Here is a 461,373-nt window from a genome sequence, read left to right on the forward strand (position 1 = left end):
TCATCGAATTGTTCATTTACAAAATATCGTTGCATACGCTCTCTCCTTCTGATGAAGAGAAAACCAACAGCTTCATTGGTAAGCTGCTGGTTCTCAAATTTTTAAGGTCTACGTGAAATAATTGCTACCCAATCTTCCATCATTAACACTTCCTCAATTTGGAAGCCCGATGCTTCAAGTGCTGCTTTTACTTCATCTTTTTTCGCACCAATAATACCTGATGTTACATAAACGCCACCCGGCTTAACGATGGAAAAAGCGTCATCTGTAAAGCTCATAATAATCTCAGCTAAAATATTGGCAACAACAACGTCCGCTGGCTCCTTTACTGTATCAAGTAAATTGCCGTGGAATACTTCTGCAATATGCTCCACTTTATTGAGCTGAATATTTTCCTGTGCTGACTTTACTGCGACTTCGTCTAAATCAAGCGCATGCACCGACTTTGCGCCGAGCATTGCTGCGCCAATGGATAAGACACCTGAGCCTGTGCCGACATCAACAACACTATGCCCCTCTTTTACAACCTTTTCAAGTGCTTGTAAGCACATTACCGTTGTTGGGTGTGTCCCTGTACCGAAAGCCATACCTGGGTCTAGCTCGATAATCAGCTCATCTGTAGAAACAGGTGTGTAATCTTCCCATGTTGGAACAATTGTAAAGCGCTCCGAAATTTTCACAGGATGATAGTATTGCTTCCAAGCTGTTGCCCAATCTTCCTCATGCACTTCGTTTGTCGTTAATACATTTTCACCAATATTAATATCAAAGTTCACAAGATTTGCGATTGCAAGTCGAATTTCTTCAATCGTTTCAGCTAAAAAGCTTGTAGCAGATAAATATGCCTTCACTACTACACCGTTTTTCGGAAAGTCCTCTGGATTTAGTGCGTAAATTTCACCAAATTGGTCTATTCTTTCCTTCGTTAGTTCGATTGAATCTTCTATAACAACACCGCTTGCACCAGCCTCATGCAAAATATTCGATACTGCGTCTACTGCTTCATGCGTTGTTAAAATTGACAGCTCTGTCCATTTCACTTGCAACCACTCCTCTTATCATTATTCACCTTTTAATTTTTTCTTTAGCTGATCCCATAATGAACTGCCGTGCTCTTCTGGAATATCGCCACTAATTTCTGCAAAATCACGCAGCAATTGCTTTTGTTTTTCTGTCAGCTTTGTTGGTGTAACAACATTTACGACAACATATTGATGTCCTACACCATAGCCATGTACATTTTTGATCCCTTTATCTTTTAAACGGAACTGCTTGCCTGATTGTGTACCTGCTGGAATTTTTAATTTTACTTTACCATTCACTGTTGGTACTTCAATTTCATCACCTAGAGCAGCTTGTGGGAATGTCAGCTTTAATTCATAGTAAATATCGTCGCCATCGCGTTCAAAGTACTCATGATTGCGGACAGAGAAGACGATGTATAAATCACCTGCTGGTCCACCGTTAACGCCTGGCTCTCCTTGACCTGCTACACGCAGTTGTTGACCATCATCGACACCTGCTGGTACAGTAATTTTAATTTTTTTACGCTTTTGCACCGTTCCTACACCGCGACAAGTTGAACATTTTTCAACGATAATTTTACCTGTACCACGGCAGCTTGGGCAGCTACGCTTATTGACAATACGACCTAATGGTGTATCGACAGTTTGATTAATTTGCCCTGCACCGTTACATTGTGAACATGTTTGTGGCGTTGTACCAGGCTTTGCACCAGAGCCATGACATGTATCACAAGGCTCGTCGCGTGGAATTTCAATTTCTGCTTCCTTGCCGAAAATTGCTTCCTCAAAGCTAAGGTTCATGCGATATTGTAGGTCATCGCCTTTGCGCGGTGCATTTGGGTCTTGACGTCGGCCACCACCGAAAAATGAGCTAAAAATATCTTCGAAACCGCCAAAGCCGCCGCCTCCGAAGCCACCACCGCCAAAGCCAGCATTTGGATCTTCATGACCAAATTGATCATAACGAGCTTTCTTTTGATCATCTGATAACACTTCATAGGCTTCTGCGATTTCTTTAAATTTTTCATCTGCTCCTGGCTCTTTATTAATATCCGGATGATACTGCTTTGATAGCTTGCGATAAGCTTTTTTTATCTCATCTTTACTGGCACCTTTCGTAAGGCCTAGCACTTCATAATAATCGCGCTTATTCATTTCATTACACTCCGATCTTTTTTGCATAAAGTTTATTTTACCATGCAACGACAAAAACTGCTCTATATTTATCCAAAAACTCATTTAAACAGTGAAAAGCCAAAGCCGCAAGCGGTCTTTGGCTTTTTATCAATTACGCCTCAATTGAATTTTTGAGCAATTATATAAGGCTCTATTTTGCTTCAGCGAGTGTTAGAACACCCGCTAAAGCAAGATAATATTATTTATCGTCTTTTACTTCTTCAAAGTCAGCATCTACAACACCGTCATCTTTTGCACCAGCATCGCCACCTGCTTCACCTTGTGCAGCTTGAGCTGCAGCTGCTGCTTGCTCATATACTTTCATTACTAGAGGTTGTAAAATACCCTCTAATTTTTCTTTCGCTGTTTTAATGCCTTCAATTTCTCCAGCCTCTAATGCAGCTTTTAATTCATCACGTGCATCTTCTACCGATTTTTTCTCATCTTCAGAAATTTGCTCGCCTAAATCTGTTACTGTTTTATCCACTTGGAATACAAGTTGGTCAGCCTCATTGCGTAGTTCCGCTTCTTCTTTACGCTTTGCATCTGCCTCAGCATTCGCTTCCGCGTCTTTTACCATGCGTTCAACTTCTTCATCTGTTAAACCAGAGTCAGATTGAATCACAATTGTTTGTTCTTTGTTTGTACCTAAATCTTTTGCTTTTACAGATACGATACCATTTTTATCAATATCAAATGTTACTTCAATTTGTGGAATACCACGTGGTGCTGGTGGGATATCCGCTAATTGGAAGCGACCTAATGTTTTGTTGTCTGCTGCCATTTGACGCTCACCTTGTAACACGTGAATGTCTACTGCTGGTTGGTTGTCAGCAGCTGTTGAGAATACTTGTGATTTCGATGTTGGGATTGTTGTGTTACGGTCGATTAAACGAGTGAACACACCGCCCATTGTTTCGATACCTAATGATAATGGTGTTACGTCTAATAAGACAATATCTTTTACATCACCAGTTAATACGCCACCTTGTACCGCAGCACCCATTGCTACTACTTCATCAGGGTTTACGCCTTTATGTGGCTCTTTACCTGTTGCATTTTTAATTGCTTCTACTACTGCTGGAATACGAGTAGAACCACCTACAAGGATGACTTTATCTAATTCAGAAGCAGAAAGACCTGCATCAGATAATGCTTGACGCGTTGGTACAATTGTACGCTCTACTAAATCACGTGTTAAATCATCAAATTTCGCACGAGTTAATGTTACTTCTAAGTGAAGTGGGCCATCAGCGCCAGCTGTAATGAATGGTAATGAAATTTGTGTTGAAGTTACACCTGATAAATCTTTTTTCGCTTTTTCAGCAGCGTCTTTTAAACGTTGCATTGCCATTTTGTCTTTTGATAAATCGATGCTGTTTTCTTTTTTGAATTCTTCCACTAAGAACGCGATAATTTTTTCATCGAAGTCATCACCACCAAGCTTGTTATCACCTGCTGTCGCTAATACTTCGAATACACCATCACCTAGCTCAAGAATCGATACGTCAAACGTACCACCACCAAGGTCAAATACTAACACTTTTTGGTCTTCATCTTGTTTATCTAAACCGTAAGCAAGCGCTGCTGCTGTTGGCTCGTTAATAATACGCTCTACTTCAAGACCTGCGATTTTACCAGCGTCTTTTGTTGCTTGACGTTGTGCGTCATTGAAGTAAGCTGGTACTGTAATAACCGCTTTCGTTACTTTTTCACCTAAGTAATCTTCTGCATAACCTTTTAAGTATTGAAGAATCATTGCCGAAACTTCTTGTGGTGTATATTCTTTATCTTCCACCTTTACTTTTTCAGCAGTACCCATTTTTGATTTGATTGAAATAATTGTATTTGGGTTCGTTACAGATTGACGTTTCGCTACTTCTCCCACTTGACGTTCGCCGTTTTTAAAGGCAACAACAGATGGTGTTGTACGATTTCCTTCTGGATTTGGAATTACTTTCGGTTCGCCGCCTTCTAAAACGGAAACACAAGAGTTTGTTGTACCTAAGTCAATACCGATAATTTTGCTCATTTGAAATTTTCCTCCTAATAATTAGACACAGTATAATTAATTTATTTTAGGCGCATTAGATGCACACTTGCACACGAATTTATTCGTTAACAGAAACCATCGCTGGTCGCAATACGCGATCCTTTAATTTATAGCCTTTTTGCAGCTCGCGTAAAACAATGCCAGATTCTTTTTCGCTATCCTGCTCTTGCATTACCGCTTGGTGGAAATTCGGGTCGAATGGCTCACCTTCAGATGCAATAACTTCTAAGCCTTCTTTTGCGGTGGCGTCGATGAATTGACGATATACCATTTCTACACCAGTATATAATGAAGTAGCTTCTTCTGATGTCACTTCTACTTGTAAAGCGCGATCTAAATTATCTAGAACAGGAATTAAATCCGTTAATAAGCTTTGTGCACGGAATTTTTCAGCTGCCTCTCTATCCAATTTATTGCGACGTACCATATTATCGTAGTCAGCGCGCAGTCGTAAATAGCGATCCTCTTGCTCCGCTAATTTCGCTTCAAGCTCAGCGATTTTTTGCTCGTTTTCATCTAGTGCAACTTCTTCTACTACTTCTGCTTGTTCATTAGTTTGTTGCTCTAGCTCTTGATTTTCCACTTTTTCTGACACTCTGTATCCTCCTTAAAGCGTTGCTAATGTTTTTTGAAAGCATGTGTTAAACCATTTTGCATCATGTCTAATAATGTCACGACACGTCGATAATCCATACGTGTTGGTCCAATGATAGCAATCGCACCATGCTGCTCATCCCCAGTTGAAAAGGCTGTTGTAATAACGCTACAGTTTTCCATTGCTATAAGATTATTTTCAGAGCCGATGCGAATTTGAATTCCCGCTTGATTTGGCTGGAATAAAGATTGCAATTGACTTTCTTTATCCATTAACTCCATTAGCATACGAATTTTATTTAAATCGTGAAATTCTGGCTGGTTTAACATATTCGTTTTACCACCATAGTAGATTTTTCCTTCTTTTTGATTTTTCGAAACATCTACTAATGATTGAACGATTGTTTCTGCTGTTGCAATATGTTGCTTTAAAATGCTTAACACCTCAGCCTCAAGCTTGATGTGTAGCTCATGCAGCGGCACACCAGTTAAACGGTCATTCAAAATATTAACCATTTTTTCAATATCCGATGGGCTAAACCCTTGCGGCAATGTGAGGATGCGATTTTCTACATGACCGTTATCCGTTACGACAATCGCAACAGCCTTATCATCCGCGAGCGGCACAATTTGGAATTTCTTCACTTTATGCTGCTGCACGTCTGGTCCAAGTAGAATCGCAGTATATGTCGTTAATTCCGACAATATATTAGCTGACTCTCGAATAAGCTCCTCCATCTCGCCAATGCGATGCGTAAAAACAGATTGGATTTGGCTTATTTCTTCAGCATGAATCATATGAGGCTGTAATAAATGATCGACATAAAAACGATAGCCTTTTTCCGACGGAACACGCCCTGAAGATGTATGGGTTTTTTCTAAAAAACCAAGCTCCTCAAGATCCGCCATCTCATTGCGAATCGTCGCTGGGCTATACGTAATACCCTCTCTCTTCGATATTTGACGTGAGCCAACAGGCTGAGCAGATGTTACAAAGTCATCAACAATGACCTGTAAAATTTGCAATTGACGATTTGTTAGCATTTTCATCACCTCTGTTAGCACTCGTTTTAATGGAGTGCTAATACTAATAATAAATTAACAAATCTCTCTATTGATGTCAACGAAATCGCCCGATGTTTTTATCGACTATTAAGAAAGTAAGTAAATACTCTACATTTCAAAGTATTGTGTGCTGCTAACGAGCATTTGGGCATCTATATTATGCTGCTTCACTATTGACACAAAAGAATCAGGTTAAAAACTGTTGAAACACTTCATTGCCTACAAAGCGCCCTTGCCTTGTTAAACGAATGCCTTGCTCGTCCTGTTGTAAAAGACCATCTTTGACAAGCTGTTCAATAATGTCACCATAGCGCTTATGCATCGGCTCCTTCATTTTCTTTTCATAGGCTGTAAATGATACACCTTCTACTTTGCGCAGCCCTAAAAACATTTGTTCTTCCATTTTTTCTTCGTGTGTTACTTGATGCTCATGCACAATTGGACGTACATCTGATTGAGCGATTTCAATATATTTTTTGATAGGCCCATGATTAGAATAACGTATGCCTGCCAAGTAGCCATGCGCACCAGCACCGAAGCCTGCATACTCATCATTATCCCAATAAATTTTATTGTGAATCGACACATGTCCTTCCTCAGCAAAATTACTAATTTCATATTGTGCCAGGCCTGCTGCTTCCATTTCCTGTAGCAATACATCATACATATCAGCTTCTAAATCTTGTGTCGGCAAATGCAGCTTGCCTTTCGCATATTGAATATAAAACACCGTCTTCGGCTCCACAATTAATGAATAGGCAGAGTAATGTGGTAGCTTTAAAGCTAAAGCTGTTTGCAATGTGTGCTGCCACTGCACCATCGTTTGTCCTGGTAAGCCGTACATTAAATCAATACTAATATTCGTAAAACCAACTTGCTTGGCATTGTCAATTGCCTTATACACATGCTCATTGCTATGTGTGCGCCCAATTTTTTCGAGCAAGCCCGCATCGAATGACTGCACGCCCATGCTTAGACGATTAACTCCACCATTAAATAAAGCCTGCAATTTTTCCACTGTTAGCTCATCAGGATTTGCTTCCGATGTAAATTCTTTTACGTTTTGCATCGGGATAAAGTTTCGAATTATTTCAAGTAAGCGCTGAATTTGTGCGGCAGATAGCGCTGTCGGTGTTCCACCACCTAAAAAAATCGTTTCTACTTGTGTAAATTCGTTCGGATATTGTGCTACAGCTGTTGCTATTTCTTGTCCAAGCGCCTCAATATATGCGTCTACTGGCTGATTTTTAAAAAATACTTTATTAAAATCACAGTAGTGGCAAATTTGATGGCAGAAGGGAATATGAATGTAAACACCTCTTGCCAATAAAATCACTTCCCTTTTATAATCTATTTCTTTGTGCTTTGTTATTACAGTTAAAAATCCACTATGCTTCTCCATTTACAGAGAAACATAGTGGAAACATGGCGTCAACTAAAAACAATCAATGAATAATATCCGTCTCTCTCGATTTTTTTAGCAGTGCCTCCGTTTTCTCGCTTAAAATCTTTTTGAAGAATGTACCGAACAACAGGAATAACACCCCTCCGATGAACAAAACGATCATATCAAGAGCAACCGTTGACCAAACGATTCCTCCAACCGCTTCGCGCATTAATTCAATCGCATACGTGAACGGTAAAAACGGATTAATCATTTGGAAAAACTTCGGCAATAGCTGAACAGGATACGTACCACCTGAACCCGCAATTTGCAATACAAGCATGACGATAGCCATCGCCTTGCCGACATCTCCAAAGACGGATACGAGTGTATAAACAACTGTAATAAAGACGCTCGCAATAAATAGCCCAAATAAAACGAATAAAACAGGTGAGGCTAATGTGCCATCAAATAAGAAAATATCACCCAATGTAATAATTGTCGTTTGCAGTAACGCAAATGTCCCAAATGTTAGCAAGCGCCCAAAGTACACTTCACGAATGGAAAACTCCCCCACACGATGTACGTTGACAGACAGTAAGGAAATAAGTAATAAGCAGCCTACCCAAATTGATAAAACTGTATAGAATGGAATCATCCCTGTACCATATTTATCAATTGGGAATAGCTTATGGTTTTCTACTTCAACAGGATTTGCAAAGAAGTCACGCTCTGCCGATGCATTGTTTTTCAGCAATGTAATAATTTCATGGATATTTGCTTCATTATCTAGTGTACGTAATTTATTCGCCAAATCTTTTATCTTCTCACTCAACGCAGGATAGTTCGCTTGAATTTGTGCAAGCGTGTCGTTTGCCTTTGCTAACGATTCGTCTGCATTTTTTAAAATTTGTGTCACTTCTGGAACTAGGCTTTGTACTTTCGTTAAAATATCGGATGCACCTGTTAAGCTTTTTTTAGCATCACCTAGCATTGACTTAATTTTTGGCTCTAACGTACTTTTATATTGTGATAAAAAGCCATCAATTTGTAAATCGATGTTCGCTGCGACTTGCTGTAAATTTTTCAAGCCTTGCTTTAGCGTCGCATCATTGACATCCATTTTGCCCAATGCATCAATTTGACGCGAAAAATCTGCCATGCTCGACTTTAAATTGTACAGTTGATCGACTACAAGCTGCTCACGCTCTTTTGCAGTTGGCAAGCTTTCCACATGTACTAATACTTCCTGTAACCTCTGCACCATTTTCGTATTTGCTATTTTTTCTTCATCAATTTGTGGGTTCATTGCAAGAAGCTCATCAATTGCTTGCTGCACTTTTTGCTTTAAGGTTAAGCGGACATTTTCCACATCTTGTGTAATTTGTCCAATGGCCTCTGCATGTGTGATTAGCTCATCGATACCTTTGTCAGCAACTGTTAGTCGACTTTGCATATCAGCTAATGCTTGATCTAGCTTTGTCGTATCAATATCAACATTCCCTAATTGCGCCAAAAAACTCTCTACATCTTTCGATACCTTTTGAACACGCTGTAAATCCCTTTCTACAATCGGGGATAGCGCATTTAATGTTACTTCTGCTTCATTCAATAATAGCATGGCGCTTTGCACAGTCGCTAAGCCTTCATTCGTCGTTTCCTGCACCTTTGGCATCATGGCTAAGCCTTCTGTAATCATTTCACCTGCTTGATCGCTATCCTGCGCTGCCTTATTTAATGTGTGCTCAATATCAGGTAAATGCTCTTCAATTAAAAAGACGTACTCCTCAAACTTTTCGAAGTTTGGTACTTCCTTTTCGATTTCAACCCCTAATTCATTAAAAATAGTAAAAATCGTTCCATTGACCGTCGCAATAAATTCACTTGAGATTTGCTCGGCAATGCCGCTTGCTCCTTTATCTGTAATTTTAGGTGCAATCGAGTTAATTTTTTCATTGACATAATATTCGATTTTTGCCTTCTCTGGCGTATCTGCCAGTACAGAAGCCAGCTTTGCAGAAAAATCTGCGGGAATGATAACCGTCGCGAAATAATCGCCTACCGTTAATTTATCGATTGCCTCTTTGCGGTCGGTAAATTTCCAATCAAAATTTTTGTTCGTTGCTAACTGGACGATGAGCTCATTTCCGACATTGATTTCATCGCCACGCACAGTAGCACCTATATCCTCGTTGACAATTGCCACTTGCATTTGATTCGTTTGTCCATATGGGTCCCATGATGCATAAATATTAAACCATGCATAAAGCGATGGTAAAAATACTAAGCCACCAATTAAAACAAGCGCTACCCAATTAGTTGCTATATTTTTTATATCGCTCGTATAGATAGTAAAAATCTGCTTTAAACTTTTTTTCATCTCATGCTCCTTCTGCTAAATTCATTCAGTTCCCCCAATTATAACGAAAAAATGGTAAGATGATAATCCATTATGCTAGAAAATATATAGAATGTTGACGAATGGCTTTTTTGCCTTCATCATAAAATTGGAGGTGTCTACGATGTATTTATATTTTGGAATTATTCCACTTATTTTATTTATCGTTTTTATGATTTCATATTTCATTGACCCTAGGAAATTAATAAATGGACTTTTATTTAACTTTTTTCTTATGTCATTTTTAATGTTTTGCCTTGTTGCATCGCTCTCATCTGATAATCGTCTATTACAATTGGCGATTGCTATCCCTATCGGTGCGTTAGTGCTGTTAATTCCCTTCGCAACTGTGGCGTTTACTGTAGCTCTTTTTCTAAACGCTCGCACATTGTTTCGCAAGGAAGGACGTCGATTTTCTAATTCATTAACACTGCTATTAGGCATTGCGATTGTAGCCTACTTTTTTATTGGCCTTTTCAATTTAAGCGGGCGCTTTTCTCTTGAATTTCAGCCATTTTTCATGGCAGTTTCTTTTATTATTTTCTATTTTTTAATTCATGCATCGAACTTCTTGGCAGCTTATTTTTTATATCAGTTCAATCGTCCACGCTTGAATCAAGATTTTATTATCGTGTTGGGCAGCGGATTAATTCATGATAAAGTGCCGCCATTATTAGCGAGCCGCATTAATAAAGCAATAGAATTTTATAATAAACAAGCAAAGGTTACAACGCCACCAACCATTATTTTTTCTGGTGGACAAGGTCCAAATGAGGGGCTTTCTGAGGCAGAGGCAATGCAAAGCTATGCGCTCGAAAAAGGAATTCCAATCGAGCATACATTGCAGGAAAGCCAATCTGTGAACACCTATGAAAATATGCTCTTTTCTAAGCGCCTAATGGATTCGTTAAAGCCTCAGCATAGCAGTATTTTCACAACAAATAATTTCCATTTATTCCGAGCAGGCTTGTATGCACGACGAGCAGGTCTAAACAGCCAAGGAATTGGCTCAAAAACTGCATTTTACTATTGGCCTAATGCGATGATTCGTGAATATATAGCGATTGTCGTAATGGGGAAAAAGCGTCATCTTTATGTTATTGGTACCGTTTTCTTCTTTGCCACATTGTTATCACTTTTCCTTTATTTCTTTGGAGAATAAGAAAAAGCTGTCTGGAATCACATTATGTTCCAGACAGCCAATGCGTTGGAGGCTGAATATATGTCGGTAATTTCGTCTGTTTATCTCCTTTAGCTGAGTTAATCTGCATTTGTGTTAAAAACAGGCTTGTCGAGAGATTTGCCCCGCTAATATTGGCATCACGTAAATCAGCACCAATCAAATCGACACCTCTTAAGTCCGCATTTTGCAAATTTGCTGCAATTAAATAGGCACCTCGTAAATCAGTTGTTCTTAAATCTTTCCCCTTTAAATTTTTCCCAACCCAATCAATACCTCGATATTGCTTACCTTTTTTTATTTTAAAAACGTTTGCACTCAATTGACTACGGATGTACTCACTTGTTTCCAGCAATAGCATATTGACAGGCTGTCGACAGCTAATCATATCTATTGCTAATAATTGCTCTGCCTCTAAATCTGTTAAGTCTTGTAGCTTTTCAAGCTGCTCACTTAGCCTTTGTCTTAATGTATCTGAAATTGTATACGTTAACGCTTCTGCGACAAAGGCAATCATTTCATAAAGCTGCTCCATCACAGGAAAAACGTTGAACATTTTCTTAGAAACCTCAGGATGCTCACGCCAGCTTTGCCCTTTAAAAGTGTGCTGTGAAACCTTTTGACCAGCGCCTAAACAATCAAATACTGTACAGCCTTTAAAGCCCTGTGTCCTTAGGTTTTTATGTATTTTACAGCGAAAGTCTTGCTGTAGGTTTGGGCATGGCGTCTCTGCTGGCTTATTGATGGCAAAATCGCTTGATGCCACAATATTCAGCGCTGTACAACAAAGCCCAAAGCATTGTGAACAATCAGCGCTTAAACTTTCTCTTATATTTATAGCGGTTTCTTTATGCATTTTTTTGAGCTCCTAAATAATTTGTTTCAAGCTCCATTTCTCGCACTTCTTGAGTGTAGGTAACTTTATATGCTTTTGCATATGGCCTTGAACTAACAATGGCATGTGCTTCTTGCTCGATGAAATGAATTCCAACACCGTCATCTGCTGCGTAGCCTGCTTGAATTTGCTGTGCTGCGATTAGTTGATGGTAGCTAGGTCTACGATTGGCTTCCCCATCATAATGTGGACAATTGCTCCCTTGTAAAAAGCCTAGACATTGCAATGGTGCTAGTCCATCTCCAAAGGAATCTGTCACACCTTCTTCAAACCAACAAATCGAGCCTGCACTAATACCAGCTAATATGATGCCTTGCTCCCAAGCTTTATGTAATATTTGATCGATGCTCCACTCTTTCCATAAAGCGAGTAAATTTTTCGTGTTCCCTCCACCAACATAAATAATATCCTGTGCAAGTAAAAATGACTCTATATCCCTTGTAGATGGATTAAATAGTGAAAAATGACTTGGCTCACACGACTGTTGCTCAAAAAATCGATAAAAGCGTGCAATATAATCCTGTGAATCTCCACTCGCCGTTGCTAAAAAGCAAATTTTCGGCTTTGCTTTACTACTTTGCTGTAAAATATATTGGTCTAATAAGGGGTTATCTGGCTCCATTGAAAAGCCGCCACCACCCAATGCAATAATTTGCTTCATATTGCCACTCTCCTTGTAAATTCTTAACATACAGCATAAATCATTTCAATAATTTGTCAAGGGAAAGACGCACCTCCATTTTAATAAAGAAGGTGCACCGAAACTATTTATCCAACACCTATTTTCCTATGCTGACGCCTGTCAATTAACCTCTACTAGCCGGTTTACTGCAATTGTAGAAGCGTCAATGAACGGTTCATATAACCAAATAGAAAGGCTTCTGAGGCTGCACTAACCCCTACTTGATCCCCCGCATTTAAAGCCGCTTGCACAATATAGGCTGAGCTATTTCTACTTGTAATATTAAAGACGGCAATACCTTGAGTAAAAATAGGCATTCCATTGACTGTAATAGTTGCTGATAAATAACCGTCCGTTGGGTCTGGTGCAGCAAATGCTATAGCATTTATCGATACTGTTACTTGATATACACCGCTCTCATTGACCACTAATTCATTTCCTGTTGGGCTCACTGTCACATTCGATAAAGGGCCTACTACATCGAATGATACAGGGGTCTGCACGGTTGCTGTATCTTCCAATGTATTACTGCGTAATGAACCAAAGGCCATTGTACGCTCTTCAGGTGGTATATTAGGTGCAACATAGTCACCAGCAATAAATTTACCAAAAAATTTAGTCTCCATCGGACAATATTTTATTTTATGACAGCCTTTGTTGCTATGATTAAATGACATACTCTCCCTCCTTATCTTCTTCATCTAATCTAGTATACTCTGCTGCTTGCACATCCTTTGTACGAATGTCTATTAGTGGATTGCTGCTGGAGACGATGTACTAGCAATCGGGGGTGAAGCATAGGACAAGTTTTATTTTGTTACAAGAAAAAGCACGTAAATGAATGTAGCTAGCCAAACTCATTTACGTGCTCTATTTCTCAATATCGAATTGTTAAGCTATGCTAAGATTGGACATGCCTTTCCAGGTTGGCATTTTGGTGGTGGTGGCGTATAGCCTCCGCCCCCTGCACCTTGATCATTCGCAGCGCTTGCACCTGAGCTAAATGACAAACCGAAAAGCAGAAAAGTTGCAGCGGCAACTGATAACAATGTTTTTTTCTTTTTCATTGATTTATTTCCTCCTATATTCAAAATTCGTCTTTCAAATTGTTATATTCTATATTTTTTGTTAAATCCCTTTAACTTTTCAAATAATTTTAATAAATTACGATAATAAAAGCACTTAACCGTAAAAAAGGTTAAGTGCTCTATTAACTATAGCTAGAGTCATATTGCTCTGCTACTATTTCTTATTTACTATCATCCATCTTCAACACTGCCATAAACGCTTCCTGCGGAACTTCCACAGAGCCTACTTGCTTCATACGCTTTTTACCTTCTTTTTGCTTATCAAGAAGCTTACGTTTACGCGAAATGTCACCGCCATAACATTTAGCAAGTACGTTTTTACGGATGGCTTTGATTGTCGAGCGCGCCACAACCTTTTGTCCGATAGCTGCTTGAACAGGCACTTCGAATTGCTGTCTTGGGATTAATTCCTTTAATTTTTCTACAATCACTTTACCACGCTCATAAGCAAAGTCACGGTGTACGATAAAGCTTAATGCATCGACTTGCTCACTATTTAATAAAATATCCATTTTCACAAGCTTCGATGGCTTGTAACCGATTAACTCATAGTCAAATGATGCATAGCCTTTCGTGTTTGACTTTAAATAATCAAAGAAATCATAAACGATTTCCGAAAGTGGAATTTCGTATTGAATGCTGACACGTGATGTATCAAGATAATCCATGCCCATGAAATTCCCACGCTTCATTTGGCAAAGCTCCATAACTGCGCCTACATAATCGTTCGGCACCATAATCGTTGCTTTTACATACGGCTCTTCAATGCGGTCAATTTTTTGTGGATCAGGCATCATCGATGGGTTATCAACACGAATCGACGAGCCATCTGTCATAAATACTTCATAAATAACAGAAGGTGCTGTCGTAATTAAATCGATATTAAACTCACGCTCGATACGCTCTTGAATAATTTCCATATGCAATAAGCCTAAGAAGCCACAGCGGAAACCGAAGCCTAATGCTTGTGATGTTTCTGGCTCATATTGTAAGGCAGAGTCGTTTAGCTCTAATTTTTCTAGCGCTTCACGTAAGTCATTGTATTTCGCTGTATCGATTGGGTATAAGCCGCAGAACACCATTGGATTTAATTTACGATAGCCGGGTAATGCCTCTGTTGCTGCTTTATTACCTGCAAACGTTACGGTATCCCCTACACGTGTATCGCCAACATTTTTAATGGATGCTGTTAAATAACCTACGTCACCAACTGTTAATTCCGCTTGTGGCACAGCCTTTGGTGTATGAATTCCTACTTCAATTACCTCAAACTCTGCACCTGTTGCCATCATACGAATTTTATCTCCAGGCTTCACTGTACCGTTAACAATACGAATGGAAATGATAACACCTTTGTAGGCATCATAGACAGAGTCAAAAATAAGCGCTTGTAATGGGGCATCTGGATCACCTGTTGGTGCAGGTACTTTTTCTACAATTTGCTCTAAAATTTCCTCAATCCCGATACCAGCCTTCGCTGATGCTAAAACGGCATCTGATGCGTCCAGGCCAATAACGTCCTCAATTTCCTGCTTAACACGCTCTGGGTCAGCTGCTGGTAAGTCAATTTTATTAATAACAGGCATAATTTCTAAATCATTATCAAGCGCTAAATAGACGTTAGCTAATGTTTGTGCTTCGATACCTTGTGCTGCATCGACAACTAAAATAGCACCTTCACATGCCGCTAAAGAACGTGATACCTCATATGTGAAATCGACGTGTCCTGGTGTATCAATTAAATGGAATGTATACGTTTCTCCATCTTTTGCTACATATTTTAATTGCACTGCGTTTAATTTAATCGTAATGCCACGCTCACGCTCTAAATCCATCGAATCAAGCAATTGCGATTTCATTTCACGCTGTGTTACTGTTTTTGTTGATTCTAAAAGTCGGTCTGCTAAAGTTGATTTCCCATGGTCAATATGGGCGATAATCGAGAAATTTCGGATATTCTCTTGGCGTTTCAAACGTTCTTCTCGGTTCATATAATTGTTCTCTCCTAAATGTAAACTATAGTGCATTATACTATGAACAATAGGCAAAGCACAATGTTTGCCTAAATGATGAAAAAATACAGGAAGGCATATAGATTCCCTCCTGTACTTTTTCAGGCTACTCGCCCTCCACTACGACAAAAGCTGCTTCACTTTCTACACCTGTAGCGGATACAGCCTTAATGCCATATGTGTAGTTCTTTTTAGCTGAGGCTGTCTTGTCCACAAATGTTGTAAAGCCATTCGTATTATAAACAACATCTACAATATTTTTCGGATCATCGTATGAGCCTTCACCATTGCCAGCAAAACGATAAATAACATATTTACGTGGTTGATTTTTATTTCCATCTGTCATTTCAATTTTGCGACCAGTTGCCTCTTTTGTCACCTGTACAAAAGTCGGTTCAGCAGGCACTGTCGCATTTACCCAAGGTGTGCCTGGTGTTAGCGCCGTATAATTATATAGCTGCTGATTAACAACTGTTGCATAGCCTAGTTTATTAGCTTGCATACTTTTCAAAGAAAAGTGCATTTGTCCCATCGCCGCTGTTTTTGCTGAACGATTCGCTATAATTTGATTCGGTAGCTCCATTTTGTTTTTCCATGCTTTATCGCTATCGTTGCCTACTTTATAATCGGCAAGCCCTATATAGAGATGAACAGGGTGTGCTTTCGCATATGTTTGTACTTCATGGCTCCACCAGTCAAGCAATGTTCCGTATTTGGCAACAGACAATGTGCGCGACCAATAAATTTGTGGTGTCACATAATCAATTGTACCATTTTTAATCCATGCTCTTACATCCGCATATAAATCGTCATAGTTGTTGACACCTGCTTTTGTATCGCTACCTGTTTTATCTGCTGATTTATTGCGCCATACACCGAATGGTGAAATGCCGAATTGCACATGTGGCTTCGTTTCTTTAATTGCTGTATAAAGCTTTTTGACAAGCTGGTTCACATTATCACGTCGCCAATCCTCCACTTTTTTGAAGGAGCTACCGTATTTTTTGTAGGCTGCTTGATCTGGGAAAGCTTCCTTGGCAATTTTGTATGGATAAAAATAATCGTCCATATGAACTGCATCGATATCATAATTTGCTACTAGCTCTTTTACTGTTTTCACTAAATAGTTTTGCACTTCTGGCAAGCCAGGATTTAAATAATATTGCTTGCCATATTTGACAACCCAGCTCGGATTTTTTCTTGCGACATTATCAGGTGCAAGATCCTTTAATTTTTGGCTAGGCATTGTTACGCGGTATGGGTTCATCCATGCATGTAGCTCCATCCCTCGTTTATGTGCCTCTTCTACCATAATAGCAAGCGGGTCGTATCCTGGATTTGTTCCTTGTTTTTTCCCTGTTATGTAGGTTGACCATGGTGCGAGCTTTGATGAATACATCGCATCATTTGTTGGTCTTACTTGATAAATCACCGTATTTAACTTATTTGCTTTTAATTTATCTAATGTTTGACGTACCCAAGCGGTATATTGCTCCTTATTCATTCCCGCCTTCATATCAATATTTAGCACTGTTGAAATCCATACCGCACGCATCTCCTCTTTCGGCTGCACTGTGCTTGCTGATGCTGGATGGACAGTGATTGTTGATAGACATAAAACAAAAATCATAGCGACAAAACTTACAATTTTCCATTTTTTCTGTTGCTTTTTCATAATTCCTCCATCTTACTATTTTTCTCTTTTTAGTATACGACAAATACTGCACTTTTGAAATGCAAAAACGGTCGAGCTTGTTTTCTCGACCGTTTGATATACTATTGTTGCAGCGCTCGATACATAAATGCGACAAATTGCGCACGTGTCACAGGTTCATTTGGCTTGAAATATCCACCATCCCCCAAGGCAATTTGATGATCTGCTAGTATTGAGATATAGGCATATGCCCAATGTGTAGTAGGCACATCTTGGAATGTACTTGTTTGCTCTGAGGTTAAATCAAATGCTTCCACAAGCACTTTCGCCATATGTGCCCTTGTCATCGGTGCTTCAGGATTAAATTTGCCTTCTGTTCCATCAAATACCCCTGTTTGATACACTTGAGCAATCGCATCATAATAGCGATGCTTCGTCGTAATATCTGTAAACTCTTGCATCTCACGCACTGCTAGTAAATCAAATGCACGAGTAAATATTACTGCTACATGCTGACGCTGAATGGAATCGTTTGGCTTGAATGTGCTATCAGGATAGCCTTTAACCCAGCAGCGTCCTGCGATATCTTCAATCATTTTTTGTGCCCAATGTGAGGCGATATCGTTAAATTGAATTGGACATGCTGGTGGCTGTTCCAGAGTAGGCTCTGTGATTTCATTTGAGTTATCTGGTATATCCACTACATTTTCCACCCATTTTGCATACAATATCATATTTTCTGTCACGATATCCTGCGTAAAATTCCATTTATTTATGAACATAGCATCCTTATACCAGCCTACAAATGTGTAGCCTTCTTTTAATGGCTGTGTCGGCTCCACTACCTTTTGCTGTTCCTCAAGCGTTTGATTAGCTACTGTTGTCCCACCATTTACATTAAATATTACTGTATAAGTGGATCGCTCTTTTTCAATAGGTGCTGGTACTGGAGGTGGCGAAGTATTTTTCGTCCATTTAGCATAAAGTATCGTGTCTGCCATCACTTTATCATTTACAAAATCCCATAGCTCTGTAAATAGCACATCTTTATACCAGCCTGCAAATACATGATCTACTTTTGTTGGTGGAGGTGGCAATGTAATGTTCTCATTAGGTATAATATGCTGCATTGCAACAGCCGAACCTCCATTTGTATCAAAGGACACTTGATAATAGCTTTGCCATTTTGCATACAATGTTAGCGGCTTCGTCACGACATCTGTCGAAAAATCCCATCTATCATTAAACGTTGTATTTTCATACCAACCATCGAATATCGCATCAAGCTTGCTCGGCGCTCCGGGTTCTATTATTTTCCCTTTTGACAGTACATAGAGAGGATTTATTGCTGTCCCACCCATTGTATCAAAGGACACTTTATATTCATATTTAGCATAAATCACGAATGGTAATGTTGGAACAGAGGAATCCCACTCTATCAAAAAGTCTTCTGCTGTAAACATTCCTCCATAAATTTGTTGCACTCCATATTTCCCTTGACTAAGAAAAGGCTCCTGCCCAATAGTTGGGCTACTATTAAATGTCACTGTACGCACATTATTTTCTTGAAATGCCCAGTTTCCTAAATTATTTAAGGAGTTTGGAAATGTGATATCTGTTAAATAATTATTGCTAAACACAGCTTGTCCTAGCGTTTTAAGCGTATTGGGGAAGCTGACATGTGTTAATCGATTTTTAGAGAATGCACCTTGACTAATTTCTTCTACACCTACTGGAATTATGACATCAGTTAACAGATTATCAGCAAAGGCAAACGATGATAGTCTCGTTATATTTGGTGAGATATCGACTGTTGTTAATTGATTCTCAGCAAACGCATAATCCCCTAATGTTGTTACACTGTGTGGAAGAATAATTTCTGTTAACGCATTGTTAGCAAAGGCCGATTGATGAATCTCTTTTACTGTGTTGAACAAATTGACATTGGTAATTTGATTATTTTGGAATGCTTCTTTCCCTATAACTTGTACTGTATGTGGCACTGTCACCTTTGTTAACCCTTTATTGCGAAAAGCCTCATTTGCAATTTGTGTAACAGGCTCTCCCCCTGAGCCTAGTGTATTGGGTATCACAATCTCCCCTGCTGGCCCCGTATAATTTGTAATCTCAATTTCTGCACCATTCACATTGTAATGAAAGCCATTTTCCTCCGCAGCTTTAACTGATGAACTCCTCCCATATAAAATCAATACGAATATAGCGAGCAAAAGCCCTATTTTTTTCATGCAAATCTCTCCTTCTTGTCATTTATAAAAAGCTACCATAGATAAATGAAAGAAAAATGAAAAGGCATAGGGTAGTAGGCAAATATCAGCCTACTGCCCTATGCTTTTTGATATCGTTCATATAACTGCTGCATCGTCATTGATGGTGGTAAATGTAACTCTCGCTGCATTCTTTGCACATATTGCTGATAGTGCTGCTGGAAGGCGTACATATCCCTCATTGCTCCATATAGGTTGAGCAAAAGCTGATTTGCCTCTTCATCAAAGCCATCATATACTACTATTTTCCTGACGATTTCCACAGCCGTTACATAGCGTTCCCTCTGTAATAGCCAACTAGCAAGACGTTTGGCAAAGGAAGTATATAACAAGCTCATGCTCTCCTGCTCAAAAGCTGCCCATAAGAAATATGGTTCCTCAAATAGTACACCATTTACTTGCTTTTCTAGCTCTAGCGCCACATGTTCATTATCTTTGTTTATTTGTGTGAGCATTGCGACTCCTTGCTCGAATTGTAAAAAATCTACATCCATATTCGTCAAATCTAAGCGATATTTCTCCTGACCAGAAATGACATGACTCTTAAAGCCATGATCCTTTAATACCGCACGTAGCTGATAAACGGCTGTATGTAAATACGTTTCCGCATTTTTTACAGGCATCTCTGGAAAGACATCCTCAATCAGCCTCATTTTTGCTACGCTTTTCCCACGCTTCATTAACAAATAAGCAAACAATTCTTTATTTTTCTTGGAGCGCCATTTCACTTCACCATATTGTGTACTACTTACTTCGAGACATCCAAATGTTTGCACTTTAAGGCGATTTTGCACAGCATTTTCAGTAGTAGACGCTGTTCGTCGCTTACTCATAGCTCTTGCAATCGTTTGATTCAAACGGCTTTTCGACACTGGCTTTAACATATAATCAAGTGGATAAACATCGTAAGCCTGCATCGCGTAATTCGCATGGGCCGTCGTAAATACAATATCAAGATTTGCATTGTTTGCACGTAAATTGCGCGCTAATTCGATGCCATTGTCCTCAGCGATTTCAATATCTAAAAACGCGATATCTGCCTCATGCTGCTGAAGAAAAGCCAATGCCTCATTTATTTGTTGAAAGCTGCCAACAAGTTCAATCCCATCTATACTTGCTAACATACGTTTCATCGTTAGCAGCATAATTGGCTCGTCATCTACAATCAACACCTTCATTTTACTTCTCACCTCTCAGTGTAAAATAGAAAACGCTCCCTTGCCTTACAGCACTTTCCGCCCATATACTTTCACCACTTAATTGCATAAACTGCTTACTGACTAATAAGCCAAGACCTGCCCCTTTTTCACCAGCCGTGCCAGTCGTTGAGCGCATTTGATTTTCATGAAATAGCTGTTCAATTTGCTGTTCCTCCATACCAAGACCATTATCTCGTACAGATACAATGACCATTTCCCCTGATGACTGCGCCTTAATCTGAATCATTCCACCAGCTTGCGTAAACTTAATGGCATTGGATAATAAATTGCGCAGGACGAGCGATACTATTTCTCTATCTGCATAAACATATGTATCTTGTGCCATATCATTGACAACATGTAAATTTTTCATCTCACAGTGCAGAGCGACTAATTGACAGCATTCCTCCACAACATCTGCTAGCAGGAGCACTTGAGGTCGCAAGACGACATCATTTCGCTGACTGCGGAACCATTCTAGTAAATTATTAGACATAGTAAGTGTGTGTCGTATTTGCTCACCAAGCTTTGTAATTATTTCCTGATGGTCTCTGTCAAAATGCGCACGATCTTCCTCTAGCAGCTCGATTAATTGATATTGCATCGCTAACGGGCTACGTATATCGTGGGACACGACCGCAACAAGCTGATCTTTTAACTTGTTCAAATGCGCTATTTCCTCTAATTGCCGCTGTTGCTCTGTTATATCTACCAAAAGCGAGACACTGCCCTGTCCTATTTGCAATGGATAGACATGGACACGATACATTTTTTTGATCTTTTGTATCCACACCTCTATATCGACAACACCTTGCTGCATCGTCTGTGTTAAATGCTGCCATGCTGCCCACTGTGTAAGTAGTTCTGAAGCCTTTTGATTATAAATATCGCTATAGCCTAATAACTTAAAAAATTGAATCCCCTGCGCATTGCTTTCCATCACTTCACCAGCAGCATTCATAATGACGATACTCTCTGGGAAACGATCAAAGACAGTATGCTTAGCAATTGGCACAATCGCAAGAAATTTTGTTTTTAAAATAATAAACAAAATAGCTAATCCTGTCACACTGCAAAAAGTAGACAATGTACCTAGCTGGGTTGACCACTTTGGATTGGCAAAACGAATCATTTCTAACACAAATGGCAAGGAGGTCAATACTAAGACAAATAGACCTGGTCGGCGAAAATCATTGCGAATCGCCCACACATAGCGAAATAGATGGTAGAAGCAAATGGCTAAAATCGCATAGCACAAAATATTAAAGCTACTTGCATAGAGTGTTCTAACTGTTAACAATTGACCATCTACTAATGTGCTTGTGTGATAGACAATATGTAAATAAGGGTCAAGCCATATAAGTAAGCTCCAGCTAATAAAGGGTGAAAAAATCGCTATTTTCCACCCAACTTTAAGCGTTTTTTGATGATTAATTAATAAATAGACAAAGAGTATAAAGCAAGGAATCATTAATATTAGCGACGTTTGCTGAATAGCACGGAAAAAAATTTTTTCAGCTAATAAATAGCTACTTTTCTCTAAGATTAGACTACTTGCATACGTCATTCGACAAATGACAAGCGCCATCATATAAATGACTCCATATACTTTTCTAAAGCGATAAAGGGTGAAAAAAATAGTACCCATCATGATTAGAGATATTATCATTAGCATCAGCTCTACACTAAAAACCACGACAGGACCTTCTTTCTTTTTATTGTACTCAAATAGTATCATAGACAAAACATGGAGATAAAGCCAAATTTAGCAGCTAATATACCTTCTAGCATATTAACGAATATGCTGAAGTAATATTTTAATTCGGTCAAATTTCCTTTGTAGGGAATTGCGAGTATCAGGGAGCAACTTGACTCTCGCTAATTTTGCTACTTCCTCTACAACTTCATCAACCGTTAAAGCATCTGTCACTATTTTTCTCTCTGTTACCTCATGCTCAAAACCATATAAACAGGCTGCAATTTGCTGGCGCGGCCAACTATTCGGTCGCTCAAAACGTTTATTTAATCTTTTTGTTAAAGTAGCCTCACTTGCATACAAAATAAAATGTTCAATCGCAATCCCTTCATTTTGTAGCTGAGTAATAATTTCATCATAATTTTGCTTTTTAACAAGCGTCATCGGCACGATAATATGTCCGTCATGCTCTTGTGCTAGTAGTCTTAACATCTCTACATTCATTATGCGCCATTGCTTGAAATCTTGAAAATTGTTTTTCAGCATTGCTTTCGGTAGATGCTTATTTAAAAAATAGCCTATATTTTCAGGGTCATACACAAAAGAGTTTGGCAGCCGCTTGTTTAGCTCATAAGCTGTTGTTGTTTTACCTGAGCCAAAAGCGCCATTCAACCAAATAATCATAGGTTTGCTCCTTTCATCATCATCTAGCTACTTGACTTTCATAGCTCAATCATGATACATATGATTTTAAAAATTACAGGAGAGGGTGGGCATATGCAAGAAATTCTATTTACAAAGGCTTTCTATCTTCAGCAAGCCGAACTCGAACAGCTGCGCATGGCAATAGGGTTTGCAGAGCAGGCGCATGCAGGGCAATACCGAATAAGTGGAGAGCCTTATATTATTCATCCATTTGCTGTTACAGAGATTTTACTAGACTATCAAGCAGATATCACCACATTAATCGCCGCACTACTGCATGATGTTGTAGAGGACACACATTATACAACGGAAGATATCACACAGCAATTTGGCACAAAAATTGCCATGATTGTTGAAGGGCTCACAAAAGTAGATAAGAAAGACGTTACAGGGAAAGATGAATATAAAGCAATCAATTTAAAAAAGTTATTGCTGGCTGCCCAAATGGATATTCGAGTAGCCATTATTAAAGTTGTGGACCGTCTTCACAATATGCGTACATTGCAGGTAAAAACTGCTCAAAAGCAAGTGCCTTATGCAAGCGAAACATTAAAAATTTTCTCTCCTCTATGTAAAAAATTGAAATTATCCTATATACGACGGGAATTAGAAGAGCTAAGCTTCTTCTATCTCAAGCCTTCAAAATATGATAAAACAAAACACTGTTTAAAACAATACGAGCAGCTTTTAGAGCGCCTGTCTCAAACGTTGCAAACCTCGCTAGCATCAACTATCCCTTTTACGATTAGCTATGAAATGGAGCCGATGTATAGCGCCTATTCTAAAATAAAAGATAACGAGGAATTTGCAGCAATAGCAAAAATGATTATTACTACTTCTAATGCTCTAGATTGCTATCAACTAGTTGGCGACATTCACCAAATGTATCAGCCTATTCCCCATCGCTTTGAAGACAATATGACAAACCGCACATTCAATCATTACTTAAAAACAACGATTATGTTAGACCATTTGCAACTAGACATTATCATTGAAACGACAGAGAATCGACTGCGAAGAGAGCAAGGTGTTTTCTATTTTCTAACAGATGCTACAAGAGAGCATCAAGCACACCAGCTAATGGATACATTTATACTAACGAATCATCAGCTCACACAAAATGCAATTGAATTTTATGATTTCATCACATTTGAATTACTGCAAGAAACCATTACCGCATTTACACCCGCATTAGACACTGTCTATTTGCCACAAGATGCAACTATTATCGACTTTGCATTTACGCTAAATCCTGCGCTAGCTAAACGAATGTTTGGTGCTAAAATTAATGGTGTGGAAAAACCACTGACAACTAAGGTCGCCCATTTAGATATAGTAGAGCTTTTAGTTGCCAATCAAGAAAATCAAAATCTGAACGAATGGCTTAATTTTGCTAATAGCTCCAAGGCACAATTTGCAATTAATCAGGAGCTGGCATAAGCAAAAAAAGATGGTTAGCCAAGTAGCCAACCATCTTTTTCTTTTATACTCTTTTCTCAATCCAAGAAATGGCCTCTTCAATCACTTCATCGCGCACGGGTTCATTGAAAATTTCATGCATTAATTGTCCATAAATTTTTAATGATTTATCCGTAGCAGCAATCTCGCTATATAATGCAATTGAATCCTCTTCGCTTACAAGTCCGTCATTTGCTCCATGCATAATAAAGACCGGATCTACGAATTGCTGTGGATTCGCCTTTAACCAATCTATCCCTGCAATTAAATTATTTAATAAATCCACCGAGATTTGCTTTTCTACAAGCGGATCATTAACATATGCTGCTACAACAGCTGGGTCACTACAAACACCATCTCCCAGCTCGTTCGGTAAATACGTGCCTGATGGCAGATTAATAGGTGTTTCGCCAAAAAGTTGCTTTTTATAGCGAGTCAGTGCACCTGATAGTACAAACCCTTTCACTTTGTTCGGATATTTTGTGGCAAAGGCCGTTGTGGCAAAGCCACCCATGCTATGTCCAATAACGAAAACAGGCACATCTGGATTTTCTTGTAGCGCTACATCAACAACTGCGTTGACATCATCTACAATTTCATTGAAGTCCGTGTAAAATACGCGATTCCCTTCTGAGCGAGCATGTCCACGATGGTCAAAACGGTATACGCTAAAACTACGAGCTACTAGCTTTTCTGTTAAATAGTCGTAGCGGCTCGCATGCTCACACAACCCATGTACGATAACAACTGCCCCTTTTGCATTGTCCACTACATCTTTTTTGAAATACAGCTTTGTCCCATCAAATGAAGTTAACATCGTTTCTGTCATCCCAATTCCCCCGATATGATACAAGATGGATTTATCATACTATTATCTGAATTCTCTGTCTACAATGTAAAAGCGGCGCTCTTTTAGGCACCGCTTTGCTCACTTGCATTAATTTTCGCAATGGCTTGCGCTAATACCGCCACTGTACGCAAAATTTCTTCCTCTGTATTATCAATGCCACCAAGCTCTACTAGCAGCATTTTATGAAATAAATCTTGATTATAGACACCATCTACCCCTGCGCCTGACTTTTTCATCACACCCCGTGAAATGCCTGGCACAATACTGTCCATCGCTGCATGAATTGCCTCTGCATATTTTAAATTACCTGCATAACCGGGATGATCTAAGCCAACAACAAATGCCACTTTCGCAAAGCTCATTTCTGGCGTTTCCAATGTTGTCACCTTACGTCCCACCGCATCACGATGAAAATCGATGACTAAATCGTATAAATTCCCTGCCAATTCCTCTTGAATATACGGACGTACAACTTGATATGCTTGATGAAAACCTGCACCTTGCTGATTCATCACATTCATCACATCTACATCTAATACCGAGCCTTGCAAATTATTTAATTGAAAATGATTCAGCATCGCTTGCTGCATTGAGAAAATATTTGTTTGCTCATCATATACAGCCTTCATACCGGTTTTGCTTTCTACAGCTGGCTGATAAGCTTCATGGGAATGTGTGTAAACAAAAAGGATATCCATAGATTTAGGCGTGGCATTTATAGGACGCGGATTCAAATTCGTTGCGGCAGCGTAAACGACCTTTTTTTCAGGTGCTGGCTTCGACTCATTTACAGCTGCTTGGTTATTCGGAAAAGGAAGCTGTCCTATCATAATTGGTAGCAAAAATAAAATAACAAGCAGTATACAAAAGCGTTGCATTACTTTCATCGCTTGCATCCCCTCCTTCCACTACTCTATGGAGGGAGGAGATTATTTAGAACTTATGAATTTGTTAAATCGAATAGGCTGTTTGAAATTAAATGGGCATACTGCATAAGCCAAATGTCCACTTCCTTTGGGGTCACGATAAAGCGCTCCTGCGCATGAAATACTTCTTCAAATAGCTGCCTTTTATCGTCAATTGACCATGTCGACCACTCGCCAAAAATCGGCTTCACTAAGTTTAAGTCGGCATCGGTTGTATCGCCACGCCAGCCTGTCACCGACAGCTTACCCGATGGCTTGCCACGCTCACCAATGCGCGTAGCAATTGTGCGAAAGACAGTGTCGACAGCATCCGCTAGCAAAACGGTCGCTTCCACAACGGTCGGAATACCAATTGCTAACACTGGTACGCCTAGCACCTCCTGCGAAATTTCCGCACGCTGATTGCCGACGCCTGAGCCTGGATGAATACCTGTGTCCGTTAACTGAATCGTGCGACATAGTCGTTTGCTGCTTCTTGTTGCTAATGCATCAATCACAATGACGGCTGCTGGCTTAATCTTTTCTGCCAATGCTTTGACAAATTCGCTTGTTTCAAAGCCTGTTTGCCCTGTTACACCTGGTGCATACATAACGAATTGTTCATTTGGACTTTCCGAAAAGGCGCTTTGCAATTCATCAATGGCAATCGGACCAATCGCATCTGGCGTAATTGTTTTATTTCCGAGCCCAACAATCAATATTTTATTTGGTGCCTTATATTGAATGTCTTCCAATAGCATGGCGATATATTTTTGCAAAACTTGCTGCAATTGTGTAAAGCCATCCGTATCGCTCGGATAAAGTGTTGGAATGGATAATGTAATATAAGTACCTTTCTTTTTACCAATTTGCTTTTCTCCCTCTTGCGATACTGTAACCTTCGTTATTTCAACACGGTTCTCCTTCAGCTCCTCCATTACGACACCGCTTTGACGCGCTGTCTTTTCCTTTTGCTGCTGGGTTTCATACGTTAAAACTTCCTCAGCTTCATCTACCAAATCGGTTCTATTCCAATTAACTTGTTCCATATTTTCACCTCATTTTTAGTGTGCTCAAACTGTCAAGTAAATATTCTTTGCATTTATGTATTGCAATTAGGCTCACGGTTTGGTAGAATGATTTTTGTTGTATTGACACATGAAATAAGTGAGAAGATACTCATCTCGTACCTAATATTTAGGAGGTGAAAGTTATGCCAAATATTAAATCTGCTATCAAACGCGTTAAAGTTAACGCAAAAGCAAACGAAGCAAACTCTCAAGCGAAATCTGCTATGCGTACTGCAGTTAAAAAAGCTGAGCAAGCTTTAGCTACTGGCGCTGAAAATGCACAAGAATTAGTAGTTGCTGCTTCTAAAGCAGTTGATACGGCTGCTGGTAAAGGCCTTATCCACAAAAACGCAGCATCTCGTACAAAATCACGTTTAGCTAAAAAAGCGTAATTGATGAAACATTGGTCAGCACTTGTTGCTGACCTTTTTTCGTTTTGTTTGCGTGCCAGGCACACAAACAATTCTGACAATAAAGAAAACTTTACTTAATTAAGCGATTTCCACATTAGTATGATCACTTTTTCGATTGTTATGAGCATTTCGCTTTATTCCTATAGAAAAAACCCCTTCTTTACAGAAGAGGCTTCATTAAAAATAGCTCTAGCACACGAGCACGGTTGCTGCTCGTTGTTTTCAGTTGTAGGTCAACCGTTGCAAGTGCGTTCAATGCTTGCAATAAACGTTCTGCTGATGGACGATTACGTTGTTCAAGTATCATTTTAATGCGATATGGATGAACTTTTAGTTGCTTCGCAATTTGCTGTGGGTGATAGCCTTTTGTTAGTAGATAAAAAGCTTGGCTCATCGTGCGAATATTGGATGCCAGTAAACCAACAAGCATAATTGGCTCTTCTTTTTGGCGCAATAAATCATGATAAATTGTTAATGCCTCTGCCTGTCGATTGCCTAAATAAGCATTTAGCATTTGAAAGGCATCATGCTCCAGCGTTTTAGCAACAAGCTCCTCAACAATGTCTACTGTTACTTCATGCTCCTCACCTAAATACAAAACCATTTTTTCTAGCTCTGCTTTTAGCTGTAGCATGTTAGTCCCAACCATTTCGACAAGCTTCACGGACGCCTCATTTGTCATGACCTTTCCCATCGACTCTACTTCAAGCTTCATCCATACATATAAATCCTGCTCTTTTGGCGATTCTGCTAAAATTAAAACAGCCTTGTCCTTCAACAGCTTGACAATTTTTTTGCGCTCATCTAATTTTTCATATGGCGCTATAAAAACCGTAACAGCTGTATCAGTTGGATAAGATAGCCACGTTTCTAAACGCTTTAAATCATGGTCAATTTTTTCCTTACCTTTTTCTGCTGCCTTTAAAAATGAAGCATTTTTCGCAATGATAAGCTTTCTGTCTGTAAAAAATGGTATGGTATCTGCTTCATCTATTACAACATCTACAGATCGTTCAGTTAAATCAAAAGGCATTACTTCAACTTCCTCTTGTCCACTCAATGCATCCTTCAAACGGCTTATTGTTTCATCTATAAAATACGTTTCTTCTCCAACAATTAAATAAACAGGGGCTATACTCCCCTTCTTTATATCCTGCCAAATTTTTGTAATCATTTCAAAACCTCGCTTGTGCTTCTTCCTCTTTAGTATAACATTGATCTTCATTGAATGGTTGATAATCATTATGCATCAGGGTGTTAGCACACCTTGCCATTTGAATTGAGTCAAATTTTCTGAATTGTTTGTGTGCCTGGCACCCATTTGTGACATGTCCATGAAAATTGTATTGCGTGTAGATTTTTGCAAAGGCTTGACTTATAATTGTAATGGAGTAGGAGGGATATATATGGCAGGACATAATGATCCAAATTACGTAACTGAAAACCCATTCGAAGGTCGCGGTCGCGCTTCTCAACGCAATGATGCAATCGATGCTGGTATTGGCTTTGTCGTTCCTTTTGGGGTATTCACAATAATGTTCATCATCGCAATGATTGTAGAAGTAGCTACTCGCTAATTGAAAGAGGACTTTGTCGTATGACGACAAAGTCTTTTTCTCATTTTAAGCGCCTGAATTCCAGCTGTGTGCCATTCCATTGTAATGTCACAGTACCTATTTCAGCTGTTACTAAATAAGCGATATGCCGCCTTTGTAAGCGTGCAATTACTTCTGGATGTGGGTGATTGTAGCGATTATTTTTACCCGCCATAATAACAGCTAATTGAGGGTTTGTTGCGTCGATAAATTCATCGCTACTTGATGTTTTACTACCATGATGACCAATTTTTAATACCGTGACATTGTCAATATCCTCATAAGCTATTTCCGCTAATGCCAGCTCACCCTCACGCTCTAAATCGCCCGTAAATAACATTTTCAAAGTATCTAGCTCCATTAGCAAAACAAGTGAATCATTATTTCCTTCATATTCAACATCAGTCGGCCATAAATAACGAAACTTCGCCTTTCCTGCCTGCCAAGCATTCCCTGCTATCTGCTCTCGAATTACAAGCCTTTTGTTCATTGCTTCCTGTAAAAAATCAGCCATTACAGCTTTCCCCAAGGAGTGTGGTGAAACATGCACCTCTCCTACACTTATCTCACGTAATACTTCCTCAGCACCTTCTACATGATCGGCATCTGCATGTGTTAAAATCAGCTTGTCAATTTTGCTGATTCCTCGCCCTTTTAAAAACGGCACAACGATTTGACGACCAACCTCATACTCCTGATGACGCTGCTTCCAGCTCTCCTGTTCAAAGCGTAGCACGCCACCTGTATCAATGACATACACCGCCTTGCGATAAGGCAGCTCAATCACAATACAATCCCCCTGCCCAACGTCAACAAAGGAAACAATTAATTGCTTATTCGTATAAGGAAGGAGTTGCACAATTAATGCTGGTACAATAAGCACGAATATTGCAAGTCGCCATCTTTGTAGCTTGAAATAATACAGTGTCGCACAAGCGCTGCTAAATAACAATATAACCATCATTATTGATGGCTTCCCTGTCACCCACATTTGATATGGTATACTTTGCAGGAAAAAAACCCCTTCTGTTAAAAGGCTACGACACGGCTCATACAAAAAAAATAATAATGCCGCAAGTGGCTGCCAGACATATGTCATGATCAGTAAAACAATATTCAAAGGTAAAATGATGAAGGAAAATAGCGGCACAAACAACACATTAACTATAAAAGAGGAAAGACTAATTTCATAAAAATGCAGTAACAACAACGGATAAACAAGGATTTGACAGACGCAGGTCATCATAAATGTTTGCATAAGCATGCCTTGCATTGATGCTAATAATTTACTTGATAAGACGAGGCTAAATGTTGCTAAAAAAGATAATTGAAAGCCAATTTGATAAAAAACAGCTGGCTGCCAAATAACAAAAACAATAAAACAAATGGACAAGGCATCTAAAGCGCTTAGCCGCCATTTCCAAAAGCGTGCGAGCATCACAACCTCCACAACTAGCACCGCGCGCCAAACAGATGGCGCTCCACCCGCTAATACTGCATAAGTAGGTAACATGATTAACAACAATAATGTCGCTAGCTCCCGACGTACTCGTAAGCGCAGAAGCACTTCAAAAAACAGCAACGATATGAGTGTGATATGCAAGCCTGAAATAGCAAATAAATGTGTAATGCCAAGCTTTTGATAGGCTCGCATCAAATCGGCATCCACCTGCTCCTGTGAGCCAATTAATAGCGCCTGTGCTTCTGTCACAAGCGCTGCTGGAAAAGTATTTTCAATATGTCGTAACATGCGATAACGTTGCTGTGCTAAAAAGCTGGCAACGGAATGCTCTGTAGCCATAAGGCGCCAAGAAGATATTTCCAGCACGCCAAGTGCATATTTGCTCTTCAAATATTGAGCCATTGAGAAGCTATACGCATGTGCAGGCGTTTCTGGTAAGATAATCTCCCCTTCAACAAAAAAACGTTGCCCTGCTAATGATTGCTTGCTAAACATATATTTTTCCTGTTCGCTCTTCAATGTATAATGAACATATATTTTACGCCCTTTGTCGTCCTTCATAAAGCCACGTAACGATGCACCGTCTATTTTATAGTCGCTTGTCCATAACAGCTCTATGGGCGTTGTAAAAGGCTTAAATAGCTTATCGATTTTCCATAGCGTATAGCTATACATCACGCCACAGACAATTGTCAATGCTACTAAATGCAGAAACGAGAGCCGTTTATAATAACAAAAAACGAGCAGTACCACAAACCATAAAAAAAGCCATGCGGATTCAAATGCTGCACTTGCTGCAACGAGAACCGTCATGGCATAGTATAACCATTTATTTTTCAATGTATTGACCAAAAAGTTCGTTCACCTTCTCTTCTAAAGGGTCTAATTCCTCTCGAGAAGCACCATGGCTGCGTAATTTTTCAAGCATCGTCGAAAGCAGCTGCAACTTTTCATCTTGCAAAAAATCAATTTTTGCTTCATCAAATGGAATATGTGCAACATTGACCTTTGCTTTCGCTAATAGCTCTAATGCGTAAGGATTATTTTTATAATCCTTTGCATAATAGACATTTTGAATGCCTGCTTGAATAATCGTTTTCGTACAAGGAAGGCATGGGAAATGGGTAACATATAAATCTGCTCCATTCGCAGGCGTACCATATTTAGCACATTGCAATAACGCATTTGTTTCTGCATGCACCGTTCGCACACAATGATTATCGACAACGTAGCAACCCTTTTCAATGCAATGCTCATCACCTGAAATTGAGCCGTTATAGCCACCTGCAATAATGCGCTTCTCCCGAACGATTGTGGCGCCAACCGCTAGTCTTCTACATGTGCTTCTTAATGCTAACAAATGGCTTTGTGCCATAAAAAATTGATCCCATGTAATACGCTCCATATGACAACCTCCAAAATTTCTTAACTTTAGTTTAGTGCTTTCATGGAATGGGAGCAATCGTTATTTTACTTCAATTAACTCTTTCATACGTTCAAAGGATTTTTCACCAATACCAGACACCTTTTTTATATCATCAATTGTTTGAAATTTTCCCGCTTCGTTGCGATAGCTTATAATCGCTTGCGCCTTCGCAGGTCCAATGCCAGGAATCGTCATCAGCTGTGTTTCATCCGCTGTATTAATATTGACCTTGCCAGAAGCATTCAATTGAGGAACAGCTATATTGACGCTGTCAGCTAGTTCTTCTCCTTGGAAAGGCACATAAATAACCATTTCATCTTGTAGACGTTGTGCATGGTTAATCATTTTTGTATCTGCCTGCTCTGTATAGCCACCCGCCATTTGAATGGCATCGATAATGCGATGCTCTTCCGTTAGCTCATAAACACCTGGAAATTTCACTTGCCCCTTTACATCAACCATTACAGCAGAAACAGGATCTGTTGTTTCTTCGTTTTCATTGTAGCTAGGTTGCTCAGTTACAGGGATAATATCTACTTCAGCTGAATTGCTTTGTTGAAGGAAAAAATAGAGGAGTCCAGCAAGGAGTGCAATGGGGAACAACACTCCTTTTCCGTATTTCTGAAAGTATCGTTGCATCATATCTCTCCATAAAAGGTGTCATATGAAGCTGTCTTTACTATACAAAATTTTCTGATGAATGAAAAGAGGCTGTCTGGATTTTTTCCAGACAACCTCCTATTTTACCGCACGAATAAAAATTCGTTCACTATCCTCTTGTGGCGCCTCTGTCGACCAGTCTGCTGTCATATGCACTTCGCTAAAGCCTATTGAGCGTAACCATATCTCGTACTGTTCTGGCACAAAGGTGCGCTGATAATGCTCCTCGTCAAAGCGCTCATACAAGCCGTTTGTCGTTTGGGCGAAAAATGTCATGTAATGGTAAACAGAATGGGCTTCCTTCCCTTGCTCTGTATGCCACACATAGGCAATTTCTTCGTCATCGTATGTGAATGGACTATCCAAAAAGATTTCATCCATTTTATAAAGTGAGTGAACATCGAAAAATAATTGCCCGCCTTGGCGTAGGCTGTTATAAATGCGCTGTAGCGTTTCTACAACGGCCTGCTCCTCGCGCACATAATTAATCGCATCAATTGGAATAATCGCTACATCAAGCTCGTAAAAGCCTTCTAGCTGCTCCATTGGCATCGCAATAAGTGGGATGGATTTATTGGCTGCTGCAAAACGAGCGCTAGCAATCATTAGCATTTCCTCTGATAAATCCACACCGCTCACCTGATAGCCTGCATTGTCCAATAAAGCAGTTAAAATACCTGTACCACAGCCAATATCTAGTAATGTTGGGTACTCACTTGATGGTGCATAAGCCTTCACCCATTCCACATATTCATCATACGGAATGTCTGTCATTAATGCATCATACACTTCCGCAAAGCGTTCGTAGCTTGCCATTACAGCTCAGGTGCGTCCAATTGAGGCGCATCTCCCCATAAGCGTTCTAAATTGTAGTAAGCTCGCTCATCCTTATGGAATACATGTGCTACAACATCGCCCATATCAACTAAAATCCAGCGCGCTGTATCAAAGCCTTCCACACGCTTTACTTCATAGCCATTTTCATGTGCCTTCTCTTGCAACTCACGTGCAATCGCCTGCACTTGGCGATCGGAATTACCGTGACAGATAATAAAATAATCCGCTAGCAAAGAAATATTGCCCATGTTTAAGACAACAATATCCTCTGCATGCTTATCGTCTGCCGCTTTATATGCTAATTGTAATAATGTTTCATTCATTAATTTTTAGTCCTCCCTAATCAATTGCACCTCGACAGCTGTCAGAGGTTTTATTTAGATGCAGCGAGCATTTATCTGCCCGCTATTGTTTTGCTAGTTCTGTTGAATCAAAATATAGTAATTATAGCATTCGATAGATTGTGGGTAAATCGCTAGCTCCATTGCGATTAAATGTGCCAATGAATGCTGAATACATGCACGCATCGCCAACGTTAAATCTTGCTGTGCGATTTTGCGTAAATCCTCAACACCTGGAAATTTGCGATTCGGCTCAATCATATCTGCTATAAAAAGTATTTGCTCTAATTTTGTCATAGTCGCACGTCCTGTTGTATGGAAGCGAATCGCATTTAACACGTCCTCATCCTCCACTTGAAACTCAGTTTGTGCAACCCATGCCCCGACAGGACCATGTAAGATTTCAGCGCCCCACGCAAGCAATTTGCTATCAAGGGCATGTGTGCGTACAATGTCTCGCATCCATTCTTCATCTGCATATTTCACTACATCATGTAAAATCGCAGCAATTTCTGCTTTTTTGACATCTTCATTATAGCGTTGAGCTAGCTGCATCGCTGTTTCCATCACACCAATTGTATGAATATAACGCTTTTCTGGCATACGTGGCTTAATCGCATTCAGTAGTTTGTCACGCTCCATAAAGACCTTCCTTTCGAATATATGCCTCTACCGCTTCTGGGACGATATACTTTAATGGACCGCCATCATGACAGCGTTGGCGAATCACTGTTGAAGAGACATTCATTTCAGGTGTTTCTAACACTTGCACTGGATACGCCGTTTTTGCTTCTGTTCCAGGACGTTTAATCCCAACAAACTGCACAAGCTGAGTAAGCTCTTCAATATGATACCATTTATGCAAAGAGTCAATCATATCGCCGCCAATAATAAAATAAAACTTTGCGTCAGGCTCTCGCTCCTGCAATGCATACATCGTATTATACGTATATGATATGCCGCCGCTTTCTAGCTCAATCTTTTCGATATGGAAATACGGTACATCGCTAATCGCAAGCTCCAGCATATGCACTCTTTGCTCATCTGTTGCCAAATGGCGCGCTTCTTTATGTGGAGGTGTAGCATTCGGCATAAAGCGCACTTCGTCCAATTTTAAGGCATGAAACGCTTCATTCGCCATCAGTAAATGACCTTGATGTATTGGATTAAAGGTACCACCTAAAATTCCTACACGCTTCATTACTTTTGTGTTGCCTTTGGTAAAACGATTTTTTTATTGTTGCGTGACTCTTTGTATAATACAACTGTTAAACCAATTAGTTGCACTAGCTCAGCTCGTGTACCTTGCGCTAAAGCCTCTGCTACCTCATGCTTATCGTCCTCACAATTGTCTAAAATACGCACTTTAATTAATTCACGGACTTCTAATACATCGCGCAATTGTGCAAGCATTGCATCATTGACGCCACCTTTCCCCACTTGGAAAATCGGGTCTAAATGGTGTGCCTCCGCACGTAAAAAACGCTTTTGTTTACCTGTTAACATAAATAATTTCCTTCCTGAAATAACCTTATTTTAATTGTGCCGTTAATTCGGCCATTGTATTCGCTATAGTTGGATAATGCCCTAGCCAATAATTATAGGCAATTGCACCTTGATGCACAAACATACCTAGCCCGTTGACAATCGTTGCACCCTTTTCTTCAGCTGCTTGCAAAAAAGGTGTCATTAACGGGTTATAAACGATATCTGCAGCAATCGCATCTTGTGGTAGCCCGTCTAATGCAAATGGTAAATCAAGTGTGCTGCTCGCCATGCCAGCAGGTGTCGTCTGTATAAAAATTGCAAACTGCCCCAGTTGTTTTTCTGCATCAGCTAAAGAAATTGCTTGTCCCGTGCCTAGCTCCTTGCAAATGACCTCCGCCTTTGCGAGAGTGCGGTTGGCAATTGTGATGTTTGAGTAACCTCCAGCTAATAAAGCGAAGGCAATACCACGGGCAGCACCGCCTGCTCCAATTAATAAAATTGGCTTCTCCTTGTGCTTTATTCCAATCACATCTTCTAAGGAACGGACAAAGCCTGCACCATCTGTATTATAGCCTTTATATTTTCCAGTCGCAGTTTTCACGACTGTATTAACAGCTCCCATTTTTGCTGCTTGCTCATCTAGCTCGTCTAACAATGGAATGATTGCCTCTTTGTGTGGAATCGTCACATTCCAGCCAGATGCACCTAATAATTTCAATGAGGCAACCGCCTCTCGTAAATTGGCGGGCTCCACATGAATTGGTATATAGGCTGCATCAACATTCATTTCCCTATACCAAGCATTGTGCATGGCAGGTGATTTGGAATGGCTGATTGGGTCACCGATGACAGCAAACCATTTTTTCATCTATGCTCACCTCTATACTTACGATTAAATTAATGATGGGCGAATAAATACTTGTACCCCTTTTGGTGCGTATGCTGCTATGACAACATTCGCATGCTGTGCTGTAATCCAGCCAAGCCCCGAAAAGACGATATCGGTTTTTGCCTCTTTAATTGAAAATTCATGGCGCACAAGCTCTGGCAATTGCTCGATAAACTCTTTACTTGGTGGCGCCAATAGCTCACCTTTATGCTCAGCATATAAAGCATCTGCTTTTTCGAGCTTCGTACGATGAATCGGTAAATCATTCGCCACATGCACTGTGAACGCTGAACGCTCCCCCTGTACAAAGTCAAAGCGAGCAAGTGCACCGATAAAGAGCGTTTGCCCTGCGTTTTGCTGGTACACCTTTGGCTTAATTTCCTTTTTCGGCATAATATATTTCAATTCGCTCGCATCTAAATAGTGCGCCATTTGATGATGATTAATAATGCCTGGCGTATCATAAAGTGCCGAGCCATCATCTAGTGGAATTTCAATCATATCTAATGTTGTACCAGGGAAATGCGAGGTTGTAATAACTTCTCCTTCACCTGTTGCCTGCTTAATAATGCGGTTAATAAATGTCGATTTCCCTACATTCGTACAACCGACAACGAATACATCCTTGCCATTTCGATACGCTTCAATTGCTTCAACTACTTCTGCCATTCCGCGCCCTTTATGTGCAGAAACGAGCATAACATCCACTGGCTTCAAGCCAAGTGCCTTTGCCTCGCGCTTTAACCAATTAATTACTTTTTTCTCTTTTACTGATTTCGGCAATAAATCCACTTTGTTAGCAACAAGCAATACGGGATTTTTCCCAACAAAGCGGTGCAAGCCTGGTAGCCAGCTCCCATTAAAATCAAAAATATCGACGATTTTCACAATTAACCCTTGCTGCTCACCAAGACCATTTAAAATGCGTAAGAAATCATCATCTGTTAAGCTGACAGGTTGAATTTCATTGTAGTTTTTCAAGCGGAAACAGCGCTGACAAATAATCGTTTCCTTCTCTAAAGAAGAAGCAGGCGCATAGCCTAGTTCATCTTTATTTTCTGTTTGGATTACTGCTCCACAGCCTATACATTGTGGCATTTCTACCATTATTTTTCCTCCCAAGTTGTAATTCCTTTACGTTTCAAATCATTAAATATTCTGCGTTCAACAAAGCGATTAAATAATGTGACAAGCCCATCTGATTCCGCTACAGGACGCACTAAAAATGTGTAAAGCTTTTGGCGCTTACCACCAAAAATATCCGTTAACAACTGATCGCCTACCATCGCCACTTCGTCTCGACGTAAGCGCAGCTTTAGTAAACCCGCATAGTAAGCTGAACCAAGTGGCTTTTTCGCACGATGGATGTACGGAATTCCTAGCGGTGTCGCAAAATGCTTCACACGTTCTTCCTTATTATTTGATACAATAATGACACGAATACCTGCAGCTGTTAATTGCTCAAGCCATGTCATTATTTCCTCTGTTGCATCCGCTCGATCCCATTCAACTAAAGTATTATCTAAGTCTGTAATAACACCTTTAATGCCTAGTGCATGCAAGCGCTCTGGCGTAATTTCGTATACGCTATTGACATAAGCATCTGGTAATAAAAAATTATACAAAATCGTTGCTCCTTTAATTGTATTGCGAAGATCTTTTCGCTATAGGCATAATGTATTCTATTATAGCATAGTTGCGAAGGCTTCTCCCATTCTTATCGCCTGTCCTTGCTGAACATTTTCAAGAAAAGCAATTGTTTCGCTTTCAAATAGCATAACAACCGTTGAACCAAATGAAAAATAGCCAACTTCCTCACCTTTTTTCCATTGCTTCGATGTGTTTGTTAATACAATGGAATTGACAAATGTAGCGCCAACTTTAATAAAGGCTGCATGCTTGTCCTTACCATAGACGAGCTCACTGACCATACGATAGTTATGACTAATTGGCTTTTTGCCATATTGCAAGCCTATTTGATTGACCGGGAATGATTTTTTGCCAAGAATGTATTGCTTCTCCACATAGGCATTGACAGGGCTATGCATGCGATGATAATCAGCTGGACTTAAGTAAAAAACGATATATTGTCCCTTTTCATAACGCTTCGCAGCTTGCTCACTTCCTAATAAGTCAACAAGAGAGTATGGCTTGTCCTTTACTGTTAAAATAACATTATCCTTCATTTCTCCAAATGCCTCTAGCTTCGCATCAACAGGGCTAACTAGAATTGAAGGGTTTTCGTCGATTGGACGCGCCTCTGCTTTTAGCTCGCGTGTAAAAAATTCGTGCAAGCTTTGAAATTGCTCCATTTTTTTTGAAACTTCTTCTATATCAATACCGTATAATTTACTATAGCTGCGAATAAATTTCTTACTGTAGCTTGATTTAGCAAATTTCATTAATATGTTAGAGCTTGTTTGACCATTTGTTAATTCAATTAGCTGTTGATAAATTTTTTCTCTCATATTTCAGCCCCCGTCACGTGTTATTTAGCTTGTGCTATAAATGAGACCTTTACTAACGCTATGCTATTATATAGTGTAACAGCTTAGAAGAAAAGTAGATATATTTTAAAGAGCTATCATTTTATCGCTCAAAGCAGTATAATAGAAAAATATTCAGTCGAAGGAGTGTTTCTAATGTTTCTTCTCCAGAAAGTTGACTTAACTTTGAAGAAAATAAAATCAAACGCTGCCAATTTAATTACGCTTTTAAATCTATCATTTGGTGGAGCCTCTGTAATGGCATCATTAAATGAAGCATATAACTACAGTGTACTCTTTATTTTTATTGCAGCATTTTTGGATCGTTACGACGGCAAAGTCGCTCGAAAATATAATCAGGAATCCGAGCTTGGCAAGCAGCTTGATTCAATGGGAGATATTATTTCATTCGGTGTAGCACCTGCTATTTTAATGTACGAGATGGTTTTCTCTAACTTTGGTCTACCAGGCATGTTTATTACAATTTTTTATATTACATGTGGAGCCTTCCGTTTGGCACGCTTCAATTGTTCAGAAACACCTGGTTTCTTTGTAGGTTTACCAATTACAGCAGCAGGAACATTATTAACGATTACCTTTTTCTTAGTGCCTGCCGTTTCACCTGTCTTTTATTTAATCGTATCACCGCTACTTGCGTTATTAATGATTAGCACATTTACATTGAAAAAAGTGTAGTATATAAGGCTGTTCAAAAGAGATCATCTTTTGAACAGCCTTCACTTTTGTCATGAAAAGGACCATCTCAAAATACTTTTCAGACATTGTTTGCTATTTATCAATTATCCGCTATACCGTGCTTCTGCGGTGGCCGCATTACATGCCGCCATCCTCGGCGCAAAGAGACCGTCTCAAAATACTTTTCAGACATTGCTTGCTGTTTATCATCTATCTGCTATGCTGTGCTTCTGCGGTGGTCGCATTTTATGCCACCATCCTCGGCGCAAAGAGACCGTCTCAAAATACTTTTCAGACATTGCTTGCTGTTTATCATCTATCTGCTATGCTGTGCTTCTGCGGTGGCCGCATTGCATGCCGCCATCCTCGGCGCAAAAGGACCATCTCAAAATGAATTTTCAGATGGTCCTTTTCATGAAGTGCTAAAAATCGACATATACTGCTAAAAAGGCGGAAGGATGAAGCATGTTGAGCGGTATATTTTTTTCGCTCATTCAACTATGGTTAGAATTCCCTTCATTGCTCGGTTATTTAAAGGGCCAGGCGTTTTCTAAACCATTTTCTCGTGAAGAAGAGGCAGAAGTATTAGAAAAGTATTTAGCAGGGGATGAGCAAGCGCGCCTTGATTTAATTGAGCGCAATATGCGACTCGTAGCGCACGTCGTAAAAAAATTCCATCCTCCTCATGAACAGCTCGATGATTATATTTCCATCGGGACAATCGGCTTAATGAAGGCGGTAGCTAGCTATACACCCGACAAAAAAACAAGGCTTGCTACATATGCCGCAAGATGTATTGAAAATGAAATATTGATGCATTTACGTGCACAAAAAAAGGTACAAAAGGATATTTCACTTTTTGAGTCAATCGGTGTTGACCATGAAGGGCAATCGTTGCAAATTCGCGATTTGCTGCAATTAGATGAGCAGCCAACAATCGATATTTTAGAGCAGCAGGAGCGCTTTGCGCAGCTCTATGCTTATTTAGATACACTGGATGAGCGAGAGCTAGAAATTATTACGTATCGCTATGGGCTACAGCAACAAGAACCATTGACCCAAAAGGAAATTGCCAAAAAGCTCAATATCTCAAGAAGCTATGTATCACGCATTGAAAAAAGAGCATTAATTAAGCTTTATCAGCAATTCAAGCATAATCAAAAGGAGTAATCCATTACGTCTCGGCTAACGCTCATCCAGATTTTTTTCGAGCTTGCGAGGAAATCTGTGACATCCGCCGGGGCGTTGGTGGTTGCCTAGTCGTTGCCATGGCGCATTTCTAGACTGAGCCTCTCTGTTTGTACACTCACTGAATCAAAATAAAAACGCTTGAAAACGAGGATTTCCCCTTGCTTTCAAGCGCTTTACTTTATTCAATTGTACTATCATGTACATCCGCCGAAATCACTAGCATGAATACTACTGTTGCCATAATCGCTGCCGTCGCAATAAATATCATAAATATGCTCCTCTCACGATAAATCGTATATGATAGCTATATCGTATCATGTTTAGCTCACATCGACTGTGATTTTTTTAACACTTCACAGCTTCTTAATTGCCTTCAAGACAATTTCTGTTGAATGCTTTGCCGCAGTCGGTAAAAATTCATCAAAGCTAATATTTGATTCTTTTCCTGCAATATCCGATAATGCACGGATGACAACAAATGGTGTGCCAAATTGATAGCATACTTGAGCCACTGCTGCCGCTTCCATTTCAACTGCTTTCATTTGAGGGAAGTTTGCGCGAACTGCCTCAGTACGAGTTGAATCTGCCATAAATACATCACCAGAGCAAATAAGTCCAACACCATATTGATGCTCCCCTACTTCTGCAACTGCTTCTTGCGCAATTTCAATTAAACGTGCATCTGCTTGATAGGCAGCAGGCATACCAGCCATTTGACCAATTTCATAGCCAAATGCTGTAACATCCACATCATGATGGCGTACTTCATCAGAAATAACGACAGCTCCTACTTCAAGCGCTGTATCAAAGCCACCAGCTGAGCCTGTATTAATCACGACATCTGGTTTAAATTGTTGCAATAATAATGTAGTAGACATGGCAGCATTCACTTTACCAATACCGCTTTTTAATAGTACGACATCTTTTCCTTCATATGTACCGGCTGTATACTCGCTGCCTGCAATTGTTGTGACAGCTGTATTCGTTAGTGCGGCACGCAGTAATTCTACTTCCTGCTCCATTGCACCGATTACGGCAATTTTCATTAAATGTTCCTCCTAAAATCGTCACTTACCATGACCCTTCAATTGTGTTAAGCTTTTCTAATTTTACAGGTTTCCACCCTTCATTGGCAACCCATTCTATACTTACACGGTATTTCTCTGTTTTATCATTTGAAGAAACAACAGCAATCGCCGTATCAGCACCACCATTATTTTTAATCTGCCAAATAATGCTATTGCTCTGCTCTATCGGCAGTATCGCAAAAATAGTTGCTAGCTTTTCTTCATAATCAATATGTCCCTCTTGAAAAACAGATGTATGTGGACCTGTTTGTGCAGTTTTCGTTGGCTGCCAATTTGGATTGACAACCACTTCATCTACGAGCGGGTCTGCAGATTGTGTGATAACATCTGTCGCAGTATTTTCCTCATTAGCATTCTCTGTTTGCTGTGCATCTTCAGAAGATTCAGGCTCATCCACTGCATTTGTGTCATTTTGAGTCTCTTCGTTTGTGTCATCATTTTGTTCATCTACATCGTTTGTATTTACATCATGATCTGCTTGCTGTTCAGCTGGCTCTTTTTCAACTGCCTTATCATCACCTGTGAAGAAAATAATATAGCTCGTAATGCCAATTAATACGATAACGAGCGCTATTAAATAATTTAATAACCGATTCATTGGATTTGTTTTTTGCTGGCGCTGTCTATATTCCGAGCGCGAATTTTTATTTTGTTCATAATCTGCCATACATTTCGCCCCTTTATTTCATATATCAATTACACTTTGGCGTCATTATTTCGGGATTTGGAATCCCCTTTGATCAATTGACGAGCTACTGATTAACAAAGTTCCGAATTAATACACATATACTATATAACGAAATGTACGAAAAAGCCCAAAAAGTACATTACTTTTCGGACTTTTATCTTCACTAATCTAGCATGATTAGCTAATTTTTAAAATCTCAACTTCCATGTCCCCGCCAGGTGTTGTTAATTTTACTTTATCGCCAACTTTGTGTCCCATTAATGCTTTTGCGATTGGCGAGTCATTTGAAATAAGTCCCTCTAGTGGATCGGCCTCTGCTGAACCAACGATTGTGTAAGACTCTTCAAAATCAGCACGTTTACCATCAATTAATTCATCAAAAGTAACCGTTTTTCCTAAAGTCACTGTATCAGTTGCAGCAGACTCGTCCTCAGTAATAATTAATGCATTGCGCAGCATTGACTCGATTGTTGAAATACGACCTTCCACGAAGCCTTGCTCTTCCTTCGCTGAATCATACTCTGAGTTTTCTGATAAATCACCAAAGCTACGAGCAATTTTAATGCGCTCTACTACTTCTTTACGCTTTACTGTTTTTAAATGCTCTAATTCTTCCTCTAATTTCGCTTTTCCCGCTAAAGTCATTGGATATTGTTTTTCGTTTGACATAATACTCATTCCTCCATTGTTGTAAAACTGTACGTTTGTATTTGCATATTTTATGCAATCGTTTACTTTTTAGAAATCATACTTCAGCCATCTATTGAAGCCCTATAAAGTGAACCTTCAATCAGTGGGGGTTTTCCTCATCCCCCACTGATTGGTAGTTTCACCAATCGGGTTTTTACAGGCTGTTTGATCCCCTCTTCAACACCTTGATTTTATCTGCTGTTTTGAAGTAGGGGTCTTACAGCCTGTTGATACGGGATAAAGTATGTTGCTAGTAAATGTATGAATGAGCGGGCTTCCGTAGAAGTCGCCCGCCCATTCTATTTGTATACTTCAGTTAATCGGTCTGAAATTACACTAAAAACTGTTTTCTTTATATGCCAACACAGCAAAACTGCATGTTAAATGTAAATACTTCCCTATCATATTATACATTTGATTCAGTTTCAAGAATTGTTTTAATTTTTGTGACCATCAAATCGATTGCCACACCGTTATCGCCACCTTCTGGTACGATGACATCTGCATAACGCTTTGTTGGCTCAATAAACATATTGTGCATCGGACGTACTGCTGTTAAATATTGTTCAATAACAGAATCTGCTGTACGACCACGTTCTTTAATATCGCGCTGCATACGGCGAATAATACGCAAGTCCGCATCTGTATCGACAAATAATTTAATATCCATTAAATCACGTAGTCGCTCATCTTCCAGTACTAAAATACCTTCTAGAATAATGACATCCTTCGGTTCAACGTGAATGACATCACTTGCACGCGTATGCTGTACATAGTCATACACTGGTTTATCAATTGATTGACGCTCAAGTAGCATGTTAATATGTTCAATTAAAAGCTCTGTATCAAATGCTAAAGGATGGTCATAATTCGTTTGTAAACGCTCCTCAAACGTCATATGACTTTGATCTTTATAATAATAGTCTTGCTCAATCACCACAACAGAATGATCTTTAAATACCTCATAAATGGCACGTGTCACACTTGTTTTACCTGAACAAGAGCCACCAGCGATACCAATAACTACAGGACGCTTTGCCATTTAGTCATTCTCCTTACGCATCATATTTAATTTTGATAATGGACGATCTACTTTAAACTTTAGAATTTGTAATGGATGACGCGCAACGTCTAGCTCATTGCCTTCCTCATCCCAAAGCTGGCCTACTGTCATTTGGAACGTCTCGATATCTGGACCGAAAAATTCCACTGTATCGCCAGGTTTGAAATAATTGCGTTGCTCCATTGTGACCATTTGTGTTTCTGCATCATAATCCAACACAAGTCCAGCAAAATCCCATTTCACTTTGCCTGCATGGAAGCCAAACATTTGCTGCTTGTAGCTCGGCTCGCCTTCAAAGAAAGAGGAAGCTGTTGCACGGTTTGCACAGCGTGATAATTCCTCTAGCCATTCTTTTTTAATCACAAAGTTTTCTGGGTCTGCACAATAAGCATCAATCACTTTACGATAAACAGATACAACTGTTGCTACATAGTGAATGGATTTCATACGCCCTTCAATTTTTAATGAATCGATACCTAGCTCAATCATATGTGGAATCGATTCAATCAATTTTAAATCTTTTGGACTCATCGCAAACGGTGCTTCGCCTTCTTGCGTTAACGCCTTTTCCTCTCCATCGACCTGCTCGTATAAATCATAATCCCAACGGCAAGATTGACAGCAACCACCCCGATTGGAGTCGCGTGCCGTCATATGGTTCGACAGCGTACAGCGTCCTGAATAGGCAATACACATTGCACCATGCACGAAGGCTTCAATTTCAATATCGACTTCGTCCTTCATTTTTTGCATTTCCACTGCGCCAACCTCGCGTGCTAATACAACACGATGTAAACCTTCATCCTTCCAATACTGCACAGCCTTCCAGTTCGATAAAGATTGCTGTGTTGAAAGATGGATTTCTAGCTTTGGGGCAACGCGGCGGCACGTTTCAATAATCAGTGGGTCCGCTACGATAATACCACGCACGCCAACACGCTCAATGTCACGCAAATAATCTTCAAGCCCTACCATATTTTCGTTATGGGCAAAAATATTTGTTGTAACATAAATGACAGCGCCATATTTATTCGCAAATTCAACGCCTTCTGCCATTTCCTCAATCGAGAAATTCCCCGCATTTGAACGTAAGCCAAATTCCTGACCACCGATAAAAACAGCATCTGCCCCGTAATGAACAGCTACTTTTAATTTTTCTAAGCTTCCTGCTGGTGCTAATAGTTCTGGCTTTTTTGTAATAACCCGCTTGCCATTTACCACTTCGCTTATTTTATCATTTTGAATTAATTCAAGCATAGTCCGCACTCCTTTCTTAGTAAACTGTTTCCTTATAAATAAAGCCTGTATCTAGTGGGCGTAGCTCTGGTTGAATTTCTTCAATTTTTGCTAATAGCTCGTCCTTCAAATCTTCATACGCATCCTCACCTTGCTCGAAATATGTATCGATTGCTTGGCGGTATAAATTCGTCACTGACACAACATAGTCAAAGCTTTGTAATACGCCATCAAATTTAAGTGAATCAATACCTGCTTCAAAAAGCTCTGTTAACTCATCAATGATGCACATATCGTTTGGCGAGAAAATATGCGTGCCGTTGATATCTTCATAAATTGGATATTTATTTTTACGCTCTTTATCATGTAAAAACATATTTTTCGAGTCTTTGCGCTGCTCAATCTCCATCACTTCATCGCGATATAAGAAATAGTTGCCTAACAGCTTGCGCTTCGATTGGAACATACATGTCATACCGTGCACTTGCACTTCGATTTCATGCTCTGTATTTTCCTTGATTTCAATCACTTCATCAAGAGAAAGCTCACGCGCTAACACCGCACGTTTCGCACCGCGCTCGCCCCAATAATTTACTTGGAACCAGTTTGTTGCGATTGTTTCTGCACTCCAATGTAATGGAATCGTAATACCAAACTCTCTTACTGCCATAACGACTGCTGGGTCACCAAATAATAAAGCATCAACACCGATACGCTGCATTTCTTGCACGTAAGCCTCTAATGCTTCAATACGGTCATTATGGAAAAGTGCATTCACTGCTACATAGACCTTTTTACCCGCTGCATGAATTAAATTTGTCGCTTCCTCTACTTGCGCTACTGTAAATTCACCAGCTAGGCGCAAGCCAAATTGTTGCTCCCCAATAACAAAAGCATCTGCGCCTGCTTCGATTAATGCTTTGACATGCTTGGTAGATTGGGGCGTTACTAATAACTCAGGTTTCTTCACCTTTCTCACCTCTTTAAGCAAATTAATAAACCATCACCAATTGGGAAAAACGCACTCGTATAATCTGGGTGCTGTAGTATCCAATTCGTAAATGTGTGTAAATTGCGAATCATCGTCCGCTTTCTTCTAGGTACTTCCTTCATCTCTAAGTCGGACAAGCCGTGCATATACATATTGTCAATGTACAACACACCACCTGATGGTACAAGTGGTGAATATTTTTCAAAAAACTTTTGATATTGCCCTTTTGCCGCATCAATAAAGACAGCATCAATTGTTGATGGCAAAGACGCAACGTCAACTTCTAACGCATCGCCTTCAATAACTTGAATGCGCTCCGCCACTTCCGAACGTTCAATAAATTTGCGCGCATGTTGTACACGTTCAGCATCGCGCTCGATCGTGACAATTTCACAGTTCGGTAAAGCCATCGCCATGCGCATCGCTGAATAACCTATCGCCGTGCCAATCTCTAAAATTTTCGCTGGATTTTGAATGCGTAACAATTGATTCAATGCATCAATACCAACTAACTGCATAATTGGTACGTGATGTTCCTGTGCAAACCTCTCCATCTCCTGTAGCAACGCATTGCGAGGCTGAATAAAGGATGCGATATACGTATCTGATAATTCCATTGTGTAAAACTCCTTTTTACAAAAAGAAAAAGCGAAACGATGATGTTTACGCCTGTCGCCTATCATGTAAGGAGGACTGTCTAGAAATGTAGGCTTAGCCTATTTTTCTGGACAGCCCTATATTTTATATTTGCTTTAAAAACCACCATCTATAATAGCACGAATTTCGACAGAATGCGAATAATGTTTTTAGCGTAAATATTGTTCGATATTCGCTAAATGCTCATCATACGTTTTCGCAAAGTGGTTTGTACCCTCTTTATCTGCTAAGAAATATAAATAATCCGTTTGCGAAGGATTTAATGCGGCTTCAATTGATACTTTCCCTGCCCCAGCAATCGGACCTGGTGGCAGTCCCGTATTTTTATACGTATTGTATGGGTTGTCCACTTCTAAATCCTCATATAATACGCGATCTTTATGTGAGCCAAGTGAATACAGCACAGTTGGGTCTGTTTGCAATGGCATATCAATCGATAAACGATTGTAAAATACGCTCGCAATCGTTTCACGGTCTGTTTGTGCCGTTGCCTCTTCCTCAAGCAATGAGGCAAATGTCAGCAGCTCATGGGCCGTCATTTCCTTTTCATCTATTATTGAGCGATACTCTGTTACGATATCGTTCGTTGCACTTAACATTGTTTCAATAATAGCTGTTAATGACGGATTCTCCTCATAAAATGGATATGTTGCAGGATATAAATAGCCTTCTAATGCATAGCGAATGTTTTCATTATAGATTTCTTCTGTTAATAAATTCGGATACTGCCCCATTAAGCCTTCAATATATGTAGCATCGGTTACTTTATCCATAAATTGCTGTGCTGTAAAATTCGTATTTTTTTCTATAATTGCTGCGATTTGCTCTAATGTTAAGCCCTCTGGCACCGTCATTGTGAAAACAGGCTCACGGTACACTTTTCCTGTTTTTAAGCTTTCAATAATTTCATCTAGCGTCATCGCCTTCGTTAGCTTGTAATTCCCAGCTTGGAATTGCGATTCATTTTTAAATTTCGCATAGTATTTAAAAATTTGCGCATTTTTCACGACGCCATTTTTCTCTAAAATTTTTGAAATTAATGTGACACCAGACCCCATCGGCACCTCAATCGCAATTTCATCCGTTGCATTTGGATCTACTGGCTTAAGTGCAGAGCTTACATATTTATAACCAGAGTAACCGCCTATTCCTATAACAATGAGTGCAATCAGCACAATGACACTGACAATACGGCGCACAATTTTCACTTCTTTTTTCTTACGTTTCATGTTATCAAACATTTGTTGCTTTTTTGATTCGTTTTCCACGAGGTAGCCCCCTTATTCCACATTAACAGGCAGTCCCGATAGAAAAGCCTATTATTTCTCTTTCATATCATACAAGATAATGCAAGGAGTGACAAATGAAAAAGGAAAACGCTACTCAGCAAAAGTACCGAGTAGCGTTTGTATAATGTGTAAAATAATCTTTATTCTGCAACCTCAGCTAATGAAGCAAGCACTTTTTCAACCATCGCCCACTCTGCCTCTGTTTCAATCGGCAATAGCTCCGATACTTCACCATTTTCACCTGCAATATAAGCAGAGGCGAATACTTCTGAAGGCTCCTCACCTTCTTCATCTATCGCGTAAAATAAATAAGATTTTCCTTCAACATCAAAGCGGTGCAAAATGTGGCAATAAATATCTTCGCCATCTTCGTTTGTTAATGTCATATAGTTTGTTTGGTCATCAGAAAATTCATCAACAAGCGTATTCAACACTTCCTGTACCATTTCCCATTCTGTCTCTGTTTCAAGCGGTGCAAAATCGCTTACTTCACCGTTATCATCTAGTTCACAGCGCAATGCTGAAATTTCAGCATTTTCTTCACCTTCGATTGTGTAAAGAACATAGGAATGCTCCTCTGCATCGAATGTGAAGATGACACGACATACTACTTCCTCGCCCGCTTCATTTAACAGCTTAAAAAATTGTTCATCCATTATGAATTCCTCCTTTGTTTTGTCAAAAGGAAAGCAGAGTTGGCATTGCTGCCTCCCCTGCCTTATTTATCCTATTCTTCGCCGTCAAGCTCATCTTCTAATGCATTTAATACGTCTTCGATTAAATCCCATTCTGCTTCTGTTTCGATTGGCTCTAATTCGCCATCTTCACCGTTTTCAGAAGGTGTAAATGATGAAGCGAAAATTTCTACTTGCCCATCCTCATCCTCTTCTGCACCTACTAAAGCATATAAAACGTATGATTTACCGAATTCTTCTGAATCAAAAGTGTGTAATACCTCACAAAGTTGCTCGTTACCGCTCTCATCAATAATTGTAATATGGCGTTGTTCTTGTTCCACTCTGGTCACCTCTTCATGTTATTTAGGCATTGCCTATTCATTATACAAAATGAACGGGGCTGCCGAAAAGGAAAAGCCTTTTCAGTTACCCCATTTGTGTGTCAAAAATTAAGTAGCTGTCTCGAAATTAAGAAATATCCCAAACAACAGGAAATTCAATCTGCTCTCATTTATATTTTAAAAATGAAAGTAGCCGCTCAGATACTTAGCCAACTCTTCAAAGAACAGCTTCGCTTTTTTGAACGATGAATTCTTTTCTCTAAAAAGCGAATCATCATGTCTGCAAAGTGGTGCGCTAGACCACTTTTTAGGCAAGCCCTTAATTTTTACTATCTAAGTATCCTTGCAAAATCATCACAGCTGCCATTTTGTCAATGACTTGCTTACGCTTTTTACGGCTGACATCCGCCTCGATTAACATACGCTCCGCAGCCATTGTCGTTAATCGTTCGTCCCATAGTGTCACAGGCAGTCCAAACGTTTCCTCTAAGAGAGCTTTATATCGCTCACTCGCCTCACCGCGAGGACCAACAGTATTGTTCATGTTTTTCGGATAGCCAACAACAAACGCTGTTACAGCATATTCCTTTACAAGCTCCTTGATGCGCTCAATTCCAAATTGTTCTTGTGCCTCATCAATTTTCACTGTTTCAATCCCCTGTGCCGTCCAGCCAAGCGCATCGCTAATTGCGACGCCGACCGTTTTCGTGCCGACGTCTAATCCCATAATTCTCATTTTGTCGCCTCGTTATTCTTTCGAATGTAAAATTTCACGAGTTCCTCTAAAATTTCGTCTCGCTCAAGTTTACGGATTAAATTTCGCGCGTCCTGGTGGCGAGGGATGTATGCCGGATCACCAGATAACAAATAACCAACGATTTGATTCGTTGGATTATAGCCCTTTTCCTCTAATGATGCGTATACTGTTAACATCACTTGCTTTACTTCTTGTTCCATTGATTCTTCTGGAAAATTAAATTTCATTGTTTGATCAAACGAACTCAAGACCAGCACCTCGCTTTCAGAAAGTCGGAGATGAAACTTCCTCATCTCCGCTTTTCCTTATTATACTTGATTATTAATATAAGTTAAATGCCTTTTACATAATCATACACAGAATTTAGCGCTTGTTCAAGTTTTGTGCCGTCTTTCGCACCAGCCATCGCCATATCTGGACGACCGCCACCTTTACCGCCACAAGCTTCTGCAACCATTTTAACAATATTTCCAGCATGGTAGCTTCCACCAACTAAATCTTTTGTTACACCTGCGCAAAGCATCACTTTATCACCATCAACAGCACCTAATACGATGACTGCATTGACCATTTTCTCTTTTAAATCATCCATCATTTGACGCAGCTGATTGTTGTCTTTCGCATCAACCTTTGTTGCTAACACTGTCACATCACCAATTTTTTGTGCCGCATCTAAAATTGCACCCGCTTGTGCATTAGCGATTTTTTGTGATAATGATTCGTTTTCGCGCTGCAATTCTTTGTAGTCTGCCTGTAAGCCTGTGATACGTGCTACTAAATCTTTCGGATTTGCTTTAAATTGCGCCGCAGCCTCTATTAAAATTGCTTCCTCTTCCTTCGCAGCTAAATATGCACCTTTACCTGTTACCGCTTCAATACGTCGCGTACCTGCACCAATACCGCCCTCAGATACAATTTTGAAGAAGCCAATTTCAGATGTGCGTGTCACATGAATACCACCACATAGCTCGATTGAATAATTACCTACAGAAACAACACGCACTACATCGCCATACTTCTCACCAAATAGTGCCATTGCGCCCATTGCCTTCGCTTCATCAATCGGCATTTCAGCAATAACAACTTCAATATCTTCCCAAATTTTTTCGTTCACTGCACGTTCAATTTGTGCGAGCTCTTCCTTCGTCACTTGACCAAAATGAGAGAAATCGAAGCGTAAACGATCTGGTCCAACATATGAGCCTGCTTGGTTGACGTGGTCACCTAGAATATCTTTTAATGCACGTTGCATAATATGTGTTGCTGTATGGTTTTTTATAATTAGCTTGCGCTCTTCACGGTCAACTGTTGCTTTTACTGCATCATTTACATGCAATTCGCCTGATTCAATAACCACTGTGTGTAATGGTTGACCATTTGGTGCTTTTTGCACATCTTTCACAAACGCTGTGAAGTTGTCGTTTGAAATATAGCCATGGTCAGCAATTTGACCACCCATTTCCGCATAAAACGGTGTTTCTGCAAGCAATACTAACGCTTCCTGCCCTTCTGAAGCAACCTCAGCCGTTTGCCCCTCGATAACAAGTGCTGTCACCTTTGTTTCAGCCGTTAATGTGTCAAAGCCTACGAAGGTGCTAGGCTCCTTTAAGTTCGCTAACACTTCGCTTTGCACTTGCATTGAATCAACATCTTGACGAGCTGCACGTGCGCGCTCACGTTGCTCCTCCATTGCCACTTCAAAGCCTTCGTGGTCAACTGTCATGCCTACCTCTTCCGCATATTCCTCTGTTAATTCAATTGGGAAACCGTACGTATCATATAGACGGAATGCATCAGCACCTGGAATAAATGTTTCGCCTGCTGCTTTTTGCGCTGCAACAACTTCATTGAAAATCGATAAACCGCCATCCAACGTTTCATGGAAGCGCACTTCTTCATTTTTAATCACACGCTGGATAAACTCTTGTTTCTCTGTTACTTCTGGGTAGAAATCTTGCATAATTGCTCCAACTGTTGGTACTAGCTCAAACATAAACGGCTTTTCAATGCCGATTTGCTTCGCATAGCGTACAGCACGACGTAATAAGCGGCGCAATACATAGCCACGCCCTTCGTTTGATGGTAATGCGCCATCTCCAATCGCAAATGCCACTGTACGAATATGGTCTGCAATCACTTTAAATGGTGTATTAACATCTTCCTGTGAGCCGAAAATTTCTGCTAAATCTACTTCATTTGGACGTTTATAACGACGGTTCGCAAATTCCTCGATTTTTTCAATAATTGGCATAAATAAGTCCGTATCAAAGTTTGTTGGCACATTTTGCACAACTGAAACGATACGCTCTAAGCCCATTCCTGTATCAATATTCTGCTTTGGCAGCGGTGTATACGTATGGTCTGGATTATGGTTAAACTGTGAAAATACAAGGTTCCAAATTTCTAAATAGCGCTCATTTTCACCACCTGGGTACATTTCCTCCTCTGGTGTATTAACACCGTATGCCTCTCCACGGTCATAGAAAATTTCCGAGTTTGGACCAGATGGACCTTCACCGATATCCCAGAAATTGCCCTCTAAACGAATAATACGCTCCTCTGGAATGCCAATTTCATTCAACCAAACATTGTATGCTTCCTCGTCCTCTGGGTGCACTGTAATGGATAGTAGCTCTGGGTCAAAGCCCATCCATTTTTTATCCGTTAAAAACTCCCATGCATAATGAATCGCTTCTTTTTTAAAGTAATCGCCAATAGAGAAGTTGCCTAGCATTTCGAAAAATGTATGATGACGCGCTGTTTTCCCTACATTTTCAATATCATTTGTACGTATTGATTTTTGCGCGTTTGTAATGCGCGGATTTTTTGGAATAATACGGCCATCAAAATATGGCTTTAATGTTGCCACACCTGAGTTAATCCACAATAAAGTAGGGTCATTAATTGGAACAAGTGGTGCAGATGGCTCATGATGATGCCCTTTTTCCTTGAAAAACTCTAAGTACAGTCGTCGAATATCAGTTGCTTTCATAAATAAAATTCCTCCTATGATGTAAAAAATATTGATGGAAATCGTCTAGCTTTACCTTCCCAAAACAAATAAAAAAAGCCTTCATCCCAAAAAGGGACGAAGACATTGTCTCGCGGTACCACCCTAATTTATAAATTGCCTATGACAACTTATATCTCAAGTGCTTGTAACGTAAGCAAACGGCAAGGATTAGTTGCACTCTGGAGTAGCTGTTCAGCATTAATTTATGGAGATTTTTGCAGCCGAGAAATCTCTTTCTAAACATTTATTAAAGCCTACTTGTTCCATCATCGTTTTCATTTATTATGCCTAAATTATATGCAATTGTTTTTAGGCTGTCAATCTTTAAAATCAAATGGCGACACGCCTTCCATGCCAATCAATGGATGAATATACGGAGCGGTTTCCACATTTAAAACAGATGGCATTGATGTTGCACCCTCTCGTTTCATTTCTGTTACTTCAGTTATTTCTTCTTCATCCATCGGGTTTAAGCGTGCTGTTAAGCTTGTGAAGCGCTGCAAATCATCGGTTTTCATTAAGCCTTGTGCAAGTACATCTGGCTCACCGCACAAAATTAAAAAGCTTTTCGCACGTGTAATGCCTGTGTACAGCAAGTTGCGACGTAGCATTTTTGAATAGCCGCGCACAATCGGCATAATTACCGTTTGAAACTCCGAGCCTTGCGATTTATGAATGGAGCAGCAATAGGCTAGCGTTATTTGGTTCAAATCACCACGCTGATACGTCACTTCAATACCGTCATAGGATACAACGAGTAAGTCTTGCTTTTCCACCGTTTCCTTTGCACGAATAATTGCCACAACCTCGCCCATATCGCCATTAAAAACATTGCTGTCAGGCTGATTCACAAGCTGAAGCACTTTATCACCAATGCGATAAACGGTATCACCAAAGGCAAGCTCCTTACGTGTACCATCATTTGGATTGACGAGCTCTTGAATTTGTTTATTTAATGCGTCAATGCCTGCGGGTCCTTTATACATCGGTGCAAGCACTTGAATATCGCGTATCGCCTGCCCTTTCGCTGTCGCACTTTTAACAATTTGTGTCACGACGTTAGCAATTTGCTCTGTCGATGCTTGAATAAAGGAGCGGTCAGCTGTTTTTTGTGTCAATGTAGGCGGCACTGTACCACGCTTAATTTGATGGGCAACCTCAATAATTGTCGAGCCTTCTGCTTGTCTATAAACGTCTGTCAACTCCACTGTTGGCACTTGCTTTGATGCAAGCAAATCCTTCAACACTTGCCCTGGTCCAACAGGTGGCAGCTGGTCTTGATCACCTACGAAAATCACCTGTACATCCTTTGCTAAGCTTTTTAATAGCTGATGCGCGAGCCATGTATCCACCATCGACATTTCATCAATAATAACAAGCCGACCTGTTATTTCACGCTCTGTTTCTTCCTCTTTTTCCTGCCCAGTAAAGCCTAGTAAACGGTGGATCGTCATTGCAGGCAAGCCCGTTGATTCCGCTAATCGCTTCGCTGCACGTCCTGTCGGTGCAGCTAATATAATCGGAAATGGCTCTTCTTTTTTGGCATATGTTTTCGGATCAAGCGACAAACCATGTAGCTCTGCATATACTTCCACAAGCCCTTTGACAACCGTTGTTTTCCCTGTACCAGGGCCACCTGTTAAAATCATCACTGCATTTTGCAGCGCACATTCAATTGCTGCAACTTGGGATGGCGCATACTGCACCTCATAACGCTCCTCTAGCTCTCCAATTGCCTTTAAAATCTCATCCTTTGAAAAATGCGATTGCTTTTTGTTATTCTCGACAAGCTCTAAAATTTTGGACGCAATACCGACCTCACTAAAATAAAGTGAAGGTAAATACATGCGTGTTTCCTCACCACAAATTTTGTTTTCTTCACGCATTTCAATACAGGCCTGTGAAATCGCATCAAACGGGATTTCCACACGTTGGCTTTGCTCTAGCATCGATTTTACTGTCGGTAATACCTGCTCCGCCTCTAAGTAAACATGCCCATCCGACAATGCTGCAACTGTTAAAACATGAAAAATAGCCGCCTTAATTCGATCAGGGTGATTGCCTGTAATACCGAGCTTTGCACCTAAATCATCCGCACGTCCAAAGCCAATCCCTTCTACTTCTTCAATTAAACGATACGGATTTTCCTTTAATAAGGTAACCGTATCTTCACGATATGTTTGGTAAATTTTCATGCCGAGCTGAGGTCCGAAGCCCCATTCATTTAGTTGAATCATGACGCGCTCTAAGCCTAAATTTTGTTCAATCACTTCCATAATCATCTGCTTTTTTTCTTGCGATAATCGCGGAATCACATCAAGGGCATGCGGATCATCCATAATTTTTTTTAACGCATCAACACCAAGCTTTTCCACAATGGTTTCCGCTGTTTTGCGACCAATTCCTGTAAATAAATCGCTCGATAAATAATGAATGACCCCTTGCTCTGTCGCAGGCACTTCCTTTTCAAACGTATCGATTTGAAATTGCACACCATATTTTGGATGTGTCTTCATATTGCCGGTAAATCGATACAGCTCATCCTCTGTCAATGGTGGAAAATAGCCAACAACAATCATTTCCTTCTCTTCATAGGCTAAATTTGTTTCTTGAATTTTCACACGTATAATTGAATACATATTCGTTGCGTTATGAAAAATAGAAACAATTGGGCGCCCTAGTATAAAGCGCTTTTCCATCTCAAATAAATTTAAGTTTTCCAATACTTTGCGCCCCTCCCTTGCTAGTCAATCTTATACCATTATTTTAGCATATTTTATCGTTTCCTCCTATACGAGGTGTGCGTTTGCTTCTCTCAAATGGTATGATAGATATATATTTCTTTGGAAGGACTGTGATTGCGGTGGAATTTCGACCGTGCATTGATTTACACGATGGAAAAGTAAAACAAATTGTTGGCAGCACGCTTGGCTATGCTGACAAAGAAGTCGTTGAAAATTTTGTTTCAGCACATGATGCTGGCTATTTTGCCGGGCTATTCCAGCAAGACCGCTTAACAGGTGGTCATGTCATTATGCTCGGTAACGGCAATGAGGAAGCAGCACTACAAGCCCTGCAAGCATATCCAAATGCACTACAAATTGGCGGTGGTATTAGCGCACAAAATGCAGCAAGTTTTATTGAGGCAGGTGCTTCCCACGTTATTGTTACTTCATTTATTTTCCATGACGGAAAGCTCGACATGGAGCGTTTAAATGCGCTCGTTGCTGCTGTTGGCAAGGAGCATCTTGTCATTGACTTAAGCTGTCGTCAGCGCGATGGCAAGTGGTTTGTCGTGACAGATAAATGGACGAAATTTAGCGATTTTGAAGTAAACGCCACGTCCATTCAAATGATGGAAGGCTATTGTGACGAGCTCTTAATTCATGCGGTCGATGTGGAAGGAAAACGCAGCGGCATGCAGGAAGATTTAGTACGTCAGCTAGCTGAGTGGACAACGCTCCCAACAACCTATGCAGGTGGCGTACGTTCGCTTGATGATTTACAAAAATTCGAAACAATTGCACAAGGCAAGCTACATATTACCATCGGCTCCGCCTTAGATATTTTCGGTGGTGACTTGGCATATACCGATGTTGTACGCTACTGTCAGAAAAAAACAAGGAAGGAAGTTTAGTTACTATGTATATTCGTTATCAAGATTTAATTTTTCCGTTTGTTGAGACAAACCTAGAACGCATCGTGGATGAAGGCTATTTCAAAATCAATTTACGAGACAAGCCACAAGAAATACACGTCCATTTAAATAACGAGTTAATGCTGCTTGAATTTTCAAAATCTTTAAAGGCCACTTGCAGCTATTTGCGCGACTTTAAAAAGGAGCCATATATTATGGTTGCCATTGATTTAGAAGTGTTCGTCGATGAATTTAATAAGCGTTATAAATTGGATGCAGTAGTTAGTCAGCCATAAAAAATAGGCTATAAGGACAGGTGTACCTTCCTTATAGCCTTTATGTTTACTCCATGTCCCCTTCAACCTGTGCTGGTAAATTCTCTATCTCGATATCATCAATATCGCCCATAACCTCTTTATCATAGGCGTCCCAATTTCCTTGCTCCAATGCTATTTCAAGAGCATTGACACCTTCCTCTACACGAAATGGATGTAGGACAGGGTCTCCTGTTATTTTTTCAACAACTTCGCTATCTTCGACACAAACATTTGTATACGGAATTGCACATAAGCGATCATATGGAATCGGCTGTTTACACTTAACGCACACCCCATATGTGCCCTCGTCCATTTGAGCAAGCGCCTTGTCAATTTGTTCAAGCTTGTCATAATTTTGCGTGTGCAGTGTTAAATCCTTGCTACGCTCGAATAGCTCTGTCCCTAAATCGGCAGGATGATTCGATAGCAGTGATAATTCATCGACAGAATCACGCAAACTCACTGGATCCTTAGCAGCAATTGTTTTTGACATATCCTCTTTTTCCATAATGAGCATTTTTCGCAATTTCATTAACTGTTTGTCTGTCAGCATAAAAAACCCGCCCTTTTTCATTAGTATGCTGAAAAAGGACGGATGCTATACGCTAGTTCATGCGCTGTGCGACCATATCATAAATGTATTTCGCTTGATCAAACTCAGGCTGCAATGTGAATGCTTGCTTTAAATGATAAAGTGCATCATCAGTACGCTCTGTTGATACCGCATAAAGCACACCTAAATTATAATGTGCATCTGCGTTGTTCCAATCTTCATCAATAACAAATTGCAGCTCACCTTGCGCCAGTTCAAACATCTCCAACGAGCAAAGCAAAATACCATATGATAGGCGAATTTGTAAATCCGTTGGGGCTAGCTCCGCCGCACGCTGCATATATGGCAATGCCAGCTTATACTGCTCCTCACGTTCAAACGATTTTGCTAGCATATAATAAGCATCTGCGCCTTCAATGCCATGCTCAATCGACTTTTGATAAAGCTTTGCCGCCTCAATATAGCGCTCCGCATTATAATATAAATTCGCTAAGCCATAATAAGCTGTCGCTGATTTTTCATCAACAGTAATCGCTTTTTGGAAAAAACGTTCCGCACGCTCCACGTCATTTAACACAGCTAATAAATTGCCGAAATTGACATAGCCTAATGCATCATTTGGCTCCGCTTCAATCGCCTGTGTAAAAAACTGTGCTGCTTCCTCGTATTTTTTTTCCTGAAAAGCTTGAATGCCTTGTTCATTAAAGGACATGCTCAATCTCCTACCCTACAAATGTTAATTTTTCGCTATTTTTAAATACTTCATCAATTGTACCGCCGCCTAAGCAAACCTCACCATCGTACAAGACAACTGCTTGCCCTGGTGTAATCGCGCGCACAGGCTCTGCAAATTCGATATAGGCTGTGCCATCTTGGCGTAACTCTACCTTTACAGGTGAGTCTTCTTGACGATAGCGGAATTTCGCTGTGCAGTTAAACTGTTGCGGTAGCTCTTTATCAGTTGTGAAACTCATTTTCACCGCAGATAACGCCGTTGAATACAGGGCATCATGATGGAAGCCTTGTCCAACGTATAAGACATTGCGCTGCAAATCCTTCCCTAACACAAACCAAGGCTCACCATCGCCACCGATGCCTAAACCGTGACGTTGCCCTAATGTATAATACATTAAGCCGTCATGCTGTCCCATTACTTGCCCATCAAACGTTTCCATTTTACCAGGCTGTGCAGGTAAGTATTGGCTTAAAAATTCTTTGAAATTGCGCTCGCCGATAAAGCAAATACCTGTAGAGTCTTTCTTTTTCGCTGTTGCAAGACCTGCTTCTTCTGCAATTTTACGCACTTCTGGCTTCGGCAAATGACCAATTGGGAACATGACATGCTTTAATTGCTCCTGTGATAGCTGGTTTAAGAAATACGTTTGATCTTTATTATTATCAACACCACGCAGCATCACCGTTTCTCCTTCACGCTGCTCTACGCGTGCATAATGACCTGTTGCTAAATAATCTGCCCCTAAGTTCATCGCATGCTCTAAAAATGCTTTAAACTTAATTTCTTTATTACACATCACATCTGGATTTGGTGTACGTCCCGCTTTATATTCTTCAAGAAAGTACGTAAACACTTTATCCCAATACTGCTTTTCAAAATTCACTGCGTAATACGGAATACCAATTTGGTTACATACAGCAATGACATCTTCATAATCCTCTGTCGCTGTACATACGCCGTTTTCATCCGTATCATCCCAGTTTTTCATAAAGATGCCGATAACATCGTAGCCTTGTTGCTTTAATAAATAAGCGGCAACAGAGGAGTCGACACCTCCTGACATACCGACTACTACACGTATTTCGGATGGTTTTCTTGTTTCTATCATCATAATCACCTTTTCAATCCTGTCGCGTAAAAGGCGCGAAGCATTAGTTTTTTGTTAAACGTTTGACAATATCCGCTGTACGTTTGCCAGCCTCTCGAACAAGCTCCTCCGTTAAACCATGCCCAAAGCTAAAGCGAATGGAGCTGCGCAACACCGTAGAATCTTTGCCGAACATCGCCACTAAGACGTGTGATGGGTCAATAGAGCCTGCTGTACAAGCAGAGCCGCTCGATACAAAGACACCTGCCATATCCAAATTCACTAAAAACGATTCGACATCTGTCCCTGGCAATGTCACATTGAAAATATGTGGTAGCATATTTTCAGCATCACCATTCACTGTAAATTCAATATTCGCCGCCGTAAATTGTTCAACGAGTATCGCTTTATATTGTTCATAGGCTTGACGTGTTTGCTGCTGTGTTTCAGCGACAAGCTGTACTGCCTTCGCAAAGCCAACAGCCGCTGGGATGTTTTCCGTTCCAGCACGACGCTTTTTCTCCTGCGAGCCGCCATACAGTAGGCTGTCTACCTTTGTGCCAGCTCTCATATAAAGCAACCCGATGCCTTTTGGGCCACCAATTTTATGGCTAGAGGCACTTAATAAATCGACTTGCAATTTTTCGACATCGATGTGCTCTAAGCCAAATGCTTGGACTGCATCGGTGTGGAATATGGCAGAGTGTCCCTTTAATAGCTTGCCGATTTCCTCGATTGGCTGCAATGTACCAACTTCATTATTGCCATACATTATCGTGACTAAAATTGTGTCATCTGTCAATGCATTTGCAACATCTTGGACAGCGACGCGCCCTTTTTCATCTACAGGCAAATAAGTAATATGGAATCCTTGTCGTTCTAACTTTTCGCAAGCATGTAACACCGCATGATGCTCAATTTGTGTCGTAATAATATGTTTACCTTCATGCTGCCTTGCATTAGCGACACCGAAAATCGCCATATTATCCGCTTCTGTCCCACCGCTCGTTAAAACAACTTCAGTTGCTGCTGCACCTATCTGCTTCGCTAAAATCATACGCGCCTCATCCAAAGCTTTACGCGCTTCACGTCCAGCAGCATGAATGCTCGATGCATTGCCATAAACAGTTGCCATCGCAGTCGTCATCTCAGTAATTACCTCTTTTAGCATCGGTGTCGTTGCAGCATGGTCAAGATAAATTGTTGTCATAGCATAAACTCCTTAAATATAAAACATATAGCCATCTGTAGGTGAAGACTCTGTATATTTTGCTAAATCCTCTAAGCTTGTTGTATCCAATACATTTTTCACCGCATCACGAATACGCATCCATAGCTCACGCTGCGGCGCTTCCTCATCTTCAATCCCTTCAACAGGCTGAATTGGTCCTTCTAACACGCGAATCACATCCGCAGCTGAAATGTCTGCTGGTGGGCTTGCAAGCATATAGCCTCCATAGGCACCACGCACACTTTTTACTAAGCCTGCGTTACGCAGTGGGGAAACTAATTGCTCTAAATAGGCTTCTGATAAATCTTTTTCTGCTGCAATTTGACGAAGTGGTATTGGTCCTTCACCATGATGCTTTGCTAATTCAATCATAATTGTTAAGCCATATCGGCCTTTTGTAGAAATTTTCATAAATTACACCTCTAATTTTCTAGTCCATTCATGTGTTTTATTATAGCATATTTCCTTTTATTCCACTCGGAAATACATTGAAATTTTCATTGTTGTTACAGAAACAGTGTGAAAGCCTCTGCTTTTCTTCCAGTACAAAATGCACTATCATTAATGATGATAATGGATGTAGAAAGTTGGTATAGCAATGCACAACGAACCTTTAGCTTATAAAATGCGACCACGCAATTTAGATGAAGTTGTTGGACAGGAAGACATTATTGGTAAGGATAGCGCCCTCTACAAAATGATTATTAAAGGGCATGTGCCTTCCATGTTGCTTTACGGTCCACCTGGTGTTGGCAAGACTTCTATTGCAAGCGCTATTGCAGGTAGTTCCAAGCTGCCATTTTTCGCTTTAAATGCAACACAGGCAGGAAAAAGCGATATTGAACAAGTTGTGATGGATGCAAGAATGTCAGGCAAAGTTATTTTATTCTTAGATGAGATTCACCGTTTTAATAAATTACAGCAAGATACTTTGTTACCCCATGTCGAGAATGGTTCCATCGTCTTAATTGGTGCAACGACAGAAAATCCGTTCCATAGCGTCAACCCCGCTATCCGTTCACGCTGTGGGGAAATTTTGCAGCTGACACGTTTAACCGTTGAAGATGTTTGTACATTGCTACAGCAGGCTTTGACAGATAAAGAACGTGGACTTGGTAAGCTTGGCGTTTCTGCAACAAATGAGCAGCTCATAAAAATAGCGGAAGCAAGCAATGGCGATGCACGTAAATCATTAACATTATTAGAATCTGTTTATTATGCCTCTGATGAACAAGACGGCGTAACGGTATTAAGTGACCGCGCAATTGAACATTTAGCGAAGCGCATTGGCGTTTATGGTGACAAAGGTGGCTCGCATTTTTATAATTTATTATCCGCCTTACAAAAATCAATTCGTGGCAGCGACACAAATGCTGCTTTATATTATTTAGCACATTTATTAGAATCTGGCGATATTGTCGCAGTATGTCGACGACTTTTAGTGATTGCCTACGAAGATATCGGCCTTGCTAATCCAGCGGTTGGTGCACATGTCAATGCAGCTACAGATGCAGCACAAAAGCTCGGTTTACCAGAGGCACGCATCCCACTCGCTGCCGCTGTTGTCGAGATGTGCTTAAGCGATAAATCAAACTCTGCCTATAAAGCGCTTGATGCCGCCATTGCTGCTATTCATGAAGGAAAAACCGGTGACATTCCGAATCACTTAAAGGATGCCCACTATGCAGGCGCAAAGGAATTAGGGCATGTCGGCTATCAATATCCACACGACACGCCAATCGGCACCTTTGGTGGATGGATTAATCAGCAATACCTACCTGATGCACTTGTTGGAATGGAGTTTTATAAGCCTGTGATTGCAGGAGAGGAAAAACGGATGGCGAGTATTTATGAGAAATTGAAATCGTTTAAAATGTAAGTTATAAAATTTATAAGAAATTCGTAAAATTTAAAAACCCAAAACTATTAGTCCACACAAAATAAGTGTCCTCTAATAATTTTGGGTTTTTCCAAACGTTATTATCAGCTTAGACAAGCCAATCGAATTGTATTTATTATAAATAAATCTACCAACTCTCTTTGGAAATAAAATAAATCACCTCTATTTATTAAATATATTTCCACAAAAATCCTTGTATATATAATACAAAATTATATATTATATGGTATATTAACCTTTGGGGGATATAATGAGCTATCTAGTAGGTTTCATAACTTTTTATTATCCGATTCTTCTAACTTTTATTCTTGTTATTTTTCAAGCTTATTTTGGTAAATACGGAAAGTTAACTTACGCTATTATTTTACCTATCTCTTTTACAATTTTAATAAAATCTTTGTTTTGGGCGCATGATTTTCTAGTTGTTCTAATCCTTGGGAATTTCTTTTTTTATTTAATTGCAGTAGTTACATATTTTACAAAACTGAAATTTTGAGGGGGAAGGAAGCTTCATGTTACGGAGGGGTATTTCATTTTCATCATCAAATAAAAAACGAGCAGGGGCTCATCTCCCTGCTCTTTGGCAAAAGCTTCCCAGCAAATCCGTGCTGTTAGTGGATGCTTCTGTTGTAAAGTCGAAACTTTACGTAGGTTTGGCACCTGATTTTCATTATAACAAATTATCATTATGCTTTCAAATGGATTGCTTTACCAAAGACTGCACGTGCCGCATCGCCAATATGCTCGCTCACTGTTGGGTGTGGGAATACCATTCGAGCTAAATCCTTCACAGAGCCACCAGTAATTTTACATGCTAACATCGCATTAATCATTTCCGTTGCACCATCTCCAACAACACATGCGCCATAAATATCGCCTTCTGGGCTTGCAACAAATTTCATAAAACCTTGAATGTTGCCTTCAAGCAATGCTTTCGGATTTGTTGGCAAATACATTTTTGTCACAATAGAGTCCGCTGGTGCTTCATGCTCTAGCATACCAAATGTCGCAATTTCAGGATGTGTGTATACACAGCGTGGAATTTCCTGCTGATTGATGACGCGTGGATGCTTACCTAAAATATAATCCACTGCATGCACACCTTCTGCGCTTGCAGAATGCGCTAATTGGAAGCCACCCACTAAATCGCCAATCGCATAAATGCCTGGAACACTCGTTTCATAATGATTATTCACCGCTATTAAACGACCATCCATTGTCAATTCTAATGCTTCAGCAATTTGCGTGTTTGGACGACGCCCTGTAGCGAACAATAAATTTTCATACGTAAAAACACCTTTTGACGTATGTATTTCATTGTCTTGAATTTCTTCAAAAGTAAAATCTGTGATAAGTTCAATGCCTAGCTGTGCCATGCGTTGGCGAATTAACGGGCGCGCATCCGGCTCCTCTGTTTGCAAAATATCCTGACTATGGTTTAATACTGTCACTTTTGTCCCCATCGGCGCTAAGGCGAATGCCATTTCGATGGCGATTACTCCCCCACCAATAATCGTTAGCTGCTTTGGCAATTCCTCCATCGCAAAAAACGTATCTGTCGTATAATAATTCGCAGTTTCAATCCCTTTAAATGGCGGAACAAATGGACGGCTACCTGTTGCTAAAATGACATAGTCTGCTGTAAACGCTTTTTCTCCAACCATCACCTTGCGCTCTGCCGTCACGCTCGCCTCACCGCGATACATCGTAATATGCGCACTTTCAATAAAGCCTTCGATATTATCCAGCAATTCAGCTACTACGGCGTCTTTACGCTTCATTAGCTTTGGAAAATCAATATCGATTGTTGGTACAGTAATGCCCCAGTCTGTGCCACGACGAATTTCCTGCACGAGCTTGCTATGCTCCAGCATGATTTTTGATGGAATACAGCCGACATTATAGCAGGCACCCCCGACTTTATCTTTTTCTACAAGTGCAACCTTTAAGCCGCTTTTGGCAGCATGTATTGCTGCAACATATCCCCCAGGTCCTGCCCCTATCACTGCAACTTGATAATGTTCCATAACTACTCCCCCTTTTTTACTACGATACCATTTTCTATTTTTCCTTACTAGGCAAAAAAGGGAGCGTCCCAAAATGACTTTTCGGACGCCCCCTCTCTTCTAGTTCTCTTCGTTATCCTGACGATTTTTCTTCAGCATTTTTGATAACATTTCATAAACGATTGGTACAACAACTAATGTTAGCAATGTTGATGATAATAAACCACCAATTACAGTGACAGCTAAGTCTTTTGAAATTAGACCGCCACCTGCGCTACCAAATGCCATCGGTAGCATCGCACCGATTGTTGCGATTGCCGTCATTAAAATCGGTCGTAAACGTGTCATCCCTGCCTCTAAAATTGCCTCGCGCATCACCATACCATCGCGCTCCATATGAATAATACGGTCCACTAATACGATGGCATTCGTTACAACGATACCAATCAACATCAGCATCCCCATCATTACCGATACAGAAATTGTTTGCCCTGTCACAAATAGACCAACAAATGCACCGATAACCGCGAATGGCAATGAGAATAAAATCGCAAATGGTGCTAATCCTTCACCGAATGTGACAACAAGAATGAAGTAAACAATCGCAATCGCCGCTAGCATCGCAATACCTAATTGCGTAAATGCCTCTGTCATATCTGCGGCAACACCAGAAACGCCTGTTGTCACACCTTTTGGTAAATCTAGCTCATCAATTTTTTTATCTGCAGCAGCTGTCGCTTTGGAAATATCATTCCCAATAATTTTGCCTGTTACTGTTGCAAAATATTCACCTTTTGAACGTGCTAATGAATTTAATGCTGTGCCTTCTTCTACCTCCACTAAGTCGCCAATTTTCATTGTTGTACCTAATGCAGTTGGAATTTCTGTTGCTAAAATATCATCAATAGATTTCGCAGCCGTTCTTGCCTCACGCTTGACAATGACATTAATATCTTTGCCGTTGTGCTCAACAGTTGTCAATGTTTCAGACGTACCTTGTGGTGATAGTGCCATGACAATTTGCGCTGTCGTTAAGCCATATTGCAAGACATTTTGCTGCTCTACTTTTAAAATATGCTCAACATATGGGTTTTCATTGTCAGACTTAATATCTTCTAAGCCATCCACATCGCGTAATGCTTCCTCTACTTGCTCCACCGATTTACGTAAATTATCAAGATCCTCACTATACAATGTATAGCTTACTTCGCTTGAGCCCATGCCGCCCATTGAAGCGAAATCCTGCGACTTCCATTCACCCGATTGTCCGATATTAAACACATAGTCCTCTACCTCTTTACGAGCACCTGGGAAATCCTTCATCTCAGGATCGAAAATTAAGTACATTAATGCACCGCCACCAGCGCCACCCATCATCATTGTTGCTGGATCAGCACTTTCTGCGTCTGTAATCGACACCTGTACAATATCTATATCATCGCGCTTTATTAATTCTTGCTCGACAATATTAACATTTTTCTCTGTTTCGTCTTTCAGCTCACCCGTTGCTGGAGTATATGTTAAGTACATGACCTTTTCTTCCTGTGAACCTAAGAAGCTAAAGCCAATTAATGGTGTTAAAGCAAGTGAACCAACAAGCATCACGACCGCAATTGCCGATGTAATGAATTTATGGTTTAATGCTTTTTCTAAAATGCCTTTATACCAAACTGCTAGCTTGCCAACCTCTTTATGCTGGCTCTCTGTTTTCTCACCATATACTTTTTTACGGAATAAGAAATGAGATAATGCTGGTACAATCGTAATTGCCACTAATAAGGATGCCCCTAATGCAAACGACATCGTTAAAGCAAATGGCATAAATAGCTCACCAACCATACCGCCTACGAACATTAACGGTGCAAATACCGCCACTGTTACTAATGTAGAGGATAAAATTGGCTTGAACATTTCAATTGTTGCCTCACGAATTAACGCACGACCTGTTAATTTTTCTTGCTTCAAATGAATACGACGATAAATATTTTCCACGACGACGATGGAGTCATCAATAACACGTCCAATTGCAACCGTAATCGCACCTAATGTCATAATATTTAACGTAATATCCATCCAGTTTAATAATAGCAATGCCATAAAGACAGAGACTGGAATCGAAATAATTGAAATAATTGTCGATTTGAAATCGCGTAAAAATAGTAAAATAATTAATACGGCGATTGCGCCACCGAATACTGCTTTTTCAATCATTGTGAAGACAGAATCTTCAATTGGCTTCCCTTGGTCAAGCGATACATCAATGATTAAGCCATCGATTTTTGCTGTTTCCTCATCGATTAAATCCTTCACTGCATTGACAACTGTTACAGTGTTTGCATCTTGCGCTTTAACAATTTGCACACTGATTGAATCTTCCCCGTTTGTACGAGAAATAGATTGAACTTTCCCTTCCACTTCAATTGTCGCAATATCGCCTAAACGAACAAATGGAGAAGGGTTTTCTGCTGATGGTGTAACTGGAATTAAAAGCTCTTTTAATTCTTCGACAGATTGTATTTTCCCATCGACTGAAACCGCTTGTTCACCAACAGTAAATTCATATAATCCTAACGATAAGGCCATATCGCTCGCCTGAACCATTTGCTTCACTGTCTCTTCTGTTAAGCCTAGCTCCGCCATTTTCGCGTCATCGTATTTAAATGACACTTGCTCAATATGCTGACCTGTAATGGAAGCAGATGCAACACCTTCAATTTTATTCAGCTTTGGTAAAATAATATCCTCAACTGTTGAAGTTAGCTCCACAATATCTTCCTGTGAGCTACTCACAGACAATGCGACAACAGGCATCATATTCATACTAATTGCCATAACAGAAGGCTTTTGCGCTTCTTTAGGTAATACAATATCATCTAAAGCTGATTCAAGCTGGCGTTTTTTCTCATCCATATCAACGCCATAATCATACTCAATTTGCACTTGTGAAACGTTCGATGATGATGTCGAAAAGACCGACTTCACATCTTCTAAACTTTCTACCTTTTTCTCAAATGGTATGGACATCTCATCCATTACCTGCTCAGGTGTTGCCCCAGGATATACACCTACAACGATTAAATAGGGAATCGAAATATCAGGAATTGACTCCATCTTCATTCGTGTACCAGAATAAATACCTGAAACGGTAACAATAATCGTTAATAACCATACAGCTAGTTTATTTTTCAGAACAAAATTGACTAACGATCGCATGCTTTTCTCAATCCTTCCTTGACACTTTTTTTCACAAATCCTATACTAATGACTAATCGGTCAGTTGTCAATTCGAAGGGGGGTATAAATTATGTCTAAAAAGCAACTTATTTTAGAAACGGCTGCGAGACTCTTTACTGAAAGGGGTATTGATGCCACATCTGTTCAACAAATAACAGAGGCCTGTGGCATATCTAAAGGGGCTTTTTATTTATCCTTCAAATCGAAGGATGAGCTGATTATCGAAATCATTGACTATTTTGTGAAAGATGTTGCCGCCAAGATTGACCGTTCAGTCACTGAAAGTCAAAATACCGAAGAAAAGCTCTATAATTACTATTATCAAATTTTCTCAATTATGCAGGAGCATGCGACACTTGCCTCCGCGTTTTTTAAAGAGCATACGCAGTTTGTCAGCGAGGAATTTATTCAAAAAATGGCACACTACGGTGCCATGATGAATACATTGATTGAAAATTTATTATTGGAGCTCTACCCACAAGCAGCTCAGCATGTTTATGATTTAGCGATTATCGTGCGCGGCTTTATTTCCGGCTACTCTGAGCATCTATTCCATAAAGGCAATAGCTATCCATACGATTTACAGGCACTTGCTAAAAGTCTTGTCGAAAAAACGACAATTCTTGCCACACATACAACAATCCCTTTTATGACAAAGGAAATGGCAGTCATCTCAACAACTGCTGATACATTGATTACAGTAGAAAATATTTTGCGGGAAGCGCATATATTGAGCTCCTATTTAGATGATGAGCTATTACAGGATTCTGTTCGTGTCATTACAGAGCAGCTCCAATCCAAGCAGCCACGCCCTGCTATTATGCAAGGGATGCTGAACAATTTACAGGCTGATCCTGTGTGTAATTGGTTTTGTTATATTGTCAAAAAACATATGCAAAAAGAAGGCTGATGTGAAATTCATCAGCCTTCTTTTAAAATGCTCGCCTATAAAATGGGATGCTTAGCAACACAAGAATGGCAATAATGAAAAATAATTGTGCTTGAAAATGCACGAGCAGCCAGCCACCTAGAACAGGTCCGATAAAGCCACCAATATTTTTCAATTGTGACGCACCTAAATAGGTCGCCTTTTGCGTCTCAGGTGCGATTTCCTCAATAACGGCATTCATCATTGGAAAAGCAAAGATTTCTCCAACCGTAAAAACAATCATCGCCACGATAAATAGCCATGCCGTATTGGCCATACCAAACAGCATTAAGCCTAGCGCAAAGAAAATGATGCCCGCAATAAGTGACGCTAAAATAGAAATTCTCTCTGCTAGCATGCTAATTGGTAGCTGTAAAATTAACACAACAACTGCATTTAATGAAATCAGTAGCGAATAGAGCTTTACCCCATCCTCTAATTTTAATTGCACAAACTGTGGTAATGTCGAATCAAACTGTGCATAGCCAAGACCGATTAATGTGCCACCAGCTAAAAATAGCAAGAGCTTATAGTCAGAAAAGACAACGCGTAAAATGCTTGTGATATTTTGCCCACCTGTTAGTCGCTTTTGACGCATCTCATATTTCTTCAAAACGCCTATTAAAAAGAGGCCGTAAATGACATACATAGCACCAGTAATAATAAAAGGTATGACAGGGCTTGCTAAAGTCGAAATCAGCACACCTACTAATGGTCCTATAACAGCTGCAATATTGATTGCTGTATAGCGCACTGAAAATAAACGACGTTTTTTCGCATCTTCTGTAAAATCAATCATCAATGCCTGTGTCGCTGGCTCAAAAAAGGAGCGACATAGCCCGTTCAAAGCATTTAACACAATAAATAATGGTGCAAACGTTGCCAATGCAAAGCCAAAGAACACCATTCCCCAAACAAAAATCGTTACAATAATGATAACTTTACGTCCAAAGCGATCTGTTAAATAACCACCTAAAAAGCCACCAAATGTCGCGCAAAGTGGTGCAACCCCTAACGTAAAGCCGATAAGCAGTGGCGATGCATCATGTACAGTATGTAAATAAATCGCTAAAAACGGCATCGTCATAAAGCTGGCAATACGTGTAAAAATTGTTCCACATAAAATAATCCATACGAGCGGATGGAAATAATGAGCTAATTTCATTAAAATATTCTTTCACACCCCTTCCACAATTTTAGCAACACAGCAATGGTTTTAGCATATACTACAATTATGTGAAAAGCTATTATCTTTCAAAAAGGAGCTTGAGAATGAATATTTTATTGTTAACTGGAAGCACAAGAAATGATGGCAATAGCGAGCAGCTCGCACATTTAGCATTAAAAGGGCTGTCCTATGAAACCATCCAATTAAAGGATTTACACATTGAGGCTATTGAGGATTTACGTCATACAGAGGAAGGTTTTCACCCTGTCGATGATGACTATACAAAAGTGTTGGAGGCTATTTTACGTAGCGACCTGCTCGTCTTAGCAACACCGATTTACTGGTATAGCATGTCTGGCACGATGAAAAATGTTATTGACCGTTTTAGCCATGCCATTCGTGATACACGCTATCCAAATGTGACAGAGCATTTAAAAACGCTGAAGGCGGTCGTTATCGCAGTTGGTGGTGACCAGCCACGCATTAAAGGCTTACCTTTGATTCAGCAATGTCAGTACACATTTGACTTTTTAAATATCGAATTTTATTCGTATATTATAGGAGAGGCACGCAAGCCTGGTACCATCCATCATGATAAGCTAGCGCTTCAGCAAGCAGCTTACTTAAATGAGCAGCTTCGTGCCTTGTAAATCCCCTATAGGCTTGAGTTAATCTTTTAAACTCAAGCCTCCTCCTCTTTCCATACCTTTACATAAATTTCATCGAAAAGCTGGTCATTAATATATGTTTCTAATTTCCACATGCCTGACTCAGGTAGTATCATCTGGCTAGGTATATGAGTGGTTGCCTCATTGTTTGGACTTAAATAGTCAAATTCCGATTTTAAATTTAAAATTTCGATTTTTTCATCAGGTTTGTCTTCTGAGCTAGCTAACACTTTAAAATCCCCTTGAAGCTCCTCCTTATTTGCCCAAATATGCCACATATATTTATTCACTTGATTTTCTACAAAAAGGAGATGATCGGGATTGTAAATAAAACCGATTTTATTTTCTGTTCCAATCATTTTATACATGCCTACATCAAAAAATTCACTTTCCTCCCAATTCGCTTCTTGTTTATTTGAACAGGCGGCCAACATGGTTATGGACAAAAAAACGAAAAAAAGTAATCGCTTAGCTGTAAACATCTTCATTCCTCCTCTCTATTAAAACTAAAATCCGCTTATGGTTGTTAATAGGATATAATTTAAAGAATATTTTGTCAATTATCCTAAAAAAGAGAGCATGTTGGATTTCTCCTAACATGCCCCTCTTTTATTTTTGATGTGTTGCAATCCACTCTACAGTCCCTGCACTCAGCCCACCTGCGCGCCATAAAACGAAATGCTCATACTTTGAATCCTTCTCCTGTACATAGGCAATCCACTTTTGCAAAGTTTCCGCATCTGCATACCATGCCTCGTAGTCCATTCCTTTATCCTTGTAATGGAAACGGATAGCATGGCTATCTTGATCACGTGCAATCGAAGACTTCGTTGAAGCAATCAATTTTTCTGCCTCATCGCCTGTTAATGCGATAATTTTGCCACTCTTCGGCCATGTAAAACCACCTGTTGCAAAGGCAATACTAAATTGCTGATTCGATTTCTCTAGCTTGCTAAGCAGCTGATCTAAAAATGGAAAGGTTGCTTTCGCCCCAGGGCCGCTATGATAGCCATGTACATTATAAGCCATCACCGTATAGCTTGGTCCATCTGGTAAAGCCATTTCAAATGGGAAGCTTGGCACTACGACCACATGCATTGACAGCCCCTTTTTCTCTAGCGCTTGATAAAGCTCCTGCAAAAATAAAATATAATTTGCGGTATCTTCTTTTGCTATTTTTTCATAATCAATTTCCACACCGTCTACTGGAAATTTTTCTGTCATTGCCATAATATCAGCAATATGCTTTTTTCTTGCCTGCTCATCCTTTACTAAGCGATGAAGCAATGTGCTATCCTTTTGTACAGATGGCTTGCCCTCTACTACAAAATCATTAATAAAGGTTAAAAGTATCGTGTGGCTATCTCCAAAGTTATTATGCATATGCTCATAAACCTTCGTCGCTGTGTCCGTTAAAAACGGCTTGTCATTGCCATTAAAATACGCACCAAAGACACGTAAAGTTTCTAAACCCTCTGAGGAGTTTTCAATATTTTCAATCGTCGATTTTAATTGCCACTCAGGAAGCCAAATCGATAGTTTTGTTTTTTTCGTTTCCTCAACGGGATTTTTGGTAGCCTCACAGCTGCTACAGCCTGCAAGTGCAACGATTGCTATGACAAAAAAAGTGAATATTTTTTTCATTTCTAATTTGCCCTCCAAAGCTCTTAGAAGGTTTCAATGAAGAAATCAACTAGTCTATTGAACCATGTAGTGACATTATACTTCACTTTATCGAATTTTGTATATTGGTTTGTAAATACGACTTCTTCTTCTGCATCTGTAATTTTAATATTCTCAATCACTGTATCATAAATATCATCTGCATATTGCTCATGTGTCGTATCCTTTTTAGAATAAGATGCAGCGAAGCCAATCTGCGTCCCTTGGATTGCCTCAGAAATTGCGATATTCGCTGATAGTTCTTTATCTACCGATAATTGAAGCTCATTTTGCTCTACTTGCACTGAAAAATGACGTCGCTTTTTTAAATTGCGAGGATATTCCTCCTCGTCAATGCGGGAGCCCTCTTGCGTATCATTGTAAGAGTATACGGTCGCTTTGTTAAAGGCATAATCCTCACCGCTCCACTCAACCTCTTTCAATGGATGACGCTCAATTTCATTTTCCTCTTTATTCGGCTGTTTTTCATAGACAATGATTTCATTATCCTTTAACATAACGCGAAGATAACTATTCGCTGTAGCATCATAATTGATAAAAACGGATTGCTCTCCTACAATATTTCCATAAAAATCAAATTCCATTTGGTATGCTTGTGGCATCGATTCTTTTAAAAACATCGTTCCTTCTATCGCTGGCATGGAAGTTAAAATAATTTCATTATTTAAAAACTCTGCTGCCCCATTAGCGAGCGTCCACTGCTCTGCTTTTTCATGATTGCCAATTTCAAACTCCACATTTTTATTGCTAGCCTGTTGAATTTTCATCATTAAATGATTCGTTGACCAATATGGGGAAACTTGCAATCTACTTAAATTATAAATATCTGCATTCGCCTCATTATAGGCATCCAGCTCTCGGTTAAAATGCATTTTATATAGCTTTTTAATTTGCTGATCATTGGCATTTGCCACAAGCGTATCCATGTTATTATAAAGCGCATTTGCATGCATAATTGCATACGCCTTTGGCATTTCCTCTAACGTTTCTGTATAAATATCATGCATTAGCTCATAGTCTGTTGTAATACGCTTCTCCATTTCCGCCCTTGTTTCTGTCGGAATCATGTATTCGTCTCGAAGGAAATCCATTAAATAGTGATTATAATATTCAATCATCATTTTATCTGGCACGTCATTTTCATCAATAACACCTAACGATTGCCCTTTATCATTGAAAACGTTGATATATGTTAAGCGATAGCCATTTGACCCAAGCTCCCAATAACCACTGTTTTCCATCAGCTTTAAATGCTTCGGTCTTAAAAACTTTGTATCTTTCGTATCCATTTTATTGGCATACGTATACATCGTTGCTTTGTAATTCAATTTTTCTAATACTTTTTGAGCAAAAATACTCGAATCTGTCCGTCCATCCTCAAATGATAAATACAAAGCCTTTTCTGGCAACGGCTTACCTTGCTCATAAAAATCAATAATATCCTGCTGAGAAATTGTTTGGTAGCCCTGCTTTGCTAACAGTGATAATTGCTTATCTAAATTGCCCTTCGATACATACTTCGGCGATTCACCACGACTTACACCGAAATACGATAAGGCAACAAAGCCCTCTTCATTTGTTAAAGGTGCGGTTGCTTCTTCAAACTTATTCATTAAAAAGATAGCTCGAATTAAAATAGTTGCAAGCATGATAACAATAACTGCCTGAATAATGGAACGAATAACTTTTTTACGGTCTTTTGCCTTCGGATTCAGCACTGTATTATTTTTACTCATTCGCTCACACCTTTATGTCCTTTTTTCCATTTTCTTTTACGCTGTGCTTTTTTCGCTTCTTTTCTTTCTCGTTCTAATACGTCCTGTGGTGTTTCACGTGTTCCCCAAGTGGACTTCCAAAATGTCACCCAAGCAACTGGCATTTGCCACAGCAAGACAAATTCGTAAAATAAAACGAATATAAAGCCGAAAGCCCATAATTTACTTTTTCTAAAGTATAAATGTGCTAAACTCATTAACATCGCCATTAATAACAGCCCAACAATAAATGTTGTTGGAAAAATGCCGTGTGCAATTGGCACCCAAAGCAAGTTATATACAACGACAATTGGCGCAGCAATCGGTACAATTAAACCGACAATAAAGAATAAAAACATGAAGGGTTCTTTTTTCCACATAAAAGTGAAGGCACGCAATGACTCCCTTAGCCAAGAACGCTTCCAACGCATTTGCTGCGATAAAAACGATTTTGAGTCAGACGGAACAATTGTCGAACATACCGCATTATCTTGATAGGCAGTACGATGTGTTTGCAAAATGTAGTTCGTCATACTGCGATCATCCCCAAACGTAGCTGGCTGTCCTAGAAACTTTTGATTCAGCCATGCCTCCTCATTTTTTAAAACGAGGTCTTTGCGATAGCACGCAAGCGGTCCAGATAAGCATGTTACAGTATCAAACCAGGATTCTGCCGCTTTCATAATACGAAAGGCAATATAATAGCGAACTGTTTGTAGCTTTGTTAACGCATTAGTAAATTTATTTTCCACCTCTGTACGTCCAGCAACACCGCCCATTTTAGGGTCTTGGAACGGCTGTACAATATTGCGAATTGCGTTCGGCTCTAAAAAGCTATCCGAATCCACAAAGACAACTAAATCATGCTTCGCCATATGCACCCCTGCAACAAGTGCCTCTCGCTTTCCGCCATTTTGAGGAAGCTTATAAAATGTTAAACGCTCCTTCGTTTTGAAGCGCTCTCCCTCCGCATTAATCAGCTCAATCATTTCCTTCGCCTTTTCCTCGGTCTTATCCGTTGAGCAATCATCTACAACAATTACCTCTAGCTTATCGACAGGGTAATATTGATTAATACAGCTTAAAATTGTACGATGAATCCATTTTTCCTCGTTAAATACTGGAATAATAATTGTAACGCCTGGCTCGTAATCTGGATTAATCGGTACATTGCGAAATAGCATACCAAATATATAACGACTTAATAAAAATGTTGCCGCTATAATACTATAAAAATAGAGAAATTTATTAAATTGGAAATATATCACACTTTCAGCACGCATTAATACAACGATTAACGATACTAAAAATAACACTAAGCTTGATACAAAAATGGACATACCCCAACGCTTTTTCACCATATATTCATTTAAAGGCTGCAAAAATTCATAAGCATAATAGTAGCGTATCTCACCATCAACCTCTTTTTCAAATGCACGTACCATCTTTGCTTGTATTTTGACATTCGCTTCATAGCCCTCCGGCATTACACCACCTGGAATTTTAAAACGCATTGTCGTCACTTCATCTACATTAAAAATATTCGGTGTATCTGTATAAACAAGAATGCCTGTTACTGAAATATCCTCTGAATAAAACTTATGCGAGGTTTTCTTTTGCTTGCCTTCTCGTATAATTTTCACAGGAAAGGCTGAAATATAGCGCATGCTTAATGATTGCAAACGAAAAAGCTCATTCACATCCGCTACGCTCACCTCTGCCTCTTGATAAGTAGCCCCTCTACGATCAACGAGGCTTCGTACGTTTTCAGGGTCGGGAATGTTTGACAAAATACGTCTATCGGGTCTCGGTGTCATCAATATTTCTTTTGTTTTTTTCATCCGTATCAGTCTACTTTCTCATCAATATCTTGTTCAATCCATGTGGACAGTTTATTAAAGGAATAACCTTGCTGCTGTAGTTGTTCAATAATTAAAGGTAAAGCCTCCACCGTTTGCGTCCCGTCTAACACGTGCATAACGATAATTTTCCCTGGTGCCATTCGATCCATTACTCGCTTATAAATATCCTGTGCTGTATAGTCTAAATTCCAGTCGAATGACGCAATATCATATAGAGCAATCACCTTCACACCTGTTGCTGCAATGATTTTCGCTGTGCGCTCATCCATTTCACCTTGTGCAGGTCTGAAATAAAGTAGCGGGGATTGCTGTAGTGCATATGTTAATGCTTGATGTGCTTTAATTAAATCCTCCTGCAATTCTTCTGGTGACATTTTCGTTACATTTGCATGATTATAGGAATGGCTGGCAATCTCATGTCCCTCATCTAAAATTAGTTTTGCTATATGCGGGTTTTCCTCAGCACGCTTACCAATTAAAAAGAATGTACTTTTAATATTGTATTGACGTAATACGCTCAACACTTCTTTTGTTCGCTCTTCGCTTGCCCAATCGTCAAAAGTTAGCACAACTTCCTTTTTCGTTGTATTTTTGCGATAGTAAATAAAAGGCTCTACATTTTCATAATCCAGGTTAAATTGAAGTGCATCATAACCTTCAATTTCCTCCAATGGCTTTACTGTGTACTGCTCCTTGACCACATCCGCCAATGTCGTCAACGTATAGCCCTTGTCCTCTAGCGATTGTGCTAATAATGGAATCGCATCAATTACCGCTGGATTAATATACGTATTTAAATGAATAACTGCTCCGCTATTAGCAAAACGTTCAATATACGCAGCAATCTCCTCAGCACTTTGCATATTGCGATCCTGTGGGTTAATAGACGACTCGACAACAGCTGACATCCCAAGCATCGATGCTACCGCCTGCATATTTTCCGTTGAATCTCCTGAGCGACTACGCACATATCGAGGCTTAAAGCCTAAGTGCTGCTCAAAAATTTGATTTGTTAAAAATAAGTCCTTATACGTTTGCTCGTAATTTAGCGTTGTCATATCAACAAAGGACAATGTTCCACTTTGCACTTCGTGACCTCGCTCAATAATATTTTTCACAAGCTCTGGCTCCTGTGCGACACGCATTCCCTCAAGAAAAAAAGTCGCCTTTATCGAATACTTATCTAGCTGCTCCAGTAATTTTAGCATTGTTTGCTCGTCTGCAAGCCCATTAAATGTAAGAGCCATTTTAGATTGTAAAATATTAGCAGATTGAATCATCTCGCTTAATGTACCATCAGATTCAACTACATCAATGGAAGGCTCTACCGCTTCTATAGCATTCTTCTTTGCATCAGCCTGACAGCCTGCTAACAGCAGCATCGCTATAATGCTGTAGAATAGTAAATTCCGCATAAATAAACCCCTTATAATTTATAATAATTCGCATTTTCAAATGAAAATGCCGTTTGACGCGTATCAAAAATGAGTGCTGCATGACGGTCTATTAATTCGTAATCAATAGAAGAATGATTTGTAATAATCAATACAGCATCAGCCTGTTGTACTAAATCAGCTGTTAGCTCTACCGTTTTAATCCCTTGTACAATATCGATAAAAGGTTCAATAATATGGAGCGTGCATTGCTGCTCCTGTAATAATTGAATAATCGGTAATGCTGGCGATTCTCTTACATCATTAATATTTGGCTTATATGCCGCACCAACTACTATAATATCAGCTTTTTCAAGCTTTTTGCTTTGCAATCTTAAATAATTTGTTAATCTTTCAACAACAAATTGTGGCATTGACTCATTAATTTTATCAGCTGCATCAATTAATGTGACAGCTGTACCATGTTGTTGACCAGCCCATGATAAATATTTTGGGTCTACAGGAATACAATGTCCTCCAACACCAGGCCCTGGTGTAAATCGCATAAAACCATAGGGCTTCGTTGCTGCCGCATCAATTACTTCCCAAACATCAATACCCATTGTATGACATACTTTGCTTAATTCATTTACTAAGGCGATATTCACTTGACGAAACGTGTTTTCTAAAAGCTTCTCCATCTCAGCAACTTCTGGTGTAGATACACGATGTACCTTCGTTTGCAATGCATGCTCATAAAATAATTGTGCTAAGTCCGTGCATTCCTTGGTCATACCGCCGATTACTTTAGGTGTATTTGTTACATTAAAGCTGCTATTGCCTGGGTCAATTCGCTCTGGTGAATATGCGATGAAGCTATTTCCCCCTATTGTGTAGCCTTGCTGCTCAATCGCTGCACCAACAATGTCTCTCGTTGTGCCTGGGTAAGTTGTGCTCTCCAAAATAATGAGCGTGCCTTCCTTAATGTGCAGGCTAATTTGCTCAACCGCAGAAATAATATATGTAATATCTGGATTACCTTCCTTATCAAGAGGTGTTGGAACACAAATAACAATGATATCTACTTCATGGAGCTGTTCAAATTGTGCTGTTGGCTCAAATCGTCCTGTTGCTAAAGCCTGCTCTATGTTTGTTGATGGTAAATCTGTAATATAACTCTCGCCTTGCTTTAGTTGATTTACTTTATTTATATTTTTATCAAAGCAAATTGTAGTAAATCCTTGCTGTATTATTTCTAGTGCAAGTGGTAGACCTACATATCCTAGGCCGATAATCCCTACTACAGCTTGCTTATTTTTTATTTTCTCGCTTAAATCAAATGCTTTTTTGTATATTTCACTACCCAAGAAAATCACTCCTTTTTCCTATATTTTTAAGTATCGTCTTTTATCTGTAGATTGGAATAGGTTTAAAGGATTATTTAATATTGTATATAAGATACAAAAGTTATGTTTTTTATTATATTTTTGCTATAAATTGTTTTATAGCAATTAAATTTATTTATAAAGGCTAATTCCATGTGCACAATAAAATATTCCTTACTTTTCAGCAGCAATTAAAAATTCTAAAAGGACTAAAGACTTAATTGTTATGAGAATTTTTAAAAATAATAGTAGAAATTAAGATTAACAGAGCCTGCTAAACAAAATCTGAACAAAAATTTATCATTTAAATCAACATTCCCTGAATATAAACCTTCAATGCCTTAATGAAAGTAGCAGCATGTAAAATGTCATGCATCACTCATAAAATAAAAAAAATTGGTTATGTTATACGTGTAGAATGGAGGGAATAGAAAATGAATCGCTTCCAATTAATATTTTGCTTCGTACTACTTGGCATTTTTCTTATTGCGACACCTAGCCATGCACAGCAAACGCCTTCGCAAGAAGAAATATACGCACAAAGGATGTCCTATTATTATGAATTTGAAAGCCCTATCGTTCCTTGGTACTATCTCGCTGCCATCGATCAATATGAGCGCAATATTCAAGCTGTTCGCAAGGACTTGGCAACACGCGAGGGAATACTTTCCATACAATTTCCTTCACATTTTTGGTCAGGACCCTTCAACCCTTCTGTAGAAGATACTTCACCTGCCACTATCGCTTATTTTGGCGGGCATGGACTTGATGGCAATGAGGATGGAATAGCAGATCAAACACAGGATGCTGATGTTTTGCGCACACTCGTTGGCTATTTGCATCAAGCACATCGAGAAGCAGGTACTTTTCAAGCTGCGCTAGAGAAATATTACGAAAATGAGCAAGCTATTAACCAAATACATGTCATCGCCAATATTTATAAAAAATACAACACCGTTGCCTTAGCTGAACGCGCATTTCCAATTCCGATTCGTGCAAATTATAGCTATAAAGGCACATGGGGAGCAAGCCGTGGCTGGGGTGGACGCAGAATGCATGAAGGAACAGATTTATTTGCAAGCTATGGGACGCCTGTTCATTCTACCTCTTATGGTGTGATTGAAGTGATGGGCTGGAATGAATATGGTGGCTGGCGTATCGGTATTCGTGACTTATATAATACGTACCATTATTATGCACATCTTTCCTCCTTCCATCCTGATTTAGCGATTGGCGATATTGTAGAGCCAGGTACAATTATCGGCTATGTTGGCAGCTCAGGCTATGGCAAAGAAGGAACTTCCGGTAAATTTCCACCACATTTACATTATGGCATGTATAAATTTGACGGACGCACTGAATGGGCTTTCGATCCATTCCCATCCTTGTTAATTTGGGAGCGTCAAGCGAAAAAGAAAAATTAAAAAACACATGAAATCAGGGACTACCTTGATTTCATGCATTTTTCTATTTTAAAAACTGCAAGCCTGTTCGCAGCATCATTTTGACAAATCGAATAAGTAAGATAGTTAAAGCCAGATAAAAAAATGCTGTTACGAAAACAATCATCAGTTGAACATTCTCCATCATATTCATGCCAAAGGAAAACGCAATAAGTGAAGCAACAACAACAACCGTAGCGAATCGCTCTATTTTTTTATATGCTCGCATACTATCCGTTTGTTCCGAAAGAGGCTTTAGCATATAAATAATGAGAAGCATCGCTAAATACTTAAATATGAACAATAGCCAGCTCACAATGTCCTCTAAAATAATATATTGCGTATACCATTTCACTGACAATAGCTCATCTGCCATAACAATAAGCAATAGGATGTAAATAACCCCTTTTAACTTACTTTTTTCAGGCACCTTCCATACGCTATAGAAAATAATGAGCATCGCCAATGCATGTACATAGGGTAGGAAAAACGTCAAAGTCGAACAAATTAAACCTCTGCGCAACCATTTCAGCGCAATTTGCCATTGCTCAGTCATTCGTTATCATCTCCTGTCGTATTTCTTTGACGATTTTGTGGGAAAATGGTGGGAAAAGGATATTCGCTCTTTTATTTATCGTGCCATCTGTCGTTTCAATAATAAAATATAAACTTTGATAGCTGCGTAGCTCCCTCTCATCACTCAGTTGATAGGAAAGTTCTAGCAAGGTATCATCTATCGCATATGGCAACAAATCAATATCCTCTTCTCCAGCCATATTGACACACTTAATGACCTTTCCACGGCTTTCTAATTTATAGTGCTGGATAACAGGAGGCGGTGTAATAGCAGTAATTGTAGTCATATCTGTTTTAAATAACTCCTTATGATTGCCATTTGAATCCACTTCAAAGCCAAATCCTTCGCTATCGTCCCCTTGAACAAATTGTGTAAATTGGATATCGAAAGGAATTTTTTCACCATCTAAAAAAAGAGCATAGGCTTCAATTGGTGAACGCTGCCTCATTAATTGATTTAAATCTTCTACCTGAAAATTAAGCGCTGCATTCGTTGTCATATGATGTGCCGTACTCCCTAAACTCAAGCTGTAATCACCATTTACCGCAAACGTTGTATCATTAATAACAACTGCGCGTATTGTATTTTCAAACTCACTTTTATTTATAATTGCATGGATATAAATAGATTGATAACCCGACCTTTCTTCTAAATTCACACTTACTGGATACACATACGGTCTTGGTAGCTGCTGCGCCTCATAATAGGCGCTATTCCACACCCATGACAAAGCAACAAGCAAAGTAAGCGCCCATTGTTTGCGCCATTTTTTATGACTTTTTCCAAGGTTCCATACTATCGCTACTAGAAAAACTGTACAAATACTAGCCAGCCAATATGGGTTCATTAATGGCTGCACTAGCCCAGCTGCTTGCGTATTGTGCTCCAAATTTGGCGCTGTTGATACAAGCCAAATAAAATAGGCAACTGCTGCGGTTAACGGGATTGTTAAAAAAGTAGGTAGCCATTTTTTTCGCTGCTTTTCTTTCGCAGCACGCTCAATGCCAATGACTACGTGCTTATGTAGCTCTGCTGGCTGCTCAATTTGTCGCATTTCATCCTTTAAAAATTTCATCCGCTATTCCCTCCTCCACAAGCTTTGTCTTCAATTTTTTCAACGCACGATATAAAATAGTTTTCGTCGTGCCAAGCTTTAATTGCAAAACATCTGCAATTTGTTCAAATGTAAAATCCTCATAGTATTTCAGTAAAACGACATGCTTTTCTTCTATTGATAAATGCTGCATCACACTTTGCAATGTGAAATGCATATCGAGCTCTACTGGTTCTTCAATGAGATATGTATCGTGTAATTCCTCGTAATATGGTCGCTTTTTTAACAAGTCGTGAGCACAATTGATTAAAATGCGAATGAGCCATGTTTTAAAATAAGCTACGTCTCGCAATTGTTGAATTGCTTTATAAGAGCGATAGGCACATTCCTGCACAATATCGAGCGCATCGTCCTGATTTTTTGCATAAACATATGCCATCGCATACAGCTCCTGCTCATATTGCTGAAAGAGCGCAATATATGCCGTATCATCCCCGCCTTGCGCTTGTCGTATTAGCCGTTCATTCACACTTTTCACCTCTCTATACATATTAGACTGTCATTTTTTCAATTTAGCTTGCAATTTTGGAAATTTTTTTAGAAGTCGCTGATAAAAAAATGACTATTAAGCGAGATGCTCAATAGTCATTTCATTCTATATAATTGCTACAATAATACATGCCCATGCGGCAATAAATAGTAGCCCACCAATTGGCGTAATAGCCCCGAGCTTTTTCACACCTGTAACTGCTAATATGTATAGGCTACCTGAAAAGAACACGATGCCAGCTACCATTAAATAGCTTGCCCATTGTAAAATTGTCGATACTCCTAATAGTGTGTCATAGCCTAAAATACCAACAATAATTAGTCCTAATGCGTGATACATATGATACTGTACAGCCGTTTCCCAAATCGCCGCATATCTTGGCTCTGGAAATTTATCCTTCAAGGCATGTGCGCCAAATGCACCTAATACAATTGCTATTAAAGCAAGACTTGCACCTAATACTAATGCAACAGTCATATTGACAACCTTCTTTCCTCATGAAATTCACCTCATTTATTATACGCTTATTACGCTAGCATTTTCTACTTTCTTTCATAAAAAAGCTTGCTTATAAACTTTTTTTATTTACATTCCAATATTGTATTGTATAGAGAATTTAAAAATGTTATAATTTTCGAAAAATTAAAACAAAGAAGGTTGTTCACATGCAGTACTCAGACAGAATTTTAAATACCCCCTCTTCATTTATTCGCAATATTTTAAAGGTAACTGAAGCAGATGATGTCATTTCATTTGCAGGCGGTTTACCAAACCCCATTTCATTTCCACTAGATGACATGCATACGTCCATCGATCGTGCAATGAAGCAACATGGTGCTAAACTATTCCAATATGCCTCAACTCAAGGCTATTTACCTTTACGTCAATATATCGCAAATAAATATAATCGTCGTTATGGCTTACAAATAGATGCTGATGATATTTTACTCACAACAGGCTCACAGCAAGCATTGGAGTTACTCGCAAAGGTTTTAATCAATAAAGGAGACGGCATTATTATTGAGGAACCAGGCTATTTAGGTGCGATTCAAGCATTTACTTTAGCTGAGCCAACATTTTACCCTGTAACATTGGAACAAGATGGTTTGAATTTAGAGCAGCTAGAGCAAGCGTTACAGCAGCCAAATGTCAAATTCATTTATACAGTGCCAAATTTCCAAAATCCAACAGGACTCACGTACTCACTGGAAAAGCGCCAGCAAGTGTATGAGCTCATTGCACGTCATGATGTGATTTTAGTTGAGGATGACCCTTATGGAGAACTGCGTTTTGAAGGTGAGCACCTTCCTTATATCGGTGCAGGCAAATTGGAAAACAGTGTGCTGCTTGGCTCCTTCTCGAAAATTGTCACACCTGGGATGCGCCTTGGCTTTATTATTACGAAAAACAAAGAGCTCCTACAGCATATCGAGACAGCAAAGCAAGCTACAGATTTGCACACAAATGTGTTCTCACAATATGTCATTGCTGATTATTTATTAAATAATGATATTGAGCAGCATATTCAAAAAATTAAAGACTTATATAAAGCACAATCCGATGCGATGCTGCAAGCGATGGCGACATACTTCCCAGCACACGTATCCTACACAAAGCCTGAAGGTGGTATGTTTATTTGGGCAACTATGAATGATGGACGCTCTGCGATGGATGTTTTCAATAAAGCAATGGATCAAAAAGTCGCTTTTGTGCCTGGCAATCCGTTTTATGTGAATCCAGGCAATGTTAATACAATGCGTTTAAACTATACAAACTCCACACCTGAAATTATCGAGGAAGGCATTAAGCGTTTAGGAAATATTTTATAAAGCGAGGGCTCTGTGCCTCGCTTTTTTCTATGCGCCGCTGCTTTTATTCTACGTTTTCAAAGATTTATTCTACGTTTTTCGAATTCCCCATTGACATGCAAATACATTTTCTCTATCATTGGATTAATTTACCGTAAGGAGGAGATACCATGATACGACTTTTAACAGCTGAGGACCATGACATTTGCATGGAGCTCGTCCAACAACAGCCTGCCGAAAACCTTTTTATTATCGGCGATATAGAGGCATTTGGCTATGATCAGCCATTCCAAAAAGTTTGGGGACAATTTGAAGAAGACAAGTTAATTGCAGTTTTACTAAAATATGAGGGCAACTATATTCCATATGCACAGGGTGCTTTTGACACGCAAGGCTTTGCAGCAATTATTAACAGTGATGAAAACGCGACAGAGTTATCTGGCTTAAAGGATATTACAGATCAACTTGAACCATTTATCCAAAAAGAACTATTCACAAAAAAAGAGCTCTATTACGCAAAATGTACAGCCCTACAAAAAATTTATGAGGACCACGATTTACAAAATATCGAGCTACTTACACGTGAGACAATTGAAGAAAATGTTGAGCTGCTCAAAACAATTCCTGAATTTGCAGGCAGCCCTATCTCAGTCGAAAGCAAGCTGCGCGTTTTAGAAAGCAAAACAGGTCGCACCTATTTCATGCGTGAGGGCGATGTCATGGTGTCATCTGCCTCTACAACTGCCGAAAATAGCCTATCTGCAATGGTCGTTGCTGTGGCAACACGTGACGGCTACAAGAAAAAAGGCTATGCGACAAAATGTATGCAAAAGCTATGTGGTGAGCTCTTAAATGAAGGCAAATCGCTTTGCCTATTTTACGATAACCCTGCGGCTGGCGCCATTTATAAACGCTTAGGCTTTGAGGATATCGGCTTTTGGAATATGCTACGTTACCAAAATTGAAAAGATGGATGGAATCAATGAAATCCGATTCCATCCACCTTGTCATCTTATACTCAGCCATTGCACAACTGCTAAGACAAATCCACAAATAATTGGGGCAATTCTTAACATCGTGTACCCTGTTGACGTACTGTTCCATTTCTCTAACGGGTCTTTTGCAGGCGAGCCTAAATAAGTAATAAAACGATCCCAACGACTTTTTTTATAAGTCACAAGTTTCTTAGGAATTTGCACGTCAAATTGATCGAGTCGCCGCTGCAATTCATGCTCCTCTTTCCACTCATCATTTAGCATGGAAATCCTCCTTTAACTCTTCTTTTAAACGCTTTAATGCCTGATGCAATCTCGACTTCACTGTCCCAACAGGTATTTCCAAAATTTTCGCAATATCCTCCTGTGGTAAATCATGATAATAGGCAAGCAAAATAACGCCACGTTGCTTTTCTGGCAGCTTTGCAATCGCCTGCTGTACAGCTAGTTTATCATCTGCTGAAAAAGAAGTCGTTTGTATCGGCACTAAAAACGGAAAAAAGCTGCGCAACTTTTTTCTGCGATTCAGCTTATTCATTAACAAGCGATAACCAATCTGAAAAATATACGATTTTACCATGCCCTTTTGTGCATCGAAATCATGGCGCTTTTTTTGCAATTGCTCAAAGGTATCCTGCACAATATCAACGCTTAACTGCTCCTCCCCTGTATAGCGAAATAAAAAGCTATACAGAGGCTTATATAATTGCTGATATAACTGATTGAATGCCTCGTCATCCCCCTTTTGATAAGCATTCATCAAGCTCTCATTTGTCATCATTGAGCTTATCACCTAAATGTGCCTTAATGGCTTTTAATGTACTGGAAATACGTATAAATGAATAAATAACAATGATAATTACCCATACTTGTGATTGATTTGTAAAAAATTGTACATAGGGGTTTGTGACATCCTGTCCACTGGAAATAAGCCAGTTCAATGCTTGCACACAGCCAATTGTATATATACCTAATGTAAAGATGATTGTATCGAACACATTCCAGCGTAAGTAAATCGTTGTTTTATGATAATTAATTTTGCGATTTTCACGTACAACATGCTTGCGGTCAAACGGTATAATAATGGCTAATATAACAATCACCCATATCCCGCCGACAATTAATGAAACTATCCAGCCAATTCCCATCATGCTTCCCTCCTATCTGTGATAAACTTTGCGCGCAATTAATGCCAGTACCAAACTCCACCCTGCCAAAATAAGTAAATACTGATACAGAGGAAGCCATGTATTTGTCGTTAAACCTAAATAATATTGTAAGCTATCATTCAAATAAAGCATCGGATTCCACACTAAAAAAATAAAATATTGCTGTGGGTCTTTACCAGCAAGCGTTAAAAACATTGTTGTCATTGTTATCGAAAACATCAATAAAATCATAACTGGTACAAGCATGCTTTGTGCCACTTTGCCATTTTTAAAAAGCCCTGCCAAAATAAAGCTTAATGGATATAATGCAAGCAAGACAAAATTACATATAAATAATATAAGAAAGAAATGGTCCCATGCAATATCAATTACTAGTTTATAGCAAGCTAATAATACTACTAATGCCATATTTGCTAATGCAAACACACCGATCCCTATACCTAGATAGTAAGTGGAGGCTGTGATCTTTGTACGTTTCAGCCAATCAAATGTGCGATTCGCTTTCATATCTGCTAAATAAATTGTGACGCTAGAAAAGGCAAAAGAGAAGAGCAATAATAAGATGGAAACAGGTAAAAATTGCCCCTTCACCATATATTGAAATGTTTCCTCATTGACAACAGATTTTATGATAAAAGATAGAATTAAAAAAATAAATGCCGGAAGTATGTTTCCAAAACCTACACCATAATTACGCATGCTTTCCAATATAAATGTACTTGTAATTTGTTTGATCATCCTACTTGCCCTCCTAATACTTTACCTGTCACTTCAAAATAAATACCCTCAATCCCTTTAAACACAGGGTTAGAATATTTTTCTTCCAACGCCTCCAAAGTACCACAATCCGCCAATTGACCTTCTTTTAAAATATAAATCTCATTAAATAAAGATTCAAAGCCCGCTACCTCATGGCTAATGATAACAATAATGCGCTGCGTCTGTTCAATATCCTTTTTCAAAAAACTGGCTAATTGCTTTTTCTTCATTAAATCTAAATCTGCAAACGGTTCATCAAGCAAAATAATCGGTTTATTTAATAAAAATGCTAAATAAATCGACAATGCCTTGCGCTGGCCACCCGACGCATTTTTTACTAAAACATGATTATATGTAGCTAATTCAAGCAAATGATACAGCTCTGTTAAATCCCTTGGTTCCTCTGTCAATGCTTGAAAAGGCGAATAACTTCAGATATTTTCAAATGGCTATAGCTATCAAAGCTTTGATACTGTACAGCTACACAATCAGCTAACGGCTGAGGATAATGCATTGTGCCACTATCGTATGGCACATCTCCCGCAATGCATTTCACCAAGGTTGATTTTCCTGCCCCATTTTCACCTAATAGCAAATAGCAGCCTCTTGCTTGAAAGCATGCTGAAAAGTGATTTAACACCGCTTTCCCATCATATGTTTTAACAATTTTCTGTAAAGAAAGATTCATCTAAAACCCTCCATTTGTTTATGTATTTACTTACTATACAAATGGGAGAATTAGAAAGTTCATTTTATTTTTGAAACATGGCATAAATTTCATTTCCGTATCTACATAAATAAAGCACTTTCCAAACAAGTAGTTGGAAAGTGCCAATTTATTTTTGTTAATACGCTCTTGCAAACCACACCGTATGCTGTGCTGGCTGCTCACAGCAAATACATGTCTCTTTTTGAACAGGTGGCTGGAATGGGATATTGCGTGTTGTGAATTTTGTTTGCTCCTTCACCTTTTGTTCACAATTGGCGCTGCCACACCAGCCTGCTAATACCCACCCCGGAACGGCATTTGCTTCAATATGCTGCTGCAACTGTGGTAAAGAATCGATTGTTGTGTGCGAATGAGCAGCTCTAAATTGACGTGCCTTTGTCAGTAAACGAGCTTGCATCATTTCAAGCTCTTTTTCAATCACCGGCAATAGCTGCTCAAGCTGTACTGTTTGTTTTTCTTCTTCATCGCGTGCTTTTATAATAGCTTGCCCGTTCTGATAATCACGTGGCCCTAGCTCCACGCGTAGCGCAGCACCTTTTTGCTCCCATTTATTAAATTTAAAGCCCGCTGTTTGGTCTGAATCGTCAAGCTTAACACGAATGCCCTTCACCTTTAAAGCTTGATGAATTCCCTCCAACTTCTCTAAAATTTCTGGGTGCTTTTTAAATGGACCTACTGGCATAAGTACGACCTGTGTTGGTGCAATTTTTGGTGGTAGCACTAAGCCTTTGTCATCGCCATGCACCATAATAACAGAGCCGATTAGTCGCGTTGATGTGCCCCAAGACGTTGTATGGACATATTGATGCTCATTATTTTTATTTAAAAATTTAATATCAAATGCCTCAGCAAATTTCGTTCCTAAATAATGCGATGTTCCTGCTTGCACTGCCTTGCCATCCTTCATCATCGCTTCAATTGAAAATGTATCAACGGCACCTGCGAAACGCTCTGATACAGTTTTTGTGCCATCATAAACTGGAATCGCCAAAAGCTCCTCGACAACCTCTTTATAAATAGCGAGCATTTGCATCGTTTCATTACGTGCCTCTTCCTCATTTTCATGCGCGGTATGCCCTTCTTGCCATAAAAATTCGGATGTACGAATAAACGGTAATGTTTTCTTTTCCCATCTAAAAACATTTGCCCATTGGTTGAGCAACAGCGGCAAATCACGATAGCTATTCACCCATTTGGAGTAAAGATGTCCTATCATCGTTTCAGAGGTTGGTCTAAGTGCTAAGCGCTCCTCAAGCTGCTCTCCTGCCGCCTCTGTTACCCAAGGTAGCTCTGGTGAAAAGCCTTCAATATGGTCCTTTTCCTTTTGGAAAAATGATTCGGGAATAAGCATTGGGAAATAAGCATTGCGATGCCCTGTTTCTTTAAATCGACGGTCCATCTCCGCTTGAATATGCTCCCAAATTTCATAGCCATCTGGACGGAACGTAATACAGCCTCGAACAGGCGTATAGTCCATTAACTCCGCGTCTTGAATTGTCTTCAAATACCATTTTGTAAATTCATTTTCCTGTTGCATTCATTATGCACTCCTTTTTTAACAAAATAAAAAGCATAAAGCCATCCTAAATTAGGACGTCTTTATGCATAGAAAACGTGGTACCACCTATTTTTAGCTTTAATTGCTTAAAGCCCTCGAACGTTGTTTAACGGGAACGAGCCGGTAACTTCTCCGTAGTAGGTTTCAATAAAGAAGCGGTGATATAGCTCTCAGCAATTGCTATATTTTCTGTTTCACAATTCTTTATTTACTTGGCTACATCAACGAATTAACTATATGTTTTTTCATCATAGCAAATCAGCTAGCGAATTTCAATGTGAGAATAAAGCTGCTGATAGGCTTTTGCTGTCACTTTATATAATGTCCCCGTATCGGAGGCTTTAACAAAGACGGCTTCTTGCTCATTGAGCCATAAGTAATAATGTTCCTCTCCAATATTGAACATATAGTCTGCTTTGTTAACAATCAAATTGACGATACCTTGCTCCTGCTCCGCTGTGCCAATGGCTTCTTTTAGTGCAGTAGCTAACTCCTTATTGTTCATATTTAACGGAAGCGGCTTTGTGCTATTTAATGTAGCTTCATCACGAATTGCCATGAAATCAATCATTGAAAATTGTTCCTTTGTGAGTGTGGCACTCTGCTCCTCTGTCTCAAATTGTATATAGTCTACATTTTGCACAAGTGTCCACATATAGAGGGCTACCCTATGCTTTGTTTCACTTGCTAACGGTGTAGTCGTATTGACAATAATACCGTATGGCTGCTGCTTTGTTTGTAGTGCGAAAGAGTCGTAGCTTTCCTCACCTAAAGCGTAATTTAAAATGTAGCTGACCTTACTGTTATCACCTACATATGTGCCCTGCAAATCAAAAATGGCTTCCTGCTGTAACGGTGTATTGGCAGTATGCTCTGTCCATGAGCCACTTATCCATAATAATAGTCCAATCATTACAACACCCACTACCGTTAATTGCGGAAGCCATGAACGTGGTTTCTTTTTGAGTGGTTGCTGCAAAAGTTCTACTTCAAAAATCCGGTTTAAGCTTGCCTTCACCTCTTTATTCATCAAGTACCATTCCTCCTAGCTTCTTCTTCAATTGCTCTCGTGCACGCTTTAATCTCGTTTTCACTGTTCCTTCAGGTATTGTTAAAATCAGCGCAATTTCGGGAATAGAAAAATCCTCATAATAATACAGCACAATGATTTCTCGATAAATAGGCTTGAGCTTTAAAATGGCTAACCCAAGCTGCGCCTGTGTGTCCTTTTTTAATGCACGCTGTTCAGGTGTATCGATATGAAAGCTTTGCATAATCGCATGCTGCTTATATTTCCAGCTACGTAAATAATCATAGCTACGATTAATCGTCATTCGAATTAAATATGTTTTATAGGAAGCCTCTCCACGAAAGATTGCCTCCTTCTCAACTGCCTTTTCACATACATCCTGCACAATGTCCTGTGCCATTTCGCGATTTTTTACATACGTGTAAGCGAGCTTTAGCAGCATCGTATAGTGTGTATGTATCGCTTGTTCTAGCGTTTGCTGCAAAATGCCGCCTCCTTTCAAATTTATGTTTAGACGGCTAGCTAAACGAAATAGTTTCAAAAATTTTTAAATGAAAAAAGCTCACCACCATTTAGCAGTGAGCTTCTCAATTAATGAAAATTTTTCAAATAATGCAGCGGCAATTCCATACGGGCCGTTTTGTTTGGGTCAACAATTTGGCTAATGCGCAGCTGCCCTGCCAAGGATAGTAAATGTATCGCTTCAGCATCCGTTAATGTTGTAGATTGTTGAATCACACGCACCATATTTTTCGTCGCCATTACCGTTGCTTCATCCAATGTTTTGGCTGAAGCAATTGTACTAATTGTATCGCCATTAATGACATACGGGGTTGGCACTAAATGATTTTTTAGCACACGCACTGTTACCGTTACTTGTGCAGGTACTTCGCCACCACATACCGATACTTCACCATCTCCCATTGCAGCATGGCAATCACCTAGTGCAAGGAGAGCTCCCTTCACATTAACAGGAAGATACAGCTTTGCCCCCTCTGTAATGGCGGTTGTATCCATATTGCCACCATGCGTATCAGGTACACCACAGCTAATCGCATCTTGTGCAGGTGCCGTGCCAATAACGCCAATCATTTTATTCATGGGAATTTGAATATCCTCTGTAAATTGTAGCTTGCCCTCGACGATTGGAACACGTTTAATTGTCATCGTATCTAACTCATCACCTAAGACACCAAGCTCAGGACCTGTCATTAACGTTACCGTATCACCAATGTCAATGGTATGAATGTCCACCTCTACTACATCCCCAGGCTCAGCTCCCTCGATAAAAACAGGGCCCGTCGCAGGATTAATTTTATTCCAATCTAAAGCTTCAACTATTTGATTCTCGCTAGTTATCTGATTTGTAAAGCAATCATATGCCTCAAATACAATTGTATCGCCACTTTGTACTGTACAAGCAGGCTGATTATCTGCACTCATCGCGTAAATGGCGTGTTCCTTTGAAATAAAATGCTTCATTTATCATTCCCCCTATGTCAACATTATACTTAAGTTGAAATTATTTTATCATATTTCTATTTGGAAAGAAGGCTGGATCAATGAAGATAGAAAGAATGTTTGCGATTGTCGTTTTTTTATTACATAAACGACTTGTCTCTGCGGAGGAGCTAGCTGAAAAATTAGAGGTTAGCAAGCGCACAATTTATCGAGATATTGATTCGTTATGTGCGGCTGGTGTCCCGATTATTTCACATCTCGGTAAAAATGGCGGCTTCACATTGGCAGAGCGCTATCAGCTTGATAAATTAACATTTAGCGATGCGGAGAAAAAATTAGTTATGGACGGCGTCACATTAGAACAGCAGCTTTTCGAAGGACAGCAGCTTTCTTCCTTGCAGCAAAAGCTTGCCCTTTTTCACGAGGAGCAAGTGCCCTTCACATTGACACAGGCAACTTTGCATCGAGCTATTATTGAGCAGGAAACGAAGCATAAAATTCAGCAGCTTCTTTCTTTTATTCAGCAGGAGCAAGCGATTGAAATTTCATATGTTGCGCAAAACGGACATTTCACGACACGTATCGTTTTACCAATCAAGCTCCATTTGCAAAACGGTAGCTGGTATGTAGAGGCCTTTTGTCAGCTGCGCGAGGCTTATCGACTTTTTAAGCTGACACGTATTCGATTGATGGAAGTGGCTGATATATCAATGAAGCTACCCCTTCTCGCATCTCAAGCTACGCGCTCTATTCAATTAGAGAAAATCATTTTACAATTTGCTTTAAGCGAGCATGGCAAGCTTTATGATTTTTTTACAGAGGAGGAGCTTATCATACAGCAAGAGCATATTATCGTCACATTTTCCTATGATATAACAAATGACCTTCTTCCTTTTATTCGTATGTTCGGCAGTAAAGTGAAAATATTGGCACCTGATTGGCTTCAGCAAAAGCATTTGCAAGAAATTCAACATATTTTAGAAAGCTGACAGACAGTTGTCATCCTTTGTTCTTTATACTGGCATAAAAGAAGGAGGAGTTCACATTGAAAACAACAATTACAGAAAAGAAAATTGTAGGGACAAGCATTCGCACAAACAATAATTCACCAGAAACGATTGGGCAGCTATGGGAAAACGTTATGGCAAGCGGCTTACAAGGAGATATCTTCGCTATTTATCACAATTACGAAAGCGACTTTACAGGAGATTATGATTTAACGATTGGCACAGAGCAAGTTGGAGCAAATGCAGTCATCATACCTGCTGGACAATATGAGGTCATTGATGTCGATATGTCTCAGCCAAATGCGGTATTTCTTGCATGGACAACGATTTGGCAAAGCGCTATACCGAGAGCCTATAGCACAGATTTTGAGCATTATGCACAGGATGGCTCTGTCAAAATTTATTTATCTGTTGTAATTTGAAATATGGAAATTTTGACGTTCTAGCGACAACTTCAAATGATATCAGCGGCTTTTGAGAATATATCAGCGAAATTCCAATTATATCGGCGACTTTTATGAATATATCAGCGAAATACTAATTATATCAGCAACTTGGCTGCCCATGCTTTCTCGGGCAGCCCACTTTTATACATTTGCCTTCTTTTCCATCATGTTAATGCCGATACCCATTAAGACAACTGCCATAAACAGCAAAATGCTAATAGGCTGTAGCAGCTCATTCCATGTACTATTGTATAATGTGACACCGTTTAATATTTCTAAGCCATATTTGATCGGTGAAATATAGGACAGTGCATAAATAATCGGTGAGCTGACAAATTCAAGCGACCAATATAAACCACCAAGCATGGAGAAGGATATTGCGATGACCATCATCATTGTATTAAATTGGCTCACTGTACTCGTGATTGATGCGATAAAAATTGCCAATGCTATAACACATAGTAAATAAGGAATCAACGATAGTAGCGCATAGATAAATTTCCCATAAAAATCAACACCTGCTACATAATGAAAAATAGAAAATACAAGTATCATCTGGGCATAGCTAATGCAAAATGCATAGGCTAAATTTGCTGTGTACGCTTGCCATTTACTAATGCTCGATACAAGCAGCCGGTCCCAGACACCCGAATTGCGCTCCGCTAAAATATAGCTAACCCCTGAAGCGACTGTATAAATGACCATGAATAAAGAAAAGGAAAACAGCATCAACAAGCTATGTGAATAAATGTACTCATCATTTTCATAGTTTAGTTGAAAAGCAGGTGACAACTCTTTTGTCATCAAAGCCTTTTGATACTGCATTTTTAACTCATTTTGCAAAAGTGCGCTATCCATAAAATCGCTCGCTACCACAAGCTTAAATTCCTTTTCGTATAAAAAAATGGCCACCTTCATTTTGCTTTTTCCCACAAGCTCCCTTGCCTCTAGCTCTGTATGCAATTCATAATTATAGAATGGCATTCCCTGCAATATTTGTGTCGTTTTCTCCTCATTGAGCGAGGAAGCTATCGCTATCGATTCATTCGATTGGTACCCCATTAAATAGACAAATAGGCAAATAATAAGTGTTGAAATAATGTAATGTAACGGATTGCGAATCAGCAATAAGCACTTCGTTTTAAAAATCGCTATCATGCAACCCCTCCCTTTCTAGGAAAAATGCGCACAGCTGCTACAAAAAAGGCGACTGCTAAAATAAGCAATATTAATAAATATGGCACTAGTTGAACAAAGTCTGCACCTTGCTGTAGCAATAAATAGCTTTGTAGCGCTGCACCATTTGGTGTAAAATGCCCTAACTTTGCAAGCTGTGGCACTGCTGCACTTAAGTTAAAAAATGTGCCACCAAGCAAAGCAAGGATTGCGACGAAAGCTGTATTAAATAATGACGATGCTTCATAGGAATTATTACGGTAATTGAGTGCCGAATAAAATGCTGCCATTGCGCCAACTGCTATTGCTATACAAACAGTTGTCACCACATAACCGAGCATGCTTTCAAAAACAACACCAAACACCATGTAAATGATCGCGAATAAAATAACCATTTGTAGCATGGCTAATACCATCGTTGATAGCAAAATTGTTAATAAATAGAGCGTTGGTGGAATGTTCGTAAGCACCAGGCGGTCAAAAATATGATTTTCCTTCTCTCGCAACGCTTGCGCTGCCATAATGCCGACCCAATATAAAACAAACATCACACTCAAACCAAAAGCATAATAGGCACTTGTCGCAACAGGCGGACGCTGGTGGATTGTTTCAATCGATGATTCAATCACTGGAGCTGCAACCCCTGCACTTTGCCATGTTAATTGCTGCTGATAGTTATCCATCATATTTTGAACAATACGTGACGTGAATTCTTTTTTATGATTCAAATAAATATTGGGCATATGAATGACAGCACTATACTCATTGGACTCTTTCACTTCCTCTAGCGACTCCGCATCAATTGTTGTTAACTTAACAAATGACTGGCTTTGTAAATAGGCAAGCAATTCACTGTCCCCATCTTGCTCCATCATAGCAATTTTTACTTGCACAGATGAATTGCCGTCCATTAGCCCACCAATTGCAAAATGAATAATCAGTATAATGACAATAGGGGTACCTAATAAAATTTGTAGCTCCTCTGGTCTACGCCAAATTAAAGTGAGCTTTTGACGAATAAATGCAAAAAACATAGTCAGCACTCCTTAATCGCGTAGCGCACGACCCGTCAAATGTAAAAATACATCTTCCAGCGTCGGCTCTTTCATTTGAAAGCTTTTCAATACAACTTGATGCGCCTCACATAATGGCAAAATCAAAGGTAGGAAATCTACGTTTTTCCCCACCGTAAAAGAAATATGCGCCTCAGCAACTTGAATATTAGCAAGTAACCCCTGTGCTATCAATGCATCAGCAAAAGGCTTTGAATGCTTTTCCAGCTTCATTTCAATTGTTTTTTCTGCCGATAAAATGGCTTTAATTTCTTCCTTCGTACCAGCCGCAATTATTTTCCCTTTGTCCATAATATAAAGGCGGTCACATAAAAACTCGACTTCCTCCATATAGTGACTTGTGTAAATAATCGCGGTATTTTCCTCTTGATTCAGCTTTTTAATCGCTTGCAAAATATAGCTTCTCGACTGTGGATCAATGCCAACAGTTGGCTCATCCATAATTAAATATGCTGGCTTATGTAATAGTGAAGCGCCAATATTGAGGCGCCTTCTCATACCACCCGAATAATATTTCACCGGCTTTTTCAGCTCATCTTCTAAACCAATTTGTTGCAATACTGTATCAATACGTGCCTTCAACTCGCTTTGTGGTATTTTTTGAAGCGAGCCGAAAAACTGTAAATTCTCACGTGCTGTCAGCTCCCAATATAAGGCGATTTCCTGTGGTACAACCCCTAACACCTCACGCAGTAGCTTCGGGTTTTGAATAACGCTTTGCTGCCGGAAAAGCACATCCCCAGCTGTTGGCTCAATTAATGTTGAAAGCAACGCAATTGTTGTCGATTTCCCCGCACCATTCGGGCCAAGCAGTCCCACAATTTCCCCTGGTTCAATATATAAATTGACATTGTCAATCGCTTTTACTTGCTTAAATGTTTTTGTTAAATTCACTGCTTCAATCATGGATGTCCCCCCTTGTTTAGTAGTATAGCAAGACATTCCATGCAAAACGACTAGCGTAAGTCATTAACTTATGTGACGGAGGTCATCCTTTTATTCATGATGAGGTAAATATTTATTAGATAGCAATATCCTTATTACCGAATTTTAGTATTAAAATATGGCGAATTTAAAATCTGTACAGCTATTTCATCAATTAAAAAAATCGTGCCAACACATAATTGGCACGATGCATATTAAGTTGCTATTAACTTCATTTTTCTTTTTTGTAAAAACCATAATACGACTGTCAGTGTGAAGAAAACAAGGGGCGTATATCCAACATATTGCCAAGCATTTTCTGCACCGAAGAAATAAGCTGTAACGGGTATAGATGCAATGGCACTGATTAGCATATACATCCATGAGAACCTAACTACTGCGAAGACAAAGGCAAAAATGAATATTACACCTGAGGCACTCCAAAGTAATAACATGTCTATCCCTCCCTTTCTTCTATTATACCTTAAACTAGCCCATTTCTCACCGCATAAATAGCAAGCTGAGTGCGATCTCGTAACTGCAATTCATTTAAAATGTGCGTAATATGATTTTTTACTGTTCCAACAGATAAAAAGAGTTCATTGGCAATTTCTTTATTTGTTTTGCCTTCACCAATGAATCGGGCAATTTCTAGCTCACGTGCCGTTAGATTCGTTGATGGCTCCTCTTGCTTAATTGTTTGCTGCAATAATTTCGGCACTAATTTAGCGGCTACCTCCTCTTGTAAAACCATGCCACCTGCAAATACGCTATGAATGCTAGCAATTAATTTTTTCGGCTCAGAGGATTTGACTAAAAAGCCATTTGCTCCGTCCTTTAATGTTTGATAAGCATATTCTTCATCATCGAATGTCGTTAAAATTAATATTTTCATTGTTGGAAAGCGGCTACGAATATGTTTTGTTGCTTCGATACCATTCATTTCAGGCATGCGAATATCTAGCAAGACTAAATCAATCGACTGCTGTTCCAACAAGGTGAGTGCCTCGATGCCATTGCTCGCCTCTGCCACGACAGACAATGCCTCATCTTGTTCAAGTATCATTTTCAAGCCATTGCGTACAATCGCTTGATCCTCTACAAGTAAAATGCGTACTGTCATTGCATGTCCTCCTTCACTGGTAATGCTCCTTCAATAATAAAATACTGAGCAGTTTTGTAAATATGTATTGTACCACCTGCCTGTTGTACTCGCCCCCTCATACTCTCGAGTCCAAAGCCCTCAATAATAGGGATTCGTGCAAAAGATTTATTTTGCACTGTAAATTGAATTTGTGTTAATGCATTCATGCCTAACAATATCTCAACTTCCTTTGAATCGCTATGCTTCATCGCGTTTGTTAATGCCTCCTGTAAAATACGGTACAATACAACGCTTTGCTGATTAGAAATGGGTAAGGATAACACCCCTTTATCAATTGTAAAACGAATATGTAACCGGCTTTCCATTTCAAGCCTGCGAATCAATTGCAAAACAGATTCGATGCCATAGACCTCGCTCGATTTTAGCTGTCGCACCGCATAGCGGGTTTCTTCAAGACTTGCTCTTGCAAGATGTTTAATTTCCTCTAATGCTTCATGATTATGTTTCATTGATAGCATTTCCGCATGCATTAACAATACCGTTAGCTGATGCCCTACAGAATCATGCATATCCCGCGCAATATTTGTGCGCTCCTCGGCTCTCACAGCCTGTTCCTGCGTAGCCTGTGTACGCCTCAATAAACGATATTGCCCTAATAGCTCATCATATAGCAGCTGCTTTTCACTAGCAGTCTGCACATAATGACGTAGTAAAACAGCACTGCACATAACTGCCAGTACTAATAAGACACTATATAAAGGCAACCATTGTAATAGGACAAGGATGGTGCTAATCAAAACGGTTAGTAGCAGTAATGAAAAATAGGCTTTTCTCTGCAATAATAGCGCACCGTCAATTAAAAAATAGGCAAGCATTGGCAAAGCATATGTCACATCTAATGATAAAAATGCACTGCTAAATAACAATAAAATAATAAAGCTATAGCTTACAACACGCCATTTTTTCAAAAGGGGTATAAAAAAATAGCAAGCAAGCACACTAGCACTTAATAAAAAGGCATTTGTCAATATGCCCCCAGCTTGTTTTGTATGTATAAGAAATAGCGCAATGAATAGCAATAAGATGCTGATGCGCCATATAAAATAAGGCATCGCTCTAGTTCCTTTCTAAATACTTTATTTTCTAATTATAAACGGATATTGCATGAAGTGGAATATCCTATAGGAGGTTGCCAAAATATTAAAATGTACATACAAGACAAGCCATTTCGCTCAATTGAAAACAAGGGCATATCTGAAAAAGTGATACTTTTCAAATATGCCCCAATATTAATTATGAACGATAAATTTAGGCAGTGGGTCAGGAAATGCTGTCCAGTCCGCCTGCATTTCAGCGTCTGTTAATAAGCAGCGATCAAGCTCGTATTCAATTTCTTCCCTTTCAAGCTCAATACCAATGAAAACTAATTCTGTTTGCTTATCGCCATAGGTCTCATCCCAGCGCGCTCTTAGTGCCAAATCATCCTTCAATTCCATCTCTTGCAGCTCTTGCGGCAAATCAGCAATCCACTCTCCAGCTCCTTGGAATTGTATAGAAGCTCCTGCCTGAGATAATATACCTGGCATATTGCGGCTAGCTAGCCAAAAGAAGCCCTTTGCCCTGACAATTTCAACAGGTAAATTTTCTAACCACTCATACCAACGCTGTGGATGGAAAGGTCTTCTTCTTCGATAAACAAAGGATGAAATGCCGTATTCCTCAGTTTCTGGCACATGCTCTTCATTTAATTCTTTTATCCAGCCTGCCCCTTGGCTCGCTTTATCAAAATCAAATAAATGACGGTTGATTAATAATTCAGGTTTAATGCTGCCATTTTTAACGACATACTGTTCCGCATCTGGATTGAGCTTTAATAGAAAAGCTTGCAAAACCTCAAGGTATTCAGGTGTGACTAAATCGGATTTTGTAATACACAGGATATTGGCAAATTCAATTTGGTCGATTAATAAATCGGAGACATCACGCTGATCATAAATATCATCTGTTTGCTTTCTCTCTAGCAATGTTTCCCCACTTTCATAGTCATGCCAAAAACGGTTGGCATCTATAACCGTAATCATTGCATCTAAACGACAGTGTGGCGTTAAATCAATGCCTGTTTCCTCATCAATATAAGAAAATGTTTGAGCGACAGGAATTGGTTCACTAATTCCTGTTGATTCAATGACAATGGCATCGATATCACCTGTTGCAACTAATTTCTCCACCTCAATCATTAAATCTTCACGCAATGTACAGCAAATGCAGCCATTCGATAGCTCCACTAGCTTTTCTGTTGTTCTAGAAAAGCCTTGCTCCTGAATCAATTGTGAATCGATATTGATTTCACTCATATCATTAACGATAACAGCTATTTTTCGACCTGCTCTATTTGCTAATAATTGATTCAATATCGTCGTTTTGCCTGCGCCTAAGTAGCCACTTAACACAGTAACAGGTATTTTATTCATACTACATCCTAACTCCCCTCAACTATGATTGCTCTAAATTGCTTCTATTTCAATGGCAGAAATTTGATTTCTTCTCTGTAGAAAAACGGTATATTAAATTGAGTAATGTTGCTTTACAATTGTTTAAAATAATAACCTCTATCCTCTCACCCGTATTATCTACCACTAATTTTCCAATCAAATGGGTCTGCAATTTCATCCCATGGGTCCATCATTTCCTCTGTTGTTAATAAGCACTTATCCAAGCTACTTGTAATCGTATCCTTCGGTAAATCTATACCAATAATCACGATTTTAGTCATGCGGTCACCATACTCGATGTCCCACTCTGCTTGAATCGCTGGATTTTGCTGTAGGATTTGCTCTCTTTGATGCGATGGCAAAGCAGCTACCCAATAGGATACTGGGTCAATACTTACAGAGGGACCTGCCTGAGATATTAGAATCGCAATATCATTATGTGTGGCACTCCAGACAATGCCCTTTGCTCTAACAATTGATTGCGGCATGCTTTCAGCCCATTGTTTAAAGCGCTCTGGATGAAACGGCAATCTTCTTACATAGGTGAATGAGCTAATACCATATTCCTCTGTTTCAGGCGTATGATTTTCATGACCTAGCTGTAATTCTTTTAACCAACCCGCTGAATTGGACACTTTCTCAAAATCAAATCGATTTGTATTCAATACTTCAGAAGGATCAATTTTACCGTTCACTGTACGAATAATTTTAGCTTCAGGCTGTAATGAACGAATAACATTTTCAAGCTTATCCAATGCTTCTGCATCTACTAAATCACATTTATTCAAAAGCAGCACATCGCAAAATTCGATCTGATCAATTAATAAATCTGCAACATCTCGCTCATCTAACTCCCCAACCGCCTCCTTTCTATCTAATAGGCTTTCTCCAGATTGAAAATCATGCCAAAAGCGATTGGCATCTACCACTGTTACCATCGTATCTAGCTTGCATGTAGCCGTTAAATCGATGCCTAATTCTTCATCAATATAAGAAAAGGTTTGTGCAACAGGAATTGGTTCACTAATCCCGGTTGATTCAATAACGATATAATCAACATTTCCTTTTTCAGCCAATTTCTGTACTTCAATTAGTAAATCTTCACGTAACGTACAGCAAATACAACCATTTGATAGCTCAACAAATTTCTCCTCGGTACGTGAGATACCGCTTCCCTTTTCAACTAGCTCTGCATCGATATTAATTTCACTCATATCGTTGACAATGACAGCAACTTTAAAATTTTTTTGGTTTTGTAAAAGATTATTTAAAACAGTCGTTTTCCCTGCACCTAAATAGCCACTAAGCACTGTTACTGGTATTTTTTTCATAACAAACCTCCTAAATAGTAATTATTACGATTTAATACTTACAAAGTTAATCATAAAATAATTCATATTGCAAGCATTTTATTATGACTCAACAAAAAACGGATTTGGAAATATAGCTTCCAAATCCGTTTTGCTTCTATTTATTTCTGCTTCATCCGCGCTACTAAAAAGCCGCCTTTAAAGGATTTCGGTTCATAGGAAATGATAAAGGCATTTGGCTCAAATTGCTCGACTATTTTAAACAGCTCCGTCTCTCGATTACGCTTTGTTAAAATCTCGTATTTATAGCGATTGCTATCACGCCCTTCACCAATAAAGGTTGTCACAGCAAAGCCCTCACTTCTTAAAAATTCAATAAGCTTTTCATTTTTTTGCTGCGTATTAATTGTTGCATATATATAGCCTATTGCGAGCTTTCGTTCAATTTTTGCCCCTAGAAAAATACCTAGACCAAAGCCTACTGCATAGACAACCATCGCTAAAATACTTTGCTCACCACTGAAAACGAGGGAAAGTCCAAAAACATAGATTAACATTTCAATCATGCCGAAAATAGCGGCTAGGAAGGTGACATTTTTCACTAAAAAGATTGTCCGTAATGTTAAAAATGGTACATAAACTAACTGTAAAATAATAATTAATATAATATTATTCATACAAGCTACGCCTCTCTTTCTACCATAAGCTAGGAACTTCCTGCTATTGTAGAAAGGAATGAATGGAAAGTCAATGTAAACGCCCTACAAGTAAGAAGGCTATTCTCGCTCTTCCTATTTCATGTTATGATGATAGGCGTATTTATTATTTGGAAGGAGCTTTAACATGCAAACTATACAGCAGCAATGGTTTAGCAATATACGGGCAGATATTTTATCAGGTATCGTTGTTGCGTTGGCGCTTATACCTGAAGCCATTGCCTTTTCAATTATGGCAGGAGTTGACCCAATGGTTGGGTTGTATGCTTCGTTTACCATTGCAACAGTCATTGCCTTTGTTGGTGGACGCCCTGCGATGATTTCTGCTGCGACAGGGGCTATGGCAATTGTCGTTGTTGATTTAGTGGCAGATCATGGACTGCAATATTTACTTGCTGCAACCATTTTAACAGGAATTATTCAAATTTTATTTGGCATTTTTGGGATTGCAAAGCTGATGCGCTTCATTCCAAATGCGGTGATGATTGGCTTCGTAAATTCTTTAGCCATTTTAGTTTTTATGGCACAGCTTCCCCATTTTATTGGCGGTAGCAGTATGACTTATTTATTTTTATTTATTACAATTGGGCTTGTTTATGTAATTCCGAAATTTTTCAAAATGATTCCAGCCCCTTTAATCGCCGTTGTCCTATTGACAGCCGCAGCGCTTGTTTTTCATCTTGATTTAAAAACAGTTGGTGATTTAGGTGCAGTGCCAACAAGTTTACCTACTTTTTTATTACCTGATATTCCACTAACATTCGAAACGCTACAAATTATTTTGCCATATTCATTAGCACTGGCGGTCGTTGGTTTATTGGAATCTTTATTAACTGCACAAATTTTAGATGATATGACGGATACGAAGTCGAATAAAAATATGGAGGCACGTGGACAGGGTATTGCTAATATCGTTAACGGCTTTTTTGGCGGTATGGCAGGCTGTGCGATGATTGGTCAGTCGATGATTAATGTCAAATCTGGTGGGCGTGGGCGTTTATCCACACTTGTCTCAGGTATCTTTTTAATATTTTTAATTGTCGTACTAGGTGATATTGTTGTTGATATTCCGATGCCTGTCTTGGCAGGTATTATGGTAATGGTTGCAATCTCTGCATTCGATTGGGGCTCATTGAGATACACAATTGCTGCACCAAAGGGAGAAGTTTTCGTGATGCTTATTACAATTATTATTGTGCTGTATACGGGCAATTTAGCAATTGGTGTTGTGACAGGTATTATTATTAGTGCGCTATTTTTTGTTGCGAAAATTTCAAAGGTTCATATTACACAAAAAGCAGATGTATATATTGTAGAAGGTCCTTTATTTTTTGCATCAACGAAAGCTTTTGTTGATAAGCTAGAGCAAGCGGAGGAGCTACATATTACAATTGATTTGACAAGCAGTCATCTTTGGGATGAATCCAGTGTCGGTGCACTTGTCAAAGTAATAAGCAAGCTAGAGGAAAATGGCAAAACAGTTACCGTTATTGGTATGAACCCTGCTAGTCAGGCACTTTATCAAAAGCTAACGAGTTACTCATAAGGGGGATTTTTTATGTATCAGCATATCGTTTTAGCAGCAGACGGCTCGGAAAATGCGCTACGTGCTGCACAAGAAGCGGTGAAAATCGCACAGTTTTCCGTCAATAGTGTTGTGGACATCGTGTATGTCGCAAGCTTTGACAACGCACGAGCAGATCGACTACATAGCGCCTCACCCGACAGCCTGTTGTTAGAGCGCCGCCGCAAAGTAGCCGCAATCGAGCAGCTCATAAAGGAGCAGGGCATTTCATATAAAGTAACTATTTTAAAGGGTGAGCCTGCTCCTGAAATTATTCAATATGTAAATGCCAACAATGTAAACCTAGTCATTATTGGCAGCCGTGGTTTAAATGGCCTGCAGGAAATGGTACTAGGCAGTGTCAGCCATAAAGTCATGAAGCGGGTTAACTGCCCTGCCTTGATTGTGAAGTAATTTTATGGAGCTATTTTTCAAATAGCTCCTAAATGTGTATCCTTAAACCCTGTCATATATTTCAAGCCATAGCCTAAAGCCCGATCCATCAAAATATGTGCTAACCAAATCATCGCAATTGATAACAATAATGCGATATTTGCGAATAAAGCAATTGTTAATAGAATAGAAGGTAGAATAAGGCTGTGCCCAATATTGTATATAATGGCACCTACTTTTGCATCTATCACATAGCCAATCATACATATATCTGGCGCAAGCAGCAAAAGAAAGAACCATAGTATCGAAAAATCAAGATAACAATAAATAGCAAATAGTACGAAAAAACTGAGTGCATACTCTAGTTTAATTAAGCTATGCAAAGCTATCACCTAGCTTTCGATACATTTCTTCAACAACCTCATCAATTTGCTCTTTATTCGATTCATATTTACCCTCTTGCACTAACCCTTCTGCCATTTTTAATGCATCTAATGCCATTGTTAAAAATGCAAGCTGTCTTTCAATCTCATTGATTTTATGAGCAAATAATGCATGTGAAGCCTGATTGCATTCTTCACTCATCGGCTGCCCACTTAAAGTAAGCAAGCTACGAATTTCTTGTAATGAAAAGCCAATATTTTTCATCACTTGAATGAATTTAACTGCTCTCTCACAAGACACATCATAAAAGCGATAGCCATTTTCTAAGCGCTGTGGATGGAGCATCCCTTCTTTTTCATAAAAGCGAAGCGTATCTTGTGACAGATGATATTTTGCGGCAAATTGCTTAATAAACATATATGTCGCCTCCTTTATTCTCACACTATCATTGGACTACACTCCAACGTCAAGTAATTTTTTGAAACTTGTTATAGTATTTTACGTATATGTAAAGCATGAAAAAGCATGAAAAAATCATAATTTTTTGAAACCTATAATATCATTTTCACGTATTAGTAAAAAACGAGAGGTCGTGACAACATGAGTAAATATTCAATTTCGGAATTTATTAAGCAAACGGAGCAGGTTGATCGTGGAGAAGGCTTTTTTGAGCTAGAAACACCGCGTATGCTAGAGGTCAATTTAGATAACCTCGTTTGGGCGAAGGCGGGCTCCATGGTTGCCTATAATGGGCAAATTAAATTTGAGCGTGAAGGCATTTTAGAGCACGGGCTTGGTTCATTATTTAAAAAGGCGCTGACAGGTGAAGGTGCCTCTTTAATGAAAGCAACAGGTAAAGGTAAGCTTTACCTAGCAGACAGCGGTAAGAAAATTATTATTTTACATTTACAAAATGAAGCAATTTATGTGAACGGCAATGACTTACTCGCTTTTGAGCCAACGATTAAGCATGAAATTAAATTAATGAGAAAAGTAGCAGGCATGATGGCGGGGGGCTTATTTAATATTCGCTGTGAGGGAACAGGTCTTGTAGCAATTACAACACATTATGAACCACTCACTTTACGCGTCACACCAGGTAATCCAATCATTACAGACCCGAATGCAACGGTTGCATGGTCAGGCAATTTACAGCCCGAGTTCCAAACAGATATTTCCTTTAAAACATTCCTAGGGCGCGGCAGTGGCGAATCCTTCCAAATGCGCTTTGAGGGTGATGGCTTCGTCATTGTCCAGCCATACGAAGAAGTATATATGCAGGCGCAGAGCTAATGGTGAAGGTAGATGCTTTACTTCAAGCAATGGCTATGCCAGCATCGGCTCACCAGATTCAACAAATTCAAACAGCACATCGCCTACAATTAATTGACTTTTGGGGAATTCCTAAAGGGGCAAACGTGTTAGAAATTGGCTGTGGGCAAGGCGATACGCTTGCTGCACTTGCCTATACAGTTGGCGCTACAGGCTTTGTACATGGCATAGATGTGGCAGATGCAAGGTACGGTGCACCTGAAACGCTAGGTCAAGCGAGGGAGCGTTTATTGCAAAGTGAACTAGGACAACAATTGCGCATTGATTTTAACATCGATATTTTCAATGAACAGGTGACATTTCAAGACAAGCAATTTGACTATATCGTTTTGTCACACTGTATTTGGTATTTTGCTAGCTATGAAATGCTAGAAAAAATGTTAATGCGCATTAGGCCATGGGGACAACACCTTTGCTTAGCTGAATGGAACCCTTGCATTGAGCTTGCAGAGCAGCTACCGCATTTTACAGCAGTATCCATTCAAGCGATTATTGAAAGCTTTAAAACAAGCAGTGAATCCAATGTACGTACGATGTTTTACCCGAAGGATATTGAACAAGCACTCAATAAAAGTGGCTGGACAATCGACAAAAAAGATAATATTTACTCCCCTGATTTACAGGACGGTGACTGGGAGGTAGATGCGGCGCTTTCATTCTATCCCGAGGAGCTAGAGGGGCTACCACAAATCCCAGCCAAATTGAAACAGCTATTACTTGCACAAATTGAGGCTTTGAAAGAAGTGAAGGAAATAAAGCCGATGTCTACGTTTTGTGTGAAAGCGAGATAACTAAAAACGCATGGAATCTAACATGATTTCATGCTTTTTTTATATAATCTTTTATAATAGGTTGGTCGACTTGATTTAAATTAACAGGCAATTGCTCTATAGGAAAAAACCTTACTTCAAACGCTTCTTCCTCGTCATGCTTTAATTCTCCAGCAAATTGCTTGCATTCATATGTTGTAACAACTAAATAGACCTCATCACCATGTGGATATTGATAATAAAAGCCTTCCCCTGAATACGTTTGTAATAAGATTAGCTGTTGTGCTTGTAGCCCTGTTTCTTCTAGCATTTCACGATATGCAACTTGCTCTAATGATTCCCCAAGCTCCATCGAACCACCAATCAACCCCCAACAGCCATTGTCCTTGCGGTGCTGTAAAAGCAGTTCATTTTGTTCATTGATAATTATCACACAAGCGCCAACCATAATGAGTGGTCGGCTACCCACTACTTTTCGCAATTTTTTAATATAGCCCATCTTAATCCACCTCAGCCGCAATCATCATATCAAAAGGTGCAAGCTCATCATTAATATACACTGAAAAATATTTATCCTCTGCTTTTGATTTCATTTTAGGGATTTTGTAAAGATACGTTTTTAATTCCTTTGAGTCTGAGTCTGATTCGGTTTCTGTTAAATATACTCTTTGCTCATCGTTCTCTTCTACAAAGGACATTTTTACCTCCCCTGTAGTGCGATAAATAACATAGGACACCCCTTTTGTTGTAGATATTCCTTGCAAGGTTAAATCAGGCTGGATCACTTCTGCAACTTTTTTCGGCATTTTTGTTAATTCCACTGCGCTTTGTTCTTGGCAGCCTACTAAGCATACAATCGTTACAAGCATTAAAAATATCAGCTTTTTCATTGGTTATCCTCCTGAATTTTTTTCTGAGTAAAGATCATTGCTAGCAACTGTGGAATAATATTTAAACAGCTAGCAAGCAACAGCATTCCCTCTGGCGAAAAAGGCTTAAAAAAGCCACCCCAATTTTCGTTCTCTGCCATTGTTCCAATAAAAAAATAAGAGACAATTGCTGAGATAAGATTTCCTATAATGACAAATTTGATATAACCATATCGTTTTGCTATGTATGCCAAGCCAACTGTCACAACAATCATCAATATGTAGCCTAGCATTGAATGATGCGTAAAATCTTGATACATAGAAAAATAGACAAATGGAAAACAGTATAGGCATATGATTGCAATCCCCTTGATAGCTTTTCCCATATATACACCTCATTTCCATTACTTTTCTATAGTATACATGAAAAAGCGAGAATGGAAAACAAATTCCATTCTCACTTTTCCTTATTGTAACAGCAATTTCTGTTCCACTAAATGATAACGTACTGTTGCTGTTTGTTGTAAAAATGCCTCATCATGCGAAACGATTAACACTGTTCCTTGATAGCCTAAAATAAAGCGCTCCAATGCTTCCAATAATGTAATATCTAAAAAATTTGTCGGTTCATCAAGCAGTAGCACATTATAATCTCCAACAAATAATAAAGCTAACTGCAGGCGCATTGCTTCACCACCGCTTAGCTCACAAACGCTTTTTCGCAAGTCCGTTTGTGTAAAATGCATGGCAGCTAAGATTTTTCGCAAAAAGCCTTCATCATAGGCTGATTGTGATTTCATAAATTGTAGCAATGTTTGAGCTTGCACAAACCGATAGCTCATTTGCTGAAAATAGCCGATTTTCACTTTTGGTGATATATCAATGCCCTCTATACCGTCAGCAATCGCCTTTAGCAATGTGCTTTTGCCACTTCCGTTTGCACCTGTAATAGCAATTTTTTGCCCTTGACGGATTTGGAAGGAAACGCGCTCTAATAATAGCTTGTCTCCAGCCATTAATGTAAAATCATTCGCTAAAATCGGCACTTTATTATGCAGCTCAGTAATTGCTTTGTGCGCAAAATGAAATACTCGCTCCGCCTCAGGCTTTTCTACTGCCTGTAGCTGCTGGACACGCTCTTCCATCGCCTTTGCTGCTCGGTGCAATGCCTTTTGCCCAGAGGCTTTGGATTTTGTTTCAAACATGCGGTTTGGCTTTGCCTTTGCTTCTTTACGGGACATATTTTTTGCTTGTGCCATTTGCTCGGCTCGCTTCATTTTATCTGTAGCAGCAGCTTCTAGCCGACCTTTTTCCTTTACGTATGCCTCATGTGCGACTTGCTGTTGCTGGCGCTCTAATTTCTTTTGTTCTTTATAGGAGCTGTAATTACCTGTGTACACATGTATTGCGCCATCCTTTACTTCCCAAATCGTATCGACTAAGGCATCTAACAAAGCTCGGTCATGGCTAACGATAATCAATGTTCCATAATAATGCGTTAGCTCATCAATTAAAAATTGAATACCATCTCGATCTAAATGCGATGTAGGCTCATCTAATAAATAACAAGGTGCATACGTCGATAAAAGCTCGGCTAGCTTGCGTCTCGTTCGCTCGCCACCGCTTAAATGCTCAGCCATACCTTGAATATTAAGTTTACCTTGCAATGCATAGTCAATATCCTGCGTTACTTGTAAGTCGATTTGATCCATATAAAGCGCATCAACAAAGCTTTTGACATGACCTGTCGTTGGAGAAATTTTTCCTGCCAACAGCTTGAGCAATGTGCTTTTGCCTGCGCCGTTATCCCCCACAATACCGATACGCTCCAATTGATGTACAGCTAAATACGGGATATTTAAAATTTCCTTATCTAAATAGTTCACTGTTGCTTGTTTGAGTTCAAATTGCAATTGTTCCATTTTGCACTACCTCCGAAAAAAGATATTTTTTCCGTATCGATAGTGACTATCGATACGAGCGTTTCATCACTCGTATCGGCTTATAAAAATAATAACCACATGTGGTCTTCACCTCCTATTCCTCTCGTAACCACTGCTCATACAATGCTTCTAGTTGCTGCTCTAGTTTTGTACGCTGTATAGCAGCAAGTGTTGGTTCCTTTAATTTGATTTCTAATTTTTCGATTTGTTCTAAAGTAGAGCGTGCTTTTTGACGTTGAACTTTCTCGACTGGTGCTTTTTCAACAACTGTACGCTTTGCTTTTGCCCACTCATAATCACCGTCATACACTGCAATTCGCTGATGCTCAACCCATGCTATTTTCGTGAATAGCTTTTGTAAAAAATAACGATCATGTGAGACAGCGATAACTGTCCCTTCAAAGGTTTCCAAGGTATCCTCTAGCACTTCACGTGATTCAATATCAAGATGGTTGGTCGGCTCATCTAGCACCAATAAATTGATTTGTTGATGCATCAGCTGCGCAAGACGTAAGCGCATTTTTTCGCCACCACTTAAATTTTTGATTTTTTTGAAGACATCATATCCGTAAAATAGAAACTGCGCTAGTATGTGGCGTGCCTCTGCCTCGGAGACAGCTACTGCTTCACGGAAAACATCTACTACCCGTGCCTCCGTATCGCGATAATCAAATTGCTGTGATAAGTAGCCAATTTTAACATTGCTGCCAAGCTTACAGCTTCCCAGCTGTGGTGTGACTTCACCCGTTATCATTTTTAGCAGCGTCGACTTGCCGCAGCCGTTGTCACCAACAATGGCTAGTCTGTCTTGGAAATAGACAGATAAGTCACTATCAGCAAATAGTATACGCTCATAGCGATGTGTAACATTTTCAAAGGCTACGACTTCCTTGCCACTGCGCTCTGACATTGTTAATGATAAATTCATCTTTTTTATGTTCGATGGCTTTTTCACTCTCTCCATTCTCGCTAACGCCTTCTCCATGCTCTTCGCTCGACGGTGCAAGCTATCGCTAGGCGGATTCGCTTCATTTGCCCATTGCTTTAGCCGTTTAATTGCTTCCTGCATCTTTTTGATTTTCTTCTGTTGTTCCTCATATTGCGCAAATTGCTGTTCAATTTTTTCCTGCTTTTGCTGGACAAATGCATCATAATTACCATGATAAGTGTGGGCCTCGCCATCTTCTATTTCCACTATTTTTTGTGCAACCTGATTCATAAATTGACGGTCATGTGAAACGACAATGACGATGCCATCAAATTTTTGCACATGCCCCTCAAGCCATTCAATTGCCCGCATATCTAAATGATTTGTTGGCTCATCTAATAATAAAATTGATGGGTTTTGCAATAAAATTTGCCCTAGCATCACCTTTGTTTTCTCACCACCACTTAATGCTTCAAATGGTTGTGCTAAAAAAGGATGAATGCCTAAGCCATTGGCAACGGCAATCAGCTGAGAATCTAGCTCATAGCCACCTTCTTGCATAAATTGCTCCTGTATTTGCCCGTATTGCTGTAAAAGCTTTTCGGCTATTTCCCCCGCCTGCATTTGCTGCTCAAATAACTCCATTTTTTCCTTCAAGGCAAAAATCGAAGCAAAGGCTTCCTCTAACACGGCTCTCACCGTATATGCTGGATAGCTCGGTATTTGATGTAAATAACCAAGCGTTGCTTCCTTGCTTTTAATAATACGACCTGTATCTGGTGTGTCCTCGCCTGCTAATAGGCGCAGCAATGTCGTTTTGCCACAGCCGTTTGGACCGACAACGGCAATATGCTCTCCTGTATTAACCTCTAGCTGTAGTCCTGTAAAAATTTCATTGCTACCAAGTGTTTTAGTAATCTGCTCTGCTTTTATTTGCATTGTTATGCCCCCAAATAACGTGCGGAAAAGGCATTTTGAACGTCAAAAAAAGACTGCACATTAACATGCAGTCTTTTCCTTAATTGCTCGTGAAAAAGAATGGTTAATCCGCTACGTTTCGTATTTTGATTTGCTTAAAAAAGGACATACTCGTCCCGTTGTTCGCAAAATCAAAAGTAATTACACGTGCAAAGTACATTGCAGTATCCACTTTTACACCTGTAGTCATAGCGTTTTGAATCATTCTTTTTCACCTCCGTTCATTTAAATTAGTTATAGTGTAGCATACCTTTATAGATTTTGGAAGAAGGGGTTTTAAAATATTGTCAGTTCATAGTACAATAAAGCATAATACTTCAATCATTTGTTAAGGAGGGTATCCATCGTATGAAGAAAAAAATATTGTTGTTTTTATCATCTGGATATGGATATTCCACTGCTGTTTTTTTCTAAAAAATACTTAAAGGGAGAAGTGTGCCCATTTTTAGCAAATGCAGTAGCAATATAATGATGAGGTGACATAAATGAATCAAATTATGAGAACAAATCCAACAACAATGCCAAAGCCTGTTGGCAACTACACACACATAACGAAAATCCCAAGAAATGCAGAGCTATTTGTGTTATCAGGACAAATTGGTACAGGTATGACAGGACATTTACCTGAGACATTCAATGAGCAAATGCACAACACGTTCCAAAATATTAAGCTAGCTTTACAGTCAGAAAATTTAGATGCAACAAACATTATTAAAGTAAATGTTTGGGCAACAGAGCTGATTGATTGGCATTATTTTTATAAGGAATGGGACGATTTCTTCGAAAAAGAATACCCAGCAATGACAATAGGCTATATTGCTGCACTTGGCTTGCCAGAAATCAAAATCGAAATTGAAATTTGGGCAGCAAATCCATAAAATAAGAGGTGTGAGCTTAAGCTCACACCTCTTTTATTGCCCTACATCACTGTTGCTTCTGGCTCGTAGCTAATCATTTGCTTAATCGTGTTATTGTCACCCATAATCGCTACAGTTGGCTTATGGTCACGTGCTTCATTTGCGTCCACATAAACGTATGAAATAATAATAACGATATCGCCCTTTTGTACAAGGCGTGCAGCTGCACCATTAACACAAATAACGCCACTGCCACGCTCTCCTGCGATAATATATGTTTCAAAGCGTGCCCCGTTATTGTTGTTGACAATATGCACTTTTTCGTTCGGCAGCATACCTACTGCATCTAAAATATCCTCATCAATTGTAATTGAGCCAACATAGTTTAAATCCGCCTGTGTTACTTGTGCACGGTGGATTTTGCTATTCATCATCATGCGAAACATTGTTTATTCTCCTTCTATTTGAAAAATTAAATTGTCAATTAGTCTCGTTTTACCAATATAAACAGCTACTGCTAGTAAAAATTTATTTGTTTGCGCTGTAATTGCTGCTAAATCAGGATAGCTTAAAAGCTGTAAATAATCAATGCGACCTGCTGTATTTGTCGTAATATGCTTGTCAGCAAGCGCAATGGCTTCCTGTGCATTTTGCGTTTGTAAAAAATGTGCCTTCGCTATATTTAATGCCGCAAAAATTGCTGGTGCTTCCGCCCGCTCTTGCTCTGATAAATAGACATTGCGACTCGATTTTGCAAGCCCATCCTCTTCACGAACAATCGCAATCGTTTTAATTTCTAGAGGGAAATTAAAATCGCGCACCAGCGTCTCAATAATCGCAACTTGTTGGGCATCCTTTTGCCCGAAATAAGCGCGCATCGGCTCTGCTAAATGGAATAGCTTTGCGACAACTTGCACAACTCCATCGAAATGTCCTGGTCTGCTTGCACCGCATAAAATCGTTGCCTGACGTCCTACTAATAGCTTAATGCCACCGTCTGCTGGATACATTTCCTCCACGCTTGGTGCAAAAATTACATCAACGCCTGCAGACTGTGCTAGCTCCGTATCGCGTGGTAAATCGCGCGGGTATGATTCAAAATCCTCGTTTGGTCCAAATTGTGTTGGATTGACGAAGATGCTCATAATGACAACATCGTTGTCTGCCTTTGCTGTGCGAGCAAGTGTTAAATGTCCATCGTGCAAATAGCCCATCGTCGGAACAAGACCGATTGTTTTTTGTTCTTTCTTCGTTTGTTGGACGAATTGCTTTAGCTCCGCAATCGTTGTGACAACTTTCATTTATTTGACGCCTCCATATAGCTGGTTCAGTTCTTCATCTTTCATTGTAAATTGATGCTCTTTCGCAGGGAATGTGCCTGTCTTTACTTCACGTACATAGCTTGTAATACCATGCTCAACTTCATCACCAACATGTGCAAATGCTTTAACAAACTTCGGAATATGGTGCTTGCCGTATTGCACTAAATCGTGGAATACAAGCACTTGCCCATCCGCTTCAGCACCTGCTCCGATACCGATTGTCGGAATCGTTAAAGCCTGTGAAACTGCCTCTGTTAGCTGATGTGGAATACACTCTAATACAACGGCTGCTGCCCCTGCCTCCTCACATGCCCTTGCATCTTCAATAAGCTGCTGTGCTTGCTCAGCTGTTTTCCCTTGCACTTTATAGCCACCGAGCACCCCCGCTGATTGTGGCAATAAGCCTAAATGTGCGACAACAGGTATGCCTGCATCTGTTAGCTTCTTAATGACAGGAATTACATCGCCTGCTCCTTCAAGCTTTAATGCATTAGCATTCGTTTCCTGCATCATACGGACAGCTGTTTTTAATGTGTCATTTACATCGCCATGATAGGAACCAAATGGCATATCTACGACAATAAATGTGTTTGGCGCACCGCGGCGCACTGCCTTGCTGTGATGAATCATGTCATCAACTGTCACACGCATTGTTGATTCATAGCCAAGTACAACCATCCCTAAAGAATCACCGACTAAAATCATATCGACTGCCGCATCCTCAGAAAATTTAGCATTCGGGTAATCGTATGCAGTAATCATGACGATTTTTTCACCTTGCTGCTTCATTTTCAAAAAATCACTTGTTGTTTTCATATGCATCCTCCTTGTTGTATGAGAAGAAAACATAAAAAATCCTTCTATCCAAAATTGGACAGAAGGATTGCGTTGTACACATTCTAAACGCTTTCGTTTTCTCCCGTCCCTGTCTAATAAGATCAAGGCAGACTATTGTTTATTAGTATTTATTGCTGGTACAGTTCTATATAGATACTGTCCTTAAGCATACTATAACAAGTTTTATGGAAAACGTACAGTACAATGTACTGTGATTTTTCATTAAGTTATGTGCGATTTGCTCACAATATTTGCGAATTTTCATGCTTTATCTGCGAATTTCCCTAAGATATCTGCGCTTTTTCACGAGTTATTTGCGAATTTCTCAGGATATCTGCGCTTCTCATGAGTTATCTGCGAATTCTCCAGGATATCTACGCTTTTTCACGCTTTATTTGCGAGTTCTCCAAGATATCTGCGAATTTCCCTAAGATATCTGCGCTTTTTCACAAGTTATCTGCGAATTTCCCTAAGATATCTGCGCTTCTCACACTTTATCTGCGAGTTCTCCAGGATATCTACGCTTTTTCACGCTTTATTTGCGCTTTTCTCAGGATATCTGCGCTTTCTCATGAGTTATCTGCAAATTTCTCAAGATATTTGCGCTTTTCACGCTTTATTTGCGAGTTCTCCAAGATATCTGCGCTTTCTCACGAGTTATCTGCTAATTATTGTACCTCTATATCCGCAGAGTAAACACTTTTAATTTCGCCATTTGCTGTGCGAATTTCAAGGACGCCTGTTTCTGTAATACCAACCGCTTCGCCTTCAATCACTTCGCGCAATGTAGTTGCACGTACATGCTTGCCAATTGTGCTAGAAGCTGCCTCCCACAATTTTTTAATTGGCACAAAGCCTTGCTTAACATATATGTCGCCAAATTGCTCTAAATAGCCAAGGTATTTTGCAACGAATATGGCACGGTCAATTTTTTCTCCTTCTTCAATTGCCATGGATGTCGCAATGCTATGTAGCTCCTCTGGGAAATCAGCTTGCTGCTGGTTAACATTAATTCCTGTACCAATTAACAATGCTTGTATGCGATCTGCCTCTGCCACCATTTCCGTTAAAATACCAGCACATTTTTTGCCGTTAATTAAAATATCATTTGGCCATTTAATGGATGGCTTAAAATTATAACAGACATCACTCATTGCATGAACAAGAGCCACAGCCGTTACAAGTGTGAATTGTGGTGCTTGATGTGGCAATATATTTGGACGAACGATCGTTGTCATCCAAACACCCTGTCCTTGTGCTGAATCCCAAGGACGCTGCATGCGTCCACGCCCTGCTGTTTGCGTCTCAGCAATAACAACCGTACCATCTGCTGCACCATTGCGAATTAATTCATGTGCAACAAGCTGTGTCGAGTCTACTTCATCGTAATGATAAATTTTATGCCCATAGCGAGCTGTTGCCAAATGTGTGGCAATTTGCATTTCATCGAGCTTGTTTGATTTGGCAATGAGGCGATAGCCCTTTTTCTTCACTGTATCAAATGTGTAGCCATCTTGCTGAAGTGCTTGCATATGCTTCCAAATAGCCGTTCTGGAAACATGCAGCTCATCCGCTAATTGCTGCCCACTAATCGGCTCACCGTTTGCAGTTAAAAAGCGCTGCAATATTTTATCCTTGATAGATGTCATGAAACCATTCCTTTAATTGGTCTTTATTATTTTCCACTTGCTTCGTTAATACAGCGAGCAGCGCTGCATGTAATGCTTCTTTCAGCCATGCACCGCCCTTTGCCTGCGACCATTGCATCAAGTCATGTCCACTGATTGCAAGCTGCTGTATTGTAGCAATTGGCAATGCTGTCTTGTTAGCTACAATTTCTTGCTTAGAAAACGCGATATTGTCGCCTCGCCATAATGCAATATCATAGGCTGCTTCTAATACTTCAAGCGCATAGTAAAAATAATCTAGCACTTGCCAGCCCTCGTGTAGCCTACGATAAGCCTGTGCTACTTGCTTGGCAAATACCTTTTCCTTATTTGAGCATTTATAATAGGCAAAAAAGGACTCTTCCTCGTTTAAAATATAAAAATAAGCCCAGCCAACGAGCTGATTGTCTGTTTGGAATTGGTTCCAATCACTTGCTGTAAATGAGCCTTGCAAATAATTGCTCAATGTTGTTTGCTCAAGCATCGCAATGCCCTGTGCTGGAAAAGGGCTTACCCACATTTTATTGAATTCTGCGTGAATGCGCTCCTTTGCTACATATTGAATTTGCTGTGCTAACGATTTAATCGCTGCCATCGTGTCAGGCTCAATCGTAAAGCCGAGCTGTGCGCTAAAGCGAATTGCACGAATCATCCGCAGTGCATCCTCTTGGAAGCGCCGCTCTGCATGCCCAACAGCGCGAATTACTTTATGTTGAATATCCTGCTGCCCATTATATAAATCAATAATCTTACCAGTATGCGTCATCGCCATTGCATTCATCGTAAAATCACGACGTGCCAAATCCTCTGCTAAAGTGCGGACAAATTGCACCTCATCTGGTCTACGATGGTCTGTATAAAGCCCGTCTGTTCGATAGGTCGTCACCTCAATTGGCTCACCTTCATCAAGTACCAACACTGTACCATGCTCAATACCTACATCGATTGTCTGCTGAAAAATAGCCTTTACTTCTGCTGGCAAAGCGCTTGTCGCTACATCGACATCATTGCTTTGTTTGCCGATTATAAAATCGCGTACGACACCACCTACAAAAACTGCTTCAAAGCCTGCCTGCTCTATTTTTTCAATTACTCTCTTTGCCGCTTGCCACATCATATTGTCATTCCTAATAAACGCGCATATAAGTCCTCATATTGCGCAATAATTTTTTCAGATTGGAATTTGACCTGTGCTGTGGCTATTGCAGCAGTGCGGAATTGCTGTAGCTTATTGTCATCCTGTAATAATGTTAAGGCATACGCAGCGACTGCATCCGTATCATGCAAATCAACGATATAGCCGTTTATACCATGCTCAATAACCTCAGGTATACCACCGATTGCTGTACCAATACCTGGAACACCACATGCCATCGCTTCAAGTAACACTAAGCCAAATGATTCTTTTTCTGATAATAAAAGCTTTAAATCACTAATTGCATATAACTCAGCGATATTTTCCTGCTTCCCTAAAAACAAAATGTCTGCACTATATGGTGAGCATTTTACTCGCTCCATTACGCGATGCTTTTCAGGACCATCCCCTACAAGAATCAGCTTTGCTTCCATTTGTGCACGCACCTTCATAAATGAATCGATGACATCTGGCAAATTTTTAATCTTTCTAAAGTTTGACACATGAATCAATACTTTTTCATGTGGCTGGATGCCAAACTGTGCCTTTAAGTATTCAGCATTTAATGGCTTAAAAACTGCCTCGTCAACAAAGTTATACACCGTTTCAATCGGCTTTGTCGTCTCAATTAGCTCATACGTTTGCTCTTTTAATGCATCGGAAACAGCTGTGACAATATCCGATTGCTCAATGCCATATTTAATTGCCTGTGTTAAGCCAGAATCTTGCCCTAAAACTGTTATGTCTGTTCCATGCAATGTTGTAATAATGCGTACATCTCTTTTTGACATTGCTTTTGCTAGCACTGCACAAACCGCATGTGGAACAGCATAATGGACATGTAAAATATCCAATTCTTCATTTTGTATGACATCAGCCATTTTACTTGCTAATGCAATATCATATGGTGGATATTGAAAAACAGAGTAATTGTTTACTTCCACTTCATGAAAGAAAATATTTGAATAAATTTTATTTAAACGAAAAGGTACGCTCGATGTAATAAAATGAATTTCATGGCCACGCTCCGCTAACATTTTCCCAAGCTCTGTTGCGATAACACCAGAACCACCGACTGTCGGATAACATGTAATACCAATTTTTAGCTTTTTCATTGTACCCCTCCATAACTTCTTTACTGCCTGCGCTCCGCAATCAAGCGCCAATCAACTAGACCTTCTTGCAAGCCCTTTAATAAAATTTCAGCAGTGCCCATATTCGTTGCGAGTGGAATATGATAGACATCACATAAGCGAACGAGTGCTGTTACATCAGGCTCATGTGGCTGTGCTGTTAATGGATCACGGAAGAAAAACACCATATCCATATCATTATTTGCAATCATCGCCCCTATTTGTTGGTCGCCACCTAAAGGACCTGAGCGAAAGCGTGTAATCGCTAAGCCTGTTGCCTCCTCTACGCGTGAGCCTGTTGTTCCAGTCGCGTATAAATCGTGCTGTGCGAATATATCTTGGTAAGCAATGGCAAACTGAACTAAATCGTCCTTCTTACGGTCATGCGCAATTAATGCTATTTTCATCACATGTCAGTCCATTTCTAAAGTATATTTTCAAGTCCATACACAAGATGCTCAATACCGACTACCGTTTCTACACAAAATACAATACCGCTCATAAATGATTCTCGATTTAATGAATCATGGCGAATTGTCAAAAGCTGTCCTTCCCCACCAAATAGCACTTGCTGATGTGCTACAAGGCCTGGCAAGCGGACAGAGTGAATACGCATCCCGTCGAAGTCACCTCCACGTGAGCCTGTAATTGTTTCATGCTCATCTGGATGGCCTTGCTCTTTTGCTTGGCGTACTTCCGCTATCATCTGCGCTGTTTTCACACCTGTACCACTCGGTGCATCCAATTTTTTATCATGATGCATTTCGATAATTTCAACATCGCTAAAGTATTTCGCTGCCTCCTTCGCAAATTTCATCATCAACACAGCACCTAACGCAAAATTGGGTGCGATAATGCAGCCAATTTGTTGTTCCTGTGCAAGCTGTGTTAACTCCTCTAGTTGCTCCTCTGTAAAGCCTGTCGTTCCAATAACCGGTCGTACTTTATGTAATAATGCTTGCTTCGTATGCTCATATACGGATTGTGGGTTCGTTAAATCAATTAAAACATCTGGCTGTGTTTGTGCAACAAGCTCATCAAAGCTTGTAAAAATAGGCACTTGATAATCGTTAGGAAATTGTTCTAGCTCGCCCAGTGTTGCACCTATTTCCTTATAATCAAGCACTGCTACAAGCGCTAAGCCTTCACGCTTCATTACGGTATGTACAGCCTCAATTCCCATTTTTCCACGTGCACCTGCAATTGCTACTTTAATCATCCTTCCCCGTCCTTTCTCGTCCAGCGATCTTTATCGCGTGTTTCGAATTTCTGAAGCACGCGTAAAAGTGCTTCGTCTAGCTTAATCCCTTGTGCATTGGCAAAGCATACAAGCACGAAGAAAAAGTCTCCAAGCTCTTCTTCAATGCTACCTATATCCTCTGTTGCTTTCTTCTTTTTCTGTCCGTAAACATCTTGGACTTCGCGTGATAGCTCACCTAATTCCTCTGTTAATCGCGCTAATAGCTCAAAAGGAGGGAAATAGCCTTCCTTGAATTGTCCAATATAATCGTCCACACGTTGCTGCAATTGCTGCATTGTTATTTCTGTTGTCATCCTATCACTCCTTATCTTTAATTTATAGATTTCACTGCGTATTGTCAAAACATCAAAAATGAAACATAATAAAAGGCGTGGAGAAAATGCAAATTTTTGTGCGTGAAGTAGAAAATTCACGCATGTAATGGAGGAACAGGATGAAAGGCATCAAAATTCGCAACATCATCGGTATACTAATTGGAACAGCTATTTTTAGCTTCGGCTTTGTCCACTTTAATATGCAAAACCAATTAGGTGAGGGTGGCTTTAGCGGTATTACACTTATTTTATATTTTACACTACATTGGGACCCAGCCTTATTGAACTTGCTATTAAACATTCCGATGTTTATTATTGGCTGGCGCTTACTCGGAAAAAAATCTTTAATTTATACGTTAATCGGAACTACATCTGTTTCGCTGTTTCTAAAGATTTTCCAGCTATATGAATTTCAAATGAATTTGCAGGATGATTTACTGCTCGTCTCACTTTTTGCGGGAGTATTTGTTGGGCTTGGATTAGGAATTGTTTTTCGTTTCGGTGGGACAACAGGAGGCGTCGATATTGTCGCAAGGCTACTTCATAAATATGTTGGCTGGTCTATGGGAAAAACGATGTTCGCCTTTGATGCAGTCGTTATTTTATTATCATGGCTGACGTTTTTAGATGCTCGCTCTATGATGTATACGCTTGTAGCAGTTTATGTCGGTGGACGAGTTATTGATTTTGTGCAGGACGGCGCCTATTCGGCAAAAGGGGCAATCATTATTTCTCCTCATACAAATGCGATTGCAGCAATTATTGCGGAAAAAATGGAGCGTGGCATTACGCTTCTTGAAGGGCATGGCTATTTCACAAAAGAGCAAAAGGATGTAATTTATTGTGTCGTTGGGCGCAATGAAATTGTGCGTTTAAAATCGATTATTCATGAAGTCGACCCACACGCATTCGTTTCCATTTTAGATGTACGTGATGTGGCTGGTGAAGGCTTTACTTTAGATGATAAAAAACAGCCGATTCATTAACGATAAAGGCTAATGGTAAGTTTCGCAATGTTATCAGATACTTGCTATTAAAACATAAAAAAATGTAGGTGCAAAAACGCACCTACATTTTTTATTAATCATCTGAGCGCATACCTGTGTAAATTAATACTAAACGTAATAGCTCTAACACTGCTACAGCTGCTGCTGCTACGTATGTCATAGCGGCTGCATTTAATACTTTTTTCGCAGAGCGTTCTTCGTTATTTCCGATAATACCAAGTGAAACGACTTCATTCATTGCTCGCTTCGATGCATCAAACTCTACTGGTAATGTTATGATTTGGAACACAACACCAGCAGCTAATAATACGATACCCAATAATAATAAATTTGGTTGTGATGCGATAACACCAATTAATACAAATATCCATGAAGCATTTGAAGAAATATTTGCTACTGGTACTAGCTTTGAACGCAATGTTAAAAATGAATAAGCTTCTTTATGTTGAATTGCGTGACCTACTTCGTGTGCCGCAACTGCTGTACCAGCAATTGACGTATTGTAGTAGTTATCCTCCGATAATGCTACTGTTTTTGTTGCTGGATTATAATGGTCAGATAAAAACCCTTGCGTTGGTACAACACGAACATCAGTCAATCCATGCTGATCTAAAATCATACGTGCTACTTGAGCACCAGACATTCCTTTAGCAGCTGGTACTTGCGCAAACTTTTTATAGGTGCTTTTTACTTTCATTTGTGCATAGATTGGTAAAATTAACACAATCGCAAAATAAATAATGTACATTGCCATATTTTCTGCTCTCTTCCCCTCTATCTTTAGTTCCAACTACTATTTTAAATAGTTTTGACAACTCATGCAAACAATTACCTCTTTTTATTACACATTGGCTCATCACCATCAATTGCGGCTGACAAGCTAAATGACATATGGAGGTGTCTATCTTTATAAAAGACTGAAAATATCGCTGATTTCCGCTATGGGGGAGCTTTTCACAGGCGCGGGCTCCGCTATAATCAACTTAGATTCAATAAAAGCAGCTACATTGAAAATAAGCCTTAAAAATCCGATTCCCTTATTGGTTGAAGCTTCCCTTTATATGTAAAGTAAGCAATTACAATACATACTATAGATAACCAAAATGTGAAATAACCGATTTGGCTAGCAAATTGATCTAAAATACGGTAGTAAGGCATTTGACCAAATACATAATCAATGACATCATTATGCAATGTCCAAATTGCTGCTACAGCAACATGCCAAAATTGGAAGCGATACTTTGGTATGTACAGCACAGCTTGTACCGCCATCATGAAATGTGAAAATACAAGCATCCAGCCCATCCAGCCAATATAGCCTGTTTCAACAAGCGTTAATAAATTCATCACAACTGCCCACAGACCATATTTCACTAATGTCACCAAGGCTAATACTTCCATCAATTTAACATGCTTGCCTAATAACCAGCCAATAATAGCAAAGCAGAAAAATAAGCTAGCGGTTGGACTATCAGGAACAAAAATATAAAAAATAGGCTCCGTTGTTGCTAGCTGAGCGCCATACCAATAGTATCCGTAAATTGTTCCAAGAATATTAATAATCAGCAATAAAATTAAAAATGCTTTATTTGTAAGTATATGCCAACATTGAAAAATTAGTTGCTGCATAGCAAATTCCTTTCTTCTATCACATTGAAAAAAAGAGAGTCAGTACACTGACTCTCTTTTAAAATTATTCCGCTTCTTTTAGGCTAGCAATAAACTCTGCTAACTGATCAAGTTCTTCTTCTGTACCGTCAAATGCGCCACCTGGCATACCGCCACGACCATTTATTACGATCTCTTTTACTTCCTCAGCTGTTAATTCATTACCTAAAAGCATAGGTGCACCTGTTCCACCAGTTAAGTCACCACCGTGACAACCAATACAAGATGCTTGCGATTGGAAAATTTCATAACCTGGAGAGCTTTCATCAATCTCTACATCAGGTAGTAATCCTAAATCTTTATCCGTAATCACACCTTGAGCTTTAGCAGCTTCCCAGTCATGATTTGCAACAGATTCCCAAGTTAAATAAATCATTGAAGCGATAGCTAATAACATGAATGCTGTTGGCAATGGACGTTTAATCGGACGACGCTCTGGCGTTGTATCTAAGAATGGTACAAGCGCTAAAGCACCAAACGCTAAACCTGGAATAACGATAGCTCCAATCACATTATATGGACCTGAAGCAAAAGTATATTTTAATAATTGGTACATGAATAAGAAGTACCAGTCCGGTAACGGAATATAAGAAGCATTTGTTGGATCTGCCGGACCTTCAAGTGGTGAAGGGTGAGCGACAGTTAATAATAGGTACCCGATTAAGAATAAAGCACCTACCATCCATTCTTTTAATAAGAAATCAGGCCAAAAGGCTTCTGTTTTTCCTGGATACTCGGAATAATCTTTAGGCTTGTTCGGCATACGGTTAGTCGCTTTAATACGCGAATCGCCTACGAACTTCATACCTTTTCCGCGTTGCATAGTGTCCCCTCCTTAAAAAATCATTCAAACATTGTTAAATCAAAGTGGTCCTGAAATACCTTGACGACGAATCATGATAAAGTGTGCTGCAAGTAAAGCAAATAATGCAGCTGGTAAGAAGAATACATGAATCGCGAAGAAACGTGTTAACGTTGCTGCACCTAGAATTTCAGCATCACCTGCTAATAAAACTTTAATCATTTCACCAATAAATGGTACAGATGCTGCGATTTCAATACCTACTTTTGTTGCAAACAATGCTTTCATGTCCCAAGGAAGTAAATAACCTGTGAAACCTAACCCAAGCATTACACCAAAAATACCTACACCAACAATCCAGTTTAGTTCACGAGGCTTTTTATAAGAGCCTGTGAAGAATACACGAAGCGTATGTAAGAACATCATTACGATAACTAATGAAGCTCCCCAGTGGTGCATACCACGAACGATTTCACCAAATGCTACTTCGTTTTGTAAATAATAAACTGATTTCCATGCATTTTCTACGTCCGGTACATAATACATTGTTAAGAACATACCAGATAAAACTTGAATTACTGTAATGAAGAAAGTTAATCCACCGAAACAGTAAACAAATGCTGAAAAGTGATGGGCAGGGTTTACGTGCTCTGGCACTTCGTGGTCGGCAATATCACGCCAAATAGGTGTAATATCTAAGCGCTCATCGACCCAATCATAAATTTTATTTAGCACTTGATTAGTACCCCCTAACTAAATTAACTAAAAGTATTCGGGACTTTTTTCCCGATCATTAAGAAACCATCTTTTTCTGCCACTTCATATTGGTCTAATGGGCCAAGAGGTGGTGTACCTGCTACGTTTTGACCGTTCTTCTCATAACGGCCAAGGTGACATGGACAGAAGAACTGCTCCGGATGCTCTGAATCTCCAGCCCAGTTTACAGTACAGCCTAAATGCTTACATACAGGTGAAAGTGCGACAATTTGATCACCGCTCTTATATACCCATGCTGCTTCTGTTACATCCGATTTATACCAAGCATCCACCTGCTCGAATGTAAAGTTTACGCTAATAGGTTCTTCTGTAATATCTGCAACCTTTTGACTTGTTAAAATAAAGTCGCCTTCTGCTTTTGTTTGTAATACTGGATCAATAGCAAAACGCACCATTGGCATTAACATTCCCGCCGCCATAAATCCACCAACACCAGTTAAAGTGTAGTTTAAAAATTGACGTCGCGTTACTCGATTATTACTCACTCTTTTCCCCCCTCTAACTAAAAGGTCAATACTTTTACAAATAGTAATACTAGGACATATCTATGATATATCAATAAAATAAGTTGGTCAATACGACATTCGGTCGTTTTCGACACTTTGTGAACATTTCATGAAGCTATTTGACTACTTTGCCCATTGCGCTGTTAACTTTGGAATAATCATCTTTAATTGGTCTTCTAAAATTTTTTGCTTCATGCTTGCATCCATAGATTCTAATGGAATTGCTGGAAGCCAAATGATATTGTAGTCTGCCTCAAAGCTTGTCCATTGATGATCGCAAGTGACAAAGAAAATATGTTTGAAGCCTGCGTTTGTTAGCGCCTCTGTCCAAGCAGCAAGGTCAACTTGCTGTGGCGTTTGCTCCAAATAGGCAATTGGCGGAACGAGCATTAGTCTGCCTCGAAATTGCTGTTCAATAAAGGAAGTTAACGACATTAAAAACTCTACTTGTGAACTACTATGCCTTATTTTTGGCTGCTCTAAACCTATATTTAATAATGGGACAACTGCTGTATCAATAAATTGCTGCTGCGCTTGAAATTGTTCTACATCTTTTGCATTAAAAAACATGATGCTTCCTCCTAAATTGAATCATGATAAAGAGCTGTCGGAAAAGTCATCTCTTTTCCGACAGCTAAGGCCCTACAAGTGAAACATGTACTGTTTCCTATTTTTGCACATGCTGTAATGCCTGTAATAAGCTCGATAGCTCAAAAAAGCGAGTTTTATCGCCTTGATCTAACGCCTCATCAATTTCCTTCAAAAGCTTCTCCTCTTGAAAGGCGCGCATGCTATCTTTTAACAATTGCTCGGCTAAAATTCGATCTTTTTCGCTAATATGCAAATATTTCGGCATATAAGGGTTTTCCTCCAACACCGCTAAATATACTTGGTTCGGTGGTATATTTGGAAAGTTTATTTGAATATACATCATTTCATCTGGGTTTAACCTTAAATCGTGAAATGACTTTTCCGCATCTGCCGTCATAATATTGCCTTTATAAAAGCGAAATGGTACACCATTACTTTCAACAGAGGACATGACAATTGCGCGCGGGCAGTAATGTGCTTCTTCTACAAAGCATACATTTTCTAGCAACTTTTCATCGCTTAATAGGTAATTTAAAATCCATACACATTCCCTACGCTTCAATTGGTAATTTTTCAAAAACCATCGCACAAATATCTTTTTCTCTGCAATTGGGACGGATGATGCCATGCTACAATGCCCCCTTTACTCAAAGCTCTCGTATAAATCAATCCATTGTTGCTCTGTCGGCTGTAGTGTCATTAACCTCTTCACAACTTCCTTCGCTTCATCACGTTTGCCATCTTCAATTAGAAAATAACTATACGCTTCTAAAAATACTTCATCATCCTTAAAATCATTATATGCTTTCTTGTAAATAACGTATGCTTTTTCGAACTGTTCATCCTGATTATACGCTTCTGCAACAAATGGCGCTAAAGCTGTCCAATCAAATTGCTCCTTCTCCAGCTGCTCATACAATTCAATAATTGCCTCATACTGTTCTTCTTTACTGTAAATCGACATCAGCACTAAAATTGCTTCCATATACTCAGGGTCCAGCGCAACCGCTTGCTGCAAATGTTCAACTGCCTCATTTGGCAAGTTATTTTTCAACGCCATTTTTCCTGCAAATAAATACAGCGCCTTGTCATATTCGTCGCGTGCTAGCCCTTCCTGAATCGCTTGATACGCGCGCTTATTATCTTCCAGCATCGCATAGCTTTCTGCGAGCAATAAATAGGCAGAAAAATAATCGGGATCCAGCTCTTTTAAATCTTCAAGCTGCTTTGTGGCAAGCTCATATTTTTCGGTTTGAAATGCTGCATATGCTGAACCAAATAACATATCTGGCGACACTTCATCCTCTAACGCTTCCATATAATAGTCAAGCGCTTTTTCATAGCCTGCCCCTGCACGATACACTTCAGCTAAGCGCGCAGCTAATGAAACACCTGCAAAATTTTTATCGAGCGTATATAATTCATCATAAATGCGCGCTGCCTCTGTAAAGCGTCCCGTTTCAAACAAAAGCTCTGCCTTGGCAAATTGCAATAACGGTTCATTCGGCAAAAGCTCTACCGCCTCATTGATACGCTTTTCTGCTACTTCAAATAAGCCTTGCATTTGATAATAATCTGCTAATGCGAGCAATGCTTGCGGGTATTCTGGCGACTCTGTATCAACGGATAAAAGTAGCTCTAATGCCTCATCCTCCTCACCAATTTCCATCATCACATTTGCTCGATCGATGATGAGCTGCGCTTCTTCCGGAAATAGGAACTGCAAATGCTCTAACGTTCTGTTAGCCTGCTGTAAATAGCCATAATGCATAAACGACTCCGCTATTTCATATTGTGCATTCGGCTCTGCATTCATTAAAAACTTCTCCAACAGCTGGTCTATTTTTTGCAAATCTCCATCCTGCATTGCTTGTTGTAATTGATTGATATTTGCCACAATATTTCACCTTTTCTTTCTTAAGTCATTCCCTATGCTACATGACAACTAGCTATCTAACAAGAAAAAATGCTTACGATAAAGAAAGAAATGCAGCAAGCTTTCAAAACCCTTTCCTATAGCATTCCCATTCCTTGTGGTTTCTAAAAAACTTTCAAGAAATAACAACAAAACAGCAACAGCTGCCTGAAAAGTAGTATGTTCGCCTACTTTCCAGACAGCTGCTTCGTTTATTTTTGGCTTAATGTTTCTACATGCTCAAAAAACGTTGGATAGGAGACCGCAATACACTCAGCATCATCTAGCACTACTTCACCTTCTGTAATCAGTGCAGCAATAGCTGCCATCATGCCGATGCGATGGTCACCATAGGATTGTAAAGCCGCACCATGTAGCACTGTTGGCCCGTGAATAATCATGCCATCATCCGTTGCCTCAATATTTGCACCAAGCTTTTTCAACTCTGTTACAACCGCTGTAATGCGATCTGTTTCTTTTACTTTTAGCTCCTCGGCATTTTTAATGACTGTTGTTCCTTGGGCCTGTGTTGCAAGCAAAGCTATAATGGGAATTTCGTCAATTAAACGCGGAATAAGTGCACCTTCAATTGTGATTCCTTTTAGCTCAGAACTTTGAATCGTTACTTCTGCAGTTGGCTCTGCTGCTAATTCATCCTCTACCTTGAGCGTCATATTTGCACCCATTTCTGCTAAAACGCTAATAATGCCATCACGTGTTGGGTTAATGCCAACGTTTTTCAGCACAATATGGCTATCTTTTGTAATAGCTCCTGCTACAAGGAAAAAGGCTGCTGAGGAAATATCGCCAGGCACTTTGACATGTGTTGCTGTCAGCTTTTGTCCACCAGCAAATGATACAACGCCATCCTCTACATCGACTTGTGCACCAAATTGACGCAGCATGCGCTCTGTATGGTCGCGAGAAACCTCACTTTCTCGTACAACTGTTGTGCCTTGTGCACGCAAGCCAGCTAATAAGATAGCAGATTTTACTTGGGCACTTGCAACAGGCATCGTGTAATCAATAGCTGTTAGCTCCTTGCCTTGAATAGCAACTGGTGTGTATTGTCCATTTTCACGCCCTGTAATATGTGCACCCATTAAGCGCAACGGATCTGCCACACGGCGCATCGGACGCTTGGCAATAGAAGCATCGCCTGTCATCACTGTATGTAGCTTTGTCCCTGCTAATAAACCAAGCATCAGACGAGTTGTTGTACCTGAATTGCCTGTGTACAACACTTCTGTTGGCTCCTGCCATGCATCGATGCCATTGCTTGTAATCGTTACATTTGTGCCATCTACATCGATTTGTACACCAAGCTTACGGAAGCAATCAATCGTGCTTAAGCAATCTTCTCCTAATAAAAAGCCTTCAACCGTTGTCGTTCCCTCTGCAATTGCTCCAAACATCACAGAGCGATGTGATACCGACTTATCGCCCGGTACAGTAATTGTTCCTTGTAGGCTTGGCTTTTTATAATGTAATTTTGTTGCCTCCATATAAAGCACTCCTTTATTTTTCATTTAATTCATTTATTTGAAAAAGGCAAAAAGTGCAATATGCACTTTTTGCTTATGAAATATACGTTTCAAAGCTTGCCTTGCGGGCAATGCATTTTACTGCACGCTCACGGTCTTCAGCATTTTGAAAGCTAATCACTAAAATACCGAATAAATCTTCACGTGCCTCAACGATACGAATATTTGTAATGCTAATATTGTCCTCTGCTAAATAGCCAGTGATTTCAGAAATAACCCCTGGATAGTCTGGCACATCAACATATAAGTCAAAGGATGTGTAAAAGGCACCTGCTGAAATTGGCAGCTCATCACGCACTTCCTTCGCCATTGCAAAATATTGCTCAATTAAAGAAATATCTCCATCTTGCAACAAGCTTTTCACCGCATCCATTTCCTTTAACCATTGCTCAAGCTGTCCAATTAGCTCCTCGCGATTTTGCACAGTAATATCACGCCATAGCAACGGATTGCTTGAAGCAATGCGGGTAATATCACGGAAACCTCCCGCCGCAATAGAGCTTGTCATTGGAAACTGCGCATTTTCCTGATAAAGCTGATGTACAAGTGAAGCTGCAACAATATGCGGAAAATGGCTGACAACAGCTGTCATATGATCATGCTCCTGCGCATCTACTCGCGTTAATTTGCCGTGTGTATATTTTAATAAAGCTTCAAGCTTTTCAATATTCACCTCTAGCTCTTCAGCATGTGGTGTGAGCATATAATACGCATTTTCAAATAAATGTGGCTTTGCTGCTGTAATACCACTTTTATGCGAGCCTGCCATCGGATGTCCACCGATAAATGTAATGCCCTTTGCTCGTAGCTCTTCAGCTTTTGCCATAATCATGCTTTTCGTACTACCCGTATCTGTCACAATAACGTCTTTTTTCAGCGCCCATGCTTGCATCTTGTCCATCCAGTCAAGTGTTGCGTTGACTGGTGTGCCAAAAATAATGAAATCAGCCTTTTCTGCTGCAGCTTCTGGATGATCCACGACCTCATGAACAACTTGCAGTGTTTTTGCCATTGCGCGTGTTTGAATAAAGGCATCATAGCCAATGACTTTTACTTGCGGCGCTTTTTGCAGCGCTAATGCTACAGAGCCACCAATCAACCCAAGTCCAATCACTAATACATTTTTTGTCACACTAATACACCTTGCTCTTGTAAAACTTCCTCAAGCAATGCTAAAAATTTGGCGTTTTGCTCCTCCGTGCCAATTGTTACACGAATATAGCCTGGTGCGCCAAGCGCTGCCCCACTACGAATAATAAAGCCTCGCTTCATCATTTCTTGGAATATAACGTTACTATCGACCTTCACCTCAAATAAAATAAAGTTCGTTTGTGTTGGGTAATAATTTAAATTATGGCGCTCGCAAAACGCTACATATTGTGCCTTGCCTTTTTCATTTGCCACTCGACATTGTTCAATGAATGCTTGATCTTGTAAAGCGATTGCTGCTACCTCTTGGCTGAGCACAGTATTATTAAACGGTCCACGCACTGCATCTAGCTTTGCAATAATATCCGCCTGCGCAATACCATAGCCAACACGGAATGCAGCCAAACCATAAGCCTTTGAAAATGTGCGCAGCAAAATGACATTATCATATTGACGGAAATAAGGTAAAGTATCTTTATGCGCTGGATCTGTTATATATTCAATATATGCCTCATCTAGCACAACAAGCACATGTGCTGGTACTTGTGCTAAAAACTGCTGCAATTCCTCGTCTGTCACAAGCGTTCCTGTTGGATTATTTGGGCTACAAATCCAAACAACCGATGTTTGTTCATCAATTTGGGCAAGCATTGCAGGCAAATCGTGGCGACCATTTACAGTAGGTACTTTGCGCACTTCAGCACCTTCAATATCCGCATTATGCCAATATTGCGAGAACGATGGGTCTGCCATTACTGTATTCACACCTGGATATAATAAGGCACGTGTAATAATGGCAATTAAATCATCTGAGCCATTACCAAAAATTAGTTCTGTTTCCTCAACGCCTAAATGTTTTGCAACAGCCGTACGCAAATTTTGCGCATAACCGTCTGGATAAATAGCATAGTTTGTATTTGTTGCCTTCAAAAATTCTGCTACTTTCGGTGAGCTTCCAAATGGATTTTCATTGGAGGCTAGCTTCACTACTTCCTCTAACCCAAACTCTCTTTGCACTTCATCTATTGGCTTACCTGGTTGGTATGCCTTCATACTATAAATTTGCTGTTTCCACTTCATCCTAATAGTGCCCCTTTCTATCGTACTAAATCTGGACGTAAACTCACTGCATCATTCAAATAAATATGCTGTACATCGGCTTGCTTCACATCTGTATTCACAAGCATGAGCACACGAATGCATAACGGTAATGCCCCCGCTACATTCATTTCGTGTGTACACATAATAGGCACATATTGCCAACCCTCTAATGTACGTACGGCTTTTGCTGGAAAAGCTGACGTTATATCTGGTGTTGTTGATACAGTAACAGAGGCAATATGCTCAATCTCAATATTGTTAGCCTTTACCATTTCCTGTACGAGCTGTGCTGTAGCTTCCCATACAAGCTCCTGCTCATCTACTGCAATTGTTGTTGCTCCTCTTACTCCACGAATCATGAGACTACCTCCGCTATTAAATTTCTCAACTCTGCATCTACCTCTTGGCAAACAGCTAACTCTACTTTTTGTACGAATGGCTCACCAATTGCTTTTAATAAAACAAATTGTAGCTCGCCATATTCGGCCTTTTTATCTTTTACTAAATATGTTGTTAACTCATCAAATGAATAATCGTTTACGGCGGAGAATGGATAACCATTTGCTACAACGAAATGGAAAAAGCGCTTCGTAAATCCACGCGTTATTTGACCATAGCGCTCACTAAGCAATAAAGAATAAACTAAGCCAATCATTACCGCTTCGCCATGCGCTAATCGCCCATAGCCTGCTGCTGCTTCAATTGCATGACCATATGTGTGACCTAAGTTTAAATATTTGCGAACAGATTGCTCCGTTTCATCCTGCTCTACAATATTCGCTTTAACACGTATACCTAAAGCTAAATACTGTGCTAACAATTGCTCAGGAAGATGAACTAAATTTCCTTGTAGTATTTCCTCAAGCCACTGCGCATCCGAAATCATCGCATGCTTCACTACTTCTGCCATTCCTGATAGCACTTCACGCTCCGGCAAGCTTGCAAGCAGTACTGTATCATAGAGCACTGCTTGCGGCTGGTAAAATGAACCAATCATATTTTTACCTAGTTTATGATTGATAGCTGTTTTACCACCAACAGCTGAATCATGTGCTAATATCGTTGTTGGCACTTGGATAAATGGAATACCACGCATATATGTTGCGGCTACAAAGCCTGCTAAATCGCCAACAGCTCCGCCACCAAATGCGATAATAAGCGATTTTCTTGTACATTGCTGTTCAAGCAAAAATGTTTGTACTGCCTCATAGTTTTCAAAGCTTTTACAGCTTTCACCCGCTGGCATAATAAACGTTTTAAATGCAAAGAAGCTACTATTTGTAAAATATGTTGCCTGTGCCTGCCAAACATGCTCATCCGTTAAAACAATAATTTGATCCGCTTTTTCGAACAATGGCGCATAGTTCGTAAAGGCCTGTGCTAAAATACCTTGCCCAATCATGACTTCATACGTATGTGATGCTGTTTTGACAGAAATATTCATCTTAAAACTCCTTTGTATAACGGCGCATTTCATCAAGCTGTGCTTGTAATTGTGGTAGCTGATCACTATGGAATTGCTCTACAATTACCTTTGCTATTTCCCAAGCAATAACGTGCTCTGCTACGATGGAAGCAGCTGGTACAGCACAGCTATCCGAACGCTCAACGCTCGCTTTAAATGGCTCTTTCGTTTCTATATCTACACTTTGTAGCGGTTTATATAAAGTTGGAATTGGCTTCATCACACCGCGCACTACGATTGGCATTCCTGTTGACATACCACCCTCTAAGCCACCTAAGCGGTTTGTTGCACGCATATAACCATTGTCCTCATCCCATAAAATTTCATCATGCACTTGTGAGCCAGGTAATCGAGCAGCTTCAAAGCCTATGCCGAACTCTACGCCTTTAAAGGCATTAATTGATAGCATTGCAGCAGCTAGTTTCCCATCGAGCTTACGGTCATAATGCACGTAAGAGCCAATGCCTGCTGGTAAGCCTTCAACGATGACTTCAACAACACCGCCAATTGAATCACCCGCTTTTTTTGTCTCATCAATGATTTCCACCATTTTTGCTGATGCTACTGGGTCTATACAATAGCAAGCATCCGCTTCAACGATTGTGCGAATTTCATCAGCTGTTTTGCCTTCAAGTAAGGAAGTATCTGCTTTAATACCTGCAATTTCTGTTACATGGGCAACAATGGAGATGCCTAATTCCTTTAATAGCGCTTTTGCCACAGAGCCTGCTGCTACACGTACAGTTGTTTCACGTGCGCTTGAACGCTCTAAAACATTGCGTAAGTCGCGATGACCATATTTCATACCTCCAACTAAATCAGCATGTCCTGGACGTGGACGTGAAATTTGACGCTTAATTTCATCTGGATCAACATCTTCTGCTAATGGCTCTGCCCCCATAATTTTCGTCCAATGCTTCCAATCATCATTTGTTACAACTAATGCTACTGGTGAACCAAGCGTTTTACCGTGACGTACACCTGCAACAATTTCTACTGTATCTGTTTCAATTTGCATGCGACGACCGCGACCATGCCCACCTTGACGTCGTTTTAAATCATGGTTAATTTGCTCTGCTGTCAATGGCAACAATGATGGCAACCCTTCAATAATTGTTGTTAATTGTGGTCCATGTGACTCTCCTGCTGTTAAATAACGCATAACACACTTTCTCCCTTCAACTCGCTAAAGTATATGTATTTTTCACTATAACATATTTTTCATAAAAAAAAAGGTCGTTTTCCGAAGTAAGCCTTTTCATTGAAAATTCGGAATGTTTTTTTGACACGAATATGTCTTTTTTGACCATTCATTGCATCACCTATAGTGGTGGGCGTTTTCTACTGAATCATCATACAAAAATACGCTTTTCGCTTAATGCACGAAAAGCGTTGTCTTTCACTCTAATTGGTTACGCTAGTACATTATCAAGCTATAGTCTCCATATGTACCTTCACCTGATTGCTATTTTTTACGATAAAAGAATGTGTCCTCAACCTCAAAATCATAACGTGCTGGATTAAATATTTGCTCTGTTGAGCCGACAAATAAAATACCACCTGGACGCAATGCTTTACTAAAGTTCATATAAATCTCATCTTTTGCTTCTTCAGTGAAATAAATCATGACATTGCGGCAAACAATCAAATCAAAATTTGCATCGTACTTGTCCTTCAGCAAATTATGCTTCTTAAATGTGACTGTTCGCTTAATTTCATCTTTTACTTTATAGAATTGACCTTCTTTTTCAAAATATTTTGCTTGTACATCTTTGGGTACCTCTGCTAGTGAGCGCTCTGGATATAAGCCTAGCTTCGCCTTTTGAATAACATTTTCATCTAAGTCTGTCGCTAATATACCAATTTGTGATAATGGGATATGATGTGATAATACCATTGCTAAGCTATAAGGTTCTTCACCTGTTGAACAGGCAGCACTCCATACTTTTGGACGTTTGCTCGTTTGTAGTAGCATTGGGAAAATTTTATTTTGCAATACTTCCCAGCGTTTCCCGTTGCGGTAAAATTCAGAAACATTAATCGTCATACGATCCAAAAACTCATTCATTAAATCGCGGTCTTTTTCTAATGCTTGGAAAAATTCCACAAAATTGCGATACCCTTTTTTCTCATATAAAGATGTGAGACGACGCTTCATTTGCGCTTCTTTATAAAGCGCTAAATCAATACCTGTCTTTCGTTTCACTCCATCTATAAATTGCTCATAATCCGTCATCGCTGCATCGCCCTCCAAAAACCTTTGTGCACTATATTATAGCTGAATTTTTATACAACTGAAATAGAAATTGTAAAACTATTTAGAACTATGCTGTGAAAGGCGATGATTTTGTTCCATTTCAAGTAAAGCTTGCTTTTCCTGTGCCAATTCTAAACGGAGCTTTTCCGTTTCGATTGCATAGCTTTCCACTTTCAGTTTTTCAAGCTCCGCTTCTGTTTCCATCATTTTAATTTGTAGTTTCATCGAAGAACGCTTATGCGCTGTAAGAATAGCAGCTAATGGGATTGACGTTAGTAACCCCATCGTTCCTAATGTAATAATAATCGCTATCATAAAGCATTCACTTACCTTTCCTTATTTTCCATTTCTAATAATACTTGCTTTTCTTGCTGTAGCTCTAAACGAAGCTTTTGCGTTTCAATCTCATAGCTTTCCATTTTTAATTTTTCGAGCTCTGTTTCCTTTTCAATCATTTGAATTTGCAGTTTCATGGCAGCTCGTTTATGTGCTGTTAAAATAGCAGTTATTGGAATTGCAAGACCTCCCCCAACAGCCAAAAAACCAATGAGCAATCGCATTTCTTCAACCAAACTTATACCTCCTTATTTTTTTCGTATTGCATTTCTAAAAGCGCTTGTTTTTCTTGCTGCAATTCTAGCTTTAATTTTTCCGTTTCTCTTTCAAATGTTTCAAGACGTAATTTTTCAAGCTCTATTTCCTTGTCGATTCTTTTTAAATCCATTTTTTTATTTTTTAAAAATGTATCTGTTAATATTCCTATTCCAACAATAATCACAATTCCAAGCCACATAGTTGCCCTCTCCTTCTTCCCAATTCTATTCCTAAGAAAATCTCTTTATTTGATTATACGTTATTTTCGCAATAACGTTTCATTTTTACAGAAATTTGTTAGATTTGCGCAAACATTATGAACAAATATATATCGAAAAAAATAGCTGACATCAAAAGCATGAGGAAATCCCCCTACTTTTAATGCCAGCTGTTGCTTGGTTAGATTATACTAACTCACCGTCAAACCAAAGCTCAATTTCGCGCTCTGCTGAAGCAAGTGAGTCTGAACCGTGGATTACGTTGTGTGATACTGTTACTGCATAGTCACCACGGATTGTACCTGGTTGAGATTCAGATGGTTTTGTTGCACCAATCATAATACGAGCTAAAGAAATTACAGACTCGCCTTCCCATACCATTGCGAATACTGGACCAGAAGTGATGAAGTCAACTAATTCGCCAAAGAATGGGCGCTCTGCGTGCTCTGCGTAATGCTTTTCAGCTAACTCACGAGATACGTTCATTAATTTAGCGCCTTTTAATTCAAAGCCGCGACGCTCAAAGCGGTCCATAATATCGCCGATTACTTGACGTTCAACGCCATCAGGTTTAACCATTAAAAAAGTTTTTTCGATTGCCATTAATAAAACACTCCTTAAATTTGAGTAAAACAGGTTTGCACCTACCGTAAAAATAGTACCAAAATCAGCTTGTAAACGCAACTATTTCTAGAATTTACGCTTACCAATAAATAAGGCTACATCACGCAGCTTCTTTTTCATCGGATGGTTCGGCAATGCCTCTACTTCCTTCAATGCCTTTTGTAAATATTTATCGCTAATGGCTGTTGCTTCTTTGATGGCAGTTGAGCGACGAACATACTGTAGCATTTTCAGACGCTCTTCCTCAGTTAGTGTGCCTGCAATAACTTTATCAAGATATGGCTGCATAGCTCGATCATCTTTTAGCAATAGCATCGGTAGCGTTATATTCCCTTGCAATAAATCACTGCCAGCAGGCTTACCAAGCTCTTTATCTGTTGCAGTAAAATCCAAAATGTCATCAATAATTTGGAAGCTCATGCCAACAAAATAGCCATAGCGTTTTAAACGACGAATATTTTGCTCGTCAACACCACCAACGACAGCGCCAAGCTCACAGCTCGATTCAATTAATAGCGCTGTTTTTCGTTTAATGCGTTTAAAATAATCTTTTATATGTTGATCCATGCGGAATTTGTCTTCGATTTGAATAATTTCACCATTACAAATTTCTACCATTGTGCGTGCCAATATTTGATGTGCACGTGGATTGTCAATTACCGTTACATACTCTAGCGCACGGGCAAAAATAAAATCGCCAGTAAACATCGCCACACGATTGTTCCACTGCGCCTTCACAGTATGTCTACCTCTTCTCATATTTGAATCATCGATGACATCATCATGAACAAGTGAGGCCATATGAATTAACTCCAATGGTACAGCGATATGCTTCATCCGCTCAATTTGATAATCGCCAAATTTTGCGCTAAGCAATACAAATACTGGACGGATGCGTTTCCCTCCCGCCTGCAGCAAATGTAGTGAAGCCTCGTTTAACAAGTGAGAAGACGAGTTCAACGCTTTTTCTAATTCTGTTTCGATGATTTCTATATCCGACTTCAAATCAGCATAGAGTAATTTTAACTTCATCTTTTCCACTTGAACAAACCTTCTCCCACTAAATTTCTTTTTTCAAGCCTTTATGCATCGCCGCTGCGCCACCGCTATAGCCTTTGTACTCAATGCGATCAAATCCCGCGCTTCTGAACATGAATGCAAGCTGCCTCATTCCAGGAAAGTCATTTGCGGATTCCTGTAGCCATGAATACTCTTTATAGCTTTTTGCAAATAGCTTGCCGAACATTGGCATAATGTATTTGAAATAGAAACGGAAAAGTTGACGATAACCTGGAATTTCAGGCTGTGAGGTTTCTAAGCAAACCGCCATACCGCCAGGCTTTAAAACGCGATTCATTTCTCGCAACACTTGCATATAGTCAGGTACATTGCGCAGTCCAAAGCCAATTGTTACGTAATCGAATGTATTATCTTCAAATGGTAGCTCCATCGCATTGCCTTGTAGTAGCTCTATTTGTGGATATCGCTTAACCTTTTCAGCACCAACTTTTAGCATATTTTCGCTAAAATCTAAGCCTTTGACGATGCCATTTTCTCCAACAGCCTCTGCCAAAGCAATCGTCCAATCCGCTGTCCCACAACAAACGTCTAAGCATTTTGCACCGGGCTTGACGTTCATTCGTCTCATTGTGTCCTTGCGCCAGCTTCTATGCATTTGAAAGCTAATAACAGAGTTCATTTTATCATAGCCATCAGAAATGCTTTCAAAAACTTCGTGTACACGTTCCTCTTTCGATTTTGTCATTTTTTCAAAACCTTCCTATCTCGTTTCAACTTTTACAATACGCCAAATGAATTGCTGTAATTCATCCGATAATTGTAGCGTAGCAAGCTCTGCTATTAATGTTTTACGTTGTGCTTCAATTGCCTCTGCCAATAAATGCTTTAGTTCGTCTGCTCCAAAGCATTTTTCCATCGCTCGTCCTACCGCTGTTGACACATGCTGAGAGCATGCATCCAGCTCATTTTGCAAGCGTTGAATCGTTAAAATATGCATCATTGTTGCGCTGTATTTGTCAAAGCAATGCGCTTCATAAAATTTGCGTATAATCGCCGTTTCAATCACGCATAAATTCTCAACCCATTGCTCCATTGTTCGATATGTATGCTCATATGCAGCAATTTCCTGCTCACAGCGCTCAACAATTCCTTGTGCTAACTTTTGAATGAGCACGATATTTCCTGTGCGAGCTAGTATTTCATAATAGCGTCCGCTGTAATAATCGCCCGATAATACCGTTAATTGCTGCTCCTTGGAAGTTGCTTCTTTTTCTTTAATTTTATCATGCTCAAACAGAGAGGCTTGAATGATACCTACAGTTGTTGCACCTTCCTGTATGCCTTCATGCCATGATTCTCCGTTTAAAAATGGTAAAAGCAAGAAAAATAGCTGATTTTCATCGATGCTTGGGGCCTCTATATATTGCAGTAAGGCTCTATGACGAACACGCACGAAAATAGACTCTTTTAATTGTTGTATTGCTTGTTGAATAGTTGTTGCATGCATAGATCTCTTACTCCATTTCATTAAAGTAACTAAGCCCCGCTCTCGATAAACGGAACCTATTATTTTTTTGAGCCACTCTCAATCGTTCCATGTGCGGAGTGGATTTTTGCTTTCCCTCGAATTTTCATTGCAGACGTATGCTCTGTAAATTGAGCAATCATTACTTCTCCTGCATCAAGCTTTTCTGAATGATGAAACTTTGTATCAGAGCCACGTGTTAAACCAATTACATGAACACCGTCCTCTTGTGCCTCAATCACAATATATTCTGGTTGTGTCATTTGTTTTTCCCCCACCCGAGATTTTCTTTTTCTATCATATCATAAAATGACAGAAATTAAGACATTTGAATAAACGAAATAACCTCTCTACGTTTCACTTCATCTTCCTCATAAATTCCACGTGCAACAGATGTCACTGTTTTTGAGCCTGGTTTTTTTAAGCCACGCATCGTCATACACATATGCTCTGCCTCAATGACAACATACACACCTTTAGGCTCCAGCATTTCCATCATCGTCTCTGCTACTGTTGACGTAATACGCTCTTGTAGCTGCGGTCTGCGAGCAACCGTTTCCACACAACGTCCTAATTTACTAAGCCCCGCTACTTTTCCGTCCTTTGGTATGTATGCAATATGTGCCTTGCCGTAAAATGGTACAAGATGATGCTCACACATTGAGTGAAATGGAATATCCTTTACAAGCACTAGCTCCTCATGCTCCTCATGAAATACAGTGCTAAAATATTCACGCGGATCTTGTTGTAAGCCACTAAACATTTCTGCATACATTTTTGCTACACGTTTTGGCGTATCAAGAAGCCCTTCACGTTCTACATCTTCTCCAACTGCCTCTAAAATCATTTTTACTGCTTCTTCAATTTTATTTAAATCAACCTTCGACATATATAGCCTCCATCATCAAGTCCATTGAGATTTCTAACAAATGAATCGTAGCATATCCGCACAATAAGTTCAAAGGGCACTTATCGAAATAGATGAATACGATGAAAAAGAGCAGCCTTCAGTTTAAACTGAAGGCTGCTCTATGTAACTGCAAGACGTGGAAATTATTTCACAGCGTCTTTAAGCGCTTTACCTGGTTTAAACGCAGGCACTTTGCTTGCAGCGATTTCGATTTCTTTACCAGTTTGTGGGTTACGACCTTTACGAGCCGCACGCTCACGTACTTCAAAGTTACCAAAACCGATTAATTGTACTTTGTCACCCTTTGCAAGAGCACCTTGAATTGTATCAAATACAGCTTCAACCGCTTTAGAAGCGTCTTTTTTAGAAAGACCTGCAGCTTCAGCAACAGAGTTTACTAATTCTGTTTTATTCACACCATTCACCTCCTCTCAAAGGGTCATGAACCTAAATCATGTAAAAAGAGTAACACATCGAAAACCGCTACGCAACTTAATTTAGCTATGTTTGTCCGAATAATAGCGTTTTTTTTTAATAAAACGCAAATAACAGGACAAAACGCCTAAAAATAGCGTTGCCCTGTTATAAAAAAGGAGTTTTTTACCACTAAATAATAAATGTAATTAACCCTCTATCGCCTTCATTCACCATACGTTCAATTGTTTGACGCATTCTCTTTTTAGCAGTTTTTGGTACAGTATTCATTTTATAACGAATACTTTCCTTCAATACTTCATGAAGTGGTGTGCCAAATAATTGTGTTTGCCATAAAGCTTCTCGATCATTTTCAAACGCATACTGTAAATCCTTTAATAATTGCTGACTATGGAATTCTGAGCCAATTAACGGTGCAAACTCCGATTCCATATCAACACGGATAATATGGTAAGATGGCGCTGTTGCCTTCATCCGAACACCATAGAAATTATTTTGCTTAATTAGCTCTGGTTCATTCGGCTCAAATTCATCAATTGTTGGCAGCGTTAAGCCATAGCCTTCAATGCGTGCTTGCTCAATGGCCTCTCGGAAGCGAGCCTGCGCTCTTTTTGCCTCAGACGCCTCTTTAACAAACAATAACCAGTCTTTTTTCGTTTCGATTGGCTGCTCTAACCATTCGTTACATATCGCTTTATAAATGTCATTTTGTATCGTTAAACGCACTGTTACAACGCCGAGACCTGCATCAACACGTTCAACCTCACAATTTTCTACGAAATCTAAGGCCTTCAAAAAATTCGTTGCCTTTTCAACATCGCGAATTTTTTCAACATGCCCAATCATTTCATGTGATGCAACAGCAAGTGATTCATTAACATAGTGTGTACTATCAAGCACATCTACCCAATCAGGCTTTTCTACTTCGATATATTCAATCGGAAACTCATACAATGCCTCCTGCAAAATATAGGCAATATCAGATGTTGTCAGCTGATCAATAGATGTTGCAATCACAGGAACTTCATACGTTTCAAATAATTCATTGCGCAAATTGCGCGTTTCCTCGCGCGCCGGCATTGTGCTATTAATAACGATGACGAAAGGTTTACCAATTTCCTTTAATTGCTCAATAATCGCCCTTTCTGCCACAGCTGCGGCTTGTCGCTCAATTCCATTGACGGTGCCATCTGTCGTCACAACTACACCGATATTGGCATGGTCACGTATTACTTTATCTGTGCCAATTTTCGCAGCATCCTGAAACGGAATCGCTTCTGTATGCCAAGGTGTATGCACATATTTAGGGCCGTTTTCATCCTCATAGCCCTTCGCTCCATCAATAATATAGCCAACGCAATCAGCAAGGCGAATGCGGAAGCTTAAGCCGTCATCACCTATAGAAATGGGTGCAGCATTGGCAGGAACAAACTTCGGCTCTGCCGTCATAATAACGGGACCTGGTGAGCTTTGTGGCAGCTCGTCCAAGGCACGCTTACGATCGTCTTCATTCATAATATTCGGCAAGACAAGCGACTCCATTACTTTTTTGACGAATGTCGATTTTCCTACTCGGACAGGGCCAACAACCCCAATATACACATCACCATTTGTTCGTTCTGCAAGCTGCTGAAAAATTTGTTCGCTAATAGGCGCTCCTCCTTTACTTAATTTAAATCTATGCCTACATGTTTGCAAATATGCGAAGGGGGCGTCCGAAAAGTCATTTGGGGACGCCCCCTTTGCGACGAGGATGGTGACAATTGATTCTGACCACCGCAGGAGCACAATTTTAATCAAAAATTTACTATGTAAAATAGCGGAGCCGTCCAGAAAGTTCACTTTCTGGACGGCCCCTTAAAATTCGCATGTTATTTTGTTGGCTCATACATAAAAATCGGCTCATTATTTTCATCTACTGTATATGGTAATGAGTATGCAGGAACGACAGGATAATGCTCTGCTAGCAGCATGCGAATATCTTCACCTGGCTCTGGCTTTACTTGCTGTTCTTGAATAAATTGATACAAGTCCATTGAATAATCTACATATAATTCTCCAGCTGTCGAAACGATAACAGGTAATTGATTGTTAGAATATGGACTTGCTACTGTAACTTCTTCCTTATAACCGATATTTTTAAAATTAATTGTATAAATATACGGCGTAATACTTTCTTGATATTGCGGATATTTCTTGCTCATAAAGCGTATTTTTACTTCTCTCAGCTTTTCAGGCACACGTAAATCAACCAGCTTTATCGTGGGATTTTCTTCTGGATTCCAAATAACATATTGGAAAATCCCACCTTTTTCAAATGAATTCGCTGGTGGTGAAGCTAAATATTTTGGAATCAGCTTCTCAAAATCAACTAAATATTTAATAAATATATCTGTATCCATATCGCGTGTTTTGATTGGTAAAACACCTGTATCTGCTTGATACTCCGAAATGGCACGCTGTACAGCTGCCAATTGGTCTACATCGGGCACTTGGTTTTCAGCCTTGCGCTCCTCTGGGTACATACATGCTGCTAGAAAGAACGTACAGAAAAAAACTGTAGCAAGCATTGTCCATCTTGTTTTCATCTTCATTTTCTCCTTCTACCTTATTTTAATTCGGCCATGTAGCGACAATGAGCACCATTAAAAATGCGCCAGTAGCTAACATAATATAAGCGATTAGCTTGAATATAAAAGACAAAAAGACATTATTTACCCATTTGCGTGTCGCTGAAATAATAACTACTGAAAAGAATAATAAGCCAATTGCATAAAACGATATCCACATCACATCAAGTGCAGGTATATGTGCTAATGGACCACGCGCTGTATTTAATAATAAGCTGTCCAATATTTGATTGTTCACGAATTAAAACCGCCTTTCTATATAGCTATGTAGTCTTGTTTATACCATTGTAAATTATATAATTTCTACAAACAAAATAATAGGGCTGTTAGATTACCTTACAAGCAATGCATGCGACTGCTTTTCAGATAATCTCAACAACCCATTCTTTTTAGAAGCTTGCGCTATTTGTGGAGAATTTATGACACTTTACTGGAACTCATCAATTTCGGGCTTTTTCATGCGAATCATTAATTCATCCACCGCTTCTTTCGGTGTTTTATCACTAAATAGCACATCATAAAGTGCCGCTGTAATCGGCATTGCCACATCATATTTTTGTGCAAGCTGATGTGCCGCCTTCGTTGTACGTATACCTTCCACAACCATGCCCATTTGCTCTAACACTTCTTCAAGCGGTAAGCCTTTTCCAAGCATATTACCGGCACGCCAGTTACGTGAGTGTACACTTGTACATGTTACGATTAAGTCACCCATTCCTGTTAATCCAGCGAATGTAAATGGATTGCCTCCCATTTTGACACCGAGGCGAGTGATTTCTGCTAAGCCGCGCGTAATTAAGGCTGCCTTCGCATTATCACCATAAGTTAGACCGTCTGTAATACCGGCTGCTAATGCAATGACATTTTTCAATGCCCCACCAATTTCAACACCCGTCACATCCTCGCTTGTATAAACACGCAAATACCCATTCATAAACATGTCTTGTACTTTTTCTGCTGCAGCAATATTTTCACAGGCTGCTGTAACAGTTGTCGGATGCTGCAAAACAACTTCCTCCGCATGGCTTGGACCTGATAATACAACGATGTCCTCAATTAAATCAGTGCCTAGACTTTCTCGCATTAACTCAGAAATACGTAATAAAGTGTCTGGTTCAATCCCTTTTGACACATGGACAAACAACGCTTTTTCTTGTCGTAATTGTGCTAAATTGCCACATACTTCTCTGATTGCCTTTGTCGGCACTGCAACAACAATTGTTGTTGCGTGCTGTGCAGCTTCGGCAAGATTTGCTGTGGCAACAAGATTTGCTGGAAGCGTTGTATCTGGCAAATATTTTTTATTCGTATGCTGGTTATTAATTTCGTCTGCTTGGTTTTGTCGATGTGTCCAGAGCAGCGTATCATGCCCGTTTTCTGCAAGCACAATCGCAAGCGCAGTTCCCCAAGAGCCAGCACCTAAAACAGTTATTCTCTCCATCTTTTCCCCTCCATAACTAATCGCGTGCGCGAGTAATTAAGCGAATCGGCGTTCCTTCGAAATCAAATGTTTCACGAATGCGGTTTTCAAGGAAACGCTCATATGAAAAGTGCATTAATTCTGGATCATTGACAAATACAACAAATGTTGGTGGCTGAATTGCCACTTGTGTTGCATAGTAAATACGTAAGCGACGCCCTTTATCAGCAGGTGCTGGATTGCGTGCTACGGAATCTTCAATCACTTCATTTAAAATAGATGATTGAATACGCATTGCATGGTTTTCACTTACACGTTGGACAATCGCTAAAATTTGATGTACACGCTGCTTCGTTTTTGCTGACACGAAAATAATCGGTGCATAATCTAAAAATAAGAAATGCTCACGAATTTGCTGCGTATAGAAATTCATTGTTTTATCGTCTTTTTCAACAGCATCCCATTTATTAACAACGATAATTACTGCCTTACCAGCCTCATGTGCATAGCCTGCAATTTTTTTATCTTGTTCTTGGATACCTTCGTCCGCATTTAACACGACTAAGACAACGTCAGAGCGTTCGATTGCTCGCAGTGCACGAAGTACAGAATATTTTTCCGTCGTTTCATACACCTTTCCTTTTTTACGCATACCTGCTGTATCAATGATGACATATTCCTGCCCATCATACGTATATGGTGTATCAATAGCATCACGTGTTGTGCCTGCAATATCGCTGACAATCACTCGATCATTACCTAAAAAGGCATTTACTAAAGAAGATTTTCCGACATTTGGACGTCCAATTAATGAGAATTTAATCACATCATCGCCGTATTGTGTCTCGTCTTCTTGTGGGAAATGCTTTGCACATTCATCCAGTAAGTCCCCTAAGCCTAAGCCATGTGAGCCAGAAATTGGCCAAGGCTCACCAAAGCCTAATGAATAAAAATCATAAATCATTTCACGCATATCTGGGTTATCAATTTTATTAACTGCTAATACAACAGGCTTTTTCGTTTTGTATAAAATTTTTGCTACTTGCTCATCAGCCGCTGTAACACCTTCACGTCCATTTGTCATGAAAATAATAACGTCTGCCTCATCAATGGCGATTTCTGCTTGCTGACGAATTTGTTCTAAAAAAGGCTCATCGCCAATATCAATACCACCTGTATCAATAATATTAAAATCATGCGTTAGCCATTCAGCCGAACTATAAATACGGTCACGTGTAACACCTGGAATATCTTCCACAATGGAAACACGTTCTCCAACAATACGGTTAAAAATTGTTGATTTCCCTACGTTCGGACGTCCTACAATGGCGATTACTGGTTTTGTCATTTTGTACTTCATCCTTCCAACTTTCGAATCTCTACGTAATTATACACGAATTTTTTCATTATAGCATGTAATGCGGTAAAGTGATGATTTTTCTTCACTGCATTGATTTTAATGAAATAAAAAATAAAACGAATAATTCCAACAAAGTGTAGGAATTACTCGTTCAATTTTCATCATTATTTTGTTAAATTATAGTCAATTGAAATTTCCCCTGCTAAGAAATCTTCAAAATTCATGGAGATTGTATAATCGCCATCTGTATATGTGTGTGTGCCGAAATCTTCATCTAAAGCTTTGTCAGATTCCGCTTCATATAAATCGATATTTAGGCCCAATACTTCTATAAGTGCTGCTATAGCAGTAAAGACCTCTACTAAATCATCCCCTTCTTCACTTAGCATGTTTAGTCCTTCTGCTTTTAAGCTGTACCCCGTAATCCTTTTCTCTGCATCATATTTACTATTAATCACATAGTGCCCGTCATATCCTAAAACATCTGCATCTAGCAGCGTTTGAGAAAATCCGTTGTCTTCCACTGTTAATTCATTTGTAAGTGGCTCTGACATGCTTGCAATTTCGATAGGCTCTTCTTCATCTTGCTTCATGAATTCAACCATTGTATTGTACTTTTTCACAAGTTTTTCTACAGTTGCTTTCGAGCCAGCATCGATATTTTCAAATGTGACAACTTCCTCAGTCTCCTGTTCTTGAACAGCTTCTTTTTCTACTGGTTCTTCTTTTGGCTTTTCCACTTTGCCGCCACATCCTGCTAATAACAGGGCACCAAAGCAAGCTGATAGTAATAACTTTTTCATTGTAATACCTCTTTCGTCTATTAAATTATGTAATTACACAAGACCCAATAATATATTCATTTTACTTAAAAGTCAATAGTTTACAGGTAAAAAAATACTTTAAATAATCGCCACTTACTTTTAAGATAATTTTACCAATTATTTGATTTATCATCCTAATTTTGAGGTAGCAAAATGGAAAATTATTTTTTGAAGGAGATGAATAGCCTTGCTAGTTGATTGAAATGGAGGAAGCATTCACTTATCTGAATAAAATCAAAAACGATAGAAATAGCAGTTACCTACTTTTCCTATCGTTTTGCAAGCTTATTCTTTTGTAAAGCCTTTTAATTGATCGCCAATCACATCGCTAAACGAAAAGCCTGTGTTTTCTTCTGGTAATTCGTAATCGAATTCTTCCTCTTTATCTGGGTTTTCAACAAGGTCTTTAATGCTTAATGATAAACGCTTCTCGGCAGCGTTCACATCCAGCACCTTCACCTGCACCTCTTGCCCTTCTTTTAACGCTTCATGAGGTGTGTTAATATGCTTATGCGAAATTTGTGAAATATGCACAAGTCCTTCTACATTCGGGAATACCTCCACGAAAGCACCGAACGTTACAAGACGGCGAACAGTTCCTGTTAATACAGCGCCTTTTGCTGCACGTTCCTCAATATTTTCCCACGGTCCAGGTAACGTGTCTTTAATTGATAATGAAATACGCTCATTATCCGGATCAACAGAAAGCACTTTTACTTTCACTGCTTGCCCTTCTGTTAGTACAGATGATACATCCTCTACATGGTCATGTGACACTTGCGAAATATGCACAAGTCCATCAACACCACCAAGGTCAATAAATGCACCGAATGTTGCTAAGCGCTGTACTTTGCCTTCTAACACATCACCTTGCTTTATATTGCCAATCACTTGCTTTTTTTGCTCTGCCTTTTCTTGCTCTACAACGGCTCTGTGCGATAAAATTAAACGGCCCTTTTCTTGATCTAGCTCCGTAATTTTAAAGAGCATCGTTTTGCCACGATAGTCTTCGAAATCTTCAACGAAATGATCCTCTACTAGCGATGCTGGCACAAAGCCGCGCACGCCTAAATCTACAACTAGACCGCCTTTAACAACATCCTTCACTTCGGCTTCAAACACTTCGCCTGATTCAAATTTTGCGATTAAATCATCCCATGCTTTCAATGCATCAACTTTACGTTTCGATAACACATATGCTTCATCTTCTACTTTCGTAATCATTAGCTCAAGCACATCGCCCACTGAAACGGCATCAGACGCCTTCTCAATGTGTAGACTAGAAAGCTCACTAATTGGGATAATCCCTTCAAATGGAGCTCCCTCAATTGAAACAGTTACAGATTTATCATCAACCTGCTCCGCGGTACCTTTCACAATATCTCCTTCATGAAATTCCTTTTCTAATCCTAAGTTCATTTCTTCAGACATATGTAACCCTCCTTCGCATGTTCCACTTTTATTTTATTCGAAATAATGAATAAAAACAAAAATTTCCCCTTTTGTCATAAAAAAATCTTTTGCATACTGCTTACATAACGTCATATGCTAACTTCAAAATTGCCTCTGCTGCTTCATCAATCGTTAAATTCGTCGTATCTAAATATACCGCATCTGCAGCCTGAATTAACGGTGAAGCCTCTCGCTCGCTATCCAACTTGTCACGAAGCGCAATTTCCTCTTGTAAACGCTCGATGGATGATTGAATACCACGACGTTCATTATCAAGATAACGACGACGAGCACGCTCCTCTACAGAAGCGGACATAAATACTTTTAATTCTGCATTTGTTAAAACATGTGTCGCAATATCTCGTCCATCCATTACGACAGCACCATCTGCCGCTAATTGCTGCTGCATTGCCACTAACACTTCACGTATATTTGCATGTGCTGCTACTTGTGAAACATTTGCCGTTACTTCATTTGAACGGATGACCTCTGAGACATTCACACCATCTACATAAACAAGTTGTCCATTAATAGACGGTTCTAATTCGATTTTTGTTGCATGCAACATTTTTTCAAGCGCTTCGCTATCATCTAATTGTATGCCCAGTTGCATCGCTTTATGCGTAACAGCACGATACATCGCACCAGTATCGATGTATGTAAAATTTAACTTTTCTGCAACGATTTTTGCAATTGTACTTTTCCCCGCTCCAGCAGGACCATCAATTGCAATTTGAATTTGCTTTGCCATTATTTATCCCTACTTTCCTTACCACTACATTATATATGAAAAATGAGTGAGGTAGTTAACTAAATCACTCAAAAATAGGCTGTAAAGAAAGGCAATGATTATCACGCTTTCCTTACAGCCTTCACTTTATCCTACATGAATCTACATTTGTTAAATGACCGCATCTTTTACAATTCATTCAGCTCTTTTTTACGTTGTAATAATTGACGCTCAAAGCATAGACGTACAATATGCTGTTTATCCACATCATCAGTATCTGTCAATTGCATGGAAGCGATTGTTCGTTCATTTTCATCGAATATGCGAACGATGCGTGCATCTGTTTGAACATATTTAATCTCATTATTCACAAAAGGAAGAACAATTGTTAGCTGAACCGTATCGCCTTCTTTAAAGTTAACTGCCCCTATTAAGCGTACAGACAGCCCTCCTGCACTAATATCCTGTGCAATAAATTGGTAGATAGAGCCATTAAATTCAATAGCTACATCAATCGGTGTTTCGACACGAACAAACTCCCTGCGCTGAATTTTTATAAATTGGTCTTCTGGCGGACATGATAGCACCACCATCGGTATACGGTCATTTTTACGCCCGAGTACTTGCGTTGTAAAGCTGTAACTATTTCCATCTGTGTAGAACACTGCATGCAGCTCTGTTCCATCAAGTAAAAATGCTGTTTTTTTCGTGAAATCATTAATTGGATAATCCACATAAATGACGCCATCTTCTTTTTCTACGACTTTACATCTAAACTTTTCCATGCCATCTGTGCCTTCTGGCTCTAACATTAACATCGTTCCAATTTTCAATTCCATGATTTTCTCCTCGTGCATTGAAATTTTCTATGTCTATTATCGCACGGAGGTTATAATTTATCTATAACTATTATCAGGCTAATGTATCAATTTGAATCACATCATGGGTCGTTGCATCGACAACTACACGGAATGTATCATATTGTTTATCCGGTAGCCTTGCCATTACCTCATAGCATAAGCGCAGTTCATAGGCATCATTTTCTGTATAAATTTTCTTTTCATCCTCTATGACAACACCTTCGCCAAAAAATGTTGACCAATCAATCGGCTTTAGCTCCTGCTCTTTAATCGTTTCCTTTTGAATGTATTCCATCGCATTAATACCTAACACCTCGCCGCTATCCTTGGCAACTTTCACTTGAATGCTATCAGGATAAACGAGTGCATCGTTTACTTTACGTGTAAAAACAAAATGCCATGCAATATGATTTTCACGCATTTCTGTCATAACCGTATCGTCATAGCCAGCATCTGCCATAATCTTTTCAGCTGCTTGTAACACTTCCTCATGTGGCAGCGCTGTTTTTTTCATCGGTCGCTCTAGCAGGAATGACAAAATATGCCCACCTTTCTCCGTAATATCTGCATAGCCAATACGCGAGCCACGAACAAATTGAATGTGATAAAACGGATACGGCGCATCGTCTCTACTTTTCGTTACCGTCATTGTTGCATCACTAATTAAAGGGAATACAGTTTGCAGGCGCTGCAATGCTTGTGCCTTCGTTAATGGCTCGTCCATTAAATGCTGCAATTCTCGCTTTTTTTGGTAGTCGCTCTCACTCGCTGTTAAAGGAAAATCCGTTTCATTAAAGCTTTTTAAATCTGCCGATACTTTCGCAAAGGATGAATCCCCTACCTCGTCAGCTGTTATTTTTGACCATTTTTGATAATCGCCATCTTGTTGAAAATAATTTGTTGTCGCAACAGTCCATTCCTCTGTTAGCGCATGTAAATTGCCATTGACTGTCTCCATTTTATCTTGCCATTCTGTCGCATCTTGAGAAGCCGCAGCACGCTTTGCCTCATCACCTATACGACCTAAATAACGCATCCAATCATTTGCTACCTCTTGATGTAAAGGCAGACGTGACACTGCATTACGCATATCACTACTCACGCGCCAAATCGTATCCAGCTCTTTATGCAATGCTTTCTCATCTTGAAATAGCATCGATTTAGCAATGGATGAATGTAATAAGGATAGCTTTTCCGAGGCATTTGTTAGCTCGTTTGTATAATGGGCATGTACTGCCCTTTCCATTGAACGCTGTTTTGTCGTCACATCATACGCATAAACAGCTAAAATCAACACAACAATGCTTAATAAATATACTGCATTTTTCATAGCTCACCTCTAATAGCAGAAAATATGCTGCCCAATCTGCTTTATTTGTGGACGTGTCCAAATCCATTTGCTTGTTGCTGTTTTAGGGTTGAAATAATATAGCGCGTTCTCTGTTGGATCCCAGCCATTCATCGCATCCAAAACAGCTTGCTTTGCTCGTTCATTTGGCGTCAACCAAATTTGACCATCGGCTACTGCTGTAAACGCAAGTGGCTGGAAAATAATATCGGAAATCGAATTTGGAAAATCAGGTGACTCCAATCGATTTAAAATAACCGCCGCTACTGCTACTTGTCCCTCATACGGTTCACCGCGCGCCTCACCATAAACAGCGTTAGCCATTATTTGTAAATCTCGCTCCGTATAATTTGCTGGCAGCTGCATTGAACCACTATTTGAACTTTCCTTCCCACTATTTTTACTGCTTCCTCCACCCTTTACTTGATGCTCAAGCGCCATCCCACCATAGTGCGTAAACTGGCTGCCTTTCGCAATTTGCTCCTTAACGAAGCTTTCATTATAATTAGATTGCGCTACTAGCTTTTTTTTCGTCGTATCGCCCGCGATCCCATCTACCTCTAAGCCATAGCTTTGTTGAAATTCACGCAAAGCCCAGTAAGTGCCATAACCAAATTTGCCATCAATTTTTCCATGATAGTAGCCTAAATATTGCAGGCGAGCCTGTAACTCAATTACATCATCGCCAAACGCACCTCGCTGAATCACTTGCGCGGAAAAGGCATCGGATTGCTGTGGCTGTATAAGAAATACGCTAAGTAGCAACACAATGAATAATTTTTTCTTCATGTACACCTCTCCTTTTTTCATAGCATGCGAAGTGTGCCTTGATTTATACATCATTTATAAAATATAAATAGCCGTTGGAAAAAATATATTTTTCCAACGGCTAAGAATGTTTGTTATTTTCAATCAAATGTTCAATTAAATGTTGGTGAGCAAGCTTCACTTTACGCAAGCCAAACCACCATAAAAACAGCATAAACGGCACCATTAAGTAAATAAAATTACCACCTAGCGTCCAAATTAAGTTATAGCTGAAATGTAACGCAATTGGAATAAAAATGGATAAAAATAAATATTCCTTCCATTTATCATTGTTAGAGAATTTACTTTTCCCAAAATAATAGCCCATGACAACGCCGAATAATGCATGGCTTGAAACGGGCAACAACGCTCTTACAAAAGCGGTATTCAAGCCAAAGGACAATAAATATAAAACATTTTCAACTGTCGCAAAGCCTAAAGAGACGGCTGCTCCATATAAAATGCCATCATATGGGTCATCAAATTCAATATGGCGAAAAATTAGCACAAAAATAATTAACCATTTAAAAAATTCCTCAATGCCGCTTGTAAATACAACATTTGTCATAAACGGATTCGTCATTGTGCCCTCTTGCTCCATTACATATTGAATAAACAAAATAGGGAATGTAATAACCGCCCCATATAAAAATGCTTGAATTAATGTTCTACGTGGCTCTGTTGCCATTTGATTGCGCATATAAAAATAGCCTAAAAGAGCTAATGCTGGAGCTATTGCTGCTGATAATAATATGAACATAGTATAAGCTCCTTTTCTCTATATATGAAAACGTTTCTTAACAATTGATTTAGTTATTGTTATTATATCATTAAATGCTTCCATTCTGATTTTAAAAGGGGATTTTTATGTCAAAAAAAACAATTTTATTAATTCATACAGGTGGTACAATTTCGATGAAAATGAGCGCTGAAACAGGGGCGGTTGTGCAAAATGAGCAAAACCCACTAACAGCAGAAAAGCATATGCTATCAACATATGCCAATATCATTGAGGTAGAAGCGTTCAATTTACCATCGCCACATATTACACCAAATGAAATGCTGCGCTTACGCAATTGTATTGTAGAGCATGTTGATAAATACGCAATTGATGGCGTTGTTATTACACATGGTACAGATACATTGGAAGAAACAGCATACTTTTTAGATTTAACAACACGCTATAACTTCCCTATTGTGTTAACAGGGGCAATGCGTTCATCTAATGAGCTTGGAGCAGATGGTGTTTATAATTTAGTTGAGGCTGTACGTGTCGCTTGCTCACAAGAAGCACGTGGAAAAGGGGTACTTGTTGTTATGAATGATGAAATACATCATGCTTTCAACATTACGAAAACATCGACATCTAGTGTTAATACATTCCAAAGCCCACAATATGGGCCTATTGGCTTGATTACAAAGAAAACTGTCCATATCCACCATATGCCTGTCCAACGCCAATTTGTCGAAGTAGAAAAAATCGAAAAGCGTGTCGCTTTATTAAAAGCCTATGCAGGAATGGAAGCCGATTTAATCGATGCGGTGGCAACATTGCAATATGATGGGCTTGTCTTAGAAGGCTTTGGACAAGGCAACGTCACACCTGCTGTCGCACAGCGTTTAAAAGCACTTGTCGCAAATGGTATGCCCGTCATCCTTGTTTCGCGCTGCTTTAACGGCATTGCAGAAGGCGTTTACGGCTATGAAGGCGGTGGCAAGCAGCTAGAAGATGCTGGCGTCATTTTCGCCACAGGCATTAACGGACAAAAGGCACGCTTAAAGCTATTAATTGGCTTAAATCAAGTGCATCATCCTGTTGAGCTGAGAGCGTTTTTCTCATAAATTTAAACCAGTTAGCTGTCATGATTTTTACAGCTAACTGGTTTACAGTTCTATCAGCAAGTTTTAACATTTTATCGGTAACTTTGGCGTTTCTATCAGAAACTTCAACATATTCGAAAGAGACCATTCACAATTAAATATGCTCCCAATAAGATAGATGAAAATTCATCAAATCAAATTGGGAGCATATTAAGATTAAGGGCGGCGTGGTACTTTAAATTTCCCCTGAATCGCCTGCGCAATCATACCACCATGAAATCGTCCATTTTCAATAAAAATTTCATTGGCATTATTGCCTGCTGCAATGACACCTGCAATAAATAAATTCGGAACATTGGTTTCCATCGTTTCTTCGTTAAAAAATGGACGACCCGTTGTTTCATCAATATTTACGCCCATAGCACGAATAAAGTCGTGATCAGGGTGATAGCCTGTCATCGCAAATACGAAATCGTTCGCAATATGTAGCTGTTGTCCTGCTTTGCGAATGACCACTTTGTCTTCAAAAATAGCTTCTACTTCACTTTCAAAATGCATCGTAATTTCACCAGAGCGGACTAACCCTTCAAACTCAGGCAGTACCCATGGCTTAATGCTTGGTGAATAGTCGCTACCACGATAGACGACTGTGACATATGCACCGGCTTTATTTAATTCCAATGCTGCATCAATAGCTGAGTTTTTGCCACCAATCACTAAGACGTTCGTATCGAAAAATGGGTGACCTTCTTTAAAATAATGATACACCTTTGGTAGCTGCTCGCCTTCAATGCCCATATAATTCGGATGATCATAATAGCCTGTGGCAATGATAACATATGGTGTTTCATACTGTTCTTTGCTCGTTGTTACAGTGAATATAGCGCCGTTTTTTTCGACTTTTTCAACCTTTTCAAAACGATGAATGTCGATTTTTTTTGCACGTACAACTTCGCGATAATAGACTAAGGCTTGATTGCGACGAGGCTTGCGCTCCTCTACAATAAATGGCACATCGCTAATTGCTAGCTTTTCACTCGTACTAAAAAATGTTTGATGTGTCGGGTAATTGTAAATTGAATTGACGATATTTCCTTTTTCAATGACAACAGGCTGCAATCCAATCGCCTGCAATTCAATTGCGGCCGCTAAGCCACAAGGTCCTCCTCCAACAATTAAAGCATCAACTTTTTGCATTATAATAATCTCCTCTTTCAACTTACTCAATCGTAACATCAATTACATGGCATTCTGGCTTTGCGCCTAAACGTAGCGGTAGCAATGTTGTGCCATAGCCATTACTAATCAAGGTCGGGATACCATCACGTACAGAATACGAGCCTTGTGGGTGTAAACCAAACTTCCAAAAGCGAAGCTGCCCTCCATGTAAATGTCCCCCCATCATTAAATTTGGCTTAAAATAGCGAGGGACACGATAAAAAACTTGTGGGTTATGTGAAATAAAAAATGTAATATCATCCTTTTGGCATTTCGCAAAGGCCTGTTCAAAGCTATATTTTTTTGTAGAGGTATCCAAAATGGCACTTAGCCATATGCGATTAGGACCTGTGAGCAATTCCGCATTATTTTCAAGTAACGTTACATGCATTTCTGCAAATAACTGGCGCAAACGCTCTTCCCCCACTTCATGGTCATTATTTCCCCAAACAAAATAGATAGGTCCAAGCTCTTGCAGTCGTTCAATATTGCGGCATATACGCTCAAATGGCGTTCGCTTATCACATAAATCACCACCGATAATGACTGCCTCTACCTTGCCAATCGACCGTAACATGCGTTCATCGACTGTGCGTAAATGGATATCTGATATAAAAAAAATACGCAAGCTTTGCGATATTTGCCCTTGCAATTGCAATGTATGATAGCGCACATTATTTTCAAAGGCTTGACGCCACATATGCAAAATGCCTGCGCTCGCTATCCCTACCCCTGTTAACAGTAACTTCTTCACACTTAAACCTCATTTCTTAAGGAAAACAGAGGCTGTATGAAAAGATCTCCTCTTTTCATACAGCCCCTTTAGTATATGACAAAATGCATTTTTTTCATCAAAATTTGCTTCGCTTTTTGTTACTTTTATTGAGGAATGATTAATGTTTGTCCTACAACAATATTTTCAGAGCTTAAATTATTCGCCTGCATAATTTTTTGTATCCCATTTCCATCGCTATAATACTTTAACGAGATGCGATACAAATTTTCGTTTGGCTGCACAACATGTGTTTTCGCTGCTGCTAATCTCTCAGCATCTTCCTTCGCCTGCTTCTCAGCTTGCGCTTTTGCTGCCGCTTCCTTTTCTGCTTGTGCCTTTGCTACTGCCTCTTTCTCAGCCTGCGCCTTCGCTACTGCTTCCTTCTCGGCTTGTGCTTTTGCCGCAGCTTCCTTTTCTGCCTGAGCTTTCTCCGCAGCTTCTTTCTCAGCCTTTTCCTTTGCCGCTGCCTGCTCTTCCTTCTCTTTTTCTGCCGCTGCTATTTGCTCCTCATTATTTTCAATGGATGGCTTGTTCGGCTCCACTGTTACGGAATCGTCTGCTTTCTCCGCTAAGCTTTTTGGCTCATAAAAGAAATGGACATAGCCCAGTAAAAGTAAAGGTATAAATATAAATAATATCGTCATATTTCGAATTAGTCGGCTTTTTCGCTGTTTAGGTTTTTTACTTGTGCGTGACTTTCGCTCTAACGGTCCATCAAATTCAATTTCTTGACGGTGCTCTTCAATTTTCTCACGATAATTTTCTTGGGCCACTACACACCCCTCCTTATACTGCTAATCTATAAACATATTATGACGAAATTCTACAAAAAAATCAATCTTAGCTCAGATCATTCAGCTAACAATATTCGCCGTAGCCTCGCCTGCCATGTTAATGACTGCTCGGTTGCTTCCTCATGTTGCTTCGCCGCTAATATTTCTTCAAAAACAAGCCCACAATTTTGACAACAATTTGATATTTTCTCTGTTAACTGCTGACCGAAATAATGGACAATTTGCTCTCGCATGCAAGTAGTTGATTGAATAATTTGGAGCATCTCATGCACGGCTTTATATTTGTTTACTTCCATTTGCTGCAAGCGCTGTTGGACTTCCTCGTTGCTTTCCTGTTGCATCCAATAATGCAACACGCGAAAAGCTGTTTCAGAAATGCTTCCATCCTCTAGCATGCGCATCGGCTTGTCGCGATTCCGTAAATATTGTTCTATATGAAGCGCTTTCGGCAAATCCTCCGTTACAATAAACTGTGCAAATTGCTCGTCTCCCTCCGCATATAAAAGGCTCGCAACTGCTGGCTGTCCATCTCTACCTGCCCGCCCGATTTCCTGCATATAATTCGCAATATTAGCAGGCATAAATTCATGAATGACTTGTCGTATGTTTCCTTTATGTACGCCCATGCCAAAAGCATTCGTTGCAACAATCCAATCAAGCTTTCCTACTAAAAATTGCTGCTGAATAAATTGACGGTCCTCCGCTTCCTTCCCCGCGTGATATGCCGCTGCTGCAATGCCTCGCTCAAGCAGGGCCAGACTAATAGACTCTGCTTTACTGCGTGACTGTGTATAAATAATGCCTGGTCCTGCTGTCGTCTGTACATGCTCCAATATCCAATTAATTTTATCATCCTTATGTTGAAAGAAATGCTTCGCTAAATGAATATTTGGGCGATTTACCGAATGTAAAAAATAAAATGGTGACCGCATATGTAAATATGTTTCAATATCGTGCAATACACTTTTCGTCGCTGTTGCTGATAAAGCTAGAATTGGTGGCTTATGCTGCATTGGAATAATTTCACCTAAACGCAAATAGTCAGGACGAAAGTCGAAGCCCCATTGGGAAATACAGTGCGCCTCATCTGCGACGATAAGCCCTAATTTCATTTGCTGTAAGCGCTCCTTCACTTGTGGCTGCATAAGCATTTCTGGCGAAGCAAAAATAAAGCGGTATTCATGCAAATAATGGAGGGCATAACGCTTTTGCTGGACAGTTAAAAATGAATTCAAGGCGACAACACGCTTTTCACCAAACTGTCGTAATTGGTCAACTTGGTCCTGCATCAATGATAAAAGTGGTGAAACGATAAGCACAGGAGCGTCCAACAAATACGCTGGTAGCTGGTAGCATAGTGATTTACCCATACCTGTCGGGAGCAATGCAATCACATCACGCCCTGCTAAAAGCTGCTCAATCACTTCCTTTTGTCCTGTCCGAAAGGCACTATAACCAAAATGCTTGTGCAATGCTTGTTCCAACATTTAATTGCCCCCTTTCGTTAATGCTAGACGTAATTGGAAATAAGAAAGGTGCGGTAACACCTCACGCAATACTTTTAGTTTTTTCGTACGCTGTGTCAAAATCGCTTGCTGTACTTGCATGAGCTCCTCTTGCTGTATAAAATGCTCAATTGGAAATGCAGCATCATTCATTGCCATCTCAACAAAATGATCTTCAATTGTGCTTTGCTTTAAATTTCGTTTATATGCGATTTGTTCAAGTGAAAAGCCTTGCGCAAAAAGCTTAGCCGTTTGAGATGCAGAGTCTGTCAATGGCATCTGAATGCGGAGACCTTGCGCAATATCAGCTAAATAAGGGTAATGTGAAATATGCTGAAGCCATTGATGTAATGCAGAAACATAGAGCAGCTGCATGTCCATTTCTGTACGCCCTGCCTGATAAGCAAGCTGTTGCCATGTAAAGCCTGGCAAATCAACACCTGTTAAACGATGAATCAAAAGGTAACGTTGCTCCTCCGTTATAGCTAAAGTCTCAAGGTTATTTGTTATTTCCTGCAATAGTAATACTTGCAACGCACCTGACTGATATTGATGACGCATTAAAAATTGACGAACGAACAATTGGATGCCTTCATCGCGTTGAATCGGAATAAATGCTTTTATTTGCGCAGATTGATATGACAGCACTTGGACAATCAACGACAGACGCCCATAAAAAATATGCTCATTGCCACGATAATGCCAGCCATCAAATATGCATGGCACACCTTGTTGTGCCTGTGCTATACCCTTTGCCGTCAATGTATAATAGCCTGTCTCCTGTACCTGCAAGTAGCCAGCCTCTACTAAGAGTCCTACAAATTCGTTGAAGCGTTGCCTTGAAAGCTTTGGCAGCACGCTAAAATAAGCATGCAATGAAAAAATGCCAACATCCTGTATCGTTTGTCCAGATCTTTTGCCCCGCAATAAATGATAGGCAGAGGATACTGTTCTTTCATTATTTAATTTCAGGAAAATATCCAACAAAATTTGCTGAAAAATCATGACATCCCCTCGCTTTCTTGCAGCAATTTACCTTTGGTATCATGGAAAAAAATACGCACTCATTATTTTGAAAAATTCATAAAATTTCAACATTTATTGACAAGCACCCATGCTATAATTTAAGTGTACTACATTACTAGGAGGTTTTGTAAATGAAAGCAGCACGTTGGCATAACGCACGAGATATTCGAGTAGAAAATATTGACGAGCCTGTTATTGCGCCAGGTAAAGTAAAAATTAAAGTGCATTGGACAGGAATTTGTGGCAGTGATTTGCATGAGTATGCAGCAGGTCCAATTTTCATTCCTGTAGAGCAACCTCACTATGTTAGTAAAGATATCGCCCCAATTGTTATGGGTCATGAGTTTTCTGGGGAAGTCGTTGAAGTTGGAGAAGGCGTAACACGCGTTCAAATAGGCGACCCTGTTGTAGTAGAACCCATTCTTTCATGTGGCGAATGCGCAGCATGTAAAAAAGGAAAGTATAATTTATGTAAACATTTAGGCTTCCACGGTCTTGCTGGCGGCGGTGGCGGCTTCTCTGAATATACAATGGTGGACGAGCATATGGTTCACAAAATGCCAGAAGGCTTATCCTATGAGCAAGGCGCATTAGTAGAGCCTGCTGCAGTAGCGTTACATGCAGTTCGCCTAAGCAAGCTAAAAGCTGGGGATAAAGCTGCTGTATTCGGTACAGGTCCAATTGGTTTACTTGTTATCGAAGCGTTGCGTGCAGCTGGAGCAGCTGAAATTTATGCAGTGGAATTATCACCTGAGCGTGCAGCAAAAGCATTAGAGCTAGGTGCAAAAGCGGTGATTAACCCTGCCGAAGAAGATGTTGTAAGTCGCTTACATGAGCTAACAAATGGCGGTGTGGATGTTGCATTTGAAGTAACAGGCGTTCCTGTTGTGTTGCAGCAAGCAATTGATTCAACAGCCTTCGAAGGTGAAACAATTATCGTGTCAATCTGGGAAACACCGGCGTCTGTTCAACCAAACAATATCGTGTTAGCAGAGCGTACAGTAAAAGGTATTATCGCATATCGCGATATTTTCCCTGCAGTTATGGAATTAATGACACAGGGCTACTTCTCAGCAGAGCAGCTTGTAACAAAACGCATCGGCTTAGATGACGTTGTAACAGAAGGCTTTGAAGCGTTAATGAAAGAGAAAAACCATATTAAAATTCTTGTCAATTCACAAGCTTAATTGTGCCGTGATAAAAGGCCTGCCCGAAAAGATGTAATATCTTTTCAGGCAGGTCTAGTTTAATTGAATGAATTACTAATCAATTAAAATACTCACTCCGTTAAGCGAAACGCTTCTCACGCAAAGTTTGTCCTTGAATAATAATAAATACCCCAAGCATTTGCATGATCGTTTTCACGAGTATTTGCCCCACAATTGCTGCTGGCACGGCTGCCCATGGAATAAAGCCTGCTCCAAGCGGGCTTAAACCAACAATAACGAAAACGGTTGAATCGAGCAATCCACCCACAATGCCACTGTAAAGCACACGCCAAGCCATCGATAGCTTTAAACGTGTATAAATTTCTGTATCTGCCGTTTCGGAAATGATAAATGACAACGCAGAAGCTGCTACAATCATTAATGTATCGCCTAATGAAAAAGATACTGCTGCAGATAACAGTAAGGCAATAAAAATAAATAAATACGTTTTTTTACGCCCATATTTATTTTGCACAAGGTCGCGGAAAATAAATGTTGCTCCAACAAAAAATGTCCCCATTGGTACGATAAACATGCCAATTTCAAATGATGCAAAGCGTGCTGTTACAACGTTGGCAATAACAATTGAGGCTAAGTAACATAAAATTCTCATGCTAGTTGCCCCACTTTCGTTGCTAAATACGTTTGCAATCCATTTTGGCGTAGCTTACATGCAGGGCACTCACCGCAGCCATCTGCCATAATACCGTTATAGCAAGTAAGCGTCTGCTCTCGTACAAAGTCGAATGCATTAAGCTCAGCTGCTAATGCCCATGCCTGTGCTTTATCTAACCACATTAACGGCGTATGTAAAACAAATGTATCATCCATTGCTAAATTTAACGTTACATTCAACGATTTTACAAAGCTATCTCGACAGTCAGGATAGCCGCTAAAATCAGTTTCACAAACACCTGTGACGATATGCTTCGCACCAACTTGGCTTGCTAAAATACCTGCGAATGATAAAAACAGCAAATTGCGCCCAGGCACAAAAGTGGATGGTAGCCCCTTATCCCGCCCTTCTTCAATTGCGATATCCTCACGCGTTAATGCGCTAGCTGCAAGCTGATTTAACAATGCCATATTTAAAATATGGTGCTTAACACCAAGCTGCTGTGCAATTTTTGTGGCGCAGTCAATTTCTAAACGATGTTTTTGTCCGTAATCAAATGTTACAGCCTCCACCTCACTAAATTGCTGCAATGCCCAAAATAAACAAGTTGTACTATCCTGCCCGCCGCTAAATACGACGATGGCTTTTTCTTTTTTCATTGAGAAGCCTCTTTCCTTAGTTTTTTTCAGAGGGTTGCTAAAAACCTCTTTGTCTTAACGATTATCAATTTTCTCAGGATATAAATCGTGATTCATTAAGCGATAATCTGCTATTTTTTCATACTTTGTTTCAGGGCGACCATAGTTGCACCATGGGTCAATTGAAATGCCCCCACGCGGCGTAAACTTGCCCCATACTTCGATATAGCGCAGATCTAATAATTGAATTAAATCGTTCATAATGATGTTGACGCAATCCTCATGAAAATCACCATGGTTGCGGAAGCTGAACAAATAAAGCTTCAACGACTTGCTCTCCACCAATTTTTTATCTGGAATATAGGAAATATAGATTGTGGCAAAATCAGGCTGCTGTGTAATTGGACATAAGCTCGTAAATTCTGGACAATTAAATTTCACAAAATAATCTCGCTCTATATGTAAGCTATCCACAGCCTCCAACACTTCTGGCGCATATTGCGTCGGATATTTCACCTGCTGATTGCCTAACAGTGTTAAATCTCCTAAACCTTCTTGCTCCGTACGACTAGACATAAAAAAGCCTCCTTTAAAGTTATGTACGACAAAACTTTTAAAAGAGGCTCAGCTAGTTTCTATATCACATGTAAGATGAATAAACATTTTATCCATAGTTTTTTATAGAGGGTATTAGCTATGAACCTCTGATATGAAAGTTTTATATACAAAAGCCTATCAAACAATTGGAAACACGTCAACGAAAAAATAATTATCCATTTTTCACAAGAAGCTGCTCATTAAATAGCTCAATAAATACATCGACAACTGCTGGGTCGAAATGCTTTCCTCTTTGCGCTTTAATTTCAGCAAGCGTTTCCTCAGGTGTCCACGCTCTCTTGTATGGACGTTCATGTGTTAATGCATCATAAAAATCAGCTAATGCAACGATGCGTGCCTCAATTGGAATGTCCTCACCTGAAATCCCGTTCGGATAGCCTGTCCCATCCCATTTTTCATGATGCGCAATAGCAATTTTTCGTGCCATTTTCAGCGTAGTGAAAACGCTATTTGCTAAAATATCCGCACCGATTGTCGTATGGGTTTTCATCCGTTCAAATTCATCTGCTTCAAAGCGACCAGGCTTTAATAAAATTTGATCTGGAATGCCAATTTTTCCAATGTCATGTAAAGGAGCTGCTAAACGAATTAGCTCTACTTCTGCTTTTGGCAAATTCAATCGCTCAGCAATTAAGCCTGATAAATGCCCTACTCGCTGCGTATGCTCACCTGTTTCATCATCGCGATACTCTGAAGCTTTCGCCAATAAGTTTAAAATTTCTAGTTTTGCTTGCTGTAACTCTTCCGTTCGTTGCTGCACCTTTTCTTCTAACCATTGATTTTGCTCACGTAATTGTCCATATAATACACGTGTTTGCAATAAGTTTGTGATACGTAAAACGAGCTCAATGCGATCAATCGGCTTCGTTAAAAAGTCGCTAATGCCCTCTTGAAATGCCTGCTTCTTCGCCTCTGGGGTTAAATCAGCTGTTAACATTAAAACAGGTAAAATGGCATCTTTGCTGCGAATATACTGCAATATTTGAATGCCATCCATCCCGGGCATATGCAAATCAGTTAAAACGATATCTGGCTTGACCTCCTCAAAAAGAGGCTGTGCTTGGAAAGGGTCCATCGTGCTATATAAATATTCAAATCCTGCTCGTCGTAAAATGCGCTCCAACAAGCTCACATTATATTCTTGATCATCAACAATTAAAATTTTCGCTTGCTTTATTCCTTCCATTTTTTACGCTCCATTCATTCACTTGTTAACGCTTTTGCCATTTTTTCAAGTAAACGCTCTAGCATAACAGGCTTCGTATCAAAGTCATCGCAGCCAGCTTGAAAGGCCTTCTCTTCATCTGCTTTCATCGCATGCGCTGTTAATACAATAATCGGAATATGCTTCGTTGCAATATTTGCTTTCAATTGCCTCGTTGCCTCCCAGCCATCTACAACAGGTAAGCTTAAATCCATCAAAATAAGGGCAGGCTGCTGCTCGATGGCATAGTCAATTCCTTGCTGCCCATCCTCTGCTGTTATAACTGAAAAGCCTTTTCTCGTCAATCTTCTTGCTAGCATATCGCGATTCATTTCATTATCTTCCACGAGCAAAATTGTTTGCATTTTCTCAAAACCTCTTTAGTCTTTGATTAAAATTTCCCCGATTTTTTCCAATAACATTTTATGCTTAAACATCCCTTTTTGTACGATGCTTTCAACATAGCTACTTAGCTTGGCTTGCTCTTCCCCTGTTAGCGTTTTAGCTGTCACGACGACAACTGGAATATCGCGCCATTCCGCTGTTTCTCTTAATTCGTTAATAAATTGAAAGCCATCCATTTCAGGCATCATTAAATCGAGCAATATTAATTCAGGCTTTTCGTTTTTCACACAGTCAATTGCATGTTGCCCATTGCGTGCCTGTGTCACAACATAGCCTTCTTTATTTAATAATTTCGTCATCAATTCGCTTGTCGTCGCATCATCTTCTACAATAAGCACTTGCACTTGCTGCTTTTCCGTTACATAACGCTCCAGCGTACTTACTAATGACCCTTTATTACTTGGCTTCGTTAAATATTCTGATGCCCCTAGCGTATAACCTAAATGCTCATCTTTCACCATAGACCAAATAATGACAGGTATATGCTGTAGCTCTTCATCATTTTTCAACACTGTCAAGACACTCCAACCATCCATGCTCGGCATTAAAATATCTAAACAAATCACTTCAGGCTGTAACTTTCTCGCCATTTCTAATCCTTCTTGTCCACTTGAAGCATAGGCTAATGACCAGCCTTCCTTCGCTAAATAATGCTTCATTAATTGATGATTTAATGGCTCATCATCAATATGTAAAATATTCACTTTACTCTTTTTCTCATGCTTTGATATTTCCCTATGTTCCTCTGTAGAAAGCTCCTCTTCTGCTGCGATTGGAAGCCAGCATGTAAATGTGCTACCAACACCTATTTCACTTTCAACGCTAATGTATCCGCCTAGTATTTCGCTAAAGCTTTGGCTAATCGCAAGACCAAGCCCTGTTCCACCATATTTTCTCGTAGTGGAAGCATCTGCCTGTGTAAACGGCTGGAATAGCTTATCCATCTGCTCCTTCGTCATGCCAATGCCCGTATCTTGAATGCGGAAGCTGAAGCCAAGTTGTTCCATACGAGCTTCTTGCGCAACGGTTAACGTTACGGTGCCATCTTGCGTAAACTTGCTCGCATTGCTAATTAAGTTAATTAAAATTTGCCGTAGCTTTGTAATATCCGTGGACATTTCTCCATCGGTGATATGCGTTATTAATTTATTATTATTTTGATCGACAAGCGGTTTGACTGTTGCTAAGACATCCTGCACAAGCTGCTGAATGGCTATTTGCTCAAAATGCACTTCCATTTTGCCAGCTTCGATTTTGGAGATGTCTAATATATCATTAATTAACGATAGCAAATGTCTTCCCGCATTGCGGATTTTATTCAAGTCCTCAACAAAGATGGGTTCACCAATCTCCTCTGCTTCCTCAGCCAACATTTCACTATAGCCAATAATAGCGTTTAACGGTGTTCTTAACTCATGACTCATATTAGCTAAAAATTTACTTTTCACCATATTTGCTTTAATCGCTTCATCATGCGCTTGCTCAAGCTGTGCTGTACGCTCCTTGACAATAAGCTCTAAGTTGCTGTTCAGCTCTTTTAACTCCTTATTCATCTCATAAATTTCTTGCGTTTTTCTTTCAATCTCTGAATCTTTAAATGAAATTTTATTTGACAAATAAATACCGAACAAGGAAATAATTAAGGTAAATAGCGTTCCTCCTGAAATGAAGTAGCCTAAAAATTGCTGATTGAACACAATACCTGCACTATATTGCATATTTGCATCTACGTAAAAATTCGCCGCATACATACCAACATAATGCATCCCTGCAATCGCAGCTCCCATCACTAAGCCGCTGCCTAGTTTCGCATAAAACTTCCTATTTCCTCCCTCACTCTTTAAGGAAAAGGCTAGCCATAGCGCAACAAAAGAGGCTAAAAGTGCAATAACCACTGAGAGCAGTACATAACCAATATTGTACATAATGCCAATTTGCATTGCTTCCATACCGATATAATGCATTGCTACTACACCAATCGCCAAGGAAATACTTGCGATAACTAAACGCGGGATTGTTAAACGATCTTTACGGCTAACTAAGTGTAGGGCAAAAAACGAGCCAATCATTGCGGCCACAACCGACACAATAACAATGACAAGATTATATGCAACTGGTATAGGTAATGAAAAGGCAAGCATTGCGACAAAATGCATCGACCAAATTCCCATCCCCATTGTACCTGCGCCAAATAACAGCCAAAGGAATCTTGATTTGCCTTTGACATTGCTAATTCTACCTACTAAATCGAGTACAGTATAAGATGCTGCCACTGCCACAATATAGGAGAAAATAACTAATAAAGTGTCATGTGAACCATGCATATGCTCCATATGTTCCATCCGCATTCTCCTTTTTTCGACATTTAGTCTTATTTTTATATTATCAACTAAAATCTCTTTTTACTCAATATTAAAAGTTCGTAGTATTTTAAAGAAGAGCTTTTCAAATGAACGTAAGAAACTCTAGTCGTTGCCGTACATTTGTTTCTCTTATCATAGCTTTCTACACATAACAAATTCTAAAATAGGCAGTAGATAAGACATTTGTATGAAAAACAAGCATTGCCTGTTGAAAAGTATAGTGAACCACTATAGAATAAGAAAGAAGCTTAAGAGAAAGCGAACGGAAAAAAGGAGAGAATACAATGCCAAAATATACAATTGTCGATAAAGATACATGTATCGCTTGTGGCGCTTGTGGCGCTGCTGCACCAGATATTTATGATTATGATGATGAAGGAATTGCCTTTGTTATTTTAGATGAAAATATGGGAACATGTGCGGTTCCAGATGATTTATTAGAAGATATGCAAGATGCATTTGAAGGCTGCCCAACAGATTCAATTAAAGTAGCTGATGAATCATTCGATGGCGACGCATTAAAATATGAATAAGTGTAAGTGCGCAGTAGAAAAATCTATTGCGTGCTTTTTTTTATCATGTTATAGTTATTTTTAGTAGTTGGTACTAATAACAGATATTATTGTACTAAAAAGGAGTGCGAATGATGGATATTTTACAATTAAAAGATAAAAATGTAGTCGTAATGGGTGTTGCCAATGAACGTAGCATCGCTTGGGGCATCGCAAAGAAATTATTTGAAGTAGGTGCAAACGTTATTTTCACTTACCGCAAAGAGCGCTCTAAAGGGAAAATTGAAAAAATGCTTGCCGATTATACAGATTACAAATCGGCGGTTGTTGAGTGTGATGTCAACAGCGATGACAGCATTGCACAGGCTTTCGAGCAAATCGGTGCACAGTTCGGCGAAATTCATGGCATCGTGCATTCAGTTGCTTTCGCACATGCTGAAGATTTAAAAAATCGCTTCCATGAAACATCGCGTGAAGGCTATGCCTTTGCCCAAGATACAAGCGCTTATTCATTAGTAGCAGTCAGCAAAGCAGCAAAACCTTATTTAGCAGACGGCGCTTCCATCGTCACAATGAGCTATTTAGGTGCTGAACGTGTCTTAGATGGTTACAATGTCATGGGTGTTGCAAAAGCCGCTTTAGAAGCCGCAATGCGCTATTTAGCTGCTGACTTAGGCGCTGAAAACATCCGTGTCAACGCCATCTCTGCTGGTGCAATCCGCACGTTGGCAGCAAAAGGCGTACCAAGCTTCAATCAAATTTTGCGCCAAATTGAAGAAAAAGCGCCATTAAAGCGCAATACAAACCAAGAGGAAGTAGCCGATATGACAATCGTGATGCTGAGCCACTTATCTCGCGGCGTAACAGGTGAAACGATTTACATCGATTCTGGCTATAATATTATGGGATAAAAAAATTGTGTGAGTGCCTGGCACCCACACAATTCTTTTTTATAGGAACTGTACAAACTCATTGACAGGCTTGCGATAGCCACGCAACCCTCGACTCTCTACCTTCTCTTTGCCAATCGTAATCATTAAGACAATTTCTTGATTTGTAGGAATTTTTAGCAGCTCGCGTACCTTCTCTTGATCAAAGCCTATCATTGGACATGTGTCCCAGCCGTGATTTTTAGCTGCTAGCATAAAGAGCATTGCAGATAATGAGGCATTGCGAATAGCCTCCTCCTTCATAAATTGCTCGCCACGGCTTTCGTAAAACTCTTCATTTTCTTTCACGATATTTTCGAGCTCACAATCATTAATAACACCTAGAGCGCGCATTCCCTCATTTAAAGCTTCTGTTTTTTGGTAAGCATAGCGATCACCTGTAACGATGATAACAGCTGAGGCACTGTGCACTTTATATTGCCCATATGCCGCTTCACGTACTTGCTCCTTCTTCGCTTCATCAAGCACTGTAATATAATGTGTATGCTGCAAATTAAAAGCAGATGGTGCATATTTCACATCATCAAAAATTGCTTTTAACTCCGCTTCCGTTATCGTTACATCTTGTATAAAGTTACCAGCCGAGCGACGTTGCTCTATTAGTTGTCGAAAATCCATTACAGTAACTCCCTTATTCGTATTCTTTTTCAAATGTTTTTGTGCTACGTACTGTATCAATCGGTCTTACTAAGCTTTCAATTTGCTCACGCTTTGGCTCTAAAAATGGCGGTAATGATAGCTTCTCCCCTAGCGTTTCATATGGCTCATCACCCATGAAGCCAGGGCCATCTGTTGCAAGCTCGAATAAAATTTGCGGTGCAACACGCGCATAAAGTGATTCAAAGAAATGGCGATTGACATAGCCTGATGTGTGTAAGCCAAAGCTTTCAAAATGATTTTGCCATTCATTTAACATGGCGCGATCCTCCACGCGGAATGCAGCATGATGCACTGTACCGAAGCCTTGGCGCGCATTTGGCAACACCGTATTATGCTCCACAATAATTTGAGCACCGTTGCCACCTTCACCTACTTCGAATAAGTAGAATGAACCTTCCTTTGCAATTTCGGTAAACAGCATTACTTTTTCTAGCATTTGCTTAAAGAAGTTAAAGTCGCTAATGCGGATAAATACTGGACCTAAGCCTGTAATGGCATATTCTACTGGAATCGGCCCCTTTTCCCACGGCGTACCTGAGGCAACCCCGCTATTATGTTCATCAGAAATTAGCTGATAATGCTGTTCATCAAAGTCAACGAAGGATAACGTATTTTTACCAAATTGCTCTTTAATACCTGTATGCTGCACTTGTAGACGATCAAAGCGCTTGACCCAATAATCCAACGCTGCATCTGTCGGTACACGGAATGAGGTTTTTGAAATTTCATTAGTACCATGCATGCCTTTTGAAATGCCTGGAAAATCGAAAAATGTCATATCTGTCCCCGCAGAACCTTTATCATCCGCAAAAAATAAATGATATGTTTGAATATCATCCTGGTTAACAGTTTTCTTTACTAAGCGCATCCCTAATACATTTGTGAAAAATTCATAATTTTTTTCTGCACTGCTTGTAATTGCTGTTACGTGGTGGATTCCTTTTAAATGATTCATTTGTTATGCCTCCAATTATATGTTAAGTTCAAAAATATTTTATCTTGAATTCGAGATAAATTTACCATAGATATTTTACGATGTCAATTGTTTGAATTGAATTGTGTCAAAATTGTGTGAGTGCCTGGCACTATCTCAAGGAGAAAATATCTCGAATTCGAGATATTTTTCTTGCATATTGTATTTTTCAGTAGTAAAGTGAGAGACAACAACATATAAGGAGCGACTTTTATGTATACAATCTCAGGACATCATCATATTTCTATGTTATCCAAAAATGCAAAACAAAATAATCACTTTTATCGACATATTTTAGGGTTACGCCGTGTAAAGTTAACAGTCAACCAAGATGATCCGTCAATGTACCATCTATTTTATGGTGATACAACAGGCAGCCCTGGCACAGAATTATCCTTTTTTGAAATGCCATTCATAGGACGCACACATCGTGGCACAAATGCTATTACCCAAATCGGCTTGCTCGTTCCAACTGAGGAAAGCTTAGTTTATTGGCAAAATCGCTTGAAGAGCTTTCATGTAAAGCATGGTGAAATTACAACATATGCAAATCGCCCTGCTCTACACTTTGAAGATGAGGAAGGCTTGCGTATAGTGTTGCTTGCAGCAAATGGCGAACGTATTGACCACTGGCAAACATGGGACGAATCACCCGTTCCTACTGAGCATCAAATTTTAGGTATGGGCACTGTTGAAATGACTGTCAAACGTCTTAACAAACTAGCAGATACGTTGCAAATGTTCAATTATAAAGAAATTAGCCGCACAGCAAATGAAGCTATTTTCCAATCTGTTGACGGACAAGTTTTCGGTGAAATCGTTGTGAAAGAGCTAGATGGACCAAGTGAAAAGCCAGGACGTGGTAGCATCCATCACTTAGCGATTCGCGTGAGCAATGACGAGGAGCTTGCTTATTGGGATGAGCGTGTGAAAGAACGTGGCTTCCAAACATCTGGTATCGTTGACCGCTACTATTTTAAAAGCCTTTATTTCCGCGAATCGAATGGTATTCTATTCGAAATTGCAACAGATGGACCCGGCTTTACAATTGATGGCGATATTGCAACATTAGGTGAGAAATTAGATTTACCACCATTTTTAGAACAGCGTCGCGCTGAAATTGAAGCGCATTTGCAACCAATCGAGGAGGATTAAACATGCAAAACTATCGTATTGATTCAGCACAAGGAATGGAATTTGGTCTCTATTCATTAGGTGACCATATGGCGAATCCATTAACAGGTGAACGCATTTCCACACAGCAGCGCATTCAGGAGCTAATTGAAGCAAGTCAATTAGCGGAACAAGCGGGCATTGATGTCTTTGCTGTTGGCGAAAGCCACCAAACACATTTTACATCACAGGCACATACCGTTATTTTAGGTGCGATTGCGCAAGCAACAAAGCATATTAAAATTGCTAGCTCTGCAACGGTGTTAAGCGTAGCTGACCCTGTGCGCGTCTATGAAGATTTTGCAACACTTGATTTAATTTCGAACGGCCGTGCTGAAATTGTAGCAGGGCGCGGCTCTCGCGTTGGTGCCTATGAATTGTTTGGCTATGACTTAGCTTATTACGAAGATTTATTTGAAGAAAAGCTAGAGCTGTTAATGCAATTAAATGAAAAAGAAAAAATTACGTGGGAGGGTCAATTTCGCCCCCCATTAATTAATGCGATGATTTATCCACAGCCATTAGAAGGCTCTTTACCAATTTGGCGCGCAGTTGGAGGTCCTCCTGCAAGCGCTATTAAAGCAGGACAGATGGGCATTCCGATGATGCTAACAACACTAGGGGGTCCAGCTATAAACTTTAAAGTGTCAGTTGATGCTTATCGCGAGGCGGCAGCTGAAGGTGGCTTTGACCCAGCTACATTACCAATTGCGACAACAAGCTTATTTTATGTTGCAGAAACAACACAGCAAGCAATTGATGAAATGTATCCACATTTAAATAGCGGCTTCTTAACGATTCGTGGTAGTGGCTATCCAAGACAGCAAATTGAGCTTGCAAGTAGCTCAACAGATGCATTAATGGTCGGTAGCCCACAGCAAATTATCGAAAAAATGCTGTACCAATATGAGCTATTTGGTCAACAGCGCTTTATGGCACAAATTGATTTTGGTGGTGTACCTTTCAAGCAAGTGATGAAAAATATCGAATTGATTGGCAACGATATTATTCCTGCCATCAAACAATATACGAAAGGTGGTGCACAATGAGCCAGGAGCAATATCCTATAGGACAATTTCAATGTCCTCCAGCCATTACGTCACAGCAAATCACTGCTTGGATTGAGCAAATGAAAGCTTTACCACAACAATTAGAGACATTAACAGCCAGCTTATCGGATAAGGAGCTCTCCTATCGTTATCGTAAAAATGGCTGGACAATTCGTCAATTAGTACATCATATTGCAGACAGTCATATGAACAGCTATATTCGGTTTAAGCTAGCTCTTACTGAAGATGAGCCAACCATCAAACCATATGCCGAGGATCAATGGGCGAAGCTAGCTGACTCAGCTCTCCCTATCGCCGTTTCACTAGCTTGTTTAGATGCTTTGCATACACGTTGGGCAGCATTGCTGGAAAGTTTAACAGCTGACCAACTCTCAAGATGCTTCATCCATCCTGACACAGGCGAAATACCGCTACAGCAATGTATCGGCTTATATGCTTGGCATGGAGCACACCATGTGGCACATATTGAGCAAGCCCTACAATATAAAATTTAGCTTGAAGCGAAGAAATAAGCCTCCCACAAATTCGGAGGCTTTTTTTAATTGAGCGCTTTCCCTTGCCATTTGATCACTTTTTGATGCTATTTGATCACTTTTCGTCACTATTCGATCACTTATTCACCTTCACAACGCAAAAACAGCCGAGAATGCGTGCATCCCCGACTACTCTTTTAGTGAATATTTCTCTTTTTAAAGCTACCACCACGTACCTCAGCCACATCTGTAATAACAATAAAAGCGCTTGGATCATGCTCTTTTACGATGGTTAATACTTTATTTTCTTCCATCCTTGTAATAATGCAATGAATTAGCTCAACTGGTTCATTTGAAAAACCACCTGTTCCCGCTGTATATGTAACGCCACGACCTAGTCGGTCCTGTAGCGCTTGTCCAATCTCACGCGTATTTTTGCTAATAATTTGAACAGATTTCGAGCTTTCTAAACCGACCTGAATAACGTCGATAACAATTTTCGCAATATAATATGTAGCAGCAGAATATAAAGCGCTTTCCAGACCATAAATAAAGCCTGCCCCTGTAAAAATAAAAGCATTAATGAATAAAATAACGTCCCCTACTGAAAATGGAATATTACGCGATATAAGCACTGCAAGAACTTCTGAACCATCTAGCGCACCACCATTACGCAAAACAATACCAATTCCGACACCTAGCATTACCCCACCAGATAACACAACAAGTAAAGGATCCTTTTCACCTAAAATAGGTTCCATGCCATGCATTAACACCGTTGATGCTGATAATGCAACGATACCAATCGTACTAAAAATAGCAAATGTTTTTCCCACCTGCTTATAACCTACGTATATAAACGGTAAATTTAAGACGAACAGTAAAACACCTAACGGAATATTAAAAAGATAATTCCCCATAATGCTGACACCTGTTACGCCACCATCAATTACCGAATTAGGAATTAATACGGCTTCCAGTGCATATCCTGCAAGCGCTGCACCAAGAATAATAAATATGACACGACGTACAAAGTCGCTCTTTGCTTGTTTCTTTGTACTACCTTCCATCCATAAACCAACTCCTTATTTAATGTCCACTTTACTATTATTACGCAATTTTGCTATTGAGAAAAGAAAAAAATCCCTCAGCTTAAAATTCCTTCGCTTTAAGTGAGGGGGACTCCTTGCTATTTTTGTATCGTTGATTGCTGTATCGCAAGTAATTCGGAAATCGTGACAAATGTATAACCTTGCTCCTTTAGCTGAGGCAAAGCCTGCTTTAATGCCTCCACAGTTTGCTGACGATTGCCGCCTCCATCATGAAACAGGATAACATCACCTTCCTTGGCACTATTCACAATTTGCAGGATTTTCCCTACTCCTGGCTCCTTCCAATCTTCCGTGTCCAAATGCCACGACCACATTACAACTTTATAGCCTTCCTCTGCGATTGCATCAATCATCGCATCTGTATATTGTCCACCAACGGGACGGAACAGCTTCGGTCGATTGCCTGTAATTTGCTCAAGCAGCTCGGAAGTTTGCTCAATTTCCTCTATAAGCTTTGGCACGGTTGTTTTTAATGGATGTGTGTACGTATGATTCGCAATTTCATGACCTTCTTCATCAATTCGCTCAACAAGTGCAGGATTTTTCTTTGCATTTTCACCAATAATAAAAAATGTCGCCTTCGCTCCATGCAATGCAAGCAAATCTAAAATTTCAGATGTATATGCTTGATGCGGCCCATCATCGAACGTTAATGCCAATACTTTTTGATCTGTATGAATATCCCAAACAACTTGCCCTGCTTCCTCATAATATTGCCTGCTACGATTCGCAGCTGCCTCCTCCTTTGTTTGAAAAAAAGGGATAACAGCCAATACAAGCACGAACGTTATGAATGCGTATATTTTTTTCAACACATCACACCCTACATTATATTTTACTGATAGTATTTGTAGGTTGCCGTTAAAAAATGCCGCTATTTTTTAGCAAGTAGAGGCAACAAATTCCTCAAACCTTTCTTCCTCCTCGAAAAAAGGGTAATGATTGCTGTAGTTAAATGTTGTTAATTGCGCAGTTGGCAGTAGCTCAGCCATTTCCATTGAAAAACGATATGGACATTGTGCATCATGTAATCCAGCTGAAATAAAGGCAGGAATTTGCACAGATTTCAATTGCTCTCGCACATCAAATTTTTGACAATCTACTTTCCGAAAATAATCAAGGCGTGCTCCGACAGTTTTCCCGCTATTCGGTCGAGCATATGTTTTATGTAAGTTTTCTTTATTGTAAAATGACATTAATGCCCATTCCTGTGATAATCGCTGTCTTTCCTCCACAGGCAAATCAGGCTCATTAAACAAATTCATAATTTCACGAATGCGATTAAAATTTGGGTTTTGATGACAATAAATGCTCTCTACATCTGCTGCATATTCAATGCTTGCAGCTGACCCTGTCGCGATAATTTTTGTCAAAGAGTCTTGTGCTAATACTGCATATTTAAGCGCTAACATACCACCTGTCGAATGCCCTGCCATCGCCCAACGATGTAGTCCTAATGCTTGACGTATCGCCTCTAAATCTTGCACTGTCGTATTCATTGAAAAATCATCTTGCTCTGTTGCTTGAACAGAATTACCAACGCCACGAACATTGATTAAATATACTTTATAATGATTAGTAAATGGATTTGCAAACGCATTGCCACGCTCATTATATTCACTATACAAATGTGTAATGACTAATGGCTCCCCCTCGCCTTTTTCAAACAGTTCAAATGTTCCTCTTATCGTATCGACCATTCTTTTTTTCCACATAACAAAATCCCCCTTTTTCTCCATTTTATCACCTAATGATTTTTTTGCATGATAAACTTTCTCGTGCTACAATTTTCAGTAGTGATTTTTTAAGAGAGGGCGCTATATGAAACTAGTAATAAGATTATTATTCGCATTCGGCATTATTGCTGTACTGATTCTATATATGTTTAGTAAAATTTTTTCTTCTCCATCTCAAGAAATACAGCCTGCTATCCAGCCAATCGAGGAAGATTTAAGTGCCGAGCAATTTATTGGCGCAATTGGTGAAACAGCACGCAAACTTGCTAGTGAAAATGATTTATACGCATCGGTTATGCTTGCACAAGCCATTTTAGAAAGCAATAAAGGACAAAGTGGGCTTGCCTCTGAGCCGAACTATAATTTATTTGGTATTAAAGGGAAATACAAAAATCAATCCATAACACTGAAAACAAAAGAAGATGATGGCAATGGTAATCTCACAACAATTTTAGATGAATTCCGAAAATATCCTTCCTACGAAGCTTCCATGCAGGACTATGCTAATTTATTGCGCAACGGTGTTTCATGGAATAACGCATTTTACCATGCTGCCTTTAAAAGCAACACATCCTCCTATCGCGATGTGACAAGCTTTTTAACAGGTACCTATGCCTCTGACTCAAAATATGAGCAAAAGCTAAATCAATTGATTGAACAATATGACTTAACACAATATGATTACCCAATCGAAAACAAAACAACAGTCACCGTCACAGCAGACGACTCATTAAACAGCATCGCAGAAATTTACAATGTTAGCGTCACTTCATTAAAGCAATGGAACAAGCTACAATCCAGCGCTTTGCAAGAAGGACAAGTGCTAATGATTTATGAAACAACAGTAATTCAATAATAAACGCTGAATTTCGAGGTTTATTCCACATTTTTCGGAGTTTATTCCACGTTTTTCGGAGTTTATTCCACGTTTTTCGGAGTTTATTCCACGTTTTTCGGAGTTTATTCCACGTTTTATCGGGAAAAGCAGGCTGTAGCCTTCTTTCCCGATAATCCTTTACACTTTTGTTAAGCGCCAATTGCGCTTTGTTGCGAAAATGCCGATGCCAATAAAAGCAACTATCACAACACTAGCTATCAATAGGGCAATCCAAAAGTCTTTCATATCCACTATTCCTGCTACGAAGCTAACACCGTAATTTGCTAGCTTCCAAGGTGTCCATGTCCAAAAGCTTCCAATTGCTGAATCAATTAATAAGCCAAGTGGCAAAAGAACAATCGCAAGTGCTGCTGCGATACCTGTCTGAAAAGCAGCACTCATCGCTACCGTCACTGCCATTACTAAAAGTAACCATACACAATATGTCAGCAGCATTTTCACAAAGTCACCCACTGCGACACCACCAAATAAAATTGCTGTATAATACATGCTTGCTGCATAGCCAAGCATCGCACTAAAAACACTAACAAGTGAAGCAACCAGCCATTTACTCATAAAAACAGCCGTCGCTGAAATTGGTCGTACATACAGCAATGTTGCTGTTCCATTTTGACGCTCACGACTCACCGAGCCAATAAATGCACTAATCAACACAATCAGCCCGATTAGCTGATACTGTCCTGTTGTAGACGCTAAAATATCAGCTGCTGTTAGCTCTGGAAACAGCATTTGAAACCCTTCTGGCATATTGCCAACTGCGGATAAAATATCCTCCATATAATAATTTGTTAACGGCTCTGTGACACCCAAAAAAATAAAGACAAGCGGAATCCATAAAAATTTAAAGCTGCGCCAGCTTTCTAAAAACTCCTTTTTTAACAATACACTCATTGATATGCCACCTTCATGAAAATTTCATCTAAGCTTGCGGTTACACGCTCTACTTTGACAATTTCCTGTTGCTCTGTCACTAATAGTTGCAATAACTGCTGCATCGATTGTTGTATAGCTAGATAAACATACTGTCCTTCTACCTCTCCTGCATAACGATCAGCAAAGCTCATGGCTGCCTGCTCATCCACAAACTGAATTAAATACTTTGGATTCGCATATTTTTGCTGAATTGATGCTAACGAACCTTGCTCAACTAACTGCCCCTTTTTCATAAATAATACTTGGTCTGTCATTTTCTCCGCATCATGCAAAATATGTGTGGAGTATAAAATCGTTGTTTGTTGCTGCAATTCCTTTAATAAATTCATGACTTCCTGTCGCCCAATTGGATCAAGTGCAGATACTGGTTCATCCAACAGCAACAGCTTTGGGTCATGAATAATTGCCTGGGCAATACCGAGACGTTGCTTCATCCCGCCTGAAAAAGTCGCTGTTTTTTTATGCATTGCATCACCTAGCCCTACATACTCCAACATTTTCACGCTTTTTTCTCGCACCGCTTTGCCTGGTACACCACTCAATTTCCCAACCATTTCTACATATTCTAAAGCAGATAGCCATGGATAAAATTGCGGATATTGTGGTAAAAATCCGATACTTTGCCTTATATCCTGCACACCTGACATCATGACAGTCCCCTCCGTTTGCTGTAGAAGCCCTACAATCATGGACATTGTCGTTGTCTTGCCCGCGCCGTTCGGTCCAATTAATGCTGTAGCAGTCAGAGGTTCAAGTATAAAACTCACATCATCTACAACCGTTTTCCCTACAAAGCTTTTCGTTAAATGTTCTACCTGTAATAATGTCATGATTGTTTTCTCCCGATAATGAAATAAACAATTGACCCTACTACGCCACCGCATAAAATCAATAGCAACCATAACCATTTCGGTCCGTTTGTTGCATAAATGCGCTTTAAATCAATAAGCGCTGCACACCATAAAATAAGCTGTACGACTAAAACTGGTGCAACTAATGCCCAAGGTACTTGATCAAATCCACTCATCTCATTTCCTCCTTTAGCTGTAAATGTTTCGCTACTTTGTGCAACATTTTTTGTAATTCTTTATCCTGTAAAGCTGCCCCAAAAATCGGCTGTTTTGTTATGCTTGCTAACAAATCTCGCTTAATGGACTGTTCATCACGCGGGGCTTGTGCACCGAGATGGATATTTTGTGTAATCCAATCATCCAGCAAATAAAAGTACTGATCGCCACGCAATTCGATTGGAAATTTAAGCTGTAAGCATAAATCACAATATTTTTTCAGCATGGCGAGTGCCTTTTGCTGTTGCTGCTGTTGCATATAGCCTGCTGCTGCTTGTAAATAAAAGACGAGCCCTGCATTCATATTTAATTTTCCAATCGAAAACAATTGCAACAGCGCCTCTACTCGATGGATCGTTTCATCAAAATAAGTCGGATTATCTATTTCGTATTGTAATGAATTGGTCGCACTGTTTACGATACCGAGCATATGCTGATACATACTAACCTGTAATACTTCTTTTGCTTTCTCATGTTCACCACGCATCGACAGTGCAACAGATACAAGTATTTCTGTCCCATATTGCATACGTGCCTCTTCCCCTAAAATTTCTAACACTTGCTCAAATTGTCCTTGCTCCAATTTAACATATGCTTGTAACATTTCGGCCTCATAAATAACCTTTACATCACTACAATGCTCCACGATACGCTGACATAGCTCATCCACTCGCTGTAAAACCACGATTGGCTCATCTGCCCGCTTATAATAATTCAAATAAAGCTGTGCCATTTGTAGCAGAAATGGGAAACATGCATAATATTCTGCAAGCAGTTCCTCCATCTCCTGTTGCACTTCCGCAAAGCGATGCTTGTTAAACTTTTCGGCTAATTCGGCATATATTTTTCGCATATGTGCGGTTGTCATTTGTGGTTCATAACCTAGTAAGGCATCAATCGTCACATTAAAATAAGTTGCGAGCTTCGGCAGTAATGTAATGTCTGGGTAGCTCTGTCCTTTCTCCCATTTCGATACGGCTGCCTTCGACACACCTACATACTGTGCCACCTGCTCCTGTGTCACACCTAATTCTTTACGTTTTGTCGCTAGCTTTGTCGCAAATTGAAAATGCTCCATTCTCTCGCCCCCTGCTTCCATTATAAAAAACCCTCGCTCAATTACCTAGCGAGAGTTCGTTTATTTTTGTAGAATAAGTCAACCAATAGTTTACTTCACTCTGCTGTTTTTTTCGTCAACGTAAAGAAAATCAAACAACCAATTGAAGAAGTTGTTAACATAATTGCTCCCATCGGCACAGCAGAGCTTTCATTCAGCCCTACTAACGGTGCCATCATCGAGCCAACCAACAGTGGCAGCATGCCGATTAATGCGCTAGCACTCCCCGCGCGATGCCTTTGTGACCGTAAAGCCAATGTTGATGCACTTGTCAAAATGATACCGATTGATGTCATATAAATGAATAGTGCCAGTACAATCAATGCAAGAGGCCCTTGAATAAGCGCCATCGACAACAGCAATATGTTCGCACTAACCGCCATTAATACGCCTGTTTTCAATAAATTATGCTCATGGAATTTCTCGCTTAAACGCCCAACTGAAAAACTTCCTGTAATAATTGCAAGCCCATTAATGCCAAATAAAATACTAAATACTTGTGGCGACACACCATAAATCCCCTGGTAGACGAATGGCGTACCCGCTACATAAGCAAAGCTACCACCATGAATAATGCCCACAATCAATGCATAACCAATGTAAGAACGGTCACCAGCGAGGCTGACCATTGTCTTTAGAGAATGCTGAATCGATATTGGCTGCCTTCTTTCAAGCGGTAGTGATTCCTTTAATCGCGTTGCAACAATAAAGAAAATCACTAAGCCGAGCACACTTAAAAAATAAAAAATCGTATGCCACGTAGCAAATGGCAATAATAAAACAGCGCCCCCAGTCATTGGCGCAATCATTGGCGCAGTTGCATTAATGACCATCAATAACGCATAAAACTTCGTAAAGTCTTTTCCTGTAAAAGTATCACTCACAACTGCACGCGATAACACAATTCCCCCAGCTGCTGTCATTCCTTGTATAAAGCGCCCAATAATGAGCACCGTGATATTCGGTGCAAATGCGCAAATAAGCGAAGAAATGGAAAATAGCACTAAAGAGATAAGCAATGGTTTCCGTCTGCCGACACCATCGCTGATTGGTCCGATAATAAATTGCCCTAATGCGAGCCCGCATAAAAATGTTGTTAAACTAAGCTGTACGAGCGATGCTTTCACACCTAAATCAGCACTTATTTCGGGAAAGCTTGGTAAATACATATCAACATTGAATGGCCCTAACATAGCGAGTGAACCTAAAATCAATGCAAGGAAAATTCGCCTTTTTCCTGTTGGATTTTTCTCCATAAACTACACCTTTTTTATTTCGATTTTCAAAATGAATAATTTTATTATAAATGTTTCTAAGGAAAAAGGCTTTCATTTTTTAGCTTTTTCAATAGAAGCTCCTCTACCGCCATTTTTAATGCTTGATTAGCATAGCGAATCATAACATCTTCACCCATTGTTGCAAAGCGAATATCACAAAAATAAGCATCCACTTTAATAAATTGCTCTAGGCGAATTCCTTTGTTGGCTAGCAGCTTCTTACATCTTGCGTGCTCTTCACGCAAGCTTTTGACAAGTGGCTCCAGCATATGTGCATAAAGTTTATGCATTTTAAACGAAGACAGTAAAGAGAAATCCTGCTCTAATGCGCGAATCGCAAACTCAAATAGAAGAAATTCATGGACAAGTGGACGTTCACTATAGTGAATCATTGTATTCATCCATTAGTTGTGCTGCATAAATAGAAGAAATGGCTATGCATTTTGTTGCATTGGATGTTGCAATGAGTAGTTCATGTTGCGCTTGATGATACGATGTAATGATGCCTATTACTTCATTTTCCTGCCATAAAATAAGTCGAATTGTTGCTTTTGTTTGCATGGCATATTGCACAGTTTGCTGTAAATGCTCCAGCTCCCATTCCGTACGTACGATAGGCTGCACATCCTCCTTTTCTAAATTACGCAGCATTTCCATATGTTCACTCAGCATCATCGCAGACCATTTAATATTGCCTCGATCACGCAACATTTCACCCACTCCTTTACTGTCAATTATGCGTCAGGATTTTGAATTGTATATGCAGACCTCTAATTTCTGCGGATTCAAGCTAAATGCCCGCCGACAAGTTGTTCTCGCTGCCGTGCTGTGCCACTCTCTGTAAAGGAAACAGCACGCAATAAAGAGGCTGCTCCGAAGCGCTCTCGAATGGCATCCATCGTATAACCCAGTTTTTGTCGTTGCTCCTTTTGCTCATCAAATAAATCAAGCTGAATCCCCCTATGTGGGCGTATATTCGATAAGCGGACCGAAAGCTGGCGCACAGGCTGTTGTGCAAAATGAATGGTGAACAGCTCCTTGCATGCTTCATACAGTTTCATCGTTTCATTCGTTGGCTCCTCTATCGTTTTCATACGATAAAAATTCTTTTCCATTGCCGCCCGACTATATGAAACACCTAGTGCTACTGTTTGCACAACATATCCAGCCATTCGTGCTCTTCTTGCTACATCCTCACACATTTCAAGTAAAACAATTAAAATTTCCTCTTGTGTATGATAATCTTGCATGAGCATTTGCCCTTTCCCAAAGCTCATCGGCTCCTTTGTATTTGGTGCTTCAAATGTGGATAAATCTATGCCCCATGCATGATAATACAGTTGATTGCCAATAACACCAAATTCCCTTTCTAACATCGCTAAATCGGTATGTGCTAAATCACCCACACTAAAAATTCCTTTTTGATTTAAAGCATACTCCATACGTCGTCCAATGCCCCACATTTTCGAAAGAGGTGCAACGGGCCATAGCTTCTGCGGCACATCTTGATAAGTCCATTTGGCAAAGCCTGTTGTCTTCGCCTCAATATCAAGCGCTAGCTTTGCCATTAACATATTCGGTCCTATCCCAATAGCAGAAGGGATACGAAACTGATCATAAATAGCTCGACGAATCGCTTTTGCAGTCTCTTCTGGCTCTCCCCATAAACGCTCTGTTCCCGTTAAGTCAATAAAGCTTTCGTCCACGCTATACACATAAATCGCCTCACGCGGAACAAATTGCAACAATAGCCTCGTAATCGCTACAGACATTTCTAAAAAGAACTGCATTTTTGGTTCAAACAGCTTAATACTTGGATGATTCGGTATGTCATAACGCCTGCTACCAGTTTGAATATGAAAGCGCTCCTTCATTGGAGGAGATGCCGCCAATACAATGCTACCTTTTTGTGTCAAATTGCCAACAATCGCAATCGGCTCCTGCATCACATCAAGCCCTTCTAACATCGCGATACAGCTAGCATAAAAACACTTCATATCAATACAAACAATTGGTCGATTCGGATAATGCTCATACATTTCACTCGCCTCCAAAGGAACGTTTGTTCTTATTTTAAGAACATTCGTTTGATTTTGCAAGTGGTAAATGTAGGATGTTATTCCACTAAGGTAAAGCGCTGTTTTGTCAACACTATAAAAATGACCAACACAATACATGCCGATAAAAGGAAAATATAAGGAATTGGTAGCATTTCCGCCCATAATCCGCCAATAAACAAACCTGCTGGCAATGCGAGCTTCATCAACATTGAAGATGTACCCGCCACACGCCCCAATAAATGATTCGGAGTCGACTCTTGACGAATCGCGAAATAAATAATGTTGATCATAACGCTTGTACATGTGCGAGCTGCCAGCAATATGCTGAGCTGCCACCATGTTGTCGCGAAAAAGAAGAACAGCAATGCAACACTATCCATTAAATAAATCACCGTAAATATTTTGCCACGTGTCCATTTTTTGCGTAGCGGTTGTAGCAGCTTTGCCCCAATAAGCCCCCCTATCGCCGCAATCGAATACATAAAGCCTAGCTGCTCTTTCGTTTGTCCTAATACATCGACAACATAAAAAGCGAGCACTCCGAGAATAAAGCTTGTTGCTAAATTCGCAAATAAAATAGACATAGTTGGATAAAACAATGTTTTATTGCCAAATAGCTCGATAAAACCTTCCTTCATATCTGCCCAAATAGATTGCTTATTCAATCGCTCAGGTGTGACTGTTTCGTCTAAAAAGAACACGCTAAGCCAAATAATTATCAATGCCCCGGCATAAACGATAAATAAATAATCATAGGCAATAAAAATCAGCAGCATTCCTACAAGTGATGGACCTAAAATAGACAGTAGCGTACTGACAAATGAAAGCTTTTCTTGAATTTCCGTCATAAGAGCTTTGTCAAAGAGCTGTGGTACAATAGCATGCTGCGCATTGCCAAACGTATAGCTCACCGTTGCTATGAAAAAGCCCAGCACATACATATGCCAAAGCTGAACGGCATCTAGCAAAATAACAACTGTTAACATTGTGGCAAGCATCACTTTTACAAAACCTGCATATTTCAGCATTTTATTACGGTTTATTCGATCAACAAGCACCCCTGCTAGCATTCCTAATAAAACATTTGGTAAAAAATCCATTATCCGCATTGTGCTCATCGCTAAGGCCGACTTCGTTAAATCATAAATAAATAGTGGCAAAATAAAATGATAAAGCTGGTAGCTAACCGTTGATGCAATTGTTCCTATGTATAATATTAAAAAATTGCGATTCCGATATAAATTCATCGAAACACCTCCTGTTCTTTAGTGTAAAATGATAATAGAAGAACAAAAAGTGAGCATATTCTTTTTATTGTTCACCTTTTAGGAGGCGCTATGTTTCGATATTTATTAAAACTATATGAGCATTTTGAAGTAGAGGAAAGTCACATAACATCCATTGCAGAGCTTGCACAAATTTGGTGCTGCTCGACACGCTATGCAAAGGTACTTGTAAAAAAATGCGAAGAGCGTAGTTGGCTGACATGGCGGACTGAACAAGGACGTGGAAAAAAGCCTAGGCTATGTTTACGATTAACAAAGCTAGACGCTATTTATTTAGCATTCGATGATTATTGGCAGCACCAGCAATTTAAAGAAGCCTACACATTGTTACAGCAATACAACGTGCTATCACATCCTCAAGTAGAAAATTGGTTACAGCAGCGTTATGGCTTTTCCAATGAAGAAGCACGTGATGTTTTTCGCTATCCCTATTGGAATGTCGCACTCAATTATGATCCGTTAAATGGCAATTCGCGCCATGATATGCATTTGTACAACCAAATTCATGAGTCCTTATTCGTTTATTGTGCAGAAACAGCGCGTGCAAAGCCAAATCTTGTTTATGACTACCATACCGATGATGCAAAAACATGGACATTTATCTTGCGAAAAGATATTTATTTTCATGATGGTACAAAGCTTACAAGTAACGATGTCCTTGCATCTTTACAGCGGATTTGCACTAAAAAGCTATTGCCTGAAGCAAATTTGAGTGCAGCAAGTCCTTACCATTTTACAATAGAGCTAACAAAGCCTAAAGCGCTACTGCCACGTATGCTATGTAATGCTCGCTATTCAATTGTACCTGCCAAGTGGATTGAGGAGGGAGCTGAAGGAATACCTGTAGGCTGTGGGGCATTTTACATTGCAGAGCATAATGAGCAACATATGCGCCTATCTGTTTTCCCAAAATATTTTCAGGCGCGCCCTTGGGTGGATGATGTCGATATTATTTTCACAGCCAATATTCAACAATTTGGCATTAGTGCACTGCCTTTTGCTACACATATTGCGCAACAAAAATTGACTTTTCAGGAGCAAGGTGCGGATTTTATTTTATTCAATGCAACACGCGGACCATTGCAGGATGAGACGTATCGTCGCGCATTATTTGAAGCAATAGATGCGGATCACTACTGCTTATTCGAAGAGGGGGAAATTGTTGCAACGAGCTTTTTGCCAGCATATCGTAGAGCTCAGCCAAAGGCTCGCCCACTACCATCGCTAGACTTCCCCCATTTGCGGATCGGTGTCCAACAAATCCGCCCTAAGGCGAATCACATGCGGGAAGCACAAATTTTAAGCGACTTTTTAACAGCGCATGCTATTTCACATGAGCTATTATGGATGCCTGTCAATGCCTCTGCTCATTATTGCGTACAGCATTATGATATTTTTGTTGGTGGCATTGCACTTGGGGAAGATCCGTTACTAGGCTGGCTGCATGCCTTAAATAGTGAACGCTCCCCCGTATGCTCTTTTCTAGGAAGTCAGGATGTACAAAAGCTACTACAGCAAGCTGCGATGCATGAAGATATTCAATTGCTCTATGAAATAGAGGCGCGCTTAATTGAGGCTGGTGTTTTGAAATTTTTAACACATCGTCAGCATGTTTTTTATATGCGCGAGGATTTGCCGTTTCATAATATCCATTTTGATCAGCATGGCAAAATAGATTATCGCAAAATTTCCCCTCCAGTCATTTCGTCTGTAGCGACAAATACTTAAAGCAGATTGATCTTTAGAGCAACAGCTCTAACCGAATCATATCTATACATTGAATACCATTTTCAAAAATCGGCTCATCATAATGCTGAAGAAAGAAATCCCGATCGACACCGACAATACGGAAGCCACATTTTTGATAAAGGGCTAGCTGGTCAACGCTTGAATTGCCTGTGCCGAGCTGAATCGTTTTAAAATGCATGGCTTTGGCACGTTCAATCGCATGAAGCACAAGCTGTTTGCCAATGCCTTGCCCCTGCCACCTTTCATCTATTGCTACATTCACTAGCTCCATCGTATGTGGTCTTGTTGGTAATAACACATATACACCGACGATTTCTCCATCACGCTCATCTACATAGCAGAACCCCCGCTGCACATACTCCGTTACAATTTCCTCAGAAGGATCTGCTAATAATAGTAAATCCATTGGTAATTGCTCACTTGCTGTTAGCATTCGAATCATTTTTGTTTCTCTCCTTATAAAAAAGCCGAGCTATTTGATTAGCTCGGCTCAATGCTTATTTTAATGATAAATAGGTTGACTGCTGCTTGTCAATCCATGTTTTCATTGTGCGGAATAACAATATCGCAACAGTTAGAATAATGATACCTTTAATAATATTGAACGGTAAAATACCGAGAACGATTGTTTCATACATATCGAATGAGCCCCAGCCTAGGAAATACGTATACATTGGTAGGAATACGAAATAGTTGAGTATGCTCATGCCAATCGACATAACGAATGTGCCTACCGCTAAGCCTACTGCTAAACCAGGAATCGTTTTGAATTTTTTATAAAAATAATACGTTGGTAAAATAAATAGAATGCCTGTTACAAAGTTTGCCATATGTCCTACTGGTACACCCGTTGGCGCGCCTTTAAATAGCCAGTCTAGAATATTTTTAATCAACTCTACAATGATACCAGCGACTGGTCCCATCGTAATTGCCGCAATCAATGCTGGCACATCACTAAAATCAATTTTTAGGAACACTGGGAACCATGGTAATGGAAAATCGAGCATCATTAATAGAAAGGCGATGCTGCTCAACATAGCGATTGTTACGGTTGAACGTAACTTCAAATTTTGCTTGCGCATAAAAAATCTCTCCTCTTTGCTGATTCACTCTTGCAAGAAGAAAGGACAGTCCAGCCATTCACGAAAAAACCCTTATACAATGATTGTATAAGGGAGAAATAGGCACGCTTAAAAGAAGTCGTATTTTGACAATGCTTAAAAAGCATCATGTCAAAGCTACTTTGTCGAAAATTGCGATACTTAAATAAGCCTATTAAGTAAGTAGACTTGTGTATAGCAAAATACGACATTTTCGAAAAATGACGACTGCGCCTTCACCTTCTCCCATCCAGACTATACTGTCGGCTTTGGAATCACACCAAATCCTGCACCGCAAAAGCGGGCTCGCGGGCTCATGAAATGCTGAAGCAATGTCCTCCAAGTAAATGGTCGGAGATTGCGATTTCAATTACCGCCGGTCGGGAATTACACCCTGCCCCGAAGATGAATCAATATAAAATTTGTTACTACACTTTCTATTATAAAAGAAAGTTTTTAAAAGTAAACCTTTTTGCTTGGTTATCTATGCTTTCTTTGTGATTTATCTGCGAAAATCCCTAAGATATCTGCGCTTTTTCATAGCTTATCTGCGAAATTCCTCAACTATCTGCGCTTTTTCCCAATTTATTTGCGAAATATAAAAATACAGCCTTATCACTAAGGCTGTATGATATCAAGTGGTAATTCATTTGGCGCCACAGGTATCGGCTGTGGCTGTGTGAAATCAAAGCGATCCCATGTCGTTTGTACAATATTTTCAAAAATAACTTGCTGATTAAACGCAGCAGCTGTTAGCATAATGCCTTCTAGCATTTGCTTCGCCTGCGTATAATCCACTGTCTCTAAATCAAGCGGTTGGTCAAATTTCACATGAACATGGTCAGCGGTAGTCACTGAAAATGTAACACCTTCTACAATAGCCGATGCATATTGTTCCGTTGCATGACCTGTCATGCCTAAAATGGCCTCTTCTACATGCGTATATGCTACTTCCCGTTGTGGCACAAAATATTTTTTATCTTGCTGTGTAAATAAATAATAGCTGTAGTTTTGCGTAGCTGTTAATGCTGATAGCTCTATTTTTGTACTTTCATTTTGATCTAAAATAATGTCCTCGTATTGTGGGAAGGTTTCCTTTAATGCCTCGATATTTTTCTTTGTCGGCTTATCTAATGCCACAACAAGCTCTTGCTCATTTTCTATGATTTCACCTTCTATTGGATGCTGTTCTTCAAAGCCATAGCCTTCTTCATCAAGCTTTGGCGCATAGTATTTATACATCTCTACTTGTGTAGGCTTTTCTTTGCCCAAATCCTCGACAAGCTTTTCTTTCGGAATAACGATGGCTGATGGGACATTTACCTCATCAGCTCCTGCTAAGCTGACAGTAAATACCTCTCCTTCCCCTACAGCATCTTCATAAACAGGTGACGTTTCATCTGGTATGGTCATACGAGTAGTCGTCGCACTATCTGCTGCAAATGTAGTTGCATCTGCTTCCGTCTCCGCAGTTTCATCATTATAGCTTTCCTGCTTATTATCGTTTTGCATTGCCACATCGTTTGCCTTTTCTTGCTTTTCCTCTGGTGACATCACAAGCATTGAGATGCCAACTCCACATGTTACAATAGCTGCTACAGCAATGCTAGAAATCCATTTATATGAACGACGCTTGCTTGACATCGTTGGCGCTTGCTCTTCAAAAGCACCTGCTTGTTGGAGTTTTGCAAAAACCTCTTCTTTGGAACGGTGGTCTTGGATTTTTGGTGCCTGCTTTAAAAGCTTCTCGATATTTTCTTCATCCCATTTCGTATTCATTACGAATTTACCTCCTTTCCATGCTGCTCTAAAATACCCCGCAATGCTTTAATTGCACGATGCTGCGTCGTCTTCACTTTGCTCTCTGTCCAATTTAAAATGTCAGCTGTCTCACCAATCGATAAATCTTGAAAATAGCGCATCACGATGACCATCTTTTGATCACCTGTACAAAATTCAAGCGCCTCTAATAGCTGGCGCATATCTTCATTCATTTCTACAAACTGCTCTGGTGTTTGAACAGGTGAAACGAGCTGCTCACTCTCCCATTCAAATGCATCAAACGTATGCCTTTCACGCACATTGTTTTTACGAAAGTAATCAATGGCGACGTTTTTCGCAATGGAAAAAAGCCATGTTTTTTCAGAACTTTTTCCTTCGAATTTGTCGTAAGCTCTTAGCACTCGAATATACACTTCCTGTGAAAGATCCTCCGCTACAGATCTGTTTTTCACTAAATAAATTAAGAATTGGAATACATCTTGGTGATATTCATCATACAATCGATGGAAAATGGATTCTTTCATCCATTCCACCTCCATCCTCATAAAATTAGTCGTACATGCAGTAAAAAAGTTTCATTTTATTCGTTGGTAAATATTTCATATATACAATTCAAATCCCTTTACTCGTTACTATAGGACGCAACGTTATAAAGCCGAGTTGCTCTGTCCAAATCTAGGCTAAATTCAAATAAAGGGTGCGGGAAAATTCGACTTCCCACACCCTTTTATTCTATTACAACGGCAAATAAAAAGTAAATGCAGTTCCTTCTTTTTCAACGCTTGTAACCGCAATATTTCCATTATGCGCTTCCACGATATTTCGGGCAATAGCTAAGCCAAGACCTGTACCACCCTTTGAGCGTGTACGCGCCTTGTCCGCCTTATAAAAGCGCTCAAACACATATGGTAGGTCATCCTTTGGAATACCAATCCCAGTGTCTCGTACTTCAATTTTGGCATACGATTTAGCATATGATGCCGATACCGTAACAGCACCATCAATAGGTGTGTGACGCAGTGCATTGTCCACTAAGTTCGTCAACACTTGCTCGATGCGGTCCTCATCAATGTTCACCATAACATCTTCCTCGATGTCTGATATGAAGCGTAAATCAACATGCTTCTCCTTTGCAACTTGTGCAAATTTTTGCGTCATACGCTCCAAAACTGGCACAAGTGGTACAAGATTTTTATACAGTCGCATATGACCTGACTCCATGCGTGCTAAATCAAGTAAATCTGTGACAAGTCGTCCCATACGCTGCGACTCATCATAAATAATTTTAATCATTTCATTGCGCTCATCTTCATCTATCACTACACCATCTAAAATCGCTTCAGAGTAGCCTTGTAGCATGGCAATTGGCGTGCGCAATTCATGCGAGACATTGGCAATAAAATCGGAGCGTAGTTTTTCTAAGCGATGCTGCTCTGTTTGATCGCGAATAACTGCCACCGCACCGCGCACAAGCTCACCGCTATAAAGAGGGCTAATGGTAATGCTGTAATAGGAGCCCTCCATTTCAATTTCCTCTTCAATTTTATCTTCAAAATCAAGCACATGATCTAGCATATGATAAATTTCAGGAGGAATTGGCTTCGTGCTTTGCTCCCCCTTCGCCACAAACCATTTTTGTAAAAGGCGCTCGGCTGGTGGATTACTTACTAAAATTGTACGATCACGATTAAAAGTAATGACCGCATCCGTCATCGAGGTTAAGATGCTTGATAGCTGCTCCTTCTCTTGGTTAATAACTTCTAAATGGTGCTTTAACTGGCGCCCCATTTGGTTGAAGGCAACTGCAAGCTGTCCGATTTCATCATTTTGCGTTGTTGGCACTTGTGAATCAAAACGACCTTTTGCAATTTCGAAGGCATATTCTCGCATTTTTCTTAAAGGATATGTAATACGACTCGATAAGAAAAAGGCAAAAAATGTTGTTAAAACAAAGGCTATAAACGCGGAAATAAAGACAATTTTCGTTGTTTCTCTGCTCGTCTCGTGCATCGCATCTGGATTTTGATAAATAAATACCGCACCATGTCGAGCAGCATCACCCTTTAGCGGAAAAGCTAGCACGACATACGTCTCTGTTTTATTTTCATCCTTTTGTGATGGTAGCCTCATATCCTGCAAAATGGGTTTATTGCTTGCATAAATATTTTCGAATGCTTTATTTTTTAAAATTTGCTGTTGTATACTTTCCTTGTTCATCCCTTCCTGAATCGCATAAACTGTGCCATCAGGATTTTCGGCAATTAATGCATTTGTACCTTCATGCAAGACGCTACGAATAATTTCATATGGGGAATCATCAATTAGGTCGTTTTCCACAATATTAGCAATTGTTGATGCTGTTTGACGCAATGTTTCTTCCGCTCTTGTACTATGATAGCTCTCTAAAAACTCTAGCATAAATACCGTGAAAATAAATAATACAAAGGAAACGAGAAGCAATATGGTTCCCCATAGCTTCCCGACAATACTATTCCATATTCTATTCATTCACTACCTCAAATTTGTAGCCTACGCCCCAAACAGTGACAATCATTTTCGCTGCACTTTCAGAAACGCGGTTCAATTTTTCACGTAGGCGCTTGACATGTGTATCGACGGTACGTAAATCACCGAAGAAGTCATAGTGCCACACTTCCTTGAGCAATTGTTCACGGTCAAATACTTTATCAGGTGATTTCGCTAGAAAATAAAGCAGCTCATATTCCTTTGGTGTTAAATTTACCTCTACGCCGTCCGCTGTCACACGGTGTGCATCATGGTCAATTGTTAAATGTGGGAACACGACTAAATCCTTTGATGTAGAACTATTTGAAACAGGTGCAAACGCAGCAGAGCGTCGTAAAATAGCCTTTAAGCGCAGCACCACTTCACGTGGACTAAATGGCTTGACAATATAATCATCTGCCCCTAGCTCAAAGCCTTGTACACGATTCGCTTCCTCGCCCTTTGCTGTCAGTAAAATAATTGGCGTTGTTTTCTTTTCGCGAATTTCTTCACAAACTTGCAGACCATCTTTTTCTGGCATCATAATATCTAAAAGAATACAGTGGTAGTCGTTTTCAAACGCTTTCTCAACTGCCTCTTCTCCATTTTCAGCCTCATCTACAATATATCCTTCACGCTCTAAGTACATTTTTAATAGACGGCGAATACGATCTTCATCATCTACTACTAATACAGAAATATTTTCAGACACTAGTGTATCCCCTTTCCTACTTTCTACATCTTCTATTGTACCGTTTCAGTGCCAAATTGAAAAGTGAACTTGCATATTCTTGCAACTTCCATCATATATCAAATAGGATGCAAACAAAAAAGCTGTTAGAAAATGATCCTTTTCTAACAGCCACGCTCAATTAAGCATATGAATGTAAACCAGCAAGAATTAGATTCACAACAACTAAGTTGAACATAATAATTCCAAAGCCAATTAAAGCAAGCCATGCTGATTTTTTACCTTCCCAGCCTTTTGATAGGCGTAAATGTAAAAATGCCGCATAGAATAGCCATGTAATCAAGGCCCATACTTCCTTCGGATCCCAGCCCCAGAAGCGACTCCATGCCTCATGCGCCCAAATCATAGCAAAAATCAGGGCACCAAGTGTAAAGAGCGGGAAGCCAATTAATACTGCTCGATAACCAATTTCATCCGCTAATGATGAATTTACTTTTTGCACAAGTGGCTGTACCATCTCAGAAATAGAACGGCGACTAATTAAACGAATAAGTAAATAAATCACTGTACCGAATAAAACAGAATAAACAACCGTTGTTAATTTTTTTGCATTAATAATTGCTGGCATCTCTACCAATGGTTGGAATGATTGCTCAGCCTCTACAACAGGCTCATATACTTTTTGCTTCGCATCTGGATCTACTGCTTTCACTTCTATATACTCATTCATCCCAAAAAGAGCTGGATTATGGTATTCTACAACGCCTGTTCTACCTTCTTTATCTACATATTGATATGTTGCACTATAGCCCATTGCGCTAAATGTAACAGAAGACACAATAAAACCTATTACAAGAACTAAAGAAAACATAACAGCCTCTAAGCAAAAACGTTCCTTTGAAGCTTTTTTCACATCAACATGCTTTAATAAATAAACTAAGCCTGCTACAGCACTAAGTGCTAATACCGCCTGACTCATTGCAGCTGTTATCACATGAATCGTTAACCAGTGACTTTGTAGTGAAGGCACTAATGGGCTCACTTCTCGTGGGAACATTGCAGCATAGCCAATAATTAAAATAGCAATTGGTAATGCAACAACCCCAAGCGCTGCTACACGATACATGAAATAGCTAACGATAAATGCAGCAATAACAAACATCCCAAACGCTGTTGTAAACTCAAACATATTACTTACAGGTGCATGTCCTGTATAAATCCAGCGTAAAATAAAATAGCCTAGATTAGCGATAAACCCAATAATCGTTACCGTAATTGCTAGCTTACCCCATTTTTCAGCAGATGCAGGTGCATTTGCTACTTTTGTTGGCTTAATCGCCCCACCAAATAATACAAGGGCAATTAAATAACAAATAAACGCTGTAAATAATAAGTAACCACTTAATTGAAGTAAACTCATAAGGTGTTGTCACCTTCCTTTTCCTGTTCTTTCTCTACTTGATCTACATATTGTGGCAAATGTGCATAGGCTGTCACAGCATCTAAATCCTTTTTCATGCTGAACCAGTTTTTATTTGCATGCGCAGCAAGTCGAATAGAGCCATCTTCTAGCTGCTCTACCCATAGACGACGATGATTCCAATATGAGCCCATCACAACACCTATCATAAAGATAATACCACCAATAAATAAAATTGGAATCGTTGTATCTTTACGAATTGTTAAGCCAGATACATTACGCGTATCTACATTTGAAAACTTCATTTTATATTGATTCTCTCCTAGCGGCTCTAATGTTTCACGAATCGCTACAAAGCTTGTTTCTCCCTCTGGTGTTTCGGGTGTAAACATGCGGAAAATAAATGCTGGGTTTTCCGGATATGGTGAAGCTGTTTGTGGCACACCATCCTTAAAGCCTGAGAAATCTGGTAAATAAGTAACAATTTGCACCTTTGTTTGATCATCAATCACATATTCCTTTTGTGGTGCTGTTAAATCGATACTCACTTGACCTAAAAATTCCTCCGTTGCCTTGTTTTGTAGCTCGAAATGCATCGTCTTTAATTCATTTAAGCGATAGTCCATTTGGAAAATCGAATAACCATCCTGTTTTAATGGGTGATTTACACGAATCTCATATGATTGTAATTCCTCTAAATCAGAAGTTTGCCCTGGTACGGCACCTTCTTTTTGCTTATATAGCTTGACATTTGTTTGGTAATTTTTTGCGACAACATTGACACCTTGACGCAATTGCTCACCTCTTGGGTCGTTATCATATGTTTCTAAAATAAATTTATCATTGTAGAGGAAATAACCTTCCATACCATCTACTGCAACCATTTCACCTTCACGTAACCATATCGATGTATCAACGTAAAAGCCTGGTACTAGACGCAGCATAACCGCACCTAAAAATACAATTAATCCAACGTGATTTACATAAGGGCCGTAGCGTGAAAAACGTCCTTTTTCTGCAAATAATGCATTGTTTTCACGGCGCACTTTATATTTTAGCTTCTTCATCTCTTCCTCAATTAAATCAAGCGTTTTATCCGCCTGCTCAGAGGGTTGTCCTTCCGCGACAATACGCTGACGCTTCATAAAGCCGATATGGCGCTTCACTCGTTGATTTGTTAATGAGCGATGTAATGGAATGCCACGGTCAATACTCGCAACAATAATCGAAACGGCTAGCATACCAACGATAGTTTGAAACCACCATGATGAATATAAATCAGCTAGCCCTAAGTTGTAATAAAGCGTTCCAATCGCACCATACATATCTGTATAATATTTTGCTCTTTCAGCCTCTGTTGCAACATTTACTGCAAACTCTTGTGGAAAAATGGTTCCGATTGATGCTGCAATTAACGTAATAATAATTAGTGTAACGCCAACTTTAACGCTAGAGAAGAAATTCCAGATTTTATCGATAATCGATTTATTATGCGTTTTAGAGCGAATGGCAACGCCATCATAGCGCATATCTAATACCGCTTTGTCTTGCTCCTCTGTCGTTAAAGGTCGCCCACATCTTTCACAAAGCGTTGTACCGACTGGATTTTCATGTTTACAAGTACAAATGATTTTTTCCATTTGACAAACTCCTATTCCGGTTTAATGGATTCCATATATGAAGCGATTGCTGTCTCCTTCATTTCACCGGTAATAATTTTTTTCACTTTCCCCTCTGGTGTAATTAATACAGTTGCTGGCAGTGCAACACCGACGTTATACGCTCTTTGCACGCTTCTTGTTTTATCAATAGCAACTGGGAAATTCACACCTAGGTTGGAAATGAAACTTTGCACTTCAAAATCAGATTGTTTCAGGTTAATTGCTAATAGCTCGACACCTTGGTCTTTAAATTCCTTATATTGACGATCCATTGCAGGCATTTCTCGCTCACAAGGCTCACACCAAGTACCCCAAAAATTTAAAAATACACCTTTTCCTTTAAAATCTGATAAACGGTACGTCTCACCGTTTAAACCAACAAGCTCAAAGTCAGGGGCTGTCGACCCTTCTTTCAAAATTTGCACTTTGTCCTTTGTTGCTGTTGTATAAACTGTATAAACAATTGCAACGAGTAGTACACTTAAAATAATACCACGCACAATTGATCGCTTTTTCTTCTTCTCCATTTGTGTAAAACCCTCCTCGCACAAATCCTATTATAGCAAAGAATATTTTTTTATTTCGTTAACAGTTTTGAAGGAATTATGAATCTTTGTTAATCAATTTTACCTGTTTCTGCTAATACGCGTAATAATTTCACTTCATGCTTTGTTAATTCACGGTATTCTCCTGGGCTTAAGCCTGTTAAATCTAAAAATGCAAAGCGCTCTCGCTTCAGCTTGACAACAGGTGTTCCAATTGCCTCAAACATTCTACGCACTTGGCGATTTCTTCCTTCATGAATCGTAATTTCACAAATCGCTTTGCCCGCCTGCTCATCAAATGACATCATGCTAACTTTTGCTGGCGCTGTCTTGCCATCTTCCAATTTAATACCACGCTGTAGCTTTTTCAAGCCATCAATTGTTGGTACGCCTTTCACACGTGCCACATACGTTTTATCAATTTTAAATTTAGGATGTGTTAATGAATAAGAAAATTCCCCATCATTTGTTAATAACAGCAAGCCTGTCGTATCATAATCTAAGCGCCCTACTGGGAAAATACGCTGATGCACGTGCTTTTTAAAAATATCCGTTACCGTTTTGCGTCCTTTATCATCTGTTACTGCAGAAATATAGCCCTTTGGCTTATATAAAAGAAAATACACTTTATCTTCTTTCTCCAGCTTGACGCCCTCTACCTCAATTGTATCGGAGTTCGACACCTTCGTCCCAAGCTCCTTTACCACCTTACCATTTACCTTTACTTTACCTTCTACAATTAGCTGCTCTGCTTTGCGGCGAGATGCTACACCCGCGTAAGCAATCACTTTTTGTAATCGTTCCATAAGATCACCGTTGCCGAAAATCTATAAAAATCTATAAATTCCGTTTCATTTCTGCTTCCTCGTGTCCGATTTTGCCAAGGCTACTCTCGCTTGATAAGACACTCCACAGACGTAAATTCGGATACAACGCATCCTACATATTGACAAGTTCGTTTTTGTGTTACGTTGCCAATTCATATTGTGCCAAGTTGATACTCGCATTTAAATCTCGATTTTGTGTATGCCCACATGTTTCACAATGGTACATACGGTCAGATAGCTTTAAATTACGCTTACTATTGCCACAACTTGAACACCTTTTAGACGATGGATACCACTTATCCGCTTCGACAAATTCAATGCCATACTTTTCACACTTGTACTTGATTTGGCGTTTAAATTCGTATAAGCCTTGTTTTTGAATGGCTTTCGATAAATGCTTATTCTTCATCATGCCTTGAATATTCAAGGTTTCCATTACAATGCGATACGGCTTGGTTTTCACGATAGCGCTTGATGTTTGATGAAGATGATTATTACGGATATTGGCTAATCTTCTATGCAGTTTACGTATGTCTTTTTCGATTTTTACAATGTTGCATGTTTTGGCAAAACGGTTTCCCTCCTTATTCATCTTGTATTTGCGAGATACACTTTGTTGCAACCTACATAAGCGTTTCTCAATTTTTTTGACTTCTTTGGTTTTGTTGATATTGGGATACGATTTCCCATTCGAACAATAGGCAAGTAACTTTATACCAACATCAATGCCTAATGATATATCTGTCAATTCTTCTTGTGGAAAAACTTGTTTCACGCCGACCGCTACATACCAATACTTGCCGTCAAAAGACACTCTTGGGTTGGTATAGGCACAATCCATTGGCAGTTGTTCCGCCGTTTTCACCCAACCAATTTTTTCTAATAAAACGGAACTTCTTTTTACTTTCAATTTCACATTGTCATTATAAAAAGATGGTTTCGATTTTCTCCTGCTTTTGAATTTCGGATAGGCGGTTTCTCCTTTGAAGAATTTCTTGAAACTATCACAGGCATCTTTTACCGCTTGTTTTGCTACGTTATTCGACACATCATACAACCACAACAATTCCTTATTTTGTTTCAGTTGTGTGAGTTCTTTTCTTAACACACCATCTGGTATGAATTTTTCACCATTTCGATAATTTTCTTTTTGCCGATTCAGTGTCCAATTATAGATGTAACGTGCTGTCCCAACCGATTTCCACAGTTGTTTTTCTTGTTCAACGGTTGGTTTTAATCGTACTTTTCTCCCAAGTAGCATCGTTTTCCCCTCCTTTTTGTGTAGTGTACACAAAAAGAGAACATAAGCACAAGGGAATAAGTACATTCGTTCGTTTTATCTTCACTTGCTCATCTCTTCACTCCTATCTCCAATCAGTTAGTAGATGTTTATAGGTAACCGTTGTCCCCTGATTGATTTTATCCCATACTAACACAAGTACAAATCTTAGTTGCGATGAGTAATCGCAAGAACACCAAACTCCCACTGATTGAAGATTCACTTTGCTTTGTTTGGAAACCTACCGAAAAAAGCGCACTCGAAAAAATTCGGACACCCTAACCGCAAAGTGGAATGGATATGCTCAAACCTGTTGAAATTATGACATACTTTACACCATTATTAAAGAAAAATAGCTTCACTTCACATATACGTACGAAATTTGTCACACGCTAAAAAATCAGCCCTCTTTTCATTTAAAGAGAGGCTGATTTCCCTGAATTATCTGTGAACAATTTATTCTCGCTCTACCGCCACCACATGTACAGGGCGACCTTTCGCATAAACATACCAGACTGCATTTTTTTTCTGCGCATTCGTTGGTAAATAAACAATATGCTGAAAATCGCGCACTTCATCCTTTGTCACAAGCATTTTAATTGGCTCTTTGACGATGATTTTTTCACCAGCTACTGAGTACGTTCCTTTTTTCGCCAATGTGCGCTCAGAATAATTTGTCGCAATATGATCTGCAAGCGCATTGTGTACACGCCAGTCGTTGGATTCATTTAATGTCACGACGATAAATTGCTTTTGCTCCTTTTGAAAATACGTGGCAAGCGTGCGACCCGCTACTTTTGTATAGCCTGTCTTGCCTGCAATAGCGCCCTTATTTTCCGATAAGAGACGATGCTTATTTTTCCAGCTTTGTTCCCCATTAAACACGACGGTTGTGGCGATTTTTTTAAATTGCTCATTGCGCATCGCTATTTGTAACATGCGCGCTGTGTCGTAGGCAGAGGAAAGATGTGCTTCATCATGTAAGCCTGACGGATTGCTGAAGGTTGTATCCGATAAACCAGCTAGCTGTGCACGTTCATTCATTAAATAAACAAAGCCCTCCACAGAGCCCCCAACATGCTCCGCTAATGCATATGCTGCATCATTGCCAGAGCGCAGCATCAAGCCGTATAACAATGTTTCAACGGAATACGTCTGCCCTTTTTCTACATAAATAGAGGAGCCTTCACTTAATGCTGCACGCTCAGAAATCGTTACTTGGTCATGTAATTCGCTATTTTCAAGGACAACTAATGCCGTCCAAATTTTCGTTAAGCTAGCGATTGGTAATTTTGCATGCTCATTAGTCCCCATTAATAGCCTGCCTGTCTGTGCATCAACTACGGCATACGCATGACCTGCCGCCTGTGCTGAAGGCTGCAATAAAACGAAAAGCAATACGACACATAGCAACTTTCTCAAATATTCACTCCTTTAGTCATTAAATGCTTCTTGGAATTTTGTTAAAAATAAATCGGCTTCCTGCTCTTCCTCTCCATCCTGTCCTTCTGGTAAAGGTGGTAGCTCTGCAATGTCCTTCAAACCGAAATAATTTAAAAATTCCTTCGTTGTACCATATAAAATGGCACGTCCTGTCCCTTCAACGCGTCCGACATCTTGGATAAGCCCTCTTGAAACAAGTGTTTGAATTGGCTTTTCACTTTTCACCCCGCGCAGATCCTCTACTTCAATTCTCGTAATTGGCTGCTTGTACGCAATAATTGCTAGCACCTCAATAGAGGCTGCTGTTAACAGTTGGCTTGTTGGATTATCTACAAGTCTTTTAATCGTTTCTGCCATTTCTGGTTTCGTCGTTAATTGATAAGTACCTGCTAATTGTTTCAATGCAATACCAGATGTCTCTGATTCATTATATTGCGTTGCAAGCTCACTTAGTCCTGCTTCAACGTCCATATCTTCTACTTCTAAATAATTCGCTAACTGCCTTACAGTCATACCTTCATCACCAACGACGAAGAGGAGCGCTTCTATTTTACTCAGTAATATCTTCGAATTCATCATCTAACTCCTCCTTCTGTAAAAGCACCGTCAAATCCTGAAAATTGTGCTGTTGCTCTACAAGGACAACTTGACGCTTCATTAATTCTAATAGCGATAAAAATGTCACGATTAACGTTGCTTTATCCTCATATGGAAACAGCTCTGAAAACAATGCACGTCCACCAGTTTTCTTTAATGAAGCAACAACTGAGCGCATTTTTTCTCGTATTGAAATTTCCTGCCTTGCTACCCTTGTTTGCAAAGGCTTTTTTAATTGCTTGCGACGCAGTAGCTTTTGAAATGCCGCAAGCATATCGTATACATTAACATTGGCATCGAATAAGGCAAGCTGCTCATCTGGCATAAATGCAGACAAATCCGCTGGTGGGCGTGTATACACTTGCGCACGCTCCGTTTCCAGCACTTGTAGCTGTGTCGCCGCTTCCTTATATTTTTTATATTCAATTAAGCGTGCCACAAGCTCGTCACGTGGATCGACGCTGTCTAGCTCAAATTCTGCATCATCCATTTCACCTTCATGAATTGGTAAAAGCATTCTACTTTTGATGGCTAAAAGCGTTGCCGCCATCACTAAATATTCGCTCGCCTCATTCAATTCTAGCACTTGCATTGCATGGATATGGTCAATATATTGTGCAGTTAATTCTGCCATCGGAATATCGTATATATCAATTTCCAAACGATTAATTAAATGCAATAATAAATCGAGAGGGCCTGAAAATGCTTCCAGCTTTACTTCATAAGACATTTGATTACCACCTGTCGTTTCTTGTCGAGGTATCACCTTAGCTACTGTGCTTCGCCAAGACATAATTGATATGATACTATTTTAATACGTACTTCGTAAAGAGGAAAGGTGATGATTATGCACCCATTGTTTGTACAGTATTGTGCTTATTTTAATGGTAATGAAGACTATTTTGAATGCCATGAGGTGTTAGAGGAATATTGGAAGGAAATTGCGCCAGGGCATAGAGAACATATTCTTGTAGGCTTTGTACAGCTTGCAACGGGCTTATATCATTGGCGTCGTGGCAATATGAATGGAGCACTGCGCACATTGCAAAAAGCATATCTTTGCTTACAAAAGGAATCGCCATTTTTCGACATGCTAGACAAAGCGGATTTATTGCATAAGCTGCAAAAGACAATTTTTGCAATTGAGACAGGAGAGGATTTTGCGGCTTTTCCACTTGCTATCATCAACGAGTCATTCGCACAGCTTGTCAATGCACAAATTGCAGAGCAAGAGCCTGTAGAGCCTACTTTTTTGCGGGATAAGCATAAGCTGCGTGACCGTTCGGAGATTGTGGCAGAGAGACTGGCGAAATTGGAAACGAAAAAAGAAAGCGTCTGATTATTATTTTAGACGCTTTCTTTTCAATTGAGAAAAGGCTTGAGCTTCACCATCTGTCCAAATCCTCACCTTATCTCCATATTCTTATCGCATTTGTAATATATCATTTGCATACCTTCTTGTTGCAGCATTGAGACTAGCCGATCCATAAATAAAAACAGCTAGCGGAAAAACAGCATATTCGCCTTTTTCCGCTAGCTTTTATTCTTCGTTTGATAAATAATGCTGCAAATATGGTGCTGTTTCATCATTATAGTGCAAGCTGGCATACTGCCCTAAAGCACGCAGCTCCTCTAGCATTGCAGCTGTAATTCCTTCACCATGGTAGGTCGGAATAATGGAAATATGCTGGATTGTAGCTACTTCATCTGTTACTACTACACCAATTGCCCCAACAAATTCATCATCCATTTTCCATAAATAGAGCTGCCAATTCGGCGTCTGCTCATAATGCTGCACAATATCCATCAATTGCTTTGAATCTTTGCAGTTTGGCATTAATGAAATTAAGCCCATCGCAATTTTTTCAAATGCTTTTTTATACTTTACTAACATCTTTACAATTCCTCATTTTCCGCTAATCCACTAAAAAGTATGGAATGATTACATAAATATAAATCAAACCCCATAATAGTATAAATGCCACTAACCCAATTAACAGTTTCCATCTCGATATTTTCAACGATTACTCACCCTTTTTTAGTACTAATGGGCGATCGTTTTGTACAATATCCTCATAGCTTTCACGTTGAATTGCTAGCTGGTGTTCACCTGCTTCTACAAATACAACGGCTGGGCGCGGTACGCGGTTATAGTTTGAAGCCATTGAATAACCGTAAGCTCCCGTACAAAACATAGCTAAAATATCACCAGATTCTGCCTGCTGTAATGCGGCATCCACGATTAGCTTATCACCAGATTCACAAAGCTTACCAGCGACTGTATATGTGCTGCCCTTTGGCGCATTTGCTTTATTTGCAATAACCGCCTCATATTTTGCATCGTAAAGTGCTGGGCGAATATTGTCGCTCATCCCACCATCTACCGCAATATATTCACGAACGTTTGGCACTGTTTTATGTGAGCCAATCGTATAAAGCGATGTGCCTGCATCCCCAACAAGTGAGCGACCTGGCTCAATCCAAATTTCTGGCATCGTTAATTTTAAAGCAGCTGCCTCTGCCTGTACAGTTTTAATCATTTCTGCTACATAGACATGTGGTGCAAGTGGCTTATCCTCTTCTGTATAGCGAATACCGAAGCCACCACCTAAATTTAAAACCGTGCATTCAAAGCGATGCTGTTCCTTCCACTCACCAATTTTTTTCATCAGCTTGCCAGCTGCTAAGCTAAAGCCATCTGTTTCAAAAATTTGTGAGCCAATATGGCAGTGCAAGCCTAAAAGCTGTAAAAATTCATGACCAATCACCGCATCAAATGCTTGATCTGCTTGCCCATTATTTAAATCGAAGCCGAATTTTGAATCGGCTTGACCTGTTGTAATAAAATCATGCGTGTGTGCTTCAACACCAGGTGTTACACGTAGTAAAATGCGCATTGGCTGCTGCTTTGCCTCAGAAATTTCTTTTAGCAAGCTGATTTCATAAAAGTTATCAACAACGATACAGCCAATTTTCGTATCGAAGGCAAGCTCTAGCTCTGCGTAGGATTTATTGTTGCCATGAAAATGAATACGCTCTGCTGGGAACCCCGCCTTAATCGCTGTATATAATTCACCACCAGAAACAACATCTAGCGATAAATTTTCTTGCTCAGCTAATTGATAGGCAGCAACACAAGCAAATGCCTTTGAAGCATACGCTACTTCTGCTTTAACGCCTAGCTGTTTGAATGTGTCGATAAAACCACGTGCGCGCTCACGAATTAACGCTGTGTCATAAACGAATAACGGTGTACCATAGTTCTTTACTAACTCAACTGTATCTACTTCACCAATTGTCAAATGTCCATTGCTTGAAATGTTCTGTGTTCCGTATAAATGCATATGTTCTCCTCCGTTATCGTTCAAAATTTGTATATGAGAACTTTATCATAGGAGAGAACTGAGTGCAATGTACTTTATGCTCGTTTTCGCTGCTTCGCTCCTACAATATATGGCCTAAGTGCATCATCAGACATCGGGAAACGAATAAAGACGCGCATAAATGCCTTCGGGAAAAACGGAATAAGCGGCCACATATATGGAACTTTCATTGGGCGCAATGCACATAAGTATGAGAAAATAATAAACAGTGCGATAAAGAAGCCGTTTGCTTCAAATAACGCTGTCATAATTAATAAAAAGATACGGAAAACTTTAATCGAAATGCTCAGCTCGTAGTTTGGAATAGCAAAGGTGAAAATAGCAACAATCGCTGTATATAAGACAACCTCGCTTGAAAAAAGTCCAACATCAATCGCAATTTGCCCAATGACAATCCCCGCGATTAAGCCCATTGCGGTCGAAAGCGGGGTGGGCGTATGAATAGCGGCAATCCGCAAATACTCAATTCCTAAATCGGCAATTAAAATTTGTAGAAATAGCGGCACTTCTGAGGATTCTGCTACACCTAAAAAAGAAAGTGAATCCGGTAATAGATGGCTTTCCTTCGCAAATAAATACCATAATGGCAGCAGCACTAAGCTCAAAAGTGCTGCCAGATAACGTAAAAGGCGCATCATTGAACCAATAAGTGGCGCTTGACGATATTCCTCAGCATGCTGTAAAAAATGGAATAACGTCACAGGCATTAGCATGACAGAAGGCGATGTATCCACAATAATCGCAATATGCCCCTCCAGTAAATGCGCCGCTACAATATCAGGGCGTTCCGAATAGCGAACAAATGGAAGTGGATGGAATTTTTGCTTAAATAACCATTCTTCCAACGATTTATCCGCCATCGTCAAGCCATCATGGTCAATTAATTGAAAGCGCTCCTGCAACCAGTGCAGATGCTCGTCATTCACTAAATCTTGCATATAGCAAATCGCCACATCTGTTTTGCCAAGCTTGGACACTTGCATCAACTCAAAGCGTAAATCTGCACTGCGAATTCGCCGACGAATCAGTCCTGTATTTTGTATAATATTTTCCGCAAAGCCATCACGTGAGCCACGAATCACCTTTTCATTATCAGGCTCTTCAGGATTGCGCCCTGGATACTTGCGAAACTCTGCGCAATAGCAATGACCATGCTCTGTCACAAAGCCGATTCTACCGCTCAGCACCCCTAATAGAAAATCTTCAATCGTTTCGACAGGCTCTTTGCCATGATAATTAAAATGCGCATCAAAATAGGCGGGCTCATCCTCAATATGCTCTCGTTCCTCAAACTGCAATTCAGCAAGCATATTTGTCAACGTTTCACTATCTACCAATCCTGAAATATAAACAGATAGCACTTCCATATTGCGCACAAAAATCGGCTTGATGCAAACATCAAACGATTTCCCCTCACCTAAAGCCTGTCGTAAATACTGTTCTGCCTGCTCTAAAGTTGTAAAAAGCTGGTTCGTCATTTTTTCACTGCCTTTTTCGTCGTTGTCACATCCATCCACTGCTTCAACTGTGCTAATATTTTTTTCTCTAAGCGCGATACTTGCACTTGCGAAATACCGAGACGCTCTGCGATTTCCGTCTGCGTTAAATCCGCAAAATAGCGCAAATAAATAATGGATTGCTCCCGCTTATCAAGCTTTGTCAGCATTTCCTTCAGCGGAATATATTCAAATGGCAGCTGTGATTTTTCATCATACATTTGATCCATCAATGTAATCGAATCACCATCATTTTCAAATAGCTGCTCATGTAAGGAGGCAGGATCACGCATCGCATCTGTTGCTACAAGTATGTCATCCTGCGTTACCCCTAAACGCTCCGCTAATTCTGAAATAGATGGTGGCTTTTCATTTGTTTTCATATACTCCTCTGTCGCATGGCGAATTTTATAATTCAATTCGCGAATGGAGCGACTGACCTTCACCATGCCATCATCTCGTAAAAAGCGCTGAATTTCGCCGATAATCATCGGTACCGCATATGTTGAAAATTTCACTTCATACGACAAGTCAAATTTATCAATCGATTTCATCAAGCCAATACAGCCGATTTGAAATAAATCTTCAAGCTCCACGCCGCGCGATGAAAAGCGCTGGACAATCGACCATACCAATCTTGTATTGCCCTCAATCATTCGTTTCCTTGCATCGATATCCCCTTGCTGCGAATGCTCAATCAATACTCGCATCTCTGCCTGCGTCAACAACACTTCTGAAGACTTCTCGATTGTCCTCACCCCTTTACATGACTGACGCATGTGCCGATGATATTTTTTTCGTAAATGTCACACTCGTTCCTTCACCTTCAACTGATTGCACAACAAGCTCGTCCGCAAAGCTTTCCATAATCGTGAAACCCATGCCAGAGCGCTCTAAAGCAGCCTTCGTTGTAAATAAAGGCTCCATTGCCTGCGCAACATCACCAATGCCTTTTCCATAGTCTTGAATACTTACTTGTACCGTATCGCCAATTAATGTCGCACGTACTGTCACAACGCTTTTGCCATCCTCCTCATAGCCATGAATAATCGCATTGGATACAGCCTCTGAAATAATCGTTTTCAGCTCTGATAGCTCGTCCACTGTTGGATCTAGCTGTGAAATAAAGCTCATAATCGCCATTCTTGCTAAGCTTTCATTGTCACTCTTTGCAATAAATGATAATGTCATTTCGTTATCCATGAACAATCCCCCTTATATGTGAAATAGCTGTCGGTTCATCTGCCTGCATCATATAAGATGCAAGCCCTGAAAATTGAAATATTTTCTGCATTGTCGCTGAAGGATTCAAAATGAGTATTTGACCACCTACGATGCTGAGCTCGCGCATCCTCCCTAAAATTAAGCCAATACCTGAGCTATCCATAAATTGTAAGCCCGCTAAATTCCAAATTAATGTCGTCACCTGTCCCTGCATAATGGTCTTCGAAATTTGCGCACGAATTTTTTCAGTCTCATGATGCCCAAGCTCCCCATACAATCGAATAATCGCAATTTGCTCTGGGTACATCGAAATTTCATAATTCATAATGCTTCGCCTCCTCGTCTAACGCTAATTCCACGACGAATAAGCTTTTCCTTCACACCTGACAAAACTAGTGACACTTCGCTAAAACTAGTGCCTATACGCCAAAGTATGGGAAAATGCGTAGGATTTTAAACATCAATTGCTGGTTATTCTACATTTTTGAAAGTTTTTTCTACGTTTTCGGGATTTTATTCTACGTTTTTTGAGAATTATTCTACGTTTGCGAGGATTTATTCTACGTTCACACTAAAAAACACCTATAAAACCGAAGGAAATTCCGATTTTATAGGTGCCTTGAATTATTCATATTTGCCAATCATCCTTAATTTCACATCATGCCTACCTATCCGATAAGATTCTGCCTCTGAGGAAACTAAAATATCTAATTTATACCCTTTTATTGCCCCGCCGGTGTCTAAAACGATAGCTTGAAATGTTTCATTAGGCGTTTGAATTTCTACAATTGTCCATAAAGGAACGATATTTGTATCAGCTGCAATAATTCGATATTCATCATAATAAACGGATTTTCTCACATCGACCCCAGCTGCTGAAACACCGCTACAGCCATCACAATCTGGACCGTAATAGCTAGCATTAAATGTCATCCATTTACTTTTTTGTTGCTCTTGTTTTAACCTTTCTGCTTCTTTACTTGCTATCTCTTGTAACTTTCTTCTTTTTGTATGCTCAATTGCACTAATTTTAGCTAGTTCATATTCTTCCCTTTTACTTTGTTCCATCATTCTTTGCCTATGTATTTCTTTCACTTGATTTTTAACATTTATGTATTGTTCATGCTTATTGATTATTTGCAGAGGAGGAGATACTTGCGTTACATGGGTCGCTTTTAAATTGATGATAAACCATCCCCACCATACTAAAGAAACTACAATTAGCAATATTATTTTTTTATTCATCTATCCGCTTAATCCTTGCGCTTTCTGTCGGCAGAACTAAACTACCACCTTTCAATTTATATGTTTAATTAATTTTAAAGATATAGCTAAAAATTTTATTTAGCTCCAGCAGCTTCTATCATTCATTATTTTTCTTTAATAGTTTATTTAATCTATAGGCTGATTCTGCTTCTAAATGGTACATTTCATTAGCTATTTCTAAGTTGATTGCAGTCATTTCAATATAGCCTTGTTCCATCTCTTTTACATATAGCCCTTTACACCTGCTTTTGCTACATCGCAACATATACACTTTATTTGTCATAATTAGAACCTCTCAGGTTTCATTAGAAATAAAAAATATATTTAATTAATTTTTAAACAACAAACATTTATTTACTCACCTATTTTATGATGAAGAGGGGGCAACATCACAAAATAAATCAATCAATAAATATATTTAGCTGAAAACAGCATAGTTCCCAGCTAATATTATATTTTATTTACAAGCTTCTCCTCAATTTCGAAGCTTCCGTAGTGTTCTTTCATAAATTCAATGTTTAACTCATCTAAAATTTTCCCTAGATAGTAGCCATGTATATTTTTATGCTTTCCATGGCGATCAGCTACTTGCTTTAAAATATCCGCAGTAAGCAGCATCTTCTTAGACTGCTGCATTTCTATGTATGCATAGTAACTAAAGCTGCTTCTCACAACTGTAGCAAGATTAAATGTTTCGTCCCCTAAATATGCCTTTAAACAATTCCATATCCTATTTCGAATTGCAGGAGGGATGACTAGCATATCCTCAGAGTTCTTTCTTTTGAATGGCTTAAAAATATATTCACTATCAACAAATTCTGAATGTAAATTTTTATCTATTAACACTCGATTATATTTAATCAATCCCTGAAACAGCTCTTCGCTAATAGACAGTAGCCCTCTATTTAATTGAACATAGTATTTGTCATTACTTTTTGATAAATTATCCACTGTCAATGTTTGAATTTCCTCAAAATTAACGGAGCCAATTCCTTCAAAAATACAAAGACCTATCAAATAATATAAATTATTTTCTTGTTGTAGCCCTGCTAACAAATCTTCTTTTTGATAAATCGTGTTAAAGTTTTTATAAATATATTTGTCAATTGATTTCCGAGAAGTAGAAAATAGTCGATTTGTCTGATTTGTTACTAAACCATTCAATTCAGCCCATTTAATATATTGATTTAACAGCACGATATCTCTTCTTACTGAATTGCTGGACCTATAGCCATTTCCTAATAAAAATTTATCCAATTCGCTATAGGTCATATCATATAAATCAATTCCCTTTTTTTCTTCAATAGGTTTAGCATTTCTAAATATACCCATCACTTGATGTCTTTGAATACTATCTTCTGGGAACCCTTCAATAAAATATTTTTTTACATCAGCATTAAATAAATTTGTTACCGCTGTCAAAGAAACCCCTCCTCTATTTTATGTTTTCAATAAATCGCTTTCAGCTAGCATTTTATTCATTAGCCCAATTCCTTGATTTTCTTTTTCACCTCTAATTTGATTATCGCTCATTTGCTTTGTTCCAAATGTCTCCAACACAAAGTGTTTATTGAAATAATTTATATTGACTATTTTATTAAGTAAATGGAAGGAGATTTCATGTTCCAGCATCGTTTTAAAAATATAGACATGCCAATAAAAAAATTTGTTTTTAAACAATAAAGAATTGCCGTCATTTAAATATTCGTCTTCATAATACTCAAATAAATAGGTTAAATACTCGTTAAACTCCTCTGTCAGTTTGCCTGTTTTCGTCTGGTTATGCTTTTCAAACAAAGTATAAAAGGCATCTGACAAGACGATATATGCTACTAGCTCGCCCATTTTCCTGTTTGGAACCGATACATTAGAAATTTTATTTCTTAATCGCCCCTCGACTTTCAAATTATTGACGATTCGATCATTTATTCTTTCATGGCTTAATACTTGCAAACGAGATTTATCAATTGGCGTCATTTTAGATAATTCATATTGATACCTTGTCGCTTCCTTTGTCGTATAATTTGAGATGCGAATTGGCATATAACCACTAATATGAGGATTTTCAATCCAAGCTCTATGTATCCCTGCTGTACGATGCATACCATCAATAATTTGCCCTATAAACTTGTCAGCAAAGCTTAATTCAAACGTTTTCTCATTATAATAAAGCTCCACCCCATCCTCTGAGGAGTCCTTAACTAAGTTATAAGCTAATTCATTTTCAACTAAAACTCCCTGCAATACTTGCTCCTTTATTTCTCGAATGCTTGTCTCATTGAGCTTTGGAATAGAAAAAACAGCGTTATTGTAGGTCTTTCGTTTCCCCTCTCTCTGTATTTGTTCATCCCAAGTAAATAGCCCTTTATCATACATTTTCGCTATATCCTGTCTTGATACACCAACAATAAAAACATTGTCATTTAACTTAATCGCTGGTTTAAAGGACAGTGAAACGCTCGTATCGTTCTCTTCTTTTTTATATACGCGCATTCTTTCTATCTCTGGTGGGTTAAAATAGTGAGCAAGCCAGTCTTTTTCTTTCCCTAATGCTAGGGCAATTGCTTCACCGATTATACCTAATTCGATCATATCAATATTTTTTAATGTTGCTTCTGTATTTAAAATTTGCAGCACATCACTTCGAGGAATATCATACTGCTTCTCTAATTGGCTCACTACTTCCTTTATTTTTTGAGGGCTTTTAATCAATCGTTCTATATTTAGCTTTATTGTATGAACAATATCCTCCCTAGTTGCACCCAATTTCATGTAAAGCTCCTCCATTCTATATTTTATATATTGTATCATACCACACCAACAAAAATATAGTTAATTAATTTTTATGAAATGCATCGCTGATTATTTAGTTGATAATCTAATTCATCAATTTTTTGACATAGCTCAATAACATAATCAATTAAATAAAATGCATCTATCTCTTTTTTTACAATTTGCAGTATTAATTCTTGCTTATATAATTCGTATTTATCCATTGGTGAACACCTCTCATTTTACTTTTCTATATAGAGAAATAAAAGACCGAGCAAATAAGCCAAGTCTTTTTTATACTATTAAATGCATCATTTCATAAATCCTGTGTATAACGCACCGCTTTACCAATAATATGCGCTGGATTTTCCTCTGTGATAATATAAGGCTCATGCTCTGGGTTGTCAGGCATCAACAAGATTGTATCGCCTTGTTTTTTAACACGCTTTAGTGTCATTTCTGTATCTCCATTCACTAAAACAGCAGCAATTTCTCCATATTCTACCTCTGGTTGCTCTCGTATTAATACGTAAGAACCATTCGGAACAGTTGGCTCCATGCTGTTACCCTTCGCCTTTAAATAAAATAAATTGCCTTTAGGTAATGTATCTGCTGGCTCATAACGATATCCATCATGGTTTTCATCCGCTAAAATCGGGTCGCCACAAGCAATCGTTCCCAAAATCGGTATTTTCACAAAATTGGGCTGTACAGGGATAACATTTAATGGTCCAGCCTCTGCATCAAAAAAGTAAGAAACAGGTACCTCAAAAATATCTGCCATTAGAGCAATTTTATCAAGCATCGGTTTGTTTGCATCTCTCTCCCAAGCAGATACAGCAGTTGAAACGATATCAAGCTTTTTTGCTAAATCACTTTGCGTAAGACCTTTCGTTTTCCTCAACATTTTTATTTTTTGACCAACGCTCACTCTATTTCACCTCCTGAAATTCATTGTACAGTAATTCTGTATTTTTGTACAGATAAACTAAAATTAAATCTTATAAAAAGGAAAATATACATTAAATCTGTATTTTTAACTTGAAAGTACAGATATTCTGTAGTAATCTATTTCCAATAGACAAACATTTGTTCGGTTATTTATTTTAATTATAGCATAAAAATTTATAAAAAGGAGCGTCATATATGAGCAATATTAAACTTATTCATTCTATCATTTACCAAATCCCAAACTATCAACTTGACATGATTTACGAGGATGCAGAGTACGATTTACATCCACATTTGGATGATAGCAGTGTTGAAATTATTAAGGATAAAATCCATATTACCTTTGAACGAGCGATGGATAGCAATAACGAACAGCAGGCTATAGATGCAGCGGTTGATTATATCCATCAGCACTATAAAAATAGAACAGATTGGACTGTTCTAAATGTCGTAAACGATGAAATTGAATGGATAGCTATTACATTGATTGATTACACGATTGAATTATTTTAACTGAAAATACGGAGGAGATTAAATGAATCAAAGAAAACAGCTGTTAGGATTTGGTGAGGAAGTGCCAAGCTTTTATTTAGCAAGAAATCAAGATTGGTCTCGAGCGTCTAATTTATCAGAATTACGCTATTATCTAGAGGAAATGTATCAAATTGATCTGTTGAGTCCTAATGAAAAGGAAATTTATGAGCGCTACCAGCTCAGCGAGGAAATTACATATCGAGAATGGCTTTTTATTCAATCAAATATGCATACATATTATAAATTAAAATTTTAGCATTCATTCAATATATTTTTAGAGGGGGATTATGATGACACTACAAAATCAAGTATATTTACACTCATTAGAAACAAAAGATTTCTATACAGACGAGGAAATGGCAATAAATAATCAATATTTTAAAGCATTGCGCTTAAAAAATAAATTGAAAAACAGAATTCAAGAAATACAGACATTTATCCATTTTCAACATGACAAAATCGCACTTAATTCTGATGAGCAATTACTAATAAACAGATATACGAATAAGTTAGAGCAATATCATGTAAGGCTGCTTTACGTCTCTTCCTACGTTAATCGATATAAAGCAGCTCTAACAGCACTAATTGAGTCATATCCAGCCTCTAAAACTCGAATTTTACGAGAGGATGCTTTAAAAATTAACAACAAAATAGGCGTATTTGAATCTTCCCTTACAAGAATATGCCAATTTAAAAATAATGAAATTACAACCAAGCTGTTTGTCATTAGAATATTTCATTACCATATTTTAAAATCTATCATCCACAATGGTTTTTATTATAAGGAAAGCAAATATAAATACTTTACATCCAGTGCAGGACAAATTCGAACAAAAAAAATCGTGGCAATTCAAGAGGAACTATATAACACATATGAAAATGCGATAACATGTGGATTATCATTGAATCTAATTAATAGTAAAGGTGGAATCAATGCCAATAAATATCAGGCCTATTTAGCATTAGCTAACTCAGCCTCCGCTAAATGGACAAGATTTAATATTGACCGAATTGTTGTAGTAGATGATTTCTCCACTGAGGTAAAGGCTATCGTTGATTATATTGATAGCCAAACATTTGAAATTACAAGAAAACAAATGGATATTCCAATTGAACATATGGATGGCTGTGGCATTATGCTCCCTAGCGTCTCCAAAAAATCCTTTATGTTTAGAATGCCTTGGATGAAAGGTTTACTAACACCCTTCGACTTCAAAAAATTCATTGAAGAAAAAAAGTGCAGCCCTAAAATCACGGATATTTATGGCAAGGAATACGATATTATCGCAGATAATATTAATATCATTTTGACAAAATCACAATTTAAAATGTGGAAGTTTTATGATTGTTGGGATGACTATAAAAATCAATTTAAAAAATATCATTGTGAGGCTGCCAAATTAAACATTGAGGATATTGGTACGAAAGCAAGCATGAATTATCAAATGCTGCAAACATTAGTGACGATGACTGCTGAAGAGCTACAAAGCATTGCCGCTTCAACAGTTCACGACATTTCAATGCTAGGTAAAGACAAAAAAACGATGCTAAAAGTTTTAGGTGCCGTTAAGGAAAATACTAATATGAACCATTTTCAAAAATCGCTGCTGCTCTATCCCGAGCTGCTGAGTGACCCCCATTGTAGAGAGGTGATTAAAAATAAAAAACGCAAGCTTATTAAAGAGGCAAAGGCTGGTAAATTAAATATCAATGGCTATTATACTTTTATCATTCCTGATGTTTATGCTTTTTGTGAATGGCTATTTTTAAAGGATGCGAATCCTAATGGCTTATTAAAATCAGATCAAGTATATTGCAATATTTTTAATAGTGGAGACCTAGATATTTTGCGTGCTCCTCACTTATATAAAGAGCATGCCATTCGCACTAACATAAAGGATACATCTATAGCGGAATGGTTTATAACAAAAGGCATTTATACAAGTGTGAAAGATGCTATTAGCAAAATTTTACAATTCGATAATGATGGCGATAAAAGCCTAGTTGTGCAAGATCCTACATTGATCGCTGTTGCTAAAAGAGAAATGCAGGACATTGTGCCTTTATACTATGAAATGCATAAAGCGGAAGATAAAATACTTGATAACAATACGATTTATCATGCATTAATAAGCGCTTATCAAGCGAATATCGGTATTATTAGTAATGACATCAGCAAAATTTGGAATTCCAAAAATCCAAATTTAGAAGCAATCAAATGGCTATGTATGTATAATAATTTTGTCATCGACTATGCAAAAACTTTGTACTTACCGAAAAAGCCTGAAAATGTAGCAAATACGTTAAAGCTGTATGCAAAGGACAAGCTCCCCCACTTCTTTAAATATGCAAAGGATAAGGAGGACAATCAAGTATTGGCACTACTAGCAGAAAATACGAATAACCTTACAACCGTCAATAAATTGAATTTGCTTATTCCCAATAAGCCTATTCGCTTTCAACATACAGCTGGCATATTCGACTATAAAAATTTAATGAAGAACTCTTCTATTGAAGTAAACCAACAACTAATAGCAAAGTTCATCGAGATTAATAAAGAAAAGCATAAATATATGTCAAAAGATGAAATTGGTGACACAGGGTTTATTATCTATTTAAAGGAAGAATTATTAAAAATTGAATCAGATTTACATCATATAGCAGACCAGTTAGTAAAATATTTCTATGTAAAAAACTCAAGATTTAAAGAAACGATATGGAGCCTTGTTGGCGATATTATTTATCAAAACTTAGCCTATAATTTAAACGGGTCAGTGCAGTGCAATAATTGCCCAACTCGCTTTAAAGGAAAAAGCAACGAATTACTATGCCCACAATGTAAGGTTGAACACACTAGAAAATCTTGGCGAGAAGGTAAAAGAAAGCAGCGTGTCCTAAAAGCTAAAACGATATAATCGTTGCTATATAAGGCTTAACCAGCATCATATAGCTATAGCATAATCGATTTAAAGGCTCAACAAAGAGGTTATATTCACTTTTCTTGCGTAGTCTACAAGGGAAGATAGCTTGTATCCCTCTTTTTAAAATTAATTAAATATATTTTAAGGAGAAGAAATATATGAACACAGTGCAATTAGCTAAAAACGTACAAGCTGCAATGGAACAAATAATCAATACAAAGCTTACTAACAATCAAGCACGTGCAATTATTAATAGCATTTTCAACACAATTGGAGATACAATCGCTTCTGGTGAAAAAGTATCTATTACTGGATTTGGCGATTTTACAAAAGCTGAGCGCATAGCTCGCAAAGGCTGCAATCCACAAACAGGTGAAGAAATGATGATTCCTGCATTTTATGTAGCGAAATTTAAAGCTGCTAAAGCATTAAAGGAAAAAGTCAAATAATCTAAAAATGCAAGAGGAAGCATCTCCTCCTGCATTTTTATTTTTTATGGAAAAAAATTGAGCTATGCTAAAATACGCTATAAAATGCTGTAACGGTTAATGCCATAATAAACGAACACCATCTATTTTTTTACTGAAAATTCCCCCTCTTCTATAATAGTAAAAATTTTATGCTACTCCTATTGTTCAATTAACCGACCGCCCATTTTATGGCGTATGTTAGGATACATCAATGACCATCTTGGTTTTAGTATCTGAAAAGGTGGACTATTTGTTCCATTTTTATTAATTAAATATATTTTCAGAAGGAGGTTTACGTGTTGTGAAAACAAAATGATAAAAATGCGCATGAGCATAGCACATTTTTATTTAGAAAAAAGGAGCTTTTATCAATGCAAGTACACAAAATAAGGATTGATGTAAGTAGTCACATCAGCAAATTTTCTTCTAACAGCCCCATAGCAGGTATTCAAGTATGACCGTTTCAGATGTGTTTGGAAAACCTCGAAAATATAAAGGTTTAGACTTACATCCTATCAAAATGAGGGACTGTGAAGAATTCTATGATGTTGTACAATGCTTAATGCTGCCTAAAAATGCTACACAGGATATTAACATTTTAAGAATGTCTTATTTGCAATTTTTAATGTTAATTTCCACAAACGAATTAACTTTTCTTATTGATAAGCTAATTCGATTATTAGAACTTGTTTTAAAAACTGATGATTTTCAATTTCATCTGAATGACAAAAATAAATTCGAAATCATCATAAAAAATGAAATCGTTATTCGTGAACGTGACTTCGATAAAATCAAAACAATGATTAGCGAACAAAATTTAGTCGACATCGACGATAACTTTATTCATCCAGAAGTCAAAAAGCAAATTGAAGATGCTAAAGAATTTCTTCATAAACATGGCAATCAAACTGCTGGCATCGATCAACAAATTATTGCCTATCATTGCATGAGTAAACTCCCCTATTTTGAAATTGCTGAATTGACAATCTACCAATTCCAAAAAGGCTTAACGCGATTTGACCATATTTTAGGCGCTGAAGCTATTTTAAATGCACGCTATTCTGGATTTGTTGAATTTAAAGAAAATACAACGCTTCCTCATTGGCTAGGTCATATTGAGGATGTACATAAAGATGATGGTATTAAGCTAAACGCTAAACAATTTATTGATAAAGCGAATCAAACTATTAATGGATAACGACATAACACCTATTTATTGGAGGAATTATAATGACAAAAGAAAATGAATTTTTAGTATCCGTATCAGAAGTGAAATTTTTTGATCCACAAACAAATGATTTAATTTTAAATGGTAAAACAAAGCTCGATACATCAATGCAGCAGCAAGTACAATCACAAGTAATCAATGCAGGTAAAGGCAGCAAAGGTATTTATGAATATAACTACCAAAAAGAGCTTACTTTCACAGTAACAGAGGCTACTTTTGACTTAAAATATTTAGCGATGCAAAACGGCACTGGTATTTTACGTGAATTAGGCGACTATTTCGCAGATGAATTTATTACATTAGATAGCACTGGGAAAGGTACGCTACCAAATACACCATTTGGCACTGTTCACGTGCAAGCTGACAATGGTGAATATGTGCAAGTCGTTCCAAACGGCAATGAATTTACATACTCTGCATTAGCAAATAAAGAAGTTAACGTTGTTTATGCATACAAAGAAGTAATGGACACAATTAAAATTACAGGCGATGCATTCCCAAAAGCCGTGACAATGGTGATGAACGCAGATATTAACACACATAACGGTAAAGTTGGAGAAATGCAAATTATCGTTCCACAATATAAACCAAACGGTGCATTAGAGTTATCAATGACAGCGGGTGGCGTTTCATCAACTCCAATGACTGGTCGAGCATTAGCGGACCAAAAAGGCGTATATGCAATTGTCTCAGTGAAACGCTTTGACAATGACATAGTTCAAGTGCATAGCTTATATGTAGATAAGCCGGAGCTAACATTAGAAGCAGGCTTAACACCTGCCGATTCAGAGCAAGTGACGGTTTACGGTCAACGCGGAGGCTTATATGGCACAATTCAATTAGATAACAGTGATTTAACATTTACTTCTGATAACGCTACGATTGCAGCAGTTGATACGAACGGCGTCATTACATTAGCAGCATCTGCAAATACAGGTGATGTTGTTATGGTGCGTGTAGCCGATGCAGCAGGTAACCGCGATACTGTAGAGGTTACTGTCATTTAATGACGTTATAGAGTAGGGACACCCCCCTACTCTATTTTCATTCTAAATAATTGAACTGTTTTTCTAAGATTTTTAGAAAAAAACTTGAATTATTTATAAATAAATTTAACAAGAAAAGGGGCATTTTTATCATGACAGCAAAACAAAATCCAATTGGCTTATCTTTTATTAATGAAAAAACAGAGGAATTAAACAAACAGAAAAAATTTTACTTTGACAAGGAAAAGGATGAATTTATTTTCTATTACCCTACATTTAGCCAAAGCAAAAAAGATGAGCTATTTGTGGAACTAATCGAAACAATTGATGAGTATCAAAAAAAGAATATCGCATTTCTAGCAAACGATTTTGAATTAATTCGTTATACCGAATTTTTGATTTTCAAGCATTTCTCCTCATTGAAGGACGAGTTAGATGGCCAATCCTATGAAATTCATAAAGAAACAGCCGACAAGATGTACGCCACTGGCTTACACCGCGTATTCAAGGAATTAATATTTGATGAGCAAGAAATCAATAAAGTTATTGAGCAATTGTACAGCATTAGCGAGCTAGCAGAAAAAATGCTTGTAGAGTTCAATAAGCATAACGAGGAGCAAACAGCACAATAAAAATCATGAAGACCTCGCACCAATGTGAGGTCTTTTTATTTTGAAAAAATCTGTACTCCCCTGCTCAAAGTATGCTTTTTTCAGAATAAAAAATTCACTACATTTAATAAAGGAGTATGATACAGTGAGCCAAACGAATAAACCAATCGAGTTACTTTTAGCATTAAATGTAGCTGAAGGTACTTCTAAAAAAAACATTCAAACATACATCAACAAACTACAAAAGGATTTATCTATCAACCTTGAGCTTCAATATTCAATGGATAATAGCACAATTGAAGGCATATTAGATTCCATTCAAACTGCACTACAGGAACTTCCTCTTGATTTAGTATCAGAATCGATTAGCTATGGTCTACAGGATACCTACGAGCAAGTTTTACAATTAGACGAAGCCCTTATGTCGTTAAATACGACCTGGTCAACTTTAGCTTCACAATCAGTAGGGGGCTTGACTTTAACACAGGAGCTAGTGGTTCTTTCCCAAGAGATGCAGAAAGCTGCAGGTAGTTCAGAAAATTTGATTGATATAATGGGGTTTGCAGATTCTGGCTTTTCTCTTTTGGGAACCAATTTACTAAATACTTCTGAAGAAATGACCAAATTTATTAAAGATCAGCGAACCGTAACAACTGTCACATCTGCTGCAGATACCTCGACATCTGAATTAACTACTAGATTGACTGCTTTAGCTACAGCAGCTAATGTAGCCAAAGTCGCAATAAAAGGATTTGCGATTGCCACTGGTGCTGGATTAGCCTATGCTGCGGCAGGTTTTGTTATTGAAAAAGTAGTAGGTGCGGTTGTAGCCAAAATGGGCGAATCCAAAAGACAAGCTGAAGAAGTGGCAGCCGCAAATAAAGAGCTGCTGAATTCATACAGCCAAAATAAACAGCAAATTGACTCCTTAGTTTCCAAATATGGTGACCTTAGTGACAAAATGAAGGAATCTAATCCTGACAATAATACAATTAAAGAATATCATGATATTCAAAATGAAATTGGAAAGCTCCTCCCCTCTCTTGCAACCGGTACAGATGAATATGGTAGAAAAATCGTGTCTAGTCATGAAGCAATCAAAATTAAGATTGATTTACTCAAAGAAGAATTAGAACTTGAAAGAGAAAAAGCTCGATTAGAAGAAGAAAGCGCTAGAAATGACAGAATAAAGGTGAATGAAAAGACATATGATGATTCTCGTTCTGAGATAAAGAGTGAACTTCAACGTTTTGCGTTATTTAGTAATGATGGCCGAACGACTAGTAGTATAACATCAGAATATGTAATAGCACTTGTTGACGAAAAAGGAAACCCTATCTATGATTCCTTTGATGAACTAGGAGGTAAATTATTACCTGAGCTTGAATCAAAATTAAAACGTGCTAAACTACATGGAAGTCAAGAAGATATACATTATCTTGAAAAAATGATTTTCGAAACTAAGAATCTCATTAAAGAATTAAACAATACAGAGATTCAAGCTAAAAGCTCTTCAGTAGCATTAAAAAGAGACTACATTAGTACAGTAGAAGATATTATTTCTAAAAATAACAGCTTCAATGATAATGCAAAGACTCTTTCACAAACACTTTCTGCTCAATTAATTAATGCTGCTAACATTGATGATATAAAAGAATTGCGTTCAGCTCTTGAAGGATTGTTCTCTAATCCTGATGCTTCTTCCCTAGTTAATGGTATAGATAATGAATTCAATAGGTTAAAAAATTCTACTGGTGATAATTTTGATTCTGTTGCTAATAGTGTAAAATCTAATGTTTCATCATTCAGCAGTGAGCTAAGCAAATTAGGATTAACTCAAGAAGAAGTTGCGGTAATTACAAATGCTTTAAATTCTAAAGTATTAAATGCAATTAATTATTTTGCTCAATTCAAGGATGTTGCTAACACTACTGGAAAAACAGTTGGACAAGTCGCTATTGATATGAATGGATTACCAGAAGGTATTGACGAAACAAGTGAGTCCGTAGATAACCTTGCTACCAAAATGCATAAGTTCAAAGATGTTGCAGAAAAGATGGCAGGTGTCTCTAGTTCATATGTAGAGAGTTTGAATGACCTTCTATTTAAATATGACATGTTAACAAATCAACTCTCCTCTTACACTCAACAGCAACTTCAAGACATCTATAATAAAAAAGAATTATCAGCAGAAGAACAGTACGTGAAGAGTGTCTTAGAGGAACGTTTAAGTGTCATGAAGGAGTTATCTTCTGTCTACCCTGACCTATTAGGTAAAGATGATACAGCTATTGCACTTTCAGATGAAAAGCGAGCAGCAATTGAAAAAGAAAACAAAGCTAATGAAGTTTTACTGAAAGCTTATCAGTTGGCTCGTGATGGAAAATTAACATATGAGCAAGAAATGACTTTAGCTGCTGCTGAAGAATCACGAAATCGTATTTCCTATTTAGAAGCTGAAATTATCGCTTTAGAACTTCTTCTAATGTCCTATAATGGAATGTCTAATTCTATGCAAAGCGCCGTAGATGCAGGCGCATTGACTATGGATGATGAAATGTCTAACTTAAAATCTTGGATGGATAAAAATTCTAGTGCTGATGTATCCAGACTCCAAGAACTACGAACAAGTATGGCAGAGCTTAAATCTACATTTGATGGCAATATTAAATCTATCTCAGGCTATTCAGATGCAGTAGAAAAATCAGAGAAATCAACTTCCAAATCTAATTCATCTACCAAAGAATCTATCTATATTACAGACGAATATGCTGAAGCCATTCGTAATTTAAACACACTTATTCAACAACAAGAGGCACTTAGAAAAGATTTACCCAAACATTCCGAAGCATATCGCCAATCTTTACAAACTCAAATTAAATTAGAACAAGAAAAACTGGCTCTTCAAGAAAAACAAGCACAGGCCTTGGAGCGGCAAATTGCTACAGGTCAAATTAAACAAACTGGTAATGTAACTGTCGATTCTTCCTCTACAACACCTCAAAAGCTAAATGGATGGAATGGTCGAATTACAAGTCAGTATGGTAATCGGATAAGCCCTACTAGCGGACAACCTGAATTTCATCGAGGTGTAGATATTACAGGTGCTAAAGGAACTCGATTAGATGCCAATGTGAATGGTAAAGTAGTTTCAGCAGGATGGCATAATTCATATGGGAACAATGTAGCGATTATAGATGATAAAGGTGTTAAGCACTTATATGCACACTTAGACAAAATTGCTACTAAAGTTGGAAATACTGTTAAAGCAGGTACCCATATTGGAAATATCGGTAGTACAGGTAACAGCACAGGCTCTCATTTACATTATGAAGTTTCAAATAATGGAAAGCTAATTGACCCTAATACATATTTAAGCAATGCAAAAAATGGCACTGTTACAGCTGGCACAAATGCCAATGTGGCTGTTTCTACGTCACAAGAAAGTATTGATCGCGCAAAAGCTGCCCTTGATGCTCTACAAGGAGAAATGCTAGATCAAAAACAAACCATTGCTGATTTACAAAAAGAAACCATTGATTCATATACCGCCAAATTCGATGACCGACGTCAAATCTTAGAGAATGGCTATGCCTTTGAAGAAGCAAAACTTAAAAATATCAATAGGGATTCTTCCAAATACAATGCAACACTCGACAAGCAAGTCGATATTTTAAAACGCAAGCAAAATGTTGATAAAGAGGAAATTGCCTTTTATGAAGAATTAATTCAACAAGGTGACTTATCCCAAATTGTTATTGATGAACTGAATAAAAAAATCGTCAACCTTAAAACCTCCGTGCAAAGCTCCCAAAATGAAATTGGTGCTAAACAGCTTGAGGATAGGACCTCTGCTAGAGAATATAATTTAGGGAAGCAAGACCAAGTAATTGAATATGAAAAAGCCAAAATACAAGAGCTTGATAAAAGCTCCCAGCGCTATGTTTTAACATTAGAAAAGATTAACAAGCATACCAACCGCAAAATGCTAATCAATCAAAAGGATTTAGATGATTTAAATAAGCTGATTGCTAGCGGTGAATATTCTGGCGAAGTATTACAGGCAATGAAAAATGATGCAAGTGCCTTGACTGTTGAGATTAAGAATTTAGCGCAGGAAATCAACAATAATAACTTTGAAATTGTTGCTAATATTAAAGCAAACGCAGATGAGCAAGTTGATGATTTAAGCGATAAAATTAATGTGCTCAAAACGATTCGAAATTTATACAAAGAAGGCTCTGCTGATTATTTAAATAATGTAGAAGAAGAAATTAAGCTACAACAAGAATTAGCTGAAGTACATGACAACACTAGGCGCCAACAAGCTGAAAAATTAAAGGGCCTTGCACTGTATCCTGAGCAAATCAAACAGGCTACTGAAATGATGGAAGACTCAACAGCAGCTTATTGGAATGCTAAAGTAGCAGTGGATCAATTAACAAAGTCCTTAGAGGAGTCTAAAAAAAAGCTCCTTGATGATACGGCAAATAAAGTAATAAATGCCTATAAAGAGTATGTGCAAGAACGCCGAGATCAGCATATAGATATGATTGATCAGGAGCTTGAAAAAGAAAAAGAGGCTTTTGACAAACGTAAAAAAGCGATTCAAGATGAATTAGATTTATTTCGTCGCAGTGTACAAGAAAAATTACAGTTACTTGACCGTCAAGAGGCTGGGCGCTCTTATCAGATGGATATTGATGGGCTTGAATCTGAACGTACTCAAATTGTTGATCAAATAGACATTCTAGCATTAGATGATTCTTATGAGGCTAAAGCGAAGCGTAAGCAATTACAGGAGCAGCTAGATGGTATTGATAAAAATATTTCAGAAAAGCGTCATAGTCGTGATATTGATTTACAAAAAGAGGCTTTAAATGACCTGCTTACTGATAAAGAAGACAATATGCGTGAGCGTGAAGAACTTGAAGATGAGCAGTATCGAAAAAATGTTGAGCGTATTGAAAAAGAAAAATCCTATTTGCAGAAGCATTATAATGATTTACTTAATAATGAAAGAGAGTTTATGAAAATACGCTCTGACCTTGCAGAGGGACATTATAATAAAATAATTGATCATTTTAAGGGCTATGTTACAGAAATGGAAAATACGCTGCCCCTATTAGCTGATACTTTAGATGGCACAATGAGCGAGGTAGGCATATCAATTCGTGAAAATGTCATTGATCAATTAAATAAAGCTATTGAAGCCATCAATGAATTCAGCGACCTGCGAAAAGCTACTCCCAATAGAACAGAGGAATTTGATCCTAATAAGCCTAAAACAAACCCTCCTTCAGCTGGAGGCTCTAACACTTCCTCGTCTTTAAATGGTGGCGATTATCAAGTGTTATTTGGTAAATTTTTATCGGATATTGTCCGCAAAGGCTTACCAATGGGCGAAGCGCGTGATGCACTGAAAAATGAAGCAAATAGATTGGCTGCCGAAGGACGCTTAAATCATTCAGAAATTAAAGCAAATTCCAGCTTTGATACGGAATTTAAGAAGTTATCAAAACAAGAGCAAGAAGCATTAAAAAACTATATTCGACAAAATGCCAATATTTTGAATGGCTCCTATCAAGATCGAATTCATTCTTCTATAGACTCGTTAAGTACCAATAGACCAACTGCTATCATTGCAAATTCAAATACAGCTACCTTAGCTAAAGTCGATACAACAAACCTGTTGGAAAATAGTAAATTCAGCGATGGTTTAACGACTCGTCTTTCAGCAATTTCACATAATTTTTCATCCGTTATGCAGGCGATGTCTAGCCCATTCCAAAGCCTAGTAGCTTCTACTGCCGCTAGCGCTGATACAATCACGGTTAACTTTAATATTGATAAAATGAATGGCGATATGAATGATTTAAAGAAATTCAATAAAATGATGAACGATGAACTACTTCGAAAGAAAGGAATTAAATAATTATGTTGGAATCTACCCACTTTATATATGATGGCATTTCCTCTAAAGAAATGGGTATCAAAATCGGTTGGGCAAATGGCAATCTTTACAACGAAGCATTTCTGCCTCAGCGTCAAATCGTAGAAAAGCAAATTGCCAATAATCCTTCACCTTATTTTCAGAGAGTGGCACAACTGCCGCTCTCTTTTAAATTGTCCTTTTATCTTGACAGTTGGATAAAGGATCAAGATATAAGAAAAATCGCACGCTGGCTTTTTCAGCCTTATTACAAGCCTTTCATTTTTGATAGCAACCCAAATCGAATTTTTTATGCCTTAGTTGAAGGTGATTCTAGTTTAATCCATAACGGGCTTCATCAAGGTCATGTGGAATTAACAATTAGATGCAATTCCCCCTACTCCTATTCTCATGAGCATAGATTTGACCATTTGACATTCAGAGAAGCAGATAAAGGCTATCATCTTGAAGAGGGTATCTCCTCTTTCCCTGACGGCAATTTAAATAATATGGAAGTAACGTCCAATGGACTCACCATCGAAAAAATCGACAACTCTTGGGGAAGCTTATATTTAGAAAAAAAGAAATGGAGTGAAGTACAGTAATGGAGCTAACAAATGACTTAAAGTTAAAAATTGTAACAGAAAATACATTTGAAACAGATGACATCCAAGAAACCATTATAGCTTACGGAAATAATTTCAAAATCATTGAAAATGCTCTTGAAAAAAAGGCAAATTCCATAGACAAAATAAATAGTGGTACATATAAAATTGGACAAATTGTTTGGAATGGCTCCCCTTCTGTTAACACCTATGTAGGATGGGTTACAACAAGAGATGGTGTGCATGCAGAGCATTGGAAGGCAAAAAAAGAATATATCACTGGCGATTTAGTTAGAGCGCTTCCCGACACTGGCTATATTTATGAATGTGTTGTTGATGGTAAAAGCTCCGTTGCTCCCCCATCATTTTTAAATGGGATGAATCAAGAATTTTACGATGCAAGCGGAGCTGAATGGCGAGCTAGCTATAACTATCAAGTAGGCGATGTTGTCTTTTCTACGAATGGTAGTAAATTATTTTATTATGTTTGTGAAACAGCAGGCATTTCAGGATTAACAGAGCCTTCATGGTCGAGTATTCAAAATAATACTACTTTAATAGATGGCTCAGTCGTTTGGCGCAAAGCAAAAACAATTAAATGGAAAACAATTAACACTAGCTGTGAATTTAGACCATTTGGAAAAATTGATTAAAATGAGGTGTTTAACATGCAATGGAACACGCTCTTAAACTTAACAGGCACTTATATCTCGAAATCCCACGATATATCAAGCAATCTATCAAATTATGTAACCGTTATTCAAGCAAATATAATTAATACCCATTCACAATTAGTTGAATTTTATTTCTCTGTCTCCAATGACAATAGCGTATGGTCTGATTGGGCAGAAATGAATTTGCATAATAGTCACCTTTTATTAAATTATGATTTAAGCAAACTATATTTTAAATATAAAGTAGTTATGCATTCAAAAAATATGGATATTAAACCATACCTCCAATCCCTTTCTATAAGCTTCGAGCCATGTGAGATATTAGAAAATCTAGGTGATCTACCTATTAAGCCAAAAATCTGGATTCGTAAAAAAAATGGCAACGGAACGATTGCGTTAACTAATGTCAATACTAACCAAACATTGACCATTCAAAACTTAATTAATAACGAGGAAATTTATATTAATTGTGAAAAGGAAGATATTGTGTCTGACAGACAGCATTTAGGTGTGTATAGATATGATGACCATAATGGCGAATTTCTAGAATTGCCACTGGGGGTTAGCATTTTAAAAGGGTTTGGCGATTTTGATATGGATGTACGTTATCAAAATATTTTTATTCAAGAGTAATTGCATCATAAGGAGGTGAGATATTGAAACTAGGAGAAATAAATTACAGCCTGAAGCCCGATCAACCGAAAATTTTTCTATGTAGGCCCGATAAAAAGACAATTGCTCATATTCATGAGGCATATGAGATTACATATGATAAAAAACTGTCAGTATTAAATGAGCTATCATTTAAAATACCAACAATTTTGATTGAAGATGGCGTCCCTATTGATAATGAGCATATTGATAAAATTAAGCATAGATACTTATTAAAATTGAAGTATGGGCATGTCACCGAATACTTCCTGATTAATGATTCTACTAAGGCCTATAGCAATGATGAATATGTGCAGTACAACGCCCTATCATTAGGCGTCCAGCTAAGCGATAAAAATATACGAAGCTTTGATGTTGTTAGCCAAAACCTTTCCGAAATCGTCAAGGAGATTTTATCTTCCGTCAATACCAATTGGCAGCTTGGCTATGTTGACAGCTATTTTGAAAACATATATAGGAGCTACGAAGTTTCCTCCAACAATATATTAGAAATCATTTATGAATTAGCCAACATGTGGAATGCTTTAATTGTATGGGATTCAGTTAACTGTACAATCAGCTTTTATAAGCCAGATAATATTGGCAACAATAAAGGATTTTATCTACGTGACGGAAAGTATTTAGAAAGCTTCAACCTTTCTACTAATACCACGGAAACTATTACTAGATTAAAAGCTTACGGACAAGATGGACTTTCCATCCGCCGACTCAACCCTACTGGCCAAGCATACATAGAGGATTACAGATACTATATGTATCCTTTTAAACGTGAAAACGATCAGGTAGTAAGCCATTCACAATATATGAGTGATGAGCTATGTATCGCTTTAGAAAACTACCAGCAATTAATCGAGTCTCTCTCCGAGCAATTTGCCAACTTAACAGCTACTGTTACACAGCAAAAGGCGATTATTCAAACAGAGGAACAAAAGCTAAGCGCCTTGCACACAGAAAAAACAATTATTGAAAATGAATTAGATATTTCAAATGCCAATTTCCAATCCCATACAGCTAAACATGCTGATATTATTCAGCGCTTAGAGCTAAAAAGAGAGCAAGTTTCCTTACAGGAATCCTTTATTCGCGATTTAAAATATCAATTGCAAGACTACGAGGATGAATTGTCCATTTTAAAAGCCCAACTATTAAGAGAAAATAATTTCTCACAGGCTGAGTTGAAGGAGCTTTCCTATTTTGAAATTGAAAAAGAATATGTCAATGATGTCATTATCGATGAAGTAGATTTGCTTGAGGAAGCGAAAGAGGTTTTTCGTCAATACCTTGAGCCAAAAGTAAAATTAGATATGAGCTTAGTTGATTTTTTAAGTATCGTCGAGGCACAAAATGATTGGGATAAGCTTAGTTTAGGAGATGTAGTTCGTGTCCGTTATGACAGGCTGCAAGTTGAAATCAAAACTAAAATTACGGAAATTCGGCACGATTTTGAAGCTGCCTCTATCACTGTTACTATCTCCAACGAAATCGACGAAAAGAACACTTGGCTAGAAGCACTAAATAAAGCAGGCAGCACCTCTACCCTCGTTCAAATGGAAAAGTGGAAATGGGACTTATCTAAAGAAAATAACGGTGCGATTAATGATATCATTAACAATAAATGGGATTCTTTAAAAAATGCGATTATGGCTGGCTATAATCAGCAAATTGAAATTAGTGAACGTGGCATTATTGTAAAGGATTTAGAAGACCCTCTTAGTTGGCTTGTCATTCAAAATGGATTTTTAGCCATTACAAACGATAATGGTAACACTTGGAAGCATGCAATTTCAAAGGACGGTATTTTTGGAGAACGTATTTTTGGCAAAATTATATCAGGCGTCAATTTAATGATTGAGGATGAATCAGGTATTTGGATGACTCGTGGCTCCAGAACGACTATCTTTAATAGAAATGGCGATGAAGTCATGAGATTAGGGCTAGTTTCTGATAATCAATTTGATGAAAACGGAAATTTGATTCCTCAAGACAATGAGTGCTTTGGTCTTACTTCGTGGAACAGTGTTACAAAGGTAGCCTTGACTACATGTGAAGGGTTTTCTGTCAGTAAAAGAGATAAAGATGATTGGAAAAAAGTATTATGGGCAAACACAGACGGCATATTATATTCACGCAACATGGTAGCAGAGAATATTAAAATCGTAAACAACCTAGATAAAGTCATCTTAGATGCCGAAAATAATTATTTCGATATTGGATTGTTCGATAAAATCGTTGCAGATGGCAAGCTGACAACGCTCGAAAAGCTCGAAATCATTAAAGAATTGTATAAAATTCATTCTGATTATAAGCTGTTACTTCAGCAAGCGGAAAAATATATTCGAAGTGAACGAGATAATTATACGAATGTTGAGGGTGCATTTGATACCTTTACCCAAACCTTCCCTACTGTTCACTCCACTACCGATAAATATTCAACGAGCGCTTTACAAAATGCTTATCTTGAGCTACTCACATACATAGCTCATTACATCAAAGTCATCAATAATGGCTTTTTAGCATCACAAAATTTATTAATTGATATGACAGACCCATTAACTGAATCGACAAGCGTCATTGAAAATCGAGGCATATTTGTTCAAATGTTTAAGGATTACTATGATGAAGCAACTAGATTGCGCCAAGCCATTGAGGATTCCCTATTCTATTCTGGCTTACAAATGGGGCGCTACTATAACAATTTAATTATGAACGAGTTTGGCTTCATTGCGGTTAGAAGTGATGGCAAGTATAGAGCTTATTTAAATGCTACAAATGGACTTGCTCTTCAAAAATGGGAGGGCAACAAATGGGTAAGTAAATTATTTGCAACGCTTGGCGACCCCGATTGGGATGATGGCACACTGGTTGCAGAAGGTCTTGTCACTAAAAACTTGCGCATTTGGGATGGCGAAATGGATAAAATCACCTTCGATTGGTATGACGGGATTACAATCCATGGTGATAATGCCACCATTTTTTTAAATGCCAATGATGCGATTCGAATTACTGATTCGAGTGGCGATGATAAATTTTGGGTGGATATGGATGGCTTTTTATATGCGAAAGACATTACGACTCACAATCTAAAAATCGTTGATGGGAATCTAGGTGAGAAAATTGTTTTTGATCATGAAGAAGGTATTTCTATCTATGGAGAGAACGCTGACATCTTCTTAAATGCCAATGATGCGATTCGAATCAGGACTAAGAATGGCGAAGATAGATTTTGGGTTGATACTAATGGCATGCTTTATGCCAAAAAGTTAATCATTATGGACAGCTATGATGAAACGATTTTAGATGAGGTGACAGGCAGCTATATTTCAGATTTAACCGTTAATAAGCTAAGAACGCTCAATCGAAATTCGCCACAAGACCATGTGTTTATTGCAGATAATTATATTAAGCTATTAACAGGTACAGCCTCTTCTTCAGCAGTAGAAAAGTTCGTTCTAACTTTTCATGGCACAAGCGATGCAAGTTATCCCAAAATGACTTGGGGCTCTGGTGGTGCTAACAACAATAATATTGCCTATCAGTATAAAACACCCCAAGGCTTCTTCTTTGAATATATAGGTACGAACTCAAATAAACGTGAAATTGCCTTAGCTAACAATCCTGATGAATCTATTAGATTAAAAACAGAGGATTCTATTCTAATTAAGAGCGAACAAAAGCTTTTAATTGAAAATGGGATAAGCAAGCTGGAAATGACGCAAAATGCGCTTCGTTTAGAGTTTGGCTCCAGTAAAATTGAGCTGACTTCAAACGGGATTAAAATTAATGGGAATAGAATTGATTTAAATTAATGAGGTGTTACAATGGCAAGAATCGCTTTAGATGGCGCAGAAATGAATGAATCTACCGCAAGTGGACATATAAGCATCCAAAGATATCAAAGAACTGGAGACTCCGGTTATCCAGATTATATTCCTTATTATAATTGGGTTGGTGGATATTCAGCTGATGCAAAAGTAAATGGAAAAGCAAATGCAAGACAAACCCAAGTTTTCATTAATGGAAAAAATGCAGTATTGAATGGCGATAGAACAGAAGAGAATGATACATATACATTAGGAAGTAATGAAAGATATTCTAGTGGACAACATTCCAATGCAGCAGGCACTATCACAAATGGAAATTCCAGCAATGTTTATATTGGTGGGACATTAGTTAGTGTCGAAAATGCTACAGTAACAACACATGCCAATACTAGCACAACATTAAAAAATAATTACAGCACAAATGTTAATATAGGCGGATAGGCGGTGAAAAATTGACAACAAAACAACCTGTTAGTTATTTAGATTTTAATAACCCAATTCATATCATTTGGCGAAAAGGAACACCTGATGACCCTTTCGTTGATAGATTAGATATTACTCGTATCGTAAATCAGCGCATTGCTTTGCTTGAAATTCCTGACAACGTATATCGTGTAAGAATATCAGGCATGTTTGAAGTGAATTATGAAAAGTTTATAAAAAGCAGCTTAGAAAAAAACGAATTCTATTGTGATTACACGAATGGATTCGTTTTTTTTCACGCAGCAAAAGAAGCTGAAACCGTATCAGTAATGTACCGTGGTAGAGGTGTCCTTCTTTATCCAAGTAGTAGAATCATGCACTATGATGCTACAGCCAATGAATCGCTCTATGAAATTATTGAAAAATCGAAAGAGCAAGTAAAAGAATTGATAGACAAAACTGAGGATTTTGAAGAAATAATGGGACGAATGATTGTTGCCATCAATTCTTCCAATCAGGCAACTAATAATGCTCTCATTGCTACTGAAGATGCAAAAAAGGCAACGAAATTAGTTGATGATGCCTATCATACAACTGTTCTTATCTACCAGCCCTACGTACAAACACAGGCTGATATCGCAAAAAAATACCCTAATCCACAAGTTGGTTGGACTGTCCAAGTATATGACTCTGGTGTTCGTTATCGTTGGAATGGCATGGATTGGGTACCGATTGATGCGTTAGGTGGGAATATTCCTAATGCTACAGAATCCTATGATGGTCTTATGTCAAAGGAGCATTTCATTAAGGTTGAAGATATTAGTGAACAAACAGATTGCCGCACAATCGTTTTTATTTGTCCGCAAGAGATTTTGCAAGGTATTCAAGACCCACATATCGTTTTTCCCCACAACGGAGAAATTATAGATATTAAAGCTTTTGTCTCTAAAGCAGGGACAATGGATACGTTAGTAGACGTTGAGTTATCTCAGGATTTTATTAATTGGGCTTCTATTACTGATACCCCTCTATTAATTGATTCAGGTAGCTATAAAGACAATGGTTTGCATAAGCTTATCACAACAAAAATTAGTGAAAATGATGTAATCAGATTGAATGTGCCCTCTTTTAACACAGATACATACAATCTGACAGTAAATATTAAAATAAAAATTGACTAGAAAGAAGGAATTTTATAATGACAAAAGCACCTGAAGTATATTGGTATGAAGGAACAAATACAGTAGCAAATGAAATAAAAAATACAGTAAACTACGGTACTGTAGATGCAGATTCTATGTCTCCTACGAAAGTTTTTTACATTTGGAACAATCGTGGAGGAACAGAAGACTGCTCTAAAATGGAAGAAGTAACATTTACAACTCGTGACCGTAGTGGTGGTGATGGAGGTTCAAATGGAAATATTGTAGAAGCAGTTCGTGATAATTGGTTCCATGTACGAGTTGACAGCTTAAATGAAACAGCCTTTTTACCTGTTGGTAAAAGTGGCTTCAGTCCGACAAACTTAAGTGGAACAAAAGATTTAGGCACAACAGGTACTACCACAAATGTGAATGCTGCTACTGCTCAAGCTTGGTTAGCATCACAAGATTTAGCATTAGACACTTATGTAAAACCAACAAATGCTAATGGATTTATTTATAGAGTAGTGAAAGCAGGAACAACTGATGGAAATGAACCTTCTTCTTGGGCAACTGTAGAAGGAAACTCTGTTTTTGATGGCACAGTAGAATATGTAGCTATCAAAATTGAAAAAACACCTAACGCTAAGGAAATTTTAGGCTTCGCCAACAACACGGATGATGATGGCACTAATGCTGAGTTAGCAGGCGGTAACTTTGTTAAGATTTCTGTTTATGCAGACGTACCTATTACTGCATCAGCTGGTAAAAATCTGTTAATACAACGTGTTTCATATCGTTATGTATAAAAGTAACATAATGACATTTAACAAATAAAATATGGGCTTTACAGGGTATGGGACTCGTTCCCCTACCCTATTTTTATAGATTTATTATAAGAAAAACTTCAATGCAATGAAGGAGATTGATAAACATGTTATTTGCAGACTCACAAAATATACAAGCAATCAGTATTCCTTTTAATTGGAACGCTGATTATGCAAATGGAAAAAACTATGCTGAGTATGACCTACTCACACATAAAAAAAATGACTTTTACTTAATACAGAAAAATCAGGTCATTCGTTTTGGTTTGTTTGGTCAAGGAATGAAACTGTTTTTTGAAATGGCAGATGGTTCATTTAACTTAAATGGAAAAAGAATTGAAATTGAATACCATGCGGAAAATGGAGAAGTTTTTCATTTAACAACAAATTTTACAAACAAAGACCTTATCACATATAAAGAAGCTTATGCTGACTACAACAACGTTCAAGGAACTCAGCAATCAAGCTTAAAAGCCATTAACTTTGGCTACAAAACAACTTATAGGAAAGATGATATTCAATTATTCTTTCAGCCTATTGTCGCCCTCCCTTTTAATGAAAGTGCCTTTATTGAAGTGAAATTAACTTCAAATAAAGACTTAAATGGTTATTTAGTCTTTAAGTCAAGAGGATTGGAAGTGGAGCGCTTCTATGCTCCGCTAGAAGCAAACAAAGCAGGTCAATTGAATTGGACAATCAAATAATAGAAAGCGAGGCACTACATAATGAAAAGATTTTGGTTACACCTTCCTGATAAAAATGACTCCCTAGAAATAACAGCTATAAACAACAAGCTATCTTTATTTGAGTCTTCGAATGAAACAGCTTACACAATTGGCGTAGGAAAATACTCACTTGAAAAACTAGTAGAGAATCTTGTTAGTAAAGGTTTAGATGCTAGGATTGGCGAAATTAAAGCACCAAAAAGCTCAAAGCTAATTGTATTATTTTTAGACAATTCATTCACAAACATAAGCGGTAATTTTGTTACTTTTATTGGTGGTATTGAATCTATTGATACAGGTGATAGACAAGATGGCAATATAATTCAGATTTAATACTAGAAAGGAAGATATTCTATGACAATTGTAGGTGGTAACTTAGAACGCAAAGAAATAGGCTTACCTATTGGAGTTTCAGGTACTCACAATAATACAGAAATTGATTTAACAACAGGCTATTTACGATTAGCTCAGGTTGACACAGATGGTCAAGGAAACCCTGTTTATGCAGAGGAAGGTACTTGGGTTTCAGATGTGATTAATTTAGAAGACAAGTTTCATGATTTTGAAAAAGTGTTTGCCTCTAATATTGATAATGGCACTAGCTCATTTGCCATATTAACAAGAGTTTCAGATAACAATATCGATTGGTCTGATTGGGTTGCTGTAGGCTATGATGGTGCAATTTTATCTGATACGAAGCAATATATTCAGGTTAGGGTTGACTTATTTGCAGGGTTTGTGACGGATGTGTTTTTAATCTCTGAGTTTGAAAATGAAAATGATAAAAAACTATTTGAAAAAAGAGACTATATTGATACTATCAATGGTTTACGTTTAAAACGTGATTATGAGATTGGCATGACTGTGGATGAAACTTGGAATAAAGAAGGCAGTTTACATAGGTATAAAAATAATCGCAATGAGTTTACTCATGTTCATAAAATAAAACAACAATCCGCATTATTATTAAATGACTTTATTGAGGCTCAATTAGGCTCAAATCAAGTTCAGCCAAATTATCCTGATAGAACATTAGACAAGGCATTTGATAATGACCCCGTTACATATTGGGGTAGCATAACACCTGTTGCAAATAACGCTTGGATAGGCGCTAAATTCAAAGAAGCAGTAGAGATAGATACAGTAATACTAGACCAACCAACAGGAGGCTCAGCAGTAACTTCGATAGCAGTACAATATTCTAATAACGGCACTTCTTGGGTAAGTGCAGAGTTTGTTTCTGTGTCAGCAATTAGAAATAAAATTATTCTTAAAAAGCCCTTTAAAGCACAATATTGTAGAATACTTGCAAAAAGTAACCCTGAAACTAGTTCTTGGGCATGGGCAGTAAAAGAGATTAAGTTTTACGGCAGAAAGAATAAAACATTTTTTAAAGGTAATGATGGAATTTATCGAGCTTATAAACAAAAAGCTGAGAAATATAGCTTGAGATTTATAGGCTCTAGTTTCGTTAGGCTGTCTCAACGATACAATTACACTAGGTTTACTTTAGAAGCTTGGGTTAAGCCTATCGGCACAAATTTCCAACAAATTGTTTCAGGAATAGAATCAGCAGGGTACGGAATATCATTATCTGGAAACAAGGCTCATGGGCAAGCTTATATTAATGGTGCATATAGGGGTGTAACTTCAAATACGGTTCTTCAAGTTAATCAATGGTATCACATTGCTTTCACCTATGACCAATCTGCTCTTAAAATATATGTCAACGGAGAATTAGATAATGTTGTGAATTATGCAGGAACAGTAAAAAATTCAGGACAAACTTTCGCAATTGGAGCAAACCCCAACGCAGGCTCTGCCTATCAAGAGTATTTTAACGGAGAATTAACTGATGTTAGATTTTGGAACACGCCTAGAACAGTAGAACAAATTAAAGAGAATTTTTATGAGCTAACGGATTTTGACAATAGCCTAGTTGGTTGGTATAAGCTAAACGAAGGCACAGGAAATCCTGTGGATTATAGTAATTATAGTTTTGGCATAAGTGGAACAAGAAATATTAGTTGGAATATCAAAGAAGAAAGTACAACATCTTATTTTGAATTTAATACATTACCTACACTTGAAGAATTTCAACAATATGGTATGAATGACTATCTTCTCGATTTTCCTTTCTTTGATAGAAAAATAACAGCACTTCAACCTGTCCTAATGTCAGAAAAAAACGAAAATATAGGTGTTGATGAAACAGGAAAAATATTTAGCAAAACTATTGATTTAAAGAAATATTTTGATATTAGAAGTATGAGAGGTGAGATGAAATGGCAATAGTAACCCTAGACAGCAGTATAGGTACAGGTACACTAAGCAATGGAAATTTAACAAACACTGCATCTAACGGCATACGAATATCAACAGAATGGAAAAACAGTGGTAAATGGTATTTTGAAGCTTCTGTAGGAGCAGGTACGAGTCATAGAGTAGATATTGTAACAACAAATCCAGTTTTTGGTTCAGGTGCTTCTAGTTCATCCACACAATTTTTTTGGTCAAATAATGGAAGTCTTGGCGGAGCAGTGACTAGAACTTCGTTCACTGCCCCCTACGCAACAGGTGATATATTAGGTGTCGCATTGAATATAGATCATGGAGATTTAGAGTTTTTTATAAATGGAATATCTCAAGGTAAAAACATAGGTTTTTTAAATGATTTTTTCCCCCACAAGCCTATAAATATAGGTGTCGGTGGAAGTGCCTCTACTGGAACAAGAACAATGACAGTTAACTTTGGAGCGTCAGATTTCTCTCATAATATACCTAAAGAATATTATTCATATGATGGCAGTCAAAAGGGAATTATAGGTAAAGCCTTACTTTTAAGTAATGAGAAAACATACTCTTTATTAAAAGAAGATGTAAAAAACGTAATTCCTGCAATGACTTCGAATACTATTCCTTATGGTATTGTTAGAGCTAGTGGTTTCTACACAACGACTCCTGCTTATTATGGTTTTAATCACAATAATACAACAGAATCACAAGCATGGATAACAAATGCATCAAAAAATGGATGGTTATCTTATGAATTTACTTCTAAAAAGAGACTTGTAAGTTATTCTGTATCTAGTCAAATGAGTGGAGGTTCTACAAGCAATGCAACTTTAATTAATAGAGCGCCCAAAGACTGGACATTCGAAGGAAGTAATGATGATGGAATTACGTGGTCTATTTTAGATACTCAAACTAATCAAACTTCTTGGACTATTGGACAAAAAAGAAACTTTCTTATATCCAAACAAAATTTCTATAAAATATATAGAATTAATGTTTTTGCAAATAATGGTGACACATATTTATCTATTGGCGAGTTAGAGATGTTTGAGAGTCCTTATAATTTAATAGAAATGCCTTCTCATAAAAAAAATAATTTTGTTCAATATGGAGAAGACTCTTTTACAGAATTTAATACTATTTTCGCAAGTAAAAACTACATTTTACAAGACACTATTTCGGAAAACGAAGAAGGTCTTTGGACTGCACAATTAAATAGAAAACCACTCAGCATTAGTTTTGATTAGTGCTGAGTTTTAATTTGGTTTTCTTAATACAATAAGAAAGGAGTATTATAGTGCCTGAGAAAATAAAAACTTATAATTTTAATGGTACAGGCAGTTTAACAAATCCCTTAAACACTGCTTATGGAAACAACTTCACAATCGAGTTGTGGATGAAACCACATTCTATTACGCAAATGGACTATTCTTCATTTTTAATGAGAGGTTCAGGGACTACCGCTAACGGAATTCACATATATCAAGGCAAAATAGGCTTTAGAAGCGGAGAGTCAGGTTTGCTAGGAACTGCCTTAGATGATTTTAATACACTGAATTATCCTGTTGGTGAATGGGCGCACATTGCTTTAATAATTAAAAACAGCAAATCATTTGAATTTTATAGAAATTTCCAAAAAATAAGTGAAGGTATTACATTCGGCAACTCTACTTCGACTAATTCACATATATCTATAGGTGATTGGTCTGCAAATTACAAATCTTTTTTTAACGGTTCTCTAGCATTGGTTAGGTTGTGGGATGTAGCCTTGCCAATAGATAGTATAGAAAAAAGCTCCAAACAGATTATTAATAATAACCTTAATTTAATATATGAACTAAACACCAATATGGAAAATACCTCCCTATATGGGACTGTTCTTTTTGATACTTTTGAAATTGATGTAGCTACGAGGTCTGTTATGAAAAATGAAAATGCAGATAAATATTATTCTCTAGCAGAAAAAACTCTTATTTCACTACCTTCTTTATCAAATAAAAACATGATTTTGCATGGCATTGAACAAGGAAAAGAAATTCAATTAGATGCACCTTTTACTAAACATAATTATGTGAATGAATCACCTATTGATAATGTAAATAGAAAAGTGTTTACACAAGAAATTGGTAAAGTAAATAGTTTGAATATTAAGGAAATTAAAGAAGATAATTTTGAGCTTATTTACACATGGTACGAAAGAAACATGACTTCCAATACTACCCCTGCACCTTTAGTTGCAAGTGCTAGTAGTGAGTACAGTATAGACTACCAAGCATGGAAAGCTTTTAATGGGATTAATGATACTAAAGATTGTTGGAGTTCTTTAGGTATAGATAGGAACGGATGCTATCTAACTATAGATTTTGGGGAAAAGATAAAAGTAAATGTACTAAAGATTGTTGGAAGAGATAGTGTAGGCTCTCCTTCTATGTCGCCTAAAGATTTTGAAATATACGTTTCAGACGATGGTATTGTTTGGAGTATTGTTAAAAGCTATAGTAATCAAATAGGTTGGACTGCTTATGAAGAAAGAGTATATCCTATAGGGATATTAAATAATAGATTTTATAGAGTAAAAATATTATCCAACAATGGTTCTACGGCAACTACATCTATTGGGCAATTAATATTTGGATATAGAGAGGTGAATTAATTTGGCAACAACAGAGCAACTAATGGCGCAGTACGGAGTCGCATGGTTTGGTTTTGATGAAGCGAGTGGTAATGTTTACGATAAACTAGGGTTGAATAATTATGTAGGTACTGTAACAGGTGCAACAAGAGTTGATGGTTGGAATGGTGAAGGTAGTTCTATGAGTTTTAATGGGAGCAGTAATTGGATTTCATTTAACAATAAGGTTTTACCTATTGGAGCTAAGAGTATTAGATTTAAAATTAAAACCAATAGACAGGCTACTTCTTCTATTTTTGGAACATCTCACATCACAGCCACTACTCATGGAGATTCAGTTTCTATAAGAGACAGTGGAGCATTAGGTTGGCTTTCCAATAGAGCTTCAACAAGACTACTTAGACTCTCACTAGAATCCACTATAAATGTTTGCGATAACCAATGGCATGACATATTGCTAACTTGGGATGGTACTACCAATGTAGGTGCAGTTAAAATGTATATTGACGACATGGCAACGCCTAACGTAGTAGGTACAGCTAATGTAGTAGAAACAGTTTCTCATACCAATAATCTCACTATTGGTAGAATGTCTGCGGGTACAAATTATTACTATTTCAATGGTCAACTGGACGATTTACAAATTTATAATAAAGCCCTCTCCCCCTCTGATTTTGAACAAAAGCGATTAACAATCAAATCAGAATCTAACAAAAATCTAGTTCCCTCCTCTTCTTCAACTCGTGTGAAAGAGATTCCTAACACAGAGGAAAATACACTATTATCTCAAGGTGGATTGATTCATGAGATTGATTCAGCAGTTGATAGACTACCAATTGACCTAACAAGAATCTCCACTGAATATGAGATTGTAAGCAATAATAAATCATCTTTAAACAATGGAAAAATGTTTACCATCCCTATTAATAATAAATTTAAAACAGCATTTATTGAGGACAACGATTAAAATGGTTGCCCTTTTATTATGGAAAAATATTGGAGGTCAATACAATGGCTAATAGTAAAGATAATTTAAATAAATATGGGAAAGCCTTTATTGGCTTTGATGAAGTAAGTGGAAATGTTCTGGATAGTATAGGTGGATATACAGGTACATTGTACAATAATCCTCAGCGTGTGATAGGTTGGGATGGTCAAGGAAATGCCATGAGTTTTAATGGAATCAATCAATATATCCAAATGAACTCTACTATCATACCTTATGGCAATAAAACTATAAGGTTTAAATATATGCCAAGAAGTATAGCTTCGCAAACACTTCTTTTAAGTGGCGGGTTTACGCTTCAAAAAGGCATCCAAATATCACATTATGCAAATAAAATACGAGTAGACCATACAAAGGGAGTTAACGGACAATATGAATTTTCCTTTAGCCATTCAAAAGAGATAGAAGTTGGAAAATGGCATGATATAATAGTTTATTTTGATTTTACAAAAAAAACACTAGGTGTAAGTGTAAATAGTGTCACTGAAATTTTTACTATAATGGGAACAGAACATACACCATACTCAGATGTAACATTTATCGGTGTAGCAAAAAATAGCTCTAATATATTAAATTATCTAAATGGTCAATTAGACCAAATAGAAATCTACGATAAAGTAATCTCCCCTATTCCTGACAAACACCTAGTCCAACACAACACACAACACAAATATCACAACGGCATATCATGGCAAACAATTACACCAACCGAAGAAAACTTCATCCAATATGGGATGAACAACTTAAATCATATTACGGAAGCTCAATGGCAAGAACTAGCAGGTGATAACTCCATTGTCATGTGGTCAGATTTTGAAGATAAGCAATACGCATCTGTTGTACTCAATAAAGAGCCATTTACAGCAAAAGATTTACTAGGCGATAACCCACAGGTCATTTACTACACAGATTCGGACGCTTCGCAAATTATCGTAGAAACAGAGGTTGACCCATACAGTGTTTACGATTACATCGGGGAATTACCTACTATCTTAGCTTACACCGAATCAACAGAGGATATTATCGTTTCCACAACGACAGAGCCATTCGACATTTACGACGAATTTGGCGATGAAGTCGAGGTTCTTTATTATACAGATGATGAAGCTGTCAATGAAGCTGATTTAATCCTTGAAGCCAATTGGTCGCCACTTGATGAATTGGAGGGTGATTTTGAAGTGGTGACATGGACGGATGAAGCGCCTGAAACTGCTCAACGAGTGCTTGAAATAAAAGCTGTACCTAAGCCACAGTTTATTAAATTAGTCAATCCTAAACGGCTATATGGCTATTTAGAGGATGTTTTTGTTAATGATATTTCACAATCTTATCGTGATGAGGCTCGTTATTTTGTGACGGATACTGATACAAGTAGCTGGTATGTTTGGGACAATGAAACAGAGGCATTTATTGAGAAAGATACTTTTACAGAGCAGGCAATCTCAGTTAATGGAATGAAGTATCATGAGCTAAATGCTGTTACGGATAAGCAATGGAAAACTTGGAATAAAAGATACCTTAACATTGGTGTTTTCTTAAAGGATAATCCTCGTGACACCATTGTTTCAATTGTGGAAAATGTTTCATATAAGGACTATCTTCCACGCAACACAACAACGATTTCAGATACAAGCTTATATATTTTAAATACAACCGCCAAAATTGATATAGAGCTAAATGGAAATACGCTTAAAGGTATTCTAAGTGATGCTGATTTAACTCGTGTTCAGTATCGAGTGTTGTTGAATAATAAGCATTACTTCCCTGATGATGGTAGCTTTACGAAGCTTGGTGAGTCCCCTCAAAATATTGAATTAGCAATCAGTAGTAAGGATATTCATATTGACGATTGGAACACTTTAAAAGTAGAATTCCAAGACTTCTTTGGTACGACTGATTATTGGTCAACGCAATTTATTGGTACATATTCAGGTCTCATGTTTAAGGATGTTTATGGGCAATATTATTCAAGTGAAATTGGTGAGGTGTTACAATACCTTGATTTTGGTGTTATTATCGCAGGTCAAACAACAATTGAGCATGAAGTGATTCTAAAAAATCAATATGGCTATGATGTCAAAGATGTGCATTTATATGCTAATACAACTAATTTCCCTACAGGCATGACATGTGAGTTTAGCACAAGCCTATCTCCTTTTACACCTCACCCTGAATTAAGATTAAATAAAGTATTGAAAAATAACGAGGAATTTTCATTTTTCGTTAGATTAAAGTCTGAATTAGGCGCAACGCCTGACGCAAATGGCTCATTTGACATTATCGTGAGAGCAGAAAAAGCCTAATCACAATACAATGTGATAAGGAAGTGATTTTATTATGGAGGATATAAATTTCGATACAGCAGCAGAAAATTCCTCTCAAAATGATATATATACTGAAATTGAAATACAGCCAAACAACAGCTTTCAAGCAAAATATAAGCTAATTGCTGTTGGGCAATCAGAGAAACATATCGAAATTGTTGCTAGACCTGAAAAAGAAAGCACCACTTTAATCGAGTTAATTTCTCGTGCATTAAGATTTAGTAATAAAGACACATACTTGAATGTCATGTATCGTGGCAATTCTGACATACTGACAGAAATTCAGCCAATTGGCTATAACAATATGTTGGCTGAAATTGAAGTACCGCCTCATAATCGCATGTACGCCATTTATGAAATACAGCAGCCCCCTATTGTTACAGATATTTTTAACCCTACACAGGATTCTTTCACAAGAGAGCAGCTAAGCTATCAATCGATTAACTATGGCTCCAATTCATCGATGGTTGTTGGTCGTAGCCAAGACGATATTTGGCGCTCCTTTGTGCAATTTGATTTATCTACAGTTAATTCTTCATATGTATTAAAGGAAACGTATTTACGTCTGTACTATCGAGGAGCTTCCCCTGCACATTTAAAGCTTGAAATTCTAAATGCGGATAGTGCATGGCAGGAAACTAATATTACACATTTAAACAGACCTAGCCCTATTCATTTAATTTCATCTAACTTTAAGACGAATGAACAAGCAGGCTATATTGAATTTGATGTTTTAGATGTTGTCAAAGATTGGGTTGCTTTAAATAAAGTGAATAATGGCTTTATTATTCGATTATCAAATGAAACCGAATTTGGTCAAATAACATTTTATACGAGAGAAACAATTAAGCCTCCTGAGCTAGTCGTTAAATATTACGATTCAAGAATATTCTCTCAAGGTAGAAGTCAGCATTTAACCGAAATCTTTGTCTATAAAGCAGATGAATCAATTGTAGAATCTGAGATTACTGTTAAATCAGACTATGGCTTTAGCCGAGTCGATACAGAAATCTATGTTCATAGAGTGGAAGTTCCCCTAGATTCAGATATCGTAACTGAAATATGTATTACTAAGCCTTATGTATTTACTGAAATTACTGCAGCTATTCCTGTTGATGATGACAAAATAACAGCAGAAATTAGTGTTAGACTTCCTCGTGAAAAAGATAAAAATGTTGAACTTACTGTTAGTAGACCAGTCGTTTTTGTTGAAATATATATCAAGCATATGAACAATATTGACACTGAGATTACTGCTCGATTACAAAGGGAATCTCAGGTTGATGCTTGTCTTACTGTTACTAAGCCTTCTATTCCAATAGAAATTACACCTGTCATTCATGATGAATCTCAAATTGATGCAGAGATTTCAATTACAAAACCTCATGTGGATGCTGAAATCACCGTTCCAACAAATGATGAAAATAGTATTCTTGTTGAAATTGAAGCACTTGATATTTGGACTTCGACTGTGCCTGTTGAAATCTTTATTAATAAAGATGCCCTTCCTGTTGAGATTACACCAAGAGTTACAAAAGAACGAAATTTACAAACTGTTATTCATGTCACAAAACCAAAAATTGAAGCTGAAATTGAGGTTAAATATCGAAATGATATTTGGGTAGAAATTGAACCAAATATTAAATCTGACACAATGATTGAGTTGATTGTTAGCAAGCCTTCTATTGAAGCGTCTATTTCAGTAATCGTAGACGAGCAATCTGAGCGTGATGCAGAAATTTACGTAAAACATATTGATGCAATTCCTCTTGAAATTGATGTAAAGGCTGTCTCTCAAGTTGTGACTGAAATTGATGTGAAGGCTGTCTCTCAAATTCACACTGAAATTTCTATTACGAAGAAAAAAGTGGATACAGAAATCACCGTTCCAACATGGGTGGATGCTGATGTGTTAGCAGTTGTTGAGTCGCGTATTTTCATGGTGAATAACGTATTTACTGTGATTCAAGTAGGTTCTAAAGGTGGCGCATATGCGTTTATTATATAAATTGTCAAAGGAGAAATTGGTTTTATGATTATTAAAAATTACGAAATTGGTGAGCTACAGGCTTTTTTATTTAATTTGGCTTTAAAAAATAAAGAATCACGAATGCGTACAAGGTTTATTAGCTTATTGGAGGAGCAACAGGAGCTTATTAAAAAAGAGCGCTTAATGCTTATCAACGAATATGCAGTAAAAAATGATGATGGACAGCCTATGACAGAAAAAAAAGCAATTGATCATGAGGAAATTGAGCTTGTGATTTTCCCTAGTGCAGATGTAGAAAACGAAGTAAAAAACCAAATTGCGCTAATGATGAATGAAGATTTTATTATCGAAGAAACGGAAAGTAAAATCGATATGTTAAAATGCTTGCAAGACATTGTCTTAAATTGTGATTTAGAGTTTACAGGAGCGAAGGCAAGCTTATATAATCGTTTCTGTGAAATTTTTGAAGATATTTGTTTATTAGAAGCATAAAGAAAATTCTTTTCATTGAGAGAGCTAGTTCCCCTAGCTCTCTTTTTTATTTACAAAGCAAAGTTGGTGATTCAGTGGACAATGACAGAATTCGTGAAAGATTGGCTTCGACGGAAACGGAGCTGAGAAATTTGAAAAAGCGTACAGAAAGACTGGAAGGAAATAATGAATTATTATCCAGATTAACTGTCGTATCAGAGCAGCAGCAAGAAATCAATAAGCTACAGCAAAAGCAGCTTGATGATACGAATGAAACATTAAACAATATTAATGTCAATTTAACTAAATTAAATATGACGCAGGATGAGCTGCGTAAAGATGTCAAAGCAATTGGAAAGCGTGTCGATGATATGGAGGAAACATTAGAAAATGGCAGCCTCTCCTTCAATGAAATTATAAAGAAATATATTGTATGGTTAATTACCCTCCCAACAATGATTTTAGGCACTTATATCTTATTTAAACTCGGTTTATAGGGGGGGACGATATTTGAAGAAAAATAGGCGCATATACTTCTGGAAAAATGATGCGGATGGCTTATCACAGCAGGATTTCATCGTGCTGTTAATGTCAGCCGTTTTATTTGGTGGAATAGGGTTTGGCTTAATTATCGTTATCATTGGCATGTTTTTAGGCTTTGAGCTATCTACTACATATATTGATTTAATACGCGTGCTAGATATACCTTTTGCGACTGTGATTGCAGGTATATTTACAGTGAAAACGGCTTCTGCAATCGTCAATCGCAAAATGGCTAGAAATGCAGAAAATGATGAAGACAATGGAGGATTTTAATGTTAAATTTTTTGATTGAATATTGGACATTGCTTATTTTTTTATTTGTAGGCTTTTTGTTAGTGTTATTGGTGATTTTTAAGCTCCCTATGTCCTTGCAAGAAAAGCTATACGAAAAAATTGTAGAGTGGTTAGTTTATGCCTGTATAGAAGCGGAAAAAGCTTTAGGGCAAGGGACTGGACAGGTTAAATTGCGCTACGTTTATAACTTATTTATTCAACGTTTCCCCTACTTGCGATATTTTATCTCATTCGAAACATTTACTTCATTAGTGGCTGAAGCGTTAATAACGGTGACAAAGCTCCTAGAAAATAATGAGGATGTCATGTTTTACGTTTATGGCACTTATTTGAATGACAGGGAGATGGATTAAATGGCTGATTTTATTTGTCCTGTAAAGGGCAATGTCAGGCTGACCTCTCCTTTTGGCTGGCGAATGATTGCAGGCAATAGAGAATGGCATCAAGGGGTGGATTTAGCCTCTACAGGCAAGGTTCCCATTTATGCGAGTGCTGATGGTATTGTTATTAAAGCGCAGCCGTTAAGCACTTATGGCAATGTTGTGATGATTCGCCATACGATTCTAGGAAAAAGAATGGATACAAATTATGCGCATCTCGATTCATCTTGTGTAAAGGTTGGTCAAAGAGTGCGGCAGGGTGAACAAATTGGCATTATGGGCAATACGGGGCGCTCCTATGGTGTACATCTACATTTTGAAATACATAATGGTGAATGGAAAATCGGACAGCCTAATGCCGTAGATGCGATGAAATATATTCATTTAAATGATGGAAATGAGGATTTAACAATGTCACAATATAACGAGCTTAAACAATTAATTGCTGCACAGGAGGCAAAAGTTAATCAACTGACTTCTGAGCTAAACAACAAGGAAAATAAAATTCAGCCACGTAAAGCGTCAAGCTCACATGCAGAGGCATGGAAATGGGCTGAACAAGAAGGCTTACTGAATGGGCAGAATCCTGAGAAATTTGCTAATCGTGAACAGTTAGGTAGCATTCTTAAACGCTTTTATGATAAATTTATTCGTTAATATATCATAAAAATAGTCACCAATCATGATGATTCGTGACTATTTTTCGTACTATTCGATTTCAAATGCAGATAAGGCTCTATCTAATAGGATTTTATAATCAATATCGTTATTAAAGCCTAATTCAACTAACAAGTCTCCTTCTGCTATCGTATCTCCTTGTTTTTTATGCAAGATGATATATGCATCATAATCTAATGGAGATTCCTTCGTTTTTCTACCTGCACCAAGCTCAACAGATATTTCACCGATTGTTTTAGCGTTTACTGATTTGATTACGCCTGCTTTATTACTGTTTTGCTTGTACACATGCTTTACTTGTGGAAATGCGATATCGTCCACAGCTCCACCTTGAGAAGCGATCCACTCAGAAAACTTCGTTAATGCTTTTTTGTTATCGCATACTTCTTTTACTTTTTGAAGTGAGCTTTCAAGTGATTCCTTTGTTGCCATGCTGTACATTTTAGCTGCTATTTCTAAAGATTTTTCATATAGGTCTTTATTGTTATTCATTGTATGGCTTAATAGCTCTTGCACTTCAAATACCTCGATTTTATTGCCAATTGCATAGCCTAGAGGGTTGTTCATATCACTTAGCTCGTATTGAACATCTCGTCCAAAGGAGCTGCCGATTTTCGCCATTTGCTCTGCTAAAACCTTCGCCTCTTCCTTCGTTTTCATAAAGGCACCATTGCCATATTTTACGTCTAAAACAATGCCATCAGAGCCACTTGCAATTTTTTTACTCATAATAGAGCTCGCAATTAATGGAACAGAATCAACTGTGCCTGTCACATCTCTTAAAGCGTATAGCTTTTTATCAGCAGGACATAAATCCTTTGATTGACCAGATACCGCAACACCGTATCTGTTAACATTGTTAATAAATTCTTCTTCAGATAGCTCCACATTAAATCCTTTAATCGATTCTAGCTTATCGACAGTTCCGCCTGTAATACCTAGACCACGCCCACTAAATTTAGCTACAGGTATTTCAAGTGCTGCTAAAATTGGTGCAACCATTAGCGTGACTTTATCCCCTACGCCTCCAGTAGAATGCTTATCAACCTTAAAGCCTTCAATGCTTGATAAATCAATGATATCACCAGAATTAACCATTGCTTCAGTTAAATAAAAAGTTTCTTCATCTGACATGCCATTTAAGCGAATTGCCATTAATAAAGCGGAAATTTGATAATCAGGTATATCACCATTTGTGTACCCTTCGATGATGTAATTAATCTCATCTTTTGTTAATGCTTCATTAAACTTTTTCTTTTCGATGATTGCTACAGTGTTCATCTATTTTCTCTCCTGACATTGTTATTTCAGCTCTTGTAAAAAGCTTTTTCCAAACTTAGGCGCTGCGATGTTGAAATTATCAGCAACCGTTGCTGCGATATCTGCAAATGTTTCGCGTAATGGCAGCTCAGCTCCACCATTAAAGCGTGGAGAATAAACGATTAATGGCACATATTCACGCGTATGGTCTGTACCTGGGAATGTCGGATCGTTCCCATGATCGGCTGTAATAATTAATAAATCCTCTTCGCCTAATTGCTCTAGTACCTCTGGTAAGCGACGATCGAATTCCTCTAGCGCTTCACCATAGCCGATTGGATCACGACGGTGACCGAAGTTAGCATCAAAGTCCACTAAATTTAAAAAGCTCATGCCGTGGAAATCACGCTGTACAACCTCAACCATTTTATCCATACCATCCGTATTATTTTTCGTACGCACAGATTCTGTAACGCCATCACCATTGAAAATATCTGAAATTTTGCCAATCGCAATCACATCTAAGCCTGCATCCTTCATTTCAGCCATCGTTGTACGACCAAATGGTGTTAATGCATAGTCATGACGATTTGATGTGCGCGTAAAATTGCCTGGTTCCCCAATGAATGGACGTGCAATAACGCGACCTACTAAATATTCAGGCTGCAATGTTAATTCACGTGCAATCTCACAAATTTTATAAAGCTCATCTAATGGGATAATTTCTTCATGTGCTGCAATTTGCAAAACTGGGTCAGCAGATGTATAAACGATAATTGCACCTGTTTCCATATGCTCCGGTCCAAAATCATCAAGTACTGCTGTACCACTGGCAGGCTTGTTGCATAATACTTTACGGCCTGTACGTTCCTCAAGTTGTGTAATTAATTCTTGTGGGAAACCGTCTGGATATACTTTAAAAGGCTTATCAATGTTCAAGCCCATAATCTCCCAATGCCCTGTCATCGTATCTTTTCCTACAGAGGCTTCTTGCATCATGCCATAATAAGCTTTTGGCTCAGCAGCCTTTGCAATACCTTGTAGCTCACGAATATTAGATAAGCCTAAGCCCTCCATCGTTGGCATCGTTAAGCCATTCATTTTTTCAGCGATATGACCTAATGTATGTGAGCCAACATCACCAAATTTATGTGCATCTGGTGCTTCACCAATTCCTACTGAATCCATTACAATTACATGTATTTTTTTAAACGCTTCCATTTTACACAACCTCCTTTTCATTCTATATATAGTTTACCAAAAATATAAAAAAAATAAAGGTCAGACATCTGAACTTATGCACGTGGATGAAATTGCTTATATACTTCAGATAATCTCGTCTTGCTAACATGCGTGTAAATTTGTGTTGTTGAAATATCAGAATGTCCGAGCATTTCCTGTACCGCGCGCAAATCTGCTCCATTTTCGATTAAATGTGTGGCAAATGAATGGCGCAAAACGTGTGGTGTTAATTCATGCTGAATCTTAGCTGTCTGTGCATGCTCCTTTAACAGCTTCCAGCAGCCTTGCCTCGTCAGCCTTTTTCCTCGGCGATTAATAAACAATGCATCGGTTTTTGGATATTTCCCTTGTAAATCATAGCGTGCCCTTCCTAAATAGTTTTCACACGCCTCAATTGCACCACGACCAAGTGGGATAATTCTTTCCTTGCCACCTTTACCAAAAACGCGCACAAAGCCCATCGTTAAATGAATATCATTAATATCAAGCTCAATTAGCTCACTAATGCGCATCCCTGTTGCATATAGCAGCTCTAACATCGCCACATCGCGAATGCCTTGAGGCTTTGAGCAGTCTGGGGCTGCGATTAATGCATCGATTTCTTGAATCGATAAAACCTTCGGCAGCTTTTGCTCTAATTGTGGCATTTCTAAATGCACAGTTGGATCGGTTGTCGTTATCTTTTCCCGTAATAAAAACTGATGAAACGAACGAATCGAGGAAATATGGCGCGCGATTGTACGCGGTGTTTTTCCTGCTGCACGCAACGCCTCTAAATGTAATAAAATCGTTGCACGTGTTACCTCATTAAAGGATGGTAGCTGCTGTGCCTCTACAAATGCTGCGTAGCTCGCTAAATCGCGCTCATAGGAAACGAGCGTATTATCAGAAAGCTGGCGCTCGACACGAATAAAATGAATATAATCTGAAATGGCATCCTGCAATACATTCATACTGAAAAGTTCTCCTTTCTAGCAGAAATGAAAAACGAGTAGCTTATATGCTACCCGCTTTACTCTTTTGAATCCTCATCGCCATGACATCGCCAACAAATTCCATGAAACGTTAGTCGATGGTCTTTAATGATAAAATTCCAACGTTTTTCTACTACTGCTTCTACATCTTCTAATAAATCTTCTTGAATTTCATCAACTGCACCACATTCTATGCAAACTAAATGATGGTGGAAATGAGCAGCACCTTCTTGTCTAAGGTCATAACGAGATACACCGTCACCGAAATTAATTTTATCGACAATTTTCAGCTCCGTTAATAATTCTAACGTACGGTATACAGTTGCTAAGCCTATTTCAGGCGCTTTATCCTTTACTAGCAAAAAAACATCTTCTGCGCTTAAATGATCTTCCTCATGTTCAAGCAGAACGGCCACTGTCGCTTCACGCTGTGGCGTCAACTTATAGCTAGCACTATGCAGTTGTTTTTTTATACGATCAATACGGCTCTCCATGTGACGCCCTCCTAAACTCTTTTCATTATACCAAATGAGCGAAAGAGCTGACAAGTTAATGATTTTTAAAGAGACTTTTTCAAGTATATTTGAAAAAATCCCGACACAATTATACTACATATTGCTTTCTCTACTAAATCTATTTAAAAACATAGGATATAACGAGCATTTCCAGCAATGCAATTACACCAAATAATAGTATAATTGCCCCCATTCGTCTATATGTCGCATTACCCTTCTTTGCAAATCGCATCGGTCTTTTCGTTGAAATACTTAAACAAATCATTAGTAATAGTACACAATAAACAAATTGAAAAGGAAACCACCATATGCCATATGCAAGCAAGGATTGCTGCTGTGTTAACAAATACATCGAGCTAAATCCTAAAAACGTTGCTCGCAGTGCAATTAACCATTTTGCTACAAATGCACAAAACGGATGTGTCGCAAATAATAAAACAATCGCTATTGCAAAAGCAACGGGCAAAATTGTTTGAATGATACTCGGCTCTTGTTGCTGTAAAATACGTCCGTCCATCAATTGAATAAGTGCAATTGCCTGCTCTAAGTCAAATAAATAGAAGCAAGCAACGCCGCTTAGAAATCCGACGACAATCATACTTGTTAATTGTATTATAATGCTTGTCCGCAAATTTCAGCCTCCTTTTACAACCAACTTATGCTAGTCCAAGGCTGATATGCGAATTATTTTTGATTTTTCCACCACATCACAGCGTACGCTGTTTTCGCATCATAAATGGCGCCGCTCGCCATCATTGCTTCCGCTTCCTGCAAGGTGATTTCCATTAATTCAACAAATTCATCATCGTCAAGTGCTGCTTTTTCCTGCACTGGTGTTAGTCCGCGTGCAATGAATAAATGGATTACTTCATCAGCAAAGCCTGGTGAAGTCGCAAATGTTTGTAAATATGTAAGCTCCTTACAAGCATAGCCAGTTTCCTCTTCCAGCTCTCTACGTGCTGTTGCTGCGGGCTGTTCTTCTGGCTCTAATTTCCCTGCTGGAATTTCAACAATTGAGCGCTCTAGCGCCTTGCGGTATTGCTCAACAACAACTAATTTTCCTTCAGCAGTAAATGCGATAACCGCCACTGCCCCAGGATGATTAACAATTTCTCGCTTTGCTGTTGCACCATTAGGTAGCTGCACATCATCGACCTTTAATGAAATCACTCGCCCTTGAAAAATAGGCTGTGACATAACTGTTTTCTCTTCAAATTTTTTCAAAGCTATTCGCCTCACTTGTCGCATAAGATAAATTCATTGTAACATTAGAACAAGAAAGGTGTGTATGTTATGAAAAAAAGAACGCTAGGAAAAAGCGAGATTGAAATTTCTGAACTGAGCTTTGGTTGTATGTCATTGCCCCTGAATATAAATGAAGCAAAGTCCATTGTAGACACTGCTATTGATGCAGGTATTAACTATTTTGATACAGCAGATTTATATAATCAAGGCGACAATGAACGCATCGTTGGTGAGATTTTAAAGCAGCATCGTCAGCAGCTTATTCTGGCAACAAAGGTTGGCAATCGTTTTGAAAAAGGACAGGAAGGCTGGTCATGGGACGCCTCAGCAAGCTATATAAAAAATGCGCTGAAGGATAGCCTACAGCGCCTGCAAACAGACTATATCGATGTTTATCAGCTACATGGCGGCACAATTGATGACAATTTAGATGAAGTTATCGCTACATTTGAGGAATTAAAAAAAGAGGGGCTTATCCGTGCTTATGGTATTTCCTCAATTCGCCCAAATGTCTTTCTACCTTTTACTGAAAAGGGACAAGCCGTCAGCAATATGATGCAATACAGCATGCTTGACCGCCGCGCAGAGGAATGGTTCCCAGCACTTTCAGCAAATGGCGTTTCTGTTGTCACACGTGGCTCCATTGCGAAAGGACTACTAACAAAGGAATGGCGCACGCGCTTGCAAAACTATATGAGCTATTCACAGCAAGAGCTAGAAACGCTATTATCTAGCCTTGAGGAGCAATACGGCTCATTACATAGCTTAGCAATCGCCTTCAACTTGCAGCATCAAGCAATCGCCTCCACTGTTATCGGCGCAAGCTCAAAGCAACAGTTGCTTGAAAATATTGCTGCATACGATGCAATAAAAAATTTACCCGCTCTTGATACTGTTGAGGAGCTGCTAAAGAAGGACCTCTATACAGAGCATCGATGAAAAAATATATTTTTCTCGTTATTGTAGCACTATGCATTGTTGCATTTGCTTCTAATATGAGCTATAAACAGCAAACGATTGTACCAGAGCTACGCGTTTTATTAGCTGATAAGCCTTTTGAAGAAACGCTTAGCCTTTTAAAAATTCCTTATTGGGGTACGATTATTTCTGTAGAATCAAGAGGCTATTTTTACTTTGTGGAATTTCTTGTGCGCAAGGCAACCCATTTCATTGGCTTCGGCATTGTCGGTACCATTCTTTATTTATTTTATCGCAAGCTTGCATGGCGCTTTCCTTCACTGCTTGCGATTGCCACCATTTTTGTTATCGCCTCACTTGACGAGCTAAGACAATCCTTTTTACCAGGGCGCACAGGCGTTTTTTCAGATGTGCTGCTTGATAGCTTTGGAGCGGTTGTTTTTATTATGGTGACAGCGATGATAACAAGAAAAAAGAGAGCTATAATATGGTACCTGTGGAGTGGACACTTGAAAAAGAGTGTGCACTTCACAGGTATTTTTTATATACTTGATTCTCAAGCAACTAAAGGACGGACAACAACGATGAGTAAACAATTATTTTCACCAAAACAGATGGAACAACTACAACAGAATCCACATGTAGTCAAAGTAACCGAACGAACAATTACGTACGCAGATACATTTAAAAGCCAATTTATCGATGAGTATTTGGCTGGTAAAACACCAAGACAGATCTTTAGCGAATATGGCTTTGATATCGAAGTGCTCGGGATGAAGCGTGTTGAACAAGCTTCTTCACGTTGGCGAAAAGCGTATGATCAAAATGGATTAATTGGTCTGACAGATACGCGAAAAACGAGCTCAGGCAGACCGTTACAGCGTGAATTAACCATGACAGAAATGGTAGAAAGACAAGCGGCTCGTATTGAATTATTAGAAGGACAAATCGAGCTACTAAAAAAGCTCGAAGTGACCGAAAGGAGGCTGCTCAGCGACAGTCAAAAACAAAGCGCACGTAAAGTATTTCAACTCATTGCAGATACGCTTAAGCAGTTTCCATTTAAACGCATGGTGACGTATTTTTGTACGCTTTTAAACGTCTCTCGTTCAGGCTATTATCGCTTTTTAGAGACAGAAGAAGCACGAGCTGTAAAGGAAAAACGAGATGAAGAAGCACGCGACCAGATCTTAAAAGCCTTTAAGCGTCGTGGTTATAAGAAAGGTTCACGCTCGATTAAAATGACGCTTGAACAAGATTTTGATCTCGTCATGAACCGAAAGAAAATCCAGCGTATTATGCGTAAATATGGCGTCGTTTGCCCACATCGTAAACCGAATCCCTATAAACAAATGGCGAAAGCAACGAAAGAACATCGCGTGGTGCCGAATTTATTAAACCGTGAATTCAAACAAGGTGTGGCAGGTAAAGTATTACTAACAGACATCAGCTATATTCCATACAACGGAACGATGGCTTATTTATCGACCATAAAAGACGGCTCAACGAATGAAATTTTAGCGTATCATGTATCAGACCGTATTACGCTAGGTATCGCCACAACAACGGTGAAAAAACTCTTCCGTAATAAACGTGTAAAGCTCCAGCCAGATGCTTTCATCCACTCCGATCAAGGTGTTCATTATACAAGCCCTAAATTCCAAAAGCTTTTAAAGCACTACAAACTTGGTCAATCGATGTCACGTCGAGGTAACTGTTGGGATAATGCCCCACAAGAATCCTTCTTCGGACACTTAAAAGACGAGGTTGATTTCAGCATGGCCAAAACGTTAGACGAGGTACGTGCTAAAATCGATCACTACATGGTCTACTACAATAATTATCGCTATCAATGGAACCTAAAAAAGATGGCTCCTGTACAATACAGAAACCATCTCTTGGCAGCCTAAACCCTTTTTTACATTTGTCCTTGACTAAGGGACCATATTACTACCTGAAAAGATAGCTCTCTTTTTTCTATATTAAAATTTCGAGCCTTTATCACCATATTGCTCTAGCAATTCCTCAAAGCTCATATTTTTCTCGCGTTGCTTGCGTTCAAAGACCAGCCGTGCTTGACGCTCCTCTTCAGCAGCCTGTTCTTTATCAACTAACGCCTGTTTTGTTGCCTTTAATTTTGCTAGCACATCACCACCAAGTTGATCCTGCAATGTTGGTGCTTTTTCTTGTACAGGTTTTTGCTGCGCTGCTTGCTTTTGACCTGTTTTCTTTTTCGCCATGTTATTCACCTACCATATTTGCATTTCATATTATTTTATCAAATTTAGGTTGGGATTTATAGCGGGAGGGGGATATCTGCGCTTTTCTTTGAGTTATCTGCGAATTTGCGTAAGTTATCTGCGTTTTCATAGCACTTATCTGCGAATTTTCCTAAGTTATCTGCGAAATAGCTTCATTCCTTAAAAGAAATCAAATATTTCCTTCCTCTATTTTCCCCCTCAAAAGAAAAATCGAATTTTTTTAACAATCGCCTCGCTGCATATAATGAATCTATATGAACAAATCGCCTAAATTCCTCATTTGTAATCCATTCATTCACCAACAAGCAATAATCGTGCAATGCTTGCTGTAATAAAGTCCCATCATCCTTTATAGCACAAGATAGGCAGATAAAATAACCGCGTTCAAATTGCATCTGCGCATCACATTGCTCACAAAGCACGCCTGTACGTATTTTAAATTTATCAATATTTACTTGTGGCTTTACAATAGCTTGCATTTGTCTTAATTGATGGAACATAGCGTGAAGCTCTTTTGAGGTTACTTGTGGAGTATAACTTGATAGAAGCTTTCTTACATGAAATTCTAAGCCACTGCTATGTAGAACTGGCTCGTGTGGAGGCATTCGCCCAATAATAGTTTTCGGATGTGCGAGGACTACCGCATAGATAATAGGAAATGTCGGAAATTGCTGCTGAAGCATTCGTTGATGACGTCGCACTTGATCAAGTGGATTTCGAAAGCCTTGGATACTTCCGTCTTCTAATGTGCGTGTAAATTGATGGCTTGTCTCATCAAAATCAATTCGTCCTGCAATATTTTTTATTTCAATAACCAACAAAAATTTATCGCAAAGAAAAATCGTATCGATTTGATGGAAGGTTGTTTGAAAATCATGGAGCAAAAAATGGGGTTCATTCAATTGCATATCGTGCCAGCTACGGTCAACATAGTGTTCTCCAGCTATGCCATACCGCACGCGATTTAATTCTTCTTTAAACTCTATAAAACCGCGACGCACTGCTGCTTCAAGTATAGCTGCTTTCATAGACTTTTGGCGTGGCAAAACAATCATGTTATTCCTCCTTTTTAATCAATTACGCCTTGGCGTAATTGCGTCGGGATTTTGCATTGTGCTTGCACAATGGACTCCTTTCAAAATCCCTGACATCCGCCGGAGGCTTTATTAGGATTCAGTGAGTGTTTGGACACCCACTGAATGAAGGGTAATCTAAGTATTCATCGCACCTCCTATAAAGGTGGATGTTTTCTACTGAATCATAATAAATTATACTATATTTCACCAATAAAAAAAGACGCCCGAATCTTCATTCAGACATCTCTCCTTATTATTTACCTTGAACTTTATTCATTTGAGCCATCATTTGACGGACTTGCTTTTCAGACGGTGTACGTCCCATTTGAGCCATCATAACACGAATCATTTGTTCATTTATCGGTGGATTTTCTTTCAAGTACTTCATCATATATTGACGTGCAAGGAAGAAGCCTAATGCCACCCCAGCAATTAAAGCAACAACTATTCCAAGAATCCATGCCCATGTCATCGTTAAACCAACCTCCTCCATTACCTATCTCCTGAGAAAACTCTCCACAAAGCATTATACACTACTTTATTTATGCTTTCTATTGTTATTTATCTTAATTCATATAGAAGCATCTTCGCAATGCTAGCTAAATTTTATAGTCTTACTCCCCCTCAGCCTCAAGACCTAGCAAAAGATACATTTACAGGTCGTTATCTAAAATGCGAACTTGCTTTAACATAAAGGTATCAACAAAAGGAGGACAACAAAATGAAAAAATTCTTTTACTTTATCGGAGGCGCTATCGCCTTTATCGTTGCACTATCATTACTAGGGCCGATGATTGGCTTGCTATTGTCAGGCTTGCTTGTCGCAGCAGGTTTACATTACTACACAAAATCAACATCGGTGTTTGGCAAAATTATGAGTGCCACATTAGCATTGATAGGTTTCCTAACAGCTGCATCTAACATTCCAGCGTTTATCGGTTTAATCGCGATTGTTGCATTATTCTACATCGCAAAAAATTGGAAGAAAGATTCAAACGTTGTAGAAGCAAGCGATGATCCATTTAACAATTTTGAAAAAGAATGGGCAAAATTATCTAAATAAGAGGAGAGAACAATTATGACAAACTTATTCACACGCTTTAAATATCAATTACAGGCAGATTTACATGATTTCTTTGATAAAAAGGAAAGCAAAAACCCTATTGCCTTGTTAAATCAATACATCCGTCAGGCTGAGCAACAAACGGAGCAAACAGGCAAGCTACTTGCACGTCAAGGACAGCTGAAAAAAGAGCTTGAAGCACAATTAAAAGAGACAGAAACAATGCTAGCAAAGCGTGAGCAACAATTGCAGCTTGCAACAATTAGCGGCGAGGAAGATTTAATTATTTTCGCACAAGCGGAGGTAGAAGCCTATACTGCACGTAAAATGGGCTTACTTTCAAGCATCGACGTATGCACAGCTGAATACTTTGAATTAGAACGCAAATTTGAAACAATGAAGCACAAAATTAAAGATATGAAAGTACGTCAGCTACAGTTAATGGGCAAGGAAAATGTAGTACGTGCACACCACCAAATGGATAAAGTCTTACACAATCAAGATACAAGCAATTTTGAAGAGCTATCAAGCTACTTTGACAATATTGCGACAAAAATTGACCATAAATATGAAGTGACTACATTTGAATCGCGATTAGCCAAACTTGAAAAAGAACAAAAGTTAATTACAACTAACGAAGAACCACAAAATCATGCTATAGTAGAATAGCCATAATTGGAGAGGGTACACTATACATCCTCTCCCTTTTATCTTGCGTCAGCTGATGTACAGACATCAGCTGACGCAAGATAAAAACTTTGAAAGGAGGCCGCCTTTATGAAACGACTCACTACAGATCAATTTACTTTTTTTCTATTAGGCCTATTGCTCGTTATGTTAATAGAGCTTTCACTATTTCATAATGGCACTGTTTTTTTATTATTTTTCGGTATTATTTCTGTTTATTTTGGCATTAACAAACGTCGTAAATTTTTGCTATGGACAGGTGCCTTATTTATTCTTATCGCCCTCTTCACATTATGGAGCTTAAGACTATATTTTATCGTCCTCATTGGCTATTTAATTTATAAGCAATTAACAAAAGATGAAGTAACAATTGAAGTAACAAATCAAGGATGGACTTCCTCCACAACGAAAAATAAATTAATCGAAACGATGGCTACATCGACTGAGCCTTATAAATGGGAAGATGTACTTTTAAAGCGTTTCATCGGTGACGTTGTAGTTGATACGACACAAACGATTTTACCAGAGGGCAAATCGGTCATTACAATTCAACAAGCAATCGGTAAGGTGCATATTATTGTGCCATATGAGGTGTCGATTCGCTTGCACTATACAACAGTGTATGGAGAAGCAAGCTGCCTGCATGAGCCGCCAAAGCGTCTCTTTAATGAAAATTTAAAATTTGAAGATGGGCAAATCGATCATAAACGCCTATTAGTTATTAATGTTTCAACATGGCTTGGTGACGTGGAGGTGACACGCGCATGATTGGATTTATTTTTCGCATTTTTGTCATTTTTACCCTTTTAGCCTCCATGTCATTTGGCTTTTTTATCTTTATTTTAGGTGAGCCAACCGAACCGACGTGGCGCTTCTTTGTTGATGAAAAGCTTGGTGAAGTACCGATTGTTTTCACGATTGTCAGCATCATTTTAACAATTGCTGTTATTATTAGTATGTGGATGTCTGCATTAACTAAAACACGTGAAATCTCGACAATTCGTACAATTAATAAATTGAGAGACCCTGAATTTATGCCGCTACAAAAACGCGGCATCTCTCGTTCTATGAAAAAAGCGATTAATGAGGCCGGTGCCTTAATCGAATCACAAAGAGCTGCTTTACAGCGTTTATCCAATGAAAAAGCAGAAACAAATGATAAAATTGTACAAGAAAGATTAATTGAGGAGCGCCAGCGATTAGCACGTGAATTACATGATTCTGTGTCGCAGCAGTTGTTTGCTGCCTCTATGCTGCTCTCTGCTTTAACAGAGCAGGAGGAAAATGCACAATCAAAGCGCCAGCTAGAGCAGGTGGAAAAAATTGTCCAGCAAACACAGCTAGAAATGCGTGCACTGCTTTTACATTTACGTCCTGTTGCACTACGCAATAAAACATTAGCAGAAGGCTTAAATGATTTAATTCAGGAGCTACAACAAAAGGTCTATTTCCATATTGAATACAAGCTAGAAGAAATCGAACTAACAAAAGCAGAAGAAGACCACCTTTTCCGTATAGCTCAAGAGGCACTTTCTAATACGCTACGTCATGCAAAGGCAACCGTTGTTGAGCTACTATTTGTCGCACGTGACGATTATGCCATTTTACGTATTCAAGATAATGGCAAGGGCTTTGACAATCAATCCGATAAAAGCACCTCATATGGCTTGAAAAATATTGCAGAGCGTGCTGTTGAGATTGGCTGTCTTTATAAAATTGTCTCCGTTCCTAATGAAGGGACAATTGTTGAAGTGAAAGTTCCTAGAAAGAAAGGTGAGCAGCTTGATTAAAGTATTACTTGTAGATGACCATGAAATGGTGCGTATCGGTGTAGCAGCCTACCTATCTGCACAGCCTGATATAGAGGTTATTGGCGAAGCAGAAAATGGCTTAGAGGCAATTGAAAAAGCATTAGCTTTACGTCCTGATTTAATTTTAATGGATAATGTGATGCCTGTTATGACAGGTGCAGAGGCAACTGAAAAAATTTTAAAGGAATGGCCGACTGCTAAGGTAATGATGGTAACAAGCTTTTTAGATGATGACAAAGTATATCCAGCTTTAGAAGCAGGCGCAGTAAGCTATATTTTAAAAACATCGAATGCCAAGCAAATCGCGGATGCTATCCGTAAAACGATGGATGGCGAAACGGTATTAGAGCCTGAAGTAACGACAAAAATGATTTCTCGCATGCGTGGTGGAACGACTGTCCCACTACATGAAAGCTTAACAGAGCGTGAAATGGAAGTGCTGCTTTTAATGGCAAAAGGTAAGGCTAATCAAGAAATTGCAGACGAATTATTTATCGCTTTGAAAACCGTGAAAACCCATGTTAGCAACATTTTAAGTAAATTAGATGTGCAAGACCGCACACAGGCGGTTGTCTATGCATTTCAAAATGGGCTTGCAAAATAATGCTTCTTGGGGCCGTCCAGAAAGTGAACTTTCTGAACAGCTCCGCTTTTTTACATAGTCAATTTTTGATTAAGATTGTGCTCCTGCGGTGGTCACAATGAATTGTCACCATCCTCGTCGCAAAGGGTGCGTCCCAAAATGACTTTTCGGACGCCCCAAGACTATGCTTTCGGTTGTACATAGTCCAAGTACTGTGCTTTTGTTAAGCCTCCATAACGCATATTAAATGTATCAAAATCAAGCTGTTCCATATTAAAAAATTCAAATGCCATCTGATAATTTTTCTGATCAAAAGGACTATGTCCAAACCTTACCCCATTGCTAACTCCATGTTGAAGATTGTAGTAGTCCTCAGGGATGCCTTCCTTTGCAATCGTCGCTAACCCCCAACTAATTCGTGAGGAATGGTCCTCAAAATAGAGAGATGGACCAAATCCAAATGGTAGCTCGATATCCTTTTCAGTTAATTGCTTGTTTCCTATAAATGGATATTGCCCTCGCATAAATTGGTCATCCATCACAATTTGGCAGCCTTCATAAAACGGCAATTCCGCTATTTCTTCTAATGATAAATCTTTTTCTGTTTCGAGATGATAAACTCGTACAAAAAGAGGAACTGTCATCAAGTCATGCCAAATACTTTCCTTCGAAAACATCCCATCTTTTCTCATTTTCGTTATATCTCCAATTACAACAACATAACCATGTGTCGTCATCGAACGCTCGACTTTAAAAACATCCCCTACTTTTATTTTATGGCGCTTTAACTTTGTAAAGAGCTGTTCAAGCTTTTTCTCATAGGTAGATGGTGGAGATGTAATAAATTGCGTTAATTGCTCTTCAACCTGCGCTAAATTTTCTGCATCAAAACGAGGAATTGGTAATGACCTTTTCGTTTCAATATGCTCTAAATCGATATAACCTTTATTATTGTATACGCTGTATTTAAACAGGAGCGTCCCATCATAACGACTATACAAGCTAGGATACGTTAGCTTTTTTTCTTTACCGCGAGCCGTTTTTGGTAAAATATATTGTCTATCTCGTGTAGCAATCGAGATATCCTTTTCCAAATAGGAGCTTTCAGTTTGGTCAATGCGTTTTACTATCGTGTCACCCTCGAAATAAATTGTGCATTCATCGGTTAACTTTACTAAATCCCATGATTCCTGAATCGGCTGTAGCTTAAAAAATTGTCGCTTGTCATTTGTCATCCACATAAAATCCCCCCTATTTTGTAAATCTTAAATGAATTATATCTGCTATCGTTCTTCTTCTGACATAATTTCTAAAAGATTTTGCAAGGAAGCAATTCCTCGAATTTGCTCAACAAGTGCATAATCAATGTATTGGAGCGATTGAATAGCCATCTCCTTAGTCCGAACAATATTATTTTTCTCAATATCCAACAATACCTCACGGACGATGTCCAAAGAGTAAACAACCCGTTGAACTGTCCGAATAATAAACACTCTTCTAATATCCATTGGACTATAAATGCGAAATCCACTTTCTTTGTGACGTTCGGGATGGATTAATCCTTCCTTTTCCCAATGTCGAATTGATGAAGGAGAGACATTTGCTTCTTTTGCTACTTCTCCAATCGTAAAATAATCTTTAGCGTGGTACTTTTTCATATCGGCAAATTCCGCGAAATCTTTTGAATCAAGTATTTTTACTGTTTTTTGCACAGCTTCCTTTTCGAAATATAAATCAACCTGTGCCTTATTAATAATCCATAAAGCCTCATGTATTTTCTTATTTATAATAAGTGGCATCACCTTTTTTACCAAATCCATTCCAAACCCAGCATTCAATGCACGTATACATTGGAAATACGCCTCATGCTCCCTTGTATAGATACGATATCCGTTTTTTGCTCTCTCAACCTTTGGAACAAGTCCCCATGCTTCATAATGTCTTAATGCACTTGTGCTTATCTTTAATTTCTTAGCGATTTCAATGCCTTTCATTACAGCCCCCTTATAAATCATAGTTAAAGTCCATGACGGCTTTTTTATATAAAATTTGAGTTAGCTAAGTTCATAATAACAAAACCTTATCATTTGCACTAATGTTGTACTATAAAATTGTAAGGTAAAATGAAAAATCTCCTTACAAAAAAATTCAAAGGAGCAAATAACTATGCAAAATCAAACAGTAATCCCCTATTTTATGGTGTTAAATGGAACACAGTTTATTGAATTTACGAAGAAGGTTTTTCAAGCTGAAGTAATAAAAATTAATAAGTTAGAAGGCACAGAGAGCATAATTCATGCAGAAATGAGAATAGGAAACAGCACCATTTATTTTGCTGATACATCTGCTGATGGAAGCTGTGGTCCAGGAGTATGCGGAGAGTTGAATACAGATGGATTGATTCCTATTCAAATGTACATGCATGTTGCCAACGTGGACAACACTTACCAAAATGCTATTGCAGAAGGTGCGACTCCTGTAATGGAGCCAGCAGAGGAAAATGGGTATATGGGTGGTTTTGTTGATCCTTTCAAAAATCTTTGGTGGGTTCAAACAAACAAATCCTAACAAATAGAACGCAATAGTTTGCAAGCTCTTTCTTATTCGCAAAATAATATAAGGTTTCCCTAATTATAGTATTAGAGAAACCTTATATTTTATCATGATTCAGCAGCTCTTTTGTATCAAAAGCAGAGCAATTCCTACCTCCACAAGTGGCAAGAACAATGCTTAGATTGCTTTTCTTTCAGCAGGATATCCAAATACAATCTAAAAATTGATTAAAAACTTATAGCGCTTTTACTTTATTTACTACGTTTTCAACAGTGAAGCCGAATTTCTCGATAACTAAATCGCCAGGTGCTGATGCGCCAAATGTGTCGATACCCAGTACATCACCTTCTAAGCCAACATATTTATACCAGCTTTGTGTTGCACCCATTTCGATTGCTAAACGCTTCGTAACAGTTTTTGGTAATACAGATTCTTTATAGTCTGCATCTTGTTGGTCAAATGCAAATGTTGATGGCATTGACACGACTGATACGTCGACACCTTCAGCAAGTAATGTTTTTTGTGCATCTACTGCTAGAGAAACTTCCGAACCTGCAGCAATTAAAATTGCATCAGGTGTTGCCTTTGTTGCAGGTGATACAACATAGCCACCACGTGCTACACCTTCAGCAGCTAATTGTGCTGTTGTGTCTAACACGGGTAAGTTTTGACGTGACAATACTAAAGCCGTTGGTGTGTTTGGCGATAAAATCGCTTGCTTCCAAGCTTCTGCTGATTCATTTGCATCTGCTGGACGAATCACATTTAAGTTTGGCATTGCACGTAATGAAGCTAAGTGCTCCACTGGTTCATGTGTTGGGCCATCTTCCCCAACAGCAATTGAGTCATGTGTAAATACATATGTTACTGGTAAGCCCATTAATGCTGATAAGCGTACTGCTGGACGAACATAGTCAGAGAACACGAAGAATGTTGCACCAAATACGTTTAAGCCGCCATGTAATGCCATACCATTTAACGCTGCTCCCATTGCAAACTCACGCACACCGAACCAAATATTGCGACCTGCATAGTTTTCTACTGAGAAATCGCCTGCACCTTTGATTGTTGTTTTATTTGAGCTTGCTAAGTCTGCACTACCGCCGAATAATGATGGTAGTTTTTTCGCTAAAGCGTTAATGACATCACCAGAAGATGAGCGGGTAGCTACTGATTTTCCTGCTTCATACACAGGTACTTCAGCTGCGAAATCTGCTGGTAAGTCACCTTCCATTGCATTTTCAAATTCAGCAGCTAGCTCTGGGTATTTAGCTCGGTAAGCTTCAAATTGTTCATTCCAAGCTTGTTCTGCTGCAACACCTTGACGCTCTGCCGCCGCTTTAAATGTTTCATACACTTCTTGTGGCACGTTAAATGGCTCATGATCCCAACCATAATGTGCTTTTGTTAAAGTTGCTTCATCTGCGCCAAGTGGTGCACCGTGTGAATCTGATTTACCTGATTTATTTGGTGAACCATAGCCAATTACTGTTTTTACTTCAATTAAAGTTGGCTTGCCCTTTAATTGCTTAGCTTCTTCAATTTTAGCGTTTAGCTCTGAAATATCATTTCCATCGTCTACACGCAAATAGTTCCATCCGTATGATTCAAAGCGCTTTTGGACATTCTCTGAAAACGACATGCCTAATTCGCCATCTAATGAAATATCATTGCTATCATAAAGTACGATTAATTTTTCTAATTGTAAGTGACCTGCTAATGAAATCGCCTCAGCAGCTACACCTTCCATTAAATCCCCATCACCACATAAAGCGTATGTGTAATGATCTACGATTTTATGCTCATCTTTATTGTATTTAGCCGCAAGGTGTGCTTCAGCCATTGCCATACCGACAGTCATTGCAATCCCTTGTCCAAGTGGTCCAGTTGTTGCTTCAACACCAGCAGTATGACCATACTCTGGGTGACCAGGTGTTAATGAGCCCCATTGACGGAAGTTTTTAATTTCTTCCATCGGTAAGTCATAGCCACCTAAATGTAATAAGCTATAAAGTAACATAGAGCCATGACCAGCAGATAATACAAAACGGTCACGGTTATACCAATTTGGATTTTGTGGATTATGGCGTAAATGCTTTGTCCATAGTGTATAAGCCATTGGAGCTGCCCCCATCGGTAAACCAGGGTGGCCAGAATTTGCTTTTTCAATTGCATCAATTGATAATGTACGGATTGCATTAATTGCAAGTTGATCCGGAGTTTGAGTCATTTTTGACATCCTTTCTCGTGCTAAATAGTCTACTTTTATAGTGTAGTCAAGAACGTTAAAGAAAACAATGGTTAGTAGCTGTTTTCTTTGAAATTCATCATACTAAATGTGTTATTTTGTATAAAATTAATTTGGAAAATCTCTCTGCTTTTTAATATTTTTTATTTTATCTGGTGTAACATCATTGCCTTCTGGATCAACAATTTTTACATGCTCGATCGTATCACGCATCGTTGCACGGAATGTGTCTAAATATTCTTTACGAAGTGCTGTACGCTCCTTGGCTTCCGCCTCTGTCAGCGTACCTTCCTTCGCTTTTTTTGCGAGTGCATTAATTCGAGTTAATTTTTGTTTTGATAACATATTTTTCTCACCTTTCTAAAACTCCATACTACAAAGGTATGAGAAAAAAACGTAAAGCGCAAGTGATTTACCTTGCGCTTTACGTTTTGAACAAACTACTCACATATCATGTTCTTCTTGATATTCCTTAAAGCGACGATGAACTGTTGCTTTACTCACATCGAAGCCTAACCCTCTCAATGTTGTAGCAATTTCTTCGAACGTGAAGCCTTTTGTACGCAACTTTATAACTTCCTCAATCGGTATATCAATTCGTTCGCGTCCTTCGATATTGCCTCTATTCTTTAAATTATTTTCTGGACGATAGCCGTTATTGACTGCACGGCGCATGCCACGTCGAATTTTAGCATTATGTAGCTTACGTTGATATTCCTCTACTATTGCTAAAATTTCTAGCAGCATTGTATCCATTTCATTTAATGAGATAGGTCCAGCATCATTTAAGGTTAGAACAGACACACCCTGCTTTTGTAAAAGATGCAATACAGCTACACGAGCATTGCCACGCCCTAATCGTGTTTCATCTTGTATAAACAATGCTTTAATATCGTTTACTTTCATGTAATCTAGCATGTCTAATAATCCTTCACGCTCCACATCAAAGCCACTCTGCTGATCCTCAAATATTGCTACTATATTGTAATTTAATTTGTTGGCATATGTTTTTAACTCTTCTTTTTGCCTTGCAAGAGATGTATGCTGTGTTGATTTCTCAGTGCTAACTCTTGCATATATAACTGCCGCTTGTCTAACCATTAGTTTTTATTCGCCACTTCACGCGAATGGCTATCCTCACTTAATTGATTTGCATTTGCAATGATCGAACGCTTTTCTATTGGAACTAGTAACTGCTGTCCACTTACTATTTTTTCATCCGTAAGATAATTTGTTTTTTTCACAAAGCCAATCCATTGCTCTGTTGACATTTTGCCTCGATATTGTTCGGCCAAAGACCATAGCGTATCTCCATGAGCAATAACAATTTCCTCATATTGTTCAATTTCTTCATCTGTAATTACTAGTATTGAAATGACAAACAGCGTAAATGCAACAAAAATTGCAATATAATTATTTTTTTTCAACCAATTCATATTTAACTCCTCCTAAATAAACAGAATATCCGTTCGGAATATATGTTCTTATAATAAAACGAACAAACGTTTCTTGTCAATATTTTTTTCGAACTAACGTTTGCTTTCTGTTTTCTCTTTTGTTATACTAAAAACAAGAAAATTTGTTCTACCAATTATGTGTTATTTAAGGCTTTATTTTAGTTCAGTAGGCTTTCTACATATGCTGAGCAAGACTAACTATAGTTCCCTCTCTTTATATTTAGAGAGGCAGGATATTTTACTAAAAATTAAAAGAGGTGAGTGAGTTGACAAAAGTATCAAAACGCCAAGAAGCAATTTTAGCTTTTATTAAAGAAGAGGTTAAGTCAAAAGGTTATCCACCGTCAGTTCGTGAAATCGGAGAAGCAGTCGGTTTAGCATCGAGTTCTACTGTGCATGGACATTTAGCTCGCTTAGAAAGCAAGGGACTTATTCGACGTGATCCAACAAAGCCACGTGCAATTGAAATTTTGGATACTAGCGATAATGATATTGAACAACAAGGTGTTATCCATGTCCCGTTAATCGGTAAAGTAACAGCTGGACTTCCTATTTCTGCCATCGAAAATATCGAGGAATATTTCCCGTTACCTAACTCCTATGGCTCTGCTGAAGATCAACTGTTTATGCTTGAAATTATGGGTGAATCAATGATTGAAGCAGGTATACTAGATGGAGATTATGTGATCGTAAAACAAACATCGACAGCCAATAATGGTGATATCGTAGTAGCAATGACAGAAGATAATGAAGCAACGGTTAAACGCTTTTATAAAGAAAAAACGCATTTCCGTTTACAGCCTGAAAACTCTTCAATGGACCCAATTTTAGTGAATCAAGTAACGATTTTAGGTCATGTTGTTGGACTATATCGTAAAATCCAATAAATGAAAAGCGGAGCTACCCATCTTTGGGCAGCTCCGCTTTTTAGCTAGCATAGCTTTCGAATCATTACATTGTGGAAATAAAGAAGAATATTTGAGGTTAAATGAATATGAAGAAAAATCACTAAAAAGCTTGCTAGTGAGGAATTAATGCTATTTTATATAACAAATAAAAAATGTGCATGTTCAACAATGATTGATAATTTCTCAAAAATAGCCCATTTCAATAATTAATAGCATGATTTTCGTGGATTTTTAAATAAAATTGGCGATTTCCTATGAAATTTATCTTCTATTAGTGGATGCTGTACTTCAGCAAATATTTTAACAAAACAGCAAAAGTGTCCGAAAAGGAGGTTTAATATACCTCTTTTCAGACACCCATATACCTTTTTATTATTTACATGCTTCAATAAATGCTTTAAAAAGTTTAATAGAATGCTCATCACCAGATGGTGCCATTGCCTCTGGATGCCATTGTACCCCAATACAAAATGGATGTCCTTCATGCTCAACCGCTTCGTTGATGCCATCTGCTGCAACACCTGCAATGACTAATCCTTCTCCTAGCTGATCAATTGCTTGATGATGGAAGGAATTTGTGCGGACTTGCTCCACATCAAAAATAGCATGAAGCTTTTCTCCATTAATTTTAACTGTATGTGTTGCCTCATCTCTTAAAGAAGCTTGCACATGTGCAATTGATTGCTCCGATTGTGATGGAATATCTTGAATTAACGTACCGCCAAATGCTACATTCAATACTTGATGACCGCGACATATTGCCAATATCGGCATATTGCGCTGAAAGGCATTTTGTACAATGGCTAAATCACTGTTATCTCGTTTTGTATGAAACATACCTAGCTTTTGATGCGGCTCTTGCCCATATAATTGCGGGTTGACATCATGTCCCCCAATTAATAGTAGACCGTCTACTTTATTTAATACTTGCTCCACGTCATATGCATCGAGATGTGGAATGCATAAAGGAATTCCTCCAGCTAGCTCTACAGACTGTATGTATGTTTCATTTATTTCTAGTTTTTTATCCCCTGTATGCATCGTTACCCCGATTATTGGCTTCATTATTACATTCTCCTCACTTGTAAGTTATTACTATTATCATATGCTAGTTATTTGCAGTGAGCAACGTAATTTTTAGATAATTCAAAAACCTATTTTTAAAGCAATTGCATATACCATGCCATTATTTGCTTGCCATAAAAATAAATGATAATGCTTGCCAATGCAATAGATGGGCCAAATGGAATTGGTGTTTTGCGATCTTTTTTATATAAATTTAACTGGATAATAGCTAATAGCATCCCAATCATCGCTGCTAAAAAAAGTGTAAGCAATGTACTCACTGTACCAAGCACAAGACCAATTAAGAAAAATAGCTTAATATCGCCTCCTCCTATACCACCCTTCGATACAGCTGCAATAAGCAATAATAGACCAAAGCCCATCACTGCGCCAAGTAAGCTATCCCACCATAAAGTAAGGGGCGATAATATACGTCCTAAAATAAGTAAAGGTAAAAAGAATAACAAAATTTTATTCGGTATTAGCATATAGGCAATATCGGAAACTGTAATAATCATTAAAAGTGAAATGAAGAGCAAGGCAACAAATAGCTCTGTTGAAAAACCTAGTTGGTAATAAGAAAATGCGAAGAGGATGCCTGTGAAGAACTCAATTATCATATAAATTGGGGAAATACGAATTTTGCATATGCGACATTTCCCACGCAATAAAATATACGAAAATATTGGGACTAGCTCAATGATTGTTAAAGTATGCTGACAGTTTGAACAGGAAGCTCGAGGGAAAATAATAGATTTGTTTTTGGGGATACGTAAGCCAACAACATTATAAAAAGAACCGAGTATCAGTCCTAATAACAAAAAGAAAAACAGATACATAATTGTCATTTTGTACTCACCTACATCATTAAAATAGTCGTTTTACTTTTTTATCATACCATATAAAGGAATAAAAGCTGTAGGGAAATATAGAAATTCTACATTCCCTACAGCTTCTTACTTCCTCCCTAATCTCCCCGACAACAACATTCCTGCTGTACCGATGATCATAAAGAGAATTGCCCGAATTAACAGGTTTAATGTGGCTAAATCAAAGAAAATAAGCTTAAATATTGCGATTAATAATAAAATAAAGCCTGTTGCTGTAACCTTTTTCCATTGTCGCCTTCTTCCTAACAATATTGTTAGGCTTGCTGCTGCAAAGAGAATCAATGTTTTCATCATAATTGCAATACCCCATGTAAATAGGTCAATCGCGTATAAATAGGATGCAAGATTAATGAAATGCAATAGTGTTAGAATAATACCTACATTTATATAGATTTCAATATATTTTTCAATGAACCTTTTCCACTTTTGATAAATACGTCCTTCTTTATATATGTCAGCAAGCAGTGCAATGAGCGTTAAAATGAAAATGCTACGCGTTACAAGCTGCAATACGCTATGCGTATTATCCATAGTGCCTGATGTAAGTAATGCCAAGCTTTGCGTAAAGTAGCAAACAATGAGTAATGCTGGTGCAAAAATGCCGAGCCAACGGTTATCCATAATTAAAACAACAAGCAGGGCAATAGCGGTTAAGCTAAAGACAATATACGGAATATGGGATGTTGTTGAAATATAAGCAAAATCAAGCTTTGCCATATACAGAATAACGAAGAAAATAATACTTGCTGCAATGACATCCATTGCATAGTACTTAGCTAACCCCCGTTCAAAGCGCATCAGCTCTTCCTTTGGTCTTTTCGCATAAATATAAGCAAGGGCTAGACCTACAATAAGGACAATTATCGCTATATTTTCTACATACCAAAATGGTCGTACATCTGTCGTTGCATATAAAGCAAATGCCATCATAAATAAAATAGTTGAATACGTAATTTTCATTAGCGATGCTCGCAAGCGTATTGCTAACATCATACCTGCAAGAGCTGATAAAACATAGGCGAGTCGATCATAGTCTTGTGCAAAATCAAACGTCATCACCATATTAAATGTTAATAGTAATGCAATTGTCGCCGCAATATCGAAAACATGACGCTCGCTCTTTTTATGTGCGATAAAGGCCATGATTACATAAAGTACAAATATAATAAATAAATAACCTATTTGATATGGCTCATTTAAAATAAAAATATTAAAAAGCAATAGCACAAAACTGCTAACGCTAAACAATGCACCTTCTTGTATAACCTTCCATCTTTCGCTACGTATAAATAGCTGCCACCAGCTATTCAAAAATAGCGCTAACAGAATGATGATACTACATGCAAAGTACAGTGTTTGATTGTATTGTGTAAACCAAATAATTTGTATTGCCAATAGTGAAAAAATCATAGCAATATAAAGGGCAATTTGTTGCTGATGCTGTAAAATAACGAGCTGAATGGCTCCAAAAATCAGTATAATATAAATTAAAATAAATACTTTTTCAAAATCCATATATTCTAGCAAATAAGGTAAAAGTAAAGATGTAAATACAACAAAGGTTGTTAATGCCTGACTCCCCTTTAAATAACTAATGGCAACCCCATATGCGATATATAGTAGTGCAATAGCAAGTGCCACCGTTAATGCGAATATTTCATATAAAATTGCCCCTGCTGCAGTCGCCAATATACCAATAATAAAGGAACCACCGTATAAAGAGATGACCATTGCTGTCACTTCTTCTTTTTTCTTCTCAAGGCGCCATGCATAAATGCCGATAGCGATTGATACGATGTAAGCCATCATAACTTTCACTGTATCTGATAAGAAGCCGAATTCGCTTGCTAGCTTTAGCCCCCATAAAATACCTAGCACTAAAATAACCATAAACAGCTTCGGTAAAATAGTTGTTATACGCTCCTCAAAGGATTTTGTCGGCTTCGCTACTATCTCAGGTGCCTTCGTTTCACTTATAGCTTTTTCGACAGGCTGCTTTATGACAGCTTGTGTCTTTGTAAAGATAACAGGTTTTTCTTCTGTTTTAGGTGCTACATACGGTTTTTCGTGACCATGCTTAAGCTTTGCTACCTCTGCCTGTAGCTGTGCAACCTCTTGCTCTAGCCGTTCGACTCTTTCCTGCCATTCTCTTTCCATTCATCCCACCTACCTTTTATACATTTTATCACATGCTTATAGAAGCTATGACGAACTTTCTGTCGAATCGCGTGAAAATTAAGAATAAAGTAGGGGATTAAGTGTAAGCTGTAGGAAAATGTATACGGTACAAAAAAGATTGCCAAAAAAGCAGACTAACCTACTTTTTGACAATCAATGACTGTTTTATTTTATAAGCTGTTCTTGGAAGTAGGCTTCGATTTCCTTCCAATTGTTCATTCGAATGAAGCCTTCTGTTGTTTGGTTATATGGCATGGAATATAAAATACCAGTACCTTTAAATGCTTCTAGCTGATATGGGCTATCATCAATTAAATAGTCTGTGTGAATAACTGATTTCGTGCCACAAAATACGATATTTTGTTTATTAATAAATGGGAAATAACGCTCTAACCAATCGTATTTCGCATTGAATGAGCCTGGAACTTCCATTGCAGCTGTTGCAATAAAAATATCATAATGCTCCTGCAAATTTTTCACCACTTCAATCGCATCTTGGTCCAATAATTCTAAGTCTCCAAAAAAATCTGCCTCATTCATAAAGCCATACAACTTTTTCATCTGTTCATCTGGCAAGTTACGTCGAGTCCCACCTATAAATTCTTCATCTGTATAACTTGTCCCAAATCGTTCATTGCATGTTGCACAAAGCTTTTTATAAAAATTAGCTAATACTTGGTCCATATCAATTGCAATACTTTTTCTCATTATATAGCCTCCTCTTTCATTCCTTTTCTAAGTGTAATCAACTTGTAAACGAGAAACAAGCATGCGTAATTAACTTAACAAATTTTACAAATTTAACACCTTACATGTTTGCGTTTAAAGCCAATTCGTCCCTTTTCCACTTCTTTTTCAATGCTTTCTAACGCATTTAAGAAGCTGCTTTTTTTACCAGCCTTCTTCATTTCAACAACACCGATTTCCTTCGCAGTAGTCAATGCCTGTTCGTGTAATGGCTTATACGACACCCCTACCGTTGTTACAAAATTGTTCATCGCTGATTTTGCTCGCTCTGGCGCAGTATGAATTGTCTCTTTTACAACATCCAGCATATTAGCAAGCTTGCTTTGTGAAAATGTCTCATCCTTGCGATTGCCAAGCAGCCAGCAATAACAGCTATAGCCTGCTGACATCTTCAATTCTTCACCACTAGCAATCCATTTATCAGCTACTTGCTCTGCAATATTTGCCTCTGCTAGCGTTACCGCTACAACATAGTCTGATAGCATATAAAAATATGCCTGCTCAATCCAACGATCATAATCTGCCTCTGTCATTGTATTTGGCTCTGCAATAACCCCTGCAAAATACATCGCATCATAATTGCCTGTTGCATATAGCTGCTCTGCAAGCGCTTGATTCGTTTTAATCATTTTTCTCATCGGCTTCATCGCACCTGTTGCTACGCCAAAAACAGGCTCCTTCGCCCCATTTGAACAATAAGTCTTTTTCATACGCTCTTTTCCTAATGCTTCTAGCTCCTGCATGACGGTTTGAAAGTCCATTCATTTTGCTCCTTTTGTCATTATTACTTTGACCTTAGTTTATCATTTTCATTACAGGTCAGTGAAGAAATATCCTCTATCCTATTAATCCGTTATAATATAAAGAGATTAATTTTTTATAATTCAATAGAGATTACAGATTTTGAAAAGGAGGCTACCTTGGAAACTATTTTATTTTTTGCATGCATTTTATTTGTCGCCTCTGTGCTGCAAACAAGTACAGGCTTTGGCTTTTCCATTATGGCAACGCCTTTTCTGCTGATGTTGCTGCTCCCACAAGAGGCTATTCAAATAAATATTATTTTATCTTTATTTATTTCACTTTCATTAATATGGAAAATAAGAGCAACAATTGATTTTACGATTTTAAAAAGGCTAACCATTGGCAGTATAGCTGGCGTACCTTTTGGTATTATGCTTTTTATTTCGATTGATATCGAAATGTTTAAATTAGGCATTGCGATACTGCTGTTATTGCTAACATTATTATTAATACTGAATTTTAGAGTTAAGCCTACCCCTGTTCGTGACTTTATCGTTGGCGGATTATCTGGACTTTTAACAACAAGCATCGGGATGCCTGGACCACCTTTATTGCTATACTTTACAGGGACAAATACAGAAAAAGCGAAGCTGCGTGCAACTACACTTGCTTTCTATCTATTTATCTATTTAATTAGTCTTATTGCACAAATATGCTTTACTGGTACTAGCCTATTCATATGGCAATCAAGCATTTACGCAATTCCGATCGTATTATTTGGCTTGTATGTAGGACAAATTATTTTTAAATGGCTGAATCAAAATGCATTTAAAATCCTTACATATATTCTTTTAAGCTTCACAGGTATTTATCTTCTTATTGATTATTTTAACTAACATAAAATGCTGTAGGGCGCTTTTTGTTTCTCTACAGCTTTTATCTTGATAAAACCCTATAAACGCTGTGGATCATCCTAGCCTAGTTGCTGCTCTAGTTTCCATAAATGCATTTTAGTAGCCTTATTGGGATGCACATATCTATGACCTTGCATTGATAGCAAAATTCTCTTTAACCCTTTAAGTGTACATTCACGCATTATATACAACCTGCCAATCCATACCGACATCATGAACAATTGCCCAGATTTTTTTGATAACTGTCCTGCCATCTCCTCTTTAAAATTTCGTTAAAGGTGTTGTTAAATGCTTAAAGGCTGCTTTATCTAGTGCTGCATCTATTAACGATCTAGTCCTTCTATTGGTTGATAGCCTTTGATGTGCCCTATTCTCTCTCAATCATACTTGCCAGTGTCCAACTTGCACGCTTCAAACGCCTCGTATTGTTGTCTAGCCTCCTGATTTCTTCAAAATTTCATCTTCATTTTAGTAGCCTCACCTATCCTAAAATAGTGATTTAATTTTCTTTAATAGACAAACTACCAATCCCCCTCCAATCTTAATTCATAAGATAAAAGGGGAGGTGAGAAAAAATGATTAAAAAATTAGGCTCGCAAAATTTGATTGACAACAGTTATTGTGCAATTAATCGATTTTTTTGGCCTCCTATAAAAGCTATTGACATATGTTCTATTCAACCGCCTCCAGTCATTATCGCTGAAGGAGCTATTATTCCCATAATAAATAGATATTTTTATATCGTTACAGAAAATATTGATTTAACAAACGGAGTAACACTTCCAACTCATTTATTTTCAGATGATAATGGTAATCCAGTAACCGAATTTACACTTTTTAATCCTAACGGCTACGTTAATCTTTATATTAATGCCGTCATGCAAGAGGGTGGCACATACCAGGTAACTCCTAATTCATTAACTCTTAACCCATTTAATGCAACTATCTTTGCTGGAACTCCAATCATTATAGAATCATTAGGTTTTCAACAAAGATAATATAGAATTCCTTTATCCCTTGAAAGGGGGTGAAAAAAATGGCACTTTCAATTATCAATATTCATGTAAATGTTACTGGCACTTCGACTAGATTCTTTAATGTTTTAGCAGCAAATTTACCTGTCACAGACGGTACTACAGTTGCTGCAACTGCCTTTCTAGACGATAGTGGAACTGCCGCTACCGCATTTCCTGTAGTAGCAAATGGCTACTATAATTTCTATATTAATGGCGTATTACAAGAAGGTGATTCGTATACAATTTCTGCAACAGAATTAACATTTAACGGTGTTACAGGTACAATCACAGCAGGAACTCCATTAGTAGTGGAAGCCGTAGAATTAGTTACACAAACTTAATTTTTAATTAATAATGCTACGGTTGAAATTTCAATGCGTGTTTTATTGCCATCCGTTTCTATAACCTCCATGCTATTTAAAATCACTAATTTTTCCTTGTTTGTCATATGAGTCTTTCCTTTTCTTCATAATGCAGAACAAACAATGAATAGTTACGAACAGTACATGGATAAGTTAGGGCAATAACAAAAGAAAGCGTTGGAACCTAATAGCTCCAACGCTTTTCTCTTAGTACATTTTCAAATAATGATCGCGTTCCCATTGATGAACAGTGGAGCGATACATATCAAATTCAATTTCTTTTGCTTCTTTGAAGTTCGCATAAATATGCTCACCTAATGCACTTTGTACAATCTTATCTTTTGCTAGTAGCGTTAATGCATCGTCTAGCGCAGCTGGTAAATTAGAAATTCCGTTTTCTTCACGCTCTTCCTCTGTCATCACATAAATATTGCGGTTAACTGCTGGTGGTGGCGTCATTTTTTTACGAATTCCTTCCAAGCCTGCCTCTAAAATAACAGCCATCGCTAAGTATGGATTTGCTGATGGATCTACAGAACGTACTTCAATACGTGTTGAAATACCACGTGATGATGGAATACGAATTAACGGTGAACGGTTTTGTGCTGACCATGCCACGTAGCATGGTGCTTCATAGCCTGGTACTAAACGCTTATATGAGTTTACTGTTGGATTTGTAATCGCTGTAAAGCCTTGAACATGCTCTAATACGCCTGCCATAAATTGCATCGCTGTTTCAGATAAGCCAAGCTCTGTTTGCTCATCATAAAAGGCATTTTCTTTTCCTTTAAATAAAGAAACATTAAAGTGCATTCCTGAGCCTGCTTCTCCAAATAACGGCTTTGGCATAAATGTTGCATGTAAGCCGTGCTTACGAGCAATTGTTTTTACTACTAATTTAAATGTTTGAATATTATCACAGGCTGTAATAGCATCTGCATATTTAAAGTCGATTTCATGCTGACCTGGCGCTACCTCATGGTGAGATGCTTCAATTTCAAAGCCCATTTCCTCTAGCTCAAGCACAATGTCACGGCGGCAGTTTTCACCTAAATCTGTTGGTGCTAAATCGAAATAGCCTCCATGGTCATTTACCTCTAAAGTAGGCTCGCCTTTTTCGTCAAGTTTAAATAAGAAAAATTCTGGCTCTGGCCCTAGATTAAAATCAGTAAAGCCAAGCTTCTCCATTTCCTTCAATACGCGCTTTAAATTTGAGCGTGGGTCGCCAGCAAAAGGTGTACCATCTGGGTTTGCAATATCACAAATTAAGCGTGCTACTTTGCCTTTTTCAGCTGTCCATGGGAAAACCATAAACGAATCGTAATCAGGCAATAAATACATATCTGATTCTTCGATACGCACGAAGCCTTCGATTGAAGAGCCATCGAACATCATTTTATTGTCTAACGCTTTATCTAATTGACTAACTGGAATTTCTACATTTTTAATTGTTCCTAAAATATCAGTGAACTGTAATCGAATAAATTTTACTTCATGCTCTTGAACCAGTTTCTTAATGTCATCCTTTGTGTACTTACCCAAATGTATCACTCTCCTAAGTTAATGTATGTCCGCTTATTTATAAAAGCGTGTAAAATTTCCTTGACGAATGGATGTTTTTTGCATGCTTCGTGCTTGTAGCATTTCTTCCCGCATAATGCGGCGCAATTCTCGATCAGAAATTTCTTTCTTGCCTTCTGTATTCACATGCTTCTTCATCGCGAATACTTTTTTAATTCCTGCCATATTCGTGCCTCGCTCAAGCATTTCCTTTATTTCCAGCAATACATCAACATCATTTAACGAAAACATTCGTCTATTTCCTTCTGTACGATGAGGTTGAACTAAATTGTGTTCTTCATAATATCGTATTTGACGCGCTGTTAAATCCGTTAGCTGCATCACAATACTTATTGGTAACACTGGCATAGATCGACGAATTTCACTACCCATTTAATTCACCTCCGCTATTATCATACATCAGTGTTTTTTTATACGTCAATTTTCATGTAAGAAAACCTAACATGAAATCTTCTCTTATCATAACCTTCGAAATAGCAATTAAAAACTACCTTAAAAATGGCTTTATACAGCACTTTTAAGGTAGTTTTATTGTTTGCATTTTTGCAAAATATAAGGTTATGAGCCACCTTTCATTGAGCGAAAATCAACGAATGAGCATACCATTTCTTTCAAAAAATTATTTTTTTATTCTGTCACTCCAAATTTTAATGCTGCAACAATTTAAAATCTTTTAACATGACCTCAGCCTTTATTACTTAGCTTTTGAACAGCACTGCAAATTGCGTATTTTACATGCTCATAGGTTAAACCACCTTGTACAAAGGCGGTATACGGTGGGCGAATCGGGCCATCTGCTGTTAATTCAATGCTGGAGCCTTGCACAAACGTACCTGCTGCCATAATCACATCGTCCTCATAGCCTGGCATATAAGCTGGCTCTGGTGCGAAATGTGCATTGATGGGTGAGGCTGCTTGAATTTCACGGCAAAAAGCAATCATTTGCTCAGCTGTTTGGAACGATACGGATTGTATTAAGTCTGTGCGAGGTGCGCTGTAGTGCGGCGCTGTTGCCATACCAATTTCCTCTAGCATCGCCGAAGTAAAAATTGCCCCTTTTAACGCTTGTGCAACCGTATGTGGTGCTAAGAAAAAGCCTTGGTAAAAGTCAGCTAATGTATTTAATGTGGCACCTGCCTCCGCACCAATGCCTGGTGAGGTCATACGATAAGCACATTTTTCTACTAAATCTGCACGTCCTGCGATATAGCCGCCAATTTTTGCAAGACCTGCCCCTGGGTTTTTAATTAATGAGCCTGCCATTAAATCAACGCCAACCTCTGTTGGCTCAAGTAGCTCCACAAATTCACCATAGCAATTATCCACAAAAATCACAGCACTTGGGGCAATCAAGCGAATTTGCTGCACCATTTCACTAATTTCTGCAACTGTAAATGAAGGTCGTGTCGCATAGCCTTTTGAACGCTGAATAGCGATCATTTTCGTTTTTACATTTACTGCTTCACGCACGCCTTGCCAGTCGATTTGCTCATTATCAATTAAATCAACATGGCTATATTTAATGCCGAAATCCTTTAATGACCCAGTATCTTTATCTCCACCATCAACAATTGATTGCAGCGTATCATATGGTTTGCCTGTAATATAAACGAGCTCGTCACCAGGACGTAAAACACCGAATAAGCTAAGCGTAATGGCATGCGTGCCTGAGATAATTTGCGGACGAACGATGGCTGCCTCTGTCCCAAATACTTGTGCATAGACACGCTCTAAATTATCGCGTCCTTCATCATCATAGCCATAGCCACTTGAAGGATGTAAATGATAATCAGAAACTTGATTTTCACGAAATGCTGTTAATACTTTTTGCTGATTAAAAAAGGCGTTTTCATCTACTTTTTTATGAAATGTAGCAATTTTATTTTCAATACGAGCAGCAAGCTCCATTGTTTGTTCTGTTAAGTTTGACGTGAACATAGATGTCTCCTTATTTTGCTTAATAGTTTTTAATCCTATCCCATCTTATCAACTATTTTCATCACGTCAACTATTTACTCTTTACTAATTTTTATATAATTGTTATGCTCATGTTTGCTAACTTAGATATTTACGATAAGAAGGAGTTTGAAAATGGCTTGGGAAGTTTTTAGTATTATTGGAACAATCGCTTTTGCCTTGTCTGGCGCTATCGTTGCGATGGAGGAGGAATATGATTTATTCGGCGTTTATTTGCTTGGTGTTGTTACCGCATTCGGTGGTGGGGCCATTCGTAATTTATTAATTGGCTTACCAGTCACTACTTTATGGAGTCAAGAAATGATGTTCCAAATCGCGCTCGCTGCAGTTACGCTATTCTTTTTAGTACCACAGCGCTTTATTAAGCATTGGAATCGTTGGGGAAATTTATTTGATGCAATTGGGCTTGCAGCATTTGCTGTACAAGGGGCCATGTATGCAGTGAAATTAGAGCTTCCTATTAGCGCTGTTGTTGTGGCAGCTGTTTTAACTGGCTCAGGTGGTGGTATTGTAAGAGATTTACTTGCACGCCGTAAACCGACTGTGTTGCGTGATGAAATTTATGCAATGTGGGCAGCTGGTGCAGGTTTAATGATAGGACTTCAAGTTTTAACGGGCGACTTGTTTTTATATATGGTGTTTATTGCAGTGACAGCTTTACGTATTTTCTCTTATATGCGTGGCTGGCATTTACCACGAAAAAAACTGCTAGTGAAATAGATTGATAGAAAATGAAAGAGGTGTTAGAAAAGCGGGCTAATGCGTGACTTTTCTAACACCTCTTTTCATTTTTTTACTTAAATTCTAGCTCACCATCATATGCAAGCATACCGCCTTCAAGATTGGTTACATCATAGCCTTGCTCTGCTAAGTATTCGCAAGCATTTGCGCTGCGTACGCCGCCTTTACATACAATGATATAAGGAAGCGATTTATCTAATTGCTCTAAGCTGTTCGGAATTTCACCTAATGGAATATGCACTGCACCAGGAATTACACCGTCTGCTACTTCAAAGTCTTCACGCACATCAATTACGTGTAAATCCTCGTTTGCATCAAGCAAATTAATTAGTTCATCTGTTGTCATTGTTTTCATTTCGATAAGCCTCCGATTCGAATTATGCATCTTCTTTATTAATATCTATCGTACTTGCTGGCACAAATGTCGAAATCGCATGTTTATAAATCAAGTGCTGCTTTCCTTCTACCTCTAACAGTACAGTAAAATTATCGTAAGATTTTATTAAGCCTTTTAGTTGAAAGCCGTTTAATAAAAAGACTGTTACAAATGTATTGTTTTTACGTAATTGGTTTAAAAATGCATCTTGCAAATTAACTGGTTTCACGTAAGCACCCGCCTTTGTTATTGATTATGATATTTACTTTTGACTAAACATGGACTAACTTTGCCACAGCAAATACCAAGCTATTTTATGACCATTAATATATATTCGTTATATAATATAAATTTCCTTCTATTTTTATAAATTCATTCGGCGAAAAGCGACTTTACTTGTTCCCAATTTGTACCTATCCATTGTACATCCATTTTATTGCGGAAATATGTGAGTTGACGCTTAGCATAACGGCGTGAATTTTGCTTAATTTGGTCAACCGCATCCTCATAGGAAACTAGCCCAGCAAAATAAGCGCATAGCTCCTTATAGCCGATTGCTTTCATTGCTTGTACATCTCGAATACCCGCATCATATAACTCGCGCACTTCCTGTATAAGCCCTTGTTCTAGCATAATATCAACACGTAAATTAATGCGCTCATACAATTTTTCACGTTCCATATCTAAGCCAATAATTAAATGGTTGTAGAGTGGGATATCACCCCTATTATGCTCATCTGCCACCTTTGATGTGCCACTTAATTCAACCATTTCTAATGCACGAATGATTCGTCTAGTATTGTTTGGGTGAATATTGCTCGCCGTTTCTGGATCTAGTGCCGCTAGCTTTGCATGCATTGCCTCAGGTCCAATTTTTTCTAGCTCCTTATAGTAAAGAGAGCGTGCCTCTTCGTTCACTTGTTCTTTTGTAAATTGGAAATCGTAGAGCACAGATTGCACATATAAGCCTGTGCCGCCAACGATAATCGGTACTTTCCCACGTGCACTAATCTCATCAATTTTAGCACGTACAAGCTGCTGATATTCCGCTACTGAAAAACTTTCTGTCGGCTCCTTTATATCAAACAGATGATGCGGGATACCATCCATCTCAGCAGCTGTAATTTTCGCAGTTCCAATATCGAGCCCTTTATATACTTGCATGGAATCACCGTTAATGATTTCACCATCGATAAGCTTTGCAAGTTGGATGCTTAATGCTGTTTTGCCAGATGCTGTTGGGCCGATAATTGCAACAACATCATAGTTCGTTTTCGACATGTTTTAACCACCGTAATACAGCATCATGCACATGCTGTTTATTTGTTTCGTTTAAAATTTCATGGCGCATTTCTTCAAATAAATGCACTGTGACATTTTCCATTCCTACATCAGTCATTCTTTTGGCTACTTTGAATACCCCTTTACCAAAATCGCCAACAGGGTCATGGCTACCGCTAATAAATAGCACTGGTAAATCTGTTCGTGTGCGTGCCATCTCCTCTTTGCGATGGACAAGTAGTAAGCCCTCTGTCAAATCGGCGTAAAATTGATGCGATGGAATAAAGCCACACATTTCATCATCGATATATTTTTGCACTTCATCCGCGTCACGCGATAGCCAATCAAATTCTGTTGTTGTATCTGCAAATGCTTTATTAAAGCTACCAAAGCTTAAGCGATTCATGAAAGGACTCGCTGTTTGCTTGCCTTGTGCCTTCGCTAATGTATTCGCAAGCTGATTACCTGCTAAATGTGTTGCGGATGTAACGCCTGTACCACAAATAATACAGGCTGAAATTTGATCGCTATAAAGCTGAATAAAACGGCGTGCGATAAATGAGCCCATGCTATGACCAAATAGCGTCAAGGGAACTGTCACTGTTTTACGAAGGTATAGAAGCACTTCAAGTACATCTAATACGACATGATGGAAGCCGCGCTCATCCGCAAAATGCCCGTAATTGCCCCTAGCCGTATAGCCATGCCCTCTATGATCGTGTAGTGATACATAATAGCCCTGCGCACACAAAAGCTTGGCAAACTCCTCATAGCGTCCTGAATGCTCGCCCATTCCATGCAAAATATGCATATGTCCAATTGGTTGCTCTGGCTCAAATATGCGCACAAAAACTTGTTGCCCGTCTCGCATCGTTAAAAATAGCTGTTGCTGTTTCATTAAAAATCCCCCTTCACTTTACATGACACGCTTAAACATTTTTTCTAGCTCATATGTTGAAAAATGAATTAATACAGGACGTCCATGTGGACATGTAAACGGATTTTCTGCCTCTCTTAAATCATTTAGCAGTTGATCCATTTGCTCCTTTGTTAAATAGTAATTCGCTTTAATGGATTTTTTACAGCTCATCATAATCGCTGCTTCCTCGCGTAGCTTTTTCACATCAGCCTTGCGTGTTGTCAACACTTGCTCAATTAGCTCCTCAATTACTTCTTGTTCAAAGCCTTTTGGGAACCAAGTTGGGTGCTCACGTACAACGAAGGAGTTTTGACCAAATGGCTCTAAATAAATACCAACCTCCTGCAAGCTTTGCTGATGCTCCATTAAACGTAACGCTTCATCTGCTGAATAATGGAATGTCAGTGGCAGGAGCAGTGCCTGTCGTTCGTTGGCATTCACATCGCCTACTTTTTCGCGATAATATTCATATTTTATACGCTCCTGCGCAGCATGCTGGTCAATTAAATAAAAGCCATCCTCCATTTGAGCAACAATATAAGTTCCATGAATTTGCCCAATAACTTCAAGCTGTGGAAATGGTGCTTTTTTTTCCTCCACTACTGGTGGTTGCTCTATTATAGGCTCTACGAAGCTTTCCACAGTTAATGGTGGCTGGCTTTCCTTTACTTGCACAGGCTCTCCTCTTAAAGGGGCTGGCTCTAGTCGACTTTCCTTTAAATGTTGAACAATCGAAGCCATTTTCTCCTCATTAAAAGTTGGCGCTGGTTTCCATATATTGAGCTGCTCTGTTGGTAGCTTCTCAGACTTTTTCGGCTTTGCTGCTAGGGGAACGCGGACAACGTCACTTACAGCTTTGCGAATTGTTTGCTCTACTAATTGCAGTAGCTCAGGCTCTTTACTTAAACGAATTTGATGCTTGGCAGGGTGGACATTGACATCTGTTAACTGCGGGTCGCCTTCAATAAATAATGCGGTAATTGGATAGCGCTCAATCGGCAAATACGTATGAAATGCATCAACGACCGCCTTTTGCACTAAATAATGCTTTACCCAACGCCCATTCACAAATGTCGAAATGTAATTTTTTGAAGCGCGTGTGAGCTCAGGCAATGTTGCAAAGCCATGTATTTTATAATCATTTGTTTCACCGTTAAATGCAAACATTTTTTTCGCATTATGTGCGCCATAAATCGCTGCGAGTACTTGCTGCACATGTCCTCGTCCATTTGTTTGCAACTGAACCTGTCCATTGTGCACAAGCTTGAAGGCAATATGTGGATTGCCTAATGCTAAACGATTCATTAAATCAATTGAATGACCTAACTCTGTCTGTACTGTTTTTAAATATTTTAAACGCGCAGGTGTGTTATAAAATAATTGCGCTACTGTAATATCTGTTCCTTGTCGCAGTGCAGCTGGCTTCTGACTTTTAATATGTCCACCTTCAATATAAAGCTCTGCACCGTCTTGACCATCAGATGTTTTCATCGTCATTTTGCAAACGGATGAAATGGAGGCTAATGCCTCACCACGGAAGCCGAGCGTGCGAATGCGGAATAAATCCTGCTCTTTTTCAATTTTGGAAGTGGCATGCCTTGCAAAGGATTTCAATGCATCCTCCTCACTCATACCACTCCCATTATCAACAACTTGGATAAACGCTAATCCCGCTTCCTCTAAAAACACTTCAATCGTTGTCGCACCAGCATCAATGGCATTTTCCACAAGCTCTTTGACAACAGATGCAGGACGTTCTACTACCTCACCCGCTGCAATTTTATTGGATAGCCATTCATCCATAATGTGGATTTTCCCCATTCGCGCTCACCTCTATTTGCTTAATAATTTTTGCTGTAATTCATGCAATAGCGTCATCGCCTGTAGCGGCGTTGTTCCCATAATATTTGCCTTCTGTAACACCTCTAACACTTCCTGCTCCTCCTTTGATAAGGAAGGCTGGTCTGTGAATAAAGATAGTTGCTCTGCTACAATGCTTGACTTCTCTTGCACAGGCTTTACTGCTTCCTGTGCCTCAAATTGTGTGAGCAGCACTCTTGCACGCTCAATAATTGGCTCTGGCATTTCTGCCAGCTCAGCTACATGCACACCATAGCTTTTATCGGCTGCACCTGTTTTCACTTTGTGTAAAAAGACAACTTTGCCATCACGCTCCGTTGCGCTAACATGGACATTTTGTAAACGTGCCAAGTCATGCTCAAGCTCTGTTAACTCATGGTAATGCGTCGAAAACAGTGTATTTGCACCGATTTCCTGATGAATATATTCCATCATTGCCTGCGCTAAGCTCATACCATCATATGTAGATGTACCACGCCCAATTTCATCAAATAGTAACAAGCTATTTTTCGTCGCATGTGTAATCGCATATTGCGATTCAAGCATTTCCACCATAAATGTGGATTGTCCTGCCGCTAAATCATCGGCTGCTCCAATACGTGTGAAAATTTGATCGGTAATTGGTAAGCTTGCCTCTTTAGCAGGTACATAGCAGCCCATTTGTGCCAAAATTACCGTAATGGCTACTTGACGCATATATGTACTTTTACCAGACATATTCGGTCCTGTAATAAGCATCATATTGCGGTCGCTCGGCAAAATGCAATCATTTGGCACATATAGTTGTTTATTTAGCATTTTTTCAACGACTGGATGACGCCCTTCTTTAATCGTTAAATCGCGTCCATCATGGAATATTGGACGTGTAAAATGATATTTCTCTGAAATGCTTGCAAAGCTAATAAATACATCAAGCTCGCTTATTTCAGATGCAAGTGCTTGTACACGTGGAATATAAGCTTTTAGCTCCTCGCGTAATGCAACGAATAAATCATATTCAAGCGCTAGGCTTTGCTCTTCTGCATTTAAAATTAATGCTTCTTTTTCCTTGAGCTCCTGCGTAATATAGCGCTCTGCATTTGCCAATGTTTGCTTACGTTCATAACGCGTTAAATCTACATTGCCAAAATTAGATTTTGTAATTTCGATATAATAGCCAAATATGCGATTATAGCCAATTTTTAAATTTTTAATGCCTGTTAGCTCGCGCTCCTTTTGCTCAAGTTGGGCAATCCAATCTTTGCCGTTACGTGCCGCATAACGGAGCTCATCAAGCTTGTCATGATAACCATCACGAATAACGTCACCCTCTTTAATGGTAATCGGTGGGTGATCTGTAATCGCTACAGCAAGCAGCTGCTCCACTTCCTCACATATATCGAACGCCTCGCCCAATTGACGCAGCGGCTCGCTTTTACTTGCCAGTAGCTGCTCGCGAATTGCAGGCACTTGTCGCAATGATTCACGCAGCTGTGCTAAATCTCGACCACCGACATTACCAAATGCGACACGACCAGCTAAACGCTCTAGATCATACACTTGCTTTAAACGCTCACGCAGCTCTTCACGCACGAAAAAGTCTTCTAATAAATGCTCCACAATTGTTAAACGTTGCTCAATTTTAGTCCGTTGCACAAGCGGCTGATGTAGCCACTGCTTTAATTTACGTCCACCCATTGCTGTCACTGTTTCATCAAGCAGCCATAAAAGTGTCCCCTTTTGGTCGCCACCACGAATCGACTGCATCAGCTCTAAATTGCGCTTTGAATTTGCATCTATCGATAAATAGTGATTCATTTCAGTAAAGCGGAATGGCTGAATATGTGAAAGTGAACGCATTTGCGTACGTTCAATATAACGTAAAAGCCTGCTTGCTATCGGCTGAACATTTGGAGGCAAGTCACTCGTAAATTGCTGTGTTTGCTGCATTTCATCATGTTCGATAGAGAGTACAATATTTAATGCCTGTGCCATTTCTGCTGCCTCTAGATGCATTGCCTCACCAACGATCAGCTCACGAATGGCATAGGATTGTAGCTGCTGGAATAATGTTTTAATATCCCCTTCAATAATCGTTGCTGTTGCCTCGCCTGTGGAAATATCAAGTATGACAAAAGCAATTTGCTGCTCTGCAACATATTCTGCCGCACCGATAAAATGATTCGTCTTGCCATCAATTGTTTTACCCTCTGTAATCGTCCCAGGTGTAATCAGCTGCACAACTTCGCGTCTTACAACACCTTTGGCTACCTTTGGGTCTTCCGTTTGTTCACAAATTGCTACTTTATAGCCTTTGGAAACGAGTGTTTCAATATAGTTTTTTGCGGAATGATGTGGCACACCACACATTGGAATGCGCCCTTTACTTCCCCCATCGCGGCTTGTTAACGTAATTTCTAAAAGCTGTGAAGCTCTCTCCGCATCTTCAAAAAACAGCTCATAAAAATCCCCTAAACGGAAAAATAAAAAAGCATCCTTATAATCTTCTTTTATCATTAAATATTGTTGCATCATCGGCGTGTATGTCGTCATGTAAAAACCTCTTTTAATTAAATTCTATACTTCTATTATATAAAAAAACTAAACATTATGCATGTCAGCCTCTTAAGAGAATAAAAATTGTCTAGGCTATGTATAAAATATCTGCGTTTTTTAATGACTTATCTGCGAATTTCTTCAAGATATTTGCGAATGCAAAAAAGAGCTGCCAGATTTCTCTGGCAGCTTGCTTCACTTATTGAAACGATGAAGATTCTTTTATATGCCGGATAGTTGATGAACTGGAGCCGCCTAACGATGCTGAAGAGCTTGAAGACGATGACGAGCTCGATGATGAGGATGATTCTGCAAACTCCCATTCATCTTCATAATCCAATGGATGCACATGAATGCAAACTGTCGTTTCTCCAATGAGTTCGACTAAAAATTCTCTCTCAATTGTTACCTGGAACTTATCACCATTGATAATTATTGCCTCAACACAGTTTGGCTGTTGTTCAACATGTGTATGAACCTCGTTTGTGTCCTTCACTTTTTCATCGCGGTAATGCAATTTAATGCGATCGCGATATGTGATCGTTTCTGTGTAAACCGCCGTCTTCGAATGCTGGTTGTAAGCATACCATACATTAATATCAAATTTCCCTGACACTTCAACAAAATTCCCAATTTTTTTCGCTTGGTAATGGTGATTAATCACCCAGCATCCTAAAATACTCGTTGGAACATTTGGCGGACATAGCGTTTCGACACTCTCAACACGTTTTTTCCCTTTCGCTACAACTGCCTTTGTCACGATTTGACGTAATCGTTTCAACGAAAAATCCCCCTTCCTATGTGGCTCGCCATAGTTTATGCGGCACGCGCCTAAATGGTGCTAGGAAGAGGGAATGTTCATTTTATAAATGCTTTAACATGCTTGAACCAGCAATACCTGGATGTGTCATTTCATATGGATCTAAAATAAGGTCCAGCTGTTCAGCTGTCAATACACCAGCTTCAATACATAGCTCACGAATTGATTGCCCTGTGCGAATTGCTTCACTTGCTAAACGAGCTGCTGTTTCATAGCCGATATGCGGGTTCACCGCAGTTAAAATACCAACGCTTTTTTCTACATATTCCTTCATACGCTCCTCATTTGCTTGGATGTCTTTTAAGCAATGCTCTGTGAATGCTTCGAATACATTGTTCATAATGCTTAGCGATTGAATTAGATTAAATACGAGTACTGGCTCCATTACATTTAACTCTAGCTGTCCTGCCTCTGAGGCCATCGAAATTGTATGGTCATTTCCGATAACTTGGAACGCTACTTGATTTAATACTTCTGGCATAACTGGGTTTACTTTACCTGGCATAATAGAAGAGCCTGGCTGACGTGCTGGCAAGAAAATTTCGTTAAATCCTGCACGTGGCCCTGAAGCCATTAAACGCAAATCATTGGAAATTTTCGACATATTGACCATACAAATTTTTAATGCGCTTGATACTTCTGTATAGGCATCGGTATTTTGTGTTGCATCCACTAAATGTGTTGCACCTGTCAATGGGAAACCAGAAAGCTCTGCTAAATGACGATCTACCGCTAAAATATAGTTTGGTACAGCATTTAAGCCTGTTCCTACAGCTGTAGCTCCCATATTAACTTCATATAGATGTTCGCGTGTTCTAGCAATACGCTTAATATCACGACCGATTACGCGGCTATATGCTTCAAATTCTTGTCCAAGTCGAATTGGTACAGCATCCTGTAAATGTGTACGCCCCATTTTAATAACATGGGCAAATTGTGCCGCCTTTTTATCAAATGTATCTTGCATATGCTGCATCGTTGCAAGTAGCTCTTCAATCAATGTTAAAATCGCAATATGCATCGCTGTTGGGAATGCATCATTTGTAGATTGTGACATGTTGACATGACTATTTGGACTAATTGTGGCATAATCGCCTTTTTCTTTCCCTAAAATCTCCAATGCGCGGTTTGCAATGACTTCATTGGCATTCATATTAATGGAAGTTCCAGCTCCGCCTTGAATAGGGTCAACGATAAATTGCTGATCCCATTTTCCTGCGATTATTTCATCTGCCGCAACAATAATCGCTACACCGATTTCCTTTGGCAATAATTCTACTTCCATATTTCCTAGAGCTGCCGCTTTTTTGACAATCCCCATTGCTCGAATTAATGATGTATGTAGTGATAAACCAGTAATTGGAAAGTTTTCAGTTGCACGTAATGTTTGAATACCATAATACGCCTCTAGCGGTAATTGACGCTCTCCTAAAAAATCTTTCTCTATACGCATTTGCTGTTCCATAAAGTATCCCCTTTATCTAATTTCGATATCTATTTAATCGAATATTGATATCTATTCAACATGATAGTAGCCAATTTTCATGAGCTTGTAAACAGTATTTCATTTTTATTTATAATTTTTTTGTAAGCGGTGACATTCTTCATAAAAAATAGCTGTCGAAAGGAACGCTTTTCGACAGCTATTTATTAATAATCTAATAGTTGTTCAACCTCTGTTAAAGTCATTGGCTTATAATAATAGTAGCCTTGTCCTACTTGGCAGCCAATTTTTTGCAGCTCTAAATGCTGCGCCTCTGTTTCTATACCTTCTGCAACAGATTTCATATTTAAATCTGCTGATAATTGAATCAATGTACGAACAACTGCATTCATCCGCTCATCTGATAAATAATCAATAAAGCTTTTATCAATTTTTATTTCATCAAAGGGCAATTCCTTCAAATAACCGAGAGAGGAGTAACCAACACCAAAATCGTCAATCGACATCGCAATGCCAAATTCCTTCAATTCATTAATAATCCCCTTTGCTCGTATCATATTTTCCAGCTCAACGCTTTCTGTAATTTCAAATTTAATATAGCGTGGTTCAACACCATATTCAGTAATAAGCAGCTTCATACTTTCTACAAAACTGGGGTCATAAAAATGAGTAGGTGATATGTTAACAGCAATTTGGTACATTTTTTTCCCCGCATCTTGGCGCATCTTTTGCCACGCTAAAATTTTTCTAAAAATAACACGGTCTACTTTATGAATATTCCCTGTATTTTCTGCAACAGGAATAAAAATAGCAGGCGATACAAAGCCTAAGCTTTCTGAAAACCAACGTGCCAATGCTTCAAAACCTTCAATTTCACCTGTTTGAATATTTACTTTTGGTTGCAGGACAGGTGTAAATTCCATATTTTTCAATGCATATGAAAACGATGATAAAACTTCCATTTCAAGCTGTAGCGTTTGCACTTGTGATTCATCGTACACTTTCAACGTCGTGCCAGTGCTTTTTAAAGAAACAGACAATGCTGTATCGGCACGCTTGACCGCCTCTGTAATTAAAATAGATTGGTCATAGTTTGAAGTGCCAATTTTTAACGTAATATATACGCTTTTTCCTTCAATTGAAAAAGGCTCAACGATAATTTCATGCAATAGCCCCTCTAGCTCCTCATCAATCGTATACTTGCTGGCTAAAATAACGGAGGAATTTGTGTAGCGCGCAATCAAGGCATTTTCAAATGCAGGAATCAACATCGCTCGCTGTGCCAATTGTAGCAATAATGCATCGCCCCCTTGCCGTCCATATAAATCGACCACTTTTTGATATTCACCAGGCTCAATAATACAAATAACGCCACTACAATCCTCTTGATAAAGCTGGTTTAATTCATTTTGAAACAATGCAAAATTAGGCAATCCCGTTTTTTCATCATAATAAGCTAACTGTAAAATTTCCTTTTTTTGATTAAAATATTTTAAGGCTAGTGTAATAATTGGCGCAACTCGATCTAAAAATTTGATTTCATTTTGACGTGGAAATTTAATAGACTCCTCAAAAAATAAAGAAAAAATACCAACAAGCTCTCCTTCAGGTGTTTTAATCGCTTGATGCCAAACCGCTTCTATATCCTTTTGCTGTAATATACTTGCCCACTCTTCTTGCTGCTGCTCTAAATGGTGAATAATATAGCGGTCTTTTATAATATGTTGGAAAAAGTTGTTATAATCTAAATGCAAATTATCAACAGATGCAAATATACTTCTTATTTTTTTCGGCAAAGTGTTAGAAGCAACTAATTTCAAACGATTTTCTTCAATTAAAAATATACAAGTATAGCTTTTTTTCTGAAACGTTGTAGCGATATGTCGGCAAAGATGTGCTAAAACATCGGCAATATCTGCTCCTTGCTCTAGTTCCGAATAGGCCTCACGCTCTACCGCAATCAGCGCTTCAACATTAATCGAATCGGTAATATCTCGCGCAGCAACAATATAAAACTGCACGATGCTTTCATGATCTCTTATTGGTAGAATCGATAGTTCATTCCAAAAGGCAGTTTGATCTTTTCGATAATGAAATATTGATAATTTCAATGATAGTCCTTGTTGGAGGCTTTCTAAAATAAGCGCTTCACTATTTACGTCAGTTAAAGGCCCTGTTAATAACGATAATGTAGAGCCGATTAGTTCATCATGATGATATTCAACCATGCGTGTGAAAATATTATTTGCATATATAATACTGTGTTGATTTTGTGCATCTAAAATAACTAATCCTGATTCAAATTGTTTTGCTACTTGGCACAAGCTAAAATACAATTGTCCCCTATCAACAATATTATGGTTATACATTGGCTCACTCCTATCATTTAGCCGATTCCATTTCAATATATTTTTACAGGCGTGTTAATTAGCCTTTATTTTACAGAGACTACTAAAAAATTTGTTCATTTCCGTTGCGGGAGGCGCTTTCCACGGGCACAGGCTCCAACTAATTTTCCACCTGCGCTGTTCCTGTAGGAGTCGCTCCCCTCACTCCAATGAACAAATAAAGGCTATAGAAGAAAGTATTTTCTCTTGCAAAACACACCTCTTTGTAGCCAATTTTTACATAATCAACACGCCTGCTATTTTTATTAAGTAAGTGCTCTATCAATCAAATGTATAAGAATGCTATATATTCCATTAGTTCATTTTACTTATTTATACCATTTTCCATACTATTCGACAAATTATTTTGAATGGATTTATGTATTTTCAGGTAGTTAATTATTCTTTATTTTATAGAGTGAGCTTCGTTTTCAGTATGTAAAAGAGTTGCTGAATCATAATAAAGAAAGAAGTACGGAAAAGCAATAAAACCGTGTGCTTTTCCGTACTTCTTCAGTCTTTATGAACAGCTACCAGGTGTGCTGTTTTCTACTTTTGAACCTGTTTCACCGCGCAATAAGTCGCCGCCAGTTGATTCAATAATTTCATTTGTTACCTCATTTGCAATTGCATTTGATACTAATTGCAATAAATCATTTACATCCATTTGTGATTGTTTAAATTGTTGGACAACAGGAATTTCATCAATTTCCTGTTCGATGCCATCAATTTTACCTTCAATCATGTTTAATGCTTTTTCTTTCCCCAAGTGTTGGAAGTTTACTGCTTGCTTTTGCAACGTTTTTAGCGAAGCAATTTTTTCACGCACAAATTGGTTTTCATTAATTTGTGCTTCTGCTTTTTTGAAAAACTCTACTTCCTCTGTATTTGCAATCATATGCGCAATTTCTTTTGCCTTTGCAACGATTTCATCTTTTGTATAATATGTTGTCATTAACTATGCACCTCATGTCGTTTTACAATCTCCACAAACTCACCGCGTAACGAGTAATTTTTCGCCTCTAAAATTTTTACATTTACTCGCTGTCCAACTAACTCCATCGGACCTTCAAAGTTTACTAATTTATTTTTGCGTGTATAGCCAGCTAACACATCATCACGCTTTTTACTGCTACCTTCTACAAGCACTTCTACCATTTCACCTTCAAGCTTTTGTAACGCTGCCTTCGATAGCTCCTCTACAACTGCATTTAAGCGTTGCAGACGCTCCTTTTTCACTTCCATCGGTACATTATCGACCATTTTCGCAGCAGGTGTGCCTTCACGTGGTGAATAAATGTATGTGTAAGCCATTTCGAAACCTACTTCACGATATAAATCCAAAGTTTCTTGGAACTGCTTCTCTGTTTCGTTTGGATAGCCAACGATAATATCTGTTGATAATGCAACATCAGGCATTGCTTCTTTTATTTTGCGCACTAAATCAAGGAAATGCTCTCTTGTATATTTACGTGCCATAATTTTCAAAATCTCATTTGAGCCTGACTGTACAGGTAAATGAATATGCTCGACTAAGTTGCCGCCTTTCGCTAAAATCTCGATTAAATGATCATCGAAATCCCGTGGATGGCTCGTTGTAAAGCGAATACGTGGAATATCGATTTTGCGCAGCTCGTCCATTAAATCACCTAAACGATAGGTAATATCATCAAAATCCTTGCCATATGCATTAACATTTTGCCCTAACAGCATAATTTCCTGATAGCCTTGTGCTGCTAGCTCACGCACTTCTGCGATAATTTCCTCTGGTCGACGTGAACGCTCCTTACCGCGCGTATATGGCACGATACAATACGTACAGAATTTATCACAGCCATACATAATGTTTACCCATGCTTTAATCGAACCAAGTCGTTGCTTTGGAAGATTTTCAATAACATCGCCTTCCTTTGACCACACTTCAATGACCATTTCCTTCGACATATAGGCTTCTTTTAAAATATGTGGTAAACGGTGGATATTGTGCGTACCAAATACCATATCTACATGCTGGTACGTTTTTAAAATTTTATTGACAACCGACTCTTCCTGCGACATACAACCACAGACGCCGATTAACATTTCTGGATTTTTGCGCTTATATTTCATAAGGAAGCCAAGCTCACCAAACACTTTATTTTCCGCATTTTCACGAATCGCACAAGTATTAAGCAGCACGACATCCGCCTGCTCGATTTCCTCTGTTGGCTCATAGCCAAGTTGCATGAAAATACCTGCCATTACTTCAGTGTCATGCTCGTTCATTTGACAGCCGTATGTGCGGATGTAAAATTTACGCCCGTTCCCCATATTTAAAAACTGCTCGTCAATCATGAAATCCTTATGATATTTAATCTCCTCTTTCCCGCGCTTTTTTGCGTCTTTTAAAGAAGGAGCTGTGAATACTTTTTCAAAATATTTACTGTAATCCTTTTCAGCAGCAGGCTTTGGCTGATTCACTTGCTTGCTTGCTAAACGTTGTTCCTCATTCATTGAGCTCATAAACTCCTTTCAATTGATTTCGTGCATACGAATATCCATTAAACTATTATAACGAATTTCCTAAGAAAGAACACTATTCACGCTTGAATTGTTGAGGAGTTTGTGTGAATTTTTTAGTTAAATTGATGAAATTGTATGCATTTTATTAAAATAAAGTAAGAACAAAGGTGAATGATTATCTATCTTGAAAACAGTAAAAACGATGCTAATTTCCTAATCGTAGACGCTGAATTTCCTCTAAAGGTAGCTCCGTTAGATCTTGAATTTCTTCATCGCTTTTTCCTTTTGCTATCATTTTTTGCGCAATTTGCTTATTTTGTTGGACTAAGCCTTCCTGTATTCCTTTTTGGATTCCTTCCTCAATTCCTTGATGTCGCGCATAATCTAGTTTGGCTTCCTCATCAATGATTGTTTTTAAACGAGAGTGGTAGGCGATGATTGTATCTGGGTTTTGACTAAGCTCTTGCCATGTATCAAAGGCTTGTTGTAAACGTTCATCTTTCAAAGCTAATACCTCCAATTCATTATAAATATCATCATATACTTTCTGTTTACGTGCATCGACCATTCCTAATAAGAGTAGCCAGCGAGCTAAAATATCATCTAATGAATTTAATTGCTCCTTACGCCATGTTTGAAGGAATTTAGTCATTTCAATAAAGTGGATTTCTAATACATCATCTTGGGGCGCTAAACGTTGTAGCGATTGATTTTCAAATAAGTGATAGGTGCTATGGTAGTGGATTGTTTTAAAAAATGTGAAATTACATATATTAATGGTGATTGTTGGTAGCAATGTATGATAACTTTTCCCTCGTGACAATTGGTCAACGAAGAGACGAGACCAATAATAGAGTGTCCGCTTCATCATATCATTTTCATTTGATAACTGCATTTCAATATTAATTAGCTCGCCATCTTGCGTGCGCACAATAATATCTAAACGTGACTCTTTATCTTCTAAATGCTCACCACTAAGCTCCTTATTGATGAACAGCACCTCTTTAATCGTATTACGCCCTGTTTTTTGTAAAATGGCATTTAAAAAGACAATCGTAATCTCTTTATTTTTATCATTACCAAATAGTTGCTTGAATGCCAAATCTATTTTCAAATCTATTAATTTATTCAATGGAATACGTTTTAAAGCTTTTCGATTCATATCTCATACTCCTTTTAATATAGCATAAGTTTCTCGTCTTATAAATGAAATTGCTTTTAAGCAATACATGCTCCATTTAGCATTTTCAACTATTAATTTGGGAGGTTCTTGTCGTTGTTTATTCATGGGAAATTAAATTATGGGGAAAATAATATTGTTGATAGATGAGGTATGGGGAAACCTCATCTACATTTAATTTACTATAATTTCCTACTTGAGTGAAGTATTTTATGAAAAGCCTGACACTAAAAATTAGTTCAGGCTTTTCATTTTATTAAAAAACCGCTCATATTCCGCTGGTTCATTGTCTTTTAAAATGGCTAAAAAAGTAAAGCCTAGCTGTGCAACAGACCACCATTTCATATTGTATAGGTGTTCAAATTTATATCGCGGTATCGAGAAAACATCTTTAAAAATCGTTAATGCATCAATATGATGCTCTTGTAAATAAAGTAAAAAAGCTAAAAATAGCGTATGGTCTTTAATTTGTAGCTGCTGTGCCTCGACGAATCGCTTCAACTCGTCTACCTGATCATAACTGCATTCCACTGTGCGCTGTAATTTCGTTAATTCCTTTTGCTCATGCCTTGCAATAAAATCTATGATGTTCGTCAATTAAATTGCACCTCAATTCATTGCTCTCTCTAGTAATTATACAACGAATTTCTTGAGTGCATGTGTTAAAGCACGCGTATTTTTTGAAATGTACTGAATTTGCTCGTGCATATTTGTCGTAATATCAAGTTGCTTTGCTGTTTGTTGCACAATTTGTTCAACTTGGCTACCATTTTCCTCTGATAGCTCGCTTAACTTCCTTGATTGATCCGCCACATTTTGTGCATATTGCGACATTTTTTCGACTGTACTTGATATGTCCGCAATATGCGGTTCAATATGCTCAATGCGAGTAGCAATCGCTCGGAAATGCGTCGCAGTGTTTGTCGTTACTTCAATGCCAGAATGAACTGCCTCGCTTGCGACTTCCATCATATTAACAGCCGTTTTTGTATCTTGCTGTATCGTTTTCACGATTGTCGTAATTGTTTTCGTTGAATCTAATGATTGTTGTGCTAGCTTTTTCACTTCATTTGCTACAACAGCAAAGCCTTTGCCCTCTTCTCCAGCATGCGCTGCCTCAATCGCTGCATTTAGTGCAAGCAGACTCGTATTATTGGCAATTTCCTGAATAATATCAACAGCCTTTGAAATCTCCTGTGATTGTAGCTCTAGTTTACGCATTTTCGCATCTGCCTCTAGCATTGCTTGCTCAATTAGGTGCATTTGTGACATATTCGATGCAATTTCTTGCTCGCCATCTTTAGCTTGCTGCACTGTTTCAGCAATATTTTCCTTCATCATTTGCACGCGATTTGTCACAACTGTAATATTGCTTGCGACCTCTTGAATCATCGCTGTATTCGATGTTAAATGGGCTGTCGATTCCATAATACTTTGAGCAATTTCATCCGTATTTTTAGATGTTTGCTGTGCAGACAGAGTCATCGTTTCAGAGCTCGTGCGAATGTTTCCATTGGCTTCCCCTACAACGCTTGCACTACGATTCACAACTTCTAATAAGCCTTTTACTTCCTCCACCATGTGATTGTAGCAAAGCAGCAGCTCCCCAAGCTCATCTCGCGATGTATAAATTGCTTTTTGTGTAAAATCACCTTGCTCGGCACGCTTTAATAAGCTTTTCAATTGCTTAGTTGGCTTACGCACAGAGCTTGAGGCAGTAAAACTTAAAATGACTACCAGCACCACCATCATCAACGAAATAAATATAATGATGAAATAGCCTCTATGTATATCCTTTTCATAATTTATAATTTGTTGCTCTGTGCGAGTAAGTACATAATCAACTACCTCTCGTACGTTAGCTTCATTTATTTCTGTTTTTAGCTGCTTCAAATAAAAATCCATTTTCGAATCGAATGCTAAATAAGGTGCTTCATTTATTAATCCTTGCGCTTCCTCTGTTTTTCCTGCTAGCGTTAGCGCTTCTGCTGATTTTAACACGTACATGCTTTGTACCTTTTGCTCATATATTTGCTGTGCATGCCATTCCATTTTTCTTAAATAGTCCATACAAAAAATAGAAATGACGATATTGGAAATAACACAAACAAGCATTAATAACATGAGCTTGTCCTTTACTTTAACATATTTCATTATATATGCTCCTTTTTTACTATATGGAACAAGCATATATGAACTGTATAAATATGATGTAAAGGGAATGTTAAAGTTTTGTTATAGTACTATTGTCTCTTAAAACAAAAACCTGTAGGAAAATTAAATTCCCACAGGTTTTTGTTTTACATAAATTCTTTTAACAGTTGATCAAACTGATCCTCTGATAAGCTAATATCAATATCCGTTAATGGTAGCTCTGAATAGCCTGTAATTTTTTCTTGGTAAGAAGTTGTTTCTTGATCATGGTAAATAACACCTGTTACAAGTCCTTCTTTTTCCATTACTGTTTGCATCGCTAATGAACGGTCTGTATGGTCATAGCCCTCGATTTCAGATAACTTGGTTAAATTTTCTTTAAACCAATCATATGTGTTCACTTTATTATATGTTACACATGGTGAGAAGACGTTAATAAATGAAAAGCCTTTATGGTTTAAGCCTGCTTCGATTAATGCTGTCAGCTCTTTAATATCCGTTGAGAAGCCTTGTGCAACGAATGTTGCACCACTTGTTAACGCTACTTCTAACGGTTTTAAAGATGGCTCAATTGCTCCACCTGGTGTCGATTTTGTAATAAAGCCTGCTGCTGAACGCGGCGATGTTTGCCCTTTTGTTAAGCCATAAATTTGGTTATCCATGACGATATACGTAATATCGATATTACGGCGAATTGCATGGATTGTATGGCCCATTCCAATCGCAAAACCGTCACCGTCACCACCTGATGCGATGACCTTTAAATCTTTATTAGCCATTTTCAAGCCTTGTGCAATTGGTAACGCACGACCATGAATACCATGGAAGCCATATGAATTAATATAGCCTGAAATACGCCCAGAACAGCCGATACCTGAAATAACTGCTAATTCATGTGGCTCATAACCTACGTTTGCCGCAGCGCGTTGAATCGCCGCTTGTACCGAGAAGTCACCACAGCCTGGACACCAGTTTGGCTTCACTGCATTGCGGAAATCTTTAAATGTTGCCATGATTAAATCTTCTCCTTCACTAAGTTTGTTAGCTCACGTGGTAAAAATGGTGTACCATCATATTTTAAAATTGTTGATGTTTTGGCATGTGCACCAATATTCATTTTTAAAATATTTGCTAATTGGCCTGTTGCATTGTTTTCAACAACGATAATTTTCTTCGCCTTGTCTGCTAGCTGTGCCATTTCTTCTGCTGGGAATGGGAATAGTAAGCGAACATGTGCATGGTTTGTTTTAATGCCTTCTGCGTTTAATGTTTCCTGTACTTCCTCAATTGCACCACGCGTTGAGTTAAAGCCAACAAGTAAAATATCTGCTTCCTCATGTGGTGCATTAGCATAAATTGGTGTATCAAACTGCAAATAGTTTAGCTTACGCATACGTTTATCCATTTGTGTGCGACGGTTGCCTGTCGCTTCAGATGGCTTTCCTGTTTCATCATGCTCTACACCTGTTACGTGGTGAATACCGCCCTTTGTCCCTGGTAAAATACGTGGCGACACGCCGTCCTCTGTATTTTCATAGCGCTTGAAGTAATCTTTTGTTTCCTCGTCCTCTACTGCCTCGACGATTTTACCACGTTTAATTTCAATTTTGCTATAGTCAAATGGAGCAACAGTTTGCTTCCCTAACGATAGCTGTAAATCTGTCATGATAATAACAGGTAATTGTAATTGCTCCGCGATATTGAATGCTTGAATTGTATCAAAAAATGCTTCTTCCATTGTAGAAGGGGCAATGACCACTTTCGGAATTTCACCGTGCGTGCCGTATAGCATCGCCATTAAATCTGATTGCTCTTGCTTCGTTGGTAAGCCTGTTGATGGGCCACCACGCTGCGTATCAATAATAACAAGCGGCTGCTCTGTCATACCAGATAAGCCAATTGCCTCAACCATTAAAGAAAGTCCTGGGCCTGCAGATGCTGTAAATGAACGTACACCGCCATAGTTTGCGCCAATTGCCATCGTTGCTGCCGCAATTTCATCCTCAGTTTGAATGACTGCACCACCAACTAATGGTAGTTTTTTAATCATGTATTCCATAATTTCAGATGCTGGTGTAATTGGATATGCTGCCATAAAGCGAGAGCCAGCTGCCATTGCGCCAAGTGCAATCGCATCGTTGCCAATCATAAATAGACGACGCTGCCCATCAGCTGGTGCTAAAGCCCATTCCCCAACACGGTCACCAATTTGTTCAGCGATGGCTTCACGCCCTTTTTGAATCGCCTCAATGTTTTTCGCGACAACTTCCTCACCTTTGCGTCCGAAAATTTCTTCTACAACGCTTTGGAATACCGTTTCATCTAAATTTAACAAGGCAGTTGTTGCACCGATTGCCACCATGTTTTTCATTAATGATGTACCTAATTCTGATGCAATTTCAGTAAAAGGCACTGCAAATAATGGTGCTACACAGTCTTCAGGTGCTACTGGCTCAAAGCGTGCATCTGCCAAAACAATGCTTGTTGATGTTAATTCTTTATAATTAACATCAATTGTCTCTTGGTCAAATGCCACTAAAATATCTAAATCGTCCGCAATCGAACGAACCTCTGTCGGACGTACTGTAATTTTATTATTCGTATGGCCACCTTTAATACGAGAAGAGAAATGACGGTAACCGTATAAGTGATAGCCTAAACGGTTCATCGCAGTTGCGAAAATTTCGCCTGTACTTTCAATACCTTCCCCTTGTTGCCCACCGACTTTCCATGAAAGCTGATGTAACATATAAACATCTCCTTAAATTCCGTTTTTATATATGAATTTCCTACATTAGTTTAACACGAAGATGGTGTCTGTACTATTGTAAATATGTAATTCTGCAAAATTTCAGTCCTTTGGCTGAAAAAAAGTCTAGTTTTTAAATAGGATTTGTCTACTTATTATTTTAATATAACTTATAAATACCCCATATAAACTAATGAAGCCAATAAATACAAAGCTAATCATTAAATGCTTGACCACATCTAGTGGCAAATGCATACTTAAAAAATGCTTGCTCAACAAATAATAAACGATGCTGCAGCATATAAAAATATGAAGAAAAAAGGAATAGACAGCCCATCTATTTTTTTGAAAATGCCAGCATGCTATCGTTACTACATAACAAGGCATAACAATAACAAAAAATAATAAAAGCCCAATATGTACAGTTGCGGCTCCTTGTACAGTGCTACTGGGCATAGTATAAAAGAGCAGGCTCATGAAAATCGCAATGATTGGGTTCACAATAAAGAAAAAGGATGTTTTCATTTTACTTCTCCTTTGGTCTTATTTTTATCTCGTACTGTTCCATCTAGGTCACACAAATAAAAAAGCCGCCAACTTAGCTCTCACTAAATTGACGACTTTGTACGTTATCGGTTTCTTTTTTCTACAACCAACTTAAGTGCTGTTCGATCTTCCCCTGCAATCGTAATATCTGCAAATGCTGGTGCGCAAATTAAATCAGTGCCGCTTGGTGCTACAAAGCCTCTTGCAATCGCGACTGCTTTCACGGCCTGGTTGAGTGCTCCCGCTCCCACTGCTTGCATTTCCACGAAGCCTTGCTCTCGAATGACGGCAACCAATGCACCTGCAACAGAATTTGGATTTGAGCGAGATGATACTTTTAATGAATCCACAACTATTCCTCCCCATTTTGCATGATCGAGACAACTTTTTATTTATTGTCTGTAGGTCATTGTATGCTTGAAGGGAATGGAACATGACAAATAGATTAGAATTACTGTATATTTTTATAAAGAGGGGGAATTGGCATGAGAGAAAAAACATTACGCATTTGTGAAAAAGGGCATCGCTATTATAAAAGCACTGATTGTAATACATGTCCAAAATGCGAGCAAGAAAACAAACCTGTGGAAGGTTTTTTAGCGAGACTTTCCTCACCAGCTCGTAATGCATTAATTCATGAGGGGATTACAACATTGGAGCAGCTTGCACAGCATACAGAAAAGGAAATTTTAAAGCTGCATGGCATCGGTCCAGCATCAATGCCGACAATGCGTGCTGCATTAGAAGAAAAAGGACTAAGCTTTAAGTAAAAAGCTTAGTCCCTTTGTTATGGAGTGAATGGATAATCCTCATTAATATAAATACGCTCTTGGCGCAATGCTTTACCTGTTTTATCATCAACCTCAACGAAAAAGGCACTTAGCACTTCACGTCCTTTTTTCGGCACTTCAAAGCGTGCAGGCATATTTGTTTGGAATTTATAAATAACGCTATCCTTCATCATTCCTAAAATTTCATCGTATGGTCCTGTCATGCCGACATCTGTAATGTAAGCTGTTCCATTTGGATAAATGCGTGCATCTGCTGTTTGCACATGTGTATGTGTGCCAACGACTACCGATGCCTTTCCGTCTAAATGCCAGCCTAAGGCAATTTTTTCACTTGTTGCTTCTGCGTGGAAATCGACAAAAACAAGTGGTGATATTTTGCGTGCCTCTGCTACTAATTCATCTGCCATTGCAAACGGATCTTCATGAGGTGGCAAAAATACACGTCCATGCAAATTAATAACCGATAATGTCACATCATTTTTCGTAATTTGTGCTACACCTCTACCAGGAGCATCCTTCGAAAAATTAGCTGGACGAATTAAATAGTCTACATCATCAATAAAATCAAAAATATCTTTATTGTCCCACGTATGATTTCCCATCGTAATCACATCAATGCCCATTTGCAATAAGTCATTGTAGATATTACGCGTAATGCCACGACCTGCTGCCGCATTTTCTCCATTAGCAATCACAACATCTACTTTATATTTACTTTTCAAGCGTGGTAAATATTTAGCTACCGCATCGCGACCGATTGAGCCAACAATATCCCCAATAAATAAAATTTTCATTTGTTCATCCACCCATTTCTAAAATATATAGAGGGCTGTTGGTGAGCAGATAAATATCTGCTTTCCCTACAGCCCCCTCTCTATTGCTATTTTGCGTACTCTACTGCACGTGTTTCACGAATTACTGTTACTTTAATATGCCCTGGATAATCAAGTTCTTCCTCAATACGCTTACGAATATCTCGCGCTAAGCGATGTGAGGTAATATCATCGATTTTATCAGGCTGAACAATAATGCGCACTTCACGGCCAGCTTGAATCGCATAAGATTTTTCAACGCCATCATAGCTTTCTGAAATTTCTTCTAGCTTCTCTAAGCGACGAATATAATTTTCAAGCGTTTCGCTACGTGCACCCGGACGTGCTGCTGATAAAGCATCGGCTGCTGCAACAAGTACTGCAATAACAGAAGTTGCCTCTGTATCCCCATGATGCGAAGCAATACTGTTAATAACAACTGGATGCTCTTTATATTTTGTTGCAAGCTCTACACCAATTTCAACATGGCTTCCTTCCACCTCATGATCAATCGCCTTACCGATATCATGTAAAAGACCTGCGCGTTTTGCTAAAGTTACATCTTCTCCAAGCTCTGCTGCCAGTAAACCAGCAAGATGGGCAACTTCTATAGAATGCTTTAAAACATTTTGTCCGTAGCTTGTACGGTACTTCATACGACCTAAAATTTTCATTAAGTCTGGATGTAGGTTGTGAACACCAACTTCAAATGTTGTTTGCTCACCTGTTTCGCGAATTTGCTCATCCACTTCACGACGAGATTTTTCAACCATCTCTTCAATTCTTGCTGGGTGAATACGTCCGTCTTGCACAAGTTTTTCAAGTGCCATACGAGCTGTCTCGCGGCGAATTGGATCAAATCCAGATAAAATAACTGCTTCTGGTGTATCATCAATAATTAAATCGATACCTGTTAACGTTTCAAGCGTACGAATATTACGCCCTTCTCGCCCAATAATACGTCCCTTCATTTCATCATTTGGCAAGTTTACAACAGATACTGTTGTTTCTGCCACATGATCAGCTGCAAAGCGTTGTAGTGCTAACGATAAAATTTCGCGCGCTTTTTTATCAGATTCTTCTTTCGCACGTGTTTCTGATTCCTTCGTCATTACAGCAATATCTGTCGCTAATTCATTTTCTACTTCGCTCAAAATAATCGCTTTCGCTTCTTCTCGCGTTAATGCAGAAATACGTTCTAGCTCTAGTTTTTGGGCTGTAACGAGTTCTCCCACTTTGCCTTCCATCTGTTCAATATGCTGTTGTCTGTCCGTTAGAGCTTCTTCCTTACGCTCTAAACTGGCTTCTCTTTTATTGAGAGTTTCATCCTTGCGGTCAAGATTTTCTTCTCTTTGCAATAAACGGTTCTCTTGTTTTTGAAGTTCTAAACGACGTTCACGAATGTCATTCTCTGCTTCATTTCGAAATTTGTGAGTTTCATCTTTCGCTTCAAGTAGTGCTTCTTTTTTCAATGCATCTGCTTCACGTTTCGCTTCTTCAACGATAGACTTTGCAGTATGCGTAGCACCCGTGATTTTTGAGTCATTCACTTTTTTCATGTAGAAATAGCTAACAGCGGCACCAACGATGAGTCCAACAAGCAAAGCGGAGATGCTTATAATTACTTCCATCATACTAAACACCTCCAAGTGCCAATTTCATGTTGTTTTTATTGATTAACTGTTGTAAACAATTAATCATTTTTCATTTCAATTTTTAGAAATTATACAATTTTAATTGTATAGTTCTGTCATTGCGCTGTCAAGGATTGCCGCCATATGTATGACATATTCTTTACAATCATTGCTAAAAAAAGTTGATGGAAAAATGATACGTTACACTACTTTTTTCATAAAATTTTGCACCTAGTATTGTGCTTGATGGACAGAGGTACCTGTTACTTTTTTGAATTGTTCATCATTCAAAAAAGCTATTTGAAGGGTTGTCCCCTTCAAATAGCTTTAGTTACTTTTATTTTTCTTCATCTAATAATAATGCTAATTCTTCATCCATTTCTTCATCTTCCTCATGACCACCAATTGTGTAGTTTGAAGCTGCAATACCATAAGACTGACGGATTCTATCGGCAATTTCTTCACGTACAGAAGGATTTTCCTTTAAAAATTGCTTCGCATTTTCACGACCTTGCCCTAAACGCTCATCACCATATGCATACCAAGAACCGCTTTTTTGTACGATATCTAGCTCTACGCCTAAGTCGACAATTTCGCCTTCCTTCGAGATACCTTCCCCATACATAATATCTACTTCTGCTGTACGGAATGGTGGTGCTACTTTATTTTTTACGATTTTAATTTTCGTTTTGTTACCAACCATATCATTGCCTTGCTTAATTGTTTCTGCACGACGTACCTCTAAACGAACAGAAGAGTAGAATTTTAATGCACGGCCACCTGGTGTAGTTTCAGGATTACCAAACATAACACCAATTTTTTCACGAATTTGATTGATGAAAATTGCTAATGTTTTTGATTTGTTAATCGCACCAGATAGCTTACGTAATGCCTGTGACATTAAACGCGCTTGTAAACCTACGTGAGAGTCACCCATCTCACCTTCAATTTCCGCTTTCGGCACAAGTGCTGCTACGGAGTCAATAACTAAAATATCGATTGCACCACTTCGTACTAATGCTTCCGCAATTTCTAAAGCTTGCTCCCCTGTATCAGGCTGTGATAGTAATAGCTCATCGATATTTACACCTAATTTTTGTGCATAAATTGGATCAAGCGCATGCTCCGCATCGATAAATGCGGCTTGTCCACCTGCTGCTTGTACTTCTGCAATCGCATGTAGGGCAACAGTTGTTTTACCAGAAGACTCAGGTCCATAAATTTCAATGATACGTCCACGTGGATAGCCACCTACTCCTAATGCTGCATCCAATGCTAACGAGCCGCTTGAAGATGTTGCAATTTCACGATCTGTCGTTTCGCCAAGCTTCATAATAGAACCTTTACCGAATTGTTTTTCAATTTGTTTTAACGCCTGTTCTAAGGCTGCTTTACGATCACTCACTATAGTTGTTCCTCCTCTAAAAAAGGTTAGATTTGTTTATAACACTACTATACTTGTTCTTTGAGAAAATAGCAACAAAAAAGCGAACGTATTTTCGTTTTTGTTTGAAAATAAAAATTTGGACATAAAAATATGCCCAAATTTTATTTTTCATTAAGCAATCGCAATAAATAACTACATGTAAATTTCACAGCTCGTAAACGATTTGTATTGCGCATACCTGAAAGCTGTAATTTATATGTTTGTACCTCTTGTCCCTCAATGCTAATGCCGATCCATACAGTGCCCGCAGGCTGCCCACCATGCATATCTGGTCCCGCAGCACCCGTTAAGCCAATCCCAACATTTGTGCCAAATTTTGCACGTACGCTTTGTGCCATTGCAGCTGCACATTCACTGCTTACAACGCCGTATTGAGCAAATAATTCAGGGGCAATGCTAAGCTGCTCTATTTTTGCTTGCTCATTATATGTGATAACACCACCAACTAAAGTGCCACTTACCCCAGGTACCTCCGCTAATTCAGATTGGAATAAACCAGCTGTTAAGCTTTCAGCTGCTGCAATCGTTAAATTTTTGGCTAATAATATTTCCACAGTTTTCGAGGCAAGTGAATCATCATTAATGCCATATTGAAATTGTCCAACAATCGCTTGAATTTCTGCTACTTTAGCATCAATTAAAGCAAGCGCCTCCTGCTCATTGGCAGCCTTCGCTGTAACGCGCAATGTGACCTCTCCATCCGATGCTAGTGGCGCAACCGTTGGATTTGTTTGGCTGTCTAAAATATGCTGCACAGCAACTTCTAGTTCCGCCTCTCCAATACCGTAAAAGCGCATAACATGGGATACAATCACCGCGCCATCTGTCAAGCGAGCTGCTAGCTTCGGCTTTGCTTCAAATTGAAACATCGGCTCTAGCTCCTTCGGTGGTCCAGGTAATAAAATATAGGTTTTGCCATTTTGCTCAAAAAGCATCCCTGGTGCCATACCATGATGGTTTGCTAACACATCACACCCCGCTAATACTAATGCCTGCTTGCGATTATTTTCTGTCATTGGTCGACCTAGACGTTCGAAAAACGCTTCAATATACGTCAATGCTATTTCATCAAATGCCAGCTCTACACCTAAATGACGTGCAATCGTTTCCTTTGTCAAATCATCCTTTGTTGGTCCTAAGCCGCCTGAAAAAATAATGATATCCGCACGCTTCTCAGCAGCTGCTATTACTTCCTCAAGTCGCGCCGCATTGTCACCAACTACTGTATGGTAATAAACATTGATGCCTAACTCTGATAGCTGACTCGAAATAAATTTGGCATTTGTATTGGCAATTTGTCCAAGCAAAAGCTCTGAGCCAACTGCGATAATTTCTGCATTCATAAAGGATAACCTCTCTTTATTTAGAATCTAGCAGCACACGACGGTTTAAGTAGAAATAATCCCAGCCAGACCATATTGTGAAAAATAGTGCTACATAAAGTGCAATTTTATCAAATGGAATGCCCATCATCGTAAAAATCGTATTATGTAGTAGCAACGCTGAGATTGCAACAATTTGTGCCCATGTTTTAATTTTCCCTAATTGATTTGCGGCAACAACTTCACCCTCACCAGCTAAAATTAAACGCAAGCCTGTCACAGCAAACTCCCTGCTAATAATAATGATGACAATCCATGCTGGAGCTAGTTGAAGCTCTACAAGCAAAATAAGGGCAGCAGATACTAATAGTTTATCTGCTAACGGATCTAAAAACTTCCCAAAATTTGTGACTAAGTTATACTTTCTCGCATAATAGCCATCTACCCAGTCTGTAACAGAAGCAACGATAAAAATCATTGCGCCAACAAAATGGTGAACGGGCATTTCAGCGCCAAAAAAGGTCATATTTCCCCATCCAAAATCAAACATTATAACAATCATAAAAAGGGGGATTAAACAAATGCGCGAAACTGTAATTTTATTTGGAATATTCATGACTAAACACCTTTCATTTTAAAACAAAGAAGCCATATACATCGACATGGCTACTTTGTTGATTATTGTTGAGCTAATTGAATAATATAGTTTTGTATTACTGAGTCAGATGTCGAAGTCACCAGCTCATCATTCACATACACTTTCACAAAGGCATTGCGTCCTAAACGAATTCTTACATAGCCATCCGCTGTTGCATCGTACTCAGCTATTTCACCTTGGAAATATTCTTTTCCTAAATTGTCCGTTCCCTGTGCATTACGGAAGGCAATCCAGCTGCTGTTTTCAGCAACTTCTGTACGAATTTTTAATTCTGTCGTACCCGTTACTTCGAACATAACATCCTCGCCATTAATAGCCGTTTGTGTAACTACCTGTGTTGTTACTTCTTCAACAGGCTCTTCTTCCTTTTCTTGCTCCTCTGGCTTCTCCGCTTCCTCTTCGCTGTCTTTGTCTTTATTGTCAGCTATCCCTTTATTATTGTCCATTTGCACCGGTGTTTGCGTTTCACCTTCTTCTGGTGGCAATTTATTTGCCGCCTTTTGCTGGTATAAGTACCATGAAAAAACAATAATCACAACAATAAATAATGCAGCGATAATCATCGGCATCATTTCTAATATTTTATTGGAGGACCTTGGTGTAATTCGACGTCGTCTCGTATTTTGCGTATAGGCCTGTGCAACCTCTTCCTGCTGAGCACCAGGCACATCCTTTTGATAGTTCGCTAATACCTCTTCCGGGTCTAGTCCAACCGCCTCTGCATATTGTTTAATAAATGCTCGTACATAAAATGAGCCAGGCATAATCGAATAGTTACCTTCTTCAATTCCTACTAAATAGCGCTTTTGAATTTTTGTTACTTCCTGTAAATCATCTAAGCTAAGCCCTTTAGCTAATCTCGCTTCTTTCAAGCGAGCTCCTAAATCTGTCAACAATAACACCTACTTTGCTAAAAATTAAATCCTCCAAAATCAGAGCTTGACATCATATCGTTTTTTTCGATAATTTCGTATGTGATTTCTTCATCAGGGTGTGTCCGAATTTCAATGATATAATCGAAATCTTCAATCGTATATTGCGAATGCTGCACAAAAATATCTGGATGCTCAATCACTTTTATTGTCGGCATGCTCATCATCTCACGCACAAGCTGCTGATGCCTTTCATCCGTCGATTTTCGTGTGACAACACCATCTAAAATAAATATATTATTGCTACTAAATTCATCCCCCATAAGCGAGTTACGAATTGTTTGCTTAATCATTGTCGATGAAATAAAAATCCATTTTTTATTGGCACAAACGCTTGCAGCAACAACAGACTCTGTTTTTCCAACTCGCGGCATCCCACGAATACCGATTAATTTATGACCATCTTGCTTAAACAGCTCTGCCATAAAATCAACTAAAATCCCCAATTCATCCCGCACAAATCGGAAAGTATTTTTTTCATCAGCATCTCTTGGAATATATTGACCATGTCGCATTGCTAAACGATCGCGCAATTTTGGCACGCGAAATCTTGTGACATTGATATTATCCATCGTCGTCACAATCGATTGAAAGCGCTGAATCGCCTCATCATTCTCCGACTCCAGCAACATACCTCGCCTTTGCTGTGCAACACCATTAATCGACACAATATTTACACGCAGCATACCTAGTAAAGATGAAATATCACCTAATAAACCAGGGCGATTCACTTGAATTTCGTATTCAAAATACCATTCGCTCATCAAAATCCGTCCCTTTCATTATAGAAACGTAAAATCACTTTATAAGTTCCATCATAGCTGATTTTACAACGTATGAAAAGTTAGAAACAACGCTTTTCCCACTATATTTTAAATTTTTTATTCTATATGCTCTAATGAAAAGGAGCCAATTTTATCATGATGCAGTAGAAACGCCCATCTCTATAAGTGATGCGATGAATACTTAGACTACCCTTCATTCAGTGGGTGTCCAAACACTCACTGCATCCTAATAAAGCCTCCGGCGGATGTCAGGGATTTTGAAAGGAGGCCTGCACGACGCAGGTCAGTTAACCGTTGTCACAGGATGTGACGCTTTTAGGTTAACTTCTACTTAAGTGCAAGCACAATGCAAAATCCCGACGCAATTACGCCAAGGCATAATTGATTTAAAATTAATACTTTCACGAATAAAATATGTAAAATTTAACACAATCCAAATACCTTTATTAAAAGAAAATAAAATTTATAGCCATTAGCAGGATGTTTTATCCTTATATGAGCATTATAAGAGCCTCTATAAAACATACAAAACTTATGTTTACAGCGTTCACAAAATAGCAAACGGTTGTCTGAAAAGCAGCGCTAACCTGCTTTCAGACAACCTATTGCGGTTTGCTTTATTGTACTCGATTATTTTGCACAAGCTTGATGAGACAGCTTGCCAAGGCCTTTTTCTCATCAGATTCTGCCACTGACCATAAATCTGATAGCACACGCTCCTGCTCGTTTTTCGGGTCAACATGTTCCGCTAAGTAGTTACCAATTTGCACAGCGGCTTTTTCAATGACTTTGTTTGGCATACCGCTGTCTTTAGCATCCTCTACTTGAGCGCCTAAAAATGTTGTCCATTGTTGCCAGTTTTCTAAAATGCTCATCCATTTTCGCCTCCTTTGCACAATTAGTATTGGCAAAGGGGACTCTATATATACCAACCGCCATTTAAATGAATGATTTGACCTGTCACATAGTCCGCCTGACCACTTATATAAAAGGCACATAAACGCGCTACGTCATCCACTGTGCCTAGCTGTTGCAGTGGAATTTCACTTACAAGCTGCTCACGCTCTACGGCATCAATATGACCATTCATTTTAGTATCGATAAAGCCTGGTGCAATGGCATTTACTCGAATACCATTATAGGCTACTTCCTGTGCATATGCCTTGACAAAGCTATGCTGTGCTCCTTTGACAGCAGAGTAAACAACTTCTCCTGCTGCCCCTGCCGCTCCCCAAATGGAGCCGATAAATAGCACATAGCTTACGCTATTTACACGTAACTTAGCGGCAAGCTGCTGTAAAATAAGCATCGGCGTTTGCACATGTACTTGCCATAATGCTTGCATCTTCACAGCAGAAATATCTTCAAGCAAGCCATATAATGCATGACCATTGGCAAAAACAATTGCTTGTAGCGTAAAAATTTGTTGTGCTAAATGTGTTGCAGCATCCTCATCTGTAAAATCTGCCTGCACGCTGAAAAACTCTTGCTGCGGAAATTCAGTTGTTAGTTTCTCTACTAATTCCGTCGTTGGCTGTGTCGCATAATGCACATAAAGCGACCACCCTTGCTGTGCTAAATGCTGGCAAATAGCTGTGCCAATTTCACCTGAAGCACCGCAAACTAATGCATATTTTTTCATTATTTGCGCTCGCTTACGGGTAAAACTTTAAAGACAGTTTGCTGTGCCTCACCTTGAATTGTTTTGAAAGCCTCTGCAACGTCTTCCACAGTAATCTTTTCAAGCACTGGCACAACATCAAATAAATTCATGTCATTAAATTTATAGCGTGTGAATTGGTTTGCAATAAATTCAACAGAGTTTAATGCACGTAGGAAAAATCCTATTTTTTTGCGTTTAATACGCTCCACATCAATCGCTGTAAATAATGCTTTTTGCTGTGCTTCAGCAAGCTGTGCTTTAATGGCTTCGACAAGCTTTTCATGCTTCGGTGTATCGGAGCCGATTAATGCAAAGCCGTAGCCTTGCTCTAACATGAAATCATAGGAATACGTTTCATCAATTAAACCATCCTCATAAATTTCCGTATAAAAATCAGAGGCACGACCAAATAAGCATTCCAAACCAATCTGTACAGCAAGCTCATGCTTTAACATCTCTTCTCCTGACAAATCCGTTTGCTTCGCTTTTAAGCCAACATAAACTTTCGGTTTTTGTACATCCATATGCAGGACACGTTCTGCTACAGCAACATCTGTCGGCTCTTCCTCAAAAATACGTGTTAACGGTGTTGGCTGTGGGAATGTTTTGCGCTTTTGATTTTCTTCAATAACCGCCATTATTTCCTCAGGATTGACAGCACCGATAACAAATAACAGCATATTAGATGGATGATAAAAAGTATTATAGCAAGTGTATAAATAATCTGCTGTAATATGGTCAATTGACTCAATTGTACCTGCGATATCAATTTTCACTGGATGCTGATGATACATGTTTTCAATCGTGCCAAAATATAAGCGCCAATCTGGTAAATCATCATACATCGTAATTTCTTGACCGATAATACCCTTTTCCTTATTCACCGTTTCCTCTGTGAAATAAGGCTCTTGTACAAAATCGAGCAATGTTTCTGTGCTTTTATAAATATGGTCTGTTGCCGAAAATAAATAGGATGTGCGCGTAAATGAAGTGAAAGCATTTGCCTGAGCACCTACCTCGCTAAATTTTTGAAATACATCGCCATCTTCCTTTTCGAACATTTTGTGCTCTAAAAAATGAGCAATGCCATCTGGCACGGTAATCGGCTCTGTTTCACCAATTGGCACGAACGAGCGATCAATCGAGCCATATTTTGTTGTAAATGTTACAAACGCCTTGGAAAAGCCTTTTTTCGGCAAAATATAAACATCTAAGCCATTCTCTAGCTTTTTGTAATAAAGCGTTTCATCTAGCTGTTGAAATTCAATTGCTTGCATTTTCCAGCTCCTCCTTGCCACATAGGAAATAAATTGCTTCGCGTTTTACTTTTAACGACATTTGCTGTACATCTTCCTTCGTTACATCGCGCCAATTTTTTGCCCATTCGTCTACAGAAAATGCTGTAGCTAAGTTTTTATATTGGTCATAAATTTCAATTTGCCCGCGTGCAGAATCTAATGCTTCTTTTAATTGATTAATCAGCATTGCCTTCGTCTGTGTTAATTCTAAATCTGTAATTTCTCCATTTTGTATCGCAACAAGCTGCTCGTCAATAACTTCAATCGCCTTTTTCTCATTGTTTGGCTCAATGCCTGAAACAACAAAGATAAGACCATAATGCGATGCATAGGAGCTCGATGCATAATAAGCTAAGCTTTCGCGTTCACGCACATTCATAAAAAGCTTTGAATGCGCATAGCCCCCGAAAATCCCATTAAAAATTTGCATTTTCGGGAAATCTGCATCACCAAATAAAACAGGTGTACTATAGCCAATGTGTAACTTACCTTGCTTCATATCCTGCTGCTCCTTCGTATAGCTATCACCTGGCTGGTTAAGCGCAACAAGCATTTCTTTTTCGTGCAGTTCACGATCAGCAAATGGCAGTACTTGACGTAGCTTTTCAATCATCGCCTCTTCATCAATATCGCCAACTACATAAATATCGATGATATCATGTGCCAGCATATGTTCATATGCCTCCTTCAAGGATTCAGGTGTAATTGCAGCAACTGTTTCAATCGTACCGTTCGCCGAAATGGATGCAGCATGATTTGGACGCATAATTTGTGTTAATCGCTGCTGTGCATAACGTGCCTTGTCATCAAAAACTGAATGGATACGTTGCATCACCATATCTTTTTCACGCTCTACAATGGATGCGACAAAAGCACCATCTTGTAGATTTGGTTTGAAAATAGATGTGTGCAATAATTCTAGCACTTCGTTTAATACATTACTTTGTGCTAAATATTGGTCATTTACAGCTTCTACATTCATCAGTACAGTATGCTCATTTCCTCGCTTTGACGTATCGAAATAAAGCATTGTACCAAATAAATCATCTAAATAGCTGCGGTACGCAGCAGATGTTGTAAATTTTTCATTGCTGTGCTGTAGCACATTTGTTAATACAGTGCGATGTGCTGCATCCTTTTCGGATAATGCAGCACGCCATTTAATAGAAAAATTCACTGTTTTGAATTGCGTTGTTTGTCGAATATGTAGCGAAACACCTTTCGCCAATTGTGTCGTTGAAAACAAAAAAATACCTCCCTAGACTAAAGTCACAAGCTTAATTACATGTTGTCGTTATCGTATGCAAGCCTTATAAAAACCATGTTTATTTCTACTATAACACGCTTATACTACCCAAGCGCAAAATTATTATTTAGTATGGCGTAATTAGGAAACAAATATGCTACAATTTTTATTTATTAGTTAGACTACCCCAATATTCAATTATGCCTCAGCTACCTAGTGAAAAACTTTCATTAAACAAAAACAAGGGCTGTCGGAAAAGTCCAAAATCACTTCCAAACAGCCCGAAACCAAGTTTTACTTATTTGTTTTAAATCTTAGCGAGAAGGCGCTAAGTCCAATGTTTTTAACCTTGCAAAAACAGCAATGGCTGTCTGAAAAGTGGCGCGTTAGCCTACTTTCCAGACAGCCCTCTCTTTTATCGCTTACCTTTAATATATGGCTGACCACTTGCTTTTGGTGCATTGGCTTTACCGATAAATCCTGCTAACGCTAAAATCGTTAACACATAAGGTAAAATCGTTAAAAATACTGGTGGAATATCTTTTACATATGGAATTGTGCTTCCAGCAATTGATAATGCTTGCGCTAAACCGAAGAACAGCGCTGCACCCATTGCACCGATTGGATGCCATTTTCCGAAAATCATTGCAGCAATCGCCATGAACCCTTGTCCATTAATTGTTGCGTGGCTAAAGTCATTCGTAATTGTTTGTGAATAAACCGCACCACCAATTCCGGCAAGAGCCCCTGAAATCATCACGGCAATATAGCGCATTTTCGTTACATTAACTCCCATTGTGTCAGCTGCCATTGGGTGCTCCCCAACCGCACGTAAGCGCAAACCAAATGGTGTTTTAAAAATAACGAACCATGCCAAAATTGCGACAGCAAATGCCAATATCGATGTACCGTAAATATTATGGAATAACAAAGGCCCGAAGAACGGAATATCTGCTAATAATGGTACATCAAAGCGTGGGAAACGTTCAGAAATGAAGTCTGTTTGTCCACGACCTTCGAAAATCATTTTTACTAAAAACAACGCTATTGCAATACCTAATAAGTTTAATGCTACCCCTGTTACCGTTTGGTCAGCACGGAAAGCAATTGCGGCTACTGCTAATAGTAATGAGAACAAGGCACCGATTACCATTGCCACTAAAAGTGCTACCCACGGTGTAAAGCCTCCAAGTGTTTCATACGTAAATAAGTTAAAAATAATCCCTACAAAGGCACCGATTACCATAATACCTTCGATACCGATATTCACAACGCCTGAGCGCTCAGAGAACACGCCACCGATTGCGGCAAAAATAAGAGGTGCTGCGTAAAATATAGCAGAAGGGACGATAAAATATAAGATATCTAAAAAGCTCATATTATTTGCCCTCCTTTTTCTTTCCAAACTTTTCTAAAGCAAGACGAATTACATAGCCTGATGCTACGAAGAAAATAATTAATGCGATAATAATCGATACGATTTCTAATGGGATGTTTGCAGCATTCGGCATGTTTGTTGCACCGAATTTCAATGCACCAAATAGCGTGGCACCAAATACAACTCCAAGCGGCGTATTTGCCCCTAGTAATGCAACGGCGATACCATCAAATCCAATGCCCGTAAAGCCGCTTCGAATCGCCATATAGCCAAATGTACCTAATGCTTCCATTGCACCAGCTAAACCAGCGAATACCCCTGAAATTGTCATCGCTAAAATAATATTTTTCTTTACGCTCATACCAGCATATTCAGCTGCGTTTTTATTAAAACCTACCGATTTTAATTCAAAGCCTAGCGTCGTACGCTCTAAAATGAACCACATAATAAATACCATAACAATGGCAATGACAATACCCCAGTGCAAGCGAGAATATTGCGTAAGCTCCTCAAGCCATGGTGAGCTTAATGAAGCAGTTTGAGCAATATTATCTGTACGCTCTCTACCTGACCAAGATTTAATCAACGCATTGGCGATATGGAGCGCCGTATAGTTCAGCATAATTGTAACGATTACTTCATGAATGCTAAAACGCGCTTTTAAGTAACCAGCAATAAATGCCCAAAAAGCCCCTGCTGCTGCTGCTGCAATTAATGCTAGCGGCAAATGAATCAATTTGGGTAAGCCTTCGATAGCAAAACCAACATAAGTTGCTGCTGCCCAGCCCATAATAAGCTGCCCTTCCACCCCGATGTTGAATAAACCTGTTCGGAATGCGAAAGCAACGGCTAAACCAGCTAAAATATATGGTGTGATTTGGCGAATTGTTTCACCAATCGTATAAATATCTCCAAATATACCATTCCATAATGCAGTATATCCTTTAATTGGGTCGTAGCCAGTCACAACCATTACAATTGCACCAACAATTAGACCTAAAATAACTGAAATTATAGGAACGAGAATATTAATTGTGCGATTGCTCACTTTATTCGTCCCCTTTCCTTGCTGCCTTCGTTTTTGTTTGACCAGCCATTAATAAACCTAGCTCCTGCTCTGTTGTTTCATTAGCATTTAATGTATCCACAATTTGCCCATCATAAATAACGGCAATGCGGTCAGAGACGTTCATTACTTCATCTAGCTCAAAGGAAATTAATAACACGGCCTTCCCTTTATCGCGTTGCTCAATTAAACGACGGTGAATAAATTCAATTGCACCAACATCTAAGCCTCGTGTTGGTAATGCTGCAATTAATAAATCTGGATCGCGGTCTACTTCGCGTCCAATAATTGCTTTTTGCTGGTTACCGCCCGATAATGCACGCGCTGGTGTTGACTCACCATGCCCTGTTCGCACATCGAACTCTTCAATCACTTGCTTTGCTTTTTGTGATATTTTTTTATAGTCAATAATGCCATATTTCGAAATAGGCTCTTTGTAATATGTTTGCAAAGCGATATTATGACCAATTGTAAAATCAAGCACTAAGCCATGCTTATGACGGTCTTGTGGAATATGACCAATACCTGTTTCTGTAATTTGACGCGGCTTTTTATTCGTTACATCTTGTCCATTTAATACGACTTTACCGCTTTTAATTTTGCGCAAGCCTGTAATTGCCTCGATTAATTCAGATTGTCCGTTTCCATCAATCCCTGCAATCCCTACTATTTCACCTTTACGCACAGTTAAATTTAAGCTTTTTACTTTTTCAACTCCACGATAATCAAGCACAACTAAATCTTGAATGTTTAATGCTTCATCTTTTGGATTTGATGGCGATTTTTCTGTTTTAAACTCAACTTGACGACCAACCATTAATTCTGCTAATTCGTCCGGATTCGTTTCAGCTGTTACAACAGTTCCAATTCCTTCACCTTTACGAATAATCGTTACGCGATCAGATACTTCCATAATTTCATTTAGTTTATGCGTAATTAAAATAATGGACTTTCCTTCTGAGATTAAGCGCTTCATAATATCGATAAGCTCTTTAATTTCTTGTGGTGTTAATGATGCTGTTGGCTCATCAAAAATTAAAATTTCAGCACCACGATACAATGTTTTTAAAATTTCTACACGCTGCTGCATACCAACAGAAATATCTTCAATTTTCGCATAAGGGTCAACATCTAAACCATACTTTTCAGAAAGTGCCGCGATGTTTTTAGCAGCCTCTTTAATATTGACTGTTCCACTTTTTGTCGGCTCATTGCCTAAGACGATATTTTCTGTAACAGTAAAGTTTTCTACAAGCATAAAGTGCTGATGCACCATTCCAATCCCTAAATCATTCGCTACGTTCGGATCTGCAATTTTCACAGCTTCCCCGCGCACTTTAATTTCACCAGCTTCTGGCTGATAAAGTCCGAATAATACGTTCATTAAAGTCGATTTACCTGCACCATTTTCTCCTAATAATGCATGAATTTCGCCTTTTTGCAGTTGGAGGGTGATATTATTGTTCGCTACAAAGCCTCCGAATTCTTTACGGATGCCTAGCATTTCGATCACGTATTCCAATCGTTTCACTCCTTTAGGCACAATTTAAATTAAATATATAAAGACAAATGCTCAGCTTAGACCGTGAGCTTGTTTGTGTTTCCAAAAATTAACACATGGGTTTGTCGGAAAAGCTAAAATAATAGATTTACCTCGATTAGCATATTATTTGGACGACCATAACACTTTTCTGTCATGTTAAATAATCGCCACACTTTGTAACATCTTCGAGTAAAAATGGACTGGAGTTAGCCGTAAGCACAATTCATCCGGCATCCCCACCTATTAACTTTCAAACTTACTACAATATAATTCAATAGCTTTCTACAAATTCTAGCTGTTATTTACAGCTAGAAAATGGAGCTGTCTCAAAATGACTTTTTAGACAGCTCCACGCGCCGAGGATAATAGCATGATTATGCGACTACCGCAGAAGCACGCACATTTTTAGAAAACCATTAGAATGAGTGGTTTGACACTCCTTAAATTGGACAAATATCGGTATTTATCCTCTCTCTATGTAAGATAAAGAGCCTTCCTTTGAACCAAGATAAGGAATGCCGAGAAAGGTTTTGCCTTTCTTGACATCCCTTCATTCATTATGAATTCATTATTTTACATCATCTGGATGTGTCGGTACTTTGATTTCGCCAGCGATGATTTTTTCTTTGAATTCTTCAACTACTGCTAATACATCCTCAGTAATTGCACCGCGAGAATCAGCAAGACCTACGCCGCCTTCTTTTAATCCATAAACAGTTGTTTGACCGCCAGGGAAGTCGCCTGCTTTTGTACGGTTTGCAATATCAATAACTGCGTTACCTACGCCTTTAACCATTGAAGTTAATGTTACGTTTTGGTCACCAACTTGTCCTTCTTCGTATTGGTCTTTATCTACACCAATTACCCATACATCAGCGTTAGCATCTTTTTCTTTACGCTCTTTCGCTTCTGTGAATACGCCGTTACCAGCACCACCAGCAGCGTGGAAAATAATATCTACGCCTGAAGAGTACATACGGTTTGCAATCATTTTACCGATATCTGCTTTGTCGAAAGACTCTGCATAATCTTCTTCAATGATAATATCAGGGTTTGCAGCCTTTGCACCTGCGATAAATCCAGCGTGGAAGCGCTCAATTACAGGAATTTTTAATCCGCCCATAAAGCCGACCTTACCTGTTTTAGACATTTTAGCAGCTGCTACACCAGCAAGGAATGCACCTTCCTGCTCATTGAATAGTACAGATGCTACGTTTGGCGCATCTACAACACCGTCAATGATTGCTAATTGTGCGTCTTTTTGTTGGCTTGCGATTTTACCCATTGCATCTTCAAATAAGAAGCCTACACCGAATACTAAATCGAAGTCACGACGGATTAATGCATTTAAGTTTGTGTTATATTCTGAATCTTGTTTTGATTCTAGGTAGTCAAAGCCGCCATCGCCTTTTTCTAAACCGTTATCTTTACCGAATTGTTGGATACCTTCCCAAGCAGATTGGTTAAATGATTTATCATCAACACCGCCTGTATCTGTTACCATTGCGATTGAAAAATCGCCTGTTGAAGTTTCAGAACCTTTGTCAGTTGAACCATTTGTACCTTCATTTTCTTTTTTCTCATCATCTGCACCACATGCACCTAAAATTGCACCTGTTGCAACAACAGAAGAGATTAATAAACCAAATTTACGCTTTTTCATTAGTGAATCCTCCCAGAAAGGTTTTTTAGTCATTAGCAGGAAATAAAATCTGTTCTACACCCTTTTTCTTACTACATGGAAGCTGAACTTATCAGCTCTAAAATAATTTTTAGAATATAAAACTACTCGATCATTATCATCATAATGAAGCTGCTTCAGAACAAGTAACGCTGTTTCTGGACCGCAGTCCAATATTGGCGAAACCTCTTCATGAAAGCCTATTGGATCGATGTATGTGACCGCATAGTTGACATGGATAGCACCCGATTTTTCAAGTGCTGAAAAAAGAGATATATCCTGATTATTAACAAATTGCTGCGGTAAATAGGTAGCTGGCACTTTATCAATACAATAAACGACCGGCTCTCCATCCGCTGTTCTTACACGCTCAATCGTGATCACATTGTCATCACTGTTGGTTTGAAAACGCTTTACATCATCCTCAGTCGATTTTTCTTCTGTTGCTTTTATAAAAATCGTGCCTGGTGTCATTCCTGCTTGCTCAATCATGGATGAAATACTCGACAATTGTTCAATTCCCGAAGTAAACACTGGCTTAGGATTGACAAATGTTCCTACACCATGCCGACGGATGATAACGTTTTCTTCCTCCAACAATCGTAGCGCCTCGCGTAGAGTGGCACGACTTACTCCAAGTGATTTAGATAGCTCAAATTCAGAAGGTAATTTTTCATTTTCTTGATAAATTCCTTTTTCAATATCTGATTTTAAGCGATCAATCACTTGTAAGTATAAATGACGGTGATCTGTTTTAATTGTCACTTTTTCACCACCACCAACAAAGAGATCAGACATCTGATGTACAACATTCCTACTAATTCGTTTTCAATATAACATTTTTGCTAGCGCTTGCAAATACATTTTTTAAAAAGTGTGACGGAATCGTAAATTTTATATTAAATTTTGAACAAAAATAAAGTATTCAGAAAAATCCGCTATCTCTATTCCCCTGAAATGCTATGTTTTGCCATCAATACTTGGCGTGGTCTACTACCATCTGGCGGACCAACTACCCCACGCATTTCCATTTGATCCACAATGCGTGCAGCTCTAGCATAGCCGATACGAAAACGTCGTTGTAGCATGGATACTGAGGCACTTTGCTGCTCCATAACGAGCATCACCGCCTCATCATATAAATCATCCGTCTCCTCCATCACATCTGTTTGAGGCACTTCGGTCGGAATCATCGACTCCTCATATTGTGCTTTTTGCTGTTCTATGACAAAATCAACGACAGCCTCTACTTCCTTGTCCGATACAAAGGCACCTTGCACACGGACTGGCTTTGATGCTCCAGCCGGTAAAAACAGCATATCTCCTCGTCCAAGCAAACGCTCTGCACCGCCCATATCTAAAATAGTGCGTGAATCAACTGCCGAGGATACAGCAAAGGCAATACGTGAAGGAATATTCGCTTTAATAATCCCTGTAATAACATCTACAGATGGACGCTGTGTGGCGATAATTAAATGAATACCTGCTGCACGTGCCATTTGCGCCAAACGTGTAATCGCATCCTCTACCTCATTTGATGCAACCATCATTAAATCCGCCAACTCATCTACAATCACAACGATATATGGTAGCTTTGCCTGTTGCTCTGTATTTATCACATTATGCTGTTCGATATGCTCATTATAGCCCTCGATATTGCGGGTGCCTGTATGCGAGAATAAGTCATAGCGGCGTTCCATTTCTGAAACGATTTTTTGCAATGCCTGTGCAGCCTTACGTGGATCTGTCACAACAGGTGCAAGCAAATGTGGAATACCATTATATACAGTTAGCTCCACCATTTTCGGGTCAATCATCATCATACGCACTTCATGTGGAGCCGCTCGCATCAATATCGAAATAATAATGCCGTTAATACATACACTTTTCCCACTTCCCGTTGAACCAGCAACGAGTAAATGCGGCATTTTGTTCAGCTCAGCAAGCATAGCCTGTCCCGTTACATCTCGACCGAAGCTAATTAATAGCTTGCTCGCCGCTCTATTATCAGGCACTTCAATTACTTCCCTTAATGTAACGATAGCCACCTCATTGTTTGGCACTTCAATACCGATAGCCGATTTCCCGGGAATCGGTGCTTCTAAACGAATATCCTTTGCGGCTAATGCTAATGCTAAATCATCCTGTAAGCTAACAATTTTGCTTACTTTGACACCGACATCTGGCAATACTTCATATTTTGTGACAGCAGGACCTAAATGCACTTGTACAACTTTTGCTTTCACACCAAAGCTTAACAGTGTTTGCTCTAGCTTTTTTGCATTTGCTTGAATAATACTATATTCCCCACTTTGGTCATGCGCAGGAGGCAATTGTAATAGCTGTGTAGAGGGCAATGTATACGGACTTTCAGATTCCTTCATTTGCACAGGCACATCAAGTACCTCCTCCATTACTTCCACTTCTTCCATGATAGGCTCTTCTTCGCGAATTTGCGGCTGTGTAAAGGCTGAAATAATCGGCTCTTCATGCACAATCGTTTCCTCTGTTGCAAGCACCTCGGTTTCAGAAGTTACCGCCTTGGATGAACGACGTTTTTTTTCTTTCTTTTGTGGTGTTAGCTTTTTCTTCATCGCAGGTGTTTTTTCAATAATGAAGGGAACGAGCGCTTTACCTGTCACTAATATAATACCTATAAACAGCAATACCCATGCAGTTACCTTTGCACCAGTTGAATCAAATAAAACATGCAGTATGCTAAATAGCAATGCACCTATCATGCCGCCACCAAGCGCCTGTCCTCTATTGGCAACACCGTCCATTTCAATTAAAAGACGCCATGTTTCGCGTAAAACCGAATTGGAGAGAAGTGCATTTGCTTTGTGCAATTCCTCAAAAAGGAGACTATGACTAAACACAGTAAGGCTGCATATAATGAGTGATACACCAATAACAACTCGATTTTTCATTGTGACACCACGGCGTCTTACCATAAGCATCGATGCAACTAATACGAGTAAAAACGGGATAACGAAATGCAAATTGCCAAATAAAAATAAAGCGATTGATTGCGTAAAACGGCCAACAATACCATATTCAAAATAAATAATAATTGCATAAGCAATACATAAAATTCCTACGATTTCATAGGCAAGCGGGTGCCATTCTTTTTTAGCAGCCTTTAATTGTTTTTTCTTTCCTTTATTGTTTGCCATTTCACCTGTTCCTTTCTTGCTAGCTTGAAAAAGATGATTGATATCAGACATGCTGTGTCCTGTAAAGAACGTTTACTCTGCCAGGTACCTAGCACAGAGATATGCGCCTGTTAAATAGCTACGACCTTTATCTAGTTGAAAAAAGGATTCCCTTATGCCATAGTTGGCACAAGAAAATCCTTTCCTCGCTTAATATTCCATAATAATTGGGATAATCATTGGGCGGCGCTTCGTTTTTTGGAATAAATATTGATTAAGCGTATCACGAATTTCTTGTTTAATATTCGTCCATTCAAACGTTTCTTTATTTACGTATTTCTCAATAACACCGCGTGCAATATCAGCAGCTTCAATCATTAGCCCCTCGGATTCACGCACATAAACGAAGCCACGCGACAATATTTCTGGTCCAGAGGCAATTTTCTTTTGCGCTCGATTCAATGTTACAACAACAATGAAAATACCATCTTGCGATAACAGTTTACGATCGCGCAATACTATATTTCCAACATCGCCAACACCGATTCCATCAATTAAGACATTACCAGCTTGTACACGACCGCTCATGCGCATTTTGCCATTTCTATATTCTACGATATCGCCTTTATCTGCAATAAATATTTGCGATTTTTGCATGCCTAATGATTGTGCTAACTTGGAATGGGCAATTAACATGCGATATTCCCCTTGAATTGGCACAAAATATTTCGGCTTCATTAAATTTAACATAAGCTTCAAATCTTCTTGACTGCCATGTCCTGAAACATGAACCTTTTTATCCGCAGACAGTACGTGAGCACCTGCTTTCGCCAGCTGGTTCATCGTTTTATACATTTGTACTTCCATCCCTGGAGATGGTGTAAATGTAATTAATACTGTATCCGTTTGTTTAATTTTAATATCTCGATGATGCTTGCGCACAATTTTATCAAGCGCTTCAAGTGGTTCGCCTTGGTTACCTGTTGCAATTATAATAATTTCATCATCTTGATATTTATGAATATCACTTACTGGAATTAATGTATCCTCATCAACATCTAAATAGCCTAAAGATGTCCCTAGCTCAACGACCTTTTCTAGCGATTTACCTACAATCGCTACTTTACGGAACGATTTTTGCGCTTGTGTAAACACCTGTTGCACACGAATAAAGTTTGAAGCGTATACCGCTACTAAAATTCTTCCTTGTGCGGAATGGAATGTTTTTGCTAGCTGCTCGCTAATCACCGCTTCACTTGTCGTATAGCCTGGACGTTCTGCCTCAGTTGACTCAGATAATAAAATAAATACGCCTTCTTCACCAAGCTTTGCCATCGTTGCTAAATCTGGCTTGAATTTTCCTTGTGCTGCTTGATCGAATTTAAATTCTCCTGTATGAACAATGGCACCTTCAGATGTATGGAACACAATTCCTAGCGAATCGGGGATACTATGTGTTGTGTGGAAAAATGTTACATACGTTGAATTGAAATTCATTCGACTTTTATTCGTTACTTCGAAAAACTTCACTGGATGCGGTGCAGGCATCTCTTTTAAATGTTCTTTAGCAAGTGCAACTGTCAGCTTTGAACCATAGACAGGCGCTTTAATTTTGTTTAATACATAAGCAATTGAACCAATTGCATCCTCATGTCCGTGCGTTAAGAAAATACCTTTCACACGTTCTTTGTTTTCTTCTAAATACGTAATATCTGGAATGACGATATCAATACCAAGCATTTCATCTTCTGGGAACATCAGCCCACTGTCGACAACGAATAGCTCCTCATCAATTTCAATTACATACATTGATTTTCCGATTTCGCCTACCCCACCTAGAGGGACGATACGGATTACTTCATTTTTTACTTTTGTCACTTAATTTCCTCCTAAAAAATATCCCGAACAGCAACCACTTATCACTCATTATACGTGTTGTTGCCATTTAGCACAAATTAAAAATTCACCAAAAAAAGAGACTAGCTAGAAAGTAAGCGAATGCGCCACTTTCCAGATAGCCTCTGCTATTTTTGAAACACTTTACCAATCCTATGAAACGTGATTGAACTAAGTTAAACTGTCTCTAACGTTTCTCGAATTGCTGTGATTTTAGCTTGATACGTATCCCAAATTTTATCGAAAGCTGCTTTTTCTTCATCTGTCATTTCCATCATTGGTAAACGTACTGCCAATGTATCAAATCCTAATTTCGTCATTGCATATTTCACTGGTGATGGATTCGGCTGTGCGAATAATGCACGTACTAATGGCAATAGAGCACGATGAATTTTAGCTGCTAATTCGTGCTTGCCTTCTTCAAATGCACGCATCATTAATTGCATATCATTACCAACAACATGCGCTGCAACTGAAATAACACCTGTTCCGCCAATTGCTAAAAGAGGCAATGTTAAGCCGTCATCACCACTATATACTAGGAAATTATCTGCTTTATCAACATTCTCAATAATGTCGCCCATTTGGTCTAAGTTACCGCTCGCTTCTTTAATCCATAAAATATTTGGAATTTTACTTAAGGCAACAGATGTATCGTATGTCACATTGACTGCTGTGCGTCCTGGTACGTTATATAGCATAACTGGTAGCTTCGTTTCGCGTGCAATCGTTTCAAAATGGGCATAAATACCGCGTTGATTTGGTTTATTATAGTACGGAGCAACAAGCATAATACCATCCGCACCATTTTCTTCAGCTTTATGTGTCATCATAATGGAATATGCCGTTTCATTGTCCCCTGTACCTGCAATTACAGGCACACGCCCAGCGACTTTTTCCACCGTAAAGCGCACAACTTCAATTTTCTCCTCTGTCGACATTGTTGGGTTTTCAGACGTTGTACCACATGCGATAATGCTATCTGTCCCATTGTCGATTAAATAATTAATAATTCGCTCAAGCTCAGGATAATTAATCGTTCCGTCCTCTTTGAACGGTGTAATCATCGCTGTGCCAATTCGGCCTAAATTCATCTTCATACACCCTCTTATAATAAGTTATCTTCCAACATTGCTTCGACAATTTGAATAGAGTTTAGCGCTGCTCCTTTTAATAGATTGTCTGATACAATCCATAAATGGAAACCTTTTTTATTATCTAAATCTTGGCGAATTCGACCTACAAATACTGGGTCTTCTCCTTCTGCAAAAATCGGCATTGGATATTGTTGATTTGCAATATCATCCTGCAATACAATGCCTGGTGCATTTTTTAATACGTCAAAAAGCTCTTGCACTGACGCCTCTTGCTCAAGCTCAATATAGACAGATTCGGAATGCCCTGATACGACTGGTACACGCACACAAGTTGCGGCAACATGTAGCTGAGGCATTTCCATAATTTTTTTTGTTTCGTTAATCATTTTCATTTCTTCATACGTATACCCATTGTCTGTAAATTTATCGATTTGTGGAATGACATTACGTGCAATTGGATAATGCTTTTCATCCGCTTTTACAGGTAAAACATGTGCCTCGACATTTTTTCCGGCTTCCCACTGTGCACTTTGCGCTTTTAACTCATCAATCGCCGCAATACCCGAGCCTGATACAGCTTGATATGTAGATACGATTACTTTTGTTAAGCCGAACTTTTCACGGATTGGCTGTAGTGCTGCCACCATTTGAATAGTCGAACAGTTCGGATTGGCAATAATTCCTTTTGGAATATCTTTTAATGCATGACGATTTACTTCTGGTACAACTAGCGGCACTTCTGGATCCATGCGAAAATGACTTGTATTATCTACAACAATTGCGCCACGCTTTGCGGCTTCAGGTGCAAGTGCTGCTGATACTGAGCCACCTGCGGAAAATAATGCAACATCCACTCCTGCAAAGCTTTCTGGTGTTGCCTCTTCAATTGTATATGATTGATTATTAAACTGAATTTCCTTCCCTGCTGAACGTGCAGATGCTAGAAATTTAATTTGTTTAATAGGAAAATTACGTTTCTTTAAATGCTCCATCATTGCTGTGCCTACTGCTCCTGTCGCACCTACGACAGCTACTGTCAATTGCTTCGTCATAATCTCATCTCTCCTCAAAACTAGTTACATAATGTTGGATATTGTAACATAAAACCTTGTCGTTGTGTAGGATTAATTTGATTATTTAAAAAATTGTATAAGTATCGGCTGCAATTGTTTTTTATGAATTGCACCATGAACCGTTTCCACCATTTTTGAAAAATCAGCAACAAGCGATGTCGGCTTTTGTAGCGGATCATCTTGCCCAAATGGAATAAAGTATATATTTTTGGCATTTAATAACTTCATCACATTTTGCCCATTTAAACCAAGCCCATCATTTGTCGAAATGCCAATCACAACAGGGGAACCATTGCGTAAAGTTGCTTTAGCAGCCATTAATACCGCACTATCCGTTGCAGCATTAGCAAATTTACTAATAGAATTGCCTGTCATTGGTGCAATGAGCATACAATCTAGTGGATTTTTCGGCCCAAATGGCTCCGCCTCTACAATGGAAGAAACAACCTTTTCCCCTGTTGCTGCTTCTATTTTCGCAACCCATTCATCCCCCGTGCCAAAACGTGTTGCAGCATGTAAAACAGATGGTGTAATAATTGGCACAACTTGCGCTCCTGCCTGCTTCAAGCTTTCAATTTTCGGCACGACATCGGCGTATGTGCAATGCGATGCTGTAATGCCTAATCCAATGCGCTTTCCTTCAAGCATTGCTCCGCCCTCCAATCCAGTATTGCTATTTTCAATAAATGCGCAGCATCCGTACTAAAATATTTCCCAGGTAATCCTGCTAACAGCTCATACTGTGCAACACTTTCTGTTATACAGCCTGGCGCAGATGCTAAATCATAAATTGGCATTGCTAATTGCTCACGCATCGTTTGTGTTAACCACTTTGCTGGAATTGTATTAATTAAAGCCTCTGCCTCAATAGATGGTAGCTCATCTAATAAATACGATTCGTAGCCAAGCGCTAATGCTTCACAATGCTGCGGCACAGAGCGCACAAAAATAATCACATCCGCCTGCATATTTTTAAGCATATGTGCTGTCATTTTAGCTACCCGTCCAAAGCCTGTAATAATAAAGCGCTTATGACGCACTGCTCGCTTACGATCATAGTAATATGCTAAAAAGGCTTCCGCTGTTAATGCTGCATTTTGCCAAATAAACGCCTCTTGCTGCAAATAGCGATGTACTGTGTGTTTCTTTAAAATGACTTCCCATTCTGGTGATAGCTTTCCAGCATGCACTAATGCTTTTTGAATACCAAGTACCATTTGCACATCGATTTGTAATGGCTGAATAGGTAATACAACAACGTCTGGATGAAACTCTAAAGCTGTTGCATTCAACTCTGCATCCCAGCTCGTTTTATTTTTGTAAAAAACAGTTCGTTCCTCACTAGCTAAATTTTTGGCTAGCACTTTCATTCGCTCATCTGTCCCAACAACTAACCAGCGCTCTGTCATTGCTCATAGCTTCTAAATGTTGTTGTCGTTTTATTAAACAAAATTCGATCCTCACCAATCAAGGCGATCTCCTCCCAAGGTATAAACGCTGCCCCTGCTTTTCTTTTTTGAAACATAAGCTTTGTTTGTGGCATTAGCTCAAAGCCGATAATCTTTCCTGTCGTCGGCTCAAACAAGCATTCTGTATCCGCTAAAAAGCCATAGCGAACACCATTTTGCATTTCAATTAACTCTTTGTCAGCAAGCTCTGATAAAAGCATATTCTCCCTCCTTTTCAGTGCTTCACCATACTATATGCATCGCACAATTTGAACGTTCGCCTAAAAGAGAATTTTATCGTTAGTAAAAAATTCTTTTATCAATCATTAAAAAAACGTCTGAAATCAAGAAAGAAAACTTGATTTCAGACGTTTTTATTTTTCTGGTCCAATAATTGCAATTGCTGGCTCCTGCAATAAAATATCAGTAATTAATTCATTAATTGTGTCCATCGAAATCGCATCGATAGACGCAAGCACTTCATCGACAGAGCGATGACGCTGATGAATTAATTCATTCAATCCATTGCGATTCATATGATCCTCTGAGCTTTCAAGACCTAACACAAAGCTACCTTTTAATTGCTCTTTAGCATTTTCCAGCTCTAGCTCTGTAATGCCTCCTGCAACGATATCAAGCAATGTTGCATCAATTGTATGCTGCATTTGGCTTAACTGCTGCTTGCTCGTGCTGCCGTAAACTGTTAATGAGCCAACATCCTCATACGATGTTTGGTAAGAATAAATAGAGTAAGCTAAGCCACGCTCCTCACGTACTTCTTGAAATAGCCTTGAGCTCATATTGCCGCCGATAATATTATTCAGTGCAATTAAGCTATAAATATCAGGATTTTTCACGCCAATTGCTGGGAAGGAAATGGCTACATGTGCCTGCTCAATATCTCGTTCTTTGATGATTTCACCAGCTGTGAAGATGGGATAAGATAAAGTTGGCTCCACTGCTTCAGCGCTCGCTTGAAACTGTCCAAATAGCTGCTCAATCGTTGCTAATAGCCCTTCTGTTATATTGCCTGCTACAGAAATAACAACATTTTGTGGACTATAATGCTTTGCCATATAATGACGAATCATTGCTTCATCAAAAGTTGCTAATGTTTCAGCTGTCCCTAAAATTGGACGCCCTAATGCATCATTTGGGTACATGACAGCCCATAGCTTTTCATGTACATCATCATCTGGTGCATCCTCACTCATATAAATTTCCTCTAATACAACTTGACGCTCACGCTCAATATCCTCTGCTGTAAGTGTTGAATTAAAGAACATATCGGCTAATACCGTTACAGCTAGCTCAGCGTGATGGTCTAACACCTTGGCATAATAACATGTATTTTCCTTTGAGGTGAAGGCGTTAATTTCGCCACCAATTCGGTCAAATAGCTCCGCAATTTGCCTTGCTGATCTCGTCGTCGTTCCTTTGAATAGCATATGCTCAATAAAATGAGTAATACCGTTTTCTTTGGGTAGCTCATAGCGAGAGCCTGCATTGACCCATATACCAACTGAAAGTGAGCGTACATGCGAAAGTTGCTCTGATACGATGCGCACACCATTTTTACACGTTGTTACTTGCACTGTCATTTTCTTTTCTCCTTCTTATCTAAATCAAGCTAAAAAAGACTGTACAAAAAAGTGTACAGTCCTTTATATTATTAGTTCATTAATAATTATGCTTGCTCAGCGCGCTCTTTTTCCTCTTTAATCACGACTTTACGTGATAGGTTGACACGCCCTTGGTTGTCAATTTCGATACATTTTACTAGCAATTGATCGCCAAGCTTTAATACGTCCTCTACAGCTTTCGTACGTTCCTCTTGAATTTCAGAAATGTGTAGTAAGCCATCTTTACCTGGGAAGATTTCACAAAATGCGCCGAATTTTTCAATACGCTTAACAGTTGATAAGTAGTATTCGCCTACCTTCGCTTCGCGTACGATCGATTCGATAATTTCTTTTGCTCGATTGTTCATTTCTTCATTTGCAGAAGAAATGTAAATTGTACCGTCTTGCTCTGTATCGATTTTTACGCCAGTTTCATCGATAATTTTGTTAATTTGCTTACCACCTGGTCCGATAACATCACGGATTTTATCAGGGTTGATTTTAATTGTAATAATTTTCGGTGCATATTTTGAAAGCGATGCACGCGGTTGATTTAATGTTGTCATCATATGCTCTAAAATATGCATACGACCGATTTTTGCCTGAGTCAACGCTTCTTCTAGAATGTTACGTGATAGGCCATCAATCTTAATATCCATTTGCAATGCTGTTACGCCTTTAGCTGTACCTGCTACTTTAAAGTCCATATCACCAAGGTGGTCTTCCATCCCTTGAATGTCTGTTAAAATAGAGTAGTGCTCGTCCTTTTTAATAAGACCCATTGCAATACCAGCTACAGGAGCTTTTAAAGGTACACCTGCGTCCATCATTGCAAGCGTCGATGCACAAATTGAAGCTTGAGAGGTTGAACCATTTGATTCTAATACTTCAGATACACAACGAATTGTGTATGGGAAAGATACTTCATCAGGAATCACTGCTAGCAATGCACGCTCACCTAACGCACCGTGACCAATTTCACGACGACCAGGGCCACGTATTGGGCCTGTTTCCCCTACAGAGAATTGTGGGAAATTGTAATGATGCATAAAACGTTTTGATTCCTCAATACCTAAGCCATCAATAATTTGTACATCGCCTAAGGCACCTAATGTACAAATTGACAATGCTTGCGTTTGACCACGTGTGAATAACGCAGAGCCATGTGTGCGGTCAAGTAAGCCTGCTTCAGAAGAAAGTGGACGAATTTCGTCAAGCTTACGACCATCTGGACGCACTTTATCTTCTGTAATTAAGCGACGCACTTCATCCTTCACCATTTTATCTAAAATGCCTTTTACTTGCTTAATTGTCTCGTCATCAGCTTCCTGCTCTTCGTAAGATGCTAATACGCGTTCTTTTACCGCTGTAATCGCTTCTTCACGTGCGTGCTTTTCAACTGTTTGAATTGCCGCATTCATGTCTGCTTCACAGGCTGCTTTAACTGCTGCTGTTAATTCCGCATCTAGCTCATATAACGTAACAGCAATTTTTTCTTTGCCGATTTCAGCGACAATTTGCTCTTGGAAAGCGATTAATTTTTTAATTTCCTCATGCCCAAACATAATTGCCTCTAACATCACTTCTTCAGGTACTTCTAGAGCGCCTGCTTCTACCATGTTAATAGCATCTTTATTACCAGCTACAGATAAATGGATTGTGCTTTGTTCCATTTGCTCTGTTGTTGGATTTAATACAAACTCATTATTAATATAGCCAACATGTACACCAGCGATTGGTCCGTCAAATGGAATGTCCGAAACAGCTAATGCTAATGAAGAACCGAACATTGCCGCTACATCTGATGGGCAATCTGAATCATTTGACATCACCATTGAAATAACTTGTACTTCGTTACGGAAGCCATCTGGGAACATTGGACGGATTGGACGGTCGATTAAACGCGACGCTAAAATCGCATTTTCTGAAGGTCGTCCCTCACGCTTAATAAAGCCACCTGGAATTTTACCTGCTGCATATAGACGCTCTTCATAATTCACCGTTAAAGGGAAGAAATCTAATGGCTTTGGTGATTTTGACATTGTAGCTGTTGATAATACTGCTGTTTCGCCGTAGCGAATTAATGCAGCACCATTTGCTTGTTTTGCTAACTGTCCTACTTCAACAACAAGTGGACGGCCAGCCCATTCATACGAATAGACTTTTTTGTCGTTCATCTAATGAACCCCTTTCTACTTTTACACCCTACTTCAGCTTTTTTGTATGTACTATAGTTAGTGTATCAAAAATGTAGTTTCTATGCTAAATTTTTTTATTTTCTCTGAAAGTTTTTATACATAAATAAAAAGCGGGAAGTTTCCCGCTTTTTATATGAGATTAGCGACGTAAGCCTAAACGCGTGATTAATTCACGGTAACGTTGTACGTCTGTTTCACGAAGATATTTTAATAAGTGACGACGACGACCTACCATTTTGTAAAGACCACGCTCTGAGTGGAAATCTTTTTTGTGTGTACGTAAGTGTGTATTTAATGCATTGATTTCTGCAGTTAATACAGCGATTTGTACTTCTGGAGAACCAGTGTCGCCTTCGTGAGTACGGTACTCAGCGATAATTTCGTTTTTACGTTCTTTTGTAATTGCCATTTGAAATGACCTCCTATAATTTGAATATCCCCTGTAGCACAGCAATCGTCAGGAGTAACATAAAGCCGAGCTAAGGTTCTGTGTATTGAACACTTTAGGAATTGTACCATAGCCAGTGATGACAAGCAACTATTTTACCTCTTCACCTAAGAAATAGCCGATTGCCTCTTGCTTATCAAGCTCAATTTGTGCCACAAGCTCATCAATGCCCGAAAACTTTCGTTCGCTACGGATTCGTTTATACCAGCCAACAACGACTTCCTCACCGTAAATATTTTTATCAAAGTCAAAAATATGTACTTCTATAGACAATTGCTTTTCCTCTGGATTATTAAATGTAGGCTTATAGCCAACGTTACAAACACCATTATGCCACTTATTTTGCACTAAAATTTTGACCGCATAGACACCTGTTGCTGGAATAAAGCAGCCTGCCATTGATTGTACGTTAGCCGTTGGGAAGCCCAGCGTGCGTCCACGTTTATCACCGTGAACAACGATACCTGGTACTTCAAACGCTCGCCCAAGCAATGTGCATACTTCCTCCATTGCGCCTTCCTTTAACAGTTTGCGGATGCGTGTAGAGCTTATTTTTTCATCGCAATCGCTTTGCTTATCAATCGTTGTCACACCAAAATCACCTTGTGCTAATTGCTCCAATAGCTGCATATTGCCTTTGCCAAATTCGCCGAATGAATAATCAAATCCTGCTGTTACATGCTGTACATGTAAATCTCGAATGAAATATTGGACGAACTCCTCTGGCGATAGCTTTGCAAAATCAGATGTAAAATTAACAACAAACACAGTATCTACACCTAATGCTTTCAATGTATCTAGCTTTTGCTGCAAGGGTGTTATATAAAATACTTGCTCATTTCGAGCACCTAATACAATTGTTGGATGTGGATCAAATGTCATGACAGCACTTTTAATACCTAATTGTTGCGCCTTTTCAATTGCATGTTCAATTACAGCTTGATGCCCTTTATGAACACCGTCGAAAAAGCCGACTGCTAATGAATAAGCCGCCTCTGGTCGCTCTAATTGATGAGGATATTTTAAATAAATGACTTCCATTTTAGGTTTATACCTCCTGCTCTAGTTCAGGGAACATTTTTTCGGGCTTCATCATATTTTCCTTTGTAGAATGTGCGATATAAACAGCTCTTGCCTGCCCATTTTTCGCATAAACAATTTTATCATACTGCTTTAATAATGCATGCATTTCAAGCACTTGTCCATTAGAAATCTGCTTGTCATTCGTTTCATCGATTTCAATAAAAGGATAGTCCTTAAGCGCATGTTCAACAGGCAATATTTTATTCGCAATTTGCCCGTTATCCATTAACTCCTGTACCTCTGCTAATGTCAAGCAGTTTTCCTTTGTAAAGGAGCCTGAGGTTGTTCTCACAAGTGATTGCATATGTGCAGGGTAGCCAAGCACTTCTCCAATTTGCACAGCAAGTGTGCGAATATAGGTGCCTTTGCTACATGCTATACGTATAGCAAATTGCACTTGCTCCCCTTCGAATACATCAGCATCGTCTAATAATGTTAAGTCATAAATTGTGATTTGTCGTGTTGGACGCTCTACCGCTTGTCCTGCGCGTGCATACTCATACAGCTTTTTGCCATTTACCTTGACAGCAGAATACATAGGGGGCGTTTGTGTAATCGTGCCTGTTAGCTGTTTTAATGCTGCTAAAATCTCTGTACGGTTAAACGATTTATATGTTGTATTTTGCTCAACCGTTTCCCCCTCTGCATCTTCTGTTGTCGTAGCACGCCCAATGCTAATAATTGCTTCATAGGTTTTGCCTGCATCGGTAATATATTCTGCAATTCTAGTTGCCTGTCCAATGCAAATTGGCAAGACACCTTCTACATTAGGATCTAATGTACCTGTATGACCTACTTTTTTTGTTTTTAAAATTTTGCGTAGCTTAAATACACAGTCATGGCTCGTCATACCACGTTCTTTCCATAATGGCAAAATCCCGTTCATCGCCAATTCCTCCCTAAAAGTACAAATAGCTGCCTGAAAAGTCATGCCTTCGCATGGTTTTCAGACAGCTTTTCCCACAATTTTATTTATCTTCATGTAATGAGCGCAGTAATGCGTCGATTTTATTACCATATTCGACAGAAGAGTCAAATTCAAATAAAATTTCTGGTGTACGGCGCAGGCGGATGCGTGAGCCGATTTCAGAACGAATAAAGCCTGATGCTTTTTCTAATGCTTTTAACGTTTCTTCTCTTTCACGTTCATTGCCTAATGATGAAATATATACAGTTGCCTGTTGTAAATCCCCTGTTACAGCAACATCCGTTACTGTAACAAAGCCTACACGTGGGTCTTTAATTTTACGTCCTAAAATTTCGCCAAGCTCCTTTTTCATTTGCTCAGCAATTCGGTTTGATCGTAGAGACATAACAGTCACCACCTTAACAAATTTCCTTTATCTATAAATACTCACGGAACATTTCAAGTCGTTCCCATTCAGGGTTTGATTCTAAATAATGTAACGCGTGTGTAATTTCACGCTCAGCCGCCTCTTTAGAGGAAGCGACTGCGACGAGGGCAAGGCGCGTACGCTGCCAGACGTTTTGATGATCGATTTCTGCAACAGATACATTAAACTTTTGCTTCGTTCGTGTCACCATTCGTTGCAGTACCGCACGCTTTTCCTTTAATGAATGAGCAGTATGAATCATGAATTCAACCTCTGCATAAACAATCATTATGCGCGTTTAACCTCTTCCATTACGAAGGCTTCGATAATATCGCCCTCTTTAATGTCATTGAAGTTTTTAATTGTGATACCGCACTCATAGCCTTTTGCTACTTCTTTCGCATCATCTTTGAAGCGCTTTAACGAGTCTAACTCACCTTCAAAAATAACGATGCCTTCACGAATCACACGTACGCCTGCGTCACGCACCATTTTACCTTCAATTACGTATGAACCTGCAATTGTACCAACCTTCGATACGCGAATTGTTTGACGAACTTCCGCTTGCCCCACAACTTTTTCTTCAAATTCTGGGTCAAGCATCCCTTTCATCGCTTGCTCAATTTCTTCGATTACTTTATAAATAATACGGTGTAGACGGATATCTACGCCTTCTTCTTCTGCTGCACGCTTCGCATTGACATCAGGGCGAACGTTGAAGCCAATCACGATTGCATTTGAAGCTGCTGCCAACGTAATATCTGACTCTGTAATAGCGCCAGCACCCGTATGGATAATTTTTACGTTAACGCCTTCTACATCAATTTTCATTAATGAAGCAGCCATCGCTTCAACTGTACCTTGTACGTCAGCTTTGACGATTAAGTTCAATTCTTTCATTTCGCCTTGGCTCATTTGCTCAAACAAGTTGTCTAACGTTACACGCTGTTTTTCAGAGCGTTGTGCTTGAATTGCTGTCATTGCACGAGATTCACCAACAGAACGTGCTGTTTTTTCATCTTCGAATACAACGAAGCGGTCACCTGCTTGTGGTACATCATTTAAACCTGTAATTTCAACAGGTGTCGATGGGCCTGCATCTTTTACACGACGCCCTAAATCATTAACCATTGCACGCACACGACCATATGCGTGACCTACTACGATTGGGTCACCTACACGCAATGTACCATCTTGTACTAATAATGTCGCAACAGAGCCACGACCTTTATCCAATTGTGCTTCAATCACTGTACCGATAGCTGAACGTGCTGGACTTGCTTTTAACTCGCCAACTTCTGAAACAAGCAGAATCATTTCTAATAGTTGGTCAATTCCCTCACCTTTAAGTGCAGAGATTGGTACGAAAATTGTATCGCCACCCCAATCTTCAGGTACTAAGCCATGCTCTGTTAATTCTTGCATAACACGGTCAGGGTTTGCAGATAGTTTATCCATTTTATTAATTGCTACGATAATTGGTACTTCTGCCGCTTTCGCATGGTTAATTGCTTCCACTGTTTGAGGCATTACACCATCATCTGCTGCAACAACGATAATCGCTAGGTCCGTTACTTTCGCACCACGTGCACGCATTGTTGTAAACGCAGCATGTCCCGGTGTATCAAGGAACGTAATTTTCTTGCCATCTACTTCTACTTGGTATGCCCCAATATGCTGTGTAATACCACCAGCTTCTCCATCCGTTACTTTCGTATTACGAATCGAGTCTAGCAATGATGTTTTACCATGGTCAACGTGACCCATAATTGTCACAACTGGTGGACGCTCGCGTAATTCTTCTTCGCTCACTTCTTGTTCGAAATGTGTTTCAAGGTCTGTAATATCTATGCGAATTTCTTCTTCTACTTCTACACCGTAGTCAGCACAAATCAGCTCAATCGCATCTTTGTCTAACTCTTGGTTAATTGTTGCCATAACGCCTAGCATAAATAATTTTTTAATCAATTCAGATGGCTCACGATGCAATTTTTTTGCTAGCTCTGCCACTGATAATGATTCATAAAATGTAATTTTTTCTGGCAATTCCTTTTGTACTGTTTGTACAGGTGGTTGGTACCCTCTATTTGGACGACGTTTACCACCGTGAATACCTGGCTTTTTACGCTGTTGGTTAAAGCCACCTTGGTTATTTTTATTACCGCCGCTTTTACCGCGACTATTTTGATTGTTATTTTGTGTCATATTTCTATTTTGGCTACCTTTTGCATTAGATTTGTCACTCTGTGACGTTTTATTTTGTTCTACATTCGGAGCTTTATCCGCTTTTTTCATTGGCTGCTGCTTGGATTGTGAACGTGCATCTCTTTGCACTTGTTGCGATGCGCCTGCATTTTTAGCAACTGGCTTTGCAGGTGTTGCTTTTTTCGGTTCTGCTACTTGCTGAAAGACAGAATCAAGCTTCGTAATCGTCCCAGCATTAAGCATTGACATATGATTTTTCACTTCTACATCAAGCTTTGTGAGCTGCTCCATTACTTCTTTACTCGTTTTATTTACCTTTTTCGCATATTCATGAACTCTAATTTTGCTCATCTGCTCACCCCCGATTAATTTTCGTTGAGTAGACTAGACATTTTTTTCGCAAACCCACGATCGGTTATAGCTAATACTACACGTGCTTCCTTTCCTGTAGCATGTCCTAGATCATAGCGATCTCCTAAAACATAAAACTCAACGTTGTAATACGTACATTTATCTTTAATTTTTTTCGCTGTGTTAGCAGAAGCATCGCCTGCAAGAAGAACTAATTTTGCTCCCCCCGTACGCACTTCCTTCACAACTAGCTCTTCTCCAGAAACAACTTTTCTTGCCCTTGCAGCAAGTCCTAATAATTGCAGTATTGCACTGTTCGTCATAAAATAGACTCCCTGCGAATAAGCTTCAATAGCTCCTCGTATATTTCTTCTGGAATCGCTACTTCAAGTTGTCTTCCTAAGCTGTTTTTTTTACGTGCCTCTTCAACAGCCTTTTCCGATTTTGAAACATAAGCTCCACGTCCCGACTTTTTCCCTGTAATATCAACAGATACTTCGCCCTCTTTCGAACGTACAACACGAATCATTTCTTTTTTCGGATACATTTCACCTGTTGCTACACATTTGCGTAAGGGCACTTTTTTTTGTACAGCCATCCCGTGTTCACCTTCCTTACAAAATGCTGCTGACTCACAGCACCTTGCAGGAAAGGCTATGAGTAGCTAGCTGATTTGCTGACTATTCTTCATCATCTTGATATAAATCATATTCGATATCATCATATGCAGCAGTATTATTATTTTGTGGAATAAATGTGCTCGTTTCAGAAGGATAAATTCCTAATTCACGTGCATCTGTTTCACTTTTAATATCGATTTTCCAGCCTGTTAATTTCGCTGCAAGACGCGCATTTTGACCACGCTTACCAATCGCTAATGACAGCTGATAATCTGGTACAACAACCGTTGTCGATTTTTCTTCCTCATTCACTTGTACATCTAATACCTTTGATGGGCTTAACGCATTTGCAACAAATACGATTGGATCTTCAGACCATTCCACGATATCGATTTTTTCACCATTCAATTCATTGACGATTGTTTGGACACGTGCACCCTTCGCTCCTACGCATGAACCCACTGGATCTACCTCAGGATTATGTGCATGAACAGAAATTTTCGAACGGTCACCTGCTTCACGTGCAATCGATTTAATTTCAACAGTACCATCAAAAATTTCCGGTACTTCCATTTCAAATAAACGGCGCAATAGACCTGGGTGTGTACGTGATACGATTACCTGTGGACCACGTGTTGTACGCTCTACTTTCGTAATATAAACGCGAATACGTGATTGCGGTTTATATACCTCACCTTGAATTTGCTCATTTACTGGTAATGCAGCTTCCACTTTACCTAATGATACGTAAATATTACGTGCATCTTGACGTTCAATCGTCCCAACAACGATGTCATCTTCACGATCAACATACTCTTCGTAAATTAAACCGCGTTCTGCTTCGCGCACACGCTGTGTTACAACTTGCTTTGCTGTTTGTGCTGCGATACGCCCAAAGTTGCGTGGTGTTACTTCTTGCTCTAATACATCGCCGATTTCATATGCAGGATTAATCATTTTTGCATCTTCTACTGCGATTTCTAAACGATCATCTTCTACTTCCTCTACTACATCTTTACGAGAGTATACAAGCATCGTGCCTTTTTCTAAATTTAAATCTACTCGTACATTTTGCGCTTGGTTAAAATTACGTTTATACGCTGTTACTAATGCTGCCTCAATGGCTTCGATTAACACTTCTCTTGAAATACCCTTTTGCTCTTCAAGGGCTGTTAAAGCATCTAGTAAATCACTACTCATTTTCTGTTCACTCCTAAATTTGCTTATCTGAAAAGTCAATCGCAAGTCGTGCCTGCGCTACTTTTTCTTTATCGATTTGTACATTGATTTTGCGTGTCTTAATGCGAACTTCCATTTCTAAACCTTGTTCAGTATATGCTGTTAAATAACCATGAAATTCTTTCATATCCTTCACTGGCTCATATGTTTTTACATAAATATATTTGCCAATTGATTTTACAAAATCTTCTTCTTTTTTTAATGGGCGTTCTGCACCTGGTGAAGATACTTCTAAATAATAATTTTGCTCGATTGGATCCTTTTCATCCAAAATGATGCTTAAACGTTCACTTACTTGGGCACATTGATCGATATCAATTCCACCTTGTGGCGTATCTACATAAACACGTAGAAAATAGTTGCGACCTTCTTTCACAAATTCAACATCTACTAATTCAAGGTTTAATTCAGCAACAACAGGCATTGCGAGCGCTTCAATCGTTGAAGTAACTTTGCTCATCATATCCCCCTCATATCATATTCTTACTTTATTATTTGTTTTGCCGTTAAATGTATAAAACAAACTTGAAATGCTCTTTTCATGGAACGTCCCCAAAACCTTCATTGCCTCCAAACAGCTTTTTACTTACTTCGGCTGCACTGTTCATATACTTCAACAGTTAAGAGCAATTTTCTAACAGGGCAATATTTTCAAAAAAAGCGGATAGCTGTCTAAAAACAAGCTTTTTAGACGGTCTTGTCATTTCCGATTTGTTGTAAAACAACAGAAAAGAGCGGGAGAAACCCACTCTTTTGCTGCAAACCTTCAACAAATTGTTACACTAACAATAGCATACCTAGGCTACAATTGCAAATGTAGCAACTTGCCATTAAAACAATGATAGCTGATTAGCATCAGGAAGTCCTTCTAAACAACCTAGCTGATCCATGTATTCAATCAATGTTTTAGAAACCCGACCACGTCGCTGTAAATCCTCCTTCGATAAAAATTCGCCATCTGCACGCGCTGCAACGATTTGCTTTGCTACGTTCGTTCCTAGACCTGGAATTGCATCAAATGGTGGAATCAATGCATTGCCATCAATGATAAACTCACTTGCCGTTGAACGATAAAGGTCAACCGATTTAAAATGCATGCCACGCTCACACATTTCAAGCGCAATTTCTAGCACTGTCATCAAGTTCTTTTCTTTCGGGCTGGCATCTAAGCCTTTCATATTAATTTCATCAATTTTTGTACGAATAACAGCAGGACCTTGCTTCATCGCAATTAAATCGAAATCATCTGCACGTACCGTAAAGTATGCCGCATAATATAAAATGGGATGATGTACTTTAAACCACGCGATACGCACAGCCATTAATACATAAGCCGCTGCATGGGCTTTAGGGAACATGTACTTAATTTTTTTACAAGAGTCAATATACCATTCTGGTACCTTATTTTTGCGCATTTCCTCTTCCATTTCATCCGTTAAACCTTTCCCTTTACGTACGGACTCCATAATTTTAAAGGCGAATGCTGGCTCTAACCCTTGGTAAATTAAATACACCATAATATCATCACGACAGCCAATTACTTCTGATAATACACATGTACCACCTTTAATAAGCTCCTGCGCATTACCTAGCCATACATCCGTTCCATGTGATAAACCTGAGATTTGCACAAGCTCACTAAATGTTGATGGCTTCGTTTCCTCTAACATTTGACGTACAAAGCGTGTACCAAACTCAGGAATACCAAGCGTTCCTGTTTTTGTACCAATTTGCTCTGTCGTTACACCAAGCGATTCCGTTGTGCTAAAAATTTTCATTACTTCTGGATCATCTGTCGGAATCGTTTTTGGGTCAATACCTGATAAATCTTGCAGCATACGAATTACGGTTGGATCATCGTGTCCAAGTATATCAAGCTTCAAAATATTGTCATGAATCGAATGGAAGTCAAAGTGTGTCGTTTTCCATTCTGCATCTTGCGCATCTGCTGGATACTGTACAGGTGAGAAATCATAAATATCCATATAATCTGGTACTACAATAATTCCCCCTGGATGCTGTCCTGTTGTTCGTTTAACTCCTGTACAACCTTGCACAAGTCGATCAACTTCGGCGCCTCGGAATGTCAAATTATGATCATTCGCATAGCCCTTTACATAGCCATATGCTGTTTTCTCAGCTACAGTACCAATTGTTCCAGCGCGGAACACGTAATCCTCACCAAATAGCACTTTTGTATAGTTATGTGCTTGTGGTTGGTATTCACCAGAGAAGTTTAAGTCTATGTCAGGTACCTTGTCTCCCTTGAACCCAAGGAAGGTTTCGAATGGGATATCTTGCCCATCTTTTTTATATGGTGTGCCACATTTTATACAATCTTTATTCGGTAAGTCAAAGCCTGATGCAACGGAGCCGTCTGCGATAAACTCTGAATGCTTACAGCTTGGGCAAATATAATGTGGTGGTAATGGGTTCACTTCGGTAATTTCCATAAAAGTGGCAACTAACGATGAACCTACCGAGCCACGCGAACCTACTAAATAGCCGTCTGCTAACGATTTTTTTACGAGCTTAGCAGAAATTAAATAAATAACCCCAAAGCCATGCCCTAAAATCGATTTTAATTCTTTATCAATACGGGCTTGTACAATTTCAGGCAGCTCTTCACCATAAATGCTATGTGCCATTTCATATGTTAAATTCGTTACTTCATCATCTGAACCTTCAATTTTAGGTGTGTATAAATCATCTTTGATTGGTTTTACATCACCCACCATATTAGCGATTAATTGTGTATTTGTAACAACAATTTCCTCCGCTAAATCAGGGCCTAAAAAATCGAATTCTGCTAGCATTTCATCTGTCGTTCTAAAATGAACCTTTGGCAATGGGTAACGATTTAAAGGATTCGCCCCACCCATCGAGCCAATAAGAATTTGTCGGAACTTCCCATCAGTTTCATCTAAATAATGAACATTGCCTGTTGCAGCGACTGGAATATTCAGTTTTTTCCCAAGCTTCACAAGCCTGCGAATAATATCCTCTAAGTTCCATTCATCATGAATTGTTCCTCGTGCAATCAATTGTGAATACACAGGCTTTGGCTGCACCTCGATATAATCATAAAATTTTGCGACACGCTCTGCTTCCTCGGGTGTTTTATTCATAATCGTTTCAAAAAGCTCACCATTGGAACAGCCTGAGCCAATAATTAAACCTTCGCGATATTTTTGCACATCGCTCTTTTTCAGGCGCGGTACTCGATAAAACGTTTCTGTATGCGCAATCGATACGAGCTTAAATAAATTTTTCAAGCCGATTTCATTTGTCGCTAAAATCGTACAATGTGAAGGTCTTGCTTGCTTATAGCTATCATCTCCACCAACGAAGCGATTAAAATCATCATGATATTTGATGCCTTTATCATGTGCCTCCTTTAATAAATGAAGCATCAGCTCACCTGTTGCCTCAGTATCATAAATCGCTCGGTGATGTTGTGTTAGCTCTACACCGTAGCGTTTACAAAGCGTATTCAAACGGTGATTTTTCAATGTTGGATTGAGCATACGCGATAACTCTAACGTATCGATAACCGGATGCTTATCAGTGCTTATACCGTATTTTTGGTAGGCAACATATAAGAACCCGATATCGAATGAAGCATTATGTGCAACGACGATGCTATCGCCAATGAATTCGTGAAACTCCCGCACAACTTCTTCCACTTCTGGTGCATCCCTTAACATATCATCTGTAATATGTGTTAAGTCGATAATATTCGCTGTTAATGGCTTATGTGGATTAGCAAATCGCTCAAATTTACCAATTACTTGTCCATTTTGAATTTTGACAGCAGCAAGCTCAATAATTGTGTCATAAACCGTAGATAAACCTGTTGTTTCTACGTCAAAAACAACAAATGTCGCATCTTCTAAATTAATATGCTGCTCCTCATAGGCAATGGATGCAGCAGAGTCAACTAAATTTGCCTCTAAGCCATAAATTACTTTAATGCCATGCTTTTTCCCAGCAGCATAAGCATCTGGGAATGCCTGAACTACTGCATGGTCTGTCACAGCAATTGCTGGATGCCCCCATTTTGCTGCTTGTCCAATCAAGCGGTCAACGGGTGTTACAGCATCCATTTGGCTCATCGGTGTATGCATATGCAGCTCAACACGCTTGTGTCCTTCTTCAGCTAAATCTTTTCGCGTCTCTTTTTTAATTTCCACAATATCGCGTGCCATCACGACTAAATCGCGTACAAATGTATCCATTTGCACAGAGCCGCGCACTTTTACCCACATGCCCTTGGATAACTGCGCCATTAATTCAGCATCGCTATCATCACGTGAGAACATTTTTACTAAAATCGAATCCGTGTAATCCGTCATTTTAAATTCTAATAAAGAACGACCGCTTTTTAATACTTTAATTTCCGTCATGAACACGAAGCCTTCCAAGACGATAGAGCGCTCTTCCTCAAGCACCGAACGAATTTCAACTGTTTCGCTATCTTTAATTTGTGCCCCAAGCTGAAATGGACGATTGCTTACAACAGCTTGCGGTGAATCAGCTTTATCTTTTTCACGTTTTGCAAAATCTTCAAGTGCTTGCTGTGCTAGCATTGTCTCTTCCTGTCTACGCTGCTCTAAAAATGCCTCATGTGCCTGCTTCATTTCATCTGTTTGCTCAACTAATTGGAATTCAAGCGGGATATGGGGAAAGCCAAATTGCTGATAGCTTTCGGAAAGCTTGTCAGTATATTTTGATTTTAATGACATTTGCTCAATTTCATGCATCGTTGTTGCAATCAATTTATGCCCTGTCCATTGAGGCTTTTGCTCCATTAATTGATTTTTTAATGGCGGTGACATATCCTCTAGCTGCCGTATCATCGGTAGCCAATAATCTAGTACGAGCTCCTCTGTCACAATAGGTGCAGTCGTTTCAATGGTTAATGAGACATTAGCAATATGTGAAAACTTCTCTGTTAAACGTGCGATGAGTAGCTGATATACTTTATAAGGCAATATGTTTTGCAATTTAATAATAAAGCACCATACACGATTTTTTTTATGCACAGATAATCTTGTCAGCTCACCTTCTTCAAATAACGACATATAAATATCATCTGTTAATTCTAATTGCTGCAAGAGCATGAGAAATCTCGTTCTTGCCTCTTGTTGATTCGTCATCGTTCTCACCTTCCTCTAGCTAAAAATAGCATGGGGCGCCTGGAAAGACAAAATCTTTCCCGACACCCTCATCCTCTACATCTATTATTTACACTCTATTCGTTTGTGCGGAAAAATTCGCTTAAACGGTCAACTACTTCTTCCTTTGCCCATTCAAATGTTTCGCCTGTTTCACGCACTTTTACTTCTACAATACCTTCTGAAGCTTTTTTACCAATTGTAATTCGAATTGGTAACCCCATTAAATCTGCATCTGCAAATTTTACGCCTGGTCGCTCAGCGCGATCATCAAATAATACATCATAGCGGTATGATTTTAAAACGCTATAAAGCTCGTCCGCTAATTGGTTTTGTGCCTCATCCTTTAAGTTAACAGGCACTAAATGCACATCATATGGTGCAAGCTGTTTCGGCCATACAAAGCCGTTGTCATCTTGGAATTGCTCTGCGACAGCAGCAAGTATACGTGACACCCCAATACCATAGCAGCCCATAATAAATGGTTGCGCTTTGCCTTGCTCATCTAAAAACACAGCATTCAATTTAGCTGAATATGTTGTGCCAAGCTTGAAAATATGCCCAACTTCAATACCTTCAGCAAATTTGATTGTGCCATTACCATCTGGAGATGGATCACCTTCTTGAATGAAGCGAATATCTTCATAGCTATTAATGGCAAAATCGCGCTCTGGGTTCACATTGATATAGTGGAAGCCATCTTCGTTTGCTCCAGCGACGCCATTGCGAATCGATTTAATTGCATGATCTGCAATAACCTTCACTTCCACAGGAAGCTTCACTGGCCCAATTGAACCTGGAGAGCAGTTTAATAAATTTTTAATATCTGCTTCTTCTGCTAACTCCACAGATGACGCACCTAAAACATTTTTCAATTTAATGTCATTGATTTCATGATCGCCACGTGCTAGCACAACAACAAGCTCTCCATCTACATTAAACACTAATGATTTAATACAGTTTGCTGCATCGACAGATAAGAAATTGCTAACATCGTCAATTGTTTTCACATCAGGTGTTGCTACTTTTTCTAGCTCTTTTTGTGCAGCATTGCTCGCTTGATAATCAACAATCACTTCTGCCATTTCGATGTTTGCAGCATAATCAGAGGAATCAGAATAAGCAATGGTATCCTCACCAATTTTTGATAAGACCATAAACTCATGTGTACCTTTACCACCGATTGAACCTGCATCCGCAATGACTGCACGGAAATTCAAGCCAAGGCGCGTAAAAATATTAGAATATGCACGGTACATATCTTCATATGTTGCATCTAAGCTCTCTCTTGATGCATGGAATGAGTAAGCGTCTTTCATAATAAATTCGCGACCACGCAATAAACCAAAGCGTGGACGTTTTTCATCACGGAACTTTGTTTGAATTTGATAAAGTGTTAAGGGTAGCTTTTTATATGACTTAATTTCATCACGTACTAATGTCGTAATAACTTCCTCATGTGTTGGACCTAATGCAAAATCGCGCTCATGACGGTCTTTTAAGCGCATCAATTCTGGACCATATGCATCCCAGCGACCAGACTCTTGCCAAAGCTCTGCTGGCTGCAATGTCGGCATTAGTAGCTCTATTGAATTAATAGCTTCCATCTCTTCACGAATAATTTGCTCGATTTTTGTTAGTACACGCTTGGCTAATGGCAAATAGGAATAGACACCACTTGCATTTTGACGAATAAAGCCTGCACGTAACAATGCTTTATGTGATTGAACATCCGCATCTGCTGGTGTTTCTCGCAAAGTTGGAATAAATGTTAAACTCTGTTTCATGTATAGTTCCACCTCTAAACTGATTTTCTAATTCGCTTTATCTAAAAGAAGAATCTTTGTATATCGTTCCATGTGACAACAATCATTAAAATCATTAGCAACACGATACCAACAAAATGTACAAGTCCCTCTTTTTGACGGTCTATCGGTTTGCCACGCACTGCTTCAAAGCCAAAGAATAATAAACGTCCACCATCAAGTGCTGGTAGTGGTAACAAGTTCATAATCCCTAAATTCATACTTAACGCCCCAGCCCAGAACAGTAAATTAAATATACCGTAAGATGTTGCTTCCTCCGTATATTTATATATACCAACAGGGCCGGACAGCTCATCAATGGATAACTGTGCTGTCACAAGTTTAATAACCGCTTTAAAAATCATTGTGGCCGTTTCATATGTTAGCTCTCCAGCGTAGGCAACAGCCTTTACTGGTGATTTCTCATAGGCACGTGCTGCATAAATACCGATTTGTCCAACCTTTTCACCTTTATCATTTTCTACAATTTTCGGTGTCAGCTCGAATGTTAGCTGTTCACCTTTACGATCTACTACCATCACCATCGGTTGTCCCATTTTTTCTTGAATGGCCTGTGATAAATCTTCCCATGTTGAAATTTTATGACCATCAATCGCCGTTACTACATCATCTCGCTGTAGCCCAACAGCACTTGCTACACCATCGTCTGCAACTTGTGCGATTTTGGGCAGTGACTCATTTGTAGGCACACCTTGTAATAATCCCATTATTAAAAATAGAACAAACGCTAAAATAAAGTTGAATAACGGACCAGCAAAAATCGCCATCGAACGTTGACCAACTGTTTTCGCATTAAATGTACGATCATATGGGGCAATAATTGTTTCCTTGCCATTTTCAACGATAGACGCTGTGCGTGAAATATTATAGCGCACTAGATTTTCATCTTCATCATAACCTTCAATCCAAAGCTCACGCTCTAAATCAGCACGTTCTACTTCCATAAATAAAATATTTGGATGCTGACTATTTTGATTTAAAATAATTTTTTCAACAGTGTTATCTTCATTCATTAATAGACCGACACGATAGCCTGGCTGTAATTCTACCGAATCCATATCATCGCCAGCCATACGAACATAACCACCGATAGGAAGAAGGCGTAATGTATAAACAGTTTCACCTTTCGTCATACCAAAAATTTTCGGCCCCATACCAATAGCGAATTCTCGTACCATAATTCCTGCACGCTTTGCGAATAGGAAGTGTCCTAGCTCATGGAAAAATACGAGTGAGCCAAAAATTACGATAAATGCAATAGCTGTTTGCATAATTTCCCACCTTCATATACTTTTTTCTTACTTGTTCAAACTTCTTTTATTTTACCATGTCCAATACAATTTTTCTCGTTTCATTGTCCACATGTAAAATCGTTTCTAAATCAGGGAGCAATATATTATGATGTGCATGCATCACACGTTCAATTAGCTCTTCAATTTGTAAAAACGTAATTTTTTCCTGTAAGAATAATGAAACAGCTGCTTCATTTGCCGCATTCATTGCTGTTAGCATCGTCCCACCTGCACGACCTGCTTCATAAGCAAGCTTTAATGCTTTAAAGCGCTCAAAGTCAACTTCTTTAAATGATAGTTGTCCAATTTCCGCTAAATTTAAAGCTTGTCCACCTTGCAGTGGCAAACGCTCTGGATAGCTAAGCGCGTATTGAATCGGCACACGCATGTCCGGTGTACCAAGCTGTGCAATGACGCTCGTATCATGATATTCCACTAATGAATGAATAATGCTTTCGCGGTGTAACAATACATCAATTTTATCATATGGCATATCGAACAATACATGTGCTTCAATCACTTCAAGCCCTTTATTCATCATTGTTGCCGAATCAATCGTAATTTTTGCTCCCATTGACCAATTTGGATGGTTTAGCGCATCTTTCACTGTTACATACTGTAATTCTTCGCGGCTACGGTCACGGAAGGAGCCACCAGAAGCTGTTAAAATTAAACGTTCAATATTTTTCGGGTTTTCACCATTCATTGATTGGAATAACGCAGAGTGCTCACTATCGACAGGTAAAATAGGGGCGTTGTACTTGCGCGCCTCCGCCATTACTAAATGTCCTGCTGTAACGAGTGTTTCCTTATTGGCAATAGCGATTGTTTTACCCATACGAATCGCTGCTAAAGTCGACTCTAAGCCAACGCTTCCTAGTACAGCATTAACTAGCACCGTCGTTTCTGGATGTGTAGCTACTTCCACAAGCCCTTTTGCACCATATGTTACTTCGATATGCGGGTACTCCTGTTGCAGGCGGCTCGCATCCTCTGCGTCTTGTACAGATACAAGCTGTGGCTGCAAGTCTTGGATAATTTGTTTTGTTGCCTCAATATTGCGACCTGCTGATACAGCAACAAGCTGGAATTCCTCTTTTTGCGCCTTTAAAATATCAATTGTTTGTAAGCCAATAGAGCCTGTTGCTCCTAATAAACTAATTTTTTTCAACCTCTTTACTTCCTTTCAGTCACTGCGCTTAGCTAACGAAATGCAGCAAATTCAATAATGGTAAGACGAATAATAAGCTATCAAAACGGTCTAAAATACCGCCATGCCCTGGAAGAATAGTACCTGAATCCTTGACATCATAGTGACGCTTAATTGCAGATTCCACTAAATCTCCCATTTGCCCGAAAATCGAGCTAATAATGACGATGACAATTAGTAATGGCCACGATATAGTAAACGGCACAATAAGCTGCATAATCACTGCTGCAATGATGGCAACCGCAATTCCTCCTATAAAGCCCTCCACCGTTTTATTCGGCGATATTTCTGGCCACAGCTTATTTTTGCCAAAGCGACGACCGATAAAATAGGCACCTGAATCTGTTGTCCAAACGATTAATAATGCAAAAATAACGTATACTAAGCCCGCTTCACGCGTTTCAATGAAATAATAAAAGCCGATGCCAACATAGAGCGTGCTTAAAATAACAAATGCAACATCATCAAATGTAAAATGATTTTTGACAATAACGGAATAGACAAGCAATAAAATAACACCGATAATGAGTAATTCAAACTTCGTATAGCTTGTCACTTCCACTATTTTGATAGCATAGTTTTTTGGCAGTAAAATTGTAAACAATGTTAATGCGCCTAGTATGCCTGGTGCAGAAAAAATTGAAATACCTTTCATTTTTAAAATTTCATATAAGCCTACTGCTGCCATTGCATATACTAGTAAGGTAAATGGTAATTGTCCATATACGACGAAAGGAATAAATAACGCCGCTGCAATAACTGCTGTGATAATTCGTTGCTTCACTTCTGTTCTTCTCCTTTCAGCCCACCATACCGCCTATTTCGTTGCTGATATTGCTGAACTGCCTCTAATAAGCATTGCTCATCGAAATCCGGCCAAAGCGTATCCGTAAATAAAAATTCCGTGTAGGCTAATTGCCATAGCATGAAATTACTTAAACGTACTTCACCACTTGTACGAATTAATAAATCCGGCTCTGGTAAATGTGCTGTCATTAAATGTGATGTAATATGCTCCTCTGACACTTCTTCAATCGCTAACCTACCTGCCGCTACTTCCTGCATAATATTTTGCATCGCAAGTACAATTTCCGCACGACTCCCGTAATTCATTGCAAAATTTAAAATTAAGCCCGTATTATGCTTTGTCGTATTCATCGCATGCTGTAAAGCCCTTTGTGTGTGGCCAGGTAAGCTTGCAAAATCACCAATCATTTGCACGCGAATATTACGTTCCATCAACTCTGGTAAAAAGGAATTTAAAAATTGCTCAGGAAGTCCCATTAAAAACTCAACTTCCGCTTTAGGACGCTTCCAGTTTTCCGTTGAAAATGCGTATAATGTCAAAATTTCAACACCTAAATCACAAGCATAGCGCGTAATTTTACGCACTGTCTTCATTCCTTCATGGTGTCCCGCAATTCTCGGCATTGACCGCTTCTTTGCCCATCTGCCATTGCCATCCATAATAATTGCAATATGCGAAGGAACTTCTGCATCAAGTAAGCTCTTGCTGTTATATTCGATTTCATTTTTATTTAATTTTTTTCCTAAAAGCTTTTTAAACATAGCCCATTCCCCCAACTACTTGCATATCGGACATATTTATCATATCAAAAAGAACTTTCCATGTCCTTTTATTTCTTATTATGAACAGCATTACAGTTAATTTTTTAGTTCTAATATGTAATTTCACCCTATAAATTATGGTGATAAGTTATTTTTTATGATAAAACCTCTTTTAATCAATTATCCCTTGGCGTAATGGCCATTACTTATTTGGCATTCATCCCCGCAAGAGATTTTTACTTAATCAAGTAAAAAAGGCGCCCTGTTTGAAAGGACGCCTTAATTTAATTAAAGTTCTATCGTCATTATACAGATAAAATTTCTTGTTCTTTTTCTTTTGTTACATCGTCGATTTTTGCGATAAACTCGTCCGTTAGCTTTTGAATGTCATCGCCATAGCCACGTAAATCATCCTCTGTAATATCGCCGCTTTTTTCAAGCTTTTTCAAATCATCATTTGCATCACGACGCACATTACGCACAGCGATTTTTGCTTCTTCTGCCTCTTTTTTCACTTGCTTTACAAGCTCTTTACGACGCTCTTCTGTTAATGCAGGAATCGTTAAACGAATAACTGTTCCATCATTTGTTGGTGTAATACCAATATCAGATTTCATAATCGCTTTTTCAATTTCACCTAAAATTGATTTGTCGTAAGGTGCGATTACTAAAAGACGAGCTTCTGGAATTGATACACCTGCTAATTGATTAATTGGTGTTGGTGCACCGTAATAGTCTACAGAAACGCGGTCTAATAATGAAGCGTTCGCACGGCCAGCACGAATCGATGCTAGTTCACGTGAAAATGCACTTAAAGATTTTGTCATTTTTTCTTTTGCTTGTTCTAAAACTTGCTTTGCCATTATGAATTCCTCCTAACAACAGTTCCAATTTTTTCGCCAAGTACAGCGCGTTTAATATTTCCTTCTTCCATTAATGAGAATACTATTAATGGAATGTCGTTGTCCATACATAAAGTAGATGCTGTTGAATCCATTACTTGTAATCCTTGCTGAATAACATCTAAATAAGATAATTCATCATATTTTACAGCGTTTGGATCCGTTTTAGGATCTGCTGAATATACACCATCCACATTGTTTTTGCCCATTAAAATCGCTTCTGCATCAATTTCAGCAGCACGCAATGCAGCAGTCGTATCTGTCGAGAAGAATGGGTTACCTGTTCCAGCTGCAAAAATCACAACGCGTTTTTTCTCAAGATGACGTACAGCTTTACGACGAATATATGGCTCAGCAACTTGGGTCATCACGATGGATGATTGCACACGTGTTTCGATGCCTAGTTTTTCTAGCGCATCTTGTAATGCTAAAGAATTCATTACAGTCGCTAACATGCCCATATAGTCAGCAGCAGCACGGTCCATACCCATTTCACTGCCTACTTTACCACGCCAAATATTACCCCCACCTACTACAACTGCCACTTCCACACCTAGGTCTACTACTTGCTTCACTTCAGCTGCAACATCTTTAATTATTTTTGGCGCTAATCCGAAGCCTGCTTCTCCTGCTAATGCTTCACCGCTTAGCTTAATTACTACACGTTTGTATTTTGGCACACTCATAGTAAACCTCCGTCACTTGTATATTATTGTAATTGAATTTTGCTTGAAAAATAGGGAACACGCTGGTGCTGTGCTCCCTAAATGTAATTCTCAAATTGAGATATAAGATTAGTTACCTTTAACTTGGTTCATTACTTCTTCAGCAAAGTTATCTTCGCGTTTTTCGATACCTTCACCAACAGCATAACGAGTGAATGCAGTTACGTTACCACCAGTTGATTTTACGAAATCGCGTACTTTTTGATCTGAGTTTTTAACGAAAGTTTGGTCAAGTAAGCAAACGTCTTCGAAGTATTTACCAAGACGACCTTCTACCATTTTCGCTACGATATTTTCTGGTTTACCTTCGTTTAACGCTTGCTCAGTTAACACTTTGCGCTCACGTTCAACTTCGTCAGCAGAAACTTCGTCACGAGATACATAAGTTGGGTTGATTGCTGCGATATGCATTGCGATATCTTTTGCAGCAGCTGCATCTGTAGAGCCTTCTAACACGACTAATACACCGATGCGTCCGCCCATGTGTAAGTACGCACCAAATGCATCAGCATCTGTTTTTGTTTTTACTTCAAAGCGACGTAAAGAGATTTTTTCTCCAATTGTAGCTGTTGCTTGAGAAATTTGGTCAGCGATTTTCACGCCATCTTTTTCAAGTTCTAAAGCAGCTTCTACAGATGCTGGTTTAGCAGCTAATAATTGCTCAGCTAAGCTAGCAACTAATACTTGGAATTTTTCGTTTTTCGCAACGAAGTCTGTTTCAGCATTTACTTCTACAAGAATCGCTTCGTTACCTTGCTCTAAAATGTAAGTAGTACCTTCCGCAGCGATACGGTCAGCTTTTTTACCAGCAGCAGCTAAACCTTTTTCACGTAAAAAGTCGATTGCAGCTTCTAAGTTACCGTCTGTTTCTACTAACGCTTTTTTACAGTCCATCATACCAGCGCCAGTTTTTTCACGTAATTCTTTAACTAATTGTGCAGTGATTGCCATTTTTAGTGGGCCTCCTTGAAATTATATATAATTAATATTGTACTCTCAAAAAAAGGTGATAAGAGGGATCAGCCACTTATCACCATTGTGTAAAAGGGAATTACTCAGCAGCTACTGCTTCTTCTTCAACAGCTGGAGCTTCTGATTCACCTTGTTTAGACTCGATTAGCGCGTCAGCCATTTTTGCAGTTAATAATTTAACAGCACGAATAGCATCATCGTTAGCAGGGATTACGTAGTCGATTTCATCTGGATCACAGTTTGTATCAACAATACCTACTAGAGGGATGTTTAATTTACGAGCTTCCGCAACAGCGATACGCTCTTTGCGTGGGTCTACTACAAACATTACGTCTGGAATAGCTGTCATATCACGGATACCGCCTAAGAATTTCACTAGACGCTCATGCTCTTTTTTAAGTTGAATAACTTCTTTTTTAGGAAGAACAGCAAAAATGCCTTCTTCTTCCATTTTTTCGATTTCTTTCATACGTGCAACACGTTTTTGAATTGTACCGAAGTTTGTTAAAGTACCACCTAACCAACGTTGGTTGATGTAGTAGTTACCTGAACGCTCAGCTTCTTCTTTAATCGCTTCTTGCGCTTGTTTTTTAGTACCAACGAAAAGAACTTTACCACCATCTTCGCCAACTTGACGCATGAAGTCATAAGCCTCTTCTAATTTTTTAACTGTTTTTTGTAAATCGATAATGTAGATACCGTTACGCTCAACGAAGATATATTTCTTCATTTTTGGGTTCCAACGGCGTGTTTGGTGACCGAAATGTACACCAGCTTCAAGTAATTGTTTCATTGAAATTACTGACATGTTTAGTTCCTCCTAATTGTTTGGTTTTTTTCCTCCGCATTTATCATTTGCAACAAGCAACCCTATAAAATAGAGCACCACTTACTACATCAAAATACGTGTGTATTGTTAACACCGCTATATAATATATCATGTATTTTTCTATATGACAAGTATTTTGGTAAATGCTTCGTTTTCTCCCACGATTCCTCTTCAAAATCCGAGGTAAAATACTTTTCTGAAGCTATATAAAAAAAACAGAGAGGGAATCTCCTACCTCTCTGCCCTTATTTAGGAATGAAATTTAATGAGCAATTCAATTTCTGTCTTTCCTTTTTGAGTTTGCTTGGCAATTTCTTCAATAGATTTCCCATTTCTATGCATAGCGAGAATTTGTTGTTCGGGTGTTAATGATTCTCGCTTTGGCGCTGGAGCTTCGTGTTTTTCAAGCTCTTGTCGCTTTTGTTGTTTATAAACATTTGCCGCTACATTTTTCGGAACAAATGCTTTCTTTTCGATGGGTACTTGCTCCTTTAAAACCGATTCAGACAGCTGTTCACGCTTTATATCAACAAAATGATTAGCGTCTTGCTTTATATCAGGCATGGCATTTTTAACAGTTGTTAGCTCACGCAGCAAACGGTCATTTTCTTCTCGCATTTCGATTAAATAAACGCCGATTGCATCATCCATCTCCTGCATTAGCTGATTTTGTCTCACTTCTAAATCTTTAAATTTTGCGACCTTATTATTCAATAATATGATTAAATAAAAAATAATCAGCTGTGCAATAATAAGCCCTATTATTAAAAAACTAATAACTGAATTCATACATTCTCCTATCCGCTATAGTCAATAAAGTTTCCTTTAAACGGGTGATGTGCTTTCACTTTTTCTTCTTCTTTTTTCTTTTTGTTTTGCTGTTCGGCATTCGCTGTATTATTACCTTCTTTGTTATCTGACACAGCATCTAAATTTTCTGTGTCATTAACTGTTTTTTGTTTTCGCTCTATTTCCTTTTTTAACGCTTCATTTGCGTGCATTTGTTGAAGTATGTTGTTTTGATGCTGCTGGTCAGCTATTTTTCCGGCATCGAACGTTTTAGGAATCGCAATTTGTAACTCTACACCTTTTAAGCTCATACTAATCCACTCCCTATGAATTAATTACTTCTGGCGATAAAAACTTGCGCAATTTAAACAATGCCTTTGAATGAATTTGTGATATGCGGGAAGTAGACAAATCAAGCATCTCGCCAATTTCTGTCAAGGTCATTTCCTCAGTATAAAATAAGCTTAATACAAGCTGCTCTTTGTCATTTAATTTTTCGATATTGCGCCCCAAATCCGCTAATAGCTCATTGTGCACGATTTCCTGTTCTGGCGTTCTCGTATCATCATCCCTTATAACAAAAACTTTTCCTTCCAACTCTTCTTGATCCTGTTGCTCATTAATTGATAAAACATTTGAAAAAAAATGTTCTTGAACGGTTTGATATATTTCTTCGATTGGTAGTTGCATATGTGCAGCTAACTCCTCTGGTGTAACATGACGCATTAGCTTTTGCTCAAGCTCCTCAATTTGAGCTTCAAGCTTTTTAGCTTTTTCTCGCGCTGAGCGTGGTAACCAATCTTCCTTGCGCAAACCATCTATAATTGCACCTCTTACACGAAATGATGCATAGGTGTCGAATTTTAAATCTCTCTTTATATCAAATTTATTTAAAGCATCAAATAACCCCATCATGCCTAAGCTATATAAATCATCTCTAGAAACATTTTTCGGTAATCCAGCCCCGATACGTTGCACATGATAAGATACAAGCGGCTTATATTTTTTTATTAACTGATTACCTGCATCTACATCTCGCTCCATCGTCCAGCTATGCCAAAGATTTTGCTCGTCATTTATAATTGGTTGTGTCACACGTATCCACCTCTCTTTAAAATCGATTATACCTCTCAAGTCCAGTTTTTCAGATGATATAAGAACTTCGCTGCTTCAAAATTTTTTATGCTATGTCAACAAATAGAGTGTCTCTCATGATAAAGCCCCCGACAGATGTCACAAATTTTGAAAGGAGGCCTGCACAACGCAGGTCTGTTAACCGTTGGCGCATGTATGACGCTTTTAGGTTAAAAATCCGGACGAGAGTTAGCCAAAATGTAATGGCTAACTAACTCTTTTCAAATCATCAGCTCTGTAAAAAATATTAGTAATTTTCTAGACAGCCCTTATTATTACAACTATTATAACAAATTCACACATATTTTTCATATGTACGCAGAATACTTTCTTATAAAAAAAAGAACTGTTCAGAAAGTTTTCATCTTTCTAAACAGCTCTCTATTTCATCAATTAAGGAAATTAGCTATTGACCATTTCATCCTCTTTATGCATCATTGTCCGTACAACCTGTGCAATATCCTCCGTGCTTTCATCAGCAAACTCAACTGTTGATGTAGCATTTTGTTGAATAAACGGTTGATTTTCTGATGATGTGGTATCCTCAGTTTCTACGGATTCTCCACTAAACGCAATTTCTTGTGGTGTATAAAAAATATAGCCTAAAAAATAACGTAGTGGAAATGCGATGATAAAGCCAATAAATGCAACACCTAGTGCCGTTAATAACGTTGGAAGTGGCATTACAAAAGGTTTTTGAATTGCATAGATGAAATAAGCAGTAAAGCTAATTAACGCAATCCAACAATTTATTAAAATCGAACCAAGCATTATATTTCACTCACCCCTCGGTTCACTGTACGAATATTTAACTTGTTCGTAACAGGACTAAATTCAATTGTTCGCCCACTATTTCCACCTGTATCCTCTGCAATAAGAGGAATTTTATATTTATTTAGTTCATTTTTTACAGCTTCTACATTGCGGGGACCAATTCGCATAGAACTTTTATCGGATGTAAATTGGAACATTTGTGCACCACCAGCGATTTTCGCCTTTAGTTTAAATGTTTGAACACCTTCTGCTTTTAACAAGTCTAATAGCGCTTTAATGCCTGTATCAGCAAATTTGGCTACATTTGTAGCATCTACTTTTCCTAAGCTCGAATCTGGAAGCATAACATGAATTAAACCAGCGATTTGTTTCGTTTCATCGTAAATGACAACACCTACACACGACCCTAAACCAGATGTACGAATCGTGTTAGGTGCCTTTACTACATCCATTTGTGCAATACCTACTTTAACAATTGTGTCAGATGTAAACATTTAGGATACACCTAACACTTTAAAAATTGTTGCGAATGAATCTGGGTCTGGTAACAAAAAGAAATGCCCATGAACAGCTTCAGAGATAGCGATATCTTCTTCAAAAATGGATGTATTAATAACGATAACATGATCGCTTACTTGAGATAATTCAATTAATCCTGTACTAATAATAGCGCCAAACATGTCAACACTTAACCCTGGCACAGTCGGATAAATTTTTAATTTAGTAAAATCTGATAGTGCAGATAGATAGGAGCCTGATAAAATATTGCCCATTTCCTGCATCGCAGATAGCGCAAGCTCCGACACGGGGGCTTTATAAAAATCAAACGTCTCATCATGAATTAAACGTTGAATAAAGCGGTTTGCTTGTTCAATCGGCAGAATGAAAAACATGCTGCCTTCAACATCTCCTTCAATTCTTAAGAAAACGCCCACAACAACTGTTTCAGAGCCCCCTGCTAGCTCCATCATATGGTCAAATGTCACCATTTCGACCTTAGGTACTTGCATATCAATTTTTTTGCTTAACAAATCCGACAGTGCAGTTGCTGCATGTGCAGCACCGATATTTCCAATTTCCTTTAATACATCTAAATGCAACGAAGTAATTTTTTGATTGAAATTCATTCATATCCCTACTTTAGTAGCCTCTAAATAGCAAAAGCTATTAGAGGCGTCATTTTAGCTTAACGGATTTAATACTTTGTCTAAATGCAATAAAATTAATAAACGATTGTCTAACTTAGCAACACCTGAAATAAACTCCTCTTCTAAAGAACCTACAACTTCTGGTTGTTGCTCAATAGAGCCTGCAGCGATATCTAATACGTCATTAGCAGAATCAACAACAAAGCCTACTTCCATATCTTCCAACGTAATAATAATGATACGTGCTGCATCCTCTTCACCTAAAATCGGTAAATTAAAACGTTCACGTAAATCAATAATTGGTGTAACAACGCCACGTAAATTAATAACTCCTTTTACATAGGCAGGCGTTTTAGGTACACGCGTAATATGCATTAATTTTTCAATTCCTTGCACATGTGATACTGGAATCGCATATTCTTTATCTGCTAATTGAAAAACAATTACTTTAATATATTCTTGTTCAACAGCATTTGTCATAGTTTACACCTCTTCTTATCCTTATCACTTCATTAGCGCATTACAATCAACAATTAATGCTACTTTTCCGTTTCCTAAAATTGTTGCACCTGAAATTGCAAAAATATTTGTTAAATAATTTCCTAAAGATTTCAATACGATTTCCTGCTGTCCGATAAAGGAATCAACAACTAAACCAGCAAGTTTTTCGCCTTTACGTACAATTACAACAGAATAGAATTCGTCATCCTGTGCTTCTGTACGTGGAACTTCGAAAATTTCATCTAAGAATACAAGCGGTACGACTTTACCACGGAAGTCAATTACTTTTTGATTATGTGCATTCAAAATGTCTGAATGACGGATAATAGATGTTTCAATAATTGACGATAAAGGTACTGCATAAATTTCTTTTTCGATTTCTACAAGCATTACAGAGATGATTGATAGTGTTAATGGCAGTTGAATAGAGAATGTTGAACCAACACCTTCAGTCGAGTCAATGGAAATATTTCCACCTAATGATTCGATTGTTGTTTTTACAACATCCAGCCCTACACCGCGACCTGAAATATCAGAAATAACATCTGCTGTTGAGAAACCGGAAGCTAAAATCAGCTCATTAATTTGTTTATCTGACAATGTTTTGGCTGTTTCTATCGTAACAATCCCTTTAGAAATAGCTTTTTCTAATACTTTGTCACGGTTAATGCCTGCACCATCATCTTCAATTTCAATAAATACATAGTTTCCACTATGGAAAGCACGTAGCTGTACAGTTCCTTCTTCAGGCTTCCCTTTGGCAATACGCACTTCAGGACTTTCAATACCGTGGTCAAGTGAGTTACGAATTAAATGCACAAGCGGATCACCGATTTCATCGATAACAGTACGATCTAACTCTGTTTCTGCCCCAATAATTTCTAAATTAATTTTCTTATTTAAGTCGCGTGATAATTGACGTACCATTTTCGGGAAACGATTAAATACTGTTTCAACTTGTACCATGCGCATTGTTAAGACGATATTTTGTAAATCTCCCATTACACGGCTCATACGTTCTACTGTTTCATTTAATTCTTGATGATTCACTTCTGCAGAAATCGATTGTAAACGACCACGGTCAATCACAAGCTCTTCAAACAGATTCATTAAAATATCAAGGCGCTCGATATTTACGCGAATCATTTTATTCGAAACATGACCACCAGACTTACTATTAGATGCTGGTGCCTTGGCATTTTTAGCTGGTACTTCCGCCACTGCTTTTACCGCTAATTCTGGCTGTGGCTCTGCTTCAACAACCTCTACTTTTTTCTCTGACTGTACATCTTTTTCTTCTAAAGGTACGACTTTTACTTCTTCTACTTCAGAAACCTTCATTAATTTCTTTTGTAAATCATCGGCAGGTTCTTTTGAAATATAGGCAATATGGAATACTTGGTCAAATTGTTCATCCTCTAAACGATCAACTGCTGGAACAGATTTAATGACATCTCCGTTTTTTTCTAAAATCTCGAATACCATGAAAACACGCGCTGCCTTTAATAAGCAATCTTCACGTAATGTCACCGTAATTTCATATGCTGAATGCCCTTGCTCGATAGATTGTGCTAACACTGTTTTTTCAAAATCATCATAATCTAAATGCGATTCTTGTTGAATTGCTGTTGCTGCTATTTCTTCTGCTGCGGCAGGCTGGCCTACTTCCTCACCTGCTTCAATGCGCTTTAACTTCTCCACTGTCGCCTGTACATCGCGCTTACCGTCGCCGCCCTCTGCAATGTTCATTACCATTTCCTCTAGATGATCAACAGACTCAAACACAACATCTAAAATTTCTGGCGTTACTTCAATTTTTTCATTGCGAATAGCATCTAAAACATTTTCCATTTTATGTGTCAAATCCGCTAAATCCTCAAAGCCCATCGTTGCAGACATACCTTTCAATGTATGAGCTGAACGGAAAATTTCATTAACAATTGATAAATCTTGTGGATTCTTTTCTAATTCTAATAAATGTTCACTACATGACTGTAAATGTTCTTTACTTTCTTCGATGAACATTTCTAAATATTGATTTACTTCCATATGAAGGCACCCCTTTAGTACATATATTTCATAATTGTTTGTGCGATATCCTCTACGTCTACCACTTCATCGACAAGCTGTGTTTCTACTGCTGCTTTTGGCATACCGTAAACGATACAAGTATCCGCAGATTCAGCAATTGCTCTTACATTACCTGATTTTTTTAATTCTTTTAAACCGTTTGCTCCATCTTGACCCATACCAGTCATAATCACTGCTACTTTATCCATATCAGGACAATTACTAACATCCTCAAACATCACGTCTACTGATGGACGGTGACCCGATCTTGGTGGCTCTGTCTGATCAAGCACAATCCCATAGGTCGTTCCAATTTTACGAAGCCTTAGATGATACCCGCCTGGTGCAATATAGGCAACGCCATCCTTTAAAATATCACCTTGTTCTGCTTCTTTTACATGAATATTACTTAATTGATCTAAACGATTTGCTAAAGATTTTGTAAAGCCTGCTGGCATATGTTGCACAATTAAAATTGGTGCACGAACGTTTTCAGGAATTTTCGTAATCACTTCTTGCAATGCACGGGGTCCTCCTGTGGATGTGCCAATTAAAATAATTTTTCTAGATGTCCTGCTCCACTCTTTCTTATTTGGGAGTGTTGTTAACTCTACCGGCTGCTGCTTTTTGATTGTCGGTGGCGGCGTATTCAATGATTTCTCTACTTTCACTACTTCTTTTCTGTGAATCGGTTTCATCGGTCTTTTCAACTTCGTAACAGAGATGTTCGCAGCAGCTTCTACTTTTTGAACTAATTCCTCTTTAATTTTATGTAAATCAAGAGAAATGGTACCGCTCGTTTTAGCAACAAAATCTACAGCGCCATACTCCATTGCTGCTAACGTATTTTCCGTGCCTTGCTTTGTTGTGCTTGATAGCATCACTACAGGCACAGGACATTGATTCATAATTTCTCTTAAGGCATCTAAGCCATTCATTTCAGGCATTTCTACATCCATTGTGACAACATTTGGTTGCAGTTGTTGTATTTTTTCAATTGCATCTTTCCCATTGCGCGCTGTTCCCACCACTTCAATATTTAAGTTCCCATCAAAAAAGTCGCCAACTAGCTTTCTCATAAAAGCCGAATCATCTACAATAAGCAACTTTTTCTTATTTGAAAATCTCAACTAATCACGCCCTTTCGAAAAAATACTTTTCAGTTTCGTTAAAAAATTATTCGAATGTTTCGGTGCATGTATTTCTTCTGTTGTTTCTTGTAAAAAACGTTGCACAATTTGTTGCATCGTTTTTGAAATTGGAGCATTCGGATATAAAATAGTAAAGGGTACTTGCTCTCTTACAGCCTTTCGTACGACAGGGTCCTCTGGCAATGAGCCTAGCGGTATAACTTCCTTCGCCATAAACTTTTGCATAGCTCCATTTAAACGACTGAGCGTCTCCTGTCCTTCTTCTTTAGACATAACGCGATTACATAATAGATAAAATGTTTTTTCGCTGTCTTTTAAATGAATAAACTTCATCATCGAATAAGCATCCATAATAGCGGTTGGCTCTGCTGTAGAAATAACGATAATTTCATCGATTGATGTTAATAAATCGAGCGACCAATTTGTTGCTCCAGCTCCCATATCAAATAAAATATAGTCAAATGATTGCTGTAGCTGTCTAAACGCCTCAATAAGTGCCGCAAACATAGAGTCAGACCATTCTACTAACGCCGACATTCCTGAGCCTCCTGAGATGTAGCGTACACCATTTGGTCCTTCAAACATCGCTTGCTCAAGTGTCACATTCCCTTGTAGATAATCTTTTAAACTATATTCTGTCGTTTTACCAAAAAGAATATGAATGTTGCCCATACCGATATCCATATCTAAAATAACAACATTCTTTCCTTCCTTCGCTAATAATGCCGCAAAATTCGTTGTAAAGTTACTTTTTCCTACACCGCCTTTACCGCTTACTATTGCTAATGATTTTCCAAGGGCACCTTGACTTTCTAGCATTTTCATTCGTAAAATTTCAGCCTGATCTCTCATGTAATTTCTCCTCGAAAGAACAACTCAAACATTTTTTCTAAACTTGGCTCCTCTATATCTTCCGGTACTTCTTGCCCATTTGTATAGTAAGCAAGTCCTTTCTTATATTTAATCATTAAATTGAACATTGTGCCAATAGAATTTGTCTCATCTAGCTTCGTAAAAATGAATTTTTCGACATGAATTTGCTCAAATTGCTTAATAATTACATCTAAATCTTGTTCTTTTGATGTTAAGGACAAGACTAAAAATGTTTGTACATTATCGCCAAATTTGATGAGCTGCTGCAAATCTGTGATATATTTAGCTTCTTTATAATTACGGCCAGCAGTATCAATAAATACTAAATCTAAATGCGCAAATTTTTCAATCGCCGCTTTATAATCTTCAGCACTATAAACGATTTCAATTGGCACTTGTAGTAAACCAGCGTATGTTTTAAGCTGCTCAATTGCCGCAATACGATATGTATCTGTTGTAATAAAGCCGACCTTCTTTTTCTTTTCTAGCACAGCTCTTGCAGCCATCTTCGCAATCGTAGTCGTTTTCCCCACACCAGTTGGACCAAGCACATTAATATATTTTTTGTCATACGACACGCCGCCAATTTCCACGTCGCGCAATTTGCGCTCCAATACGCGCTCTGTCGCTGCTTGGAATTTTTCAAAATCAATCGAATCTATCTCTTCAATATGAACAAAAAGCTCATCACTAATTTGTGTGATGAGCTCTTCATTCAGCTCTTGCTGTTTCAAATAATCGATAAAGTGCAAGAGTTCATCAGGGTATTTTGACTGAATGGATTGTCGATGTAATGATTGCATAATGGATTTTAAATCAGCAATTTCTTTTTTTAATTCATTTGTTATAGCTGAATCCTCTTCTAATGATGCTTTTTTCAAAACCTTTTGCTCAGTTTCTTTTACTGATGTCGATGCTGGTACTTGTACAATCGGCTTTAACAATTGCAAATCTTGTAAAGGTGGGAAAGCGGGCTTCGCTTCCACCTTATCAATACCTGCTACAACTTCAAAGCTCTTCTTTTTGACTAGACCAAAAAACTTTTTATCTACTACGACCTTGGAATTTAAAATTACTGCATCATCCCCTAGATCAGCACGAATTAGTTTCATTGCTTCTGCTATGGATGGTGCATTATATTTTTTCATCTTCATTCAACATTCACCACTCCAACACTTTGAATTTCCACAGCTGCATCAAGTTCGTTATAGCTTAAAATCGGAATTTGAGGGAAATAGCGTTCCGTTAATTGGCGTAAATACATACGCACACCTGGTGAACATAAAATTAACGGTGATTGTTCCATATAGGATACTCGTTCTACTTCCTTTGCGATTGTTTCCAACACCAACTGGGAGTCATGTGGGTCCATCGCCAAATAATTACCATGATCTGTTTGCTGAATGCTATCTGCAATTAATTTTTCGACTTTCGCTGAAACCGTAATTACTTTAAGTGCTGGCTGACCGTTGACATATTGTGTTGTAATTTGCCTTGCAAGTGCTTGTCTCACATATTCCGTTAATATATCTGTATCACTTGTTAGCTTTGAATAGTCCGCTAGCGTTTCAAAAATAATTGGCAAGTTACGAATCGATACATTTTCACGTAATAGCTTGCTAAGCACCTTTTGAATTTCTCCAATAGATAATGGTGTAGGCGTCAATTCCTCTACTAAAATAGCATGTGTTTCACGTAAATGATCAATTAATTGTTTCGTTTCTTGGCGTCCAAGCAATTCATATGCATTCGCTCGAATCATTTCTGTTAAATGTGTTGATACAACGCTTGGTGGATCAACAACTGTATAGCCGAGCATTTCTGCCTCTTCCTTCACTTGCTCTGTAATCCATTTGGCAGGCAAGCCAAAGGATGGTTCAATTGTATCGATACCTTCAATACTATCATCATCACCAGGACTCATCGCTAAATAGTGATCTAATAAAAGTTCGCCACGCGCCATTTCATTTCCTTTAATTTTAATGCGATATTCATTTGGTTGTAATTGTATATTGTCACGAATTCGCACAACCGGAATAACAATACCTAGTTCTAATGCTAGCTGGCGGCGAATCATGACAACCCGATCTAATAAATCTCCACCTTGTGAAGCATCTACGAGTGGAATTAAGCCGTAGCCAAATTCAAATTCAATTGGATCGACATTTAATAAATTAACAACATTCTCGGGACTTTTCATCGTATCTGTTGCAACTTCTTCCTCTAGTTCAAGCAGCTCTTCTGGGCTTTCCTCCTGTTTACGATCCATTAACCAAGCACCAATCGCTAATGCGCCAGAAATTGGAATCGTAATCCAAAATGGAATTGGCGTAAATAAGCCAAGTAAAAAAATAGTAGCCCCTGCTACGTAAAGCAATTTAGATTGTGCAAATAATTGCTTTGTAATATCCTCGCCTAAATTGCCATCTGATGCTGCACGTGTTACGACAATACCTGTTGCAGTTGAAATTAACAGTGCTGGAATTTGCGATACAAGACCATCCCCCACCGTTAATATGGAGAATTTATTTGCTGCTTCACCAAAGCTTAAACCTAAATTAAGTATTCCGATAATCATCCCAAATAATAGGTTGATAAATACCATAATAATCGAGGCGATCGCATCCCCTTTTACGAACTTTGTGGCACCATCCATCGCTCCGTAAAAGTCCGATTCGCCAGCCACTTTGTCACGTCGTTCACGTGCTTCCTTTTCAGAAATAATGCCAGCATTTAAATCAGCATCAATACTCATCTGCTTACCAGGCATCGCATCCAATGTGAAACGTGCTGCAACTTCAGCTACACGCTCTGCCCCTTTTGTAATAACAATAAATTGAATAATAACTAACAGCATGAAAATAACTAAACCGACTAAAATATTTCCACCTGTTACGAAATTACCGAAGGTTTCTACTACCTCACCGGCATCACCATTCGCTAAGATGGCACGTGTTGTAGAAACACTCAACCCTAAACGAAATAGCGTTAATAACAAGATAACGGATGGGAAAATAGAAAAATCTAAAGCTTCCTTCATATTCATAGCGGTTAATAGCACGAGTAGGGCAAGCGTTATATTAATAATAATAAGAAAGCTTAACAACCACGTTGGTAGAGGGATAATGAGCATCGCTACTACTAAAATAACCGCAGCTAAAACCCCTATATCGCGAATTTTCATTACTTTCCCTCCTGAATCGGTACTTAAATTTTGCGTTTAATACGGTATACGTATGCTAAAATTTCTGCTACTGCTTTAAAAAACTCTTCTGGTACGGCATCACCAATTTCTACTTGGTCATACATCGCACGTGCCAATGGTCGATTTTCCACCATAATGACATCATGCTCTTTTGCAATCATTTTAATTTTTTGTGCTACAAAATCAGTTCCTTTTGCAACAACCCTCGGTGCATCCATGCTATCTTCATCATATTTTAATGCGATAGCATAGTGCGTCGGGTTTGTAATGACGACATCCGCTGATGGTATTTCCTGCATCATACGACGCATCGCCATTTCGCGTTGTCGTTGCTTAATTTTCGATTTAATTAAAGGATCACCTTCACTATTTTTATGTTCATCTTTAATATCTTGCTTAGACATTTTTAACTGCTTTTCATATTCATATTTTTCGTACATATAATCAAGCAATGCGATAAAGACAAGCATTAACGCAGCCGCAAGACCCATAATCCCAGTTAAGTAAGCAACTGTCCCTAAACTTTCCCAAGGGCTCTTAAAAGCTAAAGATAATACTTTTTCTAAATTCATCCAAATTACAATTGTTGTAACAGCACCAATAAAAGACACTTTTAGTAACGATTTAATTAAATTGATAATCGCCCTTAAAGAAATAATTTTTTTTATCCCTTTAATTGGATCCATTTTTTTTAAATCTAATTTTAACGTTTCTGTTGTGAATAACAAGCCAAATTGGAAATAGTTAGCTCCAATACCTGCAACCATCGCAGCTAGCATGATTGGCAAAACAATTTTTGCCATTTCCTTTAAAGATTCGACAAACATCTCCATTGCCACATCTGCGGTTAGTGTATCAATTAATAAGTTACGCTCAAATGTTTGGTTTAAAAAATCGACTAAACCTTTAAACATAGATGGTGCAGCAACAAATAAAAAAATGAACATCAGAAGCAATAAAACTGCAGCTGTTACATCCTGACTTTTTAATACTTGTCCCTTTTTTCTCGCATCTTGCCGCTTTTTAGGGGTCGCTTTCTCCGTTTTTTCACCTGCAAAAAATTGAAGGTCCAACGTTATATAAAGTTTCATGTTAGCCACCACCTAAAAGAACCATTAAATCTCGTAAGTGCACAACCATCATCTCAATCAGCCTTTGCATAACGCCTACCATAACGCCCATCGTCACAATTAACACGATGAAGCCAACTGCAATTTTAATCGGGAAACCGACGACAAAAATATTCATTTGCGGTACAGTTTTTCCTGTTATACCAAGTGCTACTGTAACTAAAAATAATGTTGCAATTATTGGAGCTGACATTTGAAAGGCAATAGCAAATACAGCTGTAAATGTTTTTAAAATAAACTCCACCGTCGCCTCACTGCCGAAATTAGGGAAAAGCTGATCCATTGGTATAAACTGATAGCTATAAAAAATACCATCTAGCAATAGGTGATGCCCATTAATAGCTAACATCGTCAACAAGGCTAGGAAGTTAAAAAATTGACCCATTAATGGACTTTGGGTACCTGTTTGTGGATCAATAATATTGGCCATTGCAAAGCCCATTTGAAAATCGATAAATCCTCCCGCAATTTGGACTGCTGACATAATCATATAAGCGATTAAACCGAGCATTAATCCAATAATTGCTTCTTTTAATACAAGTAATATGTAAGTACCATCAAATGCAATTGCCTCATTTGGAAATGTATAATACATAATTAATGATAGCGCAAACGCTAAAGCAATCCTCATTTGAGGTGGTATTGTGCGATATGAAAATAACGGAATAGATACAAAAAAGGCAGAAACACGAACAAAAATTAACAGCAGGACAGTTATTTTAGGAACTAATTCTACCATCTTTTATCCTATAAAACGAACTAAATTATTTAAAATATCATGGAAATAATTCGTCATTTGTGAAATCATAAATGGTCCAAAAAAGATAAGTGCGACAAATACAGCAACGATTTTTGGTACAAAAGCTAATGTTTGCTCCTGAATCGATGTTGTTGCTTGGAAAATACTAACTAGCAACCCTGTCGCTAACGCAATTAATAATAGTGGTCCTGAAGTAATCAAGATAACAAACACTGCTCGCTCTGCAACTGAAATGACCATTTCTTGTGTCATTATGTATCATCCCCTAAAAACTTTGAAGTAATGATTTCATTACTAAATACCAGCCATCTACCAATACAAATAATAGAATTTTAAATGGCAATGAAACCATAACAGGCGGTAACATCATCATCCCCATCGACATCAAGGTACTTGCTACAACCATGTCGATTACTAAAAAAGGAATGAAAATCATAAAGCCCATTTGAAATGCTGTTTTTATTTCACTTAACGCAAAGGCGGGTACTAGCATTGTAAGTGGTATTTCCTCAATTGTTGCTGGCCGCTCTGCTTGATTATATGAAATAAATAATTCTAAATCCTTCTGCCTCGTATGCTCTGCCATAAACTCTTTAAAGGGCACTGCGGCACGATCGTATGCTTCCTCAAGCCCGATTTCCTCATTAAACAACGGCTGTAAAGCTTGATCATTCACTTCTTGGAAGGTAGGTGCCATAACAAAAAATGTTAAAAATAACGCTAACCCAATAATTACTTGGTTTGGGGGCATTTGCTGTGTAGCCAGTGCAGTTCTCGTAAAAGATAAAACGATGACGATACGTGTAAACGATGTCATCAAAATTAAAATACTAGGTGCTAAAGACAGTACAGTTAGTAAAAGAAGTAATTTGACGGACGTCGAGACATTTGCTGGATCAAAATCAGAGAATGCAGTAATTAATGACATCATTGCTTATCATACTCCTTTTCTTTCCATTGCTCTAGTCCATTACTACGTTCTTTTTTTATTTCTGATAGTTTGCTATCAAATATATTGCTAAAGCTTTGTGCTTGTTGCTCCGTTTTTTGCTTTTGTTCCGATTTCCCTTTAAACAACTCTACAATATAAGGCACTGTTGATATCGCTGTTTGTTTCTCATCATAGTGAGATAAAATTTGTTCAATCTCTTCTTCATCTGACACCTCTTTTAAGAGTTGCACATTTTCACCAACACCAACCATATAAAGGCGGTTGCCAACTTGAAGAATTTGAACAGATTTTTGTGCACCAACAGATATTCCACCAACATTCCGCACAACACTATTTTGTTGATATTTGACATTGCGCTTATTTAAAAATTTGAGCACAGCTATGAGTAGAGCTAATACGAAAATAAAGGCTAAAAATACTTTAATAAACCCCCATAAACTGAAAGATTCAGATGCCGGAGCAATTTCATTCGTATCGGCATCTGTTTCAGTATTATTTATATCCTTCTTCTCATCATTTATAGATGGGTAGTTGTCTTTAACAAATCCCTCTACAGCTGCATGTGCTTCAATCGGTATAAAAACGGCAATCAATACAAGCAGCATCACAAAAAAATACGCATGTAATGATTTGTTTTTTAGCATTCTATCAACCTAAAGCTTTTTGGATTGCTTCAATTACACGGTCAGCTTGGAATGGCTTTACGATGAAATCTTTCGCACCAGCTTGAATTGCATCAATTACCATTGCTTGTTGTCCCATTGCAGAGCACATAATAATAATAGCATTTGGGTGTGTTCCTTTAATTGCTTTTAGTGCCGCAATACCGTCCATTTCAGGCATTGTAATATCCATTGTTACTAAATCTGGACGTAATTCATTGTATTTCTCTACCGCTTGCGCACCATCCGCTGCTTCTCCTACTACTTCATAACCATTTTTCGTTAAAATATCTTTAATCATCATACGCATGAAAGCAGCATCATCAACAATTAAAATCTTTTTAGACATAATTAATTCCTCCAATTTAAACTATCGTAAGTTATTCAAGCGATCTGCTTGACTTAAAATATCTGTAATACGAACACCGAAATTCTCATCAATAACAACAACTTCACCTTTCGCAATTAAGCGACTATTTACTAAAATATCAACAGGTTCACCTGCTAATTTATCTAGCTCAATAATAGAACCACTTGAAAGCTCCAAGATCTCCTTAACGGAACGCTTCGTTCTTCCAAGCTCCACTGTTACTTGTAACGGAATGTCTAACAGCATATTTAAATTATGCGCCTCTTGCTGTGATAAATTTGCTTGCTCAAAGCTTGCAAATTGTGCTGGCTGTACATTTACCGGTGGCATTTGGTAAGCAGGTTGTTGATACATTGGCTGCTGCTGTTGTACCGGCTGCTCATACATAGGTTGCTGTTGCATCGGTTGCTGTTGCATCGGCTGCTGTTGTTGTACTGGTTGTTGCTGTACTGGTTGTTGTTGCTGTGCTGGTGTAGAAGCAGATGGTGGTGTGGACTGAGCTACAGCTTCCACTGCTGTCGATGCTTCTTCATCAGTTTCCCCCATTAATGACTTTACTATTTTCTTACTAAAATTTAAAGGCAATAATTGCATAATGTTTGAATCAATTAATTCACCAATGCGTAATCTAAAGGATACACGCACTAATAAATCATCATCAGGCAAATTATCCTTTCCTTCATTTTGAGAGATATTCATTAAATCAATTGTTGGTGGTGAAATATCTACTTTTTGATTAAAGATTGTTGACATGGATGTTGCCGCTGAGCCCATCATTTGATTCATCGCTTCTTGCACAGCACTTAATTGAATTTCACCAAGCTCTGGCTTCGGATTTAATCCATCGCCACCGAGCATCAAATCTGCAATAATTGCTGCATCTGATTGCTTAATAACAAGTAAGTTCATTCCGATTAGACCAATTGTATACTCTACTTGTATCGCTACATAAGGATGAGGAAATTCCTCCTCTAAACGGTTGCGATTAATCATTGAAATGCTAGGTGTTGTAATATCTACTTTTTGACCAAGCAATGCAGATAATGCAGTGGCTGAGCTCCCAAACGAAATATTTCCAATCTCACCTAAAGCATCCTGCTCTATCGGACTAAGATAATCCTCTATTTTAACTTCCTCTGATGCTGCAATGGCATCTTCTGATGTCTCGCTTTTATTTTCTAAAGTTTCACCTCTTAACAAGGCTTCAATCTCTTCTTGGGAGAGCATTTCATCACTCATCTTCGTCTCCTCCTTCCACAGGATCTATAATTTGAGCAGCCATCTTTTTCCCTAATTTACCAGGCTGTATCGTGAATTTCGGTATATCGCCGACCTTCAACATGAGAGGCTCATCAATTTTTTGTTCTAATGGTATAACATCCCCTAGCTGCATCGTTAAGAAATCCTCAACTGAAATCGTTGTGTTCCCAAGCTCCGCTATAACCGGTAATGTCGATTGCTTCACACGAGTTTGTATGAAATTTGTTTGTTCAGGCGAATTTTGCTTCGTATTTGCTTGCATCCAATAGCGTACTGATAAATTAGGTACGATTGGTTCAAGCACAACGTGAGGTAAACAAATATTAATCATCCCGGTCGTTTCACCAATTACAGTATTTAATGAAATAACAACAACCGTCTCATTTGGTGAGATCATTTGTAAAAATTGCGGGTTTACCTCTAATTCAACAAGCATTGGATCAATTTCTACAATGCTTTCCCATGCCTCACGCAAATTGTCAAATGAGCGCTCAAATAGGTTTGTCATAATTTTCGTTTCAATTTCAGTTAAGTTATCTACATTACTATGGCTTGAACCTGCTCCCCCCATTAAACGGTCTAACATCGAATAGGCGATGTTTGGATTAATCTCCATTAAAATATTACCATCTAATGGCGGTACTTCAAATACATTTATTAATGTCATATTCGGTATTGAACGAATAAACTCCTCAAAAGGTATTTGGTCAACAGATACAACTGTGATTTGAACATAGGTTCTTAGCTGTGCAGAAAACGATGTCGTTAATAATCTAGCAAAGTTTTCATGTATTCGGGTCAAACTTCGGATTTGATCTTTTGAAAAACGAAGTGCACGTTTAAAATCATAAACTTTTACTTTTTTCGTTTCATCTTCCTTTTTCATATCATCCGCTGACATTTCACCTGTTGATATCGCCGATAACAGCGCATCAATCTCTGATTGGGATAATACATCTCCTGCCATTTGCCCACCTCCATTTCAAAAGATGTTTCTTTAATTTATTGGCTGATGTAGGCAGTTAGATAAACTTTCGTAACCTCACCATCTTGCATCAATTCATTAACTTTAGTCTTCAATATGTTGCCAAATGCTTCTTTTCCTTGCGAGCCTTCTAAATCTTTTAGCTCCATATCAGATAATTCTTGAATCGCAATATTGTTTACTTGGAATAAACGCTTCTCTAATTCGGCAGCTGCTTCTTTACTATCTGTTGTAAGCTTCATTTGCATGATAACAACGTGCTTATCCTTTAAATTGGTTCTAATTTCTGGTACGTCAATAGATGCTTCCACAATTTCATCAATTGTCGGTCCCTTTTCTACAGAGTCTTTATTTGCATTCATATAAACAACAAATAATATTGCTCCTACCAAAATAATCGCTACTAAAATAATAATCATAATCATCAACAGCTTATTACTCTTCATCTTCTTCACCTCGCAGATGCGGATTGGATAATATTTGTATATGTTGATAAAAGGCTTTCACCTTTTGTCGCACTTGCTCTTCATTCTCTAAAACAATTAATTTACTACCAGTTGTTAAGGTAATCGTCGTATCTGGAAAAGATTCGACGGTTTCTATGTATAATGCATTTAATGTGAATCGTTTACCATTTAAACGAGTAAGTTCAATCATTGAATTAGGGCCGGACAAACGAAGTGCCGGCCCGACCCTCCCTTACAATGAATTCCCCCTACTACTTTTAGAAGTAGGTGATTATAAATAAATCAAATTAACGCTTCAAGTTTACTAGCTCTTGTAAAATCTCATCCGATGTCGTAATAATACGCGTATTCGCTTGGAAACCACGCTGTGCGACAATCATCTCTGTAAATTCTTCAGATAAGTCAACATTGGACATTTCTAAACCACCTGATACTGTTTTACCAATACCAAAGCTAGACCCGGCGCCAAACTGTGTTTCACCAGAGTTAGCTGACACTTGGAAATAGTTATTTCCCATCTTCGTTAATCCTTCAGCATTTGGAAATTTGGCAACCATTATTTGTCCAGCGAATGTTAAAATACCATCAGCACTTACATATGTTACTGTACCATCTTCCCCAATTGAAATTTCCTGTGCATCTGTAGGGATTAAAATACGTCCACCTGCAACATCTTCTCTTTGCAATGCATCTTCAGCCCATTTTAATTCGGAAATTTCAACTGCATCATCACCTTGTAAAGGAGAATGTGTAATAATTGCACCATCTGGATTTACCATTCCATCTGTAATACCATCTGGCAAATCGCCATCTTCTTGCATCCAACCAATTACATAATCGCCATTACTGTTTACAAGGAAACCCTCTCGGTCCATGTAGAAGTTACCTGCACGAGTATATGCTGTACCTGTAAATCCTTCAATTAAAGTTTCATCTACATCATCCCCTGCTAGTTTACCAACTACAAAGAACCCTTCACCTTCCATAGCTACATCAAGTACACGACCTGTATTTTGACGAGAACCCGTACCATGAATTGTATCGATTGTCGCCAGTGTTGAACCTAAACCTATTTGTTTTGCGTTCACACCACCAGCGCCCATTGAAGGACCTGAAGCACCTGCTTGTGTTTGAGACATTAAATCTTTAAAAATAACACGACCTTTTTTAAAGCCATGTGTATTTACGTTAGCGATGTTGTTACCGATAACATCCAATTTAGTTTGGAAGTTTCTTAAACCTGAAATACCCGAGTACATTGAACGTAACATATTGTTTTGTTCTCCCTTCGTCTTCTTAATTTCTCTACTTGCGGATGCCACTTCAATCGGTCAGTAGCATCGATAGGCCTCCTTTTAGGTCCAGCCTATAATATAATGGTGCCATCAATATTCGTGAAAATTTGCTTTTTTGCTTCTAAACGATCCATTGCTGTAATTACTGTGGCATTTTTAGCATTGACTATTAATGCTGCTTGTTCCATCAAAACTAATGGTTGGCGAACACCTTTGTCATGTGCCTCAAGTACGCTATCTGTCACTTGTTGCCATTCTTCATCAGAAATCATAATATTTCTTTCTTGTAAACGCTCTGTTGCATGTTTACTTATTTTTAAATGTTGCTTACCAACTGCGGCTTGCAATTGCTCGATAAAAGATGTCGATGTTGCTTGCTTAACTTGCTTTGTCGGCTGCAATGGTGGATGATATGGAATGCGCTGAATCGAATTCATCTGTTTCATCTACACACCACCTTATTTACCTTCATTTGTAGATTCTTCTTTATCTACTGACTCATCTTTTGATTCTTTCACTACTTCAAACTGATCTTTCGTTAATCGCGTCCCATTATTTAGCAAATAAACAATAGAGCCGTTTTTCATTGTAATCGCTTCAATTAAAGCTTCAATTGCTTGCCCATCAACTTCATAGCGAACAGTTTGTCCAATTAATTTACTCGCCTCTGCAAATGGATTACCTGTACCAGATAAAGAGCCATTTCCAGTAATCGAAGAAATATTCCCTGCTGAAATTGTTTTACCATCATCTAATATGAATTGTGGTTGACCATCAACAAATTTCAATTCAACAATCGTGCCAGCACCTTCAACAGCAATTGGCTTGCCCGTCTCATCTAATTTATCTGTTAACTCATGCCATTTTACCTCTTTACCAATAAAAGTAGTATAGGACATTAATTGTGTTTGTTGTTGTGATTCCACAAGGACCTCTATGGCTTTTGTCATATTCTGCATCTGTTCCAAAGATGAAAATTGAGCCATTTGAGCTATAAACTCGCGGTCATTCATTGGATTTGTTGGATCTTGGTTTTGCAATTGGGTAATTAGCAGCTTTAAAAAGGCATCTTTCCCCAATGCACTATTTCCAGTTTCTCTGACAGGTGCTTTATAGCTTGAGTAATAAAGATCGTCTGTAACTTTACTTGAAGCGGTATTTGTAGTTGGCGTTGTCGTCATTTTTACACCTCCTCATTTAAAAACTCACTAAATGACTTTTTATCATCATTTTCTTCATCTTTTTGAGCTTCTTGCTCCTGATTTTGCTGTTTAAAGAAGTTATTAAAGAAGCTTTGGTCACGCATATTACGTTCTGCATCTTGTAAAGCCTGTGATACATCAAGACGCTCTACTTGGATGTTTTGAGCAGCAAGCCCTGCTTTTAATTGCTGTAAGTTTGAATCAAGCAATTCTTTCCCTGCTGCAGTTGTTGCAAGTAATCGTGCTGTTAACATACCATCTTTTTGCATAATTTCGATACGGATAGAGCCCAAATTTTCTGGATAAAGCTTTAACATTAACTTCATAGTACCTTGTGTGCTAGACAGTTGACTACGATTAATTAAATTTTGTATTTCTTTTATCAATGCCTCTGATTGCGCTGGACGCTCAGCTGGTAACGTCACTGTTACAGTTTTTACAGCTGCTGATGATTGCTGTGATGTAATTGGTGCTGGCTGTGTCGCGTCTGTTTCCTGCTTATTTACTGGCACTTGCTGAAAGACTGCTGCTTTAGGTGCTTGTTGTTGCACTTGTACAGTTTGCTGAAGCTGTGTAGCAACTTGTTGGAATGCTTCTTTTACTTGTATTAACTGAACTTCCTGTGTATAAACAGTGTCTGTTTTAGTAGCAATAACTTCAGCTAATTTTAGTACAGCGATTACTTTTTCAGCTTGCTGTGGTGGCACTTGATGCTCACCTTGCAATGCGCTCATAATTTGTGCTAGTAAATTTGGGGCTTGCTCAAATAGAGCCCAAATATCCTCAATTGGCATTTCTTCTCCAAGTAGCTGCTCAATAAGTGTTACAAGCTCCTCTTTGTCCATGCTTAAGGCTGCTGCTAAATCCTCGAGATTCATCATGTCTTCAACAGCAATTGCATCACCTTCAACTTCAATAAATAACAATGCTGCATCATGAGGAATGCCCAGTATCTCCAATACTTCCTCTAACGAATCTGCTGAAACTAGCTCTCCTACTGCATTTAAATCTGTTGCAGCTGGGGCATTTTGCTGTGTCGCTGGTTGATTTGTTGTTGCTAAAATTTTGTTAAACACAGAGCCGAATTTTTCTTGACTTAGCTGTTCATTTTTAGCTGCTGGCACAGCCTGCTTTGGCACTTCCACTTTTGGTGCTAGTTGTTGCATCATTGCGATATTCATTTTTTCACCTCCTCTCAAATTACTGTTGTGCTAGCAATTCTGTATAACGTGCCGCATCCGCTGGTGGCATTTTTGAAAAAATAGCTGAAAGAATGTCAGGCTTTAAATTCGACATAATGCGAAGTGCCTCTTCATCATTCATTTCAATCAAAATAGGCGCTGCTACTTTTGCAGACATTTTCTCATAAGTAGATAAAATTTCTTGGAAATCTTTTTTTATGTCTTCTTGTTCACGTTGTAGTTTCTGGATTTCAAATTGTAATTTCTCTTGCTCTATAAGTAATTCATTATTTGCTTCTTTTGAGGCATCAATTTCAGCTTGTAATTGCTCAATCTTCGCTTCTTTTTCTTGAAGCTCCGCTTGTAATGTAACGATTCTTTCCCCTGTCATCGATGGGTTTTCTGAAGTTCCCTCTTCTTTTTTGTCAAGGAATGGGATTTTTTCTTTCATACTATCTGCAAATTGAAACACGTTTGTATTTGTAAAATAACTTACAATTAACACAAGTGTAACGATAAATAATAATGGGATAATAAACAGCATAAAGAATTTTTGAAAAAACCCCGGCTTCTTGTCATCAAGCTCTTCTGCATTTACATTTTCAACTTGTTTTTTCGCCATGACATCACCTGATTTCTCTTTTGTTATATGCAAGCGATGATAGTTCATCTAATTGCTTTGCTTCAATGCGATTTTGCTCTTCTCTAAAGGCATCGAAGTCTTTTTCACGCATTTTTTCAAACTTGCGAACCTCTAAGTTTTTTTCCAACAGCTTTTGTTCATGCCAATTCATTTTCGAACGGGCTTGTACAACCTTTTGTTGAACATCTGCAATTGTCTTTTCCATACTATCTATGAAATTAGCATAATGACTAATTTCATCAATAGAAGCACCTATAGATAAGCGCTCTTGTTGGTAGACTAGTAAATCTTCTTTCTTTTTTAATAAGTCATAGAGCTTTGTAGCAATTTCCTCAAAAACACGTACAGACTCTTTATAAGCGATTTCAGATTCATTTTTCTCTTGCTCACGCACAACTAATATTTTTTCAAACCGATATGTGTATTGCATTATGATGATACACCACCATTTGCTAGAGTAATTAATTCATTGACAGCTTGCTCGATAGATACGTAGTCTTTGTAGCCTTGCTTTAAATATGCTGTAATTAGCGGCTCATATTGAATCGCTTCATCAATTTCGCGCGATGTACCTCGCTTATATGCACCAATGTTAATCAAATCCTCAGATTTGTCATACGTATAATACAACTCTCGTAAGCGTTCTGCTGCTTTTACATGTTCAGGTGCTGCAATATGATTCATTAAACGACTGACACTTTTCAAGACGTTAATAGCTGGGTACTGCCCTTTATTCGCTAAAGTTCGATCTAAAACGATATGTCCATCTAAAATACCACGTACAGTATCTGCAATCGGCTCATTCATGTCATCCCCATCTACTAGCACCGTATAAAAGGCTGTGATAGACCCTTTTAAATTCGTTCCTGTACGTTCTAACAATGAAGGGAGAATGGCAAATACAGAAGGCGTATAGCCTCGCGTTGCTGGTGGTTCACCAACGGCTAAACCTACCTCCCGCTGTGCCATTGCAACACGTGTTACAGAATCCATCATTAACATGACATTCATTCCGCGATCTCGGAAATATTCCGCTATTGCTGTTGCAGTAAATGCGGCTTTAATACGCATTAAAGCCGGTTGATCACTCGTTGCTGCAACAACTATCGAACGACTTAAACCTTCTGGTCCTAAATCTCGTTCGATAAACTCTCGAACTTCTCGACCCCGCTCACCTACTAGTGCAATGACATTTAAATCAGCCTTTGTGTTACGAGCAATCATCCCAAGTAGCGTACTTTTTCCGACACCTGAACCAGCGAAAATACCAACCCTTTGTCCTGTACCAATTGTCAGCATCCCATCAATCGCCTTTACGCCAACTTCCATTTGTTCACTAATAGGTGGACGTGTCATCGGGTTAGGAGGTTGTCGCTCTGTTTGTACAGACACAAGACCTTTTGGTAATGTATAGCCATCATATGGATTGCCCATTGAATCGAGTATTTTTCCAATTAGCTCAGGACCAACCTTTACTTCTAGCGGCTTTCCAGTTCCTTCGACTAAACAGCCAATTGAAATTTCACGCAATGAGGAGAATGGCATCAAGACAACAATCTCATCTCTGAAGCCTACCACTTCAGCAAGTATTGTTTGCTGTCCATGCTGCACCGTTTGCACATGTATTTTACATACATCTCCTATTGAACTTTCAGGACCCCGTGACTCAATCATTAAGCCTACTACTCTCGTGACGCGTCCAAATTTCTTAAAAGTATTAAGGTTTGGTATTTGTTCAATTAATTGAGTCGCTTTCATCCGTATCAGTCCTTGCTTGTTAAAATTTCATTTAGCTTCAAACGTAGTTCATTGAGCTGTTCATCAATCGATACAACAATACGTCCATGATTCGTTTCAATATAGCTTTCTGTGCTATTTAAATCTTCATTTACAAAAAACAGTAAAGGCACATCTGGTGGGAACATCTCAGCTAGTTCATCATAGTTTTTGGTAATGAGTTGATAATAGACTGGTGCAACATATACTTTGATTTCTTTCATTTCTCGCGCTTCTTTTAAGCCACGTTTGACGATTTCAGTAAATAGTTCATTGTCTCGTTCAAGTGCTACACCAATAATTCGTTCAGCAGCAGTTAAAGCGAGCTCTAATACAACAAATTCTTGATCATCAATATACTTTTTCGCATTTTGCTGCGCCTGTGTGATTGTTTCATTGGCCATTGTAAGCGACTGTTCCATCGCAGCATTAGCTTTTTGTATCCCTTCCTCATAGCCAGCAGCAAAGCCCTCTTCATGCGCTTGTTGCTCAAGCATGAGCTTTTCCTCTTGCCAAATTTGCTTCAATTGCTCGATAGCTTGTAATTGCTCATCTCGATATTGCTCTAGCTGTTGACGCTCGAACTCAATTTGTTGTCTCGCCTCAGTTAAATACATTTCCCGCTCTGCCTGAATATTTTCTAATGTTAAATTTTCAAGTTCTCCTGCCTGAGCATCTGTTTGAAAAGCTGTTGGCTGAAAAAAATCTTTAATTTCGATTTTAACGCCTTGCTCTGCTTCAGTTGACTGTGCTTGTATAGAGCGAATAATTCTAGACAATGACGTCATCTCCTCCACCGCGAGCTATAATGATTTCTCCAGCATCTTCTAAGCGTCGAATAACCGCTACGATGCGAGACTGTGCGTCCTCTACATCTCGTAAGCGTACTGGCCCCATAATTTCCATCTCTTCTTTAAACGTTTCTGCCATACGCTGTGACATATTACGGAAAATAATATCTTTTACTTCATCAGAAGAAACTTTCATTGATAATAGTAAGTCTTCATTTTCGCAGTCGCGAATAACACGTTGGATTGAACGGTTATCAAGCGTAACGATATCTTCGAATACGAACATGCGCTTCTTGATTTCTTCTGCCAATTCTGGATCTTGAATTTCGAGTGCATCCAAAATTGTTTTTTCCGTTTGACGATCCACTCCGCTAAGTACTTCTACGACAGCGTCAACGCCACCAGTTTCAGTGTAATCTTGCGTTACAGTAGAAGATAGCTTACGCTCTAAAACAGATTCAATTTCACTAATTACTTCTGGTGATGTTGAATCCATCATTGCAATACGCTTTGCAATATCCGCTTGGACCTCTTGAGGTAATGAAGATAAAATAATTCCTGCTTGCCCTGCTTCTAAATAAGATAAAATTAAAGCGATTGTTTGTGGATGCTCATTTTGAATAAAGTTGAAAATTTGAGCTGGATCTGCTTTACGTGCAAAATCAAACGGTCTCACTTGAAGCGATGACGTTAAGCGATTTAAAATTGCTTGCGCTTGGTCACTGCCTAATGCTTTTTCTAAAACTGTTTTTGCATAGCCAATACCGCCTTGTGTAATGTAATCTTGCGCTAATGCAATATTGTGAAATTCCTCAATAATTTCTTCCTTCATATGTGACTCTACTTTTTTAACACTGGAAATTTCTAAAGTTAAGCGTTCAATTTCCTCTTCACTTAAATGTTTATATACTGAAGCTGACACTTCTGGTCCCAATGAAATTAAGAGTAGGGCAGCTTTTTGCTTCCCTGATAATTCCTTGTCTTTCTTAGACATAGCCACCCCTCCAATCAATTACGCCTCGGCGTAATTGCGTCCAGATTTTTCGAGTGAGCCGTCACACCCTGTGACAACGGTTAACTGGCCTGCTTAGTGCAGGCCTCTCTTCAAAATCTATGACATCCGCCGGAGGCTTTATTTTGATTCAGTGAGCCTTCGGATGCCCACTGAATTACATGCTACTTAAATATTCATATTGCTATCAATAGAAATTGACGTCTACCGAGTCAAAATTAATCCTCAGCAATCCAACTACGTAACAACTTGGCAAAATCATCTGGTTTTTCTTTTGCCATTTTTTCTAGCTGCTTACGACGCACTGTTGCTTCTGTTTCTTTTTCATCAGCAATATCATCAACAATAATTTGTTCTTGTTGTTCTTCAATCGCTGATAGTTCCGCCTCTTCTTTACGTTTGCGAGAACGTAAAATATAGAATACTAAAAGTACAATTGCAACTAATAATACGCCGCCAATTACCCAAACCCACCAAGGAATTGCTGTTGTTTCTGTATCTACTGCAACGTCTTTTCCATAGAATTGCTGTACTGTAACAACAACTTTACTTGCAACCTCTTCATCTGTTAAATCACCTACTGCATCTTTATTAAGCGATGTGCTAATAATAGATGCTAACATTTCTCGAATCGCCGCCACACTTTCATCTGGCAATGATGCTAAATCTTCTGGGTTTGGTGGCTCTACACCAACTTGAATACCAATATCACGAATTTTATAAGGTGACTCCTGAATATCTTTGCGAATACGATTTACATCGCTATTTACTTTTTCTTCGATTCGTTCATAATCACCATTTCCTGCAGCACCCTCTACATAATCTGTGAAATTATCTGTCTGTTGTCCTGCTTCTGGTGTACCAGTTGCCGTAGCTCCAGTTCCAGTATATGTTTCTGTAATAGTTTGGGCGCTAATCGCAATTCCTGACATATTTTCTTCATCAACAGGCTCTACAAGATCTTCTTGACGATTTTCCTTTTTAAAGTCAATATCCGTTGTCACAGATACAAACACTTTATCTTGTCCCATCAATGTACCTAACATATTTTGGACTTGGCGCTGTAAATCACGTTCAACCGTTTTCTTCAGCTGCATTTGTCCTTCTGGAGTCGCTACTGAACCACCAGACGTAGCTGATTCCAAATCATAATATTCCATATGCTGATTTGAAATTTCAATATTTTCTAATGGTAAATTAGGCACGCTTTTTGCTACTAAGCTGTATAATGTTTTAATTTGAGTTTCTGTAAATTGATGTCCAGGTGCTGTAGTTAACATTACAGCCGCTGTTGCTTCTCCTTGTCCATCCTGTAAAAAGACACCTTGCTTTGGCATTGTAATATTTACCCGGGCACCTTCTACCCCATCAACTTGTTTTAATAAATTTACAATAGCTGTTTGCATTGTCTCGTTTTTCAACACTTCGAATTCATTATCAGTCATCCCAAACCCTGCATTTTCAGCAAAAAATGATGTGTCAATTCCACCGGTTTTCGGAAATCCTTGATTTGCCAAAGATACTTTTAATGCATCTGCTTGCTTTGCTGGCACTAAAATATTTGTACCACCTGCTGTAATTTCGTATGTAACACCATCCGCCTCTAAAACATCTCTAATTTGCCCAACTTCAGCCTGTGATAAATTCGTATACATCGGGACCATTTCTGTGCGTGTTAAAAGATATGTAAGGATGCTTGCAAATGCAATAATTACTACCAGTGCACCGACCATCGCGCCTTTTTGCTTTTTTGTACGACTTGACCAAAAATTGGTCGAATCGGTTTTTACTTTTGTTAATCGTTCATTCATTATGGATCCTCCGGTAATAGTGAATGCTATAAACAATTACGCCTTTGCGAATATTTGTTCAATTTTTAACCTGTGCTTTTTATCAGGAACTTTAACTTGATTGAGCTAAATTTAAATGCCTGCTGAAATGCGCTAGTTTTGTCACTCTACAAGCTTAGGCTTTATGTACTTAACGCATCCATTTCGTCATAAAATCATGTGCTAAATCAAGACGAATTTTTTCGTCATAATTGTTTTTTGATTCAACAATGTATTTTGTACTGAAAGCATAGCAATAGGTACAGAAAGCTTTGACCTCGACAAATGACGAGATACATATTTCATTAGCATTTACTTCAGCAGATATTTAAACATTTGCTGAATCAAAATAAATCTTTTGGTGAATGTCACAAATTTTGAAAAGAACCTGTACGACGCAGACTACTTTCTGCGCCGTTAGCTCCAAAAATTTGAAAAATCATTAACCGAGGCGTAATTGATTATACACTCATTCGCATAATTTCTTGGTAAGCTTCAACCACTTTATTTCGAACTTCCATTGTGGCATTTAGTGTGATACTCGCTTTTTGTGAAGCTATCATTACCTCATGTAAATCCACATCGCCACCATTAATTAATTTATTCGTCAATGTGTCGGATTGAATTTGTTGCGCATTCACTTGTGCAATTGCGTCCTTTAATGTTGCCGCAAAATTTTGCTGCGCCTCGTAAGGTGTTGCTGTTAACTTATTAGCTTGCTGTACTCCTTGTGTTTGAGTAAACATTGATATGGAGTTAATCATCGCCATGTTTAATCACCGTTCCTTTCAAATTTGTTATTTGCCGATTTCTAAAGCTTTTGACAGCATCGATTTATTGGCATTGAACACCGTTACATTCGCTTCATAGGAGCGCGTTGCAGAAATTAAATCAACCATTTCTTTTAATGGGTCTACATTTGCCATTCTTACATAACCATTCTCATCTGCATCAATATGTGTTGGATCATAAACAAGCTTAAACGGTGTTTCATTATCTTCGTTAATGCGTGATACCTTCACGCCATTCCCGACACCATGTTTCACAGTTTTCCCCATTGCTACATTTAAAAAGTTTGAAAACTGACCTTCTTTTGCTGTTAAAGTGACTGTTTTACGACGGTACGGCTCCCACTCACCATTCACTTGCTTTGCTCTTGTCGTATCAATATTTGCCATATTTGAAGAAATTACATCCATACGTAAACGTTGTGCTGTTAAAGCGGAGGCAGTTGTATTCATACTATGAAAGATTGTCATACTTATTTCCCTCCTTTAATTACTGTATTTAGTGTATTTAATTTTCCATTTACACGGTCAATAAGCGCATTATAATAGATTGTATTTTCAGCCAGTTTAGCTTGCTCTGCATCCATATTTACACCATTTCCATTATGACGAGCTCTTAAATTTGCATAATCAAATACGCCTGATTTAAATTGCTCTGCATCGAAATCATAATGTCGAACATCGTTTTTATTTGCCGCAATTGATGTTTGTTTAGCACCTTCTAACATACTTCTAAAACTGACATCTTTCGCCTTATAGTTTGGCGTATCGACATTTGCAATATTGTTAGCAATTGTTTTATGTTTTAAAGTCGCATAAGAAAGGCCATTTTCTATATTGCGAATTGTTCCACCGAATAAATCCACACTATCCACCTCTTTTAATATATAGGGTATTCGTCACATTTCGATAATAGTTTTGTTAGTTTAATTGTAATTAAGTTAATCCATAGTGTCTATTGTCTTTTAGCTTTTTTAGATAGTCTATAAGAACTATTTTATTCCATTTCTTTCTCTTCATTATCGAAAAATCAAAATGGATTTTTATGTAAAATATCATTTTTTTACTTCGTTACGATAAATATTACCAAAAAATCTACATTAATCACTATGTTTCATTTAAAAAATAAATCAATAAGACTATTTTTAGCACCAGACTGTTAGGACTATGTAAAAAATAATTTATATTAAAATGTATAAAATCTTTTCTTCTTTTAATAGAACAATAAAAGTGGCTGTTTAAAAGTGATATCACTTTTAAACAGCCTATAACGAAAACGCTTTTTATTTCATTTTAATTTCAGCTAATGCAACTAAAAATTTATCGTTCAATACTTTAATATAAGTACCTTTCATCCCAAGTGAGCGCGACTCAATTACACCAGCAGACTCCAGCTTGCGTAATGCATTGACAATAACTGAACGAGTAATACCTACGCGGTCTGCAATTTTTGAAGCAACAAGTAGCCCTTCGTGACCATCTAACTCCTCGAAAATATGCTCAATCGCTTCAAGCTCAGAGTATGATAATGAATTAATCGCCATTTGCACAACAGCTTTTGAACGAGCCTCTTCTTCAATTTCCTCAGCTTTTTCACGTAAAATTTCCATGCCGACTACTGTTGCACCATACTCAGCTAAAATTAAATCATCATCGCTAAATTGATCGTTAATACGTGCAAGGATTAACGTCCCTAAACGCTCTCCACCACCAATAATTGGAACAATCGTTGTTAAACCAGATGCAAATAAATCTTTATTTTCAACAGGGAACGCTGTATGTTCATTATTTACATCTAAGTTTGGCGATGTTTCTGTAATATTAAATAAGTTTTGTGTATACTCCTCTGGGAATTGGCGCTCCGCAAACATTTTTTTAATACGCTCATTTTCGATTTGCTGGTGAATTGATAAACCTAAAAGCTTCCCTTTACGACTTACGATAAAGACGTTAGAGTCGATAATGTCACCTAACGTATCCGCCATTTCTTTAAAGTTTACTGGCTTACCAGCAGTCGCTTGAAGCATTGCGTTAATTTTTCTTGTTTTTGATAATAAATTCATTTTCTATAGTCCTCCTAAGGCTATTTCTGTATTTACGTAATATTCTAAAGGTTTTTATAATTTATAGCAATTATCTATGTTTTAAATATTGTAAAGACTTCTACATTTTTTCATGAAATAACATTTGCTATAAAATAAATTGTGATAAATCTTTATTTTTCACGATATTTCCTAGTTTTTGCTCAACATATGCAGGGGTAATTTCAATATGTGCTGGTGCAATTTCAGAAGCTTCAAATGATAGCTCCTCTAATAGGCGCTCTAAAATTGTATGCAAGCGTCTTGCACCAATGTTATCTGTTTCTTGATTAACTTCTGTTGCAATTTCAGCAATGCAATCAATCGCTTCATCTGAAAATTCAATTGTTACATTTTCCGTTTCTAGCAAGGCTTTATATTGCAAAATAAGCGATTGGTCTGGCTCTTGTAAAATGCGGACAAAATCTTCCTTCGTTAATTTTTCCAGTTCCACACGAATTGGGAAACGCCCTTGCAATTCCGGAATTAAATCACTCGGCTTTGACATATGAAAAGCACCTGCTGCAATAAATAGCATATAATCTGTTTTTACAGGACCATATTTCGTCGTTACAGTAGAACCTTCTACGATTGGCAAAATATCGCGCTGTACACCCTCGCGTGAAACATTTGCTGAAGAGCCGCTGTCTTTGCTTGCAATTTTATCAATTTCATCAATGAAGATGATACCTGTCTGTTCAGCGCGCTGAATCGCTTCTGCTGTTAGTTCATCTGTATCGATTAATTTGTTGGCCTCTTCCAACGTTAAAATACGACGTGCATCTTTTACTTGCACTTTGCGCTTCTTTGTTTTCTTTGGCATTAAATTCGCCAACATATCCTGCATGCCGCTCATTTGCATTTCCATTCCTGGCATATCCATTAATGGTGCTGCTTGCTCCATGACCTCGATTGTTACCCACTGGTTTTCAAGCTTACCTTGTGCTAAATCCGTTGCAATCTGACTGCGACGGGAGCTTATTTCTGCTTCTTCCGCCGGATTTTCCTGCTCAGCTTGCTCTTGCTTTTGTCCAAAAAGCATTTCAAATGGATTTTGCTGCATTTTCGCCTTCTTTTTTGAAGGTGCTAGCAATTTCACAATCGCTTGGTCTGCCAGCTTTTCTGCCTCTTCCTTTACAGTTGCTAACATTTCTTCTTTAACAAGGCGTAACGAAGCCTCTACCAAGTCCCGTACCATTGATTCTACATCGCGTCCAACATAGCCTACTTCTGTGAACTTTGTTGCTTCCACTTTAACAAATGGCGCTTTTGTCAGCTTCGCAATACGTCTTGCGATTTCCGTTTTTCCAACACCTGTTGGACCAATCATTAAGATGTTTTTCGGGATAATTTCACTTTTCATTTCATCGTTCAGTAAAGAACGGCGATAGCGATTACGCAGTGCAATTGCTACTGCACGCTTTGCCTCATTTTGCCCAACAATGTGACGATTTAAATGTTCCGTAATTTGTCTTGGCGTTAAGTTTGTCGTCATTATAGCGCCTCCACGATAATATTATGATTTGTAAATACACAAATATCAGCAGCTGTCGTTAAAGCTGCCTCTGCAATTTGCTGTGCCGTTAAATGCTCCCCTGCATGTTGCTTCAATGCGCGACCCGCAGATAATGCATAATTACCACCTGAGCCAATCGCTAAAATACCATCATCTGGCTCAATGACTTCTCCTGTCCCTGAAACAAGAAGCAAAGTAGATTTATCCATTACAAGCAACATTGCTTCTAATTGACGCAACATTTTATCACCGCGCCATTGCTTAGCTACCTCAACAGCTGCACGTTGTAAATTACCATTATACTCGTTTAACTTACCTTCAAACATTTCAAATAAAGTAAAAGCATCTGCTACTGACCCAGCAAAGCCTGCTAATACGTTGCCATTAAACAGACGTCTGACCTTTCTTGCTGTATGTTTCATCACAACTGCATTTCCTAACGTTACTTGACCATCACCAGCCATTGCACAACCACCTTTATGATGGATTGCAAAAATCGTCGTTGCATGTATTTGCCCCAAATAGATTCCTCCTTAAGCTCTTGGATGTGTATTCATATACGTTTTACGTAAATGCTCCTTCGTCACATGTGTATATACTTGTGTCGAGGAAAGATGTGCATGTCCTAATAGCTCTTGTACAGTACGCATATCTGCACCGTTATTTAATAAATGTGTAGCAAATGAATGTCTTAGCATATGCGGATAAAGCTTTGTATGCAAGCTAGCTTTATTTACCATCTCATTTAGTATATGACGTACACCTCGTGGCGTAAGTTCGCCACCTCGCATATTGACAAAAAGATAAGAATGCTCCGTCTTTTTCATTATATGTGGTCGCGCTTCCTCAATATAGGTTTGCAGCGCTGTACGTGCATATTCACCAAACGGTACAATGCGCTCCTTACGCCCTTTCCCCATAACGCGAAGTATCGAATAATGGAAATCGATATTAGATAGTTCCAATGCCGTACACTCGCTTACTCGAATACCTGTTGCATAAAGCAGCTCCAGCAAAGCGATATTGCGCAGCGATTGAAAATCTTGCCCTTGATTCGCTTCAAATAGTTGTGTCAGCTCTTCCTCATAAAAAAAGTTTGGAAGTCGCTCCTCTTTTTTCGGGTGATACAATGATCGAAAAGATGAATCGTCCAAATCAAATTCTCTATGCAAAAAGCGGAAGAAGGAGCGAATAGCAGATATTTTTCTTGAAATAGATGCTCTTGCTTTTTTCTCATCATAAAGCTTTGTCACATACAATCTTGCATGAATATATTCAACATCTTGTAAACTTTTAATACCTTCCGTTTGTAAAAACGTCAAAAAATGCTGAATATCAGTCTCATATTCCCGCACTGTATGTACAGAAAAGTTTTTTTCAATTTGCACATAGCGAATAAACTGATGCAGCCACTCATTTTGCTGATTTGACATAACATAGCCTCCTTAAGCGGAGCAAATTAATTACATACTGACACTATACCGTAACTCCAAAATTAGCAAGTAAAATATGCGTAAATTTTAAAAAATCAATGGATTTTGTCAATTGCATGACAAGCAGTCGTAAGACACCATAATTTTTTACATATCATCTAAATCAATTACGCCTCCGCGTAATTGCGTCCAAATTTTTTCAAGCTTGTTTGCAGTAGAAGTTCACCTAAAGCCGTCACTTCCTGTGACAACGGTGAACTGACCTGCATCGTGCAGGCCTCCTTTTCAAAATCTGTGGCCTCCACCGAAGGCTTTATCTCGGTGCAGTGGGTATCCAACCACCCACTGCACTAAGTAAACATATGGCATTCATCCCCTCTCTACTGAGGAAAGGGGTTTCTGCTGAACCAAGGTAAAAGCCCTTCAAATTATACAATTCAAAGGGCTTTTCTGCAATTAAATTGTTCTCGAATTCACAAAATTACGAATTGTTTCCAATGCTCGGTTCGCATGGCGCTCCGCACGCTCTGCTTTTGATTTAATACGCTCACCTAGCTCTGGGAACAGACCGAAATTGACATTCATCGGCTGGAAGTTTTTCGAAGCTGCTTCCGTAATATAGCGTGCCATTGAGCCAAGCGCTGTTTCTTCTGGGAAGTATAATAGCTCCTCACCTTTTGCTAAACGCGCTGCATTAATACCGGCAATTAAGCCGCTTCCTGCTGATTCAACATAGCCTTCAACACCTGTCATTTGACCTGCAAAGAAAATCGTTGGCTGTGCTTTTAATTGATATGTTTTTGCCAATACTTTCGGCGAGTTAATAAATGTATTACGATGCATCACACCATAACGTACGATTTCAACGTTTTCTAACCCTGGAATTAGCTGCAATACTTCCTTTTGTGGACCCCATTTTAAATGCGTTTGGAAGCCAACAATATTGTATAATGTGCCGGCCGCATCATCTTGGCGCAATTGCACAACCGCATATGGACGCTTACCTGTTTTCGGATCTTCCAATCCAACTGGCTTCATTGGTCCAAACAACATTGTTTTTTCACCGCGTGCTGCCATAACTTCAATCGGCATACAGCCTTCAAAATAAATTTCCTTTTCAAACTCTTTCAGTGGTACAACTTCTGCCTCAATTAATGCTTGACGGAAACGATCGAATTCTTCCTTTGTCATTGGGCAATTTAAATAAGCTGCTTCCCCTTTATCATAGCGTGATTTTAAATACACTTTGTCCATATCAATCGAATCTTTTTCGATGATAGGCGCTGCCGCATCATAAAAGTATAAATATTCCTCACCTGTTAATGCTTGAATTTTCTCTGCTAATGCCTTTGATGTTAAAGGACCTGTTGCAATAACAGTAATGCCTTCTGGAATTTCTGTTACTTCCTCATGAATGACCTCTACTAATGGATGGTTTTTCACCGCTTCCGTTACATAGCCTGCAAATTCATGACGGTCTACCGCTAACGCTCCACCTGCTGGCACTGAACAATTATCCGCCGCCTTCATAATGACGGAATCCAGCATCCGCATTTCTTCTTTAATGACGCCTACCGCATTTGTTAACGTATTCGCACGTAAAGAGTTAGAGCATACCAACTCCGCAAATTTATCTGTATGGTGCGCGGGCGTTTGCTTGACAGGTCGCATTTCATAAAGGCGTACCTTGATACCACGCTTTGCGATTTGCCATGCTGCTTCACTGCCAGCTAAGCCTGCCCCAATAACGTTTACTATTTTCTCTGACATTTACTTTACCAACTTTCTATTGTGATGGTGTTTCCTCGTAATCACAATCTGTATTTGTACATTGAATTTGTACACCTTTTTTCAATTTCTTTTCAACTAATAATGAGCTACATTTTGGACATGGACGGTTAATCGGCTTATCCCATGACACAAATTCACATTCTGGGTAGCGATTGCAGCCGTAGAACAGACGCTTCGTTTTACTTTTACGCTCAACAATTTCGCCTTCCTTACATGTAGGACATTGTACACCAATCGGCTTGACAATCGCCTTTGTATTGCGGCAGTCTGGGAAATTCGAACAAGCCATGAATTTGCCATAACGTCCAAGCTTGAATACCATTGGCGCGCCACATTTTTCGCAATCCTCGCCAGCAGGCTCATCTTTGATTTCGATTTTTTCCATCGCTTCATCCGCATATTCTACACGTTTTTCAAAATCTTTATAGAAGACATCGATAACTTGTACCCAATTGGTCATACCTTCTTCTACACCATCTAAATCCTGCTCCATTTTTGCTGTAAACTCAATGTTCAGTATTTCTGGGAAAAATTCAAGCACAAGCTGATGAACAATGCCGCCTAACTCAGTAGGAACAAAACGTTTCGCATCAAGCTGTACATAGCCACGTTTTTGGATTGTATCTAACGTAGGTGCATATGTGGAAGGTCGACCAATACCTAGCTCTTCCAAAGTTTTTACTAAGCGTGCCTCTGAGTAACGAGGAGGTGGCTGTGTAAAATGTTGCTTCGGCTCAATCGATACCGTTTTTACTTTATCGCCAATTTCCATCTCTGGTAGGAGCTTTGTCGTTTCTTCGGTTTGATCATCTGTACCTTCTATATAAAGCTTCATAAAGCCAGGAAACTTCACATGAGAACCGTTTGCTCGAAATTTTACATTTTCATTTAATAAATCGACAGAAACTGTGTCTAAAATAGCAGGTGCCATTTGGCTAGCAATAAATCGCTCCCAAATTAGTCGATATAAGCGCAGCTGGTCACGACTTAATACTGTCTTTAACTCATCTGGTGTACGCATTGCGCTCGTAGGACGAATTGCTTCATGCGCATCCTGTGCATTCGATTGTTTCTTCGCTTGCTTTGGCTCTGTCGCAATATAGTCTTTACCATATTTTGTATCGATATATTGCATTGCTTCGGCCTTTGCCGTTTCAGAAATACGTGTCGAATCTGTACGCATATACGTAATTAAACCGACCGTTCCTTCTTTTTTGCCGATATCAATACCTTCATATAGCTGCTGTGCAAGCATCATCGTTTTCTTCGCGCGGAAATTTAGCTTACGTGCTGCCTCTTGTTGTAGTGAGGAAGTTGTGAACGCTGGTGCTGCATTGCGTTTACGTTCCTTTTTCGTAACATCCGTTACAGTGAAGTGGTCGCCTTTAATATTTTTCAATATTGCCTTCACTTGCTCTTCGTTTGTTAGCTTAATTTTCTCTGCTCCATCACCATAATAAAGTGCATCAAATTGCTTTTTACTTTTTTCAAATAGCCCTTCAACTGTCCAATATTCCTCTGGCACAAAGTTCGTAATTTCATTTTCTCGATCGATGATTAAGCGTAGCGCAACAGATTGCACTCGCCCAGCAGATAAGCCTTTTTTTACTTTTTTCCATAAAATTGGGCTAATATTGTAGCCAACAAGGCGGTCTAAAATTCGTCTCGCTTGCTGTGCGTCTACTAAATCTAAATTAATTGGGCGCGGATGTTTAAATGATTCTAAAATTGCGTCCTTCGTAATTTCATTAAACACAACGCGACAATCTGATTCGATATCGATATTTAAAGCTGTTGCTAAATGCCATGCAATCGCTTCACCTTCGCGATCGGGATCGGCCGCTAGATAAATCTTTTTCACTTTTTTAGCAGCTGTTTTTAATTCTTGTAAAACAGGCCCTTTACCACGAATTGTAATATACTTAGGCTCATAATTATTTTCAGTATCAATGCCCATTTGACTACGCGGTAAATCACGTACATGTCCTATTGAAGCCTTTACTTTATATTTTTTACCTAAGTATCGCTCAATTGTTTTTGCCTTTGCAGGCGATTCCACTATTACTAAATAATCTGCCATTCATTTCTTCCCCCTTAGAGAGGTTACTTATTTTATATTTTAATACGCCACGGTATTTCCATTCCCTTTTAATTGGCGTTAAATTGCTTTGTGAAATAAAGCCTCCACGGATAATATAGGTGCTCAGGCGCAAACACCTAATTTGGTTTAACCAAAGCTTAATTGATTACACAATTTTTGTGAAATACAAAGCATACCTGTTGCAAAATGTATAACAGATTGACACAGAATGCAACTTTTTTTCAATATTTCATTTGAAACATTTGTAATTCGTCCACAATTTGCTGCCCGTTCCATATCGGAATTGCCCCTTCTTTTAATAAATTATTCGTTCCTTTTGACTGCTCTGAATCAATTGGTCCAGGGACAACAAAAATATCTTTTCCATGCTCTAGGGCATGGTCTGTTGTAATCAATGTACCACTTTTAGCTGCAGCTTCTGTCACAACTAATGCACAGCTTAAACCGCTAATAATTCGGTTACGCATTGGAAAATGCCATTTCTTCGGCCCCATGTATGGTGGGTATTCTGTCAATAATAAATGCTTATTGGCGATTTCTGTAGCAAGCTGTCGATTTCCCTTTGGATATATATATGAAAAACCATGCCCAATAACCGCAATTGTATGGCCTCCTAATTCTATTGTCATGCGATGAGCGAGTGTATCTGCGCCCTTTGCTAGACCACTTACAATGACACATCGCTCGGCAATTAAAGGTGGCAATATTGATTGTAAAGCTATAATTGAATAATTTGTCGCATTGCGTGAGCCAATACAGGCAATTTTTCTTGGATGTTGTAATAAATCAAGCTGCCCTTTCGCATAAATGACTGTAGGAGCGTCTCTAAGCTGTAATAAGCTTTTTGGGTAGTATTTACTCATAAAAGGTATTGCACGTATATGACATCGCTCATAATACGTCTGAAACGGTGTTTTAACTGCCTTTATATAATTTTGCTGTAATGTTTGAGCTGTTTGGAGTTGGACTTGAAGTGCTTGTGCAAGCTCTCTTGCTGAAATGGTTGGCAATTGTTGCAATGTGCCTATTTCACTTAATAAGCGCTGAAGTTTATTTAATGGTAGAGGGTAAACATAGTGTAACGCTAATAATTGCTGTATTTCATTTTGCATGTCATCTCTCCTTATTGAAAGTTAGTATGACCGCATAGCAAATTTTTTGCGACGAGTAACCGCAGGAGCACAATTTTTCTGCAACGAGCAACCACAGGAGTAAACGATAGCTTATAGGGATCGCTATATAGAAAAAAGTGTAGCATAAAATATGCTACACCTTCCACAACAATCGAAATTAATGTGTTTTACATTTGTCGTAAAGACCTTTTTCTTTGATGACACGAATTAATGTTTCGCCGATAACAGATGGTGTATCTGCTACTTCAATACCTGCTGCGTTCATCGCTTTGATTTTTTCAGCAGCTGTACCTTTACCGCCTGAAATAATCGCACCAGCATGTCCCATACGTTTACCTGGAGGTGCTGTTTGACCACCGATAAAGCCAACAACTGGTTTTGTCATGTTCGCTTTTACCCACTCAGCCGCTTCTTCTTCAGCTGTACCACCGATTTCACCAATCATAACTACCGCATATGTGTCTGGGTCGTCATTGAACGCTGATAATACATCGATAAAGTTTGTCCCGTTTACAGGGTCACCACCGATACCAACCGCTGTTGATTGACCGATACCTTCTTGTGATAATTGGTGTACTGCTTCATACGTTAATGTACCTGAGCGTGATACAACACCAACATGACCTTTTGTATGGATGTAGCCTGGCATAATACCAATTTTACATTCATCAGATGTAATAACACCTGGACAGTTTGGTCCTACTAAACGTGTTTTCTTGCCTTCCATATAACGTTTTACTTTCACCATATCAAGAACAGGGATATGCTCTGTAATACAGATTGCCATATCTAAGCCTGCATCTACTGCTTCCATAATTGCATCTGCTGCAAATGGTGCTGGTACGTAGATAACAGATACGTTAGCGCCTGTTGCATTTACTGCGTCTTGAACAGTATTGAATACTGGTACTCCTTCTACTTCTAAGCCGCCTTTACCCGGTGTAACACCAGCTACGATTTTTGTACCGTATTCAAGCATTTGCTTTGTATGGAAAAGTGCTGTTTCCCCAGTAATCCCTTGTACGATTACTTTCGTGTCTTTATTAATATAAACACTCATTAATTCTCCCTACCTTCCTTAGCCTACAAGTCCTACGATTTTTTGTGCGCCATCAGCCATAGAATCTGCTGCGACAATATTTAAACCAGATTCGTTTAATAATTTTTTACCAAGCTCTACGTTTGTACCTTCTAAACGCACTACTAATGGAATTGTTAACCCTACTTGCTTCGTTGCTTCAATAACACCCTCTGCAATAACGTCACACTTCATAATTCCACCGAAAATATTAACGAAAATACCTTTTACATTCACGTCAGATAGGATGATTTTAAATGCTTCTGTTACTTTTTCTGCTGTAGCGCCGCCCCCAACGTCAAGGAAGTTCGCCGGTTGACCGCCGTAATAGCTGATTGTATCCATTGTTGCCATTGCTAAACCAGCACCGTTAACCATACAGCCGATGTTACCATCTAAAGAGATGTAGCTTAAATCATATTTAGAAGCTTCGATTTCTTTTGCATCTTCCTCATCAAAGTCACGTAATTCAACGATGTCTTTATGACGGTATAATGCGTTTGCATCGAAGTTAAATTTCGCATCAAGTGCTACTACTTCATCGTCACCTGTTACAACTAATGGGTTGATTTCAACGATTGATGCATCTTTTTCAACGAATGCTTGGTATAAGCCTAGCATTAATTTAACTGCTTTGTTTACTAATTTCGCTGGAATATTCATATTGAATGCCATACGACGTGCTTGGAAGCCTGTTAAGCCTGTTACAGGATCAATCACTTCTTTGAAGATTTTTTCAGGCGTATTCTCTGCCACTTCTTCAATATCCATACCGCCTTCTTCAGAGCCCATTAAAGTGACACGAGAAGTCGCACGGTCAAGTACTAAACCTAAGTAGTATTCTTTACGAATATCTGATCCTTCTTCAATGTAAAGACGTTTTACTTCTTTACCTTCTGGACCAGTTTGGTGTGTTACTAATATTTTACCAAGTAGTTCTTTTGCGTAAGTACGTACCTCGTCAAGATTTTTGGCAATCTTAACACCGCCCGCCTTACCTCGACCACCTGCGTGGATTTGTGCTTTTACAACTGTTACGTTAGCGCCTAATTCTTTCGCTACTTTCACAGCTTCATCTGGAGAAAACGCTACTTTTCCTTTCGGTACAGCAACGCCATACTTTCTCAAGATTTCCTTCCCTTGATACTCATGGATATTCATAATCCATCCTCCTATCAGACAATTTGGATATTATTTTAATTACCATCATCTATTTTATACAAACAATCTGACAATGTCTATAATTGTCTTTTATGCGGAATTTTCAATCAATTATACTGTATTATTCTCGGAAAAATGTTGTTTTTTGTTATAAAACAGCAAAACGACGCTAATCGCGTCGTTTTAATTCATTATGCTGACGATCCAAATGATAAATAAAGGCGAATACTTCTGCTACTGCTTGATATAGCTGCTCTGGTATTGTTTCGTTTAAATCAAGCTGTCCTAACAATTCGACAAGATTCGAATCCTCATGAATCGGGACATTATGGAGCGATGCCTGTTCTAAAATATTTTCAGCGATTTTCCCTTTACCTTTTGCAACTACTTTTGGACCTGCATTTTCACCAGGGTTATAGGAAAGCGCAATCGCTTCTTTTCTGACATATCTTTTTTCACTCATACGCGAATATCCACCCCGCTATGCTCCTCTGCTTGTTCTGATATAGGGCGGTCGCTTTGTTGTTGTGCTGAGCTTTCAAATTGCTTAATAAAGACAGCTGATAATTGATAATCCTTGCTTAACAAGCCTTCCTTCAACGATTTTTTTAATGGCTCTGCTAATGGTGCTAATCCTTCATTATCATTAAAAAGCGTTACTGTAACAACACGATTTTGCACTTGCATATCGATAACTGTTTCTTGCAAAGACTCCATATGCAAATAGAAAAGAACTCGCGCATAGTTGGCATCAATTTTGCCATCTTCTTTCATGCGACCATTCCACTGCAAAGTGGCATCCATTTTTTTACCGAAAAATTCTAACGGTACTTGCATAACGAGCTGATGCTGATGTCCATTTTCTCCTGATAATAGCTGCATACCATTCATACGTGCCATCACCGTTTCAGCAGCGTCACGTAGTGCAGGTGGTGTTGTCATATCTTGAATCAGTGCTAATAACTGTGGCTTTAGCTGTCCTGCAACTGCCTGCATGTCTACTGCTTTATTTTGCAGCGTGGCCTCATAGCTTATCCCTAATCCTTTTAATACGGTTTTCATTGCTTGTTCCATTGCCTTGCTGTCCATGCTCGATTGAAGCTGTGCATCTGCCTGTGTTAGTTGTGATTGAATCGCAGGCTGTGGTATATTTTTAGCTTCTTGTACAATATTTTTCAGCAATGTGTCCTGTTGATGTGCCGTCAGCTCAGGCTTTAGCATAGATAAAATTTGTTCTTTTGCTGATAAGCCATGCTCATTCGTTGTAAATTGCTGTGTTGCTGTGTTATTGGCATAGGCTTTTAATAGTTCCGTTTGCAGTTGCTGCCCAAATGCTGTGAGTGTCTGCTTGCTTTGAGGTAGCTGTGAAAAGCGTTCAACAAGCTGCTGTAAGTGCTCCTTTTGTGTTGTCGTTAATAGATTATCATTTGCGATAAAGGCACGCGCTTGCTCTACAATAGCACTACTTTGCTCTGGTCTAGCTTGCAGTATTTGTGCGATAAGCTGTCCTGCGCTATTTGCGGGTGCTTGTCCTTGCGCTTGCTGCCCTTGCCAATTAGCTAATGTTGCATTTTGTGGTACTACTCCTGCCTGCTTTAGCAACTGCAATGCTTGTAACCGCTCACTAACATTCGATGCTGAATCACTTAGTAGCTGCACTGCTTTACCAAGCATCATTCCACCAAGCTCTGCATCAAACGGCTTAGCAAGCGATTGAAGCTGCCCTATAATAGAGGATTTTAATTGCTCATTGCCACCTACTGTAGCTGCTAATTGCTGCAATAAATTTTGCAGGGCTGTGGACATACCATCTGTTTTTGCTCCTTGTACTAACGCTTGAAATACTTGATTGGTAAAGGGCATTTTGTATTCCACCATGCGCTGTATTGCGAGGAGAGCATCTTGCTTCGAAATCCCTTCAGGCAAGCTTTTCATCCATTGCTCCGCCTGTATAAGCTGCTCTCTTGAAATGGGCATTTGCTGCTTCATAAAATGACCTAACACCTGTTGCATATCTGCTGTTTTTGGCAAATTCATCGCTTCTAAAAGCTGTGTCATTTGCTGTGCTGGTGTCAAGGTTGCCGACATTGGATTAGAGACGACCTTTAATTCAGCTTGTGCCCCTGCCGTATTCGTCACTTGAAAGAAATGTGCATCCCCAACCTTTAACGGCACCTCTAATTTTGCAACTAATTTATTATTACCAACTTGTATTTCTGCCATTTGATCTGGGTAAAGCTGCTTAATTGTGCCATGAAATATTTGTCCTTGCTTTAATGTAAGCGGCTGATTTGCTGTCATAACTTGCGCTTGAGCTTGCGTTGCAATTGGATTAAATGATGTAGATGTCATGCAATCACCCCTTCATCATAGATTTGATTGGCTCAAAGCTTGCTCGATGGTGCAACGTAGGCCCATATGCTGAAAGTGCCTCTAAATGCTGCTTCGTTCCATAACCTGCATGCTGTTCAAAGCCATATTGTGGGAACTGTTGTGCAAGCTCCTCCATATATTGATCACGTGCTGTTTTTGCTAAAATAGAGGCAGCTGCTATCGCTAAGCTTTTTGCATCGCCTTTTATGATAGACTGCTGTGGAATTTTAATCGGCAATGTCATTGCATCTACTATAACAAAATTGGGTTTGATTTTTAATGTTTCCACACTGGTCGCCATCGATTGCTTCGTCGCCTCGTATATATTAAGTTCATCAATTATTTTTGCACTTTGAAAATGAATGCTGTAGCTAAGTGCGTGCTTCTTCACAAGCGTACACATATACTCTCTCGCTTCCTTAGACAATTGCTTTGAATCATTTAAGCCTAGCAATGCTTGACAGTTTTCAGGTAAGATAACAGCCGCCGTCACAACAGGACCCGCTAATGGTCCGCGCCCTGCCTCATCAACACCTGCTACTAGCTGACCAAACTGTGCATCAAAAGCAATTTTAGCCTCATGCTCTTGCTGTAGCCTTTGCTTTTTGTCCATGCGTTTTAAAAATTGCTGCCATGCCTTTTGTACACCTGTGCGCTCATCTTGCTGGATTTCCTCCATCCAAGCTTCATATTGTGTTGCAGCTTTCAAAGCTGCTGCAATTTCTTTTATCGTTTGCATCTTATATAACCTCATCTCTATTACGTATATCGGCTTGTTTTGCGCCATTTTTATTTCCATTTATCAGAATTCGGCAGAAAATGCCCACTTCTACTGAAAGCATTTGGTGGATGTCAGAGCTTAATTGATAGAGAGTGATAAAATGAAGCTGTATCAATAGTTCATGCTTAAATAAATAGCTGTATAGACATAGCTTGTTAATCTATTGTCCATACAGCTTTATTTTTTTATTTTGTTAAGGCTTCTTTTTCTAATTCTTCAGCTACAAAATCAAATGTCAGCTTCCCTAAATACTGACTGCGAATATCACGTACGATAAGCTCCGCTACTTGATCATAGTCGATTTCTCCACCTTGCCCGAAAACACGGCGTAGTTTACCGATATGGTTGAATGTTTCCACTAAGTCATCATGGACAAAAGTTAATTTGTAACGCTCTTCCATTCGTGCTGGGTAGTGTAGTGATAAGAAACGTAAGCCGTATACAGCTAAGTCTTCCATATTCGTAATTGTATCTTTAATCGCACCTGTTAAAGCTAGCTTATAACCAATTTCTTGGTCCTCGAATTTCGGCCATAAAATGCCTGGTGTATCGAGTAATTCTAATTCTTTTGCCACTTTAATCCATTGCTGTGCCTTCGTAACACCTGGTGTATTACCTGTTTTTGCGATATTTTTTTTCGCTAAGCGATTAATTAATGTTGATTTCCCTACATTCGGAATGCCGACAATCATTGCACGAATAGCACGGGGTTTCATACCTTTTGCCTTCATACGTGCCCATTTATCTGCTAAAATCGCTTGTGCTGCCTTTGTGACAGCCTGTAGACCTTTGCCTTCAAGTGAATTAATCGCTACTGCTTTCTGCCCTTGCTCTTCAAAATAGTGCAGCCATTTGCGTGTTTCAGCTTCATCTGCCATATCTTGTTTATTTAAAATAAGCAGCCTTGGTTTTTGATGAATGACTTGGTCAATCATCGGGTTGCGTGATGATAGCGGAAGTCTTGCATCCACTAGCTCAAACACGATATCTACAAGCTTTAAATTTTCGGACACTTCTCGGCGTGCCTTCGCCATATGCCCTGGAAACCATTGAATTGTCACAACCAAATCCTCCTATTTAAAAGGGGGCGTCTTTGATTTTTTAGACGCCCCCTTAGCCTATTATTTCACTATCTTTATGTCACTTACTGGCCAAAAGATAAGATTTGTATTTCCGATAATTTCTTTTTGATCTACAAGACCGATATGACGGCTATCTTTGCTAAAGCGACGATTATCACCCATGACAAAAACATAACCTTCTGGAATTACATCTGTTTGTACAATGTCTTGTAGTTTAAAATTACCTGTTAAATTACCATCTACAATTTCTGCTTTATATTGGTCTAAGTAAGGCTCATCAATTGGTTCACCGTTAATATAGAGCTGATCATCCTTATATTCTACATGATCACCTGGCAATCCAATCACGCGTTTTATATAATCTTTTTGCTCTGGTGCATGGAATACAACAATATCAAAACGATCAGGGCTACCGATTTTATAACCTATCTTATTCACAATCATGCGATCGCCATTTTCAAGGGTTGGCATCATCGAATCTCCATCTACAACGATTGGTGTAAATAAAAAATAACGAATGATAGCTGCAACAGCAAATGCGATGAGTAACGCCTTCGCCCATTCAAAGAGCTCATTTTTTTCTTTTTTTGTTTGTTCCAAGCGAATATCCCCCTCGTTCTTTCATTACCATTGTATACGAAATTGTAGCGACAAGCAAAAGAACAACCTACTTCTTAAGACAAAGAAAAAGAGCTTGTCATCACAAGCCCCTTCCTTGAAATAAATATTAGCGACGTTCTTTAATACGAGCTTTTTTACCACGTAATTCACGTAGGTAGTAAAGTTTCGCACGACGTACTTTACCGCGACGAGAAACTTCTAATTTAGCGATTTTTGGTGTGTGTACTGGGAAAGTACGTTCAACACCTACACCGTAAGAAATTTTACGAACTGTGAAAGTTTCGCTAATTCCGCCACCACGACGTTTAATAACTACACCTTCGAATAACTGGATACGCTCACGTGTACCCTCAACAACTTTTACGTGTACCTTTACTGTGTCACCAGGACGGAATGAAGGTAAATCTGAACGAAGTTGTTCTTTTGTGATTTCTGTAATAATGTTTGACATTGTTTTCTCTCCTTGGACAGATGCTCATGCACGCTCATTTTAGGCCACAGCGGAACACCGTAATTCAGTGCTTACATAAAAGCACAGATTGAATATTATCATAAATAAAATAGAGTTGCAAGCTTTTTTACTTTACATTTCATTCTTTAATTTTTCGAGTACTTTTTGCTGCTTCGGTGTTAATTCCATAGCGTCTAATAAATCAGGACGGCGCAACAATGTGCGCTTTAAAGACTGCTCCTCACGCCATTCATCGATTTTTGCATGATTGCCTGACGTTAATACTTCAGGCACTTTCATTCCTCTAAAATCGGCTGGGCGCGTGTAGTGTGGATGCTCTAATAGGCCTGTTGAAAAGGAGTCCTGTATGTGAGAGTCCTCTTTACCTAACACACCTGGCAACAGACGCACAATGGCATCAATTACCGTCATTGCGGGTAACTCTCCACCTGTTAGCACAAAATCACCAATCGATATTTCATCCGTTACGAGATGTTCACGTATGCGTTCATCATAGCCTTCATAATGCCCACACAAAAATACAAGCTCTTCTTCCTGTGCTAGCTCCTCCGCCTTTTTTTGCGTGAAGCGCTCACCTTGAGGACACATTAAAATGACGCGAGGCTTGCGTCCTGCGGTGATGTTTTCAACCGCCTGAAACATCGGCTCTGGCTTCAATACCATACCTGCGCCACCGCCATATGGATAGTCGTCTACTTGTTTATGACGATTATCGCTAAAATTGCGAATATCCGATACAGCTAATGTAACAGCCTCTTTTTCCTGTGCCTTTTTCAAAATTGACGCGTTAAACACACCCTCAAACATTTCTGGAAACAGGCTTAACACATGGATATTCATCATAATAACCCTTCCATTATATGGATTGTAATTTTTTTATTATCTACATCAATTTCTTTGACAACGTCCTCGATATAAGGAATATAATGCATTTTTTTAGCACCCTTTACTTCCCATACATCATTAGCTCCTGTTTGCAAAATATCTGTAATAACGCCAATGCGCTCGCCTTCTTCTGAAAAGACTTCACAATCTTTAATTTCAAAGTAATAATATTCATTTTCTTCAAGTTCATCTTCTGCTAGCTGATCCATCGTCACTTTTAGTAATCCTTCTTTAAACGGTTCCACTAAATTAATATTGTGCATGCCTTCGAATGTTAATAAAATAAAGTTTTTATGGCGACGCATACTTTCGACTGTCACCCAAATTGGGCGCTTATCATCTTTTTTGAAAGCTGCTAGCTTGCTACCTATAGCAAAGCGCGCATCCTCAAAATCCGTCGTTGAAATGACGCGAACTTCACCGCGAATCCCATGCGTATTGACGATACGCCCTACATTAAACCATTCCATTTTTGTACACCTCTTATATCATCATCTTCATTTATCCCGTATTAACAGGCTGTAAGACCCCCACTTCAAAACATCAGATAAAATGGAGAGGTTTAAGTGGGGGATCAACAGCCTGTAAAAACCCGATTGGTGAAACTACCAATCAGTGGGGATGAGGAAACCCCCACTGATTGAAGGTTCACTTTATTATAACAAAAAATAGCTTGTTGAATACGAAAAAACGACTGTCGGAAAAGATAGGGTGCACCCTGCTTTTCTGACAGCCGTCTTTTAATCATCCAATATATCGACGTAAGTCTTTTTCTGACGATGACTGCTCGCCGCTGAATAAACAATTGTTCGAATCGCCTTTGCGACACGACCTTGCTTGCCTATGACTTTTCCTCGATCCTCTGGATGAACAAAAAGCTTATAAACAATTCGATTTGCATTTTCGTCCGTCTCAATACGAACGTCCTCTGGGTAATCGACTAACGGTTTAACGATTGTTTCAATCAGTTGCTGCATATAACGTCACCTCAGATTATTTACTGAATTTTTGGTTATGGAATTTCTCCATAATGCCTTGTTCTGAGAACAAGTTACGAACAGTATCAGATGGTTTTGCGCCATCAGCTAACCATTTAAGAGCTTTCTCTTCATCGATTGCTACTGTAGCTGGTGTTGTAAGTGGGTTGTAAGTACCTACTGTTTCAATTTGACGGCCGTCACGTGGTGAACGAGCGTCAGCTACTACGATACGATAGAAAGGAGATTTTTTAGCTCCCATACGTTTTAAGCGAATTTTAACTGCCATTTTCAAAGCACCTCCGAATAAGTTTCACACAAGATAGTATATTATCAATGATTGTGTTGTTTGTAAAGTGTTTTTTCTTAACACCTAAAAATTTTATTTAAATAATGAGTCTAAGCCAGGTAATTTCATCTTTTTCTTGCCTTTTCCAGAGCTCATACCAGTCATTTGCTTCATCATTTTTTTCATATCTTCAAATTGCTTTAACAAGCGATTGACTTCTTGAATAGACGTCCCTGACCCTTGTGCAATACGCTTTTTACGGCTTGAATTAATAATTTCAGGGTTGGTTTTTTCAGCTGGTGTCATCGAGTAAATAATTGCCTCAATGCGTCCCATTTGCTTCTCATCGACCTTTACATTATCCATGCCCTTCATTTTGTTCATACCAGGAATCATTTTCAATAATTCATCAAGCGGCCCCATTTTTTTCAATGCTTGAATTTGCTCAATGAAATCATCAAATGTAAAGCTTTGCGTTAAAAATTTCTCTTCAAGCTCCTTCGCCTTTTCCATATCAACATTTGCCTGTGCTTTTTCAATTAATGATAACACATCACCCATGCCTAAAATACGGCTTGCCATACGCTCTGGATGGAATGACTCTAATGCATCCATCTTTTCACCCATACCTACAAATTTGATTGGCTTTTGTGTGACAGCACGAATTGACAATGCCGCACCACCACGCGTGTCACCATCAAGCTTTGTTAAAACAACGCCAGTAATACCAACAGCCTCATTAAAGCTTTCTGCAACATTGACCGCATCTTGCCCTGTCATGGCATCCACAACTAAAAAGACTTCATCTGGCTCTTTTAATGCGCGAATATCCTTTAATTCCTGCATCAAGGCTTCATCGATATGTAGACGACCTGCTGTATCGATGATCACAACATCCAAGTGCTCTTCTTTAGCATGCGCTAATGCTTGACGCGCAATTTCCACAGGGGAAATATCTGTACCTAAAGAAAAGACAGGTAATGCCAGTTGCTTTCCTAATGTTTCAAGCTGTTGTACCGCTGCTGGACGATAAACGTCAGCCGCCACCAACAAAGGCTTACGGTTGTATTTTTTGCGTAAAACGTTGGCGAGCTTCCCTGTCGTTGTCGTTTTACCAGCACCTTGCAAGCCGACCATCATAATAACAGTTGGCGGTCTTGAATTAAATTTAATCGGGCTTTGCTCTCCGCCCATTAACTCTGTTAATTCATCTTGTACGATTTTAATAACTTGCTGACCTGGTGTTAAGCTTTTCATTACTTCTGAGCCAACTGCGCGCTCGCTGACTTTTTTCACAAATTCTTTTACAACTTTTAAGTTAACGTCCGCCTCAATTAATGCCATACGGACTTCGCGCATCATTTCTTTTACGTCTTGCTCCGTTACTTTCCCTTTACCTGTAATCTTTTGAATCGTTCCTTGGAGCCGTTCTGCTAATCCTTCAAATGCCATTCGCTGTTGCCCCCTACTCTACTTCTTTCAGTTGCTCAATAAGTGCTAATTGCTCTTCCAGCGCTGCACCTTGCTGTAGCGCTGCTGTTAGCTGCTCAAGCACTCGTTGACGTTGTTGGAACTTCTCCAACAACTGTAACTTATCCTCATATTCTTCAAGCATCGCTTCTGTGCGACGTATATTATCGTAAACCGCTTGACGTGATACTTCATAGGATTCTGCAATTTCTCCTAATGAATGGTCGTCTAAATAATATAGCTCCATATAGCTGCGCTGTTTATCCGTTAATAATGCTTGATAAAAGTCGAAGAGAAAATTCATGCGTGTCGTTTTTTCCAATAGCATTTTACTCTCTCCATTCATAATTTCTCTCTTGTATCATATGACGTTTCCTATAGTCCGTCAAGGGAAATCCCTTTATATCAGCCAATCTATCGCTACTTTTATTTGAGTTGGACAAATTTAATATTTAATGGGCGAATTTAGCGATTAGTTGGGCAAATCATTACTTTTGAACTAGCAAATTTAATTTTTTTCTTATAAATAATCACAAAAATTGTCGGGCAAAGCTTTGCCCGACAACCTCTTAATCTTCCACTCGTTCTAATTCTTTTTCTAAGCCTTCTGCAAATAGTCCATAAACATAGCGCTCTGCATCGAATGGCTGCAGGTCATCCATTTTCTCTCCTAAGCCGACAAGCTTCACAGGGATATGTAGCTTGTTACGGATAGCTAGAACGATACCACCCTTCGCTGTACCGTCTAGCTTCGTTAAAACGATACCTGTCACATTTGTTGCTTCTTTAAACATTTGCGCCTGAACAAGTGCGTTTTGACCTGTTGTAGCATCAAGTGCTAGTAACACTTCATGTGGTGCATCAGGAATTTCACGTGAAATCACACGATGTACTTTCTCTAATTCATTCATTAAGTTCACTTTGTTTTGTAGACGGCCTGCTGTATCACAAATTAATACATCCGCATTGCGGTTTTTCGCTGCGCGAATTGCATCATACATCACTGCTGCTGGGTCTGAGCCCTCTGCCTGTTTAATCACTTCACAGCCAACGCGATCGCCCCATACTTGTAGTTGGTCAATTGCACCCGCACGGAATGTATCACCTGCTGCTAGCACAACTGTTTTGCCTTCTGATTTTAGGCGATGTGCAAGCTTTCCAATTGTTGTTGTTTTCCCAACGCCGTTTACACCGACAAATAAAATAACTGTTAGCTCACCTTTTGGTTGAATATTAATTGTTGTTAAATTTTCTTCGCCTGCTTCATAAATTTCAACAAGCTTTTCTGAAATAATTGCTTGAATGCCATCTGTATCTTTAATATTTTTGCGCTGTACCTCAAAGCGTAGCTTATCCATCAGTTCCATTACCGTTTCAAAGCCAACATCCGCCTGCAACAGCACATCCTCTAATTCCTCAAAGAAATCTTCATCAACTTTGCGGTAGCGTGCAACTAAATCATTTACTTTAGAAGTAAATGATTTGCGCGTTTTTTCAAGACCCGCTTTAAATTTTTGAGTAATCGACCAAGCTGATGGCTTTTGCTCTTCAGCAGGTAATTCTTCTACAATCGCTACTTCTTGTGATTGCTCAATGACTTCCTCTTGCTGTTCTTCAATAATAGGCTCTACTACATCCATTGCAACAGGTTGCTCCTGTTGAATGGCAGTTTCCTCCAATACCTCAGGCTGCTGCTCTTCATCTACTATTTCAAGGTCAGCCTGCTCCTCCGCTTGTTGCTCTAATTGCTGTTGCTCTTCTTCTGTATTGCCCATTAATTTTTCTTTTAATCGTTTAAAAAAACTCATAATTACGCCTCGCTCCTTTGACCTACTAATTCAACTTCTTCCAGTTTCACCGACACAAGCTTAGAAACACCAGATTCTTGCATCGTAATACCATACAATACATCTGCCCCTTCCATCGTACCTTTACGATGTGTGATGACAATGAATTGCGTTTGCTCACTGAATTTTTTTAAATATTGACTATAGCGCATTACATTCGATTCATCAAGCGCTGCTTCTACTTCATCTAAAATACAAAACGGTACTGGACGTGTTTTTAAAATAGCAAATAGTAGTGCAATCGCTGTTAATGCACGTTCTCCGCCAGATAACAGGCTTAAAGTTTGCAGTTTTTTTCCTGGTGGCTGTGCAACAATGTCAATACCTGTTTCAAGTAAATTGTTTTCGTCAAATAATATTAAATCAGCTTGCCCTCCGCCAAATAGCTCACGGAAAACAATTTTAAATTGTGCACGAATCGCTGCAAATGAGCTTGCAAAACGCGTCTTCATTTCTTCATCCATTTCCTTAATCGCTTCCTGCAATGTTTCCTGTGCCTCCACTAAATCATTGCGCTGCTCTGTTAAAAATGAATGACGCTCCTGTACACGTTCATATTCTTCAATTGCTGTTATATTGACTGGTCCAAGCTCTTCAATAGACAGCTTTAATAAGCGAACTGTTCGACGTAACTGTTCAATATCATCAATTGCTATCGCTATTTCTGTCGCCTCTGTATAGCTTAGCTCGTATTGTTCCTCTAATTGCTGCTCTAAAGCTTCTAGCTCATATTGTGTGCGATTACGTTTCAACTCTAATGTACGCAATGCGTCCACAAAGCTTTTATGAATACGTGATAATTCTTGTATATTTTGCTCCAGTGTCGTTGATTGTTGTTGATATGTGGCCCTTGTCTCTCGCTCCACCTGAATAGCATTTGTCACATTTTGCTTTTGCATTGTCCAATCAACTAATGCTTTTTCAATTTCCTCTACAGTTGGACCTGAACCCTCTTCAGATTGCAGCCAATTTATTTCTTGGGAAATATTTTCACACTGTTGCTGCAATTTTGAGCGTTTTAATGTAATATCCGCAGCAGTTGCTTGTAGCTGTGTAAGCTGTTCACTCGCTACAGCTAACTGTGAACGCTTTTCAGCAGATTGTTCACGTAAAGCATCCTTTTGTGTATCACTATAAACTTTCGCCTCTGTTAACTGTTCTACTTGCTCATTAATCACCGTAAGCTCAGTTGTAATTTGCTTTAGGCGCTCCTGTGCTTGCTTCTGCTGAGTTATCAGCTGGTCTTTGCGAGAAGCAGCTGAGCTATGCTCTGAAGTAGATAATGCAACGGTTTGCTGTAAATTTTTCTCTTGCACTTCAAGTTCAACAATTTTCGTTTTATGCTCCTGTAGTATGCTTTGCAAAGTGTCTTGTGCAAGCTTCAAGCTTATCGCCTGCTCATTTAATGTTGTAGCTTGTGCTTTGAGCTTTGTCACATTTTGTTCAGCTACTACAATATTTTTATCAAGCTCTGCCAATTTTTCAATAAGTGTATCAAGCTCTAGCTTCCGAGAAAATACAGATGATTGCTGTTTCATTGCACCACCTGTTAAAGAGCCTCCTGCGTTGACAATATCACCATCTAATGTCACAACACGATATTTATAATTGCATAGCCGTGCAATTTGACTAGCGCCTTGCAAATGCTTCGCTACAATAACGTTACCCAACAAATTTTGGATAATGATTTGATTGGAATGCTCAAACTGTACTAATTCATCCGCAAACGCAATAAAAGCGGGATGCTCCACTGCTTGTGGTAGCTGCTGAGCATATATTTTGCGTGACTTCATCACTGTTTTAGGTAAAAATGTCGCACGTCCTGCTCTACGTTGCTTAAGCCAGCCAATTGCTTGCTGTGCATCCTGCTCATTTTCCGTCACAATATGCTGTGATGCTGCCCCTAAAGCCGTTTCAATTGCAGCCGTATACTGCCCTTCAATCTGTACTAATTCCGCAACAGCGCCAACAATTCCTGTTAATTGGCTGCGCTCACGTGCTAATAAAATTTCTTTAACACCTTGGAAAAAGCCTGAAAAATCAGCTTCAAGCTCAGCTAATGTTTCCTTGCGAGATTTTAATTGCTGCTGATGCTGATATGCTTTATAAAGTAAGGATTGCTTTTCGTCTAGCTGTGTCGTCGTTGTATGAATTTGAGCTTGCAATGCTTCAAGCTGTCTAGCTTGTTCATGATATGTTGTATTTAACTGTGTTAATTGTCCAACTTCACTTCTTTTTAATGCCTGTATTTGCTGAAGCTCTTTTTCTGCTTCTGCAGAGCGACCTGTCATGCGTAAAGCAGTTTCCTGATGCTGTGTTAGCTGCTGATCAAGATGCTTTAATTCATTTTTGACAGTCGCCTCTTCATTCAATAAATCAATATAATGGTTTTTGGCTTGCTCGATATCTGCTTCAATTTCGGCTACCGATTTTGTCAATGATTGCTCTAGCTGTTTAATCATTTGCTTTAGCTGCTGTACTTGCTGCTGCTTTAATGTAAATTGCTCTTTATTTTTCTCTTGCTGTTGCGCAAGCTGTTGTTGCTCTTCTGTCGCCTCTGTTAAAGCAAATTGCAATTGCTGCAAATGCTTCTCCGCATTTTGGCGCTTTTCATTGACAAGCGCTTTACGCCCTTCCCAGCGTTCAACTTCTGTACTCGCTTCAATTAATTTTTCTTGTGATTGATCTAGCGTTTCATCAATTTGCTTTAATTGTGCACGAATATCCCGTAGCAGTTTTTCTTTTTCAGCAATTTCACCTGCATGCTGCTGCTCCGTTTGTGATAACTTCTCATATTCTATATTCGTTGCTTGCAATGAAGCGTAGCTTGCTGTTAAGTCATGCGCAATTAATGCAATATCTGCATCCTTTAATTCAGCTGTCATACGCAAATAGTCTTTCGCTGCTGAGGCTTGTATTTGCAACGGCTCTAAACGGCTATTTAATTCATGTAAAATATCTAACACGCGATGCAAATTTTCATCTGTTTCAACAAGCTTATATTCTGCCTTCTTTTTGCGTTGCTTGTACTTCAACACACCTGCTGCTTCTTCAAAAATAAGGCGACGGTCTTCGGGACGACTATTTAAAATTTCATCCACTCGTCCTTGCGAAATAATGGAAAATGCTTCTTTTCCTAAACCTGAATCCATAAACAAGTCCGTAATATCCTTCAGGCGACATTGCTGTTTATTTAGCAAATACTCACTCTCACCTGAACGATACACACGTCTCGTTACACTAATTTCTGTGTAGGGGATGGCAATTCGTTCATCTTGATTATCTAAAATTAATGTTACTTCGGCAAAATTTAATGGCTTTCTTGAGTCGCTTCCTGAAAAAATGACATCTTCCATTTTTGCACCACGTAAAGACTTAGCAGATTGCTCTCCTAATACCCAGCGAATTGAATCTATAACATTGCTTTTTCCGCTTCCGTTTGGACCGACAACTGCTGTAACACCTGGTACAAAATCAATGCCTATACGCTCAGCAAAAGATTTAAAACCGATTACTTCTAGTCGCTTCAGAAACACGTTATGCCTCCTCCTGCTCTAGCTGCTTAAACGCATTCATTGCACTTTGAGCTGCTTGCTGCTCCGCCTCTTTTTTCGACTTTCCACAGCCAATTCCTAGTTCCTGATCATTCAATAGCACTCGAGAAACGAAAGTACGGTTATGGGCTGGTCCTTTTTCATCTATAATTTCATAATGAAGTGGTCCATTATTTGTTTGCTGAACCATTTCTTGAAGCTGGCTTTTAAAATCCATCACATGCGAAAAAGCACCGACTTCTATTTTCGGAAATACGACACGCTCTAAAAATGTGACAACATTGTCTAAACCTTGATCTAAATAAAGTGCACCTACAAATGATTCAAAAACATCTGCTAAAAGTGCAGGGCGCTCACGACCTCCCGTTAGCTCCTCTCCTTTGCCCAATAAGACGAACTGCCCGAATTGTAGCTCGTTGGCAAAAACAACAAGAGAAGGTTCACATACGATAGAGGCACGTAGCTTTGTCAGCTCCCCCTCGCTCATTTGTGGATATTTTTCAAATAAATATTTTGAGACGGAAAGCTCTAATACAGCATCTCCTAAAAATTCTAAGCGTTCGTTGTCCGTGTATAGCTTGCGTCGATGTTCATTCACATAGGATGAATGGGTAAATGCTTGGTACAATAATGCGGTATTTTGAAATGAAATGTTGAGCTCTTGCTGTAAAACTTGGAATTGATTTTTTATTTTCTCTGAAAATGTGCCTGCTTTATGCTGGCTTCCTTTTTTTCTTATCGTCATTCATAATCTGCCTTCCTAGTAGTTTCTACTCTTAAGTGTACAATGGAATAGCTGTTTTTTCAAAGGGGGGCTATAATTATTTTCCTTTCTTTACGAAAAGAAAAAGAGATATGTTTGCCTATGACAAACATATCTCCGTATTCGTTAGTTAACTTTGCTTTCAATATAGCTGATCGCATCACCAACTGTTCCGATTTTCTCCGCATCTTCATCAGAAATTTCCATATCGAACTCATCTTCTAATTCCATAACAAGCTCAACTACGTCTAATGAGTCAGCACCTAAATCATCACGGAAAGAGGCTTCTAATTTTACTTCGCTCTCTTCAACACCTAAACGATCAACTACTACTTTTGTTACACGCTCTAAAACTGTAGACACATTGGTCACCTCCCCTCAAAGTAAAGTGTAAAATAAGTCTTACATGACCATACCGCCATCTACATGTAGCGTTTGTCCTGTAATATAATTTGCTGCATCTGAAGCGAAAAATACAACCGTTTTCGCAATATCCTCAGGCTGCCCAAGCTTCGCTAAAGGAATTTGTGCAAGCATCGCCTGTTTTAATTCCTCAGATAGCTCATCCGTCATATCTGTTGTAATAAAGCCTGGTGCAATAGCATTCACTAAAATATTGCGACTTGCTAGCTCCTTCGCTGTCGTTTTCGTCAAGCCAATGACACCAGCTTTTGCTGCAACATAGTTTGCTTGTCCTGCGTTACCAGATACCCCTACGATAGATGAAATATTAATAATGCGTCCACTGCGTTGCTTCATCATTTGACGTGTCACAGCCTTCGTGCATAAAAAGACGCCCTTTAAGTTTGTGTTCATCACATCATCCCATTCGTCTTCCTTCATGCGCATTAATAAATTATCACGCGTAATACCTGCATTATTTACTAATATATCAATTGAGCCGAATGTTTCCAACGCTTTATTCATTAATTGTGCAACAGATTCTGCATCTGCTACGTTTGCCTGTACTGCAATTGCTTCGCCACCAGCTGCTTGAATTTGCTCTACAACTTGCTGTGCACGCGCCTCACTGCCGCTATAATTCACAACTACTTTTGCGCCCTGTTTAGCAAGCTCTAATGCAATAGCTTGACCAATACCACGTGATGCACCTGTTACAACAGCCGTTTTATTTTGTAATGTCATTATGCCCACTCCTTCGCAGCATCTACTAATGCTTGTAATGATTCTTCATCATAGACACAATACACTTGTGCTGTGCGGTCGATTTTTTTCACTAAGCCTGATAAGACTTTACCTGGTCCACATTCCACAAAAAAAGTAACACCTTGCTCTAATAGTGTACGCACATTTTGCTCCCATAGAACAGGGCTCACGACTTGCTCAACCATTTCACGACGAATTGCTGCCGCATCTGTCAGTAGTGTAGAAGTAACATTGCTGACAACAGGAATTGTTGGTGGCTGCACATTTAATTGTTCAACAGTTTCTGCTAATTTATCTGCTGCTGGTTGCATTAGGCTTGAATGGAAAGGTCCGCTTACAACTAATGGAATCGCACGTTTTGCGCCTGCTTCCTTCGCTGCTACACATGCTTTTTCAACGCCCTCTTTTGTACCAGAAATGACGATTTGCCCTGGACAGTTTAAATTCGCTAGTTGTACGGCGTCACCTTCTGCCGAAACCGTATCACAAATTGCTTTTAAAGGCTTTGCATCTAATCCTAAAATCGCTGCCATTGCTCCTTGCCCTGCTGGTACTGCCTCGTCCATATAAAGGCCGCGCTTATGCACTGTCGCTACCGCCTCGTCAAATGTTAACACACCAGAGGCAACAAATGCACTATATTCACCTAATGAGTGGCCTGCTGTAAAATCTGGGCGAATTCCTGCCTCGATAATTTTATTAGCAACCATTACACCTGTTGTCAGTAATGCAGGCTGTGCATGATATGTTAATGTTAGCTCCTCTTGCGGGCCGCTTAACATTAAATTTGATAGAGAAAAGCCTAACACTTCGTCTGCACGTTCATACAAGGCTTTGCTTGCTGTTGTTGTTTCGACAAATTGTGCGCCCATCCCTACTTGCTGTGAGCCTTGTCCAGGAAAAATAAAAGCGATTTTCGTCATTAGTCGTTCTCCTTTACTTGTTGCTGTTTTGCAATTGCTTCTTTAATCGTTGCACAAACATCATGCTCTACCATCATATGCGCTTGTTTAATGGCGCTATAAATCGCCTTTGCATTCGATGAACCATGTGCTTTAATAACAGGTGCCTGCAAGCCGAAAAGCGCTGCACCACCATATTCCGTATAATCCATTTTATCTTTTAACGATTTTAAATCATTTTTCACAAGCATTGCCGCAAATTTTGATTTTGTCGTTGCCATTAATGCACCTTTTAGCATCGAAAAAATTGTACCCGCCGTGCCTTCTAATGATTTTAATACCATATTGCCTGTAAAGCCATCCGTTACAACAACGTCAGCGACACCATTTAATAGCTCTCGTGCCTCAACATTGCCTTCAAAGCGAAGCTCTGTTTCTTTTAATAGAGTAAATGCGGCTTTTGTTAATTCATTGCCTTTATTATCTTCCGTTCCGATATTTAGTAGCCCAACGCGTGGTGCTTTTTGTGCACGTACTTTTTTGACATAAATATCACCCATAATGGCATATTGCTGTAAATGCTCTGGCTTTGCCTCCGCATTCGCTCCTAAATCAAGCATTAAAAAGCCTTGTCCATCAACTGTTGGCAATGTTGTTGCTAAAGCTGGTCGAGCAACACCTTCAATGCGTCCTACCTTGTATAAACCGCCAGCCATTAAAGCACCTGTATTGCCTGCTGATAAACAAGCATCTGCCTCATTTGCCACAACAGCATCTAAAATCTTTGCCATGGAAGAGTCCTTTTTACGACGTACAGCGCGTGCTGGATCATCGTCTCCACCTACCACTTCTGAGCAATCAATCACTGTCAAACGCGGATGCTCCTTTAAATAGGGAGCCATTTTTTCCTGCTGACCGTATAATTGAATTTCAATTGTCGGGAAATCATCTAAAGCTAATAATACCCCTTCAATAATCGATTGCGGTGCGTGGTCGCCACCCATACCATCTACTGCTAATCTCATGTTGCTTCACCTACACCTTTCGTACGGTACATTTCAAATTCACCTATAAATACTATCTCATTATCTACTGTTGATTGCACATCAACATATGTACGATTTTTTATTTTATCCTCAGCACGAACTGTTGCCTTTGTAACAACGCGATCACCTGCTTTTACAGGTTTAACAAACACAACGCTCGACTTAACCGTCAAAGCCAGTTCATCATTAATAACTGCAACAGCTAATGAGTTTGCCTGTGCAAACAAATGATGTCCACGCGCAATCCCATTACGCTGAAAGACATGCTCCTCCCTAACATCAAAAATGGAAAGAGCACGCTTATCTAATTCAATATCTATAATTTCACCAATTACTTCGTCTAAAGGTAAAGATTTCACTTCGTTTTCATAGTTTTTTGCTGCGACATCTTTAATGCGCTCACGCAGCTCTGGAATCGCCAGCTCCATGCGATCTAAGCGGATTGTTTGTACACTAACACTAAATTTAGCAGCTAACTGGTCATCTGTGACGAATGGGTTATCTGCGATTGTCTCTATTAGTAATTGTTGGCGTTCTTTTTTCGTTCTTTTCATCGTCACTTGTCACCTGCTTTTTAGTATTAGAACTTGGTACTAATACCAGTATACATTTTCAAAAATAAGAACGCAACCATTTTTAATCAATGCGCTCCCCTTGTAGTACACCTGATGCTTCAAGGCGATGACGAAGCGGTGCGTATGCCTCTTCCTTCCAAAATGACTCACTATGCACAAGACGCTCTGCATCGCGTCTTGCCACATCTAATGCACGATAATCATGCACAAGATCCGCCATTTTAAATTCAGGTAGGCCGCTTTGCTTTTTACCAAAGAAATCACCAGGACCACGTAGTTCTAAATCCTTTTCAGCCAATTTAAAACCGTCATTCGTTTCCGTCATCGACCGCATGCGCTCCTGCCCTTCATCCGATTTAGGGTCGGCAATTAATACACAATACGATTGATGTTCCCCACGTCCTACGCGTCCCCTTAGCTGATGGAGCTGTGCTAAACCGAAGCGCTCCGCATCATAGATCGTCATAAATGTTGCATTCGGTACGTTCACCCCAACCTCTACAACAGTCGTTGACACGAGCACATGTATCTCACCGTTACTGAATGCACGCATAATCTCATCTTTTTCGGTCGGATGCAGACGTCCATGCATGAGGCCGACTGTAAAGCTCCCTGCAAAATATGCTGTTAAATGATTATAGGCATCGACTGCATTTTGTACATCTAGCTTGTCAGATTCCTCAATCAATGGACAAATGACATATGCTTGTCTTCCTTTGGCAAGCTCTGTCTGCATTTTAGAAAGCACGGCACCAAGCTGCTCCTCCTTCATCCAGTGCGTTTCGATTTCCTTACGCCCTGCTGGTAGCTCATCAATAATTGATACATCCATTTCACCAAATGCGGTAATGGCTAACGTTCTAGGGATTGGTGTCGCTGTCATAAAGAGCACATCTGGATGCTCTCCTTTATCACGCAAAATGCGGCGCTGTTCTACGCCAAAGCGATGTTGCTCATCGGTAATAACAAAGCCGAGCTTATGAAATGCGACATCGGGCTGTATCAATGCATGTGTACCAATTAAAATATCAATCTCTCCCGCAGCTAATTGCTCCAATAAAAGGCGACGCTCTTTCGTTTTTGTTGAACCTGATAAAATCGCAACACGCACACCAATTGGCTCAAACCAGCCCTTCAATGACTCCGCATGCTGCTCTGCTAAAATTTCAGTTGGCGCCATCAATGCTCCTTGATAGCCTGCTGTGACTGCTGCATATAAGCCGATTGCCGCAACGACCGTTTTCCCTGAACCAACATCCCCCTGTAGAAGACGATTCATCCGCTGTGGCAATTTCAAGTCTTTACATATTTCATTAACGACACGCTTTTGCGCAGCTGTTAGCTCATATGGCAATGTTTGAATAAAGGCACGCAGTTTGTCAATATCATAAGCAATTTCAAGCCCTTGCTCCGCCTCCTTACGACTTTTGCGCAATGCTTGAATGCGCAATTGAAATTCAAGCAGCTCCTCGTAAACAAAGCGGCGACGAGCTTGCTTTGCATGCGTGGCATCCTTTGGAAAATGCACGCCCTCTAACGCTTCTTGAATATCAACTAGCTGATAGTCTAAACGTAATTGTGGTGGTAAAATATCCTCTACATCCCCCACTATATCAAGTGCCTGTCGCATATATTTACGGAAGCGCTTTTGTTGAATTAAGCCACGCAAACTATAAACTGGCTCAAAATCTACTTGCTCTGTTTTCGGACCAAATGTGACGGAGGACCCAACAATCACTTGACGCCCTCGGTCCCATTTTCCTGTTACTGTGACAAGCGTGCCTGGCAACAGCCGTTGTCGCAAATAGCCTTGATTAAAAAATACCGCTTTTACTAAATGGCGCCCTGCGCGCACAGCTACCGTTAAACGCTGTTTATTTTTCCCTAAAAAAATGACGGAGGGTATCGATTCAACCGTTGCCTCAATTGTAACGCGCTCATTATGTGGCGTTTCAGCTAAATCCTTCAATCGAAAATCCTCATGACGATAAGGAAATGTCCAAATTAAATCGCCAATTGTTTCAATATGTAATGATTGTAGATGCTCTGCTGTTTCCTTGCCAATTCCCTTCAATGTCGTTACAGGTTCTGTACAGCTTGTCATATTATATCCCTCCTTTTACACGTGTCGTTGTTATTCATCGTACATTGAATATTTTGATAGCTGCACATTTGTACTCGTTCTACAAGCTGTATTACTTTATAAAAAGTCCATACGATTGCGAATTTCAATAATATTCCCAAAGCCTTTAAATCGGCAAATATTATGTAATAGTCTTGTACAGAAATTTTCTCCCAAAAAATCTTATCCAATAAACACTGTTTCGTCTGGAAAAAGGTCCGCCCCTAACATACAATCTTCTATGCTATAGCATTCGCATCCACTAAATTGTCAAGCCATGTTTCATCAATCAAATCTACAAAAATAGTATATAAATGCTTGCCATAGCTATTCAGAATTTCAAAACGGACACCTTTCATACGTGTTCATCTTCTCTTCATGTATAATTATTATATTACATTGATAAAGGAGGAGATTCCAATGAACGACACTTTCCAACGAATTGTAGCAACCTTTTGGGGTATTGAGATTGCATCGTGCGACGTAATCCGTGATAGCGCTAAAAAGCTCGCTGTCATTACCGCAATGGATGGCACGCGCTATATGTTAAAAGGCGAGCAGTATAATAGCGATAAGATGCAGCAAATCTGCGCATTTGCAAATAAGCTTTCTGCAATTTTGCCTGTCACCACTTATTTAAAAATAGGTGATGGTGGCTATACAGTAACAGAGCAAAATATTGTCTATACGCTTGAACATATGGTTTCAGGTATCGCGATTAACTGTTTGACAAATATACATATTGAAGAAATCGGCACTGCATTAGGCAAAATGCATCGTTTCTCACTGGAACATACCATTTTATTAAATCAAGCAACTTCTTGGGCGATGTTTGGTGGCAATGAGAGCGATGCACTTGGTGATTATGATGAAAACGAGCTATGCTTTCGTGATTTTGCAACCGCATTTGCACAAGAGCCACATATGCAGGACATCGCTTCGCTTTATACAGGGTATCGTAAGCAATTAGAAGACGTGTGGAGAGAGCTACCAATAGCGGCAACACAAGGCGATTTTTGCTATTACAATATGCTTTTTGATGAGCAACAAATTAGTGGTATTTTTGATTTTAATTTAGCAGGTGATGAAGTTTTACTAAATGAATGTGTAGCAGTAGGTGTTTACTTATGCTGGCATGTAGATTATCAAGGCGAGCTGTCTTCTACGCAACGATTTCAACAATTTATGCAAGCATATGAAAAGCAAAGAACTTTGAATGTATTGGAGAAAAAGATGTTTCCTGCGTTATTCGCTATTATTCGTGCGTTCCGCTATGACCGTGTAGAGAATGGAATTAAAAATAGTGAAGCAAAAGGGGCATTTTTGAATGAGACATTGGAGATTTTACGTAATTGCTAGTAAAAAAATAAAGCTCTCGAGAAATTGGACTACTATCCACATTTCTCGAAAGCTTTTTTACTGCCCTTGTACAACTGCACCACCAAAGATTTTGGCAGCTAATGCCTTACCTGTTGGTGTTGCAGCTAGTCCACCACGTGCCGTTTCTTTTAAGTCTGGATTCATTGATTCACCAATGCGATACATAGCACCGATAACCTCATCACAAGGAATGCGGCTCGTTACTCCTGCTAACGCCATATCTGCTGCAACAATCGCATTTGCTGCGCCCATCGCATTACGTTTCACACATGGCACTTCTACTAAGCCTGCAACAGGGTCACAAACAAGCCCTAGCATATTTTTCAATGTAATCGCAAAGCCTTCTGCACATTGCTGTGGCGTACCCCCAGCCATTTCCACAATAGCCGCCGCCGCCATACCAGCCGCTGAGCCGACTTCCGCCTGACAGCCACCTGCCGCACCAGAAATTGATGCATTGTTCGCTACGACAAAACCAAAGGCACCTGATGTGAATAGGAAATTAATCATTTGCTCACGTGTTGGATTTAATTTATGTTGAATCGCAAACAGCGTCCCTGGTACAACGCCTGCTGAGCCTGCTGTTGGTGTTGCACAAATTGTGCCCATCGCTGCATTTACTTCGTTTGTTGCCACTGCTTTACTAACAGCATCCAACAATAAATCGCCAGCTAGCGACTTGCCTGAAGCAATATATTTTTGCAATAATACTGCATCGCCACCTGTTAAGCCAGTAACAGAATGTACACCCTTGATGCCGCGCTCTACCGCTTCCTCCATTACTGTTAAATTACGATCCATTTGCGCCATAATATCCTCACGCGAACGTCCCGTCATTTGCATTTCCTGCTCAATCATAATTTCAGAAATGAGCTTTCCTTCTTGCTCTGCACGCTCTACTAGTTCTCGTACATTTTGAAATAATACGTCCATTATGCTCACTCCTTAGTTGTTAATTTTCGATACTTTCGTAATATGTGGTATATAGGAAATTTGCTGTAACACACGTTCCTCTATATTTTGATCAACTTCAATAACCATTAATGCTGTTAACCCACGCTCAATACGCGACACTTCCATATGTCCAATATTGACATCGTGCATCGCCAAACAATTTGCTACATTCGCAATACAGCCTGCACGGTCATCATGCACAACTAAAATCGCTGGCATTCCACCTGTTAAGCGAAGTTTGAAACCGTTTACTTCACTAATTTCAATTTTCCCTCCACCAATTGAAACACCTTCAACGCTCATTTCACCTTCATCATCACCCATGACGATACGCGTTGTATTTGGATGCTCCTTATGCGCCTCTTCTGGAATAAACTCGAAAGATAAGCCTGCTTTTTCAGCATCCTCAAATGCTGTTTTAATGCGCTCATCATACGTATCATAATCTAATAAGCCGCCTACAATCGCCACATCTGTGCCATGTCCACGATATGTTTCTGCAAACGAGCCATATAAATGAATTTTTGCCCACTTCGGCTGACGACCAAATAAATCACGCGCTACACGTCCAATTCTTGCCGCACCTGCTGTATGTGAAGATGAAGGTCCAATCATTACAGGACCAATAATATCAAAAACGGAAGTAAACTTCATACCCGTTCCTCCTAAAAAAATCTCTTATTTACTACTTAGTGTATCAGAATTGTCGCTTGGACACAAAATTTACTTATATCAAAAGAATCATATGGAAAATAATTACTCATGTACATATAAAAAGCTGTAGAGAAACGACTTTCTCTACAGCCTCACCTTATTCCACTGATAAAATAAACGGATATAACGCTTGCTTTCCTTCAACAACTTCTACTTCTGCATCAGGATAATTTTCTTCGATAAATGCAGCTAGCTGTGTGGCTTCATCTGCTGTTGCATCTTCACCATAAATAACTGTGACAATTTCCGCATCTTCGTCAACAAGTGATGTAGCAACTGTTTGCGCCGCCTCCATCATCGTCGGTGTTGATAAAATAATTTTGCCCTCAGCTAATGCCATAAACTCGTCTTTACGGATTTCTACACCATCAATCGATGTATCGCGTACCGCAAATGTTACTTGCCCTGTTTTCACATGTGCAAAGCTATCTACCATGCTTGCTTGATTTTCCTCCACAGATACCTCTGGGTTGAATGCTAAAATCGCAGCCATCCCCTGTGGAATTGTTTTTGTTGGCACAACCGCTGCCTCAATATCTAATAATTCAACCGCTTGCTCAGCAGCCATAATGATGTTTTTGTTATTAGGTAAAATAACAACGCGCTCTGCACCGATTTCTTTTACGGCTTTCACGATATCCTCTGTTGAAGGATTCATCGTTTGTCCGCCTTCAATGACATATGAAGCACCGATTGAACGCAATAAATTCGCTACACCTTCACCCATTGCAATCGTCACAACCGCGTATGGATGCTTTTCCACTTTTGGTACTGTTGCTACAGGGGCTTCCCCAACAATTGCAGAATGCTGCTCACGCATATTATCTACTTTAATTTTGATTAAGCTACCATATTTTTGCCCTGCTGCAAGCACTGCTCCTGGTGTTTCTGAATGAATATGCACTTTAGCAATTTCATCATCCGAAATAACAAGCAAGGAATCACCCATCGGATTTAGCTCTTGGCGGAATTGTTCCTCGTCGAACGGCTCTTTATCTGACTCAAAGCGCACCATAATTTCTGTACAATAGCCAAATTCAATATCTTCCGTGTTCATAAAATCTTGCACACGATGATGCTCCGCATTGATTAAATCATCTAATGAAGATTCATTTTTTTGTGGCAGTGGCTCGCCTTTTAATGAGGCAAGGAAACCTTCGTATACAAATAATAAGCCTTGTCCACCGCTATCGACTACGCCTACTTCCTTTAAAACAGGAAGCTGCTCTGGTGTGCGTGCTAGTGAGGCTTTCGCTTCTGCTACAAGCGCCTCCATGACAACAATAATATCATCTTCATCTTGCGCTACTTCCACTGCCTTTGCAGCCGCTTCACGAGCTACTGTTAAAATTGTTCCTTCAACAGGCTTCATTACTGCCTTATATGCTGTGTCAACACCTGCTTGGAAAGCATCAGCAAAGCCGATTGCATCGATTTCTGCTTCCTTTTCAATCGCTTTTCCGAAACCACGGAATAATTGCGACAAAATAACACCCGAATTTCCACGTGCGCCCATTAATAGGCCTTTCGCTAATCCTTGTGCTGTTTTCCCGATATGCTCCTGTGCTTGTACCTCTGTTTCTTTTGCACCTGATGTCATCGACAAATTCATATTCGTTCCTGTATCACCATCTGGTACAGGGAATACATTTAATGAATCTACATAAGCCGCATTTTGATATAAATGGTGTGCCCCCATTTGTACCATTTCTGCGAATTTCATTCCGCCTAAAGACTTCATTAGATTTGCTTCCTCCTCATTACACATTCATCACACGAACGCCTTGCACGAAAATATTAACGGACTTCACGCTCATACCTAATGTTTTATTTACTGTATATTTTACTGTTGATTGTACTTGATAAGCAATTTCAGAAATTTTTGTACCATAGCTTACAATAATGTACATATCAATATGTAAGTCTTCGCCTTCTTGACGAACTAGCACACCTTTTGTAAAGTTCTCTTTACGTAAAATATCTGTTAATCCATCTCGAATTTGATGTTTGCTTGCCATTCCAACAATACCGTAGCACTCAACCGCTGCGCCACCTGCAATTTGTGCAATCACATCATTCGAAATATCGATTTGTCCGAATTCATTGTGGATTTCTATTGACATAAATACGCCCCCTAAGTACTTTTAAACTACTCTTTATTGTACTACATAAACAATAATTATAAAAGAAAACGCCATAATTCGTCTAGTGCCGCTTAAGATAAATTAAAAACAGACTGTCAATTTAACAGCATAACATGAATAAAACGCATGAAATCAAAGTGCAAAGCTTTAATCTCATGCGCTACTATTTAACATTTCTGTTATTTCAATATTATATATGAAATACGTCTAAATATCACTTTAGACCTACCTCAGATAAACTTTTAATAAGCTTCTCAATCATAACAGGCATTTCTACAAAGGCACTATCAACATGCAATCTTTCTGTTTTTTGATGCGGGTCTTTACCAAATGGTCCTACATTTAACACTGGACCTTGTAATGCTGCCATCATATCAAAAGGAATGCTATATGTTTCTCCCCAAACAGGTGTATTTTTCTCGAATGCTAACCAACCATTCTCACTATCTGAATAATTAACATAGCTTAAATCACATATGCCGTTAAAATAATGAATTTGTTCAACTTCATTATTAAATGTCTTCGCTACCTCTTTCAGCAATTCAATTGATTGTTCAACAATTGGATGGTTCGATGCGTTAATTGCTGGATAATATGGTGGTGTATAAAGTAACACTGTTGCAGGTGCTAGCTCCTGACAACGAATCATCAGCTGATCCACAATGCGAATGGATTTCTCTCGATCATCCCAGCTCTCATGATGAATAACTCGCTGTTTAATTGCCTCCACCTCTGCTTCTCCAAGTTTCTCTATAGCAAGCTCTAAAAGTGCCTCATAACGTATAACCTTTACAGCACCTACACCTTTGACACCCTCACGCTGGCAAATTTGCTGATAATGCGTATTACAAGCGTTCATAGCTTCCACTGCCACCTGTTCAAAAATATCCATCACCTCTGTCGCTGTGCGCTTCATTAAAAAGACATTATACAGCGCTGCAGCACGATAAGGTGTTTGTGTCGAATATTCCATCTTCAAATCCTTTAATTGCAGCGATACTGGAAGGGGTGTACTTTCACCTAAATCTTGCTCACGGAAAATAGGGTTCCATTCCATATGCTGTGTCATATAGGAAGCAATAAAATTAGCTGTCATGCCTTTTAAAGGTTCTCCTACATGTGTTTCTTTCCCATAAAATAAAGCGGCAGGCATAATTTTTCCAATAGTGCCAGAGTAAATATATTCTTTAATATCAGTAGGTTCTTGTGAGAAGGATGGCTCACTATTTAAAAATAATTTATATGTTAGATGATGCTGCTCACGTAACCGTACTAATTCTACAACTGCTGCTCGCATTCCAGCGGAGTTCACTTCTTCATCTGGAACAGCGGTTAATAGAAGGTTGATTGGCCATTGTTCAATGCTTGCCCTTTCAATTAGCTGCATATGCAATGCTAGTCCCATTTTCATATCCATTGTGCCGCGCCCAAATAAATACTTCCCCGACTCCAAATCAATTTTCACTTGTTCTGGTAAATCTTTAAAATACTTAGGCTCCATCAGCTTTTTTGTCAGCTCTTCTGGATAAAAGGCAAGCGGCTCTAACTCACCATACTCCTCTGTATGCACCGTATCAAAGTGACTGATTAGTACTACCGTTTCTGTTGCGGTTGGATGCTTATAAAGAGCCGTTACTGCATGTCGACCAAGTCCCGCATCATGCAATTCAACAAATTCAGGTTGTTGTTGAAAATATGACAATGTCTGCAATTTATCCTTTAATTTATAAGCAAATTCATTTTCACCTTGTGTTAATGTCCTGCTTTCCCAGCTGACAATTTCACATAATAATGCACGTAGCTTCTCTGGTGTATTCCAATTCATAAACAATTCTCCTCTATGTTATCCATGCTGTTGTTTACTTAATTTTACTTTATAAAAAATCATACATGCAATAAAGAAAGCAATTCCATATATTAAGCCAATTAATTGGGTTGGGTCAAATGCTAAAAATACAAGAATTAATACACAAAAGGCTATGCAAACTAGCGGAATTATTGGATAAAACGGTATTTTAAATTTTAAATCAGCAATATTGCCTCCCTCTTGAATAAAGCGACGTCGAAACATAAATTGCGATGCACAAATCCCCATCCAAGATATCGTCACAGAAATACCTGCTACTGACATTAAAATAACAAATACTGTATCCGCTTCCATAACGCTTGTTAATAATGATAACAATGAGAATAACATTGTAAATATGAGCGCATTTAATGGCACTTTATTTTTAGTTAAACGCCCAAACATTTTAGGCGCCATCCCTTCATTTGACATTGACCATAGTAAACGAGTTGAAGCAAATAGACATGAATTTCCTACCGATAAAATAGCAGTTAAAATAACAAAATTCATAATATCTGCCGCATATGGCACTCCCGCAATTTTCATTAAAGTAACGAACGGACTTTCTAACAAACCAAGCTCAGATGCTGGGAAGATGGCTGATAATACAATAATAGAAGCGATATAAAAGACAATGATTCTAAAAATAATTGTACGTATTGCCTTCGGTATATTTTTTTCTGGCTCCTCTGTTTCCCCAGCTGCAATTCCTACTAGCTCAGACCCCTGATAAGAAAAAATAACATTCATCATCGTCACAAAAATAATTGTAATACCTGCTGGAAACCATCCAGATGGAGCTAAATTTGTGAAGTGTGGCGTTGGGCGGTCTGCTAAAGGAATAATTCCCAAAATAGCTGCTGCTCCAATTACGATAAAGGCAATTACTGCGACCACTTTAATGCCTGCAAACCAAAACTCTGCCTCTGCAAATCCTCTTGTTGTCAAAGCATTCAAGCCAAATAACAGCGCCATAAACACAGCACACCATATCCAAATCGCTACATCTGGAAACCAATGCTGCATTAATATACCTGCAGCAGTAAATTCAACGCCCGCTGTAGCAGCAGAGCCAACAAAGTACATCCAGCCTAAGGAAAAGCCTGCCGCTGGACTAATAAAACGAGTTGCATATGTTTGAAAAGAACCTGTTACAGGCATATAAACTGCTAATTCTCCAAGGCAATTCATTACCATAAATAAAATTAAGCCACCAAATAAATAGCCAATTAATGCACCACCAGGTCCAGCTTGGTTAATTGTATAGCCAACATTTAAAAATAAACCTGTCCCAATAACACCACCAAGTGATAGCATTAATAAATGGCGGCTTTTCATGGAACGCTTTAATGTATTATCGTGCTGCTGTTGTCCATTGCTCACTGTTCTCTCCTTCTTTCCATACAGCATTGATTCTGACGTCTACTATTTTTAATGAAAAACCCTTTGGATTAACTCAATTAGCTAGCACATAATTACTATCATTAAAAACGCAATGATAAACAGCTTAAGCCACCATCATGCTTGCGAAATTCAGACATATTTAATTCAATTGTTTGATAGCCTAATTCTATTAATTTTCGATTTGTTTCTGGGTAGCCTGCTGGGATAATAACGTAATCATTTACTTGAATACAGTTTGCTGAGTATTCATCCTCTTTTGGAATAATAATTTTGTCATAAGAAGCAAAAGCAGGATGGTCAATAAACTCTCCAGCAAGCACCATGCGATTTTCCCCTACATAGGCAATTCCTGTTTTTAAATGGAAAAACTCTTTTAACGGAATAATCGTCGCTTCATAGCCTTCCTTTTCGACAATTTCTTTAAATTGACGTGCCCCTTCTTCATTTGTACGGTCAGAAATCCCTACATAAAACTTCTTCTCCGCTTGTAATACATCTCCACCATCAAGTGTACCGGGTGCTTTAATATAATAAATTTTGTCGTAAAATTGTTGAATTGCTGGCTCTATCGTTTCAATTTCGCGATTGCGTGCCTCTGCACCAGGATTTGAAATAATCGCAAACTCAGCTGTTAAAACAGCCGTATCTTCCACAAATGTGGAGTCTGGAAATGTCTCATCTGCCGCTAGCTGCGTCACTTCCACACCGCACTTTTTTAATGCCTCTACGTATTGTGCATGCTGCTCAAATAATTTTTCTAATATCGGTTTTCCTAAATCGCTCGTTGTTAAGCCATTTACAAAGCTATTTCCTGGATTTTTCACAATTACATTTTTAAACATCATTATTTTTCTCCTTTTTTCTAACAATAGTTATTTGTTTCGTATTAAACATATGATAGCGTGTAAAAAAAGCCTTACTTTATCCTCTAACTACTGGGCAAGTTAAACATGTTGGTCCACCTGTCCCTTTGACCGTAATTTCATCACCTTTATATTCATAAACAGTCGCACCTGCATCTATTAGTTGCTGCTTTGTAACTGGATTACCAGCAGGAATGACACAAACTCTTGGTGCTAGTGCTAACACATTGCAGCCTAGTGCATCGTATTCTTCCTTTGGTACTTCAATTAACTGAATCCCGCGTGCTAATAACAGCTGTCGGAAAAAGACCGGCATTAATCGTGAGTGTACAACAGCTAAATCTTTATCAACCATGCTAATAAAGGACATCAGATGTAGGCACTCTGCTTCACCCAAATCATGCGGGAGCTGGACAACGATAAATTCATCTACCATACCAGCCGTCATTTCCTTTAACTGACGAATAGCCTCATCATTCGTACGATAGCCTCGCCCTACTGCTAATGTGCGATCATCTAACCAAACAATATCGCCTCCATCCGATACAGCTTCACCTGTTAGCTCACCAATAATCGGTATATCCTTAGCCTGTAAAAATTCCTTATAAACCTTTGCCTCTGGCTGTCTCAATTCTTTGCCTGACTTTAAAATGATAGCCCCTTTTGGCGTGAATTTCACTGGATCATGTGCATAAAGCGAATCCAAGCCAACAGATTCAGATTTTGGTAAATAATCAATATGCTCAACATAATCTTCTAAAATAGCAATAAAATCAGCATATTCATTAATCGCTTCCGCGTAATTTGGTTCCGCCAAATAGTTAAAGGTTTGCCACTCTGCATGCAAATGATTTTGATTTTGAAAAGCATCTTTTGGATGTTTCACAATTACATGCTTCAATGGCGCATACATAGATGAACAATAATACATTACACCACTCCTTTTTCCGTTAAACGGAAATAAATTCCGTACAAAGGAAAGTTTATATAAAAAATATATGCTCTCTACACCCAGATGTCAATATATTCAGAAATTTTATTTTTTAGAGCACTCTATTTGTTGAAAACTGCTATTCTAAAACTAGACGCATCGTCAAAATCACAATAGAATAGACGAAGAAGAGGTGATATATTTATGCAATTATTAGAACGAGCAATGACTATCACAAAAATTTTAGCATCTAAAGCAAACGATGCTGGCATGTCCATTTCCGAGCTATCTACAAAATGCGATTTACCATTAAGTACATTACATAGAATTTTGCAGGCAATGATTAAACAAGGTATGGTTGTACAAGATAGCCAAACAAAGCATTATCATCTCGGAACAATATGGATGGAAATTGGCTTGCAAGTATATGATTCAATGGATTATATTAGCAAAATCAGAGTGGAATTAGAGCAATTAGCCCGATTAGTTGGAGAAAGCGTTTATTTGAATAAACCTGCAGATTTAGACACAATTATTATCGAAAGAATTGATAATCCTACCAATCCTATTCGCATTTATGATCAATTAGGTATTCGTGTCCCAATGCATATTGGTGCAGCTAATAAAGCGATTCTTGCTGCACTGCCACCACAGCGCGCTAAAGAAATTTTACAGCAGCTTGTGTCTAAAGAGGAAATGGAGCGAATTGAAACACAGCTAGAGCAAATTAAAGCTCAAGGCTTTGCTATCAGTCATGGTGAACGTACAGCTGGAACTTCCGCTATAGCTGTTGCTATTTTTAATGGCTTTGGTGACATTGTTGGTGCTATTAGTATTGGCTTTGTTAGCTTCAATATATCTACAGAAAGAATTGAACAATTAACACACCAACTAATCACCACAGGTCGCCAAGTTTCTATGAAGCTTGGTTACCGTGGATAATAACAAAATTGCTGTAAAGGTTTTTTTCTTGAAAGGTTGTTGAAAAATTGTTGCACTCACATGGAGACTGTGTTAAATTAATATGGTATGTGAAATATCGAACTGAAATATATTGCTTTCAGATTCAACTGTAGGGAGGGAATTTACATGCCAAAACAATGTGTTATCACTGGCCGTAAAGCTCGTACAGGCAACAACCGTTCACACGCAATGAACGCTAACAAACGTACTTGGGGTGCTAACCTTCAAAAGGTTCGTATCTTAGTTGACGGTAAGCCAAAGCGCGTATGGGTTTCTGCTCGTGCATTAAAATCAGGTAAAATTGAGCGCGTATAATCGCGATAAAAAACATCGACCATATAAATGGTCGATGTTTTTTGTTTATAAAGCATTGGATGTTAATGGACTAATAATTGTCTAAAGTTTGTCGTAAATTCTATCAAAAATATTCCTAGATACCTTAAAATAAAAATGCAAAATAGCTGTCGGAAAAGACTTGCCTAGGCAAGTTTTTCCGACAGCTATTTAACTCTTCTTCTCTTTCTTAAATAGCTTCAAACACGCACGTGTCATCGAACTAATAAACTTTGGTAATTGAAATGTGTACACCTTCACACTCGCTCCCCCTTAATCAGCACTTCTTATCATTAAACATATGCCAGATGTAAAGGTAATATGCGCTTGTTCCACAATCTCATTACTTGTAAAGCGCGATGACCATAAGCTAATTTCCTCGTTTGTCGTTTCATATTTCACACCGCGTAACGTCACATTTTGCACAGCTTCCCCATAAGCAAAGAAAGATAAATACGGATAATCTAAATTGTCGTAAATTGTGTGTGTGCCTGGCACTAAAAAGCGTAGCTGGTTATGGCGGTTGCAAATTTCAAAGACGATATCGCTATATTTTTGCTGCAAGCCACACACGGTCCGTAACACCGCCTCATAATGATCTAAGCGCCCTCCAGTTACACCTGTGAGCACAATTTTATTTGGCTGATAGGAAATCGCTTTTAGCAAGGCTAAATCGGTATCCGTTTCATCTTTTTCTGCAGCATATATATCAATAGGAATGCCTGTCTCTACTAATGCTTGACGTTCATGTGGTGTAATAGAATCCAAATCACCGACGATAACAGTGGGACGAATTCCCCGTTCTAATAGATGGTATGCTCCTCGGTCAGCGCCAATAAAAATAACATCTTCCTCATGAATAAAAGGCTCAAATGAACAAAGCTCTTCGCTTGGTCCACCTGAGCAAATTACGGCAATCATCGCACGTATGCCGCTTCACCAGCTGCTTTAATGGCTTGTAATGCAGCTGCGCGGTCTTCTTGATTGTAAATGGCAGAGCCTGCAACAAAAATATTGGCGCCCGCTTCTGCACATGGAACGATTGTTTCTGCTGTAATACCACCATCAATTTCAATATCAATAGTTAAACCACGCTCTTTAATGATTTTTGATAATGCAGCGACTTTCGGTACAACCGATGAAATAAACTTTTGTCCGCCAAAGCCTGGATTGACCGTCATAAACAATACCATATCAATATCCTCTAACACATGGTGAATCGTTTCAATCGGCGTATGTGGGTTTAACACCACACCTGGCTTCACACCATATGAACGAATTAATTGAATTGTGCGATGTAAATGGCGACAAGCCTCCACATGCACTGTAATATAATCCGCTCCAGCTTTTGCAAACTGCTCAATATATTGATCCGGATTTTCAATCATTAAATGCACATCAAGTGGCAATGACGTTAAAGGACGAATTGCATCTAAAACGATTGAGCCGAATGAAATATTCGGAACAAAATGTCCATCCATAACATCGATATGAATCAACTCTGCACCAGCAGCTTCTACTTCCTTTACTTCTTGTCCTAATTGCGCGAAATTCGCAGCTAAAATAGATGGTGCGATTTTAATCATCTTTTAATACCTCGGCTTTCGTTCCATAATTTCTTGTAAAAATTGTTCATAATGCTCATAGCGATATTGACGAACCTCTCCACTTGCTAATGCTTCTTTGACCGCACATTTTGGCTCCTTCGTATGTAAGCAGCCACGGAATTTACAATTTTCGCTCAAGCGTTGAAACTCTGGGAAACACGCTGTTAGCTCCTCTTTTTCAATCGTATCAAAATCAAAGGAGCTAAAGCCTGGTGTATCCGCCAGCAAGCCATTGCCTACTTCAATCAGCTCAACGTGACGTGTCGTATGCTTACCACGCCCTAAACTTTGCGAAATCGCTCCTGTTTTCAATTGTAAATCAGGTAATAATGTATTTAATAACGTAGACTTGCCGACACCAGACTGTCCTGCTAACACGCTAATTTTCTCTTCTAATAGCGGGTATAAACGCTCCATCAGCGTGCTATCATCTTGATAAGTTGTTAAAACCGTATAACCAATTGCCTCATAATCTACAATTTTCTCTTGTAGCCGCTGCTTTTCGTCTGCTGTTAGTAAATCCATTTTTGTTAAACAAATAACAGGCTGAACGAAAAATGATTCAAGTACAACTAAAAAGCGATCTAATAATAGCGTATTAAAATCAGGCTCCTTTACGGAAAAAACTAAAATTGCTTGGTCGATATTAGCAATAGGTGGTCGCACGAGCTCATTTTTACGAGGGTGAATTTTCATCACATAGCCATCTGAGTCACCCTCTTTTGTATAATCAACAATATCTCCAACGAGCGGAGATTCGCCGCGGTTGCGAAAAACACCACGCCCACGGCATTGAACAAGCTCCCCGTCCTGATATACATAATAATAACCACTTAATGCTTTACGAATTTGGCCTTGCGCCATCAAATGCCCCCTTACTCTGGATATGGAATTGTACCTTCAGCAATTTTGAAGGAGTCACGATCAATACGGTAGGCAGCCTCGCTACCTTCCTCAATTTCGAAATTCATACGATACTTCGTAGTTTCTGTAATTGTCAATGTATCATATATTTCATGCATTTTATTGTTTTTATCTTGAATATAAATATGGATTGTCTGTTCTCGATATTCCTCTTCGCCCTCTTCATTAAATATTGGCTCATACGGAATTTCAACTTCTATGCTTCTAAACCTGACTTGCTTAGCAGGTGGTCCTGCTGAAATAACGACTTCAATCGTTTGTCCTTCCTCAACCTCTTCTCCTGCACCAGGTTTATGGGAAATAACACTGCCTTTAGGAATCGTTTCAGATGTTTTTTCATCTACAGCACGCCATTTTAAATTATTTCGCTCTGTGTATTCGTCAAGTGCCGCATTAGAGAAATTAGCAAGGTCAATCAATTTCACCGTCTTTTTGCCTTCACTAACAACGAGTGTAACGACTGTATCCTTCACGATAATGTCCTCTCCAGCAGCTGGCTCTTGACGAATAATTGTGCCTTTTTCGGCATCGCTATTTTCGTATTCTATTTTGTGCTCTTTAAAATCGTCAAGTAGTGATGTTACTTGCTCAAGCTTTTGATCCACATAATTTGCCATTTTGGAAGTTTGTGCACCTTTACTTGCGATAAGCTTTATTTCGCTACCTTTTACTCTTAAAGTACCTGTTTTAGGGCTTGTTTCGATAATTTTACCTTCTTCGATTTCCTCATCAAACCGTTCCTCTGTTTCGCCAACTTTAAAGCCTAATGATTTTAGCTCCTCTGTTGCTTCCTCTATCGTCATCCCAACAATTTCTTTCGGAATTTCCACTTTTTTCGGCTTCAAAAAGTAAACGGTAGCTATTGCAATGATGATAAGTAGTACGATGCCCCCAACTACCATAGGCCATTTCTTCCTTTTTTGCGGTGCTGGTGGCTGTTGTTGAGGTGGTGCTTTTTTCACAGCCTCCATTTTTTTCGTTTCTGCTATATCATGCACTGGCATTTTATTATCTTTAATAATCGGTAAAATTTTCGTTGCATCATCATCAATAGGTAAGCTGAATTTCGCTTCATGAATACGCTCCGCTGATAAGCATGTTTCTAAATCGTGCTCCATTTCCTCTGCGCTGTTGTAGCGATGACTTGCATCCTTAGCAGTTGCCTTCAATACGATATTTTCAACGCTTTGTGGAATGGAACCATCAAATGCACGAACAGATGGCGTTTCTGTTTGTAAATGCTTTAAAGCAATCGCTACTGCTGATTCACCTGAAAATGGCAATTCTCCTGTTAATAGCTCATAAAAGACAATGCCTAATGCGTAAATATCTGATTTGCCTGTTGCGATACCACCACGTGCCTGCTCTGGTGATAAATAATGCACCGTTCCAATGACCGAATTCGTCTGCGTATAGCTCGTTGCACTTAATGTTGTCGCAATACCAAAATCCGTTACTTTTACATTGCCTTCTAAATCCATTAAAATATTTTGCGGTTTAATATCGCGGTGAATAATGCCATTTTCATGTGCATGAGCAAGTGCTGATGTAAGCTGCTTCATAATATGAACACTTCTTGCAGGCGATAAAGGAGAAAATTCCTGTATGTACTGCTTTAACGTTTTGCCTTTAATATATTCCATGACAATATAATGCATATCGCCATCTTCACCAACATCATAGACGCTGACGATATTAGGATGTGTAAGGCTCGTTGCCGAAAGTGCTTCACGTTGAAATCGGCGATGCAATTCTTCTTCATTCGTAAAATCGTAGCGTAAAATTTTAATCGCCACATCGCGGTTTAAAATCATATCATGCGCTAAATAAACATTGGACATGCCACCGCCGCCAATTAACTCAATTATTTTGTAACGGTCACTAATTCGTTTGCCGATCATCATTCCTTACACCTCCTTATCCTTCAGTGTCAATAAAATAAGGGAAATATTGTCCTCACCACCGAGTTCATTTGCTAGCTGTACGAGCTTTTTCCCCTTTTTCTGTAAAGCAAGCGGCAATGTAATCAAAGCCGCCATTTCATATAAGCTCAGTTTATCGCTTAAACCATCTGAGCAAATAAGCAAATAGGAATCCTCTTGCAGTTCCATACTGTAAAAATCAGCCTGAATCGTTAATTCAGTGCCTAATGCTCTTAAAATAAAATTCTTTTTTGGATGATGCTGTGCCTCTTCCTCGCTTATTTCACCATTATCAACTAGTACATTGACATAGGAATGATCGCGCGTAATAAGCCTTCCATCCTCTTCCGTAAAGTGGTAGACGCGGCTATCACCGATATGTGCAATTGTACAATTTGCCTGATCGATTATGACAGCGATTAGCGTCGTCCCCATGCCTTTACAGCCTTCATGTGATAATGAATAATGATAAATGTCTTCGTTTATTTGCGATATCACGGTTTCAAGCCATTGCTGTCGCTTTTCCTCCGTCAATAGTGCAGCAGCATCCACTTGCATGAATGCACGCTGCAACGCCGTAATCGCCATTTCACTTGCTACATCTCCCGCATTATGTCCGCCCATACCATCAGCTAATATCGCTAGCTTATAGTTATCTAACCGTTCACAAAAAGCTACTCGATCCTCATTTTCTGAACGCTTTAAGCCAACATCACTTTCAACTGTAAAGTTCATACTTTCCACCTACTTTGTTTCTTGTGCTCGCTCCTTTGCACGCAGCTGTCCACATGCTGCATCAATATCCGAGCCATGTTCGCGACGAATTGTCACATTAATGCCGTGCTTCTTTAACGTTTTTTCAAAATCAAAGATTTGATTGCGTGGTGTTCTCACATAGTTTCGCTCTGGCACATAGTTCACAGGAATTAAATTAACATGACACTTAATGCCTTTAATTAATTTTGCTAGCTCCTCTGCATGCTCAACAGAATCGTTTTCGCCACCAAATAAACCGTACTCAAAGCTCACGCGACGTCCCGTTTTCTGTGTATAATAACGAATCGATTCCATTAATCGTTCCAGCTTGTAAGCACGTGCGATTGGCATAAGCTTTTGGCGCAATTCTTGATTTGGTGCATGTAGCGATAGCGCAAAATTAATTTGTAGCTGCTCATTGGCAAAATCATAAATTTTTGGCACGATACCTGAAGTTGACACTGTAATATGGCGAGCGCCAATATTTAAGCCTTTTTCATCATTAATGACCTTTAAGAAATTCATCATCGCATCATAATTGTCGAATGGCTCCCCAATCCCCATAATAACGATATGGCTCACACGCTCCTCAACTTCATCCAAAGCTTGCTGAACTTTGACAACTTGCTCAACAATTTCACCAGCAAGTAAGTGGCGCTTTAAGCCGCCTAATGTAGAGGCGCAGAACGTACAGCCAATACGGCAGCCTACTTGTGTTGTTACACAAACAGAATTGCCATAATCATGGCGCATTAATACGGTTTCAATTGAATAACCATCTTGCAATTGGAATAAAAATTTAATTGTGCCATCCTTCGATTCCTGCTGAATAATTGTCGATAGTGTTGTTAATGCAAAGTTTGCACTTAATTTTTCACGCAAAGATTTTGATAGGTTTGACATTTCCTCAAATGTTTTGACGCGCTTATGATAAAGCCAATCAAAAATTTGTCCTGCACGGAATGCTTTTTCTCCATTTTCTACTAACCAATTTTGCAATTCATCAGGGCGCAATGAATAAATCGATTCCTTTAATTGCGGCTTTTCTTTTTTCTCACGGCGTACGGGCTTCTCTTCTGCTTCCTCGACTAAGTCTAAAATACGTTCATCGAATTTATTTTGTTCCATAAAGTTTAATTTGTCTCCTTTTTTACGAAGGCAGCAACGAAAAAGCCATCGCTGTCCATATGTTGTGGGAATACTTGAAGCATTCCGTTATGTTGCTCCTCAGCAAGCTGTTGTGGTAAATTTTCTAGCAAGATTGCTTCCATCATCGGATGTGCTGCCAAAAAGGCTTGTACCGTACCTTCATTTTCTTCTTTATCGATTGTACATGTGCTATAAACGAGGCGTCCATTCGGCTTTAATAGCTCCACTGCATTTGCTAAAATACCAAGCTGAATCACTTGTAAATTGGCGAAATCCTCTAGTCTTTTTGTGTATTTAATATCTGGCTTGCGACGCATTACACCAAGCCCTGAGCATGGTGCATCAATTAAAATCGCATCAAAGCTTTCCTTTTGTAATATGCTAGCTGCTTTGCGCCCATCTAATGGCGCTGTTTGTACAATCTCAATGTCTAAGCGCGCTGTGTTTTCATCGATTAGCTCAAGCTTATGTGGATGCAAGTCGAGCGCTAGCACTGAGCCTTGATTATGCATTTTTTCTGCTAAATGCGTCGTTTTCCCGCCTGGTGCTGCACACATATCGAGTACACGCATCCCTGGCTGTGGGTTTAAAACGTTTGCTGGTAACATCGAGCTTTCATCTTGAATCGTAATGAATCCTTTTTTGAATGCTTCTGTACGTGCTGCTTGTCCACCTGTCAATGTTAAGCATTCAGGTAGAAATTCGCTTTGTACCGCTGTAATCCCCTCTTGCTCAAGTAGTGCAATCGCTTCAGCTGGCGTCGCCTTTAATGTATTGACACGTACTGTTTGCTTGGCTGGCAAATTGTTACACGCAAGCATTGTTGCTGTTTGTTCAATGCCATATGTCTCGATATAGCGCTCCACTAGCCATTGTGGATGGCTTGTTGCAATCGCTAAACGCTCCATTTCATCCTGAATTTCATCTGTCGAACGCACACCTTGTCGTAAAATCGAACGCAAAATACCATTAACCATTGAGGCAATTCCTTGATGCCCACGTCGCTTTGCAATTTCCACTGCCTCATTCACTGCGGCATGTGGTGGGATGCGTGTTAAATAATGCATTTGGAATAATGAAAGGCGCAGTAACCATTGCACCCATGCTTCTACTTTCCCTCTTACAAATGGTGCTAAATAATAATCAAGCGTTAATTTGTGCTGCAATGTACCATACGTGATTTCCGTTAATAACGCACGGTCCTTTGCTTCTATTTTATATTTTTCAATTGTTTGATGTAGTAACAAGTTGCTATATGCTTGATTTTTATCAACTGCTAATAAAATGCTTAACGCCGCATCTCGTACATTACCATTCCAAATTTGCTGTTTTTTCTTTGTCATTCAAAGCGATCTCCAATCTGCAATTTTGCCCCTGTGCCACGCAAATATTCCTCTGCGCTCAGACGCTTTTTCCCCGCAGGCTGTAAATCATAAACAGCAAGCGCCCCGCCTTCACCTGTTGCAATTTCAAAATAATCTTTCGCAATATGCACAACCTCACCTGGTGTAGCTGTGTGCTTCGTACTACCAATTTGTGCCCACCAAATTTTCACATTGCTTTCTTCCAAAGTTGTGTAGGCAACAGGCCATGGATGCAAACCGCGTACTTGATTGTAAATCGTGCGTGCGTTTTGCTGCCAATCAATGCGTTCTTGCTCACGACTAATATTATGCGCATAAGTAACCAATGTTTCGTCTTGGACTGTACGATTATTTGTACCTGCTTCAATTGCAGGCAATGTTTGCTTTAATAAGTCACGTCCTACAATGCTTAGCTTGTCAAATAAACTGCCTGTATGATCCGTTTCTTCAATCGAAATCGCCTGTTGACTAATGATATCGCCAGCATCTAGCTTTTGTGCCATATACATAATCGTCACACCGGCTTCCTTTTGTCCATCTATAATTGCCTGATGAATCGGTGCGCCACCTCTATATGCAGGTAGCAATGAAGCATGAACGTTAATACAGCCTAAACGCGGTGCATCAAGCAACACTTTCGGTAAAATTTGACCAAATGCTGCTGTCACGACTAAATCTGCCTGCAATGCTAAAATTTGCTCTAATTCTACTGAGTCGCGTAGCTTTTCTGGTTGAATAACAGGTAAGCCTAAACGTACAGCTTCCTCCTTGACAGGTGGAGGCGTTAATACTTTTTTACGCCCAACAGGACGATCAGGCTGTGTTACCACTGCTAGCACATTGTAGCCCTCTTCATGTAGCATGCGTAAAATTGGTACAGAGAAGGCCGGTGTGCCCATAAAAACGATGGATAACATACTATTCCTCCTCTGCATACATTTCTTCGAGCTCTTCCTCTGTTAGCACATGCGTAATTTTTGAGTCAAATAAAACGCCATCTAGATGATCAATTTCATGTAAAATCGCACGTGCCTCAAAGTCCTCTGCCTCTAGCTCATAAATGCGTCCTTCACGGTCAGATGCTTCAATTTTCACATATGTTGGGCGCTTTACCATACCGAATAATTCAGGAAAGCTTAAGCAGCCTTCCACATCTTCCTCTTCCCCTTTTGTCTCTAATACAATCGGGTTAATCATTTCTAAAATATCCTCCCCTAATTCCACAATGGCTACACGTAGGCTTACATTAATTTGTGGTGCCGCAATGCCAACACCATCGTATTCCACCATCGTGTCATATAAATCATCTAACAGCTCAATAATTTCCTCATTGATAACCTCAACTTCCTTCGTCGCTGTTGTTAAAATTGCTGCTGGGTTTTTCACTACTTCTTTAATCGCCATTTTCTAAGTCCTTCTTTCTAAATAACAGATGGGTCAAGGTCTACGATGAGCTGAATGCCCTTCTTACTCCAATCTGTGCGGTATATTTTAATCAATTGTAATAATGTTTCGATCAAATTCGGTTCTACTTTGTATTTTATCAAACATTGATAGCGATATCTATTGTTGAGACGACTAATGCTAGCAGTCGTCGGACCAATAATAGCAACATTGAATGAGAGCTTTTCACGTAAATAATCAGCTACGCGACCCGCATATTCTGCCGCCATAATAACATCCTCATGCGATACTTGGACGAGCGCTAAATAATAATACGGTGGGTAACCCGCTTGATGACGTGAATACATTTCTCTTGTATAAAATGGTTCATATTGCTGTGCTTGCGCTAGCTCAATCGCATAATGCTCTGGCGTATACGTTTGAATAATTACCTCACCTAATAAATCATGGCGTCCTGCACGACCACTTACTTGTGTTAGTAGCTGGAATGTTCGTTCACTTGATCTATAATCAGGTAAATGTAATGATGTATCCGCACTTAACACACCAACTAACGTAATATTCGGGAAGTCAAGCCCTTTAGCAATCATTTGCGTGCCAAGTAAAATATCAGCTTGTCCGCTGCCGAATATATCTAAAAGCTGTTCGTGTGCACCTTTTTGTGACGTCGTATCAACATCCATACGCACGATTCTTGCCTCTGGAAACAGCTTATAAATTTCCTCTTCAACCTTTTGTGTACCTGTGCCGAAAAAGCGAATATGCTCACTTTGACATTGTGGACAGCTTTGCGGTACATATTCATCGTAGCCACAGTAATGACATTTTAATTTTTCGTTGTAGCGATGATAGGTTAAAGAAATATCGCAGTTAGGACATTGCACAACCGTTCCACAATCACGGCATAACACAAAGCTCGAATAACCTCGTCGATTTAAAAACAAGACGATTTGCTCTTTGCGCACTAATCGCTCACGCATTGCCTCGATTAAGCTCGTTGAAAACATCGAGCGATTGCCGAGCTTTAGTTCTTCACGCATATCTACAATTTCCACAGTTGGTAATGCTTGCTGCTTGGCACGCTCTTTTAATGTTAGCAATGTATAAACATTTTTTTTCGCTCGTGCAAACGATTCAAGCGCTGGTGTTGCACTGCCTAGAATCACAGGGCATTGATGAAACTTACTGCGCCATATTGCCACATCACGTGCATGATAGCGAGGAGCATCCTCCTGCTTATATGTCGATTCATGCTCTTCATCTAAAATAATAAGCCCAACATGCTGAAACGGGGCAAAAATTGCCGAGCGCGCACCAACAACAACCTTTACTTTGCCTTGCTGAATTTTGCGCCATTCATCATATTTTTCACCAACAGATAAGCCACTATGCATTACAGCGACCATCTCGCCAAAGCGTGAGCGAAAACGCTCTGTCATTTGTGGTGTCAAGGAGATTTCAGGCACAAGCATAATCGCCTCTTTGCCGTCCTGTAAAGCCTGCTGAATCGCTTGCAAATACACTTCGGTTTTGCCGCTTCCTGTAATACCATGCAATAGAAATGTTTCATTATGTTGTTTTTTCATTGCCGCTGTGATGTAGCTCAATGCCTGCTCTTGCTCAGCTGTTAAATTTAGTGCTGTCGTTTGCGCTACATCCTTTGTAAATGGGTCGCGATATACTTCCTCTTGAATAAATTTCGCTGCACCCATTTCAATCAGTGCCTGCAAAACTGTTGCAGTGACGCCTGCTTGCTCGTATATTTCCTCTGGCGAGAAAATTTCACCACAATGTGCTTTCATCCACTGCACTAAGTGAATTTGCTTTTTTGCTCGCTTCGATATTTGCTGCTCAATTTCCGCTATATAGCTTGCCTCCGCATGAATTTGCACTTTACGGACTTCCTTAATTTTACCTTGCTGCTTTACTTCGTTTTCAATGCGAACATGCCCTTTGTTAACTGCTTGCTTTAATTCTTTTAACAATGATTCCTTTTCAAATTGCTTGAAATTTGCCTTTGCGGATTTTTTGAAAAAGGCTGCAAGAATAGGGTCTAGCTGTTCTAGCGCTACTTGTAAGTGCACTATTTTTTCATATTTCGCACGCAATGCCGATGGCAACATGACCTGTAATGCATCAATTTCATAACAAATCGTTTGTGTTTTTAGCCATTTTGCCAAGCTGAGCATTTCCTCTGTTAATACAGGCTCAATATCTAGCACTTGGGTAATCGGCTTGATTTTATCGAGTGGCACGTCGGTTTCGCTTGCAAGCTCGACAACGAAGCCAAGCACATTGCGCGGTCCGAATGGTACTTTAACGCGACAGCCACATTCAATTAGATCATGCCAATCTGCTGGTACGAGATAGTCGAATGGGCGATCAACTGGGTATGCCGCCACATCAACAATCACTTTGGCAATACGTGTCATTGCTGTCCGCCTTCTTTAAAATGCGACAATACTAATGCCGTTATTTTCTCTGGCTCCTCTAAGCGTCCTTTGCCAATGTAACCACATGCTAAAAATCCTTCAGAGGGCTCAATAAAATGACAGCCATCCTCATGTAGCTGTTGAATATTGCGCTTTACTGCTGGGTGGTCATACATATGCACATTCATTGCAGGTGCAATCCATACAGGTGCTGTTGTTGCGAGTAGTGTTGTCGTCACCATATCATCCGCAATACCGTTTGCTAGCTTCCCGATTACGTTGGCTGTCGCTGGCGCCACAATGACTAAATCTGCCCAATCAGCTAAATCAATATGGGCAATGACACTTGAATCCTTTTCATCAAATGTATCAAAAAAAACATCATTTTTAGACATGACTTGGAAGCTAAGTGGCGTGACAAATTGTCTTGCAGATGCAGTCATCATAACCTTTACATTCATTCCTGCCTGTGATAGCTTGCTGACGAGTGCTACCGCCTTATAAACTGCAATGCCACCTGTCACACATAATAAAATATTTTTTTTGCTCATCGATTTCCCACCCTTTCAAACGATAAGCTCCCAAAGAACGTTTCCTCGGGAGCTACATCATCAGTCTTTAAATCGCTTAAATTTCGTCCTCGTAAACAGTTGAAGCATCTTCTGCCTCTCTGCGTAAAACACCTGCCGCTACTTCCTCTAGCGCACGACCTACTGGCTTATAAGATACGTACTTGTTTAGCTTTTCGCCACCTTGCTCCTGCATTTGGCGTGCACGCTTAGAAGCTAGGCTCACAAGTGAATATTTTGAATCAATTTCCTTTTTTAAGGCATCTACTGATGGGTATAACATGAATTATTCTCCTTTCAACATTGACAAATATATTTTTTCGACGCGCTCACGTCGGCAATGCTCTGCTTTAATAATAGCATTAATTTTATCGCATGCGTTTTGCACTTCATCATTTTCTACAACATAATCATAAAGACTCATCATTTCAAGCTCTTCACGCGCTGTTGCAATACGCTTTGCAATAATATCTTCCGTTTCTGTTCCTCTTCCAACCAAACGATCCTTTAACTCTGAAAGGCTTGGTGGCGCTAAAAAGATAAATAGCGCATCAGGTGCTTTCGCACGAATTTGGGCAGCTCCTTGCACTTCAATTTCTAAAAAAACATCTCGCCCTGCTTCTAGCGTATCATTTACATAAGCAAGTGGCGTACCGTAATAATTGCCAACAAACTCTGCATGCTCTAATAAACCGCCTTGCTCAATTAACCCTTCAAATTCCTCACGCGTTTTAAAGAAATAGTCTACACCATCAACCTCTCCTTCGCGAGGTAGACGTGTTGTCATGGAAATCGAATATTCATAATTTGTATTCGCTTGTGAAAATAGCTCTTTTCGAACCGTTCCTTTTCCAACACCAGATGGACCGGATAATACGATTAATAAGCCACGTTGTTTTCTCATTGATTATTAAATCTCCCTTTAGCTATTCGATATTTTGAACTTGCTCTCGCATTTTCTCTAAAATGGCTTTTGCTTGTACGACCGCTACTGAGCTTTCAGAGGATTGATTTTTGGAGCCAATCGTATTAATTTCCCGATGCATCTCCTGCATTAAGAAATCAAGCTTACGCCCAATTGCACCATGCTCCTGCAATATTTCCTCTAGCTGACCAAAATGACTATCAAGACGGTCTAGCTCCTCCGTAATATCTACTCGTTCTGCGAATAATGCCACTTCCATTAACAAACGTTCCTCCAACAGCTGCCCACTCGCAATTTCTTCGATACGCGCTTTTAAACGCTCTCGATATTTCATTACAGCATCTGGTGACGTTGCACGGATCTGTGCAATTTGCTGTTGTAATTGTTCTTTATATTGTAACATAACTAGCTTCAACTCTTGTCCTTCACGCTCACGCATTTGCACTAAATTTTCAATTGCTTCCTGCATCGCTCGCTCTACCGCAATTAAAAAGTCTTCTTGCATCGCCTCTTGCTTTTCAACAACTAACACTTGATCAAGCATAGCAATTTCCTGCATTGACCATTTTTCCTGCATCGCAATTTTTTGTGACAATGCTTCCTTTGCTTTTATGTACGCTTCAAGTAAAGCCCAATTAATTGTTACGTGCTGTTCTTCTACTTGCAGCTCCTTCACCGCAATGAGTACATCTAGCTTTCCGCGTGAAACAGCTGTTGAAAGCATTTTTTTCGCTAACACTTCCGATTCCATCCACTCTTTCGGAAATTTTGTGCTTATTTCTAAAAAGCGATGATTCACAGCACGAACTTCAATCGTTAATTGATACGATTTTGTCGTTGTGACACCCCTGCCAAAGCCTGTCATACTACGCACCAAGGTCCGTCACACCTTCCTTTAAAATACTGCACACCATTATAACATACTCTGAACTGTTTTTTCGTACATTTTGCAAGAAAAACATCTAACTAGAGCATGACATAAGAAAAATGCTATGATAGAAGAATCAAGTACTGAACGAAAGAGGAATCAATTATGGCTTTTGATGGATTATTTACACGCGCAATGGCGCTAGAGCTACAACAATTAGTAACAGGACGCATTACGAAAATTCACCAGCCGAATGCAATGGAAGTAATGCTTCATATTCGAGCAAATGGGGCAAATCATAAACTGATTATTTCTATCCATCCATCCTATGCACGCATACATGTAACAGAACAAACGATTGATAACCCTGCTGAGCCTCCGATGTTTTGCATGCTTTTGCGCAAACATTTAGAGGGAGGCTTTATTCATTCAATCACACAGGATGGAACCGAGCGTATTTTACATATTACAGTTGAAAGTAAAAATGAAATTGGCGACCCAATTATGCGCAAGCTCATTATCGAAATTATGGGCAGACATAGCAACTGTATATTAGTCGATGCAGATAACGATAAAATACTCGATAGCTTAAAGCATTTACCACCTTCATTAAACAGCTACCGTACCGTTTTACCAGGGCAAACATATATCGCACCACCTGCACAGCATAAGGTAAATCCGTATGAATCGACAGAGGAGCATTTTTTTGCTGAGCCGAAAAATGCCAAGGAGGTCGTTGCGCATTTTGCAGGCTTCTCGCCTCTACATGCGGAGGAACTACTAGCTCGCTTATCACGTGACTCCTCAGCTTTTCAACCATTTTTACAGGAGTTAATGATTGCCGCGAATCCTACTTATGTTGAAACTGGTGGAAAAGCTGCATTCTCACCAACTAATTTGACACATTTACAAGGGCATGTCACGACATATCCAACACTCGGTGCTTTGTTAGATCGCGTCTTTTTCGCAAGAGCAGAACGAGACCGTGTCAAACAGCAGGCCGGTGATTTAGAACGCTGGCTAAGCAATGAAGTTGATAAGCTAAAGCTCAAAACAAAAAAGCTTGAAAAGGATTACGAGCAGGCTTCAAAGCTCGACCAATTGCAGCTATATGGTGAGCTGTTGATGGCCAATATTTATCAGTTTGAAAAAGGGCAAGACAGCGTAACGGTGGAAAACTATTATAATGGTGAAACAGTAATGATTGCGATTAACCCTCGCAAAACACCAATTGATAACGCACAGCATTACTTCCAACGCTACAACAAGGCAAAAAACGCACTTGTCATGATTGAGGAACAGCTAGCAAAAACACGTACAGATATTGATTATTTTGAAATGCTCGCACAGCAAGTTGCCCAAGCAGCGCCGAGCGATATCGAGGAAATTCGTGAGGAATTAGCAGAACAAGGCTTTTTACGTTTACGTGCCTCAAAGAAAAAGAAAAAACCAACAAAGCCAATGCCTGAACAATTTGTATCTTCAACAGGTATGACGATTTCTGTTGGTAAGAATAATAAGCAAAATGATTTTTTAACATTTAAATTAGCGAAGAAAAATGACATTTGGCTGCATACAAAGGATATTCCTGGCTCACATGTCGTCATTCATAACGAATCACCTGATGAAACGACATTGCGTGAAGCCGCTATGCTTAGCGCTTATTTCAGCAAAGCGCGAGAATCTGCCTCTGTCCCTGTTGACTACACAGAAATTCGCCAAGTGAAAAAGCCAAATGGTTCAAAGCCCGGCTTCGTCATTTATTTCGAGCAAAAAACATTGTATGTGACACCTGATGAGGAATTAGTGTTGAAATTGAAGAAAAAATAAACGAAAGGGGTTTATCTGAAGTGGATAAACTCCTTTTTTAAGCTTGGTTGAGTGAGTTGCTACTTTTGAGATAATAAATTGCTGTCTAAACTTTTAATTTACCTATTCCAAAAACATTCTGAATATTGTATAATTAAGAAATATTCTATCTGGAGGTGTTGCATATGCCATATCAAGCATATTTAGAGCAAGTACAAAGCAAGTATCCGTACACATACGAGGAAACTTGTGACCACAATAATAATTCTTATTTACATGAAGAGCGTTGCGAAGATACATTTGATTACTTCGGTGATAACGACTTCTAACAGAGGGGTATAGGCTATGACAATTGAAGACATCTAGAAAATGTATGGTGGATGATGCCATGCATTTTTTGTTGTTTTAACTGAGTTATGTTAAAATTTGTATCCACTATTTTTTTATAAAGGAGCATAAATATATGACATTACTGAATCCAACTACTTTCTCGAACTGGTTAATACCTCACTCACTCGAGTGGTATGCACAATTAGGTGAACTACAGCAACGCTATGAATATCCATGGGCTTCCTCTCTTGCAGAGCCGAATGGCGAGTCGATGTTTGATGAAATTGTAGCTCAAACAATTGTCGGAAAGAAAGTATTAGATGTCGGTTGTGGACACGGTGAGTTTACATTAAAGTGCAGCTTATTAGCGAGGGAAATCACTGGCTTTGATGTAACCAATCATTTTATTCAAAATAGACTTAACACTGCAAGATCAAATGCCTCCTTTGTTGTTGGAAATACAAAAAACGGGTTACCTTTTCAAACAAATGAATTCGATTGTGCCTACATAAGAAAAGGCCCTACCTCTGCTTACCCTTCTCTTAAAAATGTTGTGAAAAAAGGCGGTGCAATTATTGGATTACATCCTGGAGATGCACTAGGGAAAGAGTTACCTATTTTATTTCCTAATCTTTTTGAATCAACAATTGGGACACCTATTTTAAATAAGATTAAAGAAAACCTTGCAAATAGTGATTTTTCAGAATCAACAATTGAAACAGTCAATAGTACCGAATATTTCCAGTCTCCAGAAGACATATTGAAGCTTCGTTGCTTCGGTCAGCATCCATCTATTTATGAAACATTGACAGTTGAAAACTTAGATGAAATCGCCTCTACTTTTAAGCAACATGCAACAGCAAATGGGTTGCCTATTACATATTCACGCTATATTGTAAAAGCAACAATCTAATAGAATTGGGTGATACAATGAATTATCAGATGACATCTGCATGCCTTGTCCTGAATGAGCAAAAGGAAATCCTTTTAAAAAAAGACCCAAAGCGTGGCTGGGAGCTACCTGGTGGCATGGTCGAATTGAATGAAACTTTTAAAGAAGCTGCTATACGAGAAGATTGAGCGATTTTGTGGTATCTCACAAGAATTAAGTAAGCAATTATGAAATATTTGGTGGGTAGGTAAACCTGTAGGTGGGAGTCTAACAACCAGTAATGAAAGCTTAGAAGTCAGGTTTTATAGTCTAGAACAGGCTTTGCAATTAATGAAGAACGAAGATTTTAAAGCGGAGCTGCTAGCCTGTTTTAATGAGTCCACTCAGCCGTTCACTCTGTTCTTTGATTAACTATTTATTCCACGTTTTTGCGGATTTATTCCACGTTTTCAAACATTTATTCCACGTTTTTCGAGTTTTATTCCACGTTTTCGGAAGTTTATTCTACGTTCTGAAAAATAGCCTGTGAAATTGAAAGAAAGTTTGGCTATTCGCCAAACCTTCTCTCTTTTGTGCTCCTGCGGTGGCTGCGCCATCCTCGTCGCATGCAAAACTTAAAGCTCTCCGGCTTTAAGCGGCGAAGATTCAGCCATTGCTGAATCTTCTATCCCCTGTGCTCCTGCGGTGGCTATGCCATCCTCGTCGCATGCAAAACTTAAAGCTCTCCGGCTTTAAGTTTTGCATGCCACTCCTTCAAGAACGGAATGTGCTCTTCTGCAACGTTGCCTGATTCAGAGGCTGCTTCTACTAAGTAATCAAAGTTTGTTAAAGAAACATATTTTACGCCGATTTCATCGAATGCTTTTTCTGCTTTTGGTAGGTTGTATGTGTAGACACATACGACACCTAGCACTTCACAGCCCGCTGCGCGCAGTGCTTCTACCGCTGTGATGGATGAGCCGCCTGTTGAGACGATGTCTTCTACTACGACCACTTTTTGACCCGCAGCATATTTACCTTCAATTTGTTTACCACGACCATGTTCTTTTGCTTTTGAGCGCACATAAACCATTGGTAATTGTAAAATATCTGATACCCATGCAGCATGTGGTATGCCTGCTGTTGCTGTGCCTGCTACCACTTCTACTTCTGGGAAAAATTCCTTAATGTTTGCTGCTAAGCCGTTTGCGATTTGCTTACGGATGGCTGGGTCTGAGATTGTTAGACGTGTGTCACAGTAAATTGGTGATTGGATGCCTGATGCCCATGTGAACAAGTCTGTTGGATTTAGTTCTACTGCGCCTACTTGTAGCATTCCGGCAGCAATTTCTTTTTGTAATGTCATGTTATTTTGCCTCCCATAATTGACGAACTTCTTTGTATGCTTCAACTGGATTTGCTGCGCCTGTAATTGCGCGCCCTACAACGATTAATGAAGAACCGTCACGTTTTGCGCCATCCGGTGTTGCGATGCGCTTTTGGTCATGAGCATCGCCACCTAGCATGCGGATGCCTGGTGTTACGCGTAAAAAGTCTTCGCCACAAGCATCTGCGATTGCTTTTGCCTCATGTACCGAACATACGACGCCATCTAAGCCTGCTTCTTTTGTTAGCTTCGCATAATGCAATACCGACTCTTGTAAAGATAAAGCGATTTTTTGCTCATCTCGCATTTGCTCTTCTGTTGTTGATGTTAATTGTGTCACAGCGATTAATGCTGGGCGCTTGTTGCTCGCTGCTGTACCAGCTTCTAAGCCTTCTAAAGCGCCTTCCATCATTGATTTGCCACCCGCTGCATGGACATTGATTAAATCAATGCCTAAACGCGCTAAACCTTTCATTGCAGATTGCACTGTGTTTGGAATATCATGAAGCTTTAAGTCTAAAAAGATAGCGTGTCCTTGCTCCTTGATTTTGCTCACAATGCTTGGACCTTCCTGCATATAAAGTTCCATGCCGACTTTCACGAACAATGGCTCATTAAATTGCTGTAAAAAGCTAAACACTTCTTTCTCACTTGGAAAGTCGAGTGCAATAATTGGTTTGTTATTCATTAGCGGTGACTCCTTCCAATAATCTCTGAAATATGGCTTACACCTAGCTCATCTAGCTTCGCTGGCAATGCATCGATAATATTTGGGCAAACGAAGTGGTCGACGAAGTTCGCTGTGCCAACTGCTACAGCCGATGCACCTGCCGACATAAAGTCGATGACGTCCTGTGCATTCGTAATGCCGCCCATGCCGATAATCGGAATTTCGACTGCTTTGTAGACATCGTAGACCATGCGAATCGCAACTGGCTTTACGGCTGGACCAGATAAACCGCCAGTACCGTTTGCGATAACGGGCTTTCCTGTTTTTTCGTGTAAACGCATGCCAACTAATGTGTTAATCATCGTAATACCATCTGCCCCGCCTGCTTCTACTGCCTTTGCAATATCTACAACATTCGTTACGTTTGGTGATAGTTTCACATAGACAGGAACGCTCGATACGGCCTTAACAGCGGCTGTTAATTCCTGTGCTGTCGCTGGGTCTGTACCGAATTGAATACCACCACATTTAACATTTGGACAGGAAATATTTAATTCAAGTGCTTTGACATTTGGTGCAGTAGAAATTTGACGTGCTACCTCTACATAATCAGACACTTCTGTTCCTGCTACATTGGCGATAATTGGCACATCGTAGCCTTCTAAAAATTTTAATTCTTCGTTCATTACTTTTTCAAGACCAGGATTTTGCAAGCCGATTGCGTTTAACATCCCTGCCGCGGTTTCTGCTACACGTGGTGTTGGATTACCTGCGCGTGTTTCAAGCGTCGTCGCCTTAATCATGATTGCGCCTAGCTTTGACAAATCATAAAGCTGTGCATATTCGCGACCAAAGCCAAAGCAGCCTGATGCTGGCATAATCGGGTTTTTCAACGATAGTCCTGGTAATTCTAAGTTAATGCGGCTCATAGTTGGACAACTCCTTTCGGGAATACTGGCCCATCTGAGCACACTTTTACGTAATCTTTCTCCACTTGATCTGTCGTTTGACAAACGCAAGCGAAGCAAGCGCCGATACCACAGCCCATACGCTCTTCAAATGATAAATAACCTTCCTTTTCTGGGTAGGCATTTTCCATCGCCTTTAGCATTGGTAGCGGTCCACAACAGTAAAATGCATCAAATTCTGGCTTTAACTCATCCAGCAATGTTGTGACAAAGCCTTTTGTCCCTTTTGTCCCATCTACCGTTACATAATACGTATCGCCTAGTTTGCTAAATTCTTCCTCATAAAATGTTACATTTTCCGATTGGAAGCCAAGTACATGAATTGTGCGTACACCACGCGCATTCAACTGCTTCGATAGCTCATGCAGCGGTGGTACACCGATTCCTCCGCCTACTAATAGCGCTGTGCCGCCCGTTGGCACAGCTTCAACTGGGAAGCCGTGACCAAGTGGACCTAACACATCTACCTTTTGACCTGTAGCTGCTAATGATAGCACCTCTGTTCCACGACCCTCTGCACGATAAATCATCGTAAACTGGCTATCTTGCTTGTTGACATCCGCAATACTAATTGGTCGGCGCAATAGTGGCTCCAATGTATCCGATACTTTGACATGGACGAACTGCCCAGGCGTCATATCCTGGACTAGTTCTCCTTGTAATACAAGCTCGAAAATATTATGAGCAATTTTTGCTTGGCGAACGACTGTCATACGTTCACTTTGAATCATGAATGTTTAACCTCCGCCTTTGGCATTTCTTCTGCTGTAAATGTCATGGATTCAATGACACGCAGCATTGCCTCTGCTGTATCTAATGATGTTAAACATGGCACACCATTTTCGACTGACTCACGGCGAATACGGAAGCCATCACGCGCTGGCTGTTTGCCTTTTGTTAATGTATTAACAACTAATTGTGCCTCGCCATTTTGAATAACATCAATTAATGTTTTACCTTTTGCACCGATTTTTTCAACAACATCTGTGCGTACGCCCGCTGCCTCGAAGCTACGTGCTGTACCTTCTGTTGCCATAATACGGTAGCCTACTTTTGAGAAGCGCTTTGCAATGGCGATTGCTTCTTCTTTATCTTTATCCGATACCGTAAATAATACTGTACCGTATGTTTTAATTTCTGTACCAGCTGCTACTAAGCCTTTATAAAGCGCTTTTTCTAATGTTGCATCTTTCCCCATTACTTCACCTGTTGATTTCATTTCAGGTCCTAATGTAATGTCTACGCGACGTAATTTCGCAAATGAGAATACCGGTACTTTAACGAATACGCCTGGTTGCTCTGGTGCTAAGCCTGTTGGGTAGCCTTGTGCTGGAATTGATTGACCTAAAATTGCTTTTGTTGCGATATTGGCCATCGGGATGTTCGTAATTTTACTTAAGAACGGTACTGTACGTGATGAGCGTGGATTTACTTCGATTACGTAAATTTCGCCTTCGCTCATAACATATTGAATATTCATTAAACCAACGATGCCTAAGCCTTTAGCTAAGCGTGTTGTGTAATCTACTAACGTTTCTTGCTGTGCAGCTGTTAATTTTTGCGGTGGGTAAACAGAAATCGAGTCACCTGAGTGAACGCCTGCGCGCTCAATATGCTCCATAATACCTGGAATTAAAACATTTTCACCGTCACAAATTGCGTCAACCTCGATTTCTTGACCTGTTAAATAGCGGTCAACTAATACTGGGTGGTCTGGAGAAGCTTCTACTGCATGCTCCATATAATGCGCTAATTCTTCCATGTTATAAACAATTTCCATTGCGCGACCACCAAGTACATATGATGGACGTACTAACACTGGGAAGCCAAGCTTTTCAGCAATCGCCATTGCCCCTTCTGCTGAAGTTGCTGTATCACCAGGAGGCTGTGGAATATCCAATTGTTGTAACGCTTGCTCGAATTTATCGCGGTTTTCCGCGCGGTCGATATCTTCCAATGTCGTACCTAAAATTTTCACACCGTTTGCTTCTAATTTATCTGCTAGATTAATTGCTGTTTGTCCACCGAATTGCACCACTACACCGATTGGTTGCTCTAAATCGATGATGTGCATAACATCTTCAATTGTTAATGGCTCAAAGTACAGCTTATCTGAAATCGAGAAATCTGTTGAGACAGTTTCAGGGTTTGAGTTAATAATAATCGCCTCATAGCCTGCCTCTTGAATAGCCCATACAGAATGCACTGTTGCATAGTCGAACTCTACACCTTGACCGATACGAATTGGACCCGAGCCTAGTACGACAACAGATGGCTTATCAGAGCGCACTGATTCGTTTTCCTCTTCGTATGTCCCATAGAAGTACGGTGTTTGTGATTCGAATTCTGCCGCACATGTGTCTACCATTTTATAAACAGGGATAATGCCGTTTTCTTTACGGAATGCGTAAATTGCTGCTTCTGTTGTTTCCCAAAGCTCTGCAATCTTTTTATCTGCAAAGCCTAAGCGTTTTGCTGTGCGCAAGATGTCTTTGTCATTTTTATTGGCAGCTATTGTGCTTTCCATTGTCACAATTTTTTCCATTTTTTTCAAGAACCATAAGTCAATTGCTGACCATTCGTGAATTTGCTCGATTGTCACACCGCGACGCAATGCTTCACCGATGAAGAATAAGCGCTCATCACCTGCTTTGCGAATACGTTTTTCAATCCATGTGTCTGTTAATTCTTCCGCATGCTTCATTTCGATATGGACATGACCTGTTTCAAGTGAGCGTACTGCTTTTAACAATGCCTCTTCAAATGTACGACCAAGTGCCATGACTTCGCCTGTTGCCTTCATTTGTGTTCCTAAATTACGCTTCGCTGATTCGAATTTATCAAATGGCCAGCGTGGAATTTTTGCAACGATATAGTCAAGTGCTGGCTCAAAGCAAGCATATGTTGAGCCTGTTACAGGGTTTTTAATTTCATCCAATGTTAAACCTACTGCGATTTTCGCTGCTAGCTTGGCAATTGGGTAGCCCGTTGCTTTTGAAGCTAATGCAGATGAGCGAGAAACACGTGGGTTTACTTCGATTACATAGTATTGGAAGCTATTTGGGTCTAACGCTAATTGGACGTTACAGCCACCTTCGATTTTTAGTGCGCGGATAATATCTAAAGAGATATTGCGCAGCATTTGATATTCGCGGTCAGATAATGTTTGAGATGGTGCAACAACGATAGAATCACCTGTGTGAATACCAACAGGGTCAAAGTTTTCCATGTTACATACAACGATGGCATTGTCTGCTGCATCACGCATTACTTCATATTCAATCTCCTTAAAGCCTGCGATTGACTTTTCAAGTAAGCATTGTGTCACTGGTGAATATTTTAAGCCTGATGTTACGATTTCCTCTAGCTCTTGGTCATTGTGACAAATACCACCGCCTGTACCGCCTAAAGTGAAGGCTGGACGTACGATTACTGGGTAGCCAATTTTGGCAACAAAGCGCTTCGCTTCATCTAAGTTATGAATAATATCTGATTCAGGTACTGGTGCGCCTAGCTCATACATTAAATTACGGAATAAATCGCGGTCTTCCGCCTTATGAATGGCATCAAGCTTTGTTCCTAAAATTTCAATGCCTAGCTCCTCTAAAATACCCGATTCATCTAACTCAATCGCCATATTTAAGCCTGTTTGCCCACCAAGCGTTGGTAAAATTGCATCTGGGCGCTCTTTACGTAAAATACGTGAAACGAATTCTAATGAAATTGGCTCGATATATACTTTATCTGCAATTTCTGTATCTGTCATAATTGTCGCAGGATTTGAGTTAATTAAAATAACACGGTAGCCTTCTTCTTTTAATGATAAACAAGCTTGTGTACCAGCATAGTCAAATTCTGCTGCTTGACCGATGACGATTGGACCTGAGCCGATTACTAAAATTGTGTTGATATCTGTACGTTTAGGCATGTTTTTTCTCCTTTTCTGCTTCCATCATGTCAATGAATTCATCGAATAAATGATTTGAGTCTTCTGGGCCTGGTGAAGCTTCAGGGTGATATTGCACTGTGAATACTGGATGTGTTTTATGACGTAAGCCTTCAACTGTCCCATCATTTAATGCAATATGTGTAATTTCTAAATCTGTATTCGCTAATGATTCTACATCAATCGCGTAACCATGATTTTGTGATGTCAATTCTGTGCGACCTGTGCGTAAGTCTTTTACAGGGTGGTTCGCTCCGCGGTGTCCAAATGGTAATTTAAAGCTTGTTCCACCGCTCGCTAATGCGAATAGCTGGTGACCTAAGCAAATTCCAAATATCGGCACTTGACCGATTAATTTTTTAATTGTTTCAACACCCTCTGTTACATCCGCAGGGTCTCCAGGGCCATTTGACAGCATGACACCATCTGGATGCCACGCTAAAATTTGCTCTGCTGGTGTGTTGTAAGGTACTACTAAAACATCACAATCGCGTTTATTTAACTCGCGTAAAATACCGTGTTTCATACCAAAGTCCATTACCACAACGCGCTGACCGCGACCTGGAGATGGGTATGCTGCTTTTGGTGATACTTCTTTTACATGATGTGTAATCAATGGTGTTGCTTGTAATTGTGCAACGATTTCATCTACATTTACTTCTTCATCTGCCGCTGTTAAAATGGCACGTACCGCACCTTTTGAGCGAATAATGCGGGTTAATTTGCGCGTATCAATGCCTTCAATCCCCGGGATATCTTGGCTAGTTAAATAGTCGTTTAATGTTGTATCAGAGCGGAAATTTGATGGATGCTCCTCTAGCTCACGCACAACAAAGCCGCGAATCGCTGGTGTAATGCTTTCAAAGTCGTCACGATTAATACCGTAGTTTCCGATTAAAGGATATGTCAATGTAACAATCTGTCCATAGAAAGAAGGATCTGATAATGTTTCTTGATAGCCTACCATACCTGTTGTAAAGACAACCTCACCTTGTGATGCTTTGTCGCTACCAAATGCAGTACCGCTAAATACTGTACCATCCTCTAAAATTAATAAACGCTTCTTCATACTTATTGTGCCTCCTCGAATGCGATTTTACCTTCTACCATCGTTAATACTGGCCAGCCTTTTGCTACCCAACCGTTAAATGGCGTGTTGCGACCTTTTGAAACAAATCCTTCTGCATCAACTGTTTGCTCTTTGTTTAAGTCAATGATTGTTAAGTCTGCTGACGCACCTACTGTTAATGTACCGTATGGTAAATCAAAAATTTGAGCAGGCTTCACTGTCATCCAATCAATTAATTGCTTTAATGTCCATTTTCCTGTTTCTACAAAGCTTGTATATAAAAGTGGGAATGCTGTTTCAAAGCCAACGATACCGAATGGCGCGCCTACCATACCACAGCATTTTTCCTCTACTGTATGTGGTGCATGGTCTGTTGCAATACAATCAATCGTGCCGTCTAACAATGCCGCATGTAAGGAATCTTTATCTTCTATCGCACGTAATGGTGGGTTCATTTTCCAGTTCGCATCATCTGAAGGGATGTCCATTTCCTCAAGCAGTAAATGGTGTGGACAAACCTCTGCTGTCACGCAAATACCTGCCGCTTTTGCATCGCGTACTGCACGTACAGATTCCTTTGTCGATACGTGACAAACGTGATAGCGAGCGCCTGCCGCTTCCGCTAATAATACGTCACGTGCGATTTGTACCGATTCACAAATTGACGGAATTCCTGGCAAGCCAAGCTCTTTATTGCGTTTACCCTCATGCATCACGCCGTCATAAATTAGTGAGTTATCCTCACAGTGTGCAACTACAACCGCATCAATGCGAGCCGCTTCCTTCATTTGTTCATACATTGTTGCTGCTAGTTGAATGCCGACACCGTCATCTGAAAAGGCCACTGCGCCCTGTGCTTTTAGCTCTTCCATATTTGTACGTACTTCACCTGAAATATCTTTTGTTAATGAGCCGTATGGCAATACGCGAATAACAGCACTCTCTTTAATTAAGCCATTAATCAATTGCATGTTTTCAATTGAGTCAGGCACTGGCTTCGTATTTGGCATGGCGCAAATTGTCGTAAAACCACCTTTGGCTGCAGATGCCGTACCTGTTGCAATCGTTTCTTTATGCTCAAAGCCTGGCTCACGTAAATGTGTATGTACATCAACGAAGCCTGGTGCCACTAAATTGCCTTGCCCATCAATCACTTGTGCATCTGCTGGCTGTTCGCCACCGATTGCTGTAATTTTGCCTTCTTCAATCGTAATACTTGTCGTTATTAGCTCGCTTGCTTCGTTCACCATTTTGATGTTGTAGATAAATGTTGTCATATTATTCTCTCCCCTTCAAAATTGTTTCTAAAATTGCCATACGTGCAAAAACGCCGTTACGTACTTGCTGGAAAATACGCGAACGCTCACATTCCACTAGCTCATCTGCGATTTCCACATCGCGATTCACCGGCGCAGGGTGCATAATGATTGCTCCATCCTTCATTTGCTTCTCACGCGCTACTGTTAAGCCATATTGCTCATGATAGCTTTCTTTTGAGAAGCTTCTGCTTACTGAATGACGTTCATGCTGAATGCGCAATAGCATAATCACATCGCTATCATGGATTAGCTCGTCCCATGAATGATGCGCCTCAAATTGCCCTGCCCATTCTTCTGGACACAGAAAGCGAACGTTCGCTCCTAGCTTTACTAACGCAGCTGCATTCGATTTTGCTACACGACTATGAGAAATATCTCCAACAATCGTAATATTTAAGTTTTCGAATGTGCCAAATTCCTTCTGAATTGTGTATAAATCAAGCAAGCTTTGCGATGGATGCTGTCCTGCACCATCTCCTGCATTAATCACAGCGCAATGAATGCCTTCTAGCAGCTCATTGTAATATTCATCTTCCTTTGCACGAATTACGACTGCATCTAACCCAATCATTTCAAGCGTCTTTACTGTATCGTACATCGTTTCACCCTTTAATGCACTTGAAAATTCCGCATCAAACGGAATGACTGTACAGCCTATGCGCCGCTCCGCCATTTCGAAGCTTGTTTTCGTTCTTGTGCTTGGCTCAAAAAATAAATTAGCGACATTGTAGGAGCGTGCTAACTGTGGCTCTTCACCATTTTCAAAAGCTTTCGCTCGCTCTAATATGTGTAAAATTTCTTCATTTGTTAAATGCTCCATGGATAATAAATTTTTCATTTGAATGCCTCCATTTACAATGTGCTTTTTACTCTTCGTCTAAATTTGCAACCTCTTTTTCGCGCTCTGGTAATAGTAGATTTAATAAAACCCCAACAATTGCTGCTAATGCCATTCCTTCTACTTTAAAGGCATCTGTAAAGTGAAATGCTGCGCCACCGATACCGATGACTAAAATAACAGATGAAATGACTAGGTTGCGGTTGTTGCCAAAATCAATATTATTTTCAACAAGCATGCGCAAGCCGCTTGATGCAATAATCCCAAATAATAAAATCGAAATGCCACCTAATACCGCTGTTGGAATCGTTTCAATCAATGCCATCGCTTTGCCTACGAAAGAGAATACGATCGCTATAATCGCTGCTCCTAAAATGACATACACTGAGTAGACCCGTGTAATCGCAAGAACTCCGATATTTTCACCGTACGTTGTTTTCGGTGGTCCACCGATTAAAGCACTCAAAAATGTGCCTATCCCGTCCCCTAGTATCGAACGATGTAAACCAGGGTCTTTAACATAATTGCGATTGACTACTTTCCCTAACACAAGCTGATGCCCGATATGCTCTGACAATGTTACGATAACGATTGGCACCATCGCCCAAAAGATTGTCGAGGTAATCGTAAATTCATAATGGACACCTGGTATTAAAAAGTCTGGCAGTGTAAACCATTTTGCCTCACCTACCGCAGTAAAATCGACAAGTCCAAGAATCACCGCGTATAGATAGCCGATAATGATGCCGAGTAAAACAGGCATTGCACTTAAAATATTTTTGAAGTAGACCGTGAAAATAATTGCAGAAAATAATGTCACTAGCGCTACTGTGAAATGCTTAAAGCTGTAAACCGTTTCTTTCACCATTTCACCTGTCGCTGTATCAAGCGTTTCCACCGTAATGTTCATCGCCATATCGACAGCCGTTGCAGCTAACCCTAAACCGATAACCATAATGACTGGTGCTACCACGATTGGTGGTAAAATATTCATCAGCCACTTATAGCCTGTCTTCCATATGACTAATGAAACTATCCCATATGTAATTCCGACGAGCATTGCTCCTATCATCGCATTTCCAGGGCTGACACTCTCACCATTTTTTAATCCGCCTGCCGCAATCAATATTGGTGCGATAAAAGCAAACGAAGAGCCTAAATAAGCAGGTACTTTAAACTGTGTAATTAATAGAAAGACGATTGTAGCAATTCCGCTTGTTAATAAGGCGATTGCTGGGCTTAAACCAACTAGCTTTGGCACTAAAATCGTTGAGCCAAACATCGCAAACATATGCTGGAAGCTCAATGTCACTAACTGAATGCCCGATGGCTTTTCATGAATATCTAATAGCGGCTTCGACATATCGCTCCTCCTAATTTTTATGAATACTTACTTGATCTAGCCCATCCACTTCTGTCAAGCTAACAACAATGCGTTCTTGTCCGGATGTCGGGATATTTTTTCCGACATAGTCAGCACGAATTGGGAGCTCTCGGTGTCCTCGATCTACTAAAACCGCTAGCTGAATTTGTGCGGGTCTTCCTAAATCCATAACCGCATCAAGTGCCGCACGCACTGTACGTCCTGTGTACAGCACATCATCCACTAGCACGATTTTTTGCTCGCTTACTTGGTAATCAATTGCAACTTGCTGTACTCTTGCCTCATCCTGCTTTGTTGTTAAATCATCTCGATATAATGTGATATCAAGCTCCCCTGTACGAATTGGCTTGCCTTCGATTTTTTCAATGCGCTCTGCTAATCGTTTTGCTAAAAAAGCACCGCGCGTTTTAATCCCTACTAAAATACATTGGTCAATCCCTTTGTTGTGCTCAATGATTTCATGTGCAATGCGTGTTAAAGCACGATTCATTGAAGCACTATCAAGTAAAACATTAATGTTTGACATTTGTGATCCCCTTTCTCAGTATGCAAAAAACCTCCCAAGCAGCTGCTTGAGAGGTTTGAAAATTCCATGTTGAAATAGCATGTAGTAAGAATTTTGCGCACAAAAATCCCCTACACTTCACAAGTTACCTTCTCAGCCTCTCTGGACTGCCATTAAAGGTGCAATATTTATTTTTACTGCTGTTTATTATAATACTATGCTTGTTTACTGTCAATAGCTATTGACGTAACTCTGTAAGCAGCTGCTCAAAGTCCTCTGGTAATGGCGTCGAAAACTCTAAATATTCACCTGTGACAGGGTGAATAAAGCCTAAAATACCTGCGTGTAACACTTGTCCACCAAAATCCAGCGTTTTTTTCGGTCCATATTTAGGATCACCTACTAATGGAAAACCGATGTACTGCATATGCACACGAATTTGATGTGTACGTCCTGTTTCTAAGCGACATTCTACTAATGTATAATCACCGAAGCGTTCAATAACTTGGAAATGCGTTACAGCATGTTTACCATTATCAACAACAGCTTGCTTTTGACGATCTTTCGTATCGCGCCCAATCGGTGCATCAATCGTTCCTTTATCATGCGCTATATGTCCATGCACTAAAGCCGTATATTTACGTGTTACTGATTTTTCTACAAGCTGATTCACTAACGATTCATGTGCAACATCATTTTTCGCAACCATTAATAAGCCTGATGTATCTTTATCAATGCGATGGACGATACCTGGACGTAATATGCCATTAATGCCCGATAAATCTTTGCAATGATGCATTAAGCCATTTACTAATGTACCTGTCGTATGACCTGGTGCTGGATGAACAACCATTCCCTTTGGCTTGTTCACAACGACAACATCCGCATCCTCATAAATGATATTTAAATCTAGCTCTTCCGCAATTACCTCTAACGTTTCTGGCTCAGGCACGTCCACTTCGATGACATCGCCCTCTTTTACTTTGTATTTCGCCTTCACTGCTGCACCATTTACTTTTATAATGCCATCCGTTACCCAGTTATTAATTTGCGAGCGTGACCATTCTTCTTGTAAGCTTGCTAACGCTTTATCAATACGCTCGCCTACTTGTTCTACTTCAATTGTATATGTGACTACTGTCATTGTTTCACCTTTTTCTTTTGTTGTCGTTCGTCTAAAATTACTGCAAGCAATAGCATAACAACTGCAATCGACAATGCAGCATCCGCTACGTTAAAAATCGGAAATTCATAATTGATGATAGGAATAAGCACATCGACAAAATCAACGACTTCTCCTCTAAATAAGCGGTCGATAAAATTCCCTACAGCTCCACCAAATAGTAGCATTAAGCTTGCTTGTAGCAACGGCTTGCCTTTTGCCTCTGTATAGAAAAAATAAAGAATTGCTACAATCACACCAATTGTTACAATCGTGAATAACCACATTTGTCCCTGTAGCATCCCCCATGCTGCTCCACGATTGCGATGTGATAATAAGCCGAGCCACGGATCCCAAATCGCAATACGCTCACCAAGTTCCATATTTTTAACAATCATCCATTTTGTAATTTGATCCAATAAAATAGCAATTATAGCTATTCCATAATACTTCTTCACAAACGCCGCCTCCGTTTACACAGTATGCTATACATTTTACCACAGACTGTGTAAGACGAATAATATTATCTTTTATAACGGTTAGGCATGTTGTCCGCTCCATGTTGCATACATTACATCATACTTGAATTGGAGGGAAAATTTACATGCCTAAAATTTGTTCAATTAGTACATATAAAATGGCACATACATTGACACAGCAGCATGCACAACAATTAACAAAGGACCTTTTTCACAAACAGATGCCTCGACTTGAAAGGCTATTGCAAGTTTTTGATAACGGCGGCATTGAAACTCGGCAGCTTTGCGTTCCTGCTGAATGGCATCGCATTCCACACACATTTGCAGAGCGCAATCAATTGTATGTGGAGCTAGCAACCCAGTACAGTGTTGAAGTTATTCAACAATGTCTAACAAATACCGATTTCCTTGCTTCACCTATTGATCCAATTGATATTGATGCCATCATTTTTGTCAGCACAACTGGGCTAGCTACACCAAGCATTGATGCACATGTTATGAATATATTGCCTTTTTCTGATCGAGTAAAGCGTACCCCTCTCTGGGGGCTTGGCTGTGCAGGTGGGGCCGCAGGAATTAGTCGAGCATTCGATTTTTGTCAAGCATATCCTACAGCGAAAGTGCTTGTCGTTTGCGTAGAGCTTTGTAGCTTAACCTTCCAAACAGAGGATGTACGTAAAAGCAATATTGTTGGCGCATCGCTATTTGCAGATGGGGCCGCAGCTGTCCTTATATGCGGAGACCGAGCAAATGTGGAATTACAGGGCGCTGTGCCACATATTCTTCATAGTGCTTCAAAACTATTACCTAATTCTGAAAATGTAATGGGATGGGATATACAAAATAGTGGCTTACACGTAATTTTTCAAAAAAGCATTCCAGCAATTATCGATAGCTGGCTTCATCCATTTATTACAGCGTTTTTAGAGGAGCAATATTTAACCGCAAGGGATATTTCTTATTTTATTGCCCATCCAGGTGGAAAAAAAGTGCTGGAGGCTTATGAAAAAGCACTAACATTAACAGTCGAGCACACCGCTATTGCTCGCACTATTTTGCAGCAATATGGCAATATGTCATCACCTACTGTGCTGTACGTTCTTGAACAATTTATGCTACAAAATAGGACGTCTGATGCATTCGGCTTACTCGTTGCCTTAGGTCCTGGCTTTTGTGGGGAAGCTGTCTTAGTGAAATGGGGGGCATAAAGGTGTCTTATTTATTTATAGGAATTATTATTTTACAACGCTTAGCAGAGCTGTTTATTGCCCAGCGCAATGAGCGTTGGCTTCGTGCACAAGGAGCCTATGAGGTTGGGACATCACATTATCCATCTATGCTTGCATTGCATAGCAGCTTTTTTATTGTTCTGCTGCTAGAAATAACGTTCAAAAAAACGTCGCTATCTTCCTTTTTCCCGATATTGCTATTGCTGTTTCTGCTCGTGCAAGCTGTACGTATATGGTGTATCCATTCCTTAGGTCGCTTTTGGAATACTAAAATTTTGATTTTGCCAAATGCTAACGTTGTTCGCAAAGGGCCTTATCGCTTTTTGCGTCATCCTAATTATCTTGTTGTTAGCCTAGAGCTTTTCCTGCTGCCTTTCATGTTCCAAGCTTACTTCACTGCATTTCTTTTTACTATATTAAATATAGTCATGCTCTTTGTTCGTATTCCAATTGAGGAACGAGCATTACGACAAGCTACTAATTATAATGAAACGTTTAAATAACGCGAGGGTTTTTGCACGCCCTTATATCGATAAAGAAACTACATTGAAAAGTGCATAATGCTTTCAATGTAGTTTCTTTTTATAATAATTTATCAGCCCAAGTCGATGCTTCACTATACAATTCATCCATTTCATAAGCATCCAAACCCAAAGGCGCTCCCATTTCCTCAAGCTTATCCCACTCTAGCTTACTTAGTGTAATACTAAATTGTAAATAAGGCGTTATATCTGTTGGATCGCCTAAAAGCGTATGAATGACATTGTTTGATAAAGGAAGTTTTTCTATAATATCTTCTAAATTGCTCTTCAATAATGTATCAATTAATGAAAACATACCTGTTAAAAAATATTCTGATGAATTTTTCTTATTATTACGCTTTGCCAGCATTTCACAAACTTTTGCTCTAAATAAAGATGAACGCATAATCTCCTTGTAAAAATCTCCATTGTCTCCAAAATGCTGCTCACTCATTGCTATAAAATAAATCCATTTTCTTAAGTTTGGAATACCAATCATCATAATTGCTTGTCTAACCGAGTGAATTTTTGATTTGGATTGTGCAGTTGTAATATTGATTGTTTGTAAAAGTTTATATGTTAACGATAAATCATTTTCTATACTTTCAGCTACTAATTGAACATTCGGCTCTTCGTCATTTAACAATACTAATGTATTTAAATATTGAATTGTATTTGACGGAATACTCGCGCCAGTCAAAGTCTGCGGCTTTTCGAAAAAATAACCTTGGAATAGTGTATATCCTGAATTTTTAGCAATATGAAAATCATCATATGTTTCTACTTTTTCTGCAAGTAACTGAATATGTGGGAAATGCATCTTTACTTTTTTCTCGACTTTATAACGCTCTTCTATAGGGGACAATAAAAAATCGATTTTAATATAATCGATAAATTGAAATAGTTCGTCGTATTCTTCTATTTGCTCATTTAAAATAAAATCATCTAGTGCAATTTGAAAGCCTTTTGCTTTTATCTCTCGTGCTCGTTCAGTCAGCTTTTTTGTAATCGCAATATCTTCCAATATCTCGATTACTATTTGAGTAGGATCTAACCAATCGAAAATAGAGCTATATAATAAATTCTCAGTAAAATTCACAAAAACCGGCTTGTCCTTCATCACTTTTTCTGCACCAAAAAGGAGGAGCGTATTCACTAGCACTTTTGCTGTAGCAGTATCAGAATCAATATTAGGAAATTCATTTAAATCTTTACTTCTATATAATAATTCATAAGCAATAACTTCTTTTTTAGCATTAAGAATTGGCTGTCTACCAACAAAAATCTCCATTCCATTCCCCTTCTTTTTATATAATTTTATGGGCAATTATTCCATTTTATTTATAAAAAAATAAAAATTTAAGTATTAAGTCATAAATAATTCTTAAATACAATCAATTTATGAAAAGATTAGTTATATAGCATTATATATAATATATAAAAAAAACAAACTTTAATTGCCTGCTTTAGTATAGATAAATGAGTAATAGCCAAAATTCATTTCATACAAAATTGCTATGATTATTTATTGCTGCCTCTTCCTTCTTAAAAAGCTCTAAAAAACCCTGAACTACTCCATTTCATAAAATAGTTCAGGGTATTTAGCTAAAATTATTTATCAATTATGCCTCAGTGTAATTGTGTCAGTGGCTTGATTTGAATCAGCAATAAACATTGCTGAATTAAGTTAAATATAATATTTTTCTACAACATCCGCACAGCGAGCACATAATGTCGTATGCTTAGCATTTGTGCCAACAGTTGGTGTAATTGTCCAGCAGCGCTCACATTTTTCACCTTCTGCTTTTTCGACAACAATTGCTGTTTTATCTAAAACTAAAGCATTTGCTGGTGCATCTGCTTTCACGCCAGCTACTTCAAATGCTGAAACGATAGATAATTGTGCAAAGTTGATATTAGCGTCCTGTAGTAATGTTGCTACTTCTTCATCTGCATAAACCGTTAATTTTGCCTCTAACGATTTACCGATTGTTTTCGCATTACGCGCTTCCTCTAATGCTTTTAACACTTCATCACGTACCGCAATAATCTTTGTCCATTTTACGCGTAGCTCTTCGAAGTTTGCTTGCTCATCAACTTCTGGGAAGTCTGTTAATTGTACAGACGCTTCCTCTTGACCTAAGTAAGACCACATTTCATCTGTTGTATGCGGTAAAATTGGCGTCAATACTTTTAACAATGTCATTAACGTATCATACATCACTGTTTGCATTGCACGACGATCTTTTTGATCTGCACCTTCAATATAGACAACGTCTTTAGCGATATCTAAATAGAAGGAAGATAACTCTATTGCTACGAAATTGTTGACAACTGTATAAACTGTTGAAAACTCGTAGCGGTCATAAGCCGCACGTACTGTTTTTAATACGTCTTGCAGGCGCATATACATATATTGATCCATCTCACGTAGCTCACTATAAGCAACGCGGTCTGTCGCTGGATTGAAGTCTGCTACGTTACCATGTAAGAAACGCAATGTGTTACGGATTTTACGATATACTTCCGATACTTGCTTTAACATATCCATTGAAATACGCACATCACCTGTGTAGTCAACAGACGCCACCCATAAACGCAAAATATCTGCACCATATTGATCCATTACCTTTTGCGGGATGATAACATTGCCTAACGACTTACTCATTTTGCGTCCTTCGCCATCTAATACGAAGCCATGTGTTAATAAGCCTTTATATGGTGCATGACCATTAATTGCAACAGATGTAATTAACGATGAATTGAACCAGCCGCGGTGTTGGTCAGAGCCTTCTAAATAAAGGTCTGCCGGATACTGCATACCACGCTCTACTAGTACGCCTTGATGTGACGAGCCTGAATCGAACCAAACGTCCATAATATCGTTTTCTTTCGTAAACTCACCGTTCGGGCTACCTGGATGTGTAAAGCCTTCTGGTAATAGTTCCTTCGCTTCTTTTTGGAACCAAATATTTGAGCCGTGCTCACGGAACAATGCTGCAATATGTGCAATCGTTTCTGGTGTAATAATCGGCTCACCATTTTCCGCATAGAAAATTGGAATCGGCACGCCCCATGCACGCTGACGGGAAATTACCCAATCTCCACGGTCACGAATCATATTATATAAACGTGTTTCACCCCATGCTGGTGTGAATTCTGTTGCTTTGACAGCATCTAGTAATTCACTACGGAACATTTCAACAGATGCAAACCATTGTGGCGTTGCACGATAAATAACAGGTTTTTTTGTACGCCAGTCATGTGGGTATGAGTGTGTGAAGAAGTTAAGCTTTTCTAATGCACCAACTTCCTTTAATTTTTCCGTAATCACTTTGTTCGCATCATCGTAGAAAAGACCTTCAAAGCCCGGTGCTTCGCTCGTATAACAGCCACGATTATCAACAGGTGATAACACCTCTAAGCCATATAACTTCCCGACATTAAAGTCGTCTTCCCCGTGTCCTGGTGCAGTATGAACGCAGCCTGTACCAGCATCTGCTGTAACGTGGTCGCCAAGCATCACAAGTGAATCACGGTCGTAGAATGGATGTGCTGCTACAACACGGTCTAATGCTTCACCTTGTAGCTCCTGCACAATTTCATAGCTTTCCCATGCTAATTCTTGTGCGATTGTTTCAAGTAAATCTTTTGCGATAATAAATTTATTGTCAGCTACTGCGACAACAACGTATGTTAATTCTGGGTTTACTGTAATACCAAGGTTTGCTGGTAATGTCCAAGGCGTTGTTGTCCAAATAATAAATTTCGCATCTGCTGGCACAACACCTTTTGCATCTTTAATCGCAAAGCTTACATAAATCGATGCAGATTTGACATCTTTATATTCGATTTCTGCTTCCGCTAATGCTGATTCAGATGATGGTGACCAATAAACTGGCTTTAAGCCTTTATAAATATAGCCTTTTTCCGCCATTTTACCGAACACTTCAATTTGACGTGCTTCAAATTCAGGCTTTAATGTGATATATGGATTTTCCCAATCGCCACGCACACCTAAACGTTTAAATTGTTCACGTTGATTAGCGATTTGCTCATAGGCATATTCCTCACAAAGCTGGCGGAATTCTGCTACTGACATTTCTTTGCGCTTAACGCCTTTGTTTGTTAATGCTTGCTCAATCGGTAAGCCATGCGTATCCCAACCTGGCACGTATGGTGCATGATAGCCTGTCATTGAACGATGACGTACGATCATATCCTTTAACACTTTATTTAACGCATGACCAATATGGATGTCGCCGTTCGCATATGGAGGTCCATCATGCAGTACATAATGTGGGCGATCCTTCGTGCGCTCAGTAACAAGCTGATAAATATTTTGTTCATTCCATTTTTCTTGCATTTTCGGCTCATTTGCTGGCAAATTTCCACGCATTGGGAAATCTGTTTTCGGCATTAATAACGTGTCTTTATACTCTACCATTTGTTTAAAACCCTCCTTAGATAAATAAAAAAAAGCTTCTCATCCCTCAAAAAGGGACGAGAAGCTATAACTCGTGGTACCACCCTAATTTACACAAAAGTTTGTGTCTCTTAGAACGCTGTAACGTTGCGTCAAACGAAATTACTTACTCATTTTTGTTTTCAGTAATTTAGCTTAGAAGTGATGTTCTGCTCTAATTGTTTCGTCTGAGCTCCCACTATCCCCAGATCGCTAGTCAGCAATTAAAACATACTGTCTTCCTTAAGTGCCATTGTGCATATATAACTCAGTATATGAAAAACAGAAAAAAACGTCAAGCGCTATAGCAACGCTCAAATTATTTTTCGATGTCCTCTACAACCTTCACCTGCTCTTGAATATCTGTTAAATCAACATCGTATTCAAGTAAATGCTCCCAATCATCGGTATTCAGCAAATCAAGCTGTGCTTCTACAAGCATTTTGAAACGGTTGCGGAACACCTTTGATTGCTTTTTTAGTTCGTCAATTTCAATCGTAATTTTTCTTGCCTTTGTTAAAGCATCGTTCACGATACGGTCAGCATTTTTTTCTGCTTCCTTGACGATTAGCTTCGCTTCCTTTTGTGAATTGCGACGAAGCTCTTCAGCAGCATCTTGTGCTACAACGATTGATTTTTGTAAAGTATTCTCTAATGTATTGAAATGACTAATTTGCTCTGACATCATTTTCACTTTTTCTTCAAGCTCTTTTTTATCGCGCAAAATAATTTCATAGTCTTTAATAATTTGATTTAAAAATTCATTTACTTCATCTTCCACATAGCCGCGAAAGCCTCTCGTAAACTCCTTATTATGTATATCAAGCGGTGATAACGGCATTACATGACACTCCTTTATCCATA

The 461,373-nt window shown here is 38.9% G+C and carries 460 protein-coding genes, 3 pseudogenes, 2 riboswitches and 2 other annotated features (1 of these 467 only partly in view); of the genes and pseudogenes, 84 read left to right on the plus strand and 379 right to left on the minus strand.

The annotated features are described in order from the left end of the window. From R6U77_RS17100 to R6U77_RS17135, 8 genes are all read right to left on the minus strand, one after another. A protein-coding gene (locus R6U77_RS17100; protein WP_319836571.1) for a 16S rRNA (uracil(1498)-N(3))-methyltransferase crosses the window boundary here: on the minus strand, positions 1 to 35 show its beginning. Its footprint begins 709 nt before the window's first position; the window shows 35 of its 744 coding nt (coding positions 1-35); the start codon lies at positions 33 to 35; its stop codon lies beyond the left edge, outside the window. A 66-nt stretch (positions 36 to 101) separates the two neighbouring features. Next, a complete protein-coding gene (gene prmA / locus R6U77_RS17105) occupies positions 102 to 1,040 on the minus strand; it encodes a 50S ribosomal protein L11 methyltransferase (RefSeq protein WP_319836572.1) in 939 nt (312 codons plus the stop codon). Between the two features lie 21 nt (positions 1,041 to 1,061). Further along, positions 1,062 to 2,180: a molecular chaperone DnaJ gene (gene dnaJ, locus R6U77_RS17110; protein ID WP_319836573.1), complete on the minus strand. Its 1,119-nt coding sequence runs from the start codon at positions 2,178 to 2,180 to the stop codon at positions 1,062 to 1,064. 220 nt (positions 2,181 to 2,400) lie between these two features. Further along, positions 2,401 to 4,233 (minus strand): molecular chaperone DnaK, encoded by a 1,833-nt coding sequence (dnaK, locus tag R6U77_RS17115; protein ID WP_293920895.1) that lies wholly within the window; start codon positions 4,231 to 4,233, stop codon positions 2,401 to 2,403. Between the two features lie 79 nt (positions 4,234 to 4,312). Then, a complete protein-coding gene (gene grpE / locus R6U77_RS17120) occupies positions 4,313 to 4,849 on the minus strand; it encodes a nucleotide exchange factor GrpE (RefSeq protein WP_319836574.1) in 537 nt (178 codons plus the stop codon). Between the two features lie 23 nt (positions 4,850 to 4,872). Further along, on the minus strand, positions 4,873 to 5,892 hold the full coding sequence (hrcA, locus tag R6U77_RS17125; protein WP_319836575.1) for a heat-inducible transcriptional repressor HrcA: 1,020 nt from the start codon (positions 5,890 to 5,892) through the stop codon (positions 4,873 to 4,875). A gap of 208 nt (positions 5,893 to 6,100) precedes the next feature. Further along, a complete protein-coding gene (gene hemW, locus R6U77_RS17130) occupies positions 6,101 to 7,240 on the minus strand; it encodes a radical SAM family heme chaperone HemW (protein WP_319836576.1) in 1,140 nt (379 codons plus the stop codon). 118 nt (positions 7,241 to 7,358) lie between these two features. Further along, positions 7,359 to 9,677: a YhgE/Pip domain-containing protein gene (locus R6U77_RS17135; RefSeq protein WP_319836577.1), complete on the minus strand. Its 2,319-nt coding sequence runs from the start codon at positions 9,675 to 9,677 to the stop codon at positions 7,359 to 7,361. A gap of 142 nt (positions 9,678 to 9,819) precedes the next feature. On the opposite strand from R6U77_RS17135, the gene R6U77_RS17140 reads away from it, so the two are divergent. Beyond that, the gene (locus R6U77_RS17140) at positions 9,820 to 10,857 is read left to right on the plus strand and encodes a YdcF family protein (RefSeq protein WP_319836578.1); all 1,038 of its coding nucleotides are present in this window, start codon (positions 9,820 to 9,822) and stop codon (positions 10,855 to 10,857) included. A gap of 22 nt (positions 10,858 to 10,879) precedes the next feature. Here the strand turns inward: R6U77_RS17140 and R6U77_RS17145 are convergent, their stop codons facing one another. From R6U77_RS17145 to R6U77_RS17190, 10 genes and pseudogenes are all read right to left on the minus strand, one after another. Next, positions 10,880 to 11,731, minus strand: a complete 852-nt coding sequence (locus tag R6U77_RS17145) for a pentapeptide repeat-containing protein (RefSeq protein ID WP_319836579.1) — start codon at positions 11,729 to 11,731, stop codon at positions 10,880 to 10,882. Beyond that, complete coding sequence (locus R6U77_RS17150; protein ID WP_319836580.1) at positions 11,724 to 12,431, minus strand: Type 1 glutamine amidotransferase-like domain-containing protein; 708 nt, start codon at positions 12,429 to 12,431, stop codon at positions 11,724 to 11,726. The genes R6U77_RS17145 and R6U77_RS17150 overlap by 8 nt, the downstream gene beginning before the upstream one ends. A 164-nt stretch (positions 12,432 to 12,595) precedes the next feature. Beyond that, positions 12,596 to 13,129 carry a hypothetical protein gene (locus R6U77_RS17155; protein ID WP_319836581.1) on the minus strand — a complete coding sequence of 178 codons (534 nt, stop codon included), beginning with the start codon at positions 13,127 to 13,129 and terminating at the stop codon, positions 12,596 to 12,598. A 219-nt stretch (positions 13,130 to 13,348) separates the two neighbouring features. Beyond that, on the minus strand, positions 13,349 to 13,519 hold the full coding sequence (locus R6U77_RS17160) for a hypothetical protein (RefSeq protein ID WP_319836582.1): 171 nt from the start codon (positions 13,517 to 13,519) through the stop codon (positions 13,349 to 13,351). 182 nt (positions 13,520 to 13,701) lie between these two features. Beyond that, a complete protein-coding gene (lepA, locus tag R6U77_RS17165) occupies positions 13,702 to 15,531 on the minus strand; it encodes a translation elongation factor 4 (protein WP_293920909.1) in 1,830 nt (609 codons plus the stop codon). A gap of 127 nt (positions 15,532 to 15,658) precedes the next feature. Beyond that, the gene (locus tag R6U77_RS17170; RefSeq protein ID WP_319836583.1) at positions 15,659 to 17,227 is read right to left on the minus strand and encodes a glycoside hydrolase family 10-like protein; all 1,569 of its coding nucleotides are present in this window, start codon (positions 17,225 to 17,227) and stop codon (positions 15,659 to 15,661) included. A 101-nt stretch (positions 17,228 to 17,328) separates the two neighbouring features. Further along, positions 17,329 to 19,452, minus strand: coding sequence for an InlB B-repeat-containing protein (locus R6U77_RS17175; RefSeq protein WP_319836584.1), 2,124 nt, complete (start codon positions 19,450 to 19,452; stop codon positions 17,329 to 17,331). A gap of 98 nt (positions 19,453 to 19,550) precedes the next feature. Beyond that, complete coding sequence (locus R6U77_RS17180) at positions 19,551 to 20,669, minus strand: response regulator (RefSeq protein WP_293920912.1); 1,119 nt, start codon at positions 20,667 to 20,669, stop codon at positions 19,551 to 19,553. Position 20,670: 1 nt separating this feature from the next. Beyond that, complete coding sequence (locus tag R6U77_RS17185; protein WP_319836585.1) at positions 20,671 to 22,386, minus strand: sensor histidine kinase; 1,716 nt, start codon at positions 22,384 to 22,386, stop codon at positions 20,671 to 20,673. A 96-nt stretch (positions 22,387 to 22,482) separates the two neighbouring features. Then, positions 22,483 to 23,073, minus strand: a pseudogene (locus R6U77_RS17190) (AAA family ATPase); the annotation flags it as partial. A gap of 90 nt (positions 23,074 to 23,163) precedes the next feature. Between R6U77_RS17190 and R6U77_RS17195 the strand changes: the two are divergent. After that, complete coding sequence (locus tag R6U77_RS17195) at positions 23,164 to 24,531, plus strand: HD domain-containing protein (RefSeq protein ID WP_319836586.1); 1,368 nt, start codon at positions 23,164 to 23,166, stop codon at positions 24,529 to 24,531. A gap of 43 nt (positions 24,532 to 24,574) precedes the next feature. Here R6U77_RS17195 and R6U77_RS17200 read toward each other — a convergent pair whose 3' ends face one another. The 3 genes from R6U77_RS17200 to gpr form a co-directional block, all read right to left on the minus strand. Next, entirely contained in the window at positions 24,575 to 25,378 is an 804-nt protein-coding gene (locus tag R6U77_RS17200) for an alpha/beta hydrolase (protein WP_319836587.1), read from the minus strand. A gap of 83 nt (positions 25,379 to 25,461) precedes the next feature. Further along, positions 25,462 to 26,286: a stage II sporulation protein P gene (spoIIP, locus tag R6U77_RS17205; RefSeq protein ID WP_293920919.1), complete on the minus strand. Its 825-nt coding sequence runs from the start codon at positions 26,284 to 26,286 to the stop codon at positions 25,462 to 25,464. Between the two features lie 53 nt (positions 26,287 to 26,339). Beyond that, on the minus strand, positions 26,340 to 27,353 hold the full coding sequence (gene gpr / locus R6U77_RS17210; protein ID WP_319836588.1) for a GPR endopeptidase: 1,014 nt from the start codon (positions 27,351 to 27,353) through the stop codon (positions 26,340 to 26,342). Positions 27,354 to 27,517: 164 nt separating this feature from the next. Here gpr and rpsT point away from each other — a divergent pair, with 164 nt between their 5' ends. Beyond that, positions 27,518 to 27,766 (plus strand): 30S ribosomal protein S20, encoded by a 249-nt coding sequence (gene rpsT / locus R6U77_RS17215; RefSeq protein ID WP_293920921.1) that lies wholly within the window; start codon positions 27,518 to 27,520, stop codon positions 27,764 to 27,766. A 181-nt stretch (positions 27,767 to 27,947) separates the two neighbouring features. Here the strand turns inward: rpsT and holA are convergent, their stop codons facing one another. Next, positions 27,948 to 28,961, minus strand: a complete 1,014-nt coding sequence (gene holA, locus R6U77_RS17220; protein WP_319836589.1) for a DNA polymerase III subunit delta — start codon at positions 28,959 to 28,961, stop codon at positions 27,948 to 27,950. A 232-nt stretch (positions 28,962 to 29,193) separates the two neighbouring features. Here holA and R6U77_RS17225 point away from each other — a divergent pair, with 232 nt between their 5' ends. Continuing rightward, the gene (locus tag R6U77_RS17225) at positions 29,194 to 29,364 is read left to right on the plus strand and encodes a YqzM family protein (protein ID WP_082799124.1); all 171 of its coding nucleotides are present in this window, start codon (positions 29,194 to 29,196) and stop codon (positions 29,362 to 29,364) included. Between the two features lie 40 nt (positions 29,365 to 29,404). Here the strand turns inward: R6U77_RS17225 and R6U77_RS17230 are convergent, their stop codons facing one another. From R6U77_RS17230 to R6U77_RS17285, 12 genes are all read right to left on the minus strand, one after another. After that, positions 29,405 to 31,696 (minus strand): DNA internalization-related competence protein ComEC/Rec2, encoded by a 2,292-nt coding sequence (locus R6U77_RS17230; protein WP_319836590.1) that lies wholly within the window; start codon positions 31,694 to 31,696, stop codon positions 29,405 to 29,407. After that, positions 31,674 to 32,249, minus strand: coding sequence for a ComE operon protein 2 (locus R6U77_RS17235; RefSeq protein ID WP_319836591.1), 576 nt, complete (start codon positions 32,247 to 32,249; stop codon positions 31,674 to 31,676). Before R6U77_RS17235 ends, R6U77_RS17230 begins: the two co-directional genes overlap by 23 nt. Before the next feature lie 60 nt (positions 32,250 to 32,309). Further along, positions 32,310 to 32,909 (minus strand): helix-hairpin-helix domain-containing protein, encoded by a 600-nt coding sequence (locus R6U77_RS17240; protein WP_319836592.1) that lies wholly within the window; start codon positions 32,907 to 32,909, stop codon positions 32,310 to 32,312. Between the two features lie 99 nt (positions 32,910 to 33,008). Continuing rightward, positions 33,009 to 33,746 carry a class I SAM-dependent DNA methyltransferase gene (locus tag R6U77_RS17245; protein ID WP_319836593.1) on the minus strand — a complete coding sequence of 246 codons (738 nt, stop codon included), beginning with the start codon at positions 33,744 to 33,746 and terminating at the stop codon, positions 33,009 to 33,011. Next, complete coding sequence (gene rsfS, locus R6U77_RS17250) at positions 33,746 to 34,090, minus strand: ribosome silencing factor (RefSeq protein WP_293920927.1); 345 nt, start codon at positions 34,088 to 34,090, stop codon at positions 33,746 to 33,748. The genes R6U77_RS17245 and rsfS overlap by 1 nt, the downstream gene beginning before the upstream one ends. A gap of 93 nt (positions 34,091 to 34,183) precedes the next feature. Beyond that, a complete protein-coding gene (gene yqeK / locus R6U77_RS17255; RefSeq protein WP_319836594.1) occupies positions 34,184 to 34,750 on the minus strand; it encodes a bis(5'-nucleosyl)-tetraphosphatase (symmetrical) YqeK in 567 nt (188 codons plus the stop codon). Further along, the gene (locus tag R6U77_RS17260) at positions 34,740 to 35,309 is read right to left on the minus strand and encodes a nicotinate-nucleotide adenylyltransferase (protein ID WP_293920929.1); all 570 of its coding nucleotides are present in this window, start codon (positions 35,307 to 35,309) and stop codon (positions 34,740 to 34,742) included. The genes yqeK and R6U77_RS17260 overlap by 11 nt, the downstream gene beginning before the upstream one ends. After that, a complete protein-coding gene (yhbY, locus tag R6U77_RS17265) occupies positions 35,309 to 35,614 on the minus strand; it encodes a ribosome assembly RNA-binding protein YhbY (protein WP_293920930.1) in 306 nt (101 codons plus the stop codon). Before yhbY ends, R6U77_RS17260 begins: the two co-directional genes overlap by 1 nt. A 25-nt stretch (positions 35,615 to 35,639) precedes the next feature. Beyond that, complete coding sequence (gene aroE / locus R6U77_RS17270; RefSeq protein ID WP_319836595.1) at positions 35,640 to 36,464, minus strand: shikimate dehydrogenase; 825 nt, start codon at positions 36,462 to 36,464, stop codon at positions 35,640 to 35,642. A 24-nt stretch (positions 36,465 to 36,488) separates the two neighbouring features. Further along, on the minus strand, positions 36,489 to 37,592 hold the full coding sequence (gene yqeH, locus R6U77_RS17275) for a ribosome biogenesis GTPase YqeH (protein ID WP_293920932.1): 1,104 nt from the start codon (positions 37,590 to 37,592) through the stop codon (positions 36,489 to 36,491). Then, positions 37,592 to 38,110: a YqeG family HAD IIIA-type phosphatase gene (locus R6U77_RS17280; protein ID WP_319836596.1), complete on the minus strand. Its 519-nt coding sequence runs from the start codon at positions 38,108 to 38,110 to the stop codon at positions 37,592 to 37,594. The genes yqeH and R6U77_RS17280 overlap by 1 nt, the downstream gene beginning before the upstream one ends. Positions 38,111 to 38,170: 60 nt before the next feature. After that, on the minus strand, positions 38,171 to 38,953 hold the full coding sequence (locus R6U77_RS17285; RefSeq protein ID WP_293920934.1) for a phosphatidylserine decarboxylase: 783 nt from the start codon (positions 38,951 to 38,953) through the stop codon (positions 38,171 to 38,173). Positions 38,954 to 39,127: 174 nt separating this feature from the next. Between R6U77_RS17285 and pssA the strand changes: the two genes are divergently transcribed. Next, positions 39,128 to 39,667 (plus strand): CDP-diacylglycerol--serine O-phosphatidyltransferase, encoded by a 540-nt coding sequence (gene pssA / locus R6U77_RS17290; RefSeq protein WP_293920936.1) that lies wholly within the window; start codon positions 39,128 to 39,130, stop codon positions 39,665 to 39,667. Positions 39,668 to 40,135: 468 nt separating this feature from the next. Further along, positions 40,136 to 40,837, plus strand: coding sequence for an RNA polymerase sporulation sigma factor SigK (sigK, locus tag R6U77_RS17295; RefSeq protein ID WP_293921126.1), 702 nt, complete (start codon positions 40,136 to 40,138; stop codon positions 40,835 to 40,837). 374 nt (positions 40,838 to 41,211) lie between these two features. Here the strand turns inward: sigK and mtnN are convergent, their stop codons facing one another. The 14 genes from mtnN to recD2 form a co-directional block, all read right to left on the minus strand. After that, positions 41,212 to 41,904: a 5'-methylthioadenosine/S-adenosylhomocysteine nucleosidase gene (mtnN, locus tag R6U77_RS17300; RefSeq protein ID WP_319836597.1), complete on the minus strand. Its 693-nt coding sequence runs from the start codon at positions 41,902 to 41,904 to the stop codon at positions 41,212 to 41,214. Between the two features lie 25 nt (positions 41,905 to 41,929). Beyond that, positions 41,930 to 42,613, minus strand: coding sequence for a YrrS family protein (locus R6U77_RS17305; protein WP_319836598.1), 684 nt, complete (start codon positions 42,611 to 42,613; stop codon positions 41,930 to 41,932). 198 nt (positions 42,614 to 42,811) lie between these two features. After that, the gene (gene greA / locus R6U77_RS17310; protein WP_293920939.1) at positions 42,812 to 43,303 is read right to left on the minus strand and encodes a transcription elongation factor GreA; all 492 of its coding nucleotides are present in this window, start codon (positions 43,301 to 43,303) and stop codon (positions 42,812 to 42,814) included. Positions 43,304 to 43,730: 427 nt separating this feature from the next. Beyond that, a complete protein-coding gene (gene udk, locus R6U77_RS17315) occupies positions 43,731 to 44,366 on the minus strand; it encodes a uridine kinase (RefSeq protein ID WP_293920940.1) in 636 nt (211 codons plus the stop codon). Continuing rightward, on the minus strand, positions 44,367 to 45,644 hold the full coding sequence (locus R6U77_RS17320) for a peptidase U32 family protein (RefSeq protein ID WP_293920941.1): 1,278 nt from the start codon (positions 45,642 to 45,644) through the stop codon (positions 44,367 to 44,369). Positions 45,645 to 45,660: 16 nt separating this feature from the next. Continuing rightward, positions 45,661 to 46,593, minus strand: a complete 933-nt coding sequence (locus R6U77_RS17325; RefSeq protein ID WP_319836599.1) for a peptidase U32 family protein — start codon at positions 46,591 to 46,593, stop codon at positions 45,661 to 45,663. Between the two features lie 5 nt (positions 46,594 to 46,598). Further along, positions 46,599 to 47,231 (minus strand): O-methyltransferase, encoded by a 633-nt coding sequence (locus R6U77_RS17330; protein ID WP_319836600.1) that lies wholly within the window; start codon positions 47,229 to 47,231, stop codon positions 46,599 to 46,601. 189 nt (positions 47,232 to 47,420) lie between these two features. After that, positions 47,421 to 48,539: an endolytic transglycosylase MltG gene (gene mltG, locus R6U77_RS17335; RefSeq protein ID WP_293920945.1), complete on the minus strand. Its 1,119-nt coding sequence runs from the start codon at positions 48,537 to 48,539 to the stop codon at positions 47,421 to 47,423. 161 nt (positions 48,540 to 48,700) lie between these two features. Further along, complete coding sequence (locus R6U77_RS17340) at positions 48,701 to 49,216, minus strand: DUF1292 domain-containing protein (protein ID WP_293920947.1); 516 nt, start codon at positions 49,214 to 49,216, stop codon at positions 48,701 to 48,703. Positions 49,217 to 49,287: 71 nt separating this feature from the next. Then, the gene (locus R6U77_RS17345; RefSeq protein ID WP_293920948.1) at positions 49,288 to 49,578 is read right to left on the minus strand and encodes a DUF1292 domain-containing protein; all 291 of its coding nucleotides are present in this window, start codon (positions 49,576 to 49,578) and stop codon (positions 49,288 to 49,290) included. A 319-nt stretch (positions 49,579 to 49,897) separates the two neighbouring features. Further along, the gene (gene ruvX / locus R6U77_RS17350; protein ID WP_293920950.1) at positions 49,898 to 50,314 is read right to left on the minus strand and encodes a Holliday junction resolvase RuvX; all 417 of its coding nucleotides are present in this window, start codon (positions 50,312 to 50,314) and stop codon (positions 49,898 to 49,900) included. Further along, complete coding sequence (locus R6U77_RS17355; protein WP_107838770.1) at positions 50,311 to 50,583, minus strand: IreB family regulatory phosphoprotein; 273 nt, start codon at positions 50,581 to 50,583, stop codon at positions 50,311 to 50,313. Before R6U77_RS17355 ends, ruvX begins: the two co-directional genes overlap by 4 nt. A gap of 83 nt (positions 50,584 to 50,666) precedes the next feature. Next, a complete protein-coding gene (gene alaS / locus R6U77_RS17360; protein WP_319836601.1) occupies positions 50,667 to 53,327 on the minus strand; it encodes an alanine--tRNA ligase in 2,661 nt (886 codons plus the stop codon). 89 nt (positions 53,328 to 53,416) lie between these two features. After that, positions 53,417 to 53,627, minus strand: a binding site (T-box leader). Positions 53,628 to 53,665: 38 nt separating this feature from the next. Next, positions 53,666 to 56,047 (minus strand): SF1B family DNA helicase RecD2, encoded by a 2,382-nt coding sequence (recD2, locus tag R6U77_RS17365; RefSeq protein WP_319838393.1) that lies wholly within the window; start codon positions 56,045 to 56,047, stop codon positions 53,666 to 53,668. 164 nt (positions 56,048 to 56,211) lie between these two features. Between recD2 and hisA the strand changes: the two genes are divergently transcribed. Continuing rightward, complete coding sequence (hisA, locus tag R6U77_RS17370; protein WP_319836602.1) at positions 56,212 to 56,985, plus strand: phosphoribosylformimino-5-aminoimidazole carboxamide ribotide isomerase; 774 nt, start codon at positions 56,212 to 56,214, stop codon at positions 56,983 to 56,985. A gap of 5 nt (positions 56,986 to 56,990) precedes the next feature. Further along, positions 56,991 to 57,281 carry a hypothetical protein gene (locus R6U77_RS17375; RefSeq protein ID WP_319836603.1) on the plus strand — a complete coding sequence of 97 codons (291 nt, stop codon included), beginning with the start codon at positions 56,991 to 56,993 and terminating at the stop codon, positions 57,279 to 57,281. 46 nt (positions 57,282 to 57,327) lie between these two features. Here the strand turns inward: R6U77_RS17375 and R6U77_RS17380 are convergent, their stop codons facing one another. The 5 genes from R6U77_RS17380 to cymR are packed head-to-tail and all read right to left on the minus strand — an operon-like array spanning position 57,328 to position 61,320. Continuing rightward, positions 57,328 to 57,855, minus strand: a complete 528-nt coding sequence (locus tag R6U77_RS17380; protein ID WP_293920954.1) for a TraR/DksA C4-type zinc finger protein — start codon at positions 57,853 to 57,855, stop codon at positions 57,328 to 57,330. Between the two features lie 52 nt (positions 57,856 to 57,907). After that, a complete protein-coding gene (locus tag R6U77_RS17385) occupies positions 57,908 to 58,567 on the minus strand; it encodes a tetratricopeptide repeat protein (RefSeq protein WP_293920955.1) in 660 nt (219 codons plus the stop codon). 10 nt (positions 58,568 to 58,577) lie between these two features. Further along, positions 58,578 to 59,699 carry a tRNA 2-thiouridine(34) synthase MnmA gene (mnmA, locus tag R6U77_RS17390; RefSeq protein WP_319836604.1) on the minus strand — a complete coding sequence of 374 codons (1,122 nt, stop codon included), beginning with the start codon at positions 59,697 to 59,699 and terminating at the stop codon, positions 58,578 to 58,580. 43 nt (positions 59,700 to 59,742) lie between these two features. Beyond that, the gene (locus R6U77_RS17395) at positions 59,743 to 60,888 is read right to left on the minus strand and encodes a cysteine desulfurase family protein (RefSeq protein ID WP_319836605.1); all 1,146 of its coding nucleotides are present in this window, start codon (positions 60,886 to 60,888) and stop codon (positions 59,743 to 59,745) included. 12 nt (positions 60,889 to 60,900) lie between these two features. Further along, complete coding sequence (gene cymR / locus R6U77_RS17400) at positions 60,901 to 61,320, minus strand: cysteine metabolism transcriptional regulator CymR (protein ID WP_319836606.1); 420 nt, start codon at positions 61,318 to 61,320, stop codon at positions 60,901 to 60,903. A gap of 187 nt (positions 61,321 to 61,507) precedes the next feature. On the opposite strand from cymR, the gene R6U77_RS17405 reads away from it, so the two are divergent. Continuing rightward, positions 61,508 to 62,788, plus strand: a complete 1,281-nt coding sequence (locus R6U77_RS17405) for a replication-associated recombination protein A (RefSeq protein WP_319836607.1) — start codon at positions 61,508 to 61,510, stop codon at positions 62,786 to 62,788. Positions 62,789 to 63,495: 707 nt separating this feature from the next. Here R6U77_RS17405 and lpdA read toward each other — a convergent pair. Together lpdA and R6U77_RS17415 are read right to left on the minus strand one after the other, a co-directional pair. After that, a complete protein-coding gene (gene lpdA / locus R6U77_RS17410; protein WP_319836608.1) occupies positions 63,496 to 64,836 on the minus strand; it encodes a dihydrolipoyl dehydrogenase in 1,341 nt (446 codons plus the stop codon). 99 nt (positions 64,837 to 64,935) lie between these two features. Beyond that, entirely contained in the window at positions 64,936 to 68,028 is a 3,093-nt protein-coding gene (locus tag R6U77_RS17415; protein WP_319836609.1) for an efflux RND transporter permease subunit, read from the minus strand. A gap of 91 nt (positions 68,029 to 68,119) precedes the next feature. On the opposite strand from R6U77_RS17415, the gene R6U77_RS17420 reads away from it, so the two are divergent. Further along, complete coding sequence (locus R6U77_RS17420; RefSeq protein WP_319836610.1) at positions 68,120 to 68,959, plus strand: TetR/AcrR family transcriptional regulator; 840 nt, start codon at positions 68,120 to 68,122, stop codon at positions 68,957 to 68,959. A 22-nt stretch (positions 68,960 to 68,981) separates the two neighbouring features. On the opposite strand, the gene R6U77_RS17425 is transcribed toward R6U77_RS17420, so the two are convergent. Further along, entirely contained in the window at positions 68,982 to 70,142 is a 1,161-nt protein-coding gene (locus R6U77_RS17425; RefSeq protein ID WP_319836611.1) for an MDR family MFS transporter, read from the minus strand. Positions 70,143 to 70,249: 107 nt separating this feature from the next. Between R6U77_RS17425 and R6U77_RS17430 the strand changes: the two genes are divergently transcribed. Further along, positions 70,250 to 70,795: a flavodoxin family protein gene (locus R6U77_RS17430; protein WP_293920964.1), complete on the plus strand. Its 546-nt coding sequence runs from the start codon at positions 70,250 to 70,252 to the stop codon at positions 70,793 to 70,795. A 32-nt stretch (positions 70,796 to 70,827) separates the two neighbouring features. Here R6U77_RS17430 and R6U77_RS17435 read toward each other — a convergent pair whose 3' ends face one another. The 6 genes from R6U77_RS17435 to R6U77_RS17460 form a co-directional block, all read right to left on the minus strand. Beyond that, on the minus strand, positions 70,828 to 71,295 hold the full coding sequence (locus R6U77_RS17435; RefSeq protein WP_319836612.1) for a DUF4871 domain-containing protein: 468 nt from the start codon (positions 71,293 to 71,295) through the stop codon (positions 70,828 to 70,830). A 127-nt stretch (positions 71,296 to 71,422) separates the two neighbouring features. After that, entirely contained in the window at positions 71,423 to 72,457 is a 1,035-nt protein-coding gene (locus R6U77_RS17440) for a glycosyl hydrolase family 18 protein (protein ID WP_293920966.1), read from the minus strand. A 23-nt stretch (positions 72,458 to 72,480) separates the two neighbouring features. Next, positions 72,481 to 74,232, minus strand: coding sequence for a polysaccharide deacetylase family protein (locus R6U77_RS17445; protein WP_319836613.1), 1,752 nt, complete (start codon positions 74,230 to 74,232; stop codon positions 72,481 to 72,483). Then, positions 74,229 to 76,091, minus strand: a complete 1,863-nt coding sequence (locus R6U77_RS17450) for a glycosyltransferase family 2 protein (protein ID WP_293920968.1) — start codon at positions 76,089 to 76,091, stop codon at positions 74,229 to 74,231. The genes R6U77_RS17445 and R6U77_RS17450 overlap by 4 nt, the downstream gene beginning before the upstream one ends. Positions 76,092 to 76,096: 5 nt before the next feature. Beyond that, a complete protein-coding gene (locus R6U77_RS17455) occupies positions 76,097 to 77,527 on the minus strand; it encodes a polysaccharide deacetylase family protein (protein ID WP_319836614.1) in 1,431 nt (476 codons plus the stop codon). 11 nt (positions 77,528 to 77,538) lie between these two features. Next, positions 77,539 to 78,852 carry a nucleotide sugar dehydrogenase gene (locus R6U77_RS17460; protein WP_319836615.1) on the minus strand — a complete coding sequence of 438 codons (1,314 nt, stop codon included), beginning with the start codon at positions 78,850 to 78,852 and terminating at the stop codon, positions 77,539 to 77,541. A 452-nt stretch (positions 78,853 to 79,304) separates the two neighbouring features. On the opposite strand from R6U77_RS17460, the gene R6U77_RS17465 reads away from it, so the two are divergent. Beyond that, on the plus strand, positions 79,305 to 80,294 hold the full coding sequence (locus R6U77_RS17465) for a M23 family metallopeptidase (protein WP_293920971.1): 990 nt from the start codon (positions 79,305 to 79,307) through the stop codon (positions 80,292 to 80,294). A gap of 43 nt (positions 80,295 to 80,337) precedes the next feature. Here R6U77_RS17465 and R6U77_RS17470 read toward each other — a convergent pair whose 3' ends face one another. From R6U77_RS17470 to R6U77_RS17485, 4 genes are all read right to left on the minus strand, one after another. After that, positions 80,338 to 80,868, minus strand: a complete 531-nt coding sequence (locus R6U77_RS17470; protein ID WP_319836616.1) for a hypothetical protein — start codon at positions 80,866 to 80,868, stop codon at positions 80,338 to 80,340. Next, the gene (locus tag R6U77_RS17475) at positions 80,861 to 81,964 is read right to left on the minus strand and encodes a hypothetical protein (RefSeq protein ID WP_319836617.1); all 1,104 of its coding nucleotides are present in this window, start codon (positions 81,962 to 81,964) and stop codon (positions 80,861 to 80,863) included. Before R6U77_RS17475 ends, R6U77_RS17470 begins: the two co-directional genes overlap by 8 nt. Further along, positions 81,945 to 82,472: a sigma-70 family RNA polymerase sigma factor gene (locus R6U77_RS17480; protein WP_319836618.1), complete on the minus strand. Its 528-nt coding sequence runs from the start codon at positions 82,470 to 82,472 to the stop codon at positions 81,945 to 81,947. Before R6U77_RS17480 ends, R6U77_RS17475 begins: the two co-directional genes overlap by 20 nt. A gap of 126 nt (positions 82,473 to 82,598) precedes the next feature. After that, positions 82,599 to 82,970 carry a DUF423 domain-containing protein gene (locus R6U77_RS17485; RefSeq protein ID WP_319836619.1) on the minus strand — a complete coding sequence of 124 codons (372 nt, stop codon included), beginning with the start codon at positions 82,968 to 82,970 and terminating at the stop codon, positions 82,599 to 82,601. A gap of 188 nt (positions 82,971 to 83,158) precedes the next feature. Between R6U77_RS17485 and R6U77_RS17490 the strand changes: the two genes are divergently transcribed. Both R6U77_RS17490 and R6U77_RS17495 read left to right on the plus strand, forming a co-directional pair. Then, positions 83,159 to 84,322, plus strand: coding sequence for an aminotransferase-like domain-containing protein (locus R6U77_RS17490; RefSeq protein ID WP_319836620.1), 1,164 nt, complete (start codon positions 83,159 to 83,161; stop codon positions 84,320 to 84,322). A 149-nt stretch (positions 84,323 to 84,471) separates the two neighbouring features. Continuing rightward, positions 84,472 to 85,266 (plus strand): GNAT family N-acetyltransferase, encoded by a 795-nt coding sequence (locus R6U77_RS17495; RefSeq protein WP_319836621.1) that lies wholly within the window; start codon positions 84,472 to 84,474, stop codon positions 85,264 to 85,266. A 42-nt stretch (positions 85,267 to 85,308) separates the two neighbouring features. Here the strand turns inward: R6U77_RS17495 and R6U77_RS17500 are convergent, their stop codons facing one another. The 10 genes from R6U77_RS17500 to R6U77_RS17545 form a co-directional block, all read right to left on the minus strand. Further along, on the minus strand, positions 85,309 to 85,560 hold the full coding sequence (locus tag R6U77_RS17500; RefSeq protein WP_319836622.1) for a hypothetical protein: 252 nt from the start codon (positions 85,558 to 85,560) through the stop codon (positions 85,309 to 85,311). Continuing rightward, on the minus strand, positions 85,550 to 86,086 hold the full coding sequence (locus R6U77_RS17505; protein ID WP_406601113.1) for an RNA polymerase sigma factor: 537 nt from the start codon (positions 86,084 to 86,086) through the stop codon (positions 85,550 to 85,552). The genes R6U77_RS17500 and R6U77_RS17505 overlap by 11 nt, the downstream gene beginning before the upstream one ends. Further along, positions 86,064 to 86,444: a group-specific protein gene (locus tag R6U77_RS17510; RefSeq protein WP_319836623.1), complete on the minus strand. Its 381-nt coding sequence runs from the start codon at positions 86,442 to 86,444 to the stop codon at positions 86,064 to 86,066. Before R6U77_RS17510 ends, R6U77_RS17505 begins: the two co-directional genes overlap by 23 nt. A gap of 12 nt (positions 86,445 to 86,456) precedes the next feature. Next, a complete protein-coding gene (locus tag R6U77_RS17515) occupies positions 86,457 to 87,203 on the minus strand; it encodes an ABC transporter permease (RefSeq protein WP_319836624.1) in 747 nt (248 codons plus the stop codon). Beyond that, entirely contained in the window at positions 87,200 to 87,634 is a 435-nt protein-coding gene (locus tag R6U77_RS17520) for an ATP-binding cassette domain-containing protein (RefSeq protein ID WP_406601056.1), read from the minus strand. The genes R6U77_RS17515 and R6U77_RS17520 overlap by 4 nt, the downstream gene beginning before the upstream one ends. Continuing rightward, positions 87,631 to 87,912, minus strand: a complete 282-nt coding sequence (locus R6U77_RS17525; protein WP_319836626.1) for an ATP-binding cassette domain-containing protein — start codon at positions 87,910 to 87,912, stop codon at positions 87,631 to 87,633. Before R6U77_RS17525 ends, R6U77_RS17520 begins: the two co-directional genes overlap by 4 nt. A gap of 157 nt (positions 87,913 to 88,069) precedes the next feature. Further along, a complete protein-coding gene (gene proS / locus R6U77_RS17530) occupies positions 88,070 to 89,491 on the minus strand; it encodes a proline--tRNA ligase (protein ID WP_319836627.1) in 1,422 nt (473 codons plus the stop codon). Between the two features lie 283 nt (positions 89,492 to 89,774). Continuing rightward, positions 89,775 to 90,542: a DUF4825 domain-containing protein gene (locus tag R6U77_RS17535; RefSeq protein ID WP_319838395.1), complete on the minus strand. Its 768-nt coding sequence runs from the start codon at positions 90,540 to 90,542 to the stop codon at positions 89,775 to 89,777. Beyond that, a complete protein-coding gene (locus R6U77_RS17540; protein ID WP_293920984.1) occupies positions 90,535 to 91,026 on the minus strand; it encodes an RNA polymerase sigma factor in 492 nt (163 codons plus the stop codon). Before R6U77_RS17540 ends, R6U77_RS17535 begins: the two co-directional genes overlap by 8 nt. Before the next feature lie 107 nt (positions 91,027 to 91,133). Beyond that, complete coding sequence (locus R6U77_RS17545) at positions 91,134 to 92,024, minus strand: acetamidase/formamidase family protein (RefSeq protein ID WP_319836628.1); 891 nt, start codon at positions 92,022 to 92,024, stop codon at positions 91,134 to 91,136. An 80-nt stretch (positions 92,025 to 92,104) separates the two neighbouring features. On the opposite strand from R6U77_RS17545, the gene R6U77_RS17550 reads away from it, so the two are divergent. Together R6U77_RS17550 and R6U77_RS17555 are read left to right on the plus strand one after the other, a co-directional pair. Further along, positions 92,105 to 92,992 carry a helix-turn-helix transcriptional regulator gene (locus R6U77_RS17550; RefSeq protein ID WP_319836629.1) on the plus strand — a complete coding sequence of 296 codons (888 nt, stop codon included), beginning with the start codon at positions 92,105 to 92,107 and terminating at the stop codon, positions 92,990 to 92,992. 56 nt (positions 92,993 to 93,048) lie between these two features. Beyond that, positions 93,049 to 93,432, plus strand: coding sequence for a GyrI-like domain-containing protein (locus tag R6U77_RS17555; RefSeq protein WP_319836630.1), 384 nt, complete (start codon positions 93,049 to 93,051; stop codon positions 93,430 to 93,432). Between the two features lie 165 nt (positions 93,433 to 93,597). Here the strand turns inward: R6U77_RS17555 and R6U77_RS17560 are convergent, their stop codons facing one another. From R6U77_RS17560 to R6U77_RS17600, 9 genes are all read right to left on the minus strand, one after another. Continuing rightward, entirely contained in the window at positions 93,598 to 94,614 is a 1,017-nt protein-coding gene (locus tag R6U77_RS17560) for an ABC transporter permease (protein WP_319836631.1), read from the minus strand. Beyond that, a complete protein-coding gene (locus R6U77_RS17565) occupies positions 94,611 to 95,666 on the minus strand; it encodes an ABC transporter permease (protein ID WP_319836632.1) in 1,056 nt (351 codons plus the stop codon). The genes R6U77_RS17560 and R6U77_RS17565 overlap by 4 nt, the downstream gene beginning before the upstream one ends. A gap of 12 nt (positions 95,667 to 95,678) precedes the next feature. Continuing rightward, positions 95,679 to 96,611, minus strand: a complete 933-nt coding sequence (locus R6U77_RS17570) for an ABC transporter ATP-binding protein (RefSeq protein WP_319836633.1) — start codon at positions 96,609 to 96,611, stop codon at positions 95,679 to 95,681. A 233-nt stretch (positions 96,612 to 96,844) separates the two neighbouring features. Next, positions 96,845 to 97,084, minus strand: coding sequence for a hypothetical protein (locus R6U77_RS17575; RefSeq protein WP_293920994.1), 240 nt, complete (start codon positions 97,082 to 97,084; stop codon positions 96,845 to 96,847). Between the two features lie 29 nt (positions 97,085 to 97,113). Further along, entirely contained in the window at positions 97,114 to 97,752 is a 639-nt protein-coding gene (locus R6U77_RS17580) for a response regulator transcription factor (protein ID WP_319836634.1), read from the minus strand. Then, complete coding sequence (locus tag R6U77_RS17585; RefSeq protein ID WP_319836635.1) at positions 97,749 to 98,846, minus strand: sensor histidine kinase; 1,098 nt, start codon at positions 98,844 to 98,846, stop codon at positions 97,749 to 97,751. Before R6U77_RS17585 ends, R6U77_RS17580 begins: the two co-directional genes overlap by 4 nt. A 177-nt stretch (positions 98,847 to 99,023) precedes the next feature. Then, positions 99,024 to 100,205 carry a GTP-binding protein gene (locus R6U77_RS17590; protein WP_319836636.1) on the minus strand — a complete coding sequence of 394 codons (1,182 nt, stop codon included), beginning with the start codon at positions 100,203 to 100,205 and terminating at the stop codon, positions 99,024 to 99,026. Between the two features lie 155 nt (positions 100,206 to 100,360). Further along, the gene (locus tag R6U77_RS17595) at positions 100,361 to 101,557 is read right to left on the minus strand and encodes a GTP-binding protein (RefSeq protein ID WP_319836637.1); all 1,197 of its coding nucleotides are present in this window, start codon (positions 101,555 to 101,557) and stop codon (positions 100,361 to 100,363) included. Positions 101,558 to 101,697: 140 nt separating this feature from the next. Continuing rightward, positions 101,698 to 102,213, minus strand: coding sequence for a DUF2179 domain-containing protein (locus R6U77_RS17600; protein WP_293920999.1), 516 nt, complete (start codon positions 102,211 to 102,213; stop codon positions 101,698 to 101,700). 166 nt (positions 102,214 to 102,379) lie between these two features. Between R6U77_RS17600 and R6U77_RS17605 the strand changes: the two genes are divergently transcribed. Then, complete coding sequence (locus tag R6U77_RS17605) at positions 102,380 to 103,798, plus strand: SulP family inorganic anion transporter (protein ID WP_319836638.1); 1,419 nt, start codon at positions 102,380 to 102,382, stop codon at positions 103,796 to 103,798. 12 nt (positions 103,799 to 103,810) lie between these two features. Continuing rightward, the gene (locus R6U77_RS17610) at positions 103,811 to 104,230 is read left to right on the plus strand and encodes a universal stress protein (RefSeq protein WP_319836639.1); all 420 of its coding nucleotides are present in this window, start codon (positions 103,811 to 103,813) and stop codon (positions 104,228 to 104,230) included. A gap of 17 nt (positions 104,231 to 104,247) precedes the next feature. Here the strand turns inward: R6U77_RS17610 and R6U77_RS17615 are convergent, their stop codons facing one another. Together R6U77_RS17615 and R6U77_RS17620 are read right to left on the minus strand one after the other, a co-directional pair. Further along, positions 104,248 to 104,601, minus strand: a complete 354-nt coding sequence (locus tag R6U77_RS17615) for a DUF4260 domain-containing protein (RefSeq protein WP_319836640.1) — start codon at positions 104,599 to 104,601, stop codon at positions 104,248 to 104,250. Beyond that, the gene (locus R6U77_RS17620) at positions 104,585 to 105,010 is read right to left on the minus strand and encodes a MerR family transcriptional regulator (RefSeq protein ID WP_319836641.1); all 426 of its coding nucleotides are present in this window, start codon (positions 105,008 to 105,010) and stop codon (positions 104,585 to 104,587) included. The genes R6U77_RS17615 and R6U77_RS17620 overlap by 17 nt, the downstream gene beginning before the upstream one ends. A 183-nt stretch (positions 105,011 to 105,193) precedes the next feature. On the opposite strand from R6U77_RS17620, the gene R6U77_RS17625 reads away from it, so the two are divergent. After that, positions 105,194 to 105,886 (plus strand): AIM24 family protein, encoded by a 693-nt coding sequence (locus R6U77_RS17625; protein WP_293921006.1) that lies wholly within the window; start codon positions 105,194 to 105,196, stop codon positions 105,884 to 105,886. Then, positions 105,886 to 106,716, plus strand: a complete 831-nt coding sequence (locus R6U77_RS17630) for a class I SAM-dependent methyltransferase (protein WP_319836642.1) — start codon at positions 105,886 to 105,888, stop codon at positions 106,714 to 106,716. Before R6U77_RS17625 ends, R6U77_RS17630 begins: the two co-directional genes overlap by 1 nt. A gap of 28 nt (positions 106,717 to 106,744) precedes the next feature. On the opposite strand, the gene R6U77_RS17635 is transcribed toward R6U77_RS17630, so the two are convergent. The 6 genes from R6U77_RS17635 to R6U77_RS17660 all read right to left on the minus strand — a co-directional run bounded on the left by R6U77_RS17635 (position 106,745) and on the right by R6U77_RS17660 (position 111,618). Then, positions 106,745 to 107,194 (minus strand): NUDIX hydrolase, encoded by a 450-nt coding sequence (locus R6U77_RS17635; RefSeq protein WP_319836643.1) that lies wholly within the window; start codon positions 107,192 to 107,194, stop codon positions 106,745 to 106,747. A 1-nt stretch (position 107,195) separates the two neighbouring features. Continuing rightward, positions 107,196 to 107,585: a hypothetical protein gene (locus R6U77_RS17640; RefSeq protein WP_319836644.1), complete on the minus strand. Its 390-nt coding sequence runs from the start codon at positions 107,583 to 107,585 to the stop codon at positions 107,196 to 107,198. Then, on the minus strand, positions 107,582 to 107,950 hold the full coding sequence (locus R6U77_RS17645) for a hypothetical protein (RefSeq protein ID WP_319836645.1): 369 nt from the start codon (positions 107,948 to 107,950) through the stop codon (positions 107,582 to 107,584). Before R6U77_RS17645 ends, R6U77_RS17640 begins: the two co-directional genes overlap by 4 nt. A gap of 81 nt (positions 107,951 to 108,031) precedes the next feature. Further along, a complete protein-coding gene (gene abc-f / locus R6U77_RS17650) occupies positions 108,032 to 109,486 on the minus strand; it encodes a ribosomal protection-like ABC-F family protein (protein WP_319836646.1) in 1,455 nt (484 codons plus the stop codon). Positions 109,487 to 109,601: 115 nt separating this feature from the next. Continuing rightward, a complete protein-coding gene (gene abc-f / locus R6U77_RS17655) occupies positions 109,602 to 111,374 on the minus strand; it encodes a ribosomal protection-like ABC-F family protein (RefSeq protein WP_319836647.1) in 1,773 nt (590 codons plus the stop codon). A 103-nt stretch (positions 111,375 to 111,477) separates the two neighbouring features. Further along, entirely contained in the window at positions 111,478 to 111,618 is a 141-nt protein-coding gene (locus R6U77_RS17660; RefSeq protein WP_319836648.1) for an RAxF-45 family protein, read from the minus strand. Between the two features lie 280 nt (positions 111,619 to 111,898). Between R6U77_RS17660 and R6U77_RS17665 the strand changes: the two genes are divergently transcribed. Beyond that, on the plus strand, positions 111,899 to 112,291 hold the full coding sequence (locus tag R6U77_RS17665) for a RidA family protein (protein ID WP_319836649.1): 393 nt from the start codon (positions 111,899 to 111,901) through the stop codon (positions 112,289 to 112,291). A 41-nt stretch (positions 112,292 to 112,332) separates the two neighbouring features. Here the strand turns inward: R6U77_RS17665 and panD are convergent, their stop codons facing one another. The 9 genes from panD to R6U77_RS17710 all read right to left on the minus strand — a co-directional run bounded on the left by panD (position 112,333) and on the right by R6U77_RS17710 (position 119,918). Beyond that, on the minus strand, positions 112,333 to 112,716 hold the full coding sequence (gene panD, locus R6U77_RS17670) for an aspartate 1-decarboxylase (protein WP_293921015.1): 384 nt from the start codon (positions 112,714 to 112,716) through the stop codon (positions 112,333 to 112,335). 3 nt (positions 112,717 to 112,719) lie between these two features. Then, positions 112,720 to 113,571: a pantoate--beta-alanine ligase gene (panC, locus tag R6U77_RS17675; RefSeq protein ID WP_319836650.1), complete on the minus strand. Its 852-nt coding sequence runs from the start codon at positions 113,569 to 113,571 to the stop codon at positions 112,720 to 112,722. Then, positions 113,572 to 114,408, minus strand: coding sequence for a 3-methyl-2-oxobutanoate hydroxymethyltransferase (panB, locus tag R6U77_RS17680; RefSeq protein ID WP_319836651.1), 837 nt, complete (start codon positions 114,406 to 114,408; stop codon positions 113,572 to 113,574). A 689-nt stretch (positions 114,409 to 115,097) separates the two neighbouring features. Next, positions 115,098 to 116,078 carry a biotin--[acetyl-CoA-carboxylase] ligase gene (locus tag R6U77_RS17685; RefSeq protein WP_319836652.1) on the minus strand — a complete coding sequence of 327 codons (981 nt, stop codon included), beginning with the start codon at positions 116,076 to 116,078 and terminating at the stop codon, positions 115,098 to 115,100. After that, positions 116,059 to 117,213 carry a CCA tRNA nucleotidyltransferase gene (locus R6U77_RS17690; RefSeq protein WP_319836653.1) on the minus strand — a complete coding sequence of 385 codons (1,155 nt, stop codon included), beginning with the start codon at positions 117,211 to 117,213 and terminating at the stop codon, positions 116,059 to 116,061. The genes R6U77_RS17685 and R6U77_RS17690 overlap by 20 nt, the downstream gene beginning before the upstream one ends. Then, on the minus strand, positions 117,210 to 118,346 hold the full coding sequence (gene bshA / locus R6U77_RS17695) for an N-acetyl-alpha-D-glucosaminyl L-malate synthase BshA (RefSeq protein ID WP_319836654.1): 1,137 nt from the start codon (positions 118,344 to 118,346) through the stop codon (positions 117,210 to 117,212). The genes R6U77_RS17690 and bshA overlap by 4 nt, the downstream gene beginning before the upstream one ends. Before the next feature lie 20 nt (positions 118,347 to 118,366). Then, complete coding sequence (gene mgsA, locus R6U77_RS17700) at positions 118,367 to 118,771, minus strand: methylglyoxal synthase (protein WP_293921023.1); 405 nt, start codon at positions 118,769 to 118,771, stop codon at positions 118,367 to 118,369. Between the two features lie 17 nt (positions 118,772 to 118,788). Next, positions 118,789 to 119,583: a 4-hydroxy-tetrahydrodipicolinate reductase gene (gene dapB / locus R6U77_RS17705; protein WP_319836655.1), complete on the minus strand. Its 795-nt coding sequence runs from the start codon at positions 119,581 to 119,583 to the stop codon at positions 118,789 to 118,791. After that, a complete protein-coding gene (locus R6U77_RS17710; RefSeq protein WP_293921025.1) occupies positions 119,580 to 119,918 on the minus strand; it encodes a nucleotide pyrophosphohydrolase in 339 nt (112 codons plus the stop codon). The genes dapB and R6U77_RS17710 overlap by 4 nt, the downstream gene beginning before the upstream one ends. A gap of 140 nt (positions 119,919 to 120,058) precedes the next feature. Here R6U77_RS17710 and R6U77_RS17715 point away from each other — a divergent pair, with 140 nt between their 5' ends. Continuing rightward, positions 120,059 to 120,925 carry a YitT family protein gene (locus tag R6U77_RS17715; RefSeq protein WP_293921026.1) on the plus strand — a complete coding sequence of 289 codons (867 nt, stop codon included), beginning with the start codon at positions 120,059 to 120,061 and terminating at the stop codon, positions 120,923 to 120,925. Between the two features lie 94 nt (positions 120,926 to 121,019). Here R6U77_RS17715 and R6U77_RS17720 read toward each other — a convergent pair whose 3' ends face one another. From R6U77_RS17720 to prsW, 38 genes are all read right to left on the minus strand, one after another. Then, the gene (locus R6U77_RS17720) at positions 121,020 to 121,700 is read right to left on the minus strand and encodes a zinc metallopeptidase (RefSeq protein ID WP_293921027.1); all 681 of its coding nucleotides are present in this window, start codon (positions 121,698 to 121,700) and stop codon (positions 121,020 to 121,022) included. A gap of 266 nt (positions 121,701 to 121,966) precedes the next feature. Next, positions 121,967 to 122,575, minus strand: coding sequence for a lipoprotein heptaprenylglyceryl N-acetyltransferase LhaT (lhaT, locus tag R6U77_RS17725; RefSeq protein ID WP_319836656.1), 609 nt, complete (start codon positions 122,573 to 122,575; stop codon positions 121,967 to 121,969). A gap of 64 nt (positions 122,576 to 122,639) precedes the next feature. After that, a complete protein-coding gene (locus R6U77_RS17730; protein WP_293921029.1) occupies positions 122,640 to 123,437 on the minus strand; it encodes a menaquinol-cytochrome c reductase cytochrome b/c subunit in 798 nt (265 codons plus the stop codon). 39 nt (positions 123,438 to 123,476) lie between these two features. Next, entirely contained in the window at positions 123,477 to 124,151 is a 675-nt protein-coding gene (gene qcrB, locus R6U77_RS17735) for a menaquinol-cytochrome c reductase cytochrome b subunit (RefSeq protein WP_293921030.1), read from the minus strand. Positions 124,152 to 124,174: 23 nt separating this feature from the next. Continuing rightward, on the minus strand, positions 124,175 to 124,678 hold the full coding sequence (locus R6U77_RS17740) for a QcrA and Rieske domain-containing protein (protein ID WP_293921031.1): 504 nt from the start codon (positions 124,676 to 124,678) through the stop codon (positions 124,175 to 124,177). A 144-nt stretch (positions 124,679 to 124,822) separates the two neighbouring features. Beyond that, positions 124,823 to 125,269 (minus strand): DUF2487 family protein, encoded by a 447-nt coding sequence (locus R6U77_RS17745; RefSeq protein WP_319836657.1) that lies wholly within the window; start codon positions 125,267 to 125,269, stop codon positions 124,823 to 124,825. Positions 125,270 to 125,366: 97 nt separating this feature from the next. Next, positions 125,367 to 125,918 (minus strand): ReoY family proteolytic degradation factor, encoded by a 552-nt coding sequence (locus tag R6U77_RS17750; RefSeq protein ID WP_293921034.1) that lies wholly within the window; start codon positions 125,916 to 125,918, stop codon positions 125,367 to 125,369. A gap of 15 nt (positions 125,919 to 125,933) precedes the next feature. After that, complete coding sequence (locus R6U77_RS17755) at positions 125,934 to 127,178, minus strand: tetratricopeptide repeat protein (protein ID WP_456319668.1); 1,245 nt, start codon at positions 127,176 to 127,178, stop codon at positions 125,934 to 125,936. Positions 127,179 to 127,417: 239 nt separating this feature from the next. Next, on the minus strand, positions 127,418 to 128,710 hold the full coding sequence (gene aroA, locus R6U77_RS17760) for a 3-phosphoshikimate 1-carboxyvinyltransferase (protein WP_319836658.1): 1,293 nt from the start codon (positions 128,708 to 128,710) through the stop codon (positions 127,418 to 127,420). A gap of 73 nt (positions 128,711 to 128,783) precedes the next feature. Next, entirely contained in the window at positions 128,784 to 129,881 is a 1,098-nt protein-coding gene (locus tag R6U77_RS17765; RefSeq protein ID WP_293921037.1) for a prephenate dehydrogenase, read from the minus strand. Continuing rightward, complete coding sequence (gene hisC / locus R6U77_RS17770) at positions 129,878 to 130,978, minus strand: histidinol-phosphate transaminase (protein WP_293921038.1); 1,101 nt, start codon at positions 130,976 to 130,978, stop codon at positions 129,878 to 129,880. The genes R6U77_RS17765 and hisC overlap by 4 nt, the downstream gene beginning before the upstream one ends. 17 nt (positions 130,979 to 130,995) lie before the next feature. Continuing rightward, on the minus strand, positions 130,996 to 131,358 hold the full coding sequence (gene aroH / locus R6U77_RS17775) for a chorismate mutase (RefSeq protein WP_319836659.1): 363 nt from the start codon (positions 131,356 to 131,358) through the stop codon (positions 130,996 to 130,998). Then, positions 131,355 to 132,443, minus strand: coding sequence for a 3-dehydroquinate synthase (gene aroB, locus R6U77_RS17780; RefSeq protein ID WP_319836660.1), 1,089 nt, complete (start codon positions 132,441 to 132,443; stop codon positions 131,355 to 131,357). Before aroB ends, aroH begins: the two co-directional genes overlap by 4 nt. Before the next feature lies 1 nt (position 132,444). Next, positions 132,445 to 133,626: a chorismate synthase gene (gene aroC / locus R6U77_RS17785; RefSeq protein WP_319836661.1), complete on the minus strand. Its 1,182-nt coding sequence runs from the start codon at positions 133,624 to 133,626 to the stop codon at positions 132,445 to 132,447. Positions 133,627 to 133,929: 303 nt separating this feature from the next. Then, positions 133,930 to 134,700: a CheR family methyltransferase gene (locus R6U77_RS17790; protein ID WP_293921043.1), complete on the minus strand. Its 771-nt coding sequence runs from the start codon at positions 134,698 to 134,700 to the stop codon at positions 133,930 to 133,932. Positions 134,701 to 134,778: 78 nt separating this feature from the next. After that, the gene (locus R6U77_RS17795) at positions 134,779 to 135,036 is read right to left on the minus strand and encodes a hypothetical protein (RefSeq protein WP_293921045.1); all 258 of its coding nucleotides are present in this window, start codon (positions 135,034 to 135,036) and stop codon (positions 134,779 to 134,781) included. Between the two features lie 11 nt (positions 135,037 to 135,047). Beyond that, complete coding sequence (locus R6U77_RS17800; RefSeq protein WP_293921046.1) at positions 135,048 to 135,293, minus strand: hypothetical protein; 246 nt, start codon at positions 135,291 to 135,293, stop codon at positions 135,048 to 135,050. A gap of 2 nt (positions 135,294 to 135,295) precedes the next feature. Next, positions 135,296 to 135,514 carry a hypothetical protein gene (locus R6U77_RS17805; RefSeq protein ID WP_293921047.1) on the minus strand — a complete coding sequence of 73 codons (219 nt, stop codon included), beginning with the start codon at positions 135,512 to 135,514 and terminating at the stop codon, positions 135,296 to 135,298. Between the two features lie 205 nt (positions 135,515 to 135,719). Beyond that, the gene (ndk, locus tag R6U77_RS17810; protein ID WP_293921049.1) at positions 135,720 to 136,136 is read right to left on the minus strand and encodes a nucleoside-diphosphate kinase; all 417 of its coding nucleotides are present in this window, start codon (positions 136,134 to 136,136) and stop codon (positions 135,720 to 135,722) included. Between the two features lie 87 nt (positions 136,137 to 136,223). Continuing rightward, entirely contained in the window at positions 136,224 to 137,198 is a 975-nt protein-coding gene (hepT, locus tag R6U77_RS17815; protein ID WP_319836662.1) for a heptaprenyl diphosphate synthase component II, read from the minus strand. Between the two features lie 19 nt (positions 137,199 to 137,217). Beyond that, the gene (locus R6U77_RS17820) at positions 137,218 to 137,922 is read right to left on the minus strand and encodes a demethylmenaquinone methyltransferase (protein ID WP_319836663.1); all 705 of its coding nucleotides are present in this window, start codon (positions 137,920 to 137,922) and stop codon (positions 137,218 to 137,220) included. A 15-nt stretch (positions 137,923 to 137,937) separates the two neighbouring features. Then, positions 137,938 to 138,684 carry a heptaprenyl diphosphate synthase component 1 gene (locus R6U77_RS17825; protein WP_319836664.1) on the minus strand — a complete coding sequence of 249 codons (747 nt, stop codon included), beginning with the start codon at positions 138,682 to 138,684 and terminating at the stop codon, positions 137,938 to 137,940. Positions 138,685 to 138,743: 59 nt separating this feature from the next. Next, complete coding sequence (mtrB, locus tag R6U77_RS17830) at positions 138,744 to 138,965, minus strand: trp RNA-binding attenuation protein MtrB (protein WP_107838557.1); 222 nt, start codon at positions 138,963 to 138,965, stop codon at positions 138,744 to 138,746. Between the two features lie 56 nt (positions 138,966 to 139,021). Continuing rightward, positions 139,022 to 139,591, minus strand: a complete 570-nt coding sequence (gene folE / locus R6U77_RS17835; protein WP_319836665.1) for a GTP cyclohydrolase I FolE — start codon at positions 139,589 to 139,591, stop codon at positions 139,022 to 139,024. Positions 139,592 to 139,755: 164 nt separating this feature from the next. Continuing rightward, entirely contained in the window at positions 139,756 to 140,028 is a 273-nt protein-coding gene (locus R6U77_RS17840; RefSeq protein ID WP_042477970.1) for an HU family DNA-binding protein, read from the minus strand. Positions 140,029 to 140,218: 190 nt separating this feature from the next. Further along, a complete protein-coding gene (gene spoIVA / locus R6U77_RS17845) occupies positions 140,219 to 141,697 on the minus strand; it encodes a stage IV sporulation protein A (protein ID WP_293921138.1) in 1,479 nt (492 codons plus the stop codon). A gap of 221 nt (positions 141,698 to 141,918) precedes the next feature. Continuing rightward, positions 141,919 to 142,635, minus strand: a complete 717-nt coding sequence (locus tag R6U77_RS17850; protein WP_293921059.1) for a hypothetical protein — start codon at positions 142,633 to 142,635, stop codon at positions 141,919 to 141,921. Positions 142,636 to 142,660: 25 nt separating this feature from the next. Next, positions 142,661 to 142,915, minus strand: coding sequence for a DUF2768 domain-containing protein (locus tag R6U77_RS17855; protein ID WP_293921061.1), 255 nt, complete (start codon positions 142,913 to 142,915; stop codon positions 142,661 to 142,663). A gap of 189 nt (positions 142,916 to 143,104) precedes the next feature. Beyond that, complete coding sequence (locus tag R6U77_RS17860; RefSeq protein WP_319836666.1) at positions 143,105 to 144,118, minus strand: NAD(P)H-dependent glycerol-3-phosphate dehydrogenase; 1,014 nt, start codon at positions 144,116 to 144,118, stop codon at positions 143,105 to 143,107. A gap of 16 nt (positions 144,119 to 144,134) precedes the next feature. Continuing rightward, positions 144,135 to 145,445, minus strand: coding sequence for a ribosome biogenesis GTPase Der (gene der / locus R6U77_RS17865; protein ID WP_319836667.1), 1,311 nt, complete (start codon positions 145,443 to 145,445; stop codon positions 144,135 to 144,137). Positions 145,446 to 145,621: 176 nt separating this feature from the next. Continuing rightward, the gene (locus R6U77_RS17870; RefSeq protein ID WP_319836668.1) at positions 145,622 to 146,260 is read right to left on the minus strand and encodes a hypothetical protein; all 639 of its coding nucleotides are present in this window, start codon (positions 146,258 to 146,260) and stop codon (positions 145,622 to 145,624) included. Positions 146,261 to 146,566: 306 nt separating this feature from the next. Beyond that, positions 146,567 to 147,712 carry a 30S ribosomal protein S1 gene (gene rpsA / locus R6U77_RS17875; protein ID WP_319836669.1) on the minus strand — a complete coding sequence of 382 codons (1,146 nt, stop codon included), beginning with the start codon at positions 147,710 to 147,712 and terminating at the stop codon, positions 146,567 to 146,569. Between the two features lie 100 nt (positions 147,713 to 147,812). Beyond that, positions 147,813 to 148,484 (minus strand): (d)CMP kinase, encoded by a 672-nt coding sequence (cmk, locus tag R6U77_RS17880; protein WP_319836670.1) that lies wholly within the window; start codon positions 148,482 to 148,484, stop codon positions 147,813 to 147,815. A gap of 121 nt (positions 148,485 to 148,605) precedes the next feature. After that, positions 148,606 to 148,662, minus strand: coding sequence for a hypothetical protein (locus R6U77_RS19895; RefSeq protein WP_406601114.1), 57 nt, complete (start codon positions 148,660 to 148,662; stop codon positions 148,606 to 148,608). Then, the gene (locus R6U77_RS17885; RefSeq protein WP_319836671.1) at positions 148,652 to 149,302 is read right to left on the minus strand and encodes a flagellar brake protein; all 651 of its coding nucleotides are present in this window, start codon (positions 149,300 to 149,302) and stop codon (positions 148,652 to 148,654) included. Before R6U77_RS17885 ends, R6U77_RS19895 begins: the two co-directional genes overlap by 11 nt. Positions 149,303 to 149,375: 73 nt before the next feature. Beyond that, a complete protein-coding gene (locus R6U77_RS17890) occupies positions 149,376 to 150,653 on the minus strand; it encodes a PepSY1/2 domain-containing protein (protein ID WP_293921075.1) in 1,278 nt (425 codons plus the stop codon). A 9-nt stretch (positions 150,654 to 150,662) separates the two neighbouring features. Further along, entirely contained in the window at positions 150,663 to 151,460 is a 798-nt protein-coding gene (gene sleB, locus R6U77_RS17895; protein WP_319836672.1) for a spore cortex-lytic enzyme, read from the minus strand. Positions 151,461 to 151,560: 100 nt separating this feature from the next. After that, on the minus strand, positions 151,561 to 152,238 hold the full coding sequence (prsW, locus tag R6U77_RS17900; RefSeq protein WP_293921079.1) for a glutamic-type intramembrane protease PrsW: 678 nt from the start codon (positions 152,236 to 152,238) through the stop codon (positions 151,561 to 151,563). A gap of 107 nt (positions 152,239 to 152,345) precedes the next feature. Between prsW and R6U77_RS17905 the strand changes: the two genes are divergently transcribed. Next, positions 152,346 to 153,320, plus strand: a complete 975-nt coding sequence (locus R6U77_RS17905) for an asparaginase (protein ID WP_319836673.1) — start codon at positions 152,346 to 152,348, stop codon at positions 153,318 to 153,320. 195 nt (positions 153,321 to 153,515) lie between these two features. Here R6U77_RS17905 and R6U77_RS17910 read toward each other — a convergent pair whose 3' ends face one another. The 5 genes from R6U77_RS17910 to R6U77_RS17930 all read right to left on the minus strand — a co-directional run bounded on the left by R6U77_RS17910 (position 153,516) and on the right by R6U77_RS17930 (position 158,596). Then, positions 153,516 to 154,496: a YpdA family putative bacillithiol disulfide reductase gene (locus tag R6U77_RS17910; RefSeq protein ID WP_319836674.1), complete on the minus strand. Its 981-nt coding sequence runs from the start codon at positions 154,494 to 154,496 to the stop codon at positions 153,516 to 153,518. A gap of 22 nt (positions 154,497 to 154,518) precedes the next feature. Further along, on the minus strand, positions 154,519 to 155,271 hold the full coding sequence (locus tag R6U77_RS17915; protein WP_319836675.1) for a metallophosphoesterase: 753 nt from the start codon (positions 155,269 to 155,271) through the stop codon (positions 154,519 to 154,521). 125 nt (positions 155,272 to 155,396) lie between these two features. Then, complete coding sequence (locus tag R6U77_RS17920; protein WP_319836676.1) at positions 155,397 to 156,065, minus strand: LysM peptidoglycan-binding domain-containing protein; 669 nt, start codon at positions 156,063 to 156,065, stop codon at positions 155,397 to 155,399. A 77-nt stretch (positions 156,066 to 156,142) separates the two neighbouring features. Further along, positions 156,143 to 157,573: a RecQ family ATP-dependent DNA helicase gene (locus tag R6U77_RS17925; protein ID WP_319836677.1), complete on the minus strand. Its 1,431-nt coding sequence runs from the start codon at positions 157,571 to 157,573 to the stop codon at positions 156,143 to 156,145. Continuing rightward, positions 157,574 to 158,596: a YpbB family protein gene (locus R6U77_RS17930; protein WP_319836678.1), complete on the minus strand. Its 1,023-nt coding sequence runs from the start codon at positions 158,594 to 158,596 to the stop codon at positions 157,574 to 157,576. Between the two features lie 152 nt (positions 158,597 to 158,748). Between R6U77_RS17930 and R6U77_RS17935 the strand changes: the two genes are divergently transcribed. Then, the gene (locus R6U77_RS17935; protein ID WP_319836679.1) at positions 158,749 to 159,804 is read left to right on the plus strand and encodes a 2,3-butanediol dehydrogenase; all 1,056 of its coding nucleotides are present in this window, start codon (positions 158,749 to 158,751) and stop codon (positions 159,802 to 159,804) included. 100 nt (positions 159,805 to 159,904) lie between these two features. On the opposite strand, the gene R6U77_RS17940 is transcribed toward R6U77_RS17935, so the two are convergent. The 6 genes from R6U77_RS17940 to R6U77_RS17965 all read right to left on the minus strand — a co-directional run bounded on the left by R6U77_RS17940 (position 159,905) and on the right by R6U77_RS17965 (position 165,648). Continuing rightward, positions 159,905 to 160,438 carry a VUT family protein gene (locus R6U77_RS17940; protein WP_319836680.1) on the minus strand — a complete coding sequence of 178 codons (534 nt, stop codon included), beginning with the start codon at positions 160,436 to 160,438 and terminating at the stop codon, positions 159,905 to 159,907. After that, positions 160,435 to 161,100 (minus strand): 7-cyano-7-deazaguanine synthase QueC, encoded by a 666-nt coding sequence (gene queC / locus R6U77_RS17945; RefSeq protein WP_319836681.1) that lies wholly within the window; start codon positions 161,098 to 161,100, stop codon positions 160,435 to 160,437. Before queC ends, R6U77_RS17940 begins: the two co-directional genes overlap by 4 nt. Positions 161,101 to 161,154: 54 nt before the next feature. Further along, positions 161,155 to 161,655, minus strand: a complete 501-nt coding sequence (gene queF / locus R6U77_RS17950) for a preQ(1) synthase (RefSeq protein ID WP_319836682.1) — start codon at positions 161,653 to 161,655, stop codon at positions 161,155 to 161,157. An 88-nt stretch (positions 161,656 to 161,743) separates the two neighbouring features. Next, positions 161,744 to 161,790, minus strand: a riboswitch (PreQ1 riboswitch). 58 nt (positions 161,791 to 161,848) lie between these two features. After that, the gene (locus R6U77_RS17955) at positions 161,849 to 162,883 is read right to left on the minus strand and encodes an HD domain-containing phosphohydrolase (protein WP_319836683.1); all 1,035 of its coding nucleotides are present in this window, start codon (positions 162,881 to 162,883) and stop codon (positions 161,849 to 161,851) included. 14 nt (positions 162,884 to 162,897) lie between these two features. Further along, complete coding sequence (locus R6U77_RS17960; protein ID WP_293921102.1) at positions 162,898 to 163,266, minus strand: response regulator; 369 nt, start codon at positions 163,264 to 163,266, stop codon at positions 162,898 to 162,900. 15 nt (positions 163,267 to 163,281) lie between these two features. Then, the gene (locus tag R6U77_RS17965) at positions 163,282 to 165,648 is read right to left on the minus strand and encodes a response regulator (protein WP_319836684.1); all 2,367 of its coding nucleotides are present in this window, start codon (positions 165,646 to 165,648) and stop codon (positions 163,282 to 163,284) included. A gap of 305 nt (positions 165,649 to 165,953) precedes the next feature. On the opposite strand from R6U77_RS17965, the gene R6U77_RS17970 reads away from it, so the two are divergent. Both R6U77_RS17970 and R6U77_RS17975 read left to right on the plus strand, forming a co-directional pair. Next, the gene (locus R6U77_RS17970; RefSeq protein WP_293921106.1) at positions 165,954 to 166,202 is read left to right on the plus strand and encodes a ferredoxin; all 249 of its coding nucleotides are present in this window, start codon (positions 165,954 to 165,956) and stop codon (positions 166,200 to 166,202) included. 110 nt (positions 166,203 to 166,312) lie between these two features. Further along, positions 166,313 to 167,092, plus strand: a complete 780-nt coding sequence (locus R6U77_RS17975; RefSeq protein WP_293921108.1) for an enoyl-ACP reductase FabI — start codon at positions 166,313 to 166,315, stop codon at positions 167,090 to 167,092. Between the two features lie 39 nt (positions 167,093 to 167,131). Here R6U77_RS17975 and R6U77_RS17980 read toward each other — a convergent pair whose 3' ends face one another. Both R6U77_RS17980 and R6U77_RS17985 read right to left on the minus strand, forming a co-directional pair. Then, entirely contained in the window at positions 167,132 to 167,749 is a 618-nt protein-coding gene (locus R6U77_RS17980) for a nitroreductase family protein (RefSeq protein ID WP_319836685.1), read from the minus strand. Positions 167,750 to 167,762: 13 nt separating this feature from the next. After that, positions 167,763 to 168,746 carry a ring-cleaving dioxygenase gene (locus R6U77_RS17985; protein ID WP_319836686.1) on the minus strand — a complete coding sequence of 328 codons (984 nt, stop codon included), beginning with the start codon at positions 168,744 to 168,746 and terminating at the stop codon, positions 167,763 to 167,765. Positions 168,747 to 168,977: 231 nt separating this feature from the next. On the opposite strand from R6U77_RS17985, the gene R6U77_RS17990 reads away from it, so the two are divergent. The 3 genes from R6U77_RS17990 to R6U77_RS18000 are packed head-to-tail and all read left to right on the plus strand — an operon-like array spanning position 168,978 to position 171,501. Then, complete coding sequence (locus R6U77_RS17990; RefSeq protein WP_319836687.1) at positions 168,978 to 169,919, plus strand: ring-cleaving dioxygenase; 942 nt, start codon at positions 168,978 to 168,980, stop codon at positions 169,917 to 169,919. 2 nt (positions 169,920 to 169,921) lie between these two features. Then, entirely contained in the window at positions 169,922 to 170,986 is a 1,065-nt protein-coding gene (locus R6U77_RS17995) for an LLM class flavin-dependent oxidoreductase (RefSeq protein WP_319836688.1), read from the plus strand. Continuing rightward, on the plus strand, positions 170,983 to 171,501 hold the full coding sequence (locus R6U77_RS18000) for a YfiT family bacillithiol transferase (RefSeq protein WP_319836689.1): 519 nt from the start codon (positions 170,983 to 170,985) through the stop codon (positions 171,499 to 171,501). Before R6U77_RS17995 ends, R6U77_RS18000 begins: the two co-directional genes overlap by 4 nt. A 176-nt stretch (positions 171,502 to 171,677) precedes the next feature. On the opposite strand, the gene R6U77_RS18005 is transcribed toward R6U77_RS18000, so the two are convergent. From R6U77_RS18005 to R6U77_RS18015, 3 genes are all read right to left on the minus strand, one after another. Further along, positions 171,678 to 172,550 carry a YitT family protein gene (locus R6U77_RS18005; protein WP_293929680.1) on the minus strand — a complete coding sequence of 291 codons (873 nt, stop codon included), beginning with the start codon at positions 172,548 to 172,550 and terminating at the stop codon, positions 171,678 to 171,680. 119 nt (positions 172,551 to 172,669) lie between these two features. Further along, positions 172,670 to 173,407, minus strand: coding sequence for a polysaccharide deacetylase family protein (locus R6U77_RS18010; protein ID WP_406601058.1), 738 nt, complete (start codon positions 173,405 to 173,407; stop codon positions 172,670 to 172,672). 66 nt (positions 173,408 to 173,473) lie between these two features. Next, a complete protein-coding gene (locus tag R6U77_RS18015; RefSeq protein WP_319836690.1) occupies positions 173,474 to 174,307 on the minus strand; it encodes an alpha/beta fold hydrolase in 834 nt (277 codons plus the stop codon). 106 nt (positions 174,308 to 174,413) lie between these two features. Between R6U77_RS18015 and R6U77_RS18020 the strand changes: the two genes are divergently transcribed. Next, a complete protein-coding gene (locus tag R6U77_RS18020) occupies positions 174,414 to 175,184 on the plus strand; it encodes a glucosaminidase domain-containing protein (RefSeq protein WP_319836691.1) in 771 nt (256 codons plus the stop codon). Between the two features lie 159 nt (positions 175,185 to 175,343). Here the strand turns inward: R6U77_RS18020 and R6U77_RS18025 are convergent, their stop codons facing one another. The 9 genes from R6U77_RS18025 to R6U77_RS18065 form a co-directional block, all read right to left on the minus strand. Further along, positions 175,344 to 176,117 (minus strand): ABC transporter permease, encoded by a 774-nt coding sequence (locus R6U77_RS18025; protein WP_319836692.1) that lies wholly within the window; start codon positions 176,115 to 176,117, stop codon positions 175,344 to 175,346. Then, complete coding sequence (locus tag R6U77_RS18030) at positions 176,114 to 176,989, minus strand: ABC transporter ATP-binding protein (RefSeq protein WP_319836693.1); 876 nt, start codon at positions 176,987 to 176,989, stop codon at positions 176,114 to 176,116. Before R6U77_RS18030 ends, R6U77_RS18025 begins: the two co-directional genes overlap by 4 nt. Then, positions 176,986 to 177,186, minus strand: a complete 201-nt coding sequence (locus R6U77_RS18035) for a PLD nuclease N-terminal domain-containing protein (RefSeq protein WP_293929685.1) — start codon at positions 177,184 to 177,186, stop codon at positions 176,986 to 176,988. The genes R6U77_RS18030 and R6U77_RS18035 overlap by 4 nt, the downstream gene beginning before the upstream one ends. Then, complete coding sequence (locus R6U77_RS18040; protein WP_319836694.1) at positions 177,183 to 178,304, minus strand: helix-turn-helix domain-containing protein; 1,122 nt, start codon at positions 178,302 to 178,304, stop codon at positions 177,183 to 177,185. The genes R6U77_RS18035 and R6U77_RS18040 overlap by 4 nt, the downstream gene beginning before the upstream one ends. 95 nt (positions 178,305 to 178,399) lie before the next feature. Continuing rightward, entirely contained in the window at positions 178,400 to 179,599 is a 1,200-nt protein-coding gene (locus R6U77_RS18045; protein WP_319836695.1) for a Bcr/CflA family efflux MFS transporter, read from the minus strand. Positions 179,600 to 179,655: 56 nt separating this feature from the next. Then, positions 179,656 to 180,012 (minus strand): YhjD family protein, encoded by a 357-nt coding sequence (locus R6U77_RS18050; protein WP_319836696.1) that lies wholly within the window; start codon positions 180,010 to 180,012, stop codon positions 179,656 to 179,658. Then, positions 179,999 to 180,331 carry a YolD-like family protein gene (locus R6U77_RS18055; protein WP_319836697.1) on the minus strand — a complete coding sequence of 111 codons (333 nt, stop codon included), beginning with the start codon at positions 180,329 to 180,331 and terminating at the stop codon, positions 179,999 to 180,001. Before R6U77_RS18055 ends, R6U77_RS18050 begins: the two co-directional genes overlap by 14 nt. Before the next feature lie 74 nt (positions 180,332 to 180,405). Then, the gene (locus tag R6U77_RS18060; protein ID WP_319836698.1) at positions 180,406 to 181,659 is read right to left on the minus strand and encodes a Y-family DNA polymerase; all 1,254 of its coding nucleotides are present in this window, start codon (positions 181,657 to 181,659) and stop codon (positions 180,406 to 180,408) included. A gap of 77 nt (positions 181,660 to 181,736) precedes the next feature. After that, entirely contained in the window at positions 181,737 to 182,927 is a 1,191-nt protein-coding gene (locus tag R6U77_RS18065) for an MFS transporter (protein ID WP_319836699.1), read from the minus strand. Positions 182,928 to 183,017: 90 nt separating this feature from the next. On the opposite strand from R6U77_RS18065, the gene R6U77_RS18070 reads away from it, so the two are divergent. Continuing rightward, positions 183,018 to 184,694, plus strand: a complete 1,677-nt coding sequence (locus tag R6U77_RS18070; protein ID WP_319836700.1) for an ABC transporter substrate-binding protein — start codon at positions 183,018 to 183,020, stop codon at positions 184,692 to 184,694. 13 nt (positions 184,695 to 184,707) lie between these two features. Here the strand turns inward: R6U77_RS18070 and R6U77_RS18075 are convergent, their stop codons facing one another. The 14 genes from R6U77_RS18075 to R6U77_RS18140 all read right to left on the minus strand — a co-directional run bounded on the left by R6U77_RS18075 (position 184,708) and on the right by R6U77_RS18140 (position 199,295). Continuing rightward, on the minus strand, positions 184,708 to 185,157 hold the full coding sequence (locus R6U77_RS18075) for a GNAT family N-acetyltransferase (RefSeq protein WP_319836701.1): 450 nt from the start codon (positions 185,155 to 185,157) through the stop codon (positions 184,708 to 184,710). Between the two features lie 55 nt (positions 185,158 to 185,212). Continuing rightward, on the minus strand, positions 185,213 to 185,797 hold the full coding sequence (locus R6U77_RS18080) for an ECF transporter S component (RefSeq protein WP_293929696.1): 585 nt from the start codon (positions 185,795 to 185,797) through the stop codon (positions 185,213 to 185,215). A 252-nt stretch (positions 185,798 to 186,049) separates the two neighbouring features. Next, a riboswitch (FMN riboswitch) is annotated at positions 186,050 to 186,226 on the minus strand. Positions 186,227 to 186,433: 207 nt separating this feature from the next. Next, positions 186,434 to 187,594 carry a hypothetical protein gene (locus R6U77_RS18085; RefSeq protein ID WP_319836702.1) on the minus strand — a complete coding sequence of 387 codons (1,161 nt, stop codon included), beginning with the start codon at positions 187,592 to 187,594 and terminating at the stop codon, positions 186,434 to 186,436. Continuing rightward, entirely contained in the window at positions 187,594 to 188,121 is a 528-nt protein-coding gene (locus tag R6U77_RS18090) for an RNA polymerase sigma factor SigX (protein ID WP_293921146.1), read from the minus strand. Before R6U77_RS18090 ends, R6U77_RS18085 begins: the two co-directional genes overlap by 1 nt. Before the next feature lie 211 nt (positions 188,122 to 188,332). Continuing rightward, complete coding sequence (locus R6U77_RS18095) at positions 188,333 to 190,105, minus strand: ATP-binding protein (protein WP_319836703.1); 1,773 nt, start codon at positions 190,103 to 190,105, stop codon at positions 188,333 to 188,335. Then, entirely contained in the window at positions 190,098 to 190,814 is a 717-nt protein-coding gene (locus tag R6U77_RS18100) for a response regulator transcription factor (RefSeq protein WP_293921150.1), read from the minus strand. Before R6U77_RS18100 ends, R6U77_RS18095 begins: the two co-directional genes overlap by 8 nt. Positions 190,815 to 190,974: 160 nt before the next feature. Beyond that, positions 190,975 to 192,213 (minus strand): c-type cytochrome biogenesis protein CcsB, encoded by a 1,239-nt coding sequence (ccsB, locus tag R6U77_RS18105; RefSeq protein ID WP_319836704.1) that lies wholly within the window; start codon positions 192,211 to 192,213, stop codon positions 190,975 to 190,977. Next, positions 192,210 to 193,853, minus strand: a complete 1,644-nt coding sequence (resB, locus tag R6U77_RS18110; protein ID WP_293921154.1) for a cytochrome c biogenesis protein ResB — start codon at positions 193,851 to 193,853, stop codon at positions 192,210 to 192,212. Before resB ends, ccsB begins: the two co-directional genes overlap by 4 nt. 11 nt (positions 193,854 to 193,864) lie before the next feature. Next, a complete protein-coding gene (resA, locus tag R6U77_RS18115) occupies positions 193,865 to 194,401 on the minus strand; it encodes a thiol-disulfide oxidoreductase ResA (protein WP_293921156.1) in 537 nt (178 codons plus the stop codon). Between the two features lie 89 nt (positions 194,402 to 194,490). Further along, positions 194,491 to 195,225: a pseudouridine synthase gene (locus R6U77_RS18120; RefSeq protein ID WP_293921158.1), complete on the minus strand. Its 735-nt coding sequence runs from the start codon at positions 195,223 to 195,225 to the stop codon at positions 194,491 to 194,493. A 160-nt stretch (positions 195,226 to 195,385) separates the two neighbouring features. Continuing rightward, a complete protein-coding gene (locus R6U77_RS18125; RefSeq protein WP_319836705.1) occupies positions 195,386 to 196,507 on the minus strand; it encodes an RNA-guided endonuclease InsQ/TnpB family protein in 1,122 nt (373 codons plus the stop codon). A 474-nt stretch (positions 196,508 to 196,981) separates the two neighbouring features. Next, positions 196,982 to 197,947, minus strand: a complete 966-nt coding sequence (locus tag R6U77_RS18130) for a D-alanyl-D-alanine carboxypeptidase family protein (protein ID WP_319836706.1) — start codon at positions 197,945 to 197,947, stop codon at positions 196,982 to 196,984. Between the two features lie 12 nt (positions 197,948 to 197,959). Beyond that, positions 197,960 to 198,544, minus strand: coding sequence for an SMC-Scp complex subunit ScpB (gene scpB / locus R6U77_RS18135; protein ID WP_406601059.1), 585 nt, complete (start codon positions 198,542 to 198,544; stop codon positions 197,960 to 197,962). Continuing rightward, positions 198,519 to 199,295, minus strand: coding sequence for a segregation/condensation protein A (locus R6U77_RS18140; protein ID WP_319836707.1), 777 nt, complete (start codon positions 199,293 to 199,295; stop codon positions 198,519 to 198,521). The genes scpB and R6U77_RS18140 overlap by 26 nt, the downstream gene beginning before the upstream one ends. A 111-nt stretch (positions 199,296 to 199,406) precedes the next feature. On the opposite strand from R6U77_RS18140, the gene R6U77_RS18145 reads away from it, so the two are divergent. Next, positions 199,407 to 199,904 (plus strand): DUF309 domain-containing protein, encoded by a 498-nt coding sequence (locus R6U77_RS18145; RefSeq protein WP_319836708.1) that lies wholly within the window; start codon positions 199,407 to 199,409, stop codon positions 199,902 to 199,904. Between the two features lie 201 nt (positions 199,905 to 200,105). On the opposite strand, the gene R6U77_RS18150 is transcribed toward R6U77_RS18145, so the two are convergent. The 12 genes from R6U77_RS18150 to R6U77_RS18205 form a co-directional block, all read right to left on the minus strand. Further along, positions 200,106 to 200,459: a GNAT family N-acetyltransferase gene (locus R6U77_RS18150; RefSeq protein WP_319836709.1), complete on the minus strand. Its 354-nt coding sequence runs from the start codon at positions 200,457 to 200,459 to the stop codon at positions 200,106 to 200,108. 130 nt (positions 200,460 to 200,589) lie between these two features. Further along, the gene (gene lysA / locus R6U77_RS18155; RefSeq protein ID WP_319836710.1) at positions 200,590 to 201,909 is read right to left on the minus strand and encodes a diaminopimelate decarboxylase; all 1,320 of its coding nucleotides are present in this window, start codon (positions 201,907 to 201,909) and stop codon (positions 200,590 to 200,592) included. 74 nt (positions 201,910 to 201,983) lie between these two features. Further along, complete coding sequence (locus R6U77_RS18160; RefSeq protein ID WP_293921172.1) at positions 201,984 to 203,426, minus strand: spore germination protein; 1,443 nt, start codon at positions 203,424 to 203,426, stop codon at positions 201,984 to 201,986. Continuing rightward, entirely contained in the window at positions 203,423 to 204,223 is an 801-nt protein-coding gene (locus R6U77_RS18165) for a SigF/SigG family RNA polymerase sporulation sigma factor (RefSeq protein ID WP_406601060.1), read from the minus strand. Before R6U77_RS18165 ends, R6U77_RS18160 begins: the two co-directional genes overlap by 4 nt. After that, a complete protein-coding gene (gene spoIIAB, locus R6U77_RS18170) occupies positions 204,207 to 204,647 on the minus strand; it encodes an anti-sigma F factor (protein WP_293921176.1) in 441 nt (146 codons plus the stop codon). Before spoIIAB ends, R6U77_RS18165 begins: the two co-directional genes overlap by 17 nt. Next, positions 204,640 to 204,993 carry an STAS domain-containing protein gene (locus R6U77_RS18175; RefSeq protein ID WP_293921178.1) on the minus strand — a complete coding sequence of 118 codons (354 nt, stop codon included), beginning with the start codon at positions 204,991 to 204,993 and terminating at the stop codon, positions 204,640 to 204,642. Before R6U77_RS18175 ends, spoIIAB begins: the two co-directional genes overlap by 8 nt. 299 nt (positions 204,994 to 205,292) lie before the next feature. Further along, positions 205,293 to 205,913: a 3D domain-containing protein gene (locus R6U77_RS18180; protein ID WP_319836711.1), complete on the minus strand. Its 621-nt coding sequence runs from the start codon at positions 205,911 to 205,913 to the stop codon at positions 205,293 to 205,295. Positions 205,914 to 206,031: 118 nt separating this feature from the next. Beyond that, the gene (locus tag R6U77_RS18185; RefSeq protein WP_319836712.1) at positions 206,032 to 206,217 is read right to left on the minus strand and encodes a hypothetical protein; all 186 of its coding nucleotides are present in this window, start codon (positions 206,215 to 206,217) and stop codon (positions 206,032 to 206,034) included. A gap of 167 nt (positions 206,218 to 206,384) precedes the next feature. Next, positions 206,385 to 207,356: a phage lytic cycle repressor MrpR family protein gene (locus R6U77_RS18190; RefSeq protein ID WP_319836713.1), complete on the minus strand. Its 972-nt coding sequence runs from the start codon at positions 207,354 to 207,356 to the stop codon at positions 206,385 to 206,387. A gap of 18 nt (positions 207,357 to 207,374) precedes the next feature. Then, positions 207,375 to 208,706 (minus strand): hypothetical protein, encoded by a 1,332-nt coding sequence (locus R6U77_RS18195; RefSeq protein ID WP_319836714.1) that lies wholly within the window; start codon positions 208,704 to 208,706, stop codon positions 207,375 to 207,377. 71 nt (positions 208,707 to 208,777) lie between these two features. Beyond that, positions 208,778 to 208,930 (minus strand): hypothetical protein, encoded by a 153-nt coding sequence (locus tag R6U77_RS18200; protein WP_319836715.1) that lies wholly within the window; start codon positions 208,928 to 208,930, stop codon positions 208,778 to 208,780. Positions 208,931 to 209,022: 92 nt separating this feature from the next. Continuing rightward, the gene (locus tag R6U77_RS18205; protein ID WP_406601115.1) at positions 209,023 to 209,613 is read right to left on the minus strand and encodes a LexA family protein; all 591 of its coding nucleotides are present in this window, start codon (positions 209,611 to 209,613) and stop codon (positions 209,023 to 209,025) included. Positions 209,614 to 209,852: 239 nt separating this feature from the next. Here R6U77_RS18205 and R6U77_RS18210 point away from each other — a divergent pair, with 239 nt between their 5' ends. From R6U77_RS18210 to R6U77_RS18345, 28 genes are all read left to right on the plus strand, one after another. Then, a complete protein-coding gene (locus R6U77_RS18210; RefSeq protein WP_319836717.1) occupies positions 209,853 to 210,170 on the plus strand; it encodes a hypothetical protein in 318 nt (105 codons plus the stop codon). A gap of 22 nt (positions 210,171 to 210,192) precedes the next feature. Further along, positions 210,193 to 210,447: a hypothetical protein gene (locus R6U77_RS18215; protein WP_319836718.1), complete on the plus strand. Its 255-nt coding sequence runs from the start codon at positions 210,193 to 210,195 to the stop codon at positions 210,445 to 210,447. 34 nt (positions 210,448 to 210,481) lie between these two features. After that, positions 210,482 to 213,106: a hypothetical protein gene (locus R6U77_RS18220; protein ID WP_319836719.1), complete on the plus strand. Its 2,625-nt coding sequence runs from the start codon at positions 210,482 to 210,484 to the stop codon at positions 213,104 to 213,106. Between the two features lie 164 nt (positions 213,107 to 213,270). Then, positions 213,271 to 213,561, plus strand: coding sequence for an HU family DNA-binding protein (locus R6U77_RS18225; protein ID WP_319836720.1), 291 nt, complete (start codon positions 213,271 to 213,273; stop codon positions 213,559 to 213,561). Between the two features lie 475 nt (positions 213,562 to 214,036). Continuing rightward, on the plus strand, positions 214,037 to 214,780 hold the full coding sequence (locus tag R6U77_RS18230; protein WP_319836721.1) for a hypothetical protein: 744 nt from the start codon (positions 214,037 to 214,039) through the stop codon (positions 214,778 to 214,780). A 32-nt stretch (positions 214,781 to 214,812) separates the two neighbouring features. After that, positions 214,813 to 215,817, plus strand: a complete 1,005-nt coding sequence (locus R6U77_RS18235; protein ID WP_319836722.1) for a hypothetical protein — start codon at positions 214,813 to 214,815, stop codon at positions 215,815 to 215,817. Positions 215,818 to 215,948: 131 nt separating this feature from the next. Beyond that, positions 215,949 to 216,428: a hypothetical protein gene (locus R6U77_RS18240; RefSeq protein WP_319836723.1), complete on the plus strand. Its 480-nt coding sequence runs from the start codon at positions 215,949 to 215,951 to the stop codon at positions 216,426 to 216,428. Positions 216,429 to 216,552: 124 nt separating this feature from the next. Continuing rightward, positions 216,553 to 222,342 (plus strand): peptidoglycan DD-metalloendopeptidase family protein, encoded by a 5,790-nt coding sequence (locus tag R6U77_RS18245; RefSeq protein ID WP_319836724.1) that lies wholly within the window; start codon positions 216,553 to 216,555, stop codon positions 222,340 to 222,342. A 2-nt stretch (positions 222,343 to 222,344) separates the two neighbouring features. Then, entirely contained in the window at positions 222,345 to 222,944 is a 600-nt protein-coding gene (locus R6U77_RS18250; RefSeq protein ID WP_319836725.1) for a distal tail protein Dit, read from the plus strand. After that, a complete protein-coding gene (locus R6U77_RS18255) occupies positions 222,944 to 223,597 on the plus strand; it encodes a hypothetical protein (protein ID WP_319836726.1) in 654 nt (217 codons plus the stop codon). The genes R6U77_RS18250 and R6U77_RS18255 overlap by 1 nt, the downstream gene beginning before the upstream one ends. Positions 223,598 to 223,612: 15 nt before the next feature. Beyond that, a complete protein-coding gene (locus R6U77_RS18260) occupies positions 223,613 to 224,251 on the plus strand; it encodes a phage tail domain-containing protein (protein ID WP_319836727.1) in 639 nt (212 codons plus the stop codon). A gap of 23 nt (positions 224,252 to 224,274) precedes the next feature. Then, positions 224,275 to 228,096 (plus strand): phage tail protein, encoded by a 3,822-nt coding sequence (locus R6U77_RS18265; RefSeq protein WP_319836728.1) that lies wholly within the window; start codon positions 224,275 to 224,277, stop codon positions 228,094 to 228,096. A gap of 12 nt (positions 228,097 to 228,108) precedes the next feature. Then, positions 228,109 to 228,552, plus strand: coding sequence for a hypothetical protein (locus R6U77_RS18270; RefSeq protein ID WP_319836729.1), 444 nt, complete (start codon positions 228,109 to 228,111; stop codon positions 228,550 to 228,552). 11 nt (positions 228,553 to 228,563) lie between these two features. Then, positions 228,564 to 229,715: a hypothetical protein gene (locus R6U77_RS18275; RefSeq protein ID WP_319836730.1), complete on the plus strand. Its 1,152-nt coding sequence runs from the start codon at positions 228,564 to 228,566 to the stop codon at positions 229,713 to 229,715. A gap of 17 nt (positions 229,716 to 229,732) precedes the next feature. Then, positions 229,733 to 230,485 carry a hypothetical protein gene (locus tag R6U77_RS18280; RefSeq protein ID WP_319836731.1) on the plus strand — a complete coding sequence of 251 codons (753 nt, stop codon included), beginning with the start codon at positions 229,733 to 229,735 and terminating at the stop codon, positions 230,483 to 230,485. 125 nt (positions 230,486 to 230,610) lie between these two features. After that, entirely contained in the window at positions 230,611 to 231,207 is a 597-nt protein-coding gene (locus tag R6U77_RS18285) for a hypothetical protein (protein WP_319836732.1), read from the plus strand. A gap of 21 nt (positions 231,208 to 231,228) precedes the next feature. Beyond that, positions 231,229 to 231,561, plus strand: a complete 333-nt coding sequence (locus R6U77_RS18290; protein ID WP_319836733.1) for a hypothetical protein — start codon at positions 231,229 to 231,231, stop codon at positions 231,559 to 231,561. Between the two features lie 21 nt (positions 231,562 to 231,582). After that, the gene (locus R6U77_RS18295; RefSeq protein ID WP_319836734.1) at positions 231,583 to 233,523 is read left to right on the plus strand and encodes a LamG-like jellyroll fold domain-containing protein; all 1,941 of its coding nucleotides are present in this window, start codon (positions 231,583 to 231,585) and stop codon (positions 233,521 to 233,523) included. After that, positions 233,514 to 234,770, plus strand: coding sequence for an SPRY domain-containing protein (locus R6U77_RS18300; RefSeq protein ID WP_319836735.1), 1,257 nt, complete (start codon positions 233,514 to 233,516; stop codon positions 234,768 to 234,770). The genes R6U77_RS18295 and R6U77_RS18300 overlap by 10 nt, the downstream gene beginning before the upstream one ends. Before the next feature lie 50 nt (positions 234,771 to 234,820). Continuing rightward, on the plus strand, positions 234,821 to 236,176 hold the full coding sequence (locus R6U77_RS18305) for a LamG-like jellyroll fold domain-containing protein (RefSeq protein WP_319836736.1): 1,356 nt from the start codon (positions 234,821 to 234,823) through the stop codon (positions 236,174 to 236,176). Between the two features lies 1 nt (position 236,177). Next, positions 236,178 to 237,122 (plus strand): LamG domain-containing protein, encoded by a 945-nt coding sequence (locus R6U77_RS18310; RefSeq protein WP_319836737.1) that lies wholly within the window; start codon positions 236,178 to 236,180, stop codon positions 237,120 to 237,122. A 44-nt stretch (positions 237,123 to 237,166) separates the two neighbouring features. Beyond that, entirely contained in the window at positions 237,167 to 239,464 is a 2,298-nt protein-coding gene (locus R6U77_RS18315) for a LamG-like jellyroll fold domain-containing protein (protein WP_319836738.1), read from the plus strand. A gap of 34 nt (positions 239,465 to 239,498) precedes the next feature. After that, complete coding sequence (locus tag R6U77_RS18320) at positions 239,499 to 241,493, plus strand: DNRLRE domain-containing protein (protein ID WP_319836739.1); 1,995 nt, start codon at positions 239,499 to 239,501, stop codon at positions 241,491 to 241,493. 24 nt (positions 241,494 to 241,517) lie between these two features. Beyond that, positions 241,518 to 241,967, plus strand: a complete 450-nt coding sequence (locus R6U77_RS18325) for a hypothetical protein (protein ID WP_319836740.1) — start codon at positions 241,518 to 241,520, stop codon at positions 241,965 to 241,967. A gap of 131 nt (positions 241,968 to 242,098) precedes the next feature. Next, positions 242,099 to 242,443: a hypothetical protein gene (locus tag R6U77_RS18330; protein ID WP_319836741.1), complete on the plus strand. Its 345-nt coding sequence runs from the start codon at positions 242,099 to 242,101 to the stop codon at positions 242,441 to 242,443. Between the two features lie 13 nt (positions 242,444 to 242,456). Beyond that, a complete protein-coding gene (locus tag R6U77_RS18335; protein ID WP_319836742.1) occupies positions 242,457 to 242,762 on the plus strand; it encodes a hypothetical protein in 306 nt (101 codons plus the stop codon). Beyond that, the gene (locus R6U77_RS18340; RefSeq protein WP_319836743.1) at positions 242,762 to 243,136 is read left to right on the plus strand and encodes a hypothetical protein; all 375 of its coding nucleotides are present in this window, start codon (positions 242,762 to 242,764) and stop codon (positions 243,134 to 243,136) included. The genes R6U77_RS18335 and R6U77_RS18340 overlap by 1 nt, the downstream gene beginning before the upstream one ends. After that, positions 243,137 to 243,820 (plus strand): M23 family metallopeptidase, encoded by a 684-nt coding sequence (locus tag R6U77_RS18345; protein WP_319836744.1) that lies wholly within the window; start codon positions 243,137 to 243,139, stop codon positions 243,818 to 243,820. It begins immediately after the preceding gene. A gap of 51 nt (positions 243,821 to 243,871) precedes the next feature. Here the strand turns inward: R6U77_RS18345 and R6U77_RS18350 are convergent, their stop codons facing one another. From R6U77_RS18350 to R6U77_RS18375, 6 genes are all read right to left on the minus strand, one after another. Then, positions 243,872 to 245,122, minus strand: a complete 1,251-nt coding sequence (locus tag R6U77_RS18350) for a thymidine phosphorylase (RefSeq protein ID WP_319836745.1) — start codon at positions 245,120 to 245,122, stop codon at positions 243,872 to 243,874. Positions 245,123 to 245,143: 21 nt separating this feature from the next. Then, a complete protein-coding gene (deoB, locus tag R6U77_RS18355; protein ID WP_319836746.1) occupies positions 245,144 to 246,322 on the minus strand; it encodes a phosphopentomutase in 1,179 nt (392 codons plus the stop codon). Positions 246,323 to 246,396: 74 nt separating this feature from the next. Further along, positions 246,397 to 247,296, minus strand: a complete 900-nt coding sequence (gene xerD, locus R6U77_RS18360; RefSeq protein ID WP_293921191.1) for a site-specific tyrosine recombinase XerD — start codon at positions 247,294 to 247,296, stop codon at positions 246,397 to 246,399. Positions 247,297 to 247,355: 59 nt separating this feature from the next. Beyond that, a complete protein-coding gene (gene fur / locus R6U77_RS18365) occupies positions 247,356 to 247,811 on the minus strand; it encodes a ferric iron uptake transcriptional regulator (RefSeq protein WP_293921192.1) in 456 nt (151 codons plus the stop codon). Positions 247,812 to 247,950: 139 nt separating this feature from the next. Beyond that, positions 247,951 to 248,463, minus strand: coding sequence for a hypothetical protein (locus R6U77_RS18370; protein ID WP_319836747.1), 513 nt, complete (start codon positions 248,461 to 248,463; stop codon positions 247,951 to 247,953). Between the two features lie 53 nt (positions 248,464 to 248,516). Beyond that, positions 248,517 to 249,056 (minus strand): NUDIX hydrolase, encoded by a 540-nt coding sequence (locus tag R6U77_RS18375; protein WP_319836748.1) that lies wholly within the window; start codon positions 249,054 to 249,056, stop codon positions 248,517 to 248,519. Positions 249,057 to 249,125: 69 nt separating this feature from the next. On the opposite strand from R6U77_RS18375, the gene R6U77_RS18380 reads away from it, so the two are divergent. The 3 genes and pseudogenes from R6U77_RS18380 to R6U77_RS18390 all read left to right on the plus strand — a co-directional run bounded on the left by R6U77_RS18380 (position 249,126) and on the right by R6U77_RS18390 (position 251,905). After that, positions 249,126 to 250,016 carry an aldo/keto reductase gene (locus R6U77_RS18380; RefSeq protein WP_319836749.1) on the plus strand — a complete coding sequence of 297 codons (891 nt, stop codon included), beginning with the start codon at positions 249,126 to 249,128 and terminating at the stop codon, positions 250,014 to 250,016. Then, a pseudogene (locus R6U77_RS18385) lies at positions 250,013 to 250,444 on the plus strand (VanZ family protein); the annotation flags it as partial. The gene R6U77_RS18380 and the pseudogene R6U77_RS18385, both read left to right, overlap by 4 nt. Positions 250,445 to 250,579: 135 nt before the next feature. Next, complete coding sequence (locus R6U77_RS18390) at positions 250,580 to 251,905, plus strand: IS3 family transposase (RefSeq protein ID WP_319836349.1); 1,326 nt, start codon at positions 250,580 to 250,582, stop codon at positions 251,903 to 251,905. A 72-nt stretch (positions 251,906 to 251,977) separates the two neighbouring features. Here the strand turns inward: R6U77_RS18390 and R6U77_RS18395 are convergent, their stop codons facing one another. The 3 genes from R6U77_RS18395 to R6U77_RS18405 all read right to left on the minus strand — a co-directional run bounded on the left by R6U77_RS18395 (position 251,978) and on the right by R6U77_RS18405 (position 253,825). Continuing rightward, a complete protein-coding gene (locus R6U77_RS18395) occupies positions 251,978 to 252,235 on the minus strand; it encodes a YqkE family protein (RefSeq protein ID WP_293921197.1) in 258 nt (85 codons plus the stop codon). Positions 252,236 to 252,408: 173 nt separating this feature from the next. After that, positions 252,409 to 253,311 (minus strand): nuclease-related domain-containing protein, encoded by a 903-nt coding sequence (locus R6U77_RS18400; RefSeq protein ID WP_319836750.1) that lies wholly within the window; start codon positions 253,309 to 253,311, stop codon positions 252,409 to 252,411. 274 nt (positions 253,312 to 253,585) lie between these two features. Next, positions 253,586 to 253,825 (minus strand): YneF family protein, encoded by a 240-nt coding sequence (locus tag R6U77_RS18405; protein ID WP_319836751.1) that lies wholly within the window; start codon positions 253,823 to 253,825, stop codon positions 253,586 to 253,588. Between the two features lie 228 nt (positions 253,826 to 254,053). Between R6U77_RS18405 and R6U77_RS18410 the strand changes: the two genes are divergently transcribed. From R6U77_RS18410 to R6U77_RS18430, 5 genes are all read left to right on the plus strand, one after another. Next, positions 254,054 to 254,395 carry a lmo0954 family membrane protein gene (locus tag R6U77_RS18410; RefSeq protein ID WP_319836752.1) on the plus strand — a complete coding sequence of 114 codons (342 nt, stop codon included), beginning with the start codon at positions 254,054 to 254,056 and terminating at the stop codon, positions 254,393 to 254,395. A gap of 15 nt (positions 254,396 to 254,410) precedes the next feature. Beyond that, on the plus strand, positions 254,411 to 255,064 hold the full coding sequence (locus R6U77_RS18415; RefSeq protein ID WP_293921201.1) for a PspA/IM30 family protein: 654 nt from the start codon (positions 254,411 to 254,413) through the stop codon (positions 255,062 to 255,064). Positions 255,065 to 255,172: 108 nt separating this feature from the next. Beyond that, positions 255,173 to 255,850, plus strand: coding sequence for a cell wall-active antibiotics response protein LiaF (gene liaF / locus R6U77_RS18420; RefSeq protein WP_293921203.1), 678 nt, complete (start codon positions 255,173 to 255,175; stop codon positions 255,848 to 255,850). Then, on the plus strand, positions 255,847 to 256,872 hold the full coding sequence (locus tag R6U77_RS18425) for a sensor histidine kinase (protein ID WP_319836753.1): 1,026 nt from the start codon (positions 255,847 to 255,849) through the stop codon (positions 256,870 to 256,872). The genes liaF and R6U77_RS18425 overlap by 4 nt, the downstream gene beginning before the upstream one ends. Next, positions 256,865 to 257,497, plus strand: a complete 633-nt coding sequence (locus tag R6U77_RS18430) for a response regulator transcription factor (RefSeq protein WP_319836754.1) — start codon at positions 256,865 to 256,867, stop codon at positions 257,495 to 257,497. The genes R6U77_RS18425 and R6U77_RS18430 overlap by 8 nt, the downstream gene beginning before the upstream one ends. Before the next feature lie 161 nt (positions 257,498 to 257,658). On the opposite strand, the gene R6U77_RS18435 is transcribed toward R6U77_RS18430, so the two are convergent. Beyond that, positions 257,659 to 258,717 (minus strand): immunity 26/phosphotriesterase HocA family protein, encoded by a 1,059-nt coding sequence (locus R6U77_RS18435; RefSeq protein ID WP_319836755.1) that lies wholly within the window; start codon positions 258,715 to 258,717, stop codon positions 257,659 to 257,661. Positions 258,718 to 258,759: 42 nt separating this feature from the next. Further along, positions 258,760 to 259,470 (minus strand): MerR family transcriptional regulator, encoded by a 711-nt coding sequence (locus R6U77_RS18440; RefSeq protein WP_319836756.1) that lies wholly within the window; start codon positions 259,468 to 259,470, stop codon positions 258,760 to 258,762. A 172-nt stretch (positions 259,471 to 259,642) separates the two neighbouring features. Here R6U77_RS18440 and R6U77_RS18445 point away from each other — a divergent pair, with 172 nt between their 5' ends. Continuing rightward, the gene (locus R6U77_RS18445; RefSeq protein WP_319836757.1) at positions 259,643 to 260,044 is read left to right on the plus strand and encodes a VOC family protein; all 402 of its coding nucleotides are present in this window, start codon (positions 259,643 to 259,645) and stop codon (positions 260,042 to 260,044) included. 220 nt (positions 260,045 to 260,264) lie between these two features. On the opposite strand, the gene tkt is transcribed toward R6U77_RS18445, so the two are convergent. The 4 genes from tkt to yneA form a co-directional block, all read right to left on the minus strand. Then, on the minus strand, positions 260,265 to 262,259 hold the full coding sequence (tkt, locus tag R6U77_RS18450) for a transketolase (protein WP_319836758.1): 1,995 nt from the start codon (positions 262,257 to 262,259) through the stop codon (positions 260,265 to 260,267). Positions 262,260 to 262,385: 126 nt separating this feature from the next. Further along, positions 262,386 to 262,622 (minus strand): DUF896 domain-containing protein, encoded by a 237-nt coding sequence (locus R6U77_RS18455; protein WP_319836759.1) that lies wholly within the window; start codon positions 262,620 to 262,622, stop codon positions 262,386 to 262,388. A 99-nt stretch (positions 262,623 to 262,721) separates the two neighbouring features. Beyond that, positions 262,722 to 263,378, minus strand: a complete 657-nt coding sequence (locus R6U77_RS18460; protein WP_319836760.1) for a YneB family resolvase-like protein — start codon at positions 263,376 to 263,378, stop codon at positions 262,722 to 262,724. Continuing rightward, positions 263,378 to 263,713: a cell division suppressor protein YneA gene (yneA, locus tag R6U77_RS18465; RefSeq protein WP_293921213.1), complete on the minus strand. Its 336-nt coding sequence runs from the start codon at positions 263,711 to 263,713 to the stop codon at positions 263,378 to 263,380. The genes R6U77_RS18460 and yneA overlap by 1 nt, the downstream gene beginning before the upstream one ends. Before the next feature lie 287 nt (positions 263,714 to 264,000). Between yneA and lexA the strand changes: the two genes are divergently transcribed. After that, positions 264,001 to 264,621: a transcriptional repressor LexA gene (gene lexA / locus R6U77_RS18470; RefSeq protein ID WP_319836761.1), complete on the plus strand. Its 621-nt coding sequence runs from the start codon at positions 264,001 to 264,003 to the stop codon at positions 264,619 to 264,621. A gap of 393 nt (positions 264,622 to 265,014) precedes the next feature. On the opposite strand, the gene R6U77_RS18475 is transcribed toward lexA, so the two are convergent. The 5 genes from R6U77_RS18475 to R6U77_RS18495 form a co-directional block, all read right to left on the minus strand. Then, a complete protein-coding gene (locus R6U77_RS18475; protein ID WP_319836762.1) occupies positions 265,015 to 265,707 on the minus strand; it encodes a gamma-glutamyl-gamma-aminobutyrate hydrolase family protein in 693 nt (230 codons plus the stop codon). Positions 265,708 to 265,802: 95 nt separating this feature from the next. Next, positions 265,803 to 266,555, minus strand: a complete 753-nt coding sequence (locus R6U77_RS18480; RefSeq protein ID WP_319836763.1) for a prepilin peptidase — start codon at positions 266,553 to 266,555, stop codon at positions 265,803 to 265,805. A 108-nt stretch (positions 266,556 to 266,663) separates the two neighbouring features. Then, positions 266,664 to 268,754: a DUF2339 domain-containing protein gene (locus R6U77_RS18485; protein ID WP_319836764.1), complete on the minus strand. Its 2,091-nt coding sequence runs from the start codon at positions 268,752 to 268,754 to the stop codon at positions 266,664 to 266,666. 186 nt (positions 268,755 to 268,940) lie between these two features. Continuing rightward, a complete protein-coding gene (locus R6U77_RS18490; RefSeq protein ID WP_319836765.1) occupies positions 268,941 to 269,483 on the minus strand; it encodes a 5' nucleotidase, NT5C type in 543 nt (180 codons plus the stop codon). Positions 269,484 to 269,575: 92 nt separating this feature from the next. Further along, positions 269,576 to 270,283 (minus strand): DNA alkylation repair protein, encoded by a 708-nt coding sequence (locus R6U77_RS18495; RefSeq protein ID WP_293921219.1) that lies wholly within the window; start codon positions 270,281 to 270,283, stop codon positions 269,576 to 269,578. Positions 270,284 to 270,442: 159 nt separating this feature from the next. Between R6U77_RS18495 and R6U77_RS18500 the strand changes: the two genes are divergently transcribed. The 3 genes from R6U77_RS18500 (at position 270,443) to R6U77_RS18510 (ending at position 272,537) form a co-directional block, all read left to right on the plus strand. Continuing rightward, positions 270,443 to 271,162, plus strand: a complete 720-nt coding sequence (locus R6U77_RS18500) for a sulfite exporter TauE/SafE family protein (RefSeq protein ID WP_319836766.1) — start codon at positions 270,443 to 270,445, stop codon at positions 271,160 to 271,162. Positions 271,163 to 271,755: 593 nt separating this feature from the next. Then, positions 271,756 to 272,178 (plus strand): DUF4183 domain-containing protein, encoded by a 423-nt coding sequence (locus R6U77_RS18505; protein ID WP_319836767.1) that lies wholly within the window; start codon positions 271,756 to 271,758, stop codon positions 272,176 to 272,178. 38 nt (positions 272,179 to 272,216) lie between these two features. Then, positions 272,217 to 272,537 (plus strand): DUF4183 domain-containing protein, encoded by a 321-nt coding sequence (locus R6U77_RS18510; protein WP_293921224.1) that lies wholly within the window; start codon positions 272,217 to 272,219, stop codon positions 272,535 to 272,537. 228 nt (positions 272,538 to 272,765) lie between these two features. On the opposite strand, the gene glnA is transcribed toward R6U77_RS18510, so the two are convergent. The 3 genes from glnA to R6U77_RS18525 form a co-directional block, all read right to left on the minus strand. Beyond that, the gene (gene glnA, locus R6U77_RS18515; protein WP_319836768.1) at positions 272,766 to 274,100 is read right to left on the minus strand and encodes a type I glutamate--ammonia ligase; all 1,335 of its coding nucleotides are present in this window, start codon (positions 274,098 to 274,100) and stop codon (positions 272,766 to 272,768) included. A 33-nt stretch (positions 274,101 to 274,133) separates the two neighbouring features. Beyond that, a complete protein-coding gene (locus R6U77_RS18520; RefSeq protein ID WP_319836769.1) occupies positions 274,134 to 274,511 on the minus strand; it encodes a MerR family transcriptional regulator in 378 nt (125 codons plus the stop codon). Positions 274,512 to 274,823: 312 nt separating this feature from the next. Continuing rightward, positions 274,824 to 276,077, minus strand: coding sequence for a methionine gamma-lyase family protein (locus R6U77_RS18525; protein ID WP_293921229.1), 1,254 nt, complete (start codon positions 276,075 to 276,077; stop codon positions 274,824 to 274,826). Between the two features lie 153 nt (positions 276,078 to 276,230). Here R6U77_RS18525 and R6U77_RS18530 point away from each other — a divergent pair, with 153 nt between their 5' ends. After that, on the plus strand, positions 276,231 to 276,836 hold the full coding sequence (locus R6U77_RS18530) for a trimeric intracellular cation channel family protein (RefSeq protein ID WP_293921230.1): 606 nt from the start codon (positions 276,231 to 276,233) through the stop codon (positions 276,834 to 276,836). 73 nt (positions 276,837 to 276,909) lie between these two features. On the opposite strand, the gene R6U77_RS18535 is transcribed toward R6U77_RS18530, so the two are convergent. The 17 genes from R6U77_RS18535 to R6U77_RS18615 all read right to left on the minus strand — a co-directional run bounded on the left by R6U77_RS18535 (position 276,910) and on the right by R6U77_RS18615 (position 297,960). Further along, complete coding sequence (locus R6U77_RS18535; RefSeq protein ID WP_293921231.1) at positions 276,910 to 277,212, minus strand: rhodanese-like domain-containing protein; 303 nt, start codon at positions 277,210 to 277,212, stop codon at positions 276,910 to 276,912. Positions 277,213 to 277,234: 22 nt separating this feature from the next. After that, a complete protein-coding gene (gene hfq, locus R6U77_RS18540; RefSeq protein ID WP_293921232.1) occupies positions 277,235 to 277,462 on the minus strand; it encodes an RNA chaperone Hfq in 228 nt (75 codons plus the stop codon). A gap of 143 nt (positions 277,463 to 277,605) precedes the next feature. Next, positions 277,606 to 278,514 carry a tRNA (adenosine(37)-N6)-dimethylallyltransferase MiaA gene (gene miaA / locus R6U77_RS18545; RefSeq protein ID WP_319836770.1) on the minus strand — a complete coding sequence of 303 codons (909 nt, stop codon included), beginning with the start codon at positions 278,512 to 278,514 and terminating at the stop codon, positions 277,606 to 277,608. Further along, positions 278,495 to 279,412 (minus strand): alpha/beta hydrolase, encoded by a 918-nt coding sequence (locus R6U77_RS18550; protein WP_319836771.1) that lies wholly within the window; start codon positions 279,410 to 279,412, stop codon positions 278,495 to 278,497. Before R6U77_RS18550 ends, miaA begins: the two co-directional genes overlap by 20 nt. Positions 279,413 to 279,430: 18 nt before the next feature. Continuing rightward, positions 279,431 to 281,254 carry a DNA mismatch repair endonuclease MutL gene (gene mutL, locus R6U77_RS18555; RefSeq protein ID WP_319836772.1) on the minus strand — a complete coding sequence of 608 codons (1,824 nt, stop codon included), beginning with the start codon at positions 281,252 to 281,254 and terminating at the stop codon, positions 279,431 to 279,433. Positions 281,255 to 281,266: 12 nt separating this feature from the next. Next, positions 281,267 to 283,825: a DNA mismatch repair protein MutS gene (gene mutS / locus R6U77_RS18560; protein ID WP_319836773.1), complete on the minus strand. Its 2,559-nt coding sequence runs from the start codon at positions 283,823 to 283,825 to the stop codon at positions 281,267 to 281,269. 202 nt (positions 283,826 to 284,027) lie between these two features. Next, a complete protein-coding gene (cotE, locus tag R6U77_RS18565; protein ID WP_319836774.1) occupies positions 284,028 to 284,609 on the minus strand; it encodes an outer spore coat protein CotE in 582 nt (193 codons plus the stop codon). An 82-nt stretch (positions 284,610 to 284,691) separates the two neighbouring features. After that, positions 284,692 to 286,113, minus strand: coding sequence for an aspartate ammonia-lyase (aspA, locus tag R6U77_RS18570; protein WP_319836775.1), 1,422 nt, complete (start codon positions 286,111 to 286,113; stop codon positions 284,692 to 284,694). A 185-nt stretch (positions 286,114 to 286,298) separates the two neighbouring features. Beyond that, the gene (locus R6U77_RS18575; RefSeq protein WP_319836776.1) at positions 286,299 to 288,461 is read right to left on the minus strand and encodes a putative bifunctional diguanylate cyclase/phosphodiesterase; all 2,163 of its coding nucleotides are present in this window, start codon (positions 288,459 to 288,461) and stop codon (positions 286,299 to 286,301) included. Positions 288,462 to 288,999: 538 nt separating this feature from the next. After that, a complete protein-coding gene (locus R6U77_RS18580; protein WP_293921240.1) occupies positions 289,000 to 289,434 on the minus strand; it encodes a YlbF/YmcA family competence regulator in 435 nt (144 codons plus the stop codon). Continuing rightward, positions 289,434 to 290,972 carry a tRNA (N6-isopentenyl adenosine(37)-C2)-methylthiotransferase MiaB gene (gene miaB / locus R6U77_RS18585; RefSeq protein ID WP_319836777.1) on the minus strand — a complete coding sequence of 513 codons (1,539 nt, stop codon included), beginning with the start codon at positions 290,970 to 290,972 and terminating at the stop codon, positions 289,434 to 289,436. Before miaB ends, R6U77_RS18580 begins: the two co-directional genes overlap by 1 nt. A 214-nt stretch (positions 290,973 to 291,186) precedes the next feature. Next, the gene (locus R6U77_RS18590) at positions 291,187 to 292,143 is read right to left on the minus strand and encodes an Rpn family recombination-promoting nuclease/putative transposase (protein WP_319836778.1); all 957 of its coding nucleotides are present in this window, start codon (positions 292,141 to 292,143) and stop codon (positions 291,187 to 291,189) included. Positions 292,144 to 292,395: 252 nt separating this feature from the next. After that, positions 292,396 to 292,758, minus strand: a complete 363-nt coding sequence (locus R6U77_RS18595; protein WP_319836779.1) for a 2-oxoglutarate ferredoxin oxidoreductase subunit beta — start codon at positions 292,756 to 292,758, stop codon at positions 292,396 to 292,398. A gap of 36 nt (positions 292,759 to 292,794) precedes the next feature. After that, the gene (locus R6U77_RS18600; protein ID WP_319836780.1) at positions 292,795 to 294,315 is read right to left on the minus strand and encodes a methyl-accepting chemotaxis protein; all 1,521 of its coding nucleotides are present in this window, start codon (positions 294,313 to 294,315) and stop codon (positions 292,795 to 292,797) included. A gap of 146 nt (positions 294,316 to 294,461) precedes the next feature. Further along, positions 294,462 to 295,328, minus strand: a complete 867-nt coding sequence (locus tag R6U77_RS18605; protein ID WP_293921247.1) for a 2-oxoacid:ferredoxin oxidoreductase subunit beta — start codon at positions 295,326 to 295,328, stop codon at positions 294,462 to 294,464. A gap of 2 nt (positions 295,329 to 295,330) precedes the next feature. Further along, positions 295,331 to 297,064, minus strand: coding sequence for a 2-oxoacid:acceptor oxidoreductase subunit alpha (locus tag R6U77_RS18610; protein ID WP_319836781.1), 1,734 nt, complete (start codon positions 297,062 to 297,064; stop codon positions 295,331 to 295,333). Between the two features lie 629 nt (positions 297,065 to 297,693). Beyond that, complete coding sequence (locus R6U77_RS18615) at positions 297,694 to 297,960, minus strand: stage V sporulation protein S (protein WP_042472077.1); 267 nt, start codon at positions 297,958 to 297,960, stop codon at positions 297,694 to 297,696. 135 nt (positions 297,961 to 298,095) lie between these two features. Between R6U77_RS18615 and R6U77_RS18620 the strand changes: the two genes are divergently transcribed. Beyond that, the gene (locus tag R6U77_RS18620; protein ID WP_293921251.1) at positions 298,096 to 298,380 is read left to right on the plus strand and encodes an RNA polymerase alpha subunit C-terminal domain-containing protein; all 285 of its coding nucleotides are present in this window, start codon (positions 298,096 to 298,098) and stop codon (positions 298,378 to 298,380) included. 17 nt (positions 298,381 to 298,397) lie between these two features. Here the strand turns inward: R6U77_RS18620 and R6U77_RS18625 are convergent, their stop codons facing one another. From R6U77_RS18625 to recG, 110 genes are all read right to left on the minus strand, one after another. Then, a complete protein-coding gene (locus R6U77_RS18625) occupies positions 298,398 to 299,195 on the minus strand; it encodes a TIGR00282 family metallophosphoesterase (protein ID WP_319836782.1) in 798 nt (265 codons plus the stop codon). Positions 299,196 to 299,281: 86 nt separating this feature from the next. Then, positions 299,282 to 300,844, minus strand: coding sequence for a ribonuclease Y (gene rny / locus R6U77_RS18630; protein WP_319838398.1), 1,563 nt, complete (start codon positions 300,842 to 300,844; stop codon positions 299,282 to 299,284). A gap of 340 nt (positions 300,845 to 301,184) precedes the next feature. Beyond that, positions 301,185 to 302,252 carry a recombinase RecA gene (recA, locus tag R6U77_RS18635; RefSeq protein ID WP_293921253.1) on the minus strand — a complete coding sequence of 356 codons (1,068 nt, stop codon included), beginning with the start codon at positions 302,250 to 302,252 and terminating at the stop codon, positions 301,185 to 301,187. Positions 302,253 to 302,395: 143 nt separating this feature from the next. Beyond that, positions 302,396 to 303,637 carry a competence/damage-inducible protein A gene (locus R6U77_RS18640; RefSeq protein ID WP_319836783.1) on the minus strand — a complete coding sequence of 414 codons (1,242 nt, stop codon included), beginning with the start codon at positions 303,635 to 303,637 and terminating at the stop codon, positions 302,396 to 302,398. Between the two features lie 16 nt (positions 303,638 to 303,653). After that, entirely contained in the window at positions 303,654 to 304,232 is a 579-nt protein-coding gene (gene pgsA, locus R6U77_RS18645) for a CDP-diacylglycerol--glycerol-3-phosphate 3-phosphatidyltransferase (RefSeq protein WP_319836784.1), read from the minus strand. A 62-nt stretch (positions 304,233 to 304,294) separates the two neighbouring features. Next, on the minus strand, positions 304,295 to 305,167 hold the full coding sequence (locus R6U77_RS18650; protein ID WP_406601061.1) for a helix-turn-helix domain-containing protein: 873 nt from the start codon (positions 305,165 to 305,167) through the stop codon (positions 304,295 to 304,297). Between the two features lie 17 nt (positions 305,168 to 305,184). Beyond that, positions 305,185 to 305,970: a DUF3388 domain-containing protein gene (locus R6U77_RS18655; RefSeq protein ID WP_293921258.1), complete on the minus strand. Its 786-nt coding sequence runs from the start codon at positions 305,968 to 305,970 to the stop codon at positions 305,185 to 305,187. Positions 305,971 to 306,608: 638 nt separating this feature from the next. Beyond that, positions 306,609 to 306,866, minus strand: a complete 258-nt coding sequence (locus R6U77_RS18660; RefSeq protein ID WP_293921259.1) for a DUF3243 domain-containing protein — start codon at positions 306,864 to 306,866, stop codon at positions 306,609 to 306,611. Between the two features lie 44 nt (positions 306,867 to 306,910). Then, complete coding sequence (ymfI, locus tag R6U77_RS18665; RefSeq protein ID WP_319836785.1) at positions 306,911 to 307,633, minus strand: elongation factor P 5-aminopentanone reductase; 723 nt, start codon at positions 307,631 to 307,633, stop codon at positions 306,911 to 306,913. Further along, positions 307,633 to 308,931, minus strand: coding sequence for an EF-P 5-aminopentanol modification-associated protein YfmH (gene yfmH, locus R6U77_RS18670; RefSeq protein ID WP_319836786.1), 1,299 nt, complete (start codon positions 308,929 to 308,931; stop codon positions 307,633 to 307,635). The genes ymfI and yfmH overlap by 1 nt, the downstream gene beginning before the upstream one ends. Beyond that, entirely contained in the window at positions 308,918 to 310,198 is a 1,281-nt protein-coding gene (gene yfmF / locus R6U77_RS18675; protein WP_319836787.1) for an EF-P 5-aminopentanol modification-associated protein YfmF, read from the minus strand. The genes yfmH and yfmF overlap by 14 nt, the downstream gene beginning before the upstream one ends. Positions 310,199 to 310,613: 415 nt before the next feature. Continuing rightward, a complete protein-coding gene (locus R6U77_RS18680; RefSeq protein ID WP_293921263.1) occupies positions 310,614 to 311,576 on the minus strand; it encodes an ABC transporter permease in 963 nt (320 codons plus the stop codon). Position 311,577: 1 nt separating this feature from the next. Continuing rightward, positions 311,578 to 312,624, minus strand: a complete 1,047-nt coding sequence (locus R6U77_RS18685; protein ID WP_319836788.1) for an ABC transporter permease — start codon at positions 312,622 to 312,624, stop codon at positions 311,578 to 311,580. Position 312,625: 1 nt separating this feature from the next. Next, positions 312,626 to 314,164: an ABC transporter ATP-binding protein gene (locus R6U77_RS18690; RefSeq protein ID WP_319836789.1), complete on the minus strand. Its 1,539-nt coding sequence runs from the start codon at positions 314,162 to 314,164 to the stop codon at positions 312,626 to 312,628. A gap of 589 nt (positions 314,165 to 314,753) precedes the next feature. Beyond that, the gene (locus tag R6U77_RS18695; protein WP_319836790.1) at positions 314,754 to 315,848 is read right to left on the minus strand and encodes a BMP family lipoprotein; all 1,095 of its coding nucleotides are present in this window, start codon (positions 315,846 to 315,848) and stop codon (positions 314,754 to 314,756) included. 54 nt (positions 315,849 to 315,902) lie between these two features. Then, complete coding sequence (locus R6U77_RS18700; protein ID WP_293921381.1) at positions 315,903 to 316,631, minus strand: GntR family transcriptional regulator; 729 nt, start codon at positions 316,629 to 316,631, stop codon at positions 315,903 to 315,905. Positions 316,632 to 316,810: 179 nt separating this feature from the next. After that, on the minus strand, positions 316,811 to 319,042 hold the full coding sequence (locus tag R6U77_RS18705) for an FtsK/SpoIIIE family DNA translocase (protein WP_319836791.1): 2,232 nt from the start codon (positions 319,040 to 319,042) through the stop codon (positions 316,811 to 316,813). Positions 319,043 to 319,231: 189 nt separating this feature from the next. Then, positions 319,232 to 320,899: a ribonuclease J gene (locus R6U77_RS18710; RefSeq protein WP_293921268.1), complete on the minus strand. Its 1,668-nt coding sequence runs from the start codon at positions 320,897 to 320,899 to the stop codon at positions 319,232 to 319,234. A gap of 194 nt (positions 320,900 to 321,093) precedes the next feature. Beyond that, positions 321,094 to 322,011: a 4-hydroxy-tetrahydrodipicolinate synthase gene (gene dapA, locus R6U77_RS18715; protein ID WP_293921269.1), complete on the minus strand. Its 918-nt coding sequence runs from the start codon at positions 322,009 to 322,011 to the stop codon at positions 321,094 to 321,096. Between the two features lie 14 nt (positions 322,012 to 322,025). Then, the gene (locus R6U77_RS18720; protein ID WP_319836792.1) at positions 322,026 to 323,066 is read right to left on the minus strand and encodes an aspartate-semialdehyde dehydrogenase; all 1,041 of its coding nucleotides are present in this window, start codon (positions 323,064 to 323,066) and stop codon (positions 322,026 to 322,028) included. A gap of 81 nt (positions 323,067 to 323,147) precedes the next feature. Beyond that, the gene (locus R6U77_RS18725; RefSeq protein WP_319836793.1) at positions 323,148 to 323,735 is read right to left on the minus strand and encodes a dipicolinate synthase subunit B; all 588 of its coding nucleotides are present in this window, start codon (positions 323,733 to 323,735) and stop codon (positions 323,148 to 323,150) included. Next, positions 323,708 to 324,496 (minus strand): dipicolinate synthase subunit A, encoded by a 789-nt coding sequence (locus R6U77_RS18730; protein ID WP_319836794.1) that lies wholly within the window; start codon positions 324,494 to 324,496, stop codon positions 323,708 to 323,710. Before R6U77_RS18730 ends, R6U77_RS18725 begins: the two co-directional genes overlap by 28 nt. After that, entirely contained in the window at positions 324,493 to 324,756 is a 264-nt protein-coding gene (locus R6U77_RS18735) for a YlmC/YmxH family sporulation protein (protein WP_293921277.1), read from the minus strand. The genes R6U77_RS18730 and R6U77_RS18735 overlap by 4 nt, the downstream gene beginning before the upstream one ends. Before the next feature lie 153 nt (positions 324,757 to 324,909). Further along, complete coding sequence (locus tag R6U77_RS18740; protein WP_319836795.1) at positions 324,910 to 326,136, minus strand: M16 family metallopeptidase; 1,227 nt, start codon at positions 326,134 to 326,136, stop codon at positions 324,910 to 324,912. Positions 326,137 to 326,222: 86 nt separating this feature from the next. After that, positions 326,223 to 328,334, minus strand: a complete 2,112-nt coding sequence (gene pnp, locus R6U77_RS18745; RefSeq protein ID WP_293921281.1) for a polyribonucleotide nucleotidyltransferase — start codon at positions 328,332 to 328,334, stop codon at positions 326,223 to 326,225. Positions 328,335 to 328,494: 160 nt separating this feature from the next. After that, complete coding sequence (gene rpsO, locus R6U77_RS18750) at positions 328,495 to 328,764, minus strand: 30S ribosomal protein S15 (protein ID WP_107840999.1); 270 nt, start codon at positions 328,762 to 328,764, stop codon at positions 328,495 to 328,497. 129 nt (positions 328,765 to 328,893) lie between these two features. After that, positions 328,894 to 329,844, minus strand: a complete 951-nt coding sequence (locus R6U77_RS18755; protein WP_319836796.1) for a bifunctional riboflavin kinase/FAD synthetase — start codon at positions 329,842 to 329,844, stop codon at positions 328,894 to 328,896. A gap of 7 nt (positions 329,845 to 329,851) precedes the next feature. Beyond that, the gene (gene truB, locus R6U77_RS18760) at positions 329,852 to 330,772 is read right to left on the minus strand and encodes a tRNA pseudouridine(55) synthase TruB (RefSeq protein WP_319836797.1); all 921 of its coding nucleotides are present in this window, start codon (positions 330,770 to 330,772) and stop codon (positions 329,852 to 329,854) included. A gap of 82 nt (positions 330,773 to 330,854) precedes the next feature. Continuing rightward, on the minus strand, positions 330,855 to 331,199 hold the full coding sequence (rbfA, locus tag R6U77_RS18765) for a 30S ribosome-binding factor RbfA (protein ID WP_293921286.1): 345 nt from the start codon (positions 331,197 to 331,199) through the stop codon (positions 330,855 to 330,857). 31 nt (positions 331,200 to 331,230) lie between these two features. Continuing rightward, complete coding sequence (locus tag R6U77_RS18770; RefSeq protein ID WP_293921287.1) at positions 331,231 to 331,509, minus strand: DUF503 domain-containing protein; 279 nt, start codon at positions 331,507 to 331,509, stop codon at positions 331,231 to 331,233. Further along, a complete protein-coding gene (gene infB, locus R6U77_RS18775) occupies positions 331,509 to 333,776 on the minus strand; it encodes a translation initiation factor IF-2 (protein ID WP_319836798.1) in 2,268 nt (755 codons plus the stop codon). The genes R6U77_RS18770 and infB overlap by 1 nt, the downstream gene beginning before the upstream one ends. Positions 333,777 to 333,790: 14 nt before the next feature. Then, entirely contained in the window at positions 333,791 to 334,099 is a 309-nt protein-coding gene (locus R6U77_RS18780; protein WP_319836799.1) for a YlxQ family RNA-binding protein, read from the minus strand. Next, the gene (gene rnpM, locus R6U77_RS18785) at positions 334,096 to 334,374 is read right to left on the minus strand and encodes an RNase P modulator RnpM (RefSeq protein ID WP_293921290.1); all 279 of its coding nucleotides are present in this window, start codon (positions 334,372 to 334,374) and stop codon (positions 334,096 to 334,098) included. Before rnpM ends, R6U77_RS18780 begins: the two co-directional genes overlap by 4 nt. 82 nt (positions 334,375 to 334,456) lie before the next feature. Beyond that, positions 334,457 to 335,596, minus strand: coding sequence for a transcription termination factor NusA (nusA, locus tag R6U77_RS18790; RefSeq protein ID WP_293921292.1), 1,140 nt, complete (start codon positions 335,594 to 335,596; stop codon positions 334,457 to 334,459). Positions 335,597 to 335,609: 13 nt separating this feature from the next. After that, positions 335,610 to 336,095, minus strand: a complete 486-nt coding sequence (gene rimP, locus R6U77_RS18795) for a ribosome maturation factor RimP (RefSeq protein ID WP_293921383.1) — start codon at positions 336,093 to 336,095, stop codon at positions 335,610 to 335,612. A 370-nt stretch (positions 336,096 to 336,465) separates the two neighbouring features. Beyond that, positions 336,466 to 340,794 carry a PolC-type DNA polymerase III gene (locus tag R6U77_RS18800; protein WP_319836800.1) on the minus strand — a complete coding sequence of 1,443 codons (4,329 nt, stop codon included), beginning with the start codon at positions 340,792 to 340,794 and terminating at the stop codon, positions 336,466 to 336,468. Between the two features lie 95 nt (positions 340,795 to 340,889). After that, positions 340,890 to 342,599, minus strand: coding sequence for a proline--tRNA ligase (locus tag R6U77_RS18805; protein ID WP_319836801.1), 1,710 nt, complete (start codon positions 342,597 to 342,599; stop codon positions 340,890 to 340,892). 41 nt (positions 342,600 to 342,640) lie between these two features. Beyond that, positions 342,641 to 343,909, minus strand: a complete 1,269-nt coding sequence (gene rseP, locus R6U77_RS18810; RefSeq protein WP_319836802.1) for an RIP metalloprotease RseP — start codon at positions 343,907 to 343,909, stop codon at positions 342,641 to 342,643. A gap of 46 nt (positions 343,910 to 343,955) precedes the next feature. Further along, on the minus strand, positions 343,956 to 345,101 hold the full coding sequence (gene dxr, locus R6U77_RS18815) for a 1-deoxy-D-xylulose-5-phosphate reductoisomerase (protein ID WP_319836803.1): 1,146 nt from the start codon (positions 345,099 to 345,101) through the stop codon (positions 343,956 to 343,958). A 28-nt stretch (positions 345,102 to 345,129) separates the two neighbouring features. After that, positions 345,130 to 345,924, minus strand: a complete 795-nt coding sequence (locus R6U77_RS18820; RefSeq protein WP_293921298.1) for a phosphatidate cytidylyltransferase — start codon at positions 345,922 to 345,924, stop codon at positions 345,130 to 345,132. Then, positions 345,921 to 346,709: an undecaprenyl pyrophosphate synthase gene (locus R6U77_RS18825; protein WP_293921299.1), complete on the minus strand. Its 789-nt coding sequence runs from the start codon at positions 346,707 to 346,709 to the stop codon at positions 345,921 to 345,923. The genes R6U77_RS18820 and R6U77_RS18825 overlap by 4 nt, the downstream gene beginning before the upstream one ends. A 305-nt stretch (positions 346,710 to 347,014) precedes the next feature. Further along, complete coding sequence (gene frr / locus R6U77_RS18830) at positions 347,015 to 347,572, minus strand: ribosome recycling factor (protein ID WP_293921300.1); 558 nt, start codon at positions 347,570 to 347,572, stop codon at positions 347,015 to 347,017. Further along, positions 347,572 to 348,297: a UMP kinase gene (gene pyrH, locus R6U77_RS18835; protein ID WP_319836804.1), complete on the minus strand. Its 726-nt coding sequence runs from the start codon at positions 348,295 to 348,297 to the stop codon at positions 347,572 to 347,574. Before pyrH ends, frr begins: the two co-directional genes overlap by 1 nt. Before the next feature lie 108 nt (positions 348,298 to 348,405). Further along, positions 348,406 to 349,287 carry a translation elongation factor Ts gene (tsf, locus tag R6U77_RS18840; protein WP_293921302.1) on the minus strand — a complete coding sequence of 294 codons (882 nt, stop codon included), beginning with the start codon at positions 349,285 to 349,287 and terminating at the stop codon, positions 348,406 to 348,408. A gap of 100 nt (positions 349,288 to 349,387) precedes the next feature. Next, positions 349,388 to 350,116 carry a 30S ribosomal protein S2 gene (gene rpsB / locus R6U77_RS18845; protein ID WP_293921303.1) on the minus strand — a complete coding sequence of 243 codons (729 nt, stop codon included), beginning with the start codon at positions 350,114 to 350,116 and terminating at the stop codon, positions 349,388 to 349,390. Positions 350,117 to 350,386: 270 nt separating this feature from the next. Further along, complete coding sequence (locus R6U77_RS18850; RefSeq protein WP_319836805.1) at positions 350,387 to 350,926, minus strand: DUF6115 domain-containing protein; 540 nt, start codon at positions 350,924 to 350,926, stop codon at positions 350,387 to 350,389. Between the two features lie 8 nt (positions 350,927 to 350,934). Then, positions 350,935 to 351,237: an RNA polymerase subunit sigma gene (locus R6U77_RS18855; RefSeq protein ID WP_319836806.1), complete on the minus strand. Its 303-nt coding sequence runs from the start codon at positions 351,235 to 351,237 to the stop codon at positions 350,935 to 350,937. A gap of 13 nt (positions 351,238 to 351,250) precedes the next feature. Beyond that, positions 351,251 to 352,021: a FliA/WhiG family RNA polymerase sigma factor gene (locus tag R6U77_RS18860; protein ID WP_293921307.1), complete on the minus strand. Its 771-nt coding sequence runs from the start codon at positions 352,019 to 352,021 to the stop codon at positions 351,251 to 351,253. 441 nt (positions 352,022 to 352,462) lie between these two features. Beyond that, on the minus strand, positions 352,463 to 352,831 hold the full coding sequence (locus R6U77_RS18865; protein WP_293921308.1) for a multidrug transporter: 369 nt from the start codon (positions 352,829 to 352,831) through the stop codon (positions 352,463 to 352,465). After that, positions 352,831 to 353,328, minus strand: a complete 498-nt coding sequence (locus R6U77_RS18870) for a chemotaxis protein CheD (RefSeq protein ID WP_319836807.1) — start codon at positions 353,326 to 353,328, stop codon at positions 352,831 to 352,833. Before R6U77_RS18870 ends, R6U77_RS18865 begins: the two co-directional genes overlap by 1 nt. Next, complete coding sequence (locus R6U77_RS18875) at positions 353,329 to 353,961, minus strand: chemotaxis protein CheC (protein ID WP_293921311.1); 633 nt, start codon at positions 353,959 to 353,961, stop codon at positions 353,329 to 353,331. Positions 353,962 to 354,015: 54 nt separating this feature from the next. Further along, the gene (locus tag R6U77_RS18880; protein ID WP_293921312.1) at positions 354,016 to 354,462 is read right to left on the minus strand and encodes a chemotaxis protein CheW; all 447 of its coding nucleotides are present in this window, start codon (positions 354,460 to 354,462) and stop codon (positions 354,016 to 354,018) included. A 24-nt stretch (positions 354,463 to 354,486) separates the two neighbouring features. After that, positions 354,487 to 356,532 carry a chemotaxis protein CheA gene (locus tag R6U77_RS18885; RefSeq protein WP_319836808.1) on the minus strand — a complete coding sequence of 682 codons (2,046 nt, stop codon included), beginning with the start codon at positions 356,530 to 356,532 and terminating at the stop codon, positions 354,487 to 354,489. Positions 356,533 to 356,546: 14 nt separating this feature from the next. Then, entirely contained in the window at positions 356,547 to 357,632 is a 1,086-nt protein-coding gene (locus R6U77_RS18890; RefSeq protein WP_406601116.1) for a protein-glutamate methylesterase/protein-glutamine glutaminase, read from the minus strand. 51 nt (positions 357,633 to 357,683) lie between these two features. Next, the gene (locus tag R6U77_RS18895; protein ID WP_319836809.1) at positions 357,684 to 358,556 is read right to left on the minus strand and encodes a MinD/ParA family protein; all 873 of its coding nucleotides are present in this window, start codon (positions 358,554 to 358,556) and stop codon (positions 357,684 to 357,686) included. Next, complete coding sequence (gene flhF / locus R6U77_RS18900; protein WP_319836810.1) at positions 358,553 to 359,731, minus strand: flagellar biosynthesis GTPase FlhF; 1,179 nt, start codon at positions 359,729 to 359,731, stop codon at positions 358,553 to 358,555. The genes R6U77_RS18895 and flhF overlap by 4 nt, the downstream gene beginning before the upstream one ends. Then, positions 359,728 to 361,761 carry a flagellar biosynthesis protein FlhA gene (gene flhA / locus R6U77_RS18905; protein ID WP_319836811.1) on the minus strand — a complete coding sequence of 678 codons (2,034 nt, stop codon included), beginning with the start codon at positions 361,759 to 361,761 and terminating at the stop codon, positions 359,728 to 359,730. Before flhA ends, flhF begins: the two co-directional genes overlap by 4 nt. A 23-nt stretch (positions 361,762 to 361,784) precedes the next feature. After that, positions 361,785 to 362,873, minus strand: a complete 1,089-nt coding sequence (gene flhB, locus R6U77_RS18910) for a flagellar biosynthesis protein FlhB (protein ID WP_293921320.1) — start codon at positions 362,871 to 362,873, stop codon at positions 361,785 to 361,787. Between the two features lies 1 nt (position 362,874). Then, the gene (fliR, locus tag R6U77_RS18915; RefSeq protein WP_293921321.1) at positions 362,875 to 363,651 is read right to left on the minus strand and encodes a flagellar biosynthetic protein FliR; all 777 of its coding nucleotides are present in this window, start codon (positions 363,649 to 363,651) and stop codon (positions 362,875 to 362,877) included. Between the two features lie 3 nt (positions 363,652 to 363,654). Then, positions 363,655 to 363,924: a flagellar biosynthesis protein FliQ gene (fliQ, locus tag R6U77_RS18920; protein WP_293921322.1), complete on the minus strand. Its 270-nt coding sequence runs from the start codon at positions 363,922 to 363,924 to the stop codon at positions 363,655 to 363,657. A gap of 13 nt (positions 363,925 to 363,937) precedes the next feature. Then, entirely contained in the window at positions 363,938 to 364,603 is a 666-nt protein-coding gene (gene fliP / locus R6U77_RS18925; RefSeq protein ID WP_293921323.1) for a flagellar type III secretion system pore protein FliP, read from the minus strand. After that, on the minus strand, positions 364,600 to 365,268 hold the full coding sequence (locus R6U77_RS18930; RefSeq protein ID WP_319836812.1) for a flagellar biosynthetic protein FliO: 669 nt from the start codon (positions 365,266 to 365,268) through the stop codon (positions 364,600 to 364,602). The genes fliP and R6U77_RS18930 overlap by 4 nt, the downstream gene beginning before the upstream one ends. Before the next feature lie 4 nt (positions 365,269 to 365,272). Continuing rightward, the gene (locus tag R6U77_RS18935) at positions 365,273 to 365,635 is read right to left on the minus strand and encodes a response regulator (RefSeq protein WP_293921326.1); all 363 of its coding nucleotides are present in this window, start codon (positions 365,633 to 365,635) and stop codon (positions 365,273 to 365,275) included. A 21-nt stretch (positions 365,636 to 365,656) separates the two neighbouring features. Beyond that, the gene (fliY, locus tag R6U77_RS18940) at positions 365,657 to 366,895 is read right to left on the minus strand and encodes a flagellar motor switch phosphatase FliY (protein WP_319836813.1); all 1,239 of its coding nucleotides are present in this window, start codon (positions 366,893 to 366,895) and stop codon (positions 365,657 to 365,659) included. Beyond that, positions 366,888 to 367,883 (minus strand): flagellar motor switch protein FliM, encoded by a 996-nt coding sequence (gene fliM, locus R6U77_RS18945; protein ID WP_293921328.1) that lies wholly within the window; start codon positions 367,881 to 367,883, stop codon positions 366,888 to 366,890. Before fliM ends, fliY begins: the two co-directional genes overlap by 8 nt. A 35-nt stretch (positions 367,884 to 367,918) precedes the next feature. Next, positions 367,919 to 368,347, minus strand: coding sequence for a flagellar basal body-associated protein FliL (gene fliL / locus R6U77_RS18950; RefSeq protein ID WP_293921329.1), 429 nt, complete (start codon positions 368,345 to 368,347; stop codon positions 367,919 to 367,921). Then, positions 368,337 to 368,558 carry a flagellar FlbD family protein gene (locus R6U77_RS18955; protein ID WP_293921330.1) on the minus strand — a complete coding sequence of 74 codons (222 nt, stop codon included), beginning with the start codon at positions 368,556 to 368,558 and terminating at the stop codon, positions 368,337 to 368,339. The genes fliL and R6U77_RS18955 overlap by 11 nt, the downstream gene beginning before the upstream one ends. 97 nt (positions 368,559 to 368,655) lie before the next feature. Further along, positions 368,656 to 369,639: a flagellar hook-basal body complex protein gene (locus R6U77_RS18960; protein WP_319836814.1), complete on the minus strand. Its 984-nt coding sequence runs from the start codon at positions 369,637 to 369,639 to the stop codon at positions 368,656 to 368,658. A 95-nt stretch (positions 369,640 to 369,734) separates the two neighbouring features. Continuing rightward, a complete protein-coding gene (locus tag R6U77_RS18965) occupies positions 369,735 to 370,100 on the minus strand; it encodes a TIGR02530 family flagellar biosynthesis protein (protein ID WP_319838399.1) in 366 nt (121 codons plus the stop codon). A gap of 21 nt (positions 370,101 to 370,121) precedes the next feature. Then, a complete protein-coding gene (flgD, locus tag R6U77_RS18970) occupies positions 370,122 to 370,844 on the minus strand; it encodes a flagellar hook assembly protein FlgD (protein ID WP_319836815.1) in 723 nt (240 codons plus the stop codon). 2 nt (positions 370,845 to 370,846) lie between these two features. After that, positions 370,847 to 372,046 carry a flagellar hook-length control protein FliK gene (locus R6U77_RS18975; protein ID WP_319836816.1) on the minus strand — a complete coding sequence of 400 codons (1,200 nt, stop codon included), beginning with the start codon at positions 372,044 to 372,046 and terminating at the stop codon, positions 370,847 to 370,849. Positions 372,047 to 372,065: 19 nt separating this feature from the next. Beyond that, positions 372,066 to 372,668, minus strand: coding sequence for a MotE family protein (locus R6U77_RS18980; RefSeq protein ID WP_319836817.1), 603 nt, complete (start codon positions 372,666 to 372,668; stop codon positions 372,066 to 372,068). A 4-nt stretch (positions 372,669 to 372,672) separates the two neighbouring features. Next, a complete protein-coding gene (fliJ, locus tag R6U77_RS18985; RefSeq protein ID WP_293921385.1) occupies positions 372,673 to 373,122 on the minus strand; it encodes a flagellar export protein FliJ in 450 nt (149 codons plus the stop codon). Further along, the gene (fliI, locus tag R6U77_RS18990) at positions 373,119 to 374,447 is read right to left on the minus strand and encodes a flagellar protein export ATPase FliI (RefSeq protein ID WP_319836818.1); all 1,329 of its coding nucleotides are present in this window, start codon (positions 374,445 to 374,447) and stop codon (positions 373,119 to 373,121) included. Before fliI ends, fliJ begins: the two co-directional genes overlap by 4 nt. A gap of 5 nt (positions 374,448 to 374,452) precedes the next feature. Further along, positions 374,453 to 375,253: a flagellar assembly protein FliH gene (fliH, locus tag R6U77_RS18995; RefSeq protein ID WP_319836819.1), complete on the minus strand. Its 801-nt coding sequence runs from the start codon at positions 375,251 to 375,253 to the stop codon at positions 374,453 to 374,455. Then, complete coding sequence (gene fliG, locus R6U77_RS19000; protein ID WP_293921337.1) at positions 375,237 to 376,250, minus strand: flagellar motor switch protein FliG; 1,014 nt, start codon at positions 376,248 to 376,250, stop codon at positions 375,237 to 375,239. Before fliG ends, fliH begins: the two co-directional genes overlap by 17 nt. A gap of 236 nt (positions 376,251 to 376,486) precedes the next feature. Next, entirely contained in the window at positions 376,487 to 378,079 is a 1,593-nt protein-coding gene (gene fliF, locus R6U77_RS19005; RefSeq protein ID WP_319836820.1) for a flagellar basal-body MS-ring/collar protein FliF, read from the minus strand. 479 nt (positions 378,080 to 378,558) lie between these two features. Beyond that, positions 378,559 to 378,861: a flagellar hook-basal body complex protein FliE gene (gene fliE / locus R6U77_RS19010; protein ID WP_406601117.1), complete on the minus strand. Its 303-nt coding sequence runs from the start codon at positions 378,859 to 378,861 to the stop codon at positions 378,559 to 378,561. Positions 378,862 to 378,894: 33 nt separating this feature from the next. Beyond that, a complete protein-coding gene (gene flgC, locus R6U77_RS19015) occupies positions 378,895 to 379,356 on the minus strand; it encodes a flagellar basal body rod protein FlgC (protein ID WP_319836821.1) in 462 nt (153 codons plus the stop codon). 2 nt (positions 379,357 to 379,358) lie between these two features. Next, on the minus strand, positions 379,359 to 379,751 hold the full coding sequence (gene flgB, locus R6U77_RS19020) for a flagellar basal body rod protein FlgB (protein ID WP_293921341.1): 393 nt from the start codon (positions 379,749 to 379,751) through the stop codon (positions 379,359 to 379,361). Between the two features lie 417 nt (positions 379,752 to 380,168). Continuing rightward, a complete protein-coding gene (gene codY, locus R6U77_RS19025; protein ID WP_293921342.1) occupies positions 380,169 to 380,948 on the minus strand; it encodes a GTP-sensing pleiotropic transcriptional regulator CodY in 780 nt (259 codons plus the stop codon). Between the two features lie 127 nt (positions 380,949 to 381,075). Further along, positions 381,076 to 382,464: an ATP-dependent protease ATPase subunit HslU gene (hslU, locus tag R6U77_RS19030; RefSeq protein ID WP_319838401.1), complete on the minus strand. Its 1,389-nt coding sequence runs from the start codon at positions 382,462 to 382,464 to the stop codon at positions 381,076 to 381,078. Further along, on the minus strand, positions 382,461 to 383,003 hold the full coding sequence (gene hslV, locus R6U77_RS19035) for an ATP-dependent protease subunit HslV (protein WP_293921343.1): 543 nt from the start codon (positions 383,001 to 383,003) through the stop codon (positions 382,461 to 382,463). The genes hslU and hslV overlap by 4 nt, the downstream gene beginning before the upstream one ends. Positions 383,004 to 383,015: 12 nt before the next feature. Then, positions 383,016 to 383,915: a tyrosine recombinase XerC gene (gene xerC, locus R6U77_RS19040; protein ID WP_319836822.1), complete on the minus strand. Its 900-nt coding sequence runs from the start codon at positions 383,913 to 383,915 to the stop codon at positions 383,016 to 383,018. A gap of 456 nt (positions 383,916 to 384,371) precedes the next feature. After that, positions 384,372 to 385,685 carry an FADH(2)-oxidizing methylenetetrahydrofolate--tRNA-(uracil(54)-C(5))-methyltransferase TrmFO gene (gene trmFO, locus R6U77_RS19045; protein ID WP_293921345.1) on the minus strand — a complete coding sequence of 438 codons (1,314 nt, stop codon included), beginning with the start codon at positions 385,683 to 385,685 and terminating at the stop codon, positions 384,372 to 384,374. A 16-nt stretch (positions 385,686 to 385,701) separates the two neighbouring features. Then, positions 385,702 to 387,786, minus strand: coding sequence for a type I DNA topoisomerase (gene topA / locus R6U77_RS19050; protein WP_319836823.1), 2,085 nt, complete (start codon positions 387,784 to 387,786; stop codon positions 385,702 to 385,704). 242 nt (positions 387,787 to 388,028) lie between these two features. Next, positions 388,029 to 388,919 carry a DNA-processing protein DprA gene (gene dprA, locus R6U77_RS19055; protein WP_319836824.1) on the minus strand — a complete coding sequence of 297 codons (891 nt, stop codon included), beginning with the start codon at positions 388,917 to 388,919 and terminating at the stop codon, positions 388,029 to 388,031. A gap of 178 nt (positions 388,920 to 389,097) precedes the next feature. After that, positions 389,098 to 390,000, minus strand: coding sequence for a succinate--CoA ligase subunit alpha (gene sucD, locus R6U77_RS19060; RefSeq protein WP_293921350.1), 903 nt, complete (start codon positions 389,998 to 390,000; stop codon positions 389,098 to 389,100). An 18-nt stretch (positions 390,001 to 390,018) separates the two neighbouring features. Continuing rightward, positions 390,019 to 391,179, minus strand: a complete 1,161-nt coding sequence (gene sucC, locus R6U77_RS19065; RefSeq protein ID WP_293921351.1) for an ADP-forming succinate--CoA ligase subunit beta — start codon at positions 391,177 to 391,179, stop codon at positions 390,019 to 390,021. Positions 391,180 to 391,348: 169 nt separating this feature from the next. Then, positions 391,349 to 391,642: an EscU/YscU/HrcU family type III secretion system export apparatus switch protein gene (locus R6U77_RS19070; RefSeq protein WP_319836825.1), complete on the minus strand. Its 294-nt coding sequence runs from the start codon at positions 391,640 to 391,642 to the stop codon at positions 391,349 to 391,351. After that, positions 391,639 to 393,531 carry a hypothetical protein gene (locus R6U77_RS19075; RefSeq protein ID WP_319836826.1) on the minus strand — a complete coding sequence of 631 codons (1,893 nt, stop codon included), beginning with the start codon at positions 393,529 to 393,531 and terminating at the stop codon, positions 391,639 to 391,641. Before R6U77_RS19075 ends, R6U77_RS19070 begins: the two co-directional genes overlap by 4 nt. Before the next feature lie 4 nt (positions 393,532 to 393,535). Further along, positions 393,536 to 394,291 (minus strand): ribonuclease HII, encoded by a 756-nt coding sequence (locus tag R6U77_RS19080; RefSeq protein WP_319836827.1) that lies wholly within the window; start codon positions 394,289 to 394,291, stop codon positions 393,536 to 393,538. 227 nt (positions 394,292 to 394,518) lie between these two features. Then, the gene (ylqF, locus tag R6U77_RS19085; protein WP_319836828.1) at positions 394,519 to 395,394 is read right to left on the minus strand and encodes a ribosome biogenesis GTPase YlqF; all 876 of its coding nucleotides are present in this window, start codon (positions 395,392 to 395,394) and stop codon (positions 394,519 to 394,521) included. A gap of 60 nt (positions 395,395 to 395,454) precedes the next feature. Then, on the minus strand, positions 395,455 to 396,015 hold the full coding sequence (lepB, locus tag R6U77_RS19090) for a signal peptidase I (protein WP_293921356.1): 561 nt from the start codon (positions 396,013 to 396,015) through the stop codon (positions 395,455 to 395,457). A gap of 127 nt (positions 396,016 to 396,142) precedes the next feature. Beyond that, positions 396,143 to 396,487: a 50S ribosomal protein L19 gene (gene rplS, locus R6U77_RS19095; protein ID WP_293921357.1), complete on the minus strand. Its 345-nt coding sequence runs from the start codon at positions 396,485 to 396,487 to the stop codon at positions 396,143 to 396,145. Positions 396,488 to 396,619: 132 nt separating this feature from the next. Continuing rightward, a complete protein-coding gene (gene trmD, locus R6U77_RS19100; protein ID WP_319838402.1) occupies positions 396,620 to 397,348 on the minus strand; it encodes a tRNA (guanosine(37)-N1)-methyltransferase TrmD in 729 nt (242 codons plus the stop codon). Then, positions 397,348 to 397,863, minus strand: coding sequence for a ribosome maturation factor RimM (rimM, locus tag R6U77_RS19105; RefSeq protein ID WP_319836829.1), 516 nt, complete (start codon positions 397,861 to 397,863; stop codon positions 397,348 to 397,350). The genes trmD and rimM overlap by 1 nt, the downstream gene beginning before the upstream one ends. 270 nt (positions 397,864 to 398,133) lie before the next feature. Next, complete coding sequence (locus R6U77_RS19110; RefSeq protein ID WP_293921359.1) at positions 398,134 to 398,370, minus strand: KH domain-containing protein; 237 nt, start codon at positions 398,368 to 398,370, stop codon at positions 398,134 to 398,136. 16 nt (positions 398,371 to 398,386) lie between these two features. Further along, on the minus strand, positions 398,387 to 398,659 hold the full coding sequence (gene rpsP, locus R6U77_RS19115; protein WP_042471867.1) for a 30S ribosomal protein S16: 273 nt from the start codon (positions 398,657 to 398,659) through the stop codon (positions 398,387 to 398,389). A 93-nt stretch (positions 398,660 to 398,752) separates the two neighbouring features. Next, positions 398,753 to 400,111 carry a signal recognition particle protein gene (gene ffh, locus R6U77_RS19120; RefSeq protein WP_293921360.1) on the minus strand — a complete coding sequence of 453 codons (1,359 nt, stop codon included), beginning with the start codon at positions 400,109 to 400,111 and terminating at the stop codon, positions 398,753 to 398,755. Between the two features lie 13 nt (positions 400,112 to 400,124). Next, entirely contained in the window at positions 400,125 to 400,457 is a 333-nt protein-coding gene (locus tag R6U77_RS19125; RefSeq protein ID WP_319836830.1) for a putative DNA-binding protein, read from the minus strand. 241 nt (positions 400,458 to 400,698) lie between these two features. Continuing rightward, a complete protein-coding gene (ftsY, locus tag R6U77_RS19130) occupies positions 400,699 to 401,937 on the minus strand; it encodes a signal recognition particle-docking protein FtsY (protein ID WP_319836831.1) in 1,239 nt (412 codons plus the stop codon). Positions 401,938 to 401,939: 2 nt separating this feature from the next. Further along, positions 401,940 to 405,512: a chromosome segregation protein SMC gene (gene smc, locus R6U77_RS19135; protein ID WP_319836832.1), complete on the minus strand. Its 3,573-nt coding sequence runs from the start codon at positions 405,510 to 405,512 to the stop codon at positions 401,940 to 401,942. A gap of 1 nt (position 405,513) precedes the next feature. Beyond that, positions 405,514 to 406,275, minus strand: a complete 762-nt coding sequence (rnc, locus tag R6U77_RS19140; RefSeq protein WP_319836833.1) for a ribonuclease III — start codon at positions 406,273 to 406,275, stop codon at positions 405,514 to 405,516. A 144-nt stretch (positions 406,276 to 406,419) separates the two neighbouring features. Continuing rightward, on the minus strand, positions 406,420 to 406,656 hold the full coding sequence (gene acpP / locus R6U77_RS19145) for an acyl carrier protein (protein WP_107837916.1): 237 nt from the start codon (positions 406,654 to 406,656) through the stop codon (positions 406,420 to 406,422). A gap of 39 nt (positions 406,657 to 406,695) precedes the next feature. Next, positions 406,696 to 407,439 (minus strand): 3-oxoacyl-[acyl-carrier-protein] reductase, encoded by a 744-nt coding sequence (gene fabG / locus R6U77_RS19150; RefSeq protein WP_319836834.1) that lies wholly within the window; start codon positions 407,437 to 407,439, stop codon positions 406,696 to 406,698. Next, on the minus strand, positions 407,439 to 408,383 hold the full coding sequence (fabD, locus tag R6U77_RS19155) for an ACP S-malonyltransferase (protein ID WP_319836835.1): 945 nt from the start codon (positions 408,381 to 408,383) through the stop codon (positions 407,439 to 407,441). The genes fabG and fabD overlap by 1 nt, the downstream gene beginning before the upstream one ends. Continuing rightward, positions 408,383 to 409,387 (minus strand): phosphate acyltransferase PlsX, encoded by a 1,005-nt coding sequence (gene plsX / locus R6U77_RS19160; RefSeq protein ID WP_293921369.1) that lies wholly within the window; start codon positions 409,385 to 409,387, stop codon positions 408,383 to 408,385. Before plsX ends, fabD begins: the two co-directional genes overlap by 1 nt. Next, on the minus strand, positions 409,384 to 409,962 hold the full coding sequence (gene fapR, locus R6U77_RS19165; RefSeq protein WP_319836836.1) for a transcription factor FapR: 579 nt from the start codon (positions 409,960 to 409,962) through the stop codon (positions 409,384 to 409,386). Before fapR ends, plsX begins: the two co-directional genes overlap by 4 nt. Before the next feature lie 82 nt (positions 409,963 to 410,044). Further along, the gene (gene recG, locus R6U77_RS19170) at positions 410,045 to 412,087 is read right to left on the minus strand and encodes an ATP-dependent DNA helicase RecG (RefSeq protein ID WP_319836837.1); all 2,043 of its coding nucleotides are present in this window, start codon (positions 412,085 to 412,087) and stop codon (positions 410,045 to 410,047) included. 438 nt (positions 412,088 to 412,525) lie between these two features. Here recG and R6U77_RS19175 point away from each other — a divergent pair, with 438 nt between their 5' ends. Next, positions 412,526 to 413,464: a phosphotransferase enzyme family protein gene (locus R6U77_RS19175; RefSeq protein ID WP_319836838.1), complete on the plus strand. Its 939-nt coding sequence runs from the start codon at positions 412,526 to 412,528 to the stop codon at positions 413,462 to 413,464. A 57-nt stretch (positions 413,465 to 413,521) separates the two neighbouring features. On the opposite strand, the gene sdaAA is transcribed toward R6U77_RS19175, so the two are convergent. The 8 genes from sdaAA to R6U77_RS19215 form a co-directional block, all read right to left on the minus strand. After that, positions 413,522 to 414,418, minus strand: a complete 897-nt coding sequence (sdaAA, locus tag R6U77_RS19180; protein ID WP_319836839.1) for an L-serine ammonia-lyase, iron-sulfur-dependent, subunit alpha — start codon at positions 414,416 to 414,418, stop codon at positions 413,522 to 413,524. Positions 414,419 to 414,430: 12 nt separating this feature from the next. Further along, on the minus strand, positions 414,431 to 415,093 hold the full coding sequence (gene sdaAB / locus R6U77_RS19185; protein WP_293921374.1) for an L-serine ammonia-lyase, iron-sulfur-dependent subunit beta: 663 nt from the start codon (positions 415,091 to 415,093) through the stop codon (positions 414,431 to 414,433). A gap of 157 nt (positions 415,094 to 415,250) precedes the next feature. Continuing rightward, complete coding sequence (locus tag R6U77_RS19190; protein ID WP_319836840.1) at positions 415,251 to 416,894, minus strand: DAK2 domain-containing protein; 1,644 nt, start codon at positions 416,892 to 416,894, stop codon at positions 415,251 to 415,253. 19 nt (positions 416,895 to 416,913) lie between these two features. Continuing rightward, on the minus strand, positions 416,914 to 417,276 hold the full coding sequence (locus R6U77_RS19195) for an Asp23/Gls24 family envelope stress response protein (RefSeq protein WP_107839200.1): 363 nt from the start codon (positions 417,274 to 417,276) through the stop codon (positions 416,914 to 416,916). 235 nt (positions 417,277 to 417,511) lie between these two features. Beyond that, complete coding sequence (locus tag R6U77_RS19200) at positions 417,512 to 419,122, minus strand: M20/M25/M40 family metallo-hydrolase (protein WP_319836841.1); 1,611 nt, start codon at positions 419,120 to 419,122, stop codon at positions 417,512 to 417,514. Between the two features lie 18 nt (positions 419,123 to 419,140). Next, positions 419,141 to 420,481: an amino acid permease gene (locus R6U77_RS19205; protein ID WP_319838403.1), complete on the minus strand. Its 1,341-nt coding sequence runs from the start codon at positions 420,479 to 420,481 to the stop codon at positions 419,141 to 419,143. Positions 420,482 to 420,627: 146 nt separating this feature from the next. Further along, entirely contained in the window at positions 420,628 to 421,389 is a 762-nt protein-coding gene (locus R6U77_RS19210) for a dimethylarginine dimethylaminohydrolase family protein (protein WP_319836842.1), read from the minus strand. Positions 421,390 to 421,468: 79 nt separating this feature from the next. After that, positions 421,469 to 422,341, minus strand: a complete 873-nt coding sequence (locus tag R6U77_RS19215; RefSeq protein ID WP_319836843.1) for a dimethylarginine dimethylaminohydrolase family protein — start codon at positions 422,339 to 422,341, stop codon at positions 421,469 to 421,471. A 204-nt stretch (positions 422,342 to 422,545) separates the two neighbouring features. Here R6U77_RS19215 and R6U77_RS19220 point away from each other — a divergent pair, with 204 nt between their 5' ends. Together R6U77_RS19220 and rpmB are read left to right on the plus strand one after the other, a co-directional pair. Further along, the gene (locus tag R6U77_RS19220) at positions 422,546 to 423,283 is read left to right on the plus strand and encodes an IclR family transcriptional regulator (RefSeq protein ID WP_319836844.1); all 738 of its coding nucleotides are present in this window, start codon (positions 422,546 to 422,548) and stop codon (positions 423,281 to 423,283) included. A gap of 147 nt (positions 423,284 to 423,430) precedes the next feature. Then, positions 423,431 to 423,619, plus strand: a complete 189-nt coding sequence (rpmB, locus tag R6U77_RS19225) for a 50S ribosomal protein L28 (RefSeq protein ID WP_004227417.1) — start codon at positions 423,431 to 423,433, stop codon at positions 423,617 to 423,619. Positions 423,620 to 423,808: 189 nt separating this feature from the next. Here the strand turns inward: rpmB and spoVM are convergent, their stop codons facing one another. The 15 genes and pseudogenes from spoVM to R6U77_RS19295 form a co-directional block, all read right to left on the minus strand. Next, positions 423,809 to 423,898 carry a stage V sporulation protein SpoVM gene (gene spoVM, locus R6U77_RS19900; RefSeq protein WP_363319856.1) on the minus strand — a complete coding sequence of 30 codons (90 nt, stop codon included), beginning with the start codon at positions 423,896 to 423,898 and terminating at the stop codon, positions 423,809 to 423,811. 12 nt (positions 423,899 to 423,910) lie between these two features. Next, positions 423,911 to 424,558 carry a thiamine diphosphokinase gene (locus R6U77_RS19230; RefSeq protein WP_319836845.1) on the minus strand — a complete coding sequence of 216 codons (648 nt, stop codon included), beginning with the start codon at positions 424,556 to 424,558 and terminating at the stop codon, positions 423,911 to 423,913. Further along, entirely contained in the window at positions 424,555 to 425,223 is a 669-nt protein-coding gene (gene rpe, locus R6U77_RS19235; protein WP_319836846.1) for a ribulose-phosphate 3-epimerase, read from the minus strand. The genes R6U77_RS19230 and rpe overlap by 4 nt, the downstream gene beginning before the upstream one ends. 3 nt (positions 425,224 to 425,226) lie before the next feature. After that, complete coding sequence (gene rsgA, locus R6U77_RS19240; RefSeq protein ID WP_319836847.1) at positions 425,227 to 426,108, minus strand: ribosome small subunit-dependent GTPase A; 882 nt, start codon at positions 426,106 to 426,108, stop codon at positions 425,227 to 425,229. A gap of 11 nt (positions 426,109 to 426,119) precedes the next feature. Continuing rightward, positions 426,120 to 428,072: a Stk1 family PASTA domain-containing Ser/Thr kinase gene (gene pknB, locus R6U77_RS19245; protein ID WP_293922011.1), complete on the minus strand. Its 1,953-nt coding sequence runs from the start codon at positions 428,070 to 428,072 to the stop codon at positions 426,120 to 426,122. A gap of 3 nt (positions 428,073 to 428,075) precedes the next feature. After that, positions 428,076 to 428,825 (minus strand): Stp1/IreP family PP2C-type Ser/Thr phosphatase, encoded by a 750-nt coding sequence (locus tag R6U77_RS19250; protein ID WP_319836848.1) that lies wholly within the window; start codon positions 428,823 to 428,825, stop codon positions 428,076 to 428,078. A gap of 9 nt (positions 428,826 to 428,834) precedes the next feature. Continuing rightward, positions 428,835 to 429,974 carry a dual-specificity RNA methyltransferase RlmN gene (gene rlmN / locus R6U77_RS19255; protein WP_319836849.1) on the minus strand — a complete coding sequence of 380 codons (1,140 nt, stop codon included), beginning with the start codon at positions 429,972 to 429,974 and terminating at the stop codon, positions 428,835 to 428,837. Between the two features lie 5 nt (positions 429,975 to 429,979). Continuing rightward, positions 429,980 to 431,338, minus strand: a complete 1,359-nt coding sequence (gene rsmB, locus R6U77_RS19260; protein ID WP_319836850.1) for a 16S rRNA (cytosine(967)-C(5))-methyltransferase RsmB — start codon at positions 431,336 to 431,338, stop codon at positions 429,980 to 429,982. Then, positions 431,335 to 432,276, minus strand: a complete 942-nt coding sequence (fmt, locus tag R6U77_RS19265) for a methionyl-tRNA formyltransferase (RefSeq protein ID WP_319836851.1) — start codon at positions 432,274 to 432,276, stop codon at positions 431,335 to 431,337. Before fmt ends, rsmB begins: the two co-directional genes overlap by 4 nt. Position 432,277: 1 nt before the next feature. After that, entirely contained in the window at positions 432,278 to 432,763 is a 486-nt protein-coding gene (gene def, locus R6U77_RS19270; RefSeq protein ID WP_319836852.1) for a peptide deformylase, read from the minus strand. A 17-nt stretch (positions 432,764 to 432,780) separates the two neighbouring features. Continuing rightward, positions 432,781 to 435,195 carry a primosomal protein N' gene (priA, locus tag R6U77_RS19275; RefSeq protein WP_319836853.1) on the minus strand — a complete coding sequence of 805 codons (2,415 nt, stop codon included), beginning with the start codon at positions 435,193 to 435,195 and terminating at the stop codon, positions 432,781 to 432,783. A gap of 17 nt (positions 435,196 to 435,212) precedes the next feature. Further along, positions 435,213 to 435,746, minus strand: a pseudogene (gene coaBC, locus R6U77_RS19280) (bifunctional phosphopantothenoylcysteine decarboxylase/phosphopantothenate--cysteine ligase CoaBC); the annotation flags it as partial. A 76-nt stretch (positions 435,747 to 435,822) separates the two neighbouring features. Beyond that, positions 435,823 to 436,047: a DNA-directed RNA polymerase subunit omega gene (gene rpoZ, locus R6U77_RS19285; protein ID WP_293922024.1), complete on the minus strand. Its 225-nt coding sequence runs from the start codon at positions 436,045 to 436,047 to the stop codon at positions 435,823 to 435,825. Positions 436,048 to 436,050: 3 nt separating this feature from the next. After that, positions 436,051 to 436,668: a guanylate kinase gene (gmk, locus tag R6U77_RS19290; protein WP_293922026.1), complete on the minus strand. Its 618-nt coding sequence runs from the start codon at positions 436,666 to 436,668 to the stop codon at positions 436,051 to 436,053. A gap of 22 nt (positions 436,669 to 436,690) precedes the next feature. Continuing rightward, positions 436,691 to 437,566: a YicC/YloC family endoribonuclease gene (locus tag R6U77_RS19295; protein WP_293922028.1), complete on the minus strand. Its 876-nt coding sequence runs from the start codon at positions 437,564 to 437,566 to the stop codon at positions 436,691 to 436,693. Positions 437,567 to 437,722: 156 nt separating this feature from the next. On the opposite strand from R6U77_RS19295, the gene R6U77_RS19300 reads away from it, so the two are divergent. From R6U77_RS19300 to R6U77_RS19315, 4 genes are all read left to right on the plus strand, one after another. Continuing rightward, positions 437,723 to 439,387 carry an Rqc2 family fibronectin-binding protein gene (locus R6U77_RS19300; RefSeq protein WP_319836854.1) on the plus strand — a complete coding sequence of 555 codons (1,665 nt, stop codon included), beginning with the start codon at positions 437,723 to 437,725 and terminating at the stop codon, positions 439,385 to 439,387. 164 nt (positions 439,388 to 439,551) lie between these two features. After that, the gene (locus tag R6U77_RS19305; protein ID WP_293922032.1) at positions 439,552 to 439,695 is read left to right on the plus strand and encodes a hypothetical protein; all 144 of its coding nucleotides are present in this window, start codon (positions 439,552 to 439,554) and stop codon (positions 439,693 to 439,695) included. 134 nt (positions 439,696 to 439,829) lie between these two features. Beyond that, positions 439,830 to 440,609 (plus strand): methyltransferase domain-containing protein, encoded by a 780-nt coding sequence (locus R6U77_RS19310; protein ID WP_319836855.1) that lies wholly within the window; start codon positions 439,830 to 439,832, stop codon positions 440,607 to 440,609. Between the two features lie 17 nt (positions 440,610 to 440,626). Further along, a complete protein-coding gene (locus tag R6U77_RS19315) occupies positions 440,627 to 440,776 on the plus strand; it encodes an NUDIX hydrolase (RefSeq protein ID WP_319836856.1) in 150 nt (49 codons plus the stop codon). 527 nt (positions 440,777 to 441,303) lie between these two features. Here the strand turns inward: R6U77_RS19315 and pyrE are convergent. The 12 genes from pyrE to lspA all read right to left on the minus strand — a co-directional run bounded on the left by pyrE (position 441,304) and on the right by lspA (position 454,273). Next, positions 441,304 to 441,933, minus strand: coding sequence for an orotate phosphoribosyltransferase (gene pyrE, locus R6U77_RS19320; protein ID WP_293922036.1), 630 nt, complete (start codon positions 441,931 to 441,933; stop codon positions 441,304 to 441,306). Position 441,934: 1 nt separating this feature from the next. Beyond that, positions 441,935 to 442,642, minus strand: coding sequence for an orotidine-5'-phosphate decarboxylase (gene pyrF, locus R6U77_RS19325; protein ID WP_293922038.1), 708 nt, complete (start codon positions 442,640 to 442,642; stop codon positions 441,935 to 441,937). Further along, complete coding sequence (locus tag R6U77_RS19330; protein ID WP_293922040.1) at positions 442,642 to 443,553, minus strand: dihydroorotate dehydrogenase; 912 nt, start codon at positions 443,551 to 443,553, stop codon at positions 442,642 to 442,644. The genes pyrF and R6U77_RS19330 overlap by 1 nt, the downstream gene beginning before the upstream one ends. Next, positions 443,550 to 444,323: a dihydroorotate dehydrogenase electron transfer subunit gene (locus R6U77_RS19335; protein WP_319836857.1), complete on the minus strand. Its 774-nt coding sequence runs from the start codon at positions 444,321 to 444,323 to the stop codon at positions 443,550 to 443,552. The genes R6U77_RS19330 and R6U77_RS19335 overlap by 4 nt, the downstream gene beginning before the upstream one ends. After that, complete coding sequence (gene carB / locus R6U77_RS19340; protein ID WP_319836858.1) at positions 444,320 to 447,520, minus strand: carbamoyl-phosphate synthase large subunit; 3,201 nt, start codon at positions 447,518 to 447,520, stop codon at positions 444,320 to 444,322. The genes R6U77_RS19335 and carB overlap by 4 nt, the downstream gene beginning before the upstream one ends. Further along, positions 447,513 to 448,607, minus strand: a complete 1,095-nt coding sequence (locus tag R6U77_RS19345) for a carbamoyl phosphate synthase small subunit (protein ID WP_319836859.1) — start codon at positions 448,605 to 448,607, stop codon at positions 447,513 to 447,515. Before R6U77_RS19345 ends, carB begins: the two co-directional genes overlap by 8 nt. 2 nt (positions 448,608 to 448,609) lie before the next feature. Continuing rightward, positions 448,610 to 449,884: a dihydroorotase gene (locus R6U77_RS19350; protein ID WP_319836860.1), complete on the minus strand. Its 1,275-nt coding sequence runs from the start codon at positions 449,882 to 449,884 to the stop codon at positions 448,610 to 448,612. A 1-nt stretch (position 449,885) separates the two neighbouring features. Continuing rightward, a complete protein-coding gene (locus R6U77_RS19355) occupies positions 449,886 to 450,764 on the minus strand; it encodes an aspartate carbamoyltransferase catalytic subunit (protein WP_319836861.1) in 879 nt (292 codons plus the stop codon). A 28-nt stretch (positions 450,765 to 450,792) separates the two neighbouring features. Beyond that, the gene (locus R6U77_RS19360; RefSeq protein WP_319836862.1) at positions 450,793 to 452,127 is read right to left on the minus strand and encodes a uracil-xanthine permease family protein; all 1,335 of its coding nucleotides are present in this window, start codon (positions 452,125 to 452,127) and stop codon (positions 450,793 to 450,795) included. Positions 452,128 to 452,137: 10 nt separating this feature from the next. Continuing rightward, positions 452,138 to 452,674, minus strand: a complete 537-nt coding sequence (gene pyrR, locus R6U77_RS19365; RefSeq protein WP_319836863.1) for a bifunctional pyr operon transcriptional regulator/uracil phosphoribosyltransferase PyrR — start codon at positions 452,672 to 452,674, stop codon at positions 452,138 to 452,140. A 217-nt stretch (positions 452,675 to 452,891) separates the two neighbouring features. Continuing rightward, entirely contained in the window at positions 452,892 to 453,797 is a 906-nt protein-coding gene (locus tag R6U77_RS19370; protein WP_319836864.1) for an RluA family pseudouridine synthase, read from the minus strand. Continuing rightward, entirely contained in the window at positions 453,794 to 454,273 is a 480-nt protein-coding gene (gene lspA, locus R6U77_RS19375) for a signal peptidase II (protein ID WP_319836865.1), read from the minus strand. Before lspA ends, R6U77_RS19370 begins: the two co-directional genes overlap by 4 nt. A gap of 146 nt (positions 454,274 to 454,419) precedes the next feature. On the opposite strand from lspA, the gene R6U77_RS19380 reads away from it, so the two are divergent. Together R6U77_RS19380 and R6U77_RS19385 are read left to right on the plus strand one after the other, a co-directional pair. Continuing rightward, positions 454,420 to 455,502 carry a type III polyketide synthase gene (locus tag R6U77_RS19380; protein ID WP_319836866.1) on the plus strand — a complete coding sequence of 361 codons (1,083 nt, stop codon included), beginning with the start codon at positions 454,420 to 454,422 and terminating at the stop codon, positions 455,500 to 455,502. Beyond that, on the plus strand, positions 455,490 to 456,026 hold the full coding sequence (locus tag R6U77_RS19385; protein ID WP_319836867.1) for an isoprenylcysteine carboxyl methyltransferase family protein: 537 nt from the start codon (positions 455,490 to 455,492) through the stop codon (positions 456,024 to 456,026). The genes R6U77_RS19380 and R6U77_RS19385 overlap by 13 nt, the downstream gene beginning before the upstream one ends. A gap of 79 nt (positions 456,027 to 456,105) precedes the next feature. Here R6U77_RS19385 and R6U77_RS19390 read toward each other — a convergent pair whose 3' ends face one another. The 3 genes from R6U77_RS19390 to R6U77_RS19400 all read right to left on the minus strand — a co-directional run bounded on the left by R6U77_RS19390 (position 456,106) and on the right by R6U77_RS19400 (position 461,350). Beyond that, the gene (locus R6U77_RS19390; protein ID WP_319836868.1) at positions 456,106 to 457,335 is read right to left on the minus strand and encodes an EAL and HDOD domain-containing protein; all 1,230 of its coding nucleotides are present in this window, start codon (positions 457,333 to 457,335) and stop codon (positions 456,106 to 456,108) included. A 396-nt stretch (positions 457,336 to 457,731) separates the two neighbouring features. Next, complete coding sequence (ileS, locus tag R6U77_RS19395; protein WP_319836869.1) at positions 457,732 to 460,491, minus strand: isoleucine--tRNA ligase; 2,760 nt, start codon at positions 460,489 to 460,491, stop codon at positions 457,732 to 457,734. Positions 460,492 to 460,540: 49 nt separating this feature from the next. Continuing rightward, positions 460,541 to 460,766 (minus strand) — a binding site (T-box leader). A 62-nt stretch (positions 460,767 to 460,828) separates the two neighbouring features. After that, positions 460,829 to 461,350, minus strand: a complete 522-nt coding sequence (locus R6U77_RS19400) for a DivIVA domain-containing protein (protein WP_293922059.1) — start codon at positions 461,348 to 461,350, stop codon at positions 460,829 to 460,831. Positions 461,351 to 461,373: the final 23 nt, after the last annotated feature.

It is taken from the genome of Lysinibacillus louembei, assembly GCF_033880585.1.
Lineage (GTDB): Bacteria > Bacillota > Bacilli > Bacillales_A > Planococcaceae > Metasolibacillus > Metasolibacillus louembei.

Excerpts from the sequence above, each read along its gene's own strand:
- dnaJ (WP_319836573.1), bottom strand. The coding sequence starts at position 2,180 with ATGAATAAGCGCGATTATTATGAAGTGCTAGGCCTTACGAAAGGTGCC.
- dnaK (WP_293920895.1), bottom strand. The coding sequence starts at position 4,233 with ATGAGCAAAATTATCGGTATTGACTTAGGTACAACAAACTCTTGTGTT.
- hrcA (WP_319836575.1), bottom strand. The coding sequence starts at position 5,892 with ATGCTAACAAATCGTCAATTGCAAATTTTACAGGTCATTGTTGATGAC.
- R6U77_RS17135 (WP_319836577.1), bottom strand. The coding sequence starts at position 9,677 with ATGAAAAAAAGTTTAAAGCAGATTTTTACTATCTATACGAGCGATATA.
- R6U77_RS17140 (WP_319836578.1), top strand. The coding sequence starts at position 9,820 with ATGTATTTATATTTTGGAATTATTCCACTTATTTTATTTATCGTTTTT.
- R6U77_RS17145 (WP_319836579.1), bottom strand. The coding sequence starts at position 11,731 with ATGCATAAAGAAACCGCTATAAATATAAGAGAAAGTTTAAGCGCTGAT.
- R6U77_RS17150 (WP_319836580.1), bottom strand. The coding sequence starts at position 12,431 with ATGAAGCAAATTATTGCATTGGGTGGTGGCGGCTTTTCAATGGAGCCA.
- R6U77_RS17155 (WP_319836581.1), bottom strand. The coding sequence starts at position 13,129 with ATGTCATTTAATCATAGCAACAAAGGCTGTCATAAAATAAAATATTGT.
- R6U77_RS17160 (WP_319836582.1), bottom strand. The coding sequence starts at position 13,519 with ATGAAAAAGAAAAAAACATTGTTATCAGTTGCCGCTGCAACTTTTCTG.
- lepA (WP_293920909.1), bottom strand. The coding sequence starts at position 15,531 with ATGAACCGAGAAGAACGTTTGAAACGCCAAGAGAATATCCGAAATTTC.
- R6U77_RS17170 (WP_319836583.1), bottom strand. The coding sequence starts at position 17,227 with ATGAAAAAGCAACAGAAAAAATGGAAAATTGTAAGTTTTGTCGCTATG.
- R6U77_RS17175 (WP_319836584.1), bottom strand. The coding sequence starts at position 19,452 with ATGAAAAAAATAGGGCTTTTGCTCGCTATATTCGTATTGATTTTATAT.
- R6U77_RS17180 (WP_293920912.1), bottom strand. The coding sequence starts at position 20,669 with ATGAAGGTGTTGATTGTAGATGACGAGCCAATTATGCTGCTAACGATG.
- R6U77_RS17195 (WP_319836586.1), top strand. The coding sequence starts at position 23,164 with ATGCAAGAAATTCTATTTACAAAGGCTTTCTATCTTCAGCAAGCCGAA.
- R6U77_RS17200 (WP_319836587.1), bottom strand. The coding sequence starts at position 25,378 with ATGACAGAAACGATGTTAACTTCATTTGATGGGACAAAGCTGTATTTC.
- spoIIP (WP_293920919.1), bottom strand. The coding sequence starts at position 26,286 with ATGAAAGTAATGCAACGCTTTTGTATACTGCTTGTTATTTTATTTTTG.
- gpr (WP_319836588.1), bottom strand. The coding sequence starts at position 27,353 with ATGGAACAAGTTAATTGGAATAGAACCGATTTGGTAGATGAAGCTGAG.
- rpsT (WP_293920921.1), top strand. The coding sequence starts at position 27,518 with ATGCCAAATATTAAATCTGCTATCAAACGCGTTAAAGTTAACGCAAAA.
- holA (WP_319836589.1), bottom strand. The coding sequence starts at position 28,961 with ATGATTACAAAAATTTGGCAGGATATAAAGAAGGGGAGTATAGCCCCT.
- R6U77_RS17225 (WP_082799124.1), top strand. The coding sequence starts at position 29,194 with ATGGCAGGACATAATGATCCAAATTACGTAACTGAAAACCCATTCGAA.
- R6U77_RS17235 (WP_319836591.1), bottom strand. The coding sequence starts at position 32,249 with ATGGAGCGTATTACATGGGATCAATTTTTTATGGCACAAAGCCATTTG.
- R6U77_RS17240 (WP_319836592.1), bottom strand. The coding sequence starts at position 32,909 with ATGCAACGATACTTTCAGAAATACGGAAAAGGAGTGTTGTTCCCCATT.
- R6U77_RS17245 (WP_319836593.1), bottom strand. The coding sequence starts at position 33,746 with ATGGCAAGCTACGAACGCTTTGCGGAAGTGTATGATGCATTAATGACA.
- rsfS (WP_293920927.1), bottom strand. The coding sequence starts at position 34,090 with ATGAATGAAACATTATTACAATTAGCATATAAAGCGGCAGACGATAAG.
- yqeK (WP_319836594.1), bottom strand. The coding sequence starts at position 34,750 with ATGGAGCGTGACAAACTACTGAATGCGATTAAGCCACGTATGCCAGAA.
- R6U77_RS17260 (WP_293920929.1), bottom strand. The coding sequence starts at position 35,309 with ATGAAGCGTGTAGGAATTTTAGGTGGTACCTTTAATCCAATACATCAA.
- yhbY (WP_293920930.1), bottom strand. The coding sequence starts at position 35,614 with ATGTTAACAGGTAAACAAAAGCGTTTTTTACGTGCGGAGGCACACCAT.
- aroE (WP_319836595.1), bottom strand. The coding sequence starts at position 36,464 with ATGAAAAAATGGTTTGCTGTCATCGGTGACCCAATCAGCCATTCCAAA.
- yqeH (WP_293920932.1), bottom strand. The coding sequence starts at position 37,592 with ATGGTAGAAATGCCACAATGTATAGGCTGTGGAGCAGTAATCCAAACA.
- R6U77_RS17285 (WP_293920934.1), bottom strand. The coding sequence starts at position 38,953 with ATGAGAGAAAAAATTTATCAACAGCTAATTGAATTAACAAATGGTCAA.
- pssA (WP_293920936.1), top strand. The coding sequence starts at position 39,128 with ATGTTTCTTCTCCAGAAAGTTGACTTAACTTTGAAGAAAATAAAATCA.
- mtnN (WP_319836597.1), bottom strand. The coding sequence starts at position 41,904 with ATGAAAATTGCCGTAATCGGTGCAATGGAGCAGGAAGTAGAATTACTG.
- R6U77_RS17305 (WP_319836598.1), bottom strand. The coding sequence starts at position 42,613 with ATGGCAGATTATGAACAAAATAAAAATTCGCGCTCGGAATATAGACAG.
- greA (WP_293920939.1), bottom strand. The coding sequence starts at position 43,303 with ATGTCAAACGAAAAACAATATCCAATGACTTTAGCGGGAAAAGCGAAA.
- udk (WP_293920940.1), bottom strand. The coding sequence starts at position 44,366 with ATGGCAAAGCGTCCTGTAGTTATTGGTATCGCTGGTGGCTCTTGTTCA.
- R6U77_RS17320 (WP_293920941.1), bottom strand. The coding sequence starts at position 45,644 with ATGCTTGAATTAATTCAAAATGATAAAATAAGCGAAGTGGTAAATGGC.
- R6U77_RS17330 (WP_319836600.1), bottom strand. The coding sequence starts at position 47,231 with ATGGAATTATCAGATACGTATATCGCATCCTTTATTCAGCCTCGCAAT.
- R6U77_RS17340 (WP_293920947.1), bottom strand. The coding sequence starts at position 49,216 with ATGGATGAACAATTTTTTAAGCTGTTAAATGAAGCGGGCGAGGAAGTA.
- ruvX (WP_293920950.1), bottom strand. The coding sequence starts at position 50,314 with ATGAGAATTATGGGATTAGACGTCGGCACGAAAACGGTCGGCGTCGCA.
- alaS (WP_319836601.1), bottom strand. The coding sequence starts at position 53,327 with ATGAAAGCAACTGATATTCGACGACTGTACTTAGAGTTTTTCAAGGAA.
- recD2 (WP_319838393.1), bottom strand. The coding sequence starts at position 56,047 with ATGGAAAAGCGCTTTATACTAGGGCGCCCAATTGTTTCTATTTTTCAT.
- R6U77_RS17375 (WP_319836603.1), top strand. The coding sequence starts at position 56,991 with ATGTATATTCGTTATCAAGATTTAATTTTTCCGTTTGTTGAGACAAAC.
- R6U77_RS17380 (WP_293920954.1), bottom strand. The coding sequence starts at position 57,855 with ATGCTGACAGACAAACAGTTAATGAAATTGCGAAAAATGCTCATTATG.
- R6U77_RS17385 (WP_293920955.1), bottom strand. The coding sequence starts at position 58,567 with ATGTCCTTTAATGAACAAGGCATTCAAGCTTTTCAGGAAAAAAAATAC.
- mnmA (WP_319836604.1), bottom strand. The coding sequence starts at position 59,699 with ATGATAGAAACAAGAAAACCATCCGAAATACGTGTAGTAGTCGGTATG.
- R6U77_RS17395 (WP_319836605.1), bottom strand. The coding sequence starts at position 60,888 with ATGACAACAATTTATCTTGACCATGCTGCAACGACACCGATGCTAAAA.
- cymR (WP_319836606.1), bottom strand. The coding sequence starts at position 61,320 with ATGAAAATTTCTACAAAAGGCCGATATGGCTTAACAATTATGATTGAA.
- R6U77_RS17405 (WP_319836607.1), top strand. The coding sequence starts at position 61,508 with ATGCACAACGAACCTTTAGCTTATAAAATGCGACCACGCAATTTAGAT.
- lpdA (WP_319836608.1), bottom strand. The coding sequence starts at position 64,836 with ATGGAACATTATCAAGTTGCAGTGATAGGGGCAGGACCTGGGGGATAT.
- R6U77_RS17415 (WP_319836609.1), bottom strand. The coding sequence starts at position 68,028 with ATGCGATCGTTAGTCAATTTTGTTCTGAAAAATAAACTAGCTGTATGG.
- R6U77_RS17420 (WP_319836610.1), top strand. The coding sequence starts at position 68,120 with ATGTCTAAAAAGCAACTTATTTTAGAAACGGCTGCGAGACTCTTTACT.
- R6U77_RS17425 (WP_319836611.1), bottom strand. The coding sequence starts at position 70,142 with ATGAAATTAGCTCATTATTTCCATCCGCTCGTATGGATTATTTTATGT.
- R6U77_RS17430 (WP_293920964.1), top strand. The coding sequence starts at position 70,250 with ATGAATATTTTATTGTTAACTGGAAGCACAAGAAATGATGGCAATAGC.
- R6U77_RS17435 (WP_319836612.1), bottom strand. The coding sequence starts at position 71,295 with ATGTTTACAGCTAAGCGATTACTTTTTTTCGTTTTTTTGTCCATAACC.
- R6U77_RS17440 (WP_293920966.1), bottom strand. The coding sequence starts at position 72,457 with ATGAAAAAAATATTCACTTTTTTTGTCATAGCAATCGTTGCACTTGCA.
- R6U77_RS17445 (WP_319836613.1), bottom strand. The coding sequence starts at position 74,232 with ATGAGTAAAAATAATACAGTGCTGAATCCGAAGGCAAAAGACCGTAAA.
- R6U77_RS17450 (WP_293920968.1), bottom strand. The coding sequence starts at position 76,091 with ATGAAAAAAACAAAAGAAATATTGATGACACCGAGACCCGATAGACGT.
- R6U77_RS17455 (WP_319836614.1), bottom strand. The coding sequence starts at position 77,527 with ATGCGGAATTTACTATTCTACAGCATTATAGCGATGCTGCTGTTAGCA.
- R6U77_RS17465 (WP_293920971.1), top strand. The coding sequence starts at position 79,305 with ATGAATCGCTTCCAATTAATATTTTGCTTCGTACTACTTGGCATTTTT.
- R6U77_RS17470 (WP_319836616.1), bottom strand. The coding sequence starts at position 80,868 with ATGACTGAGCAATGGCAAATTGCGCTGAAATGGTTGCGCAGAGGTTTA.
- R6U77_RS17475 (WP_319836617.1), bottom strand. The coding sequence starts at position 81,964 with ATGAAATTTTTAAAGGATGAAATGCGACAAATTGAGCAGCCAGCAGAG.
- R6U77_RS17485 (WP_319836619.1), bottom strand. The coding sequence starts at position 82,970 with ATGACTGTTGCATTAGTATTAGGTGCAAGTCTTGCTTTAATAGCAATT.
- R6U77_RS17490 (WP_319836620.1), top strand. The coding sequence starts at position 83,159 with ATGCAGTACTCAGACAGAATTTTAAATACCCCCTCTTCATTTATTCGC.
- R6U77_RS17495 (WP_319836621.1), top strand. The coding sequence starts at position 84,472 with ATGATACGACTTTTAACAGCTGAGGACCATGACATTTGCATGGAGCTC.
- R6U77_RS17500 (WP_319836622.1), bottom strand. The coding sequence starts at position 85,560 with ATGCTAAATGATGAGTGGAAAGAGGAGCATGAATTGCAGCGGCGACTC.
- R6U77_RS17510 (WP_319836623.1), bottom strand. The coding sequence starts at position 86,444 with ATGGGAATTGGCTGGATAGTTTCATTAATTGTCGGCGGGATATGGGTG.
- R6U77_RS17515 (WP_319836624.1), bottom strand. The coding sequence starts at position 87,203 with ATGATCAAACAAATTACAAGTACATTTATATTGGAAAGCATGCGTAAT.
- R6U77_RS17525 (WP_319836626.1), bottom strand. The coding sequence starts at position 87,912 with ATGAATCTTTCTTTACAGAAAATTGTTAAAACATATGATGGGAAAGCG.
- proS (WP_319836627.1), bottom strand. The coding sequence starts at position 89,491 with ATGCAACAGGAAAATGAATTTACAAAATGGTATTTGAAGACAATTCAA.
- R6U77_RS17535 (WP_319838395.1), bottom strand. The coding sequence starts at position 90,542 with ATGAATAAAGAGGTGAAGGCAAGCTTAAACCGGATTTTTGAAGTAGAA.
- R6U77_RS17545 (WP_319836628.1), bottom strand. The coding sequence starts at position 92,024 with ATGAAGCATTTTATTTCAAAGGAACACGCCATTTACGCGATGAGTGCA.
- R6U77_RS17550 (WP_319836629.1), top strand. The coding sequence starts at position 92,105 with ATGAAGATAGAAAGAATGTTTGCGATTGTCGTTTTTTTATTACATAAA.
- R6U77_RS17560 (WP_319836631.1), bottom strand. The coding sequence starts at position 94,614 with ATGATAGCGATTTTTAAAACGAAGTGCTTATTGCTGATTCGCAATCCG.
- R6U77_RS17565 (WP_319836632.1), bottom strand. The coding sequence starts at position 95,666 with ATGTTTTTTGCATTTATTCGTCAAAAGCTCACTTTAATTTGGCGTAGA.
- R6U77_RS17570 (WP_319836633.1), bottom strand. The coding sequence starts at position 96,611 with ATGATTGAAGCAGTGAATTTAACAAAAACATTTAAGCAAGTAAAAGCG.
- R6U77_RS17575 (WP_293920994.1), bottom strand. The coding sequence starts at position 97,084 with ATGTTATTACTTTGGAGTGCCTCAGGTGTAATATTCATTTTTGCCTTT.
- R6U77_RS17580 (WP_319836634.1), bottom strand. The coding sequence starts at position 97,752 with ATGACAGTACGCATTTTACTTGTAGAGGATCAAGCGATTGTACGCAAT.
- R6U77_RS17585 (WP_319836635.1), bottom strand. The coding sequence starts at position 98,846 with ATGCCTTATTTTATATGGCGCATCAGCATCTTATTGCTATTCATTGCG.
- R6U77_RS17590 (WP_319836636.1), bottom strand. The coding sequence starts at position 100,205 with ATGAATAAAATACCTGTTACTGTGTTAAGTGGCTACTTAGGCGCAGGC.
- R6U77_RS17595 (WP_319836637.1), bottom strand. The coding sequence starts at position 101,557 with ATGAAAAAAATACCAGTAACAGTGCTTAGTGGCTATTTAGGTGCAGGG.
- R6U77_RS17600 (WP_293920999.1), bottom strand. The coding sequence starts at position 102,213 with ATGAATAATATTATATTAATTATTATTTTACAGTTAGTTTATGTACCA.
- R6U77_RS17605 (WP_319836638.1), top strand. The coding sequence starts at position 102,380 with ATGCAAACTATACAGCAGCAATGGTTTAGCAATATACGGGCAGATATT.
- R6U77_RS17610 (WP_319836639.1), top strand. The coding sequence starts at position 103,811 with ATGTATCAGCATATCGTTTTAGCAGCAGACGGCTCGGAAAATGCGCTA.
- R6U77_RS17620 (WP_319836641.1), bottom strand. The coding sequence starts at position 105,010 with ATGTTTATTAAGCAATTTGCCGCAAAATATCATCTGTCACAAGATACG.
- R6U77_RS17625 (WP_293921006.1), top strand. The coding sequence starts at position 105,194 with ATGAGTAAATATTCAATTTCGGAATTTATTAAGCAAACGGAGCAGGTT.
- R6U77_RS17630 (WP_319836642.1), top strand. The coding sequence starts at position 105,886 with ATGGTGAAGGTAGATGCTTTACTTCAAGCAATGGCTATGCCAGCATCG.
- R6U77_RS17635 (WP_319836643.1), bottom strand. The coding sequence starts at position 107,194 with ATGGGCTATATTAAAAAATTGCGAAAAGTAGTGGGTAGCCGACCACTC.
- R6U77_RS17640 (WP_319836644.1), bottom strand. The coding sequence starts at position 107,585 with ATGAAAAAGCTGATATTTTTAATGCTTGTAACGATTGTATGCTTAGTA.
- R6U77_RS17645 (WP_319836645.1), bottom strand. The coding sequence starts at position 107,950 with ATGGGAAAAGCTATCAAGGGGATTGCAATCATATGCCTATACTGTTTT.
- abc-f (WP_319836646.1), bottom strand. The coding sequence starts at position 109,486 with ATGGAACAATTGCAATTTGAACTCAAACAAGCAACAGTGAACTATTTA.
- abc-f (WP_319836647.1), bottom strand. The coding sequence starts at position 111,374 with ATGCAAATAAAAGCAGAGCAGATTACTAAAACACTTGGTAGCAATGAA.
- R6U77_RS17660 (WP_319836648.1), bottom strand. The coding sequence starts at position 111,618 with ATGATTCAAAACGCTATGACTACAGGTGTAAAAGTGGATACTGCAATG.
- R6U77_RS17665 (WP_319836649.1), top strand. The coding sequence starts at position 111,899 with ATGAATCAAATTATGAGAACAAATCCAACAACAATGCCAAAGCCTGTT.
- panD (WP_293921015.1), bottom strand. The coding sequence starts at position 112,716 with ATGTTTCGCATGATGATGAATAGCAAAATCCACCGTGCACAAGTAACA.
- panC (WP_319836650.1), bottom strand. The coding sequence starts at position 113,571 with ATGAAAGTTGTCACAACGATTGCGGAGCTAAAGCAATTCGTCCAACAA.
- panB (WP_319836651.1), bottom strand. The coding sequence starts at position 114,408 with ATGAAAACAACAAGTGATTTTTTGAAAATGAAGCAGCAAGGTGAAAAA.
- R6U77_RS17685 (WP_319836652.1), bottom strand. The coding sequence starts at position 116,078 with ATGACATCTATCAAGGATAAAATATTGCAGCGCTTTTTAACTGCAAAC.
- R6U77_RS17690 (WP_319836653.1), bottom strand. The coding sequence starts at position 117,213 with ATGATGTGGCAAGCGGCAAAGAGAGTAATTGAAAAAATAGAGCAGGCA.
- bshA (WP_319836654.1), bottom strand. The coding sequence starts at position 118,346 with ATGAAAAAGCTAAAAATTGGTATTACATGTTATCCGACAGTCGGTGGT.
- mgsA (WP_293921023.1), bottom strand. The coding sequence starts at position 118,771 with ATGAAAATAGCATTAATTGCGCATGACCGTAAGAAGGACGATTTAGTT.
- dapB (WP_319836655.1), bottom strand. The coding sequence starts at position 119,583 with ATGATTAAAGTAGCAATTGCAGGTGCACGTGGAAAAATGGGAATTGAG.
- R6U77_RS17710 (WP_293921025.1), bottom strand. The coding sequence starts at position 119,918 with ATGACAACAGAAATAACAATGCAGCAATTGCAGCAACGTGTGGACGAT.
- R6U77_RS17715 (WP_293921026.1), top strand. The coding sequence starts at position 120,059 with ATGAAAGGCATCAAAATTCGCAACATCATCGGTATACTAATTGGAACA.
- R6U77_RS17720 (WP_293921027.1), bottom strand. The coding sequence starts at position 121,700 with ATGGCAATGTACATTATTTATTTTGCGATTGTGTTAATTTTACCAATC.
- lhaT (WP_319836656.1), bottom strand. The coding sequence starts at position 122,575 with ATGCAGCAACTAATTTTTCAATGTTGGCATATACTTACAAATAAAGCA.
- R6U77_RS17730 (WP_293921029.1), bottom strand. The coding sequence starts at position 123,437 with ATGCAACGCGGAAAAGGTATGAAGTTCGTAGGCGATTCGCGTATTAAA.
- R6U77_RS17745 (WP_319836657.1), bottom strand. The coding sequence starts at position 125,269 with ATGTTTTTTAATGCAAAAGATGTAGAACAATTTCAAGCGCAGCAGCAA.
- R6U77_RS17750 (WP_293921034.1), bottom strand. The coding sequence starts at position 125,918 with ATGGCATCATCCGTCCCAATTGCAGAGAAAAAGATATTTGTGCGATGG.
- aroA (WP_319836658.1), bottom strand. The coding sequence starts at position 128,710 with ATGGAGGCAACAAAATTACATTATAAAAAGCCAAGCCTACAAGGAACA.
- hisC (WP_293921038.1), bottom strand. The coding sequence starts at position 130,978 with ATGAAGTGGAAACAGCAAATTTATAGTATGAAGGCATACCAACCAGGT.
- aroH (WP_319836659.1), bottom strand. The coding sequence starts at position 131,358 with ATGATTCGTGGAGTAAGAGGAGCAACAACAATTGCAGTAGATGAGCAG.
- aroB (WP_319836660.1), bottom strand. The coding sequence starts at position 132,443 with ATGAATATTTCTGTCAAAACAGCATCACATACGTATGAAGTCATGATT.
- aroC (WP_319836661.1), bottom strand. The coding sequence starts at position 133,626 with ATGCGTTATTTAACAGCAGGAGAGTCACATGGACCACAATTAACAACA.
- R6U77_RS17790 (WP_293921043.1), bottom strand. The coding sequence starts at position 134,700 with ATGACGGATTATGAGCAATTTATAGATGGAGTGAAACGAAAGACAGGT.
- R6U77_RS17795 (WP_293921045.1), bottom strand. The coding sequence starts at position 135,036 with ATGATAGCGATTATTATTACATTAGGAACGATGGGGTTACTAACGTCA.
- R6U77_RS17805 (WP_293921047.1), bottom strand. The coding sequence starts at position 135,514 with ATGTGGCTTGGAATTGTGATTATTGTTGGAATAGGAATATTAACAGAT.
- ndk (WP_293921049.1), bottom strand. The coding sequence starts at position 136,136 with ATGGCAATCGAAAAAACTTTTTTAATGGTTAAACCTGATGGCGTTGAA.
- R6U77_RS17820 (WP_319836663.1), bottom strand. The coding sequence starts at position 137,922 with ATGACAAAATCGAAAGAGGAACGTGTACACGAAGTTTTTGAAAGCATT.
- R6U77_RS17825 (WP_319836664.1), bottom strand. The coding sequence starts at position 138,684 with ATGCATGCAACAACTATTCAACAAGCAATACAACAATTAAAAGAGTCT.
- mtrB (WP_107838557.1), bottom strand. The coding sequence starts at position 138,965 with ATGACACAACCAGAATATATTGTGATTGAGGCACAAGAGGACGGTGTT.
- folE (WP_319836665.1), bottom strand. The coding sequence starts at position 139,591 with ATGTCGAAGGTTGATTTAAATAAAATTGAAGAAGCAGTAAAAATGATT.
- R6U77_RS17850 (WP_293921059.1), bottom strand. The coding sequence starts at position 142,635 with ATGAAAACAAGATGGACAATGCTTGCTACAGTTTTTTTCTGTACGTTC.
- R6U77_RS17860 (WP_319836666.1), bottom strand. The coding sequence starts at position 144,118 with ATGGAGAGAATAACTGTTTTAGGTGCTGGCTCTTGGGGAACTGCGCTT.
- der (WP_319836667.1), bottom strand. The coding sequence starts at position 145,445 with ATGACAAAACCAGTAATCGCCATTGTAGGACGTCCGAACGTAGGGAAA.
- R6U77_RS17870 (WP_319836668.1), bottom strand. The coding sequence starts at position 146,260 with ATGAAAAAGTTATTACTATCAGCTTGCTTTGGTGCCCTGTTATTAGCA.
- rpsA (WP_319836669.1), bottom strand. The coding sequence starts at position 147,712 with ATGTCTGAAGAAATGAACTTAGGATTAGAAAAGGAATTTCATGAAGGA.
- cmk (WP_319836670.1), bottom strand. The coding sequence starts at position 148,484 with ATGGCAAAGCAAATTCAAATTGCAATTGATGGTCCTGCTGGAGCGGGG.
- R6U77_RS17885 (WP_319836671.1), bottom strand. The coding sequence starts at position 149,302 with ATGGAATTGAAAATTGGAACGATGTTAATGTTAGAGCCAGAAGGCACA.
- R6U77_RS17890 (WP_293921075.1), bottom strand. The coding sequence starts at position 150,653 with ATGAAAAATGCAGTATATTTATTAAGCATTGTTGTGTTGATTTTAGCT.
- sleB (WP_319836672.1), bottom strand. The coding sequence starts at position 151,460 with ATGAAGAAAAAATTATTCATTGTGTTGCTACTTAGCGTATTTCTTATA.
- prsW (WP_293921079.1), bottom strand. The coding sequence starts at position 152,238 with ATGTTCATATTATTATCAGCAGCAATAGCTCCAGCATTAGCTCTTTTA.
- R6U77_RS17905 (WP_319836673.1), top strand. The coding sequence starts at position 152,346 with ATGTCAAAAAAAACAATTTTATTAATTCATACAGGTGGTACAATTTCG.
- R6U77_RS17910 (WP_319836674.1), bottom strand. The coding sequence starts at position 154,496 with ATGCAAAAAGTTGATGCTTTAATTGTTGGAGGAGGACCTTGTGGCTTA.
- R6U77_RS17925 (WP_319836677.1), bottom strand. The coding sequence starts at position 157,573 with ATGTTGGAACAAGCATTGCACAAGCATTTTGGTTATAGTGCCTTTCGG.
- R6U77_RS17930 (WP_319836678.1), bottom strand. The coding sequence starts at position 158,596 with ATGATTTTTCAGCAAATTTTGTTGGATATTTTCCTGAAATTAAATAAT.
- R6U77_RS17935 (WP_319836679.1), top strand. The coding sequence starts at position 158,749 with ATGAAAGCAGCACGTTGGCATAACGCACGAGATATTCGAGTAGAAAAT.
- R6U77_RS17940 (WP_319836680.1), bottom strand. The coding sequence starts at position 160,438 with ATGAGAATTTTATGTTACTTAGCCTCAATTGTTATTGCCAACGTTGTA.
- queC (WP_319836681.1), bottom strand. The coding sequence starts at position 161,100 with ATGAAAAAAGAAAAAGCCATCGTCGTATTTAGCGGCGGGCAGGATAGT.
- queF (WP_319836682.1), bottom strand. The coding sequence starts at position 161,655 with ATGTCTAGTCGTACGGAGCAAGAAGGTTTAGGAGATTTAACACTGTTA.
- R6U77_RS17955 (WP_319836683.1), bottom strand. The coding sequence starts at position 162,883 with ATGGAAGGAATAAAGCAAGCGAAAATTTTAATTGTTGATGATCAAGAA.
- R6U77_RS17960 (WP_293921102.1), bottom strand. The coding sequence starts at position 163,266 with ATGCAAACAATTTTGCTCGTGGAAGATAATGAAATGAATCGCGATATG.
- R6U77_RS17965 (WP_319836684.1), bottom strand. The coding sequence starts at position 165,648 with ATGGAACATATGGAGCATATGCATGGTTCACATGACACTTTATTAGTT.
- R6U77_RS17970 (WP_293921106.1), top strand. The coding sequence starts at position 165,954 with ATGCCAAAATATACAATTGTCGATAAAGATACATGTATCGCTTGTGGC.
- R6U77_RS17975 (WP_293921108.1), top strand. The coding sequence starts at position 166,313 with ATGATGGATATTTTACAATTAAAAGATAAAAATGTAGTCGTAATGGGT.
- R6U77_RS17980 (WP_319836685.1), bottom strand. The coding sequence starts at position 167,749 with ATGGATTTTCGACAACTAATAGAGCAACGTCGCTCGGCTGGTAACTTT.
- R6U77_RS17985 (WP_319836686.1), bottom strand. The coding sequence starts at position 168,746 with ATGAATCATTTAAAAGGAATCCACCACGTAACAGCAATTACAAGCAGT.
- R6U77_RS17990 (WP_319836687.1), top strand. The coding sequence starts at position 168,978 with ATGTATACAATCTCAGGACATCATCATATTTCTATGTTATCCAAAAAT.
- R6U77_RS17995 (WP_319836688.1), top strand. The coding sequence starts at position 169,922 with ATGCAAAACTATCGTATTGATTCAGCACAAGGAATGGAATTTGGTCTC.
- R6U77_RS18000 (WP_319836689.1), top strand. The coding sequence starts at position 170,983 with ATGAGCCAGGAGCAATATCCTATAGGACAATTTCAATGTCCTCCAGCC.
- R6U77_RS18005 (WP_293929680.1), bottom strand. The coding sequence starts at position 172,550 with ATGGAAGGTAGTACAAAGAAACAAGCAAAGAGCGACTTTGTACGTCGT.
- R6U77_RS18015 (WP_319836690.1), bottom strand. The coding sequence starts at position 174,307 with ATGTGGAAAAAAAGAATGGTCGATACGATAAGAGGAACATTTGAACTG.
- R6U77_RS18020 (WP_319836691.1), top strand. The coding sequence starts at position 174,414 with ATGAAACTAGTAATAAGATTATTATTCGCATTCGGCATTATTGCTGTA.
- R6U77_RS18025 (WP_319836692.1), bottom strand. The coding sequence starts at position 176,117 with ATGAGTGTATTGTTAAAAAAGGAGTTTTTAGAAAGCTGGCGCAGCTTT.
- R6U77_RS18030 (WP_319836693.1), bottom strand. The coding sequence starts at position 176,989 with ATGACATTATTACAGGTAGAACATTTAACGAAAAGCTTTGTAGGGAAA.
- R6U77_RS18035 (WP_293929685.1), bottom strand. The coding sequence starts at position 177,186 with ATGAGTGGATTTGATCAAGTACCTTGGGCATTAGTTGCACCAGTTTTA.
- R6U77_RS18040 (WP_319836694.1), bottom strand. The coding sequence starts at position 178,304 with ATGGAGCATTTTCAATTTGCGACAAAGCTAGCGACAAAACGTAAAGAA.
- R6U77_RS18045 (WP_319836695.1), bottom strand. The coding sequence starts at position 179,599 with ATGGAGAAAAATCCAACAGGAAAAAGGCGAATTTTCCTTGCATTGATT.
- R6U77_RS18050 (WP_319836696.1), bottom strand. The coding sequence starts at position 180,012 with ATGATTCACTATAGTGAACGTCCACTTGTCCATGAATTTCTTCTATTT.
- R6U77_RS18055 (WP_319836697.1), bottom strand. The coding sequence starts at position 180,331 with ATGTTGCGTGATCGAGGCAATATTAAATGGTCTGCGATGATGCTGAGT.
- R6U77_RS18060 (WP_319836698.1), bottom strand. The coding sequence starts at position 181,659 with ATGTATGAGCATTATCCGAATCGACCAATTGTTTGTATTGATATGAAG.
- R6U77_RS18065 (WP_319836699.1), bottom strand. The coding sequence starts at position 182,927 with ATGAATTTATATCGGAATCGCAATTTTTTAATATTATACATAGGAACA.
- R6U77_RS18070 (WP_319836700.1), top strand. The coding sequence starts at position 183,018 with ATGTTTCGATATTTATTAAAACTATATGAGCATTTTGAAGTAGAGGAA.
- R6U77_RS18075 (WP_319836701.1), bottom strand. The coding sequence starts at position 185,157 with ATGATTCGAATGCTAACAGCAAGTGAGCAATTACCAATGGATTTACTA.
- R6U77_RS18080 (WP_293929696.1), bottom strand. The coding sequence starts at position 185,797 with ATGCGCAAGCAAAATTTGAAGTTACGTTCAACCGTAACAATCGCTATG.
- R6U77_RS18085 (WP_319836702.1), bottom strand. The coding sequence starts at position 187,594 with ATGAATACGAAATGGGATGAAGAAAATATCGAGAAGCTTTTAAAGCAG.
- R6U77_RS18090 (WP_293921146.1), bottom strand. The coding sequence starts at position 188,121 with ATGAAAGAATCCATTTTCCATCGATTGTATGATGAATATCACCAAGAT.
- R6U77_RS18095 (WP_319836703.1), bottom strand. The coding sequence starts at position 190,105 with ATGAATAGAATATGGAATAGTATTGTCGGGAAGCTATGGGGAACCATA.
- ccsB (WP_319836704.1), bottom strand. The coding sequence starts at position 192,213 with ATGAGTTTACTTCAATTAAGTGGTTACTTATTATTTACAGCGTTTATT.
- resB (WP_293921154.1), bottom strand. The coding sequence starts at position 193,853 with ATGGAAAAAATCATTTGTACTTGTAAACATGAAAATCCAGTCGGTACA.
- resA (WP_293921156.1), bottom strand. The coding sequence starts at position 194,401 with ATGGAGAAGAAGAAAAAGCGATCAATTGTGCGTGGTATTATTTTAAGT.
- R6U77_RS18120 (WP_293921158.1), bottom strand. The coding sequence starts at position 195,225 with ATGGAACGATTACAAAAAGTGATTGCTTACGCGGGTGTAGCATCTCGC.
- R6U77_RS18125 (WP_319836705.1), bottom strand. The coding sequence starts at position 196,507 with ATGCTACTTGGGAGAAAAGTACGATTAAAACCAACCGTTGAACAAGAA.
- scpB (WP_406601059.1), bottom strand. The coding sequence starts at position 198,544 with ATGAATTCGAAGATATTACTGAGTAAAATAGAAGCGCTCCTCTTCGTC.
- R6U77_RS18140 (WP_319836707.1), bottom strand. The coding sequence starts at position 199,295 with ATGTCTTATGAAGTAAAGCTGGAAGCATTTTCAGGCCCTCTCGATTTA.
- R6U77_RS18145 (WP_319836708.1), top strand. The coding sequence starts at position 199,407 with ATGATTATGCACCCATTGTTTGTACAGTATTGTGCTTATTTTAATGGT.
- R6U77_RS18150 (WP_319836709.1), bottom strand. The coding sequence starts at position 200,459 with ATGTTAGTAAAGTATAAAAAAGCATTTGAAAAAATTGCGATGGGCTTA.
- lysA (WP_319836710.1), bottom strand. The coding sequence starts at position 201,909 with ATGCATTTATACGGAACACAGAACATTTCAAGCAATGGACATTTGACA.
- R6U77_RS18160 (WP_293921172.1), bottom strand. The coding sequence starts at position 203,426 with ATGACGAACCAGCTTTTTACAACTTTAGAGCAGGCAGAACAGTATTTA.
- R6U77_RS18165 (WP_406601060.1), bottom strand. The coding sequence starts at position 204,223 with ATGCGTCAGTCATGTAAAGGGGTGAGGACAATCGAGAAGTCTTCAGAA.
- spoIIAB (WP_293921176.1), bottom strand. The coding sequence starts at position 204,647 with ATGGATAACGAAATGACATTATCATTTATTGCAAAGAGTGACAATGAA.
- R6U77_RS18175 (WP_293921178.1), bottom strand. The coding sequence starts at position 204,993 with ATGAATTATGAAATTTCGATGTACCCAGAGCAAATTGCGATTATTCGA.
- R6U77_RS18180 (WP_319836711.1), bottom strand. The coding sequence starts at position 205,913 with ATGAATAAAAAAATAATATTGCTAATTGTAGTTTCTTTAGTATGGTGG.
- R6U77_RS18185 (WP_319836712.1), bottom strand. The coding sequence starts at position 206,217 with ATGACAAATAAAGTGTATATGTTGCGATGTAGCAAAAGCAGGTGTAAA.
- R6U77_RS18195 (WP_319836714.1), bottom strand. The coding sequence starts at position 208,706 with ATGAAATTGGGTGCAACTAGGGAGGATATTGTTCATACAATAAAGCTA.
- R6U77_RS18200 (WP_319836715.1), bottom strand. The coding sequence starts at position 208,930 with ATGGATAAATACGAATTATATAAGCAAGAATTAATACTGCAAATTGTA.
- R6U77_RS18205 (WP_406601115.1), bottom strand. The coding sequence starts at position 209,613 with ATGTTGAGGAAAACGAAAGGTCTTACGCAAAGTGATTTAGCAAAAAAG.
- R6U77_RS18210 (WP_319836717.1), top strand. The coding sequence starts at position 209,853 with ATGAGCAATATTAAACTTATTCATTCTATCATTTACCAAATCCCAAAC.
- R6U77_RS18215 (WP_319836718.1), top strand. The coding sequence starts at position 210,193 with ATGAATCAAAGAAAACAGCTGTTAGGATTTGGTGAGGAAGTGCCAAGC.
- R6U77_RS18220 (WP_319836719.1), top strand. The coding sequence starts at position 210,482 with ATGACACTACAAAATCAAGTATATTTACACTCATTAGAAACAAAAGAT.
- R6U77_RS18225 (WP_319836720.1), top strand. The coding sequence starts at position 213,271 with ATGAACACAGTGCAATTAGCTAAAAACGTACAAGCTGCAATGGAACAA.
- R6U77_RS18230 (WP_319836721.1), top strand. The coding sequence starts at position 214,037 with ATGACCGTTTCAGATGTGTTTGGAAAACCTCGAAAATATAAAGGTTTA.
- R6U77_RS18235 (WP_319836722.1), top strand. The coding sequence starts at position 214,813 with ATGACAAAAGAAAATGAATTTTTAGTATCCGTATCAGAAGTGAAATTT.
- R6U77_RS18240 (WP_319836723.1), top strand. The coding sequence starts at position 215,949 with ATGACAGCAAAACAAAATCCAATTGGCTTATCTTTTATTAATGAAAAA.
- R6U77_RS18250 (WP_319836725.1), top strand. The coding sequence starts at position 222,345 with ATGTTGGAATCTACCCACTTTATATATGATGGCATTTCCTCTAAAGAA.
- R6U77_RS18255 (WP_319836726.1), top strand. The coding sequence starts at position 222,944 with ATGGAGCTAACAAATGACTTAAAGTTAAAAATTGTAACAGAAAATACA.
- R6U77_RS18260 (WP_319836727.1), top strand. The coding sequence starts at position 223,613 with ATGCAATGGAACACGCTCTTAAACTTAACAGGCACTTATATCTCGAAA.
- R6U77_RS18270 (WP_319836729.1), top strand. The coding sequence starts at position 228,109 with ATGGCAAGAATCGCTTTAGATGGCGCAGAAATGAATGAATCTACCGCA.
- R6U77_RS18280 (WP_319836731.1), top strand. The coding sequence starts at position 229,733 with ATGACAAAAGCACCTGAAGTATATTGGTATGAAGGAACAAATACAGTA.
- R6U77_RS18285 (WP_319836732.1), top strand. The coding sequence starts at position 230,611 with ATGTTATTTGCAGACTCACAAAATATACAAGCAATCAGTATTCCTTTT.
- R6U77_RS18290 (WP_319836733.1), top strand. The coding sequence starts at position 231,229 with ATGAAAAGATTTTGGTTACACCTTCCTGATAAAAATGACTCCCTAGAA.
- R6U77_RS18295 (WP_319836734.1), top strand. The coding sequence starts at position 231,583 with ATGACAATTGTAGGTGGTAACTTAGAACGCAAAGAAATAGGCTTACCT.
- R6U77_RS18300 (WP_319836735.1), top strand. The coding sequence starts at position 233,514 with ATGGCAATAGTAACCCTAGACAGCAGTATAGGTACAGGTACACTAAGC.
- R6U77_RS18315 (WP_319836738.1), top strand. The coding sequence starts at position 237,167 with ATGGCTAATAGTAAAGATAATTTAAATAAATATGGGAAAGCCTTTATT.
- R6U77_RS18320 (WP_319836739.1), top strand. The coding sequence starts at position 239,499 with ATGGAGGATATAAATTTCGATACAGCAGCAGAAAATTCCTCTCAAAAT.
- R6U77_RS18325 (WP_319836740.1), top strand. The coding sequence starts at position 241,518 with ATGATTATTAAAAATTACGAAATTGGTGAGCTACAGGCTTTTTTATTT.
- R6U77_RS18340 (WP_319836743.1), top strand. The coding sequence starts at position 242,762 with ATGTTAAATTTTTTGATTGAATATTGGACATTGCTTATTTTTTTATTT.
- R6U77_RS18345 (WP_319836744.1), top strand. The coding sequence starts at position 243,137 with ATGGCTGATTTTATTTGTCCTGTAAAGGGCAATGTCAGGCTGACCTCT.
- R6U77_RS18350 (WP_319836745.1), bottom strand. The coding sequence starts at position 245,122 with ATGAACACTGTAGCAATCATCGAAAAGAAAAAGTTTAATGAAGCATTA.
- deoB (WP_319836746.1), bottom strand. The coding sequence starts at position 246,322 with ATGGAAGCGTTTAAAAAAATACATGTAATTGTAATGGATTCAGTAGGA.
- xerD (WP_293921191.1), bottom strand. The coding sequence starts at position 247,296 with ATGAATGTATTGCAGGATGCCATTTCAGATTATATTCATTTTATTCGT.
- fur (WP_293921192.1), bottom strand. The coding sequence starts at position 247,811 with ATGGAGAGCCGTATTGATCGTATAAAAAAACAACTGCATAGTGCTAGC.
- R6U77_RS18380 (WP_319836749.1), top strand. The coding sequence starts at position 249,126 with ATGAAAAAAAGAACGCTAGGAAAAAGCGAGATTGAAATTTCTGAACTG.
- R6U77_RS18390 (WP_319836349.1), top strand. The coding sequence starts at position 250,580 with ATGAGTAAACAATTATTTTCACCAAAACAGATGGAACAACTACAACAG.
- R6U77_RS18395 (WP_293921197.1), bottom strand. The coding sequence starts at position 252,235 with ATGGCGAAAAAGAAAACAGGTCAAAAGCAAGCAGCGCAGCAAAAACCT.
- R6U77_RS18400 (WP_319836750.1), bottom strand. The coding sequence starts at position 253,311 with ATGATTGTTTTGCCACGCCAAAAGTCTATGAAAGCAGCTATACTTGAA.
- R6U77_RS18405 (WP_319836751.1), bottom strand. The coding sequence starts at position 253,825 with ATGGAGGAGGTTGGTTTAACGATGACATGGGCATGGATTCTTGGAATA.
- R6U77_RS18410 (WP_319836752.1), top strand. The coding sequence starts at position 254,054 with ATGAAAAAATTCTTTTACTTTATCGGAGGCGCTATCGCCTTTATCGTT.
- R6U77_RS18415 (WP_293921201.1), top strand. The coding sequence starts at position 254,411 with ATGACAAACTTATTCACACGCTTTAAATATCAATTACAGGCAGATTTA.
- liaF (WP_293921203.1), top strand. The coding sequence starts at position 255,173 with ATGAAACGACTCACTACAGATCAATTTACTTTTTTTCTATTAGGCCTA.
- R6U77_RS18425 (WP_319836753.1), top strand. The coding sequence starts at position 255,847 with ATGATTGGATTTATTTTTCGCATTTTTGTCATTTTTACCCTTTTAGCC.
- R6U77_RS18435 (WP_319836755.1), bottom strand. The coding sequence starts at position 258,717 with ATGTGGATGACAAATGACAAGCGACAATTTTTTAAGCTACAGCCGATT.
- R6U77_RS18440 (WP_319836756.1), bottom strand. The coding sequence starts at position 259,470 with ATGAAAGGCATTGAAATCGCTAAGAAATTAAAGATAAGCACAAGTGCA.
- R6U77_RS18445 (WP_319836757.1), top strand. The coding sequence starts at position 259,643 with ATGCAAAATCAAACAGTAATCCCCTATTTTATGGTGTTAAATGGAACA.
- tkt (WP_319836758.1), bottom strand. The coding sequence starts at position 262,259 with ATGACTCAAACTCCGGATCAACTTGCAATTAATGCAATCCGTACATTA.
- R6U77_RS18455 (WP_319836759.1), bottom strand. The coding sequence starts at position 262,622 with ATGTTATCAAAACAAAAATTAACTCGAATTAATGCACTCGCAAAAAAA.
- R6U77_RS18460 (WP_319836760.1), bottom strand. The coding sequence starts at position 263,378 with ATGGTTAGACAAGCGGCAGTTATATATGCAAGAGTTAGCACTGAGAAA.
- yneA (WP_293921213.1), bottom strand. The coding sequence starts at position 263,713 with ATGAATTGGTTGAAAAAAAATAATTATATTGCAATTTTTGTTGCATTT.
- R6U77_RS18475 (WP_319836762.1), bottom strand. The coding sequence starts at position 265,707 with ATGAAGCCAATAATCGGGGTAACGATGCATACAGGGGATAAAAAACTA.
- R6U77_RS18480 (WP_319836763.1), bottom strand. The coding sequence starts at position 266,555 with ATGACAATTATGTATCTGTTTTTCTTTTTGTTATTAGGACTGATACTC.
- R6U77_RS18485 (WP_319836764.1), bottom strand. The coding sequence starts at position 268,754 with ATGGAAAGAGAATGGCAGGAAAGAGTCGAACGGCTAGAGCAAGAGGTT.
- R6U77_RS18490 (WP_319836765.1), bottom strand. The coding sequence starts at position 269,483 with ATGAGAAAAAGTATTGCAATTGATATGGACCAAGTATTAGCTAATTTT.
- R6U77_RS18495 (WP_293921219.1), bottom strand. The coding sequence starts at position 270,283 with ATGGACTTTCAAACCGTCATGCAGGAGCTAGAAGCATTAGGAAAAGAG.
- R6U77_RS18505 (WP_319836767.1), top strand. The coding sequence starts at position 271,756 with ATGATTAAAAAATTAGGCTCGCAAAATTTGATTGACAACAGTTATTGT.
- R6U77_RS18510 (WP_293921224.1), top strand. The coding sequence starts at position 272,217 with ATGGCACTTTCAATTATCAATATTCATGTAAATGTTACTGGCACTTCG.
- R6U77_RS18520 (WP_319836769.1), bottom strand. The coding sequence starts at position 274,511 with ATGGGTAGTGAAATTCGTCGATCTATGCCAGTGTTACCAATAAGTATT.
- R6U77_RS18525 (WP_293921229.1), bottom strand. The coding sequence starts at position 276,077 with ATGTTCACGTCAAACTTAACAGAACAAACAATGGAGCTTGCTGCTCGT.
- R6U77_RS18530 (WP_293921230.1), top strand. The coding sequence starts at position 276,231 with ATGGCTTGGGAAGTTTTTAGTATTATTGGAACAATCGCTTTTGCCTTG.
- R6U77_RS18535 (WP_293921231.1), bottom strand. The coding sequence starts at position 277,212 with ATGAAAACAATGACAACAGATGAACTAATTAATTTGCTTGATGCAAAC.
- miaA (WP_319836770.1), bottom strand. The coding sequence starts at position 278,514 with ATGTCGAAAACGAACTATGATGTTGTTGCAATTATCGGCCCAACAGCA.
- R6U77_RS18550 (WP_319836771.1), bottom strand. The coding sequence starts at position 279,412 with ATGAAACAGCAACAGCTATTTTTAACGATGCGAGACGGGCAACAAGTT.
- mutL (WP_319836772.1), bottom strand. The coding sequence starts at position 281,254 with ATGGGGAAAATCCACATTATGGATGAATGGCTATCCAATAAAATTGCA.
- mutS (WP_319836773.1), bottom strand. The coding sequence starts at position 283,825 with ATGACGACATACACGCCGATGATGCAACAATATTTAATGATAAAAGAA.
- aspA (WP_319836775.1), bottom strand. The coding sequence starts at position 286,113 with ATGGAACAGCAAATGCGTATAGAGAAAGATTTTTTAGGAGAGCGTCAA.
- R6U77_RS18575 (WP_319836776.1), bottom strand. The coding sequence starts at position 288,461 with ATGTATAACCATAATATTGTTGATAGGGGACAATTGTATTTTAGCTTG.
- R6U77_RS18580 (WP_293921240.1), bottom strand. The coding sequence starts at position 289,434 with ATGACAACATATTATACAAAAGATGAAATCGTTGCAAAGGCAAAAGAA.
- miaB (WP_319836777.1), bottom strand. The coding sequence starts at position 290,972 with ATGAATGAGGAACAACGTTTAGCAAGCAAGCAAGTGAATCAGCCAAAG.
- R6U77_RS18590 (WP_319836778.1), bottom strand. The coding sequence starts at position 292,143 with ATGAATCGAAAAGCTTTAAAACGTATTCCATTGAATAAATTAATAGAT.
- R6U77_RS18600 (WP_319836780.1), bottom strand. The coding sequence starts at position 294,315 with ATGAAATATGTTAAAGTAAAGGACAAGCTCATGTTATTAATGCTTGTT.
- R6U77_RS18605 (WP_293921247.1), bottom strand. The coding sequence starts at position 295,328 with ATGGCAACATTTAAAGATTTCCGCAATGCAGTGAAGCCAAACTGGTGT.
- R6U77_RS18610 (WP_319836781.1), bottom strand. The coding sequence starts at position 297,064 with ATGTTACATCAGCTTTCATGGAAAGTCGGTGGGCAACAAGGGGAAGGT.
- R6U77_RS18620 (WP_293921251.1), top strand. The coding sequence starts at position 298,096 with ATGAGAGAAAAAACATTACGCATTTGTGAAAAAGGGCATCGCTATTAT.
- R6U77_RS18625 (WP_319836782.1), bottom strand. The coding sequence starts at position 299,195 with ATGAAAATTTTATTTATTGGGGATATTGTTGGCTCAATCGGTCGCGAT.
- rny (WP_319838398.1), bottom strand. The coding sequence starts at position 300,844 with ATGGAAGTAATTATAAGCATCTCCGCTTTGCTTGTTGGACTCATCGTT.
- R6U77_RS18640 (WP_319836783.1), bottom strand. The coding sequence starts at position 303,637 with ATGAATGCAGAAATTATCGCAGTTGGCTCAGAGCTTTTGCTTGGACAA.
- pgsA (WP_319836784.1), bottom strand. The coding sequence starts at position 304,232 with ATGAATATTCCAAATAAAATTACAGTTTCGCGCATTTGTTTAATCCCC.
- R6U77_RS18655 (WP_293921258.1), bottom strand. The coding sequence starts at position 305,970 with ATGAGCGAATGGTATTTTGAATACGAAATTCAAGTGAATCGCCCTGGT.
- R6U77_RS18660 (WP_293921259.1), bottom strand. The coding sequence starts at position 306,866 with ATGAGCATTTTAGAAAACTGGCAACAATGGACAACATTTTTAGGCGCT.
- ymfI (WP_319836785.1), bottom strand. The coding sequence starts at position 307,633 with ATGAAAAAATATGCATTAGTTTGCGGTGCTTCAGGTGAAATTGGCACA.
- yfmH (WP_319836786.1), bottom strand. The coding sequence starts at position 308,931 with ATGCAAGCAATTGAATTTCAACAGCTAGATGAAACGCTTTATTACAAA.
- R6U77_RS18680 (WP_293921263.1), bottom strand. The coding sequence starts at position 311,576 with ATGAGCTTTTTAGATATCTTATATTTTATCGTCCCTTCTGCTATATTT.
- R6U77_RS18695 (WP_319836790.1), bottom strand. The coding sequence starts at position 315,848 with ATGAAAAAGCGTAAATTTGGTTTATTAATCTCTTCTGTTGTTGCAACA.
- R6U77_RS18705 (WP_319836791.1), bottom strand. The coding sequence starts at position 319,042 with ATGGCAAACAATAAAGGAAAGAAAAAACAATTAAAGGCTGCTAAAAAA.
- dapA (WP_293921269.1), bottom strand. The coding sequence starts at position 322,011 with ATGAATTTAGGCCGAATTGGCACAGCGATGATTACACCGTTCAAAGAG.
- R6U77_RS18720 (WP_319836792.1), bottom strand. The coding sequence starts at position 323,066 with ATGACGAAGCAATTGACAGTAGCTGTCGTAGGTGCGACAGGAGCAGTA.
- R6U77_RS18725 (WP_319836793.1), bottom strand. The coding sequence starts at position 323,735 with ATGCTTGAAGGAAAGCGCATTGGATTAGGCATTACAGCATCGCATTGC.
- R6U77_RS18730 (WP_319836794.1), bottom strand. The coding sequence starts at position 324,496 with ATGACAGAGCGCTGGTTAGTTGTTGGGACAGATGAGCGAATGAAAGTG.
- R6U77_RS18735 (WP_293921277.1), bottom strand. The coding sequence starts at position 324,756 with ATGCTTTTATCAGAGCTTGCTGACAAAGAGTTAATTGAAATGCAAAAT.
- R6U77_RS18740 (WP_319836795.1), bottom strand. The coding sequence starts at position 326,136 with ATGACAGTGCAAGTAACAACGTGTAAAAATGGTGTGCGCATCGTATCA.
- pnp (WP_293921281.1), bottom strand. The coding sequence starts at position 328,334 with ATGAACGACAAAAAAGTCTATTCGTATGAATGGGCTGGCCGTCCACTT.
- rpsO (WP_107840999.1), bottom strand. The coding sequence starts at position 328,764 with ATGGCAATTACAAAAGAACGTAAAAACGAAATTATCGCTGAGTACCGT.
- R6U77_RS18755 (WP_319836796.1), bottom strand. The coding sequence starts at position 329,844 with ATGGAAGTCATTTATTTAAAATATCCTCATCAATTAGAGCGACCAGAG.
- truB (WP_319836797.1), bottom strand. The coding sequence starts at position 330,772 with ATGAACGGGATTTTGCCATTATGGAAAGAACGTGGTATGACGAGCCAT.
- rbfA (WP_293921286.1), bottom strand. The coding sequence starts at position 331,199 with ATGTCTCTACGATCAAACCGAATTGCTGAGCAAATGAAAAAGGAGCTT.
- R6U77_RS18770 (WP_293921287.1), bottom strand. The coding sequence starts at position 331,509 with ATGATTGTTTATGCAGAGGTTGAATTCATGATTCATACTGCTCATTCA.
- infB (WP_319836798.1), bottom strand. The coding sequence starts at position 333,776 with ATGAGCAAAATTAGAGTTCATGAATATGCGAAAAAGGTAAATAAAACG.
- R6U77_RS18780 (WP_319836799.1), bottom strand. The coding sequence starts at position 334,099 with ATGACGAACAGTGCAATACTGCAATTATTAGGACTTGCTGCAAGGGCA.
- rnpM (WP_293921290.1), bottom strand. The coding sequence starts at position 334,374 with ATGGCTGTACAAAAAAAAGTGCCCTTACGCAAATGTGTAGCAACAGGT.
- nusA (WP_293921292.1), bottom strand. The coding sequence starts at position 335,596 with ATGAGTAGTGATTTACTAGATGCTTTAACAGCCCTTGAAGAGCAAAAG.
- rimP (WP_293921383.1), bottom strand. The coding sequence starts at position 336,095 with ATGAGCAAAGTTACTTCAACGATTGAAGCGCTCGCAATGCCTGTTGTT.
- R6U77_RS18800 (WP_319836800.1), bottom strand. The coding sequence starts at position 340,794 with ATGACGAATCAACAAGAGGCAAGAACGAGATTTCTCATGCTCTTGCAG.
- R6U77_RS18805 (WP_319836801.1), bottom strand. The coding sequence starts at position 342,599 with ATGAAACAGAGTTTAACATTTATTCCAACTTTGCGAGAAACACCAGCA.
- rseP (WP_319836802.1), bottom strand. The coding sequence starts at position 343,909 with ATGCAAACAGCTATTGCATTTATCGTAATTTTTGGCTCACTCGTATTT.
- R6U77_RS18825 (WP_293921299.1), bottom strand. The coding sequence starts at position 346,709 with ATGTTTAAAAAGCTTTTAGGAAAAAAATTAAATAAAAATGAAATCGAA.
- frr (WP_293921300.1), bottom strand. The coding sequence starts at position 347,572 with ATGGCAAAGCAAGTTTTAGAACAAGCAAAAGAAAAAATGACAAAATCT.
- pyrH (WP_319836804.1), bottom strand. The coding sequence starts at position 348,297 with ATGAGTGTGCCAAAATACAAACGTGTAGTAATTAAGCTAAGCGGTGAA.
- tsf (WP_293921302.1), bottom strand. The coding sequence starts at position 349,287 with ATGGCAATCACTGCACAATTAGTTAAAGAATTACGTGAAAAAACTGGC.
- rpsB (WP_293921303.1), bottom strand. The coding sequence starts at position 350,116 with ATGTCAGTAATTTCAATGAAACAATTACTTGAAGCTGGTGTACATTTC.
- R6U77_RS18850 (WP_319836805.1), bottom strand. The coding sequence starts at position 350,926 with ATGAATTCAGTTATTAGTTTTTTAATAATAGGGCTTATTATTGCACAG.
- R6U77_RS18855 (WP_319836806.1), bottom strand. The coding sequence starts at position 351,237 with ATGAGCTTAAAAGGTGTAGAGTTACAAATTGCGATTCCTAAAACGTTC.
- R6U77_RS18865 (WP_293921308.1), bottom strand. The coding sequence starts at position 352,831 with ATGCTTGGTTCGATTTTAATAAATTGTTGGATTGCGTTAATTAGCTTT.
- R6U77_RS18870 (WP_319836807.1), bottom strand. The coding sequence starts at position 353,328 with ATGTTTACATCTGACACAATTGTTAAAGTAGGTATTGCACAAATGGAT.
- R6U77_RS18875 (WP_293921311.1), bottom strand. The coding sequence starts at position 353,961 with ATGAATTTCAATCAAAAAATTACTTCGTTGCATTTAGATGTATTAAAG.
- R6U77_RS18880 (WP_293921312.1), bottom strand. The coding sequence starts at position 354,462 with ATGACAAATGCTGTTGAACAAGAATATATTAAAGTAATTGTTTTTCAA.
- R6U77_RS18885 (WP_319836808.1), bottom strand. The coding sequence starts at position 356,532 with ATGGAAGTAAATCAATATTTAGAAATGTTCATCGAAGAAAGTAAAGAA.
- R6U77_RS18890 (WP_406601116.1), bottom strand. The coding sequence starts at position 357,632 with ATGAGAAAGCTAGTTGGCGACTTTTTTGATGGGAACTTAAATATTGAA.
- R6U77_RS18895 (WP_319836809.1), bottom strand. The coding sequence starts at position 358,556 with ATGAGAGATCAGGCTGAAATTTTACGAATGAAAATGCTAGAAAGTCAA.
- flhF (WP_319836810.1), bottom strand. The coding sequence starts at position 359,731 with ATGAAGATGAAAAAATATAATGCACCATCCATAGCAGAAGCAATGAAA.
- flhA (WP_319836811.1), bottom strand. The coding sequence starts at position 361,761 with ATGAAAATTCGCGATATAGGGGTTTTAGCTGCGGTTATTTTAGTAGTA.
- flhB (WP_293921320.1), bottom strand. The coding sequence starts at position 362,873 with ATGAAACTTTATATAACGTTGGACCTTCAATTTTTTGCAGGTGAAAAA.
- fliR (WP_293921321.1), bottom strand. The coding sequence starts at position 363,651 with ATGGTAGAATTAGTTCCTAAAATAACTGTCCTGCTGTTAATTTTTGTT.
- fliQ (WP_293921322.1), bottom strand. The coding sequence starts at position 363,924 with ATGACACAAGAAATGGTCATTTCAGTTGCAGAGCGAGCAGTGTTTGTT.
- fliP (WP_293921323.1), bottom strand. The coding sequence starts at position 364,603 with ATGATGTCATTAATTACTGCATTCTCTGATTTTGATCCAGCAAATGTC.
- R6U77_RS18930 (WP_319836812.1), bottom strand. The coding sequence starts at position 365,268 with ATGCTAAAAAACAAATCATTACATGCGTATTTTTTTGTGATGCTGCTT.
- R6U77_RS18935 (WP_293921326.1), bottom strand. The coding sequence starts at position 365,635 with ATGTCTAAAAAGATTTTAATTGTTGATGATGCTGCTTTCATGCGTATG.
- fliY (WP_319836813.1), bottom strand. The coding sequence starts at position 366,895 with ATGAGTGATGAAATGCTCTCCCAAGAAGAGATTGAAGCCTTGTTAAGA.
- fliM (WP_293921328.1), bottom strand. The coding sequence starts at position 367,883 with ATGGCAGGAGATGTATTATCCCAATCAGAGATTGATGCGCTGTTATCG.
- fliL (WP_293921329.1), bottom strand. The coding sequence starts at position 368,347 with ATGAAGAGTAATAAGCTGTTGATGATTATGATTATTATTTTAGTAGCG.
- R6U77_RS18955 (WP_293921330.1), bottom strand. The coding sequence starts at position 368,558 with ATGATTGAACTTACTCGTTTAAATGGTAAACGATTCACATTAAATGCA.
- R6U77_RS18960 (WP_319836814.1), bottom strand. The coding sequence starts at position 369,639 with ATGTTACGTTCAATGTACTCGGGTATTTCAGGTTTAAGAAACTTCCAA.
- R6U77_RS18965 (WP_319838399.1), bottom strand. The coding sequence starts at position 370,100 with ATGAATTCGATTCAGCGCATTCCATATCATCCACCATTGCAGCCGACA.
- flgD (WP_319836815.1), bottom strand. The coding sequence starts at position 370,844 with ATGACGACAACGCCAACTACAAATACCGCTTCAAGTAAAGTTACAGAC.
- R6U77_RS18975 (WP_319836816.1), bottom strand. The coding sequence starts at position 372,046 with ATGAATATCGCAATGATGCAACAACTAGCACCAAAAGTGGAAGTGCCA.
- R6U77_RS18980 (WP_319836817.1), bottom strand. The coding sequence starts at position 372,668 with ATGGCGAAAAAACAAGTTGAAAATGTAAATGCAGAAGAGCTTGATGAC.
- fliI (WP_319836818.1), bottom strand. The coding sequence starts at position 374,447 with ATGAAAGCGACTCAATTAATTGAACAAATACCAAACCTTAATACTTTT.
- fliH (WP_319836819.1), bottom strand. The coding sequence starts at position 375,253 with ATGACGTCATTGTCTAGAATTATTCGCTCTATACAAGCACAGTCAACT.
- fliG (WP_293921337.1), bottom strand. The coding sequence starts at position 376,250 with ATGTCTAAGAAAGACAAGGAATTATCAGGGAAGCAAAAAGCTGCCCTA.
- fliF (WP_319836820.1), bottom strand. The coding sequence starts at position 378,079 with ATGAATGAACGATTAACAAAAGTAAAAACCGATTCGACCAATTTTTGG.
- fliE (WP_406601117.1), bottom strand. The coding sequence starts at position 378,861 with ATGATTAACTCCATATCAATGTTTACTCAAACACAAGGAGTACAGCAA.
- flgC (WP_319836821.1), bottom strand. The coding sequence starts at position 379,356 with ATGACAATCTTTCATAGTATGAATACAACTGCCTCCGCTTTAACAGCA.
- codY (WP_293921342.1), bottom strand. The coding sequence starts at position 380,948 with ATGAATTTATTATCAAAAACAAGAAAAATTAACGCAATGCTTCAAGCG.
- xerC (WP_319836822.1), bottom strand. The coding sequence starts at position 383,915 with ATGTCAAATCAGCAAAATGAGTGGCTGCATCAGTTTATTCGCTATGTG.
- trmFO (WP_293921345.1), bottom strand. The coding sequence starts at position 385,685 with ATGTCAGAGAAAATAGTAAACGTTATTGGGGCAGGCTTAGCTGGCAGT.
- topA (WP_319836823.1), bottom strand. The coding sequence starts at position 387,786 with ATGGCAGATTATTTAGTAATAGTGGAATCGCCTGCAAAGGCAAAAACA.
- dprA (WP_319836824.1), bottom strand. The coding sequence starts at position 388,919 with ATGCAAAATGAAATACAGCAATTATTAGCGTTACACTATGTTTACCCT.
- sucD (WP_293921350.1), bottom strand. The coding sequence starts at position 390,000 with ATGAGTGTTTATATTAATAAAGACACGAAAGTAATCGTACAAGGGATT.
- sucC (WP_293921351.1), bottom strand. The coding sequence starts at position 391,179 with ATGAATATCCATGAGTATCAAGGGAAGGAAATCTTGAGAAAGTATGGC.
- R6U77_RS19070 (WP_319836825.1), bottom strand. The coding sequence starts at position 391,642 with ATGAGTGAAAAAAGATATGTCAGAAAAGAAGCGATTGCGCTTTCCTAT.
- R6U77_RS19075 (WP_319836826.1), bottom strand. The coding sequence starts at position 393,531 with ATGACATCTACATCATTTAATCCAATTGCAACGCAAGCTCAAGCGCAA.
- R6U77_RS19080 (WP_319836827.1), bottom strand. The coding sequence starts at position 394,291 with ATGCAAACGATAAAAGAAATTGCAGCAGCTTTGAAAGCTGCAACACAA.
- rplS (WP_293921357.1), bottom strand. The coding sequence starts at position 396,487 with ATGTCAAACATTATTACAGAAATCACAAAAGAACAACTTCGTTCAGAT.
- trmD (WP_319838402.1), bottom strand. The coding sequence starts at position 397,348 with ATGAATATCCATGTGTTAAGCCTGTTTCCAGAAATGTTTGAGGGTGTG.
- rimM (WP_319836829.1), bottom strand. The coding sequence starts at position 397,863 with ATGGAATGGTTTAATGTAGGGCGTATCGTCAATACGCATGGGATTCGC.
- R6U77_RS19110 (WP_293921359.1), bottom strand. The coding sequence starts at position 398,370 with ATGCAGCAACTGATTGAAACAATCGTTAAACCGTTAGTCGATTACCCA.
- rpsP (WP_042471867.1), bottom strand. The coding sequence starts at position 398,659 with ATGGCAGTTAAAATTCGCTTAAAACGTATGGGAGCTAAAAAATCTCCT.
- ffh (WP_293921360.1), bottom strand. The coding sequence starts at position 400,111 with ATGGCATTTGAAGGATTAGCAGAACGGCTCCAAGGAACGATTCAAAAG.
- R6U77_RS19125 (WP_319836830.1), bottom strand. The coding sequence starts at position 400,457 with ATGCTATTGGAAAAAACGACACGCATGAATTTTCTCTTCGACTTTTAT.
- ftsY (WP_319836831.1), bottom strand. The coding sequence starts at position 401,937 with ATGAGTTTTTTTAAACGATTAAAAGAAAAATTAATGGGCAATACAGAA.
- rnc (WP_319836833.1), bottom strand. The coding sequence starts at position 406,275 with ATGACGATAAGAAAAAAAGGAAGCCAGCATAAAGCAGGCACATTTTCA.
- fabG (WP_319836834.1), bottom strand. The coding sequence starts at position 407,439 with ATGACATTACAAAATAAAACGGCTGTTGTAACAGGTGCATCACGTGGT.
- fabD (WP_319836835.1), bottom strand. The coding sequence starts at position 408,383 with ATGACGAAAATCGCTTTTATTTTTCCTGGACAAGGCTCACAGCAAGTA.
- plsX (WP_293921369.1), bottom strand. The coding sequence starts at position 409,387 with ATGAGATTAGCAGTAGATGGTATGGGTGGCGACCACGCACCGCAATCG.
- fapR (WP_319836836.1), bottom strand. The coding sequence starts at position 409,962 with ATGAAAAGAACGAAAAAAGAACGCCAACAATTACTAATAGAGACAATC.
- recG (WP_319836837.1), bottom strand. The coding sequence starts at position 412,087 with ATGACAAGCTGTACAGAACCTGTAACGACATTGAAGGGAATTGGCAAG.
- R6U77_RS19175 (WP_319836838.1), top strand. The coding sequence starts at position 412,526 with ATGAACGACACTTTCCAACGAATTGTAGCAACCTTTTGGGGTATTGAG.
- sdaAA (WP_319836839.1), bottom strand. The coding sequence starts at position 414,418 with ATGGACGTATTATTTCAAAATGTACGAGAACTAGTAGAGCGTGCAGAG.
- sdaAB (WP_293921374.1), bottom strand. The coding sequence starts at position 415,093 with ATGAAGTTTACTTCCGTTTTTGATATTATTGGTCCTGTAATGATTGGA.
- R6U77_RS19190 (WP_319836840.1), bottom strand. The coding sequence starts at position 416,894 with ATGAAGTCTTTAGGCGGAATGAAATTCGCAGAAATGGTACAAATGGGG.
- R6U77_RS19195 (WP_107839200.1), bottom strand. The coding sequence starts at position 417,276 with ATGTCAATAGAAATCCACAATGAATTCGGACAAATCGATATTTCGAAT.
- R6U77_RS19200 (WP_319836841.1), bottom strand. The coding sequence starts at position 419,122 with ATGAATTGGAATACACCAGAGAAGCTACGTGCATTATTATGTGAAATT.
- R6U77_RS19205 (WP_319838403.1), bottom strand. The coding sequence starts at position 420,481 with ATGAAAAGCCGCCATTTATTAATGCTATCACTTGGTGGTGTTATTGGG.
- R6U77_RS19210 (WP_319836842.1), bottom strand. The coding sequence starts at position 421,389 with ATGTTTAAAAATGTAATTGTGAAAAATCCAGGAAATAGCTTTGTAAAT.
- R6U77_RS19215 (WP_319836843.1), bottom strand. The coding sequence starts at position 422,341 with ATGTATTATTGTTCATCTATGTATGCGCCATTGAAGCATGTAATTGTG.
- R6U77_RS19220 (WP_319836844.1), top strand. The coding sequence starts at position 422,546 with ATGCAATTATTAGAACGAGCAATGACTATCACAAAAATTTTAGCATCT.
- rpmB (WP_004227417.1), top strand. The coding sequence starts at position 423,431 with ATGCCAAAACAATGTGTTATCACTGGCCGTAAAGCTCGTACAGGCAAC.
- R6U77_RS19230 (WP_319836845.1), bottom strand. The coding sequence starts at position 424,558 with ATGATTGCCGTAATTTGCTCAGGTGGACCAAGCGAAGAGCTTTGTTCA.
- rpe (WP_319836846.1), bottom strand. The coding sequence starts at position 425,223 with ATGATTAAAATCGCACCATCTATTTTAGCTGCGAATTTCGCGCAATTA.
- rsgA (WP_319836847.1), bottom strand. The coding sequence starts at position 426,108 with ATGGCGCAAGGCCAAATTCGTAAAGCATTAAGTGGTTATTATTATGTA.
- pknB (WP_293922011.1), bottom strand. The coding sequence starts at position 428,072 with ATGATGATCGGCAAACGAATTAGTGACCGTTACAAAATAATTGAGTTA.
- R6U77_RS19250 (WP_319836848.1), bottom strand. The coding sequence starts at position 428,825 with ATGAACTTTACAGTTGAAAGTGATGTTGGCTTAAAGCGTTCAGAAAAT.
- rlmN (WP_319836849.1), bottom strand. The coding sequence starts at position 429,974 with ATGGAACAAAATAAATTCGATGAACGTATTTTAGACTTAGTCGAGGAA.
- rsmB (WP_319836850.1), bottom strand. The coding sequence starts at position 431,338 with ATGACAAAGAAAAAACAGCAAATTTGGAATGGTAATGTACGAGATGCG.
- fmt (WP_319836851.1), bottom strand. The coding sequence starts at position 432,276 with ATGTTATCCATCGTTTTTATGGGCACACCGGCCTTCTCTGTACCAATT.
- def (WP_319836852.1), bottom strand. The coding sequence starts at position 432,763 with ATGGCGATTAAAGAAGTAGTGAAAAACCCAGCAGCAATTTTAACAACA.
- priA (WP_319836853.1), bottom strand. The coding sequence starts at position 435,195 with ATGACACGTATTGCCAAAGTGATTGTTGATGTGGCGGCATACCCAGTT.
- rpoZ (WP_293922024.1), bottom strand. The coding sequence starts at position 436,047 with ATGTTATACCCATCAGTAGATGCCTTAAAAAAGGAAATTGATTCAAAA.
- gmk (WP_293922026.1), bottom strand. The coding sequence starts at position 436,668 with ATGAGAAAACAACGTGGCTTATTAATCGTATTATCCGGTCCATCTGGT.
- R6U77_RS19300 (WP_319836854.1), top strand. The coding sequence starts at position 437,723 with ATGGCTTTTGATGGATTATTTACACGCGCAATGGCGCTAGAGCTACAA.
- R6U77_RS19305 (WP_293922032.1), top strand. The coding sequence starts at position 439,552 with ATGCCATATCAAGCATATTTAGAGCAAGTACAAAGCAAGTATCCGTAC.
- R6U77_RS19310 (WP_319836855.1), top strand. The coding sequence starts at position 439,830 with ATGACATTACTGAATCCAACTACTTTCTCGAACTGGTTAATACCTCAC.
- R6U77_RS19315 (WP_319836856.1), top strand. The coding sequence starts at position 440,627 with ATGAATTATCAGATGACATCTGCATGCCTTGTCCTGAATGAGCAAAAG.
- pyrE (WP_293922036.1), bottom strand. The coding sequence starts at position 441,933 with ATGACATTACAAAAAGAAATTGCTGCCGGAATGCTACAAGTAGGCGCA.
- pyrF (WP_293922038.1), bottom strand. The coding sequence starts at position 442,642 with ATGAATAACAAACCAATTATTGCACTCGACTTTCCAAGTGAGAAAGAA.
- R6U77_RS19330 (WP_293922040.1), bottom strand. The coding sequence starts at position 443,553 with ATGAGCCGCATTAACTTAGAATTACCAGGACTATCGTTGAAAAACCCG.
- R6U77_RS19335 (WP_319836857.1), bottom strand. The coding sequence starts at position 444,323 with ATGATTCAAAGTGAACGTATGACAGTCGTTCGCCAAGCAAAAATTGCT.
- carB (WP_319836858.1), bottom strand. The coding sequence starts at position 447,520 with ATGCCTAAACGTACAGATATCAACACAATTTTAGTAATCGGCTCAGGT.
- R6U77_RS19345 (WP_319836859.1), bottom strand. The coding sequence starts at position 448,607 with ATGAAGAAGCGTTTATTAATTTTAGAGGATGGTACAGTATTTAGCGGT.
- R6U77_RS19350 (WP_319836860.1), bottom strand. The coding sequence starts at position 449,884 with ATGACAACATTTATCTACAACATCAAAATGGTGAACGAAGCAAGCGAG.
- R6U77_RS19355 (WP_319836861.1), bottom strand. The coding sequence starts at position 450,764 with ATGAAAAATTTATTATCCATGGAGCATTTAACAAATGAAGAAATTTTA.
- R6U77_RS19360 (WP_319836862.1), bottom strand. The coding sequence starts at position 452,127 with ATGTCGAAGCCGCTATTAGATATTCATGAAAAGCCATCGGGCATTCAG.
- pyrR (WP_319836863.1), bottom strand. The coding sequence starts at position 452,674 with ATGTCAAACATTAATGTTTTACTTGATAGTGCTTCAATGAATCGTGCT.
- R6U77_RS19370 (WP_319836864.1), bottom strand. The coding sequence starts at position 453,797 with ATGACAGTAGTCACATATACAATTGAAGTAGAACAAGTAGGCGAGCGT.
- R6U77_RS19380 (WP_319836866.1), top strand. The coding sequence starts at position 454,420 with ATGCCTAAAATTTGTTCAATTAGTACATATAAAATGGCACATACATTG.
- R6U77_RS19385 (WP_319836867.1), top strand. The coding sequence starts at position 455,490 with ATGGGGGGCATAAAGGTGTCTTATTTATTTATAGGAATTATTATTTTA.
- R6U77_RS19390 (WP_319836868.1), bottom strand. The coding sequence starts at position 457,335 with ATGGAGATTTTTGTTGGTAGACAGCCAATTCTTAATGCTAAAAAAGAA.
- ileS (WP_319836869.1), bottom strand. The coding sequence starts at position 460,491 with ATGGTAGAGTATAAAGACACGTTATTAATGCCGAAAACAGATTTCCCA.
- R6U77_RS19400 (WP_293922059.1), bottom strand. The coding sequence starts at position 461,350 with ATGCCGTTATCACCGCTTGATATACATAATAAGGAGTTTACGAGAGGC.